Origin of the sequence: Pseudomonas sp. W2-17 (assembly GCF_041060445.1) — a bacterium.
Lineage (GTDB): Bacteria > Pseudomonadota > Gammaproteobacteria > Pseudomonadales > Pseudomonadaceae > Aquipseudomonas.
On the sequence record NZ_JAUFNS010000005.1, the window covers coordinates 1 to 337794 of the forward strand.

General features: G+C 59.8%; 313 protein-coding genes, 1 other RNA gene and 2 pseudogenes. 140 read left to right on the top strand and 176 right to left on the bottom strand.

The genetic code is table 11. The features are described 5' to 3' along the window. The 3 genes from QWI20_RS07415 to nudE all read right to left on the bottom strand — a co-directional run. A partial coding sequence (locus tag QWI20_RS07415; RefSeq protein ID WP_369304898.1) for a hypothetical protein occupies positions 1 to 269 on the bottom strand: 269 nt, incomplete at its 3' end. Positions 270 to 636: 367 nt separating this feature from the next. After that, positions 637 to 1479: a 3'(2'),5'-bisphosphate nucleotidase CysQ gene (gene cysQ / locus QWI20_RS07420; protein ID WP_369304900.1), complete on the bottom strand. Its 843-nt coding sequence runs from the start codon at positions 1477 to 1479 to the stop codon at positions 637 to 639. Then, positions 1476 to 2042 carry an ADP compounds hydrolase NudE gene (gene nudE, locus QWI20_RS07425; protein WP_122534054.1) on the bottom strand — a complete coding sequence of 189 codons (567 nt, stop codon included), beginning with the start codon at positions 2040 to 2042 and terminating at the stop codon, positions 1476 to 1478. The genes cysQ and nudE overlap by 4 nt, the downstream gene beginning before the upstream one ends. A gap of 96 nt (positions 2043 to 2138) precedes the next feature. Here nudE and yrfG point away from each other — a divergent pair, with 96 nt between their 5' ends. Next, the gene (gene yrfG, locus QWI20_RS07430; protein WP_369304902.1) at positions 2139 to 2801 is read left to right on the top strand and encodes a GMP/IMP nucleotidase; all 663 of its coding nucleotides are present in this window, start codon (positions 2139 to 2141) and stop codon (positions 2799 to 2801) included. A 72-nt stretch (positions 2802 to 2873) separates the two neighbouring features. Here the strand turns inward: yrfG and lysM are convergent, their stop codons facing one another. Next, positions 2874 to 3320, bottom strand: a complete 447-nt coding sequence (gene lysM, locus QWI20_RS07435) for a peptidoglycan-binding protein LysM (RefSeq protein ID WP_369304903.1) — start codon at positions 3318 to 3320, stop codon at positions 2874 to 2876. 171 nt (positions 3321 to 3491) lie between these two features. Here lysM and QWI20_RS07440 point away from each other — a divergent pair, with 171 nt between their 5' ends. From QWI20_RS07440 to QWI20_RS07455, 4 genes are all read left to right on the top strand, one after another. Continuing rightward, positions 3492 to 4379, top strand: coding sequence for a LysR family transcriptional regulator (locus QWI20_RS07440; protein WP_369304904.1), 888 nt, complete (start codon positions 3492 to 3494; stop codon positions 4377 to 4379). Between the two features lie 94 nt (positions 4380 to 4473). After that, the gene (fdhD, locus tag QWI20_RS07445) at positions 4474 to 5313 is read left to right on the top strand and encodes a formate dehydrogenase accessory sulfurtransferase FdhD (protein ID WP_369304905.1); all 840 of its coding nucleotides are present in this window, start codon (positions 4474 to 4476) and stop codon (positions 5311 to 5313) included. A gap of 2 nt (positions 5314 to 5315) precedes the next feature. Next, a complete protein-coding gene (locus tag QWI20_RS07450; RefSeq protein WP_369305152.1) occupies positions 5316 to 7646 on the top strand; it encodes an FdhF/YdeP family oxidoreductase in 2331 nt (776 codons plus the stop codon). A 716-nt stretch (positions 7647 to 8362) separates the two neighbouring features. Next, the gene (locus QWI20_RS07455; protein ID WP_037016408.1) at positions 8363 to 8824 is read left to right on the top strand and encodes a glycine zipper domain-containing protein; all 462 of its coding nucleotides are present in this window, start codon (positions 8363 to 8365) and stop codon (positions 8822 to 8824) included. Between the two features lie 69 nt (positions 8825 to 8893). Here the strand turns inward: QWI20_RS07455 and QWI20_RS07460 are convergent, their stop codons facing one another. Beyond that, positions 8894 to 9322, bottom strand: a complete 429-nt coding sequence (locus QWI20_RS07460; protein WP_192171334.1) for a thioesterase family protein — start codon at positions 9320 to 9322, stop codon at positions 8894 to 8896. A 53-nt stretch (positions 9323 to 9375) separates the two neighbouring features. Next, positions 9376 to 11307 carry an ATP-dependent DNA helicase RecQ gene (locus QWI20_RS07465; protein WP_369304908.1) on the bottom strand — a complete coding sequence of 644 codons (1932 nt, stop codon included), beginning with the start codon at positions 11305 to 11307 and terminating at the stop codon, positions 9376 to 9378. Positions 11308 to 11591: 284 nt separating this feature from the next. Between QWI20_RS07465 and QWI20_RS07470 the strand changes: the two genes are divergently transcribed. From QWI20_RS07470 to QWI20_RS07485, 4 genes are all read left to right on the top strand, one after another. Next, entirely contained in the window at positions 11592 to 12359 is a 768-nt protein-coding gene (locus QWI20_RS07470) for a hypothetical protein (protein WP_369304909.1), read from the top strand. Positions 12360 to 12489: 130 nt separating this feature from the next. Next, complete coding sequence (locus QWI20_RS07475; protein WP_369304911.1) at positions 12490 to 13617, top strand: hypothetical protein; 1128 nt, start codon at positions 12490 to 12492, stop codon at positions 13615 to 13617. A 41-nt stretch (positions 13618 to 13658) separates the two neighbouring features. Beyond that, a complete protein-coding gene (locus QWI20_RS07480) occupies positions 13659 to 13808 on the top strand; it encodes a hypothetical protein (protein WP_192171338.1) in 150 nt (49 codons plus the stop codon). Positions 13809 to 13853: 45 nt separating this feature from the next. Continuing rightward, the gene (locus QWI20_RS07485; RefSeq protein ID WP_369304913.1) at positions 13854 to 14588 is read left to right on the top strand and encodes a hypothetical protein; all 735 of its coding nucleotides are present in this window, start codon (positions 13854 to 13856) and stop codon (positions 14586 to 14588) included. 61 nt (positions 14589 to 14649) lie between these two features. Here the strand turns inward: QWI20_RS07485 and QWI20_RS07490 are convergent, their stop codons facing one another. Both QWI20_RS07490 and hslO read right to left on the bottom strand, forming a co-directional pair. Next, positions 14650 to 16191, bottom strand: a complete 1542-nt coding sequence (locus QWI20_RS07490) for a phosphoenolpyruvate carboxykinase (RefSeq protein ID WP_369304915.1) — start codon at positions 16189 to 16191, stop codon at positions 14650 to 14652. A 191-nt stretch (positions 16192 to 16382) separates the two neighbouring features. Then, positions 16383 to 17285 (bottom strand): Hsp33 family molecular chaperone HslO, encoded by a 903-nt coding sequence (hslO, locus tag QWI20_RS07495; RefSeq protein WP_192171341.1) that lies wholly within the window; start codon positions 17283 to 17285, stop codon positions 16383 to 16385. 98 nt (positions 17286 to 17383) lie between these two features. Here hslO and QWI20_RS07500 point away from each other — a divergent pair, with 98 nt between their 5' ends. Further along, on the top strand, positions 17384 to 18193 hold the full coding sequence (locus QWI20_RS07500) for a phosphatase PAP2 family protein (RefSeq protein WP_369304916.1): 810 nt from the start codon (positions 17384 to 17386) through the stop codon (positions 18191 to 18193). Between the two features lie 64 nt (positions 18194 to 18257). Here QWI20_RS07500 and QWI20_RS07505 read toward each other — a convergent pair whose 3' ends face one another. Beyond that, a complete protein-coding gene (locus QWI20_RS07505) occupies positions 18258 to 18659 on the bottom strand; it encodes an RNA-binding S4 domain-containing protein (RefSeq protein WP_122534069.1) in 402 nt (133 codons plus the stop codon). 118 nt (positions 18660 to 18777) lie between these two features. Here QWI20_RS07505 and QWI20_RS07510 point away from each other — a divergent pair, with 118 nt between their 5' ends. The 3 genes from QWI20_RS07510 to rimK are packed head-to-tail and all read left to right on the top strand — an operon-like array spanning position 18778 to position 20951. Further along, entirely contained in the window at positions 18778 to 19551 is a 774-nt protein-coding gene (locus QWI20_RS07510; protein ID WP_369304918.1) for an EAL domain-containing protein, read from the top strand. 33 nt (positions 19552 to 19584) lie between these two features. Then, on the top strand, positions 19585 to 20049 hold the full coding sequence (locus QWI20_RS07515) for an ATP-dependent zinc protease (RefSeq protein WP_172613008.1): 465 nt from the start codon (positions 19585 to 19587) through the stop codon (positions 20047 to 20049). After that, the gene (gene rimK, locus QWI20_RS07520; RefSeq protein ID WP_065987438.1) at positions 20046 to 20951 is read left to right on the top strand and encodes a 30S ribosomal protein S6--L-glutamate ligase; all 906 of its coding nucleotides are present in this window, start codon (positions 20046 to 20048) and stop codon (positions 20949 to 20951) included. Before QWI20_RS07515 ends, rimK begins: the two co-directional genes overlap by 4 nt. A gap of 77 nt (positions 20952 to 21028) precedes the next feature. Here rimK and QWI20_RS07525 read toward each other — a convergent pair whose 3' ends face one another. Both QWI20_RS07525 and ompR read right to left on the bottom strand, forming a co-directional pair. Beyond that, positions 21029 to 22342: an ATP-binding protein gene (locus tag QWI20_RS07525; RefSeq protein ID WP_369304920.1), complete on the bottom strand. Its 1314-nt coding sequence runs from the start codon at positions 22340 to 22342 to the stop codon at positions 21029 to 21031. A 166-nt stretch (positions 22343 to 22508) separates the two neighbouring features. Then, positions 22509 to 23249, bottom strand: coding sequence for a two-component system response regulator OmpR (gene ompR, locus QWI20_RS07530; RefSeq protein ID WP_065987440.1), 741 nt, complete (start codon positions 23247 to 23249; stop codon positions 22509 to 22511). 280 nt (positions 23250 to 23529) lie between these two features. Between ompR and QWI20_RS07535 the strand changes: the two genes are divergently transcribed. The 3 genes from QWI20_RS07535 to gshA all read left to right on the top strand — a co-directional run bounded on the left by QWI20_RS07535 (position 23530) and on the right by gshA (position 28021). After that, positions 23530 to 25854, top strand: a complete 2325-nt coding sequence (locus QWI20_RS07535) for a Tex family protein (protein ID WP_369304923.1) — start codon at positions 23530 to 23532, stop codon at positions 25852 to 25854. After that, on the top strand, positions 25854 to 26237 hold the full coding sequence (locus tag QWI20_RS07540; RefSeq protein WP_192171346.1) for a PaaI family thioesterase: 384 nt from the start codon (positions 25854 to 25856) through the stop codon (positions 26235 to 26237). Before QWI20_RS07535 ends, QWI20_RS07540 begins: the two co-directional genes overlap by 1 nt. A gap of 197 nt (positions 26238 to 26434) precedes the next feature. Further along, positions 26435 to 28021, top strand: coding sequence for a glutamate--cysteine ligase (gene gshA, locus QWI20_RS07545; RefSeq protein WP_369304925.1), 1587 nt, complete (start codon positions 26435 to 26437; stop codon positions 28019 to 28021). 279 nt (positions 28022 to 28300) lie between these two features. Here gshA and argA read toward each other — a convergent pair whose 3' ends face one another. Both argA and argE read right to left on the bottom strand, forming a co-directional pair. Next, entirely contained in the window at positions 28301 to 29599 is a 1299-nt protein-coding gene (argA, locus tag QWI20_RS07550) for an amino-acid N-acetyltransferase (protein ID WP_192171348.1), read from the bottom strand. Positions 29600 to 29748: 149 nt separating this feature from the next. Beyond that, positions 29749 to 30897: an acetylornithine deacetylase gene (gene argE / locus QWI20_RS07555; protein WP_369304927.1), complete on the bottom strand. Its 1149-nt coding sequence runs from the start codon at positions 30895 to 30897 to the stop codon at positions 29749 to 29751. A gap of 166 nt (positions 30898 to 31063) precedes the next feature. Here argE and QWI20_RS07560 point away from each other — a divergent pair, with 166 nt between their 5' ends. Continuing rightward, complete coding sequence (locus QWI20_RS07560) at positions 31064 to 32431, top strand: inorganic triphosphatase (RefSeq protein WP_282365777.1); 1368 nt, start codon at positions 31064 to 31066, stop codon at positions 32429 to 32431. Between the two features lie 420 nt (positions 32432 to 32851). Here the strand turns inward: QWI20_RS07560 and QWI20_RS07565 are convergent, their stop codons facing one another. Next, on the bottom strand, positions 32852 to 33322 hold the full coding sequence (locus tag QWI20_RS07565) for an Lrp/AsnC family transcriptional regulator (protein WP_369304929.1): 471 nt from the start codon (positions 33320 to 33322) through the stop codon (positions 32852 to 32854). A gap of 148 nt (positions 33323 to 33470) precedes the next feature. Between QWI20_RS07565 and QWI20_RS07570 the strand changes: the two genes are divergently transcribed. Both QWI20_RS07570 and QWI20_RS07575 read left to right on the top strand, forming a co-directional pair. After that, on the top strand, positions 33471 to 33818 hold the full coding sequence (locus QWI20_RS07570) for a hypothetical protein (protein WP_369304930.1): 348 nt from the start codon (positions 33471 to 33473) through the stop codon (positions 33816 to 33818). 112 nt (positions 33819 to 33930) lie between these two features. Beyond that, complete coding sequence (locus QWI20_RS07575; protein WP_369304931.1) at positions 33931 to 35715, top strand: GspE/PulE family protein; 1785 nt, start codon at positions 33931 to 33933, stop codon at positions 35713 to 35715. On the opposite strand, the gene QWI20_RS07580 is transcribed toward QWI20_RS07575, so the two are convergent. Together QWI20_RS07580 and QWI20_RS07585 are read right to left on the bottom strand one after the other, a co-directional pair. After that, a complete protein-coding gene (locus QWI20_RS07580; RefSeq protein ID WP_369304932.1) occupies positions 35716 to 36765 on the bottom strand; it encodes an L-idonate 5-dehydrogenase in 1050 nt (349 codons plus the stop codon). It lies immediately after the preceding gene. A gap of 14 nt (positions 36766 to 36779) precedes the next feature. Next, positions 36780 to 37550 carry a glucose 1-dehydrogenase gene (locus tag QWI20_RS07585; protein ID WP_369304933.1) on the bottom strand — a complete coding sequence of 257 codons (771 nt, stop codon included), beginning with the start codon at positions 37548 to 37550 and terminating at the stop codon, positions 36780 to 36782. Positions 37551 to 37820: 270 nt separating this feature from the next. Between QWI20_RS07585 and QWI20_RS07590 the strand changes: the two genes are divergently transcribed. Further along, positions 37821 to 38138, top strand: coding sequence for a DUF2388 domain-containing protein (locus QWI20_RS07590; protein ID WP_065987516.1), 318 nt, complete (start codon positions 37821 to 37823; stop codon positions 38136 to 38138). Between the two features lie 97 nt (positions 38139 to 38235). On the opposite strand, the gene gcvH is transcribed toward QWI20_RS07590, so the two are convergent. From gcvH to QWI20_RS07630, 8 genes are all read right to left on the bottom strand, one after another. After that, the gene (gene gcvH, locus QWI20_RS07595; RefSeq protein ID WP_369304934.1) at positions 38236 to 38619 is read right to left on the bottom strand and encodes a glycine cleavage system protein GcvH; all 384 of its coding nucleotides are present in this window, start codon (positions 38617 to 38619) and stop codon (positions 38236 to 38238) included. Between the two features lie 67 nt (positions 38620 to 38686). Further along, entirely contained in the window at positions 38687 to 39769 is a 1083-nt protein-coding gene (gcvT, locus tag QWI20_RS07600) for a glycine cleavage system aminomethyltransferase GcvT (RefSeq protein WP_369304935.1), read from the bottom strand. 154 nt (positions 39770 to 39923) lie between these two features. Continuing rightward, a complete protein-coding gene (locus tag QWI20_RS07605; protein WP_369304936.1) occupies positions 39924 to 41540 on the bottom strand; it encodes an ABC transporter permease in 1617 nt (538 codons plus the stop codon). A gap of 201 nt (positions 41541 to 41741) precedes the next feature. Then, positions 41742 to 42743 (bottom strand): extracellular solute-binding protein, encoded by a 1002-nt coding sequence (locus QWI20_RS07610; RefSeq protein WP_369304937.1) that lies wholly within the window; start codon positions 42741 to 42743, stop codon positions 41742 to 41744. A 268-nt stretch (positions 42744 to 43011) separates the two neighbouring features. Further along, on the bottom strand, positions 43012 to 44232 hold the full coding sequence (locus tag QWI20_RS07615) for a 2-octaprenyl-3-methyl-6-methoxy-1,4-benzoquinol hydroxylase (protein ID WP_369304938.1): 1221 nt from the start codon (positions 44230 to 44232) through the stop codon (positions 43012 to 43014). A gap of 49 nt (positions 44233 to 44281) precedes the next feature. Then, on the bottom strand, positions 44282 to 45469 hold the full coding sequence (gene ubiH, locus QWI20_RS07620) for a 2-octaprenyl-6-methoxyphenyl hydroxylase (protein WP_369304939.1): 1188 nt from the start codon (positions 45467 to 45469) through the stop codon (positions 44282 to 44284). Next, entirely contained in the window at positions 45466 to 46800 is a 1335-nt protein-coding gene (gene pepP, locus QWI20_RS07625) for a Xaa-Pro aminopeptidase (RefSeq protein ID WP_369305153.1), read from the bottom strand. Before pepP ends, ubiH begins: the two co-directional genes overlap by 4 nt. Positions 46801 to 46880: 80 nt before the next feature. Continuing rightward, on the bottom strand, positions 46881 to 47438 hold the full coding sequence (locus QWI20_RS07630) for a YecA family protein (protein WP_369304940.1): 558 nt from the start codon (positions 47436 to 47438) through the stop codon (positions 46881 to 46883). A gap of 149 nt (positions 47439 to 47587) precedes the next feature. Here QWI20_RS07630 and QWI20_RS07635 point away from each other — a divergent pair, with 149 nt between their 5' ends. The 4 genes from QWI20_RS07635 (at position 47588) to QWI20_RS07650 (ending at position 49058) form a co-directional block, all read left to right on the top strand. Next, on the top strand, positions 47588 to 47797 hold the full coding sequence (locus QWI20_RS07635) for a TIGR02449 family protein (protein ID WP_037016503.1): 210 nt from the start codon (positions 47588 to 47590) through the stop codon (positions 47795 to 47797). Continuing rightward, positions 47794 to 48117 carry a cell division protein ZapA gene (locus tag QWI20_RS07640; protein WP_065987460.1) on the top strand — a complete coding sequence of 108 codons (324 nt, stop codon included), beginning with the start codon at positions 47794 to 47796 and terminating at the stop codon, positions 48115 to 48117. Before QWI20_RS07635 ends, QWI20_RS07640 begins: the two co-directional genes overlap by 4 nt. Before the next feature lie 31 nt (positions 48118 to 48148). Further along, a non-coding RNA gene (gene ssrS, locus QWI20_RS07645) (6S RNA) lies at positions 48149 to 48327 on the top strand. A 101-nt stretch (positions 48328 to 48428) separates the two neighbouring features. After that, positions 48429 to 49058, top strand: coding sequence for a 5-formyltetrahydrofolate cyclo-ligase (locus QWI20_RS07650; protein ID WP_369304941.1), 630 nt, complete (start codon positions 48429 to 48431; stop codon positions 49056 to 49058). Positions 49059 to 49107: 49 nt separating this feature from the next. Here QWI20_RS07650 and QWI20_RS07655 read toward each other — a convergent pair whose 3' ends face one another. After that, positions 49108 to 49257, bottom strand: a complete 150-nt coding sequence (locus QWI20_RS07655; protein ID WP_346628097.1) for a hypothetical protein — start codon at positions 49255 to 49257, stop codon at positions 49108 to 49110. A gap of 193 nt (positions 49258 to 49450) precedes the next feature. On the opposite strand from QWI20_RS07655, the gene QWI20_RS07660 reads away from it, so the two are divergent. Further along, on the top strand, positions 49451 to 49900 hold the full coding sequence (locus QWI20_RS07660; RefSeq protein WP_369304942.1) for an EVE domain-containing protein: 450 nt from the start codon (positions 49451 to 49453) through the stop codon (positions 49898 to 49900). Between the two features lie 15 nt (positions 49901 to 49915). On the opposite strand, the gene QWI20_RS07665 is transcribed toward QWI20_RS07660, so the two are convergent. After that, positions 49916 to 50326 carry a flagellar basal body-associated protein FliL gene (locus tag QWI20_RS07665; RefSeq protein WP_192171367.1) on the bottom strand — a complete coding sequence of 137 codons (411 nt, stop codon included), beginning with the start codon at positions 50324 to 50326 and terminating at the stop codon, positions 49916 to 49918. Positions 50327 to 50461: 135 nt separating this feature from the next. Between QWI20_RS07665 and QWI20_RS07670 the strand changes: the two genes are divergently transcribed. Then, a complete protein-coding gene (locus QWI20_RS07670; RefSeq protein WP_369304943.1) occupies positions 50462 to 51439 on the top strand; it encodes an NADPH:quinone oxidoreductase family protein in 978 nt (325 codons plus the stop codon). Positions 51440 to 51502: 63 nt separating this feature from the next. Here the strand turns inward: QWI20_RS07670 and QWI20_RS07675 are convergent, their stop codons facing one another. Next, positions 51503 to 52138 (bottom strand): energy transducer TonB, encoded by a 636-nt coding sequence (locus tag QWI20_RS07675; protein WP_369304945.1) that lies wholly within the window; start codon positions 52136 to 52138, stop codon positions 51503 to 51505. A 252-nt stretch (positions 52139 to 52390) separates the two neighbouring features. Here QWI20_RS07675 and QWI20_RS07680 point away from each other — a divergent pair, with 252 nt between their 5' ends. Beyond that, entirely contained in the window at positions 52391 to 53533 is a 1143-nt protein-coding gene (locus tag QWI20_RS07680; RefSeq protein WP_369304946.1) for an acyltransferase family protein, read from the top strand. On the opposite strand, the gene QWI20_RS07685 is transcribed toward QWI20_RS07680, so the two are convergent. Further along, entirely contained in the window at positions 53530 to 54519 is a 990-nt protein-coding gene (locus QWI20_RS07685) for a hypothetical protein (protein ID WP_369304947.1), read from the bottom strand. The two genes, QWI20_RS07680 and QWI20_RS07685, sit on opposite strands and share 4 nt — an antisense overlap. Positions 54520 to 54736: 217 nt before the next feature. Here QWI20_RS07685 and glpT point away from each other — a divergent pair, with 217 nt between their 5' ends. Next, positions 54737 to 56086 carry a glycerol-3-phosphate transporter gene (glpT, locus tag QWI20_RS07690; RefSeq protein ID WP_369304948.1) on the top strand — a complete coding sequence of 450 codons (1350 nt, stop codon included), beginning with the start codon at positions 54737 to 54739 and terminating at the stop codon, positions 56084 to 56086. 50 nt (positions 56087 to 56136) lie between these two features. Here glpT and QWI20_RS07695 read toward each other — a convergent pair whose 3' ends face one another. The 9 genes from QWI20_RS07695 to QWI20_RS07735 all read right to left on the bottom strand — a co-directional run bounded on the left by QWI20_RS07695 (position 56137) and on the right by QWI20_RS07735 (position 64754). Further along, positions 56137 to 56403 carry a type II toxin-antitoxin system RelE/ParE family toxin gene (locus QWI20_RS07695; protein WP_369304950.1) on the bottom strand — a complete coding sequence of 89 codons (267 nt, stop codon included), beginning with the start codon at positions 56401 to 56403 and terminating at the stop codon, positions 56137 to 56139. Further along, positions 56393 to 56587 carry an antitoxin gene (locus tag QWI20_RS07700; protein ID WP_369304951.1) on the bottom strand — a complete coding sequence of 65 codons (195 nt, stop codon included), beginning with the start codon at positions 56585 to 56587 and terminating at the stop codon, positions 56393 to 56395. The genes QWI20_RS07695 and QWI20_RS07700 overlap by 11 nt, the downstream gene beginning before the upstream one ends. 75 nt (positions 56588 to 56662) lie before the next feature. Then, entirely contained in the window at positions 56663 to 57337 is a 675-nt protein-coding gene (locus tag QWI20_RS07705; RefSeq protein ID WP_192171483.1) for a gamma-glutamylcyclotransferase, read from the bottom strand. A gap of 211 nt (positions 57338 to 57548) precedes the next feature. Continuing rightward, positions 57549 to 58517 carry a CDP-6-deoxy-delta-3,4-glucoseen reductase gene (locus tag QWI20_RS07710; protein ID WP_369304952.1) on the bottom strand — a complete coding sequence of 323 codons (969 nt, stop codon included), beginning with the start codon at positions 58515 to 58517 and terminating at the stop codon, positions 57549 to 57551. Continuing rightward, a complete protein-coding gene (ubiD, locus tag QWI20_RS07715; protein WP_122534102.1) occupies positions 58517 to 59983 on the bottom strand; it encodes a 4-hydroxy-3-polyprenylbenzoate decarboxylase in 1467 nt (488 codons plus the stop codon). The genes QWI20_RS07710 and ubiD overlap by 1 nt, the downstream gene beginning before the upstream one ends. 70 nt (positions 59984 to 60053) lie before the next feature. Then, positions 60054 to 62012 (bottom strand): acyltransferase family protein, encoded by a 1959-nt coding sequence (locus QWI20_RS07720; protein WP_369304953.1) that lies wholly within the window; start codon positions 62010 to 62012, stop codon positions 60054 to 60056. Between the two features lie 96 nt (positions 62013 to 62108). Then, positions 62109 to 63368, bottom strand: a complete 1260-nt coding sequence (gene rho / locus QWI20_RS07725; RefSeq protein WP_037016529.1) for a transcription termination factor Rho — start codon at positions 63366 to 63368, stop codon at positions 62109 to 62111. Positions 63369 to 63596: 228 nt separating this feature from the next. Continuing rightward, positions 63597 to 63926 carry a thioredoxin TrxA gene (gene trxA / locus QWI20_RS07730; protein WP_369304954.1) on the bottom strand — a complete coding sequence of 110 codons (330 nt, stop codon included), beginning with the start codon at positions 63924 to 63926 and terminating at the stop codon, positions 63597 to 63599. Between the two features lie 123 nt (positions 63927 to 64049). After that, positions 64050 to 64754: a FadR/GntR family transcriptional regulator gene (locus tag QWI20_RS07735; RefSeq protein WP_369304955.1), complete on the bottom strand. Its 705-nt coding sequence runs from the start codon at positions 64752 to 64754 to the stop codon at positions 64050 to 64052. Positions 64755 to 65020: 266 nt separating this feature from the next. On the opposite strand from QWI20_RS07735, the gene QWI20_RS07740 reads away from it, so the two are divergent. The 5 genes from QWI20_RS07740 (at position 65021) to ppx (ending at position 69870) form a co-directional block, all read left to right on the top strand. Then, complete coding sequence (locus QWI20_RS07740) at positions 65021 to 65806, top strand: transporter substrate-binding domain-containing protein (RefSeq protein WP_192171378.1); 786 nt, start codon at positions 65021 to 65023, stop codon at positions 65804 to 65806. 23 nt (positions 65807 to 65829) lie between these two features. Next, a complete protein-coding gene (locus QWI20_RS07745) occupies positions 65830 to 66495 on the top strand; it encodes an amino acid ABC transporter permease (RefSeq protein ID WP_369304956.1) in 666 nt (221 codons plus the stop codon). Then, positions 66492 to 67142: an amino acid ABC transporter permease gene (locus QWI20_RS07750; RefSeq protein WP_369305154.1), complete on the top strand. Its 651-nt coding sequence runs from the start codon at positions 66492 to 66494 to the stop codon at positions 67140 to 67142. Before QWI20_RS07745 ends, QWI20_RS07750 begins: the two co-directional genes overlap by 4 nt. Continuing rightward, entirely contained in the window at positions 67129 to 67863 is a 735-nt protein-coding gene (locus tag QWI20_RS07755; protein WP_122534109.1) for an amino acid ABC transporter ATP-binding protein, read from the top strand. The genes QWI20_RS07750 and QWI20_RS07755 overlap by 14 nt, the downstream gene beginning before the upstream one ends. 504 nt (positions 67864 to 68367) lie before the next feature. Then, positions 68368 to 69870, top strand: coding sequence for an exopolyphosphatase (gene ppx / locus QWI20_RS07760; RefSeq protein ID WP_265387608.1), 1503 nt, complete (start codon positions 68368 to 68370; stop codon positions 69868 to 69870). On the opposite strand, the gene ppk1 is transcribed toward ppx, so the two are convergent. Next, positions 69857 to 72094 carry a polyphosphate kinase 1 gene (ppk1, locus tag QWI20_RS07765; protein ID WP_369304957.1) on the bottom strand — a complete coding sequence of 746 codons (2238 nt, stop codon included), beginning with the start codon at positions 72092 to 72094 and terminating at the stop codon, positions 69857 to 69859. The genes ppx and ppk1 overlap by 14 nt on opposite strands. Before the next feature lie 529 nt (positions 72095 to 72623). Here ppk1 and QWI20_RS07770 point away from each other — a divergent pair. Next, positions 72624 to 73253: a DedA family protein gene (locus QWI20_RS07770; RefSeq protein ID WP_346627456.1), complete on the top strand. Its 630-nt coding sequence runs from the start codon at positions 72624 to 72626 to the stop codon at positions 73251 to 73253. A 135-nt stretch (positions 73254 to 73388) separates the two neighbouring features. Continuing rightward, positions 73389 to 74069 carry an isoprenoid biosynthesis glyoxalase ElbB gene (elbB, locus tag QWI20_RS07775; protein WP_265387610.1) on the top strand — a complete coding sequence of 227 codons (681 nt, stop codon included), beginning with the start codon at positions 73389 to 73391 and terminating at the stop codon, positions 74067 to 74069. A gap of 41 nt (positions 74070 to 74110) precedes the next feature. On the opposite strand, the gene QWI20_RS07780 is transcribed toward elbB, so the two are convergent. From QWI20_RS07780 to QWI20_RS07795, 4 genes are all read right to left on the bottom strand, one after another. Next, positions 74111 to 74593: a YaiI/YqxD family protein gene (locus QWI20_RS07780; protein ID WP_369304958.1), complete on the bottom strand. Its 483-nt coding sequence runs from the start codon at positions 74591 to 74593 to the stop codon at positions 74111 to 74113. Positions 74594 to 74620: 27 nt separating this feature from the next. After that, entirely contained in the window at positions 74621 to 76513 is a 1893-nt protein-coding gene (locus QWI20_RS07785) for an FTR1 family protein (protein ID WP_369304959.1), read from the bottom strand. 667 nt (positions 76514 to 77180) lie between these two features. Then, positions 77181 to 77807 (bottom strand): LysE family transporter, encoded by a 627-nt coding sequence (locus QWI20_RS07790; RefSeq protein WP_369304960.1) that lies wholly within the window; start codon positions 77805 to 77807, stop codon positions 77181 to 77183. A gap of 140 nt (positions 77808 to 77947) precedes the next feature. After that, positions 77948 to 79858, bottom strand: a complete 1911-nt coding sequence (locus tag QWI20_RS07795; protein ID WP_369304961.1) for an ATP-binding cassette domain-containing protein — start codon at positions 79856 to 79858, stop codon at positions 77948 to 77950. Between the two features lie 46 nt (positions 79859 to 79904). Between QWI20_RS07795 and QWI20_RS07800 the strand changes: the two genes are divergently transcribed. Next, positions 79905 to 80372 carry a TIGR02444 family protein gene (locus tag QWI20_RS07800; RefSeq protein ID WP_369304963.1) on the top strand — a complete coding sequence of 156 codons (468 nt, stop codon included), beginning with the start codon at positions 79905 to 79907 and terminating at the stop codon, positions 80370 to 80372. Here QWI20_RS07800 and QWI20_RS07805 read toward each other — a convergent pair. Beyond that, positions 80369 to 81373 carry an AlgP family protein gene (locus tag QWI20_RS07805; protein WP_369304964.1) on the bottom strand — a complete coding sequence of 335 codons (1005 nt, stop codon included), beginning with the start codon at positions 81371 to 81373 and terminating at the stop codon, positions 80369 to 80371. The genes QWI20_RS07800 and QWI20_RS07805 overlap by 4 nt on opposite strands. A 179-nt stretch (positions 81374 to 81552) precedes the next feature. Between QWI20_RS07805 and QWI20_RS07810 the strand changes: the two genes are divergently transcribed. After that, positions 81553 to 82230, top strand: a complete 678-nt coding sequence (locus tag QWI20_RS07810) for an FKBP-type peptidyl-prolyl cis-trans isomerase (protein ID WP_192171390.1) — start codon at positions 81553 to 81555, stop codon at positions 82228 to 82230. 94 nt (positions 82231 to 82324) lie between these two features. Here the strand turns inward: QWI20_RS07810 and rsd are convergent, their stop codons facing one another. The 8 genes from rsd to QWI20_RS07850 all read right to left on the bottom strand — a co-directional run bounded on the left by rsd (position 82325) and on the right by QWI20_RS07850 (position 89885). After that, positions 82325 to 82783, bottom strand: a complete 459-nt coding sequence (gene rsd, locus QWI20_RS07815; RefSeq protein WP_369304966.1) for a sigma D regulator — start codon at positions 82781 to 82783, stop codon at positions 82325 to 82327. A 182-nt stretch (positions 82784 to 82965) separates the two neighbouring features. Next, positions 82966 to 83493, bottom strand: a complete 528-nt coding sequence (locus QWI20_RS07820) for a disulfide bond formation protein B (protein ID WP_369304967.1) — start codon at positions 83491 to 83493, stop codon at positions 82966 to 82968. A gap of 251 nt (positions 83494 to 83744) precedes the next feature. Next, positions 83745 to 84992: a heme biosynthesis protein HemY gene (locus QWI20_RS07825; protein WP_369304968.1), complete on the bottom strand. Its 1248-nt coding sequence runs from the start codon at positions 84990 to 84992 to the stop codon at positions 83745 to 83747. Continuing rightward, positions 84989 to 86131: a uroporphyrinogen-III C-methyltransferase gene (locus QWI20_RS07830; protein WP_369304969.1), complete on the bottom strand. Its 1143-nt coding sequence runs from the start codon at positions 86129 to 86131 to the stop codon at positions 84989 to 84991. The genes QWI20_RS07825 and QWI20_RS07830 overlap by 4 nt, the downstream gene beginning before the upstream one ends. 49 nt (positions 86132 to 86180) lie before the next feature. After that, positions 86181 to 86954: a uroporphyrinogen-III synthase gene (locus QWI20_RS07835; RefSeq protein ID WP_369304970.1), complete on the bottom strand. Its 774-nt coding sequence runs from the start codon at positions 86952 to 86954 to the stop codon at positions 86181 to 86183. Continuing rightward, a complete protein-coding gene (gene hemC, locus QWI20_RS07840; RefSeq protein ID WP_369304971.1) occupies positions 86951 to 87892 on the bottom strand; it encodes a hydroxymethylbilane synthase in 942 nt (313 codons plus the stop codon). The genes QWI20_RS07835 and hemC overlap by 4 nt, the downstream gene beginning before the upstream one ends. A 167-nt stretch (positions 87893 to 88059) precedes the next feature. Then, positions 88060 to 88806 carry a LytTR family DNA-binding domain-containing protein gene (locus QWI20_RS07845; protein WP_074892681.1) on the bottom strand — a complete coding sequence of 249 codons (747 nt, stop codon included), beginning with the start codon at positions 88804 to 88806 and terminating at the stop codon, positions 88060 to 88062. Further along, on the bottom strand, positions 88803 to 89885 hold the full coding sequence (locus QWI20_RS07850) for a sensor histidine kinase (RefSeq protein ID WP_369304972.1): 1083 nt from the start codon (positions 89883 to 89885) through the stop codon (positions 88803 to 88805). Before QWI20_RS07850 ends, QWI20_RS07845 begins: the two co-directional genes overlap by 4 nt. A 146-nt stretch (positions 89886 to 90031) precedes the next feature. Here QWI20_RS07850 and argH point away from each other — a divergent pair, with 146 nt between their 5' ends. From argH to QWI20_RS07870, 4 genes are all read left to right on the top strand, one after another. Next, positions 90032 to 91426, top strand: a complete 1395-nt coding sequence (gene argH, locus QWI20_RS07855) for an argininosuccinate lyase (RefSeq protein ID WP_369304973.1) — start codon at positions 90032 to 90034, stop codon at positions 91424 to 91426. Between the two features lie 63 nt (positions 91427 to 91489). Further along, the gene (locus QWI20_RS07860; protein WP_369304974.1) at positions 91490 to 91783 is read left to right on the top strand and encodes a hypothetical protein; all 294 of its coding nucleotides are present in this window, start codon (positions 91490 to 91492) and stop codon (positions 91781 to 91783) included. A gap of 170 nt (positions 91784 to 91953) precedes the next feature. Continuing rightward, the gene (locus tag QWI20_RS07865) at positions 91954 to 92205 is read left to right on the top strand and encodes a TIGR02647 family protein (RefSeq protein ID WP_074892677.1); all 252 of its coding nucleotides are present in this window, start codon (positions 91954 to 91956) and stop codon (positions 92203 to 92205) included. A gap of 199 nt (positions 92206 to 92404) precedes the next feature. After that, the gene (locus QWI20_RS07870) at positions 92405 to 95254 is read left to right on the top strand and encodes a class I adenylate cyclase (RefSeq protein WP_369304975.1); all 2850 of its coding nucleotides are present in this window, start codon (positions 92405 to 92407) and stop codon (positions 95252 to 95254) included. Between the two features lies 1 nt (position 95255). On the opposite strand, the gene QWI20_RS07875 is transcribed toward QWI20_RS07870, so the two are convergent. Continuing rightward, a complete protein-coding gene (locus QWI20_RS07875; RefSeq protein WP_282365883.1) occupies positions 95256 to 95489 on the bottom strand; it encodes a DUF1289 domain-containing protein in 234 nt (77 codons plus the stop codon). Then, complete coding sequence (gene cyaY / locus QWI20_RS07880) at positions 95486 to 95842, bottom strand: iron donor protein CyaY (RefSeq protein ID WP_133773794.1); 357 nt, start codon at positions 95840 to 95842, stop codon at positions 95486 to 95488. Before cyaY ends, QWI20_RS07875 begins: the two co-directional genes overlap by 4 nt. Positions 95843 to 96130: 288 nt before the next feature. Here cyaY and QWI20_RS07885 point away from each other — a divergent pair, with 288 nt between their 5' ends. From QWI20_RS07885 to QWI20_RS07910, 6 genes are read left to right on the top strand one after another with little or no spacing between them, the layout of a single operon-like run. After that, entirely contained in the window at positions 96131 to 96295 is a 165-nt protein-coding gene (locus tag QWI20_RS07885; RefSeq protein ID WP_192171403.1) for a lipoprotein, read from the top strand. Between the two features lie 9 nt (positions 96296 to 96304). Next, positions 96305 to 97552 (top strand): diaminopimelate decarboxylase, encoded by a 1248-nt coding sequence (gene lysA / locus QWI20_RS07890; RefSeq protein ID WP_369304976.1) that lies wholly within the window; start codon positions 96305 to 96307, stop codon positions 97550 to 97552. 4 nt (positions 97553 to 97556) lie between these two features. Further along, on the top strand, positions 97557 to 98387 hold the full coding sequence (gene dapF / locus QWI20_RS07895) for a diaminopimelate epimerase (protein WP_369304977.1): 831 nt from the start codon (positions 97557 to 97559) through the stop codon (positions 98385 to 98387). Between the two features lie 13 nt (positions 98388 to 98400). Next, complete coding sequence (locus QWI20_RS07900) at positions 98401 to 99138, top strand: DUF484 family protein (protein ID WP_192171406.1); 738 nt, start codon at positions 98401 to 98403, stop codon at positions 99136 to 99138. 2 nt (positions 99139 to 99140) lie between these two features. Continuing rightward, complete coding sequence (xerC, locus tag QWI20_RS07905; protein ID WP_369304979.1) at positions 99141 to 100046, top strand: tyrosine recombinase XerC; 906 nt, start codon at positions 99141 to 99143, stop codon at positions 100044 to 100046. After that, a complete protein-coding gene (locus QWI20_RS07910) occupies positions 100036 to 100731 on the top strand; it encodes an HAD family hydrolase (protein WP_369304980.1) in 696 nt (231 codons plus the stop codon). The genes xerC and QWI20_RS07910 overlap by 11 nt, the downstream gene beginning before the upstream one ends. A gap of 110 nt (positions 100732 to 100841) precedes the next feature. Here QWI20_RS07910 and QWI20_RS07915 read toward each other — a convergent pair whose 3' ends face one another. The 4 genes from QWI20_RS07915 to glnK form a co-directional block, all read right to left on the bottom strand. After that, complete coding sequence (locus tag QWI20_RS07915) at positions 100842 to 101171, bottom strand: hypothetical protein (RefSeq protein ID WP_192171409.1); 330 nt, start codon at positions 101169 to 101171, stop codon at positions 100842 to 100844. Positions 101172 to 101264: 93 nt separating this feature from the next. Continuing rightward, complete coding sequence (locus tag QWI20_RS07920) at positions 101265 to 101696, bottom strand: secondary thiamine-phosphate synthase enzyme YjbQ (protein WP_369304981.1); 432 nt, start codon at positions 101694 to 101696, stop codon at positions 101265 to 101267. A gap of 249 nt (positions 101697 to 101945) precedes the next feature. Next, positions 101946 to 103283, bottom strand: coding sequence for an ammonium transporter (locus QWI20_RS07925; RefSeq protein ID WP_369304983.1), 1338 nt, complete (start codon positions 103281 to 103283; stop codon positions 101946 to 101948). Between the two features lie 34 nt (positions 103284 to 103317). Next, the gene (glnK, locus tag QWI20_RS07930) at positions 103318 to 103656 is read right to left on the bottom strand and encodes a P-II family nitrogen regulator (RefSeq protein ID WP_002555808.1); all 339 of its coding nucleotides are present in this window, start codon (positions 103654 to 103656) and stop codon (positions 103318 to 103320) included. Positions 103657 to 104071: 415 nt separating this feature from the next. Here glnK and QWI20_RS07935 point away from each other — a divergent pair, with 415 nt between their 5' ends. Next, positions 104072 to 104356 (top strand): accessory factor UbiK family protein, encoded by a 285-nt coding sequence (locus QWI20_RS07935; protein ID WP_369304984.1) that lies wholly within the window; start codon positions 104072 to 104074, stop codon positions 104354 to 104356. A gap of 203 nt (positions 104357 to 104559) precedes the next feature. Continuing rightward, a complete protein-coding gene (locus QWI20_RS07940) occupies positions 104560 to 106053 on the top strand; it encodes a YifB family Mg chelatase-like AAA ATPase (RefSeq protein WP_369304986.1) in 1494 nt (497 codons plus the stop codon). A gap of 266 nt (positions 106054 to 106319) precedes the next feature. Here QWI20_RS07940 and QWI20_RS07945 read toward each other — a convergent pair whose 3' ends face one another. Further along, the gene (locus tag QWI20_RS07945) at positions 106320 to 108296 is read right to left on the bottom strand and encodes a methyl-accepting chemotaxis protein (RefSeq protein WP_369304987.1); all 1977 of its coding nucleotides are present in this window, start codon (positions 108294 to 108296) and stop codon (positions 106320 to 106322) included. A 232-nt stretch (positions 108297 to 108528) separates the two neighbouring features. Continuing rightward, positions 108529 to 109449 carry a LysR substrate-binding domain-containing protein gene (locus QWI20_RS07950; protein WP_369304988.1) on the bottom strand — a complete coding sequence of 307 codons (921 nt, stop codon included), beginning with the start codon at positions 109447 to 109449 and terminating at the stop codon, positions 108529 to 108531. 162 nt (positions 109450 to 109611) lie between these two features. Between QWI20_RS07950 and QWI20_RS07955 the strand changes: the two genes are divergently transcribed. Next, positions 109612 to 110994 carry a NorM family multidrug efflux MATE transporter gene (locus QWI20_RS07955; protein WP_369305155.1) on the top strand — a complete coding sequence of 461 codons (1383 nt, stop codon included), beginning with the start codon at positions 109612 to 109614 and terminating at the stop codon, positions 110992 to 110994. 180 nt (positions 110995 to 111174) lie between these two features. On the opposite strand, the gene QWI20_RS07960 is transcribed toward QWI20_RS07955, so the two are convergent. Further along, positions 111175 to 112845 carry a putative bifunctional diguanylate cyclase/phosphodiesterase gene (locus QWI20_RS07960; RefSeq protein WP_369304990.1) on the bottom strand — a complete coding sequence of 557 codons (1671 nt, stop codon included), beginning with the start codon at positions 112843 to 112845 and terminating at the stop codon, positions 111175 to 111177. Between the two features lie 201 nt (positions 112846 to 113046). Here QWI20_RS07960 and rep point away from each other — a divergent pair, with 201 nt between their 5' ends. From rep to QWI20_RS07980, 4 genes are all read left to right on the top strand, one after another. Further along, entirely contained in the window at positions 113047 to 115056 is a 2010-nt protein-coding gene (gene rep, locus QWI20_RS07965; protein WP_122534146.1) for a DNA helicase Rep, read from the top strand. 39 nt (positions 115057 to 115095) lie between these two features. Continuing rightward, complete coding sequence (locus tag QWI20_RS07970; RefSeq protein ID WP_237250077.1) at positions 115096 to 115665, top strand: xanthine phosphoribosyltransferase; 570 nt, start codon at positions 115096 to 115098, stop codon at positions 115663 to 115665. A gap of 182 nt (positions 115666 to 115847) precedes the next feature. After that, positions 115848 to 116732: an MBL fold metallo-hydrolase gene (locus tag QWI20_RS07975; protein WP_369304991.1), complete on the top strand. Its 885-nt coding sequence runs from the start codon at positions 115848 to 115850 to the stop codon at positions 116730 to 116732. Positions 116733 to 116814: 82 nt separating this feature from the next. After that, entirely contained in the window at positions 116815 to 117630 is an 816-nt protein-coding gene (locus QWI20_RS07980) for a sulfite exporter TauE/SafE family protein (protein ID WP_369304992.1), read from the top strand. Between the two features lie 34 nt (positions 117631 to 117664). Here the strand turns inward: QWI20_RS07980 and QWI20_RS07985 are convergent, their stop codons facing one another. The 6 genes from QWI20_RS07985 to dadA all read right to left on the bottom strand — a co-directional run bounded on the left by QWI20_RS07985 (position 117665) and on the right by dadA (position 123459). Next, positions 117665 to 119587 (bottom strand): acetyl-CoA hydrolase/transferase C-terminal domain-containing protein, encoded by a 1923-nt coding sequence (locus QWI20_RS07985; RefSeq protein WP_369304994.1) that lies wholly within the window; start codon positions 119585 to 119587, stop codon positions 117665 to 117667. 107 nt (positions 119588 to 119694) lie between these two features. Then, the gene (locus QWI20_RS07990) at positions 119695 to 119997 is read right to left on the bottom strand and encodes a DUF2845 domain-containing protein (RefSeq protein WP_369304995.1); all 303 of its coding nucleotides are present in this window, start codon (positions 119995 to 119997) and stop codon (positions 119695 to 119697) included. A gap of 8 nt (positions 119998 to 120005) precedes the next feature. After that, positions 120006 to 120554 (bottom strand): cupin domain-containing protein, encoded by a 549-nt coding sequence (locus QWI20_RS07995; RefSeq protein ID WP_037016647.1) that lies wholly within the window; start codon positions 120552 to 120554, stop codon positions 120006 to 120008. A gap of 160 nt (positions 120555 to 120714) precedes the next feature. After that, positions 120715 to 121788, bottom strand: a complete 1074-nt coding sequence (gene alr / locus QWI20_RS08000) for an alanine racemase (protein ID WP_369304996.1) — start codon at positions 121786 to 121788, stop codon at positions 120715 to 120717. 44 nt (positions 121789 to 121832) lie between these two features. Next, positions 121833 to 122186: a RidA family protein gene (locus tag QWI20_RS08005; protein WP_192171444.1), complete on the bottom strand. Its 354-nt coding sequence runs from the start codon at positions 122184 to 122186 to the stop codon at positions 121833 to 121835. Then, positions 122158 to 123459: a D-amino acid dehydrogenase gene (dadA, locus tag QWI20_RS08010; RefSeq protein ID WP_369304998.1), complete on the bottom strand. Its 1302-nt coding sequence runs from the start codon at positions 123457 to 123459 to the stop codon at positions 122158 to 122160. The genes QWI20_RS08005 and dadA overlap by 29 nt, the downstream gene beginning before the upstream one ends. A 154-nt stretch (positions 123460 to 123613) precedes the next feature. Here dadA and dadR point away from each other — a divergent pair, with 154 nt between their 5' ends. After that, positions 123614 to 124102, top strand: a complete 489-nt coding sequence (gene dadR / locus QWI20_RS08015; protein WP_065988245.1) for a transcriptional regulator DadR — start codon at positions 123614 to 123616, stop codon at positions 124100 to 124102. A 34-nt stretch (positions 124103 to 124136) separates the two neighbouring features. On the opposite strand, the gene QWI20_RS08020 is transcribed toward dadR, so the two are convergent. Continuing rightward, complete coding sequence (locus QWI20_RS08020) at positions 124137 to 124490, bottom strand: YkgJ family cysteine cluster protein (protein ID WP_369305000.1); 354 nt, start codon at positions 124488 to 124490, stop codon at positions 124137 to 124139. Between the two features lie 153 nt (positions 124491 to 124643). Here QWI20_RS08020 and QWI20_RS08025 point away from each other — a divergent pair, with 153 nt between their 5' ends. Continuing rightward, complete coding sequence (locus QWI20_RS08025; RefSeq protein WP_369305001.1) at positions 124644 to 125954, top strand: NAD(P)/FAD-dependent oxidoreductase; 1311 nt, start codon at positions 124644 to 124646, stop codon at positions 125952 to 125954. A 38-nt stretch (positions 125955 to 125992) separates the two neighbouring features. On the opposite strand, the gene QWI20_RS08030 is transcribed toward QWI20_RS08025, so the two are convergent. Further along, positions 125993 to 126226, bottom strand: a complete 234-nt coding sequence (locus QWI20_RS08030) for a DUF1127 domain-containing protein (RefSeq protein WP_369305002.1) — start codon at positions 126224 to 126226, stop codon at positions 125993 to 125995. 178 nt (positions 126227 to 126404) lie between these two features. On the opposite strand from QWI20_RS08030, the gene QWI20_RS08035 reads away from it, so the two are divergent. Both QWI20_RS08035 and QWI20_RS08040 read left to right on the top strand, forming a co-directional pair. After that, positions 126405 to 127832 (top strand): PLP-dependent aminotransferase family protein, encoded by a 1428-nt coding sequence (locus QWI20_RS08035; protein WP_369305004.1) that lies wholly within the window; start codon positions 126405 to 126407, stop codon positions 127830 to 127832. Positions 127833 to 127933: 101 nt separating this feature from the next. Continuing rightward, positions 127934 to 129514, top strand: coding sequence for a phospholipase D family protein (locus tag QWI20_RS08040; protein ID WP_369305156.1), 1581 nt, complete (start codon positions 127934 to 127936; stop codon positions 129512 to 129514). On the opposite strand, the gene QWI20_RS08045 is transcribed toward QWI20_RS08040, so the two are convergent. Together QWI20_RS08045 and QWI20_RS08050 are read right to left on the bottom strand one after the other, a co-directional pair. Beyond that, positions 129511 to 130656, bottom strand: coding sequence for an MFS transporter (locus QWI20_RS08045; protein WP_369305006.1), 1146 nt, complete (start codon positions 130654 to 130656; stop codon positions 129511 to 129513). The genes QWI20_RS08040 and QWI20_RS08045 overlap by 4 nt on opposite strands. 108 nt (positions 130657 to 130764) lie before the next feature. Continuing rightward, complete coding sequence (locus QWI20_RS08050) at positions 130765 to 132258, bottom strand: aldehyde dehydrogenase (RefSeq protein WP_369305008.1); 1494 nt, start codon at positions 132256 to 132258, stop codon at positions 130765 to 130767. Positions 132259 to 132518: 260 nt separating this feature from the next. On the opposite strand from QWI20_RS08050, the gene QWI20_RS08055 reads away from it, so the two are divergent. Beyond that, positions 132519 to 132881 (top strand): cupin domain-containing protein, encoded by a 363-nt coding sequence (locus QWI20_RS08055; RefSeq protein WP_346627402.1) that lies wholly within the window; start codon positions 132519 to 132521, stop codon positions 132879 to 132881. 77 nt (positions 132882 to 132958) lie between these two features. Here QWI20_RS08055 and rpmG read toward each other — a convergent pair whose 3' ends face one another. Continuing rightward, on the bottom strand, positions 132959 to 133114 hold the full coding sequence (rpmG, locus tag QWI20_RS08060; RefSeq protein WP_010225867.1) for a 50S ribosomal protein L33: 156 nt from the start codon (positions 133112 to 133114) through the stop codon (positions 132959 to 132961). 11 nt (positions 133115 to 133125) lie between these two features. Beyond that, positions 133126 to 133362, bottom strand: coding sequence for a 50S ribosomal protein L28 (gene rpmB, locus QWI20_RS08065; protein WP_037016669.1), 237 nt, complete (start codon positions 133360 to 133362; stop codon positions 133126 to 133128). 362 nt (positions 133363 to 133724) lie between these two features. On the opposite strand from rpmB, the gene QWI20_RS08070 reads away from it, so the two are divergent. Further along, positions 133725 to 135314, top strand: a complete 1590-nt coding sequence (locus QWI20_RS08070) for an ABC transporter substrate-binding protein (protein WP_369305009.1) — start codon at positions 133725 to 133727, stop codon at positions 135312 to 135314. Positions 135315 to 135519: 205 nt separating this feature from the next. Here QWI20_RS08070 and radC read toward each other — a convergent pair whose 3' ends face one another. Further along, complete coding sequence (gene radC / locus QWI20_RS08075) at positions 135520 to 136194, bottom strand: DNA repair protein RadC (RefSeq protein ID WP_369305010.1); 675 nt, start codon at positions 136192 to 136194, stop codon at positions 135520 to 135522. A gap of 132 nt (positions 136195 to 136326) precedes the next feature. Between radC and coaBC the strand changes: the two genes are divergently transcribed. The 5 genes from coaBC (at position 136327) to QWI20_RS08100 (ending at position 145245) form a co-directional block, all read left to right on the top strand. Next, positions 136327 to 137535 (top strand): bifunctional phosphopantothenoylcysteine decarboxylase/phosphopantothenate--cysteine ligase CoaBC, encoded by a 1209-nt coding sequence (gene coaBC, locus QWI20_RS08080; protein WP_369305011.1) that lies wholly within the window; start codon positions 136327 to 136329, stop codon positions 137533 to 137535. Positions 137536 to 137541: 6 nt separating this feature from the next. Next, positions 137542 to 137997: a dUTP diphosphatase gene (dut, locus tag QWI20_RS08085; RefSeq protein WP_369305013.1), complete on the top strand. Its 456-nt coding sequence runs from the start codon at positions 137542 to 137544 to the stop codon at positions 137995 to 137997. Between the two features lie 1304 nt (positions 137998 to 139301). Next, entirely contained in the window at positions 139302 to 140699 is a 1398-nt protein-coding gene (locus QWI20_RS08090; protein WP_369305157.1) for a phosphomannomutase/phosphoglucomutase, read from the top strand. Between the two features lie 22 nt (positions 140700 to 140721). Further along, positions 140722 to 141627 (top strand): acetylglutamate kinase, encoded by a 906-nt coding sequence (gene argB, locus QWI20_RS08095; RefSeq protein ID WP_192171456.1) that lies wholly within the window; start codon positions 140722 to 140724, stop codon positions 141625 to 141627. A 177-nt stretch (positions 141628 to 141804) separates the two neighbouring features. Next, a complete protein-coding gene (locus QWI20_RS08100; protein ID WP_369305014.1) occupies positions 141805 to 145245 on the top strand; it encodes a ParB N-terminal domain-containing protein in 3441 nt (1146 codons plus the stop codon). Positions 145246 to 145266: 21 nt separating this feature from the next. Here QWI20_RS08100 and QWI20_RS08105 read toward each other — a convergent pair whose 3' ends face one another. Continuing rightward, the gene (locus QWI20_RS08105; RefSeq protein ID WP_369305016.1) at positions 145267 to 145869 is read right to left on the bottom strand and encodes a DUF4124 domain-containing protein; all 603 of its coding nucleotides are present in this window, start codon (positions 145867 to 145869) and stop codon (positions 145267 to 145269) included. A 21-nt stretch (positions 145870 to 145890) separates the two neighbouring features. After that, positions 145891 to 146532 (bottom strand): orotate phosphoribosyltransferase, encoded by a 642-nt coding sequence (gene pyrE / locus QWI20_RS08110; protein ID WP_093466265.1) that lies wholly within the window; start codon positions 146530 to 146532, stop codon positions 145891 to 145893. 82 nt (positions 146533 to 146614) lie between these two features. On the opposite strand from pyrE, the gene QWI20_RS08115 reads away from it, so the two are divergent. Then, positions 146615 to 147394 carry an exodeoxyribonuclease III gene (locus QWI20_RS08115; RefSeq protein WP_065988229.1) on the top strand — a complete coding sequence of 260 codons (780 nt, stop codon included), beginning with the start codon at positions 146615 to 146617 and terminating at the stop codon, positions 147392 to 147394. Positions 147395 to 147477: 83 nt separating this feature from the next. On the opposite strand, the gene QWI20_RS08120 is transcribed toward QWI20_RS08115, so the two are convergent. Together QWI20_RS08120 and rph are read right to left on the bottom strand one after the other, a co-directional pair. After that, a complete protein-coding gene (locus QWI20_RS08120) occupies positions 147478 to 147846 on the bottom strand; it encodes a DUF4870 domain-containing protein (protein WP_369305017.1) in 369 nt (122 codons plus the stop codon). A 57-nt stretch (positions 147847 to 147903) separates the two neighbouring features. Beyond that, on the bottom strand, positions 147904 to 148626 hold the full coding sequence (gene rph / locus QWI20_RS08125; protein ID WP_369305018.1) for a ribonuclease PH: 723 nt from the start codon (positions 148624 to 148626) through the stop codon (positions 147904 to 147906). Positions 148627 to 148916: 290 nt separating this feature from the next. Between rph and QWI20_RS08130 the strand changes: the two genes are divergently transcribed. The 6 genes from QWI20_RS08130 (at position 148917) to QWI20_RS08155 (ending at position 154176) form a co-directional block, all read left to right on the top strand. Beyond that, the gene (locus QWI20_RS08130; protein ID WP_369305019.1) at positions 148917 to 149780 is read left to right on the top strand and encodes a YicC/YloC family endoribonuclease; all 864 of its coding nucleotides are present in this window, start codon (positions 148917 to 148919) and stop codon (positions 149778 to 149780) included. A gap of 13 nt (positions 149781 to 149793) precedes the next feature. Further along, positions 149794 to 150414, top strand: coding sequence for a guanylate kinase (gmk, locus tag QWI20_RS08135; RefSeq protein ID WP_192171487.1), 621 nt, complete (start codon positions 149794 to 149796; stop codon positions 150412 to 150414). Between the two features lie 129 nt (positions 150415 to 150543). Beyond that, positions 150544 to 150807: a DNA-directed RNA polymerase subunit omega gene (gene rpoZ / locus QWI20_RS08140; RefSeq protein WP_025257879.1), complete on the top strand. Its 264-nt coding sequence runs from the start codon at positions 150544 to 150546 to the stop codon at positions 150805 to 150807. 60 nt (positions 150808 to 150867) lie between these two features. Continuing rightward, on the top strand, positions 150868 to 152976 hold the full coding sequence (gene spoT, locus QWI20_RS08145; protein WP_192171463.1) for a bifunctional GTP diphosphokinase/guanosine-3',5'-bis pyrophosphate 3'-pyrophosphohydrolase: 2109 nt from the start codon (positions 150868 to 150870) through the stop codon (positions 152974 to 152976). Positions 152977 to 153000: 24 nt separating this feature from the next. Further along, a complete protein-coding gene (locus tag QWI20_RS08150; protein WP_065988223.1) occupies positions 153001 to 153381 on the top strand; it encodes a RidA family protein in 381 nt (126 codons plus the stop codon). A gap of 57 nt (positions 153382 to 153438) precedes the next feature. Beyond that, positions 153439 to 154176, top strand: coding sequence for a hypothetical protein (locus QWI20_RS08155; RefSeq protein WP_369305020.1), 738 nt, complete (start codon positions 153439 to 153441; stop codon positions 154174 to 154176). A gap of 127 nt (positions 154177 to 154303) precedes the next feature. Here QWI20_RS08155 and QWI20_RS08160 read toward each other — a convergent pair whose 3' ends face one another. After that, entirely contained in the window at positions 154304 to 155164 is an 861-nt protein-coding gene (locus QWI20_RS08160; protein WP_369305021.1) for an SDR family oxidoreductase, read from the bottom strand. A gap of 211 nt (positions 155165 to 155375) precedes the next feature. Between QWI20_RS08160 and exbB the strand changes: the two genes are divergently transcribed. The 6 genes from exbB to QWI20_RS08190 all read left to right on the top strand — a co-directional run bounded on the left by exbB (position 155376) and on the right by QWI20_RS08190 (position 162103). Further along, positions 155376 to 156353 (top strand): tonB-system energizer ExbB, encoded by a 978-nt coding sequence (gene exbB / locus QWI20_RS08165; RefSeq protein ID WP_369305022.1) that lies wholly within the window; start codon positions 155376 to 155378, stop codon positions 156351 to 156353. A gap of 3 nt (positions 156354 to 156356) precedes the next feature. Beyond that, positions 156357 to 156782: a TonB system transport protein ExbD gene (exbD, locus tag QWI20_RS08170; RefSeq protein WP_133773871.1), complete on the top strand. Its 426-nt coding sequence runs from the start codon at positions 156357 to 156359 to the stop codon at positions 156780 to 156782. Beyond that, positions 156779 to 157522: an energy transducer TonB gene (locus tag QWI20_RS08175; RefSeq protein WP_369305023.1), complete on the top strand. Its 744-nt coding sequence runs from the start codon at positions 156779 to 156781 to the stop codon at positions 157520 to 157522. Before exbD ends, QWI20_RS08175 begins: the two co-directional genes overlap by 4 nt. Positions 157523 to 157613: 91 nt before the next feature. Further along, entirely contained in the window at positions 157614 to 158543 is a 930-nt protein-coding gene (locus QWI20_RS08180) for a hydrogen peroxide-inducible genes activator (RefSeq protein WP_065988216.1), read from the top strand. Between the two features lie 8 nt (positions 158544 to 158551). After that, complete coding sequence (gene recG / locus QWI20_RS08185; RefSeq protein WP_369305025.1) at positions 158552 to 160627, top strand: ATP-dependent DNA helicase RecG; 2076 nt, start codon at positions 158552 to 158554, stop codon at positions 160625 to 160627. 87 nt (positions 160628 to 160714) lie between these two features. Further along, positions 160715 to 162103 (top strand): HDOD domain-containing protein, encoded by a 1389-nt coding sequence (locus QWI20_RS08190; RefSeq protein ID WP_369305026.1) that lies wholly within the window; start codon positions 160715 to 160717, stop codon positions 162101 to 162103. Between the two features lie 21 nt (positions 162104 to 162124). Here the strand turns inward: QWI20_RS08190 and QWI20_RS08195 are convergent, their stop codons facing one another. The 4 genes and pseudogenes from QWI20_RS08195 to QWI20_RS08210 all read right to left on the bottom strand — a co-directional run bounded on the left by QWI20_RS08195 (position 162125) and on the right by QWI20_RS08210 (position 164637). Beyond that, entirely contained in the window at positions 162125 to 162499 is a 375-nt protein-coding gene (locus tag QWI20_RS08195; RefSeq protein WP_369305027.1) for a helicase, read from the bottom strand. A 329-nt stretch (positions 162500 to 162828) separates the two neighbouring features. Beyond that, positions 162829 to 163098 (bottom strand): annotated as a pseudogene (locus tag QWI20_RS08200) (HU family DNA-binding protein); the annotation flags it as partial. A 188-nt stretch (positions 163099 to 163286) separates the two neighbouring features. Then, positions 163287 to 164435 carry an NAD(P)/FAD-dependent oxidoreductase gene (locus QWI20_RS08205; RefSeq protein ID WP_369305029.1) on the bottom strand — a complete coding sequence of 383 codons (1149 nt, stop codon included), beginning with the start codon at positions 164433 to 164435 and terminating at the stop codon, positions 163287 to 163289. A 34-nt stretch (positions 164436 to 164469) separates the two neighbouring features. Beyond that, entirely contained in the window at positions 164470 to 164637 is a 168-nt protein-coding gene (locus QWI20_RS08210; RefSeq protein WP_002555879.1) for a rubredoxin, read from the bottom strand. Between the two features lie 317 nt (positions 164638 to 164954). Here QWI20_RS08210 and QWI20_RS08215 point away from each other — a divergent pair, with 317 nt between their 5' ends. Together QWI20_RS08215 and ubiA are read left to right on the top strand one after the other, a co-directional pair. After that, the gene (locus tag QWI20_RS08215; RefSeq protein ID WP_369305033.1) at positions 164955 to 165533 is read left to right on the top strand and encodes a chorismate lyase; all 579 of its coding nucleotides are present in this window, start codon (positions 164955 to 164957) and stop codon (positions 165531 to 165533) included. After that, complete coding sequence (ubiA, locus tag QWI20_RS08220; protein ID WP_369305035.1) at positions 165533 to 166423, top strand: 4-hydroxybenzoate octaprenyltransferase; 891 nt, start codon at positions 165533 to 165535, stop codon at positions 166421 to 166423. The genes QWI20_RS08215 and ubiA overlap by 1 nt, the downstream gene beginning before the upstream one ends. Before the next feature lie 35 nt (positions 166424 to 166458). Here ubiA and QWI20_RS08225 read toward each other — a convergent pair whose 3' ends face one another. Continuing rightward, positions 166459 to 166839, bottom strand: coding sequence for a hypothetical protein (locus QWI20_RS08225; RefSeq protein WP_369305037.1), 381 nt, complete (start codon positions 166837 to 166839; stop codon positions 166459 to 166461). A 170-nt stretch (positions 166840 to 167009) separates the two neighbouring features. Between QWI20_RS08225 and phoB the strand changes: the two genes are divergently transcribed. The 3 genes from phoB to QWI20_RS08240 all read left to right on the top strand — a co-directional run bounded on the left by phoB (position 167010) and on the right by QWI20_RS08240 (position 170490). Continuing rightward, positions 167010 to 167699 (top strand): phosphate regulon transcriptional regulator PhoB, encoded by a 690-nt coding sequence (phoB, locus tag QWI20_RS08230; RefSeq protein ID WP_037016751.1) that lies wholly within the window; start codon positions 167010 to 167012, stop codon positions 167697 to 167699. Positions 167700 to 167789: 90 nt separating this feature from the next. Next, complete coding sequence (phoR, locus tag QWI20_RS08235) at positions 167790 to 169049, top strand: phosphate regulon sensor histidine kinase PhoR (protein ID WP_369305158.1); 1260 nt, start codon at positions 167790 to 167792, stop codon at positions 169047 to 169049. A 100-nt stretch (positions 169050 to 169149) separates the two neighbouring features. Continuing rightward, positions 169150 to 170490 carry a hemolysin family protein gene (locus QWI20_RS08240; RefSeq protein WP_192174552.1) on the top strand — a complete coding sequence of 447 codons (1341 nt, stop codon included), beginning with the start codon at positions 169150 to 169152 and terminating at the stop codon, positions 170488 to 170490. Positions 170491 to 170511: 21 nt separating this feature from the next. On the opposite strand, the gene QWI20_RS08245 is transcribed toward QWI20_RS08240, so the two are convergent. The 7 genes from QWI20_RS08245 to QWI20_RS08275 form a co-directional block, all read right to left on the bottom strand. Continuing rightward, entirely contained in the window at positions 170512 to 171420 is a 909-nt protein-coding gene (locus QWI20_RS08245) for a peptidoglycan DD-metalloendopeptidase family protein (protein WP_369305039.1), read from the bottom strand. Between the two features lie 306 nt (positions 171421 to 171726). After that, a complete protein-coding gene (locus QWI20_RS08250; protein ID WP_369305041.1) occupies positions 171727 to 172632 on the bottom strand; it encodes a response regulator in 906 nt (301 codons plus the stop codon). Between the two features lie 174 nt (positions 172633 to 172806). After that, positions 172807 to 173565, bottom strand: coding sequence for a phosphate signaling complex protein PhoU (gene phoU, locus QWI20_RS08255; protein WP_133773894.1), 759 nt, complete (start codon positions 173563 to 173565; stop codon positions 172807 to 172809). Between the two features lie 51 nt (positions 173566 to 173616). Continuing rightward, positions 173617 to 174450: a phosphate ABC transporter ATP-binding protein PstB gene (gene pstB / locus QWI20_RS08260; protein ID WP_369305043.1), complete on the bottom strand. Its 834-nt coding sequence runs from the start codon at positions 174448 to 174450 to the stop codon at positions 173617 to 173619. Between the two features lie 104 nt (positions 174451 to 174554). After that, positions 174555 to 176225, bottom strand: coding sequence for a phosphate ABC transporter permease PstA (gene pstA / locus QWI20_RS08265; protein ID WP_369305044.1), 1671 nt, complete (start codon positions 176223 to 176225; stop codon positions 174555 to 174557). 15 nt (positions 176226 to 176240) lie between these two features. Next, the gene (locus tag QWI20_RS08270; protein ID WP_369305045.1) at positions 176241 to 178526 is read right to left on the bottom strand and encodes an ABC transporter permease subunit; all 2286 of its coding nucleotides are present in this window, start codon (positions 178524 to 178526) and stop codon (positions 176241 to 176243) included. 185 nt (positions 178527 to 178711) lie between these two features. After that, the gene (locus QWI20_RS08275) at positions 178712 to 179692 is read right to left on the bottom strand and encodes a phosphate ABC transporter substrate-binding protein PstS (protein WP_369305046.1); all 981 of its coding nucleotides are present in this window, start codon (positions 179690 to 179692) and stop codon (positions 178712 to 178714) included. A gap of 271 nt (positions 179693 to 179963) precedes the next feature. On the opposite strand from QWI20_RS08275, the gene QWI20_RS08280 reads away from it, so the two are divergent. After that, positions 179964 to 180305: a hypothetical protein gene (locus QWI20_RS08280; protein ID WP_369305047.1), complete on the top strand. Its 342-nt coding sequence runs from the start codon at positions 179964 to 179966 to the stop codon at positions 180303 to 180305. 1358 nt (positions 180306 to 181663) lie between these two features. Continuing rightward, positions 181664 to 183061: a hypothetical protein gene (locus QWI20_RS08285; protein ID WP_369305048.1), complete on the top strand. Its 1398-nt coding sequence runs from the start codon at positions 181664 to 181666 to the stop codon at positions 183059 to 183061. Positions 183062 to 183146: 85 nt separating this feature from the next. Here the strand turns inward: QWI20_RS08285 and QWI20_RS08290 are convergent, their stop codons facing one another. Beyond that, a complete protein-coding gene (locus tag QWI20_RS08290; RefSeq protein WP_369305049.1) occupies positions 183147 to 184457 on the bottom strand; it encodes an MFS transporter in 1311 nt (436 codons plus the stop codon). A 379-nt stretch (positions 184458 to 184836) separates the two neighbouring features. Here QWI20_RS08290 and QWI20_RS08295 point away from each other — a divergent pair, with 379 nt between their 5' ends. Further along, positions 184837 to 185238, top strand: coding sequence for an acyl-CoA thioesterase (locus QWI20_RS08295; RefSeq protein ID WP_093466337.1), 402 nt, complete (start codon positions 184837 to 184839; stop codon positions 185236 to 185238). Positions 185239 to 185346: 108 nt separating this feature from the next. After that, positions 185347 to 186258, top strand: a complete 912-nt coding sequence (locus tag QWI20_RS08300) for a D-hexose-6-phosphate mutarotase (RefSeq protein ID WP_369305050.1) — start codon at positions 185347 to 185349, stop codon at positions 186256 to 186258. Positions 186259 to 186381: 123 nt separating this feature from the next. On the opposite strand, the gene QWI20_RS08305 is transcribed toward QWI20_RS08300, so the two are convergent. The 4 genes from QWI20_RS08305 to purE form a co-directional block, all read right to left on the bottom strand. Further along, positions 186382 to 186918, bottom strand: coding sequence for a DUF3299 domain-containing protein (locus QWI20_RS08305; protein ID WP_369305051.1), 537 nt, complete (start codon positions 186916 to 186918; stop codon positions 186382 to 186384). 79 nt (positions 186919 to 186997) lie between these two features. Continuing rightward, positions 186998 to 187243 carry a GlsB/YeaQ/YmgE family stress response membrane protein gene (locus QWI20_RS08310; RefSeq protein ID WP_037016790.1) on the bottom strand — a complete coding sequence of 82 codons (246 nt, stop codon included), beginning with the start codon at positions 187241 to 187243 and terminating at the stop codon, positions 186998 to 187000. Between the two features lie 116 nt (positions 187244 to 187359). Further along, a complete protein-coding gene (locus tag QWI20_RS08315) occupies positions 187360 to 188442 on the bottom strand; it encodes a 5-(carboxyamino)imidazole ribonucleotide synthase (protein ID WP_369305052.1) in 1083 nt (360 codons plus the stop codon). 7 nt (positions 188443 to 188449) lie between these two features. Beyond that, positions 188450 to 188941: a 5-(carboxyamino)imidazole ribonucleotide mutase gene (gene purE, locus QWI20_RS08320; RefSeq protein WP_065988179.1), complete on the bottom strand. Its 492-nt coding sequence runs from the start codon at positions 188939 to 188941 to the stop codon at positions 188450 to 188452. A 354-nt stretch (positions 188942 to 189295) separates the two neighbouring features. On the opposite strand from purE, the gene QWI20_RS08325 reads away from it, so the two are divergent. Beyond that, on the top strand, positions 189296 to 189931 hold the full coding sequence (locus QWI20_RS08325) for a hypothetical protein (protein WP_369305053.1): 636 nt from the start codon (positions 189296 to 189298) through the stop codon (positions 189929 to 189931). Positions 189932 to 189974: 43 nt separating this feature from the next. Here QWI20_RS08325 and QWI20_RS08330 read toward each other — a convergent pair whose 3' ends face one another. Continuing rightward, complete coding sequence (locus QWI20_RS08330; protein ID WP_369305054.1) at positions 189975 to 190886, bottom strand: LysR substrate-binding domain-containing protein; 912 nt, start codon at positions 190884 to 190886, stop codon at positions 189975 to 189977. A gap of 211 nt (positions 190887 to 191097) precedes the next feature. On the opposite strand from QWI20_RS08330, the gene QWI20_RS08335 reads away from it, so the two are divergent. The 3 genes from QWI20_RS08335 (at position 191098) to QWI20_RS08345 (ending at position 195215) form a co-directional block, all read left to right on the top strand. Further along, entirely contained in the window at positions 191098 to 192522 is a 1425-nt protein-coding gene (locus QWI20_RS08335) for an aspartate ammonia-lyase (protein ID WP_133773915.1), read from the top strand. Between the two features lie 203 nt (positions 192523 to 192725). Further along, entirely contained in the window at positions 192726 to 194180 is a 1455-nt protein-coding gene (locus QWI20_RS08340) for an alanine/glycine:cation symporter family protein (protein ID WP_369305055.1), read from the top strand. Between the two features lie 30 nt (positions 194181 to 194210). Next, the gene (locus QWI20_RS08345; protein WP_369305056.1) at positions 194211 to 195215 is read left to right on the top strand and encodes an asparaginase; all 1005 of its coding nucleotides are present in this window, start codon (positions 194211 to 194213) and stop codon (positions 195213 to 195215) included. A 389-nt stretch (positions 195216 to 195604) separates the two neighbouring features. Here the strand turns inward: QWI20_RS08345 and QWI20_RS08350 are convergent, their stop codons facing one another. Then, positions 195605 to 196507: a bestrophin family protein gene (locus QWI20_RS08350; protein ID WP_369305057.1), complete on the bottom strand. Its 903-nt coding sequence runs from the start codon at positions 196505 to 196507 to the stop codon at positions 195605 to 195607. A gap of 234 nt (positions 196508 to 196741) precedes the next feature. Here QWI20_RS08350 and tkt point away from each other — a divergent pair, with 234 nt between their 5' ends. Further along, positions 196742 to 198853, top strand: a complete 2112-nt coding sequence (gene tkt, locus QWI20_RS08355; protein ID WP_369305058.1) for a transketolase — start codon at positions 196742 to 196744, stop codon at positions 198851 to 198853. A 64-nt stretch (positions 198854 to 198917) separates the two neighbouring features. On the opposite strand, the gene QWI20_RS08360 is transcribed toward tkt, so the two are convergent. Both QWI20_RS08360 and QWI20_RS08365 read right to left on the bottom strand, forming a co-directional pair. Then, positions 198918 to 200129 carry a YeeE/YedE family protein gene (locus tag QWI20_RS08360; protein WP_369305059.1) on the bottom strand — a complete coding sequence of 404 codons (1212 nt, stop codon included), beginning with the start codon at positions 200127 to 200129 and terminating at the stop codon, positions 198918 to 198920. 91 nt (positions 200130 to 200220) lie between these two features. Next, positions 200221 to 201768: a PLP-dependent aminotransferase family protein gene (locus QWI20_RS08365; protein WP_369305060.1), complete on the bottom strand. Its 1548-nt coding sequence runs from the start codon at positions 201766 to 201768 to the stop codon at positions 200221 to 200223. Between the two features lie 89 nt (positions 201769 to 201857). Here QWI20_RS08365 and QWI20_RS08370 point away from each other — a divergent pair, with 89 nt between their 5' ends. From QWI20_RS08370 to QWI20_RS08380, 3 genes are read left to right on the top strand one after another with little or no spacing between them, the layout of a single operon-like run. Next, on the top strand, positions 201858 to 202499 hold the full coding sequence (locus QWI20_RS08370) for an FMN-binding negative transcriptional regulator (RefSeq protein ID WP_369305061.1): 642 nt from the start codon (positions 201858 to 201860) through the stop codon (positions 202497 to 202499). Next, on the top strand, positions 202492 to 202938 hold the full coding sequence (locus QWI20_RS08375) for an N-acetyltransferase family protein (protein WP_369305062.1): 447 nt from the start codon (positions 202492 to 202494) through the stop codon (positions 202936 to 202938). The genes QWI20_RS08370 and QWI20_RS08375 overlap by 8 nt, the downstream gene beginning before the upstream one ends. 16 nt (positions 202939 to 202954) lie before the next feature. Further along, the gene (locus QWI20_RS08380) at positions 202955 to 203626 is read left to right on the top strand and encodes a GNAT family N-acetyltransferase (protein ID WP_369305063.1); all 672 of its coding nucleotides are present in this window, start codon (positions 202955 to 202957) and stop codon (positions 203624 to 203626) included. A gap of 132 nt (positions 203627 to 203758) precedes the next feature. Here the strand turns inward: QWI20_RS08380 and oadA are convergent, their stop codons facing one another. Both oadA and QWI20_RS08390 read right to left on the bottom strand, forming a co-directional pair. Next, positions 203759 to 205567 (bottom strand): sodium-extruding oxaloacetate decarboxylase subunit alpha, encoded by a 1809-nt coding sequence (gene oadA / locus QWI20_RS08385; RefSeq protein ID WP_369305064.1) that lies wholly within the window; start codon positions 205565 to 205567, stop codon positions 203759 to 203761. Positions 205568 to 205669: 102 nt separating this feature from the next. After that, a complete protein-coding gene (locus QWI20_RS08390) occupies positions 205670 to 207085 on the bottom strand; it encodes an acetyl-CoA carboxylase biotin carboxylase subunit (protein ID WP_369305065.1) in 1416 nt (471 codons plus the stop codon). Between the two features lie 195 nt (positions 207086 to 207280). Here QWI20_RS08390 and QWI20_RS08395 point away from each other — a divergent pair, with 195 nt between their 5' ends. Then, positions 207281 to 208231, top strand: coding sequence for a LysR family transcriptional regulator (locus QWI20_RS08395; protein WP_369305066.1), 951 nt, complete (start codon positions 207281 to 207283; stop codon positions 208229 to 208231). Here QWI20_RS08395 and QWI20_RS08400 read toward each other — a convergent pair. Continuing rightward, complete coding sequence (locus tag QWI20_RS08400) at positions 208185 to 208412, bottom strand: PA3496 family putative envelope integrity protein (protein ID WP_369305067.1); 228 nt, start codon at positions 208410 to 208412, stop codon at positions 208185 to 208187. The genes QWI20_RS08395 and QWI20_RS08400 overlap by 47 nt on opposite strands. A 205-nt stretch (positions 208413 to 208617) precedes the next feature. Here QWI20_RS08400 and QWI20_RS08405 point away from each other — a divergent pair, with 205 nt between their 5' ends. Then, a complete protein-coding gene (locus tag QWI20_RS08405; protein WP_369305068.1) occupies positions 208618 to 208938 on the top strand; it encodes a hypothetical protein in 321 nt (106 codons plus the stop codon). A gap of 102 nt (positions 208939 to 209040) precedes the next feature. Here the strand turns inward: QWI20_RS08405 and hexR are convergent, their stop codons facing one another. Then, positions 209041 to 209907: a transcriptional regulator HexR gene (gene hexR, locus QWI20_RS08410; RefSeq protein ID WP_065988147.1), complete on the bottom strand. Its 867-nt coding sequence runs from the start codon at positions 209905 to 209907 to the stop codon at positions 209041 to 209043. A gap of 117 nt (positions 209908 to 210024) precedes the next feature. After that, positions 210025 to 212091, bottom strand: coding sequence for a putative bifunctional diguanylate cyclase/phosphodiesterase (locus QWI20_RS08415; protein WP_369305069.1), 2067 nt, complete (start codon positions 212089 to 212091; stop codon positions 210025 to 210027). 172 nt (positions 212092 to 212263) lie between these two features. Between QWI20_RS08415 and uvrD the strand changes: the two genes are divergently transcribed. The 3 genes from uvrD to QWI20_RS08430 all read left to right on the top strand — a co-directional run bounded on the left by uvrD (position 212264) and on the right by QWI20_RS08430 (position 216043). Then, positions 212264 to 214447, top strand: a complete 2184-nt coding sequence (gene uvrD / locus QWI20_RS08420) for a DNA helicase II (RefSeq protein ID WP_133773942.1) — start codon at positions 212264 to 212266, stop codon at positions 214445 to 214447. A gap of 205 nt (positions 214448 to 214652) precedes the next feature. Next, on the top strand, positions 214653 to 215507 hold the full coding sequence (locus QWI20_RS08425) for a Tim44 domain-containing protein (protein WP_192174525.1): 855 nt from the start codon (positions 214653 to 214655) through the stop codon (positions 215505 to 215507). A 128-nt stretch (positions 215508 to 215635) separates the two neighbouring features. Then, entirely contained in the window at positions 215636 to 216043 is a 408-nt protein-coding gene (locus QWI20_RS08430; RefSeq protein ID WP_065988140.1) for an SMI1/KNR4 family protein, read from the top strand. 60 nt (positions 216044 to 216103) lie between these two features. On the opposite strand, the gene QWI20_RS08435 is transcribed toward QWI20_RS08430, so the two are convergent. Beyond that, positions 216104 to 217858, bottom strand: coding sequence for a cation:proton antiporter (locus tag QWI20_RS08435; protein WP_369305070.1), 1755 nt, complete (start codon positions 217856 to 217858; stop codon positions 216104 to 216106). A gap of 310 nt (positions 217859 to 218168) precedes the next feature. Here QWI20_RS08435 and QWI20_RS08440 point away from each other — a divergent pair, with 310 nt between their 5' ends. Further along, a complete protein-coding gene (locus tag QWI20_RS08440; protein WP_122534219.1) occupies positions 218169 to 218654 on the top strand; it encodes an acyl-CoA thioesterase in 486 nt (161 codons plus the stop codon). A 17-nt stretch (positions 218655 to 218671) separates the two neighbouring features. Here the strand turns inward: QWI20_RS08440 and pdxY are convergent, their stop codons facing one another. Next, the gene (pdxY, locus tag QWI20_RS08445; RefSeq protein ID WP_369305071.1) at positions 218672 to 219538 is read right to left on the bottom strand and encodes a pyridoxal kinase PdxY; all 867 of its coding nucleotides are present in this window, start codon (positions 219536 to 219538) and stop codon (positions 218672 to 218674) included. Positions 219539 to 219672: 134 nt separating this feature from the next. Here pdxY and QWI20_RS08450 point away from each other — a divergent pair, with 134 nt between their 5' ends. Then, on the top strand, positions 219673 to 220065 hold the full coding sequence (locus QWI20_RS08450) for a DUF3301 domain-containing protein (RefSeq protein WP_369305072.1): 393 nt from the start codon (positions 219673 to 219675) through the stop codon (positions 220063 to 220065). Between the two features lie 20 nt (positions 220066 to 220085). Here the strand turns inward: QWI20_RS08450 and QWI20_RS08455 are convergent, their stop codons facing one another. Continuing rightward, positions 220086 to 221048: a GTP-binding protein gene (locus QWI20_RS08455; protein ID WP_369305159.1), complete on the bottom strand. Its 963-nt coding sequence runs from the start codon at positions 221046 to 221048 to the stop codon at positions 220086 to 220088. A gap of 51 nt (positions 221049 to 221099) precedes the next feature. On the opposite strand from QWI20_RS08455, the gene QWI20_RS08460 reads away from it, so the two are divergent. Next, positions 221100 to 221471 (top strand): NADH:ubiquinone oxidoreductase, encoded by a 372-nt coding sequence (locus QWI20_RS08460; protein WP_369305073.1) that lies wholly within the window; start codon positions 221100 to 221102, stop codon positions 221469 to 221471. A gap of 12 nt (positions 221472 to 221483) precedes the next feature. Here the strand turns inward: QWI20_RS08460 and zigA are convergent, their stop codons facing one another. Further along, complete coding sequence (gene zigA, locus QWI20_RS08465) at positions 221484 to 222686, bottom strand: zinc metallochaperone GTPase ZigA (RefSeq protein WP_369305074.1); 1203 nt, start codon at positions 222684 to 222686, stop codon at positions 221484 to 221486. Positions 222687 to 222832: 146 nt separating this feature from the next. Between zigA and QWI20_RS08470 the strand changes: the two genes are divergently transcribed. Then, positions 222833 to 223159, top strand: a complete 327-nt coding sequence (locus QWI20_RS08470; RefSeq protein WP_369305160.1) for a glutamine synthetase — start codon at positions 222833 to 222835, stop codon at positions 223157 to 223159. A 246-nt stretch (positions 223160 to 223405) separates the two neighbouring features. Here the strand turns inward: QWI20_RS08470 and QWI20_RS08475 are convergent, their stop codons facing one another. Next, on the bottom strand, positions 223406 to 224644 hold the full coding sequence (locus QWI20_RS08475) for an N-acetylmuramoyl-L-alanine amidase (protein WP_369305075.1): 1239 nt from the start codon (positions 224642 to 224644) through the stop codon (positions 223406 to 223408). Here QWI20_RS08475 and QWI20_RS08480 point away from each other — a divergent pair. Continuing rightward, a complete protein-coding gene (locus tag QWI20_RS08480) occupies positions 224643 to 224780 on the top strand; it encodes a hypothetical protein (protein WP_369305076.1) in 138 nt (45 codons plus the stop codon). The genes QWI20_RS08475 and QWI20_RS08480 overlap by 2 nt on opposite strands. Before the next feature lie 109 nt (positions 224781 to 224889). Here the strand turns inward: QWI20_RS08480 and QWI20_RS08485 are convergent, their stop codons facing one another. Then, positions 224890 to 225411 carry a DUF3617 domain-containing protein gene (locus QWI20_RS08485; protein WP_369305077.1) on the bottom strand — a complete coding sequence of 174 codons (522 nt, stop codon included), beginning with the start codon at positions 225409 to 225411 and terminating at the stop codon, positions 224890 to 224892. Between the two features lie 175 nt (positions 225412 to 225586). Here QWI20_RS08485 and cls point away from each other — a divergent pair, with 175 nt between their 5' ends. Then, positions 225587 to 227026 carry a cardiolipin synthase gene (cls, locus tag QWI20_RS08490; RefSeq protein ID WP_369305078.1) on the top strand — a complete coding sequence of 480 codons (1440 nt, stop codon included), beginning with the start codon at positions 225587 to 225589 and terminating at the stop codon, positions 227024 to 227026. A 51-nt stretch (positions 227027 to 227077) separates the two neighbouring features. On the opposite strand, the gene cfaB is transcribed toward cls, so the two are convergent. From cfaB to hflK, 5 genes are all read right to left on the bottom strand, one after another. Beyond that, entirely contained in the window at positions 227078 to 228262 is a 1185-nt protein-coding gene (gene cfaB, locus QWI20_RS08495; RefSeq protein ID WP_369305079.1) for a C17 cyclopropane fatty acid synthase CfaB, read from the bottom strand. Between the two features lie 278 nt (positions 228263 to 228540). Further along, complete coding sequence (locus tag QWI20_RS08500; protein ID WP_369305161.1) at positions 228541 to 230421, bottom strand: cation-translocating P-type ATPase; 1881 nt, start codon at positions 230419 to 230421, stop codon at positions 228541 to 228543. A 71-nt stretch (positions 230422 to 230492) separates the two neighbouring features. Next, positions 230493 to 231560, bottom strand: coding sequence for an SPFH domain-containing protein (locus QWI20_RS08505; RefSeq protein WP_369305080.1), 1068 nt, complete (start codon positions 231558 to 231560; stop codon positions 230493 to 230495). After that, the gene (hflC, locus tag QWI20_RS08510; protein ID WP_192174514.1) at positions 231557 to 232597 is read right to left on the bottom strand and encodes a protease modulator HflC; all 1041 of its coding nucleotides are present in this window, start codon (positions 232595 to 232597) and stop codon (positions 231557 to 231559) included. Before hflC ends, QWI20_RS08505 begins: the two co-directional genes overlap by 4 nt. Before the next feature lie 11 nt (positions 232598 to 232608). Then, positions 232609 to 234576: a protease modulator HflK gene (gene hflK / locus QWI20_RS08515; protein ID WP_369305081.1), complete on the bottom strand. Its 1968-nt coding sequence runs from the start codon at positions 234574 to 234576 to the stop codon at positions 232609 to 232611. A gap of 421 nt (positions 234577 to 234997) precedes the next feature. Between hflK and lpdA the strand changes: the two genes are divergently transcribed. The 5 genes from lpdA (at position 234998) to QWI20_RS08540 (ending at position 242192) form a co-directional block, all read left to right on the top strand. Then, positions 234998 to 236398, top strand: a complete 1401-nt coding sequence (gene lpdA / locus QWI20_RS08520; protein ID WP_369305082.1) for a dihydrolipoyl dehydrogenase — start codon at positions 234998 to 235000, stop codon at positions 236396 to 236398. A gap of 194 nt (positions 236399 to 236592) precedes the next feature. Further along, positions 236593 to 238212, top strand: coding sequence for a glucan biosynthesis protein D (locus QWI20_RS08525; RefSeq protein ID WP_369305083.1), 1620 nt, complete (start codon positions 236593 to 236595; stop codon positions 238210 to 238212). Positions 238213 to 238669: 457 nt separating this feature from the next. Further along, complete coding sequence (locus QWI20_RS08530; protein ID WP_369305084.1) at positions 238670 to 239974, top strand: O-antigen ligase family protein; 1305 nt, start codon at positions 238670 to 238672, stop codon at positions 239972 to 239974. A gap of 13 nt (positions 239975 to 239987) precedes the next feature. Next, on the top strand, positions 239988 to 241271 hold the full coding sequence (locus QWI20_RS08535) for a hypothetical protein (protein WP_369305085.1): 1284 nt from the start codon (positions 239988 to 239990) through the stop codon (positions 241269 to 241271). 207 nt (positions 241272 to 241478) lie between these two features. Next, positions 241479 to 242192 (top strand): substrate-binding periplasmic protein, encoded by a 714-nt coding sequence (locus QWI20_RS08540; protein ID WP_369305086.1) that lies wholly within the window; start codon positions 241479 to 241481, stop codon positions 242190 to 242192. 34 nt (positions 242193 to 242226) lie between these two features. On the opposite strand, the gene QWI20_RS08545 is transcribed toward QWI20_RS08540, so the two are convergent. The 8 genes and pseudogenes from QWI20_RS08545 to gcvA form a co-directional block, all read right to left on the bottom strand. Next, entirely contained in the window at positions 242227 to 244038 is a 1812-nt protein-coding gene (locus QWI20_RS08545; protein ID WP_369305087.1) for an FAD/NAD(P)-binding protein, read from the bottom strand. Beyond that, positions 244029 to 246048 (bottom strand): annotated as a pseudogene (gene sbnA / locus QWI20_RS08550) (2,3-diaminopropionate biosynthesis protein SbnA). Before sbnA ends, QWI20_RS08545 begins: the two are co-directional and overlap by 10 nt. Next, positions 246045 to 247403, bottom strand: coding sequence for a SidA/IucD/PvdA family monooxygenase (locus tag QWI20_RS08555; protein ID WP_369305088.1), 1359 nt, complete (start codon positions 247401 to 247403; stop codon positions 246045 to 246047). The pseudogene sbnA and the gene QWI20_RS08555 overlap by 4 nt, the downstream one beginning before the upstream one ends. A 54-nt stretch (positions 247404 to 247457) precedes the next feature. Further along, entirely contained in the window at positions 247458 to 248405 is a 948-nt protein-coding gene (locus tag QWI20_RS08560; RefSeq protein WP_369305089.1) for an ABC transporter substrate-binding protein, read from the bottom strand. Next, positions 248402 to 249526, bottom strand: a complete 1125-nt coding sequence (locus QWI20_RS08565; protein ID WP_369305090.1) for an NAD(P)/FAD-dependent oxidoreductase — start codon at positions 249524 to 249526, stop codon at positions 248402 to 248404. Before QWI20_RS08565 ends, QWI20_RS08560 begins: the two co-directional genes overlap by 4 nt. A gap of 20 nt (positions 249527 to 249546) precedes the next feature. Continuing rightward, the gene (locus tag QWI20_RS08570) at positions 249547 to 251055 is read right to left on the bottom strand and encodes a methionine--tRNA ligase (protein ID WP_369305091.1); all 1509 of its coding nucleotides are present in this window, start codon (positions 251053 to 251055) and stop codon (positions 249547 to 249549) included. After that, positions 251055 to 251498 carry a cupin domain-containing protein gene (locus tag QWI20_RS08575; RefSeq protein WP_369305092.1) on the bottom strand — a complete coding sequence of 148 codons (444 nt, stop codon included), beginning with the start codon at positions 251496 to 251498 and terminating at the stop codon, positions 251055 to 251057. Before QWI20_RS08575 ends, QWI20_RS08570 begins: the two co-directional genes overlap by 1 nt. A 288-nt stretch (positions 251499 to 251786) precedes the next feature. Next, the gene (gene gcvA / locus QWI20_RS08580; protein WP_237250160.1) at positions 251787 to 252695 is read right to left on the bottom strand and encodes a transcriptional regulator GcvA; all 909 of its coding nucleotides are present in this window, start codon (positions 252693 to 252695) and stop codon (positions 251787 to 251789) included. Positions 252696 to 252851: 156 nt separating this feature from the next. Here gcvA and QWI20_RS08585 point away from each other — a divergent pair, with 156 nt between their 5' ends. Together QWI20_RS08585 and QWI20_RS08590 are read left to right on the top strand one after the other, a co-directional pair. Then, positions 252852 to 253775, top strand: a complete 924-nt coding sequence (locus QWI20_RS08585) for a DMT family transporter (RefSeq protein ID WP_369305093.1) — start codon at positions 252852 to 252854, stop codon at positions 253773 to 253775. A 179-nt stretch (positions 253776 to 253954) separates the two neighbouring features. Then, positions 253955 to 254887, top strand: coding sequence for a LysR substrate-binding domain-containing protein (locus QWI20_RS08590; protein ID WP_282365435.1), 933 nt, complete (start codon positions 253955 to 253957; stop codon positions 254885 to 254887). Between the two features lie 24 nt (positions 254888 to 254911). Here the strand turns inward: QWI20_RS08590 and QWI20_RS08595 are convergent, their stop codons facing one another. The 24 genes from QWI20_RS08595 to rpmH form a co-directional block, all read right to left on the bottom strand. After that, positions 254912 to 255997, bottom strand: a complete 1086-nt coding sequence (locus QWI20_RS08595) for a type II toxin-antitoxin system HipA family toxin (protein WP_369305094.1) — start codon at positions 255995 to 255997, stop codon at positions 254912 to 254914. 125 nt (positions 255998 to 256122) lie between these two features. After that, complete coding sequence (locus tag QWI20_RS08600) at positions 256123 to 256365, bottom strand: hypothetical protein (protein ID WP_369305095.1); 243 nt, start codon at positions 256363 to 256365, stop codon at positions 256123 to 256125. A gap of 70 nt (positions 256366 to 256435) precedes the next feature. After that, positions 256436 to 257752: a methyl-accepting chemotaxis protein gene (locus QWI20_RS08605; RefSeq protein WP_369305096.1), complete on the bottom strand. Its 1317-nt coding sequence runs from the start codon at positions 257750 to 257752 to the stop codon at positions 256436 to 256438. A gap of 190 nt (positions 257753 to 257942) precedes the next feature. Next, a complete protein-coding gene (gene glmS / locus QWI20_RS08610; RefSeq protein WP_369305097.1) occupies positions 257943 to 259778 on the bottom strand; it encodes a glutamine--fructose-6-phosphate transaminase (isomerizing) in 1836 nt (611 codons plus the stop codon). 9 nt (positions 259779 to 259787) lie between these two features. After that, positions 259788 to 260558 (bottom strand): DeoR family transcriptional regulator, encoded by a 771-nt coding sequence (locus QWI20_RS08615; protein ID WP_206079319.1) that lies wholly within the window; start codon positions 260556 to 260558, stop codon positions 259788 to 259790. 175 nt (positions 260559 to 260733) lie between these two features. Then, positions 260734 to 262101 (bottom strand): bifunctional UDP-N-acetylglucosamine diphosphorylase/glucosamine-1-phosphate N-acetyltransferase GlmU, encoded by a 1368-nt coding sequence (glmU, locus tag QWI20_RS08620; RefSeq protein WP_369305098.1) that lies wholly within the window; start codon positions 262099 to 262101, stop codon positions 260734 to 260736. Positions 262102 to 262222: 121 nt separating this feature from the next. Beyond that, the gene (locus tag QWI20_RS08625; RefSeq protein WP_133774003.1) at positions 262223 to 262648 is read right to left on the bottom strand and encodes a F0F1 ATP synthase subunit epsilon; all 426 of its coding nucleotides are present in this window, start codon (positions 262646 to 262648) and stop codon (positions 262223 to 262225) included. A gap of 44 nt (positions 262649 to 262692) precedes the next feature. After that, positions 262693 to 264069, bottom strand: coding sequence for a F0F1 ATP synthase subunit beta (gene atpD, locus QWI20_RS08630; protein WP_037016914.1), 1377 nt, complete (start codon positions 264067 to 264069; stop codon positions 262693 to 262695). A 28-nt stretch (positions 264070 to 264097) separates the two neighbouring features. Continuing rightward, complete coding sequence (gene atpG / locus QWI20_RS08635) at positions 264098 to 264958, bottom strand: F0F1 ATP synthase subunit gamma (RefSeq protein ID WP_037016916.1); 861 nt, start codon at positions 264956 to 264958, stop codon at positions 264098 to 264100. Between the two features lie 50 nt (positions 264959 to 265008). After that, a complete protein-coding gene (gene atpA / locus QWI20_RS08640) occupies positions 265009 to 266553 on the bottom strand; it encodes a F0F1 ATP synthase subunit alpha (RefSeq protein WP_065988057.1) in 1545 nt (514 codons plus the stop codon). Between the two features lie 21 nt (positions 266554 to 266574). Continuing rightward, positions 266575 to 267111, bottom strand: coding sequence for a F0F1 ATP synthase subunit delta (locus QWI20_RS08645; RefSeq protein ID WP_037016920.1), 537 nt, complete (start codon positions 267109 to 267111; stop codon positions 266575 to 266577). A gap of 12 nt (positions 267112 to 267123) precedes the next feature. Further along, entirely contained in the window at positions 267124 to 267594 is a 471-nt protein-coding gene (locus QWI20_RS08650) for a F0F1 ATP synthase subunit B (RefSeq protein WP_065988056.1), read from the bottom strand. A 57-nt stretch (positions 267595 to 267651) separates the two neighbouring features. Next, positions 267652 to 267909 (bottom strand): F0F1 ATP synthase subunit C, encoded by a 258-nt coding sequence (gene atpE, locus QWI20_RS08655; protein ID WP_002555987.1) that lies wholly within the window; start codon positions 267907 to 267909, stop codon positions 267652 to 267654. A 137-nt stretch (positions 267910 to 268046) separates the two neighbouring features. Then, a complete protein-coding gene (gene atpB, locus QWI20_RS08660) occupies positions 268047 to 268916 on the bottom strand; it encodes a F0F1 ATP synthase subunit A (protein WP_074886103.1) in 870 nt (289 codons plus the stop codon). 16 nt (positions 268917 to 268932) lie between these two features. Then, positions 268933 to 269340, bottom strand: coding sequence for a F0F1 ATP synthase subunit I (locus QWI20_RS08665; protein ID WP_265387745.1), 408 nt, complete (start codon positions 269338 to 269340; stop codon positions 268933 to 268935). A 146-nt stretch (positions 269341 to 269486) separates the two neighbouring features. After that, positions 269487 to 270359 carry a ParB/RepB/Spo0J family partition protein gene (locus QWI20_RS08670; protein WP_369305099.1) on the bottom strand — a complete coding sequence of 291 codons (873 nt, stop codon included), beginning with the start codon at positions 270357 to 270359 and terminating at the stop codon, positions 269487 to 269489. A gap of 9 nt (positions 270360 to 270368) precedes the next feature. Beyond that, positions 270369 to 271163, bottom strand: a complete 795-nt coding sequence (locus tag QWI20_RS08675; protein ID WP_369305100.1) for a ParA family protein — start codon at positions 271161 to 271163, stop codon at positions 270369 to 270371. An 18-nt stretch (positions 271164 to 271181) separates the two neighbouring features. Then, positions 271182 to 271817, bottom strand: a complete 636-nt coding sequence (rsmG, locus tag QWI20_RS08680) for a 16S rRNA (guanine(527)-N(7))-methyltransferase RsmG (protein WP_369305162.1) — start codon at positions 271815 to 271817, stop codon at positions 271182 to 271184. 5 nt (positions 271818 to 271822) lie between these two features. Beyond that, a complete protein-coding gene (mnmG, locus tag QWI20_RS08685; RefSeq protein WP_369305101.1) occupies positions 271823 to 273721 on the bottom strand; it encodes a tRNA uridine-5-carboxymethylaminomethyl(34) synthesis enzyme MnmG in 1899 nt (632 codons plus the stop codon). A 524-nt stretch (positions 273722 to 274245) separates the two neighbouring features. Further along, on the bottom strand, positions 274246 to 275616 hold the full coding sequence (mnmE, locus tag QWI20_RS08690) for a tRNA uridine-5-carboxymethylaminomethyl(34) synthesis GTPase MnmE (RefSeq protein WP_369305102.1): 1371 nt from the start codon (positions 275614 to 275616) through the stop codon (positions 274246 to 274248). A gap of 78 nt (positions 275617 to 275694) precedes the next feature. Continuing rightward, entirely contained in the window at positions 275695 to 277374 is a 1680-nt protein-coding gene (yidC, locus tag QWI20_RS08695) for a membrane protein insertase YidC (RefSeq protein ID WP_369305103.1), read from the bottom strand. 2 nt (positions 277375 to 277376) lie between these two features. After that, positions 277377 to 277622 carry a membrane protein insertion efficiency factor YidD gene (yidD, locus tag QWI20_RS08700; protein WP_074886126.1) on the bottom strand — a complete coding sequence of 82 codons (246 nt, stop codon included), beginning with the start codon at positions 277620 to 277622 and terminating at the stop codon, positions 277377 to 277379. Continuing rightward, complete coding sequence (rnpA, locus tag QWI20_RS08705) at positions 277615 to 278016, bottom strand: ribonuclease P protein component (RefSeq protein ID WP_122534378.1); 402 nt, start codon at positions 278014 to 278016, stop codon at positions 277615 to 277617. Before rnpA ends, yidD begins: the two co-directional genes overlap by 8 nt. A 16-nt stretch (positions 278017 to 278032) precedes the next feature. Beyond that, positions 278033 to 278167: a 50S ribosomal protein L34 gene (rpmH, locus tag QWI20_RS08710; protein ID WP_002551315.1), complete on the bottom strand. Its 135-nt coding sequence runs from the start codon at positions 278165 to 278167 to the stop codon at positions 278033 to 278035. Between the two features lie 584 nt (positions 278168 to 278751). On the opposite strand from rpmH, the gene dnaA reads away from it, so the two are divergent. Genes dnaA through gyrB form a run of 4 tightly spaced genes read left to right on the top strand, consistent with a single transcriptional unit; the run spans position 278752 to position 284965 of the window. Beyond that, complete coding sequence (gene dnaA, locus QWI20_RS08715) at positions 278752 to 280287, top strand: chromosomal replication initiator protein DnaA (RefSeq protein ID WP_369305104.1); 1536 nt, start codon at positions 278752 to 278754, stop codon at positions 280285 to 280287. Positions 280288 to 280322: 35 nt separating this feature from the next. After that, the gene (gene dnaN / locus QWI20_RS08720) at positions 280323 to 281426 is read left to right on the top strand and encodes a DNA polymerase III subunit beta (protein ID WP_369305105.1); all 1104 of its coding nucleotides are present in this window, start codon (positions 280323 to 280325) and stop codon (positions 281424 to 281426) included. Positions 281427 to 281439: 13 nt separating this feature from the next. Next, positions 281440 to 282543 carry a DNA replication/repair protein RecF gene (gene recF, locus QWI20_RS08725; RefSeq protein ID WP_369305106.1) on the top strand — a complete coding sequence of 368 codons (1104 nt, stop codon included), beginning with the start codon at positions 281440 to 281442 and terminating at the stop codon, positions 282541 to 282543. Between the two features lie 4 nt (positions 282544 to 282547). Then, positions 282548 to 284965 carry a DNA topoisomerase (ATP-hydrolyzing) subunit B gene (gyrB, locus tag QWI20_RS08730; RefSeq protein ID WP_369305107.1) on the top strand — a complete coding sequence of 806 codons (2418 nt, stop codon included), beginning with the start codon at positions 282548 to 282550 and terminating at the stop codon, positions 284963 to 284965. A gap of 65 nt (positions 284966 to 285030) precedes the next feature. On the opposite strand, the gene QWI20_RS08735 is transcribed toward gyrB, so the two are convergent. Continuing rightward, entirely contained in the window at positions 285031 to 286164 is a 1134-nt protein-coding gene (locus tag QWI20_RS08735; protein ID WP_369305108.1) for an acyltransferase family protein, read from the bottom strand. A 76-nt stretch (positions 286165 to 286240) separates the two neighbouring features. Then, a complete protein-coding gene (locus tag QWI20_RS08740; protein WP_369305109.1) occupies positions 286241 to 287383 on the bottom strand; it encodes an acyltransferase family protein in 1143 nt (380 codons plus the stop codon). Positions 287384 to 287697: 314 nt separating this feature from the next. Between QWI20_RS08740 and QWI20_RS08745 the strand changes: the two genes are divergently transcribed. After that, complete coding sequence (locus QWI20_RS08745; protein WP_369305110.1) at positions 287698 to 288885, top strand: MFS transporter; 1188 nt, start codon at positions 287698 to 287700, stop codon at positions 288883 to 288885. Between the two features lie 182 nt (positions 288886 to 289067). Here QWI20_RS08745 and QWI20_RS08750 read toward each other — a convergent pair whose 3' ends face one another. From QWI20_RS08750 to glyQ, 4 genes are read right to left on the bottom strand one after another with little or no spacing between them, the layout of a single operon-like run. Next, positions 289068 to 289838 (bottom strand): lysophospholipid acyltransferase family protein, encoded by a 771-nt coding sequence (locus tag QWI20_RS08750; protein ID WP_369305111.1) that lies wholly within the window; start codon positions 289836 to 289838, stop codon positions 289068 to 289070. 58 nt (positions 289839 to 289896) lie between these two features. Next, positions 289897 to 290454, bottom strand: a complete 558-nt coding sequence (gene gmhB / locus QWI20_RS08755; protein ID WP_369305112.1) for a D-glycero-beta-D-manno-heptose 1,7-bisphosphate 7-phosphatase — start codon at positions 290452 to 290454, stop codon at positions 289897 to 289899. 11 nt (positions 290455 to 290465) lie between these two features. Next, positions 290466 to 292520 carry a glycine--tRNA ligase subunit beta gene (glyS, locus tag QWI20_RS08760; RefSeq protein WP_369305113.1) on the bottom strand — a complete coding sequence of 685 codons (2055 nt, stop codon included), beginning with the start codon at positions 292518 to 292520 and terminating at the stop codon, positions 290466 to 290468. After that, positions 292517 to 293464, bottom strand: coding sequence for a glycine--tRNA ligase subunit alpha (gene glyQ, locus QWI20_RS08765; RefSeq protein ID WP_065988033.1), 948 nt, complete (start codon positions 293462 to 293464; stop codon positions 292517 to 292519). The genes glyS and glyQ overlap by 4 nt, the downstream gene beginning before the upstream one ends. A gap of 83 nt (positions 293465 to 293547) precedes the next feature. On the opposite strand from glyQ, the gene QWI20_RS08770 reads away from it, so the two are divergent. Together QWI20_RS08770 and QWI20_RS08775 are read left to right on the top strand one after the other, a co-directional pair. After that, positions 293548 to 294120: a DNA-3-methyladenine glycosylase I gene (locus QWI20_RS08770; protein WP_369305114.1), complete on the top strand. Its 573-nt coding sequence runs from the start codon at positions 293548 to 293550 to the stop codon at positions 294118 to 294120. A 39-nt stretch (positions 294121 to 294159) separates the two neighbouring features. Beyond that, entirely contained in the window at positions 294160 to 295047 is an 888-nt protein-coding gene (locus tag QWI20_RS08775) for a lysophospholipid acyltransferase (protein WP_369305115.1), read from the top strand. 4 nt (positions 295048 to 295051) lie between these two features. Here QWI20_RS08775 and trkA read toward each other — a convergent pair whose 3' ends face one another. The 4 genes from trkA to def form a co-directional block, all read right to left on the bottom strand. Beyond that, the gene (trkA, locus tag QWI20_RS08780) at positions 295052 to 296425 is read right to left on the bottom strand and encodes a Trk system potassium transporter TrkA (protein ID WP_172610176.1); all 1374 of its coding nucleotides are present in this window, start codon (positions 296423 to 296425) and stop codon (positions 295052 to 295054) included. A gap of 47 nt (positions 296426 to 296472) precedes the next feature. Next, positions 296473 to 297792 (bottom strand): 16S rRNA (cytosine(967)-C(5))-methyltransferase RsmB, encoded by a 1320-nt coding sequence (gene rsmB, locus QWI20_RS08785; protein ID WP_369305117.1) that lies wholly within the window; start codon positions 297790 to 297792, stop codon positions 296473 to 296475. Next, complete coding sequence (fmt, locus tag QWI20_RS08790; RefSeq protein ID WP_369305118.1) at positions 297789 to 298748, bottom strand: methionyl-tRNA formyltransferase; 960 nt, start codon at positions 298746 to 298748, stop codon at positions 297789 to 297791. Before fmt ends, rsmB begins: the two co-directional genes overlap by 4 nt. Positions 298749 to 298879: 131 nt before the next feature. Beyond that, entirely contained in the window at positions 298880 to 299386 is a 507-nt protein-coding gene (gene def, locus QWI20_RS08795) for a peptide deformylase (RefSeq protein WP_369305119.1), read from the bottom strand. Positions 299387 to 299527: 141 nt separating this feature from the next. On the opposite strand from def, the gene QWI20_RS08800 reads away from it, so the two are divergent. The 3 genes from QWI20_RS08800 (at position 299528) to QWI20_RS08810 (ending at position 302387) form a co-directional block, all read left to right on the top strand. Further along, positions 299528 to 300553, top strand: a complete 1026-nt coding sequence (locus tag QWI20_RS08800) for a LysM peptidoglycan-binding domain-containing protein (RefSeq protein WP_369305120.1) — start codon at positions 299528 to 299530, stop codon at positions 300551 to 300553. 124 nt (positions 300554 to 300677) lie between these two features. After that, complete coding sequence (gene dprA, locus QWI20_RS08805) at positions 300678 to 301790, top strand: DNA-processing protein DprA (RefSeq protein WP_369305121.1); 1113 nt, start codon at positions 300678 to 300680, stop codon at positions 301788 to 301790. A 39-nt stretch (positions 301791 to 301829) separates the two neighbouring features. Beyond that, positions 301830 to 302387, top strand: a complete 558-nt coding sequence (locus QWI20_RS08810) for an L-threonylcarbamoyladenylate synthase (RefSeq protein WP_369305122.1) — start codon at positions 301830 to 301832, stop codon at positions 302385 to 302387. Positions 302388 to 302415: 28 nt separating this feature from the next. Here QWI20_RS08810 and QWI20_RS08815 read toward each other — a convergent pair whose 3' ends face one another. Next, on the bottom strand, positions 302416 to 303393 hold the full coding sequence (locus QWI20_RS08815; RefSeq protein WP_369305123.1) for an NADPH:quinone reductase: 978 nt from the start codon (positions 303391 to 303393) through the stop codon (positions 302416 to 302418). 226 nt (positions 303394 to 303619) lie between these two features. Between QWI20_RS08815 and hemF the strand changes: the two genes are divergently transcribed. Together hemF and aroE are read left to right on the top strand one after the other, a co-directional pair. After that, a complete protein-coding gene (hemF, locus tag QWI20_RS08820; RefSeq protein ID WP_369305124.1) occupies positions 303620 to 304540 on the top strand; it encodes an oxygen-dependent coproporphyrinogen oxidase in 921 nt (306 codons plus the stop codon). Then, a complete protein-coding gene (aroE, locus tag QWI20_RS08825; RefSeq protein WP_369305125.1) occupies positions 304540 to 305361 on the top strand; it encodes a shikimate dehydrogenase in 822 nt (273 codons plus the stop codon). Before hemF ends, aroE begins: the two co-directional genes overlap by 1 nt. Before the next feature lie 232 nt (positions 305362 to 305593). Here the strand turns inward: aroE and choX are convergent, their stop codons facing one another. After that, positions 305594 to 306520, bottom strand: a complete 927-nt coding sequence (gene choX, locus QWI20_RS08830; RefSeq protein WP_369305126.1) for a choline ABC transporter substrate-binding protein — start codon at positions 306518 to 306520, stop codon at positions 305594 to 305596. 39 nt (positions 306521 to 306559) lie between these two features. Continuing rightward, entirely contained in the window at positions 306560 to 308065 is a 1506-nt protein-coding gene (betC, locus tag QWI20_RS08835; RefSeq protein WP_369305127.1) for a choline-sulfatase, read from the bottom strand. Positions 308066 to 308179: 114 nt separating this feature from the next. Between betC and QWI20_RS08840 the strand changes: the two genes are divergently transcribed. Both QWI20_RS08840 and QWI20_RS08845 read left to right on the top strand, forming a co-directional pair. Next, positions 308180 to 309130 (top strand): LysR family transcriptional regulator, encoded by a 951-nt coding sequence (locus tag QWI20_RS08840; RefSeq protein WP_369305128.1) that lies wholly within the window; start codon positions 308180 to 308182, stop codon positions 309128 to 309130. A gap of 443 nt (positions 309131 to 309573) precedes the next feature. After that, complete coding sequence (locus QWI20_RS08845) at positions 309574 to 310497, top strand: hypothetical protein (protein WP_369305129.1); 924 nt, start codon at positions 309574 to 309576, stop codon at positions 310495 to 310497. Positions 310498 to 310713: 216 nt separating this feature from the next. On the opposite strand, the gene QWI20_RS08850 is transcribed toward QWI20_RS08845, so the two are convergent. The 3 genes from QWI20_RS08850 to trpB form a co-directional block, all read right to left on the bottom strand. Further along, positions 310714 to 311229 carry an anti-virulence regulator CigR family protein gene (locus tag QWI20_RS08850; protein WP_369305130.1) on the bottom strand — a complete coding sequence of 172 codons (516 nt, stop codon included), beginning with the start codon at positions 311227 to 311229 and terminating at the stop codon, positions 310714 to 310716. Between the two features lie 75 nt (positions 311230 to 311304). Then, positions 311305 to 312165 (bottom strand): tryptophan synthase subunit alpha, encoded by an 861-nt coding sequence (trpA, locus tag QWI20_RS08855; protein WP_369305131.1) that lies wholly within the window; start codon positions 312163 to 312165, stop codon positions 311305 to 311307. Beyond that, positions 312165 to 313391, bottom strand: coding sequence for a tryptophan synthase subunit beta (gene trpB / locus QWI20_RS08860; protein WP_369305132.1), 1227 nt, complete (start codon positions 313389 to 313391; stop codon positions 312165 to 312167). Before trpB ends, trpA begins: the two co-directional genes overlap by 1 nt. Positions 313392 to 313511: 120 nt before the next feature. On the opposite strand from trpB, the gene QWI20_RS08865 reads away from it, so the two are divergent. Next, positions 313512 to 314411 carry a LysR family transcriptional regulator gene (locus QWI20_RS08865; protein ID WP_369305133.1) on the top strand — a complete coding sequence of 300 codons (900 nt, stop codon included), beginning with the start codon at positions 313512 to 313514 and terminating at the stop codon, positions 314409 to 314411. Here QWI20_RS08865 and QWI20_RS08870 read toward each other — a convergent pair whose 3' ends face one another. Further along, positions 314412 to 314735: a YqjD family protein gene (locus tag QWI20_RS08870; RefSeq protein WP_037017008.1), complete on the bottom strand. Its 324-nt coding sequence runs from the start codon at positions 314733 to 314735 to the stop codon at positions 314412 to 314414. A gap of 182 nt (positions 314736 to 314917) precedes the next feature. Between QWI20_RS08870 and QWI20_RS08875 the strand changes: the two genes are divergently transcribed. Beyond that, positions 314918 to 315133, top strand: a complete 216-nt coding sequence (locus tag QWI20_RS08875; protein WP_065987998.1) for a dodecin — start codon at positions 314918 to 314920, stop codon at positions 315131 to 315133. Between the two features lie 160 nt (positions 315134 to 315293). Beyond that, positions 315294 to 315518 carry a DUF1161 domain-containing protein gene (locus QWI20_RS08880; RefSeq protein ID WP_133774073.1) on the top strand — a complete coding sequence of 75 codons (225 nt, stop codon included), beginning with the start codon at positions 315294 to 315296 and terminating at the stop codon, positions 315516 to 315518. Between the two features lie 86 nt (positions 315519 to 315604). Here the strand turns inward: QWI20_RS08880 and QWI20_RS08885 are convergent, their stop codons facing one another. Beyond that, on the bottom strand, positions 315605 to 316606 hold the full coding sequence (locus QWI20_RS08885; RefSeq protein WP_369305134.1) for an LLM class flavin-dependent oxidoreductase: 1002 nt from the start codon (positions 316604 to 316606) through the stop codon (positions 315605 to 315607). Positions 316607 to 316892: 286 nt separating this feature from the next. Between QWI20_RS08885 and QWI20_RS08890 the strand changes: the two genes are divergently transcribed. After that, positions 316893 to 317324: an OsmC family protein gene (locus tag QWI20_RS08890; RefSeq protein ID WP_237250246.1), complete on the top strand. Its 432-nt coding sequence runs from the start codon at positions 316893 to 316895 to the stop codon at positions 317322 to 317324. A gap of 132 nt (positions 317325 to 317456) precedes the next feature. Next, a complete protein-coding gene (locus QWI20_RS08895) occupies positions 317457 to 317690 on the top strand; it encodes a DUF1161 domain-containing protein (protein WP_369305135.1) in 234 nt (77 codons plus the stop codon). A 74-nt stretch (positions 317691 to 317764) separates the two neighbouring features. Here QWI20_RS08895 and QWI20_RS08900 read toward each other — a convergent pair whose 3' ends face one another. Beyond that, positions 317765 to 318181 (bottom strand): hypothetical protein, encoded by a 417-nt coding sequence (locus QWI20_RS08900; protein ID WP_369305136.1) that lies wholly within the window; start codon positions 318179 to 318181, stop codon positions 317765 to 317767. A 108-nt stretch (positions 318182 to 318289) separates the two neighbouring features. On the opposite strand from QWI20_RS08900, the gene QWI20_RS08905 reads away from it, so the two are divergent. Then, positions 318290 to 319354, top strand: a complete 1065-nt coding sequence (locus QWI20_RS08905) for an aminopeptidase (RefSeq protein ID WP_369305137.1) — start codon at positions 318290 to 318292, stop codon at positions 319352 to 319354. Between the two features lie 140 nt (positions 319355 to 319494). Here QWI20_RS08905 and QWI20_RS08910 read toward each other — a convergent pair whose 3' ends face one another. Together QWI20_RS08910 and QWI20_RS08915 are read right to left on the bottom strand one after the other, a co-directional pair. Continuing rightward, entirely contained in the window at positions 319495 to 320145 is a 651-nt protein-coding gene (locus QWI20_RS08910) for an HAD family hydrolase (RefSeq protein WP_369305138.1), read from the bottom strand. An 8-nt stretch (positions 320146 to 320153) separates the two neighbouring features. Further along, positions 320154 to 320702 (bottom strand): gamma carbonic anhydrase family protein, encoded by a 549-nt coding sequence (locus QWI20_RS08915; protein ID WP_369305139.1) that lies wholly within the window; start codon positions 320700 to 320702, stop codon positions 320154 to 320156. A 90-nt stretch (positions 320703 to 320792) separates the two neighbouring features. On the opposite strand from QWI20_RS08915, the gene prlC reads away from it, so the two are divergent. Together prlC and QWI20_RS08925 are read left to right on the top strand one after the other, a co-directional pair. Next, on the top strand, positions 320793 to 322844 hold the full coding sequence (gene prlC, locus QWI20_RS08920; RefSeq protein WP_369305140.1) for an oligopeptidase A: 2052 nt from the start codon (positions 320793 to 320795) through the stop codon (positions 322842 to 322844). Further along, a complete protein-coding gene (locus QWI20_RS08925; RefSeq protein ID WP_192174426.1) occupies positions 322841 to 323128 on the top strand; it encodes a YheV family putative zinc ribbon protein in 288 nt (95 codons plus the stop codon). The genes prlC and QWI20_RS08925 overlap by 4 nt, the downstream gene beginning before the upstream one ends. A 127-nt stretch (positions 323129 to 323255) precedes the next feature. On the opposite strand, the gene QWI20_RS08930 is transcribed toward QWI20_RS08925, so the two are convergent. Further along, a complete protein-coding gene (locus QWI20_RS08930) occupies positions 323256 to 323933 on the bottom strand; it encodes a dual specificity protein phosphatase family protein (protein WP_369305141.1) in 678 nt (225 codons plus the stop codon). A gap of 194 nt (positions 323934 to 324127) precedes the next feature. Between QWI20_RS08930 and QWI20_RS08935 the strand changes: the two genes are divergently transcribed. From QWI20_RS08935 to QWI20_RS08945, 3 genes are all read left to right on the top strand, one after another. Next, positions 324128 to 325186 (top strand): PA0069 family radical SAM protein, encoded by a 1059-nt coding sequence (locus QWI20_RS08935; protein WP_369305142.1) that lies wholly within the window; start codon positions 324128 to 324130, stop codon positions 325184 to 325186. Between the two features lie 237 nt (positions 325187 to 325423). Further along, complete coding sequence (locus QWI20_RS08940) at positions 325424 to 326158, top strand: carbonic anhydrase (protein WP_369305143.1); 735 nt, start codon at positions 325424 to 325426, stop codon at positions 326156 to 326158. A 131-nt stretch (positions 326159 to 326289) separates the two neighbouring features. Then, positions 326290 to 327819: a SulP family inorganic anion transporter gene (locus QWI20_RS08945; protein WP_369305144.1), complete on the top strand. Its 1530-nt coding sequence runs from the start codon at positions 326290 to 326292 to the stop codon at positions 327817 to 327819. Between the two features lie 22 nt (positions 327820 to 327841). Here the strand turns inward: QWI20_RS08945 and QWI20_RS08950 are convergent, their stop codons facing one another. Then, the gene (locus tag QWI20_RS08950; protein ID WP_192174431.1) at positions 327842 to 328492 is read right to left on the bottom strand and encodes a hypothetical protein; all 651 of its coding nucleotides are present in this window, start codon (positions 328490 to 328492) and stop codon (positions 327842 to 327844) included. A 151-nt stretch (positions 328493 to 328643) separates the two neighbouring features. Here QWI20_RS08950 and QWI20_RS08955 point away from each other — a divergent pair, with 151 nt between their 5' ends. Further along, the gene (locus QWI20_RS08955; RefSeq protein ID WP_369305145.1) at positions 328644 to 329276 is read left to right on the top strand and encodes an SCO family protein; all 633 of its coding nucleotides are present in this window, start codon (positions 328644 to 328646) and stop codon (positions 329274 to 329276) included. A 46-nt stretch (positions 329277 to 329322) separates the two neighbouring features. Here QWI20_RS08955 and QWI20_RS08960 read toward each other — a convergent pair whose 3' ends face one another. The 3 genes from QWI20_RS08960 to QWI20_RS08970 form a co-directional block, all read right to left on the bottom strand. Next, on the bottom strand, positions 329323 to 330096 hold the full coding sequence (locus QWI20_RS08960) for a MetQ/NlpA family ABC transporter substrate-binding protein (protein ID WP_369305146.1): 774 nt from the start codon (positions 330094 to 330096) through the stop codon (positions 329323 to 329325). 65 nt (positions 330097 to 330161) lie between these two features. Then, on the bottom strand, positions 330162 to 330836 hold the full coding sequence (locus QWI20_RS08965) for a methionine ABC transporter permease (RefSeq protein ID WP_065987960.1): 675 nt from the start codon (positions 330834 to 330836) through the stop codon (positions 330162 to 330164). Next, positions 330836 to 331843, bottom strand: coding sequence for a methionine ABC transporter ATP-binding protein (locus QWI20_RS08970; protein WP_369305147.1), 1008 nt, complete (start codon positions 331841 to 331843; stop codon positions 330836 to 330838). Before QWI20_RS08970 ends, QWI20_RS08965 begins: the two co-directional genes overlap by 1 nt. Positions 331844 to 332226: 383 nt before the next feature. On the opposite strand from QWI20_RS08970, the gene katE reads away from it, so the two are divergent. Next, positions 332227 to 334386, top strand: a complete 2160-nt coding sequence (katE, locus tag QWI20_RS08975) for a catalase HPII (RefSeq protein ID WP_369305148.1) — start codon at positions 332227 to 332229, stop codon at positions 334384 to 334386. Between the two features lie 242 nt (positions 334387 to 334628). Here katE and QWI20_RS08980 read toward each other — a convergent pair whose 3' ends face one another. The 3 genes from QWI20_RS08980 to QWI20_RS08990 all read right to left on the bottom strand — a co-directional run. After that, positions 334629 to 335048, bottom strand: coding sequence for a hypothetical protein (locus QWI20_RS08980; protein WP_369305149.1), 420 nt, complete (start codon positions 335046 to 335048; stop codon positions 334629 to 334631). 364 nt (positions 335049 to 335412) lie between these two features. After that, positions 335413 to 335880 carry a hypothetical protein gene (locus QWI20_RS08985; protein WP_369305150.1) on the bottom strand — a complete coding sequence of 156 codons (468 nt, stop codon included), beginning with the start codon at positions 335878 to 335880 and terminating at the stop codon, positions 335413 to 335415. Beyond that, positions 335877 to 337794: RHS repeat-associated core domain-containing protein (locus QWI20_RS08990; RefSeq protein WP_369305151.1), on the bottom strand; the 1918-nt coding region annotated here is incomplete at its 5' end. The genes QWI20_RS08990 and QWI20_RS08985, both read right to left, overlap by 4 nt.

Consider the following 337794-nt stretch of genomic DNA (forward strand, 5'->3'; position numbering starts at 1 on the left):
CGCGAGCAAGCTCGCTCCCACAATCCGTATTCAGCAGAGACATCTGCAGCGTCTTCTGACACCACGCGTTGTTGCAGCAGACACCCCCCTGTGGGAGTGAGCTTGCTCACGAAGACGGCATTCCAGACGCTGAAAATGGCGTGGATGTACCGGCCTATTCGCGAGCAAGCTCGCTCCCACAAATCACCGTTGGCAAATATATTGCGGCGTTCTCTGACACCGCGCTTTCTCGCAGCCGAAACAGCCTCTGTGGGAGTGAGCTTGCTCACGAAGACGGCATTCCAGCCTCTGAAAATTGCGTGGATATACCGACCTATTCGCGAGCAAGCTCGCTCCCACAATCCGTATTCAGCAGAGACATCTGCAGCGTCTTCTCACACCGCGCTTTCTCGCAGCAGACACAGCCCCTGTGGGAGTGAGCTTGCTCACGAAAGCGGCATTACAGCCGCTGAAAATGGCGTGGATATACCGACCTATTCGCGAGCAAGCTCGCTCCCACAATCCGTATTCAGCAGAGACATCTGCAGCGTCTTCTGACACCGCGCTTTCTCGCAGCCGAAACAGCCTCTGTAGGAGTGAGCTTGCTCACGAAGACGGCATTCCAGCCGCTGGGGATTTACAGGACCTGATGCAAGCTCAAGTCCTCGCCAACGCCAGCAACGCGCCGCGCCATGTCGCTTCCGCCGGCAACGCCAGAAAGTACGAATTCAGCAGCGTCGCGTGCGCCGGGTACTCGAAGGTCGTGCCGTCCAGGTTCAGCACTGCGCCGCCCGCGCCTTCCACCACACCCTGGGCAGCAGCGGTGTCCCACTGAGAAGTCGGCGCCAGACGCGGGTAGCAATCGGCAGCACCTTCAGCCAGCAGGCAAAACTTCAGCGAGCTGCCGATATTGGTCAGCTGCAGCTCACCCACCACTTCCGACAAACCGGCCAGCAACCTCTGTTGCTCGGGGCTGGAGTGACGACGGCTGGCGACCACGGTGAACGCTTCTCCCGCGCCCGGCTCATTGCGCACGCTGATCGGCGCCAGATGCTGCGCGTCGTCACTGCGCCACGCACCCAGCCCGGCGCCACCTAAATAGCAGCGGTTATTGGTCGGCATCGACACCACGCCAAATACCACGCGACCGTTCTCGATCAGCGCCACGTTGACGGTGAACTCTTCGCTGCCGGCAATGAATTCCTTGGTGCCGTCCAGCGGGTCCACCAGCCACCAGCGATGCCACTGGCTGCGTTCGCTCAACGGGATGTTGGCGTCCTCTTCGGACAGGATATGAATGCTCGGGTCCAGCGCCTTGAGGCCCGCCACCAACAGCTCATGGGCAGCCAGGTCAGCGGCCGTGACAGGCGAGTCATCCGACTTGACGTTCACTTCCACCCCCGCGCGCCAGAACGGCAGAATGACTTCGCCCGCCTGCCGGCAAAGTTCTATGACGGGCGCAAGCAGCGGATGCGGCAATTGGGCGAATGTCGGGTTCATGGCAGAAAATCCCCACGCTCGGCCAGCAGATCCCGGGCGAGGTACAGCGCCGCCAACGCGCGCCCTTCAGTGAACTGCGGATTCTGCACCAGACTGGAGAGCTCACGCAGATTGACCTTGTCCACGCGCATCGGCTCAGGCTCGTCGCCGGGCAGCGTTTCCTCATACAAATCGGTGGCCAGGACGACCTGGATTTTCTGGCTCATGTAGCCGGGCGAAAGCGACAGCTCGGTCAGGTGCACCAAGGTGCGCGCGCCATAACCGGCTTCTTCCTTGAGTTCGCGATTGGCGGCGGCCAGCACGTCCTCGCCCGGTTCGATCAAGCCCTTGGGCAGCGACAGCTCGTACTGATCAGTGCCGCCGCAGTATTCCTCGATCAGCACGGCGTGGTCGGCATCGAGCATGGCCACTATCATCACCGCGCCGTAGCCACTGCCGCTGCCGACCAGCCGCTCGTAGGTACGCTCGACGCCGTTGGAAAAGCGCAGCTGCACTTCTTCAACGCGGAACAGACGGCTGCTCGCGACGATTTCGCGAGAGAGGACGGTAGGTTTCTGCTGCATGACGAGCTCCTTGGCGTAGACGGGTTACTATACCGTGGCTTTTGCGGATGTCTTCGCCGCAAACCCACGCGACCCCTCCAACGCCGAGAGACCTGTATGCCTTCTTTGCCCTGGCGCGATATCGACACCGTTCTGCTGGATATGGACGGCACGCTGCTCGACCTGCATTTCGACAATCACTTCTGGCTGGAGCATCTGCCAAAGCGCTATGCCGAAGTGCACGGGGTCAGTCTGGCGATGGCGCAACTGGAACTGATGCCGCTCTTCGAAAAAAACGCCGGCACCCTCAACTGGTACTGCACCGATTTCTGGAGCACGGAGCTGAACTTGCCGGTGAAGGACCTGAAAGTCGAGATCGCCCACCTCATCGCCTTGCGCCCCGACGCCGAGACGTTTCTGACCTCCCTCAAGCAGGCTGGCAAACGGGTGATCATGATCACCAACGCTCACCGCGACTCGCTGTCACTGAAGATGGAAAGACTGGAGTTGGCGCCCTACTTCGAGCGTTTGATCAGCTCACATGACTACGGTTATCCCAAGGAAGACCCGCAATTCTGGGACGCGCTGCAGGACGATATCAAGTTCGATCCGGCGCGCAGTCTGTTCATCGACGACACCTTGCCGATCTTGCGCAGCGCCGGGCGATACGGCATTGGCCATTTGCTGGCAGTGCGTGAGCCGGACAGCCGCAAAGGCCCGAAAGACACCGAAGAGTTCGAGGCTGTTGAGGATTATCGGGCGTTGATACAGGGCTTGTAAGAATCATGCAGCAGGGGTTGCCGTACGGTCAGCGCTAACGCTGGTTTCCGTACGGCCAGTACAACTTACCGCTTACTCAGGAATACGCAGAACCTGACCTGGATAGATCTTGTTTACGTCCTTCAGCATCGGCTTGTTGGCGTCGAAGATTTTCTGGTACTTGTTGGCATCGTGATACACGCGCAGCGAGATGGCGCTGAGGGTATCGCCCTTCTGAACAGTGACGAACGTCGCAGCAACCACAGCAGGTGCGCCGGCGGCGATGGTCAGCTGATCATCAACGCTGCCAACACCGGCGATGTTACCGGCCGCCAGTACGATCTTCTCTTTCTCTTCCTGACTGGCGACTTCGCCCGTCAAGGTAATCTTGTCGCCTTCGACCGTCGCATGAACGTTGGGATTGCCCAATCCGACAGATTCGATGTGCTTTTTCAGCTCATCGCTGGCGTGGGCGTTTCCTGGGGTGAGCAGGTCGATAAGCTTCTCGCCCGCTTCCTTCACAAAACTGAACAGACTCATGGGTTTCTCCTTGGTGTCGTCGTAGTGTCGTTGTGGTTTCCCGCGCAACATCTTTTCCGCTGACATTGCCCGACAAAACTCCGACTCGCGGCCGGGCCTCAAGGTTTCAAGCCATTTGACGTTCGGGCGCGATAGACTTCGCCGGGCCAGCCTGTGCCTCAAGGAATGAAGATGGACATTAAACAGCTGAAATTTCTGATCGCCCTCGACGAAACCCGTCACTTCGGGCAAGCCGCTGCGCGCTGCCATATCACGCAACCGACACTGTCGATGCGTCTGCGCAGCCTTGAAGAAGAGCTGGACCTGCCGCTGGTCAATCGCGGCCAACGCTTCGAAGGGTTTACCGCGCCGGGCGAACGCGTGCTGGCATGGGCGCGCACGGTGCTGGCAGCCTACGACGGTTTGCAGGCTGAAGCGGCCGCCTGTCGCGGGAATCTGGTCGGCACATTACGGTTGGGCGTGGTGCCGCTTTCTAACTTCGATCCGCTGCCCTTACTGCAACGCCTGCATTCCCTGCACCCGAACATGCGCTTCGAGCTTTCATCCCTGAGCTCCGAGCAGATTCTCGATCAACTCGCCAGCAACCGCCTGGACCTCGGGGTTTCGTATCTGGACCGACTGGACTCCGAGCGTTTCGACTCATTGCAACTGGCCGAGACGCGGATGGGTGTGATGTACGACCAGCGCTATTTCAACTTTGCCGAAGCGACGTCGAGCTGGGAAAGCCTGACCAAACTGCCCTTGGGCCTGCTCACCAGCGGCATGCACTTTCGGCAGTCCATCGATCACAACTTTCACAGTCGTGGCCTTCATCCCCAGCCGATCATTCAGACCGATGCGGTCCATCAGCTGCTGCAAGCGGTGCATGGCGGCTTCTGCTGCGCGATCATGCCGTTGGACGGCGGGCTGGAATCCCTCACCGAGCATCTGCGTTTGCAACCCATCGAAGACGCGCAGACCCTGGCCCGGCTGGGCTTGATCATGCGTCGCTCAGCGCCGCGCTCGGCACTCGCTGAAGCCTGTCTGGCGCTCTATCACACGATGATGGAAGAAGCTTGATCGACGTCATCTATCGGTGCATCAGTACTAGCGATTAGACGTTATCCGACCGGAGGCCTAGGCTTAAGCCTAATTAATCTGCCGGTTACTCCCGATGCACGCCAAGCACATGGATATCACGGCGCCCGCACAACAATTGCCCGCGCCCGCCGCAAGCCAGTCCTACAGCTACTCGAACCTCGAACACGACGTCAGCGAGCCCAATGTGCTTGCCGAGGAAGTCGCGCTGGCGATCGCCTATAACGGCATCAGCCAGGCGGTCATGCTGGTCACACCCAGCGATCTGGAAGACTTTATCGTCGGCTTCAGCATCGGCAGCGGCCTCATCGAATCACCGGATGAGATCTACGACATCAAGCTCGGTGGTTGTGGCTCTGCGCAGACCGCAGAAGTCGAAATCGCCAGCCGTGCCTTCTGGAACCTGAAGACCCAGCGTCGGCAAATGGCCGGCACCAGCGGCTGCGGCCTGTGTGGCGTCGAAGCCGTCGAGCAGGCATTGCCCGAGCTCAACGTGCTGCCCGGCGCGCCCCTTCCCCCCGCTGAATGGCTGAAAGGTCTGCGCGATCGCATGGGCGCATTTCAGCCGTTGGGCGAACACTGCGGCGCGGTTCATGCGGCGATGTTCATGGACGCTCGCGGCGAAATTCTTTTAGGTCGTGAAGACATCGGCCGACATAACGCTCTGGACAAGCTGATCGGCGCACTGATTCGCCAGGACATCCCGACCACGGGCGGCCTGGCCATCGTCACCAGCCGCTGCAGCCTCGAACTTATTCAGAAAGTATTACGTGCCGGCATTCAGACCCTTGTCAGCTTGTCATCGCCGACCGGCCTGGCGCTGCAATGGGCTCGCCGCCACAACCTCAACCTCATTCATCTGCCTAAACACAGTGCGCCGCGGGTTTACAGTCCTGCGTTGGAGAATCAAGCGTGAGCATGCATAAAGAAGCCGACAAGGTATCGACCCCCCGCTACAAGCCTTACAACGGCCCGGCCGGCGGATGGGGCGCATTGATCAGCGTCGCCCACTTCTGGCTGACCAGCGACAACGCGCTGAAGAACATTCGCACGATGCTCAAGACCAACCAGAACGGCGGCTTCGACTGCCCGGGTTGCGCGTGGGGCGATTCGCCGGAAAGCGGCATGGTCAAGTTCTGCGAGAACGGCGCCAAGGCCGTGAACTGGGAAGCGACCAAGCGCCGCGTCGACTCGTCTTTCTTCGCCCGCTACAGCGTCAGCGCGCTGCTCGAACAAAGTGATTACTGGCTGGAATATCAGGGCCGTCTGACCGAACCAATGGTCTACGACGCTCAGACCGATCGCTACAAGCCGATCGCCTGGGACGACGCCTTCGCACTCATCGCCAAGCACCTGAACAACCTGCCAAGCCCGAACATGGCCGAGTTCTACACCTCGGGCCGTGCCAGCAACGAAGCGGCGTATCTGTATCAGCTGTTCGTGCGTGCCTATGGCACCAACAACTTCCCTGACTGTTCGAACATGTGCCACGAAGCCAGCGGCGTTGCGTTGTCGCAAAGCGTGGGCGTCGGCAAAGGCACAGTTACCTTCGAGGACTTCGAGCACGCGGACGCGATTTTCGTCCTTGGACAGAACCCGGGCACCAACCACCCGCGCATGCTGGAACCGCTGCGTGAAGCGGTCAAACGGGGCGCGCAAGTGGTGTGCGTCAACCCGCTGAAAGAGCGTGGCCTGGAGCGTTTCCAGCACCCTCAGCATCCGCTGGAAATGCTCAGCAATGGCTCCGAGCCGACCAACACGGCGTATTTCCGTCCGGCACTGGGCGGCGACATGGCCCTGCTGCGCGGCATGGCCAAGTTCCTGCTGCAGTGGGAACGTGAAGCTCAGGCGAACAACGAAGCATCGGTGTTCGATCACACGTTCCTCAACGAACACACCAATGGCGTGCTGGAATACCTGGCCGCCATCGACGACACCTCGTGGGAATTCATCGTCGAGCAATCGGGTCTGCCATTGACCGACATCGAACTCGCCGCGCGCATGTACGCCAAAGGCAAGAACGTGATCATGTGCTGGGCGATGGGCATCACTCAGCATCGCCATTCGGTGCCGACCATTCAGGAAGTCTCCAACCTGATGCTGCTGCGCGGCAACATCGGCCGGCCGGGCGCAGGCCTGTGCCCGGTGCGCGGCCACAGTAACGTGCAGGGCGACCGCACGATGGGCATCAACGAGCGTCCGCCGGCGTTCTTCCTCGATGCGTTGGAGAAACGTTTCCAGTTCAAAGTGCCGCGTGAAAACGGCCATAACGTCGTCGAAGCGATTCACGCGATGCTGGAAGGCCGCGCGAAGGTCTTTATCGGTCTGGGCGGCAACTTTGCCCAGGCCACCCCGGACAGCCCGCGCACCTTCGAAGCCTTGAGCAACTGCGACCTGACCGTGCAGATCAGCACTAAGCTCAACCGCAGCCACTTGGCCCACGGCAAGGAAGCGCTGATTCTGCCGTGCTTCGGCCGTACCGACATCGACATCCAGGCCGAAGGCCCGCAAGCGGTGACGGTTGAAGACTCGTTCAGCATGGTTCACGCGTCCAACGGTCAGCTCAAGCCGCTGTCGCCGCAGATGCGTTCCGAGCCTGCGATTCTGGCAGGCATCGCCAATGCGACCCTGGGCAAGCAGCCGGTGGACTGGCTGTGGCTGGTGGCGGACTACCGTCGCATTCGCGACCTCATCGCCGACACCATTCCTTCCTTTCAGGACTTCAACGAGAAGATCAAGAACCCGGGCGGCTTCTATCTGGGCAACGCTGCAGGTTCCCGTCGCTGGAACACGCCAAGTGCGCGGGCCAACTTCAAGGCGAACGTACTGCCGAGCGATCTGGTGCACGAAAGCGTGCGCGGGACAGGCATCGTGCCGGATCTGATCATGCAGTCGATGCGTTCTCACGATCAGTACAACACCACTATTTATGGCCTGGACGACCGTTATCGCGGCGTGAAAGGTCAGCGTGACGTGATGTTCGTGAACGAGGCCGACATCGTTCGTCTGGGCTTCGTACCGGGCCAGAAAGTCGACATCGTGTCGATCTGGGGCGATGACATCACGCGTCGCGTGAAGGGCTTCACCCTCCTGCCGTTCGACATCCCGGCCGGCCAGGCCGCTGCGTACTACCCGGAAGTGAACCCGCTGGTGCCGCTGGAAAGCGTCGGCGACGGCAGCAGCACGCCAACGTCCAAGTTCGTCGCGATCAAGCTGGAACGGCATGTGGAGACCGCGCGGATTATTTAATCTGCGTAGCAAAGCGTGTCTATGTGGGCGAGATGGCCCGCATAGACACGCTTTCAGTCTCCTGAGAATTGGCTGAACGTTCCGGCCCCTTCGTGAGCAAGCTCACTCCCACAGGTTCATTGCACTGATCGAGATAGCTCGCTGACTCACGTCCTTGTGGGAGCGAGCTTGCTCGCGAAGACCTGCTTTCATTCTCCAGAGAATTGGCTGAATGTTCCGACCCCTTCGTGAGCAAGCTCACTCCCACAGGTTCAGCGGACTGATCGAGATAGCTCGCTGACTCACGTCCTTGTGGGAGCGAGCTTGCTCGCGAAGGCTTGCTTTCATTCTCCAGAGAATTGGCTGAACGTTCCGGCCCTTTCGTGAGCAAGCTCACTCCCACAGGTTCAGCGGACTGATCGAGATAGCTCGCTGACTCACATCCTTGTGGGAGCGAGCTTGCTCGCGAAGGGGGGCCTGTCAGCCGCTGGATATTTACCAGATGTACTGGTCACGTCGCGATCAAGCTCACCTGCATAGCAGCCACAAAAAAAGGCCCGAATCGCGAGATTCGGGCCTTTATCAAGTAGCGTATGACTCACTAACCTGACTTAGGTTCCCCAGCCAAAACAATAAGTTAGCGTTTTGTATACAGGTCGTGTTACTCGTCGGAATTCGATTGTGACATTTTCTTCATACTTGCAGGATCGCGGCGTCATCCCTACGAGCATTCCTACATGAAGTATTCCTCGATTCTGTTGTTGTCGTTCTCACTGGTCAGCGGTTTTGCCTCAGCAGGCGATAACGTGACGGCCGGCGTGGGCGGCGCATTGGGTGGGGTACTCGGCTCCGTCGTTGGCCAACAGGTCGGCGGCAGCACAGGTTCGGCAATCGGTGCCGGCCTTGGCGGCGCGGCCGGTGGCGCAGTGGGCGCCAACCGCCGGAACCGTACCGAAGCCGCAATCGGCGGCGGCCTGGGTGCCGCGGGCGGCAACGTGATTGGCCGCAGTGTCGGCGGTAGCACGGGCAGTCTGATCGGCGCAGCAGCGGGCGGCGGCGCGGGCGGCGCACTCGGCAACTACATGGGCGACGAAAGCCGCCGTGATGACGACCGAGGCCGTGGCTACCGTGGCGATCGCCGCGACTACAAACACGGTCGCGGTCACGCGTACGGTCATCGCAAGCACCATCGTGACTAACGCCGTTGAGGCCGACGCGCGCACCTGACCCAATGAACACCGGCCGCCCTAACGCGGCCGGTTTCATTTTCAGACCACCAATCGCTCAAGCGCCTGCCGCAACCCCGTCGGGATCGGCACAGGCTGGTTGGACGCCCGATCCACGAACACATGCACGAAGCGGCCTGCTGCCCGCGCCTCGTCTTCCCCCGCCTTGAACACCGCCAACTCATATTGCACCGAGCTGTTGCCCAGCTTGCCAACCCGCAGCCCGACCTCGATCAACTCCGGATAGGCAATCGACGCAAAGTAATCGCACGACGAACTCACCACAAACCCCACCGCTTCGCCGTCATGGATATCCAGCCCGCCCTGTTCGATCAGGTAGGTATTCACCGCGCTGTCGAAAAAGCTGTAGTACGTGACGTTGTTGATATGGCCGTACACATCGTTGTCGTGCCAGCGCGTCACGATCGGCTGGAAGTGGCGATAGTCGGCGCGCTGCGGGGTGTCGTTCATGTGGCTCCCTCCGGTTTGTCTGTCGTTTTTTTCGCTCATGAAATCCGTGACCGCTATTGAATCTGGCTCTGAATCCATTCACGCACATCGGCATACGGATACGCCTCCAGCGCCCCAAACCCGCTGATGTTCCGAGCCTTGAGCCTGGTAAACATCGGCACGCTGATCCCGCAGAGAAACCGCGTCAGGCACTCCGCACCCGGCTCGTGCCCTCGGGCCTCAAGGTGCTTGCCGACGAACTCACTGCAGAGGTCCGCGAAGTCCTGCTCGCTCAAAGGCGTCAGGGCTGGCGGCTCGGGGAGTACGGCCACATGCCCCTCGCACACCGAGCAATGACCGCAATGCTCGGGCGCACGGTCATCGCCAAAGTATTGAGCCAGACGATGACTGAGGCACTGCTCACTGGCGAACAGTTCGAGCATCGCGTGGATGCGCGCGACTTCGGTCTTTTCGTGATGGACGAAGTAGTCATGCAACTCCTCGCTCAGCGCCTGCGCGTCGAAGTCGGCGGCGATCAGGCTGTAGACCTCGGTCATCTGCTTGCTTTCAAGCTCGATCCAGCCCTTCTCCTGAAAGAAATCCAGCGCCGTCACAACACGCCCGCGCTCGGCCTGATACTGCTGATACATCGCGTCGAAGTTGACGGTTGCCCAGGTGCGCGCCCGGCTTGACGTCTCGGTCAGCGCCTGCACGAATTCGCGTCGTTCGCCCTGAAAGCGTTGCACCAGCACCTGCGGCTCGATCAGGTATTTGAAACGATATTCCGCGAAATACGAATAACGGGGCGCAATGATCCCACGCAGTTCCAGCTGCACCAGCAGCGTTTTGAGCGGCAGTTGGCGGATGTTGCTGAGGTCCGACAAGGGCGCCAGCAAAAACTCCCACTGACCGTCGTTACGCGCGCTCTGCAGATCTTCCAGCACCAGCCGGATGCCTTCCTGCTCCGGCGTGTCGCCGTAGACGAAGTTCTCGAGGACGTTCAGGCTGTCGCGATTGGCCAGCACCAGACACTCCGACGTCGCCCCGTCGCGACCCGCACGACCAATCTCCTGGCTGTAGTTCTCGATGGATTTGGGCAAATCGAAATGCACGACGTTGCGGATGTCACTCTTGTCGATGCCCATGCCGAAAGCGATCGTGGCGACGATGCAGTTCAGACGCCCATCCATGAACTGGCGCTGGATCGACTCGCGCTTATCGTGGGGCAGACCGGCATGGTAGGCGTTCGCCGGGATGCCGTTCTGCGACAGATGAGCGGCCACGAACTCGGCAGTCTTCTGCAGCGTGACGTAAACAATGCTCGGCTGCCCGGCTCGTTCGCCGAGCCACTCCACCAGACGCCGGCGCTTGTCCCGGCCTGCAACGGGCTCAACCCGCAGCGTGAGGTTGGGTCGGTAGAAACCCGTTGTCACGACATCGTCCAGCGCAATGCCGAACTTGCTCTGCATGTCATTGATGACTTGGGGCGTCGCGGTCGCCGTCAGGAGCAGTGCCTGAGGGATGTTGAACTCGCGCTGGTAGTCAGGGAGTTTCAGGTAATCGGGCCGGAAGTTGTGGCCCCACTCGGAGATGCAGTGCGCTTCGTCCACGACCAAAAGGGAGATCGGCACCTGAGTGATGAAATGCCGGAAGCGCTCGTTCTTCAGGCGCTCGACGGAAATCATCAGGATTTTCAACTCACCGGAGCGGGCCCTGGCCATGACATCGGCGACGTCATCGCGGCTTTGCGCGGAGTCGATGCTCGCCGCTGCGATGCCGTGCCGTTGAAGGAAAGCCAACTGGTCCTGGATCAGCGCCAGCAGCGGTGACACCACCAACGTCAGATGCGGCAGCAGCAATGCCGGCAGCTGATAGCAGAGGGATTTACCGGAACCCGTGGGAAATATCGCCGCAGCGGAGCGCCCTGCCAACACCGCACTGATGGCGGCCTCTTGTCCGGCGCGAAACTGCCGATAACCGAAAACCTGCTCAAGGGTTTGATGCATGTGCTGCCACTCCTTTGACCGTCGCAAGGGCGTGAACCATAGCGCGGTGGGTCTGGGCGCAATACACCTAAACCATTACAGAAATATCGGACAGGATACATCCCGGATACGAACACCGCGCGCAGTGCTGGCAAAACGTCATTCCGACGATTAATCTCGCGCGACGCAACCCATCGCTGCACATCAGACAGCCCGTTCGGCGGTAATCCCGTCTACGTCAGAAGATTCGCCAAGGAGAGGCAATGCAACCCACCACACCGCAGCCCGAGGATGACGGGCTCACCATGCAACGTCTGGCGCCCGGTCAGTTCGACGTCGTGCTCGGTTCTCATCCCACCCGAAGCAGTGTTGCATCGGGCAAAAGCAATTGGCCGTTGAGCAGCCTTCTGATCTGCCTGGCACTGCTGATCGCCATCATCTTTCTCATCGCGCAGATGTTTCGCACGCCCAAGCCGGCAGCAACGATCATCCCTGCCCCGCCTGTCGCAGAAGTCGTCAGTGAGCCCGATCCGGTACAACCCGTTGCTCAAGTGCGTAACGTCGAACAAGTCGTCTACATCGCCCCCAAGGCTGATGTCTCGCAGCCCGCTACCGCGCGGCCGCTCGACACCTGCCTGAAAGACGGCAATGTCATTGATCAAGACGTCATCAACTGCCGTTTTGGTGAGGCCCAGACTGCTGACTACAAAGCCCCACGCCCCCAAGGCATGGTTTCTGACCGCTATATGGCGAACTACAAAGCGGTTGCCGCGAAACCTAAAACCGAGCCCGCGCGACGCTATGAAGTAGCGGGTGTGTTTATCCGTGAAATTGACGGCCGCAATCGCTACGAAGCCCGCTATCGCATTTCCAATAACCATATTGAAACCAGCAGTGTCTGCATGAACTTCCTGGCCGACAGTGTCGAGCACCGTGAATGCCGCCGGGCCGCCGTACCCTACTTCAAAGACATGTGCAGCGACTGGACCAAGCGCGCCGCCAAAGACAAAAGCGACAAAAACAAAATGGCACAAGAACAGTACTGCACAGCAGCGCGGGAATACTCTGCCTGATAGTTGATCAACTGATGAGCCGAGAAACCAATCGGCGCTCAGCAAGGAACATGCAGTAACACCAGCAGCCGACTTGTTCACAAACCGTCTTCTAACCTCGTCAGACCTATCAACCAACGAGGCTAGAAACATGACAACATTTACCATTTTCTTTTGCGGTACCGGCTCGACCAAATACGACAACTTGCACAAGAACTACTGGAACGGCGAGCTGGTCGCCACATTGGCGAACAACATCGACGGTCATGAGTTCGCAGAGTGGATTGTTATCGACGGGCCGGGTAGCGGCAATATGCAGGCCGATGAACTGTTTACCGAGCCCAAGGGGTTTGGCTGGTCTGGCACCGTATTCGGCAAAGGCTGGCATGAGAATGTGCAGCATGCCGTCAATATCATTCAGGGCAAATTCGATTGGCAAAGAACCAAGCTGTCTGAAACCGATTACCTGCGTCTTAAGCACGCCGACGTGCCTATTCCCGATGCACAAGCGCACGGCTCCTGGTTCTGGCGGCAGTACGATTACGGCAATCGCATCAGCCCGCAGGAACTCCAGCAACAGCTGATCAAGAACCTGAGGAAAGGCGGCTTGATTCCAAAAAAAATCAATCTGGTGGGCTGGAGTCGTGGCGGCGTCAGTTGTCACATGCTCGCCAACGCGCTGATGGCCAATCCAGTCACACGTCAGATACCGGTCAACATATTTGCGGTGGACCCTGTGCCCGGCCCAATGAATTATCAGCCTGAAAAAGTTTCTCTCGGTAGCAACGTCAAAGAATATGTGGGGTTCTATGCCCGCGACGAACGCTCCAAAGGGTTCTCTTGCATCATCCCGAAAACAGCCCCCCAGACAAAGATCAGCATCTTTCCCATGGCAGGTCGCCACGCTACTTTGGTGGGTAACGCGTCGCTCACAGGCGCAAGTGGGCCAGGAGACCTCACAGAGCCGGGCAAACTCGTACGCCACTATGCGGAAGTGTGCCTGTCCCGATGGGGCACAAAGCTGCAACGCAAACTGAATTTGTCACCGGCTGATATTAGCCAGCTTCATCAATGTGTTGTTATGCACGAAGCCGAGTTCATCAAAATGCGCAAATACTCATACACCGTTCTACTTGAGGAGCATAAAACCGAACGCTATGTCAGTTATGCGAATAAAGAAACTGGTTTCAGCATGGTCGAAGGCAAGCCGTTTACACCTGCAGAAGGCTTGGCGGCAAGCCTCGCAAAAGGGCATAGCGCCTACAAGGACATCTGCTGACAAAACCTGCAATTCATAACAAGGGCGACTAGCGCATTTACATGGCTTTCCCGTCCATCGCCAATGGCCTCCTGCTGAGCGCTACGCTGGTGAAAAACAGAATTCCTGCGGAAGCCGCCCATAAGGGCGGCTTCTTCGTCCCGCTTTTTGTCATCGCTGCATTGACCCGCAAGCGTTTTATGCGGTCATAGGGAGCTAAGGTCAAAGAAACCCGCAGCGATTACGGACGGAACACCATGCCTCAAGCAGCCCCGCGAACACATACCAGCCTGTTTCCGCTGTTTCTCGCTGCTGCAGCCGCTCTTCTTTCGGGCTGCGGCGATGATGCCAAGACGACCAACGCGGCAACCGCGAGTGCATCGCCCCTGCAAAAGGTCATGAGCGTCGATGTAAGCGGGGCGCTGAACCTGCACTACGAGGCAAGAGGCGATCAAGTAGCTGTGGGCTTCTTGCCCGGCAAACTGCCTGGGTCCAACTGGCTGACGCTGAGCGCGGATCAGGAAGCCGAAGGCGACCGCAATGAGGTGAGCATCGGGCCGATTCTCGGGTTCTCCTTCGATAACCCCGATCAGGAAAAGAAGGCGATCATGTTTCAGGGGGGCCGAGTCGAAGTGGCCCACGATGAAAACAGCGCGTCCTACGACACCGGTTCGTACTATCAGTATTTCGATACGGACAAGGGTGGCAATAACAGCAACGTCCAGCTCGTCTTCAGCAAAATCGAGAAACTCACCTCCCCCAACAAACTGCTCGACCGCTATAGGTTGATCGGTACGTTTCAATTCAATGCCGCGCTTTCCCCTGAGCAGCCCACCGACGAATGCACCCGGGAAGCCGCTGCGTACGCCGCCGAGCATGGCGAGCGCCACCCGGGGTTCGACGCCACGCTGTGTAACGCGAAGAGCGTGGTGGCGAAGGGCAGCTTCGACATCACTCAAGACTTTCCTGCGACAACGAAGGCAGACGGCTAGCTATCGCGCAGGCATAAAAAAACCGCCCCGAAGGGCGGTTTCTTTTTAGCAGGCGCCGATCTTACAACTTCGGACCCGCTGCCTTGATCGCGTCGCTCACTTCGAACTTCTTGAAGTTCTCGATGAACAGGCCGGCCAGTGCTTTGGCTGCTTCGTCGTACGCCGCTTTGTCAGCCCAGGTGTTGCGTGGGTTGAGCAGGCCGGTTTCGACGCCCGGCACGGAAGTCGGGACATCCAGGTTAACAGTGTCGAGGTGCTCGGTTTCTGCACCGATCAACGCGCCGCTCTGGATGGCCGCGATGACGCCGCGGGTGGTCGGAATGTTGAAGCGCTTGCCGACACCGTAGCCGCCGCCGGTCCAGCCGGTGTTGACCAGATAGACCTTGGAGCCGAAACCACGGATACGCTTGATCAGCAGCTCTGCGTATTCGCCAGCAGGACGCGGGAAGAACGGTGCGCCAAAGCAGGTGGAGAACGTCGACTTGATACCAGCGCCCGAACCCATTTCAGTGGAGCCTACCAGTGCGGTGTAACCCGACAGGAAGTGGTACGCCGCTTGTTCTTCGCTGAGGATCGACACGGGTGGCAGCACGCCGGTCAGGTCGCAGGTCAGGAAAATGACCGCATTTGGCTCGCCGCCCAGGTTCTTCTCGGAGCGCTTTTCAACGTGCTCGAGCGGGTAAGCGGCGCGGCTGTTCTGAGTCAGGCTGCTGTCGGCGTAGTCGGCATGGCCGGCTGCGTCCAGCACCACGTTTTCCAGCACAGCGCCGTGCTTGATGGCCTTCCAGATAACCGGCTCGTTCTTCTCGGACAGGTCGATGCACTTGGCATAGCAACCGCCTTCGATGTTGAAGACAACGCCTTCGCCCCAGCCGTGTTCGTCGTCACCGATCAGGTAACGGGTCTCGTCGGCGGAAAGCGTGGTTTTACCGGTGCCGGACAGACCGAAGAACAGCGTCACGTCGCCGTCTTCACCGATGTTGGCCGCGCAGTGCATGGGCAGCACATCGGACGCCGGCAGCAGGAAGTTCTGCACCGAGAACATGGCTTTCTTCATTTCACCGGCGTAACGCATACCGGCAATGAGCACCTTCTTCTGGGCGAAGTTGATGATGACGCAACCGTCGGAGTTGGTGCCGTCACGCTCGGGCACGCACTCGAAGTTGGCCACGTTGAGCACTTGCCATTCTTCGCGACCGGCCGGGTTGTACTGGGCCGGATTGATGAACAGGCAGCGACCGAACAGGTTCTGCCAGGCCGTCTGGGTGGTCATCTTGACCGCGAGGTAGTGGTCTTCGGCTGCGCCTACGTGCACGTGGGAAACGAAGTGTTCCTGGGCGTTGTTGAACGCCTCGACACGCGCCCACAGGGCATCGAACTTGTCGGCCGGGAACTTGCGGTTGATCGGACCCCAGGCGATCGCGGCCTGAGTGGAGGGTTCGTCTACGATGAAGCGGTCGACAGGCGAGCGGCCTGTGCGGTGGCCTGTTTCCACGACGAGTGCGCCAGTATCGGACAGCACGCCTTCTTCGCGTTTGAGGGCTTCTTTAACCAGATCGTCGACACTGAGATCGGTGTGAACGGCGTTATTGGCTTGCGTCATGAGATTCCCCGTCGGCTCGATGGCCGAGTGCTCCAAACGTTTTGTAGTAGAAAAACCAACACTACTACAGCTAAAAAGTGGCCGGATTATGCCAGAAAAGCCCAAAAAAGGTAGGGCCCTCCTGTCAGAACTACATGAAGAAGAGTCAAGCGGGCCGGGCGGAAAGCTTTCAGCGCAGGACCCGCACTACATTAATGGCGGGTATCGGAAGGGGTATCCACCCCACCCCCTGCAAACAGCTGCGCTACATCGGTTGCATCGAATAGATAGCGCTGATTGCAGAACTGGCAGTCGATCTCCACCGCACCGTGATGCTCGATCACCAACTGCTGTGCATCTTCCAGACCAAGACTGACCAACGCATTGCCAGAACGTTCGCGCGAGCAGCTGCAACGGAACACTAGTGGCTGGACATCGAACATGCGCACGACGTCTTCGTGGAACAGCCGTTTCAATACGGTTTCGTTGGTCAGGCTGAGCAATTCTTCAGCGGTCAGGGTGTCGACCAGCACATTGACGTGCTGCCAGCTGGCTTCGCGCTCATCCTGATCTTTCAGCTTCTCGGCCGGTAACTGTTGCAGCAGCAGCCCACGTGCGCGCTTGCCGTCGGCCTTGATCCAGAAGCGCGTAGGCAATTGCTCCGACATCACAAAATACTCGGACAGGCACGCCGACAGGTCGACGCCGTCCAGGCCCACGATGCCTTGGTAGCGTTTGCCCTGACGCGGGTCTATGGTCATGGTCAGGTCGCCGTTGGGCATCAGGTCGAGCAGCGTGGCGTCCGGCTTGACCAGGCTTTCGTCGTAGCGCGCAATGCCGCGCAACTCACGCTCGCTGGAGCACTCGACCATCAGCAGGGACACCGGCCCAAGCGACCGCGCCTGCAGAACCAGCAGACCGTCGAACTTCAGCGTGCCCACCAGCAGCGCGGCGGCGGCAAGCATCTCGCCAAGCAACTGAGCGACTGGCTCGGGATATGGGTGTTTGGCAAGTACTTCGGCGTAGCTGCGCTCAAGGGCCACGAGCTCGCCGCGAACGTCGCTCTCGTCGAAGATGAAACGCTGGGTGTAATCGGTATCCGGAAAGTCTGGCATAGGAGAAGGTATCTGAATGGATGACAAAATGATGACAAGCGCCTATAAAGCGCGGTTTAGCACCGCTTGGTGCACTGTCATGCCGATGGGGGCATTTTATGGACTATCCCGCGTTGTTCCAACCCAAGTGGAACGTCAAAAAATTCTTGCTGTGCAATTTGGTGGCGCTGGCACTGCTGCTGCTGTGGATCTGGCCTACGGGCCATGCGGCTTTCACGCATTTCGATGAAGGCCTGTTTCACGTACTGAACCGCCCGCTTGAGCAAAACAAGGCGTGGTTGTGGACCTGGACGATTGCCAGCATGCGACCCTTCGATATCGTCGTCGGCCTGATTCTTCTGACGCTGCTTATAAAGGGCGACTGGGTGTTCAAATCCCTGCAAACCCGTGCCGCGCTGATCGGCTTCGTGCTAACGCTGATCCTGCTGCTGATCATCCGCACGGTGTTTTCCAAGATCATCGACCACAGCGCGCTGCAACACGACAGCGCATCGGTGATGATCCCTGATGCCATCAAGCTCAGCGACATATTCCCGGAGCTTGAAGACAAGTGGCAGCTCAAGGACCGTTCCAGCCAGAGCTTCCCGGGTGACCATGCTTCGGTGCTGCTGATCTGGGCGATGTTCATGAGCGTCTACAGCCGCACCGTCGGCCAACGTGTCGTTATCTGGGCGCTGGCATTCCTGTTCATGATGCCGCGCCTGGTCGCCGGCGCGCATTGGGGTCAGGACGACTACATTGGCGGCGTGATGATCGCGTTGCTCGCGCTGGGCTGGAGTTGCTACACCCCGTTCGTGGCCACTGCTACGGCCTTCCTGTTTCGACTGACCGCGCCGGTCTTCAATGTGCTGGGCCGCCTGCCGCTGTTCAGATGCCTGAGCATCATGAAGCAGGGCTCTCATTTGTAAGCTGCCTGTTGCTACCGAGCAGTCCGGGGTCGCCTAACTCACGATCCCGGAAGTGGCGAGATCTTCAGTCGTCACCCGAACGAAAATGAAACAATTGCCGACGCTGCTTTTTGGTCGGCCTGCCGTCAGTCGTCACGCCCAGGCTTCCGGCCTTGCGCATCTCGGCGGCTTGTTCGCGTTTGGCGAGGCTCTCCGGCGTTTCGCTGTACAGCAGCTGCGCCTCCGGGGCGCCACGGCGGACAATCGACAACGCCTGAACCACCACGGTTCGCTCATCGAAGCCCGCTCTAATCTGGAGCTCATCCCCTACCCGCGGCTCTTTCCCCGGCTTGCAACGCTCGCCCCGGCAATGAACCTTGCCGCTTTCAATGGCGGCTTTTGCCAGCGCACGCGTCTTGAAGAAGCGCGCCGCCCAAAGCCATTTGTCCAGACGGACTTTGTCGTCCTCGTCTGACTTCTGTGTCATCTGAATTCCTCAATCGTGTAATGGTCAGAACCGTACTACGTCACGCCGGGGACGCAGTAACCGCCACCCTCGTTTACACTGCCCCCCAAGACTAAAGCACCGGCTTCAGGAGAACGACGTGACAGACTTCCCTACGTCATTGACCGGTGGGTGCCAGGGCTGCAGAGAAAGCGCCGCGCTGGATTTCGAATTTGAATTCGCCTATCAGCCAATCGTGGACGTCCGCGACCGCTCGGTGTTCGCTCACGAGGCGTTGGTACGTGGCGTCAACGGCGAAGGTGCCCTGTCTGTACTGAATCGGGTGGACGACACCAACCGTTACCGTTTCGATCAATTGTGCCGAACCCGCGCGATTTCAACTGCCGCCCGGCTGGGAGTGGACGAATACCTGTCGATCAACTTCCTGCCCAACGCGGTGTATCGCCCTGAACTGTGCATTCGCAGCACCCTTGAAGCGGCTCGCGCCCACAACTTTCCGCTGGACCGGCTGATCTTCGAGACCGTCGAAACCGAGCATGTCTGTGACAACAGCCACCTCACTAACATCCTTCGCGAGTACCGCCAGTTTGGCTTCAAAACCGCTATCGACGACTTTGGTGCCGGGCATTCGGGACTGACCCTGCTTGCCGACTTTCAGCCTGACCTGATCAAGCTCGACATGGCGCTGGTGCGCAATATCCATCTCGACCCCGCACGGCAGGCCATCGTGCGCGGCATTGTCACAATGTGTACGGACCTGAACGTTACAGTGATTGCAGAAGGCATCGAACATGCAGGCGAACGAGACTTCCTCGCCGACTGCGGCATTTACCTCATGCAGGGCTACTGGTTCGCCAAGCCTGCATTCCAGGCGCTGGCGCACATTGATGCCGGTTCCTGGCAGAACGTGTAAACGAACGGAAACGCTTTGAAAACATTTGATCATCTGACGGTCATCGGCCTCCGCGAATGGGTGGCGCTGCCCCATCTGGGCGTCGCCGGGCTGCGCGCGAAAATCGACACCGGGGCCAGCACCTCCAGCCTGCACGCGACTGAAATCGAGCCGTTCGAACGGGACGGCGAAAAATGGGTGCGTTTCAACGCGCACTTGGGGACGGTGGTGCAGCTGCGTCATCGTCGCTGCGAGGCTCAACTGGTGGCGATGAAAACCATCAAAAGCTCCAACGGCCACGCTCAGGTTCGCTACGTCATTCGGACGACTCTGGCGCTGGGGGATAGGGTCTGGCCGGTGGAATTCACGCTGGCCTGTCGCAAGGCCATGCGCTACCGGTTGCTGCTGGGTTCCAAAGCCCTGATTGACGGCCAGTTGGTGGTCAATCCGGGTGTTACTTATATTCAGGACAAGCCGGTCTTCCCGGCTTCAAATCTCTCTGCCACAGGTGCTGCATGAAGATCGCTGTGCTTTCGCGAAACCCGCGTCTGTATTCAACTCGTCGTCTGGTCGAAGCGGGCATTCAGCGCGGCCACGAGGTCGTGGTGGTCGATACCCTGCGTGCCTATATGAACATCGCCAGTCATAAGCCGCAGATCCACTACCGAGGAAAACCCCTGGAAGGCTTTGATGCGGTGATACCGCGCATCGGCGCTTCCGTGACCTTCTACGGCTGCGCCGTGCTGCGTCAGTTTGAAATGATGGGCGTGTTCCCGCTCAACGAATCCGTCGCCATCGCGCGGTCCCGTGACAAGTTGCGCTCGCTGCAGTTGTTGTCGCGACGCGGCATTGGCTTGCCCGTCACCGGCTTTGCTCACTCACCGGACGACATCCCTGACCTGATCCAGATGGTCAACGGCGCGCCCCTGGTGATCAAGGTGCTCGAAGGCACGCAAGGCATCGGCGTGGTGCTGTGCGAAACCGCGACAGCGGCTGAGTCTGTGATCGAGGCCTTCATGGGTCTGAAGCAGGACATCATGGTGCAGGAGTACATCAAGGAAGCCGGTGGTGCGGACATCCGCTGCTTCGTGGTGGGTGACAAGGTCATTGCTTCGATGAAGCGTCAGGCGAAGCCCGGGGAATTTCGCTCCAACCTGCATCGAGGCGGCACCGCCAGCCTGATCAAGATCACCCCCGAAGAACGCATGACGGCCATTCGGGCCGCCAAGGTCATGGGCCTGAGTGTCGCGGGTGTCGACATCCTGCGCTCCAATCACGGGCCATTGGTGATGGAAGTGAACTCGTCGCCAGGTCTTGAAGGCATTGAAACCACCACCGGCAAGGATGTCGCGGGAATAATCATCGAGTACATCGAGAAAAACGGCGGGCCGCACATGACCCGCACCAAGGGCAAGGGCTAACGCCTAAGCCCGTTTCTGCACGGAGGCTTTGGTCGCGAGCACGCCGCCCAAGGCCTCCAGTCAGAATCAGTAACAAGTCAATCGGCATCCCGCGGCAGCAATAGCCCCAACGGCAACCGAACCCTGGCCTCCAGCCCGCCTCCCGAACGATTGCGCAACTCGACATTGCCGCCGTGCATCGCTGCAATGCGCTTGACGATCGCTAGGCCAAGCCCCGTCCCCTTGCCACTTCGGGCGCGGTCACCACGGATGAAGGGATTGAAAATGCCCTCCAGCTCCGACGGATCAATCCCCATACCCCGATCCAGCACGCTCAGCACCACGTAAGGCGCACCGCTGTCGCCGGAAACATAGGCCGCCACTTCAACGCCGTCACCTGCGTGGTGCATGGCATTGCCAATGAGGTTGTTGAGCAGCCGCTTCATGGAAACCCGCCGCAGCGGGAACGGCGGAATGGACTCCAGACAGAGTCGGACCTGCTCGACCGGGTTGTTGTACGGCGCCACCACTTCGTGGACCAACTCGACCAGATCGACGTCTTCGACCTCTTCATCGCGCCCGTCCCGGATGAATGCCAGGAATTGATCGAGAATGGCATCCATGTCTTCGATGTCGCGGACCATGCCTTCCATGAACTCGTTGTTGGTCGGCATCAATTCCAGTGACAGGCGCAAGCGCGTCAGCGGCGTCCGCAAATCATGGGACACCCCGGCCAGCATGAGCTCGCGCTCCTGCCCTGCCTGCTCCACATCTTCGGCCATCTGGTTGAACGCGCGGTACACCTCGGTCATCTCGCTGGGCGTGTCGCCCACCGGCAACCGCACACTGCGGCCCTGCCCCAGCTGGCGGGCGGCAAAAACCAGACGCTTGAGCGGCTGATTGAGCTGGCTGACGAAGATCCACGCCGAGGCGGTCGAGAGCAAGCCGATCGCCAGGAACCAGCCCAACACGCTCCAGATTTTCTGCCCGCGCAGCGGATGCGGGTACAGCGGCACTTTCAGCCAGCCATCGCCGAGACTCGGCGCCCTCACCCACAGCGCAGGGGGCGCGTGGACACGCAGGCGCACTTCGGTGTCCGCGCCCAATTCATCCTGCATCTGCCGTTGGTAGATTTCGGAATACGGCCAGTGCTGCTCGCCTTCCGGTACGCCGCCACCCACCACGCGGATCAGCCCGGCGGCGTCGGCGATGGTCTGCCGGTCGCTCTCATCGGCCGCCCAGTAAGCCCGCAAAGTGAGTGCAACGCCGTGGCTGTATTGGCGATCGACCAGAACATCCTCGTTCATCAGCAGATAGACGAGGGTCAGCGCCTTCGAAAACAGCACGACAATGAGCACCAGCCACAGGGTGCGGGAGAAAAAACTTTGCGGGAACCAGAGCGGTGTCTTCATAACAGCAGCTACACACTTTGCGGAAGCGAGCCGGGCTCGCGAATTTGCGGAACACATGACACAGCAAAAACCAGTCACGCCAATGGCCGCTTTCGCGAACATCGAGGTGACTGGCTAACGTAGGCGGGCGTGAGACAGGCCCGACAGGTTACCGTCGAACTTGCCGTTACTGCTTGTTGGCACCGTCTGGCACGAAAACATAACCCACTCCCCAGACCGTCTGAATGTAACGCGGCTTGGCAGCGTCTACTTCAATCAGACGACGCAGGCGGGAGATCTGGACGTCGATGGAGCGCTCCAGCGCGTCCCACTCGCGGCCACGGGCCAGATTCATCAGTTTGTCCCGCGTTAGAGGCTCACGGGCGTGCATGACCAATGCCTTCAGCACGGCGAATTCACCGGTGGTGAGCATGTGCACTTCGTCGCCCCGCTTGAGCTCGCGGGTGGCGAGCGACAGAGCGTAGTCGCCGAAGGTGACGGTTTCGTCTTCCGTGGCGGGTGCGCCGGGTACGGGTGCGGATTGACGACGCAGCACGGCGCGAACGCGGGCCATCAGCTCGTCAGGGTTGAAAGGTTTTGCGAGGTAATCATCGGCGCCGAGCTCGAGGCCCTTGATGCGGCTGAGCTCGTCGCCTTTGGCGGTCAGCATGATGATGGGGACTTGATTGTTCGCGGCGCGCAGACGGCGGCAGGCGGACAGGCCGTCTTCGCCCGGCAGCATCAGGTCCAGCACCACGAGGTGGAACACTTCGCGCGCCAGCAGCCGATCCATTTGCTCCACGTTGGGCACAGCCCGGGCGCGGTAGCCCTTGCTGTTGAAAAAGCGTTCTAGCAGGCTGCTCAAGCCAGGGTCATCGTCAACGATGAGGATTTTCTCGCCTTCAGCCGTTTGTGCAGTGCTGCTCATTGGAAGCTCCTTTGATCTCGGCGCGCATTATGGCGTAGCTGCAGTTATGCGCACCGTGTGCATTGTTAGCAGATTTTTCCTGAATCCACATGGGTGCTCGCGCTCAGTCACTTGAGGGCGATTCGCCGCGGCTGCGCGGGCTAAAACCGGCGTATCGACGGGCCGATCCCCTATTCAGGGCTCACTGGGTATAATGCGCCGCCTTCAAGGTCAGGCAACGCTCGTTCAAGGCGGTTCGCCAGCCGCTGATTTAATGCACACACATTTGCCAGGTGGTTTTATGGACAGTATCAACAGCCGCATCGCCGAGGAACTCGGCGTCCGCCCGCAACAGGTCGAAGCGGCCGTCGCGCTACTGGATGAAGGCTCAACGGTGCCTTTCATCGCTCGTTACCGCAAGGAAGTCACTGGCAGCCTCGATGACACGCAACTGCGTCATCTGGAAGAGCGCCTGCGCTACATGCGCGAACTCGACGAGCGCCGCATCAGCATCCTTGCCAGCATCGAAGAGCAAGGCAAGCTGACCCCTGAACTGGCGCGCGAGATCAAGCTCGCCGACACCAAGACCCGCCTTGAAGACTTGTACCTGCCGTACAAGCAGAAGCGCCGCACCAAAGGCCAGATCGCACTGGAAGCCGGTCTGGGTGAGCTGGCCGACAGCATCTTCAACGATCCAACCCTGACCCCGGAAACCGAAGCTGCGCGCTTCATTGATGCCGAAAAAGGTTTCGCCGACGTCAAGGCCGTGCTCGAAGGCGCCAAATACATTCTGATGGAGCGTTTCGCCGAAGACGCGACGCTGCTGGAGAAGCTGCGCAGCTTCCTCAAGCACGAAGCCGTGATCAGTGCCCGTGTAGTGCCGGGTAAAGAGGAAGAAGGCGCCAAGTTCCGCGATTACTTCGAACACGACGAGCCGCTCAAGAGCATGCCGTCGCACCGTGCGCTGGCGATCTTCCGGGGTCGCAACGAGGGCGTGCTGAGCTCGGCGCTGAAAGTCGGCGAAGAGCTGCCCGGCACCCTGCACCCCTGCGAAATGATGATCAGCGAGCGCTTCGGCCTGCAGAATCAGAACCGCCCTGCGGACAAGTGGCTGGCCGAAGTCGTGCGCTGGACCTGGAAGGTCAAGCTGTACTCCAGCCTCGAAACCGACCTGCTCGGCGAGCTGCGCGAAGGTGCCGAAACCGAAGCGATCAACGTATTCGCTCACAACCTGCACGACCTGTTGCTGGCCGCACCGGCGGGGCCACGCGCCACGCTGGGCCTCGATCCAGGCCTGCGCACGGGTTGCAAGGTGGCCGTGGTCGACAGCACGGGCAAACTACTGGACTACGCCACGGTTTACCCCCACGTACCGAAAAACCAGTGGGATCAGACCATCGCCGTGCTGGCAGCCCTGTGCGCCAAGCACTCGGTTGACCTGATCGCGATCGGCAACGGCACCGCCAGCCGCGAAACTGACAAGCTGGCGGGTGATCTGATCAAAAAGTATCCAGGCCTGAAGATGACCAAAGTCATGGTCTCTGAAGCGGGCGCTTCGGTGTACTCGGCGTCGGAACTCGCTGCCAAGGAATTCCCGGACCTCGATGTTTCGATCCGTGGCGCCGTCTCCATCGCACGCCGCTTGCAGGATCCCCTCGCTGAACTGGTGAAAATCGACCCGAAATCCATCGGCGTTGGCCAGTACCAGCATGACGTGTCGCAGCTCAAACTGGCCCGTGGCCTCGACGCGGTGGTGGAAGACTGCGTGAACGCCGTGGGTGTGGACGTGAACACCGCATCCGTGGCCCTGCTGGCGCGGATTTCCGGCTTGAACACCACCTTGGCGCAGAACATCGTTGCCCACCGCGACCAGAACGGCGCGTTCAAGACCCGTGCAGCGCTGAAGAAAGTCCCGCGTCTGGGCGAGAAGACCTTCGAACAGGCCGCAGGCTTTCTGCGTGTCATGAACGGTGACAACCCGCTGGACTCGTCAGCCGTTCACCCTGAGGCGTATCCGCTGGTGCAGCGCATTGCCGCCCAGACCGATCGCGACATCCGTTCGCTGATCGGCGACGCTGCCTTTCTGAAGCGTCTCGACCCGAAGAAATTCACGGATGAAACCTTCGGCCTGCCGACCGTCACCGACATCCTGCAAGAGCTGGAAAAACCGGGCCGCGACCCGCGTCCGGGGTTCAAGACCGCTGAGTTCCAGGACGGCGTCGAAGACTTGAAGGATCTTCAGCCGGGCATGATCCTGGAAGGCGTGGTCACCAACGTCACCAACTTTGGCGCGTTCGTTGACATCGGCGTGCATCAAGACGGTTTGGTGCACATCTCTGCGCTTTCGGAGAAGTTCATCAAGGACCCTCGCGAGGCAGTGAAAGCCGGCGATGTAGTGAAGGTCAAGGTGATGGAAGTGGATATCCCGCGTAAGCGCGTCGGTCTGTCGATGCGCATGAGCGACACGCCGGGGGAGAAAGTCGACGGCGCTCGCGGTGCCCGTCCGGGAGCCGCGCCGCGTCAGCAGCAAAGCAATGCCCCTCGCAAGGAAGCCTCGACCCCGGCGCCGAGCAACAATCCGATGGCGTCGCTGTTCGCCAACGCTAAGCAATTGAAGAAGCGCTGATGGATATCCCTGATGAGCTGACCCAGAGCGCCTATTTCAAGACGCTCGGCTGCCGGGTAGTGAAACTGGACGAAGGCGTTGCCGTCGTCGCTCTGCCGCTTGAACCGCACCTGCGCAACCGCGGTAACGTCATGCATGGCGGCGCGCTGTTCAGTCTGGTCGACATCACTATGGGGCTGGCCTGCTCCAGCGCCCATGGCTTCGACAAGCAAAGCGTTACCGTGGAATGCAAAATCAATTACATGCGCGCCGTGGCCGAGGGCGAAGTCATCTGCACCAGCACAGTGCTGCATGCCGGACGTCGAACGCTGGTGGTCGAAGCCGACGTTCGCCAGAACGACAAGCTGGTTGCCAAAGCGCAGGGCACGTTCGCGATCGTCTAGCTGTCCGATAGCGTTATGAGTTAATTTCGGCACTGTTCAGCAGTGTCGAAATTATCTGATTTCCTTGTAGGAACGATCAGCGACGGGCATCGGCGTTAGGGCCATCGACGAGGCGAAAACGCCAGTTCCTTTCTTCACCCTTGTAGACCGCCATATCGCCCCCATATAGGGCCGACTGACGCGTGAAGGATTCCAACTTGAGCGAACTTCTCAACCGCCGCCTGACTCTGCTTGGCGAGCACTCCAACCTCTCCCTTCTGGAGAAGTGCTTGCACGGCATCGAGCGTGAATGCCTGCGCGTCACGGGCGAAGGCCGCCTGGCGCAAACACCGCACCCGGAAGCCTTGGGGGCGGCGCTGACCAACGAGCAAATCACCACCGATTACTCCGAGTCGCTGCTGGAGTTCATCACTCCGGCTCTGGCCAACCCGGCTGACACGCTGGAAAGCCTGGATAAGATCCATCGCTTCGCCTACAGCAAACTGGGCAGCGAATACATCTGGAGCCCTTCGATGCCGTGCCCGCTGCCGGCCGAAGCGGATATTCCGATTGCCTATTACGGCACCTCCAACATCGGCAAGCTCAAGTATGTTTACCGTCAGGGCCTTGCCCTGCGTTACGGCAAAACCATGCAGTGCATCGCGGGCATTCATTACAACTTCTCGCTGCCCGAGGCCATCTGGCCCGTGCTCAAGCAGGACGCGAAATTCGAAGGCGATAACCGCGATTTCCAGTCCGAGAGCTACATCGGCCTGATTCGCAACTTCCGCCGTTACAGCTGGCTGCTGATGTACCTGTTCGGCGCTTCGCCGGCGCTGGACGCCAGCTTCCTGCGCGGCCGCTCGCATCAGCTTGAGCAGTTCGACGCCGATACGCTGTACCTGCCTTACGCCACCAGCCTGCGGATGAGCGATCTGGGTTACCAGAGCAATGCCCAGGCGGACCTGACGCCTTGCTACAACGATCTGCTGACCTACACCGACAGCCTGCGTCGTGCGGTGGCAACGCCCTACGCGCCTTACGTCGAAATCGGTACGCACAAGGATGGCGAGTGGATTCAGCTCAACACCAACGTGCTGCAGATCGAGAACGAGTACTACTCGACGATCCGCCCGAAACGCGTCACCTATTCCGGCGAACGCCCAATTCAGGCGCTCGTCGCGCGCGGCGTGCAGTACGTGGAAGTCCGCTGCCTGGACATCAACCCGTTCTTGCCGGTCGGCATCGACCTTCAGCAGTCGCGCTTCATTGATGCGTTCATTCTGTATTGCGCGCTGCACGACAGCCCGCAGCTGGCGAACAACGAATGCGGCAACGCCAGCACGAACTTCCTGACCGTGGTCAAGGAAGGTCGTCGTCCCGGCCTGCAACTGAACCGCAACGATACGACGATCGACCTGAAAGTCTGGGCCAACGAGATGCTGGACACGATCAGGCCGATCTGTCAGCTGCTCGATGCCAGCCAGGGCACGGATCAGCACGTCAAGTCGCTGGACGTTCAGCGGGCGAAAGTGGCGGATACCTCTCTCACGCCTTCGGCACAAGTGCTGGCGGCGATGACCGAGCACAAGGAAGGCTTCACGGCTTTCTCGCTGCGCCAGTCGCAGGTTCACGCTGATCATTTCCGCAGCAATCCGCTGAGTGCCGAGGACCAGACGCATTTCGAGACCAAGGCGCGTGAGTCCCTGGCTCAGCAAGCGGAGCTGGAACAGACCGAGGAGAAAGTGGACTTCGATACGTTTGTGGGTGCGTATCAGGCGAGCATTCTGGCGATCAGTAACTGACGCCATTCCCGCTGGAAACGGTGGGAGCCCGCTCTCATCAAACAACACCGCAGATGTGTATGCCGGCGCACGAAATTGTGGGAGCGAGCTTGCTCGCGAAGAGAGAGGAACGCCCGCTAAGTATTCAGCGGCTGAAATGCCGTCTTCGTGAGCAAGCTCACTCCCACAGGTACCGTGTTTACTGCGCGAAAACGTGGCGCCTGGCCGACAGAGAATCTCTCACAAGTATCGCCCCATCCGACATGCGCGTCTGGCTCTAGACCCAGACGCGCACTTTGCTTAGATCGCCTTTTCGAAAATCTTCGAATTACGCTGATAGTTGTACAGCGACGCACGGGCGCTCGGCAGGCGGTCAACGCTGCTGGCCTCGAAACCGCGCTCCTGGAACCAGTGCGCAGTACGCGTCGTGAGGACGAACAGGGTTTTCAGACCCAGCGCACGGGCGCGTTCTTCAATGCGCTCAAGCAGCTCATCGCCGCGCCCACCGTGGCGATACTCGGGGTTCACTGCCAGACACGCCAGCTCACCCGCTTCGGAATCGGCAATCGGATACAGCGCTGCGCAGGCGATGATCAGGCCTTCGCGCTCGACCACGCTGAACTGCTCGATTTCCCGCTCCAGCACTTCCCGCGAACGACGCACGAGAATCCCCTGCTCTTCCAGCGGCGTGATGAGGTCCATGAGCCCGCCAACGTCGCCGATCGACGCTTCGCGCACCAGTTCGAATTGCTCCTGCGCCACCAGTGTGCCGCCGCCCGTGCGTGTAAACAGCTCGGAGAGCAGCGCGCCGTCTTCGGCATAGCTGACGATATGGCTGCGCGCCACGCCACCGCGACAGGCCTGGGCCGCCGCATCCAGCAGCTCCGCCTGGTAGTTGCTGCCCAGGCGCTGAAGGTGCGCGGGAACCTGTTGCGGACGCAACTCACGGACCAATCGGCCCTGTTCGTCCAGCAAGCCTGACTCGGCACCAAACAGCAGCAGCTTTTCCGCCCCCAGATCAATGGCCGCGCGCGTCGCAACATCTTCACAGGCCAGGTTGAAGATCTCGCCGGTAGGCGAATACCCCAACGGCGAGAGCAGCACGATAGAGCGCTCGTCGAGCAGCCGACTGATGCCCTTGCGGTCGATGCGGCGCACTTCGCCGGTGTGCTGGAAATCAACGCCTTCAAGGACGCCTATCGGACGCGCCGTGACAAAGTTGCCACCCGTCACGCGCAACCGCGAGCCCTGCATCGGCGAAGCAGCCATGTCCATCGACAGACGCGCTTCGATGGCGATTCGCAGGGCGCCGACGGCGTCGATCACGCATTCGAGCGTGGCGAAATCGGTCACGCGCATGTCGTGATGGAAATGCGGCGTCAGGCCGCGCGCTTGCAGGCGGCTTTCGATCTGCGGGCGGGAGCCGTAAACCAGTACCAGGCGCACGCCCAAGCTGTGCAACAACACGAGGTCGTGGACGATGTTGCCGAAGTTTGGATGCTCGACGCCATCGCCCGGAAGCATGACGACGAAGGTGCAATCCCGGTGGGCATTGATGTAGGGAGACGCGTGGCGGAGCCAATTGACGTAATCGGGCATATCCGAAAGGAGCCTGTAGTGGATGGACGAAGGGTGGAAACACTCAAGACGGCATGAGCTTTATCGTCGGAACAGGCATCGCAACACGCGTACTCTCCTTTTCGGGTCGTTCTAAGACAGGGCCTGACTCCAGCAGCACGTGGGCGCACTCAAGAGGTCGCCAGGCAGTAATGTTCGATCAATTGACGTAACAGACGCACTGTAGGCTGCAAACGTGACATTTCAAGATATTCACCGGGCTGGTGCGCACAGGCAATGTCCCCGGGCCCCATCACGATGGTTTCGCAACCAAGGCGCTGAAGATAAGGCGCTTCGGTGCCAAATGCCACCGCTTCGGCCGTATGACCGGTCAGACGCTCTGCGATTCGCACCAGTTCCGCATCGGCGCTTTCTTCAAAGGGGGACACTTCCGAAAACAGCGGCGCATAGTCGATCTGCACCTGATGCAGCTCGGCGACGGGCTGCAGTTTCTGCCGAATCGCAGCACGCAGCACTTCAGGGTCCATGCCCGGCAGCGGGCGCAGGTCGAACTCCAGCGAGCATTGCCCGCAGATCCGGTTTGGGTTGTCACCACCATGGATGCAGCCGAAGTTCAGGGTCGGTTGCGGCACGCTGAACTGCGGATTGCGGTATTGCTCCTGCCACTGTCGGCGCAGGCCTTTAAGCTCGCCGATGGCGTCGTACATGGCTTCCAGGGCGCTGCGCCCCAGGCTCGGGTCCGAGGAGTGACCGCTGCGACCGAGAATCTCTATGCGCTCCATCATCACGCCTTTGTGCAGGCGGACCGGCTTGAGACGGGTCGGCTCGCCAATAACTGCCGCGCGTCCCAGCACACCGCCCGCCGCAGCCAATGCCTTGGCACCGGCCATCGAGCTTTCTTCGTCGCAGGTCGCGAGGATGATCAGCGGCTGCTTGAACGGCTGATCGAGCAGTGGCTGCAGCGCTTCGATGGCCAAGGCGAAGAAGCCCTTCATGTCGCAGCTGCCCAGTCCTACCCAATTGCCGTCGACTTCGGTCAGCTTCAGCGGATCGGTTTTCCACAATGCATCGTCGTAAGGAACCGTATCGCTGTGGCCCGCCAGCACCAACCCGCCGGGGCCGGTGCCATACGTCGCCAGCAGATTGAACTTGCCGGGGCTCACCTGCTGGATGTCGCAGGCGAAACCCAGGTCGCCCAGCCAGCTTGCCAGCAGATCAATGACGGCGCGATTGGACTGGTCGAGCGCAGGCTGCGTACAGCTCACAGATGGCGCGGCGATCAGGGCGGCGAACTGGTCTTTCATGGACGGCAACGGCATAGGCGACTCCGGTGATGGGGTGCGACACGCGGACCATCATAGGTCGATTGCCCCGCTTGAATAAACTGTCACGGTTGATGTCCTGTACACTGCACGGCCCACGCAGCTGTGTCGATTCCGGCTGCGACCCCTGTTATCAGCGATAGAGCGTTTGGATTCTCCGGCCATGCAGAAAGAAACCGAAATCAAACTCCGCGTCAGCCGCGAAACCCTCATAGCCCTGCGCGAGCACCCGTTGCTGAAGAAACGCAACAAGGGTGGCTGGGAGCGGTTGGAGCTGTTCAATCAGTACTTCGACACCCCCGAGCGTGAGCTGGCCCATGCCAAAGTTGCGCTGCGCCTGCGCCGCGACGGCGACGCAATCATTCAGACCCTCAAGACCCGCGGCCAGAGCGTCGCAGGCCTGTCCGAGCGTAACGAATACAACTGGGACGTGCCCAAGGCCAAGCTGGACCTGAAGAAGCTCGACGGCGAATGCTGGCCCGAGCAACTGGCGGATCTGGACAAAAAAACCATCAAACCGGTGTTCACCACTGATTTCGTCCGCGAAAAAGCGGAAATCGCTTGGGGCCGTGGCAAGTCCAAGGTGGTGATCGAGGCAGCGCTGGACCTGGGCAAGGTGGTCGCCGGCAAGCAGCAGGAAGAAATCTGCGAGCTGGAACTGGAATTGCGCGAAGGCGACCCGGCCGCGCTGCTGGAACTGGCCGCAGAGCTGGCCGAGAAACTGCCGCTGATGCCCTGCGATATCAGCAAGGCCGAACGTGGCTATCGTCTGTTCGACGCCAGCAGCTACTCGATCAAGCTGCCGACGCCGGAGCTGCATGGCGAACTCTCGGTAGACGACGCGTTCAGCGCCATCGCCTGGTTCCTGCTCGGCAGCAGCCAGCGTCTGGCCGAACAATACCGCTTTAACGGTCACTGGAGCCTGTTGCAGGAGTGGGTCGAAGTGCTCGCTGAACTGCGCGCCCTGGCCGGCAGCCTCGGCCAAGCCGCTCCGCGTGCCACGACCCATGACCTGCGTGCCGCGCTGGACGCCTTGCTGGAAGACTGGCGCACGCTGGTGCTCGCCGGTCAGGAAGATGGCGATGTGCGCGCCGCTGCCCATGAGCAGTTCATCGAAGAGCTGCAGGACACCCGTTGGGGCCTGTTCTCGCTGACCACGTCGCGCTGGTTGATGGCGCGCAGCTGGACGGTCGAGCGCAACAACCGTGGCAATCGTCAGGGCCACGCAATGCTCAGCAGCTGGGTGCCGCGCTTCCTCGGTGATGAGGCGACCGCGCTGAACCTGCCGCGCTACCAGCAGCAGCCGGAAGATCTGGCCGAGCAGTTGCCACGCATCGAGCGCATTCAGGTGTGGCTGCATTACGCCCGCCAGGCGCTTGACCTGCCGGAGCTGGATCGCTTGTACGGCGAGTTGAACAAGCTCGAGCAACTGGCGCATTTGGATATCACCGACGAAATACTCGATGCACGCGTCCAGCAAACCATCACCGTGCTGCAAAGCCGCGCGTGGAAGACATTGTTGAAGTTGTAAGACGCCGTATAGATGGGACGGCTGGCGCGGTTGGTAGGGCTGACGCTGTTTCGTAGGACCGGCTTTAGCCGGGAAGAGGCCAGCCTGAGCACCTCAATTTCGCAGTGTGCCTACCGACGCCTTCCCGGCTGAAGCCAGTCCTACGAAAGGCACGCGGTGTGTCAGTGGGACCGGCTTTAGCCGGGAAGAGGTCAGTGGCAGCACCTCAGTTTTATGGTGTGTCTACCGACGCTTTCCCGGCTGAAGCCGGTCCCACTAAATGCACGCGGTGTGTCAGTGGGACCGGCTTTAGCCGGGAAGAGGCCGGTTTTCACACCGTCAGCTTTATGGTGTACCCACCGACGCTTTCCCGGCTGAAGCCGGTCCCACTAAATGCACGCAGCGTTTCAGTGAGACCGGCTCCAGCCGGGGATTGGCTCCCTATCTGCCAATCGGCAAGCTCGTCGTCGATTTGATTTCCGACAGCGCCACTGTCGAATTCACTTCCTGAATCCCCGGCACCAGCGAGAGTTTTTCGAAGAAGAATCGCTCGTACGCTTCGATGTCCGGCGTGACGATGCGCAGCAAAAAGTCCACCGACCCCATCAGCACATAACACTCCAGCACTTCGGGAAAGCCACGGATCGCTTCGGTGAATTCGGTGAAATTGGACCGACCGTGGGCGTTGAGTTTTACCTCCGCAAATATCTGCGTGTTCAGGCCGATTTTCTTGCGATCCAGCAGTGTCACCTGCCGCCGGATCACGCCTTCATCTTTGAGCCGCTGGATCCGCCGCCAGCAAGGCGACTGCGACAGGCCGACCTGCTCGGCGATCTGCGCGCTGGACAGCGACGCATCCTCCTGCAGCAGCGCGAGAATCTTCCGATCATAAGCATCCAGCGCAATTTGCATAGTCAATTCCTGAAAGTAGGCTGCCGCACATAAACAAGTCGCATCCAGCCTAATACAGCGCATCTTCGATCAGTAATTTCTTTTTCGGCGTGTAAAACTTTCTGCCATTCAACGCCATTGCAACGACGAGATTGCCAGGAGGTATCCCATGCCACATCTCGAAACCGTCAGCCCTGTTCCGTTTCGCCACGACGTCTGGTCGTTCAGCAACGCTCACTGCCTGTCGCGATACCAAATCCTTACCGAAGCAGAAGCTGACGTACTCTGCCGCTTGCTCAACCTGTTCGCGATGCAGTACCTGATTCCCCAACAGGTCAGTGTGCTGCAGCAGGAAGGCATGCTGATGGTGAGCATTGAGGTGGGTGGCATGACGTGGCACCGCGCTCAAGTGATTGGTGAAAAAATGCGCAACCTCGTCAGCGTTTGCTCGGTCGAACTTGAACCCATGGGCGATTTGCACGTCGTAACCGAGGCCGTCTCACTCGCCGCCAGTTGAGTGCTCCGAAAATATTGGCAACGCTTCGCTACCGGCAGGGCGCAACAACTGGCACGCTTGGGACTACTCTTGCTCAACACCGAAGTAAGCCGTCTCGTCTCAAGGAGCCCGCATGTCCGTCCTCGCCTCATCATCTCAGGACCGCTGGCTGGATCTGAACGAAGTACTGCGTGACCTCGTCGCCCAGGGATACCTCGATCAGGACAACGCCGAATATGCGCTCACGCTGCGCCGAGCCGCGCAGAACCTCCACGCCCACCCGCTCGAACTCATCGCCACCCAGCAGTTCGACAACCACAAGCGGCCCGGCAAGAAACTCGACCTCGAAACCCTGACCGCCTGGCTGGCTGAGCAAGCCGGCCAGCCGTACCTGCGCATCGACCCTCTGAAGATCAACGTCGCCGCCGTGACCCCGTTGATGTCCTACGCCTTTGCCCAGCGCCACAAGATTCTCGCGGTGGACGTCGATCGCGACGCGGTGACTATCGCCAGCGCGCAACCGTACGTGAATGCGTGGGAAGCCGACCTGACCCACGTGCTGAAGATGCCGATCAAGCGCGTCGTCGCCAATCCTGTCGACGTGCAGAAACTGGCCGTCGAGTTTTATCGGCTGGCGAAATCGGTCAGCGGCGCAAGCGCCAGCGATCAGAAAATCAGCAACATGGGCAACTTCGAACAGTTGCTCAAGCTCGGCGCCAGCGATCAGGAGCCGGACGCCAACGACGCGCACATCGTCAATATCGTCGACTGGCTGTTCCAGTACGCGTACCAGCAGCGGGCGAGCGATATTCACATCGAGCCCCGCCGTGAAGCCGGTACCGTCCGTTTCCGCATCGATGGCGTGCTGCACAACGTTTATCAATTCCCTCCCCAGGTGGCGATGGCTGTCACCAGCCGCCTGAAAAGCCTTGGCCGGATGAACGTGGCCGAGAAGCGCAAGCCCCAGGACGGCCGAGTGAAGACCAAAACGCCAGACGGTGGCGAGGTGGAGCTGCGGCTGTCGACGCTGCCCACTGCCTTCGGCGAAAAAATGGTCATGCGGATTTTTGACCCGGAAGTGCTGCTCAAGGACTTCGACCAACTCGGGTTCTCCGGCGATGACCTGCGTCGCTGGGAGGGCATGACGCGCCAGCCCAACGGCATCATTCTGGTGACCGGCCCTACCGGTTCCGGCAAGACCACCACGCTGTACACCACGCTGAAGATGCTGGCGACCTCGGAAGTAAACCTCTGCACCATCGAGGACCCGATCGAGATGGTTGAGCCTGCGTTCAATCAGATGCAGGTGCAGCACAATATTGACCTGACCTTTGCCAGCGGCGTGCGCGCGCTGATGCGACAAGACCCGGACATCATCATGATCGGCGAGATTCGCGACCTGGAAACCGCAGAAATGGCGATTCAGGCGGCGTTGACCGGTCACTTGGTGCTGTCGACGCTGCACACCAACGACGCGCCCAGCGCCATCAGCCGTCTGCTGGAGCTGGGCGTGCCGCATTACCTCCTTAAAGCGACGATTTTGGGCGTGATGGCCCAGCGTCTGGTGCGTACGCTGTGCCCGCACTGCAAGGCGCCGATCGAAATGGATGAGGTGGACTGGCAAACCCTGACGCGGCCTTGGCAGGCGCCCGTGCCAAGCGGCGCGCACCGGGCAGTGGGTTGCGCGGAGTGCCGCGACACGGGTTATCGCGGGCGTGCGGGGGTGTACGAGATCATGCTGATGTCCGACGCCGTGAAGTCGCTGATCACGGCGGACCTGGACCTGACGGCGTTGCGTCGCCAGGGATTCAAGGACGGCATGCGCAGCCTGCGGTTGTCCGGCGCGCAAAAGGTCGCAGCGGGGCTGACGACGGTTGAAGAGGTGCTACGCGTGACACCGCAGAGCGAGCAGCGTTAGTTACTGGTCCGGAACCCCGAAATCCAGCACGACTTTCATCGCCTGCTGCTTGTCCCCGGCCAGCTCGAATGCCTGGACCGCGTCCTGAAACGCGAGGGTGTGGGAGATCACCGGGGTCACGTCGATCACCTTGCGATTGAGCAAGTCCACCGCCTGGGCGAACTCGGGATGGAAGCGAAAGGTGCCGCGCAGGTCGATTTCCTTGCCCACCACCAGGTTCAGCGGAATTGCCACATCGCCCCCGAGCCCGACTGTCACCACAACCCCACGCGGTCGCATGCAGGTCAGGCCATCGCGCAGGGCTTGTGCACTGCCGGAGGCCTCGAACATCACGTCGAAATACCCCTTGTCGGCGGTATAGCGCGCCAGTGCTTCGGGCTCGTCGCGCAGATTGTGGGTTTCGCTGGCACCCATGCGGCGCGCGCAGGCCAGCGCGCTGTCGCTCAGATCTGCGGCAATAATCTGCAACGCACCCGCTGCGCGCAGGCTGCCGATCAGCAAGTTGCCTATCGGGCCGCAGCCGGTCACAAGCACGCGCTTGCCGAACACGCCGCCGGCGCGCTGGATCGCATGAAGCCCGACCGACAGGGGCTCGGCCAGGGCGCCTTCAGCCAGCGTCGTGGTCGACGCCAGCACATGGGCCTGGCTCGATTCGATCACCAAGTGCTCGCGGAAGGCGCCCTGAATGTGTGGAAACGGCATCGCGCTGCCGTAAAAACGCATGTTCAGGCAATGGTTGAGCAGGCCTTCGTGACAGTATTTGCAGTCTCCGCACGGCCGCGACGCCGACACGGAAATCCGTTGCCCGACGCTGAAAGCGCTCTGCGCGTCGCCGACTTCCTCGATGACTGCCGAAATTTCATGGCCGAGGACCATCGGCTCTTTCAGCCGAACGGCACCGAATCCGCCGTGCTGGTAGTAGTGAAGATCCGAGCCGCAGATACCGCCGCGAGCAACGCGAACGCGCAACTGGCCGGCAGACAACGGCAACGCTTCGGTACCGGGCTCGACACGCAGGTCTTTCGCGGCATGGCAGACAATCGCTTGCATGATCGTTCTCCGGATTACAGCGATGCCGTGATGGCACCGTCGACGTAAAGGATATGGCCGTTGACGAAGCTGGCCGCGTCAGAGGCCAGGAACACCGCCGCGCCCGCCAGCTCCGACACTTCGCCCCAGCGACGGCTCGGCGTGCGTTGCACCAGCCAGTCACTGAATTCAGTGTTGGCCACCAGCGCAGCGTTGAGCTCGGTCTTGAAGTAGCCCGGCCCGATCCCGTTAACGTTGAGACCGAACGGGCCCCAGTCGATCGCCATGCCTTTGGTCAGCATCTTCAGCGCGCCCTTGCTCGCGGTATACGGCGCGATACCCGGTCGGCCCAGCTCGCTCTGCACCGAACAGATGTTGATGATGCGCCCGCGCCCACGAGGAATCATGCAGCGCGCGACGGCCTGACCCACGAAGAAGGCGCTGTCCAGGTTGGTACGCATCAGCTCATGCCAGTCCGCCTCGGGAAAATCCGCCAGCGGCCCGCGCCGTTGGATGCCGGCGTTGTTGACCAGGATTTCCAGCGGCCCGACGCGTTCTTCGATTTCCTGAACCGCAACGGCGACCGCCTTGCTGTCCGTCACGTCAAAACTCTGCGTGTGAACTGCATGCCCCTCCGCTACCAGGGCTTGGGCGGCCGATTGCAGCGTCTCGGCGTTGCGGCCGTTGAGCACGACCGTGGCGCCTGCTTCGGCCAGGCCCCGGGCGATCGCCAGACCGATGCCTGCGCTGGAGCCGGTGATCAGCGCCACCCTGCCGTCGAGACGAAAACTTTCCAGAACAGCCATGACGCCCTCCAATTGTTTTTGCGGCTTGAATCTCGATGGGCTGCGCCAGCTTTTGTTCCGATCAAACACAGAAGCCGCGCAGATTGCAGTCATCGTACTCTGCCCGATCAACTTCCCACCGTCATCAACCATGACCCTCCGAACGTTGATCAACTCCCGGACGAGACGACGTGGCAGGTCGTTGCGCTATGAAGCCCTGCGCATGGGGAACTAGAACGGGAGATGGCGTATCAAATCGTTTCAGAACAAACCAACATCGGAGTACCCGTCATGCGTCTTAAACTTGCTGTAGCCACGTTAGCCTTGCTTTCCCTGCCGGTCGGTTCAGCAATGGCCGACGGTTTTCTGCGGGACGTGCTTTCGTCTGGTGCGACAACCGGTTCCACCTACCTCACCTTCCGTCACCATAAGCTAATCGTCGCTGCACAAGACGATGCTGGCAGCTTCGTCGCCAGCAACGGCGAAATCCGTGGCCCATACCTGGAAGCCGCCATGGACCAGGTGCGCAAGGACAACCCGGCCCTCAAGGCATCGGACATGGACCTGGCGAACGCCATCCTGGCGAAGAACCTGGTTGCCGAGCAATAAGTCAGACCTGTCGGGATGGGTTGGCGGCATAACGCCAATCTCGCTCCCAATAAAAAGCCGCTCAATTGAGCGGCTTTTTTGTGCCTGACCGATGGGCTTATTCGCCGATCAGTGCCTTGTAGCCGGCTGCATCAAGCAGCTTGCCCAGGTCTGCGGCATTGGCGGGCTTGACCTTGAAGATCCACGAATCGTAAGGCGAGTTGTTCAATGCCTCTGGCTCACCGGCCAGCGCCTCGTTGACTTCAACAACTTCGCCGGCCACGGGCGAGTAGATGTCAGACGCAGCCTTTACCGACTCGACGACACCGGCCTGATCGCCAGGGGCCGCGAAAACCTTACCCACCTCAGGCAGCTCGACGAACACCACGTCACCCAGCGCTTCCTGCGCATGATCGGAAATACCGACAACGATCAGATCACCCTCTTGCTTCGCCCACTCGTGGCTCTCGGCAAAACGCAGTTCGGCGGGAATAGTGCTCATGTTCTTATCCTCTCTACTTCATCAGGTCAGCGGAAAAACCCGCCAGGGATGGCTTTTCAAATCAGGGTTAAATCAGGGCCTTGCCGTGACGCACGAATGCGGGTCGAACCACTCGGACCGGGTACCACTTGCCCCGGATTTCCACCTCGGCACGGTCTGCGGTGGCCATCGGCACTCGCGCCAGCGCGATCGACTTGCTTAGCGTAGGAGAGAAACTACCACTGGTTATCTCTCCTTCGCCAACTTCCGCTATTCGGACGACCTGATGAGCACGCAAAACGCCCCGCTCTTCGAGGACCAGCCCTACAAGTCTTGAGGAGATGCCTCGCGCGCGCTCTGCCTCGAGTGCAGCACGCCCGATGAACGTTCGGTCTTCAGGCGTCCACGCGACCGTCCAGGCCATGTTGGAGACCAGCGGCGAAACCTGCTCGTCGATTTCCTGACCGTACAGATTCATGCCCGCTTCCAGCCGCAGCGTATCGCGGGCGCCCAGACCGATAGGCGAGATGCCAGCACCGACCATGTCGTTGAAAAAACTGCAGGCTTCGGTGGCGGGCAGGATGATCTCCAGGCCGTCTTCACCTGTATAACCCGTGCGGGCAATGAACCAGCCGCCTTCCTGCTGGCCTTCGAAGGGCCTGAGGGTGTGGATAAGCGCGGTGCGTTCCTGGTTAACCAGTTCGCCGATCTTCTGCCGGGCGTTTGGCCCCTGAATGGCGAGCATAGCCAGCTCCGAGCGGTGCCTGACGCGCACGTCGTAGCCGGAAAGGTTGGCATTCATCCATTCCAGGTCCTTGTCGCCGGTGGCGGCGTTGACCACCAGTCGATAACCCTCGTCGGTCAGGTAGACGATCATGTCGTCGACGATACCGCCGTGGGTGTCGAGCATCGCGCTGTAAAGCGCCTGCCCGGTCTGTTGCAACCTGCCGACGTCGTTGGCCAGCAGATGTTGCAGCCAAGGCTTGGCCTGGCTGCCGGATACATCGAGCACATGCATGTGCGACACGTCGAAAATCCCGCAATCCCGGCGCACCTGATGGTGCTCCTCGACCTGCGATCCGTAGTGCAAGGGCATGTCCCAACCACCAAAATCGACCAGCTTCGCGCCGAGCGCGAGGTGCAGGTCAAAGAGGGGCGTACGCTGTCCCATGGGTTTCTCCTTCCGGGCGTGGCGAAGACGCAGTCACTGGCAATCCCGCAAATCCCCCGTGAATTGGGGTCTGAAACCTTTGCTAATTTGAGGAATTGTCTGACAGACCGAGTCGATTGCGGCGCATTGTAGCCGCAAGGTTGGGACCCCGCACCTAACCAATCGGCTTAGCCGAACGTCTGATCAAACCGATGACCGGGAGCAGCCCGACCAGTACCAACGTCAGTGCAGGCAAAGCCGCACGCGCCCACTCGCCTTCGCTGGTCATTTCGAAGATGCGCACGGCCAGCGTGTCCCAGCCAAACGGGCGCATGAGCAGCGTCGCGGGCATTTCCTTGAGGACGTCGACGAAGACCAGCAGCGCAGCGCTCAACGTGCCGGGTATGAGCAGCGGCAGATAAATCCTGAAAAACAATCGTGGCCCACTGACCCCCAGACTGCGCGCGGCTTCGGGCAATGACGGACGAATGCGCGACAAGCTGTTCTCGAGCGGCCCGTAGGCGACCGCAATGAAGCGCACCAGATACGCCAGCACGAGCGCCCCCAGGCTACCCAGCAAAAGCGGCCGGCCAGCACCGCCCATCCAGGTGGATAAGGGCACGACCAGTTCCCGGTCGAGATAACTGAACGCCAACATGATCGACACTGCCAGCACAGAGCCGGGCAGCGCGTAGCCGATGTTGGCGAGGCTGACGCCAGAGCGGATGGCGCGAGTGGGGGCGAGGCGCCGGGCAAACACGAGAATCATCGCGACGCACACCGTGACCAGCGCAGCGATGCCGCCCAGATAAAGCGTGTGCAGGATCAACCCGGCGTAGCGCTCGTCGAGGTCGAAACGCCCGCGCTGCCAGACCCAGACAATCAACTGCAGCAGCGGCACCACAAACGCGCAGGCGAACACCAGCCCACACCATGTGCTGGCGGCGGCTGCTTTCAGGCCTCGCAGGTGATACAGCGCCTTGACCCTCGGACGCTCGTTGCTCGGTCGGCTCGCCCCCCGTGCGCGATGCTCGCCGTACAGCAGGACCATGACGGCCAACAGCAGCAGGCTCGCCAGTTGCGCCGCGCTCGACAGGCTGAAGAAGCCGTACCAGGTTTTGTAGATCGCGGTGGTGAAGGTGTCGAAATTGAACACCGACACAGCGCCGAAATCCGCCAGGGTTTCCATCAACGCCAATGCGACCCCGGCACCGATCGCCGGCCGCGCCATGGGCAATGCCACGCGCCAGAACGCTTGCCACGGCGACTGCCCCAAAATGCGGGCGGCCTCCATCAGGCCTTTGCCCTGCGCCAGAAATGCGGTGCGCGCCAACAGATAGACGTAGGGGTAAAACACCAGCACCAGCACGATGATCACGCCACCGGTCGAGCGCACTCGCGGCAGACGCAGGCCTGAGCCGAACCACTCGCGCAACAGCGTCTGCACCGGGCCTGCGAAATCCAGCAATCCCACAAACACGAACGCCAGCACATACGCCGGGATGGCAAACGGCAGCATCAGCGCCCAGTCCAGCCAGCGTCGCCCCGGAAACTCACACAGCGCCGTCAGCCACGCGAGACTCACGCCCAGGAGCGTAACGCCCAGCCCGACGCCGAGCACCAGCGTCAGGGTGTTGCCCAGCAACCGTGGCATCTGGGTTTCCCAGAGGTGGGACCAGATCTGCTGATCGATGGTTTGCCAGGAAAACAGCAGCACGCTTAACGGCAGCAGCACCAGCGCGGCGATGGTGAAAACCAGAGGGTACCAGCGACGCTGGGGGGAGTGGGCCAAAGGGGATACTCATGGAGAGTTGCGGATTGACGAAGCCCTCGGTGGGAGCGACCGGGGTGGCGCTCCACCTTGCTCGCGAAGAGGCCGGCACATCCGCTAGATCTCCAGCGATTGAAATGCCGTCTTCGTGAGCAAGCTCACTCCCACAGGATCTTCACCAGGATGCAAAACCGGCGTGACCCGGGCGTCTTTCGCGAAAGATCAATTCCAGCCAGCGCGGTCCATCATGCGAATCGCCTCGGCCTGCCGCCGACCGGCCACTTCAACCGGGATCGTGTCCGCCTTGAATGCGCCCCAACTTGCCACTTCTTCAGACGGTGCGACTTTCGGGTTGGCCGGGAATTCCTGATTGGTGCCGGCGAATATCGTCTGGGCTTCGGGGCCCGTCATCCATTCCGCCAACGCTTTGGCGGCATCGGCATGGGGCGCGTACCGGGTCAGGCCGATGCCGGAAAGGTTGACGTGCACGCCGCGATCCGACTGATTGGGCCAGAACAGGCGCACGGCGAGATCGGGATTGTCCTTGTGCAAGCGACCGTAGTAGTAAGTATTGACGATGCCGACGTCGCATTGGCCGGCATTGATGGCTTCCAGCACCGCGATGTCATCGGAAAACACGTCGGTCGAGAGGTTGTTCACCCAGCCCTTGAGAATCTTTTCAGACGCCTCGGCGCCGTGGGTTTCGATCAGCGTGGCGGTCAGCGACTGGTTGTAGACCTTCTTGGCGGTACGCAGGCAAAGACGTCCTTCCCACTGTTTGTCGGCCAGCGCTTCGTAGGTGGTGAGTTCTTCCGGTTTGACGCGATCGGTGGAGTAGGCGATGGTCCGCGCGCGCAGGCTCAGGCCGGTCCAGCTGTGGGTGGAAGAGCGGTATTGCGGGGGAATGTTCGCGTCGATGACCGGCGAAGTGAACGGTTGCAGGATGCCCATCTGTTCCGCTTGCCAGAGGTTGCCGGCGTCGACGGTGAGCAGCAGGTCAGCCGTTGCGTTCTGGCCCTCGGCCTTGATGCGCTGCATCAGCGGGGCTTCCTTGTCGGTGATGAACTTGACCTTCACGCCGGTCTTGGCGGTGTAGGCGTCGAACACCGGTTTGATCAGCTCATCGATTCGGGAGGAATACACCACCACTTCATCTGCGGCCTGGGCGGTGCTGCCGAGCACGATTAATGCCAGGGCAGCCAAAAGACGCTTGCTCGCCTGCATGCAGGTTCTCCTGATTCGAGAGAGGGGAAAAACGAGGCGAAATGGTAGTGAATCGCATCTGCCATCTCAACCGAAGTCAGGATTGAGCCGTTACTGGATGTTGCGGAGTGCCGGCGGTGAATCCCTGAATGCGCGCGGTTTCAGTGGGAGCGGCTTCAGCCGGGAAAGCGCCATTCGTTACGCCGCGAATCTGATGGCGTTCAAGCTGGCCTCTTGCCGGCTAACGAAGGTCCCACAGTGAAGCGCGCGGACAGAAAGTGCTGTGCCGTCAGAGCTTCGCCAACTCGGGGAGGTCCCCGGTCAGCCCCAAGGCCTGGCGCACAAACAATGCTTTGGCTTCTGCAGAATGATCGACCATCTTCAGCCCGGCATTGCGCAACAAACGAACCGGCAGCGCATCGGCCTGGAACAGCCGCTCGAAGCCTTCCATCGCCGCCATCAACGCCAGGTTATGCGGCATGCGCCGACGCTCGTAACGGCTCAACACACGCTCATCGGCCAGACGTTCCCCACGCTCGACCGCACCGCGCAGCACTTCGGCGAGCACCGCTGCGTCGAGAAAGCCCAGGTTCACGCCCTGCCCCGCCAATGGATGGATGGTGTGCGCGGCATCACCGATCAGCGCAAGGCCCGGCGCCACATAGCGCTTGGCATGGCGTTGACGCAGCGGGACGCAAACCCGCGAATCAGCCGAGATCACCTGCCCGAGACAGCCTTCGAACGCATTCTCCAGCTCACGGCAGAAGCGTTCGTCATCGAGCTTCATCAACCGCTCGGATTGCTCCGGTGTCACCGACCAGACGATGGAGCACCAATGCTCACCCTCTCGATCCAGCGGCAGAAAGGCCAGCGGGCCGTCGTCTGTAAAGCGCTGCCAAGCGGTTTTGCGGTGCGAGTCCGCCGTGCGCACGCTCGTCACAATGGCGTGATGCAGGTAGTCCCATTCCCGCGTCGCGGTGCCGGTCATGCGCCGCACGGTTGAGTGGGCGCCATCGGCCGCGACCACCAGCGGCGCGCGCAATGTGCGGCCATCGGACAGCGTCAGGAGCCAATCATCGCCGGAGTGACGCATCTGCTCCAGACGCGCATCGGCCAACAAACCGATGTTGCTGTCATGCAGACGTTCGACCAGTGCATCCTGCATCACGCGATTTTCGACGATGTGCCCGAGCACGTTAGCGTGAACACTGGAGGCAGAAAAATGCACCTTGCCCGTGCCGCTGCCATCCCACACGTGCATGTCGCTGTAAGGGCTGACGCGCCGCGCAACGATGCCTTCCCAGACGCCCAGCCGCTCGAGAATGCGCTGACTGGCGATGGACAGCGCGCTGACCCGCGCCTCGAATGGCGCGTCGGCCACGAACGGCTTGACCGTCAGAGGACCACCATCCACCACGAGGATGTTCAGCCCACTGTCGCGCAGCGCCAGTGCAAGCGCGCTCCCCACCATCCCGGCCCCGACAATCAGCAGATCTGCGCGCGTTTCCATGCTTTAAATCGTTCTCGGTTGTGGCGAAGGCCACGAATGAATGGAGTGTTCAGACATCGCTTCGCGTTCCCAGGCCCATGGCCTGACGGGCGAACCAGCTCTTGGCGGACGGCAACAGATCCAGGCCCAGGAGACCCAGGTTACGGCCTGCCGTGACGAAGGATTGCTGACTGCTGAAAAGCCGGGTGACTTGATCCGAAAAGCCGACGGTCAGTTTTTGATCAACGCGCTGGCGCTCGCGGTAGGCCTGCAACGTCGACAGATCGCCCAGCGGTGCTTCGCTGGCGAGCAGTGATTCGGCCAGGGAGGCCGCATCGCGCAGCGACAAGTTGAAGCCCTGCCCCGCAATCGGGTGAAGACTGTGGGCCGCGTTGCCGAGCACCACCAGATGCGAGCGGATCTGCTCTTCGGCTTCGATCAACGCCAGCGGATAGCTATGCCGCGCACCCACTTGTTTCAGCGCACCCAACCGGTAGCCAAAGACGCCCTGCAACTCCGCCAGGAAGCTTCGGTCGTCCAGCGCCATCAGCCGTTGAACGTCATTACCGGTGCGCGTCCAGACCAGTGCGCAGCGGTTGTCCGGGAGCGGCAGCAACGCCATGGGGCCATTTTCGGTAAACCGCTCGAAGGCCTCACCGCCGTGTGCGTCTCCCGGCGTGATGTTGGCAATCAGCGCGGTTTGATCGTACGGCGTGTGTCGCACGGCAATGCCCAACTGCTCGCGCAGGCTGGAACGGCCACCGTCGGCCAGCACCGCCAGGTCGCAGGTGAGCTGGGTTTCGTCGTTCAGGGTCAGTTGGTAGCCATCGGGCAGCGCCTGCATGTGCGTGACCTCGGCCGGCACGCGCCAACTGATCACGTCCTTGTCCAGCGCCTGCCACAGGCATTGGCCCAGCCAGGCGTTTTCAACCACATAGCCCAGGGCGGGAACGCCTTCCTCCATCGAAGACAGGTGCGCTGCGCCGAACCGGCCTTTGTCGGAAACGTGAATTTTGAGAATCGGCTCGGCGCGGCGGCTGATCTGCTGCCACAGGCCCAGGCGCTCGTAGATCTGCCGCGCGCCGAAAGACAGCGCCGAAGAGCGCGCGTCGTAGCTGGGCTGGTACGTGTCGCCAGGCGCAAACGGCTCGATCAGGACAATTTTCCAACCGCGCGCCTTCGCCCCGGCTTGCAGGGCGAGAGCGAGGCTTGCGCCGACCAGCCCGCCGCCGACGATGGCCAGATTAAAGCGGCTCATGCGGCTTGGGTTCGCGCAGCGGCCATCAGGGCCTCGATGTCGGCAACGGTTTTTGGCACGTCGCCCGTCAGGATTTCACAGCCTTTTTTGGTCACTACGACGTCATCCTCGATTCGCACGCCAATCCCGCGCCACTTCTTGGCAACGGTCTGATTGTCCGGGGACACATAAATGCCGGGCTCGACCGTCAGTGCCATCCCGGCCTCCAGCACACGCCATTCGCCGCCGACCTTGTATTCGCCGACGTCGTGCACGTCCATGCCCAGCCAGTGTCCAGCGCGGTGCATGTAAAAAGCTTTGTACGCTTCGGCAGCAATCAGTTCATCCACCGCGCCTCGCAGCAGCCCCAGCTCAACAAGCCCTTCGGTAATGACGCGAACCGTCGCCTCGTGGGCCTGATTCCAGTGATTGCCGGGTTTGATCGCCGCAAACGCCGCTTCCTGGGATTTGAGCACCACCTCGTAGATCGCTTTCTGTTCAGCGGAGAATTTGCCGCTGACCGGGAAGGTACGGGTGATGTCACTGGCGTAGCAGTCGATCTCGCAACCGGCATCGATCAGCACCAGATCGCCGTCTCTGAGCAGCGCATCGTTCTCCTGATAATGCAGGATGCAGGCGTTGCGTCCCGACGCGACGATGGAGCCATAGGCCGGCATCTTTGCGCCGCCCTTGCGAAATTCATAATCAAGCTCCGCTTCCAGGCTGAACTCGTAGAGCCCGGCGCGACTGGCTTGCATCGCCCGCACGTGGGCTCGGGCCGAGATCTGCGCGGCCTCACGCATGACCTTCACTTCAGCCGCCGATTTGTAAAGGCGCATGTCGTGAAGCAGGTGATCCAGCGCGACGAATTCTTTGGGCGGCTGCGCGCCCAGATGCGCCTTGGAGCGGATGACATTGATCCACTCCATCACGTGCCGGTCGAATTCAGGATTACTGCCCATGGACGAATACACCCGATCGCGACCCTCGATGAGGCCGGGCAGGATGTCGTCGATGTCGGTGATCGGGAAGGCATCGTCGGCGCCGTACTCGCGCATCGCACCATCCTGACCCGCGCGCAGGCCGTCCCACAGCTCGCGCTCGGGATTGCGTTCACGGCAGAAGAGGACGTACTCACCGTACTCGCGCCCGGGGATCAACACGATCACCGCTTCAGGCTCGGGGAAGCCGCTCAGGTACTGAAAGTCGCTGTCCTGGCGGTACACATGTTCAACGTCCCGGTTCCGAATGGCCACAGCCGCCGCTGGCAGAATGGCGATGCTGTTGGGCTCCATCTGCTCCATCAACGCCTTGCGGCGGCGGGCATATTCGGCTTTCGGGATATGAATCATGGGCAAGTGCGGTACTCCGGGAAGTGCGCTTCGGCCACGCCGCGCAAGGGCGGCATGGCCGAAGCGGCGATGACGCGCTGTCAGTGCAAAGACGGCTTGGCTTCGTCTTCGGCGGCGGTTTTCTGGTTGAACTCGGTGAACAGCAGCAACGGCGCAACGCGCAGGTATTCCATCACTTCCATGTAGTCGCTCTCGCCGTCTTCGGACTCGTCCAGCGCATCGTGGACCTGAGCGATGGCGGCCAGGTCTTGCAGCACGTCCCTGGCATCATCGCTCAGCGACTGACCACCGACCCGGGCGAAGCCGCTGAGGAAACCCTGGCACCACTGGGCCATGGCGGCGGTGCGCGTAGCCAGAGGCTCATCATCGCCGGGCAACAGCAACACGACGGTCATGTCGTCGCCGGTCAGTTCGCTTTTGACCATTGCCTGCAGGCCGATCAGGGCCTGGCGCACTTTGTCGTCAGGCTCTGTTTCCAGCAGCAGGTGAGCGTCGGCCAGCCACTCCTCAGCATCAAAGCCTGCGCCGGCGCAACTGCGACCGAGCAAAAGGCCGTGCAATTCGGCAGGCGATACGTGATGACCACTGCTGGCGAGCAGGGTGGCGAAGCCGTTGTACGGGGAATTCTGAATAGGCATGGGCAACTAGGCGCCAGGCGGCGCAATGTCTAGAATGAAGGCCTTGTATCGTAGCACCGGCAGACGCGCCCAAGCTATCAGGCGATGTCCGGGGCGAATCCAGACGCCAGCGCCTGCACCACTCATCTGAAAGTATTCAGTGGAAAACAATGGAAGACAACGACCTGCAAGCGCTGATGGCTCGACTGGAGTTATTGATCAATCGTGTCGAGCAACTAAAAAGTCAAAACGGACTCCTATTAGCTCAGGAAAAATCCTGGCGCGAGGAACGCGCTCAACTCATTGAAAAAAACGAAATCGCCCGGCAAAAGGTCGAGTCCATGATTTCGCGCCTCAAGGCCCTGGAGCAAGACTCATGAGTAATGGCAACAGCATCACCGTGCAAATCCTCGACAAAGAATATTCGATCATCTGCCCGCAAGAGGAGCGCACCAATCTGGTCAGCGCCGCGCGTTATCTGGACGGCAAAATGCGCGAGATCCGCAGCAGCGGCAAAGTCATCGGCGCCGACCGTATTGCGGTAATGGCCGCACTGAACATTACCCATGACCTTCTGCACAAACAGGAACTGCCACCCGCAAAGGCGCAGGCAAATGGTGCCAACAGCGAGCAGGTTCGCGATTTGCTGGACCGTGTAGACCTGGTCCTTGCCACGGATTCGGATAAAGCACAAGGCTGATTGTTCGGACATGATTCGGTATACTTGCGACCGCTCCCTGGAGTGCTTGCCAGTCGGTCATGTCCCTGAGCCGATACGCACAACCACGGGGGTTGCACGTTGGGGTTGGTGTGCATGTCCGCTCGACGGAAAGCCTTAAAACCTCCTGCAATCTCCACCTTGAACTTTCGGGTTCAAGGGCTACACCGACAGCGGTTCGTCGGGGAGTCTCGAACCTTCTACCCATCGCCAGGCGCCCCGTCTGGCGGTGGGCATCGTGAATCTGCCTGATTACACGACATCACCCTCCAAAGCCTTACGGACCCGCCAGCATGGCCTCATCCGGCGCCGCTCCCCTCCCAGATCCTTCAAGCCTCACTCGCCCACAGTTGCGTCGGCTGCTTCGCCATAATCGTCGCGCGCTCAGCCCGGCAGAACAGCGACAGGCGGCGCAGGGTGTGTACCGTCAACTTGCGCAAAACCCTCTGTTTCGCCGCGCCCGGCACGTTTCTCTCTATCTTCCGATGGACGGTGAGATCGACCCGTGCCTGCTGCTTCGTGCCGCTCAAAAACGCGGCAAGGCCACCTACCTGCCAGTGCTGAGCGCCTGGCCGCGAACGAAAATGGTGTTCCAGCGCGTGCATCCGAGGGAGAAGCTCAAGCCGAACCGGTTCCATATCCCGGAGCCCCGCATCAATGCCAAGCGACAGCGCAAAATCTGGACACTGGATCTGGTGTTGATGCCGCTCGTGGGATTCGATCCGCAAGGCGGACGTCTTGGCATGGGTGGCGGCTTTTATGACCGCAGCCTGGCTTATCTCGCGCGTCGTAAAACCTGGCGCAAGCCGGTGCTATTGGGACTGGCCCATGAGTGTCAGAAAGTCGCGAAGCTGGCGGTCGCCAGTTGGGATGTTCCGTTGGCAGGAACGGTGACGGATAAGCGTTGGTATGTGGCGGGATGAATCGTCGGCAAGGCGCGCTCCTGAGAGGAAAGCGCCCTGCGAAAGCGGTTTAGCGGCGGGACAATGGCTGCTGTTGCTGAGTGATTTCAACCGGAGCGTCTGCCTTGGCGGCCCACAGACTTTGCGCGTAACCGGTGGTGACGATTCCCAAGCCGAACAAAATTGCCAAAACCCACAGTACATCCGGCTTGCGTCGCATTCATCGTCCCCTTTGTAACGAATCAGAATCTAAAATCGATAACGTTTAAACAGGCTGCCAGATCGTGCAGCCCTTAAAATGCCGGCATTCTGCGGCAACGTGACGCAACACGCAAATACTGACGCCAGCCGACTGTCGGGTTGTCATCAAAACGTAGGACAACTTTCCCAACACCTGTGCAGGAGCCTTGTAAATGGCCTATTGGCTGATGAAATCCGAGCCTGACGAACTCTCGATCAGCGGGCTTAAAAAGCTCGGGCAGACGCGCTGGGACGGTGTCCGCAACTATCAGGCCCGCAACTTTCTGCGCGCGATGGCCGTGGGTGATCAGTTCTTTTTCTACCATTCCAGTTGCCCCGAGCCCGGGATCGCCGGCATCGGAGAAATCGTCAAGGCCGCGTACCCCGACCCCACCGCACTGGACGACAAAAGCCCCTGCTTCGACGCCAAAGCCACCGAGGAGAAAAACCCCTGGAGCGCTCTTGATGTGGCATTCGTCGAGGTGTTTCCAAACGTGCTGGGGCTGAGTTTTCTGAAGCAACAAGCCGCACTGGAGCAGATGCCTCTGGTGCAGAAAGGCAGCCGCTTGTCCGTCATGCCGGTGACGGACGAACAATGGGCGGCCGTGCTGGGCCTGCGCTGAGTTCAGAACGCCGCGTTATTGGGCAATGAAGTTGTTGAACAGCAGATCGTCGACCACGGGCTTGCCGGTTTCCTGGGTCAGCACTTGCTGGGTCTGCTTCAAGGCTTCCTGACGCAGTTTTTCCTTGGCATCGACGTTGCCCATGCTGTCGACCGTTTGCTGAGTGAACAACGCCACCAACTGGTTGCGAATCAGCGGCTCGTTCTGCTTAACCAGTTTCTGAGCTTCGGCGCCGGTCACCCGCAAGGCGACGTCGGCCTTATAGACGTGTAGTTTCGGGCTACCGTCCAGCGCGTAGTTGCCTACGAAGGGTGGCGTCAACGCCACGTAGGAAACCTTGTTAGGATCTTCTTTCTCGCCGCCTTCTTCGGCCAGCGCCACAACCGGCATCGACAATGCCATCAACATAACAATCCACGCTTTCACAGTCCGCTCCTCAATCCGTTTTGCCGCATAGCTTACTTCAGCTTATGCACGCCTATCAGGCCGGGCCATGCTCATTGACCCCACAACCTCGCTACCTGTACTTATCGGCCATCCCCGAAAAAGGAATAGCCCTCGATGAAAGCCGTGCTGTGTAAAGCCTTCGGTCCCGCTGCAGATCTGGTGCTGGAGGACATTTCCAGCCCGGAGCCGAAGAAAAACGAGATCCTTCTGGACGTGCACGCTGCCGGGGTCAACTTCCCGGACACGCTGATCATCGAAGGCAAATACCAGTTCAAGCCGCCTTTTCCGTTTTCTCCCGGAGGTGAAGCGTCGGGCGTTGTGACGGCCGTTGGCGAAAAGGTGACCCATGTTCATGTCGGTGACCGAGTAATGGCGCTGACCGGCTGGGGCAGCTTCGCTGAACAGATCGCCGTGGCCGGTTACAACGTCCTGCCCATCCCCGAAACGATGGACTTCACCACCGCCGCCGCCTTCAGCATGACCTACGGCACCTCCATGCACGCCCTTAAACAGCGCGCCAATCTGCAGGCAGGCGAAACACTGCTCGTCCTCGGCGCCTCCGGAGGCGTTGGCCTCGCCGCGGTTGAGATCGGCAAAGCCATGGGCGCTCGCGTGATCGCCGCCGCCAGCAGCGCAGACAAGCTTGAGGTCGCCAAAAATGCAGGCGCCGACGAGTTGATCAACTACAGCGAAAGCAATCTGAAAGATGAAATCAAACGCCTCACCAACGGCAACGGCGTCGATGTTATCTATGACCCCGTGGGCGGTGACCTTTTTGATCAAGCCGTTCGCGGCATCGCCTGGAATGGTCGATTGCTGGTGGTCGGCTTCGCCAGTGGTCGCATTCCCGAACTGCCGGTCAATCTCGCGCTGTTGAAAGGTGCCTCGGTTGTAGGTGTGTTCTGGGGCTCATTTGCCCAACGCCAGCCCCAAGACAATGCCGCGAATTTCCAGCAACTGTTCACTTGGTTCAGTGAGGGCAGGCTGAAGCCGCTGGTGTCGAAGGTTTACCCGCTGGAGCAGGCCGGGGAAGCCATTGAATCACTGGCGCAGAGAAAAGCAGTTGGCAAAGTCGTGGTTAGCGTCAGGTAGCGTGCATCGGGATCGACCTGTTCTGAAGAAACGGAGCTGACTTTGCGTAGTTCTCTGCACGGCTCACAGCATCCTCCTCACTTGATCAGGCAACACGTCCTTGTAACGCAGTTCCGGATTCGCCCGGCAGCGCTGAATGACCTCCGGAACTGCATCTGCCAGCGCATCCCCCAGCGCGAACCTTTCCTCGTCGACCAGCTTTCTGTAAGTCGCCACCCTCGCGAGCACGCTGTAGGTGTGCCGGAACACGCTCATCTCCACCTGTTCAAGATCAGACGAGTTCTGCTGGAAGTCTTCGAAGCGTTTGTTGAATTTCGCGCAGGACAGGTGGCGCAGACTCCGATGCAGCCAAGGCACGTGAGCATTTCCTTCACGCGGGTGGACGAAGTAATGCTCCTGACGCAGCGAAATGACTGCCGGACGCTGCTCACTGACGACCCAGGGTTTTACGCGCCACGTTGGCACCACCTTTACGACGGCGAGGGAAAACAGAGGATGCGAGCTGTCCAGCACCTCAGGCTCGGAAACCCGTCCATCATGGTGCGCCTTCAGGTCGTAGACGACCCACCCGGATATTCCCGATTTTGAGAGCGAATACGGCCAGGCAGGCGCCCTGCGGTAATCAAACTCCACACTGTGCTCATCTGCATGGGCGCCTATACATACCGCGAACATCAGCCGTAAGACCCACCTGCTCATCACTGCCATCGCCTGCGCGCTTCTCCCGTCTGCCTCCTGCGCGGGTGCAAAAGGCTGGCGCGCATTTTGTGTGCTGTTCTCCGGCGGCAATAGCTCATGACTTCCCAGGGCTGCGTAGGATCGGTCCCAAAATCAACACGCCGCTAAACAACCCGCGACGGCGCCTGATGTGTTCCGTATATTTCACGGCCGATACATACCGAACACGAGTCATTCGGTATCGACTCCCATACGAACTGCGGACCCGTGTTGATGACCGTCACTCTGCTTTTGATCACGTTGTACGCGCTGTCGATCGCGATATTTTGCTTCGCCACCCGGCGCCTGCCGATCCTCTCCAGAGACGCGCTTCATCGCGTTTCGTCGCTGGACGGGCTGCGAGGCGTGCTCGCAACCGCAGTCATTGTTCACCACTTCATGGTCAGTTATTACTGGCACGTCAACGGCGCTTGGGAAACCACGGACAGCCGTGTGCTGAACAACATGGGAACGGTACCGGTGTCGTTGTTCTTCATGATCACCGGTTACCTGTTTACCGCGAAGATCTACCGAAGCGAGCCAAAATGGCGTCAGATTCTGTCGTCACGGGTACGGCGAATCTTCCCGATGTACCTCTTCAGCGTCGCGCTGATTACGGCCATCGCGCTGTACCAGTCCGCAGGCATCAGCGCGCCGGTCATGGACACGGTCAAGGCGCTCGGGCGATGGGTGATGTTCATCGGCAGCCCCCTCAATGGTTTTCCGGACACCGTGCGTATCAACGCCTCGGTGCAGTGGACGCTGCTCTATGAAGCGGTCTTCTACCTGTCGCTGCCGGTGCTGTATTGCCTGCTTCGGCGCAAGCTCCCCGGTATGGCCGTCGTGGTCGCGCTGATTGCGCTGGCGTGCCTGTGGGGCGAGTACCACCATCACTTTCACAACCGGTTCATCAAACTGTTTGCTGTCGGCATCGCGGTGGCGGTCTTTGAAGACCGGATGCGCCAGTGGAAAATCGACTTCACGGGCGTACGCTGCACGTTGGTAGCGGTCGCGATACTGCTGATCTGCATGAAACTCAAATCGTACTCAACGCTACAAATGCTGATCCTCGGCATCCCGTTTGCGCTGTTCGTACTCGGCAACAGCTTGCACGGGGTGCTGGAGATTCGAGGGTTGAAGATTCTGGGCGAAGCGAGCTTCAGCATTTACCTGCTGCACGGCATCGTCATCTACAGCGTGTTCAGCCTGCTGGGCGCGTACGACTTCGCCATGCCGGACCCGCTCAGCTACGCGCTGTACTTACCGATGATCATCCTGCTGACCAGCAGCATCAGCGTCGCAACGTACTGGTGCATCGAGCACCCGTTCCTGCGCAAGGCATCGCCGAGCAACAAAGCAATCCAGCCGAATGCTTAAGGCTCGGTAACGGGTAACCGATGCGGGATAGCCGGGGCTGAACTGAACACCTCGTTCGCCCAACTGGCCATGCTGTACCGCTGCACGACTTCTTCGGGCGGGTCCACGTATTCCCCGTTAATGAACACATCAGGGATGACGGGGTGCTCGCTGTCGATGATCAGTATGTTGCGCGGATCGTAAAAGTCGTAATCCGCCACCGATGGATTGTTGGTGATCATTTTCTTGCGGTAGAGCAGCGCTTCAAAAAAACGGAAGCTCAAACCCGCGTGGCCCGGCCGGACGATATCGATCAGTATTTCCGAACGCCTGACGTATTCGGCCGTTTCATCGATGTCCATGCGCTGGCGAAAGAAGGTCAGTAAAGGACTGGCACCGGGCACCGGTTTGCTTTGCACCAGGAATTTGCAGGTGCTGGTGTAGCCCAGCTGTTCAAACGCTTGAGCCACCCGGCCGAGCACATCAACGCGGTGCTTGCCGCCCATCACGACGAACGCCTTGAAGTCGGACGTCGTTTTGAAATCGGCGTGTTCTTCGTAGATGTAGTTGTAGAGCTTGCGCAGTTGATACTCGTGAGCATCAGCGCCATCGAAGGTGTAGACCTTGTCGAAGGTCGCCAGTTGATCGATCGGCATCGACAATCGCGCAATCCCGTCAGACAGATACGCGACGGTAAGCGTTGCCGCAGCCTGGGCCTGCAGGACCAGGCCCTGATCCAGCTGACTCGGGTTCACCACCAGCAACGCGTCGACATCCCCTGCTGCCCGGATCGCAGCCGTGGCACGCCGCACGATCAGGTACTTTTTCAGCCATCGCCGCATTTTCCCCGGAAGCCAGGGCAGCTCCTTCGCGCCTTGGGTCAGGTCAATGAACACAACGTCGTTCGACTTGCCGAGAAAGCGGCTGAGCCGGCCAAGGTATCCGCCGACATCGCGGCACAGAATGATGATCTTTTGATTCCGAATCCCAAGCGGGGGTGACTGCATGTCGATTTGCCAATCGTGAGCCCATGAGCGCGCACTTTACCTGTCCCACGCACCGAAACCCACCTGTGGGCAGCACGGCACAAACGCGATGTTCGCAAAGGAATTCCCTCTCGTCCCGTATTTACGCCCTTATTATCCGATGAGAAGCCTTCCTATTTTCTGTAACGAAAATGTAATATTCGGATTCGCATAACAAGAAAATAAATGGAGTGTCCCGATGTTTGCCTTTTTCCGCCCTGCCGCACATCAGGCTCCGCTGCCTGAGGAGCGTGTCGACTCCACCTACCGCCGCCTTCGCTGGCAGATTTTCGCCGGCATCTTCTTCGGCTACGCCGGCTACTATTTGCTACGCAAAAATTTCTCGCTGGCCATGCCCTACCTGATCGATGAGGGATATACCCGCGGTCAACTGGGGCTTGCGATCTCGGCGATTGCGATTGCGTACGGGCTATCGAAATTCCTGATGGGGCTGGTGTCTGATCGCTCCAACCCGCGTTACTTCCTGCCCTTCGGGCTGGTGATTTCCGCGCTCGTAATGTTCGTGTTCGGATTCGCGCCCTGGGCGACGTCCAGCGTGACAATCATGTTCATTCTGCTGTTCATCAACGGCTGGGCCCAGGGCATGGGCTGGCCGCCGAGCGGACGCACGATGGTGCACTGGTGGTCGCAGAAGGAACGTGGCGGCGTCGTGTCGGTGTGGAACGTGGCGCACAATGTCGGCGGTGGCTTGATCGGCCCGCTGTTCCTGCTCGGACTCGGCTGGACCAACGACTGGCACGCCGCATTTTATGTGCCTGCGGCGGTTGCCCTGTTTGTCGCTCTGTTCGCCTTCGTCACCATGCGTGATACCCCGCAGTCCGTGGGCTTGCCGCCGGTCGAGGACTACAAGAACGACTACCCGGAAGGCTACGACGCGAGCCACGAAGAGGAATTCACCGCCAAAGAGATCTTCGTCAAATACGTCCTGCGCAACAAAATGCTCTGGTACATCGCGCTGGCCAACGTGTTCGTTTACCTGCTGCGTTACGGCGTGCTGGACTGGGCGCCAACGTATTTGAAAGAAGCCAAGCACTTCGACGTCGATAAGACGTCCTGGGCGTACTTCTTCTATGAGTGGGCAGGTATTCCGGGCACGCTGCTGTGCGGCTGGATGTCCGACAAGATCTTCCGTGGCAACCGTGGCCTGACCGGGATTGTGTTCATGGCGATGGTGACCGTTGCGACGCTGGTCTACTGGCTCAATCCGCCAGGCAACCCCACCGTCGACATGATTGCTCTGGTCTCTATCGGCTTCCTGATCTACGGCCCGGTCATGCTGGTCGGCTTGCAGGCCCTTGAGCTGGCACCGAAGAAAGCAGCCGGCACGGCAGCGGGATTCACTGGCCTGTTCGGGTATCTCGGTGGTTCGGTCGCCGCCAGCGCGCTGATGGGCTACACAGTCGACCACTTCGGCTGGGACGGCGGCTTCGTGCTGCTGGTGTCCGCTTGCATCCTCGCAATAGCGTTCCTGGTGCCGACGCTGCGCCATACGCGGGTGGCGAGCCAGTCGCGAGAGGAAATGGCTTAAGTCTCAAACGGAAAAGGCTTGGTCAGTGCGCTGATCAAGCCCTATCCATTTCAAGGGTATTGCTGGCGAGCGTGAAGGACGCTCAGGATCTCGATCCGATCTGTTAGTCGGTAAATAACCAGGTAATTGGGGTGGACAATGATTTCGCGGGTATTGAGCACGCGACCTAAGCGGTAAAGGTAAGGATGCTCAGGCAGTGCTGAAGTAGCTCTCTCAATTTCAGCATAAAGCTCCTCCGCTTGTGGATTTCGCTCATCAATATACTCAAGTATCTCCCACAGATCGGCGACTGCCTCCGGGCGCCACTCAACGATCATCGCTACGCTTGTCGCGCTTGGCGGCCAGTCTCGCTTTCAGTTTTGCCATGACTTCATCATGCGCGACGTTAGGTCTTGGATCGTCTACCGAAGCCTGCACCTTTGCACGGAGCCACGCGTCATAACGCGCAGCCTGCTCTTTTGATTCGAACTCCGACACAAGCGGAGAAAGCCGAGCACTCATGATTAACTCCTCAGGGGGTTTCGATGCAGTCTAGCGTCTCGCGCGCAAGCCTGACCGGAAGATCGTGACCAAATGCTATATCGCCAACAACACCGGCTTACACCGCTTGAACCGCGCCTCCAGGCTCAGGTCCGGCATGGCGTGGGTGCGCAGTGCGTGGATGGTTTGTTCGACGTATTCCCACGTGGTCCCGTACCGCCCGCTGGCATTGGCCAGCACTTGGGTGAGCACGCTGTCGGGCAGGTTGCCGGCGTAACTGGGCAAATGCCGCTCCAGCACAAATCCCAGAGCCTGCACCTTGGTGCCGTCTTCAAGTCGGCAGTTGAGCCAGTGTGGGCGGTAGGACGGGAACGGCATTTCTCTCTGCCACAACGCCAGCAGCGATTCGTCGATATTGTCTTCGGGCAATCGGTAGGCAAATCCGCTGCAGGAGCCGCCTCGGTCCAGACCGAATACCAGCCCTGGCTGCTCGGGCGTGCCGCGGTGTTCATGGGACCAAAGATAGAGGCCGCGATGATAGCCGTGGACCCGACCGCGCTGACGTTCGACGGCGCTGCACTCGGGCCGCCAGATCAATGATCCGTACGCGAACAACCAGATCGGGCCGCCCTGGTGACGGCTCATCGTGGCGTGGATGGAGGCAAGCAGCTGTTCTCGGGTGAGCTTCGGCCCAAGATCGATGACCGGCGGGTAGGACAACCCCAGGCCGTCATGAACAGCTCCCGCCAGGATATTGATTTGATTCCCCATCTGGTTCCCCCCACCGGCAAGGCTGACGCCGGTGCAACGCTGAACACTCATGAAACGGGTCTGGCAACAACGAATGAACAATCAGACGGCATCGCAGGCAGTGTGACGTTGTGACTCGGCCACCGGCGCATGGGTCACGTCGGAAAAACCGATATCTGACAAACAGTCATGCAATACGCTGTCCACATCCAGCTCGGCGAGTGGCTGCGCTTCAGGGCCTCGGCGCGTAAGCGAAAACATCGGCACGCATCTGATGCGCATCCATGCCAGCCAGCACCAGCGCATCAAGGGTCGAATAGACCATCGCCGGTGAACCGCTGGCGTACACATAAAGCGACTTCAGATCGCTGAAGTCCTCGCAGACCGCCTCGTGCAGCATGCCGCAGCGCCCTTCCCAACCGCACAGATCACTGACGACCTTGTGCAGGAAAAGGTTGGGCAGCGTCTGCCATTCATCCCAGTGCCTGAGCTGATAGAAATCTTCCGGACGGCGCATTCCCCAATACACATGCACCGGATACGGAAAACCTTTAGAGCGGCAATGCTCGATCAGGCTGTGCATTTGCCCCATACCGGTGCCTGCCGCGATCAATACCAGCGGGCCATCGGGCAATTCGCCCAGATGAGTATCACCGAAGGGCAGGTCAACCCGCGCCATGCCATCGCGCTGCAACTGCTTGATCAGATTTTGCGCACTTGCCTCGCGGGCGAGCACGTGAAATTCCAGATCTCGCCCGCTCTCCGGCGCCGAGGCCATGGAAAATGCCGATTTCTCGCCGTCGTCCCGATGGATCATCAGGTACTGACCGGCGTGATAACGCGGCGGTTTGCCCGCAGGCGCACGAAGCATCACCCGCCAGACATCGCCGCCGACTTCCACACATTCGCTGACCTGGCAGGCGAACGTGCGCACCGGCAACGCGCCGAGCGCCAACACGCTGTCCCACAGCACGACGCAGTCTTCCTGCGGCACCGCCAGGCACGTATAGATTTCGCCGTGGTTGCGGATTTCTCCCGCCTGCTCGACGCTGCCTTCAACCAGCAGCGCGGAACAGATGTGGCAATTGCCGTTGCGACAGCTCTGAGGGCATTCGTAGCCCAGACGCTGAGCGGCGTCGAGGATCCGTTCGCCCGGCAATGTCTCGATGACTGCGCCCGATGGCTGCAAGGTTACACGCATCAATCAATTCCCAGCTGAGTCCAGATTTCATCGATCCGGCGGGTCACCGCTTCGTCCTTGACGATAGCGCGACCCCATTCACGGGTGGTTTCGCCCGGCCATTTATGCGTGGCATCGAGCCCCATTTTCGAGCCCAGACCGGAGACCGGCGAGGCGAAATCGAGGTAATCGATCGGCGTGTTGTCGATCATCACCGTGTCGCGCTTGGGGTCCATGCGCGTGGTGATCGCCCAGATGACGTCATTCCAGTCACGGGCATTGATGTCGTCGTCGGTGACGATAACGAACTTGGTGTACATGAACTGTCGCAGAAACGACCAGACACCCAACATCACGCGCTTGGCATGGCCGGGATACTGTTTCTTGATCGTCACAACCGCCATGCGGTACGAGCAACCCTCGGGTGGCAGGTAGAAGTCGACGATCTCGGGGAACTGCTTCTGCAGAATCGGCACGAACACTTCATTCAGCGCGACGCCCAGAATGGCGGGCTCGTCAGGCGGTCGGCCCGTGTAGGTGCTGTGGTAAATCGGCTTGATACGATGGGTGATGCGCTCGACCGTGAAGACCGGGAAGCTGTCGACCTCGTTGTAGTAGCCGGTGTGGTCGCCGTACGGTCCCTCATCGGCCATTTCGCCGGGATGAATCACGCCTTCGAGGACAATCTCCGCACTGGCCGGGACCTGGAGGTCGTTGCCACGGCACTTGATCAATTCGGTACGGTTGCCACGCAGCAGGCCGGCGAATGCGTATTCGGACAGGCTGTCAGGCACCGGCGTCACGGCGCCGAGGATGGTAGCGGGATCTGCGCCCAAGGCCACCGAGACCGGGAATGGTTGACCCGGGTGTTTGTCGCACCAGTCCTTGAAATCCAGCGCGCCGCCGCGGTGGCTAAGCCAGCGCATGATCACCTTGTTGCGGCCGATCACCTGCTGGCGGTAAATGCCCAGATTCTGCCGTTCCTTGTTAGGCCCGCGAGTGACGGTCAAACCCCATGTGATCAGCGGGCCCACATCGCCGGGCCAGCAGGTCTGTACCGGCAGCATGCCGAGGTCGACGTCGTCGCCTTCGATCACGATCTCCTGACACGGGGCGTCCTTGACGACTTTCGGCGCCATGGCGATGACTTTTCTGAAGATGGGCAGCTTGGACCAGGCGTCTTTCAGGCCCTTTGGCGGCTCGGGTTCCTTGAGAAAGGCCAGCAGCTTGCCGATCTCGCGCAGCTCGGACACCGACTCGGCGCCCATACCCATGGCGACGCGCTCAGGCGTGCCAAACAGATTGCCGAGCACCGGAATGTCGAAACCCGTCGGCTTTTCGAACAGCAGCGCTGGCCCCTTGGCGCGCAGGGTCCGGTCGCAGATTTCGGTCATTTCCAGTACAGGGGAAATAGGCACCTGAATGCGTTTCAACTCTCCGCGCTGCTCAAGCTGCTGCACGAAATCCCGTAGATCCTTGAATTTCATTAACCCGGCCACTCACCAAATAGATGCACATCCTACCTGCTCTGACCGCAGACGGCAGCTTGTGTCCAACTCAAATGCGCGGTGTTGCGCGGAATACCGGCGTGAACAGCGGCTGCATCTTCTCGCCGCCCAGATCCGACAGGTGATCCTCGTCCTTGTACAGCGAACGCCCGTCAACTTCGGCACGGCACAGGCCGCCCTCACACAGCAGCGGTTTTGGATCAATCAGGTGAACGCCCGCATCCGCTTGGCTGAGCGTGGCGAACAGCTGATTGATGAACGCCTGTCGCGCATCGAGCTCCGCCGCCGGCCGCCCAACCTCTGCCGCTGAACGCCCGACCCTGGCCAGGCTACTCAATCTCTCGATCGCGCCCTTGCGTTGCTGTGGCACTTCCTTGAACAGCCAGACCTGGGCGCCGGCTGCACGCAATTCGGCGACCTGCGCTTTCAAAGCGTCCGCGAAATACGCTTGGTTTTGAGCAATGGATTCCCGTTTCAGCAGCACGTAGCCCTTGTCACCGCCCTCCAGCCCATAGATGTACAAGCTCCAGCGCGCGGCCAAGGTGACATCGGGAATTTTATGCGTTCGAACGCGCTCGACGTTCAGGGCGTTGAAGTCCTGACAGCGCGTACTGGTTGCAGTGCTGACAAGAGGCGGGCATCCACTCATGCTCGCCAGCCAGACAGGCAGGTGCGCTTGCTCGGCCGCGATTCTGACGCCAGGCCACAAAGCCGCCGCATGGCTATCGCCCCAGATGAGATGGGACGGTGTCGCATCCACACTGCTACCCGCTCGACAGAGCTTGTCCAGACCCTTGCTGTGCTTTGATCCGAGCAGGAAACAGTCCATCTGCCCGGCATCCCATTCCTGCGACTGTGCATAGGCAAGCGCCTGACCCGACATCCGTTGCGGCACGCCATCACTGGAGTGCACCGCCTGTCCTACCAGCGCCAGCACGGCCAGGGTCAGCAGGCCGCCAATCAGCACCGGCTTGCGGCCGGCCAGTAAGCGGCGTTCACGGAATGGGAGCTCGACGAAGCGCCAGCTCAGCCAGGCAAGGGCGCCGGCCAGAAGGATCCAGCCGACCGCTTCCAGGTCGGAAATGCCGTCGGCGGAAATCGCATTGGCGTAGACATGGATAGGCCAATGCCACAGGTACAGCGAGTAGGAGATGAGCCCGATGGCCACCAGCGGTTTGATGCTCAGTAAGCGCCCGACCCATGACGCGGGATGACCGTTGGCCCAGATCATCGCAGTCGTGCCCAGCACCGGCAGCAGCGCCGCCCAGCCGGGGAATTGAGTGGTTTTGTCAAAGCTCAGCATCGCCAGCACGACCGCCGCAAAGCCGCTCAGGCTGATCGTCTGGTACACCCCGCTCGGCAGCGGACGTTTGGGCGCAGGCGCGACGGCCAGCATCGCACCACAGAGCAGCTCCCATGCACGCATCGGCAGCAGAAAGAACGCGGCCTCGGGCTTGTGCTTGATCGCCCAGATGTTCAGCCCGAACGACAGCACCAACAAGCCGAGCAGCAACCAGCGCCAGTGCCGCACGTACCGCGTCGCCAGCACCATCAGCAGCGGGAAGAAAATGTAGTACTGCTCCTCCACCGCCAGCGACCAGGTGTGAAGCAGCGGTTTGAAGTCTGACGCGGAATCGAAGTAGCCGTCCTGCCGCATGAACAGCAGGTTGGACATGAACATCGACTGATAGCGCACTTCCCGGCCCAGCTCGGCGTAGTCCTTGGGCGTCAGCAATATCCAGCCAAACGCCAGCGTGGCCAGCACGACGACGGTCACCGCGGGGACGATACGCCGCGCGCGACGGGCCCAGAAATCGACGAAGCTGAACCGCCCTGCGCTGATCTCACGGAAAATGATGGACGTGATCAGGTAGCCAGAGATGACGAAGAACACATCGACGCCGACGAAGCCGCCGCTCAGCCCAAGACCGAAGTGAAACAACAGCACCGGGACCACGGCCAGGGCCCGCAGCCCATCGATATCACGGCGATTGCCAAACGTGTGCATAACACTCCTTGCCTGCGGGAGAGGTCTACGGAAAAGGGCAAAAAAAATGGTGTCCGGAAGGACACCATTTTTCTACGGTCGGTTCAGCGCAGGGTGTTACTTGCGCTTCATCGACAGGAAGAACTCATCGTTGGTCTTGGTCTGTTTCAGCTTGTCGATCAAGAACTCGATGGCTGCGACTTCATCCATAGGATGCAGCAGCTTGCGCAGGATCCACATGCGCTGCAGCTCGTCGTCGGCCGTCAGCAACTCTTCGCGGCGTGTGCCGGAGCGGTTGATATTGATGGCCGGGAAGACGCGCTTCTCTGCGATCTTGCGATCCAGAGGCAGCTCCATGTTGCCGGTACCCTTGAATTCTTCGTAGATCACTTCGTCCATCTTCGAGCCGGTTTCAACCAGCGCGGTGGCGATGATGGTCAGCGAGCCGCCTTCTTCGATGTTACGTGCCGCACCGAAGAAACGCTTTGGCTTCTCGAGGGCGTGCGCATCGACACCACCGGTCAGGACCTTGCCGGAGCTCGGAATGACAGTGTTGTAGGCGCGAGCCAGACGGGTGATGGAGTCAAGCAGGATGACCACGTCTTTCTTGTGCTCGACCAGGCGCTTGGCCTTTTCGATCACCATTTCGGCGACCTGCACGTGACGGGTGGGTGGCTCATCGAACGTGGAAGCAACCACTTCGCCGCGCACGGTGCGCTGCATTTCGGTCACTTCTTCCGGACGCTCATCGATCAGCAGAACGATCAGATGGACTTCAGGGTTGTTACGCGTGATGTTCGACGCGATGTTCTGCAGCATGATGGTCTTGCCCGCCTTTGGCGGAGCAACGATCAGGCCGCGCTGACCTTTACCAATGGGGGCGCACAGATCGATGACGCGACCGGTGAGGTCTTCGGTGGAACCGTTACCGGCTTCCATCTTCATGCGAATGGTCGGGAACAGCGGCGTCAGGTTTTCGAACAGAATCTTGTTCTTCGCGTTTTCTGGACGGTCGAAGTTGATGGTGTCGACCTTGAGCAGTGCGAAGTAACGCTCGCCTTCCTTCGGCGGACGGATCTTGCCGACAATGGTGTCGCCCGTGCGCAGGTTGAAGCGGCGGATCTGGCTGGGCGAGACGTAAATGTCGTCCGGGCCGGCAAGGTAGGAGGCGTCTGCAGAACGAAGGAAGCCGAAGCCATCCTGGAGGATCTCCAGCACGCCGTCACCCGAGATTTCCTCGCCGCTCTTCGCGTGCTTCTTCAGCAGGGAGAAAATCACGTCCTGCTTGCGCGAACGGGCCATATTTTCTATGCCCATCTGTTCGGCCATTTCGAGCAGATCGGTAATAGGCTTTTGCTTGAGTTCAGTCAGGTTCATATAGGAATGACGTAATCATGTATGGAGGGGGAAATTAAGCTTTTGGCTTAATGAGGCCGCGCCGCAGAGAAGGCGACAGGATCGCGTGCAAATCGAAAGGAGACGGTCGGCGACGGCTAGCAGGGGGCAACGGAGAAGCCGTTGCGGGGCCGAATGTACCACTTGATTTTCTGAGCGTCTAGTACGACGCCCGAAAAAAACCCCGCGATTTGCGGGGCTATATCGTCATCAGATGTTGGCGTCGAGGAACGCCTGCAGCTGCGACTTGGACAGTGCGCCGACCTTGGTCGCCGCGACTTCACCGTCCTTGAACAGCATCAGGGTCGGGATACCACGAACGCCATGCTTGGCCGGGGTTTCCTGGTTGTCATCGATGTTCAGCTTGGCGATGGTCAGCTTGCCATCGTAATGAGTAGCGAGGTCGTCAAGAACCGGAGCAATCATCTTGCACGGGCCACACCATTCAGCCCAGTAATCCACCAGTACAGGACCAGTAGCCTTCAGGACATCGGCGTCGAAGCTCGCGTCGCTGACGTGTTTGATCAGGTCGTTACTCATGAGATTTCTCCGAGGTCATAGGCAAAAAAACGTGGGCCATCATAACTGTGTCACGCGATGACAGGAAGCCGAGGTTGATTGTCTCTTGCTATGACTCGGCAGGGTTACCTCAATCGACGGAGCTCAGCCGGAGGGTGCGACGAACACGATGCCGGTGCGTAACGCCGCGCCGCGGATGTGCTCCTGCATGGCTTTCTGCGCCGGACCAGACGCGTTTCGCGCCAACGCCCGGAGGATCTTGCGGTGCTCCTGCCAGGTCTCCATCGCCCTGCCCGCCCGGATAAATGGCAGCTTCTGGCTTTCCAGAAAAATGTCGGCGCTGCTGGTGATTATCCCGAGAATCGCCTGATTGCCACTGGCGACGAGAATGCGCCGGTGGAAATCAAAGTCCAGCCGGGCTGCGCACTCAAAGTCCCCGGCCTTGAGCTCAAACCGCATCGCCTCGACGTTGTCTTCCAGTACATCGCGCTCGTCGGCCGTCAACGTCACTGCCGCAAGCCCGGCTGCAAAACCCTCAAGGGCGTAGCGCAACTGAAACGTCTCTGCGGGCGACGCGTGCGCTGCATACGGCCAGGAAAATCCACTCGTGCTCCGTTGTGGTTCAGAAATCGCCTGCACGAAGACGCCCTTGCCGGGCTGCACACTGACCAGCCCCAGAGCGCTCAACGATGACAATGCTTCACGCAACGAAGCGCGACTGACGCCCAGACGAATCGCCAGATCCCGCTGGGACGGCAGGCTGTCGCCGGGCACATAGCCCTGCTCGGCGATCAATTTGCGGATCGCCTGGAAGGCGGCTTCAGGCACTGCGACAGGGCTCGTATGCATGGCGATCAAGGTGTGGAAACCGTAGGAAAAATCCCTTGTATCGCCATCGGAGGTATCCGGCAAGTGACGCCCAAGCGAGGGGCGCCGGGCCTTTCAGGCGCGCCAAAGCAGGGCGCCTGGTCAACTCACTGTTCAGACCAGTTAGACCGGATCAAGCCTGCGGCCCGCATTCCACGGTCGCAAACAAACGGCTGGCATGGGCTGTGCACTGATGCTTGGCCATCACCCGGGCTTCGCCTACACATTGATCGATTCGGAGACACCCCATGACCCAGCGTTACAGCGCCCTGCTCGCCGCCCTGTTTGCCAGCCTCATGCTCGGCCAGGCCCCCGCCCACGCTAATGGTCTGGATGATGTAACCGCCCGCGGCACGTTGAAAGTCGCTGTGCCGCAAGACTTCCCGCCGTTCGGCTCGGTCGGCCCCGACATGAAGCCGCGCGGCCTGGACATCGACACCGCGCAGCTGATCGCCAACCAGTTGAAGGTCAAGCTTGAGCTGACGCCGGTCAACAGCACCAATCGCATCCCTTATCTGACCACTGGCAAGGTTGACCTCGTCATCTCCAGCCTCGGCAAAAATCCGGACCGCGAAAAGGTCATCGATTTCTCCCGCGCTTACGCACCGTTCTACCTCGCGGTGTTCGGCCCGCCTGAAGACGCGATCAAAACTGTGGACGACCTGAAAGGTAAAACCATCAGTGTGACCCGTGGCGCCATCGAGGACATCGAGCTGACCGCCGTCGCGCCGAAGGAAGCCACGATCAAACGCTTCGAAGACAACAACTCGACCATTGCGGCCTATCTGGCCAAGCAGACCGACCTGATCGCCAGCGGCAACGTCGTGATGGTCGCCATCAGCGAGAAGAACCCCAAGCGCATCCCCGAGCTGAAAGTGAAGCTCAAGGACTCGCCGGTCTACGTGGGTGTAAACAAAGGTCAGCCCGAGTTGCTCGCCAAAGTGAACGAGATCCTCGAAGCGGCGAAGAAAGACGGCGCGCTGGAGAAGAACGCGCAGACCTGGCTCAAGCAGCCACTGCCTGCCGACCTCTGATCATCGACTGCCGAGGCGCTTAAATGGCTTATCAGTTCGACTTTATCCCGGTCCTGCAAAACACTGACCTGCTCCTGCGCGGCGCGCTGTTCACGCTGGAACTGACGGCCATCGGCACCCTGCTCGGCGTTAGTCTCGGCATCGTCGGGGCGATTGTCAGGGCGTGGAAAATCCAGCCGTTCTCGGCCATTTTCGGTGTCTATGTCGAGCTGATCCGCAACACGCCGTTTCTGGTGCAGCTGTTTTTCATCTTCTTCGGGCTGCCGTCGCTGGGCCTGCAGATATCGGAGTGGCAGGCCGCCGTGCTGGCGATGGTCATTAACCTGGGCGCCTATTCGACGGAGATCATCCGCGCGGGCGTGCAGGCGATTCCGCGCGGCCAGATCGAGGCGTCGGCCGCGCTGGCGATGACCCGCTTCGAGACCTTCCGCCACGTCGTGCTGGTCCCGGCACTGGGTAAGGTCTGGCCGGCGTTGAGCAGCCAGATCATCATCGTGATGCTCGGCTCGGCGGTCTGTTCGCAGATCGCCACCGAGGAGCTGAGCTTTGCCGCGAACTTCATTCAGTCGCGCAACTTCCGCGCGTTTGAGACGTACATCATTACCACGCTGATCTACCTGTGCATGGCGCTGCTGGTGCGCCAGTTGCTGGCGTGGATCGGCCGACGCTACATCGCGAGGAGCCGCTGATGGATTTCACTCTTTGGGACGTCGTGCGCAACTTGCTGACCGGCCTGCAATGGACACTGGCGTTGTCGCTGGTGGCGTTCATCGGCGGCGGCGTGATCGGGTTGCTGGTGATGACCCTGCGCATCTCCGAGAAGGCAATGCCGCGCAGGCTCGCGCGCTGCTACATCGAGCTGTTTCAAGGCACACCGTTGTTGATGCAGCTGTTTCTGGTGTTCTTCGGCGTGGCGCTGATGGGCATCGACATTTCGCCCTGGTTCGCGGCGGCGCTGGCGTTGACGCTGTTCACCAGTGCGTACCTGGCTGAAATCTGGCGCGGCTGTGTGGAGTCGATTTCCAACGGCCAGTGGGAAGCTTCCGCCAGCTTGGCGCTGACGCCCTTCGAGCAACTTCGCTATGTGATCCTGCCCCAGGCGTTGCGTATTGCGGTGGCGCCGACGGTGGGGTTCTCTGTGCAAGTGGTCAAAGGCACGGCCGTTACGTCGATCATCGGCTTCACCGAGCTGACCAAAACCGGCGGCATGCTTGCCAACGCTACGTTCCAGCCTTTCATGGTCTACGGCTTCGTTGCCTTGGGCTACTTCCTGCTTTGCTATCCGTTGTCGCTCAGCGCGCGCTACCTGGAAAGGAGACTTCATGCCTCTGCTTAGAATTTCCGCCCTGCACAAGTATTACGGCGACCACCATGTGCTCAAGGGCATCGACCTCAGCGTTGAGGAAGGCCAGGTCGTGGCAATCATCGGGCGCAGCGGTTCGGGCAAGAGCACGCTGCTGCGCACGCTCAATGGACTGGAGTCGATCAATGACGGCGTGATCGAAGTCGACGGCGAATACCTCGATGCAGCGCGGGCCGATCTGCGCAGCCTGAGACAGAAAGTCGGGATGGTCTTCCAGCAATTCAACCTGTTTCCTCACCTGACTGTGGGCGAGAACGTGATGCTCGCGCCGCAGGTGGTGAAGAAGGTTTCCAAAGCCGAAGCGACCAGGCTGGCGAAGGAGATGCTCAATCGCGTGGGCCTGGGTGAGAAATTCGACGCCTTCCCTGACCGGCTGTCCGGTGGTCAGCAACAGCGCGTGGCGATTGCGCGTGCGCTGGCGATGTCGCCCAAAGTGCTGCTGTGCGATGAAATCACCTCGGCGCTGGACCCGGAACTGGTCAACGAAGTACTCGCGGTCGTTCGGGAGCTGGCCAAAGACGGCATGACGCTGATCATGGTGACCCACGAAATGCGCTTCGCCCGCGAAGTGGGCGACAAGCTGGTGTTCATGCACCAAGGCAAGGTGCATGAGGTGGGCGACCCGAAAGAGTTGATGGCCAACCCAAAAACGCCCGAACTGGCGAATTTCATTGGTTCGGTTGAGCAGGCGTGACTGTACAGGCTGTGTGAAAACCCCGAACGCCGATGCACTGCTCAAAAAATGTACTAAAAAATGCGTTTCTACGCGAAATCTGAGTCTGCAAACCACGCGAGCATTTGCAAAATTCACGTGAGAGCGCGCAGTTCATTTTTGGTGGAGGGTTTTCACACAGCCTGTGTAGGACCGGCTTTAGCCGGGAAGGCGTCAGGTGTCACACCGCAACATTGATGGCGCACAAACAGGCCTCTTCCCGGCTGAAGCCGGTCCCACTAAAACACCGCGTGCATCCTGTGGGGGCTGGCTTCGGGTCAAATTGTGGGACCGGCTTTAGCCGGGAAGGCGTCAGGTGTCGCACCGCAACATTGATGGCTTAGAAACGCGCCCTTTCCCGGCTGAAGCCGGTCCTACTGAAACAACGACGCCATTGACGCAAATGCATCCGCGAGGCGTTGCCGGTTTGGCGACGGTGATGGATCGTGGCACGATGTCGGAGTTATCGACCGAGACCTTTTGACCATGCCGCTATCCACAGCCAAAAACCTCTCGCTGATCGCCGCGATCGACCTGGGCTCCAACAGCTTCCATATGGTTGTCGCCAAAGCCAATCAGGGCGAAATTCGCATCCTTGAGCGGCTCGGTGAGAAAGTGCAGCTGGCCGCGGGGATCGATGACGACCGCCGCCTCAGCGAAGAATCCATGCAGCGCGGGCTCGACTGCCTCAAGCGTTTCGCCCAGCTGATCAACGGTATGCCGCCCGGCGCCGTGCGCATCGTCGGCACCAACGCCCTGCGCGAAGCCCGCAACCGCAACGAATTCATTCACCGCGCCGAAGAAATCCTTGGCCATCCGGTCGAGGTCATCTCCGGCCGTGAAGAAGCGCGCCTGATCTACCTGGGCGTCTCCCACACCCTGGCCGACACGCCCGGCAAACGCCTGGTCGCCGACATTGGCGGCGGCAGCACCGAGTTCATCATCGGCCAGCGCTTCGAGCCGCTGCTGCGCGAAAGCCTGCAGATGGGCTGCGTCAGCTTCACTCAGCGTTATTTCAAGGACGGCAAGATCACCCCCGCGCGCTATGCCCAGGCTTATACGGCAGCGCGGCTGGAAATCATGAGCATCGAGCACGCACTGCATCGTCTGACGTGGGATGAGGCCATCGGCTCGTCCGGCACCATTCGCGCCATCGGCCTGGCGCTGAAGGCGGGCGGCCACGGCAATGGCGAGGTCAACGCCGAAGGGCTGGCCTGGCTCAAGCGCAAGCTGATGAAGCTGGGCGAAGTGGACAAGATCGATTTCGAAGGCCTCAAGCCTGATCGTCGGGCGATCTTCCCGGCAGGCTTGGCGATCCTCGAAGCCATCTTCGACGCTCTCGACCTCAAGCGCATGGACCACTGCGAAGGCGCGCTGCGTGAAGGCGTGCTCTACGACCTGCTCGGCCGTCATCATCACGAAGATGTGCGCGAACGCACCCTCAGCTCGCTGATGGAGCGCTACCACGTTGATCTCGAGCAAGCCGCCCGAGTCGAGCGCAAGGCGCTGTCGGCGCTGGAGCAAGTGGCGAAGGCGTGGGAGCTTGAGGACAACTCGTACCGCGAGTTACTGAGCTGGGCCGCCAAAGTGCATGAAGTGGGCCTGGACATCGCCCACTACCACTACCACAAGCATGGCGCTTACCTGATCGAGCACTCGGATCTCGCCGGTTTCTCACGGGAGGACCAGCAAATGCTCGGCCTGCTCGTGCGGGGTCACCGCCGTAATATTCCGAAGGACAAGTTTGCCGAGTTTGGCAACGAAGGCGTGAAGCTGATTCGTCTGTGCGTGCTGTTGCGTTTCGCGATCCTGTTCCACCACATTCGCGGCACCCAAGAGATGCCGCAGCCTGTGCTGACCGCCAACGATAACCACCTGGACATCGTGTTCCCGGATGGCTGGCTGGAAAACAACCAGCTGACTCAGGCCGACTTCGCGCTCGAAGCGGAGTGGCTGACCCGAGTCGGCATCATCCTCAACGTACGCTGAGGACCGGGTTGCTGAGTTTTTCCAACAGACTCGCCTGCACATTGCGGGCGTTCTGGTTGCCGGTCGGGGTGCTGCGAATGTAGCGCCCGTCCGGCTGCAGCAGCCAGCTATGGGTGTTGTCGCTCAGGTACCCTTCCAGCTCTTTCTTCACACGCAAGATCAGCTTCTTGCCTTCCACCGGGAAGCAAGTCTCGACGCGCTTGTCGAGGTTGCGCTCCATCCAGTCGGCACTGGACAGGAACATCTGCTCGTCGCCGCCGTTGAGGAAGTAGAACACTCGCGTGTGCTCAAGGAAGCGACCGATGATCGAGCGCACCTGAATGTTGTGGGACACGCCCGGCACGCCAGGACGCAGGCAGCACATGCCGCGCACGACGAGGTCGATCTTGACCCCGGTCTGGCTGGCCTTGTACAGCGCACGAATAATCTTCGGATCGGTCAACGAGTTGAACTTGGCGATGATGTGCGCAGGCTTGCCCTCTGACGCGAACTGCGTCTCCCGGCCAATCATGTCCAGCATGCCTTTCTTCAGGGTGAACGGCGCGTGCAGCAGCTTCTTCATGCGCAGCGTCTTACCCATGCCGATCAACTGGCTGAACAGCTTGCCGACGTCTTCGCACAACGCATCGTCCGAGGTCAGCAGGCTGTAGTCGGTATAGAGACGCGCGTTGCCGGCGTGATAATTGCCGGTACCCAAATGCGCGTAGCGCACAATCTCACCGGCTTCACGGCGCAGGATCAGCATCATCTTGGCGTGGGTCTTGTAGCCGACCACGCCATAGATCACCACGGCGCCGGCCGCTTGCAGGCGGCTCGCCAGTTGCAGGTTCGACTCTTCGTCAAAACGCGCACGAAGCTCGATAACCGCAGTGACTTCCTTGCCGTTGCGCGCGGCATCCACCAGCGCATCGACGATTTCGGAGTTGGCGCCGCTGCGGTACAGCGTCTGCCGCACGGCCAGCACGTGAGGGTCTTTCGCGGCCTGGCGCAGCAGGTCGACGACCGGGGTGAAGGACTCGAACGGGTGCAGCAGCAGGATGTCCTGCTTGCTGATCACGTTGAAAATGTTTTCGCTGTTCTGCAGCAGCTTCGGAATCGCCGGGGTGAACGGCATGTACTGCAGCTCGGGGTGACTGTCCAGGCCCGTGATGCTGAACAACCGTGTCAGGTTCACCGGGCCATTGACCTGATAAAGCTCGGTCTCGCTCAGGTTGAACTGCTTGAGCAGGTAGTCCGACAGCAGTTTCGGGCAGGTGTCTGCCACTTCCAGACGCACCGCATCGCCGTAACGCCGGGAGAACAGCTCGCCACGCAGCGCGCGGGCAAGGTCTTCCACGTCCTCTGAATCGAGGGCCAGGTCAGCGTTTCGGGTCAGACGGAACTGGTAGCAGCCCTTGACCTTCATGCCCTGGAACAGGTCATCGGCGTGGGCGTGGATCATCGACGACAGGAACACATAGTTGTCGCCCGGGCCGCCCACGTCTTCCGGCACCTTGATGATGCGCGGCAACAGGCGCGGTGCCGGGATGATCGCCAGACCCGAGTCACGGCCGAAGGCGTCAATGCCTTCCAGCTCAACGATGAAGTTCAGCGACTTGTTCACCAGCAACGGGAACGGGTGCGTCGGGTCCAGACCGATCGGCGTAATGATCGGCGCGATCTCGTCACGGAAATAACGGCGCACCCAGGCCTTGATCTTGGCATTCCAGTTGCGACGGCGAATGAAGCGCACCTGATGCTTCTCCAGCTCCGGCAACAGAATGTCGTTGAGAATGGCGTACTGGCGATCCACGTGGCCGTGGACCAGCTCGCTGATGCGCGCCAGCGCCTGATGAGGCTGGAGACCATCAGCGCCGGCCTGTTCGCGAGCAAAGGTGATTTGCTTCTTGAGCCCGGCGACGCGGATTTCGAAGAATTCGTCGAGATTGCTGGAGAAAATCAGCAGGAACTTGAGCCGCTCAAGCAACGGGTAGGACTCGTCGAGCGCCTGTTCCAACACGCGGATGTTGAACTGCAGCTGCGACAGCTCCCGATGGATGTAGAGACTGCTGTCATCCAGATTGGGCACCGCGATGACATGCGGGGCTGGATGATGCGGTTCCAGCGCGGGGACCACTTCAATGGTCGGCTCGACCACGGCAGTGACCTCTTGGTTGACGGGCGGCTGATTGACAGGCTGAGGGTCAAGCTCGACTGCGGCTTCGGTAGATCCTTCGGTGCTCATGAATAATCCTGTAAGGCAATTGGCCTTGTAACAGTTGGGCCGCGCGTACGGCCGATGTCGGAATGCCGCTTGCGCCACAACAGTGGTGACGTACAGCGTGAGACAACGGTCACGCCCAAGGGCGTGGCGGTTCTGAAAATGCTTGTGGCCTGACTCTGAATTGTGCAGCGGGGCGACGAGCGTCAGGCAAGATGCTGTGAGCGGTTTGACTCTCCACGCTACGGATTTCTCCGTGGGGTGCAACACCTTATCCGCCAAAGGGCCGTTGGCACCTTGTCGCGCCGGCAGGATTCCATGCCGTGGAACACACGGAGATAAAGGGAACCGCGGCCACAGCGGGCATTTATAAGCGGCGATTATGACACTCGCGTGACAGGTGTAATTGCGACGTAACGTGTACGACACAAACTCTCTCTTCGCGCGAATAATCGCTACCGAACGTAGGAAACTTTAACGCGGTGACACATTTGCATACTTTCCTGAATGCCTTGGGCGCGTTAGGCTGCGCGTTCATTTCGCCAGCACCTAAATAATGCTCCAGCATTTTTTACAAGAATTTGGCTACTTCGCCCTTTTCCTCGGGACCTTTTTTGAAGGCGAGACCATTCTGGTGCTTGCCGGCTTTCTTGCGTTCCGCGGATACATGGATATCAATCTGGTCGTGGTGGTTGCCTTCTTCGGCAGCTACGCAGGCGACCAGCTCTGGTATTTCATGGGGCGCAAGCATGGCCGCAAGCTCCTGGCGCGCAAACCTCGCTGGCAGTTGATGGGCGACCGTGCGCTGGAGCATATCCGCCGCCACCCTGACATCTGGGTGCTGAGCTTCCGATTTGTTTATGGCTTGCGTACGGTCATGCCGGTTGCCATCGGCCTGTCCGGCTATCCACCGGGGCGCTACCTGCTGCTCAACGGCATCGGCGCAGCGGTATGGGCAGCGGCGCTGGGTGCAGCGGCGTACAAGTTCGGCTCCGTGCTCGAAGGCCTGCTGGGCAACGTCAAGAAATACGAGCTGTGGGTCCTGGGCGCACTGCTGGTGATCGGTGTGCTGCTGTGGATTCGCCGCCGCATCAAAAACGCACGTATCGCCCGAGAAGAGAAGCTGGCCGTCGCGGCCAATGCCGAAGCCAATGTAGAAGCCAGGAACACCCCTGACGAGTAAATCCTCGGCGCATGCCCATGAAGCTGGAGACATTCGCTAACGGCGTTGTCCTAGGTTCATGGCTTGCGACAATCAGCGCAATGCTGACCTGCGCAACCGGTTACTGGCCGGAGCGCCTGAGAGAGGAACACGCGAATGACCAAAAAAGTGGCCGTTATTCTTTCTGGCTGTGGCGTTTACGACGGTGCGGAAATCCACGAAAGCGTGCTGACGTTGCTGCGCCTTGATCAGCGCGGCGCAGCTGTGAAGTGTTTTGCACCCAATATCCCTCAGCACCACGTCATCAATCATCTGACCGGCGAAGAGATGCCCGAATCGCGCAACGTGCTGGTCGAATCAGCCCGCATCGCCCGTGGCGCCATCGAAGACATCCGCGAAGCCGACGTCACTGAATTCGATGCATTGATCATCCCCGGCGGCTTCGGTGCCGCGAAAAACCTGTCGAACTTCTCTACCCAAGGCGCTGGCTGCAAGGTCCAGGCTGAAGTGCTGGCGATGGCCGAAGCGTTCGCCGCTGCCGGCAAACCCATCGGGCTCATCTGCGTATCGCCTGCGCTGGCTGCCAAAATCTATGGACCGGGGGTCACCTGCACGATCGGCAACGACGCCGACACTGCTGCAGCGATCACCCGCATGGGCGGCACCCACCAGGAGTGTGAGGTGACTGAGATCGTTGAAGACAAGGACCGCAAACTGGTGAGCACTCCCGCTTACATGGTCGCCACGTCCATCGGTGAAGCAGCATCCGGGATCAACAAGCTGGTGGATCGGGTGCTGGAGTTGGTGCAGGAAAACGAGGATCGCCTCCCGGACTGATGCTGGAAAAGGGCCAGAAGCGGATCGACCGCGCGCCAGCCCTACGGGTTCTCGCCTGCAGGCGGCGAGGGATACTCGCGAGCCAGCCGCGTCAGGATCCGGTCGAGGCAGTTGGCGAAGGCCTGTTTCTCCCGCTCGCCATAGGTGCCCTGTCCGCCACTGGCCTGCCCTTGCTCACGAAGATCCGTGAAGAGGTTACGCATCGCCAGGCGCTGACCCATGTTCTGTGCATCGAACTCCTTGCCCCGGGGATCGAGCGCTGCAACGCCCTTCTTTACCAGCCGATCAGCCAACGGCACATCGCTGCAGATCACCAGCTCGCCCGGCACGGCGTGCTCCACCAGATAATCGTCAGCCGCATCCGGCCCGCTGGGTACCACGATCAACTTCACCAGGATGAAGCTCGGCTTGATCTGGCTCTGCCCCGCCACCAGCACCACCTCATACTTGCGCTTGAGGGCGAACTTGATGACGAGGTCCTTGGCAGCCTTGGGACAGGCGTCGGCATCGATCCAAACGCGCATACGCGACTCCAATTCCAGAAATTAAGGTTATGCCGCTGCCGCCCGGCGCTTCTCGGCTATCCGGCTGCGGCCGTACAGCACCACAATCGCCAACAACGCGATGGCTTGGGCGCCGAGGGAATAGGCGTCGGCGTGAATGCCCAGCCAGTCGAACTCGAAGAACGGCACCGGACGCGTTCCGAAAATCCCGGCTTCCTGCAACGCCTTGACGCCATGACCGGCGAATACCACCGACAGCGCGCACAGCAGCGCAGCATTGATACCGAAGAATAGCGTCAGCGGCAGCTTCGCAGAACCCCGCAGGATCACCCACGCCAAGCCGACAAGCAGCACCAGCGCCGTGGCGCCTCCGGCCAATACGGCGTTGTGGCCGGCGGGGCCTGCCTGCAGCCACAAGGTCTCGTAGAACAGAATGACTTCGAACAGCTCGCGGTAGACTGAGAAGAACGCCAGCACCGCAAAACCGAAACGGCCACCGCCGCCGACCAGGCTGCTCTTGATGTAGTCCTGCCAGGCGGCGGCATGACGTCGATCGTGCATCCAAACGCCCAGCCACAGCACCATGACGCTGGCGAACAGCGCCGTCGCGCCTTCCAGCAGTTCGCGCTGCGAACCACTGACATCAATGACGTACGCTGCCAGCGCCCAGGTGCCCAGGCCCGCCAGCAACGCCAGCCCCCAACCGACGTTGACGCTGCGCACCGCCGATTGCTGACCGGTGTTGCGCAGGAACGCGAGAATGGCGGCGAGCACAAGAATCGCTTCCAAGCCTTCGCGCAGCAGGATCAGCAGACCGGAGATGAAGCTCAATGAGGTGCTCAGGCCATCGCTGCCAAGCAGATCGGCCGATTCCTTGAGCTTGACCTTGGCATCAGCGAGCTTCTGCGCCGCTTGGGCTGCGGGCAGGCCATCCTGAAGCGACTGCCGGTAGGCCATGAGCGCTTTTTCGGTGTCCTTGCGCACGGTGGCATCGACGTTGTCGAGTGAGCTTTCGACCAGCTCGAAACCCTCCAGGTATGCCGCGACGGACAGGTCATACGCCTGCTCGCGATCACCGGATTGATAGGCGGCGAGGCTCTTGTCCAGAGTTGCGCTGGTGTAATCGAGCAACTGAGCCGGGCCGCGCTGAACCTGAGGCGGCTGCGCGCGCTGGGCACGGAAGCTGGCAGCGGCTTGCGACCCTTCACTGGCACCGACTTCAGTCGGTGTCTGCCGCGCCAGATCAGCGAGGTTGTAAAGTTTTTCCTGCTTCGCAGCGGAGTCCGCGCTAAAGCCTGCGATGTAAGTCGCGACGTCCCACCGCTGGCGGTCATCCAGTTGGTCCGCGAAGGCGGGCATTTCAGTGCCTTCAATGCCCAGCCCGAGTGTGTTGTAGAGGTCGTAGAGACTCAGGCGGTCCAGCCGCGCTACGTCACGCAGGTTGGACGGCGGTGGTGAAAGACCAATCCCGGCGGGGCCGTCTCCTGCGCCCGCGTCGCCGTGGCACACCGAACAATACTGCGCATAAAGCGGCGCGCCCCGCGCCGGATCCGGGGTAATCACCGGCGCCTGACTGACCTCGTACGCCACCGCCAGCTTCGCGCCGAGCTGACGCGCCTGACGAGCCACCTGCGCGCCGTCCTGCTTCTGGTTGACCGCATTCACCAGCGCTGTGACACCCTGTTCGAGCTCTGCGCGCTCTGGCTTGGCTGGCAACGCGGCGATCGCGCCCTGCAGCGCCGCGAGAAACTCCACCTGCTCGCGGTATTCGGCGTCATCCACAACCTTGCCGTCCGCGACGGTCGCCGGATAGTCCGCCCCGATGTAATCGAGCAAATGCAAAGCCTGAGCAGCGTCCTCGGCAGGCGCTGCGCAGGCCCCGACGCTGAACAGGCTCAACAGCACGAGGCTCAGGCAGGCCAATAAGCGGGAGCGAAACATGAGGGTGGATCTCAAATAGGAATGCGAAGGGTTGCCATTGTTCATGTTAGGCGCTGAGGACTCAAGCGCTGCGTTGATGGGCTTTGACTCAATTGCAGGACCGGCTTTAGCCGGGAAGACGTCAGTCCCGTTTTAACCATGTTGTCTGACACACCGCCTTCGCGAGCAAGCTCACTCCTACAATTTCGTGTGCGCACCCAACCTCCGCGCTGGACGCAAATCCCCTGTAGGAGCAATCGGAGGTGACGACGGTCGCGAACGCGGTGGACCTGTAACATCGAGGGTGGCTGACACACCGCCTTCGCGAGCAAGCTCAGTCCTACAATTTAGTGTGCGCACCCGACCTCCGCGCTGGACGCAAATCCCCTTAGGAGCAATCGGAGGTTACGACGGTCGCGAACGCGGTGGGCCTGTGACATCGAGGGTGGCTGACACACCGCGTTCGCGAGCAAGCCTTGTCATTTCCACTGGACGAACGCGATGCTTTTAGTGGGACCGGCTTTAGCCGGGAAGGCGTCATGTGCCACACCGCGAGAATGAGGGTGCTGCCTCTGGGCCGCTTCCCGGCTGAAGCCAGTCCTACGATTGAGGGTTTAGGCCGGTTTCCCAGCCGAGCACAGCCAGTGGGACCGGCTGTGACTCAACTGTGAGAAGGGCTTTTGTTGGATCAGGCCCGATGCAAGGTGGCAAGGAACGCCGCTGCACTGACGAACAATCCGGCAAAGGTACGGTTCATCCGGCGTTGCTGTTTGGGGGTTTTGAGGGCGCGGAGCACTTTCGAGGCCAGGCCGGTGTAGCCCGCCATGACAATCAGATCCACGCAGACCATGGTCGCGGCGATGATCAGGTATTGCGGCAGCAGCGGCAGGTGCGTGTCGATGAACTGCGGCAGGATCGCCAGGATGAACACCAGGGCCTTGGGGTTGCTGATGTTCACCAGAAAGCCACGGGCCATGAGCAGCAGCGGCTTGCCCACCGGGCGTACAGCTGACTCATCCGCCAGATCGCTTGGCAGCGCACGCCATTGCTTGATGCCGAGATAAACCAGGTAAGCGACGCCAAACCATTTGATCAGAGTAAACGCCAGCGCCGAAGTGGCCAGAACCGCTCCAACCCCTACGGCGACCACCGCGATCTGCACGACAAGGGCGACCTGCAGGCCCAGCGCGTTCCAGTAGCCACGCCAGAAGCCGTATTGCAGACCGCTGGACATCGAGGCAATAGCGCCCGCGCCAGGGGACAGGCTGATAACCCAGCAAGCGGCGAAGAACCCCAACCATGTTTCGAGCGACATCACACACCTCAGCCAACCAATACCTGCGTCTAAGCTAGTGTTTCCAGGCCTTTAAACGCCAGTCATTTCTGACTGTTGCGGCGACTTGCCAAACAGCTGTTCCGGTCGCATGCGTCATATGGCCAACGCAGGTGACGCCATCAGGACAACGCTTCCAGCTCAGCCTGCATCGACTCCAGCAATTCCAGTGCTTCCATCCACGCTTCTTCAAGCTCGGACTCACGGGATTTCAGCTTGGCCTGATCGGCCAGCAGGTCGCGCAGCTTGTCTTTGTTAGCGGGCTCGTAGATGCCGCTGTCGCCCAGGGCCACTTCGATCTTCGCCAGTTTCTCATGCAACGTACCGAGCTCTTTTTCGAGCTTGTCGGCTTCGCGCTTGTGCGGCGCGAGTTGCTGGCGCAATGCGGCGGCCTGCTGTCGCTGGGCTTTCTTGTCGGTCTTGTCGGCATTGACCGGCGTATTGCTGGCCGGTGCATTGCGCAGGCGGTAGTCCACCAGCCAACGGGCGTAGTCGTCCAGATCGCCATCGAACTCCTGAACCAGGCCATCGGCGACGAGAAGGAAGTTGTCCGTTGTGCTCTTGAGCAAATGCCGGTCGTGAGACACCACCAGCACCGCGCCACTGAACTCCTGAAGCGCCATGGTCAGGGCCAGGCGCATTTCCAGATCCAGGTGGTTGGTCGGTTCGTCGAGCAACAGCAGGTTGGGTTTGTCCCACGCAATCAGGGCCAACGCCAGCCGCGCTTTCTCGCCGCCGGAGAAATTCAGCACCGGCTCGTCGAGGCGCGCACCGCGGAAGTCGAAACCGCCGAGGAAATCCCGCAGCGCCTGCTCGCGTTCGGTGGGCGCAATGCGTTGCAGGTGCAGCAGCGGACTGGCTTTGGCATCCAGCGAATCAAGCTGATGCTGGGCGAAATAGCCGACCACTGTGTTTTCGCCACGCACCATGCGCCCGCTCAACGGCTCGAGTTCGCCCGCGAGGTTTTTGATCAGCGTGGATTTACCGGCCCCGTTCGGGCCCAGCAAGCCGATGCGTGCGCCCGGCGTCAGTTGCAGCTTGACCTTTTGCAGGATGGCTTTGTCGCCATAGCCCAGCCGCGCGTCAGACAGATCCATCAGCGGGCTGGAGATCTTGGTCGATTCGCGGAAGGTGAAGTCGAACGGAGAATCGACGTGGGCCGCCGACAGCTCTTCCATTCGCTCAAGCGCCTTTATCCGACTCTGGGCCTGCTTGGCCTTGGTGGCCTGGGCCTTGAAGCGCGTGATGAATTTCTCCATGTGGGCGCGCTGGGCCTGTTGCTTGTCGTAGGCCTGTTGTTGCTGGGCCAGACGTTCGGCACGGGCGCGCTCGAAAGCGCTGTAACCGCCGCGATAAAGCGTGATCTTCTTCTGCTCGACGTGGGCAACGTGATCAACCACCGCATCCAGAAAATCGCGGTCGTGGGAGATCAGCAGCAGCGTGCCCTGGTAACTCTTGAGCCAGTCTTCGAGCCAGAGAATGGCATCGAGATCCAGGTGGTTGGTCGGCTCATCGAGCAGCAACAGGTCCGAAGGACACATCAAAGCCTGCGCCAGGTTGAGACGCATCCGCCAGCCACCGGAAAAATCGCTGACCTGGCGCTCCATCTGCTCGTTGGTAAAGCCCAAACCTGCCAGCAACTTGCGCGCCCGCGCGTCGGCCGTGTAGCCATCGGCACTGTCGAGCTCCGAATGCAGACGTGCTTGCGCGGCGCCGTCCTGGGAAACTTCGGCAGCAGCAAGGTCATGCTGCACCTGACGCAGACGCAGGTCGCCGTCGAGCACATAATCCACCGCCACACGATCGAGGGTGTCGACCTCCTGACGCATGTGGGCGATGCGCCAATCGGCGGGGAGCAGGCAGTCGCCGTTGTCGGGGGTCAGCTCACCCCGCAGCAGTGCGAACAGGCTGGATTTACCGGCGCCGTTGGCGCCGATCAGGCCGGCTTTCTGGCCGGCGTGCAGGGTCAGCTCGGCGTCTTCTAGCAGACGTTGCGGACCACGCTGTAAGGTAAGGCTTTGAAGTCTGATCATAATGGCGGCGGAGTCTACCAGCTTCGCCCAAAACAGGTAGATGACGATGCTTTCGGACCTATGGAGTTTCACCCTCGATTTCTATGCTCGCCCAGGCGTTGAGCAGGCATGTCTCACCCTGCAGGCCAGTGGCGCCAATGTCTGCGCGCTGCTGTGCGGCGTCTGGATGGACCGGCGTGGTGTGCAGTTCGACTCAGAGCGGGCGCGACAAATCGGACAATTGGCCGACCCGTGGCACGAGAAGGTGGTGGGGCCATTGAGGGATGTTCGGACACGCTGGAAGGCCGACGCGGCAGAAGACGAAGAACTGAAGGCGTTACGTGACAGACTGAAAACCCTGGAGCTCGATGCCGAGCGTGAGCTGCTGGTGCGTCTGCAACGGCTGACCAAAGACTGGCCTGAGCGAGATGCCCAACCTACGAGTGTCTGGCTGGGAGCGCTGGCGGGAGGTGCTGCTCAAGCCAGCCCCGACGCGCTGCAGATTCTGCTTCGCGCCGGGACCGATATCGCTTAGGAAGCGCTGTTCGAGGTCGAATCAGCAGCTGGCGCGGCCGGAGCGGCTGGCGCAGGGGAGGCTGCCGGAGCAGCAGGCGCTGGCTTGGCTGCTGCAGAGACAGCAGGCTTGGCGGACGATTTTGCAGCAGGCTTGGCTGCGACTGGCTTGGCAGCGGCAGGTTTCGACGCTGCTGGCTTGGCAACCGGGCTCGCTTTCGCGACAGGTTTGGCGGCTACTTTGCTCGCGGCAGGCTTGGCAGCGGCACTGGCGGCCGGCTTTGCAGCAGGCGCTTTAGCCGGAGCGGGTTTGGCAGCGGCCTTTACGGCAGTCGGTTTGGCAGCGGTAGTCTTGGCGGCCGACTTCGCGGCAGCCGAAGTTTTAGCGACTGGCTTGCTTGCGGCGCTGACAGCAGGCTTGGCAGCAGGCGCCTTGCTCGCAGTTGGCTTGGCAGCGACGGTTTTCGCAGTCACTTTGGCAACGGTTTTTTCAGCGACGGCTTTAACTGCAGTTTTAGCGGCAGGCTTGGCCGGGGCCGCTTTGGTAGCAGGTTTTGCAGGTGTTTTTGCAGGAACAGGCTTGGCGGCAGGCTTGGCAGCCGCTTGCACCGGGGCTTTTGCAGCGCGATCGTTCAGCGCTTTGCCAACGGCTTCCTTCACGCGGCCAATGCCTTGGGCCAGCTTCAGGCTTTCCTGAGCATCACGCTTGAGGTTGAGGATATAACTGCGGGTTTCAGTCTGACGATCTTTCAACGCATCGAGCAACGACTCGAGCTCGGACACGCTGTCTTTGGCCTTGCCTTGCGCCTTGGCTTTACCGGCGGCAGCAGCGTCCTGCAATTTGGTGCGCGACTTGTGCAGTTTTTCCTGCGCCTTGCCACGTTGTTTCTCGAGTTTGGCGAGCAGTTTTTCAGCGTCAGCCAATGCTTGAGAGCAAGCGTCTTCGAGATGTTCGAGCAGGCTGCTCGAGAGCTGTTGGAGCAAATGCAACGGAGTGTTTACTGGCTTCTTGGTGGCCGACATGACTTACCTCCTGGCTGATTTGAGTGCGGCCATACTAGACCTCCGCCCGCACCGCCGCTAGGGCATCTTGACACTACAATCCCCGCTCTGTTGCAGGACGCCGAAAAACGCGGCAATACCCGTCACGCTCGGGCCTCAGCGCTGGCATAATCGCTCACTTCCCAGGCCGGAGAGCATTCATGTCGCGCTACCTGTTTATGTCGTTGTTCCTCTTGGTACCCCTTGCTCACGCGACCGATGCTCCGGCGTCCGACAACACCCACGATCTTTCCTATAGCCTCGGTGCGAGCCTGGGTGAGCGCCTGCGTCAGGAAGCACCCGACCTGCAGTTGCCCGCGCTGCTTGAAGGTCTGCAGTCGGCGTATCAAGGCAAGCCGCTGGCGATCAAGCAGGAACGCATGGAGCAGATCCTCAGCGACCACGACGCCGCCCTGGCCCAGGCTGAAAACTCCGGCCAGACCGAACCGCAGACTGAAGCGGCGTTGAAGGATGAGCGCAAGTTCATGGACGCCGAGAAGGCCAAACCGGGCGTTCGCCAGCTCGCGGACGGCATCCTGATGACCGAGCTGACGCCGGGCAACGGTGCCAAACCCGACATCAATGGCCGTGTGCAGGTGAAGTATGTAGGCCGTCTTCCTGATGGCACGATCTTCGATCAGAGCCAGCAGCCACAATGGTTCCGCCTGGACAGCGTCATCGCTGGCTGGACCACAGCCCTCGCCGACATGCCGGTGGGTGCCAAATGGCGGCTGGTCATCCCCTCGGCCCAAGCGTACGGCGCAGAAGGCGCAGGCGATCTGATCGATCCCTACACGCCGCTGGTGTTCGAAATCGAGCTGCTCGGGGTGTCGCAGTAACACTGGCAGTGGCTCAGGCTCGTCGGCGGCAGCCCTAAAAACAGACCATAAAAAAGGGTGCCCAAGGCACCCTTTTTTTACATCAGCGGTCTGCTCAGACCTCTGCCTCAACCTGTTCCTTGTGCGCGTTGTGCAGCACTTCGATCAGGCAGTCTTCCAGTTCAAAGCGCTCGTGCAGCAAGCCGCCCAATTCCTTGAATGTCTCAGTGACGCATTTGCCTTCGTCGCAGAGATCGTTGAAGGCCAGCAGCTTCTCGGTGATGACGTCGATTCGAGGATAGATCGTGTCAGCCAGCTCGAGGCCACGCTGATCGTTGAATGCCTTGGCCTCGCTGGTGAGTTGCTCGTAAATTTCGAAATGACCGGCCGACACGTAATCGACCAACGTGCCGCAGAAGTCCTGCAGGGGCACGCGCTTTTCAGAGAACGCTCCCGGCTCTGCACCGATGGCATCGTAAGCCTTGATCAGCTCGTTGCGCTCCAGCAACCAGCGGTCAATCAGCTTGTGAACCCCACCCCAGCGTTCCTGAGCGTTCTGACAACTTTCCAGCATGATGTTCTCTCTTCCCTTCAGGGGCATGCTGCTTCAAGCGCATTCCGGTTCGGTCCGAGATTGGTCGGTACCGGCCTGGACAAGCGTCGACAGCAGCATTGTTCCGATGATGCGTGCGGCCCAGATTATGCTCGCATGACTAGCCCATCAAGGTACGCAGGACACAAAGTTCATACAAGTGTTTAATCCGAACGCCCTGCATCTATTGATCTGAATCGCCGAAACTCGATAAAGAGGTAGTACAGCGCGAACAGGCAAAGCCCCGAAAATGCCAGCAGGCTCCACTCCGGCAAGCTGATGCCGAACAGCGACCAGTTGATCTCGGAGCACCCCGCACTTCCCGCCAACACCATCAGCATGACCTTCACGTAGGTTTGCGTTTCCAACAGGTAGTGAAGGTTTTCAATGCACGCCGCCATGTTGTCGGGCGGCGAAGCCTGCAACCAGACCTGACGTGCCGCGACGCTCGCCCCCAAAGCGGAAAACAGTAAAAGAAAGCCTGCGTAGACACGCCAGCCGAATTTGCCAGGCGCGTGCAGCGCGGCGAGCAGGCAAACACCCGCCGATAACGCCATAAGCACACGCTGGAGCAGACACATCGGGCATGGCGCCGCATCAACCACTGGGCCGAGATAAACCGTCGCTCCCACAATCGATGCGCAGGCCAGAAACGCCAGAGAGAACAAGGAGCGCGTACGAGCCAGCTGCATGGAAGATCCGTAACAAAAGACGAAGGCGGCTACGGTAGAGGAAAGCGCGAGTCGCTTTCAAGGCACCCAACGGAGGATATTTCTTTGTTGCTGTAGGTAAATCCCGACGCCGTGTTTAAGACGTTGTACCGGTAGCTTGAAGATCTTCTCAACAAGCCACACCAAGCACGGAAAGGTCCTACACAAATCAGCGAAGCAGACACTGAAAAGGCCCGCAACCGGGCCTCTTCGAGTTGATGCCTTGCCCCGGTCTAAGCGCGTGTCAGCGCTGGCAACGGACGTGCAAGCAAACGCTCATCCAGCAGACCCAGGCCTTCCTGAAACAGCTGATTGCTGCGATCAGTCTCGCCCAGCTGCGCGAGCAAGCGAGCCAGTTCGGCACACGCTTCCGGATTGCGCTGCAACCTCAAGCTCGACTCGAGATAATCACGCGCTTTACCCCACAGACTGCTTTGCAGGCACAGACGGCCCAGGGTCAACAGCAAGCCTGGGTCATCAGTATGATTTTTCAACCAACCTTCGGCGGTCTGAAGTTGTTTGGCAGGATCAGCGCCGCGCACCAGTCCATACAACCGTGCAAGGTGGGTGTTGTAGTCGCGTTTCATGGCCGTGCGCAAAACTTCTTCGGCCTGTACATCGACGCCCAGACGTCGCAGCTGTTCAGCGTAAGCCAATACCAGCGCAGGCTCTTGGCGCTGGGCCGAGGTCAATTGCTGCCAGGCGTTCTCCAGCGACGGGAGGCCCGTGGCTACGGTATCGCTGTCAGATTCACGATGGGCGGCCAACGAGAGATTCTCGCCCCACGCGCGGCTCTCAAGCTCAGCCAGCTCTTGCGCCGGGAGCACTTTGTCCTTGCGCAGCTCAGGCATCAGGCGAATCAACTCCGCCCACTCGCCGCGCTCGCGGTACAGGCGCTGCAACTGGCGCAACACCTGCGGGTTATGCGGATGGCGTTCCTGCATGGCCTGCAAGGTAACCAGCGCTCCGTCGAGATCGCTGCGGTCCACCTGCAATTGGGCGTGGCTCAGCGCAATGGCCAGTTCGGCGTGAGGCTGACGCTCCAGCGCGCGCTCAAGGAGATTGTCGCTTTCCTCATAACGGCCCTGCTCGTTCGCGGCCCGTGCCGCGCCGAGGTAGTAAAGCAGGGGCTGACGTTCCGCCTCGGCAGCGCGATGCAAGTTGCGTTGCGCGCTGGCCCAGCGCCCTTCGGCGAGGTCCAACTGGCCTTGCTCGATCGCGTTTTGCACACGACGGCTTCGGTTGCGACGCGACCAGGGATTGACCACCCCGCCGGAGGTCGTCAGCAGCGTAATCAGCACGCGCACCAGCCACAGAATAAACAGGACGGCGACCAGCAGCGCCAGTGCTGCCCAGATGCTCGATTCGTAGCGGAAAGTGTCGTAGGAAATCAGCACGTAACCCGCATGACGAGAGATCGCGACACCGATCAGCGCCGCGGCCACCACCAGCACGAAGAGGACGACGTAAGCGCGCTTCATGGCTGTTTCCCAGGCTGGGCCTCGTCAGTGCGTTTCTCCAGCGCACCGCCAACAGGCGTATGACGCTGCTCGAGATACGCCTGAACCGCAGCCAGACTTTGTGTCAAATCAGGGGTCGCCACGGAAACAGACTGTTTGCCCAACTCATCCAGACGCTGGCCGAGGGCTTTGCTCTGCTGGTTATCGCGATTGAAATTGTCGTCCAGGACGTTGCGCGCCTCAGCCATGGCTTTTTCGTAGACCGGGGCCTGGCCGTTGAGCGCTGCCCATTGCGCCTGCTCGATCGCCAGGCTCAGCGCCAGACGAACCTGCGTCAGGCTCTGGCCTGCCAGCAATGGACGAATATTCTTATCCGCATGGAAGTCGATTCGTACGAACTGGGAGATCTTGTCCCACCACTTGGCCCAATAGCTGTCCTCGCTGCCATCGGTCAAACCGAACAGCGAGTCGCCCTTGTCCTTGTATTCCGGCGCCAGCTCGTTCAATTGCGCGACTTGATCACGCACTGCCGCCAGTTGCAGAAACAGACCCGTACGATCCGGTTGATCGACGCTGCGCAGCGCAGTCAGGCTCTTGGCCAATTGCTCGCGGGCTGCAAATGCGCCGGGATCGTCCTGCTCGCGCAGGATCTCGTCGGCGCCCTGCACCAGCGCTGCAGCGCTGTTGATGTCTTGCAGCGCAGACAGCCTCAGGCTCGCCAGGCGCAGCAAATGCTCCGCCTCGGCGAGACGCCAATCCTTGCGGCTGGCGCCGAGTACGGTTTCTACGCGCTGGCTCAGGCGCTGCTGATCACCCTGCAACTGCGTGACGAGGCGGCGGCGATCTTCAAGCTCCTGGGCCGGAGGCAATTGCGCCAGACGCGCAGCGATCTGCTGCTCGCTCTGCTTGAGGGCCTGGGTCTGGGAACCGATGTCCTGCAACTGGCCCGACTGCTCCTGATGACCAGCCTGCATGGCGCGCAGTTGCCAAACGCTCCAGCCGCCAACGGCAACGCCCGCAGCGCCCAGCAACAGGGCCAGTATGGCGAGCCCGTTGCTGCTCCGGCGAGTCGACGGTTCTTTGTACGCCGGCTCCGGCAGCGGCTCGGATTTGGCCAGTACCGGTTCAACGTCATCTTTTGGCAAGACTGTTTCGCTCACGTGTCCATCCTTTGCATTTTGGGCGTCGCGTAATCCGACTGATCGAGCATTACGCCTGTGAGGCAGGCGCGGTGTATCCGCGCAATGCTGCCAGCAAGGCCGGGGCGCTGGCGCCACGGCAGTCCACTACAGTAAGAGCTCCGGCAGCACGCGCCATTTCGGCGACCCGCGGGCTCGGTACAAACAAAGGCATCTGCGCAAGCGTAGGCCAGGCGTCGCCCGCCAACTCATGCAGATGCTCGAAACCCTGTCCACTGCTGACCACCAGCCCATTCAAGCGTTCCGCTTTTACCGTATCCGGCAACGCGAAAGCCGGGTATTGCGGCAGGTGGCGACGATACAGCGGCAGGTAATCGACCACCACACCGCGCTCGTGCAACCGCTCGGCGAGCAGCTCGCGGCCGTCTTCGCCGCGCATGATCAGCACTTTGGGGTCATAGCCCGAGAGGGCTTGTTGAAACTGCGGCAGGTCGAGCAATGCTTCGCTGTCATCGCCGTGCTCGGGGAAGAACACAGGCAGGCCATAGTCATCGAGAATTTGCGCGGTGGCAGCACCTACGGTGAACCACTTCTGCATCGGCGGCTGCGGCCAGACTTCATCGAGCATCGCCAGGCCCAGCCGCGCGGCCGGCTTGCTGACGACGATGACGGCGCAGTACGCCGCAAGGTCATAGATGATCGAACGGTTCGCTTCTGAAACCGGCAATGGCTCGATCTCCAGCAACGGCAGGCTGGCGCTGTACACGCCAACCTCAGCCAGGGTCTGCGCAAGGGCCTGGGATTCTTCAGCAGGACGCGTGAGCAGCAAACGCCAGGCCTTCACTCGTCGCCTGCCTCGCCGTACACCGCTTTGAGAATCTTCGCCGCACCTTGAGCCAGCAGCGCTTCGGCCACTTGTACGCCCAACGTTTGAGCGTCCACTTGGGGCGCACGCGCTTCGGCGTGGAGCAGCACTGTGCCGGAAGGATCGCCTACCAGACCGCGCAACCACAGTTGTTCGCCTTCCAGCACGGCGTAGCAGGCAATCGGCACCTGGCACCCACCGTTGAGGTGCTTGTTGAGCGCGCGCTCAGCGGTGACCCGCACGGCCGTGTCGTCATGGTGCAGCGGGGCCAGCAAGGCATGAAGTTCGATGTCGACGCTGCGGCATTCAATGCCCACTGCGCCCTGCCCGCCAGCCGGCAAGCTGTGGTCGATGCTGATGGGGGCGGTGATGCGGTCTTCGAAACCCAAACGGATCAGGCCGGCCGCGGCAAGGATGATCGCGTCGTACTCACCCGCGTCCAGCTTGGCGAGGCGCGTGTTGACGTTGCCACGCAGAAACCGGATTTGCAGGTCAGGCCGGCGCGCCAGCAACTGAGCCTGACGACGCAGACTCGATGTCCCCACCACGGCGCCGGCGGGCAATTCATCGAGACTGGCGTAGGTGTTGGAGACGAAGGCATCACGGGGGTCTTCGCGCTCGCAGATGCAGAACAAGCCAAGCCCCTGAGGGAAGTCCATCGGCACGTCTTTCATCGAGTGGACGGCGATGTCGGCTGTGTGCTCCAGCAGGGCTGTTTCCAGCTCCTTGACGAACAGCCCCTTGCCACCGATTTTCGACAGCGGCGAATCCAACAGCTTGTCGCCGCGACTGACCATCGGCACCAGCGTCACGATCAGACCGGGATGCGCCTGCTCCAGACGCGCCTTGACGTACTCGGCTTGCCAGAGGGCCAGGGCGCTTTTGCGGGTGGCGATGCGGATTTCGCGAGAAGACATGAACCGGTCCGTACTGAGTGAATGCGGCGAATAATAACAGCTCGGCCGGATCGGGCCGAATGACTGTATTCAATCGTGGCGCATCATGATCTCAATCAACCTGCGCACGCCATGCGACGGCGTGTCGCCCGCATCGCATCGCACCGCATCGCACTCGCGGCACTCGCTTACAACTGCTGCATCATCTTGCGCACACCGGCCACGTGCCGGCGGCTGACGATCAGCGCATCACCGTTGAGCCCCTTGAGGAACAACTGGAAATGGCCCAGCGGCGTGCGCTGCAGGCGTTCAATGCGTTCCCGGGCGACCAGCGCGTTGCGGTGAATACGCACGAAACGGTCGCCGAATTCGTCTTCCAGGGCTTTGAGCGGTTCATCCAGCAGCACTTCGCCGCCTTCATGGCGCAGGGTCACGTACTTGTGATCGGCGATGAAATAGATCACCTCGGCCAGCGGAATCAGCTCAATGCCCTTTCGGGTACGCGCGCTGATGTGACTGCGCGGGCCAGTGCCGCTTTCGGCAGCAGGTCGGGTCATCGCCGCCAGTTGCACACGATTCGGCCGCTCGGCCTTGCGCAACGCCTCAAGCAGATGCTCGGGACGAACCGGTTTGACCAGGTAACCCACGGCGCTGACCTGAAAGGCCTCCAGCGCAAATTCATCGTGGGCGGTGCAAAACACGACGGCAGGCGGGGTGTCGCGCTCGCACAGTTTAGCCGCGACCTGAAGTCCATCCAGGCCCGGCATGCGGATATCCAGCAACACCACGTCGGGTTTCAAATTTTCAATCAGTTGCAATGCTTCTTCGCCATTGGTGGCGCTGGGTTCAAGAACCTTGTAACCCTCGAGCTCACTTACCATACGGCTCAGGCGGTCTCGGGCTAGGGGTTCGTCATCAACGATCAGGACATTCATATTGCTCTGGCTTCCTGCGTGAGTCTCGCACAAGGATAGCGTAGACAGGTGAAGTGACGACCGTCTCGGCGCTCCACGCTCAGACTGGCGAGAGGGCCGAAAAGTGCCGTGAGTCGAGCGCCTATGTTTGCCAAGGCCTGCTGAGTGCCGCCTGGATTTTGCTGTAAGACGACCTCATCGTAAGGATTACTGACGCGCAATATAAATACTCCCCGTTCGTAGTCCGCCTCAACTCTGACCACGCCGCCTTCAACACGGGGCGCGATGCCGTAAATCAACGCGTTTTCCAATAATGGCTGCAAGGTTAGCTGGGGAATTGGCAAGTCGTGGGGAATTGCACTAACGGCCCAGTCCAACTGTAGACGCTCGCCAAGTCGATATTGCTCAATCGATAAATAGCGTTTCGCCAAATCAAGTTCTTCACGCCATGTCGTCAGGCTGCCGGGCTTGCCCAGACTGGCCCGAAACAGGTCGGACAGATCAAGCACTGCCTGCTCCGCCTTGACCGGATCGCTGGTGACCAGACTGGCGATGCTGTTGAGCGTGTTGAACAGAAAGTGCGGGCGGATACGTGCCTGCAGGGACTCGATTCTGGCCTGGAGTTCGGCCTGCTGCTGCTTGCGCCACTGACTCTGCAGGTAAAAGTAGCGCAGCATCAGTGCGGACATGATCAACGCGATCAAGGCATAGCGCAGGTACCGCTCGACGACGCCATCGAACGAGGTCGGGGAATTCACCTGGTAGTAGTCAGTCACGGCTGTGCACATCAGCGTCACCGCCACCACCAGCAGACAACCGATGCAGCCAGCCACCCCGGCACGCAGGCGCGCCAGCCAGGGGCGCAAGCCACACAGCAGCGCAGCAGACAGGAGCACGATCCACTGCACGAAAAGAGAAATCAGCGCCAACCGCACCCAGTCGAAATCCGGCTGCATGGGTTCGATGAGCACGAGCACAAAGACCAGCAACTCCGCCAGCACGACCAGCATCAGCAACGCCTGAGGCAGGCACAGTTCCGGGAGGAAAAACTCTTTGCCGGGCGCACTGCTCTGCCCCGGTTGTTTGCGCTCGTTCTGCATGGCCGCCAGTCTCTTCGCTCATAGCGTTGCGGGCAAGCCGCCGGGGATAAATAAACGGCAATGCTGTTATCATCGCCCGCGTCTTTAGAATCGGCCGGCGCCGGTTTTTCATCAGTTTCAGCCACCAGCAAAGCAGCGAGCGAATCATGAGCACCGACAAGACCAACCAGTCCTGGGGCGGCCGCTTCAGTGAACCCGTCGACGCCTTCGTCGCACGTTTCACCGCCTCCGTTACCTTCGATCAGCGTCTTTATCGCCACGACATCATGGGCTCCGTCGCCCACGCCACGATGCTGGCCAAGGTCGGTGTGCTGACCGACGCCGAGCGCGACACCATCATCGACGGGCTGAAGAGCATTCAGGGCGAGATCGAGGCCGGCACGTTCGACTGGCGCGTGGACCTCGAAGACGTGCACATGAACATCGAAGCGCGCCTGACCGATCGCATCGGCGTCACCGGTAAAAAGCTGCACACCGGTCGTAGCCGCAACGATCAGGTCGCCACCGACATCCGCCTGTGGCTGCGTGACGAGATCGACCTGATTCTGGCTGAGATCACTCGCCTGCAAGAAGGCCTGCTGGGGCTGGCCGAGCGCGAAGCCGACACCATCATGCCCGGCTTCACTCACCTGCAGACCGCGCAACCCGTGACCTTCGGCCACCACATGCTGGCATGGTTCGAAATGCTCAGCCGCGATTACGAGCGCCTGGTCGATTGCCGCAAGCGCACCAACCGCATGCCCCTGGGCAGCGCCGCGCTGGCCGGCACCACCTACCCGATCGACCGCGAGCTGACCCGCCAGCTGCTGGGCTTCGAAGCCGTCGGCGGCAACTCGCTGGACAGCGTCTCCGATCGCGACTTCGCCATTGAATTCTGCTCCGCCGCGAGCATCGCGATGATGCACCTGTCGCGTTTCTCCGAAGAGCTGGTGCTGTGGACCAGCGCGCAATTCCAGTTCATCGACCTGCCTGATCGCTTCTGCACCGGCAGTTCGATCATGCCGCAAAAGAAAAACCCTGATGTCCCTGAGCTGGTCCGCGGCAAAAGCGGCCGCGTGTTCGGCGCCTTGATGGGCCTGTTGACCTTGATGAAGGGCCAGCCGCTGGCCTACAACAAGGACAATCAGGAAGACAAGGAACCGCTGTTCGACGCCGCCGACACCCTGCGTGATTCGCTGCGGGCCTTCGCTGACATGATCCCTGCGATCAAGCCCAAGCACGCCATCATGCGCGAAGCCGCGCTGCGCGGTTTCTCTACCGCCACCGACCTTGCCGATTACCTGGTGCGTCGTGGCCTGCCATTCCGTGATTGCCACGAGATCGTCGGTCACGCGGTGAAGCACGGCGTTGAGACTGGCAAAGACCTGGCCGAGATGACGCTGGACGAACTGCGTCAGTTCAGTGACCAGATCGAACAGGATGTCTTCGAGGTGCTGACGCTCGAAGGGTCGGTCAACGCGCGTAATCATATCGGCGGCACGGCACCGGAGCAGGTCAAGGCCGCGGTTGTGCGCGGCCAGCATCTGCTCGCCACCCGCTAAACGCATCAGAGGGGTCGCCCGTTGCGGGCGATTCCATTCAATTGGCAGGACATCGAGAACGACATGAGCGACAACATCGAAAACGACGAAGAAGAGTTCGCTGAAGCGACGCTGATTGAAGCCATCGAAAATCAGATCGAGAGCGACAACCCGCCAGCGGCCAAAGCCACCTACAACAAGCTGACACTGGTGGGCATCGAGCGTGAAGAGATTCTGCAGATGATGGCCCACATTCTGGCGCTGGAGATCGACGGGATCCTGGCCGAAGATCGCCCGTTCAATACCGTCTGGTACGAAGCGGCCCTGCGTGCACTGCCCGACATGCCACCCGGCGTGCGACTGGCGGAAGGCGAGTAAAACCCGCCACACATGCCGGTCGCTCAACTGACCTGACGACCGGCCAGATACTTCCTGCAAAATCCCCAGACCTGACTACACTCCAACAGCCTCGCTGCCGTATAGCGACGGGGCCGTCACGCCTGCGATTCTGATCGCGGTGTATCCACTGGAAAAAGTCTGGAGCACCTATGTCGTTTACCCCTGAATTGGTTGCCGAGCTGGAAATCTTGTCGCTGTTCAATCTGAGCAACACCAAAGAGGGTCTGAAGGTCCACCACCACTCTGCGGCCCCCACGGCCATCGCTGCTGCCCAACGACTTTTCGACAAAGGCCTTACCACGCAACACGACGGAGGCTATTTGACCAGCCTGGGGCTGGATGCCGCTGACCACGCCCAATCGCTGCTGATTATTCTTGCTACCAGCCAGGAAGCTGCCTGATTTCGTCCCTCGCGAAACCTTTGCCTGGACGCATCAAATAAAGGTTTCGCGAATCCTCCATTTCGACGATGCTGCGCCGATAAAATAATGGCGCCATAAAAAAGACCCGTGATCGAGCCGTACAGGCCTGACGTCCAGCTGTCTTTATTATCGCTATACCCCCACCTCAAGCAGTGCCGCCCGCCGGCTTCGAGTCGCGATGACGCGTAGTTCCGAAATTCGCCCGGATCTGGATGAGGGCATTGATCGCAAGGTCCTCGGTCAGTTACGCAGCCGTTTTCTGGCCCTGAGCCAGAGTCGCCTGGCGCGTGCGTACGAAGGCCTGTCGACCCGTCAGCAAAGCGTGCTCGCGCTGCTCCCACTGTTTTTCCACGTTAATCATCCGTTGCTGCCAGGTTACGTGTCGGGCTCAACCCCCGCTGGCGTGTCCCATTACGAGCCAGACGCCCAGGCCCTCGCTGAAGCGCAACGCCTGACGCGGTCGTTCTCCTACAAACCACGCCGGGTGAATCCGCCACAGCCAATTCACGGCATCTTCCTGATGGGCAGCCTTGGCACCCTCGCCCAGGCCGACCAGAGCGACATGGACGTGTGGATCTGCCACGACCCGCTGCTGTCGGCCGACGAAATCCAGGAGTTGCGCAGGAAGTGCCAGTCCCTCGAAAGTTGGGCAGCCAGCATGGGCGCCGAGGCGCACTTCTTTCTCGTTGATCCGGAGCGTTTTGTCGTCGGCGAACGCGACGCGCAACTGAGTGGCGAAGACTGCGGCACGACGCAGCACTATTTGCTGCTCGACGAGTTTTATCGCACTGCCATCTGGCTCGCCGGGCGCACCCCGATGTGGTGGCTGGTGCCGGTTTATGAAGAAGCGCGTTATGCCGAATGCACCCACACCCTGCTGTCGAAGCGCTTTATTCGCGCCGACGAGGTGCTGGACCTCGGCAACATGTCGCATATCCCGCCGGGGGAATTCATCGGCGCCGGGCTCTGGCAGCTGTTCAAAGGCATCGAGTCCCCCTATAAATCGGTGCTCAAGCTACTGTTGACCGAGGTTTATGCCAGCGAGCACCCCCATGTGCAGTGCTTGAGCATGCGCTTCAAGAAAGCCGTATTCGCCAACCGCGCAGACCTCGACGAACTGGACCCGTACGTGATGGTGTACCGGCGCATCGAGGAATACCTGTTGGCGCGGGGTGAGCCCGAGCGACTGGAACTGGTACGCCGCAGTTTGTACCTAAAAGTGAACAAGAAACTCACGGGCTCCACCCGTCACCGCAGTAACGGCTGGCAACGGCTGCTGCTGGAGCGGCTGGTCAATGAGTGGAACTGGGACGAGCGCCAGCTGGCGTTGCTCGACAGCCGCAGCCAATGGAAAGTGCGTCAAGTCGCCAGCGAGCGCCGCGCACTGGTCGGCGAGCTCAACTACAGTTACCGCTTCCTGACCCAGTTCGCTCGCGCGCAAAAAGCGGTCAATTCGATCACCAAGCGCGACATGAATGTGCTCGGGCGTCGTCTGTATGCAGCCTTCGAACGCAAAGCCGGCAAAGTGGAATTTCTCAACCCGGGCATTGCGCCGGATCTGGCCGAGGACACGCTGACGCTGGCGCAGCTGCCAAACAAGCGCGAGCCCGGCAGGTATCAGTGGTGCCTCTACAACGGCAGCCTGAGTGCCCACGAGCTGGAGACGTTTGCGCCCATCAAGCGTAGCCGCGAGCTGCTGGAACTGCTCACGTGGTGCCATCGCAACAACGTCATCGACAGCAGCACGCGCCTGGCGCTCCACCCTGGCATCAGCGATCTGACCGAATTTGAACTGTTCAATCTACAAGGCGCGTTGCAGCAGAGCATTGCGCTGCCGCTCGCCATGGTCGATGAAGACGTACTGCTGAGCCCGAGCGTGCCCCGCGAGATTCTGCTGTTGGTCAACGTCGGTGTCGACCCGCTCCGGCACCACAAAGACCTGAACATCCTGATGACGACCGAGCGAACCGACTCGCTGAGCTACGCCGGCGTCCGCGAAAATCTGGTGCTGACCTTCGACCAGATCACCCTCAACAGCTGGAATGAGGTGTTGGTCAATCGCTTCGACGGCCCCCATGCGCTGCTGGACTGCCTGACAGAATTGCTAAACGGCCTGCCGGAAAAGTCCGCCAGGCCTGTCATCCGCGTGCACTGTTTCTGCCACAACCGTGCGCAGGCTATCGCTCAGCGCGTGGAAGAGCTCATCGGTACTGCGCAACTGCTGCTGGACCGGCGCCTGAATCATCGCTATCTCATTCAGGTCGAGCAGCGTTACCACGTTCTGGAAATGATCCCCGGCCAGGTTAGCCACGTCACGCTCGAAGACGTGCCGGCGCTCTTCAGCTATCTGGGAGAAGAGCTTTCCGCGTACAGCCCGCTTCATCTGGACCCGCAGGCACTGGACGACTCGGACCTGTCGCTGTTCATCCCGTACGGTCAGCCCGAGTGCATTCAGGTGTTTTACCGGATCAATGAACCCAATGCCGATCTGTACGTGCTCGATGAGCGCAATGCGTTATGGCATCAGCAGGTGCCTTATCACAGTGAGCCCAGCCTGCTGGTTCCGCTGCAGCGCTTTTTTCAATCGTTGACGTACCGGCGCGTGACGTTGCTGCCGCTGGATAACCCGTTGGAATCAACGTCGCTGGAGGCTTTGTATTACCGCATAACCCCCGATGGATCAGGGCGGGCCCGCCGCGTTGAGCATCGGCCGAGCCCGGCCATGCTCATCGACAAATCGTTTTTTGACGTGCAGGCGATTATCGAGGAAGCATCCCCCGGCCAGGTCAGCGTGACGCTGTATTGCGACGGGATGGAGTTTTCCGAGCTGGAGTTTGGCGATCAGCTGTTCAGTGTCGTGGCGCGGCGGATCCTCGACCAGCGCCGCGAGACGCAACGTTATCGCTGCTACATCACCGACCTGGACCTGTCCGGGATACTGGGGGACACGCGCGGGCAGACTATTCTGTTCCTTCGCTACAAAGCCCAGCTGGAACAGTCATTGAATGCCGCGATGGATGAGGCGTGATCTACACGTGATCGGAAGTCGCACTGCGACGCAAATCTGCCTGCCGCACGATCTCCCGTCGGCGCTCATCGGTCGCCGCCCGCCACTCGCGGATGTCTTCGACGTGGCGCTGGCAGCCCGTGCAGACTTTGTCCTCGTCGAGCCGGCAGATGCTGATGCAGGGCGACGGCACAGCCGGGCTGACGTTGCTGAACAGGGGCTTTGGCGGTTTGACCGGGGTTGCGCTAACGGTCACTGGCGGTTGCCATCGCTGCCGTCGAGGGCGTCGAAGTCGATTTCTTCGCCGGCCTGCTCCTTCGCCAGACGATAGAGCATCTCGCTCAACAGCTCTTCGCTCTTGTCGCAGATCCAGTGCTTCGCCTCTTCGTCGTAATCAAAGTGAAAACCACCCGAAGCGGCCGCCAGCCACAGCTGACGCAAAGGCTCCTGACGGCTGAAAATGAACTGCGAGCCGTTTTCGAACTTCACGGTCAGCACACCGGCCGAACTCTCAAGGTCCAGATCCAGACCGCTCTCGTCGAAGATGTCCTGGAGCTTTTCCTGGGTGGCATCGACCAGATCGTGAAAACGGGCTTCGGTCAAACTCATTGCATGAACCTCAAAAGTGTCAGCGGACGGCGCAGCGACGCACGATACGGTCGCTCAACGGCAAATGCAAAGCCTACCCGCCCAAGTGCAAATGTGGGACCGGCTTTGGCCGGGACGGCATCGAACGTCACACTGCACCACAGACTGCGTCAGAAATCCGCGCGTGCTGCGCCGTCTAATTGCGCGTCGGCGTCAAACCCCCGCCGGACGGGAACTCCAGCGCATAGGCAATCTGTCGGGTGGTCGGTATACTCGGGCGCAATTAATGCTTATACAAAGGATTTCGCCATGAAGCGCCTGATTTCCTCCCTGGCCGCGCTGCTTGCAGTTGCGTGTCTGGTCTCTGCCTGCGGTCAGAAAGGTCCACTGTATCTGCCCGACGACGACTCGTCCGCCGACGGCACCAGCCAGACCAAATCGCACTCGCACAAGCATCAGACTTCGACCTACTAGGAATCAGTCATGGACGCCTTCAACTACCGCGACGGCGAGCTGTTCGCGGAAGGAGTGGCGTTGTCTGCCATCGCCGAACGCTTCGGCACGCCGACATACGTCTATTCCCGCGCGCACATCGAGGCGCAGTACCGCGCCTACGCCGATGCCCTGAGCGGCATGCCGCATCTGGTCTGCTTTGCGGTCAAAGCCAACTCGAACCTGGGCGTTCTCAATGTCCTGGCACGCTTGGGCGCCGGTTTCGACATCGTCTCCCGGGGCGAACTGGAGCGCGTGCTGGCGGCGGGCGGTCAGGCTGAAAAAATCGTTTTCTCCGGCGTCGGCAAGACCCGCGATGACATGCGCCGAGCGCTGGAAGTCGGCGTGCATTGCTTTAACGTCGAGTCCACTGACGAACTCGAACGCCTGCAAGTCGTCGCCGCCGAAATGGGCGTGCGTGCTCCGGTTTCGTTGCGCGTCAACCCGGACGTCGACGCTGGCACTCACCCTTATATCTCCACCGGCCTCAAGGAAAACAAATTCGGCATCGCCATCGCGGACGCCGAAGACGTTTACATCCGCGCCGCGCAGCTGCCGAATCTCGACGTCATCGGCGTCGACTGCCACATCGGCTCTCAACTGACCACCCTTTCGCCTTTCGTTGATGCGCTGGATCGCCTGCTCGATCTGGTCGACCGCCTGGGCGATTGCGGCATTCTGCTGAAGCATATCGATCTGGGCGGCGGTCTGGGCGTGCGTTATCGCGACGAAGAGCCGCCCCTCGCAGGCGACTACATCAAGGCCGTGCGTGAACGCCTCGATGGCCGCGATCTGGCGCTGATGTTCGAGCCCGGCCGCTTCATCGTCGCCAATGCCGGCGTGCTACTGACCCGCGTCGAGTACCTCAAGCACACCGAGCACAAAGACTTCGCCATCGTCGACGCCGCCATGAACGATCTGATTCGTCCAGCCCTGTATCAGGCGTGGATGGACGTGACGGCCGTCAAACCGCGCGACGGCGCCAAGCGCACCTATGACATCGTCGGCCCGATCTGCGAAACCGGGGATTTCCTGGCCAAGGAGCGTGAACTCGCGCTGGCTGAAGGCGATCTGCTGGCGGTGCATTCGGCGGGCGCCTATGGCTTCGTGATGAGCTCCAACTACAACACCCGCGGACGTACGGCCGAGGTGCTTGTGGATGGCGAGCAAGCCTTCGAAGTGCGTCGCCGTGAAACCGTGACTGAGCTGTTTGCCGGCGAAAGCCTGCTGCCGGAGTAATCCCATGCTGCTGCGTTTTACCAAGATGCATGGCCTGGGCAATGATTTCATGGTGCTGGACCTTGTGAGCCAACACGCGCACATTTTGCCCAAGCACGCCAAGCAATGGGGCGACCGCCACACGGGCATCGGTTTCGATCAGCTGCTGCTGGTGGAGGCGCCGAACAATCCGGACGTGGATTTTCGCTACCGGATTTTCAATTCCGACGGTTCCGAGGTCGAGCAGTGCGGCAATGGCGCGCGCTGCTTCGCCCGTTTCGTGCTGGACAAGCGGCTGACGGCCAAGAAGCAGATTCGCGTCGAGACCAAGGGCGGCATCATCGAGCTGGCCATCCGCAACGACGGCCAGATCAGCGTTGATATGGGCGCGCCGCGTCTGGTGCCGGCGGACATCCCGTTTGATGCGCCGGAACAGGCCGCCAGTTATTCGCTCGATGTCGATGGCGAGACTGTCGAGCTTGCCGCCGTTTCCATGGGCAACCCCCATGCCGTGCTGCGCGTCTACGACATCAACAATGCGCCCGTGCATGTGCTTGGGCCGAAGATTGAAAACCATCCGCGCTTTCCGGCTCGGGTGAACGTGGGCTTTCTCCATGTCGTCGACCGTCAGCGCGCGCAACTGCGGGTGTGGGAGCGTGGCGCCGGGGAAACCCAGGCCTGTGGCACCGGTGCCTGCGCGGCAGCGGTTGCGGCCATTACTCAGGGCTGGATGGATTCCCCGATGCTGATCGACCTGCCGGGCGGACGCCTGTCCATCGAGTGGGCAGGCCCCGGCCATTCAGTGGTAATGACTGGCCCGGCTGTCCGGGTTTACGAAGGCCAAGTACGTCTATGAGTGAGAGTATCCAATGACCGACCAGCCTCAGACCTCAAACGACACGCCCGGCCAGCCCCCTGCCGAGACCGCAGTGCCTGCCCTTGAAGCCGAGGCAGTCGCGGCCTGGCTGCAACAACACCCTGATTTCTTCGCCGAGCACGACGAGTTGCTGGCGATGATGCGCGTCCCCCATCAGCGGGGCGATACCGTCTCGCTGGTCGAGCGCCAGCTCAAATTGCTGCGCGAACGCAACATCGAGATGCGTCACCGACTTTCTCAACTGATGGACGTGGCCCGGGACAACGACCGGCTGTTCGAAAAAACCCGCCGGCTGATTCTTGATCTGATGGACGCGACCAGCCTGGAAGAGATCGTCATTTGCGTGGAAGACAGCCTGCGCCAGGAATTTCAGGTGCCCTTCGTCAGCCTTATCCTGTTCAGCGACAACCCGATGACCGTCGGCCGCTGGGTCAGCGCCGCCGATGCGCAGAAAGCCATCGGCGGGCTGATGTCCGGCGGCAAGACCCTGTGTGGCGCGCTGCGTGAGCATGAACTCGAGTTTCTGTTCGGCAGCGAGCAAAGCAAGGAAGTGGGCTCAACCGCCCTGGCCGCCCTCAGCCACCAAGGCCTGCACGGCGTTCTGGCCATCGGCAGCCGTGATCCGCAGCATTACAAAAGCTCGGTCGGGACGCTGTTTCTCAGTTACATCGCCGACGTGCTCAGCCGCCTGCTGCCACGCTTCACCAACTCGCTGCGTTCGGTTCGCTAGTCATGGAGCGGCAACTGGACGCTTACTGCACGCACCTGCGCAGTGAGCGCCAAGTGTCGAGCCATACGCTTGAAGCCTATCGTCGCGACCTGAACAAGGTCCTGGCGTTCTGCGAAAAGCAGCACATCGACAGCTGGAAAGCGCTGGATATTCAGGCCATGCGCGGCCTTGTCGCTCGCCTTCACCAGCAGGGTCAATCCTCGCGCAGCCTGGCCAGACTGCTGTCAGCCGTTCGCGGCTTTTATCACTACCTCAACCGCGAAGGCCTTTGCGATCACGATCCGGCCAATGGCCTGTCACCGCCCAAGGGCGAGCGTCGCTTGCCGAAAACCCTGGATGCCGACCGCGCCCTGCAACTGCTTGAAGGCGCCGTCGAGGACGATTTTCTGGCCCGGCGTGATCAGGCGATTCTCGAACTGTTCTACTCGTCAGGCCTGCGCCTGTCCGAGCTGACCGGGTTGAACTGCGACGACCTGGATCTGGCGGACGGTCTTGTGCAGGTCCTCGGCAAAGGCAGCAAATCCCGCGTTCTACCCGTCGGCAGAAAGGCCCGGGAAGCGCTGGAGGAATGGCTCAAGCAACGAGCACTGGCCAATCCCCAAGACGATGCCGTGTTTGTCAGCCAGCAAGGCCGCCGTCTGGGGCCGCGCTCGATCCAGCTACGGGTCAAGGCTGCCGGCGAACGTGAGTTGGGCCAGAACCTGCACCCGCACATGCTTCGCCATTCATTCGCCAGTCACTTGCTGGAGTCGTCCCAGGACCTGCGGGCCGTGCAGGAACTGCTGGGTCACGCCGACATTGCCACCACTCAGATCTACACCCATCTGGATTTCCAGCATCTGGCCACGGTGTACGACAGTGCCCATCCACGGGCCAAGCGCAAAGGTAACGCCGACAATGAGCATTAAGCTGATCACCCTCGACCTGGACGACACACTGTGGGAAACCGCACCAGCGATTGTCAGCGCTGAAGCCAAGCTGCGCGAGTGGCTGGCTGCCAACGCGCCAAAACTCGGGCCGGTCCCGGTCGAGCATCTGTGGGAAATCCGCTCGCGACTCATCGAAGCGGATCCGACGTTCAAGCACCGGATCAGTGCGCTGCGCCGCAAGGTGCTGTTTCATGCGCTGGAGGATGCGGGGTATGGTCACGCCGAAGCCCATGAGCTGGCGGACCAGAGCTTCGAAGTGTTCCTTCAGGGGCGGCACCAGCTGGACATCTTCCCTGAAGTGGTGCCGACGCTGGAAATCCTGACCAAGTCTTACACGCTGGGTGTCGTGACCAACGGCAATGCCGACGTCCGCCGTCTGGGCCTGGCCGATTATTTCGCCTTCGCGCTATGCGCCGAGGACCTGGGCATTGGCAAACCGGACCCTGCGCCCTTCGTCGAGGCGCTGAAACGCGGCAATGCCGATGCCAGTCAGGCCGTGCATGTCGGCGATCACCCGGGTGACGACATCGCCGGCGCCCAACAAGCCGGCCTGCGGGCGATCTGGTACAACCCCGGCGGCAAGGTCTGGGAGGCTGAAAGAGCGCCGGATGCCGTAATCAACAGCCTGACGCAATTGCCCGAGGTGCTGACGCGCTGGGCTTGATCTGCGCTTCGCGCTGCGTGAATGCCGGCCTGTGCGTCGGCGACTCGAATCGCAGGCAATAAAAAACCCGCAGCGACAGCGGGTTTTTCATCAAGCGCGCAGCAGGTCCCTTAGATGGGACGGCTGCCGTACTTGTTATCAGGCTTCTTGGGCGGATCGGCGACCACGTTGGCCTCCACTTCCACGACCTTGCCACCACGAGCGAGGAATTCTTCCATCGCGCGAGCCAGAGCATCACGCTCTTTGTTCTTGGCTTCCACGCTCGGCAATTCGTCAACCGAGACGGCGGCCTTGGCCTTGCCTTTGGCCGGAGTCGCAGAGACTTCAGCGCTGTCGTCGACTTCCACTACATCTTCATCGGACGCCGCTGCAAGCCCCTCACCGTCCTCCCCTTCTTCCAGATCGTCTTCCAGACCTTCTTCGATGTCGTCGTCGCTCATGTTCTACCTCATGACTTGCGAAAGCAGATTAGTTATAGCCCAGCCGGGCTTGATTTCTTGGACAGCCGGAAACAATTCAACTACCGCGTACTTTCAGCGGTCGTGCCCCTCACCCTGAAGCGTGACGAGGACTTTACGGGCACCGCCTGCATCGCGGTGCTCGCCCAGATAAATACCTTGCCATGTACCCAACGCCAGCCGTCCATCTGAAACCGGCAATGTCAGCTGGCAGCCAAGCAGACTGGCTTTGAAGTGCGCAGGCAGATCATCGGGCCCTTCGTCGTCATGCTCGTAGCCGTCGCGCCCCTGAGGCACCAGACGGTTGAAGAAACGCTCGAAATCGCGACGTACCGCCGGGTCGGCGTTCTCGTTGACGGTCAACGAGGCCGAGGTGTGTTGCAACCAGATATGCAGCAGGCCGATGCGGCATTCGCGTAATTCGCGAAGGCCTGCGACGATCTCGTCAGTCACCAGATGGAAACCACGAGGCCTTGCCCGCAGCGTGATCAAGGTCTGTTGCCACATACCGTTCTCCGCCCTTCGGCGCGCATTCTAACGCGCTGGAAAAAAAAACAAAGTGCGTAATGAGCGACGATTTTCCCGAGCGCTGAACAAGGGCATTTATGCCCTCTCAAGCGTTCAGAATCGTCAGGTTTGGCCGAACATTGCGGCGGAGGTTCCTGGCTGGAACGCCTGTCCCCTGTCCGGACATCCCTATCGACAAACGCCAGACAAAAAAATGCCCGGAGATCCGGGCATTTTTTCGTAAGTAGATTACAAGTTGTAGCCACGTTCGTTGTGTTGCGCCAGATCCAGGCCGACCGCTTCTTCTTCTTCGGTGACACGCAGGCCCATGACCATGTCGAGCACCTTGAGAATGATGAAGGTCACGATCGCGGTGTAGATGACCGTGAAGCCTACGCCTTTGCACTGAATCCAGACTTGTGCCGCGATGTCGGTCACAGTGCCGAAGCCGCCCAGCGAAGGTGCCGCGAACACGCCGGTCAGGATCGCGCCGAGGATACCGCCGATACCGTGAACGCCGAAGGCATCCAGGGAGTCGTCGTAGCCCAGCTTGCGTTTCAGGCTGGTGGCGCAGAAGAAGCAGACCACGCCTGCCGCCAGACCGATGATCAGGCCGCCCATTGGGCCGACAGTACCGGCGGCTGGAGTCACCGCAACCAGACCGGCAACCACACCCGAGGCGATGCCCAGAGCGCTTGGCTTACCGTGAGTCAGCCATTCGGCGAACATCCAGCCCAGCGCTGCAGCAGCGGTAGCGATCTGGGTGACCAGCATTGCCATACCCGCGGTGCCGTTGGCCGCAGCCGCGGAACCTGCGTTGAAACCGAACCAGCCCACCCAGAGCATGGCCGCGCCTACCAGGGTGTAACCCAGATTGTGCGGCGCCATCGGAGTGGTCGGGAAACCTTTACGCTTGCCGAGTACCAGACACGCTACCAGGCCAGCCACACCGGCGTTGATGTGAACAACGGTGCCGCCCGCGAAGTCGAGAACGCCCCAGTCCCACAACAGACCACCGACGCCGCTCCAGACCATGTGCGCAATCGGCGCATAAACCAGGGTGAACCAGATCCCCATGAAGATCAGCATCGCGGAGAACTTCATGCGTTCTGCGAAGGCGCCGACGATCAGGGCCGGGGTGATGATGGCGAAGGTCATCTGGAAGGTCACGAAGACGGCTTCCGGGAACAGTGCCGCAGGACCTGTGATGCTCGCTGGGGTGATGCCTGCCAGGAACGCCTTCGAAAGACCGCCGACGAAGGAGTTGAAGTTGACGACGTTGGCTTCCATCCCGGTGGTGTCGAACGCCATGCTGTAGCCGTAGACGACCCACAGGATGCTGATCAGGCCGGTAATGGCGAAGCACTGCATCATCACGGAAAGAATGTTTTTCGAGCGGACCATGCCGCCGTAGAACAGCGCCAGACCGGGGATGGTCATGAACAGCACCAGCGCGGTGGAGGTCAGCATCCAGGCGGTGTCGCCGGAATTGAGTACGGGGGCTGCCACTTCGTCTGCCGCCATGGCCAAGCAAGGGGTTACGAGGGACAACAGGGCTCCTAGCCCTGCGAATTGACGCAGAGTCATATTGTTTTCTCCTGGGGCGTTGGGGTTTGGCGGCTTAGATTGCGTCGGTATCGGTTTCGCCGGTACGGATGCGGATGGCCTGTTCCAGATTGACCACGAAGATCTTGCCGTCACCGATCTTGCCGGTGTTGGCCGCTTTGGTTATCGCTTCGATAACGCGGTCCAGATCCTTGTCGTCGATCGCAACATCGATCTTCACCTTGGGGAGGAAGTCGACTACATACTCCGCACCGCGATACAGCTCGGTGTGGCCTTTCTGACGTCCGAAGCCTTTGACTTCAGTGACCGTGATGCCCTGCACGCCGATTTCGGACAGCGACTCGCGTACGTCGTCCAGCTTGAACGGCTTGATGATGGCAGTGACTAGCTTCATGAAACTTTCTCCCGAATTGGTGGACTTGCCCCAGGAAAACAAACCCGACTCAAGTCTAAGCGCAGTGTCTGGCTTTGTAACGCGTCGTGTCCTTAACAGACCTGACCAACTCCAGAAAACCGCTTCTGACGAAACATTCCCCGCTCCGCCTGCCGCACTGCATTCGTCACAGCGACTGCATCAGTGCATGGGTTACAAGCCACTAAGCAGAAAGCTTGCCATCTCATGGATCAGCATGAATTTCGGCCCTTTGACTGTTAATTCACGTCTTAGCGTAGTCGTCGGTTGCCATCGCCGCACAACAACGGTGCGCACGTGCCCGAGGCCATGCGCGAAAAGCGTGCAGCGCATCGCGTTCGGTAGGAGGTCAAAAGCTGCGTGCTACACTCGCGCCCTCTGATTCTGGAGTTTCATCATGCTCGCCCCCAAAGCCTTTCTCGACGCCCTGAGCGGCCACGCTTCCCGCCTGTTCAACGGCGAAACGCCGGTTCCCCGCAGCGAATTCGAAACCCAGTTCAAAGCGCTGCTGCAGAGCGGCTTCAGCAAGCTGGACCTGGTCAGCCGGGAAGAATTCGACAGCCAGATGATCGTCCTCGCCCGCACCCGCGCCCGACTTGAGGCACTGGAAGCGAAGATGGCGGAGATGGAAGCGCAATTGGCCACGCAGCCGAAAGCGTCAGGGGATGAGCCACAGGATTGAGCGTTGGATGCTGATGTTGCTCAGGCGCAGTGCGCAATGCGCTGAACCTGGGCCTTGATGGCCTCCACCGTGGCCATCGACTTATCCTCCCGTGCCCCTGCCCTTCGATACACACCCCGAAAAACATGCCCCTGCCCACGCGCCGTGGCCAATGACTATCCTTCAGCTCGCCGCAGGAAGCGGTGCTGCCTTCAAGGAAAGCCATGTCCCTCGCGATCGTTCTGAGCCGTGCCCAAGTTGGCGTTGAAGCCCCTGCCGTGACCGTCGAAACCCATCTCGCTAACGGGCTGCCCAGCCTGACGCTGGTGGGTCTGCCGGAGGGCGCGGTCAAGGAGAGCAAGGATCGGGTGCGCAGTGCGATCCTCAACTGTCGGCTGGAATTTCCCGCGCGCCGGATCACGCTGAATCTCGCCCCTGCCGATTTGCCCAAGGACGGCGGACGCTTCGATCTTGCTATCGCGCTCGGCTTGCTGGCCGCCAGCGCGCAGGTACCGACCCTTGCACTGGAGGGCATTGAGTGTCTGGGGGAGCTGGCGTTATCGGGTGCGATTCGGCCCGTGCAGGGCGTGCTCCCGGCGGCACTTGCTGCGCGGGAGGCGGGCCACACGCTGATCGTGCCGGCGGTGAATGCCGAGGAAGCGTGTCTGGCGTCAGGCCTGAAGGTGATCGCGGTCAGTCATCTGCTGGAGCTGGTGTCCCACCTGAATGGGCACACGGTCATCGCGCCCTATAAATCGAACGGCCTGATTCTGCAGACACAGCCTTATCCTGATTTGAGTGAGGTGCAGGGCCAGACCGCGGCCAAACGCGCACTGCTGGTGGCCGCCGCCGGCGCGCATAACCTGCTTTTCAGCGGCCCACCCGGAACCGGCAAAACGCTGCTCGCGAGCCGTTTGCCAGGGCTGTTGCCACCACTGGATGAACTCGAAGCGCTGGAGGTGGCGGCGATTCAATCGGTTGCCAGTCACGCCCCGCTGACCAGTTGGCCCCAGCGTCCTTTCCGCCAGCCTCATCACTCGGCGTCGGGTCCTGCGCTGGTCGGGGGTGGCAATCGCCCGCAACCCGGAGAAATCACCCTCGCCCACCACGGTGTGCTGTTTCTGGACGAACTTCCGGAATTTGATCGGCGTGTGCTGGAGGTGCTGCGCGAACCCCTCGAATCGGGCCACATCGTCATTTCCCGCGCGCGGGATCGGGTGCGCTTTCCGGCGCGCTTTCAACTGGTCGCGGCGATGAACCCCTGCCCGTGCGGTTATCACGGCGAGCCAACCGGGCGCTGCCGCTGCTCGACTGGTCAGATTCAGCGTTACCGCAACAAGCTGTCCGGCCCGCTGCTCGACCGGATTGACCTGCACCTGACCGTTGCTCGAGAAACGACTTCCTTGGCCGCCACTCCAGACAGCAAGGGTGAAAGCGCCAGCGCAGCGGAGGTGGTATCCGATGCACGCCAGCGTCAACAACGACGCCAAGGTTGCGCTAACGCGTTTCTAGATCTGCCCGCGCTGCGCCAACACTGCGCGCTGCTGCCGGAAGACGAAGCCTGGCTTGAGAACGCGTGTGAACGCCTCAATCTTTCGCTACGCGCCGCCCACCGCCTGCTGAAAGTCGCGCGCACGCTCGCTGATCTGGAGAAGGTGGACGCCATCGCGCGATGCCACATCGCCGAGGCTTTGCAGTATCGGCCTTCGACGAATTGAAAGCGCATACACCATGCCACGGCGGGAGATAACCCTTCGTTCAGCACCGCAATGTCGCGCAGAATATACAACACCTGTGGGAGTGAGCTTGCTCACGAAGGCGGCATCTTAACCGCTGAATATTTGGCGGATGTTCTTGCCTCTTCGCGAGCAAGCTCGCTCCCACAACGCGTGTATTGCCAGATACATCTGCGGTGGTGCTTGATGAGATTGGGCTTGCTCACACCTACACTGGTTGGCTCTGGCGACTCAGCAGCGCTCCCGCCTCACCGAAACCGATCCACTTCCTTCTGCAAGTCAGCCGCCACCGCATTCAGCTCTTGAGCCGTGATCGCGAGGTTGGACACGACTTCGCGTTGCTCGCTGTTCGCCAGGGCGATGCTTTGCAGGTTGGCGCTGAGCAGCGTTGCGGTGTTGCTCTGCTCTTGGGTCGCGGTGGTGATGGACGTGAATTGCTCACCGGCCGAGCGGCTTTGTTCGTCGATCTGGGCCAGGGCTGCCGCGACTTTGGCGTTGCGCGACAGACCTTCCTGCATCAGCGCGTTGCCTTGCTGCATGGTGCTGATGGCGTTGCTGGTCTCTTGCTGAATGCTGCTGATCATGCCGGAGATTTCATCGGTAGCCTGACGCGTACGTGATGCCAGGCTGCGGACTTCATCCGCCACCACCGCAAAACCTCGGCCTTGCTCGCCGGCGCGTGCGGCTTCAATCGCGGCGTTAAGGGCCAGGAGGTTGGTCTGCTCGGCGATCGAGGTGATGACGCTGACAATCCCGCCAATCTCTTGCGAGCGTTGGCCCAAGGTATCGATCACCGTCGCGGTGCTGCTCAGCGAGCCTGCAATTTGCTCCAGCGAGGCCGACGCCTCTTCCATGGACGTGCGACCGATGCGCGTCTGCTGGGCATTGCCCTGCGCCATGCGTTCGGTGGTGCCCATGTTGTCGGCGATGGTCAGGGCCGTGGCGCTGAACTCCTCCACTGCACCGGCCATGCTGGTGATTTCGCCGGATTGCTGCTCCATCCCTTCATAGGCGCCGCCCGACAAGCCGGACAGCGCATTGGCACGACTGCTGACTTCCAGCGCTGCTGTGCGGATGTGGGACACCATGGTTTCCAGCGCCTGGCCCATCTTGTTGAAACTGCCCGCCAGCTGACCAATTTCGTCATGGCTGGACACGTTCAGACGTGCGCTCAGATCACCAGCGCCCAAAGCTTCCGCCTGACTGACCAACGCCGACAGCGGCCGCAGCTTGCTGCGCAACAGCCAGATCGCGGCACCGACAGCGATCAACATCGCCAGCAGGCTGCCGATGGCCAGTTGCGTGCCGACGCTCCAGGTGACTGCGCTGATTTCATCCTTGGGCATCGTTGCCAGAACCGTCCACGGGCCGCCGGAAAACTTCTCGCCGACGGTGTAGAAATCTTCACCGGCGTCCTGCCAGAAACGTCCAACGCCTGGCGTCTTGGCGAACTCGGCCAGTGTGGTGCTTGCCTGATCCAGATCCTTGACCCCCGCAGGCGCCACCAGCCATTTTTTCTGCTCATCAAGCAGGGCCAGCGAACCAGTGGAACCGATGCGGAAGTTTTTCAGGTTGTCGAACTGCGCCTTTTGCGCGTCGGTGTAATCGAAGCCGACGAACAGCACGGCAATGACCTTGCCGCTGGCGTCACGCACCGGGCTGTACTGGGTCATGTACAGACGGTCGAACAACAGCGCGCGACCGACGTATCCCTGGCCGGCGAGTAGCTTGTCGTACGCCGGGTGTTTGTGATCCAGCGAAGTGCCGAGGGCGCGTGAGCCGTCCTGCTTGCTCAGGGATGTGCTGACGCGCACGAAGTCGTCGCCGCTGCGCACGAAGACCGTCGCCACGCCGGCCGTCATTTTCTTGAAATCGTCGACTTCCGTGAAGTCATTGTTGAGCGCCGCGCCGTTCAGCAGCAGCGTGGGGGTCTGCACGCCCGCAACCGCGATCTGCTGATCAGCCTGCAGGCTCAGACCGCCCGAAAAACGCTTCTCGAACAGGCCGCTCAGACGCTGGGTGCTGTCGCGCAGGGTGCTGTGGAAGGTGTTCAATTGGTCGGCCAGCAACCGGGCTTCGCTGCTCATGTGCTCTTCGCGGATGACCAGGTTCGCCGAGTCAAGAGAGCGCAAGGCGAACAGCGTGCTGCCGCTGATGACGACGGCCAGAATAACGGCCAGGGCGATGCCGAGTTGCGAAGCAATTCGGGCGCGAGGCTGAGGCATTGGAGCTCCTTGCCGAACGACTGGACCATCCTGATTCAGGAGCACCATTCGGACGAATCTAATAGAGAGGATCGATAAACCGATTGAGTCGAACCGGCTTTGCAATTACAGCTTCGGCTGACAAACGAAATACTTGAGTCCTACACGGTTTAAGACGGAATCTATTCAGAGTCTTGAGGTCTCCAGCGCTGAACCCACCCTGCCCGCTTTTGGTGAGCCAGCGCTCTACGACTCATTCCAGAATCGTCACGTCAGGCAATTCCATCGCCTGCACTTCGCCCTGCAAGAAGTCGCTCAGCCGCCGCAGACGCTCGCCGCCAGGGCGGGTCTTGGGCCAGACGAGGTAGTAGTTTTCGCCGCTGACCACCGCCGTGCGCCACGGCAGACTGAGCCGGCCCTGAGCGACGTCCTCCGCCACCATCAGCAGATCGCCCATGGAAACGCCGTAACCCCGAGCCGCCGCAATCATGCCCAGCTCCAGCGTGTCGAAAACCTGCCCTCCCTTGAGCGAGACCCGCTCAGACAAGTCCATGCGCTCCAGCCATCGGCGCCAGTCGCGGCGGTCGGGCGTAGGGTGCAACAGCTCGGCGCCGGCCAGTCGTTCTGCGTCCCACGGCGCGTCATCCAGCAGCGTCGGCGCGCCCACGGGAATCAGCCATTCGGGGAACAGGTACGTTGCCTCCCAGTCCGGTGGGAAATGCCCATGGCTGAGTAACACCGCGCAATCGAACGGCTCCTGGGTGAAGTCGACGCTGTCGATGTCCATCCAGGCGCTGGTCAGCTGGACTTCGTTGCCCACCTGCAGATGGCGGAAACGACTCAGCCGCGCCAGCAACCAGCGCATGGTCAGGGTCGATGGGGCCTTCATGCGCAAGATGCCCTCCTCCGCCATCAACGCGCTGCACGCTCGCTCCAGCGCTGAAAAGCCTTCCCGCACGCCCGGCAGCAATTCCCGCGCGGCTTCGGTGAGCTGCAGATTGCGACCGTTGCGACGAAACAGACGGCAGGCAAAGTGCTCTTCCAGCGTGCCGATATGCCGACTGACCGCACTCTGGGTGATCGACAGCTCTTCAGCGGCGCGCGTGAACGAGCTGTGTCGCGCAGCGGCTTCGAACGCGCGCAGGGCATACAAAGGCGGAAGAGAGCGAGACATAGGCGGGGTTCCTCAGGCTGGACGGCGACCGAGGCCACTCTACCGCGGAAACCCAGGATGAGTTTTACTCATGCGAGTGATCGGATTTATCCCTTTGTGCATCCTCGCCCGAATCCCCACAATGACCGGCCTGCCAACACCCGCAACCCGAGCGCAAAAACCATGCACCAGCACGCCTTCAAAGAACTGTGGATCATCCTGCGTCTGGCCGGGCCGCTGATTGCTTCGCAGATGGCGCACATGCTGATGGTGTTCACCGACACCGTGATGATGGGCAAGCTGGGCCCGGAATCCCTCGCCGGTGGCGGGCTTGGCGCGGCGAGCTACAACTTCGTGTCGTTCTTCTGCGTGGGGGTCATGGCCGCCGTCGGTACGTTGGTCGCGATCCGCAAGGGCGCGAATGATCATGTCGGTGTTACCCGGCTGACTCAGGCCGGATTGTGGCTGGCATGGGGCATGGCGCTGATTGCCGCGCTGATCCTTTGGAACCTCGAGCCGATCCTGCTGCAGTTTGGTCAAGACGAAGCCAACGTTCACATGGCCAGTGAATTTCTGATCACGCTGCCATTGGCGCTGCCCGGCCTGTTGAGCTTCATGGCGCTGCGCGGTTTCACCAGTGCATTGGGGCGTGCGACCCCGGTAATGGTGATCAGCCTGGTAGGCGTGGCGCTGAACTTCGGGCTCAACTACGCGTTTATCCACGGGCTGTTTGGCCTGCCGCACTGGGGCCTGATGGGCATTGGTTTGGTCACGGCCATTGTCACCAACGCCATGGCCCTGGCCCTCGCGCTGCACATTCGTTATCACAGCGCCTACGCGGCGTATCCCCTTCACAAAGAACTGATGAAACTCTCGCGCAGCTGCCTGAAAGAGCTGTGGCGTCTGGGCCTGCCCATCGGTGGCACGTATGCGGTGGAAGTCGGGCTGTTCACATTCGCGGCGTTCTGCATGGGCGCCATGGGCAGCACCCAGATGGCCGCGCACCAGATCGCTCTGCAATCGGTGTCGATGGCGTTCATGGTCCCGGTCGGGATTTCCTACGCGGTGACCATGCGTATCGGCTTGCACTACGGCGCCGGTAACCTGCTGCTGGCGCGCACCGCCGGACGCATGGGGATTGGGTTCGGCGGGCTGCTGATGCTGTCGTTCGGCATTCTGTTCTGGGTTGCGCCCCACGCCGTCATCGGTTTGTTCGTGGACGTCAACGATCCGAAATACCAAGGTGTGGTCGAGCTGGCGGTGAGGCTGCTGGCCATCGCCGCCTGGTTCGAGATTCTCGACGGCACGCAGACCATCGCCATGGGCGCGATTCGGGGATTCAAGGACGCAAAAACCACGTTCCTGATCGGACTGGCGAGCTACTGGGTGGTCGGCGCGCCGTTGGCCTGGGGCCTCGGGTTTCTGGCGAACCAGGGCGCGGTGGGCGTGTGGTGGGGATTGGCGATCGGCCTGCTCTGCTCCGCGGTCGCACTGACCTGGGCATTCGAGCGCAAGACCGCGCGGCTGCTGCGCAAAGAGGCGACGGGGGTTGTGGTGATGGGATAGGCCTCTGCGGGTATTCACAATCCGGGGCGGTCACAAACCCAACTGTAGGAGCAATCGGAGGTTACGACGGTCGCGAAGGCGGTGGGTCTGTGACATCCATGTCGGCTGACCCCATGCATTCGCGAGCAAGCTCACTCCTACAGAATCACTCCGAGGTGTGTTCAAAGAACGAGCCGCCGCTCACTGGCTCTGCAGCGCAATCCTCTTGCTCTGGTCCATCGCCAGATATTCCATCAGCTCCGGCAGGGCCAGCGGGTGACTGATCAAAAAACCCTGGGCCTGATCGCAGTTGAAGCTGCGCAGCAAGGCCAGTTGTTCGGGGGTTTCGACGCCTTCGGCCACGACTTCCAGGCTGAGGTTGTGGGCCAGGTTGATCATCGCGTGGACCAGCTTGCGATTTTCCTCGCGCTGCTCCATTTCACCGACGAAGCTCTTGTCGATCTTCAGCAGTGTGATCGGCAAGCTGTTGAGGTGCACGAAGGATGAGAACCCGGTGCCGAAATCGTCCAGGGAGAAGCGAACACCCAGCCGGCCCAACGCATCCATGGTCTGTTTGACCAGATCGCTGCGGCGCATGACGGCGGTTTCGGTCAGTTCGAATTCCAGCCATTGCGCGTCAATGCCGCGGTCGGCAATCAATCGGCTAAGCGTGGCGAGCAACTGGTTGTCCTGAAACTGGCGGAACGACAAGTTGATCGCCATGTGCAGCGGCGGCACGCCCTTCTCGCGCAACGTCTGCATATCCTTCAGCGCACGGGCGATTACCCAGTATCCCAGCGGGACAATCAGCCCGCTCTGCTCGGCCAGCGGCACAAACTCACTCGGCGGCAACAACCCGCGTTCGGCGTGGCGCCAACGCACCAATGCCTCCAGCCCCAGAATGTGTCCGGTGTTCAGGCACAGGCGCGGCTGGTAATGCAGCTCCAGCTCGTCGCGACGCAAGGCGCGGCGCAGCTCGCTTTCCAGGTCGGCAAGGCTGCGGGCGTTGCGGTTGATGCGTTCGTTGAAGACGTGAAAGGTACAGCCCTGAGTGCCCTTGGCCTGCTGCATGGCGATGTGTGCGTGCCACATCAACGGATCGGCGCCGCCGTTGAGGCGCGCATAGGCGATGCCAAGGCTGCAACCGATCAACAGGCTTTCCCCATCGACCCAATACGGTTCGGACAAGGCTTCGGTGATGCGCTCAGCGATGGATTCGGCGCGCTCGGGGGCGCGTCGTGTGTCGATCAGCAGGGCAAATTCATCGCTGCCCAGTCGCGCCAGTTGATCGCACGCCTCCAGCTGGCCTTTCAGCCGCGCCACCACTTGCAGGATCAGCCGATCCCCCGCCTGATGACCCAGCGCGTCATTGGCGCGCCGGAAGTTGTCCAGGTCCAGATGCCCCAGCGCCAGGCCGCGGCCATCGAACTCGGCCAGCCGGGCAGCCAGCAGCGTCTGAAAGCCCTGGCGGTTGGCGATGCCGGTAAGAGGGTCTTGCTCGGCGAGGCGATTGAGCGTGGTCTCCAGCACGCCCCGTTCGCGCACATGACGCAGACAGCGGCGCAGGGCCTGCGATGTGAGGGCGTCGCGCACCAGCCAGTCGCTGACACCGACGGGCTCTTCGTCCGGCTCGGTATCGAAAAGCAATACGGTGGGCCAGTGGCATTGGCCGGCGGCGGGCTGAAGGGCTTCGGTGGTAAAGAGTATTCCGGAGGTGGAGAAGTCGGTTTGATTGCTGACAGCGTCCCAGCTCGGCGCGCAGTCAAGGACAGCGGCGTCTCCGAGCGGCGCCAGGCACTCGCGCAACGATGCCGGCCATTCGGGCGTGTCCGCCAGAAGCAGCAAGCGCAAGGGTTCGACAGGCGTAGACAAGCTAACTCCCCACACAAACGTAAAGACCTTGGCGCACCCCCGAATGAGGGTCGTCAAACGCGAGAATCATCCGCAATACGCAAATGTAACAAAACGGCGAAATATAGATAGCGCGGCGCATCACAGTGTCGGACGGTGGCTGCACAATCCGCTGACCCTGTTAAAATGCCCGCCCTTTTCCAGGCGACCCCATTTTTCCCCATGTCCCGACTCAATCCCCGGCAACAGGAAGCCGTGAACTACGTCGGCGGCCCTCTTTTGGTGCTCGCCGGCGCTGGCTCCGGCAAGACCAGCGTGATCACACGCAAGATTGCCCACCTCATCCAGAACTGCGGCATCCGAGCCCAGTACATCGTCGCCATGACCTTTACCAACAAGGCGGCGCGCGAGATGAAAGAGCGCGTCGGTACCCTTTTGCGCGCTGGCGAGGGGCGCGGCCTGACCGTCTCGACGTTTCACAACCTGGGCCTGAACATCATCCGCAAGGAGCACGCACGGTTGGGTTACAAGCCCGGGTTCTCGATCTTCGACGAGACCGACGTCAAGGCACTGATGACCGACATCATGCAAAAGGAATACTCGGGCGACGACGGCGTCGACGAGATCAAAAACATGATCGGCGCCTGGAAAAACGAATTGATCCTGCCGCCTGAGGCCCTCGCCAATTCGCGCAACCCCAAGGAGCAGACCGCCGCCATCGTCTACAGCCACTACCAGCGCACGCTGAAGGCGTACAACGCAGTGGATTTCGACGACCTGATTCTGCTGCCGGTGAAGCTGTTCGAGGAGCACGCCGACATTCTGGAAAAGTGGCAGCACAAGGTGCGCTATCTGCTTGTCGACGAATACCAGGACACCAACGCCAGCCAGTACTTGCTGGTGAAGATGCTCATCGGCACGCGCTGCCAGTTCACCGTTGTGGGCGACGACGACCAGTCGATCTACGCCTGGCGCGGCGCGCGGCCGGAAAACCTGATGCTGCTCAAGGACGATTACCCGTCGTTGAAAGTGGTGATGCTGGAGCAAAACTACCGCTCCACCAGCCGCATTTTGCGCTGCGCCAACGTGCTGATCGCCAACAACCCCCACGCGTTCGAGAAACAACTCTGGAGCGAGATGGGTCACGGCGATGAAATCCGCGTGATTCGCTGCAAGAACGAAGACGCCGAAGCCGAGCGCGTGGCCATCGAAATCCTCAGCCTGCACCTGCGCACCGACCGGCCGTACAGCGACTTCGCGATCCTCTATCGCGGTAACTATCAGGCCAAGCTGATCGAGCTGAAGCTGCAGCACCATCAGATTCCGTATCGGCTGTCCGGGGGCAACAGCTTCTTTGGACGTCAGGAAGTGAAAGACCTGATGGCCTACTTCCGCTTGCTGGTGAACCCGGATGACGACAACGCCTTCCTGCGCGTGATCAACGTGCCGCGCCGGGAAATCGGTTCGACCACCCTTGAAAAGCTGGGCAACTACTCGACCGAGCGCAAGGTGTCGATGTACGCCGCCACCGACGAGATCGGCCTGGGCGAGCATCTGGACGCCCGCTTCACCGATCGCCTCAGACGCTTCAAACACTGGATGGACGGCGTGCGCCAGCAATGCGCGACGCAGGACCCGATCGCCGCCTTGCGCAGCATGGTCATGGACATCGATTACGAAAACTGGATTCGTCAGAACAGCTCCAGCGACAAGGCCGCCGACTACCGCATGGGCAACGTGTGGTTTCTGATCGAGGCGCTGAAGAACACACTGGAGAAAGACGAAGAAGGCGGCATGACCATCGAGGAGGCTATCGGCAAACTGGTTCTGCGCGACATGCTCGAACGTCAGCAGGAAGAAGAAGACGGCGCCGAAGGCGTGCAGATGATGACCCTGCACGCCTCCAAGGGGCTGGAGTTTCCGTACGTGTTCATCATGGGCATGGAAGAGGAAATCCTCCCGCACCGCTCCAGCATCGAGGCCGACACCATCGAAGAAGAACGCCGCCTGGCCTACGTGGGCATCACCCGCGCGCGGCAGACGCTGGCGTTCACCTTCGCCGCCAAACGCAAGCAGTACGGCGAAATCATCGATTGCCTGCCGAGCCGGTTCCTCGACGAACTGCCGCCGGACGATCTCGCCTGGGAAGGCAACGATGACACGCCCGTCGAAGTCAAAGCCGTACGCGGCAATACAGCCCTGGCGGACATACGCGCCATGCTGAAAAGATAACGTTCATTTCGCGCACATCGCGCTCTGAGGACCACCCACGTGGAAGCACTGCACAAGAAAATTCGCGACGAAGGCATCGTGCTTTCCGACCAGGTATTGAAGGTCGACGCGTTTCTCAACCATCAGATCGACCCGGTGCTGATGCAGCAGATCGGTGACGAATTCGCCGCGCTGTTCGCCGATTCGGGCATCACCAAGATCGTCACCATCGAGGCGTCAGGTATCGCCCCTGCAGTGATGACCGGTCTGAAGATGGGCATCCCGGTGATCTTCGCGCGCAAGCATCAGTCGCTGACCCTCACTGAGAACATGTTTTCTGCGTCGGTGTATTCGTTCACCAAGCAGACCGAAAGCACCATCGCCATTTCTACCCGTCACCTGAACAGCAGCGATCGGGTGTTGATCATCGACGACTTCCTGGCCAACGGTAAGGCGTCCCAGGCGCTGATTTCGATCATCAAGCAAGCGGGCGCAACCGTCGCCGGCCTGGGAATCGTGATCGAGAAGTCGTTCCAGGGCGGCCGCGCCGAGCTGGACGGTCAGGGCTATCGTGTAGAGTCGCTGGCACGCGTGCAGTCGTTGAAAGATGGCGTTGTGACGTTCGTCTGATCCAGATTCACCTTTGGGGTTGCGCAGCTGACGCCGCGTTTTGGGCCAGCGAACGCGTCACCCCGCGGGAGTGAGCTTGCTCACGAAGACAGACGTAGAGGTCAGTTTGAATGTACCGGCCCCTTCGCGAGCAAGCTCGACTCCCACAGATTTCGTGCGGTCAGTAGAACAGGAGAAACGTTATGGAAATTGGCGAAAAACTGAGCGTAGAGGCGTTCTTTGATCCGCAGACCTCGACCATCAGTTACCTGGTCATTGATCGCGCTACGCTTCAGGCTGCGCTGATCGACAGCGTGCTGGATTACGACCCGAAATCCGGGCGCACCAGCACGCTGTCCGCGGACAAGCTGATCGACAGGGTTCGCGAGCTGGGCGTGTCGGTGCAGTGGATTCTGGAAACCCATGTCCACGCCGATCACGTTTCGGCAGCGGCCTACCTGAAAGAACAGCTCGGCGGCACCGTCGCGATTGGCAGCCACATCACTCGCGTGCAAAAAGTCTTCGGCACGTTGTTCAACGCCAAAGGCGATTTTGCCCGCGATGGCAGCCAGTTCGACCGATTGCTGGAAGATGACGCGCACTTTCAGATCGGCACGCTGCAGGCCAGAGCCATGCACACCCCTGGCCACACGCCGGCGTGCATGACGTACGTGATTGAAGCAGGCGATGAAGCCGTGGCGTTTGTCGGCGATACGCTGTTCATGCCCGACTACGGCACCGCCCGTTGCGACTTCCCCGGCGCCGATGCGCGCACGCTGTATCGCTCGGTCGGCCGGATTCTCGGCCTGCCGCCGCAGACGCGTCTGTTCATGTGCCACGACTACCTGCCCAACGGCCGTGAGCTGATGTTCATGACCACCGTCGCCGAGCAACGCGCCAGCAACATCCATGTGCGCGAAGGCATCGATGAGGACGCTTTCGTAGAGATGCGCGAGAAACGCGATGCCACCCTCGACATGCCGATGCTGATCCTGCCTTCGGTGCAGATCAACATGCGCGGCGGCAACCTGCCGGAAGCGGAGGACAACGGCGTGCGCTACCTGAAGGTCCCGATCAATGCGCTGTAAATCCCGCCGAACGCGCCGATCAAGCGCGCTCACACACTGAACAGCCACCTCCTGACAGACCCACGGGACTTGCTCACTTAACATGAATGAACACGAACTGATCGGAGCCGGCCTCGGTACGATCATTGGCGCGGTGTTGGGACTGACCGGCGCGGGTGGCGGTATTCTTGCTGTGCCGCTGCTGGTCTTCGGGCTGGGTCTGACGATGATCGAAGCTGCGCCGGTGGGCCTTCTGGCCGTCGGGCTGGCTTCGGCGGTCGGTGCAGCACTAGGACTGCGGCAAGGCATCGTCCGCTACCGCGCGGCCATTTTCATCGCGCTCATTGGTATCACGCTGTCGCCGGTAGGGCTTTGGCTGGCGCATCAGCTGCCCAATGCGCCGCTGGCGTTGGGGTTTGCGCTGATTCTGTTTTACGTGTGCGGACGGATCTACCGCAAAGCCGCTCACGAACTGCGCCACGGCATACCGCCTGATCGGGGCGCGTTCAGACCGTGCGTGGTCAATCCGCTGGTGGGTCGGCTGCGCTGGACCCTGCCTTGCGCTCGTTCACTGGCGGCGACCGGCGCATTGGCCGGGCTGTTGTCAGGATTGCTCGGTGTGGGTGGCGGCTTTGTCATCGTGCCGGCATTGACCCGATACACCGACCTTGAGATGAAGAGCATCGTCGCCACGTCGCTGGCGGTGATCGCCCTGGTCTCGACCGGCAGCGTGATCACGGCCAGCGTCAGCGGCGCGATGCACTGGTCAGTAGGGCTGCCATTCGCCGCCGGGGCCATTGCAGGACTGATGGCCGGCAGGCAGGTCAGCCGTTACCTCGCAGGTCCGAGGTTGCAGCAGTTGTTTGCCGTTAGCGGATTCTTTGCCGCCGTGCTGCTGGTGATCAAAACCCTCGGCTGAACGGATGCCACAGTAAACGTGGGAAACATCGGGCCTAAGCCGTCGCCTGCAGCCCCGCCAACACCAGCCGCTGATACAGCTCTTCTCGCAACCCCTGCGGATGATCGAGGCCCATGCGCTGCAAATGCTCCGGATAGGCGCTCGCGTCAGGGGCTTCCAGCGTGGCCTTGCCCAGGTCGATGATTTCCGTGAGCTTGAACTTGCTCTTCAACCAGTTCAGCGCACGGAGCAGATCGCGCTCTTCAGCCGTGAAATCGCTGCCCAACGGGTACTCGATGAACAGCGACGGGAACTGGTTGCGGATGTCCTTCAGCCGCTCGGGCGTGTTCTGGCTGAACAGCGGATCAAGGCGGAAATCCTTCGGCAGCTTGCCGGCTTTTTGCGCCTGATCCATCAGGCCCGGCTGGAAGCGTGAATCGCTGATGTTGAGCAGCGCCTCGATCACTGCAGAGTCGGTCTTGCCGCGCAAATCGGCGATGCCGTATTCGGTGACGACGATGTCGCGCAGATGCCTCGGGATCGTCGCGTGTGCATAGTCCCAGACAATGTTGGAACTGACCTCCCCGCCCGATTCACGCCAGCTGCGCAGGATCAACACAGACCGCGCGCCTTCCAGCGCATGCCCTTGAGCGACGAAGTTGTACTGCCCGCCCACACCGCTGACCACCCGGCCATCGGCCAGTTGGTCAGAGACCGCTGCGCCCAGCAACGTCACGGTGAAACAACTGTTGATGAATCGCGCATCCCGCCGTTGCATGCGCTTGAGGGTCTCGTTGCCGTAAAGCTCGTTGATGTAGCTGATCGCGGTCATGTTGATCTGCGCGATCTGCGCCGGCGTGAATTCCCGCAGCCGCTCGTAGAAGCTGCGCGGCCCGAGAAAGAAGCCGCCGTGAATCAACACGCCGTCGCTATAAATCGATTCGTCCAGAACCCCGTCGTTGGCCATTTGCTGCAGCTCGACGTCAGCGTACACCTTGCGCCGGATGATTCCCGCGTCCAGCAGCACCAGCAGACCGTTGACCAGCATTTCGCTGCAGCCATAAAGCCCGGTGGCGAAAGGCATGACACCGCCTTGGGCTTCGATCAACGGTTTCCAGGTGGAGATGCCGTCCAGCTTGGCCAGGCACGCGCGGTAGGTTTCGTTATCGGCCTGGCGCGCGAGCAAGGCGGCGGTCAGGGCGTCGCCCATCGAACCGATGCCGATCTGCAGCGTGCCGCCGTCGCGGACCAATGTGCTCGCGTACAGGCCAATGAAATGATCCTGAACACCGACCGGCATGTTCGGCGTCGAGAACAGCGTGCTGCGCTCTTCGTGCTCGATCAGCAGGTCGAAGGTGTCGGCGCCGACTTCGGCACCGCCCTGCATGTACGGCAGGTCCGCGTGAACGTGGCCGAGTATCAGAATGCGCTCGCCCAACCCACGGCGTTTTTCCACCATGGGCAGCAGGTCAAGGGTGATGTCTGGGTTGCAGCTCAGGCTGAGGTGATCGGGCCGTTGCGGGTCTCGGGCGATCAGTTGCGCGATCAGATTCAGACCATTGGCATTGATGTCCCGCGCGGCGTGACTGTAGTTGCTGCTGACGTAATCCTGCTGCGCTTCAACACTGCCCAACAGGCTGCCGGGCTGCATGAAGAACTGCTGGACGTGAATGTTGGGCGGGAGGTCGTCCCGGCGCAGATCGGTGAGGAAATCCAGCTCCGGGTAGTCGTCGAAGACGCGCTCCAGAAAGGGCTCCAGAAACCGCCCCTGCAAACCATCGCCGCCATCCGGTCGCCCGAGGCACAGCGCGGTGTAGATAGTCAGATGTCGATCGGGCAGCGATTTGATTCGGGCGTACAACGCGTTGGCGAAGCGATTGGGCTTGCCCAACCCCAGCGGCATACCCATATGGATGTGTGCCGGCAATTCAGCCAACACATGATCGACAGCTTGCTCGATCGAGCAGGAATGCGGCATCCGGCCTCTCCTGATTTTGTTATTTGATGGGGGTTGGACCGGGCCTTCAGGGATTTTGCTGCAATGCGCCGCTTTGCGCCCTTAAAAAACGATTGCCGCTCTGCTAATCAATCCCGCTTCGTCTCGATCTCTACCAGCTTGTCCTCGATAAACCGCAGGTGTTGTTTTGCACCGTTGCGGGGGCCGTACACCCACAAACTAACCTTCGCAGTGCCGAGCTTCGGAACTCCGTTGCTCCTGAGCGCAGGCATTTGATCAACACTGCTGTCAGGCGCCCCGCACTTCTGGCGGACCACATCGGCAGTGTCCCCCAGACTGATCAGCGCCGTGCCGCAGCGCATGGTCGCGTCAGCAGTACCGGCGAAGAGCAAGACGGCCAGGCCGAGTAAGATCAGTTTTCGATTAATCATGTCGCTGATCAGAAATTCGCCGGCGTTGCCGCGCTGATGAGTCGCGCAGGAACGTCGAACGGGTTGCGAAAGCGATGCGGGCGGGAGCTCTCGAAGTAGTAACTGTCGCCCTCTTCGAGCACGTAGGTGTCCAGTCCGACCACCAGCTCAAGACGGCCCTCGACCAGAATCCCGGTCTCCTCGCCCTCGTGAACGAGCATCTCAACGCCGGTGTCCGCGCCCGGCGGATAGACCTCGGAAAGGAACGCAATGGCGCGGCTCGGATGGGATTTGCCGACCAGTTTCATGGTCACGGCACCGTCCGAGATATCGATCAGTTCGCTGGCTTTATAGACCACTTGGGTCGGGTTTTCGGGTTCGAGCTCTTCGGAAAAGAACTCCACCATGGACATCGGTATGCCGCCCAGCACCTTGCGCAACGAGCTGATCGAGGGGCTGACGCTGTTCTTCTCGATCATGGAGATGGTGCTGTTGGTCACGCCCGCTCGTTTGGCGAGTTCACGCTGGGACAGACCTTTGAGTTTACGAATGGATTGCAGTCGTTCACCGACGTCCAATGCGGGAGTCCTCCTGATAATCAAGTTGGGTCAAGTGGCCGCCATCATGGCAACAGCGTTCAGTATTTACAACACTTGAGCCCATGGCCGGATCAGCAAAGGGACTGGCGGCCGTGACTGGCCGCGAAGGGGTGGTTTGCAGGGGACTGGCGAGCGACGATCAGGCTCCGGTATAGAGCCTTGGCACGCGTTTTAGATTGCACAGAATCTGGTACGGAATCATGCCCGCGCTGGACGCAAGGTCGCTGATGAGGATGTTCTTGCCCCACAGCTCGACGCGGCTGCCCAGCCCTGCGCCCGGCACGTCGGTGAGGTCGACACATAGCATGTCCATCGACACACGCCCGAGCAACTGACTGCGATGACCGTCGACCATCACGGGGGTACCGGTAGGCGCCTGCCGCGGATAGCCGTCGGCATAGCCCATCGCGACCACACCGATGCGCATGTTGCGCTCGGCGACGAATGTACCGCCGTAGCCCACTGGCTCACCGACGGGCAGGTCGCGCACGCAGATGACCCGGGATTCCAGGGTCATGACCGGCTGCAAACGATCGGCGACCGATTGCGGCTGCTCGAACGGCGTCGCGCCGTAGAGCATGATGCCCGGACGCACCCAGTCACTCGGCACGCGGGGCCAGCCCATGACGGCTGGAGAATTGCGCAGGCTGAGTTCGGCGGTCAGACCGGCACGGGCCGATTGAAAAATGGCCACTTGCTCATCAGTGCGCGCGCTGTCGAGCTCATCGGCGCGGGCGAAGTGGGTCATCAAGACAATTTTCGCAGCCTTGCCGCTGTTCAGCAGCCGCTGATGGGCCGCCTGAAAATCCGCCGGGTGAATGCCAACGCGGTGCATGCCCGAATCCATCTTCAGCCACACGTTCAGCGGCTTGCCGAGTGCGGTTTGCTCGATGGCATCGAGCTGCCAGAGGGAATGCACCACGCACCAGAAATCATGCTCGACGATCAGCGCCAGTTCGTCGGCCTCGAAAAAACCCTCCAGCAGCAGAATCGGTGCTTTGATCCCGGCCTGACGCAGCTCTAGCGCTTCTTCAATGCACGCCACGGCAAAACCATCGGCCTCGGATTCCAGCGCCTGCGCAACCTGCACCGCGCCGTGGCCGTAGGCATCCGCCTTGATCACGGCAAGCGCCTTGGCGCCAGCGGTGTCGCGCGCCAGTTGGTAGTTGTGGCGCAGGGCCTGAAGGTCGATAAGGGCGCGGGCTGGACGCATGCTGGGGCTTCTTGTCGGTCAATAGATGGATATAGGTGGGTGAGCTACGGCAGCGCCGCAACCACCGACAGTTCAACCAGAATCTCAGGCTCGCACAGCTTGGCTTCAACCGTTGCACGCGCAGGGGCAAGGCCCCTCGGCAGCCAGGTGTCCCAGACGCTGTTCATGCCGGCAAAGTGTGCATCGATGTCTTTCAGGTAGATCGTCACCGACAGAATGCGGGTCTTGTCGGTACCGGCCAGGTCCAGCAATCGCTCGATGTTGTGGAGCGTCTCGCGGGTCTGCTGCTCAATCCCCGCTGCCATGTCGTCGGCCACTTGCCCGGCAAGGTAAACGGTGCCGTTATGGACGACCAGCTGGCTCATGCGCTCATTGGTGAGCTGGCGCTGAATGGACATGTTTTGCGATCTCCTTGGAACTGCCGTAACGGGAAATATCGAGGCCTTCAGCACTGATCTGTGGCGTTTTGCGCGCGATCAGGTCAGCCAGCAATCTGCCTGAACCGCAGGCCATCGTCCAACCCAACGTGCCGTGGCCGGTGTTGAGGAAAAGATTGCGATACGGCGTTGCGCCCACGATAGGTGTTCCGTCCGGCGTGGTCGGGCGCAGGCCGGTCCAGAAGCTGGCCTGCTGCAGGTCGCCGCCGTGAGGATAAAGGTCGTTGACGATCATCTCCAGGGTCTCGCGGCGACGGGGATTGAGCGACAGGTCGAAGCCGGCGATCTCGGCCATGCCGCCTACGCGGATGCGATTGTCGAAGCGGGTAATCGCGACCTTGTAGGTCTCGTCGAGAATGGTCGAAGTCGGCGCCATCGCCGGGTTGGTGATCGGCACCGTCAGCGAGTAGCCCTTGAGCGGATAAACCGGCGCCTTGATGCCAAGGGGCTTGAGCAGTTGTGGCGAGTAGCTGCCAAGCGCCAGCACGTAGCGGTCGGCGGTTTCGAGCGTGCCGTTGATGCGCACACCCTTGATGGTGTCGCCGGCGAAATCAATGGACTCGATGGACTGCCCGAAGCGGAACTCAACGCCCAGCTTCACGCACATCTCGGCCAGACGCGTTGTGAACAGCTGGCAGTCGCCGGTCTGATCGTTCGGAAGACGCAGCGCCCCACTGAGAATGTTGCTGACGCTGGCCAGGGCTGGCTCGACCCGGGCAATGCCTTCACGGTCCAGCACTTCATAGGGCACGCCGGCCTGTTCGAGCACGGCGATGTCCTTGGCGGCGTTATCCAGCTGTTCCTGAGTGCGGAACAGCTGGGTGGTGCCCAAGCTGCGGCCTTCGTAGGCGATGCCTGTCTCGGCACGCAGCTCATCGAGGCAGTCGCGGCTGTATTCGGAGAGGCGAACCATGCGCTCTTTGTTCACGGCGTAGCGGTTATGGGTGCAATTGCGCAGCATCTGCGCCATCCACAGGTACTGATCGATATCGCTTGTCGCCTTGATGGCCAGCGGCGCATGGCGCTGCAGCAACCACTTAAGCGCCTTGAGCGGCACACCCGGCGCCGCCCATGGCGAAGCGTAGCCCGGCGACACCTGCCCGGCGTTGGCGAAACTGGTTTCCATGGCCGCGGCCGGTTGACGGTCAACGACCGTCACCTCGAAGCCCGCACGCGCCAGGTAATACGCACTGGTGGTACCGATTACGCCACTTCCAAGGACCAGAACGCGCATGTTGATTCCCTCATCGCGGATATCCGCTGACGTTTTCAAGTTTTAAGCAAGGATGTGCGCAGTATAAAAAGGCGTGAGCAGTGCTTTTGACTATATAAACGCCTATATTCGGCATTTCTTCTCGGCAACCGACGCTTTGGCAGAGGGCTCCTCGATGCGTACCCAGCACCAGTCCAAACGCGAGCTGGACAAGATCGACCGCAACATCCTGCGCATCCTGCAAAACGACGGCCGGATCTCCTTCACCGAACTGGGCGAACGCGTCGGGCTGTCTACCACGCCGTGTACAGAACGGGTCCGGCGCCTGGAGCGTGAAGGCATCATCATGGGCTACAACGCCCGCCTCAATCCGCAGAACCTCAAGGCCAGCTTGTTGGTGTTCGTCGAGATCAGCCTGGACTACAAGTCCGGTGACACCTTTGAAGAATTCCGCCGCGCGGTGCTCAAACTGCCCCACGTGCTGGAATGCCATCTGGTGTCAGGGGATTTCGACTATCTGGTGAAAGCGCGGATTTCCGAGATGGCGTCGTACCGCAAGTTGCTGGGCGATATTCTGCTCAAGCTGCCCCACGTGCGGGAATCCAAGAGCTACATCGTGATGGAAGAGGTGAAGGAGAGTTTGTGTTTGCCGATTCCGGAATAAGTATCCGTAACCGATTCCCTGCCAATGGCTTCCGCTAAACCAATACCTGCCGCGTCGAGGCGATGAACTCGTGCACCTGCTTCTCGGCGCGAGGGTGAATCAAGACGTCAGGGCGGCGGCCATTGGGGCATGGCAGGGTTTTCGTGGTGCCAAACAGACGGCAGATCAGCGGTCGCTCGTCATACACAGTGCAGCCATTGGGCCCCAGGTGTACGCAGTTCAGCTCGTTGAGCGCCGCTTCCTGCTCGGCCGGAGTCTTGCGCGGCAAGCGCGACATTTCTTCGGACGACGTGGTCACCGGCCCACAGCAATCGTGGCACCCCGGCACGCATTCGAACAACGGAATCTGCCGCCGCAAATCGCGGATTTTCTCGCTGTTACAGCTCATAGCGGCAGTTTCCCCTGTGAAAGGTGCTGATTGTGCCCCAGCGCCTCCGGGACTGACACCCGGATAATCATGCGCTGGCATTTTCTTGCCCGGATTCATTCACCCCGCTACCCTCCGTAAAATTTTCCAAACAGTGTTCTCGGGATATTCAACATGAATGCTCGGCCTCCCCAGCCCGGATCTTCTGATCACGCGGCCTCTTATTACGCGGCCACCCGCCATCCCCGGCCTGATTACCCTGCCCTGCACGGCGAGATCAAAACCGACGTCTGCATCATCGGCGGCGGGTTTTCCGGGCTGAACACGGCGATCGAGCTGGCTGAACGCGGCTTGAAGGTGGTGCTGCTGGAAGCGCACAAGGTCGGCTGGGGCGCGAGCGGGCGCAACGGCGGGCAACTGATCCGCGGCGTCGGCCACGATGTGGATCAGTTCAGCAATGTCATCGGCGAGGACGGCGTGCGTCAGCTCAAGCTGATGGGCCTCGAAGCGGTGGAAATCGTCCGCGAGCGCGTCAGCAAATACCAGATCGACTGCGACCTGACCTGGGGTTACTGCGATCTGGCGAACAAGCCCAAGGAGTTCGAGGGTTTTGCCAAAGACGCCGAAGAGCTGCGAAGCCTGGGTTACCGCCACCCGCTGGAATTGATTGAAGCGGGCAACCTCAGCAGCGTCATCGGCTCACCCAACTATGCCGGTGCGATGCTGGACATGGGCTCGGGCCATCTGCATCCGCTGAACCTGGCGCTGGCAGAAGCCGCCATCGCTCAGTCATTGGGCGTTCAGGTGTTCGAACATTCGGCAGCGACGCGGCTGGAATATGGGACAGAGGTCAAGATTCATACAGCTCGAGGGCTGGTGCGCGCCAGCACGCTGGTGCTGGGCTGCAACGCGTATCTCAATGAGCTTGACGGGGAATTGAGCGGCAAGGTCTTGCCCGCCGGCAGTTACGTCATTGCCACCGAGCCACTGAGCGAAGAACTCGCCAGCCAGCTGATTCCGCGCAACACCGCGATGTGCGATCAGCGCGTGGCGGTGGATTATTTTCGGCTGTCGGCTGATCGACGCTTGCTGTTCGGCGGCGCCTGTCACTATTCAGGCCGCGACCCGAGCGACGTTGCTGCGTACATGCAGCCGAAGATGCTCAAGGTGTTCCCTCAGCTCAAGGATGTGAAGATCGATTTTCAGTGGGGCGGAATGATCGGCATCGGCGCCAACCGCTTGCCGCAGATCGGGCGACTGCACACGCATCCGAATGTGTTCTACGCCCAGGCGTACGCGGGGCACGGGCTGAACGCAACGCATCTGGCCGGCAAGTTGCTGGCTGAGGCCATCAGCGGCCAACACAGCGGCGGGTTCGAGCTCTTTGCCAAAGTCCCTCACATCACCTTCCCCGGCGGTAAACATTTGCGCTCGCCGCTATTGGCGCTGGGGATGTTGTGGCACCGCTTCAAAGAACTGGTGTAACGAAACTCGCCGCTGTGAGGCTGACTGCGTCATAGCCCTCATTCGCGCCAGAACGGCTTGAGCCCTTCACGGCGTGCCTGCTCGCTGCTCAAGCCAATATCCTTCAACTGCTCGTCAGTCAGTTTCAACAACGCGCGCCGACTCGCCAGACGATGCTGAAACAGCCCCCACATCCCTAATCCTTCCGGCGCACTAATGCGCGAGCCCGCGTCATGCTCACGGACCAGCTCACCGGCATACAGGGTTAACCGAACATCACTCATTCCGCTCATTTCCAGACACCTCAGGGTGGGTTTCGAGTGGATTCATGATGTGTCTGTATGGAAAACCATTACAGATCCAAAGAATTATTATTCTTTGCATACAGATCGGTTTCCTCTCGCGCTGAATGCTGTATTTTCCCAACATCTGTATCGGTCTGCCGATCGCATCACCTTGTGGGAGTACGCCATGACCCTCTACGTCAACCTCGCCGAATTACTCGGCACGCGCATCGAAAACGGCTTTTATCGCCCCGGCGACCGGCTGCCCTCGGTGCGTGCGTTGAGCCTTGAGCATGGCGTCAGCCTGAGCACGGTGCAGCAGGCGTATCGATTGCTGGAGGACAACGGCCTCGCACTGCCACGCCCCAAGTCCGGGTATTTCGTACCGGCTGGCCGCAAGACGCCCGCCCTGCCTGCGATTGGCCGCCCCGCCCAGCGCCCGGTGGAAATCTCTCAGTGGGATCAGGTGCTGGAACTGGCACGAGCCGCACCCAGCCCTGACGTGGTTCAGCTGGGGCGCGGCATGCCCGACGTCACCAGCCCGACCTTGCGCCCACTGACCCAGGCGCTGGGCAGGATCAGCCGTCGCTCGGACATGCCTGGCCTGTATTACGACAACATCCACGGCCGGCGCTGCCTGAGGGAACAAGTCGCGCGGCTGCTGCTGGATTCCGGCACCAATATCGATCCGGACGATCTGGTGATCACCACCGGCGCCCAAGAGGCGCTGGCCATCTGCATCCGTTCGGTCTGCGAGCCGGGCGACATCGTCGCAGTCGACTCGCCCAGCTTTCACGGCGCCATGCAGGCGCTCAAGGGGCTGGGCATGAAAGCCCTGGAAATCCCCACCGACCCGCTCACCGGCATCAGCCTTGATGCCTTGGAACTGGCACTGGAACAGTGGCCGATCAAAGCCATACAGCTGACACCGAGCTGCAACAACCCGCTGGGCTACATCATGCCGGAGGACCGCAAACGCGCACTGCTGACCCTGGCACAACGCTTCGACGTGGCAATCATCGAAGACGATGTGTACGGAGATCTGGCCTACACCTACCCTCGCCCGCGCACGATCAAATCCTTCGACGAAGACGGCCGCGTCCTGCTCTGCAGCTCGTTTTCCAAGACGTTGGCGCCCGGCTTGCGTGTCGGTTGGGTCGCGCCCGGTCGATACCTTGATCGCGCCCTGCACATGAAATACATCAGCACCGGTTCGACCGCGACCCAGCCGCAGCTGGCGATTTCCGATTTCCTCAAGGCCGGACACTACGAGCCGCATATGCGCCGGATGCGCGGTCAGTACCAGCGCAGTCGTGACCTGATGACCGGCTGGGTCACGCGTTACTTCCCGGAAGGCACCCGGGTGAGTCGTCCCCAGGGCGGGTTCATGCTGTGGATCGAGCTGCCGGAAGACTTCGACTCGTTGCGCCTGAACCGCGCATTGCAGGGGCAAGGCGTACAGATTGCCGTCGGCAGTATCTTTTCGGCGTCTGGCAAATACAGAAATTGCCTGCGCATGAACTTCGCCGCCAAGCCGACCGCGCAAATCGAGGACGCGGTGCGCAAGGTCGGCGCTGCCACGGCGCTGCTCATGCAGCGGACCGACCCTGCATGACCTTTGCAGCTAAACCTTTTGAAGCTTTTAACCTTTTGCGGCTTTTAACCTTTAGGAGAAAGCGCGGTCATATCGCCATGACTGATTTTCGGATGACCGCGTTGACAAACTTACGGGCGGTGCCCCTCCTGCTGGCTCTCGCCCTCGGCCTCAGCGGTTGTGCGCACACGCCCGCCCCTGACGGACCCAGTCAGGCGCTGCCAGCGGCGCAGTCTTCGTTCGGGCGCTCGATCATGGCCCAGGCGGCGCCTCACGAAGGCCGCTCGGGGTTCCGCCTGCTGCCCAACAGCACCGAAGCCTTCATGGCCCGCGCCGAGCTGATTCGCAACGCCAAAACCAGCCTGGACCTGCAGTACTACATCGTTCACGACGGCCTGAGCACCCGGGCGCTGGTCGACGAGTTGCTCAAAGCCGCCGATCGCGGCGTTCGCGTGCGCATCCTGCTGGACGACACCACCAGCGATGGGCTGGATGAAGTCATCGCCACACTCGCTGCGCACCCGAACATTCAGATTCGCCTGTTCAATCCGCTCAATCTGGGCCGCAGCATGGGCGCCACCCGTAATCTGGGCCGGCTGTTCAATCTGTCCCAGCAGCATCGACGCATGCACAACAAGCTGTGGCTGGCCGACGGCGCCGTGGCCATCGTCGGCGGGCGCAATCTGGGCGACGAGTATTTCGATGCCGAACCCAATCTGAATTTCACCGACATCGACATGCTAAGCGTGGGGCCGGTGGCCGAACAGCTGGGTCACAGTTTCGATCAGTACTGGAACAGCGCGCTCAGCAAGCCGATCAACGACTTCCTCTACTGGCCGCCCGACCGCAAGGATCTGACCAAAGTGCGCGCTCTGCTGGCCGAGTCGCTGGATCAGGCGCACGTGGACAAAAAGGCCCTGTATGAACGGCTGATGGACTATCGGACCCACCCGCGCATGAAGACCTGGCTCAACGAGCTAATCTGGGCACACAACCAAGCCTTGTGGGACGCGCCGACCAAGGTGCTGTCACGGGGCGAGCCGGATCCGCACCTGCTGCTGGCGACTCAACTGAGTCCTGATCTGGGCAGTGTTCATAAGGAGTTGATGCTGATCTCGGCCTACTTCGTGCCCGGGCAGGAAGGCCTGGTGTACCTGACCGGGCTCTCGGACAAAGGCGTGTCGGTGAACCTGCTGACGAATTCGCTGGAGGCCACCGACGTGCCGGCGGTGCATGGCGGCTATGCGCCGTACCGCCGAGCGCTGCTGGAGCACGGCGTGAAGCTGTTCGAACTGCGCCGCCAGCCCGGCGATCCGAGCAACGCCAAGGGCAGCGGACCTGCATTTCTGCACACAAACCTGATCAAGGGCGGCTCGGAATCGAGCCTGCACAGCAAGGCGATGATCTTTGATCGACAGAAGATGTTCGTGGGTTCGTTCAATTTCGATCCACGGTCAGTGCTGTGGAACACCGAAGTCGGCGTGCTGGTCGACAGCCCCGAGCTGACCGAATACCTGCGCGAGCTGGCGCTTCAGGGTATGGCGCCGGCCATCAGTTATCAGGTCAAGCTGGAGAACGACCGACTGGTATGGGTGACCGAGGACAACGGCAAAATCCACACGCTGTCCAAAGAGCCGGGCGACTGGTGGCGCCGGATGAACGCCTGGTTCAGCACGGCCGTCGGCCTGGAAAAGATGCTCTAAGCCGCCACCCCCTGCGCGCCAAATGCCTTGGGACGCTGAGACAGGATCACCAACCCCAGCGCTCCCGCCGCCATCAGCAACGGCAGCGCCTGACCGCTGACCCATTGGCTGCCAGCGCCTGCCGCCAAGGGGCCGAGCAGGCAACCGATCCCCCACAGCTGAGCGACATGGGCATTGGCGCGCACCAAAGCGTCATCGCGGTAGCGCTCGCCAATCAGAATCAGCGACAGCGTGAACAGCCCGCCCGCACTGGCGCCGAACAGTACCCACAGCGGCCAGATGGCGATTGTGTCGACCAGCAGCGGGATCGCCAGGCTCGACACCATCAGCACCAGCGCACACCCGGAAAACAGCCGTCGACGCGACACCCTGTCGGCCAGCGCACCAATCGGCAGCTGCAGAAGCGCATCACCCACCACCACAGTGCTGACTATCGCCAAGGCCACTTCTGGGGTAAACCCCTGCTGCAGGCAGTAAACCGGCAGCAAGGTCAGGATCATCGCTTCAAACCCGGCGAACAGCGCGATGGCCCATGCAATCGCCGGCAGACCTCGACAGAATCCGCCGAGATCGTGCAGCGTCACATGACTGGATTCCGCGCTCGGCGCGCCAGTTCTGCCCAGCAACAGAAACGGCGATACCGCCAGCAACAGGGTCCCGACCCAGAACCCGTAATCTGCTTCCGTGCCAATGAAACCCAGCAGCACCGGCCCACCCAACTGACTCAGCGCGTAGGAACTGCCATACAGCGCCACCAGCTTGCCGCGCAGCCGTTCGATCACTAACTGGTTGATCCAGCTCTCGCCGAGCACGAAGACAATGGTCAGGATCGTACCGAGCATCAGGCGCAGGACCAGCCAGATCCAGTAATTGGGCAGTAACGCCAGCAAACCCACTGAAAATGACCCGGCCCACAGGCACAGCCGCATCAGGTTGGCGGTACCGAGTCTTGAAGCGAGCCGGCTGGCAAGACTGGCGCCCAGCAGCACGCCAATGGCCGGCATCGCAGCCATGACGCCAATGGCAAACGCGCCGTAACCCCAGGCCTCCAGCCGCAGGGACACCAGCGGCATGCTCACGCCCAGCGCCAGACCGACGCTCAATACCGACGCCAGCACAGCGAAATAAGTACCCCAACGCATCACCACGCTCCTGTGGCTCAAAAGGACGAAACAAAACAGCCGGGCTTTGATGAAAGCCCGGCTGTTTTGGTTTTTACAGCGACTGAGTGTTGAAGCGCACGCGGCCTTTTACAGCTTGATCCAGGTCGCTTTCAGCTCGGTGTATTTATCGAACGCATGCAGCGACTTGTCGCGCCCGTTGCCGGACTGCTTGAAGCCACCAAACGGCGCAGTCATGTCGCCGCCATCGTACTGATTGACCCACACGCTGCCCGCGCGCAACGCCTTCGCGGTCAGATGCGCCTTGGACAAGTCAGCCGTCCACACCGCCGCAGCCAGACCATAAGGCGTGTCGTTGGCAATCTGAATGGCTTCTTCAGCGGTATCGAAGGTCAGCACAGAGAGCACTGGCCCGAAGATCTCTTCCTGAGCGATCTTCATCGCGTTGGTCACGCCGTCGAAGATCGTCGGCTCAACGTAGGTCCCGCCTGTCTCTTGAAGAATGCGCTTGCCGCCGACGACCAGCTTGGCGCCGTCGGTGTGGCCGGCTTCGATGTACGACAGTACGGTGTTCATCTGCTGGGTATCGACCAGCGCGCCAACGGTGGTTGCCGGATCAAGCGGGTTACCCGGCTTCCAGGCTTTTAGCGCATCAATCACCATCGGCAGGAATTTGTCCTTGATCGAGCGCTCGACCAACAGACGGGAGCCGGCTGTGCAGACCTCGCCCTGATTGAAGGCGATGGCGCTGGCCGCAGATTCCGCTGCAGCCTGCAGATCCGGCGCGTCGGCGAAGACGATGTTCGGGCTCTTGCCGCCGGCTTCCAGCCAGACGCGCTTCATGTTCGATTCGCCCGAGTAGATCAGCAACTGCTTGGCGATCTTCGTCGAACCGGTGAACACCGCCGTGTCGACATCCATGTGCAGCGCCAGTGCTTTACCGACGGTGTGGCCGTAACCCGGAAGCACGTTCAGCACGCCAGCCGGAATACCGGCTTCGATGGCGAGCTGGGCGACGCGGATCGCGGTCAGCGGGGATTTTTCCGACGGTTTGAGGATTACCGAGTTGCCGCTCGACAGCGCAGGACCCAGCTTCCAGGACGCCATCAACAGCGGGAAATTCCACGGTACGATGGCCGCTACAACACCGATCGGCTCGCGAGTCACCAAGCCCAATTGATCGTGCGGGGTCGGCGCCACTTCGTCGTACAGCTTGTCGATGGCCTCGCCGCTCCAGCTCAACGCCTGGGCGGAGCCGGGAATGTCGATGCCATAGGAGTCGCTGATCGGCTTGCCCATGTCGAGGGTTTCGAGCAGTGCGAGTTCTTCGACGTTCTCGTTGATCAGCTCGGCCAGACGAAGCATGGCTGCCTTGCGCTTGGCCGGCGCCAATCGCGACCAGGCGCCGGAATTGAACGTAGCCCGGGCGTTTTCAACGGCGCGTTGCGCGTCGGCAGCGTCACAGCTGGCGACGTGGGCGAGGAAGCGGCCATCGACCGGACTGATGCAGTCGAACGTCGAGCCGGATGCGGCGTCTGTGTATTCACCGTTGATGAAAGCACGGCCTTCGATTTTCAGATCCTGGGCGCGTTGTTCCCAGTCAGCATGAGTCAGGGTGGTCATGAAACGTCCTCCTCTAATGAAATAGGCACGTCTTCGCACTCGAATCGGGCTTCAGGGCAGGGCCTGACGCGTCATCGGATCGGCCGAAGGCATTCGCCACCCTAAACCAGCATTGGGCGGATTTCCAATATATTGGACAGAAGCGGGCTAAATCTGGCCGGATCGTGCATTTTATTCAACAGCTGTTCGGGCTCGCTCGTGCTTTCCATCCGGCCCTCGGCAAGCAACAATCACGCAGCGCCTACTTTCAGGAATCAGATATGAGCATCGAAAGCATCGTCGACTTCAGCGAAGCCACTACCGCAGCGGAGCGTTTCACCCCTGCTGCTGAAAAGATCCTCAAGGGCGAGCCGAACCAGACGGTTTACAACCATTACAACAGTCCGTGCGGGCAGCTGAATGCAGGCGTATGGGAAGGGGAAGTCGGTCAGTGGAAAGTGAATTACACCGAGCATGAGTACTGTGAAATCGTGCAGGGCGTCTCGGTCATCCGTGACGAAGCAGGCAAGTCGAAAACCCTGCGCGCGGGTGACCGCTTCGTGATTCCTGCAGGGTTCACGGGCACGTGGGAGGTGCTGGAGGCCTGCCGCAAGATCTATGTGGTGTTCGAACAGAAGGCCTGACTGTTAGTTGACTCACTTATTTCACCCACAAAAAAACCCGCATCGCTGCGGGCTTTTTTGTAAGAGGCAGAAATCAATTACTTGATTTTGGCTTCTTTGTAGATCACGTGCTTACGAACAACCGGATCGAATTTTTTAATTTCGATTTTGTCCGGAGTCGTGCGCTTGTTCTTGTCGGTGGTGTAGAAGTGGCCGGTGTTAGCGGTCGACACCAAACGGATCAATTCACGCATGATTTTCTCCCTTAGACCTTCGCGCCAGCACGGCGGATTTCGGCCAGAACAACCGTGATACCACGCTTGTCGATGATACGCATGCCTTTAGCAGATACGCGCAGACGTACGAAGCGTTTCTCTTCTTCAACCCAGAAGCGGTGATGCTGCAGGTTTGGCAGGAAACGACGACGGGTTTTGTTGTTTGCGTGGGAAATGTTATTCCCGGTTACCGGACCCTTACCGGTAACTTGACATACTCTCGACATGCCTCAGCCCTCTAAAACCACATGCCCAACCCGGCATGGGTTGGCCGCTTAATCTCTCAGTCATTTGGCGCCAGGCGCCGCGTTTCTTCAGGGGTCTTACCGGCCACACCTAAGGTGAAGGCAGCGGGCCCCTAGAAAAGAGCGCTGCTTTATACCAGAAAGCCCCCGGTGCAACAACACAAACCACGAATTGCCTGTCACAAAGCCAGGGCTTTCACCCGGCAACGCCAGCGGCGTTAGGCGCGGCGGGAAATATACCACTCGTCGCGCCGCAGCGATTGTTCTGCGCCAATCGATGGTCTAGGGTTACTGACTCTCCAGACTGCGCCGGCAGATGGGCTCTCTCTGAAAGGAAAATCGCCATGCGCCTAGCCGTTCTACCCCTGTTGCTCGCGTCCCTGTCCATGCCATTGCTGGCCCAGGCGGCAACGACGCTGAGCGTCTGCACGGAAGCCAGCCCCGAAGGCTTTGACGTGGTGCAGTACAACTCGCTGACCACCACCAACGCTTCGGCCGACGTGCTGATGAACCGCCTGGTGGACTATGACGCCAAGGACGCAAAGCTGGTTCCGAGCCTGGCGCAGAGCTGGAGTGTGTCGCCGGACGGGCTGACCTACGACTTCAAACTGCGCGCCGGCGTGAAATTCCATCACACCGACTATTTCACCCCCACGCGCGAGCTCAACGCTGACGACGTGGTGTTCAGCTTCCAGCGCATGCTCGATCCGGCCAATCCGTGGAATAAGGTCACTGTGCAAGGCTTTCCCCACGCGCAATCCATGCAATGGCCGTCGCTGATCAAGAAAGTCGAAGCGACCGATGCCACCACTGTTCGCATCACCCTGGACCACCCGGATGCGACCTTTCTGGCGACGCTCAGCATGGGCTTCGCTTCTATTTATTCCGCGGAGTACACCGCGCAGCTGTTGAAGGCCGGTACGCCGGAGAAGCTCAACAGCCAGCCGATTGGCACCGGGCCTTTTATCTTCAAGCGCTTCCAGAAAGACTCGGTGGTGCGTTACGAGGCCAACCCGGATTACTTCGCCGGCAAGCCGGCTGTTGATGCGCTGATCTACGCGATTACGCCGGATGCCAACGTTCGCCTGCAACGTATTCGCCGCAACGAGTGCCAGGTTGCCCTGTCGCCAAAGCCGATGGATGTCGCTGAAGCCAGCAAGGATTCGAACCTGAAGGTCGAAAAGACTGACGCCTTCATGACCGCTTTCCTGGCGATCAACAGCCAGCACCCGCCTCTGGACAAGCCGGAAGTGCGTCAGGCGATCAACTTGGCATTCGACAAAGATACTTACCTGAAAGCGGTGTTCGAAGGTTCAGCGCGCCCGGCCAACGGTCCGTATCCGCCTAATACCTGGGGCTACGCCAGCGACCTGCCTGGCTACAAGCATGATGTGGCGAAGGCAAAGGAACTGCTGGCCAAGGCCGGTCTGAAAGACGGCTTCAAGACGACGATCTGGACTCGGCCGTCGGGTAGCTTGCTCAATCCCAACCCGAACGCCGGCGCGCAGTTGCTGCAGAACGATCTGGCCGCGGTAGGGATCAAGGCGGAAATCAAAGTTATCGAATGGGGCGAGCTGATTCGTCGCGCCAAGACCGGCGAGCACGACCTGCTGTTCATGGGCTGGTCGGGGGATAACGGCGACCCTGATAACTTCCTGACGCCGCAGTTCTCCTGCGCCGCAGTCAAATCCGGCACCAACTTCGCGCGCTACTGCGATGAACGGCTGGACAAGCTGATCAGCCAGGGCAAGGCGGTGACCGATCAGGCGCAGCGCAGCAAGCTGTATCACCAGGCTCAAGAGCAGATCCAGAAGCAGGCATTGTGGCTGCCGCTTGCGCATCCAACGGCCTATGCGCTGCTGCGCAAGAATGTCGAGGGTTATAGCGTGAGCCCGTTTGGTCGTCAGGATTTCTCAAAGGTGACCGTGAAGTAATTCGCGGGAGATCGGGAACTGGGCTCATACGCTCTCCCGCTGGATGCACGCGATGCTTAGTAGGACCGGCTTCAGCCGGGAAGAGGCCGGTTTGCACACCGACAGTTATGCGGTGTAACTGCCGATGCCTTCCCGGCTAAAGCCGGTCCTACATTCGTTCGGTGTCCAGCCCCAGAATCTCCTTGATTAGCCAGTCCTAAAGCCGCTACATCAACCCATACTCAACCATCGACAGCGGATCTCCATCGCCGATGATCAAGTGATCCAGCACCACCACGTCCACCAGCGCCAGCGCCTGTTTCAGATGCCGCGTCAGCTCGATATCGGCTTCGCTGGCGTCTTTGACGCCGGAAGGATGGTTATGACAAAGGATCAAGCCCGCCGAGTTGTGGGCCAGTGCCCGCTTGACCACCTGCCGCGCGTGAACATGCGCCGTGTTGATCGAGCCGTGGAACAGCACTTCGAAGGTTTGAACCCGGTTCTTGCTGTCCAGAAACAGACAACCAAAGACTTCATGCTGCTCGTGCCGTAACAGCGCCTTAAGGTAGCGACGCACCTGCGTCGGGTTTTCCAGCACAGAATCGCGCTTCAAATCCTCGCCCATGTTGCGCCGGGCCATTTCCATCACGGCCTGCAACTGCGCGAACTTGGCGGGTCCCAGACCCAGCTCGCTGCTGAATGCCGTCAGGTTGGCTTCGAGCAACGCACGCAGGCTGCCGAACTGATGCAAAAGGTGCCGGGCCAGGTCCACGGCGCTTCTCCCCGACACCCCCGTGCGCAAGAAAATCGCCAGCAATTCGGCGTCCGACAGACTCGACGCCCCCCGCTCCAGCAGCTTCTCCCGCGGACGCTCTGCCGCCGGCCAATCGCGAATACTCATAGCAGCTCCCTGTATGTGGCGCCGCTGTTCCCGTGCGGTCGCTGTGCTATCTTAGCCGCTCTTTTTTGCGCGACAGTCAGGCCTGGGGAGGCGTAATGATTGCCGCGTGTTAACCGACCTAAAGGCAGGCCTATGCAGCGGCTGTATCGAAAACGCATCGTTCTCGGCGTCGGCGGTGGCATCGCGGCCTACAAGAGCGCCGAACTGGTCCGCCGTTTGCGCGACCACGGTGCGGAAGTCCGCGTCGTCATGACCAAAGGCGGCGCTGAATTCATCACCCCGCTGACCATGCAGGCCTTGTCCGGCCACCCCGTTCACCTGGATTTGCTCGACCCCGCAGCGGAAGCCGCCATGGGCCATATCGAGCTGGCCAAGTGGGCCGACATGATCCTCATTGCACCGGGCACCGCCGACCTCATGGCCCGTCTGGCCCAAGGCATTGCCAACGATTTGCTGACCACCGTAGTGTTGGCGACCGACGCTATCGTCGCCGTCGCGCCTGCGATGAATCAGGCCATGTGGCGCGACCCCTCCGTGCAGGCCAATCTGCAACTGCTCGAACAGCGCGGCTTTCGCATGTTTGGCCCGGCCAGCGGCAGCCAGGCCTGTGGCGACGTAGGCTACGGGCGCATGCTCGAACCCGATGATCTGGCGCAATCTGCCGCCGATTGTTTCCAGCGCCTGACGCTGACCGGCAAGCATGTGCTGATCACTGCCGGCCCTACCCAGGAAAACATCGATCCGGTTCGCTACATCACTAACCACAGCTCCGGAAAAATGGGTTTCGCCCTGGCCGAAGCCGCTGCCGAAGCAGGCGCGCGCGTCACCCTGATCACCGGCCCGGTGAACCTGCAGACGCCTGACCGGGTGTCGCGCATCGACGTTGTCAGTGCCCGGGACATGCTCGCCGCCTGCGAAGATGCCATGCCTTGCGATCTCTTCATCGCCTCGGCAGCCGTTGCGGACTACCGGCCCGAAGTCGTTGCCACACAGAAATTGAAGAAAGATCCCACCACCGGTGATGGTCTTCTGCTGCGGATGGTCCGCAACCCGGACATTCTCGCCAGCATTGCCCAGCGCCCGGATCGCCCGTTCAGCGTCGGCTTCGCGGCCGAGACCGAACACCTGCTCGATTACGCCGCACGCAAGCTCAAGGACAAGAACCTTGATCTGATCGTCGCCAATGACGTCGCCAATCCCAGCATTGGCTTCAACAGCGAAGAAAACGCCTGCAGCGTAATCGACCGAGCGTTGCAAGCGACGCTCTTCGCCCAGACCAGCAAAGCCAAGATCGCGCGGCAGCTGGTGACTTTTATCGCCGATCGCATGAACCAGGTTTAATCACGAATGCACGCTCTACAAGCCAAGATCCTCGACCCTCGCATTGGCAGCGAATTCCCGCTTCCCGCTTACGCCACTTCTGGCTCGGCCGGCCTGGACCTGCGCGCCATGCTGAAAGAAGACACCCTGCTCGAACCGGGTCAGACCCTCCTGATTCCTACCGGGCTGTCGATATACATCGCAGACCCTGGTCTGGCTGCGCTGATTCTGCCGCGCTCGGGCCTGGGGCATAAACACGGCATCGTGCTGGGCAACCTGGTGGGCCTGATCGACTCCGATTATCAAGGCGAGCTAATGGTCTCCTGCTGGAACCGTGGCCAGACCGCTTTCAAGATCTCCATCGGCGAGCGTCTGGCTCAGCTTGTACTGGTGCCGGTGGTGCAGGCGCACTTTGAAATCGTCGAAGAGTTCGACGAGAGTCAGCGCGGCGCTGGCGGATTCGGTCACTCCGGCAGTCAGTGATCCGGTCACAAACACTCACTTTGGCTAGCGCATCGCTTGTGGCCTGACGGGCTTTGAGGGGTGCGAAAACAACAAGAACGCGTCAGGACGACCCAGCAGGGAGAGTTAGTTTGAAAGGCATCAAACGCACAGCCAAAGCGACCCCCGTTCCGGAAACAAATGCCCCGGCCGGCAAAGACGCCAATCTGAGCCTGGCAAGTCCCGGCCTCATTCCTTCGCTCATCGGCCTGGTCGCGGCAATGGTGCTGGTGTGGCTTGCCATCCAAAGCCAGCCGCAGCAACAGGAGCAGCTTGTTCAGGCGTGGGGCACCGCGCAGGCCGGGGCCGTCAACAAGGCACTCCGCCAGATCAACGCCGACACCCAGGCCGCTGCAATGGACGCCGCGCTGAACCAGGCCCTGTTGAGCAACAATCCGTCGCTGATCGAAAGCGCGCAGAATCAGCTGCGTTACCGCGACGGCGTGGTAGGCGCACGGCTCAACCCTGTGGGATTCAACAGCGTAGACACCCAAAGCGCGCTGCCGATCAGCTTCGCCACGCTGGACATGCTGGCCAAGGCCGGCAAGGGTGAAACGCCTGCGCCCGAAGCGCGCAAGGTCGGCGACACATGGCTGATCTACAGCGCCGCGCCCCTGCGCACGGCGACAGATGCGCCGATCACCGGCACCCTGCTGCTGGCGTTCAACCCGCAGCGCCTGATCAACGCACTGCCCGAGACTCCTGTCGATGCGGGGCAGGTGGTGCTCGTTCAGCAGTTTGGTAACGCCACCGCGCAGAATTTTCTCACGCGCGGGGAAGACGACGGCAGCCGTCCACAAGAATTTTCCACCGGCTACCCCAACTGGAAACTGACCTTTGCGGCCGGCCCCGCGCTGCAAGGCTCGACGCCCTGGCTGATGCTGCTGCTCGCTTTGCTGGTTGCCGCCGGCGCAATGCTGTTGGGGTTGTATCTGAACGAGAGTGCGCTCAAGCGCCGGGTCGCTGCCGACGCGCGACAGCTTGAGCAATTGCTGCAAGAACTCTCCGGAGGCAAGGCCGTCAAGGCGTTCAGCTTGAGCCTGCCCGCGTTGAATGGGCTCGCTCAGAGCATGGCGCGGTTCTCGCTGCGCAATAATCCAACGGCAGCCGGGCCGACAGCACAGGGTCAGCCAGCCGGGACACCGTCGCACGGCGCCGCACCGCTCCTTCCGGTTGTGTCGGAGGATGACCACCTGACCGACCCGCTGTTCCAGGACACCGATATCCTCGACCTCGACCTGATCGATGACCACCCCGACTCCCCGCAGTCCGAACCATCCCGCGTCATGAGCAGCACCGCCTCCATCGCCCCGCCATTTCCCGAGACGATTTTCCGCGCCTACGACATTCGCGGCATCGTCGGCGATACGCTGAACGCCGAGACCGCCTACTGGATCGGCCGCGCCGTCGGTGCGGAAAGTCTCGCGCAGGGCGAGCCGCACGTTTCGGTAGGCCGCGACGGTCGACTTTCGGGGCCTGAGCTGGTCGCGGACTTGATCAAGGGGCTGCATGACAGTGGCTGCCACGTCAGCGACATCGGTCTGGTGCCCACGCCGGCGCTGTACTACGCCACCCACGTACTGGCGGGGAAAACCGGCGTCATGTTGACGGGCAGCCACAACCCGAAGGATTACAACGGCTTCAAGATCGTCATTGCCGGCGATACGCTGGCAGACGAGCAGATTCAGGCACTGCACGAACGCATCAAGGCCAACGACCTGCCGTCCGCCAAGGGCAGCATCATCAAGGTCAATATCCTCGACCGTTACGCCAGCGAGATCATTGGCGATGTGGTGCTCGCGCGGCGGATGAAAGTAGTGGTGGATTGCGGCAACGGTGCAGGTGGCGTTATCGCCCCGCAATTGATCGAAGCGCTGAATTGCGAAGTCATCCCGCTGTATTGCGATGTCGACGGCAATTTCCCCAACCATCACCCTGATCCGGGCAAGCCGGAGAACCTTCAGGACCTGATCGCCAAGGTCCGTGAAACCGGCGCTGATCTGGGACTGGCCTTCGACGGTGATGCCGATCGTGTCGGTGTCGTCACCAATACCGGCACCATCATCTACCCTGACCGCCTGCTGATGCTGTTTGCCCGAGATGTGGTCAAGCGCAATCCCGGCGCCGATGTGATTTTCGACGTCAAATGCACGCGTCGCCTGATACCGTTGATCCACGAATACGGCGGTCGCCCGGTTATGTGGAAGACGGGGCATTCGCTGATCAAGAAGAAGATGAAGGAAAGCGGCGCATTGTTGGCAGGCGAGATGAGCGGACACATCTTCTTCAAGGAGCGCTGGTTCGGTTTCGACGACGGCATCTACAGCGCAGCGCGTCTGCTGGAAATCCTCAGTCAGGAAAAACTCAGCGCCGAGGAGCTTTTCCAGACCTTTCCAAACGATCTGTCCACGCCCGAGATCAACATCAAAGTCACCGAGACCCGCAAGTTCAGCATCATGGAAGCGCTGGAGCGCGACGCCCAATGGGGCAACGCCAACCTCACCAGCATCGATGGTGTGCGGGTCGATTATCCGAAAGGCTGGGGCCTGGTTCGCGCTTCCAATACCACGCCCATGCTGGTATTACGCTTCGAGGCCGAAACCGAGCTCGAGCTGCAGCGGATCAAGGACGTCTTCCATACCCAGTTGAAACACGTAGCACCGGATCTAGAACTTCCTTTTTGACCCAATTTTGAGTGGAGCCCAAATGACCCTCGAACATGATGCCGCAGCCAATGCCGCCAAGGTCCTCTCCGAAGCGTTGCCCTACATCCGACGTTTTGTTGGCAAGACGCTTGTCATCAAATACGGCGGCAACGCCATGGAGAGCGACGAGCTGAAAACCGGCTTCGCCCGCGACATCGTGCTGATGAAGGCGGTGGGTATCAACCCGGTCGTGGTTCACGGCGGTGGTCCTCAGATTGGCGACCTGCTCAAGCGCCTGTCCATCGAAAGCCATTTCATCGACGGCATGCGCGTGACCGACGCCGAAACCATGGACGTGGTGGAAATGGTGCTGGGCGGCCAGGTCAACAAGGACATCGTCAACCTGATCAACCGCCACGGTGGCAGCGCCATCGGCCTGACCGGTAAGGACGCGCAGCTGATTCGTGCGAAGAAGATGAACGTCACGCGCCAGACCCCGGACATGCTCAAGCCGGAAATCATCGATATCGGCCATGTGGGTGAAGTCGTCGGCATCAACACCGACCTGCTGAACATGCTGGTGAAGGGCGATTTCATTCCGGTGATCGCGCCGATTGGCGTAGGCGCGGATGGCGAGTCCTACAACATCAACGCCGATCTGGTCGCAGGCAAAGTCGCTGAAGCCCTGAAGGCCGAAAAGCTGATGCTGCTGACCAACATCGCCGGCCTGATGGACAAGGAAGGCAAGGTGCTGACCGGCCTGACCACCGAGCAGGTCAATGGCCTGATCGCCGACGGGACTATCTACGGCGGGATGCTCCCAAAGATCCGGTGCGCACTGGAAGCGGTTCAGGGCGGCGTGAACACCTCGCACATCATCGACGGCCGTGTGCCGAATGCCGTGCTGCTGGAGATCTTCACCGATACCGGCGTTGGCACCTTGATCAGCAATCGCAAGCGTCACTGATTGCCGCTGTAAAAAGCCCCGCCCGGCTCACTGCCGGTCGGGGCTTTTTTACGGCCAGGTTTTAGTGGCACCCACACAGGCTTCAGACTTATCCCACCGGCAAAAGCGCCATCTGATGACAGTCACACCCTCAGGAACTGAACACCGTAGGTCTCGCTCATTATTTCGAGACCTTTTATGTCCACGCTGCAGCGCAATACCCCGCTACCCGTTCAACCAGAACCCTCATTGGAACTCCTTTTGCCCGGCGAGCAGCCGCATGTAGAGCTGGCGCCCCCGACAGATCTGTTGGAGCCCTACGTCAGCGCACAGTCGCTGACCGGGCACGTCGTGCTTGAGGACGTCGCGCCCTTCAGCGGCGTTTACAACATCGACGGCCTGCTGTTCATCGAACTCGACGGCCGCACGTACGAAGTGGAATTCGATACCGACAACTTCCGCTTCAACCTTGTGGCACCTCGGGCGCCTGATCACGGGATAGGTGAAAGCGCCGAGGCGCCAGCGAACCGGGAGCAGGTTCTACGCGGCTGGCATCCGACCTACCTCGCCGGCAGCCAGAGATGGTTGCTTTTACCCGCCACCTCACGCGTGAGTAGCACCGTAGAGCCTGCCCGACTCATGACGTTGCCTCACCAGGTCGACGCTTTGTTGACGACCGGGGATCTGGTCAGAATCAACGACACGGTCGGACGTTTCCTGCTGCAAAGCGAGCCACAGCCGGATGTCACCCAAGGTACGCAAACGCTACTGTCGCTCCTCGCGGCCCCTCACTTGGCGGCCTTGAACCCGAGCGCCAACGCTGCCAGGCCAACGCAGCAATCCCTGAGCATCGTCCTCGACTCGATGCTCAGCTCTGCGCCGGCCGAGACGCTCGCCGGTCAACTGCTCAAAGCGCTGGAATGGTACGGCGGCGAGGATGGTGAGGTCACCGCCCCGGTCATTCGCCAGCAACTGGTGTGGGCGGCGCTCATGCTGGAGCTCAATCCCCCCGAGGACCGAAGGCCAGAACACGTTGCGGGTTGTGATCTGGAGGGGCCGCAGAATTGGGGCCTGACCTACCGGCAGCGTCAGACACGGCTGCTCAACGCGCTCGCAGCAAAGACCGCCACGCCTGAGCTGGCGCTGTACATCCTTTCGCCTGCCATTCCTGACTTCGTGGTGGAGGGCATCGATGAAGACCTGCGATACGGCACGGCGGCGTGGGTGAATTTCGTTCATGGCGTATCACTTGGCAACACGCTTGCTCCAGCGTTGACATCGACGCTCACGTTCGAGGAACTGATTCAGTTGCCCATGAACTTGAGCAAGGAGGCGACCTACGAAGAGCTGACCCTGATTGCCACCACCCGCGCATTTCCCAGCCTGACGTGGGCGACCGCCAATGGACTATCGCGCAGTGAGGGCACTAACGACTTTTCGCTGTCGGAGATGGACGCGGCAGCGGCCGCCCTGGACGGTTACATCGCCAATGCGTTGGAGGCGGCCGAGGGAATGACCCGTGAGGTGCCTGATCGCGTTCGACTAGCGATGGGAAAGCTTCGCGACATTTTTGGCGCCGAGGCCGACGACATCAAAAAAATGCTCATGTATCCCGCCGCCTTCAGCAGGAGACTTGAACATTTATTGCGCAGTGACCCCTCAAGCGACGCTTCTCGTTTTTACTTGCTGGACGTTTTTTCAGCGGGAGAAATGGTGAACGGGACCGATACGTTCAAACCTGTCACGGCCCACCAAGCGCCAGTCAGAGGAGGGTTTGACAGGATCTCGACCCCGCTTATTGGCATCGATATTCCGAGGATGTTTGAAGCGCAATACCGGTTCTATGAAGCGCGAGCAAAAGCCGCCTACGCATTTATCATCGAGGAGCTGCTGGCGCAGTTGCCCGCCGAGGATCGAAGAGCGCTTCACTGCGGGAGGGTGAAGATTCATACGGTGCGCACATCCACGGGTAAGCTCGCAGGCTTCGAAGTGCCACAAGACAGAGAACGTAAGCGGGGTCGGTACGGTTTTATCCTCGAATGTGCGGACCGGGAAAACACTTTTTACTACGAGCTTTTCCCTCTCGCGGGCGTTGCCGTACGTCATACCCATTTGGCAATTCCTACCCGGCGCGCGCATCCCTTTCCCTCAGCACTGCCCTCAGCGCTGGAAATCGTGTCCGGAAGTGCCGTGGGTATCGACTGGGACGCCTACGCCAACCTCGCCAAGCCACAACCTGGCAAAACCTCAGTGGTCATCAGCGAAATGGTCGCCGAGCTCGCCCCGCTCGCCTCCCTGCCCGACGATGCAGGTATTGCCCTGACATCGGCACGCCTGAAGGACATTTCGTTCGAGGTAGCGACAACCCACCTGTTTTTTTACTCCCATGACGCCTACCTCTATCACCGCCATCAGACAGCATCGGAAGAGGTGGCCAGCAACTACCCTCCAGTCTTGCGCAGTCTGGAGCTGTTCGTTCCAGGACTCGCCTGCATCAATGCGATTGCGACGGATGAGTCACCCGCCGTCACCTGTACGCTGGACGCGCTCACTTTCGGCATCCCGGCATTGAGGCTTTTACGAGGTGCAATCAGACTGGCATTCAATGCGGGCAAGCTGAGTGTTATGCGGGCCCTGCCGACATTCGCGCAGCTGATGCCCGCCGTATTCCTGAGCTCTGCTCATGTGTATCGAGCGACACGCGCTTCCAGCACTTTCATGCCGGGGGCCATCGGCAAGCTGCTCGCTTCAAAGGCGTTCAATATGAACGCCTTTCATGCCCTGGCTCGTCGAATGCACGGCATCGCCAGGTCAACAGCAGGCATAAGCCAGGGCCTGCGCCACGTCTCTGGCATCCCCACCATCACAACGCCCACGCAATGGCACGGCACGAGCACCGTGGATGTCCTCGCCAAAGTCGGGGACATTGAAAATGTGCCTGTGCGCAGAATCTCCAACGCTGTGTCTCGCACGCAGGGCGCCTATTACCTGATTACCTCGGGGTGCGCATATGGCCCACGGCTGATCGCGCGGCGAGCCATGGGGAATTCACTGCGACGCATCAACGGCAGGACGGGCTATCCCCTGTCTGGCAGAGGCGCGATGAAAAGCCCCATCGCGGGACCCGATAGCGGCACGCTGGGCCCTGCGATCGATGCCGCTGCTGATCTGGCAGACGTGATGAAGGTCAATGGCATCAGTGCAACGCCAGAGCAGCTCACTGCCATCAGAGAAGCTATCGAGGACGGAACGCCGCTGTTTATCTACGAAACCGCCAACGGCAGCAAAGGCATCGCGCTCCATGATGTGTACGACGGGGTATATCTGGACGCCCTCACCAACTCGCGGGTGAGCGTTTTCAGGTTTTATAACCATGCCACCCTGAAAACATGGCGTGTAGATCCTGCACTTCAGGCTAATGTCATGCAGGTCGCCCCACAGCGCCTGAATCCCGGTCGAGGAGAGTTGATTCAGAAGCGGCTGGACGACATCAAGTCAGGCATTACCGAGGGGCAATACCTGCCGCCTATCCACGTCGGGGAGCTGGCAAACGGCGCTTATCCGGTGGTCAACGGCAATCATCGGCTTGCCGCTGCGCTCGACATGCAGCTTGAGACTGTCCCGGTGCTGATCGTCTGATCCGAAGCGAGGGCGCGCGGGCTAGCGGCCCAAAAGCTTCTGCAACCGCGCACGATCTTGCGCGAACTCGGTTTCGGCCTGGGTTCGCGCAGCCTGATAGCGCAGGATGTCGACTTTCAGGTTCTGCTGCTGATCGCGCAGGTCGTCCATCTGATCGAGCAGCGTCTTGGGCACAGGATGCCCTGCCCGCTCCTGATCAGCCGCCTGCGTCTGGAGTGCGCCCTGCTGCGTGACGAGGTTCTGAATGTTGCCTTGAGCCACGACGATCAGGCCGTCGAGTTCAGCGAGCCGACGATTATTCGCCCGGTCGACGTCTTCGACGCTGGTGTACAGCCGCAGCAGATGCGCATCGGCGTCGGATTGCAGCTTGGCGGCCTGGGCATCGCGCAGTTCATCGGCCGAAGGTGCAGGCGGTATCGTCTGCACCACGCGACCGCGCTGATTCAGCACTTCATAACCCTTGCCGACGTACTCCGGGGGCACGCCTTGGCGATCAAGCACGGTCACGCCGCGACTGTCGACGTAGCGATACAGCACGATGCCCGGGGCGTCGTCCGCTTGAACACTCGCGATGCAACCCAAACCCAGCGACAGACAAAAACCCAACGTGCCCAGCTTGAGCATAAACCGCATCCTTTTGGAGGCTCAGATTCCGTATTGAGCCCGGTAAGCCTCGACGGCAGGCAAGTGCTGCTTGAGCTGCGGATCGTCGGCCAGGAATTCCAGCACCTGATTCAACGAAACGATGCTCACCACCGGAATGCCGAAATCACGCTCGACTTCCTGGATGGCAGACAGCTCGCCATTGCCGCGCTCCTGGCGGTTCAACGCGATCAGCACGCCGGCAGCGTTCGCGCCCTGGGCCTGAATGATCTGCATGACTTCGCGAATCGCGGTGCCTGCAGTTATTACGTCATCGATGATCAGCACATTGCCGGTCAACGGCGCGCCCACCAGGCTGCCGCCTTCGCCATGGGCCTTGGCCTCTTTGCGGTTGAAGCACCAGGGAAGATCGAGGTTGTGATGGTCGGCCAGCGCCACGGCAGTCGCCGCTGCAAGGGGAATACCCTTGTAGGCCGGGCCGAACAGAACATCGAAGGAGATACCGCTTTCAACAACGGCAGCAGCGTAGAACTTACCCAGTTGGGCGAGGGCCGAACCACTGTTGAAAAGACCGGCATTGAAGAAGTAAGGACTGGTGCGCCCAGACTTCAATGTGAACTCACCGAAGCGCAAAACTCCGCGATCGATGGCAAAACGAATGAAATCGCGTTGATACGCCTGCATGAAAAAAGCCCCGAATACCACGGATTTAGCTAATTAGGTAGAGCTCGGGTATCATACACGCACGTGATTTTTGGGGCCATTTATGCGGATCATCAGTGTGAACGTTAATGGTATTCAGGCTGCAGTCGAGCGTGGTTTGCTCAGTTGGCTGCAAGCCCAGAATGCCGACGTCATCTGCCTTCAGGACACCCGCGCCTCCGCCTTTGAACTGGACGACCCAGCCTTCCAACTGGACGGCTACTTCCTATATGCCTGCGAAGCCGAAGTGCCTGCCCAGGGCGGCGTGGCGCTTTACTCGCGGCTGCAGCCGAAGGCAGTTATCAACGGTCTTGGTTTCGAGACGGCTGACCGTTACGGGCGTTACCTGCAGGCAGATTTCGACAAAGTCAGTATCGCTACCTTGCTGCTTCCTTCCGGGATGAACGGCGATGAAGACTTGAATCAGAAATTCAAGCTCATGGACGATTTCGGCAAGTACCTCGACAAGCAGCGGCGCAAACGTCGCGAGTACATTTACTGTGGCTCGCTGTACGTGGCGCAACAGAAGCTGGACATCAAGAACTGGCGCGACAGCCAGCAATCTCCGGGCTTCCTGGCACCAGAGCGTGCATGGATGGACGAGATCGTTGGCAACATGGGTTATGTCGATGCCCTGCGTGAAGTCAGCCGCGAAGGTGATCAATACAGCTGGTGGCCGGATAACGAACAGGCCGAGATGCTCAACCTGGGCTGGCGCTTCGATTACCAGCTGCTGACCCCGGGCCTGCGTCGTTTCGTACGCAGTGCACGTCTTCCACGCCAGCCACGCTTCTCGCAACACGCGCCGCTGATTGTGGATTACGACTGGACGCTCACCATCTGACGTTCAGTTGCTCAAAAAAAAGCCGACGTGAAGTCGGCTTTTGTTTGTCCGCAGATCAGGCATTTGCCGATCTCCGTGAAGTCTTACTTGATCAACCGCCAAGTAAACGGATAGCGGTAGGCGACGCCGTCATTGACCTTGACGCCCGCGATGATCGTCAGCACCAGCGCGCCGACGCCCACCAGCATCAACAGCGGAAAGCCGATAATCACCACCATCAGCAAAAAACAGATCATCGCGGCGATGGCGACAGTGATCTGAAAATTGAGGGCTTCCTTGCCCTGAGCATCAATGTACGGGTCGACTTCTTTCTTGAGCTGCCAGACGATCAGCGGCCCGAGCAAATTGCCGAACGGGAAGATCAGGCCGAAGAACGCCGCGAAGTGGCACAGCATTGCCCACTGACGGACTTCTTTACTCGGCGCTGGCAACGGCGACTGACTCTCGATCATCATGCTTTCCCTATTTTGATGTGGTGCTCTGACGTGGTGTTCTAACGTAGAAACCGATCAGTCGGCCAGTGCCGCCTGCTGCAGTTCGAAGATTTCGTTCATGCCTTTTTGAGCCAGTGCCAGCATCGCGTTCAAATCTTCAGGCTGGAACGGCGCACCCTCGGCAGTGCCCTGCACTTCGATGAAACCGCCCGCGCTGGTCATGACCACGTTGAGGTCGGTCTCGGCGGCGGAGTCTTCAAGATAATCCAGGTCCAGGACCGGCTCGCCCTGATACATGCCCACCGATACGGCCGCGATCATCTGCTTCAGCGGATCGCCACCCTTGAGGCCGCCACGCTTTTTGATCGATTTGAGTGCATCGATCAGCGCGACCATGGAGCCGGTGATCGACGCAGTGCGTGTCCCGCCGTCTGCCTGGATCACGTCGCAGTCGACATACAAGGTGATTTCACCCAGCTTGGACATGTCCAGTGCCGCACGCAGCGAGCGGCCAATCAGGCGCTGGATTTCGAGGGTACGGCCGCCCTGCTTGCCACGGCTGGCTTCGCGCTGGTTACGCTCGCCCGTTGCGCGAGGCAGCATGCCGTACTCAGCCGTCAACCAGCCCTGGCCCTGCCCCTTGAGAAAACGCGGAACGCCGTTTTCAACGCTGACGGTGCAGATCACCTTGGTATCACCGAACTCGACCAGCACAGAACCCTCGGCGTGCTTGGTGTAGTTGCGGGTGATGCGGATCGGGCGAAGCTGATCGGCAGCGCGACCACTTGGACGTTTCATCTGGGATACCTGTACTGGGAGACGGAAAACTGGTCTGCATTATAGAGGTGCAGGCACGGCTTGGGACATCTAATGACACATCGCTCACAACGAACGCTGCTGAAGGGCACTGCCGGACAGCAGGGTCACGACGCCGCGCATCGCTTGCGACAATGCCACATTTGGGCGCACACCCTGCACTGAGCTACAATCCTGCGCCTTTATAGCCAGTCGTTTCCCCACGACACTTTGCCGGGGATTTATGTCGGACCGGCTATCCGCAAACGCCTGAATTTATAGAGGTACTTCCCATGGTGCACAGCATGACGGCTTTTGCCCGCGCTGAACGAGCCGGCCCCCAAGGCACGCTGAGCTGGGAAATGCGCTCGGTCAATCACCGTTACCTCGAACCCCATTTGCGCCTGCCGGAATCCTTCCGTGACCTCGAAGGCGCTGTACGTGAAGCGCTGCGCCAGGGCCTTTCCCGGGGCAAAATCGAATGCACCTTGCGTTTTACTGAAGAAACCGCAGGCAAACCGCTGCAGGTTGATCGCGAGCGCGCAGGGCAACTAGTCGCGGCTGCGGAGATCGTTGCCAGCCTGATCAAACAACCTGCTGCGCTGAACCCGCTTGAAGTGCTGGCCTGGCCTGGCGTGCTGGTGGCCGACGCTGCCGATCCGCAAGCGCTCAACAATGATGCCCTGGCCTTGTTCAACGAAGCCCTTGAAGAACTCAAGGCCGGGCGCGCCCGCGAAGGCGCCGATCTGGCCAGGCTTCTCGACGAACGGCTTACCGCGATCAAGACTGAAGTCGCGACCTTGCGTACGCTCGTGCCGCAGATGCTCGCCGCCCAGCGCCAGAAGGTGCTCGATCGCTTTACCGACATGAAGGCCGAGCTCGATCCGCAGCGTCTGGAACAGGAAATGGTCCTGCTGGCGCAAAAAAGCGACGTCGCCGAAGAACTCGACCGCCTGAGCACGCACGTCACCGAGGTTCGCCGCGTGCTCAAAGCCGGCGGACAAGCCGGGCGCCGGCTGGATTTTCTGATGCAAGAGCTCAACCGCGAAGCCAACACACTGGGCTCCAAAGCCTTTGATCCTCGAAGTACGCAAGCTGCCGTCAACCTCAAAGTGTTGATCGAACAGATGCGCGAACAAGTGCAGAACATTGAGTAAGGCCACCTCCAACATGACCCACAGCACCGGCACCCTGTACATCATTTCCGCCCCATCGGGCGCGGGCAAGACCAGTCTGGTCAACGCCCTGATCAACGCTCAGCCGCAGATTCGCGTGTCGGTGTCCCACACCACCCGGGCCATGCGTCCGGGCGAAGTGGACGGCGTGAACTACCACTTCGTCGACCGCGCCGAATTCGTACGCATGATCGAGCACGGCGACTTTCTCGAGCAGGCTGAAGTCTTCGGCAACATGTACGGGACCTCACAAAGCCGTTTACAGCAGACGCTGGACGAAGGTCATGACCTGATTCTGGAGATCGACTGGCAAGGTGCGGAGCAGGTTCGCAAACTGATGCCCCACGCCCGCTCGATCTTCATTCTGCCGCCGACCCAGCAGGCGCTGCGCCAGCGTTTGACCAACCGGGGCCAGGACAGCGACGAGATCATCGAGGGCCGCATGCGCGAGGCGGTCAGCGAGATGAGTCACTACGCCGAATACGATTACATTGTGATCAACGACGATTTCGCCACGGCGCTCGAAGACCTGAAAGCCATCTTCCGCGCCAATTTGCTGAGCCAGGAGCACCAACAGCAGCGTCATAGTCAGCTGTTGTCGCAACTGTTGGCCTGATCGGTTTTTGCCCGGCAAAACCGGGCTATTGAAATCAGCGCTTCCCTAAACGCTGGTGATTTTTTAGACTGTCGAGTCCGCTCGCCCATTCGGGCACCGCGCATATCGCATTTGCTACGAGGAATACCCATGGCCCGCGTGACCGTTGAAGACTGCCTGGAACATGTAGATAACCGTTTTGAGCTGGTCATGCTCGCCACCAAGCGCTCGCGTCAACTGGCGACCGGTGGCAAAGAGCCAAAGCTGGCATGGGAAAACGACAAGCCTACCGTGGTGGCCCTGCGTGAAATCGCTGCAGGCCTGATGGATTACGCTGTTATCGCAGAAGCCGAAATCGTTGAAGATGAACCACTGTTCGCCGCATTCGAGGACGAGTCCAGCGAGGCCGTTTAAGCCTATGCCTGGTCGACGTAGCAAGGCGCAGGGTCACAGCCTTCGGCAAGGAGATTTATCTTGCCGAGCATAGACGCCCTCGCCGATCGCCTCGCGACCTACCTCGGCGCAGACCAGGTCAATCTGGTCCGCCGGGCGTACTTCTACGCCGAACAAGCCCACGACGGCCAACGCCGTCGCAGCGGCGAAGCCTACGTCACGCATCCGCTGGCGGTGGCCAATATTCTTGCCGACATGCACATGGACCATCAGAGCCTGATGGCAGCCATGCTGCATGACGTGATCGAAGACACCGGCATCGCCAAAGAAGCGCTCTGCGCACAGTTTGGCGAAACGGTGGCCGAATTGGTCGACGGGGTCAGCAAACTGACCCAGATGAACTTCGAGACCAAAGCCGAAGCTCAGGCTGAAAACTTCCAGAAGATGGCGATGGCCATGGCGCGGGACATCCGTGTGATTCTGGTCAAGCTCGCCGACCGCCTGCATAACATGCGCACGCTGGAAGTCCTTTCCGGAGAGAAGCGCCGTCGCATCGCCAAAGAAACCCTCGAAATCTACGCCCCTATCGCCAATCGCCTTGGCATGCACAGCGTGCGCATCGAATTCGAAGACCTGGGTTTCAAGGCGATGTACCCGATGCGCTCTTCGCGCATTGGCCAGGCGGTCAAGCGCGCGCGCGGCAACCGCAAGGAACTGGTCAACAAGATCGAAGAGTCGCTGAGCCACTGCCTCGCCGTTGACGGCATCGAAGGCGAAGTCAGCGGTCGTCAGAAGCATTTGTATGGCATCTACAAAAAGATGCGCGGCAAGCGCCGGGCCTTCAACGAGATCATGGACGTCTACGCGTTCAGGATCATCGTCGACAAGGTCGACACCTGCTATCGCGTGCTCGGCGCTGTGCATAATTTGTACAAGCCGCTGCCCGGCCGCTTCAAGGATTACATCGCGATCCCGAAAGCCAACGGCTATCAATCGCTGCACACCACCTTGTTCGGGATGCACGGCGTGCCCATCGAAATCCAGATTCGTACTCGCGAAATGGAAGAGATGGCCAACAACGGTATCGCCGCGCACTGGCTGTACAAATCCTCTGGCGATGAACAGCCGAAAAGCACCCACGCGCGGGCTCGCCAGTGGGTCAAGGGCGTGCTGGAAATGCAACAGCGTGCGGGTAACTCGCTGGAATTCATCGAGAGCGTGAAGATTGACCTGTTCCCGGACGAGGTCTACGTGTTCACGCCCAAGGGCCGAATCATGGAGCTGCCGAAAGGCTCCACGGCAGTGGACTTCGCATATGCCGTCCACACCGACGTCGGCAACAGCTGCATCGCCTGCCGGATAAATCGCCGGCTGGCGCCGCTTTCCGAACCGCTGCAAAGCGGCTCGACCGTCGAGATTGTGAGTGCGCCGGGAGCACGTCCGAATCCGGCCTGGCTCAACTTTGTCGTGACCGGCAAGGCCCGCACGCACATCCGTCATGCGCTCAAACTGCAGCGCCGATCGGAGTCGATCAATCTCGGCGAACGCCTGCTGAACAAAGTACTCAACGGCTTCGACAGCACACTGGAAAAGATTCCGGCCGAACGCGTGCGCCTGATCCTTGCCGAGTATCGCGTCGAGGTCATCGAAGACCTGCTCGAAGACATTGGCCTGGGTAACCGCATGGCTTACGTGGTCGCTCGCCGATTGCTCGCCAGTGAAGGCGATCAACTGCCAAACGCAGAGGGTCCACTGGCTATTCGTGGCACCGAAGGCCTCGTCCTCAGTTACGCCAAGTGCTGTACGCCGATACCAGGCGACCCGATCGTCGGGCATTTGTCCGCGGGCAAAGGCATGGTCGTGCACCTGGACAACTGTCGGAACATCGCGGAAATCCGCCACAACCCCGAGAAGTGCATTCAGCTGTCGTGGGCCAAAGACGTCACCGGCGAATTCAACGTTGAGCTGCGCGTCGAACTGGAACACCAGCGTGGCCTGATCGCCTTGCTCGCCAGCAGCGTCAACGCCGCGGACGGCAACATCGAAAAAATCAGTATGGATGAACGCGATGGTCGCATCAGCGTGGTCCAACTGGTGGTCAGCGTGCACGACCGCGTGCATCTGGCCCGTGTGATCAAGAAACTGCGCGCCCTGGCCGGCGTGATTCGCATCACCCGTATGCGCGCGTAGTCAAACCGCAAACAGGAGTTTTTCATGAGCAAGACCGTCATCTCCAGCGACAAAGCCCCCGCCGCCATCGGCACCTACTCCCAGGCAATCAAGGCGGGCAATACCGTCTACATGTCGGGCCAGATTCCGCTGGACCCCAAGACCATGGAGCTGGTCGAAGGGTTTGAAGCACAGACCGTTCAGGTCTTCGAAAACCTGAAGGCGGTGGCCGAAGCCGCAGGCGGCTCGTTCAAGGATATCGTCAAGCTGAATATCTTCCTCACTGACCTGAGCCACTTCGCCAAGGTCAACGAGATCATGGGCAAATATTTCGAACAGCCGTATCCGGCGCGCGCCGCCATTGGCGTGGCTGCACTGCCGCGTGGCGCTCAGGTTGAAATGGACGCCATTCTGGTCATCGAGTAAATCCCGGTGCGGAGCTCAAGCACGCTCCGCCTCCTCAGAAAAGGAAGGACTCCGCCCATGCGCGTTGCGTTTGCCCTCTCACTGCTGGTCGCACTGCTCAGCGGCTGCGCCAGCCACTCCGACAAAAGCCCGGACGGCACCTGGATCAACCAGGCGGCCATCGACGCGGCAGCCCAAGGCGGCAACCTGCGTCAGGCGCTGCTGGCCTACGGCCCGAATCTGGAATGGAACATCAACACCAAGGCCGGACAAGCCACTGCTTCAAACGGCTTCGAGCTGAGTGAAGGCAAGATCGCCAGCAATGCCGACGGCAAGCTGCGCGTCGACTTCTACGGCAATGCGTCTGATGAGCTGACCATCAAGGGCGATGAGCTGGTGCAACGCGCCAGCGACACCGGGCCGGAACAGCATTTCCGCTCGCCGAAAGAAGCCCCACCGGCCGGCGCACAACCCGGCACCAGCTTTGAGCGCGCGCTCTACACCGCCTACCTTGGCGGCAAGTGGACCATCGTCAATGGCGACGGTCAGGGCAGCACGGTTGAATTCCTGCCAGACGGCAGCGTCAGTGGCCTGCCAGGTAATGATCGCTACGCACTGTGCCTGGCCGGCGACTGCGCAGCCATGAGCGGTGAATACGACAGCATGTGGCTGGAGAAGAACGAGCGCGGTAACCCGTGGATCTTCATCCGTAACGGCAAACAGCTGGAGTTGTTCCAGGCGGTGAACAACGCCCAGGCAACCGAAATGCCGGACCTGCGCCCGGGCGAGAAGCGCTGGGTGCTTGAGAAGAACTGATACAGCGAACGTCGTTGTTGTGGGAGTGAGCTTGCTCACGAAAGGGCCTTTCAGCCGCTGGATACTTAGCGGCTGTGCCACCCTCTTCGCGAGCAAGCTCGCTCCCACAGGATTTCAGTGATCCGAGCTAGTTCGGCTGGTCTGCCAGCATCGCCTCATACCCTTCCCTATAAGTCGCATAACGCGGCGTCCAGCCCAGCGCCCTGGCGCGGGCATTGCTGCAGCGCTTGCTCCCGGCGCGGCGCACGTTGTGTTCATCCGACCACTCTGTGACGCCCAGACGCTGACGCATCCAGTCGACCACTTCGGCCAGCGGCGCGGGCGCATCGTCGACGCCGATATAACAGTCCTCCAGCGCTACATCGTTCGAAGCAGCGCGCAGCAAAAACGCCAGCAGCCCGGCCGCGTCATCAGCATGAATGCGATTGCCATACAGAGGCGGATCAGTTGCAACACTGTAGCCCTGACGTACACGGTTCATCAGATCACTGCGTCCCGGGCCGTAAATCCCGGTCAGCCTGACGATGGTAGCTGGCACGCCGCTGTCCAACGCCACTTGTTCAGCCTCGCGCATGACCTGACCTGAGTACCCGGTCGCTTCGACAGCCGACGTTTCATCAACCCACTCGCCGTGCTGCTGGCCATAGACGCTGCTGCTGGACACGAACAATATCCGCTTCGGCCGCTGTCCGCTGCGCTCGCTCCAGCCTAGTACGTGCCGCAGCCCCTCTACATAAGCCGCACGGTAACCCGCCTCATCCCGGTCAGTGGGTGTGGCGCAATAGACCAAGTAATCAAGCCGACCTTCCGGCCAGTGCGCGGGAATGCGGGCGTCGAACAAGTCGCCGCTGACGGCGAGCACGCCTGCGGGCAGCTTCTCAACGGAGCGGCGCAGGCCGTATACCGTCCAGCCATCAGGCAACAGTTGGGAGGCCAGTCGGCTCCCGATATCGCCACATCCAGCAATCAAAACGGATGGCGCTGACATGTCCAATCTCCACATTACTCGTTGAATTTCAGCCCGTGAAAAGGGCTATAAAACCGACCATTGGGAAGCATTCTCAAGAAAAAGAGACGCTCTTACTTTTGTTAACAAGAATTACTTGCAATAATGACAGCCCTTTGTTCTCCTCCGCTCGCCTCGCGCCAGCGTGACGCTCTCAGAACGAACACCTATTTTCATATCAGGTCGGGCCAGCATGACATCTATTCAAACCCCCGCTTCGTCCATTGCCAACCGAGGTCTGCCACGTGCAGGACGCGCCATTGCCGCGCTGCTGTTCAGCCTGATGTTGACGCCCATAGCGCTCGCCGACTCCAACGCTCCCGTACAAAAGCCCGCCGTACAGGCCGAGGCGCCAACCGCCACCCCGGTTGACCCTTCGACAACGCCAGGCGTTCAAGAACTGACCCCGGCATCTGCTCCGGCTGAGTCGCTTGATGCCGCTGCGGAAGATAACAGCCTGGGCATGTCCCACGACCTCTCGCCCTGGGGTATGTACAAGAACGCGGACATCATCGTCAAAGCCGTGATGATCGGTCTGGCCATTGCATCGGTCATTACCTGGACCATCTGGATTGCCAAGGGCTTCGAACTTCTGGGCGCCAAGCGTCGTCTGCGGAGCGAAATCGCTGCGCTGAAACGCGCACGCAACCTGGACGAAGCCAGTGCAGGGGCGAAGAAAGAAGGCACCCTTTCCCATTTGCTGGTGCACGACGCACTGGAAGAGATGCGCCTGTCGGTTAACACCCGCGAACGGGAAGGCATCAAGGAGCGCGTCGCTTTCCGCCTTGAACGGCTGGTCGCCGCGTGCGGCCGCAACATGAGCATGGGCACCGGCGTGTTGGCCACCATCGGCTCGACTGCGCCGTTCGTGGGCCTGTTCGGCACCGTATGGGGGATCATGAACAGCTTCATCGGCATCGCCAAAACCCAGACCACCAACCTGGCTGTTGTGGCGCCGGGCATCGCCGAGGCCTTGCTGGCCACCGCACTGGGTCTGGTTGCCGCGATTCCTGCCGTGGTCATCTACAACGTCTTCGCCCGCTCCATTGCCGGTTACAAGGCGCAAGTGTCCGACGCTTCGGCGCAGGTTCTGTTGCTGGTCAGTCGCGATCTGGATCACCAGCCTGCGGTCGAGCGCAGCCAATCGCCGCACATGGTAAAGATGGGGTAAACCATGGGCCTGCATTTGAAGGAAGGCGACGACGAGCTCGCCGAGAACCACGAAATCAACGTGACGCCGTTCATCGACGTCATGCTGGTCCTGCTGATCATCTTTATGGTTGCCGCCCCGCTGGCAACCGTGGACATCAAGGTTGACCTGCCTGCCTCTACCGCCAAGCCGGTGCCTCGACCCGAAAAGCCGATTTTCCTGAGCGTGAAAGCCGACCAGAGCCTGTACCTGGGCGATGAAAAAGTGGCCCGCGAGCAGATCGGTCAGGTGCTGGATGCCAAGACCAAAGGCAAGAAAGACACCACGATCTTCTTCCAGGCCGACAAGGGCGTCGACTACGGCGACCTGATGGACGTCATGAACGCCCTGCGCGGCGCAGGCTACCTGAAGGTGGGCCTGGTGGGTCTCGAGACGGTCGGCAAGAAATGATCAATATGCGCCAAAAGCTGACGCGCTATAGCGGTAGTCTGTTGTTGGTGCTGGCGGTCCATGCTGTGGCGATTATCGTCGCGTTGCGCTGGCCCTCTTCGCAGGCCATCGAGTTGCCGCCGGCCGCGATGATGGTCGAACTGGCGCCGGTCCCCGAGCCCGCCCCGCCGCCACCGCCAAAAGTCGTGCAACCCCCGCAGCCGCCTGCGCCTGAAGAACAACTGCCGATTCCGCCAGTCGCCGAAGCGCCCAAGGCCGAAATCGCTGTGCCCAAGCCGGTCAAGCCAAAGCCCAAACCACAGCCGCCAAAACCTGTGAAGAAGGTCGAGCCGCCGAAGGAAGAAAAGCCAGCCGACGACAAGCCGCTGGACGCCCCGCCATCCAACGCCAAGCCGGAGAAGTCAGCGTCGCCGCAACCTGCTCCGCCCACGCCGCCGAGCAATGCATTACCTACTTGGCAGGGTGAATTGCTGAGTCACCTGAGCAAGTTCAAGCGGTACCCGGAAGATGCTCGACGTCGGGGCATGCAGGGCACCAGTCGTCTGCGCTTCGTGGTCGATGGCGAAGGCCGCGTGTTGTCCTATGAACTGGCCGGAGGCTCGGGCAGCGCATCACTGGATCGAGCGACGCTGGAAATGATCCGCCGCGCGCAGCCATTGCCCAAGCCGCCGCCGGAATTGCTGAAGAACGGGTCGCTGGAAGTGGTCGCTCCCTTCGTTTATTCCCTGGATAAACGCTGAAACCAGAATTTTGTCAGCCGCGACGGGTTGATAACGTGCGTCTATCGATTGCACCCGCTATGCTGGGGCCGCAACTTCATGGACGCACGTTATGACCCTCACAGAATTGCGCTACATCGTTACCCTCGCTCAAGAACAGCACTTCGGCCACGCCGCTGAACGCTGTCACGTCAGCCAGCCGACCTTGTCGGTGGGCGTCAAGAAGCTGGAAGATGAACTCGGTGTGCTGATTTTCGAGCGCAGCAAGAGTGCCGTACGTCTGACCCCGGTTGGCGAGGGCATCGTGGCTCAGGCGCAAAAGGTTCTCGAACAGGCCCAGGGCATTCGTGAACTGGCCCAGACCGGCAAGAACCAGCTGACCGCGCCGCTTAAAGTCGGCGCGATCTACACCGTCGGCCCGTATCTTTTTCCTCACCTGATTCCCCAACTGCACCGGGTCGCCCCGCAGATGCCGTTGTACATCGAGGAAAACTTCACCCACGTGCTGCGCGACAAGCTGCGCAATGGCGAGCTCGACGCGATCATCATCGCCCTGCCATTCAACGAGGCTGATGTCCTGACGCTGTCGCTTTACGACGAGCCGTTCTACGTACTGATGCCTGCCGATCATCCATGGACCCAGAAAAAGACCATCGATGCTTCGGCGCTGAACGACAAAAGCCTGCTGTTGCTGGGCGAAGGTCACTGCTTCCGCGATCAGGTGCTCGAAGCCTGTCCGACGCTGGTCAAGGGCGGCGACGCTGCCAAGCACACCACGGTGGAGTCCAGCTCGCTGGAAACCATTCGGCACATGGTTGCTTCAGGGTTGGGTATTTCCATCCTGCCGATGTCCGCCGTTGACAGCCATCACTACGCACCAGGCGTGATCGAAGTCCGCCCGCTGTCGCCGCCAGTGCCATTCCGCACTGTGGCAATCGCCTGGCGTGCCAGCTTCCCGCGTCCGAAAGCCATCGAAATCCTCGCCGACTCGATTCGTCTGTGTTCCGTCGCTCGTCCTAAAGCTCAGGCTGAAGCGAGTTAAGGGACGGTATGACGGAGCTGTCTCATGTCTCGGTCACGGCGCTAAAAGGCGTCGGTGAGGCAATGGCTGAAAAGCTGGCGAAAGTCGGTCTTGAGAACATTCAAGACGTGCTGTTTCACCTGCCGTTGCGTTATCAGGACCGGACTCGCGTCGTGCCCATCGGCGAATTGCGCCCGGGCCAGGACGCGGTGGTCGAGGGCGTGGTCAGCGGCGCCGACGTGGTCATGGGCAAGCGCCGCAGTTTGCTGGTCAGGATCGGCGATGGCACCGGCGTGTTGAGCCTGCGCTTCTACCACTTCAGCAACGCGCAGAAGGACGGCCTCAAGCGCGGTACCCATGTGCGCTGTTACGGCGAAGCCCGGCCCGGTGCGTCGGGGCTTGAGATCTACCACCCGGAATATCGCGCGATCACCGGGGATGAACCCGTTGCTGTCGAGCAGACGCTGACACCGATCTACCCCACGACCGAAGGCCTCACCCAGCAGCGCCTGCGGCAATTGTGTCAGCAGAGCCTGTCGATGCTCGGCCCGAAAAGCCTGCCTGACTGGCTGCCGGATGAGCTGGCACGCGACTATCAACTCGCGCCCCTGGCTGAGGCCATTCATTACCTGCACAACCCGCCTGCCGATGCTGACGTCGAAGAGCTCGCGCTGGGCCACCACTGGGCGCAGCACCGACTGGCCTTTGAAGAGTTGCTGACGCACCAGCTTTCCCAGCAACGCCTGCGTGAAAGCCTGCGCTCGCAACGCGCGCCTGCATTGCCCCCGGCCAAACGCCTGCCGAAGCAATTCCTCGCCAACCTCGGATTCCCGCCCACAGGTGCGCAGCAGCGCGTCGGCAATGAGATCGCCTACGACCTCAGTCAGCAGGAACCGATGCTGCGGCTGATTCAGGGCGACGTGGGTGCTGGCAAGACGGTCGTCGCAGCCCTCGCGGCGTTGCAGGCGCTGGAGGCTGGCTATCAGGTCGCACTGATGGCGCCCACGGAGATTCTTGCCGAACAGCATTTCATCAATTTCACCCGCTGGCTGGAGCCTCTCGGCATCGAGACAGCCTGGCTCGCGGGCAAACTCAAGGGCAAGGCGCGGGCGGCATCGCTGGCGCAGATCGCCGGCGGTACGCCTATGGTGGTCGGCACCCACGCGCTGTTCCAGGACGAAGTGCAGTTCAAGAATCTCGCGCTGGTCATCATCGATGAACAGCACCGTTTCGGTGTTCAGCAACGTCTGGCCCTGCGCAAGAAAGGCGTCGGCGGCTCGATGTGCCCACACCAATTGATCATGACCGCCACCCCCATTCCACGCACGCTGGCGATGAGCGCCTACGCCGACCTCGACACGTCGATCCTCGACGAACTGCCGCCCGGGCGTACGCCGGTGAATACCGTGCTGGTGGTCGACAGTCGACGGATCGAAGTCGTCGAGCGCGTACGCAATGCGTGCGCCGAAGGCCGGCAGGCGTACTGGGTGTGCACGCTGATCGAGGAGTCCGAGGAGCTGACGTGTCAGGCCGCTGAAACCACGTTCGAGGAATTGACCAGCGCGCTGGGCGAGCTCAAGGTCGGCTTGATTCACGGGCGCATGAAGCCCGCCGAAAAAGCCGCCGTCATGGCCGAGTTCAAGCAGGGCAATCTGAATCTGCTGATTGCGACGACGGTGATCGAGGTCGGCGTGGACGTTCCCAATGCCAGCCTGATGATCATCGAAAACCCGGAACGCCTGGGCCTGGCGCAGCTGCATCAATTGCGCGGTCGGGTCGGCCGGGGCAGCGCCGCCAGCCATTGCGTGCTGTTGTACCACCCGCCGCTTTCGCAGATCGGTCGTCAGCGGCTGGGCATCATGCGTGAAACCAACGACGGCTTCGTCATCGCTGAAAAAGATCTGGAGCTGCGTGGGCCCGGCGAGATGCTCGGCACGCGTCAGACAGGGCTGTTGCAATTCAAAGTCGCTGACCTGATGCGCGATGCAGATTTGCTGCCCGCGGTGAGGGACGCTGCACAGGCACTGCTTGAACGCTGGCCGCACCATGTCAGTCCTCTGCTGGAACGCTGGCTGCGCCATGGCCAGCAATACGGGCAAGTGTGAAGCAGTCAACGCAATAACAGGGTGTCTCACCTCTATAACAACTAAGCTGGTTATACTTCAGCGATTGTAGGAATCTGGATACAGGCCATGACAGAAGTTGCCCACATCGACACAAGCCCACACTGCCCTTCTGTCATTCGGCAGTTGCTGGGCAAACTCAACTTCCGTGAAGTAACTGACGATGAGTCTCTGCCGCCGGCCCAGAAGGTTCAGGCCATTCTGGTCGATGACTCCGTTGGCGCGCTGTTCATCCTGTTTCCACAAAACCATTTGCTCGACCTCAACCGCATCGCCGAGTTGACCGGCCGCAAATTGAAAGCGGTTCCGAAAGAGTCGCTTGAGCTCATGCTGCAAAAACACAAGCTCGGCACGTTGCCCGGCCTGCCTTCACTGACCAGCTCGCCTTGTCTGTATGAAGAGCGAATTCTGTCTGGCCCTGCCGTGCTGATCGACTCCGGCGAGCCAGGCCTCTTGCTGGAAATCAGCAGCGAGGATTTCAAGACGCTGTTGACCAAGGCCAGCGCTGCCCGTTTTGGCGAACCGGTGACGTCGGTCACCCCTAACCTCACGCGTCCCGATGACGACCGCGAGGAGATCACCAAGGCCGTTCAGAACTTCACTGCCCGACGCATTCAGCAGCGCCTGGAATCCACGGTGGAAATCCCGCCGTTGGCCGACACGGCGCAGAAAATCATCAAGCTGCGTGTCGACCCGGACGCGACCATCGACGACATCACCGGCGTAGTCGAAACCGATCCGGCATTGGCGGCACAGGTCGTGAGCTGGGCAGCCTCCCCGTATTACGGTTCGGCCGGCAAAATCCGTTCGGTGGAAGACGCCATTGTTCGCGTGCTGGGTTTTGATCTGGTGATCAATCTGGCGCTCGGTCTGGCGTTGGGCAAAACCCTGGCGTTGCCCAAGGATCATCCGCAGCAGGCGACGCCTTACTGGCAGCAGTCAATCTACACGGCTGCGATCATCGAAGGCCTGACCCGCGCCATGCCCCGTGCCGAGCGCCCGGAAAGTGGCCTGACGTACCTCGCCGGCTTGCTGCACAACTTCGGCTATCTGCTGCTGGCGCATGTGTTTCCGCCGCACTTTTCGCTGATCTGCCGCCAGATCGAAGTCAATCCGCACCTGCATCACAGCTACGTCGAACAGCATCTGCTGGGCATCAGCCGCGAGCAGATCGGCTCCTGGCTGATGCGCAACTGGGACATGCCGGAGGAGTTGGTCATCGCCCTGCGCTTTCAGCACGACCCGCACTACGCAGGTGAGCATCACAAGTATGCAAACCTGGTATGCCTGGCGGTGAGACTGCTGCGCAAGGAAGGCATCGGCTCCGGCCCTCTGGAAAGCATTCCGGACGAGCTGCTTGATCGTCTGAAGCTCTCTCGCGAGAAAGCTCAGGACGTCGTGAAGAAAGTGCTCGAGGCCGAAGTGCTGTTGCGCGAACTGGCCTCGCAGTTCAGCTGATTTCGAAGTTTCCGAGGAAGGTTATTTCTTCTTCCTCGGCTTCAAATACTTCGTCAGCCCCTGGAACCACATCACCAGTCCCGCGTTGCCGGTGACCAGGATGTCCTTGTCCTGAATGCCCTGCATGAATGCGAGCTGCTTGTTCCGGGCCTGCATTGTGGCGAAGCCGTAATCGGCGTCTTTGAAAGAGATCACGAACGCAGGCGCCGCAAAGGTGCCGGCGCAGCTCTTGACGCGCTGATCGCGCACGATGAAGTGCCGGGCGATCTTGCCGTCAGCGGTCTGCAATTGGAAAGCCAGATCCTTCCCCGCGAGTTGCTGCTGAAAAGCGGGATTATTGCGACTGGCGCGGGCCATCAACAGGCCCAACATCCAGAGTAGAAAACGAAACTTCATGCGTGGGCCTCATGGGATCAGCGGCGGTCAGGGTGACCAGCCGCAGTGTAGCGAGCTTGATTGACCGGCGAGCAGGCAGAACCGGTCAGTCGCAAAGTGGCGGGCTAGACGGGACGCGCAGGTCGGCGCAGGTCGACTCACCGGCCATAAAAAAATGGGCACGCCGACTGATCGGTATGCCCATTTCCATGCTGCTCGCCCTCCGCAGAGCGCTCAGCGAATTACTTTTTCTTTGCTGCGGGTGCCTTGGCCGCTGCGGCCTTGGCTGGCTTGGCATCTTTGGCGGCTGCAGCCGGCTTGGCTGGTTTGGCTGGCTTTGCCGAGTCCGGATTGACGCTGTCTTTGAGAAACTTGCCCGGCTTGAATGCCACCGTGTTGCTGGCCTTGATCTTGACGGGCTCACCGGTCTGAGGGTTCTTGCCGGTGCGGGCGCCACGATGACGTTGCAGGAAAGTGCCGAAGCCAACCAGCGTGACGCTGTCCTTTTTGTGCAGCGCGTTGGTGATTTCGTCGAGCACCGCGTTGAGGACGCGATTGGCTTGTTCTTTGGTGAGATCTGCTTTCTCGGCAATAGCCGCTGCGAGTTCTGGTTTACGCATATGAAGCCTCTTTTACGGTTTTTTGTTTTTATGTCCCGTGCAGCCCTTGCGGACAGCGAGCAGGTGCCGCAACAGCTCTACGTTGCGGCAGACCGGAATGAGAATGGCACGCCACCGGGACCCGCGCCAGTACGTGGGCCACGTTTGTTTCAACTAAAAGATGGCTTATCCGACAGAACGACTGTTAATCATGCCAGCAGCGGGGGCAAAGCCTTGTTCAGGGCAAGCTTGTCCATCACCGCCGCGCCTGTCAGCGCGTAACCCAGCAGGTTGCCGTCGCTGTCCAGGCACAGTGCCTTGATGTCGGCGCCCTCACCTTCCACGGTCCAGACACCTTCCGAGCCCTTGGGCGGCGGCGACACTACCAGCGGGCAAACCGGCGTTTTCACCGTGACCGGCATCGGGCCATATTTGACGGGTGTGGGTGTGCCGGCGAGGGTTTGCGCCAATGCCCGGGCGCAGTTCATCAGCGGCATGACGTAGAGCAGATTCAGGCCATCGACTTCAGCGCAGTCGCCCAGTGCATGGATATTGGCGTGGGAGGTCTGCAAATGCCGATCGACCACAACGCCACGCCCGATTTCCAGGCCGGCCGCTGCGGCGAGATCAGTGCGGGGGCGCAGGCCGATGGCCGACACCACCAGATCGCAGTGAAGCACCTCACCATCGGACAGGTGCGCCTCGAGCCCGTCGTCGGCACGATCAAGCCGGGTCAGCAAGGGGCCGAGATGAAAACGCGCGCCCAGGCTTTCCAGTCCGGCCTGTACCGCTGCGGCAGCCGCAGGGTGCAGCAACGTCGGCATCACCTGCTCGCACGGTGCAACCAGGTCGATCTCGTAGCCGCCCAGGATCAGATCGTTGGCGAACTCGCAGCCGATCAGGCCTGCGCCCAGAATCAGCACTCGCTTCTTGCCGGCAGCTGCAGCACGGAAACGCGCGTAGTCCTCCAGATCATTGATCGGGAATATGGCATTGGCGGCATCACCGGCCACCGGCACGCGCACCGTTTCCGCGCCCCACGCCAGAATCAGATCGCGGTAGGGCACCGCTTCCTCGCCGATCCACAGACGCTTGTGACCCGGATCGATGCCGCTGACGCGGGTGTGCGTGCGCACCTCGGCCTTGAGCTGCTCGGCCATGGCACCCGGCTCGGCCATGCTCAGGCCGTCAGCTTCCTTGTTTTTGCCAAAGCCGGTGGAAAGCATGGGTTTGGAGTACGAACGGCCGTCATCGGCGGTGATCAGCAACAGCGGCGTCTCGCCATCCAGCTTGCGAAATTCGCGGGCGAGGTTATAACCCGCCAGCCCGGTACCGATGATCACGACAGGTGCGTTCATTCATTTCTCCAGAGGGGTCGTGGAAGTCGGCGGATCAGCCGATTTCGATCATCTCAAAATCCATTTTGCCGACGCCGCAGTCAGGGCACAGCCAGTCTTCCGGCACATCCTGCCAGAGCGTGCCGGGCGCGATGCCGTCATCCGGCCAACCGTCGGCTTCGTTGTAGATCAGGCCACAGACTATGCATTGCCACTTTTTCATTGGTCGGTTCTCTTGGTTTCAGGCTAGACGTCCCAGACGCTCCGCTGTCGTCGCGAAGTTTATCGAATGGGTCAGGCCTTTTACTGATCACAGCGCAATGACGCAAGTTTCATTGATGCGCGACTCGCGCACTTTTCGGAGGACCGGCCTCTTCCCGGCTGAAGCCGGTCCCACTAACACCGCATATTCTGTAGGACTGGCTTTAGCCGGGAAGGCATCAAGTGCCTCAGCGCAGAAATGGGGGAGCTCCGGTCGTCGGTCAAAAATCGCAATCATGCTAAGCTCGCCGCCTCGATTGCCGCCTGTGTTTGTCTCCCGTGATCCAGCAAACCCCTGCATTTCCAGCGCCCGAGTGGCTTTTGCGCGATCAGTTGATCGATGCCCCCTCACCCGTCGTTCTTGAGTGGCTGTTCCACGAAGATTCCCTCACCCGACGCCTGACCCGGCTCTCTGACAATCATTTCTGCGTGCAGCCGCAATTCGAAGGCTGGCAGCGCCTGCGTGAAGATGAATGCGCCGCGCTGCACTTGCCTGAGGGCAGCGAAGGTTGGGTGCGTGAAGTCTTTCTGCTGGGCCGTGACGAACGATGGGTGTTTGCCCGCAGTGTCGCCGCCCGCAGCGCTCTGGAGCATGACGGCCTGCACATGGACGAGCTCGGCACCCGATCGCTGGGCGAACTGCTGTTCAGCGATAAAGCCTTCGCCCGCGGTCCGCTGCAGGTCTGTCGCTATCCTGCGCAATGGCTGCCCGAGACTGACGCACAGCAGGGCTTGTGGGGACGCCGCTCCTGTTTCAGCCGTGGGTCCTTGAGCATCTTGGTAGCGGAAGTGTTTCTGCCCACCGCGTGGCGCGCCATCGAAGCCCACCTTCCACTGCATGCCCAAGAGGGCCGCTGATGTACCTGTCGTTGCTCAAATCACTGAACCGTCTGCACCCGCGCGCCTGGGACTTCATCCAGCTCACGCGCATCGACAAGCCCATCGGCATTTATCTGTTGCTGTGGCCAACCTTGTGGGCCGTCTGGATTGCAGGCAAGGGTTCGCCGTCCCTGAGCACACTGCTGATTTTCGTCATCGGCGTGTTCCTGATGCGCGCGGCGGGCTGCGTGTTCAACGACTTCGCCGACCGCAAGGTGGACGGCCACGTCAAACGCACCGAGCAACGGCCGTTGGTGAGTGGCAGGGTGACGTCAAAGGAAGCGCTGATTCTGTTCGCCGTATTGGTGGGGCTGAGCTTTGTCCTGGTGTTGTTCACCAATGCGACGACAATCTGGCTGTCGTTCGGCGGTCTTGCCCTCGCGGCGTGCTACCCGTTCATGAAGCGCTATACCTACTACCCGCAAGTGGTATTGGGCGCTGCATTTTCGTGGGGCATGCCGATGGCATTTACCGCAGAGACCGGCGAGCTGCCCGCTGCCGCGTGGCTGCTGTACATCGCCAATCTGCTGTGGACGGTGGGATATGACACGTATTACGCGATGACGGATCGCGAGGACGACTTGAAGATCGGCGTGAAATCCACGGCTGTGCTGTTCGGCGACGCGGATCGGGTGATCATCCTGACGCTGCAAGGCCTGGCATTGTTCTGCCTGATGCTGGCGGGTACACGCTTCGAGCTGGGCCTGTACTTCTTCATCGGCCTACTGGTCGCGGCGGGATGCTTTGGCTGGGAGTTCTGGTCGACGCGGGACAAAGACCCGCAAGCCTGCTTCAAGGCTTTTCTGCATAACCATTGGGCAGGGCTGGCGATCTTTGTCGGTATCTTGGTCGACTACGCGCTGCGCTGACCGATTAAGGCCAACGCAGCAGTTGAAGGCTCGAATTACGGTTTGGCGATGTGCCAGACGTCACCTTTGCCGTCGCCGGATTTGTCGCCGGCGGCTTTATCGCCTTTGAAAAAGTACAGCGGCTTGCCCTTGTAAACCCACTGCGAGGCACCGTCATCGCGCTTGATAATGGTCCAGTCTCCTTCAGGCTTGTCGCTCGCTGAGGCAGTCAGCGGCGGCCAGTTGGTTGCGCATTGATCGTTGCAGACGGATTTGCCTGCCGACGTGTCTTTGTCGTAGGTGTAGAGGGTCATGCTTTTATGATCAGTGAGCATGCCGTCGGTGGTCATCGCAGGCGCCGCCGCGAAGGCCATGCCGGAAGATGCCAACGCTGCCGCCGCCAAAAGGCGCATCAGAGCGGAAGAAATTTTAGCCATGGATGAATCCTCTTTTTGTTTGTCGCTGGATGGACATTTCTTGTAGGACAAGTCGCCAGCTTAGCGCTAGACCGGCGAATACGCCTAGCTCGAACTAACCTGTCACACGACTGCAATAATTCCGTTATCTAATGCGCCCCAAGACAGTTAAATGACATGAGGTTCGAGGCATGGTTGGCAGGAGCATTCTGATCGTCGACGACGAGGCGCCCATTCGCGAAATGATTGCCGTCGCACTGGAAATGGCCGGCTATGACTGCATTGAGGCTGAGAATTCGCAACAGGCCCACGCCGTTATCGTCGACCGCAAGCCGGACCTCATCCTGCTGGACTGGATGCTGCCGGGCACATCTGGCATCGAGCTGGCCCGCCGCCTGAAACGTGACGAGCTGACCGGTGACATCCCGATCATCATGCTCACGGCCAAAGGCGAAGAGGACAACAAGATTCAGGGTCTCGAAGTCGGCGCCGACGACTACATCACCAAACCCTTCTCCCCCCGCGAACTGGTCGCCCGCCTCAAGGCCGTGCTGCGCCGGGCTGCCCCGAACGATGGCGAATCACCGATCGAAGTGGGCGGTCTGCTGCTGGACCCGATCAGCCACCGCGTGACCATCGACGGCACACCTGCCGAGATGGGCCCGACCGAATACCGCCTGCTGCAATTCTTCATGACCCATCAGGAACGCGCCTACACCCGCGGGCAGCTGCTCGATCAGGTCTGGGGCGGAAATGTCTACGTGGAAGAGCGCACCGTGGATGTCCACATCCGGCGTCTGCGCAAAGCCCTCGGCGAGGCTTACGAAAATCTGGTACAAACCGTCCGCGGTACTGGCTACCGTTTCTCCACCAAAAGCTGAAAAAGCATTTGGCAGCGATTCAGACCGCTGAAGACAAGGACGCGTTAATTGAATCACAACTGGCATGGCACCCTGATCCGCCACTTGCTGATGTTGGTCACAGCCTCGCTGCTGGCCGGTTTGATCAGCGGGCATTACGGCGGGTGTCTGGCAATCGGTCTGGGGCTTTATCTGGCCTGGACCCTCAAACAGCTGCTGCGCCTGCATGACTGGCTTCGCCATCACAAACCCGACGAGCCGCCGCCCGATGGCTATGGCTTGTGGGGTGAAGTCTTCGACAGCATTTACCATTTACAGCGTCGCGATCAGCGCGTGCGTGGCCGCCTGCAAGCGGTTATCGACCGTGTCCAGGAATCCACTGCCGCACTGAAAGATGCCGTGATCATGCTCGACAGCGACGGCAACCTGGAATGGTGGAACCGCGCGGCCGAAACCTTGCTGGGCCTGAAGACGCCCCAGGACAGCGGTCAGCCGGTGACCAATCTGGTGCGCCATCCGCGCTTCAAGGAGTACTTCGCGCACGCCAACTATGCCGAGCCGCTGGAGATCCCATCGCCGGTCAATGACCGCCTGCGCATTCAGATGTTGATCACCCGCTATGGCAACAACGAACATCTGATGCTGGTGCGCGACGTGACGCGCATGCATCAACTGGAGCAGATGCGCAAAGACTTCGTCGCCAACGTGTCCCACGAACTGCGCACACCACTGACGGTCATCTGCGGGTACCTGGAGACGCTGCTGGATAACGTCGAAGAAGTGAATCCGCGCTGGGTCCGTGCGTTGCAGCAAATGCATCAGCAAGGCGGACGCATGCAGACGCTGCTCAACGATCTCCTGCTGCTGGCCAAGCTGGAAGCCACCGATTACCCGTCCGACAATCAGCCCGTCGCCGTGTCGTCGCTGCTGCAGAGCATCACCAATGATGCCCAGGCACTGTCGGGGAGCAAGAATCAGCAGATCACCCTGGAGCTGGAAAGCGACGTCAGCCTCAAGGGCAGCGAGGCGGAGCTGCGCAGCGCGTTCTCCAACCTGATCTTCAACGCGGTCAAATACACGCCCGCAGAGGGCAAGATCCGCATCCGCTGGTGGAGTGACGGGCGTGGCGCGCACCTGAGCGTGCAGGACTCCGGCATCGGCATCGACAGCAAACATATCCCGCGCCTGACCGAGCGCTTCTACCGCGTCGATTCCAGCCGCGCCTCAAACACCGGCGGAACAGGCCTGGGCCTGGCGATCGTCAAGCACGTGCTGCTGCGCCACCGCGCGGCACTGGAAATCAACAGCGTCCCTGGCAAGGGCAGTGTGTTTATCTGCAACTTTGCCCCGGCGCAGATGACCAAAGCCTAGGCAAGCCTGTAGATAGCCGTTAAATTGCGTCCCTTGTGCCCTCCAATTGTGAGGGCTTGTTTCATTCCACACTTCAAAACGGAACCTGCAAAACCCCATCATGGACCCTTCCCCTGGTATCAGCCTGGCTTCACTCTTCGCCGATTTCGGCATGATTCTTTTCGCAATGGTGTTGGTTCTGCTCAACGGATTTTTCGTTGCGGCCGAGTTCGCCATGGTCAAACTGCGCTCCACACGTGTCGAGTCGATCGCCGAGAAAAACGGCTGGCGTGGACGCATTCTGCGCACCGTTCACAGTCAGCTCGATGCTTATCTGTCGGCCTGCCAGCTGGGTATTACGCTGGCGTCGCTGGGTCTGGGCTGGGTCGGTGAGCCGGCGTTCGCGCACCTGCTGGCGCCGTTGCTCGAGACGGTCGGCGTGGAATCGCCGGAAGTCGTCAAAGGCGTGTCGTTCTTCAGCGCCTTTTTCATGATTTCGTACCTGCACATCGTAGTGGGTGAACTGGCCCCGAAATCCTGGGCCATTCGCAAACCCGAGCTGTTGTCGCTGTGGACGGCGGTGCCGCTGTACCTTTTCTACTGGGCAATGTACCCGGCCATTTATCTGCTCAACGCCAGCGCCAACGGCATTCTACGCATCGCCGGCCAGGGCGAGCCCGGCCCCCACCACGAGCATCATTACAGCCGTGAAGAGCTCAAGCTGATCCTGCACTCAAGCCGCGGTCAGGACCCAAGCGACCAGGGCATGCGCGTGCTGGCCTCGGCCGTGGAAATGGGCGAGCTGGAAGTGGTGGACTGGGCCAATTCCCGCGAAGACATGGTCTCGCTGGAATTCAACGCCCCGCTCAAAGAAATCCTCGCGATGTTCCGTCGGCACAAGTTCAGCCGTTACCCGGTGTACGACTCGGACCGCAATGAATTCGTGGGCCTGTTGCACATCAAGGACCTGCTGCTGGAACTGGCCGCGCTGGACCACATTCCCGAGTCTTTCAACCTCGCCGAGCTCACGCGGCCGCTGGAGCGCGTGTCCAAGCACATGCCGTTGTCGCGCCTGCTCGAGCAGTTCCGCCAGGGCGGCGCGCACTTTGCGCTGGTCGAGGAAGCCGACGGCAAGATCATCGGTTACCTGACGATGGAAGACGTGCTGGAAGTGCTGGTGGGCGACATTCAGGACGAACACCGCAAGGCCGAGCGCGGGATTCTGGCCTATCAGCCGGGCAAGCTGCTGGTACGCGGGGACACGCCGCTGTTCAAGGTCGAGCGCCTGCTGGGCATCGATCTGGACCACGTTGAAGCCGAGACCCTCGCAGGCCTGATCTACGACAGCCTCAAGCGCGTGCCTGAGGAAGAGGAAGTCATGGAAGTTGAAGGCCTGCGCATCATCATCAAGAAGATGAAAGGCCCGAAGATCGTGCTGGCGAAGGTGTTGAAGTTGGATTGATCTGCACGTCCGAGCAGATCATCAATTCCCGCCAATCGCGAAGTTAGGCAGGCTCTGGACCGGCTGCGAGAATTCGTACGGGATCGACTCCAGCGCCAGCCCGACATTGCGCTGCACCACGAAGTGCAAATGCGGGCCGGTGCTGTTGCCGGTGTTGCCGGACCGCCCGAGCGGCGTGCCCACTGCCACATGCTGGCCTTCCTTGACGCTCACCGATCCCTGCTGCAGATGCAGATAAACGCCCATCGTGCCGTCGTCGTGCAGAATGCGCACGAAGTTGCCCGAGGGATTGGCGCCTCGACCTGACTGGGCATTCTCGGTCTTGATCACGGTCCCGCCCCGCGCAGCGATGATCTGCGTGCCTTCGGGCATGGCGATGTCTATCGCGTAGCGGCTCTTGGCGCCTACGTGGCTGTAGGACCCATTGGCGCCCTGACTGATGCGAAACGGCCCGCCCACCCACGGCAATGGATAGCGATAGGCAAATCCGTTCGCCGACACGCCGCGCTGCGGGTCGCCCACGATGGATCGCAGACTGGGCTTGTAGGCCATGGCCCTGCTGGCCACTTGCGGGCTGAGGGCGATGAGGCGTTCGTTGCTGCGCGCTGGAATTGTGCGGCGAATGACTTGGTCCGACACGCCCACCACGTTCTTCACCCCGGCCAGACGCAGCTCGACTTCAACGGGCGCGTAGAGATCATTGCGAACATAAAGGCTGTCGCTGCCATTGGCTTTCTTGACGCTCAGGCGCACCTGGGTGTCGATGCGCTCGACCATGCGCTCGCGAAGCTTCATCACCTGCGCGCCACGCACAGGCTGGTCGGTAAACGACACAACGCCATTGGCATCGGTGAACCGATAGATCGTGACTGCCCCGGCGGTCTGCGTGGCCAGCAGTAAGGCACAGACAACCAGCACGCGCTCTAACATCGGGATAGACCTGGTGAGTGGACGATTGGCGCCCAGCCTAACAGCGATGCCGACGCAATTGGACTCATCCGAATCAATCGGTAATAGACGAAGCGTCAAGGAAATCGCGTCAGCACAGGGCGCAATCGGAATTGCAATTTCTATGCTGGATGGAGTGGGAGTGAGCTTGCTCGCGAAGATGGACTCCCAACCGCTGCAAATTTAGCGGATGTACCGGTCTCATCGCGAGCAAGGTGGAGCGCCATCCCGGTCGCTCCCACATATTGAGCATTCACCGGGAATGAGCTCGCCTGACATGGCAGCGAATCAGGCACCCGGCACGAAGTGCTTCTGCGCGGTGCCACGGGCAATCAGGCGCGAGAGGTAATCAAGCTTCTGAGTGTCCTTGTCGACGAAGCGGAAGGTGACCTGCAGCCACTCGCTGTCCGGCTTCTGCTCGAACGCGGCAATCGCGTGCAGATAACCATTGAGACGCGCGACCTCGGCGTTTTCACCCTGCTCCAGATCGAGCACGGCGCTTTCGAGGATCTGCGGCAGGACCTCGCCACGGCGGACCAGCAGTGACGCTTCCTTGAGCGTCAGCGCCTTGATCACGCAGGGCTGGGTCCCGCTCGGAAGACGCAACTGACCCTGGCCACGACCCGTGGGTGCGGCGGCGGGAGCAGCATTGGCCACCGGTTGGGCCAGAGGCTGAGCGGCCTGGGGTGCCGCAGAAGCTGCGGGCGCCGTGTTGACAACCTCAGGGCGATTACCCGTCAGGGCGCTGAGTGAGTCATTGGCAAACGCCGCATTGACGCGAGCCGGACCACTGGACATCAACGCGTCGAGCTTGCCGACCTTGTGCAGCGCTTTCTTGACCTTGGTCAGCAGTTGCTCGTTGGTGAACGGCTTGCCGATGAAGTCAGAGACGCCGGCCTGGATCGCCTGAATCACGTTTTCCTTGTCGCCACGGCTGGTGACCATGATGAAAGGCATGGTCTTCAGGTTGTCCTGCTGGCGGCACCAGGTCAGCAATTCCAGCCCGGACATTTCGGGCATTTCCCAATCGCAGAGCACCAGATCAAACACTTCACGGCTGAGCAGCACTTGCGCCTTGCGGCCGTTTACTGCGTCTTCCAGAGCGATTCCCGGGAAGGCATTGCGCAGGCCTTTCTTGACCAGATCGCGGATGAACGGTGCGTCATCCACCACCAATACACTGACTTTACTCATCGACGCTCCTGATGGCGTGTTCACCGCAAATGGCGAGCATTCGCTGGCGGGTGGCCAGCTGCCAAACTGTTTGACGACACCGGGACTTTTATTCGCGGGTGACTTGAAAAAATACGGGCAGACCGGAGAAACAAAAACGCCCGGCGGTCGCCAGGCGTTTTTTCTCAGGCAATCTTATTTATCGTCAGGCGTGTCCAGAACATTAATCCTTTCGGCGGTCAGGCCTTTCACTTCTTCCTGCATGCGCTTGAGGCCCAAGTGGCGAACGTCGGTACCGCGGACCAGGTAGATGACCAATTCGGAGATGTTGCGCGCGTGATCGCCGATGCGCTCCAGGGAACGCAGGACCCAGATCACATTCAACACGCGGGAGATCGAGCGCGGATCTTCCATCATGTAGGTGACCAGCTCACGCAATGCGGTCTTGTATTCGCGGTCGATGTTCTTGTCGTACTGCGCAACCGACAACGCCAGATCGGCGTCGAAGCGTGCGAACGAGTCCAGTGCATCGCGCACCATCTTGCTGACCTGATCGCTGATGTGGCGCACTTCGACGTAACCACGCGGCGACTCACCCTCTTCGCACAGCTGAATCGCACGGCGAGCGATCTTGGTGGACTCATCGCCAATGCGCTCAAGGTCAATGACCGACTTGGAGATGCTGATGATCAGACGCAGGTCTGACGCGGCAGGCTGACGACGGGCCAGAATGCGCAGGCACTCTTCATCGATGTTGCGCTCCATCTGGTTGATGCGGTCGTCCACCTCGCGCACCCGCTGGGCCAGGCCCGAGTCGGCTTCGATCAACGCGGTGACCGCATCGTTGACCTGCTTCTCGACCAGACCACCCATTTCCAGCAGGTGGCTGCGAACTTCTTCCAGTTCAGCGTTGAACTGCTGGGAGATGTGATGTGTATGGCTGTCTTTGATCATGAGTGTCCGTCCGATTGATTGCGCGGTGGTTCAAGGCTGACGAAACACGTGCTAGCCGTAACGACCGGTTATGTAGTCTTCAGTCTGCTTTTTGGTCGGATTGGTGAACAACGTATCGGTGTCCCCGTATTCGACCACCTTGCCCATGTGCAGAAACGCGGTGTAATCCGAGACGCGCGCCGCCTGCTGCATGTTGTGGGTAACGATCACAATGGTGTATTTGGATTTCAGTTCGTAGATCAACTCTTCGACTTTCAGGGTCGAAATCGGGTCGAGCGCGGAGCACGGCTCATCGAGCAGCAACACTTCGGGTTCGACGGCGATGGTGCGGGCGATCACCAGACGTTGCTGCTGACCGCCGGAAAGTCCCAGCGCCGATTCATGCAGGCGGTCCTTGACCTCGTCCCACAGGGCGGCGCCACGTAACGCCCATTCGACGGCTTCATCGAGCACGCGCTTCTTGTTCACGCCTTGAATACGCAGCCCGTAGACCACGTTCTCATAAACGGTCTTCGGAAACGGGTTGGGCTTCTGGAAGACCATGCCGACCCGGCGACGCAACTCGGCGACGTCCTCGCCTTTGGTGTAGATGTCGTGGCCATAGAGCTTGATCTCCCCCTGTACGCGACAGCCGTCCACCAGATCGTTCATGCGGTTGAAGGTGCGCAGCAAGGTGGACTTGCCGCACCCGGATGGCCCGATGAACGAGGTGACGCGCTGTTTCGGGATGTTCATGCGGATGTCGAACAGCGCCTGCTTCTCGCCATAGAAGAGATCCAGCCCCGGCACTTCCAGTGCAACGGCTTCGTTCGCCAGATCCAGCACCTGGCGTTTGCGACCCAGGGCCGACATGTTGATGCCCTGGGCGTGGGGTTCGTGTTGCATGGTCTCTCTCCGTTCGTAGCTGCAAGCCTCTAGCCGCAAGCTGCAAATGTGGTGCTGATACGGTATGCGGCTTTTCAGCGTGCCGCTTGAAGCGTGTCGCTGACTCAGTCTTCGAACGCCTTGTACTTGTCGCGCAGGCGGTTGCGAATCGTCACCGCCGACAGGTTCAGCAGCGCGATCACTAGCACCAGCAGCAGCGCCGTGGCGTACACCAGCGGGCGCGCAGCCTCGACATTGGGGCTTTGAAAGCCGACGTCGTAAATATGGAAACCCAGGTGCATGATCTTCTGGTCGAGGTGCAGGTACGGGTAATTGCCGTCCAGCGGCAGCGACGGCGCCATCTTGACCACACCCACCAGCATCAGCGGCGCCACTTCACCGGCCGCTCGCGCGACGGCCAGGATCAGGCCGGTCATCATGGCCGGGCTGGCCATCGGCAAAACGATCTTCCACAGCGTTTCGGCCTTGGTTGCGCCCAAAGCCAGCGAGCCCTCGCGCAGCGTCAACGGGATACGCGCCAGGCCTTCTTCGGTGGCAACGATCACCACCGGCACGGCGAGGAGCGCCAGAGTCAACGATGCCCACAGCAAGCCCGGTGTGCCGAACGTCGGCGCCGGCAAGGCTTCGGGGAAGAACAGCTGATCCAGAGAACCGCCCAGCACGTAAACGAAAAAGCCCAGCCCGAACACGCCGTAGACAATGGCAGGGACGCCCGCGAGGTTGTTCACCGCGATGCGGATCAAGCGCGTCATCACGCCCTGGCGCGCGTACTCACGCAGATACACAGCGGCGAGCACGCCAAAGGGCGTCACGATGACGGCCATGATCAGCGTCATCATCACGGTGCCGAAGATCGCCGGGAAAATCCCGCCCTCCGTATTGGCCTCACGCGGGTCGTCGCTGAGGAACTCCCAAAGCTTCTGAAAGTAGAACCCCAGCTTGGTCATCGTGCCCATGGCGTTGGGTTGATACGCATGGACCACCTTGCCGATGCTGATCTCGATTTCTTTGCCGTTGGCGTCACGGGCCGTCAGGCTGTCGCGATTGTATTCGGCGTGCAACGCGCCCAGCCGCGATTCGACGTCCTTATAGCGCGCGTCGTATTCAGCGCGCTCACTGGCCATATCGGCCTGTGCGGCGGCATCGAGTTCGCCGTTGAGCTCAAGCTTGCGCGCCTGCAGACGCAGCCGCTCGATGCCGTGGTTGATCGCGCCGATCTCGCCCTTCTCCAGGTCGTCCAGTTGATCGGAAATGCCCTGCACCCGCTCGATACGCGCCTGCAGTTGCGGCCATGCGGCTTCACCCTCGGCGACAAATTTGCCGTCTTCCTTGACGTTGACCAGATAGCCGTAGAAGTTGCCCCACTCGCGGCGCTCGAGGGTCATCAATTCCGCAGGCTTGCGCGGGTCCTTGAGCCACTCGCCAATGACCCAGTTGAAATCGCTGGGGCTGATATCCCGGTTGCCGACCTTGAACAGATCGCGGGTCATGAACTCGGGCCCCTGATCAGGAACCGGCAACCCGGCGGCCTTGAGCCTGGCGCGCGGCACTTGTTCAGACTGAACCAGCTCGCCCACCAGCACGTGGCTTTCCTGCCCGGGAACGTCGTACTGGGCGGAAATGACATCGGCGGGCCAGAAATGCCCCAGCCCGCGCACGGCGATCACCGCCAGCAGGCCTATGGTCATGATGACCGCGATGGACACCGCGCCCGCGCTGAGCCAGACACCAGGGCCGCCACTGTTGAACCATCGCTTGAGGGAGGTCTGCTTCATCGGTTTCAACCGGCCCTAGAGAGACGAATACTGCTTGCGCAGACGCTGACGAATCAGCTCTGCCAAGGTATTCATGACAAATGTGAACATCAGCAGCACCAGGGCGGCGAGGAACAGCACGCGATAATGACTGCCGCCCACTTCCGACTCGGGCATCTCCACTGCCACGTTGGCGGCCAGGGTGCGCATGCCTTCAAACAGGTTCATGTTCATGATCGGCGTGTTGCCGGTGGCCATGAGCACGATCATGGTTTCGCCCACAGCACGTCCCATGCCGATCATCAGCGCCGAAAAAATCCCCGGGCTGGCCGTGAGAATTACCACGCGAACCAATGTCTGCCACGGCGTGGCGCCGAGGGCCAGTGAGCCGAGGGTCAGGCCACGCGGCACGCTGAACACGGCATCCTCGGCAATCGAATAAATGTTGGGGATGACCGCAAAACCCATCGCGACTCCGACCACCATTGCGTTGCGCTGGTCGTAGGTGATGCCCATATCGTTGGTGATCCACGCACGCATGTCGCCGCCGAAGAACCAGTTCTCCAAGTGCGGGCTCATGCTCAGTGAGACCCAGCCAATCAGCAGAATGACCGGAATCAGAATCGCGCTTTCCCAACCGTCGGGCACCCGCAGACGAATCGAGTCAGGCAGGCGCGTCCAGCCAAAGCCCGCCAGCAAGATGCCGATGGGGGTGAAGATCAGCAGGCTGAAGATGCCTGGCAAGTGCCCTTCCAGATACGGCGCCAGGAACAGCCCGGCGAAGAAACCGAGAATCACTGTCGGCATCGCTTCCATCAGCTCGATGATCGGCTTGACCTTGCGGCGCATGCGCGGCGCCATGAAGTAAGCGGTGTAGATCGCCGCAGCGACGGCGATCGGTGCGGCCAGCAGCATGGCGTAGAACGCGGCTTTGAGCGTCCCGTAGGTGAGCGGGGCAAGGCTTAGCTTGGGCTCGAAATCACTGTTGGACGCGGTGGATTGCCAAACGTATTTGGGTTCGTCGTAGTTCTCGTACCAGACCTTGTCCCACAGCGCGCTCCAGGAAATCTCCGGGTGGGGATTGTCGAGGCTCAAGGGCAGCAGCTTGCCGCTGTCCTCAACAATGATGCGATCCGCCCGCGGCGAAAGACCCATTACAGCGGGGCCGCTGGCTATCGGGTCTATCAGCAGCGTGCGGTGTGCGGTGCTGTGAAACACGCCGAGCTTGCCGGAGGTGTCCATGGCAATGAAGCCTTTGCGGCGTTGCTCGGCGGTGATCTGGGAAATCGGCGCGCCACTCATTTTGAAATCACGAATGTGCTGCAGACGCATCTCGCCATCGACGTCCCGCGCCATGAACCACTGCGCGATATTGCCCCTTGAGCTGCCGATCACCAGCGAGATGCCACCGACCAGTTGCGTGCTGGCGGTGGTTTCGGCGTTGGCGTCTTCAAGCAGTTTGTAGCGGCCGTTCAACGTGCGATCGCGCAGGTCGAACACATCCAGCAGCGCGCGACCATTGATCACGTACAGCCACTGCTGGCGCGGATCGACATAGATGGCTTTGACCGCCGCCGACAGCTGCGGCAAGTCGATGCGACTTTGCTCGCGGTTGGTCTCGCCCGTCATCAGGTTTTCTGATTGGGTCAGCGACAACACGTGCAGTTGGGTACCGGTTGCACCGGCCAGAATCAGGGTCGTGTCGCTGGCATTCAGATTGACGTGCTCGAGCGCGCGCCCTCCTTCGTCCAGTACCAGCGGCGTCTCGCCGTAGGGATAGGTAATCGTGGGGGTGATGGTTTTTTTGCTGTCGGGATAGCCGATCGGGTAAGCGTGCTTGAACACCAGCACCTGGCCGTTGGACAGGCCAACCGCGATCAACGGCTTGCCGGGCTGATCCTGGGCCACCGACGTCACCTTCGCGCCAGCGGGGATCGGCAAGGACACGCGGGAAATTTCGCCGCCGTCCTTGAGGTGGAAAAACAGCGCCTCGCCCTTGTCGGACACGCGCATGGCGACCTGATTCTGCTCTTCGATGACCAGGACCATGGGCTTGCCGGAACCCTGCATCCAGGCAGGTGTTTGAGCATCGCTGCGCGTCAGTTTCGCACCCTGGAACAACGGCGCGACGACGTAGGCGAGGTAGAAGAAGATCAACGTGATGGCGGCCAACACGGCAAGACCGCCCACCAACACGTACCAACGCGTCAGGCGATCTTTGAGCGCACGGATCCTGCGCTTGCGTTGCAGCTCGGGCGCATTGAAATCGATGCGCTCGGGACGGGGTTTTTCGGTCATTGATGAATTGGCCAAATCATTCATGCGCACACCGTAGCCACTCTGTATGACAAATACATGACAGCGAGGTGACGCAAAAAAGCCCGCCGCCCCTGAATCGTGGCAACGGACTGTTCAGTGTTCTGCGAGCCTCGTTCCATAAGGCCTTTGTCGTTTAGAGCGGGACGAACCTGTCACCCCGCATCAGGGTTGTCTGGGCAGCGTGCTCGCTACCGTTCTTGTAGCCCCAGATCAGCCAAGGCTTTGCTGACGACCTTGGCTGGTAACGGAATGTACCCGTCTTTCATGACAACTTCCTGACCTTGTTTTGACAGGATCAACCTGACGAACTCGGCTTCGAGCGGATTCAACGGTTTGTTCGGCGCCTTGTTGACGTACACATAAAGGAAACGCGCCAGCGGGTAGGTGCCATTCAACGCGTTGGCTTCGTTGTCTTCGACAAACTCGCCGCCCTCTTTCTTCGCGAGAGGTACGGTGCGTACGCTGGATGTTTTATAACCAATGCCCGAATAGCCAATGCCGTTCAGCGAATTGCTGATGGAGCTGACCACCGAAGCAGAGCCGGGCTGTTCGTTGACGTTGGGTTTGAAGTCGCCCTTGCACAGCGCCTCTTCCTTGAAATAACCGTAGGTGCCGGACACCGAATTGCGCCCGAACAGCTGGATGGCCTTGCCGGCCAGATCCCCTGTCACGCCCACATCGCCCCAGGTTTTTGCATCGGTCCTGGCGCCGCACAGCCGGGTCGCGGAGAAGATCGCGTCGACCTGCTGCAACGTCAGCCCCTTGATCGGGTTGTCCTTGTGGACGAACACTGCCAAGGCATCCACCGCCACGGGTATCGCCGTCGGCTTGTAGCCGTGCTTCTGTTCGAAGGCCGACAATTCGCCGTCTTTCATCTTGCGGCTCATGGGGCCCAGCGTCGCAGTGCCCTCGGTCAGTGCGGGCGGCGCTGTCGAGGAGCCGGCGGCCTGAATCTGGATGTTCACGCTTGGGTATTCTTTCCTATAGGCCTCGGCCCACATCGTCATCAGATTGGCGAGGGTGTCGGAGCCCACGCTGGATAGATTTCCGGAGACACCACTGGTTTTGACGTAGGGCTTGATCGCCGGATCAACAGCCGCTGGCGCATTGGCCGCCGTCACACCGGCTGCGACGAGAGTCAGTGCCGTCATCAAACGCTTCAGTGTCATGCCTTGCTCCTGGTGTCCAAATCGGCCGTACCAATCGTGCCTGATGGCGCAAAGATATGACTGTATTGTGACAACAAAATGAACGTAGAGGTCTTCTCCGTTGAGAAGATGATCGGCCAGTCCAAAACAGCTGAAACAATCGTCGAACATCTTTATTAATCGAAATAAGTAGAGTGAGCTTATTTCGAATTAATATATTCGATTTACCCCACTCTTCTGCTGTTAGGGGTGCTGACGTCATATCCAAAAACTAGACCCTTGGAAATCTATCATGGACAAAAACACCACTAGCAGCATTCAAATAAAAGCAAAAGTCTTGCGAGATAATTTTATAAACCGACATTCTCGAATAAAGTATGCGCCGGCGCCATCAATTCCCTTGCTTAAGTATGACGAGGCGTTTGGCGAAAAAGGCAAGACGACACTTAGCGCAGCCGGGCGTCCACTCACAGTGGCTTCAAGCGTCGTGCCCACAGCTGATCACAACGTTTGGGTAACCGCTTATGAAGAAGTATTATCTGCAACGGATACGCCTAATTATGCTGCTGTTGTACGCCTTACGGCGGGAGGGGAAATTGATAGGGCGTATGGGAGCAGTGGGTACGCGAATTAAATTCGATGATACGCACTACACTCGCCTGCATTCCTGCCATGAATCGTCAGATGGAAACTTGATTGTATTTGGTGATTTTGTGGGATTAGGAGGGGCCCGTTTTGAAAGATTCATGATTACCCGACTCCTGCCCAGCGGGCTAACAGACTCCAGCTTTGGGGATCAAGGAGTTGTGGATCTTCGCAAGATAGTCGACGAGATAAAGACCGACGTCACCCGATTAACCCTAGTTAAATACGCGGTACAGCCGGATGGGGGGATCCTAATCTTGACCAACGTCCATAGAAAACGAGGAAGAATAATCAAAGAGTCAACCTACCTATTCGTATTACGAAGGAAGGCAAGGCTGATCTAGCATTCCACGAACATAGACATGTACTATTATTCAAGGATGGACATAAAGTTCTACCTGTAGATATTGGAATAGACACGGGTTCTGGACGAATAGTCATCACCTGCCAGTATGACGACGTGGTGAATATAAGTACCGCTTCCTACCTTACATGCCTTACACATGAGGGAAAGTTAGAAGACCAGTTTGGAGAATCAGGATACGTTTACCTTTCAGACGACTTCGAAACGGTCTATAGCTGCACGCTTTCGCAAGACAATAGCCACCTTGTGGTCTGCGGGAATAAATTTTCTTCTGACTTTACGGCCTTATATGCGGCGCTTGCAAATTACAAGGACAACGGATCAGCGGAAATCGGCTTCAATGGGCGACCCGGTTTATGCAACCTTTTCCGACGAGTGGGATATAAGTCGTTTTGATCGCGGACAACAGCTGGGTTCCCCCTTTGTATAAAACCACTGTTTTAGGTGAGTACGCTAATCTTAGCGGAACTGCCTATCAAGTGGTGGCCCGATTCTTAGCGAACGAATCGCCAGATCCGAGCTTTGGGGGAGAACATGGGGTAGCAGCTCCACCTGGCGACGAATCGTTTAGTTCCGAAAAAGACAGTCTCACTATAACTGACTCCGGAAGATTATTGATCGCCGGAAGCTCGGCAAGTCAGGCAGCCATCTTTGCCTACAGCGACAAATTCTAAAGCTGATGCCCGTGTCATGACCGTTCCTATAAGCAGCAACTTTTGCTCCCGCAATTAAATTAAGGTAATGGTCGCGGACCCGATTTTCTGGCCCGCGACCAGTTACCTTGCAAAGGGTATATCGAGTATCGAGGCGCAGCATGTCAGTGCGGCCGGAGCAGTGAAGCAACCCCTGGAATGAATCTTATGAACCTGAGCACAAACGCTATATAGATTATTTCAAATGAATCTAACACCTCTTGAAACTGTGGACTAACGTCAAAAGAAGGCTGACCTATGCGGACAGCCTCATTAATTAGGAGATTTATGATGAACAACGAACATGAGAGCAACATTCGGCGGCTAGAAGAACGTCGCCAGCATGACGTTACCGGCCCTGCCGCTTCAGTCACTCATGCGCCAGACCCTTCAATTCCTTTCCTACGGCCCGACGAGTCATTCGGTGATAAAGGCAGAATGATACTTAGCTCGCCGGGGCATGTGCTTTCGGTCGTTTCCAGCATTTGTCCTACCGCCAATGATAATGGCTCGAAATTCTGGGTAACCGCCTATGACTATGCCATACCTCCAGCAACCCCGTCCAACTATGCCGCTGTCGCCCGCATCACCAAACAGGGACAAGTAGATACGAGCTTTGGACAAAATGGATTCGCGCAAATTAAATTCGACGAAAACAATACCAGTTTTCCCCTGTCAATCCACGAAACAGATAAGGGAGAGCTGATTGTTACAGGTCGCTTGAGAGTAAGGAAGGGCGCAGCATCTATTTTCACAGGCGTAATTGTAAAATTATTGCCCACCGGGCTTCCAGACATTACTTTCGGGACACAGGGCGTTGTTTATATTCCCGACGCTTTGAATATTAAAGGCACCATGAATATTTCCCATAATTTTTTAGCTGTAGACCCGGATGGAAAAATCCTGATTTTGGCCTATATTATGAATACGCAACCTAATGGTGAAAACTTTACTACTCTGGCACGCTTGACGAAGGATGGTCAACTGGATACAAGTTTCCAAGGAAATGGACAGTTCAGGGTAGAGAAGGATCACCAGAGGGCTTACCCGTATGCGCTGGCGCGAGACATTGGCAGTGAACGGATAATCGCGATATGCGCGAGTATTGAGGCTAACGGTGAGCTTGAGCCTTACATGGTCGGTTTTAAAAGCAATGGCAAGCGTGATAGCACGTTTGGTGAGTCCGCATATGTCGACTTATCTAAATATTTCATAAGCATCAGTGACTGTGCTGTTTCACACACTAATGGGAAACTTTTAGTTACTGGAATTCAGGGAAATTCTGCGGCACTAATGGTCTTTACAGCCGAAGGCAGGGGGGAGCTAAACTTTAATGAAGGGCATCCGGTCTACATGGATTTTGGCACGTACGATACTAATATATGGTGGCATGCACACGGATCACCCACACCGGCTGGATCGATCATGGCTTTCGGCGATGGTTCTCCGGCGGGTGACTCAGCATTTTATGCTGTGGTAGGTCGCTATACCAGTGATGGAAAGCCAGATACCAGTTTTGCAGGAGAATCTTCAATAGCGCAGCCCCCGTTGGGCGAAACTTTCAGTCTCACCAAGGATAGTTTCACTCGACTGTCTCATGAGAGTTTTTTGATCACAGGAAGGTTTTCAGATTCCGCAGCCATATTTGCATTCAAGGATCAATCCGGAGACAACGAAACACCCATCTAGCGCGAGTCGCCCATACCTGTCACGCGTGGAGAAAATAAGAATTGCGGGCCAGGCCATCTGGCCCGCAATCAATTCATGGGCTACATCACTCGACCAACGATTGCAGATGATCGCGTGTTTTCAGCAAATACACCCCGATCCCCATCCCCATCACGCACAAAATCGCCACGTACCACGCCGGGCCCATCGGGTTGGCAGCGAACATCAGGCTGACGACCATTGGCGTTAAACCGCCAAAGATGGCGTACGCCAGGTTGTAGGAAAACGACAGCCCGGTGAAGCGAATCACTGGGGGGAAGGCCTTGACCATCACGAAGGGGACCGCGCCGATGGTGCCGACGAACAAACCGGTGATTGCGTAGAGCGGATATAGCAGATCCGGGTGCGTGCCGATCATGTGGTAGAAGGTCCACGAACTCACCAGCAGACCGAGCGAGCCGAACAGGAACACCAGGCCCGCGCCGACTCGGTCCGCCAGAGCGCCAGCCGCGATACAACCCAGACTCAGCAAGACGATGGCGAGGCTGTTGGCTTTGAGGGTGTCGGCAGGTGCGAAACCGTAGGCCTTCTGCAGCAGGGTCGGGGTCATCAGAATGACTACCACCACACCGGCGGAGAGCAGCCAGGTCAGCAGCATCGACAGCACGACAGCGCCGCGATGATCGCGCAATACCGCTTTGAGCGGCACTTCTTCAGCCAGTTGCTTGCGCAATTGAAGCTCAGCGAACACCGGGGTTTCGTGCAGCCAGCGGCGCAGGTAAACCGACATCAGACCGAAGACGCCACCGAGCAGAAAAGGAATACGCCAAGCGTAGTCCGATACTTCAACGGGCGAGTACACACTGTTGATCCAGGTGGCGACCAGCGAGCCGAGCAAAATCCCGGCAGTCAGGCCGGACGTGAGGGTACCGCAGGCGTAACCGACGTTACGGGCGGGAACGTGTTCGGAAACGAATACCCACGCGCCAGGCACTTCGCCACCGATTGCGGCGCCCTGAATGACGCGCATCAGCAGCAGCAACATGGGAGCCCAGATGCCGATCTGCGCATAGGTGGGCAGCAGCCCCATGATCAGCGTCGGCACGGCCATCAGGAAAATGCTGAGGGTGAACATTTTCTTGCGGCCCAGCAGATCACCAAAATGCGCCATGACGATGCCGCCCAGGGGCCGAGCCAGATAACCGGCGGCAAAAATGCCAAACGTTTGCATCAAACGCAGCCATTCGGGCATGTCTACGGGGAAAAACAGCTTGCCTACCACGGCTGCGAAGAACACGAAAATGATGAAGTCGTAAAACTCCAACGCTCCGCCCAAAGCAGACAATGAAAGGGTTTTGTAATCGTTACGGTTCAGCGGGCGCGAAGGCTGTGTGGCGCTTAAAGGCACAGAGGACATGACAATGGCTTCTCTTTTGAGGCTCTCTTTGGGCGAAAAATCAACGGTGACTCAACCGTGGGTAACGGCTTCACACGCGATTTCTCGACTCGAAAGTTAATCGGGCATCAAAATTGCGTGCCAAAAATGGCGTAGTGCGCCAGGTCGGTCCGGCACGATAGCAAATTGCGTACAAATGCACATGAATTGCAATGGCGCGAAGGCATTATGAAAAAGCCGCGGTCGTTTCATGACGGCGCGCCCGATATACTCGGCGGCCACGACTCAGCCGGTCTCTTCAGGGAAGTTGTGCGAAGCCATTTGCCCAAGTCGTTTTCGCAGAGTTTCCCTTTAAACGAAATGAAGACTACCTAGAGTCATGGGTCAGAGGGACCCAATAATGATTGAGCTCGAACAAGAAGATCCAATACCGCAAGGCGATCTTGCCCTGCAGATTACCGCCCTGCCCCGCGAAACCAACGGCTTCGGCGACATTTTCGGCGGCTGGCTGGTTGCCCAGATGGACCTCGCCGGTACTGCCATGGCGAGCAAGGTGGCCGGTGGCCGTGTGGCGACTGTGGCCATCGACCGCATGGCGTTTCTGGTGCCCGTCGCGGTGGGCGCGCAGTTGTCGTTCTACACCCAGACCCTGGAAATCGGCCGCAGCTCGATTCAGATGATGGTCGAGGTGTGGAGCGATGATCCCCTGTCCAGCGAATGGCGCAAGGTGACCGAGGCGGTATTCGTTTTTGTCGCCATCGACGGCAGCGGCCGTACCCGTTCGGTGCCGGCTCGACGCTGATTCTCAAGCCCGGGTGGGCGCCGATGTGCCCGCCCTTGGCTTTGCGCAACAAACTCATCAAGCTTGGCGCAGTCTGATTCAGTCACTGTCCTTCGAGTGAGAACCCCCATGCCTACGTCAAACGTCGAATCCTTCCAGCTCGGTGAGCTTAATTGCTGGCGCATCCGCCACGGTCAGGCCGAACTGGTGATCGCCCGGCAAGGCGCGCACATCATCAGTTATCAGGTAGACGGCGATGAGCCACTGATCTGGTCCAACCCGGGCGCGTTGTTCAAATCGGGCAAGCCTATCCGCGGCGGCATGCCTATCTGCTGGCCGTGGTTTGGCAATTTCCAGAAAAATCCGTCCAGCGTGCAGGTCATGCGCGAGAGCGACGAGCCGGCAAAGGCCCACGGCGAAGTTCGGGCGATCGACTGGGAGTTGATGGGCGTCGGTGAGGACGGCGACGCCTTGATCGTCGAATTCATCCAGCCCCAGGCCGAAGGACATTTGCCGGGCTGGCCGCACACCGTTGGCCTGAAGCTGCACATCCGCCTGGATGTCGCGCTGAATGTCAGCCTGGTGAGCTTCAACGCTGGCGCCGAAGACGTCACGCTGAGTCAGGCGCTGCACAGTTATTTCGCGGTGAGCGATGTGAGCCGGATCAGCATCGAAGGGCTGGATGGCGTCGAGTACCTGAACACACTGGAAAGCTGGGATACCCAGAACGTACAGGTGGGTGACATCACGTTCACTGGCGAGACGGACCGTATTTATCAGGACACGCCTGACCTGATTTCAGTGGTCGACCCGGAGTGGAAACGCCGGATTCAGATTCAAACGACGGGTTCGCAATCGGCCATTATCTGGAACCCGTGGATCGACAAGACCAAAACCTTCGACGACATGCAGCCTGATGGCTGGAAGGGCATGGTGTGCGTTGAGACGGCCAACGTCATGACCGACGTCGTGACGCTCAAACCGGGTGATATGCATGCGCTGAGCGTGAGCATCTGGGCCGAGCCGTTGGCAGAGGCCTGACAACACTGCGCTATTTTGTTGGACCGGCTTTAGCCGGGGAAGGGGCCGGTTTGAGCACCATCAATTTTGTGGTGTGACACACGACGCCTTCCCGGCTGAAGCCGGTCCTACCATGTCAGCGAACTACAAATCCGCCTCAACCACCACACGCACTTTCGATGCGTCCAGCGCATAGGCGGCGTCGGCGAGATCATTGCTGACCTTCTCGACCTTCAACGTGCCGATGACCCACAAAGGTGTGTAGATGTCGGCGATCTTCAGGCCTTTCGGATAACGCACCAGCACCAGCTGATTCGGCGGCGGTGGCGGCACGTGGATGCAGGCGCCCGGGTACGGGACGAGGAAGAACAGCGTGCTGTGACCCTTCGCATCAGTCTCCAGCGGAACCGGATAGCCACCCAGGCGGATGGTTCTGTCGTTCATCGACGCGACGGTTTTGGTGGAGTACATCACGGCAGGCAAGCCCTTGCTCTGCTTCAAACCGCCCTTGCTGTCGAACGTTCCCTGGCCTTCCGGCGAGTTGTGGTCGATTTCGGGCATGGCTTCGAGGGCTTTCTGATCCGACTTCGGCATCAGTTCGAGCCAGTCGGTTTCGGGTAACTCAGCGGCGCTTACCAGTCCGCAGACCAGCAGCAGTGAAACGAAGAGGAGATGACGCATTGGAGATGCTCGGCGGGAGGAGTTGAGTGCCGGGCATTCTAGCCCTCTGCGCCGCAATAGCGCAGAGGGCCAGGCGTGCTTAACGCTTTTTAATCATGCCGTAGATCACCAGCAGGATGATCGCGCCGACGAGCGCACCGAGGAAACCTGCACCCTCGCCTGCGCGGTAGATACCCAGCGCCTGACCACCATAAGTGGCGGCCAGCGAGCCGCAGATACCGAGCAGGATGGTCATGATCCAGCCCATGCTGTCGTCGCCTGGCTTCAGAAAGCGCGCCAGCAGACCTACGATCAAGCCGATGAAGATGGTTCCGATGATTCCCATGCCATGTCCCTCTGTTTGAATGAATATGCCAATAGCCTAGCTGGCTATTGGCAACACGCTATGAGAGGGCTGGCGGTAGCGAATGGTTCAACAGGATATGCAGGACACCGCAGTGATCAGTTTTTGATCAGCGCCTCGACCTGCTTCACCTGACGATCCAGCGTCGCGCGGTCTTTGCTGCGCACGGTGGCGTGGCCGACCTTGCGCCCGGCTTTAAAGGCTTTGCCATAGTGATGCAGGTGGCAATCTTCGACGGCAATGACCTGCTCCACTGCAGGCACTTCACCGATGAAGTTGAGCATCGCGCTTTCGCCGACCTTGGCCGTCGAACCCAGCGGCAGTCCGGCGACAGCACGCAGGTGGTTCTCGAACTGGCTGCACTCGGCACCTTCGGTGGTCCAGTGACCCGAGTTGTGGACGCGCGGGGCAATTTCGTTGGCTTTCAGGCCGCCATCGACTTCGAAGAACTCAAAGGCCAGCACGCCTACGTAATCCAGTTGCTTGAGCGCGCGCCCGGCGTAATCTTCAGCCAGCGCCTGCAGCGGGTGATCGGTACTGGCGATGGAGATGCGCAGAATGCCGCTGTCGTGGGTGTTGTGAACCAACGGATAGAAGCGGGTCTCGCCATCACGGGCGCGGACGGCGATCAGCGAAACTTCGCCGGTGAATGGTACGAAGCCCTCCAGCAGGCACGGCACGCTGCCCAGTTCGGCGAAAGTGCCGCTCACCTCTTCAAGGGTGCGCAGGACTTTCTGGCCCTTGCCGTCGTAACCCAGCGTGCGGGTTTTCAACACGGCCGGCAGACCAATGCTGGCCACCGCAGCGTCCAGATCCGCCTGGGACTGGATGTCAGCGAACGCCGGCGTCGGGATGTCGAGGTCCTTGAACATGCTCTTTTCGAACCAGCGATCGCGGGCGATACGCAGCGCTTCGGCACTCGGGTAAACCGGCACGAATTGCGACAGGAAGGCGACGGTTTCTGCCGGCACGCTTTCGAATTCGAAGGTGACCAGATCAACATCATTCGCCAACTGGCGCAGGTGTTCCTGATCGCCGTAATCGGCGAGCAGATGCTCGCCAAGCGCAGCGGCGCAGGCGTCCGGCGCGGGGTCAAGGAAGGCGAAGTTCATCCCCAGCGGGGTCCCCGCCAGTGCCAACATGCGACCCAACTGGCCGCCACCGATTACGCCGATCTTCATGAAAACCTCAGGCCTCGCGTGGGTCTGGATTGTCCAGAACGCTGTCTGTCTGCTCAGCGCGGAATGTCTTCAGCACTGCATGGAAGTGTGGGTGCTTGGCGCCCAGGATACTGGCCGACAACAGCGCGGCGTTGATCGCGCCCGCTTTGCCAATGGCCAGGGTCGCGACCGGAATGCCGGCAGGCATCTGAACGATGGAGAGCAATGAATCAACGCCCGACAGCATGGAAGACTGAACCGGGACACCCAGAACGGGCAGATGAGTCTTGGCAGCGCACATGCCAGGCAGGTGAGCGGCGCCACCAGCACCGGCGATGATCACCTCGATGCCACGGCCTTCGGCTTCTTCGGCGTACTTGAACAGCAGATCAGGCGTGCGGTGCGCCGAAACCACTTTGACTTCGTACGGAATGCCGAGCTTTTCAAGCATGTCGGCGGTGTGGCTAAGGGTGGACCAATCGGACTTGGAGCCCATGATCACGCCAACCAGTGCGCTCATCGTCGTGCCTCTCATCGGGCGCCCGCAGGCGCGGCTAAAAACAACAAGCCACGCGGGAAAACCGGCGTGGCTTGTCGTACAAATTATGACCAGTCAAACCGGCCGAAGGCCGCGGAGTATACCGCAAAGCGTCAGGATGACAGCCCCCATACGTTCAACGGTCCAGCTTTTTATAGCGGCAGGCAGCACGGAAAAATCCGGCAGAGGATCGACACTTGTACCGCACAGCAATCAAGCAAGGACTACTGCAATCGACGTCGATTCTGATTCCCTGTCTACGCCAGTTGCTATTAGATATCCGGCGTCGGGCTACTTACGGCCCGACCCTAATTCACCTACTCAAGGAAGAGTACGATGTTCAAGAAATATACAAGCTGTCTCCTGCTGCTCTGCGCGTTAGCGATGAGTCACACGGCGTGGGCCAACGATAACGCCTCCAGAAAACCGTTGACCCTCTACCTGGTTCTCCACGACGACATTTCACATTACAACACCCACGAATTGCGCCAGGATTACTTCGCCTGGCTTATCAAGGACCTGGAAAGTTTCACGGATCGTTATGTGCGACTGGCGTTCATTAGCGACGTCCCGGGCCTCACGGATTTCGCTTATCAAAATGATGATGTGGACGAAACCTATTACGCCTGGAAGAACAAGATGGATCGGTATGTCTTCGACAACGGCATGCAACGCAACGCGACCACCAAATACCTCTTGTTGACTCAGAACAGGATCAACTCGGACACTCTGGGCGCGAGTACGGACAAGAGCTACACGGGCATAGCCTCACTGGAAACGTTCGCAATCCCCGCGCACGAACTGGGGCATATGCTCGGTGGCACTCATGAGGCCGCCGAGGTTCTCTACAAAGGCGGATGGTGGTGCCAAACGAATATCGTCGAAAAACACGGAGACCTATACTCCAACTGCTATGTCTACAGCGACGCGAACAAGCAAATCATTGCTGAGCATCTGAACAGGCACCCTTGAAGCAACACTCGCCGCTCTTTGGCATTGCCAGGAGCGGCCCTTGTCATGGGGAATCTGGTGCCACCGCACTTTCCAGCTTGCGCCACAACAGCCGGACATTGGCCTTGCGAACCAGCGCGCAGCGGTACAACCGAATCTCCAGCGGGACGTGCCACTGAGTGCCGCCGCAGATGACCAGTTCGCCTCGTTCGAGCTCCGCCGTCACGCTCAGGCGCGGCACCCACGCGATACCCAGCCCCTGCAGCGCCATGCCCTTGAGGCTGTCGGCCATCGCCGTTTCGTAAATCGTCGTGAAGCGCACGCTGCGCTGGCGCAACAGCAGGTTTACCGAGCGACCCAGAAACGCACCCGCGCTGTACGCCAGCAGCGGCACGCTCTGTTCCCCTTCCAAGTCGAACAGCGGGCGCCCCTCCTCATCGGTTGAGCAGACTGGCAGCATTTCGGTCACGCCCAGGTGCAGCGACGGGAAGATCTCGGCGTCCATTTGCAGCGCAGCGTCGGGGTCGTAGAACGCCAGCATCAGGTCGCAACCGCCTTCACGCAGCGCATGCACCGCGTCGCCGACGTTGGTAGCGACCAGGCGCGTGGCGATGTTCAGCCCTTCGTTGCGCAGCTGCGCTATCCAGCGCGGGAAGAAGCTCAGCGCCAGCGAGTGCGCAGCGGCGATCTGCATGACCTCGCCCTGCCCGCTTTCCAGATGGTGCAAATGACGCAGCACCTCGCCGAGCTGGTCGACCACTGTCCTCGCGGTGACAAGGAATAACTGCCCCGCCGCCGTCAGCTCGATTGGCGTGCGCGAGCGATTGACCAGCGTCAGGCCAAGGGCCGCTTCAAGGCTGCGAATGCGCCGGCTGAAGGCCGGTTGCGTGACAAACCGACGCTCCGCCGCCTGGGAAAAACTGCGGGTCGCGGCCAGCGCACTGAAGTCTTCCAGCCATTTGCTTTCCAGGTTCATCGTTTCTCCAGCCTTAAAAGTTGCGCATTCGCGGGTGCGAACAGGAGCCTCATACACTGATTCACACGCTCGTCACAATCCCCGCGTCACAGGGCCATTATGCCGATTGTGCATAGGGCAGCGTTTTACAGCATTGGTCCAGAATAGCCCACAGGCCTAGTATCAAGGGCGTTCCGGCTTAGTCCGTGCCCATCTTGAGACTTTCTCTATCATGTCCTCCGCTGCATCATTTCGCATCGAAAAAGACTTGCTTGGCGTTCTCGAAGTACCCGCTGAAGCGTATTACGGCATCCAGACCCTACGCGCAGTGCACAACTTCCGCCTCTCTGGCGTTCCGCTTTCGCACTACCCCAAGCTGGTCGTAGCGCTGGCGATGGTCAAGCAGGCAGCGGCGGATGCAAACCATCAACTGGGCCATTTGAGCAACGAGAAGCATGCGGGCATCAGCGAAGCCTGCGCACGACTGATCCGCGGTGATTTCCACGATCAGTTCGTCGTCGACATGATTCAAGGCGGCGCCGGCACCTCCACCAACATGAACGCCAATGAAGTCATCGCCAACATCGCGCTCGAAGCGATGGGCCATGCCAAGGGCGAATACAAACACCTGCACCCGAACAACGACGTGAACATGGCGCAGTCCACCAACGACGCCTACCCGACGGCCATTCGCCTGGGTTTGCTGTTGGGCCACGACGCACTGCTCGCCAGCCTCGACAGCCTGATTCAGGCGTTCGCGGCCAAAGGTCACGAGTTCAACCACGTGTTGAAAATGGGCCGTACCCAATTGCAAGACGCGGTGCCCATGACCTTGGGTCAGGAATTCCGCGCCTTCGCCACCACCTTGACTGAAGACCTCAACCGCCTGCGCAGTCTGGCGCCTGAGCTGCTGACCGAAGTCAATCTGGGCGGCACTGCCATCGGTACCGGCATCAACGCCGACCCCGGTTATCAGCACCTGGCCGTTCAGCGTCTGGCGACCATCAGCGGCCAGCCGCTGGTGCCGGCTGCCGACCTGATCGAAGCCACCTCCGACATGGGCGCTTTCGTGCTGTTTTCCGGCATGCTCAAGCGCACTGCGGTCAAGCTGTCGAAGATCTGCAACGACCTGCGCCTGCTCTCCAGCGGTCCGCGCACCGGCATCAACGAAATCAATCTTCCGGCGCGTCAGCCAGGCAGCTCGATCATGCCGGGCAAGGTCAATCCGGTGATTCCGGAGGCGGTGAACATGTGCGCCTTCGAAATCATGGGCAACGACCTGGCGCTGACCATCGCTGCCGAAGGCGGTCAATTGCAGCTGAACGTGATGGAGCCGTTGATCGCCTACAAGATCTTCGACTCGATTCGCCTGCTACAGCGCGCCATGGACATGCTGCGCGAGCACTGCATCGTCGGCATCACCGCCAACGAAGTGCGCTGCCGTGAACTGGTCGAGCACTCGATCGGCCTCGTCACTGCGCTGAACCCGTACATCGGTTACGAAAACGCCACCCGTATCGCCCGCGTCGCCTTGGAAACAGGCCGTGGCGTGCTGGAGCTGGTGCGCGAAGAGGGCCTGCTCGATGACGTCATGCTGGCGGACATCCTGCGCCCCGAGAACATGATTGCGCCGCGACTCGTGCCCTTGAAGGCTTGATCCGTCCGGCCCCCTTGCGACACTTGCAACACGATCACCAGGCTGAGGGTCTAGACACCCCTCACCCTTTTGAGGGCCGGGAGCACACGCTTCCAGGCCCTTTTTTTTGCCCGGCTTCATTTGGGCATGAAACAAACCGGATAAAGACTCCAATAACGCGCGCCGGTATAGTGCGCACCCTCTAAGAAAGCGAGGAAACACCAATGCTTGAAGTCATCAACGACTTCCTCTCGGGAAAAGTACTGATCGTGCTCATTGTTGGGCTCGGTGGATATTTCACGATTCGCTCGCGTTTCGTTCAGTTCCGTCACTTCTTTCACATGTTTGCGGTGTTCCGCGACAGTCTGCGCAGCAGCGCGGGCCAATTGAGTTCGTTCCAGGCCCTGATGCTGAGCCTTGCCGGCCGCGTCGGCGCCGGTAACATCGCAGGCGTCGGCATCGCGGTCACCCTCGGCGGACCCGGCGCGGTGTTCTGGATGTGGGTCACTGCGCTGGTCGGCATGGCGAGCAGCTTTTTCGAATGCTCACTCGGCCAGCTGTACAAACGCTGCGACGCCGAAGGCCAATACCGCGGCGGCCCGTCGTATTACATTCAGCACGGCCTGGGCAAACGCTGGCTGGGCATGATCATGGCGGTGTTGTTGCTGGTGACCTTCGGTTTCGCCTTCAACGGCCTGCAATCCCACGCCGTGACCCACTCGCTCAACGACGCCTTCAAGATCTCGCCAGGCTACGCCGGCGTCGGTCTGGCGATTCTGCTGGGCCTGGTGTTCGTCGGCGGGATCAAGCGCATCGCCAAGGTCGCCGACCTGCTGGTGCCGATCAAGACGCTGGTCTACATCGCCGTCACGCTGTATGTCATCGGCGTGCAGTTCGAACACGTTCCGCACATGCTGATGACCATCGTCAAAAGCGCGTTCGGCATGGATGAAGTGTTCGGTGGCCTGATCGGCAGCGCCATTGTCATGGGCGTCAAACGTGGCGTATTCGCCAACGAAGCCGGCCTGGGCAGCGCACCCAACGTGGCAGCGGTGGCTCAGGTCGAGCACCCGGTGGCGCAAGGTGTGGTTCAAGCGTTCAGCGTGTTCCTCGACACCTTCGTCATCTGCACCTGCACCGCATTGCTGATCCTGCTGTCGGGTTTCTACACCCCCGGCTTCGAAGGCGATGGTATTGCCCTGACGCAGAACTCCCTCGCCGCCGTCGTCGGTGACTGGGGCAAGCTGTTCATCAGTGTGGCGCTGGCGCTGTTCGTGTTCACCTCGATTCTCTACAACTACTACCTTGGCGAAAACAGCCTGCGCTTCCTGCTGGGCGAGAACCGCAAGGCGATCTTCGGCTACCGCGTGTTGGTTCTGGCGTTGATCCTGTGGGGTGCGGTCGAGGATCTGGGCACGGTGTTCGCCTTCGCCGACATCACCATGACGCTGCTGGCCTTCGTCAACCTGATCGCGCTGGCGATGCTGTTCAAAATCGCGCTGCGGGTGCTGAAAGACTACGATGCCCAGCGTAAAGCCGGCATCAAGACGCCGGTTTTCGACTCCAGCCAGTTCCCCGATCTGGACCTGGACCTCAAAGCCTGGCCAAAGCCCGACGCTGCGCAGCCTGCAGCACACGCGGCAGCGATCGGCGGCAAACCGGTCACGGACGCGCGTTGATCATCTGAACGTCAATCAAGGGAGACAGGCATGAATCGCGAACACCACGCATCAGCCCGCCAGGTAATGGTCCTGTATACCGGTGGGACCATCGGCATGCAGGCCAGCGAAAACGGGCTGGCACCTGCCTCCGGCTTTGAGGCACGCATGGCTGAGCAACTGGCTGCATTGCCCGAAAGGGTGGTGCCGCAGTGGTCGTTCCGCGAAATGTCCCCCCTGATCGACAGCGCTAACATGACGCCTGCCTACTGGCAGCGCTTGCGTGAGGCGGTAGTCGACGCGGTTGAGGTTCAGCATTGCGATGCCGTGCTGATCCTGCATGGCACCGATACCCTGGCCTACAGCGCAGCGGCCATGAGTTTTCAACTGTTGGGCCTGAATGCCCCTGTGGTGTTCACCGGGTCCATGTTGCCAGCGGGCGTTCCCGACAGCGATGCCTGGGAAAACGTCAACGGCGCCTTGCAGGCCTTGGGTCAAGGGCTTGCCGCGGGAGTGCATCTGTACTTCCACGGCGAGCTGCTCGAACCGACGCGCTGCGCGAAGATTCGCAGCTTCGGCCGTAATCCGTTCGCGGCGCTCAACCGCGCCCGGGGTGGTGAGGCGGCATCGGGTTTACCTGCGGCGCTGGATTATCGCCAGCCCAAGCAACTGGCAAACGTTGCGGTGCTGCCGCTGTTTCCCGGCATCGGCGCTGCTCAGCTCGACGGCATGATCGACAGCGGTACTCAAGGTCTTGTGTTGGAATGCTTCGGCAGCGGCACTGGGCCCAGCGATAACGCCGACTTCCTCGCCAGCCTGCAGCGTGCGCATCAGCAAGGCGTCGTGGTTGTGGCGATTACCCAATGCCACGAAGGCGGCGTCGAACTGGATGTGTATGAGGCTGGCAGTCGGCTGCGGGACGTCGGCGTGCTGTCCGGCGGCGGCATGACCCGCGAAGCCGCGTTCGGCAAGCTGCATGCGCTGCTGGGGGCTGGACTGGAGGGGAATGAAGTGCGGCGGCTTGTTGAGCTGGACGTGTGTGGCGAGTTGCGCTGAGCGAGTAGCGCCGCTTAGATAATCGTCTGCAGGCCTTTGTCGGCGATGAACAACGACATTTCGCAAGAGCGTAAACCACAACCGGGCGGACAATGCCCGCTGTCCAGACGCTATGCTCGCGCAGAAAACACAATCCTGTGGGAGTGAGCTTGCTCACGAAGACGGCATTTCAGCCGCTGAAGATTCAGCGCGCCTTACCACCTCTTCGCGAGCAAGCTCGCTCCCACAATTAGTGTATCGGCAGGTGCATTTGCGGTGGTTTCATGTTTGCTGAGAGTGAGCTTGCTCGCGAAAGCGGCCTTTCAACCGCTGGATATCTCGTGGGTAGACCGTGCTCTTCGTACAGATGCGTCTCGTCAATCATGCCCTCTTACAGCGAGGGCATGACCTCATCGCGAATAAGCCACCTCAGCCGGCCGCTTGTCCATCGCATCCTGCAGCATTGAATTCAGATTGCCGGAGATGTTTTCGCACAGCGCTTTCATCTGGATCTCGTGCTCGGAGGCTTTGAAGGGGCTTTGCAGGTCGGTGCCGATTTTCTCGATTGCCAGCAGCATGAAGCCGACAACGGTGGACGCCAGCGGCGTGAACCAGCCCAGCGTTTCCACCAGACCGATCGGCACGATGATGCAGAACAGCGTGATGAACAGGCGCGGGAACGTCACGTACGGGTAAGGCAACGGGGTATTGGCGATGCGCTCCATGCCGCCCTGGTTGTTGGAGATTTCCACCAGCGTCGCTTCGAGCCGTTCCAGACGAATGCTGTCCAGGCGGCCGGCCTTGTATTCCTGAGCGATGATCGCCGCGGACTCATTGAGAATCGCGTTGGGGAAGTTGTTGGTGCGCGTGCGGCGCTCATACTCTTCCCGGGAAATCATCGCGGTGACCTGCTCGCCACAATCACTGCCCTTCAAATGGGCCGACAGGCATTCGACAAAAGCGACGTGCCGGCGCAACAGCGTGGCCTTGACCGGGTTCAGGCCGTCTTCGTCATCAATGAACGTCAGCACCTGCCGGGCGAAGCTGCGGGAGTTATTGACCAGCGCACCCCATAACGTGCGCGCCTCCCACCAGCGGTTATACGCGCTGGTGTTGCGGAAGCTGGTCAGCACGACCAGCGCAGAACCCAACAGGGTCAGGGGCATCGATGGGAGGGTGATCTTGCGATCCAGAAACAGCATGAAGTCGACGGTGACGACGACGTCCCATATCAGCAGCCAGAACAAGGACCAGCCGATGTAGGTAAACGTCCGGATCATGGCCCGGTACTTCTTGACGATCAATTCCTGCAAAAGCCACCTCCGCAATGCGCTTAAACGGGTCGGCAAAGGCTCGACCCAAGGCTTCGAATACGTGAGAACAACTTCGTTCGTTACGCCCACAGGCTATATGTAACCAAATACGAGCGGAAAGCTGAATCGCTTCTCCACCGGGTCGACTGACAGATTGTTCATGGAACGATCACAGCCTCCGAGGGCTCAACACCTATCTGGATGCTTCCGCTACCCGTCACGAGGAGAACGTTAATGAGCTCGTCTGCCAACTCTCACTCCACCGAACGATCAGGCGCAGTGCGCACGTTTACGCCGCACACCGACCGCGACCAACTGACCATCAACACCATTCGCACCCTGGCCATGGATGCGGTGCAAAAAGCCAATTCCGGGCACCCCGGCACGCCGATGGCGCTTGCCCCTGTGGGCTACACGCTGTGGAAAGATTTCCTGCGCTACCACCCGGAACACCCTGACTGGCCAAACCGCGACCGCTTCGTGCTATCGGTCGGTCACGCTTCAATGCTGCTTTATTCGCTGCTGCACCTGGCCGGTGTGATCGAGATCGACGAACACGGCAAGCCGTCGGGTAAACCTGCGGTGAGCCTTGAGGACATCAAGCAGTTTCGCCAGATGGACTCCAAAACCCCGGGTCACCCCGAATACCGCATGACCACCGGCGTGGAGACCACCACTGGCCCGCTGGGTCAGGGTTGCGCCAACAGCGTCGGCATGGCGATGGGCGAGCGCTGGCTGGGGGAGCACTTCAACACGCCGGGCGCGACGCTGTTCGACTACAGCGTTTACGTGCTGTGCGGCGACGGCGACATGATGGAGGGCGTAACCGCAGAAGCGGCCTCACTTGCCGGTCATTTGAAGCTGTCTAACCTGTGCTGGATCTACGACAACAACACCATCAGCATCGAAGGTCATACCGAGCTGGCTTACAGCGACGATGTGCAGAAGCGTTTCGAGGGCTACGGCTGGAAAACCCTGCACGTCAAGGACGCCAACGACGCCAACGCCCTGGCGAAAGCGTTGCAGACCTTTCAGCAAACCAGCGATGCACCGACCCTGATCGTGGTCGACAGCATCATTGGCTTCGGTTCGCCCAACAAACACAACACTTCTGCCGCCCACGGCGAACCGCTGGGCGACGACGAAATCAAGCTGACCAAAAAAGCCTACGGCTGGGATGAGAACAGCAGCTTCCTGGTGCCGGAAGATGCACGCCATTGCCTGCGTGATGCACTGCTCGACCGCAGCGGGGGCGATTACGACGCTTGGCTTGAGACCTTCAACCAGTTTGAAAAGGACCAGCCAGAGCTCGCCGATCAGCTCAAGCGCATGCGTGCCGGTGAGATGCCCGAAGGCTGGCAAGACAAGCAGATGAACTTTGAAGCCGACGCCAAAGGCATTGCGTCCCGCGCGTCCGGTGGCAAGGTGCTGAACGCCTTCGCCGAGCAGATTCCGTGGCTGATTGGTGGCTCCGCAGACCTTTCGCCGTCGACCAAAACCAATCTGACGTTCGACGGTGCGGGTAGCTTCGAAGCGAGCAATTACAGCGGTCGAAACCTGCACTTCGGTATCCGCGAACATGCCATGGGCTCAATCGCAAACGGCCTGGCCCTGTCCTATATCCGCCCGTACACCTCGACGTTTCTGGTGTTCAGCGATTACATGAAGCCGCCGATCCGTCTGGCGTCGATCATGGAATTGCCCGTTATTTTCGTCTTTACCCATGATTCCATCGGCGTCGGCGAAGACGGCCCGACACACCAGCCCATCGAGCAACTGACTCAGCTGCGGGCAACCCCCGGTGTGCTGACGATTCGTCCGGGCGATGCCAACGAAACGGCCGAAGCCTGGAAAATAGCGCTGGCGCAAACCAGCAGACCGTCCTGCCTGGTGCTGTCCCGCCAGCCGTTGCCGACCCTCGATCGCTCGAAATACGCCGCCGCCGAGGGCCTGACTAAAGGCGCGTACGTGCTGGCCGATGCGGTAGAAGGCAAAGTGGACGTGATCTTGATCGCCACTGGCAGCGAGGTCGGCATGACCGTCGAAGCGTTCGAGAAGCTCAAAGCCGAAGGGGTTGCGGCGCGAGTGGTGTCGATGCCGAGTTGGGAATTGTTCGAGGATCAGGACAAGGCCTATCGCGACGGCGTGCTGCCGCCGGATGTCAAAGCCCGAGTGGTGGTGGAACAGGCGGGGCCGGTGGGCTGGGATCGGTATGTCGGGCAGACCGGCGCGAAGATTGTGATGAACACCTTCGGTGCGTCGGCCCCCATCGAGAAGCTGCAGGCCAAGTATGGATTTACGGCGGAAAACATCGCCAAGCTGGCGAAGGAGCAGATCGCCGGTTAATCCTGTGTGAGAGCGTTTGCCCGCACCTCGCGGGCAAGCGCCGTCCTTCCTTCAGATCACTCGATCAGCACCCGGTCAGAACAGCAGGCCGACGTTCGCCCTCAAAGAATATCGGCCGAATCCGCACGCCCACTGCGTTGCCCGCAAAGGCAGCAACCAGCCAAAGCCAGCCGTGCAGGCTGCCTGAGGCGATCCCGCTGAAGTACGCGCCGATGTTGCAGCCGTAGGCCAGGCGCGAGCCATAGCCCAGCAATAAGCCGCCAATCACTGCGGCAATCAACGAACGTGTCGGGATTTTCAGACTCGGGGCGAATCGTCCTGCAAGGCCTGCCGCCACTGCCGCACCCAGCATGATGCCGATGTCCATGACGGTGGTGATGTCCTCCCACACCGGCGCAGCCAAGGCCTTGGCATTCGCTGGCATCTGCCAGAACGGCCAACTGCCCACATCCACGCCCAGCCCACCGGCGACTTTTGCACCCCACAGCGCGAAGGCCGAAGTGATTCCCCAGGGGCGACCTGCCAATGCCAGCGTGGCGTAGTTGAGCAGCGCCAACCCTACCGCGCCCCACACCAGCGGCCAGGGACCACGGAGAAAACGACGCAGGCCAACGTGCTCACTGGTGACAGCCGCTTCCAGTTCGCCGTACCGACGCTTTTCCAGTCTGACGGTCACAAGGGCAATGACCGCGAACAGCGCCAGACTCATCAGCAACGCCGGAACCACGCCGAACGTTTTAACGATGGAGGTCGCGGGGAACGACGGCAGCGAGAACCACCAATCGACGTGATGCGTGGCGATCAGCGAGCCAATGATGAAGAACAGCAAGGTCACGAGCATCCGGGCATTGCCGCCGCCAACGGTGAACAGCGTGCCGGACGCACAACCGCCGCCCATTTGCATACCGATGCCGAAGATGAAAGCGCCAAAGACAACGGACACACCGGCCGGCGCCACAAGACCAGTGACCGGCATGCCGAACAGTGTGCCTGCACCCAGCGCCGGGAAGAACAACACCACCGCGACGGTCAGCATCACCATCTGCGCGCGCAAACCGGCGCCCCGTCGTTCGTTGATGAACACTCGCCAGGCCGAGGTGAAGCCGAAGGCGGCGTGATACAGCGTGAGGCCCAGCGCAGCGCCAACGATCAGCAACAGCACTTGCCTGCCGCCAACGGCGGATTGCAGAAACAGAGCGCCGACCACCAGCAAAAGGAAAGCGATCAGCGGCGCGCCGAGCTTGCGCTGCGGCGCCGCGGAGAGAGGAAGACTCATAGGCGTATCTCGGAGAAGGATTGCGATGGGCGCGAGTATACGCCGGTGCCTGCTGGATGATGCGCCAACGCCGCCATCGGCTTCAGCACCATCAAACCCGCCACGCACTTCGCAATCGCGCCAGTGCCGAGGCGATGTCGGCCTCGGGCACCGCCGCAAACCCCAGTACCAGACCGGCCCGATCATCCACCGGCGCCTCTGAATCCGGCAGCCAATACTCACTCAACGGTGCGACCTCGACGCCGACACTTTCCGCCTGGGCGACCAGTTCCATTTCACGCTTTAACGTGTCCACCGCGACGGTGACATGCAGCCCTGCAAGCGGCTTGATCATTGGGCTGCAACCCGCAAGCGCCTGCGGCCAGCCGGCCAGCAGTGCGTCGCGTCGGCTCAAGGCAGCCCGGCGCATGCGGCGGATATGCCGCTGAAAGTGACCCGCAGCGATGAACTCGGCCATGACCATCTGCGTGCCCACTTCGGAATGACGCATGTCCACGGCCCGGCGCCGACTGAACGGCTCCACCAAGTTGCGCGGCAACACCAGATAACCCAAGCGCAGCGCCGGAAACGCGACCTTGCCGAACGTCCCGACGTACAGCACGCGACCGCTACGATCCAGCGCTGCCAACGGCGCCAGCGGGGCGCCGCTGTAGCGGTATTCGCCATCGTAGTCGTCTTCAACGATCCAGCCCTGATTGCGCTCGGCCCACGCGAGCAGTTCCAGGCGCCGCGCCAGACTCATCGTCACGCCCAACGGGTATTGATGAGAGGGCGTCACGTACGCCAACTTGCAGCCTGAGTCATCCAGAGCTGGACTGCGCATGCCCTCGGCGTCAACTGCCATGCCCTTCAACGTAGCGCCGGCCACCCCGAAGGCATGACCGGCCGCGCGGTACCCCGGATTTTCGATCGCCACCACGTCGCCCTGCTCAAGCAGCAGCTGTGCACAAAGGGTGATCGCCTGTTGCGCACCATTGGTGATCACAATTTGCTCAGGTGCGCAGCGTAAGTCGCGGGAAGTCCTCAGATAAGCAGCAATGAGCTCTCGCAGGCGCCATTCGCCAGCCGGGTCGCCGTAGCCGAGATGTTGAAGGCCCGGCTTGCGCCAGAAAGCCGCGTGGAGCTTGCCCCACGTGTCGAAAGGGAACAGATCGAATGCCGGAACACCCGTGCGAAACGCCTTGGGCAGGCCACTTTTCGGAGGCCGTAAATGATGCTGATCAAGCGTGTGCATCGCTGTGCTGTGGATAAGATTGTTGGACAGTTCAGCGTTCGAAACAGGCAATTTTGTGGATAACCCTGTTGATAAGCCTGGTGATAACCCTGTGGACAGTTGTGTGGATAGTTTTTTCGCAGCCAGTGGTTTTTCTCTCAGGAGTGCCACGTAAGTACCATCGCCCACGCGGCTTTCGGTAAAGCCCTCAGCGTAGAGCTGGTCATAAGCGCGCATCACGCTGTTGCGGGAGATGCCGAGGGACAACGCCAGATCCCGGCTCGCCGGCAAGCGCGTGCCTCCCGACACGCGCCCGTCGAGGATGCGCTCGCGCAGTGTCTGATAGAGCTGGCGGCTAAGACCCTGGCGGCGATTCAGCTCGATGCCGGCGAAATCGAACGTCAGCGCGGGTATGGGTGCGTGCATGGCATTGGCCCTATGAGATAGACCATTAATGGCTCTTACAACGAACCAATAGGCTGCCTAGGATTGGCCCAGCCGCCAAGGAAAATCTCATGTACACGCCCAGCTATTTCAACGATGAAAACCTCGCCAGCCTGCACGGGCAGATCGACGCCACACGCCTGGCGACACTGGTCACTTTTGACGAGACCGGATTGCAGGCGAGTCATATCCCTTTGTTGCTCGAGCCGACTCAGGGTCCGCAAGGCACGCTGTACGGGCATCTGGCCAAGGCCAATCCGCAATGGAAAGCCCTTGAGACGGGCGCCGAAGCGCTGCTGATTTTCCAGGGGGCGGACGCCTACATCAGCCCGTCCTTCTACGCAGCCAAGGCCGAGCACGGCAAAGTCGTCCCTACGTGGAATTATCTGGCGGTGCACGCCTACGGCCGTGCCGATGTGTTCACTGATCCCGAGCGGCTGTTGCGCGTTGTTACCGGCCTGACCGACAAACACGAAGCGGGCCGCGCTGAGCCCTGGGCTGTCAGCGACGCACCCGCCGATTACATCGAGAAAATGCTCAACGGCATCGTCGGCTTTGCAATCCCCGTCGAGCGGCTGGAAGGCAAGCGCAAGCTCAACCAGAACCGCAGCGCCGCAGACATCGCCGGCGTGAGCAAAGGCCTTGCACTCAGCCAGGACCCATCCGATCAGAAAATCGCTCAGTTAATGAGCCAGGGAGCACCGCGTGTCTGACCTCCACATCCGTCCCGTCACCACCGAAGATCACGACGCCTGGCTGCCGTTGTGGCAGGCCTATCTGACTTTCTATAAGACCACGCTGGCCGATGCGGTTTCACAGAGCACCTGGCAGCGGTTTCTGGACAGCAGCGAGCCCACCAATGCCGCCCTCGCCTGGCAGGACGGCAAAGCGGTGGGCATGGTGCATTTTATTTATCACCGCTCGAACTGGAGCATCAGCAATGCCTGCTATTTGCAGGACTTGCTGGTGGTGCCGGAACAGCGCGGCACGGGCGTTGGCCGACAACTGATCGAATACGTCTACGCGACCGCCAAACGGGACGGTGCCGACAAAGTCCACTGGCTCACCCACGAGACCAACGCAACCGCCATTCAGCTCTACGAGCGCATCGCTGAGCGCCCGGGCTATATTCAATTTCGCAAACCGTTGTAAGACAGGGACTCTCGATATGTCGGATCTTGAAAACTGGCAACCGGCCAAGCTGCCGGATGCCCGCACGCTGCAAGGACGCTTTATTCGTCTGGAAAAACTCAACGCCGCCCGCCATGGCGATGGGCTGTGGGATGCACTGGAAGGCCCGGCTGCTGACCGCAAATTGTGGGATTACCTGTTCGTGGGCCCGTTTCCAGAGCGCGGCCCATTCGATGACTATCTCGCCGGGCTGGAAGGCTCGACCGATCCATGGTTCTACACCGTCATTGATCAACAGACCGGCGCCATCGACGGCTTTCTGGGCTTGATGTCGATTTTCCCGAGTGCAGGCCGCATCGAAATTGGCCATGTGACCTTCGGCGCCTCAATGCAACGCACCCCCAAGGCAACGGAAGCGGTTTACCTGCTGGCGAGGGAATCCTTTGCTCTGGGCAATCGTCGTCTGGAATGGAAATGCAACGCCAACAACGCCCGTTCCAAGCGTGCGGCGGAGCGCTTCGGATTCAGCTTCGAGGGCACTTTCCGCCAGCATTCCGTGTTCAAGGGTCAGAATCGGGATACGGCCTGGTACTCGATCATCGACAGCGAATGGCCTGCAATACAACAGGCGTTCGAAGCATGGCTGGCTGTGGATAACTTCCAGGACGGTGAGCAAATCAGGACGCTGGAGCAACTGCGCCACCGCTGAGAGCGTTGAGTCCCACAGCCGGAGACGCTTGGCTGAAGCAAAAAAAAGAGGAGCCACTAGAGCTCCCCCAGAGGTAACTGTTCGGCCTGCCGCTTTTGTGCGCGGCAGGCCGTTAACGATGTAGCAACTGTGTCAGCCCTCGATCTCAACCAGAATCTCGCCCGGGTTAACCCGATCGCCTTTAGCGACATGGATGGCCACGACCTTGCCAGCGACTGCCGCCTGAACTTCGGTCTCCATCTTCATCGCTTCGGTGATGAGCACTGCCTGACCGGCGCGGACGGCATCGCCTTCCTTCACCAGCACGTCGACGATATTGCCCGGCATCGAAGTGCTGACATGGCCTGGCTTACTGGCCTGGGCACGCTTGCCGATGCCACTGCCGACGAACTCATTGAGCGGCTCGAACACCACTTCTTCCGGCATGCCGTCGATGGACAGATAGAAGTGACGCTTGCCCTCGGCCTTGACGCCCACACCGGTGATATCAACGCGGTAGCTTTCGCCGTGAACGTCGATGACGAATTCGGTCGGAACGCCCTCGCCGCCGGCTCTCGCCACCGCGCCCGGCTCGGGAATCGGCAGCAACGGCTCTGGCGCCAGCGTGCCAGCCGCACGTTCTTCGAGAAACTTACGCCCGATGTCCGGGAACATCGCATACGTGAGCACGTCTTCTTCGCTGGTGGCCAGCCCGCCGATCTCGCCGCGCAGCTTGGTCATCTCCGGCTTGAGCAGGTCGGCCGGGCGTACGTCGATCAGCTCTTCGTTGCCGATGGCCTGACGGCGCAGCGTCTCGTCCACCTGCCCCGGCGCCTTGCCGTAGCCGCCAGTCAGGTAAAGCTTCACTTCGTTGGTGATGGTTTTGTAACGCTCGCCGGCCAGCACGTTGAAAAACGCCTGAGTGCCGACAATCTGTGAAGTCGGGGTCACCAACGGCGGATAGCCCAGGTCTTTGCGCACCCGCGGAATCTCGGCCAGCACTTCGCCCATGCGGTTCAACGCGCCCTGCTCTTTGAGCTGGTTGGCGAGGTTGGAGATCATGCCGCCCGGCACTTGGTTGACCTGCACGCGGGTATCGACCGCCGTGAATTCGCTTTCGAACTGGTGATACTTCTTACGCACCGCGTAGAAGTACAGGCCGATTTCCTGCAGCAGCTCCAGGTCCAGGCCGGTGTCGAATTCGCTGCCTTTCAGGGCCGCGACCATCGACTCAGTACCCGGATGGCTGGTACCCCAGGCGAAGCTGGAGATCGCGGTGTCGATGTGGTCAGCACCGTTTTCGATGGCCTTGAGCTGGCACATCGCGGCCAGGCCGGCCGTGTCGTGGGAGTGGATGAATACCGGCAGCGATTGCTCGGCCTTCAGCGCCTTGACCAGCTCGCCCGTGGCATAGGGGGTCAGCAGACCGGCCATGTCCTTGATCGCGACGGAATCACAGCCCATCGCTTCCATCTCTTTGGCTTGGGCCACAAACGCGCCAATGGTGTGCACCGGGCTGGTGGTGTACGCGATCGTGCCCTGGGCATGTTTACCGGAAGCCTTCACCGCTTCAACCGCCACACGCAGATTGCGCACGTCGTTCATGGCATCGAAGATGCGGAACACGTCGATACCGTTGTCCGCCGCCTTGGCGACGAATGCCCTGACCACGTCATCGCTGTAGTGGCGATACCCCAGCAGGTTCTGACCGCGAAGCAGCATTTGCAGACGCGTATTGGGCAGCGCCGCGCGCAATTGGCGCAGGCGTTCCCACGGATCTTCCTTCAGAAAGCGCACACAGGCGTCGAAGGTCGCACCGCCCCACACTTCCAGCGACCAGTAGCCGACTTTGTCGAGCCTGTCGCAGATCGGCAGCATGTCCTCGGTGCGCATGCGGGTCGCCAGCAGAGACTGGTGGGCGTCGCGCAAAATGGTGTCGGTGACGAAGATCTTTTTAGACATTTGAATCTCCTTTTGGCCACAAGCCTCAAGCGACAAGCTGCAAGTAAAAGCCGAACGCACTCTTGCTTGAAGCTTGCCGCTTACAGCTTGTAGCTGCTTTGTTCAAAGCCCCGCATGGGCAGCGATGGCGGCGGCGATGGCTAGGGCCAGCTCCTCGGGTTTGCGCTTGATCGAGTAATTGGTGAGCTCGGGATGGCTCTCCACGAAGCTGGTATTGAACTGGCCGCTGCGGAATTCCGGGTTACGCAGGATTTCCTGGTAATACGCGGCCGTGGTCTTCACCCCTTGCAGACGCATGTCATCCAGCGCACGCAGGCCGCGGTCCATTGCCTCCTCCCAGGTCAACGCCCAGACGATCAGCTTCAGGCACATGGAGTCGTAATACGGCGGAATGGTATAGCCGGTATAGATCGCCGTATCGGTGCGCACGCCGGGCCCGCCGGGCGCGTAATAACGGGTGATCTTGCCGAAGCTCGGCAGGAAGTTGTTTTTCGGGTCTTCTGCGTTGATGCGGAACTGCAACGCGAAACCACGATGGATGATGTCTTCCTGCTTCACCGACAGCGGCAGCCCCGAGGCGATGCGGATCTGCTCGCGGACGATGTCGATCCCGGTGATTTCCTCGGTGATCGTGTGCTCGACCTGTACGCGGGTGTTCATCTCCATAAAGTACACCTCGCCCTCGGCGAGCAGGAACTCCACGGTGCCGGCGTTCTCGTAGCCCACGGCCTTGGCGGCGCGCACGGAAAGGTCACCGATGTAGGCGCGCTGCTCCGGCGTCAGCTGAGGGCTTGGGGCGATTTCGATGAGCTTCTGGTTGCGGCGCTGGATCGAGCAATCCCGCTCGAACAGGTGCACGACGTTGCCGAAGCTGTCGCCAAGGATCTGCGCTTCGATGTGCTTGGGATTGACGATGCACTTTTCGAGAAAGACCTCAGCCTTGCCGAACGCCTTGGTGGCCTCGGAGATGACTCGAGGGAACGCCTGTTCCAGCTCTTCCCGGCTGTTGCAGCGACGAATGCCGCGACCGCCGCCGCCCGAAGTGGCCTTGAGCATGACGGGGTAACCGATGCGATCGCCTTCAACCAGTGCTTCGGCGATGTCGGCCACGTTGCCTTCCGTGCCGGGCGTCACCGGTACGCCGGCCTTGATCATGCTGCGGCGGGCTTCGGTTTTGTCGCCCATGCGGCGGATCACTTCAGCGGACGGACCGATGAACTTGATACCCCGTTCGGCGCAGATATCCGCCAACTCTGCGTTTTCCGATAGAAATCCGTAGCCAGGGTGCAACGCGTCGCAGCCGGTTTCCACGGCGAGGTTCACCAATTTGCGCGGATTCAAATAGCCTTCGAGGGGGTCCGAGCCGATGCCATAGGCCTCGTCGGCACGCTTCACGTGGAGCGCGTGACGGTCCGCGTCGGAATAGATCGCCACCGAGCGGATGCCCATTTCGGCGCACGCGCGCACGATCCGAACAGCGATTTCCCCACGGTTGGCGATCAGGATTTTTTTTATCACTGGTATTTCCTCGACCGATTAGCAGACGGACCAGATGGCTGGCCAATACCGCGCGACATTCCGTTACTGCATGTTGCTCGCAGATGAAGCCACCCTATGACGAATCAGCAATTAACAAAAATGAGTAAATATTGGGTGAACCATAAGCAAAACCTTATAGTTACCAGTATCAGTTAGCCGGTCGGGGGTAGAAAGATGCGTAAGTCATTGATGCGCATGACGTTGCGGCAATTGCGGATCTTCAATGAGGTCTGCGACTTGCGTTCTTACAGTCGAGCGGCCGAAGAAATGTCGCTGACGCAGCCCGCAGTGAGCTTGCAAATGCGCCAGTTGGAAGAGCTGGTCGGCCAGCCGCTGTTCGAATACGTGGGTAAAAAACTCTATCTCACGGAAGCAGCCGAAGCGCTGCAGCTCGCCAGTCGCGACATCTTCGGTCGGCTGGAGAACCTCGACATGCAGCTGTCCGACATGCAGGGCTCCCTGCAGGGGCAACTCAAACTGGCGATTGAATCCAGCGCAAAGTATTTCGTTCCCCACCTGTTTGCAGCTTTCAAGCGCAAATACCCGGAAGTCATGCTTAACCTTACGGTCGTCAATCGGGCGCAGGTGATTCGGCGGCTGTCGGATAACCGTGATGATCTGGTCGTCATGTCGATGGTCCCCCAGGACATGGGCCTGGAGTTTTTGCCCTTCCTGAATAATCCGATCGTTGCCGTGGCGCAGCCGGACCATCCGTTGACGCTATTGCCCAATCCGACGCTGAAGGATCTGGAAACGGCAACGCTGGTGGTACGAGAACAGGGTTCGGGGACGCGCAAGGCGTGCGAGGAGTATTTCAAGGAGAAGCGCATTCATTTCGAGCACACGCTGGAGGTGTCCTCGGCCGAGGCGCAGCGTGAATGCGTGGTGGCGGGGCTTGGCGTTGCGCTGCTGACACGCCATGCGTTAAGCCTGGAACTTGCCACTGGCACGCTGATTGAGCTGCCAGTGGCCGAATTACCGCTGTACCGAAGCTGGTGCGTCGTGCAGGCGCGGGACAAACGTCTGTCGCCGGTGGCTCACGCGTTCCTGTCATTCATTCGCACGGAGCGTACGCAGATCAGCGAGCTGGTGGCGCGCTTTGATGGCCACCTTCCGAAGCGTTAGCGCTCTGCCAGAAGTGGGCGCTGGCGCTGTCCAGGTAGCTTGAGAGCTCCTGATTCAGGCGGCGTTCTTCGGAATGGCTTTCGATCGCACGCCGGAACGCCATGCGGCGCTGGTCTTCCTGCTGACGGCGAGTCTTTGTGGAGGTGCTGTGCTGCTGCGAGTCATCGTAGTGCCGAGGCATATCCTGTCTCCCATTCGTGTGCGGGAGTACAGAGTGGCGGGACGCGGTGACGATCAGACGTCGGAAGCGTTACAGGTTGATGAATGATGCACGCCCAACTCCGTCTCAATCATTTGAAACACACTGCAAGTTCACGTCCTCGATTTCTGGATTAATGTCAGCGGGCAGGAAGCAAAACACATTCTCTTATTCAAGGAGCTACACCATGAACGTTATCGATACTAAAAACTGGTCCGCACGTATCAACAAAATGCCGTCGCTTGGAGGTGCAAGCCTGATAGTTACAGGAACCGTCACCGTAGAGAACAGCGCCACTGAGGCTGTTCTCGTGCTGCCACCCGTCCAGGACAAGTCCATGGGTCTGAGGCTGGAGCTTAAACTGGAACAAACGGGCGCAGGCGCAGCGGCTCTCACCGAAAAAACCGTTACATACTCGGTAGCCGGCTATGACAACACCACTCATGTGACTATTTTCAGTGAGGGAAAAGAGTTGATCCGTATTGATGATATTGAAGTCGTGTATTAATCAATCGGTCCAGTCTTGATATAAAAAACGCCATCCAGATTTGTTCTGGCTGGCGTTTTTATTTGTGGGTCCGCTGCACATTAAGTAAATAGCGCTGGACGATCAGTCCTCGGACGATTTGATCGACTTCGGCGACAACCGCAGGCTGCGCAAGCTGCGCTTCACGCTCTTCAGGTGATTGACCAGGCTCGGACCGCGCGCCATTGCAACGCCCATCGCCAGGACATCAATGACCACCAAGTGCGCAATACGCGAGGTCAGCGGCGTATAGATTTCGGTGTCTTCGTGCACGTCGATGGCGAGATTGACCGTGGACAGCTCGGCCAGTGGCGTCTGACTCGGGCACAGGGTGATCAGGTTGGCGCCGCTTTCGCGCACCAGATTGGCGGTGATCAGCAGGTCCTTTGAGCGACCGGACTGGGAAATACACACCGCAACGTCGGTGGGCTTGAGCGTTACAGCCGACATCGCCTGCATGTGCGGATCGGAGTAGGACGCCGCCGTCAGCAGTAGTCGGAAGAACTTGTGCTGGGCGTCAGCCGCCACCGCACCCGATGCGCCGAAACCGTAGAACTCGACACGATGCGCCGCCGCCATGACCGTCACCGCTGCCTGCAAGGCATGGGGGTCCAGCTTTTCGCGCACTTCTATCAGCGTGTGCAGCGTGGTGTCGAAAATCTTCAGGCTGTAATCGGCGACGGAATCGTCTTCGTGGATGGCGAACTGGCCGAAACTCGCGCCAGCGGCAAGGCTTTGCGCCAGCTTGAGTTTCAGGTCCTGAAAGCCGGTGCAGCCAATGGCGCGACAGAAACGCACGATGGTCGGCTCGCTGATACCGACCGCATGGGCGAGATCGGCCATGGAGCTGTGCATCACGGCCGCCGGATCGAGCAGCACGTGATCGGCTACTTTCAGCTCCGACTTGCGCAAGAGATGGCGTGACTGGGCGATGTGCTGCAACAGATTCAAAGGACAGGACTCAAGTGAAGGATGGGCCGGGCTGTAGCTTTCTTGTAGTTATACTACATGACCTGCAAACCGCACAGTTAAACGATCTCGCTGCGGTCAGCCGATCGCTGCTGAGGCTCAGGTCGCTTTGTAGTGTAGGGCTTTTCGCACAGGACTCCAGGGGCCGGTCAGCCGACTGCGCAGGATGCCGCCCATGACGCTGGCCTCCACCGGCCGACTGATCAAGTAGCCTTGCACCTCGTCGCAACCGTGAGACCTGAGAAACTCCAACTGTTCGCAATCTTCCACGCCTTCGGCCACCACCCGGAGGTCAAGACTGTGGGCCATCGCAATGATCGCCCGGGTAATCGCAGCGTCTTCTGCGCCTTCATTCAGACCACGAATAAAAACCTGATCGATCTTCACGCAGTGCACCGGAAAACGTTTCAGGTAGCTCAGCGATGAGTAGCCGGTGCCGAAGTCATCGATGGCCAGTTTTACGCCGAGTGCGCGCAGTTGCTGAAACGTCGTGATGATGTGCTCGACGCTCTCCAGTAGCTGACTCTCGGTGAGCTCAAGCTCCAGGTATTCGGGCTTGAGCCCGGTCTCTTCGAGCACTTGCCGAACGAGGCTGACCAGCTTGCCCTGACGCATCTGATGCACAGAGAGATTGACTGACACCCTTATAGGAGCGAGCCCCTCCCGCTGCCATTCGCAGGCCTGATGACACGCTTTACGCAGCACGAACTCCCCGATGTTGGCGATCAGGCCGGTCTCCTCCGCCAACCCGATAAACTCGCCGGGCGAAATCAGACCGCGCTCGGGATGACGCCAGCGCACCAGCGCTTCCGCCGAATTCAGGCGACCACTTTCCAGCTCCAGCTTCGGCTGATAGAAAACCTCCAGCTGCTCTTCTGCAATCGCGCGACGCAGCTGGATTTCCAGCTGCAAACGACCCGGCGTGCCCGCCTCAAGGCTTTCGGTGAAGAACTGAAAATTGTCGCCGCCCAGGTGTTTGGCGTGTTGCATGGCCATATTTGCCTGGCTGACCAACGCGGCGATGTCCCGTGCAGAACCCGGCAGCAACGCGATGCCGATGGAGGCGCTGACCACCAACTCATGGCCGCAAACCGATATCGGCGAGCGCAGTTTTGCCAACAGGCGCGTCGTGATCCGCGCCAGTGTGGTCAGGTTGCCGTGGCTGTCGAACAGCACGGCAAACTCGTCCGCTGACAAACGCGCGACGGTATCGGCATCGGTGACATGGGCGTTGAGCCTGCGCGCGACAAGGCGAAGCAACTGGTCAGCGGTATCGTGACCCAGGCTGTCATTGAGCAATTTGAAGCGATCAAGGTTGATGTGCAGCAAAGCCAGCGTGCGCCCGCCATGACGCGCACGCTGATTGGCCTCACGCAGCCGCTCATTGAACAGCGCGCGATTGGCGAGGCCGGTCAGCTCATCGTAATGGGTCAGATAACGCGTACGTTCTTCGTACTGGCGCGTCAGTTCGCGGTTGAGCTCGTCGCTTTCGGCCTGGGCCTGTTGAAGGTGCTCGATGAGCGCCACGTTCTGAAATCGCCGGATCAGGCCCCGCTCGATCAAACGGTTGACCTGCGCAGCCACCACGATAAGCGCCAGCAGCAGAATCAGTCCGAGCCAGCCCCAGCCATGGCATTGGGGGTCGCCGGTCCAGAACAGATAGAGAATGGGCGGCAGCAGACATGGCAGCGTGAACGTGAGAAACGCCGGAATGCTCACGGCGTAGGCCACACTGGCAGACAGCGTCGCAGCGCCGATCAGGCCGAATACCCACGCCTGCTGGGCCAGGCTTTGCGCCGGCATCAGCACCAGCGCAGCGCTGGAAAGGGTGAACCCACTGACGCAGGCGCCGGCCAGAAACATGCGATTCCAGATCGGCTGCGATCGACGATCGAGTGATGCTGACCTGAACGCTGCGACTTGCAGCACGCGCAGACACACCAGCGCTGACAGCCAGCCCAGCCAGACGCCAACCAGCACGTAACGCTCGGGGCTCCAGAGCAGCCAGGCGCAGAGCAGACCATTGATGAACATGAACAGGGTCGGCAGCAGCGATCCCTGATAAAGAAGGCGGGTGCGCTCGACGGCAAGCTGGGTCGCGAACTGCTTGCAGATGACACGACGTGTCGCCACGGAGTCTGCCGGGGCTTCGGAACTGAAGGTCATGGCGTTTCTTATAATTGGGGGGCCTTGAACGTTCGCGGAGGATACACAAGGGATCGTCGAGACCAAACAGTCATCAATTAAAATCTACAGACGGCAAAAATGGGACCGGCCACATCATGACCGGCCAGCGTTAGGGTTTGCCCATGCCCTCACGGCACCCTAGAATGCCCCGATGCGCGATGACCTCTCCCTTCTGCTTAACTCCCTCAACGATGCCCAACGCCAGGCCGTAGCTGCCTCCGTGGGTCGTCAGTTGGTCCTGGCCGGCGCTGGTTCCGGCAAAACCCGTGTGCTGGTGCACCGTATCGCCTGGTTGATCCAGGTCGAGAACGCCTCGCCGCACTCGATCCTGTCGGTAACGTTCACCAACAAGGCGGCCGCGGAGATGCGCCATCGCATCGAGCAGCTGATGGGTATCAACCCGGCCGGCATGTGGGTGGGCACTTTCCACGGCCTGGCGCACCGCCTGCTGCGGGCGCACTGGCAGGAGGCGGGTCTGAACCAGAGCTTCCAGATCCTCGACAGCGATGACCAACAGCGACTGGTCAAGCGCGTCATGCGCGAGCTGAATCTGGATGAGCAGCGCTGGCCGGCACGGCAGGCGCAGTGGTTCATCAATGGCCAAAAAGACGAAGGGCTGCGCCCGAAACACATTCAGGCCTCGGGCGACCTGTTTCTGACGACCATGAAGTCGGTCTATGAGGCCTATGAAGCGGCTTGTCAGCGCGCCGGCGTCATCGACTTCTCTGAGTTGCTGCTTCGCGCGCTGGACCTATGGCGCGATAACCCGAGCCTGCTTGCGCACTATCAGCGTCGCTTCCGTCACGTGCTGGTAGACGAATTCCAGGACACCAACGCCGTTCAATACGCCTGGTTGCGCTTGCTCGCCCAGGGTGGCGACAGCCTGATGGTGGTCGGCGACGACGATCAGTCCATTTACGGCTGGCGCGGCGCGAAGATCGAGAATATTCATCAGTATTCCGAAGATTTCCCTGACACCGAGACCATTCGCCTGGAGCAGAACTATCGCTCTACCGCGAGCATCCTCAAGGCCGCCAACGGCTTGATCGTCAACAACACCGGGCGTCTGGGCAAAGAACTGTGGACGGACGTCGGCGATGGCGAGCTGATCAATCTGTACGCAGCGTTCAACGAACACGACGAAGCGCGCTACGTGGTCGAGACCATTGAGAGCGCGATCAAGACCGGTCTTGCGCGCAGCGACATCGCCATTCTGTATCGCTCAAACGCCCAGTCGCGGGTCCTCGAAGAGGCCTTGCTGCGCGAGCGCATCCCGTACCGTATCTACGGCGGCCAGCGATTCTTCGAGCGCGCCGAAATCAAGAACGCCATGGCGTATATGCGCCTGCTGGACGGGCGCGGTAACGATTCGGCGCTGGAGCGGGTCATCAACGTCCCGCCGCGCGGCATTGGCGAGAAAACCGTCGAAGCGATTCGCGAGCATGCGCGCCATGCCGACGTGTCGATGTGGGAGGCCATGCGCCTGCTGGTCGCCAACAAAGGCCTGACCGGTCGTGCGGCTGGGGCGCTGGGCGCCTTTATCGAACTGATCGAGAACCTCGCCGCCAAGGCCGCAGACATGCCGCTGCACCTGATGACCCAAACGGTCATCGAGCAGTCCGGCCTGATCACGTACCACAAGGAAGAAAAAGGCGAGAAAGGCCAGGCCCGGGTGGAAAACCTTGAGGAACTGGTCAGCGCCGCGCGCGCCTTCGAGAACAGCGACGAAGAGGAAGACCTGACGCCACTGGCTGCATTCCTCGGCCATGCCTCCCTGGAGGCGGGCGACACCCAAGCGGATGAGCACGAAGACAGCATTCAGCTGATGACGCTGCACAGCGCCAAGGGTCTGGAGTTCCCGTACGTGTTCCTGGTGGGCATGGAAGAAGGCCTGTTTCCGCACAAGATGAGCCTGGAAGAGCCGGGGCGCCTGGAAGAGGAGCGTCGTCTGGCTTACGTGGGCATCACCCGCGCCATGCAGCATCTGGTGATGACGTATGCAGAAACCCGACGCCTGTACGGAAGCGAAACCTACAACAAGGTCTCGCGCTTCGTACGGGAGGTCCCGCCCAATCTGATTCAGGAAGTGCGGCTGTCCAACAGCGTGACGCGGCCATTCGGCGGCTCCAAAACCATGGCCCCGAGTCGTCTGTTCGACGGCGAAGCCATTCCGCAGAGCCAGTTCTCTCTGGGTCAGCACGTGCAGCACGCGGTGTTCGGTGAGGGTGTGATCCTCAACTTCGAGGGCTCGGGCGCTCAGGCACGGGTCCAGGTGAATTTCTCGGAAGGCAGCAAGTGGCTGATGCTGGGGTACGCGAAGCTCGAGCCGGTGTGATCGGCAACTGACGATGCGTTGATGCCCCCTTGCATTCCCACATCCACCCCCCATCTTTCCTACAGAACTTTCTTCACCTGCCTACAACCCAAGTAGGGCAGGCAGGTGAAGACTCACGCAAAAGCCGGAAACATATGGCCGCTGGTCATCCCCATTTGTCCTGTGCAACATGGCGCGCGTGCAATCCACAAACGGGAATTCCCTTATGCAACGTTTTCTTAGCATCGCTCTGGCACTGATGATCGGGCTCACCATGAGCCTCGACGTCAATGCTGCGCGTTTCGGTGGTGGCAAGAGCATGGGTTCGGCGCCAAGTCACCAGGCGCGTCAAACAGCTCCTTCCGCTCCTGCCGCTGCACCTAACGCCGCCGGCCGTCCTGCGCCTGCTGCGGGCGGTGCTTCCAAATGGCTGGGTCCATTGGCCGGTCTCGCCGCCGGTGGTCTTCTGGCCTCCATGTTCATGGGCGGTGGCTTCGAGGGCATGCAGTTCTTCGACATCCTGATCATGGCGATCATCGCCTTCGTGATCTTCCGCTTCATCGCAGCGCGTCGACGCAAACAGCAGCCACAAATGGCCCCTGCTGGTGCTCCTTATCAGCGCGAAACCTTCGAACAGCCACAACCGGCACAGAATTCGATCTTCGGCGGTTCCGCTCCAGCAGCGGCAGCCCGTCCAGTGATCAACGCGCCAGCCTGGTTCAACGAAGAACGCTTTATTGAAGCGGCCCGCAGCCACTTCCAGTCGCTGCAACAGCACTGGGACGCGAACGAGATGGACAAGATCTCCGAGTTCGTGACCCCGCAAATGCTGCAGTTCCTGAAAAAAGAACGTGCCGATCTGGGCGACGGTTTCCAGTCCACCTTCATCGACAACCTCACCGTGCAACTTGACGGTCTGGATGATCGCGCCGACAAGACCATCGCCACGCTGACGTTTAGCGGTGTGTCGAAAACGTCGCGCTTCGATCAGGGCGAAGTGTTCAGCGAGAGCTGGAACATGGAACGCGCCCAAGGAGACAACCAGCCCTGGCTGGTGGCAGGTATCCGCCAGAACGGCTAATACCGCTGAGCTGCTGCAATTGAACCCCGGACTTGTTCCGGGGTTCTGCTTTTTATAGAAGCCAAGTTAATTTGGCGATGCCTTTGAGCTACTGTATAACCCGCGCAAATCGTTAGAGGATCCACGTCGTGGAAGAAGTCATCGAACAACTCCGTGAAGCCAATGAACCGGTCCCTGTCCCGCTCGAGCTGCCTGATGAAGATCAGTTGGTCGAGGTTGAAGAGCAGCTGTTCATCAATATCCCCTTCGTCTTCAAGGAGTTCTTGCTGACCGTCAGCGACGTGGTCTACGGTAGCCTCGAGCCTGTCACCGTCACCGATCCGGGCTCCCATACGTATTTGCCGGAAGTGGCAGCGACCGCTTGGGATATCGGTGTACCCCGCGAGCTGATCCCGATCTGCCAGGACGGCGAGGATTACTACTGCGTTGAAGAAGACGGCACTGTGGTGCTGTGGTCTGGCGAAGAAGAACTCGTCACCGAAGAAAGCTGGGAATCCGTCTGGCACTGGGCGCGGGACGTCTGGCTGGAAAGCTGAGAAGCACAACCGCTCCCCTGAATCAGCGTTGAGGCACGCACCTCAACGCTGATTTACAATTCAGGGCTCTGGATGATTGCCCAGGGTTTCAAACAATGCGATCTGCATGCGCGTATGCACCCGGATGAACCAGCGCCCCAGGACGGCAGCCACCACAGCCGCCACAACAACAATCAGCATTAGCCATTCGCGCGTCGGCAGCATGCTGGATGACAGCAATGCGATGAGCAGAAAAATCACCAGCAAAGACAGCAGCGGGATCACTTCGGCGATTACCCGACGGACGCGCGCTGTGTGCCTGCCCGCCATCTCCGGCTTCACGCTCATCTCCGCCAGCAGCATCGACAGCGCCTTTAGCTTGCGGTAAGCCGCAATTAGAAACGGCAGTGAAAGCAGCAACGACGCACCCCAGATCCAGGCTTTTTGCTGCCCCACATCGCTGACCCAATCGCTGAAATACACGCCAATCCGCTCCGCAAAGAATGCTCCGGTGAAGAAGATGGCGATGACCAGCGCCAGATTGATGCCGACCTGCAGCAGGATTTTTCGGATCATCGCCGCCAGCACGGCGCCCTGCCCCTGTGGCTGAATGCTGCGCAGCCACTCTCCGTACAGACCAAACACACGCGCCATCCGCGCAGGAACAATGGCGCCCAGCGTGTGGGACAGAGGGTCTGCTGCGCGGATGAGATAAGGGGTCAAGAGCGTCGTGATCGCGGAGACCGCCACGGCGACCGGGTAGAGGAAATCGCTGGTGACCTGCAGTGTCATCCCCAGCGCTGCGATGATGAAGGAGAATTCGCCAATCTGTGACAGCCCCATTCCCACCCGCAGCGAGGTCTTGCCGTCGTTGCCGGCGATGAAAGCGCCAAGCCCGCAGGAAATCATCTTGCCCAGTACCACAGCGACGGTGATCACCGCGATGGGCCAGGCGTAATCGAGCAGAATCTTCGGATCGATCATCAGGCCGATCGCGACGAAGAAGATCGCGCTGAACATGTCACGGATGGGCTCGACCAGGTGCTCGATCTTCGCCAGCTGCCTGGATTCGGCCATGATCGCACCGATGAGAAACGCCCCCAGCACCATGCTGTACTCGAGTTTGACCACCAGCAGGCAAAACCCGAAGCACAGGCCTAGCACCGTGATCAGCAGCATCTCGTTGCTTTCGAATGTCGCGACGTAAGCCAGCAAGCGCGGCACGACCAGAATACCGATGACCAACGCCACGATCATGAACAGCGACAGCTTGCCGACCGTTGAAAACACCTCCCCGGAACTGACCGTGCCGCTCACGGCGATGCCCGATAACAGCGCGATGATGCCAATGCCGAGAATGTCTTCAACGATGAGCACGCCGAAGATCAGCTGGGCGAAGCGCTGGTTTTTCATCTTCAGGTCATTGAGCGCCTTGACGATGATGGTGGTGGACGAGATCGCCAGAATGGCACCGAGGAACAGCGAGTCCATGGTGTTCCAGGCGAAGAACTGGCCGATTTCGTAACCGATCCAGGTCATCAGCATGATTTCGAGAAACGCGGCGATGAACGCCGTCGCACCGACCTTGAACAGCTTGCGCAGGCTGAATTCCAGGCCGAGGCAAAACATCAGAAAGATCACGCCGAGTTCGGCGAGGGTCTTGATGGTGTCCTCGTCGTGAATGAGGCCAAACGGCGGGGTGTGCGGACCGATGATGAAGCCGGCCACGATGTAGCCCAGCACCACCGGTTGCTTGAGCCGATGAAACACCACCGTTACGACGCCAGCCACAAGCATGATCACAGCCAGGTCTTGAATGAAACTGATGGCATGCATGGGCGCTGCTCCTGCTGGCAATCGATGAAATACGCGTATCCGTCTGAAAGAGAGACGACTGCTGTACGAAAACTCGCCAACGAAGCCTGAATATTCTGACTGAGACGCAGGATTTACCCCATCCAAGGGCTTCCGCAGGTTAACACCGCACAAAAGCGGGAGAAGCCAGTGCAATATATGGAAACAGATGGGTACAGGGCGTGACGGCGGAGCGGTCGTTGGCGTCCCGGTATCGATGGCTTTGTCGCCAATCTGCATTCGAGCACCCGAGCAAGGTGCCTTCTGACCCTTTTAGACCGTGAGCAACGCTATGGAACCCGGAAACGCCCAGCTGTCGATGACTGTATTGATGACCCCGGACATGGCCAACTTCTCCGGCAACGTGCACGGCGGGACGCTGCTGAAGTACCTCGACGAAGTGGCCTACGCGTGCGCCAGCCGTTACGCAGGACGCTATGTCGTGACGCTGTCGGTGGATCAGGTGATTTTCCGTGAGCCGATTCACGTCGGCGAGCTGGTCACGTTCCTGGCGTCGGTCAACTACACCGGCAATACGTCCATGGAAGTGGGCATCAAGGTAGTGACCGAAAACATCCGCGAGCGCTCGGTTCGTCACACCAACAGCTGCTTCTTCACCATGGTGGCGGTGGATGACCAGCGCAAACCTGCCAGCGTACCGCCGCTGACACCGGCCAACAGCGAAGACAAGCGCCGTTACGTGCAGGCACAACAACGCCGCCAGATCCGTCAGGAACTGGAGAAGCGTTATCGTGAAATCAAGGATGAGCCGGTTTAAGCCAGCACCGGTTCGGCTTACAGCCGGACCGCTTCGAACTTGACGCGCGGGTGAGCGATTCGGTCCTGCGCGCGCACCAGCTCCAGCTCGTAGCTGCCGCAGGCCTGGGTTTCCAGGAGCACTTCATGCACCGCTGACGCCGCGAATTCGAAGGCGCTGCGCAGGTCGTCACCGAGCAGAATCCGGGACAGGAACAGCCCGGACGTCAGGTCGCCCACGCCCACCGGCTGCCGGGGAAAGGCCAGAAGCGGCCGACGCAGGTGCCAGGTTTCGTGCTCGGTCACCAGCAGCATCTCAAAGCCGTCCGCGGGTTTACCCGGGTAGGCCAAGTGCTTGACGACAACCGCCTTGGGGCCTCGGGCCAGCAACGCCCGCGCCATGGCCGCGCAGTCGAGCAGCGATTCGGGTTTGCGGCCGGAGAAGCTGTCCAGCTCCAGCTGATTCGGACACAGGAAGTCGGCGACCGCAGCGGCTTCGTCCAGCAGGAAATCGCTCACTTCCTGCGGCACGATGCAGCCCTTCTCCGGGTGCCCCATCACCGGATCACACAAATACAGCGCGCGTGGATTGGCGCGTTTGATCTGCGCAACGGCGCTCAGAATAGCGCGTCCTTGCGCTGCGCTCCCCAGATACCCCGACAGCACCGCATCGCAATTGCCCAGCTCGCCTATCGCCGCAATCCCCTCGACCAACGCCGGAATCTGCTGCGGCGCCAGGACTTCCCCCGCCCAGTGGCCATACTGAGTGTGGTTGGAGAACTGAACGGTATTAAGCGGCCAGACATTGATGCCGATACGCTGCATAGGGAACACGGCTGCGCTGTTGCCGGCGTGACCAAACACGACATGCGACTGGATGGCGAGTAGATGGGGCGTACGTTTCATGACAGGTTCCTGAGACCGGGAAGGCACAGTAGTGGCGATGCCGGACGAAGTGAAGCGAAATTAAACTTTAGGGCTATGGCTGTCTGTCACCCGACGCAGTTAAGCTGCAAGCCTTCTGTTGGAGTTCCTTTTCCATGCTGACCCTGGGCAACATTTTCGTCCTCATGCTGCTGGCGACTGCCGGCGCCTGGCTGTGGCACGCCCATGGCCTGCGTGAACGGGCGCTCGAACGCGTCAAACAGCACTGCGCCAAACTTGATCTTGAGTTGCTCGACGGCAACGTGGCGCTGAAGCGACTCGCTTTCAAGCGCGACAATGAGGGCCGCAAGCGCCTGGCGCGGGTGTATAACTTCGAGTTCACGGTTACTGGTGAGCATCGGCATCCCGGCACGATCACGATGTTCGGCGCCCACGCGGCGCAGATCGATCTGGCGCCCTACCCGTTCGAAATCAAAGACCCGAAACCGACCGCCGAGATCATTCAGCTGAGCCAATGGCGTCAGGAACACAACAAGTGGAAGCAGTGATCCTCTGTGGATAACTCGTCTCAGAGCAGACAGGCCGCCAGCGCTGTCTGCAAAGTGGCCTCGTCCTGAGGCCCATGGAAGATCAGCTCGAGGCGAGAGTCCTTGCGCCACTCACTCGACGTCCATTCCAGCGCACTCCCGTTCACCGCATTGCCTGAGATCCACCCCTTTTCGCTGTGGATAACCAGCTTGGCACGCCGCCAGCCTAAGGTTTGCAGCCAGGACTGCACTTTCGCCGCATCAAACACACGCTCAGGATGCCAGCGCCAGCCGATGCTACAGCCTTCTGACTGTTGCTGGCTCAGGCACACCGGCGCCATTGGATCTATCCAAACTGCGGGGAGTTGCGGCAATGACCGGGGGATGGCCGGATTCTCGGAGCCAGCGTGGGGGCTGGATTCGATGCCGGGCAACGAATCCAGCGCCAATACGCCGTGGTCGGTCCAGTAAAGTCCGTTCGGCGGCAGTGCGGCGATGATTGCCTTTCGCGCGACGGCGTCCAGCCCTTCAGATTTGTTCAGCACCAATAGGCCAGCTTGAGCCAAGGCGTCTCGCTGGCTATCAGGCAGCTCTTTGCCCTCGGCGAGTGCCTGAGCGTCGAGGACCATAACAGTGGGCTGGATCGCCAGGACTCCGATCCAGGGCGCCTCGTGTAATTGCTTGATCAGCTGGACCGGATGCCCCAGCCCGGAGGGCTCGATGAGCAAGCGGTCCGGCTTGGCCCTGCGCAACAGCCGGCCGAGCCCAATTTGAAAAGGCGCGCCATTGACGCAGCACAGGCAACCGCCAGCCACTTCGCCAAGTGCGATACCATCGTCGCCGGTCGTCAGCAGCGCCGCATCCAGGCCTATCTGGCCGAACTCATTGATCAGCACAGCCCAGCGCTCGTGCGCAGGCTTCTGCTTGAGAAGATGCCTGATCAGGCTCGTCTTGCCGGCACCTAACGGGCCAGCGATGACATGAGTGGGGATGTTCTGCAGCATGTCGGCCATTCTTGAGATCGCTCCTGAAATGAGCGCTGACGGAGGTAATTGATGCGAGCAATCGGGCTGCCCATGGGGCTGGCGTGGGCGCTGTTGGCGATGACGTCGACGCAGGCCTGGGCCGAGTCGTGCGTCGTGCACAGCCAAGGCGAGCGAGTGGACGTCAAAGTCTGTCAGGAGAATGTGAACATCCCGCCAGACCTGTTCCATGACGGTTTCTGCAAACCCCAGCTCAAGGATCAGAAAACCGACGTCACCTACGCGGAACAGTGCCCTTCAGGTTCATTTGGCCAGTGCAGCAACGCGCAGGTGGCCAATATGCCTTATCGGCAGAACATTCACTATTACGGCGTGGCCAGCGACGCTGCATTTCTCAAACCGTTCTGCGAGCATCAGAGCAAGGGCATCTGGAAAACGCAGTAAGACCGAGAAGTTTCACGCCGCATCCCCGTACCAGTCGCCAAACGGATCAGGCATCGAGCGCCAGTCTGCAACGCCGCCCGCCATCTCGACGTCGGTCAGCAGGCATTGATCAAGCTCTGCCGCCAGCCGGGCAAAGTCGATGTTCTGCCCGATGAACACCAGTTCCTGACGGCAATCGCCGGTCTCCGCCTCCCAGCTGCGCATGATCACTTGAGTACTTTCGTCATCCTGCGGCCACTGCGCCTTGGGTACGAAGCGCCACCAACGACCGGCGAAACCGTGACGCATCAAGCCGCCGGCCTGGGACCAACTGCCGGCGTCCTCGTGCTTGCTGGCGAGCCAGAAAAAGCCCTTTGAGCGCAGCAGTCGGCCGTTTTCCCACGGCGCGTTCAGGAAGTCGAAAAAGCGTTGGGGGTGAAAAGGCCGACGCGCCCGATAAGCCGTGGACGCGATGCCATATTCTTCGCTCTCCGGCGCATGTTCGCCACGCAACTCCCTGAGCCAGCCCGGTGCCTGCGCCGCTCGCTCGAAGTCGAAACGGCCGGTGTCGAGGATCTTGCCGAGGGGTACGGCGCCCATGACCATCGACAGAATCTCCGCCTGGCTGTTGAGCCGCCGCAAAATTGCCATCAGTTCCCTGCGATCAGCTGAGCTGATCAGATCGATCTTGCTGATCAGAATCACGTCGGCGAACTCGACCTGCTCAATCAGCAGATCGGTGATCGCCCGCTCGTCATCTTCGCCCAGCGACTCGCCGCGGGTGCCCAGGCTTTCAGCAGCGTTGAAGTCCTGCAGAAAATTAAGGCCATCGACCACTGTCACCATGGTGTCGAGACGGGCGACATCGGCCAAGCTCCGGCCCTGCTCGTCGCGAAAGGTGAATGTCTCCGCCACGGGAAGCGGCTCGGAAATGCCCGTGGATTCGATCAGCAGATAGTCGAACCGGCCTTCATGGGCCAGCCGGCTGACCTCTTCCAGCAAGTCTTCGCGCAGGGTGCAGCAAATACAGCCGTTGCTCATCTCCACCAGTTTTTCTTCCGCCCGATTGAGGCTGACGTCCCGCTGAACTTCGCTGCCGTCGATATTGATCTCACTCATGTCGTTGACGATCACGGCGACGCGCAGATTGTCTCGATTGCGCAGGATGTGGTTCAGCAGCGTGCTTTTGCCAGCGCCAAGGAAGCCGGATAGGACGGTAACGGGAAGGCGGTTCATGAAGGTTTCACCAGAGTGCGGATGCGTTCGCTTTTTACGTTATAGTATAACGATACACAGACGCTAACCTTTTTTGAGGCCGCTTCATGATTCGGTTGTTTTGGTTATTGGTGGGCTTGTTGGCGTTGAGCACGCAGGCGTTCGCCATGCCGCCCTCGCCCAGGCTGGACAAGGCGCTGTGCACACGCACCGCGACGCTATTGGCCTGCATCGATGCCGACAACAACACATACACCGTGGCGGTGGCAGGGAAAACCATGTTCCTGCGCGGCTTTGAGAGCATGGGCAATCGCCGCTGGGCTCAAACCAACAGCCGTTATGGCTCGCTGACGTTTTTCACCGGGCTGGCATCGGACGGCGAGACGTGGGTGGGTTACATCCAGAAAGTGGGGTGGACGACGATCAGTCGAGTATCAAGTTCGAGCGGGAGCCGAACCAAGATCACCTGCGACCGGGTAATGGGTTGTCGGTGAGCTGACCCCTGCAGCATCAGGGAAGATTCCGTCGTCCATACGCCGTGCTGGCTCCCTGGCAAACACTGTCCATGTGAGAGTGAGCTTGCTCACGAAGACGGTGTTCCAGGCGCTATACATGCAGCGGTGTTCCGACCTCTTCGCGAGCAAGCTCGCTCCCACAATGGGTGTTTAGGCAGGTGAATCTGCAGTGGGGTCAAGTTTGATGAAAGCGAACTTGCACAACCTGCCTCACGACTTAGTCCGTCAGACCAACGCCTCATTCGCCTTTTGCTCCTGCCGCCACGCCACGTACGAGCCTGCCGGCGGATTGCGCTCGAAGTAGCGCTTCATGCCATCAAATAACCCATCGGCGACGGCCTGTTGATGGCGCGCGGTGACGAGGCGCTGGCTGTCGCGACTGTTGGAGATGAAGCCGGTTTCGACCAGAATCGACGGCACATCGGGTGACTTCAGCACCGCAAAACCGGCCTGCTCCACGCGCTTCTGGTGCAGCGTCGTGATCCCTTCCAGGCTGCCCAGTACGGTGTGACCCAGATCCAGACTCGCGGCGATCGTGGCGTTCATCGACATGTCGAGAATCACGCCGGCCAGCATCGGGTCCTTGTCTTTCAGGTTAAGGAGGCTGGTCGCGCCGATCAGGTCGGCGCCGTTTTCACGCTGGGCCATGAAGCGCGCCGTGGCAGATGTCGCGCCGTTCTCCGACAAAGCAAACACCGACGCGCCTGAAGCTGTCAACCGAGGCGCTGCGTCGGCGTGGACCGAGATGAACATGTCAGCGTTGTATTTGCGTGCGACGTCGACGCGCTTGCGCAGCGGAACGAAGAAGTCGTCATTGCGGACCAGGCGCACATCAAAGCCCTTTTCGCGCTTCAAGCGTTTGGCGAGCAACTGCGCGATGGACAGCACGACGTCCTTTTCCCGCTCACCCTTCGAGCCAACGGCGCCCGGGTCCTTTCCACCGTGGCCTGCGTCGACGACCACCATGATGTCGCGCTTGGATCGATCTCTCCCTGCGGTCTGCGCGGGTGGCTCTTCCGCCAATGGCGCAGCTGCGGCCAACTGCACCGGAGGACGGGAAAGCACGTCATGGCCCAGATCCAGCACCAGCCGGTTGCCCTGCGCGCCTTCGGGGCCCAGCAGGAAACTGTTGAGCTGCACGGGCGATGCGAGATCAAGGACGATGCGCGTATCACTCTGACCGAAGTGGCCGGAGCGAATGGATTTGATCGGCGTGTTTTCGAGCGCCAGCTGACTGAAGTTTCCCTCAAGCCGCGCGCCGCTGACATCGATGATGATCCGTTCAGGCGCGCTGAGCGTAAAGGTCTTGTATTGAACCGGGCCACTGAGATCAAACACGAGCCGCAGCTTGCTATCAGTACGCCACAGCCGGGCGTTTCGGATCTGCGTCGCATTGACTGAGAATGGCAGCGCGAAGGCGGCGCTGGCCAAAAGCATGTTAAGCAGCATTTGACGTCGGTGCATGGCACGTTCCGAAGGCGAAGAGCATCCCGGCTCAGAGATGGAGGGTAATGGTTACAATATAACAGCGGGAGTATCGGACGAAGATGAAGCTTTTTATAAGATCGGCGGGATTTTAGTGAGCCTCTTCAACGCCTAAGGCGGAAAAGCTCATGTGAAACAATAAGATGTTCCACGTGGAACACGACTGGCTTTCAAGACAGACAAAAACGCCCTGACAAGTCAGGGCGCTTAATGAGCAGAGAGAATCAGGTCCTTGGTTTTACAGTGCCGCACTGCTGACCGAGCCAAACAGCGCGCGTGTCCATGCTGCCGTTCTGTTGCTGGCCTGTCGCGTTGAAAGAACCGATGACATGGGTATTGAACTCACGGTCACTGAGAAACTGTGCAGTACCCGTGCCTTGAGCGCGAGGGCAACTGAACTTAAATTTCCAGGTCGCGCCGGTGCGTTCGGTAATCTGCTGGGTGCAGCCCGATTTCGGGTCCGTCAGTGGGATCTGTTCATTTTTGACCTGATCCTGCGTGAGGCAAATACGAACGCCCTTCCCACCCAGAGTAACGCCTTGTTTTTCCAGCATTTGTTCCATGGCTGCACGCTGCTGCGGCGCCATCATTTGCAATTGCGACAGCATCACTTGCAGGTCCGGCATCTGCTGGCCGTCCACCTGCATGTTGCTGGAGCTCAGTTCCCACAGTCCAGGCTGCAGAACCTGCGCCTGGGCGAAGGGCGCAGTCATACAAACCATCAACGCCAGTACGCGTTTTTTCATGAATCGGGTTCCTTTAATGACTCTTAGGCATCTTGAAGCGACCTGTATGCAGGTCACTGAACGATGACGATTAGACGGTAGATCGGGCAGCCAGTTGCAGCCTCAATAAAATAGCGACAATCCCGGCGCCTTGTGGTCTGTTAGACACCAATAAGCTTATGGCACAAGGTTGCGCATGGATTACCACAGCCCGTATTTCTTTGGCTATCTGCTCGGTTTCACTCACCTGCTGGGCATTGTCGCAGCTATCCACGCCTTACTCACGGTGCGTACGGCTCAGGGCTCAATCGCTTGGGCGATGCCTCTTATCTTCATCCCTTATGTCGCACTGATTCCGTATCTGGTTTTCGGGAGGAGTACGTTCGACGCGTACATCAAGGCGCGGCGTCAGGCGAACACCGAAATGCGCGTGGCGATTGCCGACTTCAACTGGAAGCCATGGATTGAAGAGGCGGTGGCGGCGCGGCGCTCGGACGCTTATCGCTCCCTGCGCGCGATGCCGAAGCTGGGACGCATGCCGTGCCTGGCGAACAACGAAGTTAAGCTGTTGATCAACGGTGATGAAACGTTTGGCGCGATCTTCGAGGCCATAAAAAGCGCCCGGCAAGTGGTGTTCGTGCAGTTTTTCATCATCCACGACGATGATCTGGGTCGCCGCCTGCAAGGGTTGCTGCTGGAGAAGGCCGCTGAAGGCGTGGCGATTCATGTGCTTTACGACCGCATTGGCAGCCATGCGCTGCCGGCGCATTACATCGAGAAACTCCGCGATGGCGGCGTGCAGATCAAGGCCTTTGCCACACGAGGCGGCTGGCTGACACGCTTTCAGATCAACTTCCGTAACCACCGCAAGATCGTCGTGGTGGATGGCATCAAAGGCTTTGTTGGCGGGCACAACGTGGGCGATGAGTACCTCGGCCTCAAGCCGCCGCTGGCGCCATGGCGCGATACCCATGTGAGCGTTGTCGGACCTGTCGTGGCGTGCCTGCAGGAATCGTTCGCCGAGGACTGGTTCTGGGCGACCCGCGAGATACCGCCGCTGATCCTGCCCGACAGTTACCCGGAAGACGGCGTGCTGTGTCAGTTACTCGCCAGCGGACCGGCCGATGCCCAGGAAACCTGCTCGTTGTTCTTCGTCGAAGCCATTCACGCGGCCACCGAACGGGTGTGGATCACAACCCCATATTTCATTCCCGATGAGCCAGTCTCAGCAGCACTGCGATTGGCGGTACTGCGCGGCGTGGATGTTCGCTTGCTGCTGCCGTCGCGTCCTGACCACTACACGGTGTACGCCGCCTCCAGCCTGTTTGCCTTTGAGGCCGTGCGCGCAGGCGTTCGCATCTTTCGCTACAAGCCCGGCTTTCTGCACCAGAAGGTGGTGCTGGTGGATAACGCGATCTCGGCAATCGGCAGCGCCAACCTGGACAACCGTTCGTTCCGGCTCAACTTCGAACTCATGCTGTTGACCGTGGACGAAGATTTCGCACGCGAGGTCGAAACCATGTTGATCGACGACTTCGCCCTCTCTCACGAGATTTCCAGCGAAGAAAGCAAAGAGACCCATCATTTGCAGCAGTTGGGAATGCGGGTGGCCCGGCTGATTTCGCCGATTCTGTGAGTGGTATTGAAGGCCTGTGGAAGTCAGCTGACTCCCACAGGCTTGGGGCACTCACCGGTACAAATCATCCCGCGTCAGCGGCAAATGATGGCTGCCGTCTGCATGCGGCTTGACCGCCAGGATCTGGTGCAGGTTGATCCAGCCCTTGGAAAACGCATAGGCACAGCCAGCCAGATACAACCGGAAGATTCTCAGCGCCTGCTCAGGCACCATCGCAGCGGCGACGTCGAGCTTCTCTTCCAGGCGGGCGCTCCAGTGCTCAAGGGTCTTGGCGTAATGCAGGCGCAGACTTTCCACATCGACGACTTCCAGACCCGCCTCGCTGATAAACCCGGTAATCATCGACAGGTGCGGCAGCTCACCGTTGGGAAACACATAGCGATCAATGAAGTCACCCGCGCCGCGCCCCACAGGACGCCCGTCGGTGTGCTTGGCGGTAATGCCGTGGTTCATCACCAGACCGCCCTCCTTTACTGCGTCGAACAGGCATTTTGCGTAAAGCTCGAGATTGGCGTGGCCGACATGCTCGAACATGCCGACGCTGACGACCTTGTCGAAGCGGCCGTCTTTGGGCAGATCCCGGTAATCGAGCAGCTGCAGTTCGACACGGTCCTGCAGACCGTCCGCGCGCACCCGCGCCTGGGCCAGCGCCAGTTGCTCGCGGCTCAACGTGATGCCGAACACCTTGACGCCGTACTCACTCGCGGCGAAGCGGGAAAGCCCTCCCCAGCCACAGCCGACATCGAGCAGGTATTCCCCCGGTTTGAGGCGCAGCTTGCGGCACAAGTGGTGAAACTTGTCCTGTTGGGCCTGATCGAGCGTCTCGTTGCCGGTCTTGAAATACGCGCAGGAGTAGACCATTTCGCGGTCAAGCCACAGGCGGTAGAAGTCATTGGAAAGATCGTAGTGGTAGGAAATTGATGCGGCGTCGGTGGCCTTGTCATGCTCGGTGCGCACAGGGAGATTGTCGTCGTCCTCATCCACCAGTGCCTTGGTCAGCTCGTCGCACACCCGGACGACTTCGCTGATCGAGCCTTCCAGCTCAAGCCGGCCTTCAACGAAGGCGCTGCCAAGCAGGCCCAGACTTGGGTGCGTGAAATCGGAGACAAGGGTCGGGTCCTTGACCACGATCGTGACGCGGGGATCACTGCCCAAATCAAGCTCGTTGCCGTCCCAGAGCTTGAGACGCAGCGGCAGATGAAGGTTCTGTAACGCCGGTGGAAGTTGCGCGAGCATATGAAATCCCCCTGATCCAGCTACATGGAAAAGGGTAGTCCATAACCGGCTCCAGATCAGGAGCCTTCAGGCGATTGGCTGGTTTGAACGACGACGAACCTACAACGGGTACGACGCTGTGCCCCAGAATTCGAGCCAGTGTGACGCCTGTAAATGGAGCACCCCGAAACGAGACTGGAGTTAATTTGTAACAGAGTTCTTCAAAGCTCAAGCCAATTTTAATACTTAGCGGAGGCCTCTAACCCGGCGTTTTCGGTACAAGCGCCGGGGAATCTGGCTCAGGAGGGATTGTGAAACTTCGCAATGGGCTCGTGAAAACGCAGCAATCGACCAGCATTACCCAGCACGAGCAGCGTGCTGAGGTTATGCAAGACCGCAGCGATCATGGCGCCTGCCGCACCCAGCACACCGAAAGCCGCCATGGCGACAATGGCCAGCGTCCAGCCGAGTCCGATGATCACGTTCACCTGCAAGGTGTGACGGCACTGCCGGCTCAGTCGCACACAGGTGCCCAAGCGGCGCAGGTCACTGCCGATCAAGACGATGTCGGCGGAGGCCAACGCGATGTCCGCCCCGCCCGCCCCCATCGCAACGCCGACCACCCCCGCTTTCAGCGCCAGCGAGTCGTTGATGCCATCGCCGACGACCATCGGACGAAAGCCCTTCTTGATTTCGCTCATGACCCGATTGAGCTTGTCCTCGGGCAACGCCTGGGCGTGGATATCGCTGATGCCGACCTCGTGACCCAGGCTGTCGGCGACACTCTGGCGATCACCGGTCAGCAACAACTGCCGACCCAAGCCCAGCTCGCGCAGCTCACTTAGGGCCTGACGAGCCTCGGGCTTGAGGCTGTCGGCCAGCAGCAGCCACGCCAGGAAACGGCCATTCACCGCGAGCCCGGCAATCGGGCCGTCATGATCGGGAGCCGGTGAGGTCGCGATGCCCAACTGCGCGAAGAGCTCAGGCCGCCCTAACGCCGCTTCACCCCGGGCGGTCTGTGCGACGACGCCCAGCCCCTGGCGCTCACGAATATGGTCCAGAGGGAGCAGATGATCCTTGTCGACCAACGTCGCCAGCGCGCGACTGACCGGATGACTGCTCGCTGAACCCAGACTTGCCGCCAGTGCGATCACGTCGTCGCCCGCGTCCTCCTCCGCCTGGACCGACTGCAGACGCAAACTGCCGTAGGTCAGTGTGCCGGTCTTGTCGACGACCAGCGACGTAAGGTCGGCCAGTTCTTCTAGAAATGCCGAACTGCGAATCAGAATGCCGTGGCGCGCGGCGACTGCAATGCCGGCGATGGCTGTCGCTGGCGCTGACAGCACCAACGCGCAGGGACACGCAGCGACCAACACGGCCAGCATGGCCTGGGCGTTATTGGTGATGAACCAGGTCACGGCCGCGATCAACAGCACCAGCACCATGTAGCTGCCGGCATACTTTTCCAGCAGGCGAGTAATGGGCGGTTTGGAGCGTTCGGCGCTTTGCATCAGCGCGATGACCTTGCCCAGGGTCGACTCGTTGCCGATACGCGTCACTTCGATACGCAGCAGCCCGTCGAGATTGATCGCGCCGCCGAAGACTTCCATGCCTGCACGCGCTTCAAGCGGGACCGACTCGCCGGTAATGGGCGCCGTGTCGAGGCTGGCCTGCCCCGAGATCACCAAGCCGTCAGCAGGGACACGGTCGCCAGCGCGTACTTCGACGCGATCACCTGCCACCAGCGTGCCGTTGTCAACTTCGCGGATCACGCCATCCTTGTCGATCAGCCGGGCATGGCTGCGGGTCAAACGGCCCAGTGCCTGAATGGCCTCCTGGGAGCCAATCACGCTGCGCTCCTCCAGCACGTGGCCGAAGATCATGATGATGGGCAGCAGCGCTGCGGTCATCAGATCGCCCGTCGCCCAGGCGCCGAGCATGGCCAGCGCAATCAGTTGATCGGTAATGCCGTGCAGGCTGGGATGACGCAGGCTGTGCCAGCCAGCGCTGACCACCGGGATGGCCACCAACAGCGAGGCGGCGCCCAGCAGCAATTGGCTGACGCCGACTTGCTCGGGCGAGAAGAATCGCCAGACCAGCCCCAATGCAAGCAAGCCCAGGGCAAGCATCGCCAGCGTCAGCTGACGGGCTGCGCTGCGCTGTTCGCGACTGGTGAGCATGCTGCCGGGCGCGACTGGCGCGGCATGCTCGTGAGAAGAGTCGTGGGAATGGTTATGCACGGCTTCGCCACTCATTTGTCAGCTCCCTGAATGATCAGGCGGGAATCGTCGCGGGGGTCGACCGTGGTCACTGAGCCCGCCTGTTTCAGGATCGCGGGCACCCGCTCGCGGTAGATGCGCAGCAGCAATCCAGGATCGCTCTTGTTCTGGATCGACTGGGTCAACCCCGTCACCGCAGCGGTGTCGGTCTGCGCCTTGGCCAGCCGTTCGGACGCCTGGGCATGGGCGACCTGCAGGGTACGGTCAGCCTGCTGATTGGCGATCTGATTGAGTTTCTCTGCATCCGTGCGCGCGTTTGCCACCGCCTGATCGGCCTGCTGACTCGCAGTCAGTACCGCGTTGAAAGCATTCACGGCAGCCGCCGGCAGACTCGACTGCACATCGACACGCACGACTTCGACGCCCAGACCGACGCCGGTGGTCGTCAGCTCGCCGAGCCGCGTATTGATGCCCTGCACCAGGTCGCCACGCAGACGTTCGCGCCGCTCGGCGGACTGGCTGTCGGAGCCCACCAGCTCGGGACGCGCCACCAGAATGGTGTCCAGGTCCCGCGCCGCCGTGAGGCTGACGGCGCTGCGATTGACCAGACGATCCAGCGCCGGCAGCACGTGCTCGCCTTGCAGCACGAACGCTCGTGGGTCAGTCACTTTGTAGTACGCCGTCACGTCGAGTTGTACGACACCGGCGTCGCCTGTGAGCAGATAACCCGAGCCTGCCAGCGCGTCGCTCATCGGCGTCGCGAAGCTGGTGATCTTGTCGGCTGCCAACGCAGTGGGTGAGCGCAACAGCGTTTCGACGTGCCGCTCGATCACGCGATCAGCGGAAGGCAGCAGCACCACCTGCTCGAACGGTTGCGGCCAGGCCAGCAGCAACCCGGCGTTCTGCACGCGGTCCAGCTCGCCAAAGCGAAACACCACCGCCCGGTTCTGTGGATCGATTTCTCGCACGTTGGAAACCGCCCAGCCGAGCGCCGCCAGCAGGGTCACGACGTACAGCCCCAAAAACGCCAGCCGACTGGCCTGCAGCCAAGGGCTGTTCACCACCGGCCGCTCGATGTGCGCAGCGTCTTGCTCGGTCATGGCTGCGTTCCAGCCTTGCCATCCAGGGTCGGCGGGCCGTCCACGAGCACCCGGAACGGCGCGGCATCGGTGCGCAGAATCAGTTTGGTGCTCGGCCCCACCACGGTGCCGAGGGTGTCCAGCGAGCGCAGCAAGTTGTACAGCTGGGGCGAACCGGCGTAGGCGCGCCCGTAAATCTGCGCCGCTTCGACGCGGGATTGCGCCTCGATGTCGGCAGCTTTCACGGTGGCGTCGGCCTCGACAATCCGCGCGTCGCGTTCCGCAGCGGAGCGGATCTGCGCCGCCTCGCGCTTGCCGATGGCGGTGCGCTCGGTGGCGATCGTCTCGCGCTCGGCGCGCATCCGGTCGACCGTCGCGTTGAGTGTCACCGACGGCAGCGTCAGACGCTCGACCCCCACTTGCAGGACGCGAACCCCGTAGGTGGTCAGCAGTTGCTTGTCGATCTGCTGACGCAGCTGGTTTTCGAAATCGGCGATGCGCACCTGATTGGCGTCGGTGTTGATCAGACTCGACAGATCGAAGCTGGCGGCAGTGGTCTCCAGTGCCGAGCCGACGAAGGTGCGGATCTGCCGGGCTGCTTCGTCCGGCTGGTTTTGCACGGCGCGCATGAAGCGCTTCACGTTGTCCGGATCGCCCTGCACCTGCCAGGCCACGTACGCCTGAACGATGATGCGCAGGCCGTCACGGGTACCGACGTCCTGCAAGCCACTCGAGGTGGTGCGCAAACGCAGGTCGACGGGGATCGCTGCTTCGAATGGCGCCGGCCAGCGCCAGCTCAGGCCGGGATCGAGCAGCACTCGCGCCGGATTGCCGAAGCGCGTAATGACCGTCGCCTCGCCGGAGCGCACCTGCACCAGACTCGCCGCCGCGACCGCGAAAGCAATCAGCACCGCCGCCAGCGCAGCGCGACGCCACGGAAATACGGCCGGGCCGGAGGCTTCGCCATGGTGATGACCGTGATGATGGCCGCCATGACCGTGACCGCTGTGGTCGTGGCCAGAATGGTCGTGATGATCGTGGGAATGAAACAGGCTCAAGGGAAGACTCCTTATTCAGCCGAGGGCTGGTCAGCTGATTGGGTCGACGCTGCGGGGTCGACCGGGAGGGTAAAAGATCGCAAATCAATGGTCGGCGCGCTGGTGCCGCCGAGCCGATGATCCAGCACCAGCAACTTGGCGTGGGTCAGCCCCTGGGTCAGCTGACTGAAGTACTGCTCGAGCAGGAATGCCTGGCCCGCCTTGGCGTAGCCCTGCTGTTCAGCGCTGAAACGCAAATCCGCCCCTTGCGCGGTGGCCATCACTTCCCGCGAGGTGGCCGCCGCTTGATCGTGGGCCATGCTGGCGTGCAGCTGCGCCACATTGGCCTGATCGGCCGCCGCGCCACGTTCCCGGGCAATCAGTGCCTGAGCGCTGATCTGCGCGGCCTGGACAGCGTGATAGGCGTTGGCCGCCCCTGCTGGCGGATGAATCGACTCGACCACGGTGGCAAGAATTTCCACGCCGCTGTCGAGCTTTTTCAGGTCGCGCTGCACGGCGTCGCCGATGTCGGCCGCCAGGTCGTTGCGCTGCTCACCCAGCAATTCGTCGAGGGTGCGGGAAGCAAAGTCGTGCACCAGCACGCGGCTGGCGGTGCTGCGAATCAGGCTGGGAATGTCGGCGCTGTTGTACGTCGCGGCCAGTGCGGCTTCGTCGGTCAAACCGATGCGGTAGACAAAGCGCACATCCATGTTGACGATCTGGAAGCTTTGTTTGTCTCCCGAGCCACTGGCGATCACTTGCGACTTGTCGTTGATGTGCGTGGCGTCCCACAGACGGTTGGCAATGGCAGGCGGCGGGCCTTCGGCAGGGTCAAGGGTCTGCTCGGCGCCCGCTCCCTCCGAGACGCTGGTCGCCAGCTCGTGGACCACGCCATTTTCCACCGCCAGCACCGTTCCGAAGGGCCAGGGCAGACCGGCGTGCAGCCCCGGCTCCAGAACTTCAACCGGTTTGCCGAAGCGCTCGTAAATGCCGCGGCCCTGCATGGGGATTTCGTGAACACCGCTCAGCAACCAGCCGAGGCCGACGATGACCACCAGCACCGGCAGAAAGGCGCGGCGCATGTAGGTAAACGCCCAGATCTGCCGCAGGTCGATGCCGAAGCGGTTGTGCAACTCGTTTTGCAACGCCAGCAGCGGGCGCGGCGGCCAGCGCAGCAGACCGGCGACAAAGCTGGTGGCGATCAAGCGCGGCTCAAGGCGTTCATTGCGCGGACTAAAAACGGACAGCAACGCGCGGGTGAGCAACTCTACAGCAACCAGCCCTGGCAAGAGTCCGATCAACACTGCGAGCCGGGCGGGCCATACGCGATCAACGGAGGAGAAAAACAGGCAGAACGCCGTGACCAGTAGCGTACCGATGGCGACCTTGGTGATCTGCGCCAACTGCTCGGCTTCAGGCCAACTGGCCTCGGACTCGTTGCTGAATTGCCGCTCCAGCACCAGCAGCGCAAAACCGATCAACAGGAGCAAACCGCCGACCACGTTACCGACGAGGCCGACGTTGCTGCCCGACAGCGCGAGGTTCCAGATCAGGCCAATGCTGATCAGCGACAGCAACGCCCAGCCCGCCAACCAAAACACTGGCAATCCGACCTGGCCGACCATTGAGGTCCCGGCACCGCTGATGCGTCCGAGCACGCGGTCGTACCAGCCCTGCTCTTCACTGTGAAGCAGCGCTTCTTCGTCTGTTCGAATCGACTCAGGCGGTGCGATAACGCCGGCGCGCCACTGGCTGACCACGTGGGCCGACTGCAATGCCGCCGCCAGCACAAGCAGGCTGGCAGCGCTGTTCGTCAGCACCGCCGTCCACAGCGAGTTGGGGGAAAAGAGGTCGACGAATAGCGACACCACCAGGCCGATGACGCCCATCGCCCCTGTCAGGTACGTCAGCCGTGAAAGACGTCTCGATTGAACAGCCGCCTGCTGAAATCGCGGCAGGCTCGCCGGTGCAACGCCCTCATCATCCAGATCAACCCGCATTGCAACTCCAAAGCCCGTTTAACGCTGCCATTCATCACTCCTCCCGCCCACTCACTGGCGTTGCAACTACGCGGCGCAAGTCACGCTGACACAGGGCGTTACGATATAACAGAAGTCGTGAAATTTTCGTCTCATTATTCGTTTGCGTAACGCGAGACGCGGGATCAGACAGGCAGCAGACAGGTAGATATCGCCTGACGTCGTATCGAGTTTAGTCACTGCCCAGACGGGAAGGCGCCTACCCGGCTAGCGCCGGTCCTGCACACTTCCCGCGGTGCAATGAGCGAACTCGCTCGCTTGACTTTGAAGCGCTTCCGGGAGAAATATTACGTCCATCATTTAAGCCGCCCAAGTGACGCGCGACATTTGTCCAGACGCGGCTACGCTTCCCTCCATTGCTGGATCCTCGAGGAGTACGTTCATGAGTCACTACGACGTTGTCATCATTGGTGGCGGCCCCGGCGGCTACAACGCGGCGATCCATGCGGGCCAGAAAGGCTTGAAAGTGGCGTGCATCGAAGGCCGTGAAACATTAGGCGGCACGTGCCTCAACGTCGGCTGCATTCCTTCCAAATCGTTGCTTCACGCCTCGGAACTGTATGAGGCAGCGACGGGCGAGGAATTCAAGAAGCTCGGCATCGAGGTCACGCCGACGCTGAACCTGCCCCAGATGATGGCGCAAAAGGCTGAAAGCGTGACAGGCCTGACTAAAGGCATCGAGTTTCTGTTTCGCAAATACAAGGCCGACTGGATCAAGGGCTGGGGCCGCCTCGCGGGGCCTGGCAAGGTCATCGTCACCGACGCTGCAGGTGCTGAAACCGAGCTGACCGCCAAGGACATCATCATCGCCACCGGCTCCGAGCCAACCCCCTTGCCAGGCGTGACCATCGACAACAAACGGATTCTCGACTCCACCGGCGCACTGTCGTTGAGCGAAGTGCCCAAGCATCTGGTGGTGATAGGCGCGGGGGTCATCGGTCTTGAGCTGGGCTCGGTCTGGCGCCGGTTGGGGGCGAAGGTGACGGTGGTCGAATTTCTCGACCATGTAGCCCATGGCACTGACCTGGAGGCGGGCAAGACGCTGCACCGCTCGCTGTCGCGTCAGGGGATGGCGTTCAAACTCGGCTCGAAGGTCACCTCTGCCGTCGCTGCGGAAACCGGCGTCACCCTGACAGTCGAACCCGCCGCCGGTGGGGAAGCCGAGCAGATCGAAGCGGACTACGTGCTGGTGTCCATCGGCCGTCGCCCGGTAACGAAAGGGCTGGGCCTGGAAACCGTCGGCCTGGACGTGGACAAGCGCGGCATCCTGTCCAACACGGGGCATCGCACGGCGGTGGAGGGTATCTGGGTAATTGGCGACGTGACGTCAGGCCCGATGCTTGCGCACAAGGCGGAGGACGAAGCCGGCGTGTGTGTCGAGCGCATCGTCGGCAAGAAAGGCGAGCTGAATTACAACCTGATCCCCAACGTCATCTACACCCAGCCCGAGCTGGCCAGCGTCGGTAAAACGGAAGAGCAACTGAAGGAGGAAGGTCGCGCTTACAAGGTGGGCAAATTCCCGTTCAGTGCCAACAGCCGCGCCAAGGTCAATCACGAAACGGACGGCTTCGCGAAAGTGCTGGCGGATGAGCGAACCGATGAGATTCTCGGTGTACACCTTGTCGGCCCAAGTGTGAGCGAGATGATCGCGGAGTACTGCGTGGCGATGGAGTTCGCCGCGTCTGCCGAGGACATCGCCCTGACCTGCCATCCCCACCCGACACGGTCCGAGGCGCTGCGTCAGGCGGCGATGGGTGTCGGCGGACATACCACGCAGGCCTGAAATGCGCCGCCAAAATCGACCGATCAAGCAACACGTTGAAGCGAAATCGGTGGTGCCCTGAAACGATTTTTTTCCCTTTGCGCGAACAAGATGCCGAGATTGTTATCTGTTTGTTGGTAATTTGCGTTCGGCAAGGATTGGGAAAGCGCACTTTTTTGTGCAGGAAGGCACAGCATCTTCAGAGGCTTCACCATATGAATCGCAGGAATCTCTTGAAAGCGTCCATGGCGCTGGCAGCCTATAGCGCGCTACCCGCCTCAGGTCTTTATGCAGCACGCGCGCTGGCTGCGGCGGCCGATGGCGACATCGAACACTTTGACTTCAAGACCTTGCAGGACAACGCCAGGCAGATGGCCGGCAAGCCTTACGTCAGCACCAAGCAGAACCTGCCGCCAACCCTGGCGAACATGACGCCCCAGCAATTCAACGCGATCAAGTACGACGCCGGCCATTCACTGTGGAACGACGTGAAAGGCCAACTGGACGTGCATTTCTTCCACGTCGGCGCGGGCTTCAAGACCCCGGTGCGCATGTACAGCGTCGACCCGGCCACCCAGCAGGCGCGTGAAGTGCATTTCCGTCCCGAGCTGTTCAACTACGAAGCCAGTCGCATCGACCAGAGTCAGCTCAAGGGCGACCTGGGCTTCGCTGGTTTCAAACTGTTCAAAGCCCCCGAGATTGCCATCAACGACATCCTGTCGTTCCTGGGCGCCAGCTACTTCCGCGCCATCGACAGCAACAAACAATACGGCCTCTCCGCACGGGGTCTGGCGATCGACACCTACGCCCACAGCCCTGAAGAATTCCCTGACTTCACACAGTTCTGGTTCGAGAAGCCGACCAAGGACGCCACACGCTTCGTGGTCTACGCCCTGCTGGACTCCCCCAGTGCGACCGGCGCGTATCGCTTCGACATCGATTGCCAGGCTGACCGCGTGGTGATGGACATCGACGCGCACATCAATGCACGGGCCGACATCGAGCAGTTGGGCATTGCAACCATGACCAGCATGTTCAGCTGCGGCACTCACGAACGCCGCATGTGCGACACCCTTCACCCGGAAATCCACGACTCCGACCGGCTGGCCATGTGGCGCGGCAACGGCGAATGGATCTGCCGCCCGCTTAACAACCCGGCCAAGATCCAGTTCAACGCCTTCGCCGACAAAGACCCGAAAGGCTTTGGTCTGGTGCAGACCGATCACGACTTCAAGACCTATCAGGACACCGTGGACTGGTACCACCGCAGGCCGAGCCTGTGGGTCGAGCCAACAACGGCATGGGGCGAGGGCTCCATCGATCTGCTGGAACTGCCGACCACGGGCGAAACCCTGGACAACATCGTCGCGTTCTGGAACCCGAAAGTGCCAGTCAAGGCCGGCATGTCGATGAACTACGGCTACAAGCTCTACTGGAGCCCACTGCCCCCGGTCAGCACCCCGCTGGCTCAAGTGCATGCGACGCGATCAGGCATGGGCGGTTTTATCGAAGGCTGGGCACCTGGCGAGCACTACCCGGAAGTCTGGGCGCGGCGTTTTGCCGTGGACTTCAACGGCGGCGGGCTGGACCGCTTGCCGGAAGGTTCGGGCATCGAGCCGGTGGTCACCGTGTCCCACGGCAAGATCCAGGATTTCAATGTGCTGGTGCTGCCGGACATCAAGGGGTTCCGCGTGACCTTCGATTGGTACCCGACCAGCGGCTCCGTAGAGCCCGTGGAGATGCGCATGTTCATCAAGACCGGTGATCGCACGTTGAGCGAGACCTGGCTGTACCAGTACTTCCCGCCGGCACCGGACAAGCGCCGCTACACCTGATTTTGATCACCTGAGGGGGTAACGGGATTCGAGTGCGTTTGCTAAACGGCGTATCAGCCGCTGGATATTCAGCGGTGGATACGCCGTACTTGTAACGAAAATGAGTCATAGATAGTGGCCAACAGACTTGTATTTCTCCTCCTTTTAACAGCGTCAATTTTCTATCTGCTATACAAATCAATAAGTTACGAATACAGATATTCAGCCATCATTAAATATGTCCGTAAATTTGACTAATTGATTGACAGCCCTCCAATCTGCGGCTGATATATCCCTGTCGCACTGCTCGCGAGGGGACCGAAACGCCCTTCTCCTCCCCCGCTGCGACCACCCAAATCATCGCGACTGCACGCCATCCACGGCCATTGCTGCTCGGCCGGGCGGTAGCTTTTTCGCCTGGCGGCCTGCTCGCACGCTGACGCTTATCACACGTACAAATGCTCCCGAGGGGCTGCACATGATGTCGACTTCCCCCGTCTACGTTGAAAAACCTTCTTTACTTTCATTCGATAAATCCACGGCGATCGCGCTGGTCGCGATCAGCCTGATGCTGGTTGAGACCTTCAACGGGGCTTTGCGTTTCTATCTGGATCAGGCAGGGATCTCCGTATTGCTCTACGCCCCGAAGGTCGCCTGCCTGCTGTTCTTCGCATTGGAACTGCGCAGCTTCAAAGCCGGGCCGGGCGTTTGGTTGAGCCTGCTGGTGCTGTTGCTGTCGGCGGGATGGGCAGCGCTGAATGGCGCCCAGGCCGGGAATTTCGCATTTGCGCTGTACGGGATCAGCCCGCTGCTCTTCGGGATTGCCTGCGGTGACCAGATCATTCGCCACAAGCGCCTATTCATGTGGGCGATTGCCTTCTGCCTGCTGGCGTCGCTGGGCGGCATTGCCCTCGACCGCTACGTCAGTCTGCCGTGGAAGGGCTACAGCTACACCGTCGGCGGCACCGAGCTAAGCGCCAACACCGCATGGACTTCCGAAGACATGGACCGCCCGGCCGGATTTGCGCGAATCTCCAGCTCACTGGCCATCATCATCTCGATTCTCAGTCTGTACCTGATGGCGACCCTGCGCTCGAAGTTACTGGGGCTGGTGGTCTGCGTGATCGGTCTGGCCGGGGTGATTTTGACCACCAGTAAGGCGCCAGCATTGGCGTTTATCGGCGGAACGGGTCTGCTATTGATGTTGCGGTTTCGCTGGACAGTACGGGCGACCATCGTTGTCGCGGTCGTACTCGGCATGTCACTGCCCTTCGTGGCGATGATGACCGACTTTGATGCCAACAAGATCTCAGCCACCAGTTCGCTGGCGTCCATCTACGACCGGCTGATCAACACCTGGCCCAACGTCATTCGGACGCTGATGGATGAGGATCGAACGCTCACGGGTGTGGGCTTCGGGCTGGTTGGCAGTGCCGTCGCCGCTTTCCCCGTTGTCGGCGCCGACATCTTCATGGTGTCCGACAGCACCGTGGTGTACCTGTGGGCGACGTTTGGCTTGGCCGGGCTGTTTCTCTACGCCCTGCACATCCCGTTGTTTTTCATCCTGGCCGACAGTGTCAGCCGTTATGGCCAGGCGTTGCTGGTGACGAGTTTTTGCATCTGCATTGTCAGCTGGACGACCGACACACTGGAAGTTACCCTCGCCAACATGTTCCTGGGCATGGCCATCGGCCATGCACTGGCCATGAAATCGCGGGGCAGACTGCGGGCCCCAAAGCCCCATGAGTTGCCCACGTGGAACGGCCTCCCGGGCCTGAGTTGACCGAGGCAATCCCATGAGCTTTCGCAGCATCGGCCTGAGCGGCCTGGCACTGATGGCCGCCCTGTGCGCGGCCAATGTCGCCGTGGCCGAGCCGTTTATCGTCGGCGTCGCTACCCATTCAATGAATAACACCGGGCAACCGCTGCGCAGCCTTCAGATGGCAAGCGTGGCGGGCGTCACGTCCATTCGCGATGACGCCTTCTGGTCTACGGCCGAACCTGTGCGCGGCCAGATGCAGATCATTGCGCCGTGGCGCGCATGGCTGAGCACTGCCAAGGGACTGAATCTCACACCGATGGTCATTCTCGGCTACGGCAGCTCATATCAGGGGGGCGCAAAGCCGCGCATACCTGCGGTCAAGATTCCGTACCTGAAATACGTGGACTACCTCACCCGCCAGTTGGGCAGTCCGGTCAGGTTCTATGAGGTCTGGAACGAGTGGGACCTGGACGGCCCGACCGATCCGCGCCTGAGCAATGACTACGTCACGCTGGTCCGTGACGCGGCACCGATCGTTCGCAAGAACAATCCCCAGGCGCTGGTACTCGCTGGCGCCGTAACGACCATGGGCATCAAGAGTGGCTTCGTCGACCGTATCCTGGCTGCAGGGGTGATGAAGTACGCCGATGGCATCTCCCTGCACCCATACGTGCACTGCGAAGGCAGCTACCGCAACACGCCGGAAAGCTGGATCGGCTGGATGCGTGATCTGGACCGTCGAATCAGCACCAAGGTTGGGAGGCCGGTGCCGCTGTATCTGACCGAGATGAGCTGGCCAAGCCACAATGGCAACTGCGGCGTCAGCGCCGAGCGCCAGTCTGCGTACCTGGCGCGCGCGTACTTCCTCATCCGCACCGTGCCGAATGTAAAAGGCATGTGGTGGTATGACCTGATCAACGATGGCACCAACCGCAACGAGCAGGAGCACAACTTTGGCCTGCTTGATGCCGATCTCCGTGCGAAACCGGCTTATTCCGTACTGAAGGCCATCAGCCCTTATCTGCCTCAGTTCACCTACGAGCCGGCAAACAGCCTGCAGTCCGACGGCGTCTTCCAACTGGCATTCAGCAATGGCCGCGAGCGCATTCTGGTGGCGTGGGTCAGCGGTCGCGAGCACGAAGTCACCATCAGCGCCCCCGCCATGAAGAACAAGCCGGTGCGCATCCTCGACACGCAGACGCCGGACAAAGGCATGACCGACTCCCCGCAGCAGTGGGTGTGCGACGCCCAGCGCTGCTCGGCCCGGCTGACGCTGACGGAGTTTCCGAAAATCATTCGCCTAAGCCCTGACATCTGAGCCGCGACGCCTGACGATGGCATCTGTTCCAACCCGCCTGACCTGTCAGCGCGGGTTTTTTTATGTGCGGCAGATTCAGATAGTGGCGTTACGACATTTACTGGACATGTCTTACTGCTACCTTACGGCTTGGGGGCAGACACGCTGCCGGGGGAACGTATGGGGCTTCGGGGAAGATTCATCGTCGGCTGTTTACTCGGGCTGCTCATGCTGCCAGCAGTAGCTGAACCGTACGTCGCTGGCGGAGCTCAGTGGAAGCCGTATGCCTTTGAGGACGAGGATGGCCATCTGGCGGGGATCTCCATCGACATCGCGCGACGCGTGATGAAGCTGGCCGACCTGGACGTTACCTTCGTCAGCTACCCGGTCAATCGCCTGCAGTCGATGCTGCGCAAGGGCGAGATCGATATCAACTACGCTGACGCGCTGATCTGGAACAGCCCCGAGGAGCAACGTCGATACGTGTTCTCCAAGCCCTACTCCACGGTCAGAGAGCACCTGTACTTTCTGGCCGACCACCCTGCCCGCAGCCAGACCATCGCACAACTGGAACACCTGACCATCGGCATGGTTCGGGGCTACAACTACTGGGCCTTGGACCCGGCCATCGAGAAGCGCCGCCTGACCCGGCTGGAAACCTCCAGAGATGAAGCGCTGATCAAGCTACTCCAGAGCAAACGCGTTGACGCCATCGCCATGGTCGACGACATCTTTGATGAGCTGATTTCAAGCAACGACCTCGATCCCGGCCAGTTCGTCCAGGGCGCACGACTCAGCGAAGCGCCCCTGGTGTTCAAGCTTCAGCCGCAATACGCCTCATGGTTGCCGCGGATCAACGGCGCGATCGACAGCCTGAACAAGACGGGCGAGCTGGAGCGCATTCGACGCACGTATTTGCCGGGGAGGCAGGTGGCGAAGTGACCTTCCCGGCTGAAGCCAGTCCAACTGTGAACGCTCAAACGATTGCCCTGACTTCCACATTCAACCCCAACATCTCGCGGGCGATTCGGTCGGCATCGACGAAGGCTCGCGAATAGCTGCCCGACGACGGGACGTAGTGGTTGTAATAAGTCGAGCCTTCGACAAGAGGGCCGGTTATCCACAAATTGGGTTGGGCTTTGCCTTCGCTGTCGACGAGCACGCCCTCCCCATCTTTGGTCAGGCTGTGGATAATTCCGCTGGCTTTAAGCGAGCGGATGATTGTTGGCAGCGACGAAATGTCACAGGCATTGCTGACATGTGCCTTGATGACTCTTTGCAGAGGTTGTAAAGGCTCCGCCAGATTCTCCGAGAGACTCACCGCGGCCGGTTCACCTCTCGTATTGTGGATAACTTGAGAATGGTGCACCCAGTGGACGATTCCCGCGTCGGCCAAAGCCAGCAGCTCCTGATGACGCTCCTTCTGCGGCCCAGCGACCATCCGATTGACATGTGGCGCGTACTCGCTGAAGAAGACACGGCGTGAATGACTGGTCAGCCCGCGGTTATCCACAACCCGGCGGAGCTGCTCGCGGCAGCTTCTCCAGACTTCGATTGCGGCCTTGGTCGGACTCGAATCAAGGCCCAATACACTTTGCGCGACGTCGCGTGCGATGGATTCGCGTATCTGCTGAGAATAATCCGCAGCGTCCATGGTCGACCCGCGCGGGTTATACACAGCTTCATCCAGCGGCAGCGCTTCAAAACGGACGGCCATTTCCGACGACACGGTTTCAAGCCGGTCCGCGTAATACGCGTGCGCAATCTCCGCTTTGATCCTTACTGCCGATTCGCCTCTCTGGGACGCGATCATCCCGAAGTATTCTGCGAGCATTTCAGCTTTGATCATAGGAAGGACCTGCTGCTCGAAATCCAGGCCATCAGGGTTTTCCTCTCGAAGACTTGCTACGGCCGACAATGTGAAAATCAACGCAGTATTTGAGGTCCGATGGGGCACGATGTCCGGCCGGGTCCGGTATGGCAGACCGCTACGCGAGAACAGATAGATGGTCGGCTCCCTTCCACCAGGCTCATAGCGCAAGCCGTCCGCCAGTTTGCGAAAGTGGCCTCCGCGCCCGACCGTTAGGCCCGCGACAATATCCATCGCTGTAAGGCCCAGCCCCTCAATACCGACCGCCTCTGTGGATAACACCGAATCGAGTAAACCGAGGTGTGAATAAGCAATGGATTGGGCGTACAGCCCACCGTTCGAACTTCGCAGCGGCTGCGCGTGGCCAACGGTGATTGCCAGCCAATCCACCGCACAATTCAACTCACCTGTGGACAGAACAAACTGCCCCATGTCGGTGTGTTCGATGTTATCCACAGCGTGAGAATGATGAATGACATACACATTTGCGGGCAGACCGAGAATTACCTGTTCATAGGTCCACGCCAGGTACTCCCCCAACCAGCTGCGCGGCAGGAACTCATTGGGCTGTACATTGCGTTCCGCCGATTTGAAACGCAGGCACCATTCATAGAAGTCGGGTCCCTGGCGTCCCACGTGTCCGTCAAGGGCGGCCGCGTCCGGAAACATCGAAATCTGCGAGGCAACGGTGTTGAGCATCAGGTATTCAGGCTGGTCGACGGCATGCAAACCTGGCCCCGGAGGCTGGGGATCAAATACGTTTATCTCGATGCGTCGGGCCGTGTTGACCGCCAGCGCACAGATACGCTCCAGCACTGTCAGCCCGCGTGAGCCACAACCGACAATGCCGATCCTGACGACGGGTTTATCAGACCCTGGGGATAACTTTTCGCCGGCCAGCGCTGTGCTCAGTTCCATCTCAGGGTTTCTCCGAAGAATGAGTCAATGGCGATGCCACGGGATTCTGCCAGTGCGGTGTCGACGATGAATTTGCTGAGGGCCAGGTCCAACACGCCCAGGCCGAAAGGCGAGAAAATCGAGGGCTTTGCAGGATCAAGCTCGACCTCGCCACGGATGAGGCCGGCCAGCGTGCCGCTCATGAAAGCGCGGCTGCCGGTCAATTGCTCTGCCAGATGGGGCGATGTGTTGGCCTTCATGCAGTGCTCGATGTCGTCGCAGAGGTTGTTGGCCTCCAGCAGCAACTGCGGCGCGATGTCCCGCAACGAGATGTTCAGCACGACCTGCCCGGCGCGAAACGCCATGGGTGATTTGACGTATGGCTCGCCCGCTGTGGTGGCGAAGATCACCAGATCTGCCGCCAGCGCTTGCCCCAATGACCCAGTCCGGGCTGTGCATAAGTCGGCATTTTCAATGAAGCCAGTCAGAGCGTCCGCCGATGCCGCGTTGAAATCATGCACAACGGCGTGGCCAATGCCCCACCCTTCGACGCTGAGCATTCGCGCGATGTTGCGGGCAATGACCCCTGCGCCGATAAATCCTACTGACGCCGCTTTACGTGACTGACCGTTGAGCCAGTAAGCGCCTGACACCGCCGAGGCGGCCGTTCGCACCGCGCTGATCTGCGCGCCTTCCAGGCAGGCATAGGGATAGCCGGTCTCGCGGTCGTTGAGGATGACCACGGCCGACGCCCTCGGCTTCTGCTGCGCGACATTGCCGGGAAAGCTGGAGATCCACTTGATTCCCGCCACGGCGTCCTCTCCGTCCAGCGCCGCAGGCAGGGCGATGATCCGGTTGCCAGGCTGTTGAGGGAAACGCAGAAAGTAGCTGTCCGGGTTGAGCGTCTGGCCGTCGTGGTGCTGCAGATACACCTGCTCGATGCGCCGCACCATGTCGTGGGCGTGGCTGTCGAGGATGTCTTTGATGACTGCGCCGGGGATCACGTGAAAGTCAGACATTCAGCGCTTCTCCCTCGAACGTGTGGACGTACTGCTTCAGATACCGGGTGATCGGTTGCGAGTTGAGCGCAGTCAGCTCGGCGCGGCCGAACTTCTGCATGACCCACTCATCGTTGTAGATGGTTTCCAGGTAACGCTCGCCGGCGTCCGGGGAGATCGCCACGACAACGGCGTCTTTGGGAATCCCTAGCGAGGGCGAGGCCAACCCGGCCACCACGGTCCCGGTGGAGCCGCCGGCCAGCACACCATTGGATTTCGCCAGCCATCTGCACATGGCCACGGTGGCGCGCTCATCGACCACTTGCTGCTTGTGCAAGTGATGGGCGCGGAATATCGGCGGCATTTGGCTGGAGCCGAGTCCTGGAATGAAACGCGGGCCGGGCGCCTGGCCGAAAGTCACCGAACCCGCGCTGTCTACCGCGATGATCTTGGTGCGCGGCGAATGCTTGCGAAAATACTGCACACAGCCCATCAAGGTGCCCGTGGTGCCGGCGCCGACGACCAGGTAGTCCAGCGCCGGAAACGCGATATGAATCGAACGCGCCGTGGTGTATTCATGGGTGCGGGCGTTGGCCGGGTTGCTGTACTGGTTGAGCCACAGATGACGGGGATCGCGGGCCACGGCATCGCGGATGTAACGAATGCGCGTGCCCAGATAGCCGTCGTTGTCATCGCGCTCGGTGACGATGACGATCTGTGCGCCAAAGGCTTCCATCATCTTGATGTTGTGCAGGTTGGTGTTGGGGTCGACGACGCAGCAGAACTTGTAACCGCGCTCGGCGCAGATCATCGCCAGCGCCACACCGAGGTTCCCGGACGAGGACTCGATCAGCACGGTGTCCTTGTGGATAAGTCGGCGCTCGGCATAGGAGTCGATCAAGCCGATGGCCGTCTTCATCTTGATCGAGCCCGCAGGGTTGCATGACTCAAGCTTCAGATGCAGGTTTTCAAAACCCAGGCCTTTTACCCTGACGAAGTTCGAATCGCCGACGATGTGGGAGATGAAATTCATGGCCGTGCCTCGACGCGTGCGGGCCGGGTGTAGCTCGGCATGGCCACCACCGGCGCACGCTGCCGGGGCTGGTTCGCCAGCAGCGCATCGGTCAGGTGCTGCGCCCGTAAGGCAACCATGGAAAACGACTGGGCGTCGCTGATGCCATGGGTCTTTTCCGACGTGCCGTTCGCCAAAATCTGCATGCCCTCGCTGTGCTGCAGGGCGACGCGGTAATGCCGGTCGACCGCAAGGGTGCCGTCCTCGTCGCGGACCAGCCAGGGTTGCAGCAGGGTCAGCAGTGGTGGCACTGCAAGCTGCTCGTAGCCTGTGCCCAAGACAATGCCGTCAACGTACAGCACGGTTTCAATGCCGGTATTGCTGTCACGCAGCACCACCGAATAGGCATCGCCCACTTTTTCCACCGAGGCCACTTCGGACCACGCATGCAGGTTCAGACGTCGGTGCCCGGTGACCTCGCCTTCGTACAGGAAGGAGTACAGCGCCTGACTCTCGTCGACGTCGATGCCTGCGTAATTGGTCGACCGGATCTCTTCGAATACCCGATTGCGTCTGCCGGGCTCAAGGTCGTGGAAATAGTCGATGTGCTCCGGCAGGAAGGCCATGTTGGGAAACTGCCCGAGCTGTCCCACCTTGAAACCCACGCCGCGGTGCACCGAATGGACCTGCGTGGTGGGCGCGGCGCCGAGCAGGTGTGTGACCGCCTCCCCCGCGCTTTGACCCGAGCCCAGCACCAGCCAGCGCTGCGCGATAGGACCGCCGCCGAGGTGGATGTTTTTCAGATACTGGGATGTGTGGAAGACACGGCCGCCGAGATGCGGGCTGAACGCGTCCGGTATCCGGGGCAGGCTGCCGTGGGAAAGCACCAGCCGTTTGGTGCGATAAGTGCCCTTGGCCGTGACGACATCAACGCCCTTCAGGATGCCCTTTTCCGCCACCGGCAACACGTCGAGGACGCCTTCGTCGTAGGCAACGTAGTCCTTGAGTTGTGCAGCGACCCAGGCGATGTAGTCGGACCATTCCACCCGGCTGGCCGGACGCCCGAGCAGGCCGAACGTGTGCAGACGACCCTTCTCCTTCAGGTACATGGCGAAGGAGAACCGACTGCGCGGATTGCGCGGCGTCACAAGGTCTCGAAACACATGGTGGTTGATGTCGGTGCCCGCCAGCAGAAACGCGCCATGCCAGGTTGAATCACGCCCTTTTTCGAAAAAACGCACGCGCTGGAAAGGCTTCCGGCCGCTGTCTTCCGCCTCGTCTTCCAGCGCACAGGCCAGTGCGATACCGGCCGGGCCGAACCCGATCGAAACGACATCAAGCGTTTCACGCACACCTTCGATTTCATACTGAGTCATGGTCATTCTTCCTGAAAGTTGCAAAAGATGTGGCGAGCTTCTACGCAGGCCGCTTCAACACAGCAGACGCCGCTCATGGCCGTGCTCGTCGGTATAGACCCACAGCGAAACCCGGGCGTGATCGTTCTCCCCATCGCTGAAACTGACAGGGCCGGCAGGGGTGGCAAATTGATCGAAGCGCAGCGCATCAAGCAGTCCGCGCTGATCAGCGGCGGCTCGGTCCACCAAGGCAAACGCTGCAAGCGTCTCGACGGCGTAAACCGGCGCCTGTTCGGCGTAGATCTGTTGATAAGTCGCATCGAACGACTGTGCCTCAGCCAGATCTCCCGCGATGGGGAAGCTGATGACATACACCGTGCCGGTTTGCGCCATCCCTTCCACCAGCGCAGGAGATGCGGCGTCGTCGGTGAAGAAGATTGGCAATTCACAGCCAGTAGCACGCTTATCCACAAGGAACTGGCGGCTGGCTCGCAAACGTCCGCAAAACACTACGGCGTCCACGTTATTTGCATCGTCCACTAACTCAACTGTGGATAACTGCGCGGCTTCCTGCAGCTCCTGCATCTGCTGGCGCCCGTGCAGGCTCGGGTCAGTGAACAAATCGAGCCGGCGTAGGCCTTCAGATTCGGCAAACTCGATCAACCGCGTGGCAAGTAGTCGGTCAGACGCACAAATGCGGAACGTGGTTTCTCCAGCGCGGGTCAAGGCTGCGCAGGTAGACGCGGGCAAGATCAGCGGAATTCCCGCCTGTGCATAACTCTCAACCGCTGCGGCGGCAGAGTCGGAAGCGAAGTGACCGATCACGGCATCCACATTCGCGTCGATGAAATGCCTCGCCGCCGCATGGCCGCCCGCTGCGCTCGCGCCGTCATCAAAGTAGAAATGGCGCGCGCGGCGAACGTGGGGAAACAGGTGACTGGACAGGTACACGCTGCGCAAGAAACCGCGCGCATGCAGTGTCGTGCCGACGTCGAGTGCCGCGCAGATACCCAGGCGCATCATGACAAGGCCACCTCGGCAAACCGCGAAGGGCGGAACGCTTCCATGACCGATCTGTAAGCCGCATCCATCGACACGCCGGTCATCAATCCGCTCAGCTCGAATGCCAGCAGCTCGGCAACATTGGGTGCCATTTTGAAACCGATGCCGCAAAAGCCGGTGGCGACAAACACATGGCTGTTGGCGCTGGAACGGCCGATCAGCGGGCGGCCGTCTTCGGTGTACGCGTCCCAGCCCACCTGTGTGACCACCGGCAAACTGTGGTGCCGGTCGTAGCCCAGAAGAGAGACGCGGTCCATGACGTCCAGCTCGTTATCCAGCGGCGACATGTTCAGCTGATCCGCATGTCCTGCGCGGTGGCGCCGCTGGCCGCCCACTTGCACGAGATTGCGTCCCAGCGGCAGCAGGTAGGTATTCAGATGGTGAGCAATGATCGGCATGCTCGGAGCCTGATCGCAGCCGAAGCGCGTGAATGGAATCGTCCGCGCGTGCACGGCGTTGTGCGGCCGGGGCAACGGGCCACTGGCACCACAGGCATCGACGACCCACGTCGCTTCCAGGCACAGCTTGCCGGCATGAACCTGAACATAGCCGTCCAGTTCGACGCAGCGGTCGACAGCCAGGTGATCAAGGTACGTCGCCTTTTCACTGACGTAGCGGCACAGATTCGACACCGTGACGCGGGCATCCACCGTGCCGCCACTGCGTTCGATAAGCAGGCATTCGCCGACACAAAATGGCGAAAAACGCCCGTTATCCAGGGCGTCGACGGAAGCGTGCAGCTCAATGCTCTCGGACCCTTCGCTGTCCACCGCTTCCAGGTATTGCCCACACACCTCGGCGCTGGCGATGTAAGCGACGCCACTGCGATTCAGTGCGCTCTCGTAGAGGGCGTGGACGATGCCGGAATTGCCGTGAAGTGATACGCGCCGGGTCAAAGGGCGCAGCGCGGCGTCCAGCTCCAGACCGCGAACGATGCCGCCGGTGTCCCGCGTTGCACCCTGGGCGCCAGCGATGCCTTTCTCCATCAGCGCCACATCGAGTCCGCTTTCAACCAGCGCCGCTGCGATCGAAGCGCCCATGATGCCGGCTCCGATCACGATCACATCAAATGAAGTTTTCATCGTCGTCGCGCGCCTCTCGGTCAGATTTCGTACTCGACCGCACTGACATACACCAGCTGCTGCAGGACTTCGTTTTCAGTGAAGCGGCAATAGCGCAGGATCTGTTTCGCCAGGTCCGGGAACACCGGCGCGCCGATGGCACCGATCAGCGCCATGTAAGGCAGAATCCGCTTGCCGAGGGTCTGACGATCACGGGCGGCGTTAATGATGTCCGACAGCAGCACCGCAAGCCCCTTCATGCTGAAGTGATCCACCGACGTCGCTTCGAACCAGCGCGCTATCAGAATCTTGAGAGCCGCCGCGTCCGCCGCACTGACTTTCAGGCTGTCGCCGTCCACCCGCTCGCGCTCGGCCTCGGCGGCCAGCTTGACCAGCACCTCGTTGAAGGTTTGCTCACGCCAGGCGGAGAACTTCTCGACATCGAAGTCATCGGTGTCCTGCTCGGGCGCGATCAGCGCCAGATAGAAGCGCGCGCTGTCGGTACAGGCGTCTGCCACCAGGTCCCGCGCCCAGATCGCATAGTTGCGGCTGGTGGAAAGGTTCTTGCCGTTCAAGGTCAGGAACTGGTTGGTGTAGAAGGTCTGGCGCATGCGATAGCCGTGCATGGTCTGCAGCAGCGAGGGGTAAACCATCATGTGGCTGAAGGCGCAGTCATAACCCAGAAAGTGCACTAGGCGGCCTTTGCCGGAGCGGCAGTATTCGTCGTACTCCCACGGCGCAAGCTTGTGTTCGTTCAGGTATTCGCGAAAAGCCGCCAAGTAACCGGACAGGCCCATGACCCAGGTATGTATGCGCCGGCTGCCATCCGGCTTGAGATCCAGCCCGCCGTCGTGGGGCCGGGTAATGCCCCAGTCCACCGGACCGATTTCGAATTCCTCCTCCAGGAACCGGCGGATGAAAGGCCGCAGCGGCGCATGTTCGAACGTGCTTTTGAGGTGGTTGCGAAAATTCGACAGCGCCAGAAATTCACGCTCAATGGGACGCCAGATCATGGGCGTCGCACATAACTTGCAGCGGAAGTTACTCATCTTCGAGGCATTGGGCGTGTGCGCGCACTCTTCGCACTGGCTGGCATCCGAGTCCGAGCCACAGTGATCGCAGTTACCCCGGCCGAATGCTTCGTAACCCCACTTGTCACAGTGTTCGCAATAGGGTTCCTGGCTCACTTTTTTGTAAATGGCCCCCGCCTTTACCGCGTACTCGTACATCTCCTCGACGGCGTTCTTGAAGTAGCTGTTGCGGTACGGGCGCATCCAGAAATCCACCTGAATGCCCATCTTCTTCAGCGTGTCGTTGATTTTGTCGGTGTTCTCCAGCGCCAGCGTTTGAGGCGCACGGTCCAGTTCGATACCTCGACGCAACATGTAGGACTGATAGTCATCGGAGTATGAAACGAGGGTGCAATCGTGGCCGCGTTGACGTTGGGCACGGGTGTAGATATCTGCCGCGAGAAAAGGCCCCGCCATATGACCAATATGCAAATCACCATTTGGCGTCGGCGGCGTGATCGTGACGAGTAACTTGCCCATCACGACGCCCTCTGATCGGACACGTCATGAATGGTCGCTTTGTGCAGAGCGAACTCATTGGCCGCCATTGCCTGCTGGGCATCTTCATCGAGGAAGCGGTTGGCAGAGTCACGGTCCCACCACACGACGTAGAAGTGGAAGTCTTCGTCGGTGTCGTTGAACACATAGTGATCGGTGTGTTTGGGGATGGCAGCGATGTCACCCATAGTGAACGGGTACATCTGATCTCCCACAATCAACTGAGCGGTGCCTTTGATGCCTATGAAGAATTCCTGGTCTATCTGCGTATGCGACAAGGATTTGGTGTGCGGGCGCACCACGCACCAGCCACCACCAATGGGCGTCGGATAGCCGTTCCAGGGCAGTAATCTCGCGCCATCCAGGTCATATTCATGAACCAGTTTGTCCCACGCCATCGGGCGAAAAATATCGAAATCAGTCATGAGGGTTTCCTTCAGCCAGAGCATCCTGCTCGCTGTTTTATCGGCGCCAGGCTGAGCTGACGGGCGCGTGCCAGTTAAGGAATAAACTGAAGAAAAGTGCGCGACGGGGCAAACTAGAAATCCGCAATCAACGGTTAAGTTTGACTTAACCGGTGTCGACTCAATTGTTTGACTAATCAACAGGTTGATCAGGTTTACGCGTATGGGTGTATCACCCGCGGACACTGAAGCAGGACTTAACTGCCCTGATAACTAATCAACACGTTGTCGGGGGGACGTGAATGCAAACTATCGCGTGGTGAATTCACGTTGACTGGCGATGGCCTGGGACACCAGCCAGTCGCGAAACTGTTTGCTGGATTTGGGGAGAATGGCCGTCTCGTCATACACCAGGTAATAAGCGATCGGCGTGTCGATCGTCGCGCGAAACGGCACGACCAAACGACCAGACGCCAGCTCTTCCCGAATCAGCGAACGGCGCACCAGCGCAATTCCCATTCCCGCCAGCGCAGCCTCGATGACGCCGTTGGAATCCACGAACACCGAACCTTTGTGTACGGCCGCCTCGCCGTCTTCGATACCCACTGCACGGAGCCACAACGCCCAGTCTTCGCGGTGTTCGTCGTGCAAGAGGTTGTAGCTTTTCAGGTCAATGGGCGAGGACAGGTACCGGGAATCCGGCAGCAGAGAGGGGCTGCAGACAGGCTGCAGTCGGTCGTTGATCAGCATCTCCACTTCCAGACCGGGATAACGACCGAGGCCATGGCGCACGGCGAAATCGACGCCGTCGCCGAGCAAATCGACCAGCCGATTGGTGGTGCTGATCAGCACCTCGATGCCGGGGCAGATGGCCTGAAAATCAGGCAGTCGGGGCAGCAGCCATTGCATCGCAAAGCCGCTGGTGCAGCTGACAGTGATTGTATTGGGGCCGTTGTCGCTCATCAGTCGCTGAGTCGCGTCAGAGATCTGCCCGAGCGCGGGACGAATGGCCCGCAGGTAAATCTTGCCCTCGGCGGTCAGCTCCAGGCGCTTGGTGTTACGGATGAACAACGTGACGCCAACGGCTTTTTCGAGCTTGGCGATCTGTTGGCTAATGGCCGCAGGGGTTACGAACAGCTCACCTGCCGCGCCTTTCATGCTGGCGTGGCGCCCCGTCGCTTCAAAACATAACAGCGCGTGCAGGGGCGGAAATTTCATGCCTGACCTCGGTTAAGAAAATCTAATGTGCTTAAGAAAAGCTCGCTTGAGCACCACCCCAGACACTGCTCAAATCATCACACCCTGACTCGACGAGCGTCAATCAACAACTTTTCGGTCAGCGGATCGGCGATACGGATCAAGAAAGGAAGCGCAATGAAAGTCTCCGACTATGTTCGACTGATTGTTCTGGCTGCCATCTGGGGAGCCAGTTTTCTCTTCATGCGCGTTGCTGCCCCTGTATTAGGCGCGTTGCCTACCGCCTTCTTCCGGGTGTTGCTCGGCGCCATTGGCTTAATGGTGATTCTGGCCATTTTAAGAACCCGGCATGAGTTCAACGGCAAGTTCAAATCCACCTTGATCCTGGGCATCATCAATTCCGGCATTCCGTTTTTGATGTACAGCATGGCGGCCCTGTTATTGCCCGCAGGTTATTCCGCCATCTTGAATGCAACCACACCATTGATGGGCGTGTTGATAGGCTCAGTGTTTTTCAATGATTCGCTGACACCCAAAAAAGCGGTTGGCGTATTTCTCGGTTTGCTGGGGATAACGTTGCTGACCACGACAGGCCCGGTGACTTTCACCACGTCGGTGGTCATGGGCGCAATTGCTTGCCTGGTCGCGACCAGTTGCTACGGCGCCGCAGGATTCCTGACCCGTCAGTGGATCGGCGACCGGGGAGGCCTGGACGCGAAACTCGTGGCGTTCGGCAGCCAGATTGGCGCGACGCTGTTTCTGCTGCCCTTCTTCGCTGTCTCCGCCACCGTCAACCCGCCGGCCACCTGGGGCGACTCAACCGTGTGGCTGTCCCTGGCGGCCGTCGGTTTCGTGTGCACGGCCTGTGCTTACATTTTGTACTTCCGCCTGATCGCCGATATCGGCCCGGTCCGCTCGCTGACCGTCACTTTCCTGATTCCGCCATTCGGCGTCCTTTGGGGGGTGATGTTCCTCGGTGAAAAGGTCTCCGCCGGACACTTTTACGGCGGCGGTCTCATCTGCCTCGCGGTCTGGTTCGTGTTGAGCCAAAGCAAACCCAAGCCGGCACCTGCTCCTCAAGACCGCGCCGCCACAACCTGACAGCAACGTTATCCACAACTGTTTTCGGCGCCGGGTAAAACACCCGGCAGGGCCCGGCTGTGCCTGAAATATCCAAGGTCGGGTGATAAGAACGCTTGGGGGATTCATCCGATGGCAACTCCAACACGCTTTTCCGTCACCTGGCGCACTGGCAGCACTCTCACGGCGAGGGATGCAGGATGAGCAGAGCGATCCCGTTGATAGCCCTCCGCACGTTCGTTGAGGTGTGCAAGGCCGGGAGCATGAAACGTGCAGCGGACCAGCTGTGTGTCTCACCGGCCGCCATCAGTCAGCAGATCAAAGGGCTGGAAGACCAGATCGGCAGGCGGCTGTTCGAGCGAGACGCCAAGGGCATCCAGCTCACCCCTTCCGGACGCAGCCTGTTCGACGAGCTCGCCGGCACCTTTGACGTCATCGAAAAAGCCTGGTCGCGCGCTGCACTCAAGGCGCCACGTCAGACGCGCCTGGTGATCAGCACGACGTCCACCATCGCAAGTTCGTGGCTGATCCCGGCACTGGGTGGTTTCAAGGAGCGTTGCCCCAACGTCGAAATCTCGATTCAGATCTGTAACGGTCTTTCGGAGCTCAAGCACGGCCATGTGGATATCTGCATCCAGCGCGAGATGGCCGCCAGTTGTGAAAACCACGCCACGCACTTGTGGTCCTCCTACTTGATCCCTGTGTGCAGCCCGCATCTGCTCAGCACCCAGCGCAATATCGAGAGCCCGCAGGATTGCCTGACCTTCCCGCTGCTGCAGGACACCGAGCGAAACTACTGGAAGGTCTGGATGAACGCGTTCGGCATGAGCAACCGCAAGATGATTCAGGGCTCCAGTTATGGCGACGAGTCCCTGTTGATCAGTGCGGCCTGTGCCGGGCAGGGCATCGCGCTAGTCAACAGCGTCTTCGCGTCCGAGGCCTTGCAGAGCAAACGGCTGGTGCAGGTCACCAATGCCACGGCGGAGCTCAAGTTCGACTATTTCGTCTATTGCGCGAAAGAGCGGCGGGAAGAATGGGCGATTGCTGAGTTCATGAAATGGGCTGTGCAGCAGGCGGGCAAGACAGCGAAGGGGCATGCCCGGGAGATTGAAAGCGCAAGCCAGGTGGCTTGATTCACGAGGCTCGGCGGGTGGGTTTCACTGGGTGATACGTATTGAGCTGACGGCGTCGCATGCCATGTGCAGATCTGTGCCCCTTAGCCATTTGCCGTAATGAGCTTTGAGCTCGTCTTCCCAACTCGCCACCTCATTCAGCACTTGCTCCGCTTGCGTACGGGATAAAGCGAAATGGGCGTGATGGCTGAGCATATTGGTTCGGTTGATTGCGCTTCCATCGCGCCCGACAGCCATGGCCAACGTCTTCGCCGGCCCCTCGTCGAGCATCGGCAGGACATCGTACATAGGCGAGAGTCGCCACCTCCCTTCGAGGCAGATAATGGCGTGATTACGTGGGTGGTCGTCGCTGTTACCGGCCAATGCGTTGTAGCACATGCGTTTGAACAGCTCTTGCAGGTCCTCGTCCGGGACGCCTCTGCGTCGCATCTCGTCTGCCACCGATGCATACCGCCAGTCGCGGTGGTGCGGTTCGTTCCACTCTGAATCGAGCAAAGTGAGTGCGCTCAGCATTGGAATGCGATGGGCGCCGTCCGCAATAGAAGTACGGTCAAAGCGTTCGACCAACAAGGTAGAGGGGTGCCCGGCGTACAACCCGGTGTTCGCGACGCGCATGCCCTTGGAAGCAGCGAAGGTCATGCAGGCAAATTCGATGGAGGGGAAATCATACTCATCAAACCGGTCACGGGGCTTGGCCAGGATCAGCATGCCTTTGTCTTGCAGCGTTCGCTTGGGCCTGGCTCCACCGAGGGACGAACGCTGCTGCCGTATGTTTAGCGTTACGAGCGATTCGGCATCCAGCTGCCTGTCGTAAACCGCTTCACAGGCTTCAATGAATTTCGCCAGACCTTTGAGCGTGGGTATCGGGCTTTCTCCGAGCCCCTGTGGGGGCGCGGAGGTTGTACCGGCCATGAGGTTGCCAATACGGTCATTGTTCGGCGACTTGAGCAGATAGTCGATCGGCGCCAGTGTTTGGCCGAAAGCACGATGAAGCAATCGCTCGCCCCAGCCATCCGGCATCGCATCATTGATGAAACCAGGGACGCCACGATTTTTCGTGATGCCCGTGTAGGCCTCGGACCGTAGAGGGTAGTTGATGGGATCTGGCACCCATCCACCCCGTTTCAAAGGTAAACCAAGCGGAGTATTAGCGCGATCTGAAAGTCAATTAATACGCACTTAAATGCGTTTTATGCTGCCTAAAGCTTACTGTGGTGAGTTTTATTTGTGGGTGCCTACGACTCGCACGACTTTCCGTCGGCTTGGGAATCTGCGATGCGCCGCTGGCTTCCGCTGCGGAAGCACCTTGAACGTTCGTTACGGACATCATAGAACAGCTGTGTGGCCTGCTCGCCAGTCACAGTGCCTTCTGTTCGTGCCTGCTCGATCCGGCTGAACAACGCGTCACACTCATCTTCAAGCCTGGGCCGGTCGACCTTATGCAGATCGTTTATAGATTGCTTGAGAGCATCGAGCATAAGGATCACCTGGATCGCGCTTTACCTTGGGGTCACTGAGAGGTGCAGACGTGAAGCATTGCAGCAATCATTACTGCCCGGCTTGACCCGAGAACTGCTCAACGGCAACCACAACACTGTTGGCACCTTGCTGAATGTCCTTGATCACCTCGTCCGCCTCACTGGCCAAATCCAGCGCCGCCCCGGCCTGCTGCCTGCTTTTTCCGATCATGGTCACAGCGCTGGACGCCAGAACCTGATTGTTTTTCACGACCTCGAAGATTTCCGCCGTCGCTTTAGTGGTTCGAAGGGCGAGGTTTCTGACCTCGTCGGCGACCACAGCAAAACCCCGGCCCTGTTCCCCGGCACGTGCGGCTTCGATTGCTGCGTTCAAGGCCAACAGATTGGTCTGGTCCGCGATGCTGCCGATGGTTTTGACGATGGTGCCGATTTCCTGGCTCTGGGCATCCAGTGCTTCTATGCCATGGGCAGCATCTTCCATCAACGCCGACAGTGTATTGAGGGTCGTCACGGTGTTCTGAATGACTTCGCGGCCTTGCTGTGCGCTGGCATTGGTTCGAACCGACGTGCCGTGGGCCATGCCAGCTGCCTCGGATACAGCGCGCTCGCGGGTAACCTGGTCGGTAATAACGGTGGCTATTTTGGCAATCTTGTACAGCTTGCCATTGGCATCCACGATTGGATTGTAGGAAGCCTCCAGCCATACCTCGTTGCCATGTTTATCCACTCGGCAAAACCTTCCCGCGACATAGGATGCCTGTCTAAGGGTCTGCCAAAACCGATCATATTCTTCCGACTGAGCGTCGGATGGCATGCAAAAGATTCGGTGATGCTTGCCCAGGATTTGGGGAAGCGTATAGCCCATAGCGTCCAGAAAATTCTGATTGGCTGCCAGCACTAATCCATCCAGAGAAAACTCGATGACGGCAGTGGAGCGCATCAGAGCCCCTACCAGCGCTTCATTCTCCCTGGAGGCCTCAATGGTCCTCGTCAGCACGCTTGAATACAAAACGATGCGTTCGACCCGCCCGCTGTCACCTGCGAAGGGTATGACCATTGCCCGTAGCCAGACGTGTCGACCTTCACGGCTGCACAGACGCAACGTGCCGCTGTAATGCTTGCCCTGGGCAACGGCATCAAGAGCCCGGCGCTGATGTACGTCTCCGCTCAGCTCTGAAGGACTGAATTCACGGAGGGCACGACCGGACAATTCAGCCTGGGTGAATCCCAGCTCTGTTTCGAACAGGGCGTTCACCTCCAGGATGATGCCTGCCGCGTCCAGGGTGACCGACACGGTTTCGAGATCCAGCGTTGCCTTGACCTGCTCAAGAGCCCCCAGCCGTTTTTCCAATTGCTGGATTTTATCTTTTAACCGGGTATTAAACATGGGGGCCGCTCGCATTGACTTGAGAAGCTATCGACGCGACGAGCGAAACCTTGAGAAGCATGGTCAGCATGCCTGATGGCTGGGTGCAGATCAGGCATTCAATCCAGCGTGTAGGCCCTCCTTTGCCTACACATTAACAACTTGCGACTGCTCTGATTCCTAAGAACCAGCGCAGTACGCTGTGGATAACTTATTCCACCGTCACGGACTTCGCCAAATTGCGCGGCTGATCCACGTCCGTACCCTTGAGCACTGCCACGTAATACGAAAGCAGTTGCAGCGGAATCGTGTAAAGGATCGGCGTCAATGCGTCGAGGATATGGGGCATGGAAACCACGTGGGTCCCCTCTCCGTTGACCAGCCCGGCCTGTTCGTCCGCGAAGACGATCAGCTCGCCGCCCCGTGCACGCACTTCCTGCAGGTTGGATTTCAGCTTCTCCAGCAGCTCGTTGTTAGGTGCCACGGTGACAACCGGCATGTCGCTGTCCACCAGTGCCAGCGGGCCGTGTTTCAGTTCGCCGGCCGGGTAGGCTTCGGCGTGGATGTAGGAGATCTCCTTGAGCTTCAACGCCCCTTCCATCGCCACCGGGAATTGCGCGCCACGACCCAGGAACAGGGTGTGATTCTTCTCGGCGAACAGTTCGGCAATTTTCTCCACCGTTGTGTCCATCGCCAGCGCTTCACCCAGGCGGGTCGGCAGGCGGCGCAGCTCTTCAACCAGTTCTGCTTCCACGCCAGCGCCCAGCGTGCCCTTGACCTGACCCAGTGACAGCGTCAGCAGCATCAGCGCGACCAGCTGCGTGGTGAACGCCTTGGTCGACGCGACACCGATTTCCGGGCCGGCCTGAGTGAGCAGGGTCAGATCCGATTCACGCACCAGCGAACTGATGCCCACGTTGCAGATTGCCAGGCTGGCGAGGAAGCCCAGCTCCTTGGCGTTACGCAGCGCGGCCAGGGTATCGGCGGTCTCGCCGGACTGGGAGATCGAAACGAACAGCGTGTCCGGCTGGACCACGACCTTGCGGTAGCGGAATTCGCTGGCGACTTCGACCTGGCAGGGAATGCCGGCCAGGCCTTCGAGCCAGTAACGCGCGACCATGCCGGCGTGATAGCTGGTGCCGCAGGCGACGATTTGCACGTTACGTACTTTGGCGAACAGCTCCGCCGCTTGCGGTCCGAATGCCTGCACCAGAACCTGCTGCTGACCGAGGCGGCCTTCCAGAGTGCGCTGCACGACTTTTGGCTGCTCGTGGATTTCCTTGAGCATGAAGTGGCGGTACTCGCCTTTGTCCGCTGCTTCTGCGCCCTCGTGGTACTGAACGATCTCACGCTCGACGGGCAAGCCGGATGCGTCCCAGATCTGCACGCTGTCGCGACGGATCTCAGCAATGTCGCCCTCTTCCAGGTACATGAAGCGGTCAGTGACCTGACGCAAGGCCAGTTGATCGGAGGCGAGGAAGTTTTCCCCAAGGCCCAGACCTACAACCAGCGGGCTGCCACTGCGAGCGGCAATCAGGCGATCCGGTTGTTGTGCGCTGATGACCGCAAGGCCATAGGCGCCGTGCAGTTCCTTGACCGTAGCCTTCAGAGCCGCAGCCAGATCGGGTGTGTCCTGCAGTTTATGGTGCAGCAGGTGGACAATGACCTCGGTGTCCGTGTCAGACGAGAACACGTAACCCAGACCCTTCAAGCGCTCTCGAAGCGGCTCATGGTTTTCGATGATGCCGTTGTGCACCACCGCCAGTTGCTCGTTGGAGAAATGTGGATGAGCGTTACGCTCCAATGGCGCACCGTGTGTTGCCCAGCGAGTGTGGGCAATGCCGAGTCGGCCTGTGACCGGTTCACCGGCAAGTGCCCGCTCCAGTTCGTTGACCTTGCCGACCCGACGACGACGCTCAAGCACGCCGGCGTTATTGAATAACGCCACGCCAGCGCTGTCGTAGCCCCGGTATTCCAGGCGCTTGAGGCCTTCCAGCAGGATGGCAGTAACATTCCGTTCAGCAACAGCGCCGACAATTCCACACATGGTCTTCTCCTAGGAAACAGCAGCGCAAATCAAGGTTACGCCGCGAGCCTGAATTTGTTCGCGTGCCTCTTGAGGCAGGCGGTCATCGGTAATGAGGGTATGGACGCTGCTCCAGGGCAGCTCCAGATTGGGAATCTTGCGACCGACCTTGTCGGCCTCGACCATCACGATCACTTCCCGGGCGACTTCGGCCATCACCCGGCTGAGGCCAAGCAGTTCGTTGAATGTGGTTGTACCGCGGGTCAGATCAATACCGTCGGCGCCGATGAACAGCTGATCAAAGTCGTAGGAACGCAGCACCTGCTCCGCCACCTGGCCCTGAAACGACTCTGAATGCGGGTCCCACGTCCCGCCCGTCATGAGCAGGACCGGTTCGTGCTCCAGCTCACCCAGCGCATTGGCGACGTGCAGGGAATTGGTCATCACCACCAAGCCCGGCTGCAAACCCAGCTCCGGAATCATCGCAGCGGTGGTGCTGCCGCTGTCGATGATGATCCGTGCGTGTTCCCGGATGCGGGCAACAGCAGCTCGGGCAATGGCCTGTTTGAACCTGGAAACGGGCTGGCCAGGTTCGCCAATCAATTCCTGGGGCATGGGGATGGCGCCGCCGTAACGACGAAGCAGCAACCCGTTGCTTTCGAGCGCAGCCAGATCCTTACGGACCGTTACCTCGGAGGTCTCGAAGCGTTTAGCCAACTCGTCCACGCTTACCTCGCCCTGCTCATTGAGCAAAGCAAGAATGTTATGGCGGCGTTGAGGCGTATTACGTTTCGACATGATGATCTTAAGTTTCGATTCGAAAGTTAACGAACGCAATGAAAGCTCATCGAAAGATATACGTCAAGGGGGAGATGGGTATCAGGGAGGATGGGTAAACGATTTCCGAGGAGTAGCTGCTTGGAGAGTCGGCATCAGCTACCTGTCTGGCAAGCAGCCGATGTGACCTGTGGATAACTTAGTCTTTCTTGAGTTTCGCCGGCCGCTTCCAGCCTTCGATGTTCCGTTGACGCGCACGGGCGACCGCAAGCTGTTCGGCCGGCACATCCTGATTGATGGTTGAGCCGGCGGCAGTGCTAGCGCCTGACGCGATATGCACAGGTGCGACCAGCGAGTTGTTCGAGCCGATGAATACGTCATCGCCCATCACCGTCTTGTGCTTGTTCGCGCCATCGTAGTTGCACGTAATGGTGCCTGCGCCAATGTTGGTGCGCGCGCCGATGACTGCGTCACCCAAATAGGTCAGATGACCTGCCTTGGCACCCTCGCCCAAATGAGCATTCTTCAATTCGACGAAGTTCCCCACATGAGCACGAGCGTCGAGAACACTGCCAGGGCGCAGACGAGCGAAAGGCCCTGCATCCGCACCTTCGCCAACGATCGCCCCTTCAAGGTGACTGTTCGCCTTGATGATTGCGCCCTTGCGCAAGGTGCTGTCCTTGATCACGCAGTTCGGCCCGATGGAGACGTCGTCTTCGATGACGACTCGCCCCTCAAGGATGACGTTCACGTCGATCATCACGTCGCGGCCAACAGTAACGTCGCCACGAACGTCAAAACGCGCCGGGTCGCGCAACGTGACACCCAGCGCCATGAGTCGGCGGGCCTCCCGCTGCTGGTAGTGGCGCTCGAGCTCGGCAAGCTGTTTACGATCATTGGCGCCCTGCACTTCCATCACATCGTCAGGCTGAGCAGTTGCGACCACCAGGCCATCGTTGACGGCCATGGCAATAACGTCCGTCAGGTAATACTCACCCTGAACATTGTCGTTGGAGAGGCGGCCCAGCCAGTCGGCCAGTCGCTTGCCCGGTACGGCCAGAATCCCGGTGTTCCCTTCCTTGATAGCCTTCTGCGCTTCAGTTGCATCCTTGTGCTCGACAATGGCGCTGACGCGGTGCTGCGTGTCACGAACGATGCGGCCATAACCGGTCGGGTCTTCCAGCGTGACCGTCAGCAGACCCAGTTGCTGATCATTTACCAGCGCAAGGAGGCGGTGCAGGGTCTCTACTTGTATGAGCGGGACGTCGCCATAAAGAATGAGTACCGTCTCGGCCGTCAGCGCTGGCAACGCCTGAGCAACGGCGTGGCCAGTGCCCAATTGTTTGTCTTGGAGCACGAAATTCAGATCATCGCCCGCCAGTTGCTCTTGGACCCGCTCTGCTCCATGGCCAATGACCACGTGAATGCCTTGGGGCGAAAGCTGGCGTGCGCTGTGGATAACATGGCCGAGCATCGATTTACCGGCTACAGGATGCAACACCTTGGGCAGAGCGGAACGCATGCGAGTGCCCTGACCCGCGGCAAGAATGACGATATCGAGAGACATGAAGGAATTCCAGACGAGCAGGCCACATTAGCCAGGCTGATGATTCAGGCGAGAAAGCCGAAAAAAGAAAAAGGGTAGCCGAGGCTACCCTTTTACTCAATCGCGCAACGAGCCGTCGGGTTTAGCCGCCGAACTTCTTGCGAATTTGCTGAACGGTGCGCAGCTGAGCTGCGGCCTCCGCCAGACGTGCAGCAGCAGCTCCGTAATCGAAATCTGCGCCTTTTTCATTCAGAGCACGCTCGGCAGCCTTGACGGCTTCCTGAGCAGAGGCTTCGTCCAGATCTGCAGCGCGTTGCACAGTATCGGCAAGCACTTTGACCATGTTCGGTTGAACCTCAAGGAAACCACCGGAGATGTAAAACACCTCGGCTTCGCCACCCTGCTTGATCAGGCGGATCGGACCTGGCTTCAGATCGGTGATCAACGGTGCGTGACCTGGAGCAATACCGATATCACCCAGGTTACCGTGTGCAATCACCATCTCGACCAGACCGGAGAAAATCTCTCCTTCCGCGCTGACGATATCGCAATGGACTGTCATAGCCATTTGCATGCCTCAACCTGATTAGCGCCCGTTGCCGGGCGCCTGGATTACAGTTTCTTGGCTTTCTCGATCGCTTCTTCGATGCCGCCGACCATGTAGAACGCCTGTTCAGGCAGATGGTCGTAGTCACCGGCGAGGATGCCTTTGAAGCCAGCAATGGTGTCTTTCAGGGAAACGTATTTACCCGAGGCACCGGTGAAGACTTCAGCCACGAAGAACGGCTGCGACAGGAAGCGCTGAATCTTACGAGCGCGGGATACCAACTGCTTGTCGGTTTCCGACAACTCGTCCATACCCAGGATCGCGATGATGTCTTTCAGCTCTTTGTAACGCTGCAGAACATACTGAACGCCGCGAGCGGTGTCGTAGTGGTCCTGACCGATGACGTTCGGGTCCAGCTGGCGCGAAGTCGAGTCCAGTGGATCGACCGCCGGGTAGATACCCAGGGAAGCGATGTCACGGGACAGAACGACGGTGGCGTCCAAGTGAGCAAACGTTGTGGCTGGCGATGGGTCGGTCAAGTCGTCCGCCGGTACGTATACCGCCTGGATCGAAGTGATCGAGCCTTCCTTGGTCGAAGTGATGCGCTCTTGCAGCACGCCCATCTCTTCAGCCAGCGTCGGCTGGTAACCTACTGCAGAAGGCATACGGCCCAGCAGTGCGGATACTTCAGTACCGGCCAGTGTGTAACGGTAGATGTTGTCAACGAACAACAGAACGTCGTTACCTTCGTCACGGAACTTTTCAGCCATGGTCAGGCCAGTCAGGGCGACGCGCAGACGGTTACCCGGCGGCTCGTTCATCTGACCGTAGACCAGCGCTACTTTGTCCAGAACGTTGGAGTCCTTCATCTCGTGGTAGAAGTCGTTACCCTCACGGGTACGCTCGCCCACACCGGCGAACACGGAATAACCGCTGTGCTCGATGGCGATGTTACGGATCAGTTCCATCATGTTTACGGTCTTGCCGACACCGGCACCACCGAACAGACCGACTTTACCGCCCTTGGCAAACGGGCAAACCAGGTCGATGACCTTGATGCCGGTTTCCAGGAGGTCGTTGCCGCCAGCCTGATCAGCGAACGAAGGCGCAGGACGGTGAATGCCCCAGCGCTCTTCGGTTTCGATCGGGCCCGCTTCGTCGATCGGGTTGCCCAGTACGTCCATGATCCGGCCCAGCGTCGCTTTACCGACCGGTACGGAGATGGCTGCGCCGCTGTCGATAACGTCCAGACCGCGCTTCAAGCCTTCGGTGGAACCCATCGCAATGGTACGAACTACGCCGTCGCCCAGCTGCTGCTGAACTTCCAGAGTAGTTTCCGCGCCTTGTACTTTCAGCGCGTTGTAGATGCTCGGTACGCTGTCGCGTGGAAATTCCACGTCGATCACGGCGCCGATGATTTGAACGATACGTCCGCTACTCATTAGCTGGATCCTCTGAATATTTGAACCGTTAAACCGCGGCAGCGCCGCCGACGATTTCCGAGATCTCTTGGGTGATCGCTGCCTGACGCGCCTTGTTGTAGATCAGCTGCAAATCGCTGATCAGGTCACCGGCGTTGTCAGTGGCGTTCTTCATCGCGATCATCCGCGCAGCCTGTTCAGCCGCGTTGTTCTCGACCACCGCCTGATAGACCTGCGACTCCACATAACGGACCATCAAGCCGTCCAGCAGCTCCTTGGCGTCGGGTTCGTACAGGTAATCCCAGTGGTGCTTGAGTTCTTGATCCTGGGTCGCGACCAACGGAATCAACTGCTCGACCGTTGGTTGCTGAGTCATGGTGTTGATGAACTTGTTGGACACCACGGACAGGCGATCAATACGGCCCTCCAGGTAGGCATCCAGCATCACCTTGACGCTGCCGATCAAATCGTTGATCGACGGCTCTTCGCCCAAGTGGCTGATCGCAGCGACGACGTTACCGCCGAAGTTGCGGAAAAACGCCGCACCTTTGCTGCCGACCACGCACAGATCGATCTCTACGCCGTTTTCACGGTTCTTCGCCATGTCCTTGACCAAAGCCTTGAACAGGTTGGTATTCAAGCCACCACACAGACCACGGTCACTGCTCACCACGACGTAACCGACGCGCTTTACTTCGCGTTCGATCATGAAGGGATGACGGTATTCCGGGTTAGCGTTGGCGAGATGACCAATCACCTGGCGGATGCGCTCCGCGTAAGGGCGGCTAGCAGCCATGCGCATTTGAGCCTTGCGCATTTTACTGACCGCCACTTTTTCCATGGCGCTGGTGATCTTTTGCGTGCTTTTGATGCTCGCAATCTTGCTGCGAATCTCTTTTGCGCCTGCCATGTAACACCTATCAGGTTAGCAAGCGGGAGCCTCGCGACTCCCGCTGCGGCTTACCAGGTTTGGGTGGCCTTGAACTTCTCGATGCCGGCTTTCAGGCCAGAGTCGATTTCGTCATTGAAGTCACCCTTCACGTTGATCTTCGCCATCAAATCGGCGTGATCTCGGTTGAAGTAAGCAATCAGCGCTTGTTCAAAGCTGCCAACCTTGGCGATTTCGACGTCAGTCAGGAACCCACGCTCAGCGGCATACAGCGACAGCGACATGTCAGCGATCGACATTGGCGCATATTGCTTCTGCTTCATCAGTTCGGTAACGCGCTGACCATGCTCAAGTTGCTTACGGGTCGCTTCGTCCAGGTCAGAGGCGAACTGGGCAAATGCTGCCAGTTCACGGTACTGAGCCAGAGCGGTACGGATACCACCGGAAAGCTTCTTGATGATCTTGGTCTGAGCGGCACCACCCACACGGGATACCGAAACGCCGGCGTTCACTGCCGGGCGGATGCCGGAGTTGAACATGGCCGATTCCAGGAAGATCTGACCGTCTGTGATGGAAATCACGTTGGTCGGAACGAACGCGGAAACGTCGCCAGCCTGGGTTTCGATGATCGGCAATGCGGTCAGGGAGCCGGTTTTGCCGGTCACTGCGCCATTGGTGAACTTCTCTACATACTCTTCCGAAACGCGGGATGCACGCTCCAGCAGACGGGAGTGGAGATAGAACACGTCGCCTGGGTAGGCTTCACGGCCTGGTGGACGACGCAGCAGCAGGGAGATCTGGCGGTAAGCCACAGCCTGCTTGGACAGATCGTCATAGACGATCAGTGCGTCTTCACCGCGGTCGCGGAAGTATTCGCCCATGGTGCAACCGGCATACGGAGCCAGGAATTGCAGCGCAGGCGATTCCGAAGCACTGGCCGCCACGATGATCGTGTTGGCCAGAGCGCCGTTTTCTTCCAGCTTGCGAACAACGTTGGCGATGGTCGATTGCTTCTGACCGATTGCAACGTAGACGCAGAAAATACCGCTGTTTTTCTGGTTGATGATCGCGTCGATCGCCAGAGCGGTTTTACCGATCTGACGGTCACCGATGATCAGCTCGCGCTGGCCACGGCCGACAGGGATCATCGCGTCGACAGCCTTGTAGCCAGTCTGTACAGGCTGGTCTACCGACTTACGCCAGATCACGCCTGGAGCAACTTTCTCGACCGCGTCGGTCTCGGTGTTGTTCAGCGGACCTTTGCCGTCAACAGGGTTGCCCAGTGCGTCGACTACGCGACCCAGGAGTTCCTTACCAACCGGAACTTCGAGGATGCGGCCGGTGCACTTGGCACTCATGCCTTCAGCCAGAGAGGTGTAAGCGCCCAGTACGACAGCACCCACGGAGTCTTGCTCCAGGTTCAGTGCCATACCGTAAACGCCGCCCGGGAACTCGATCATTTCGCCGTACATAGCGTCGGCGAGACCGTGAATCCGCACGATACCGTCAGACACGCTGACGACTGTGCCTTCGTTTCGGGCTTGGGAGGCTACATCGAGGTTCTCGATGCGGCCCTTGATGATTTCACTTATTTCGGAAGGATTGAGTTGCTGCATTGCTCTGCTGCCCCTTCAAACTCAAGATTTCAATGCTTCGGCTAGTTGCGCGAGTTTGCCGCGAACTGAGCCATCGATAACCAGGTCGCCGGCGCGGATGATGACACCACCTATCAGGGCGGCATCCTCCGCAGCGTGCAGGCGCACTTCCCGGCCGAGCCGTGCACTGAGAACCTTGGCGAGTTTGTCTTGCTGTTCTTGGTTCAATGCAAAAGCACTGGTCACATCCACATCTACCGATTTTTCCTGCTCGGCCTTGTAAAGCTCGAACAGTTCGGAGATCTCCGGCAGAAGCTGGAGACGGTCGTTTTCAGCAACGACGTGAATGAAATTCTGTGCCTTGGCATCGAACTTGTCGCCGCACACTTCAATAAAAGTGGCGGCCTTGTCTGCGCTCGTCAGTCGCGGGGCCTTGAGCATGCGCTGCATCGTGTCGTCTTGCGACACCGCAGCAGCCAGGCCGAGCATGGCTGACCAATTGGCCAGTTGCTGGTGCGCCTGTGCATGCTCGAAGGCTGCCTTAGCGTAAGGTCGGGCCAACGTGGTCAGTTCTGCCATGATCGCCCTCGCTTAAATTTCAGCAGCCAGTTTGTTTACCAGCTCCGCGTGCGCGTTTTGATCGATTGTGGCACCCAGGATCTTCTCTGCGCCGTTGACTGCCAGGCTACCCAGTTGGGCGCGCAGCGCGTCTTTGACGCCGTTCAGTTCCTGTTCGATCTCGGCCTGAGCCTGAGCCTTGATACGGTCAGCTTCAACGCGAGCCTGTTCACGGGCTTCGTCGACAATCTGGGTACCGCGTTTCTTGGCTTGCTCAATGATCTCAGCTGCTTGAGCCTTAGCTTCGCGCAGTTGCTGACCCACTTTGTCTTGGGCCAGCTCCAGGTCGCGAGCTGCTCGTGTAGCAGCGTCCAGTCCATCCGCAATCTTCTTCTGACGTTCGTGCAAAGCCGCGATGACCGGAGGCCACACGAACTTCATGCAGAACAGCACAAAAATGAAGAACGCAACGGACTGGCCAATCAGGGTTGCATTAATGTTCACGCCAACACCTCGCTCGTTCGTTGTCCATCACACCAATCAACTCGAAAATTCGAGTGATCAGCCAGCGAGTTGACCAACGAAGGGGTTCGCAAAAGTGAAGAACAGAGCGATACCAACACCGATCATGGTCACGGCGTCGAGCAGACCAGCCACGATGAACATTTTAACTTGCAGCATTGGAACCATTTCCGGTTGACGCGCAGCGCCTTCCAGGAACTTACCGCCCAGCAGGCCGAAACCGATTGCAGTACCCAGTGCGCCCAGGCCGATCAGCAGTGCAACAGCGATAGCAGTTAGACCAACTACAGTTTCCATCTTTCCTCCCGACTTTTACGTCGTATTGGTTAGGTTTTCTTAGATTAAAGCGGTAAAGCAAAATCGTTTCTTACATCAAGCCCTCGCGGGCACCCCCTCACCTAAGCGAGGGGATCATCAGACTCGCCAGGCGGGTCTCAATGGTTATCTTCGTGAGCCATCGACAGGTAGACGATGGTCAGCATCATGAAGATGAACGCTTGCAGGGTGATGATCAGGATGTGGAACACAGCCCACGCCCATTGCAGGACCACGCCCAGACCGCTGAGCCACAGCAGGCCGCTACCGAACATGACCGCGATCAGAATGAACACCAGTTCACCCGCGTACATGTTGCCGAACAGCCGCAGTGCCAAGGAGATCGGCTTGGCCACCAGAGTCACGAATTCAAGCAGGAAGTTCACCGGAATCAACAGCGCTTGAACGAAAATGTTCTTGCTGCCGAACGGGTGCAGGGTCAATTCGCCGATAAAGCCGCCGATACCCTTGATTTTTATGCTGTAGAAAATGATCAGGGCAAAGACGGACAGTGCCATGCCCAGCGTCGCGTTCGGATCGGTGGTCGATACGGCGCGGAAAGGAATGTGGTGATCACCGGTGATCATGATCGCCAACTGCGGGATCCAGTCGACAGGAATCAGGTCGACGGCGTTCATGAGGAACACCCAGGCGAAGATGGTCAATGCCAGAGGAGCAATCACGGCGCTACGGCCATGGAAGCTGTCCCGGACGCTGCCGTCGACGAACTCGACGAGCACTTCAACAAAGTTCTGCAGCGCGCCCGGCTGACCGGAAGTCGCCTTCTTTGCGGCCATGCGGAAGATGAGGACGAAAATCAGACCCAGTGCGACCGACCAGCCGAGTGTATCGACGTGGAAAGCCCAAAAGCCCATTTCTTTTGCTTCCGCTGCGGAATGCGCGAAGCCCCAACTGCCGTCAGGCAAATGACCGAAGGTCAAGTTCTGCAAGTGGTGCTGGATATAGCCCGAAGCTGTTTGCTCTGCCATGGTTGCCTCAAACGCCCTAAGGTCTCGAAAGTCTTGTTCTCAGTAGCAGGGGCGCAAACCAACTGACCAGTTGGGTCAGTATGAACACGCCGAAAACCGCCAGCGGAGCCAGCGGCTTTACTCCTGCAAACGTCAGTGCAAAGAGCACTGCCGTAAAAATCAGCTTGCCTGCCTCGCCGGCGTAAAACGACCGAACGATGGCCTGCGCTGCCCTGGCCCCGGAGTACCGGAATGCCTTATGAGCAAAATACACATTCGGCAGCCAGGCTATCAGGCCACCGCAAAGCCCCGAATACCCGGCTACGACGCCGTGCCACTGCCAAAGCGCCAGCGCTGTCCCCAGGAGGACAATCAACTGAGCCAGCAAGATCGGGAAAACAGCCAGGCGATGGAATGGCAAGCGGTTTGGCGTGCGTGTCTCCATCACATGGGCTCCTCGTGAGCCGGCCGCCAAAATCAACAACTTGGCATAAATTGTGCCGACAAAATGCGCGCAGAGTATAGGGGCGGTTCAGCCCCTATTCAACTGCCAGGTAGTGATTTCCGACTACGCGCTACGCATGATTTGTTTCAGCGAATGTGAGCGAGCACACCCTGTAGCTCATCCAGCGAGTTATAACGGATGACCAACTGACCTTTGCCCTTCTGGCCATGGCGGATTTGCACCGCGGAGCCCAGCCGCTCGGCCAGGCGCTGCTCCAGGCGTGTGATATCAGGATCGGCCTTCACAGGCTCCGCAGCCTCCTGTTTGCCGCTCAGCCACTGGCGAACCAGTGCTTCAGTCTGGCGCACGGTCAAACCGCGTGCGACAACATGTCGCGCCCCTTCAACCTGCTGATCTTCAGGCAGCCCCAACAGCGCACGGGCGTGGCCCATCTCCAGATCACCATGGGAGAGCATGGTCTTGATCACTTCCGGCAATGCGATCAGTCGCAGCAAATTGGCGACGCTGACTCGCGACTTGCCCACCGCCTCGGCAACTTGCTGCTGGGTCAGCTGAAATTCCTGCTGCAGACGCTGCAGGGCAATCGCCTCCTCGATCGGATTCAGGTCTTCGCGCTGAATGTTCTCAATCAGCGCCATCGCGATGGCTGCTTCATCGGGCACATCACGCACCATGGCAGGAATCGTCTCGATCCCTGCCTGCTGGCTGGCGCGCCAGCGGCGTTCACCGGCAATGATCTCGAAGCGGTTGTCGGCAATCGGGCGGACCACGATCGGCTGCATAACCCCTTGCGCCTTGATCGAGTTCGCCAGTTCTTCCAGCGCCTGGGGATCCATATCACGACGCGGCTGATATTTGCCTCGTTGAATCAGGTCCAGGGGAATGTGTTGAAGCTCGCGCTCACTCGCCTTCACCGCCTGTTCTTCCAATGCGGTGACGGTGGGGCTGCTCAGCAGTGCGTCCAGCCCACGTCCGAGTCCACGTTTCTTGACGGCCATGGAATTTCCTTAAGTGGGCTGAGCCGCGGTGCGACTGCCGCGACGTTGGCGACGGACCATTTCGCCCGCAAGCGCCAGGTAAGCCAGCGCGCCGCGAGAAGTCTTGTCGTACGCCAATGCCGGCATGCCGAAGCTAGGCGCCTCGGCCAGACGAATATTGCGCGGAATAACGGTGTCGTACAGCTGCTCGCCGAAGTGCTCTTTGAGCTGCGCCGAAACATCGTTGATCAGACTAAGCCGCGGGTCGTACATGGTCCGCAGCAAACCTTCGATCTTGAGTTGGGGATTGAGCAATTCACCAATGCGCTTGATGTTATCCACAAGGTCACTGAGACCTTCGAGTGCAAAGTACTCGCACTGCATGGGGATAATGACGCCGTCGGCAGCGACCAGAGCGTTGAGCGTCAGCATCGACAAAGATGGAGGGCAGTCGATGAGAATGTAATCGTAGTTATCGCGAATGGGCGCCAGTGCTGCCCGCAGACGCGATTCCTTCATCTGCATTTCCAGCAGGACGACCTCGGCAGCCGTAAGATCGCGGTTTGCAGGCAGCAGCTGATAACCCCCGTGCTCGGAAAAGTGCATGGCCTGATTCAGGTCGCACTCGCCGATCAGCAAGTCGTAAACCGAATGCTCAAGCCCGTGCTTATCCACACCACTGCCCATGGTGGCATTGCCTTGCGGATCGAGATCGATCAACAGCACCCGACGCTTGGTTGCCACCAGCGAAGCCGCGAGGTTGATGCAGGTTGTGGTTTTACCCACCCCCCCTTTTTGGTTCGCTATCGCGAATACCTTAGCCATTCTTGCGTGTGTTCCCTGTCATGCCGTGCGGCGCAGTATCAGCAGATGCCGTTGACCTTGGCAACCGGGTACGGCCAAGGCTTGCGCGCTTTCCAGATGAAAATCTGCGGGCAATGCTACCAGTTCATCCACTGGATGCAGACCCTTCATTGCCAACCAGCGCGTTTCACCATCGCCCATGTGCCGAGTCCACTGGGTAAAGTCTCCCAAGCTGCTGAAGGCGCGAGAGATGATGCCGTTGAACGGCAGCGCAGGCTGGAATGCTTCGGCGCGGCTGTGGATAACTTCCAGGTTAGCGAGCGCGAGCTCGAGTTTGACCTGAGTCAGAAACCGGGTCTTCTTGCCATTGCTGTCCAGCACCGTCACTTTCATGTCCGGAAACAGGATGGCCAGCGGGATACCCGGCATCCCGCCGCCGCTGCCGACATCCAGCTGACGCTCACCTTCGATGAAACGCACCACGCTCAAGCTGTCCAGCAGATGGCGGGAGACCATTTCATCCGGATCACGAACCGCGGTCAGGTTGTAGGCCTTGTTCCACTTGATCAGCAAAGCCAGATACGCCAGCAACTGGCTGTGTTGGCTTTCGCTTAACTCGACGCTTAGCTCTCGAGCGCCAAGGGTCAGTTCTTCTGCATGCTGCGGGGTAACCATCGAACTCAAGCGCTTTGCTCCAACTGACGGCCCGCGCCGCGTTTTTTCAAATGAATCATCAACAGAGAAATCGCCGCGGGTGTGACGCCTGGAATCCGCGAGGCCTGGCCCAGCGTTTCCGGACGAGTTATCCCCAGCTTGCTCTGGATTTCCTTGGACAGACCGGAAATCCCGGTGTAATCGATATCCGCAGGGAGCCGGGTGTTTTCGCTGGCCCGCAGACGAGTGATCTCGTCTTGCTGACGGTCGATGTAACCGGCGTACTTGGTCTTGATTTCGACTTGTTCAGCGACCTGCGGGTCAGGCGAGCCGTTACCGGTCAGCGCAACCAGACTGGCGTAGTCCACTTCGGGACGGCTCAGCAGATTCAGCAGATTGTATTCGTGGGTCAACGGGGTGCCGAAGTGAGCCGAGACTGCGTCGCCCTGCTCGGTACCTGGACGAATCCAGGTGGATTTCAGACGCTGTTCTTCCAACTCGATGCCTTCTCGCTTGGCACAGAACGCCGCCCAGCGGGCATCGTCGACCAAGCCAAGCGCCCGACCTTGTTCGGTCAAACGCAAGTCCGCATTGTCTTCCCGCAAAATCAAGCGGTACTCGGCACGCGAGGTGAACATCCGGTACGGCTCTTGGGTGCCCAGCGTAATCAGGTCATCCACCAACACGCCGATGTAAGCCTCATCGCGACGCGGACACCAACTGTCCTTGCCTTGAGCGAGAAGCGCTGCGTTGGCGCCAGCGAGTAAACCTTGGGCACCGGCTTCTTCGTAACCGGTTGTGCCGTTGATCTGTCCTGCGAAAAACAACCCACCGATAACCTTGGTTTCCAGGCTGTACTTCAGGTCGCGCGGATCGAAATAGTCGTACTCGATGGCATAGCCAGGCCGCACGATGTGGGCGTTTTCCATTCCGCGGATAGACCGAACGATCTGCAGTTGCACGTCAAACGGCAGCGAGGTCGAAATACCGTTTGGATAAAGCTCATGGGTCGTCAAACCTTCCGGTTCGATGAACACCTGATGGCTTTCCTTGTCGGCAAAACGATGGATCTTGTCTTCAATCGACGGGCAATAACGCGGCCCGACCCCTTCGATTTCTCCGGCAGCAGAGTACATCGGCGACCGATCGAGATTGGCCGCGATGATTTCGTGGGTCCGAGCGTTGGTGTGGGTTATCCAGCAGCTGACCTGGCTCGGATGCTGAGCCTTGGAGCCCATGAACGACATCACGGGAATCGGCGTATCCCCCGGTTGTTCAGTCATCCGCGAGAAATCCACAGATCGGCCATCGATGCGCGGAGGTGTGCCCGTTTTCAGGCGGCCCACTCTCAGCGGCAGCTCACGAAGCCTGCGTGCAAGTGCAATGGACGGCGGATCACCTGCGCGACCACCCGAATAGTTCTGCAGACCAATGTGGATAAGTCCGCCAAGAAAGGTACCTGTGGTGAGGACCACAGAGTCAGCCAGAAAACGCAGGCCCATCTGGGTAACGACGCCGCGCACCTGATCCTGCTCGACAATCAGGTCGTCGCATGCCTGCTGGAATACCCACAAGTTGCGCTGGTTTTCGATTATTTCTCTGACCGCGGCCTTGTACAGCACGCGGTCGGCCTGGGCACGGGTCGCCCGGACTGCTGGGCCTTTGCGGCTGTTAAGCACGCGGAACTGGATGCCGCTTTTGTCAGTGGCCGTTGCCATCGCACCGCCCAGTGCATCGATCTCTTTGACCAGATGACTTTTACCGATGCCACCAATGGCCGGGTTGCAACTCATTTGGCCGAGGGTTTCCACGTTGTGCGTAAGCAGCAGGGTGGTAGCACCCATACGTGCGGACGCCAGTGCTGCCTCGGTACCGGCATGACCGCCGCCGATGACGATCACTTGAAAACGGGAAGGGAAATCCACCACGCACCTCGTGCCTGTTATTTGGGGGGAATAGGAATGGCGGCAAGTATAGGGACTTACCCCCCCTTAAGAAACCCGTTGCGCAAAATCTAACCAGCTGTGGATGAATGGCGGTTATAGAAATTAAAAAGAAAGAAATTTATAAGATCTTTGTTTTTATGTTTATTTCTACTGAGCCACATTTCTGTGGATAAAGTTCTGTAAGCCTACTATTGCCTGATGTACAGGGAATCAAAAGCCTGTGTCCATGTGCCCAAGAGCCCCTTGGATAACCTGCCAGAGCCTGTGGATTAAACTGATGGTTGTCCACAGGGGGGATTATCCTCAGCTCAGGAGCCTGCTTATCAACCGAGCTTAGCCGCGGTTATGCACAGGGCTTATCCTTGGACACAGGAGCTGAACGGTGGAATTAGAGGCGCATTTGCCCCCTCCCGCTATTGGTTGGGAGTCTGGAAAAGTCAGAGGAATGAATCGAGATGGGGCAGATCCGGAGAGATTGACCTGCCTGGGGCGAGAGCGGGCCGTTATTTGCCGATGCAGAAGCTGGAGAAAATTCGTCCCAGCAAATCGTCCGAGCTGAATGCGCCGGTAATTTCGCCCAAGGACTGCTGCGCTTGGCGCAAATCTTCGGCAAGCAACTCACCGGCGCCCGCTAGTGTCAGCTGCGAGCGACCATGCTCAAGAGAGGCGCTTGCCTTGTGCAGCGCCTCAAGATGGCGACGTCTTGCACTGAAGCTTCCTTCAGCGGTTTGCTGATACCCCATGCAAGCTTTCAGATGCTCACGCAGAAGCTCCACGCCTTCACCACCGGCCTTGGCGCTGAGGCTGATGGTCACGTGGCCATCGATGCTGGTCGCCAGTTCCACCGGCTCACCACTCAGGTCGACCTTGTTACGAATCAAGGTGACATGGGCAGGGTCAGGTCGTTGATCCAGAAACTCTGGCCACAACGCGAAGGGATCACCCGCTTCTGGCGCTGTCGCATCCACCACCAGCAAGATGCGGTCTGCCTGACCTATCGCCTGAAGCGCGCGTTGTACGCCTATCTTTTCCACCTGATCGTCGGTGTCGCGCAAACCGGCCGTGTCCACGACGTGGAGAGGCATTCCATCAATGTGAATATGTTCGCGCAGGACATCACGGGTTGTGCCGGCGATCTCAGTCACAATCGCCGCCTCTTTGCCTGCAAGGGCGTTCAGCAGACTGGATTTGCCAGCATTGGGTCTGCCAGCAATGACTACATTCATGCCATCTCTGAGCAAAGCGCCCTGGTTGGCTTCGTGCAGCACTGTGGATAACTGACTGCGAACGTTGTCCAGCATGGCTAGAACATGACCGTCCGCGAGAAAGTCGATCTCTTCCTCAGGGAAGTCGATTGCTGCTTCGACATAAATGCGCAGGCTGATCAGTTTCTCCGTGAGCTCATGCACTCGCTGGGAAAATGCCCCCTGCAGCGACTTCAACGCGTTACGTGCGGCCTGTGCGGAGCTCGCTTCAATAAGGTCAGCGATGGCCTCGGCTTGGGCAAGGTCGAGCTTGTCGTTGAGAAATGCGCGCTCACTGAATTCCCCGGGCCGTGCAAGACGGCACCCCAACTGCACGCAACGTTGCAGCAACATGTCCAGAACCACAGGCCCCCCATGCCCCTGAAGTTCAAGCACGTCTTCCCCCGTGAATGAGTGAGGGCCGGAAAAATAGAGACCGATGCCTTCGTCAATGACTGCGCCGTTTTCTCCCTTGAAAGTGCCGTAATGCGCGTACCGAGGTTGTGGCAGTTTGCCGAGAATCGCCTCTGCACACTTGCCGGCCTTGGGACCGGAAATGCGGACGATACCGACGCCTCCTCGCCCGGGAGCCGTTGCAATAGCCGCAATGGTTTCAAAAAGAACGTTCATGGGCCGACTCCTGGGCAACCGACGGATAGCAAAACGCCCCACGAGGGGGCGTTTTGAATAACTTGTTAACAGGGTAGATCAGGCTTCAGCTTTCTTGGCTTTCGCTTCGATACTGCGGGTGATGTACCACTGTTGAGTGATGGACAAGGTGTTGTTCACAACCCAGTACAGCACCAGACCGGCCGGGAACCACAGGAAGAAGAACGTGAAGATAATTGGCATCAGCTTCATGACCTTGGCCTGCATCGGATCCGGAGGTGTCGGGTTCAAACGCTGCTGGATAAACATGGTAGCGCCCATGATGATCGGCAGGATAAAGAACGGGTCCTTGATCGACAGGTCGGTTATCCACAGCAGCCAAGGTGCCTGGCGCATTTCGACGCTTTCAAGCAGTACCCAGTACAGCGACAGGAATACCGGCATCTGTACCAGGATCGGCAAGCATCCACCCAACGGGTTGATCTTCTCTTTCTTGTACAGCTCCATCATCGACTGAGAAAGCTTCTGACGATCGTCGCCATGCTGTTCTTTCAGCGCGGCCAAGCGCGGAGCGACAGCACGCATGCGTGCCATGGATTTGTAACTGGCCGCCGACAGAGGGAAGAACAGCCCCTTGATCAGCATGGTCAGGAAGATGATCGACCAGCCCCAGTTACCCACGATGCTGTGGATATGTTGCAGCAGCCAGAAAATAGGCTGGGCAATGAACCACAGAATCCCGTAGTCCACCGTCAATTCCAGACCTGGAGACAACTCCTTCAGGACTGCCTGACTCTTCGGACCCGCGTAAAGCGTTGCAGTCGTCTCGGCTTTCGCGCCAGGTGCGACCGTCAATGCCGGGCCTGTGAAACCGATGATGTAATTGCCGGCACTGTCCTTACGGGTGGTGACGGTGTTGCTATCAGTCTTGTTCGGAATCCAGGCGGTCACGAAGTAATGCTGCAACCAGGCAACCCAGCCACCCTGAACAGTGTCCTTCACCGACCCTTTGTCGATGTCCTTCATGGAAACCTTTTTGTAAGGTTCCGAAGGTGTCCACAGGGCAGCACCCAGATAGGTTGCGGTACCAGTGGCAGTCGTCGAGGATGGATCAGCGCTCGCATCGCGTTTCAACTGTGCGAACAGGTTACCGTTCCACGGCTGAGCGCTCTGGTTGTCAATCACGTAAGAAACGGTCAGGTCATACAGGCCGCGCTTGAACGTAAAACGCTTGATGTAGTTAACGCCGCCATCGCTGAATTTCAGGTCGACGACCAGATCGTTCTGACCGTCAGCCAGCTGGTAACTCTTTTGCGTAGCCGAGTAGACCGGACGACCAGTGGCTCGGGCATCAGGACCGTTCGCGCCAGTCAGACCGCTCTGAGCGAGGAAAATCCGCTCGCCGCCGTTATCGAACAACTGGAAGGGAATCTCGGGATGATCCTGACGGCGTGGATAAAGTGGCAAACGAAGCTGCACCACGTCGCCACCTACCGGATCAATTTCCAGGTTGAGGACGTCTGTCTTCACCTGGATCAGGTCTTTGATGGTGGCCACCGGCATTTCTGCCGGCGCAGCCACTTCGCCGGTAGCGCTAGGAACGTCTGCATTGGCAGTCGCCGAACCTTGCGGAGCATCAGGAATAGCGGATGTATTGGTGTTGGCAGCAACATTCTGAGTCGGCAAGGCAGCCTGACCGTAGTCCTGGTTCCATTTCAGGACACCGACATAGGTCACGATTGCTAGGGCGACGATCAGGATCGTGCGTTTAATATCCATGATTACTCGGCCATCGAAGAGGAACGGGAGGTGGGAGCAGGTGGAACCGGGTCATAACCACCGGGATTCCACGGATGACACCGACCTAAGCGACGTAAGGTCAGCCAGCCACCGCGTACCAGACCATAATTTTCAATGGCCTCGTACGCGTAGCAGGAGCAACTGGGGTAGAAACGACAGTGACTGGCCATCAGAGGACTGATGGCATAGCGGTAAAACTGGATCGGAACGAGCGCCAGTTTACGCATCAGGACTGTCTACCCCCGCAGTTTCGGTTTTAAGTTCGGGATCGGGCCGGCTGCGCGCCAGACGTTTCCAGAGCTTGCCGAAATGCTGAATCAATTCGGGGTTTTCAATATCACCCAAGCCTTTGCGTGCGACGACGACGATATCCCATCCGACCAGGTTGTCCTGGTGAAGGCGAAACGACTCACGCATCAGGCGTTTCAAACGGTTGCGCTCGACGGAGAGCTTCACGCTCTTCTTCCCGATCACCAGCCCGAGACGGGGATGATCAAGGTCGTTGTTGCGCACAAGGAGCAGGAGATTTTTCCCCGGAACCTTGCCGGTGGGGGAGTCAAAGACTGCCTTGAAATGCCGGGGTGTCAGCAAACGCTTTTCCCGACTGAAGTCCTGACTCACCACCTGTGCCGATTAATCAAACTGCCAGACGCTTACGGCCTTTGGCGCGACGACGCGACAGAACTGCGCGACCGTTTTTGGTGGCCATACGAGCACGGAAACCGTGGGTGCGAGCGCGCTTGATAGTGCTGGGTTGGAAAGTACGTTTCATGGCGTGTTACCTGGTTCGTCCACAACGGGCCGGAATGGCCCCCGTTTTAAGAGACCGGGGATTCTAGAGAAAGCGGGCACGCAGGTCAATTTCCAACCAACGTTTCTTGCATTTACTTCCTGAGTGCACTCCATCGACAGCGAGCGATCGGACGGTGCATTCTTGAAACGTAGATATAGAAATAAAGAAGGAAGGTATTTAAAGCTTCTTTGTAAAGCTTATAAAAGCTTAGGGCGGGGATTTCTGTGGATAAGGTGCTACAGGCCACGTAGCGCATGATGTACAGAGCGAAGAAACTCTGTCCACAAGCGGTGTTGCGGTTGTGCGGCGGCTGGCTATAAGCTGTGTATAGAATGCGTAGTTATGCACAGGTGCTTTATCCACAGGCTTCAGGCGGGGGTTATGCAACGAGCTGAGGTGGGGTTATCCACAGATCTTAACTGTCCACCGGCGACTGTTCTTTTTACGGATTTCTGTTGGGTTTGATGCTTTGGCGCCCTACCTTCATGTGGATAAGTCCGCTACGGGTGGTTACAATGGCCGCTTGTTTTTGCCGCGCCGGCTTCAGAATCTAGGGGATATTTGTGTCAGTGGAACTTTGGCAGCAATGCGTTGAGCTTTTGCGCGATGAGCTGCCTGCCCAGCAATTCAACACCTGGATCCGTCCGTTACAGGTTGAAGCCGAAGGCGACGAATTGCGCGTGTATGCGCCCAACCGATTTGTGCTGGACTGGGTCAATGAAAAGTACCTGGGTCGATTGCTCGAGCTGCTGGCCGAGCACGGCCAGGGGGTCGCACCGGCGCTTTCCTTATTAATAGGCAGCAAGCGTAGCTCGGCGCCACGTGCAGCCCCGAACGCACCGCTCGCTGCAGCCGCCGCCGCATCTCAGGCCGCTCAGCTGGCCACCACCAGCGAAGCGCCGGTGGCTTCACGGGTACCGCAGTCCGTCGTCACGCCTGCTCCGATGATTCAGACCTCTTTGAATGTCGAGGACGAGCCCTCCCGGGCGAGCTTCGATCCAATGGCTGGCGCCAGTTCCCAGCAAGCCCCTGCTCGCGCCGAGCAGCGTAATGTTCAGGTTGAAGGCGCGCTGAAGCACACCAGCTATCTGAACAGGACATTCACGTTCGAAAACTTTGTCGAAGGTAAATCCAACCAACTGGCCCGGGCGGCCGCGTGGCAGGTAGCGGACAATCCCAAGCACGGCTATAACCCTCTCTTCCTTTATGGCGGCGTGGGCTTGGGTAAAACTCACTTGATGCACGCTGTGGGTAACCACCTGCTCAAGAAAAACCCGAATGCCAAGGTTGTGTATCTGCACTCCGAGCGTTTTGTCGCAGATATGGTCAAGGCGTTGCAGCTCAATGCGATCAATGAGTTCAAACGCTTCTATCGCTCAGTCGATGCACTGCTGATCGATGACATTCAATTCTTTGCCCGTAAAGAGCGTTCCCAGGAAGAATTTTTCCACACCTTTAACGCGCTTCTCGAAGGGGGTCAGCAGGTTATTCTTACGAGTGACCGCTACCCTAAAGAGATCGAAGGCCTGGAAGAGCGCTTGAAGTCTCGTTTCGGTTGGGGCCTGACGGTCGCGGTCGAGCCACCGGAGCTGGAAACACGGGTGGCGATTTTGATGAAGAAGGCGGATCAGGCGAAGGTCGACCTCCCTCATGACGCCGCGTTCTTCATCGCGCAGCGCATCCGATCCAATGTGCGTGAGCTCGAGGGTGCGCTGAAGCGCGTCATCGCTCACTCGCACTTCATGGGGCGGGACATCACGATCGAGCTTATCCGGGAATCGTTGAAGGACTTGCTCGCGTTGCAGGACAAGCTAGTGAGTGTGGATAACATTCAGCGGACTGTTGCTGAGTACTACAAGATCAAGATCTCCGACCTACTGTCCAAACGCCGTTCCAGATCTGTCGCGCGACCGCGGCAAGTGGCGATGGCCTTGTCCAAGGAGCTGACCAACCACAGCCTCCCCGAAATCGGCGATGTGTTTGGCGGCCGCGATCACACAACCGTGTTGCATGCGTGCCGGAAGATCAACGAATTGAAAGAATCCGATGCGGACATCCGCGAGGACTACAAGAACCTGCTGCGGACTTTGACAACGTGATGCCAACGCAGCTTATCAAGGCAAGGGACTAGACCATGCATTTCACCATTCAACGCGAAGCCCTGTTGAAACCTCTGCAACTGGTCGCGGGCGTTGTCGAACGCCGTCAGACCTTGCCGGTTCTGTCAAACGTGCTCCTGGTCGTAGAAGGCCAGCAGTTGTCTTTGACCGGCACTGACCTGGAAGTAGAGCTGGTCGGCCGCGTGCAGCTGGAAGAGCCTGCAGAGCCGGGCGAAATCACGGTTCCTGCGCGCAAGCTGATGGACATCTGCAAAAGCATTCCCAATGACGCGCTCATCGACATCAAGCTCGACGAGCAGAAGCTGATCGTTAAAGCAGGCCGTAGTCGCTTCACGCTGTCTACCCTGCCTGCCAACGACTTCCCAACCGTCGAAGAAGGCCCGGGTTCGCTTACGTTCAGCCTTGTTCAAAGCAAGCTGCGCCGGTTGATCGAGCGCACCAGCTTCGCCATGGCCCAGCAGGACGTCCGGTATTACCTCAACGGCATGCTGCTTGAGGTTCAGTCGGGCATTCTCCGCGCGGTTGCAACCGATGGACATCGTCTTGCGATGTGTTCCATGGCTGCAGAGATCGAGCAGCCTGACCGTCACCAGGTAATTGTGCCCCGTAAGGGCATCCTTGAACTGGCACGACTGCTGACAGAGCATGACGGGCTGGTCAGCATCGTGCTGGGTCAGCATCACATTCGTGCGACCACGGGTGAGTTCACGTTCACATCCAAGCTGGTCGACGGCAAATTCCCTGACTATGAGCGAGTGCTGCCCAAGGGCGGCGACAAGCTGGTTGTAGGCGATCGTCAGGCACTGCGCGAGGCGTTCAGCCGTACCGCCATTCTCTCCAACGAGAAGTATCGGGGTATCCGCCTTCAGTTGGCGAACGGGCAGCTGAAGATTCAAGCGAACAACCCGGAGCAGGAAGAAGCCGAGGAAGAAATCAGCGTCGACTACAACGGCAGCTCTCTCGAGATCGGATTTAACGTTAGCTATCTGCTCGACGTATTGGGTGTCATGACTACGGAGCAAGTCCGTTTGATTCTTTCGGATTCGAACAGCAGTGCGTTGGTGCAGGAATCCGGCAATGACGACTCTGCCTATGTCGTTATGCCGATGCGCCTGTAACAGCCTTTGATCAATGTCTCTTAGCCGCGTCTCGGTCACCGGGGTGCGCAATCTGCACCCGGTGACCTTCTCCCCTTCTCCCCGCATTAACATCTTGTATGGCGCCAACGGCAGTGGGAAAACCAGTGTGCTGGAAGCCATCTATCTACTCGGTTTGGCGCGCTCCTTTCGCAGCGTTCGACTACAGCCGGTCATTCAATACGAACAACCTGCATGCACGGTCTTTGGCCAGGTTGAACTCGCTGAAGGTGGCCACAGTAGTCTTGGCGTCTCACGAGACCGTCAGGGGGATTTTCAGATTCGCATCGATGGTCAGAATGCGAAAAGTGCCGCACAACTTGCCGAGACGTTGCCACTTCAGCTGATCAATCCCGACAGCTTCCGGCTCCTTGAAGGTGCTCCCAAGATCCGGCGTCAGTTTCTGGATTGGGGAGTGTTCCACGTGGAACCTCGTTTTATGTCGACTTGGCAGCGTCTTCAGAAGGCCCTCAGGCAGCGGAACTCGTGGCTTCGCCATGGTACACTTGACGCCGCTTCACAGGCCGCATGGGACCGCGAGCTGTGCCTTGCGAGCGATGAAATTGACGAGTTTCGGCGCGCCTATATCAAGGCGCTGAAGCCGGTGTTCGAGCAAACCCTGAGTGAGCTTGTTCAGATCGATGGGCTGACGCTTAGTTACTATCGAGGATGGGACAAGGACAAAAACCTGAGTGACGTACTGGCATCGTCCCTCTACCGTGATCAGCAGATGGGTCACACCCAGGCAGGGCCTCAGCGCGCAGATTTACGGCTGCGACTCGGCGGTCACAACGCGGCGGACATTCTTTCTCGCGGGCAACAGAAACTCGTGGTATGCGCCCTCCGCATTGCTCAGGGACATTTAGTCAGTACGGCCCGTCGTGGCCAATGTATTTATCTCGTCGACGATCTGCCATCAGAGCTCGATGAGAATCACCGCAGTGCGCTATGTCGCCTGCTGGAAGAATTACGCTGCCAGGTATTCATCACCTGCGTAGATCATGAATTGTTGAGGGAAGGCTGGCAGACGGAAACGCCAGTTGCTTTGTTCCACGTGGAACACGGCAATATCACCCAGACCCACGACCACCGGGAGTGAAGGCATGAGCGAAAACCAAACGTACGACTCGACCAGTATCAAAGTGCTGAAAGGGCTCGATGCCGTACGCAAACGTCCTGGTATGTATATCGGCGACACAGATGACGGCAGCGGCCTCCACCATATGGTGTTCGAGGTTGTGGACAACTCGATCGACGAGGCGTTGGCCGGTCACTGTGACGACATCAGCATCATCATTCACCCGGATGAGTCGATAACTGTTCGCGACAACGGTCGTGGCATTCCGGTTGATGTGCACAAAGAAGAAGGCGTGTCCGCTGCCGAAGTCATCATGACTGTGCTGCACGCAGGCGGTAAGTTTGACGATAACTCCTACAAGGTATCCGGCGGTCTGCACGGTGTGGGCGTTTCAGTCGTCAACGCGCTGTCCGAGGTTTTGAATCTCACCGTTCGCCGTAGTGGAAAAGTCTGGGAGCAGACGTACGTCCATGGTGTTCCACAAGAGCCGATGCAAATCGTTGGTGAAAGTGATACCACGGGAACAGAAATTCACTTTAAGCCTTCATCTGAAACCTTCAAGAATATTCACTTCAGCTGGGACATCCTGGCCAAGCGGATTCGTGAGCTGTCTTTCCTGAACTCCGGCGTGGGTATCGTTCTTAAAGACGAGCGTAGCGGCAAGGAAGAACTGTTCAAATATGAAGGTGGTCTGCGGGCATTCGTTGAATACCTGAACACCAACAAGACGCCTGTGAACCAGGTCTTTCACTTCAACATCCAGCGTGAAGACGGCATCGGCGTTGAGATTGCTCTGCAGTGGAATGACAGCTTCAACGAAAACCTGCTGTGCTTCACCAACAACATTCCGCAGCGCGACGGCGGCACCCACCTCGTGGGTTTCCGTTCTGCCCTGACGCGTAACCTGAACAACTACATCGAGCAGGAAGGTCTGGCGAAGAAGCACAAAGTCGCCACCACCGGCGACGATGCGCGTGAAGGCCTGACAGCGATCATTTCTGTCAAAGTCCCGGATCCGAAGTTCAGCTCGCAGACGAAAGACAAGCTGGTCTCTTCGGAAGTGAAGACCGCGGTTGAGCAGGAAATGGGCAAGTACTTCTCTGACTTCCTGCTCGAGAACCCGAACGAGGCGAAAGCCGTTGTCGGCAAGATGATCGATGCAGCGCGTGCTCGTGAAGCCGCCCGTAAAGCACGTGAAATGACTCGCCGCAAAGGTGCGCTGGATATTGCAGGCCTGCCCGGCAAACTGGCTGACTGCCAGGAGAAGGACCCTGCCCTTTCCGAACTGTATCTCGTGGAAGGTGACTCTGCTGGCGGCTCCGCCAAGCAGGGACGTAACCGTAAGACTCAGGCCATCCTGCCACTCAAGGGCAAGATCCTGAACGTGGAAAAGGCGCGCTTCGACAAGATGATCTCGTCCCAGGAAGTGGGCACCTTGATCACGGCACTGGGCTGCGGTATCGGCCGTGACGAATACAACATCGAAAAACTGCGCTACCACAACATCATCATCATGACCGATGCTGACGTCGACGGTTCGCACATCCGTACCCTGCTGCTGACCTTCTTCTTCCGTCAATTGCCGGAACTGGTTGAGCGTGGCTACATCTACATTGCACAGCCGCCGCTGTATAAGGTGAAGAAAGGCAAGCAAGAGCAGTACATTAAAGACGACGATGCCATGGAAGAGTACATGACCCAGTCGGCCCTTGAAGATGCGAGCCTGCACCTGAACGAGTCGGCTCCTGGCATTTCCGGTGCAGCACTGGAGAAACTGGTTCACGATTTCCGTATGGTCATGAAGACCTTGAAACGTCTGTCCCGCCTGTACCCCCAAGAACTGACCGAGCACTTCGTCTATCTGCCGGCTGTGCCAATGGAGCAGTTGTCGGATCACGCAGCCATGCAAGACTGGCTGGCGAAGTTTGATGAACGTCTGCGTGTGGGTGAGAAGTCCGGCCTGGTCTACAAGGCCAGTTTGCGTGAAGACCGCGAGCGTAACGTGTGGCTGCCAGAAGTCGAACTGATCTCCCATGGCCTGTCCAACTACGTGACGTTCAACCGCGATTTCTTCGGCAGTAATGACTACAAAACAGTCACTGCGCTGGGTGCTCAGATCAGCACGCTGCTGGAAGAAGGCGCTTACGTGCAACGTGGCGAGCGCAAGAAAGCGGTCACCGAGTTCAAGGAAGCGCTGGCCTGGCTAATGGCAGAGAGCACCAAGCGTCACACCATCCAGCGCTACAAAGGTCTCGGTGAAATGAACCCGGATCAGTTGTGGGAAACCACGATGGACCCAAGCGTGCGGCGCATGCTCAAAGTGACGATCGAAGACGCCATCGGCGCTGATCAGATCTTCAACACCCTGATGGGTGATGCAGTAGAACCGCGCCGCGACTTCATTGAAGCCAACGCACTGGCGGTGTCGAACCTGGATTTCTAAGGTCTAGCCGCTGAGAAATAAGCCCCAACGATGCGGATCGATTGGGGTTTTTTTTGTTTAGAGATTCAGCTCACGGTCTTGACTGGACTAATCGGCGATTGGGTCCGCCCTCTACCGCTCAAGCGTTTGCCCCATTCGATACCGCGCTGTTCAATGAGGCGGTGGCTGACCGCAGATATGCCCACGATGATGATCAACAGGCCAAGCAGCAGGAAGTTATCAGCCACTGCGTTGTTGAAAGAAAGCATCGGACCTGGCGAGGCACCGGCGTAAGTGACGATGGTGTGGCCCGTGATCTTCCCCACCAGCAGCATGGTCAGGGTGAAGGCGAACAGGACCATCGCATGGGTCATGTAGATCGAGTAGGACAGCACGCCCAGCTTCTCGAACGGGCGAGCTTTCAGCAAGGTCGAGATCACCCCTCCCTCGAAGGAGAAAATCAACATGAGCGTGCAGAACACCAGCATCAGAATGATCTGTTTGTCATCGATGTTACTCACCAGCACGCTCACTGTGAGGCAAATCCCGACTACTTCCAGGGCAGTGTGCAGCCAGCGCGAAATGCTCTTGGTGTGAATAACCTGATAGAGGTGATAGGTCTTCACCCCTGCAAAGAAACAGGACAGTCCCTGCAATGCGGGCTCCATCAGAGAGGCAAGTCCCAAGGACAAACAGACCGCAGCTACCAACGAGATCATCAGAAATATCAGCGTGGCAAGGCGTGGGGTACACAAGAGTATCCCCGCGAAGATCATGTAGATGTAGTACTCGACACTGATGCTCCACGCCGGAAAGTTGAATGACTGCGGATTGAATCCCGGCCACCACGATTGCAACAGAAGCAGGTTGGGGATGATTTCCTGGGGCGAGCGCTGTCCGGTGAAGCTCGGCTGATTGAACGCTATGCCAGCATGCTCTGCGGCCAGCTTCATCACCTCCAATGCGATGGCGATCACGAGCACAAAGACATGCAGGGGGTACAGTCGGAAGGTGCGGGTGATAAAGAACTGCCTGAACTGGTCCGTCGTTGCGAGCCGCTGTCCGTAGGTGTGGACCATGACGAAGCCGCTCAGGACAAAGAAGAAGCTCACCAGATAATGAGCATTCCTGAAGAGCGCCCATTCGCCGAAGCTCTGTGGAATGTGAATGTGATAGACCGCAACGCTGAGTGCGCAGATGCCCCTGAAGCCGTCCAGCACTTGAAACCTCTTCATCCCCAACTCCCTGTTGAATCGATACTGGATGCGTTAATCGGCTCTTTCGGTACGCAGGTCGTTATGCAGTGCGCTGCCCGGTCCTCGCCCAGCGGGTTTTCAAGGTGTCCATTCCGCTACCCAGAACCGTAGTCAGCCCACGGCGCCAGGCCATAACTGGCTTCTCGATGAAATGCCAGGAGAAGACCGCTGCCACTAACGCAAGTGGGAACGCGAGCAACATCATGCTGGCGGGACCTATACCTTTGAGCAGGTAGGCGAGGATTTCCTGAATCGGGAAGGCATAGATATAAACGCCGTATGAGTAATCACCCAGCTGGTTGTAGCGGTCGATCACGGGGTGGGTTGCAAACCCGAGGTAGAAAATCAGATACGTCCACGCCACGGTAAAGCACTCGAAGAAATACGGCGTGCGCCATGTGCAGGCGGCTAATACGGCAAAAGGCAGGAAGCCTACAAATCGATGCGCGATGTGATGACGATACCGATAGAAAGACATCCCCAGCACAAACGGTAAACTCCACCTGAAGAAAAACTCGGCGCGGTGGAAGTCATTGAGCAGAGCGCTGCTCAACATCAAGCATTTGAAGGCGACGTACAGCGCCGCGTAAAACAGTAGAAATCCGGCGAACTTACGCCCTTCGCTGTAAAAGGCGAATGCGCCAAGCGTGCCGACCAGAATGTAGAGAGCGACCTCATAGAAGAGCGTCCACAGTGACCCATTGATGCCAGGCCAAGGGGTGTTCTCGAACACGCCCGGGAGCTGGAATTTCATGCTGAAGAGCGTCAAATTGTGGGTCACATAACCGTGTGTTTCACCTGAGCGGAAATATTCCGACGCAGTCAGTGTCGTAAACAATGGCCCGATCAGAAACGCGCTGAGCAGCAGGACCAGTGTCAGCCCAGGGTAGATGCGCAAAAATCGAGCAGTGAAGAAATCCACCGTACTGCCGGCGCGATCACGGCTAAGCGAGATAAAAAAGCCGGAGACGCAGAAAAATGTGATTACTGCGAGTTCCCCGAGGGAAATGCCAATACAGTCCGAGAGCGGCTCGACCGCGTCATGGCCGAGTGCAAGAGGATAACTGTGGGAGATCAGTACCGCCGTGGCGGCAAGCATTCTGACCAGGTTGAAGTTGTTGCTTCGTCTGGACGCCAGGTCACCCAACGTATTCATACTGCCTCCGCGCGCGATCAGGGTCATGTCGGTTCGATCCATTCACCGCTGTGACGCTCACGCTGTCGGGGACGCGCGATATCGAGAGGGTTGGAAATGATGTTGAGCCTGAACGATACACCGGGCGTGGCGCGCGTCTAATTGGCATCCCTAATCGGGATGCGGATTACCTGCATGCCCTGTCAGCCAATAATTTGGCCCTGAAACTCGAACGATAGTTTTTATTAGGCAGGAGTGTGTCACTGCGCCTCGATTGGGCGATGACAGCAGCAAAAACTTAAATAACCCGTCGAATGAACCGTTGCATCAGGACAGATGTAAGACCAAGGAGCCTCAGTTATATGTCGATTCGCAAATACCAGAGAGTGCTGGCCATCCCACGAGTGCTACCCGCGACATTGTTCATGTTCGTTGCGGGTTTGCCGCTGACCATCATGGGGCTCACGCTGAGCCTGCATGTACTCAACGAAATGGGCGGTAGTTATTTTGATGCGGGCGTGGTGGGGACAGCGACCGCCCTCGGGTTTGCGGTGGGCTCTCCCCTCCTCGGCCGGATGATTGACCGTCATGGCCTGCGCCCGGTGGTGGCCGTGTGCGGGACGCTGTCGACCCTCGCCTGGGTGTTGCTGCCGATGGTGAGCTACTGGCTCTATGTCTTTCTGGCTTTTGTTGCCGGTCTCTTTACCGTGCCAACGGGATCGCTTGCCAGGCAGTTCATCGCCAGTCTGGTGCCGGAGGATCAGCGCCGGCCTGCGTATTCTCTGAACATGATGCTGATGGAACTCTCATTCGTCATCGGGCCCGCCAGCGGCATTCTGCTTATTACCACGTATTCGGCGACGGCCACGCTGGCGGGCATCGGCCTGTGGCGCGCGCTCTCCTATGTCGTGCTCTATGTGTTGAACTGGCCGACGCGCAACGTCGACGAAGTCGCTGCAAATCCTGATCGCGTACGCCCCAGAATCCGTACCTGGATGAGCGGCCGTTTGCTGGCGGTGATGTTCGTCAGTGCGGGTGCGTTGTTCGTGCTCTACGGCACCGAATTGGCACTGATCGCTGTGCTGCGCGCCAGTGACCAGCTTGCCTTCACTGGGTATGTCATCGCCGCCATGTCCATTGCGTCCATTGTGGGCGGATACGTTCACGGGATCGTCCACAGGTCGTGGTCGCAGATGAGACTCGCCTTGGCAATGAGTCTCCTGCTGCTGCCCGTGGTTTTCTTTGATGACGTCTGGTGGTGGCTGATGCTCGCGCTGCTGCCCACCAATCTGCTGTGCACGCCGACGCTGGCTGCGGGTTCGGAAGCGGTTGCCAAGCTGGCGCCTTCCAGCGTAAGAGGTGAAGTGATGGGGCTGCACGATTCGGCGTACCGGATAGGTCAGACGCTTTCGGCGCCGATTGTGGGATTCGCCATCGACAGTGTTTCCCCCGCCATGGGATTTGTCGCAGCGGCATGTGGAGGGATTGTGCTGGTGGGTCTAGGGGCGCTCTGCAATCTGCGGATATCAGCACCGGCCAGAACGGTTTGATTCACAGATCGGTCTTGGCCGCACAGGCTCAAGACCGGTGTTTTCAGGTCATCGGCAGACGATGAGAAAAAACTTATGCACGTTTCGGCGTTTTAAGCGCCCAAAGAAATAAGCATTCAAATTAATGAGTTAGCGGTGAATTTCTCGAATTTCTACTTATTCGTGCACAGGTTATCCACAATTCACGCCGGTGATTTTTCGGGTGCAGGCGCAGGCATTGCGGGCGATCCCAAGTCGCGCTGAGTTTGCTCGTTCCAAGCGGAAACGCGGTCGTTGAGTGCAGCGATTGCGCGTGGGCCGGTGCCCTCTGCGTACATCGGTTTGCCAATGACAACTTCGATGGTCCCCGGCTTTTTACCCCATCCCTCTTTAGGCCAATACCGGCCGGCGTTGTGGGAAATGGGCAGGACGGGTAGGTCCGCGTTAACTGCCAGCGCCGAACCGCTGCGCGAGAATTTTCCGATCTGGCCGTACGGTACGCGTGTGCCTTCAGGAAAGATCAGCACCCAGACGCGATCTTTGAGCAACTCATCGCCTTTCTTCGCCACGACCTTCAGCGCCGCTTTGGGGTTGTTGCGATCGATGGCGATAGGACGCAACATCGCCATGGCCCAGCCGAAGAAAGGCACGTACAGCAACTCCCGCTTGAGCACTTGGCTCAACGGCTGGAAATGCGCAGAGAGAAAGAATGTTTCCCACGTGCTCTGGTGATTGGAAACGATCACGCACGGCGTCTCGGGAATGTTTTCCTCGCCGGTAACGTTGACCTTGATGTTGAGGAACACGCGGGTCAGCCACAAGGCGCAGCGGCACCAGTACACATTGATGAAGCGATAACGAAGACGGAACGGCAGGAAGGGTGCAATAAAGAAACTCAGCGAACACCACAGCAGGGCGGTAGTGCCCAGCAGCAGGTAAAAGAAGAAAATCCTGATGGCCTGCACAATCGACATAGCTGCTTTTACCGTTACGGGGCAATTGCCCGAAATTGAGCGGGCCGTTGAATAGCCGTTAGCCGTTCAACGGGGCGCTGTTGTGAATAAGTTCTGCGGCAACCGCCGCCAGATCATCGAAAACCAACGTGCCTGCGGGCAATGCACCGCTTCGCGTCTTCTGACCTTTGCCGGTCATGACCAGAACAGGTTGTGAATCGACGGCCACCGCCGCCTCCAAGTCACCCTTGCTGTCGCCCACAAACCAGACGCCGCCTAGATCGACGGCGTAATGGCGGGCAATCGTCTTCAGCATTCCCGGTTTGGGTTTGCGGCAATCGCACCCCGTGTCCGGGCCATGGGGACAATAAACAACCAGCCCGACTTCGCCACCCTCCTCCGCCACACGCTCACGCAAGCGCGCGTGCATGGCATCGAGGGTCGCGAGATCGTAGTAACCGCGAGCGATGCCGGACTGATTGGTGGCCACTGCCACGGTCCAACCGGCTTTGCTCAGTTGCGCAATGGCCTCGATGGAGCCAGGAATCGGAACCCACTCGTCCACCGACTTGATGTAGGCGTCGGAGTCCTGGTTGATCACCCCGTCCCGATCGAGAATCAGCAACTTCACTGTCATGGGCTCCGCCGTCAGCTCAACAAGGAGATGTCGGCAACGCCGAGGAACAGATTGCGCAAGCGGGCGAGCAAGGCGTATCGGTTAGCCCGCACGCTAGCGTCCTCCGCGTTGACCATCACAGCCTCGAAAAACGCATCTACTGGTTCGCGAAGTGCCGCAAGACGCGTGAGCGCTTCGTTGTACTGACGGCTGGCGGACATCGGCGCTACGGCCTGATCTGCCTGCTGAATCGCCGAATACAGCGAGAACTCGTTGGCGTTATCGAAGTACTTCGGCTCGACGGTCTGGGCGACGTTGCCATCCGCCTTGCTCAACAGATTGGAAACCCGCTTGTTCACGGCGGCCAGTGCTGCAGCCTCAGGCAATTTGCGGAAGGCCTGAACAGCCTGAACACGTTGATCGAAGTCCAGCGCCGAAGCGGGCTGCAACGCGCGCACCGACAGGTAGACAGAAACGTCGACGCCTTCGTCTTCATAGCGCGCGCGCAGACGATCGAAGATGAATTCGAGAACCTGCTCTGGCAAACCAGCAGGCTTGATCTTCACACCGAACTGCGCCACGGCGAACTGCACGGTTTTGACCAGATCCAGGTCCAGCTTCTTCTCGATCAGGATGCGCAGGATGCCGAGCGCAGCCCGGCGCAAAGCGTACGGGTCTTTGCTGCCAGTCGGCAGCATGCCGATGCCGAAGATGCCCACGAGTGTGTCGAGCTTGTCGGCAATGGCAACAGCGGCGCCAGTCAGTGTGCCCGGCAATTCAGCACCAGCGCCACGTGGCATGTACTGTTCGTTCAACGCCAGTGCGACGTCTTCGGGTTCGCCGTCGGCCAGGGCGTAGTAGTAACCTGCAACACCTTGCATCTCGGGGAACTCGCCAACCATCTCGGTCGCCAGGTCGCACTTGGAGAGCAAGCCCGCACGCGCGGCGCGCTGAGCATCGCCGCCAATGCGGGGCGCGATGAACGCGGCCAGCTTGGAAACACGTTCGGCCTTGTCGAATACCGTGCCCAGTTGCGCTTGGAACACCACGTTTTGCAGACGCTGGTTGAATGTCTCCAGCTTTTGCTTCTTGTCCTGCTTAAAGAAAAACTCGGCGTCGGTCAGACGCGGGCGAACGACTTTCTCGTTACCGTGGACGATCTGGGAAGGGTCCTTGCTGTCGATGTTCGCGACAGTAATGAAGCGCGGCAGCAGCTTGCCTTCGGCATCCAGCAGGCAGAAGTACTTCTGGTTGTCCTGCATCGTGGTGATGAGGGCTTCCTGCGGTACTTCAAGGAAACGCTCCTCGAACGAGCACACCAGCGGCACTGGCCACTCGACCAGCGCAGTTACTTCATCGAGCAGTGCTGGCGGCACGATAGCAGTGCCTTCGTGTTGCGTGGCGAGCTCTTCAACGCGCTTGCTGATCAGCTGACGACGCTCGTTGAAGTCCGCGAGCACGTGTGCCGCGCGCAAGTCGCTGGCGTAGTTGGCCGGCGACGAAATCCGCACGCTCTCCGGGTGATGGAAGCGATGGCCACGGGATTCACGGCCGGACGTCTGGGCAAGAAGGGTGCAGTCGACGACTTGATCGCCAAACAGCATCACCAGCCACTGAGTCGGACGGACGAACTCTTCCTTGCGCGCGCCCCAGCGCATGCGCTTCGGAATCGGCAGGTCGTTCAGCGAATCTTCGATGATGGTCGGCAGCAGGCTCAACGTTGGCTTGCCAGGGATGCTCTGGCTGTAGCGCAGCTTCGGGCCGCTCTGGTCAATTTCGCTCAGGTCTACGCCGCACTTCTTGGCGAAGCCCAAGGCAGCCTGGGTCGGGTTGCCCTCGGCATCGAACGCCGCCTGGCGTGGCGGGCCATCCAGATTGACGCTGCGATCCGGCTGCTCGGTGGCGAGCTGAGTAATCAGCACGGCCAGACGGCGTGGCGCGGCATAGACCTGCTTGGCGCTGTAGGTCAGGCCGGCGGCCTGCAGGCCTTTATCGATACCGGCCATAAACGCATCGGCCAGGGTATTCAATGCTTTGGGTGGCAGTTCTTCGGTGCCCAGTTCAACCAGAAAATCTTGAGCACTCATTGCGCAGCCTCCAGCTTGGCCAACACTTCATCGCGAATATCGGGCGCGGCCATCGGGAAGCCGAGCTTGGCCCGGGCCATCAGGTACGCCTGGGCCACGGAGCGAGCCAGGGTGCGGACGCGCAGAATGTACTGCTGACGCGCCGTCACGGAAATCGCGCGACGGGCATCCAGCAAGTTAAAGGTGTGAGAGGCCTTGAGGACCATTTCGTAGCTCGGCAATGGCAGCTCGACTTCGATCAGGCGCACGGCTTCGCTTTCATAGAAATCGAACAGCTCGAACAGCTTGTCGACGTTGGCGTGCTCGAAGTTATAGGTCGATTGCTCCACTTCGTTCTGATGGAACACATCGCCGTAGGTGACTTTGCCGAACGGGCCGTCAGTCCAGACCAGGTCGTAGACCGACTCGACGCCTTGCAGGTACATCGCCAGACGCTCAAGGCCGTAGGTGATTTCGCCGGTGACCGGGTAACACTCGATGCCGCCGACTTGTTGGAAATAGGTGAATTGCGACACTTCCATGCCGTTCAGCCAGATCTCCCAGCCCAGGCCCCAGGCGCCGAGGGTCGGGGATTCCCAGTTGTCTTCGACAAAGCGGACGTCGTGCACGAGCGGGTCGAGGCCCACGTGCTTCAGCGAGCCGAGGTACAGCTCCTGGAAATTGTCCGGGTTGGGCTTCAGAACGACCTGGAATTGGTAGTAATGCTGCAGGCGATTCGGGTTCTCGCCATAACGGCCATCGGTAGGACGACGGCTTGGTTGTACGTAGGCGGCGTTCCAGGTTTCCGGGCCGATGGCGCGCAGAAACGTAGCGGTGTGGAAAGTGCCGGCGCCCACTTCCATATCGTAGGGCTGAAGTACCACACAACCTTGCTCAGCCCAGTATTGCTGGAGGGCGAGGATCAAGTCTTGGAAGGTACGCACGGCTGGCGTAGGCTGGCTCACGAAATTCACCTGTACTGGGGGGGCTGCGATTTAAAGAGCGGGAGTATACCCGATTCGGCCGCGCCTCCACCCTTGGGAGCCCTATGCCACGCTGCTTTTGGTGCAACGAAGATCCGCTTTACATGGACTACCACGATCAAGAGTGGGGTGTGCCGTTGCGCGATGCGCAGATGCTGTTCGAGTTCCTGTTGCTCGAAGGGTTCCAGGCCGGGCTGTCGTGGATCACCATCCTGAAAAAGCGTGAGCGCTACCGCGAAGTGATGTTCGGCTTCGACGTCCAGCGCATCGCCGCGATGACCGATGCGGAAATCGAAGCCCTGATGCTGGAGCCCGGCATTGTGCGCAACCGTCTCAAGCTCAATGCGGCGCGGAAGAACGCCCTGGCTTGGTTGCGGCTCGAGGATCCGGTCGCGTTTGTCTGGTCCTTTGTCGGTGGCGAGCCGAAGGTCAATCACTTCAAGGACCGCAGCGAGGTTCCGGCCATTACGCTTGAGGCCGAAGCGATGAGCAAAGCGCTGAAGAAAGCCGGCTTCACCTTCGTCGGTCCGACCATTTGTTATGCGTACATGCAGGCCACCGGCATGGTGATGGACCATACGGTTGACTGCGATCGATACGCCGAGCTGGTGGGTGATGTGGATAATCGGCTCCCATGAATGGTTACAATAACCGCCTCATGTATTCGGGAGTGATCTGTGGATAAGTTCAAAGGCGCCTTGATGGTTGGGGCACTGCGTCTGTTTGCGCTATTGCCGTGGCGCGCAGTGCAAGGGGTCGGCACCTGCATTGGCTGGCTGATGTGGAAGTTGCCCAACCGGTCTCGCGACGTCGCGCGCATCAACCTGTCCAAGTGTTTCCCCGAACTGAGCCCTGAAGAACTCGAAGCACTGGTCGGCCGCAGCCTCATGGACATCGGCAAGACCCTGACCGAAAGCGCCTGCGCGTGGATCTGGCCGGCGCAGAAGTCGATCAATCTGGTTCGCGAAGTCGAAGGGCTTCAGGTGCTGAAAGACGCTTTAGCATCGGGCAAGGGCGTCGTCGGTATCACCAGCCATCTGGGCAACTGGGAAGTGCTCAACCACTTCTATTGCAGCCAGTGCAAACCGATCATTTTCTACCGGCCACCCAAGCTCAAGGCCGTGGACGATCTGCTGCGTAAGCAGCGCGTACAGCTGGGCAACCGCGTCGCAGCGTCCACCAAGGAAGGCATTCTCAGCGTGATCAAGGAAGTGCGAAAAGGTGGCTCGGTCGGCATTCCGGCGGACCCGGAACCCGCCGAGTCAGCAGGCATCTTCGTGCCCTTCTGCGGGACGATGGCGCTGACCAGCAAGTTCGTGCCGAACATGCTGGCGGGCGGCAAAGCGGTAGGCGTGTTCCTCCACGCGATGCGTCTGGAAGATGGCTCTGGCTACAAAGTCGTACTCGAAGCCGCGCCGGACGACATGTACAGCACCGATACCGCTACGTCGGCAGCTGCCATGAGCAAGGTGGTTGAGAAGTACGTGCGGGCCTATCCAAGCCAATACATGTGGACCATGAAGCGCTTCAAGAAACGCCCCGAGGGTGAGAAGCGCTGGTATTGAGCTTTTAGAAAAAGCTCAAACCCACCTGAAACAGTCGCTCCACATCGCGGATGTACTTTTTATCCACAAGGAACATGACCACGTGATCGCCCGATTCGATCACCGTGCTGTCATGGGCAATGATCACCTGATCGGCACGGGTGATGGCGCCGATGGTCGTGCCGGGCGGCAGGTTGATGTGCATGATGGCTTTGCCAATCACCTTGCTGGATTTGGCATCGCCATGGGCGACGATTTCGATGGCTTCCGCCGCGCCCCGACGCAACGAATGCACGCTGACGATATCGCCGCGCCGCACGTGCGCCAGCAACGTACCGATGGTGGCGAGCTGAGGGCTGACCGCGACATCAATCTCTCCCCCTTGCACCAGGTCGACATAGGCCGGGTTGTTGATGATGGTCATCACCTTCTTCGCGCCGAGACGTTTGGCCAGTAACGACGACATGATGTTCGCTTCGTCGTCGTTGGTCAGCGCCAGAAAGAGGTCGGCGTTGTCGATGTTCTCTTCCACGAGCAGGTCGCGATCGGAAGAGCTGCCTTGCAGGATCACTGTGTTGTTCAGCGTGTCAGAGAGGTGACGGCATCGGGCGGGGTTCATCTCGATGATTTTGACCTGATAGCGGTTCTCGATGGCCTCCGCCAGCCGCTCGCCAATCTGACCGCCGCCGGCAATCACGATGCGCTTGTAGCTCACATCCAGACGGCGCATCTCGCCCATGACGGCGCGAATATCCGCTTTGGCAGCGATGAAAAAGACCTCGTCGTCAGCCTCGATAACCGTATCGCCCTGAGGAATGATCGGACGGTCACGACGGAAAATAGCCGCCACGCGAGTCTCCACATTCGGCATGTGCGTGCGCAGTTGACGCAGTTGCTGCCCCACCAGGGGGCCGCCGTAGTACGCCTTGACCGCCACCATCTGCACCTTGCCGCCGGCGAAATCGATGACTTGCAGCGCGCTGGGGTATTCGATGAGCCGCTTGATGTAATGGGTGACCACTTGCTCAGGGCTGATCAGCACGTCCACGGGAATGGCGCCGTTGGCGAACAGGCCTGAGCGGGTCAGGTACGCCGACTCGCGAACACGGGCAATCTTGGTCGGGGTCTGGAACAGTGTGTACGCGACCTGGCAGGCGACCATGTTGGTCTCATCGCTGCTGGTCACGGCCACCAGCATGTCGGCGTCGTCGGCGCCGGCCTGACGCAGCACGGTCGGAAATGAGCCGCGACCGTGAACGGTGCGGATATCGAGGCGATCACCTAACGCCCGCAGACGATCCTGATCGGTGTCCACGACGGTGATGTCGTTGGCTTCGCTGGCCAGGTGCTCGGCCAGCGTACCGCCGACCTGCCCTGCGCCGAGAATGATGATCTTCAATCAGTCTCTCCTTGAAATGATGATTCCGTCACACCGGGTATTCGTCTTCACGCCGCCGCGATCTTGATCAGTTTGGCGTAGTAAAACCCGTCATGCCCGCCTTCCTGGGCCAGCAACTGACGGCCGTGGGGCTGCTTCAGACCGGGAGGCGGATTGCCTCGCTGACCGGCAATGTCCAGCTCCCGAGCACCCGACGTACGCGTCAGGAATGCATCAATGACTTCGGTATTTTCAGTCGGCAGGGTCGAGCAGGTGGCGTACAGCAAGATTCCGCCGACCTGCAGCGTCGGCCACAGCGCGTCGAGCAATTCGCCCTGCAGCGCGGCGAGAGCAGGAATGTCATCGGCCTGGCGTGTCAGCTTGATGTCGGGGTGGCGGCGAATCACGCCAGTCGCCGAGCAAGGCGCGTCCAGTAGAATGCGCTGGAACGGTTTGCCGTCCCACCATAGATCGGTGGCGCGGGCGTCGGCGGCGATGAGTTCGGCACTCAGCCCCAGGCGATCCAGGTTCTCTTTGACCCGCACCATGCGCTTGGCTTCAAGATCCACTGCGACCACGCCCGCCAGGTCCGGTTGGACTTCCAGCAGATGGCAGGTTTTGCCACCCGGAGCGCAACAGGCGTCCAACACACGCTGACCCGGCGCCAGCTCCAGCAAGTCGGCGGCCAGTTGGGCTGCCTCGTCCTGAACGCTGATCCAGCCCTCGGCGAAACCCGGCAGCGAGCGAACATCGCCCGGTTCGGTAAGCACGATGCCGTCCTGGCTGAACGTGCTCGGCGCCGCTGCGATGCCTGCGTCCAGCAACAGCTGAAGGTACTGCTCGCGGGTTTTGTGCCGGCGGTTGACCCGCAAAATCATCGGCGGGTGGGCATTGTTCGCCACACAAATCGCTTCCCAATGCTCAGGCCAGGCGGCCTTCAACGCTTTTTGCAGCCAGCGTGGATGAGCGGTGCGTACCACCGGATCGTGTTCAAGCTCCGTCAGCAGTGCCTCACCTTCCCGTTGGGCTCGACGCAGCACGGCATTGAGCAACGCTTTTGCCCACGGCTTTTTCAGCTTGTCGGCGCAACCCACGGTTTCGCCGATAGCGGCGTGGGCAGGAATCCGCGAATAGAACAACTGATACAGACCCACCAGCAATAAAGCCTGCACGTCGTTATCAGCGGTTTTGAAGGGTTTCTGCAGCAGCTTGGCCGCCAGCGCGGACAGCCTCGGCTCCCAGCGCGCGGTGCCAAATGCCAGGTCCTGAGTCAGGCCGCGGTCGCGGTCTTCAACCTTGTCCAGTTGCGTGGGCAAGGAGCTGTTCAGCGATGCCTTGCCACTCAGTACGGCGGCCAGGGCCTTGGCAGCGGCCAGACGCGGGTTCATTGCGCATCCACCGCTTGGCCGAGGACGGTGTCGACGGCGAACTTCTCGCGGCGGCTGTTGAACAGGTCAGCGAAGCCCAGCGGTTTGCCGCCGGGGAGTTGCAGACGCGTCAGACTCAGCGCGCCGTCACCGCACGCGACCAGCAGACCGTCTTTGCTTGCGTCGATGATGCTGCCGGGTGTGCCCTCCCCGTCGGCGATCTGCGCGGCCAGAACCTTCAGCGCTTCGCCGTTGAGCGTGGTGTGGCAGATCGGCCATGGGTTGAAGGCGCGTACCAGTCGCTCCAGCTCAACGGCCGGGCGGGTCCAGTCGATGCGTGCTTCATCTTTGTTCAGTTTGTGGGCATAGGTGGCGAGGCTGTCGTCCTGCACTTCGCCAACCAGCGTGCCGTCCGCCAGCCCGGCAATGGCTTGGATGACTGCAGGTGGGCCGAGCTCGGCAAGACGATCGTGCAGCGTGCCACCAGTGTAGTCGGCCGTGATCGGGGTCGTCACTTTTAGCAGCATGGGGCCGGTGTCCAGGCCCGCTTCCATGCGCATGACCGTCACGCCGCTTTCGGCATCGCCCGCCTGCACCGCGCGCTGAATCGGCGCGGCACCGCGCCAGCGTGGCAGCAACGAGGCGTGACTGTTGATGCAGCCCAGACGCGGAATATCCAGCACGGTCTGCGGCAGGATCAGCCCATAGGCGACTACGACCAGCAGGTCCGGCTGTAACGCGGCCAGGTCGGCCTGGGCTTCAGGTGCGCGCAAGGTAGGCGGCTGCATGACGGGAATGTTGTGCTGGAGGGCAAGCTGCTTGACCGGGCTCGGCATCAGCTTTTGACCACGACCGGCCGGGCGATCTGGCTGGGTGTACACCGCAATGACGTCGTGGGGACTGTCGAGCAGGGCTTTCAAATGCTCGGCGGCAAATTCCGGGGTGCCGGCGAACACGATGCGCAGTGGCTCAGTCATGGGCTTCTCTTGAGTAAGACTGTAGAAACGCGCTTGCCCGCGATGGCGTGGTGTCAGCCGAAAAATGCGGCAGAGGACAGGTCGCTATCGCGGGCAAGCGGGCTCCTACGGTAGAAAGGAGGATGGCGGGATCAGGCGTTTTGCTTGTGGAGTTTTTCCAGCTTCTTCTTGATCCGGTCGCGCTTGAGATTGGACAGGTAATCGACGAATAGCTTGCCGTTCAGGTGATCGCATTCGTGCTGGATGCACACGGCGAGCAGGCCCTCGGCGATGAATTCGTAGGGCTGGCCGTCGCGGTCCAGTGCCTTGACCTTGACCCGTTGCGGGCGATCCACGTTTTCGTAGAAACCCGGAACAGACAGACAGCCTTCCTGGTACTGGTCCATCTCGTCGGTCAGCGGCTCGATCTCGGGGTTGATGAACACCCGCGGATCGCTGCGATCTTCGGAGAGATCCATCACCACCACGCGCTTGTGTACGTTAACCTGCGTCGCGGCCAGACCGATGCCAGGTGCTTCGTACATGGTTTCAAACATGTCGTCGACCAACTGGCGAATGCCGTCGTCCACTTCAGCCACCGGCTTGGCGATGGTGCGCAGGCGCGAATCGGGAAATTCGAGGATGTTTAGAATGGCCATATACGTAAGGGATGCACTGTAGGGTAAAGTCAAAATCGGCTGCTAGGCTTGGGACGTCACAAGCTGCAGCCCTAGTAAAACCGGAAGTCTCGCAAGACTCAGCGTTTCACGCGAAGCCAACATGATAAAGGGATTCACCGCATGAGGAAATCACTACTCGCCCTGCTGCTGTTGGCCGCGACCGGCCTTGTCCAGGCGCAAGTACAGCTCAGGGATGGCCATCCACAGAGTTATACCGTCGTCGCCGGTGACACACTTTGGGACATTTCTGGAAAATTTCTTAACCAGCCGTGGAAGTGGCCGCAGCTCTGGCGCGCCAATCCACAGGTTCACGACCCAGATCTGATCTACCCTGGCGATACGCTCAACCTGATTTACGTCGATGGTCAGCCTCGCATCGTGCTCAACCGAGGCGAGTCCCGGGGCACCATCAAACTGTCCCCGCGTGTGCGCAGTACGCCGATTGCCGACGCAATTCCGACAATCCCGCTGGGCGCAATCAACGCGTTTCTGCTGAACAACCGAATCATCGATAACGCCAGCCAGTTTGAAGCCGCGCCTCATGTCGTGGCCGGCCCCGGCGAGCGTGTGCTCAGTGGCGCGGGTGATCGCATCTATGCCCGCGGGCAGTTCGAACCGAGCCATGTGTCGTACGGTATCTATCGCAAGGGCAAGACCTACGTCGATCCCGTGAGCGGCGTGATGCTGGGCATCAATGCCGATGACATCGGCAGCGGCCAAATCGTTGCCACTGAAGGTGATGTGGCGACGTTGCAACTGCAGCGCTCGACCCAGGAAGTACGCCTCGGCGATCGGCTCTTCGTCAGTGAAGAACGCGGAATCAATTCCACCTTTGTCCCTAGTGAGCCCCAACAATCGATCAGCGGCACTATCATTGATGTGCCCCGGGGCGTGACCCAGATCGGCGAGTTCGACGTGGTAACCATCGACCGTGGCCGACTGGATGGCTTGGCCGAAGGCAACGTGTTGGCGATCTACAAGACCGGCGAGACGGTGCGTGACCGGGTCAACGGTGATCAGGTCAAAATTCCCGACGAGCGCTCAGGGCTGCTGATGGTCTTCCGCACGTACGAGCGACTGAGCTACGGCATGGTGCTTCACGCAACCCGATCTCTGGCGGTGCAGGACAAAGTCCGCAATCCGTAATGCTATGTATCAGCTGCAAATCACTTTTCTCCACCGGCGTGCTTCACTTATCAAATTGTTGTTAACAGACTTATCCACAGCTTGATCCACTGATTAAGGTGGGTCTCGGATCAAGGAAGATGACATGCCGTTGTTCGAAAAGGCCGGTCAGTCGCCGGCTGAGCTGGAAGCCCGTTTGCGTCTGCATCGGCTACCGGAAGTCGGTCCAAAACGTTTTCATACCCTCATCGATGCATTCGGCAGCGCCTCTGCCGCGTTGAGTGCGCCGGCTTCGGCGTGGCGATCTCTGCGGCTGCCGGCGGCCAGTGCCGAGGCCCGTCGCAGTGCCGAAGTGCGCGACGGTGCCAGTGCTGCACTGGCTTGGTTAGAGCGTCCGGGCCAGCATTTGCTGACCTGGGACGACCCTGACTACCCCGCACTGTTGGCAGAAATCCCGGATCCACCGCCCCTGCTCTTCATCGCCGGAAACCGTGCATTGCTTGATCGACCGCAGTTGGGAATGGTGGGCAGTCGACGCGCTTCCAAGCCTGGACTCGACACCGCTGCAGCGTTCGCGCGGAGCCTGGCCGGTGCCGGTTTTGTCATCACCAGCGGGCTGGCGCTGGGTATCGACGGCGCCGCTCACCAAGGTGCTCTGGACGTAAAAGGCGGGACAATCGGCGTGCTGGGCACCGGTATCGAAAAACTTTATCCACAGCGGCATCGTCAGCTTGCAGCGCGCATGGTGGCCGACGGCGGCGCAGTGATTTCCGAGCTGCCGCTGGACGCCGGGCCCCACGCCAGCAACTTCCCCCGGCGCAATCGAATCATCAGCGGTTTGTCCCTGGGCGTGTTGGTGGTCGAGGCCAGCGTTGCCAGCGGATCGCTGATCACGGCACGGCTTGCCGCCGAGCAGGGCCGTGAGGTCTATGCCATCCCCGGCTCGATCCATCATCAGGGCGCCAGGGGTTGTCACCAGCTGATCCGTGAGGGGGCCGTGCTGGTGGAAACCATCGACCATATTCTTGAGGCGCTGCAGGGCTGGAAAAACATCGCGCCGAGTTCGGACGTCGTTCATAAACCGTCGACCCCGCTTCATCCGCTGCTCGCCCTCTTGCACGCAGCGCCGCAAACCGGCGAGGCACTGGCCCATAACAGCGGTTGGCCGTTGCCAAAGGTCCTGGCGGCGCTGACCGAGCTTGAACTCGACAGCAGCGTGGCCTGTGAAGCCGGGCGATGGTTTGCCCGGGCACGCTGAGGTTAAACTGCCCGCCTGCGTAATTTGGGAGAACGGACGATGGTCAGCAGTTGGCGAGTGCAGCAAGCCGCACGGGAAATTCGGGCCGGGGCGGTGATCGCCTATCCAACCGAAGCGGTGTGGGGGTTGGGCTGTGACCCATGGGATGCGGAGGCGGTGTATCGCCTGCTGGCAATCAAGGCGCGGCCTGTTGAGAAGGGCTTGATCCTGATCGCAGACAACATCCGCCAGTTTGATTTCCTTTTCGAGGACTTCCCTGAGCTGTGGATCGATCGCATGGCCAGCACATGGCCGGGGCCGAATACCTGGCTGGTGCCCCATCAAGGCCTGTTGCCGGACTGGATTACCGGAAAGCACGACACCGTCGCCCTCCGGGTCAGCGATCACCCGACCGTACGCGAGCTGTGCGCCTTGACCGGTCCACTGGTGTCGACCTCCGCCAACCCGACCGGCCGCCCCGCTGCCCGCTCACGACTGCGCGTTGAGCAGTATTTCCACGAGCAGCTGGACATGGTGCTGAGCGGCAGTCTTGGCGGGCGTCGCAACCCGAGTGTGATACGGGATCTGGTCACCGCTGAGGTGGTAAGGGCAGGTTAATGCCCTTCCACCGTTTTGCAGGGTGAGATCAAGGCACCAGAATGATCGACCCAACCGTTCTGCGCCCTGCCAGTTCGGTGTGCGCCTTCGCGGCATCCTTGAGCGCGAACTTCTGGATGTCGTCGACCTTCACTTTGCCGGTGGCAACCATTTCAAACACCTCATCCGCCATTGCCTGCAAGGCTTCCGGAGTGTTCGCGTAGGAGCCCAATGTCGGCCGGGTGACGTAGAGCGAGCCTTTCTGAGCGAGGACTCCGAGGTTCACCCCGGTCACTGCGCCTGATGCATTGCCGAAGCTGACCAGCAGGCCTCGCAATTCCAGGCAATTCAGGGACGTTTCCCAGGTGTCTTTGCCCACGCCGTCGTAGACTACCGGTACCTTCTTGCCATCGGTCAGTTCCAGTACACGCTGAACGACGTCTTCCTTGCTGTAATCGATCACTTCCCACGCGCCGAGCGCCTTGGCGTGCGCGGCCTTCTCTGCCGAGCTGACCGTGCCGATGAGCTTGACGCCTAAGGCATTGGCCCACTGGCAGGCGATCGATCCCACGCCGCCGGCAGCGGCATGGAACAGGATGGTTTCTTCAGGACGAATCTCGTAGGTCTGGCGAAACAGGTACTGCACGGTCAGGCCCTTGAGCATGACGGCGGCGCCCTGCTCGAAGCTGATGCCATCAGGCAGTTTGGCAATGTTCGCGGCCGGCGTTAGATGAACGTCCCCGTATGCACCCAGCGGGCCTGTGCCGTACACCACGCGGTCGCCGACTTTGACGTGGGTGACCTCGCTGCCGACTGCTTCAACCAGTCCCGCGCCTTCATTGCCCAACCCCGACGGGAACGAAGGCGCCGGGTACAAGCCGCTGCGAAAGTAGGTCTCGATGAAGTTGACGCCAATCGCCTTGTTGCGCACGAGCACGTCTTTAGGGCCTGGCGCCGGGGGTTCGAAGTCTACGTACTCGAGCACTTCGGGACCGCCATACGCCTTGAACTGGATACGTTTTGCCATTTGCTTTCTCCGTCATGGATCGGACTTGCAGAGGATGACTGTCGATGCGAAAGGGCTCTATCGGACTCCTTCGTTGGCGCTTCGTCAACTGCGGCAGCCGCCAAGCCGGTGATATGCTACGGGCCGAATTTCGCCGACGGGGTTTTGCTGAGCGAGGCGTGCTACCAACGCCAAGCCCGGTCGAATCCCGCTCCCGACGCACGTTTCAGTTTATGCAGGTACCGCCATGTCCTTTCGCACCGATGCCGTCAAAGCCTACTTGCTCGATCTTCAAGACCGCATTTGCGCCGCGCTGGAAACTGAAGATGGCAGCGCCCGTTTCGTCGAGGACGCTTGGGAACGGCCTGCCGGGGGGGGCGGACGAACCCGCGTGATCGAGAATGGCCACATCCTCGAAAAGGGCGGGGTCAATTTTTCCCACGTCTTCGGCGCCGGCCTCCCCCCATCGGCCAGCGCCCATCGACCGGAGCTGGGAGGACGTGGTTTCGAGGCGCTCGGCGTGTCGCTGGTGATGCACCCGCATAATCCCCATGTGCCCACTGCCCACGCCAATGTGCGTTTCTTCATCGCAGAGAAAGAAGGCGAAGAGCCGGTGTGGTGGTTCGGAGGCGGCTTTGACCTGACGCCCTATTACGGCGTCGAGGAAGACTGCGTTCATTGGCACCGTGTCGCCGAGCAGGCCTGCGCGCCGTTTGGTGCCGACGTCTATCCCCGCTACAAGGCGTGGTGCGATCGCTACTTCCATATCAAGCACCGCAATGAGCCGCGCGGTGTTGGCGGACTGTTTTTCGATGACCTCAACGAGTGGGATTTCGACACCAGCTTCGCCTTCATTCGCGCCATCGGTGATGCGTTCGTCGAGGCGTATCTGCCCATCGTTCAGCGCCGCAGAGACACTCCGTACACGCCACAGCAGCGGGAATTTCAGGAGTTCCGCCGTGGGCGTTATGTGGAATTCAATCTGGTGTACGACCGTGGCACCTTGTTCGGGCTGCAATCGGGTGGCCGGACTGAATCGATCCTCATGTCGCTGCCGCCACAAGTGCGCTGGGGCTATGACTGGAAAGCCGAGCCGGGCAGCGAGGAAGCACGCCTGACGGAGTATTTCCTGCAGGATCGCGACTGGCTGGCCGAGGCGACGCAGTGATGACGGACCAGTACGTTGTCTTCGGCAATCCCATTGGCCACAGCAAATCCCCGCTGATCCATCGCCTGTTCGCCGAGCAAACCGGTCAGGCGCTCGACTATCAGACCTCGCTCGCGCCGCTGGACGGCTTCACCGCCTTCGCCAAGGCGTTTTTCGAGACAGGTCGTGGCGCCAACGTCACCGTGCCCTTCAAGGAAGAAGCGTACCGGATGGCCGATCAGCTGACCGAGCGCGGTCGTCGTGCCGGGGCGGTCAATACCCTGGCGCTTCAAGCGGATGGCAGCCTGCTGGGCGACAACACGGACGGAGCCGGTCTGGTTCGGGACCTGAAGGTCAATCATGGCGTCACCCTCAAGGACAAACGCATCCTTGTGCTCGGAGCTGGCGGCGCGGTGCGTGGCGCGCTGGAACCCTTGCTGGCGGAAGATCCCTATGTGTTGGTGGTTGCCAATCGCACGGTGGAAAAGGCCGAGGGACTGGCCCAGGAGTTTGCCGACATCGGCCCGGTGCTGCCCGCAGGCTATGACTGGCTGGAGGAGCCGGTGGACATCATCATCAATGCCACGTCGGCCAGTCTGTCGGGCGAAGTACCGCCGATTGCGGCCAGCCTGATTCAGCCGGGCGTGACCTTTTGCTACGACATGATGTACGCCAAGGAGCCGACCGCATTTTGCCGTTGGGCCACGGGGCACAACGCCGGACAGGCAGTAGACGGGTTGGGGATGTTGGTCGAGCAGGCCGCCGAGGCGTTTTACCTGTGGCGCGGCGTGCGACCGGAATCAGCGCCAGTACTCGCGGAACTGCGGCGGTTGATGGCGTAGGACGGATAACGCTCGCGCTCATCAAAGCTCACAACACTGAAGTTCTACCTGTCGACGCACAAATTGTGGGAGCGAGCTTGCTCGCGAAGACGCCATTCCAGCCGCTGAAGATCCAGCGAATGTACCGACTTCTTCGCGAGCAAGCTCGCTCCCACAGTTCATCTATCGGCAGATACATCAGCGGTGTCGTTGCAGTGATGAAAGTGAGCTTGCTCGATGCTTGCCGTAAACGTTACAACTTGGCTTTCACCGCTGGCAGCGCATCTTTGTCACCAATGGTTTTAACGCCACTCAGCCATTTATCCAGCACCGCCGGATTGGCTTTCAGCCACGCTTTCGCCGCCTCGGTGTTGCTGACCTTCTTGTCCACCACGGTTTGCATGACCGAGTTTTCCATGTCCTGGGTGAATACCAGGTTGGAAAGCAGCTTGGCCACATTCGGGCAGGCGTCGGCGTAACCTTTGCGCGTCACGGTGTAAACGCTGCCGGTATCACCGAAGTATTTCTCGCCGCCTTTCAGGTAGTGCATCCCTTTGATCTGCACGTTCATCGGGTGTGGCGTCCAGCCGAGGAACACCACGAATTCCTTCTTCTTCACGTTGCGCTGCACTTCGGCCAGCATCGCCTGCTCGCTGGACTCCACCAACTTCCAGTCACCCAGGTCGAACTCGTTCTTCTTGATGATTTCCTGAATCGATGCGTTGGCCGGAGCGCCCGAGCCGATGCCGTAGATCTTCTTGTGGAACTTGTCGGCAAATTTGTTCAGGTCGGCGAAGTCGTGAACGCCCGCGTCATAGACGTAATCGGGAACCGCGAGGGTGAATTCGGTGCCTTCCAGATTCTTCGCGTATTGCGTCACGTCACCCGTGGCGATGAATTTATCGTAGAAGCCCTGCTGCGCCGGCATCCAGTTTCCCAGAAAGACGTCGAGTTGCCCGTCCTTCAGGCCGCCATAGGCGATCGGCACCGCCAGGGTGTCGATCTTGGTTTTGTAACCCATGCCGTCGAGCAAAAAGCTTGCAGTGGCGTTGGTCGCGGCGATATCGCTCCAGCCTGGATCGGCCATCCGCACGGTGCTGCAGCTAGCGTCGGCGGCATAGGCCACGACGCTGCTCAAGCCCAAGACCCCAACCGCCAGCGTGGTGAACAGCTTATTCATGGTGTGCCCCTTTTTTGATTTTCTAGGTGTTGGCAGGGTTCAAGGTTGCGGATAACGGGCCTTGCGCTCCAGATCGTCCAGATCAATGTGGTTGCGCATGTACTGCTGACTGGCGTCGACCAGCGGCTGGTGATCCCAACTCTTCAGCTTGCCGATGGCCAGCGACTCGGCGACGAGGCGCCGGCGCCGCTGACTGGCGAGCACCTGGTGGTGTATCGCCGGAATGTCCCACTTGGCCTTTGCTTCGGCCAGGAACGCAGCGAACAGGTCGCGATGAGCCTCGGATCGACTCAGCTCTTCCTGCTCCTTCGGATCGTTGCGCACGTCATACAACAGACATGGGTCCCGCTCCGAATAAATGAATTTGTACGCGCCGCGACGAATCATCATCAGCGGACTGTTGGTGCCCTCAGCCATGTACTCGCCGAACACCTCGTCGTGGCCGCCCTCGCCTTGCAAGTGCGGCAACAGTGAACGGCCATCAAGCGGCAAACCGGCGTCCAGTTGACCGTCAGCCAGCGCCACAAAAGTCGGCAACAAGTCAGCTGTGGACACTGCGGCCTGCACACGGCCGGCCTTGAACTGCCCCGGAGCGTACACCAGCAGCGGGACCCGCGCCGACATCTCGAACCAGTGCATTTTGTACCAGAGCCCGCGCTCGCCCAGCATGTCGCCATGGTCGCCGGAGAACACAATGATCGTGTCGTCGGCCAGCCCGGTTTCCTCCAGGGTTTTCAGCAGTTTGCCGACGTTGTCATCAATGTAGCTGCATGCGCCGAAATAGGCGCGGCGCGCATCGCGAATCTTTTGCTCGGGCAGCGGCTTTTCCCACAGGTCATAGACTTTCAGTAGGCGCTGAGAATGCGGGTCCAGTTCGGACTGGGCCAACGGCGCGTGGGGCATCGGGATTTCGTCGTCGCTGTACAGATTCCAGTAAGACTTGGGGATGGTGTACGGGTCATGGGGATGGGTCATCGACACCGTCAGGCAAAACGGCTGATCGCCGTCTTCGCGCACATGGTCGAACAGATACTGCTGCGCCTTGAACACCACTTCTTCGTCGAAATCGAGCTGATTGGTGCGTACGCAAGGACCGGCCTGCAGCACCGAAGACATGTTGTGGTACCAAGTCGGGCGCACGTCCGGTTCATCCCAGTTCACGGCCCAACCATAGTCGGCCGGATAGATGTCGCTGGTCAGGCGCTCTTCGTAGCCGTGCAATTGATCAGGGCCGCAGAAGTGCATCTTGCCGGACAGCGCCGTGCGATAGCCAAGACGGCGCAGGTAGTGGGCGTAGGTCGGGATATCAGCGGGGAAATCAGCAGCGTTATCGTAGGCGCCAATCTTGCTCGGCAACTGACCGCTGACCAGGGTGAAACGCGACGGCGCGCACAGCGGACTGTTGCAGTAGGCGGCATCGAACACCACGCCTTCAGCGGCGAGGCGATTCAAATGGGGCATCTTAATGGGAGAAGAGGCGTACATCGGCAACATGGGCGCGGCCATCTGATCGGCCATGATGAAAAGAATGTTCTTGCGCTTCATGTTTTCGCGGCATCCCATAGTCATTATTTATGCGAAAGTGCTCCAACCGAGGATGGTGCCCATGCCTTCTGCGGTAAAGCCCATGTGAGGCAATGCCTAGGATAAGTGCAGCTTATGTTTGAAGCCCTTGGTGCCATGTCGCTGGATTTGCTTCGCGGTTTCGAGGCCGCCGCACGGTTGCGAAGTTTTACCGCTGCGGCCATCGAGCTAGGCACTACCCAGCCGGCCATCAGCCAGCAAATCAAGCGACTGGAAGAGCAACTGGCGACGCGGCTTTTTGATCGCATCTATCGCGGCATCGAGCTGACGGACGCCGGGCTGATTCTCTTCAATCATGTACAAACAGGGCTGGAGTCGATGGACGCCGGCCTCAGCGCAATCACCGAGCATCATCAACATGAAGTGCTGCAAGTAGCGACCGACTTCGCCTTCGCCGCCTACTGGCTGATGCCGCGCCTGCACCGTTTCCACAAGGACAACCCCGACGTCGACGTCAGCCTGGTCACCAGCGAGCGCAGTCACAGCATGCTGCGCGCGGATATCGATGTGGCCGTGCTGTTCGGCGACGGGCGATTCAAGCAGGGAGAAAGCCACTGGCTGTTCAGTGAAGAAGTGTTCCCGGTCTGCAGTCCGCAATTGATAAAGGGGCGCGACCTGCCCTTGCCCACCGATGCGTTGAAAGACTTCGCGCTGCTGCACCTTCGCGGTGAAGGCGGCAACAACTGGTTTGACTGGAGTGGCGTGTTCCGCGCCCTGAATATCGCCCAGGCACCCGCGCCGGGGCAGCTGCGATTCGATAACTACACGCTGATGATTCAGGCGGCCATTGGCGGCCAGGGCGTGGCCATCGGCTGGCGACACTTGGTGGATGACTTGCTAGAGCAGGGTTTGCTATGCCGCCCGATCGAAGCCAGCGCCGTCTCCGGATACGGGTATTACATCGTCCTGCCGCAACGCAAGCGCCGGGTGCAGATCGTGCAGAGGTTCGTGGACTGGTTACGAAGTGAACAGGCGTTGAGCGGGGATCTTTTGAAGGGCAAATCGCTGCCGTCGATTGCGGTTTAAGTAAGCTATCAAAAATGCGCCAACGATTGATGTATGCCCAATCAATCAAATGTTGTGCTGTCTCGTTAGGACCTTAGCAGTCCAGAAGATTCCTACAACTTTATCAGATGTATTGCAGTTTACTTGGCCACCGGCTTACGGTTAATTCACTTATGCAGGTTGTGTAGAAGAATCGAAGCGAATCCATGTTCTTTTGTCTAAGTCGGTATTTTTGTCGGAACTCCACTATGCGTAATTTACTAACAGTGGCACTGTTAAATATAAGAGTGTATTTGGTGACGACTTGGCGATGGCTGGCAGAACGGGTAAGCAGGAGAATCATTATTCTCTTTCTTAATGTCTGCAGGTTGGTTTTGATTGCTTACATATTACTCATCTTCTTTGGGTACTACAGTGCCTTTTGGTTTATATAACCATCACCTTTTTGAAAATCTGGAATAATGATGCCTGAACATCTAAGTAAAAGCGATCTTGATATGTTGAACACCTTGCGGGTATATGACTCGCCGGGTGCTATGTATGACGTCCTGCAATCATACGGGTATAAGTACGCAGTACTCGCTGGAGGGATCATGGATGCCAATTCGCTGTCAGGCTCCGCGGCAGTGAACTTCCTGAAGCTTACAGCGCAGCGCGACGGCCGCCCATTTTCAGATCATACAATCCGCTGGGTTTATGATCGCATGGCTCAGGGTTACCTGGATAAGCTTTACGCCCAGTACAACAGTCAAGGCGTAGTCAACAGAGATATAAATCATCGTGAGGCATGGGATGTGCACAACAATGTTTTCCCAAGTCTCGGGTTTGTCCCGGACGCTTGGACGCTGAATTCAGTTTTCAACGTCATGGGAAATGATGAAATGAGGGAGCGATATTGGACTGAAATTCTTGAATCCGCAGGTGATCCTGTCGCAGAAGTTCTGATCTTCATAAAGACAGAGACTTTTATGGCAACTGCTTCAGTGATTGGTAACGCGGATGTGAAAGCTGTTACTAATAGCTGGCGTTCACGAGTAGACACACCATCAACATTTGCGGCAGTTGGGAGCAGTGCCACTGGAATGATCGTTGATCGAGTCGATAATCTTTTTAAAGATATAACCAACACCGTCCTGGGGCCCGTGCCAGCGGGTACGATTATACCTACTTGGACACCCGCACCCGCAGCAACTCCATTACCAGTGCCAAATGCCGCTACAACGCCACCGCCTCCAATACCTGCGCCTCCGAGAGTACCCGTCCACCCGGTACGTAAACCTCGTAAGAAGCCCCGGCTTCCCCCGCCGACAACTTACAAGGGACACCCGGGTAGTGGGTATGGACAGACCAGTGGAGGGGGACGTGGGCCAAGTTTCTGGCTAGAGTGACTACGCCTAACTTCTGGCAATAACTTGAAGCGCGCTTGCCATGACGCGCCCGCAGTTATAGCTGCCGGGCCATGATTGTAGGAGCGCGCTTGCCCGCGAATGCGGTGTGTCAGCAGAATTTATCTGTCAGGACGACTGGATTTCGCAGGCAAGCGCGCTCCTACAAGTCTGGCGTCCGTCTCACACAGCGTGAATGGACGCCATTTCTAAAGTCCCTTAGTTCAGCACGCCATCCAGAATTTCATAAACAATCCCGCTGCCAATGGCGATCAACACAACGTCCGGGCCCAGGCGGCGCCATTCGTAGCCATCGTATTGAGGCAGGTATTGCAGCGAACGTTGGTCCAGTCGACGGCCGTAACCGCGTGGCAGCGGGTGGCCTTTGACGATGTGGACGCCAGGGGGCAGCGGCTGACCGCGACCGATGACTTCCCGGTGTTCGCTGATAGTCCGGCGCACGTCACCGAAGTCGGCAGGAGGACGGCCGCCACGTTGATTATTGCCACGGTTGTCCGCACGCGGTTCGTTGCGATGGTCGTTGCCGTTGCCGCGATCGCCCTGCGGACCGCCTTGCGGACCGCCTTGCGGACCATTGGGTTGGCCATGGTCCTGGTGCTGGCCCGGGCCATTGTCATCGCCGCCGCGTTGATCCGGTGGTGCAGCCTGAACCAGCGCGCTGGCGCTGAGCATCAACACGCCCAACCCGGCGATCAAACGATTCGAGACTTTCATGTAGCGCGCTCCTGAGCAAATTCGGGCAGCAAAAAGGGGTTCAGGACGTGGCCCTGAACCCCTTCGCTGTACGGCTTAGTGTGCTGCCAGAGACTGAGATTCCTCTGTATCAGAAACTTTACCTTCGGCTAGGCGGGCTTTACGCACGCCTTGGGACAACTGCGCGCACAACCCCAGCACGCCGCTGATCGCGTGTTCCGGCGAAGACGCGTTGGCGATCTGGTCAATCAATGCCGAACCGACGACGACACCGTCGGCCACGCGCGCAATGGCTGCCGCTTGTTCAGCCGTGCGAATCCCGAAGCCGACACTGATTGGCAGATTGGTATGGCGGCGCAGGCGTTGCACGGCGTCTTTCACATGATCGATCGTCGCTGAGCCCGCGCCGGTCACGCCCGCTACCGACACGTAGTAAACGAAACCGGAGCTGCCGTTGAGCACCGTAGGCAAACGAACGTCGTCGGTGGTGGGCGTGGTCAGACGGATGAAGTCCAGGCCGGCGTCCTGCGCTGGGTCGCACAGCTCGGCGTTATGCTCCGGCGGCAGATCCACAACGATCAGCCCGTCGACGCCCGACGAGTGAGCTTCAGAGATAAAGCGCTCAATCCCGTAGTTGTGGATCGGGTTGTAGTAACCCATCAGCACCAGCGGCGTGACGCTGTCTTCTTCACGGAATTCGCGAACCATCTGCAGCGTCTTCGCCAGGTTTTGCTTGGCGTTAAGCGCGCGAATGTTCGCCAGCTGAATCGCCGGGCCGTCTGCCATCGGGTCGGTGAACGGCATACCCAGTTCGATCACATCGGCGCCTGCCTTCGGCAATCCCTTGAGGATCGCCAACGAGGTGTCGTAGCCCGGGTCGCCTGCCGTGATGAACGTCACCAGGGCTGCTCTATTTTGTTGTTTCAGTTCAGCAAAACGCGTTTGCAGGCGGCTCATCAGTGTTTCTCCTGCTGGGACAGATCCAGGTGGTGCATCACGGTTTGCATGTCCTTATCGCCACGACCAGACAGGTTGACCACCATCAGGTGATCCTTCGGCAGGTTTGGAGCGCGTTTGAAAACTTCCGCCAGAGCGTGAGCGGTTTCCAGCGCCGGGATGATGCCCTCGAGGCGGCAGCATTGGTGGAACGCAGCCAGTGCTTCATCGTCGGTGACCGAGGTGTATTCGACGCGACCGATGTCATGCAACCAGGCGTGCTCAGGGCCAATGCCTGGATAATCGAGGCCGGCTGAAATCGAATGGGCATCGATGATCTGACCGTCGTTGTCCTGCAACAGGAAGGTGCGGTTGCCGTGCAGTACGCCCGGAACACCGCCGTTCAGACTGGCGGCGTGCTTGCCGGTCTCGATGCCGTGACCGGCCGCCTCGACACCGATGATGCGCACACTGGTGTCATCGAGGAACGGATGAAACAGGCCCATGGCGTTCGAGCCACCGCCGATGCACGCCACCAGACTGTCCGGCAGACGGCCTTCGTGCTCTTGCATCTGCACGCGGGTTTCCTTGCCGATCACGGACTGGAAGTCACGAACCATTGCAGGGTAAGGGTGCGGACCTGCAACGGTGCCGATCAGGTAGAAGGTGCTGTCGACGTTGGTAACCCAGTCACGCAGTGCCTCGTTCATGGCGTCTTTCAGCGTGCCGGTGCCAGCGACCACTGGAATGATCGTGGCGCCCAGCAGCTTCATGCGGAACACGTTGGCTTGCTGACGCTCGATGTCAGTGGTGCCCATGTAGATGACGCATTCCAGGCCAAAGCGTGCCGCCACGGTAGCGGTGGCAACGCCGTGCATGCCGGCGCCGGTCTCGGCGATGATGCGTTTTTTACCCATGCGCCGCGCCAGCAGAATCTGGCCGATGCAGTTATTGATCTTGTGCGCGCCGGTGTGGTTAAGCTCTTCGCGCTTCAGGTAAATCTTCGCGCCGCCACAGTGTTCGGTCAGCCGCTCGGCGAAGTACAGCGGGTTTGGACGACCCACATAATCGCGCTGGAAGTAGGCGATGTCCTTGAGGAACGAAGGATCATTTTTCGCGATTTCGTACTCGCGGTTCAGATCAAGGATCAGCGGCATCAAGGTTTCAGCGACGTAACGGCCGCCGAAGGCACCGAACATGCCACGGTCGTCCGGGCCTTCGCGGTATGCAGTTTGGGTCTGGGTCATGTGGACCTCCGGAGATACGAATAGGGTTAGCCGTCAGGCAGTAATCACACTCTAACCAGCGCCAGCGACGATGAAAACCGATAAGATCGGCGCAACCTGTCAGGAAAACTCACACATCCCATGAGCCGAGACCTTCCGCCCCTCAACGCATTGCGTGCTTTCGAAGCCACCGCCCGGCTGAACAGTGTCAGCCAGGCGGCTGAGCAATTGCACGTGACCCACGGTGCAGTGAGCCGCCAGCTGAAAGTACTGGAGGAACACTTGGGTGTGAGCCTGTTCAGCAAAGATGGACGTGGCCTGAAACTCACAGATGCAGGCATTCGGTTGCGGGATGCGAGTGCCGAAGCATTTGATCGTCTGCGCGGTGTCTGTGCCGAGCTTAGCCAGGGCAGCGCAGATGCGCCGTTCGTATTGGGGTGCTCTGGAAGCCTTTTGGCACGCTGGTTCATTCCAAGGCTGGGGCGCCTTAATGCGGATCTCCCCGACCTGCGCCTGCACCTCTCCGCAGGAGAAGGCGACCTTGACCCGCGACGCCCCGGCCTGGACGCGCTGCTGATCTTCGCCGAGCCGCCATGGCCATCGGACATGCAGGTCTTCGAGCTTGCCAGCGAGCGCATCGGGCCGGTGATGAGTCCACGATTCGCGCGGTTCGACGAGCTGCGACACGCCCCGGTCCATGCGCTGTTGGGCGAGCCCTTGCTGCAGACCACCTCGCGGCTGCAAGCCTGGCCGGCATGGGCGACGCAAAACGGCATCGAGCCCGGCGAGCTGAGCTACGGACAGGATTTCGAGCATTTGTATTATTTACTGGAGGCGGCCGTTGCAGGCCTGGGTGTGGCGATCGCGCCGGAACCGTTGGTGGCTGACGACTTGAAAGCCGGACGCCTGGCTGCGCCATGGGGCTTCAGTGAAACCCCGGCGCAGCTGGCGTTATGGGTACCAAAGCGCGCCGCAGATGGACGCGCTCAGCACCTGGCTCGATGGCTCAAGCAGGAACTCGAGCGATCGGGGCAGGCTTGATCAGCCGCGCTTGCACAGCAGGTAAGCTGCCAGCAGGCCGATTGCGCCAACGGCGACGCCTGCGGTAGTCCAAGGGTGCTCTTGGGCGTAGTCACGGGTCGCAACGCTGGTTTCGCGAGTTTTGACTTTGACGTCTTCGTAGACATCGCTCAACAGGCTGCGCGAATGGCTAAGCGCGCTTTCAGCATTGGCTTTCAGGTTTTTCAGGGTCTTGCGCGACTCGTCGGAAGCGTCGGACTTCAAGCCTTCCAGCGACTTGAGCAGACTTTCGATCTCGGCTTCCATGCTTTGCAACGACGCTTTACGGGATGACGTGAATGCCATGATTTGACTCTCCTGCTGTGATGAGTGGCGTGTGTTGTTTCCGACTACAGGGTTTCGAGAAAGTGCAGTGCATGATGCGAAGTACCGTTTCTTCTGAACTTTTGGGCCGCATTTCGGCACAGAGGTAGTGAACACAATCACTGCGGCGCTGCCACCGCGCAACACCTTTCAGGAGAACTGCCATGTCTGATCATCACACCTACAAAATGCTGGAGCTGGTTGGGTCATCGACCGTGAGCACCGACGATGCGATCCAGAACGCTATTGCCCAGGCTGCCAAGTCCGTGAAACTCATGGAATGGTTCGAAGTGCTGGAGACCCGAGGTCACATCGAAGATGGCAAAGTCGGCCACTTTCAGGTGACCATCAAGGTTGGCTTCCGCATCGACAACAGCTGAGTCGCTGAACTTTTGAAGTGGCCGAGTGCCACAACCTTCGCTATACATACCGCGCAGTCGTGACTTTTGCGAAGGTTCATGACGCTGGTTCATGTAGTCAGGCCGCCCTATTGGAGCGGCCTTGTTGATCCGAAAATGCGCCTGACGAGGGGATGTACCGATGAAAAAAGTTCTGTTGGCCATAGGCTTGTTGAGCATTGCGGGCACTACGATGGCCGCTGGTAAATCGTGTGATGACGTGAAAGCCGATATCGACGCGAAGATCAAAGCCAAGGGCGTTTCTTCCTACACGCTGGAAGCTGTTGAAAAAGGCAGCTCGGCAGACGGCAAAGTCGTCGGCACCTGCGAAGGCGGCAGTAAGGAAATCGTTTACAAGCGCGGCTGATACCAACCGCTATAAACAAAAAAACCGACGCATCTGGCGTCGGTTTTTTTGTTTATAGCGGAACGGCTTCAGCGAAAGGCCGAGACTCAGCCCCTCGCCGCTTGCGCCAGGATCTCGTAAGAGCGCAGGCGATCGGCGTGTTCGTACATGTCACAGGTGAAGATCAGCTCATCTGCGTCGGTCTGCTCAAGCAGCACGTCCAGCTTCGCGCGAATCTTCTCCGGACCGCCGACGACCGCCAGCCCCAGGAAATCCATCACCGCATCACGTTCATGGGGCAGCCACAATCCATTCATGCTCTCCACGGGCGGTTTCTGCATCAGACTCTGCCCGCGCATCAGACTCAGGATGCGTTGGTACACCGACGTCACCAAGTATTCAGCTCGCTCGTCGGTCTCTGCAGCGGCCAACGGAACGCCGAGCATCACATAGGGCTTGTCGAGAACGGCAGACGGTTTGAAGTGGCTGCGGTAGACGCGAATCGCTTCGTGCATGAAACGCGGCGCGAAGTGCGACGCGAATGCATACGGCAGCCCTCGCTCACCGGCCAGTTGAGCACTGAACAGGCTCGAACCCAGCAACCAGATGGGCACATTGGTATTGGTGCCGGGCACAGCGAGAACGCGCTGATGGGGCTGACGTGGTCCGAGGTAGTTGACCAGTTCAGTCACGTCATCCGGGAAGTCATCGGCACTGCCTGAGCGCTCGCGACGCAGGGCGCGGGCGGTCATCTGATCGGAACCCGGCGCGCGGCCAAGGCCCAGATCGATACGCCCCGGGAACAAGCTTTCCAGCGTGCCGAACTGTTCGGCGATCACCAGCGGCGCATGGTTGGGCAGCATGATCCCGCCCGACCCGACTCGAATGGTCGACGTGCCGCCGGCCAGATAGGCCAGCAGAACAGAGGTTGCCGAACTGGCAATGCCATCCATGTTGTGGTGCTCGGCCACCCAGAAACGGTTGTAGCCCCATTTCTCGACGTGTTGCGCCAGGTCCAGCGCATTACGCAGCGATTCCGCCGGGCCTTTGTCTTCGCGGACGGGCACCAGATCGAGCGTCGAAATCTTCACATCAGCTAATCGTTTCATAGGCCGTTGTTGATCCTCTTGAGGCTTGAATCGGCGCATCCGTCGGGGACATCACGCGAGCAAACCGGCATTAAGACTAAATATTTGCGTTAAGCCATAGGATAAGGGCGGATTTCAGAGTTGCAATGGGTAAGGCGAAATTTCCTACTAATTTGGTCGGATTTAACGTTGCGCTCGTCCGCAAAAATGCACATGGGACATAAGCGTTGAACTAAGTCCCGCCTACACTCCTCAGAACTTTGGTCCGCGTGCGAGCGAAATCGCATTTTTTTCATGAGGAGACACCATGAGCATCGTCAAGAAAGCATCCGCCCACTGGGAAGGTGACCTGAAGTCGGGTATCGGCAGCATCTCTACTGAAACCGGCGTCCTGCGCGAAGCGCCGTACGGCTTCAAGGCCCGCTTCGAAGGCGGCAAGGGCACCAACCCGGAAGAACTGATTGGCGCGGCGCATGCCGGCTGCTTCTCAATGGCACTGTCGATGATCCTCGGTGGGGAAAATCTGACCGCTGAGAGCATCGATACCCACGCCGAAGTGACCCTTGATCAGGTGGAAGGTGGCTTTGAAATCAGCGCTGTGCACCTCATCCTCAAGGCTAAAGTGCCGGGCGCGACTCAAGAGCAATTCGAGAAACTGACCGGTATGGCAAAAGAAGGCTGCCCGGTGTCGAAACTGCTGAACGCCAAGATCACGCTCGATGCCACGCTGCTGAGCTGATTTCGCGTTACTGTTGCACTCGATGGCCCGCAATTGCGGGCCATCTTCGTTATGGACGCGCCAGAACCGGCGTGCGCCCCCACGGTCACATGCTAGACCGATGCGTATCGCACGGTGTCGAAGGAGTCGATCATGAAACGTATCGCCGCAATCCTGATTCTTGGTGCTCTGACCACCAGTGCCTTCGCTGCGCCCAAGCCGTGTGAAGAGCTCAAAGCTGAAATCGAAACGAAGATCCAGGCTCAGAGCGTCAGCTCATACACGTTGGAGATCGTGGCCAATAAAGATGTCACCGACCAGAGCATGGTCGTCGGTACTTGCGAAAACGAAACGAAAAAAATCATCTACCAGAATAACGGTCGCTAGTCCGGGCGTGAGCTGAGTATTTCGTAGGCTGTGTGTAAGCCATCTCGTGTGCGTGGCGAGGCCGAGGTAACGCGTCACGGAATACAGAAAATGTCCCCCTCCTCCGCGAGCACGTTGCGTTGCTCGTCCCGCAACTGTGCGTCGATGCTGTTGGTGATATTGCGCACGTCGAGACGATAGCGGTGGCCGGCTTCGAAGCGGTCGTAGTTGATCGTTACGTAGCAGGTTCGCTCGTTGTAGATGTCCATCGACAGGCCCATGGCGCCGGGCGCGTAGTCATAGTCGTAACGCACTTCGAGCGTGTGCTTGCCGGGCGTCACCTGAAAGAAGCGTCCGTCGTAGGTACGCACGCCGTCCAGCTTGTCGGCCATCAGGGTTTTGCCGGTGAAGGTGTGCAGGTCGACCCACGCCTGCTGGGGATCAACCGCAGGCAGCGGCCCCGCGCATCCGGCCAGAAGACTCAGGGCAACGAGGGACAGAGGCAAGCGCATGATGAACTCCGCAGCAGGACAAATGGCGATGATGGTTGCGTCAGAGGCAGGCTGTCCGGCATAACGCTGATGTTTGCACTTCATGAATATCGACGTTAAGGCTGCTGCATGATTCGATCGAAAAAGGCCTGGCTGCATCGCGGCCTGCCGGTGCTGGCGACTTTACTCCTCGGCGGCTGCTCCAGTCTTTCCTATTACTCGCAACTGGCCAGCGGCCAACTGTCCCTATTGCAGGCGCGCGAGCCGGTTGCCGACGTCATCGCTGACCCGAATCGCGACCCCACGCTGCGCGATCATCTGCGCACATCTCAGCAGGCTCGTGCGTTTGCGACCGAGCATCTGCATCTGCCTGATAACCGCAGCTATCGCCTTTACGCCGATATCCATAGCCCGTATGTCGTCTGGAACGTATTCGCGACCGGCGAATTTTCCCTTGATCCTGTCACCCATTGCTTCCCCATCGCCGGGTGCGTGGCCTATCGCGGCTACTACACCCAAGGCGCCGCGCGAGGGGATGCGGCTGTTCAGAAGCTTGAGGGCAAAGACGTGTATGTCAGCGGCGTCGAGGCGTATTCAACCCTCGGCTGGTTCGATGACCCGATCATCAGCTCGATGATGAATTGGGGCGATGAACGACTGGCCACGCTGATCTTTCATGAGTTGGCGCACCAGCGGTTTTACGTGAAGGACGACAGCGAATTCAACGAGTCCTACGCCAGTTTCGTGGAGCAGGAAGGCACACGTCAGTGGCGCGCGGCGCGGGGATTGCCTGCGGACGGCGGGTCTTCGGAGGCGCGGCGACGCGATCAACTCACCCAGTTGGCGCTCGACACCCGGGATCGGCTGAAGGCGCTGTACGCCGAGCCGCTGAGTCCGCAGGTGATGCGCGAACGCAAGGCCGCCGAGTTCGAGCGTCTGCGCAGGGAGTATCGGCAGCTGCGCGACAGTCAGTGGGGCGGCGACAAGCGCTTTGACGGCTGGGTGTATGCACCGATGAACAACGCACGGCTGCTGCCCATTGGTTTGTATGATCAATGGGTGCCGGCGTTTGAAGCATTGTTCAAGCAGGTAAAGGGCGATTGGCCCGCATTTTATTCGGCGGTGGAAAAGCTGGGCGGACTGCCCAAGGATGAACGAAAAGCGGCGCTGGAGCGGCTGGCCCAAAAAGCCTAAGCGGCATGATCGTTCCCCCGCTCCGCGTAGGAATGCCGCCCCGGACGCTCTGCGTCCAGCCGTGAGGTGACGCGGAGCGTCCCGGGATTCATTACCGCGCAGAGCGTCGGAAGGATCATCGCTTGCCTGATTGAGTGCTCTCAGCTTTTGAGAAACGCCTGATGCAGTGCGCTCACCGAATCAAAATGATAGGTCGGCGCCTCGGTCTCCAGCTCTTCGCGACTGCCAAACCCGTAACCCACCGCTGCCACGTCCAACCCGTTGCGCCTGCCGCCGATCAAATCGTGTTTGCGGTCGCCGATCATCAGCGTCTGTTTCGGATCGAGCTGCTCTTCATCCAGCAAATGCCGAATCAGCTCAACCTTGTCAGTGCGGGTACCGTCCAGCTCGCTGCCGTAGATCAGCTTGAAATGGCGCGCGAAATCGAAATGCCGGGCGATTTCATGGGCGAACACCCAGGGTTTTGATGTCGCGATGAACAGCGTGCGGCCCTGATCCGAGAGCATGTTCAGCAGTTCGAAAATGCCGTCGAACACCAGATTTTCGTATAGGCCCGTCACCTTGAAACGCTCGCGGTAAAAGCCCACAGCCTCCCAGGCCTTCGCTTCGTCGAAGTCGTAGGCGCGCATGAATTGCTGCAACAGCGGCGGGCCGATGAAGTGATCGAGCCGGGTGATGTCGGGTTCGTCGATGCCCAGCTTGCTCAAGGCAAACTGGATGGACCGGGTGATGCCTTCGCGCGGATCGGTCAGGGTGCCGTCCAGGTCGAACAGAATATTCTGGTAGTGCATGGGTGCTCTCAGCAGGGTTTGTCGAAGCCTTCGGCCAGGTGCTGGTCTTTCAGCTTCACGTAATTGGTCGCGCTGTAGGGGAAGAAGGCGATCTCTTTTTCGGTCAGCGGGCGCATCTGCTTCACCGGACGTCCGACATAGAGAAACCCGCTCTCGAGGCGTTTGCCGGGCGGCACCAGACTGCCCGCGCCGATGATGACCTCGTCCTCCACCACCGCGCCATCCATGATCGTGGTGCCCATGCCGATCAGGATGCGATTGCCGACGGTGCAGCCGTGCAGCATGACTTTATGGCCGATGGTCACTTCGTCGCCGATCAACAGCGGAAAACCGGCCGGGTTGAACGGCCCGGCGTGGGTGATGTGCAACACACTGCCGTCCTGCACGCTGGTGCGCGCGCCGATGCGGATGCGGTGCATGTCCCCACGGATGACGGTCAACGGCCAGACCGAGCTGTCGGCGCCGATTTCGACATCGCCGATCACAACCGCCGAATGGTCGACAAACGCCCGCTCGCCAAGGGCCGGGGTGTGGTTCTGGAACGTGCGAATGGCCACGATAGGCTCCTTCTCTGGCGCCGATAGCTGCGGTCGGCGCCGATTGTAATTAAGATGCGTGGGTGTTTCTTTTAGCCAAGGTGCCAAACCGTGAGCGCGAACAACCCTCTGTTGCAATCCTACGACCTGCCACCTTTCTCGGCGATTCGCGCCGAGCATGTAAAACCTGCCATCGAACAGATTCTCGCCGACAACCGCGCTGCGATTGCCGACATCCTCACCAAGCAAGGTTCGCAGCCTACATGGGCTGGCCTGGTGCTGGCGATGGACGAAATCAACGATCGCCTGGGCGCCGCCTGGAGTCCGGTCAGCCACCTGAACGCCGTGTGCAACAGCCCGGAACTGCGCGAGGCCTACGAGTCTTGCCTGCCGGCACTGAGCGCCTATTCGACCGAAATGGGCCAGAACCGCGCGCTGTTCCAGGCCTTCGAAGCCCTGGCCAACAGCCCGGAAGCGGCGAATTTCGACGTCGCCCAGAAGACCATTCTTGAACAATCGCTGCGCGATTTCCGCCTGTCGGGCATCGACCTGCCGCCAGAACAGCAAAAACGCTACGCCGAGGTGCAGAGCAAGCTGTCCGAGCTGGGCAGCCAGTTCTCTAACCAACTACTCGACGCGACCCAAGCCTGGAGCAAGCACGTCACTGACGAATCCGCCCTCGCCGGCCTGACCGATTCGGCCAAGGCGCAAATGGCCGCTGCTGCCCAGGCGAAAGAGCTGGACGGCTACCTGATCACGCTCGAGTTCCCGAGCTACTACGCCGTCATGACCTACGCCGAAGACCGCGCGCTGCGCGAAGAAGTCTACGCCGCGTACTGCACCCGCGCGTCTGACCAGGGCCCGAACGCCGCCAAAAACGACAATGGCCCGATCATGGAGCAGATTCTCGATCTGCGTCAGGAACTGGCCAAGCTACTGGGTTTTGCCAGCTTCTCCGAGCTGAGCCTGGCCACCAAAATGGCCGAGTCCAGCGACCAGGTCCTCAGCTTCCTGCGTGATCTGGCCAAGCGCAGCAAGCCGTTTGCTGTTCAGGATCTGCAGCAGCTGAAAGCCTATGCCGCCGAACAAGGCTGCCCGGACCTGCAAAGCTGGGACAGCGGTTTCTACGGCGAGAAGCTGCGCGAACAGCGCTACAGCGTTTCCCAGGAAGCCCTGCGCGCCTACTTCCCGGTCGACAAAGTGCTGACCGGCCTGTTCGCGATCGTACAAAAACTGTACGGCATCGAAATCGCCGAGCAGAAGGGCTTCGACACCTGGCACCCGGACGTCCGCCTGTTCGAAATCAAGGAAAACGGCCAGCACGTCGGGCGCTTCTTCTTTGATCTCTACGCCCGCGCCAACAAGCGTGGTGGTGCGTGGATGGACGGCGCCCGCGACCGTCGTCGCACCGCTGAAGGCACACTGCAAAGCCCGGTGGCCAATCTGGTCTGTAACTTCACCCCGGCGGTCAGCGGCAAGCCGGCGCTGCTCACCCACGATGAGGTCACCACCCTGTTCCACGAATTCGGCCACGGCCTGCACCACCTGCTGACCCGGGTCGAACACGCAGGCGCGTCGGGCATCAACGGCGTGGCATGGGATGCGGTCGAGCTGCCGAGCCAGTTCATGGAAAACTGGTGCTGGGAGCCGGAAGGCCTGGCGCTGATCTCCGGCCATTACGAAACCGGCGAGCCGCTGCCTCAGGACCTGCTGGAGAAAATGCTCGCCGCGAAGAATTTCCAGTCCGGCCTGATGATGGTCCGCCAACTGGAATTCTCGCTGTTCGACTTCGAACTGCACGCCACCCATGGCGACGGCCGCACCACGTTGCAAGTGCTCGAAGGCGTGCGTGACGAGGTGTCGGTGATGCGTCCGCCTGCGTACAACCGCTTCCCGAACAGCTTTGCCCACATCTTTGCCGGCGGTTACGCGGCGGGCTACTACAGCTACAAATGGGCCGAAGTGCTGTCTGCCGATGCGTTCTCGAAGTTCGAGGAAGAAGGCGTGTTCAACGAGCAGACCGGCCGGGCGTTCCGTGAGGCCATCCTGGCGCGGGGCGGGTCACAGGCGCCGATGGTACTGTTCGTCGACTTCCGCGGACGCGAGCCTTCGATTGACGCACTCTTGCGCCATTCGGGCTTGAGTGAGGAAGCGGCAGCATGACCGAGACACCGCGGGTGATTACCAAGAAGCGCTTCATCGCCGGGGCGGTCTGCCCGGCGTGCAGCGAGCCTGACAAGTTGATGATGTGGAACGAAGACGACGTGCCGCACCGTGAGTGCGTGCACTGTGGTTATTCCGACACCCTCAATGCGCAGGGGCAATCGATCCCGACAGAACTCGGCACACGGGTGAACAAGCCTGTGGTGAAGCCGGCCGATCCGAAGGTGCAGGGCGTGCAGTTCTTCCCGAATCCGAAGTTGAAGAAGCCGGTTGATCCAAGCTGACATCGCTGCATTTCAGTGGGACCGGCTTTAGCCGGGAAGGGGCCAGCGCAAACACTTCAATTTTGCGGAGTGCCGTCTGACGTCTTCCCGGCTAAAGCTGGTCCCACAATGTGGGCAGCATCCGCTTTCACAGCCGCCACAAAATCGTCTCGACCCCCACCACATCGGTTTTCTCAAACCAGCCTTTGACCGAGCAGAGCGCAAACACGCTGGTGCTGCATGCACCCGTGTCCATCGCCGACTTCAGCGCCGCCACATCGACATTGTTGATGTAGGCGATCCCGCGCTTGAGGCTGTCTTCGTCGCCGTAACCGCCGTGCTCCATCTCATCCAGGGCTGCCTGCTTGCTCCAGCCCTGGGCGACGATGCGGTACATCGCTGCCACCAGACCGGTGCGGTCCAGGCCGTGCTTACAGTGAATCAACACCGGACCGTTCTGCTGCGCGGTCTGAATGGCGCGCAGGCTTTCGATCACGTCCGCGTCGTCGATGTGGACCACCTGCAACGGAATCTGCACTTGCACAACGGAGGGGTCGGACAGCCATTTGCTGTCACTTTCCTTGAGGAAGTTGATCACCGTGTGAACGCCAAGCCGCTGCAGAAGCGGTTGTGCTGCAGCGTCCGGCTGGCGACTGCGGTAAAGCGTCGGCGTGATCTGGTAAAGGTTGTAGTGCGGGTCGACGAGTTGCGCCCACTGCGCCGGGCGTGACGATTGCGCCGGTGAAACATCCTCGGCTTGAGCGAGAGAGGCAGATGACACGACCAGCAGCAGGAGGAGTTGAGCAGCGAGCGGGCGAAGGCGCATGGAAGACGTACCGTGGAAACCAGCCATTTATCGATGGCGCAAGTTTTCGCTCCCCAGGGTCAAGGCGCTGTGAGGCGCGTGTCAAAAGTTGGTGAAAGCCATTGATCGGCGCCGAGGTGTTTTTCTGGATCCGCGCGTGAAGGGCATGAGCGTTTCGCGATACTGTATGCATAACCAGTTATCAAGGAGCCGTCATGTCCATTCAGTTGCCCCCACGCGGGCGCGGCACCGCGACCAACCCGCATAACCGCTTTGCGCCCAACCGATCAGTCGCCGAAGACGACGGCTGGTATCAGGAAGTGCCGCTGACCCAGGGCACCACCGTCACGCTGGAAACCGCCAAGAGCATCATCGCGCGCAACTCGTCGCCCGACATCCCCTTCGACCGCTCCATCAATCCGTACCGGGGGTGCGAGCACGGTTGTATTTATTGCTACGCCCGGCCGAGCCACGCGTATTGGGACATGTCGCCGGGGCTGGATTTCGAGACCAAGCTAATCGCCAAAACCAATGCTGCTGCCCTGCTGGAGCAGCAGCTGTCCAAGCCTGGCTACACCGTTGCGCCGATCACCCTGGGCGCGAACACCGATCCGTATCAGCCCATCGAGCGCGGATACACATTGAGCCGGGCGACGCTGGAAGTACTGCTGCGCTACCGCCATCCGGTGACGATCATCACCAAAGGCTCGCTGATCCTTCGGGATCTGGACCTGCTGGCCGAGCTGGCGAAGCTGCGGCTGGTGTCGGTGTTCATCAGCCTCACGACGCTGGACGACGAGCTCAAGCGCATCCTTGAGCCCCGTGCTGCCGCGCCCAAAGGCAGGCTGCGGGCGATCAAGGTTCTGCGTGATGCCGGTGTGCCGGTGGGCGTTTTGCTGGCGCCGATGATTCCAATGATCAATGACATGGAGCTGGAGAAGCTGATGGCCGAGGCCAAGGCCGCCGGCGCCTTGAGTGCGAGCTACGTGATGCTGCGCCTGCCGCTGGAGGTCGCCCCGTTGTTCGAAGAGTGGCTCCAGGCGCATTATCCGCAAAGGGCCGAGCACGTGATGAGCCTGGTTCGTCAGAGCCGTGGCGGCGAAGTGTACGACAGCCGCTTTGGCTCGCGAATGCGTGGCGAGGGAGTCTTCGCCGAACTGCTGGCACAGCGTTACAGCCTCGCCGTCAAGAAGCATGGCTTGAACCGGCGGGAAAGTTTTCAGCTGGACTGCACCGCGTTTTGCCCACCCGGCGGTCAGATGTCGCTGCTGTGACTCGGCTGACGTCTTAACAGCGTGATTCCATGGCCCGCGCTTGCGGTTTAGATTTTCTAACGCAAGACCCGTGATCTAGAGCCACGCATTCAGTTTCAATTAAGTTTGCGTCGTTAAGGTGAGTCGGAAGTGACCGATTGGTCTTGTAGGAAAATTAACGCAAGAAGACCAGAAAAAAGTGGGTCATCCACAGGATTCGCCGGAAAATCCACTTAAATCCGTCAGAGAGGATGAAACATGAGTGACCAGGATAAGCAGCCTCAGGCTGCAACGACAGGCGTAACGCCTCAGGTGGAAACCGCCGAAATGGCGCTGAAGCAGATCGTTGATGGCTTCAAGCATTTCCGCCATGACGTCTTCCCTCAGCAGGAAGAACTGTTCAAGAAACTCGCCACCGCTCAACATCCCCGGGCCATGTTCATCACCTGCGCCGACTCGCGCATCGTCCCGGAACTCATCACGCAAAGTTCGCCGGGCGACCTGTTCGTCACCCGTAACGTGGGTAACGTCGTCCCGCCTTATGGCCCCATGAATGGCGGCGTTTCGACGGCCATTGAATATGCCGTCCTGGCCCTTGGCGTGCAGCACATCATCGTCTGCGGCCACTCCGATTGCGGGGCCATGCGCGCCGTTCTCAACCCCGACACCCTGGAAAAGATGCCGACGGTCAAAGCCTGGCTGCGTCACGCCGAGGTCGCCAAGACCGTTGTGCAGGACAACTGCAACTGCACCAGCGAACACGAAACCATGCACGTGCTCACCGAAGAAAACGTTATCGCGCAGCTGCAACATCTGCGCACGCACCCCTCCGTGGCTTCCAAGCTGGCCAGCGGTCAGCTGTTCATCCACGGCTGGGTTTACGACATCGAGACCAGCGAAATCCGCGCCTACGATGCCGAGCAGGACTGCTTTCTGCCGTTGGATGGCGACCACCCGGTGCCGATGGCGTCGATCCCCCGCGGTCGATATTGATCGCCGGCTGACCCGCTGCGCCTGAGTGCAGCGGCGTCGGCCCTGACGCATCCATCCTCATACAAGCTCGTAGCGGCCGCGTTCAGCGCGTGTCGCCCGGCGTTGTCACGTCTGAATTCCGGAGAGTCGTCATGGCTACTACTGATCTGAAAGCGTTGTTACCACGGGAGCTGCTGGCTTCCGTGGTGGTTTTTCTGGTGGCCCTGCCGCTGTGCATGGGCATCGCCATTGCGTCCGGCATGCCGCCGTCCAAAGGTTTGATCACCGGCATCATCGGCGGTCTGGTGGTGGGCTGGCTGGCAGGTTCGCCGCTTCAGGTCAGCGGCCCGGCGGCAGGTCTGGCGGTGCTGGTGTTCGAGCTGGTCCGTGAACACGGCATGGCCATGCTCGGGCCGATTTTGCTGCTCGCCGGTGCGCTGCAGTTGCTGGCCGGTCGCTTGAAGCTCGGCTGCTGGTTTCGCGTCACGGCACCGGCGGTGGTGTACGGCATGCTGGCGGGCATCGGCGTACTGATCGTGCTTTCCCAGGTCCACGTCATGTTCGACAGCGGGCCCAAGCCTTCCGGGCTGGACAATCTGGTGGCGTTTCCGCAGACCGTTATCGGTGCGATGGGGATGGGCAGTGCCATGCAGGCCGGTCTTCTCGGCCTGGGCACCATCGCCATCATGTGGCTGTGGGAAAAGCGTCGGCCCCATGCACTGCGGTTCGTGCCAGGCGCCCTGTTAGGCGTCGGTATTGCGACGGTGGTGAGTCTGGTGATGAGCTTGCAGGTCAAGCGCGTCGAGGTCCCGGCCAACCTTGCTGAAGCCATCGACTGGCTGCGCCCTGCAGACCTGCTGAACCTGGCCGATCCTGCCATTCTGATTGCCGCCATTGCCGTGGCCTTCATTGCCAGCGCTGAAACCCTGTTGTCGGCAGCGGCAGTGGATCGCATGCACGACGGCCAGCGTTCGGACTTCGACAAAGAGCTCAGCGCCCAAGGCGTGGGCAACATGCTCTGCGGTCTGGTCGGCGCGTTGCCGATGACCGGCGTGATCGTGCGCAGTTCGGCCAACGTGCAGGCGGGTGCGAAGACGCGTCTGTCGGCGATGTTCCACGGTCTGTGGCTGCTGGCGTTCGTGCTGCTGCTGTCCAGCGTGTTGCAGAGCATTCCTGTGGCGAGCCTGGCCGGCGTGCTGGTCTACACCGGCGTGAAGCTGGTGAATGTTCAGGCGCTCAAGGGGCTGGGGCGTTATGGCCGCATGCCAATGTTCATCTATGGCGCGACTGCCAGTGCGATTGTCCTGACTGACCTGCTGACGGGCGTGTTGATCGGCTTTGGCTTGACCCTGGTGAAGCTGGCGCTGAATGCATCGCGCTTGAAGATCAATCTAGTCGACCTGCCGGCCGAGGGCGAAATGGAGCTGCGCCTCAATGGTTCTGCCACGTTCCTCAAGGTGCCGGCGCTGACGCAGACGCTGGAAACCGTGCCGCCTGGCACCACGCTGCATGTGCCGCTGGGCAACCTGAGGTATATCGACCATTCCTGCCTGGAGCTGCTGGAGGAGTGGGGTCGGGCCAATGCCGCCCAGGGCTCGCGTTTGCTGTTGGAGCAACGGCTGCTCAAGCGTCGCGTCGAAGGGCGGATCCGCACGTCGATCGGAGGGGCAGCGCTGCACTGAAGCGGGTAAAGGGAGTGCGGGATCAGTCTTTCCCGCGCTCCAGTTCCAGCCCTACGCCCAACTGACGTGACAGGCTGGGCCAGCGTTTCCACGCCGCATCGGTGTCCGGGCTGGCGAGGCGCTCGCGGTAGGCTTCCACCGATTCCAGCGAAAAGCTGTCGTCATTGAGCATTTCGTCGATGGCGTGATGCACCACTTCGTCCAGCTGATTGGCAAACGATTCGCCGATCAGTTGGTGGGCGATGACGCTCGCCACCGTGGTGTTCATCGGGATCAGCGGCTGACCGAAATGCTTGATGTACAGATCATTCACTTCTTCCACCAGCCGGTGGGCCAGATAGGCTTCGTCCAGCAGACCGTCCAGCCCTTCGTGGCCCGCCATGATGGCGGGAGGCGCGCTGAAGAATTGCTCGGCGATTTTCAGGACCGGCTTGATCTGGCTTTCAATGCCCGCCTGCAACGCCACGTCATGGGCGGCGTCCAGCAAGTCCGGCACCTGACCGATGTAGGCAATGACGAAACGCGTCAGCACGCCTCGCGCGTCTACGTCAGGCAGGTGAATGGAGGGGTGCAGATGAGGAAGTTGCGACTCCAACTGGCGCGCTAGCTGACCGGATTGGTTTTCGTGTTCCTGAGCTCGGGTGATCTGCTCGCGCAATGCGGCGGTGTTCATGGATGCTCCATAGGCAGTGAAACCAGACGGTCATTATAGGGAAGTCCATACCTTAGCTTGCCCACAAATGGCGCTAAGACGTAATTGTCATAACAGTTTCATGGTTATGTGCATAATCGCGCGACCGTGGATCACTCATTGTGCTGAACTCATGACCCGAACCCAGAAAACCGTTTTCATCCTGGCGGCCATCGTGGCGCTGGTGCTTGGCCTGACCGTCTACCGTGTGCTGTCCGGGCCAGATCAGGGCGACCAGACCGCGCTCGTCAACGCGGGCATTATCCTTCTCCCGCAGAGCCGCACTGTGCCGGATCTCTCGTTCACCGATCAGGACGCCCAGCCCCTTTCACTGAGCCAATTGAAGGGCAAATGGACGGTGCTGTTCTTCGGTTACACCTTCTGCCCGGACATCTGCCCGACCACCCTCGCCCAGCTGCGTCAGATCAAAAGCGAGCTGCCCAGTGAGGCCGTCGACAAACTGCGCATCGTGCTGGTCAGCGTCGATCCTGATCGCGACACCCCGCAACAGCTCAAGCAATACCTGGGTTATTTCGACAAGCAGTTCGTCGGTCTGCGGGCGCCGGTCGATACGCTGCAGAAGCTGGCGAATGCCGTGAGCATCCCGTACATTCCGGCGGACACCAGCAAGCCGGGCTATACAGTCGACCACAGCGGCAACCTCGCCCTCCTGGGCCCCGACGGTACCCAACGCGGTTTCATCCGCGCGCCGCTGAACAGCCAGAAGCTGGTGGCGCAGTTGCCGGGGCTGGTTGAGAAAAAGTAAGGACTGATGATCTCGGCGTTGCGCCGAGATCATTGGTGTGTGGCGATCAGAACGCCGGAACCACGGCGCCTTTGTACTTATCAACGATGAATGCCTTGGTTTCCGGGCTGTGCAGCGCGGCGACCAGTTTCTGGATGGCCGGGGCATCCTTGTTGTCTTCGCGGGTCACGAGGATGTTCGCGTATGGCGACTCCGCCCCTTCGATGATCAGCGCATCCTTGGTCGGATCAAGCTTGGCGGTCAGGGCGTAGTTGGTGTTGATCAGCGCCAGATCCACCTGCGTCAGTACCCGGGGCAGGGTCGCTGCTTCCAGCTCGCGGAATTTCAGGTTTTTGGGGTTCTGCTGCACGTCGCTCGGCTTGGCGGTGATGCTGGTCGGATCCTTCAGGGTAATCAGACCGGCCTTGACCAGCAGCAACAGCGCGCGGCCCTCGTTGGTGGCGTCATTAGGAATGGCCACGTTGGCGCCATCCGGCAGCTCCGCCAGGCTCTTGAGCGTGGACGAGTACGCGCCAAAAGGTTCGATGTGAACCTTGGCCACGCTCACCAGATGGGTGCCCTTGCCCTTGTTGAACTCATCCAGATACGGCTGGTGCTGGAAGAAGTTGGCGTCCATGCGGTTCTGGTCGACCTGCACATTCGGCTGAACGTAATCGCCGAACACCTTCACGTTCAGCGTCACACCTTCCTTCGCCAGCATCGGCTTCACGAACTCGAGAATCTCGGCGTGTGGCACGGCGGAGGCCGCGACGGTCAGGGTCTCATCAGCATGGGCGGACAGGGCCGCCACGGCCGCGAATACAGCCAACAACTTCTTCATTTCTACTACTCCTGAAACGCACGCGCAGTGGCGTGCATCAGCCGGTCAGTGACCGGCGAATTCGGTTAACGGTGTGAAAAATGCGCGACCAGTCTGTCGCCAACGGTTTGCAGGATCTGCACCAGCACCAGCAGCAATACGACCGTCACAAACATCACATCGTTCTGGAAGCGTTGGTAACCGTAGCGAATCGCCAGATCGCCTAATCCACCGGCGCCGACCGCACCGGCCATGGCCGTGAACGACACCAGCGCAATCGCGGTCACGGTGATCGCCGCCAGGATGCCCGGGCGTGCTTCAGGCAACAGCGCCTTGATCACGATTTGCCGGGTCGTCGCGCCCATCGCCTGAGTGGCTTCGATGATCCCGCGATCCACTTCCCGCAGGGCGGTTTCCACCAGGCGCGCGAAGAACGGCGTGGCGCCTGCGATCAATGGCGGCAGCGTGCCGAGAATGCCCAGCGAGGTGCCGGTGATGATTTCCGTCAGGGGCATCATCACGATCAGCAGAATGATGAACGGCAGCGCTCGCAGCATGTTCACGATCAAGCCGACGGTGGTGTAGACCGGCTTGTTCTCAAGCAACTGACGCGGCGAGGTCAGGAACATCAGCACGCCCAGGGGCAGGCCCAGCAGGACGGTAAAGGCCAGTGAGACACCAAGCATGATCAGGGTGTCGCCGGTCGCCAGCCAGATTTCGTACCAGTCGACGTTGGAAAACAGGTTGAGAAAAGTGTCCATCAGCGCAGGACCTCCATATGAACGTCGGCTGCGGTGAAGCGGGCGAACGCGGCGTCCATGTCACCACCGGTGATGGCCAGCGTCAGTTGCCCGTAAGGCGTGTCTTTGATGCGGTCGATACGGCCGGCCAGAATGCTGTAGTCCACACCGGTTTCCCGCGCGACCGTTCCCAGCAATGGCGCGTAGGTCGCTTCGCCCTGAAACGTCAGGCGCACGATACGGCCCTGAACATGGGCGAAATCGCTGTTCAGCTGGTTTTCGTCGACCTCTTCGTCTTCCTGCACAAAGCGGCGAGTCGTCGGGTGCTTGGGGTGCAGAAACACATCGGCCACAGCGCCCTGTTCGACGATCACGCCCGCATCCATGACCGCCACCTGATCGCAGACGCGACGGATCACGTCCATTTCGTGGGTGATCAACACGATGGTCAGGTTAAGTTCGCGATTGATCTCGGCCAGCAGCTGCAACACCGACGCGGTGGTTTGCGGGTCGAGGGCGCTGGTGGCCTCGTCGCACAGCAGAATCTTCGGCTTGGTCGCCAGCGCGCGGGCGATGCCGACCCGCTGCTTCTGACCGCCGGACAATTGCGCCGGGTATTTTCTGGCGTGATCGGAAAGCCCCACGCGGGCGAGCAATTCGGCCACACGCTGATCGATCTGCGCGCGGGACATGTCTCCGGCCAGCGTCAGCGGCATGGCGACGTTGTCGGCCACTGTCTTGGACGACAGCAGATTGAAGTGCTGGAAGATCATGCCGACCTGGCGGCGGAAGCCGCGCAGACCGTCGGCGTCCAGTGCGGTGACATCGACGTCATCGACGAGAATCTTGCCGCCGCTCGGTGCTTCAAGGCGGTTGATCAGGCGCAGCATCGTGCTCTTGCCGGCGCCGGAGTGGCCAATCAGACCAAACACCTGGCCGTTTTCGATGCGCAGGCTGGTGGGGTGCAGCGCGGGAATTTCCCGGTCGGCAACCCGATAGGTTTTGTGGACGTTTTGGAACTCGATCACGGAGCGAACCTTGTGGGGCGCGTTGAAAAATCAGCGTGGAGACTCAGGCCTTCATCACGCTGCTGAGCGATGCCATTTCGGCTTCGGCTGGGTAAACCGGGCGCGCATTTTAGCCTGTCGAATCCAGGTTGGGCCCAGCCTTCTTAGCATTTATTTTCGCACTGGACCTGCCGAACGGTCATATGGATGGCCGACTGTCAGTCCGGCGATGGAAATCGAAGAATCGGAAAAACAAACGGAACGGCTGTTTTCATCGTCAGTCACTTACTTAGCGCCTGAATATTGCCTGACTTCGTGTCAGGCATTTCCGCCTACGAGCTCCTGCTGCCTCCACACCATGGAATGCCGAACGAGGAGCCGTCTGAACCGAGGAGTTTTGTCTGATGAGTAAGAACACCAATCCACCTGTTAGCCCCAAAGCCAACAGCGAACTGGCTGGCACTGACACGCTGGACCGTGGCAATACCAACGCCAAGGTTGAAAGCCTTGAAACGTTCCGCTCCGACGCTACCGGCGAGGCTTTGCGCACCAATCAGGGCGTTAAGATCTCCGACAACCAGAACACGCTGAAAGTCGGATCGCGCGGCCCATCGCTGCTCGAAGACTTCATCATGCGCGAGAAGATCACCCACTTTGACCATGAACGCATCCCGGAGCGCATCGTCCACGCGCGCGGCACCGCGGCCCACGGTTACTTCCAGACCTACGAGAACCATTCGGCGCTGTCAAAAGCTGAATTCCTGCGCGACCCGGGCAAGAAAACCCCGGTCTTCACGCGCTTTTCCACGGTCCAGGGCCCACGTGGCTCCGGCGATACCGTCCGTGACGTACGCGGTTTTGCGGTCAAGTTCTATACCGGCGAAGGCAACTACGACTTGGTCGGCAACAACATGCCGGTGTTCTTCATTCAGGATGCGATCAAGTTTCCCGATTTCGTGCACGCGGTGAAGCCAGAGCCTCACAACGAAATCCCTACCGGCGGCTCGGCCCACGACACCTTCTGGGACTTCGTTTCCCTGGTGCCGGAATCCGCGCACATGGTGCTGTGGACCATGTCCGACCGTGCGATCCCGAAAAGCCTGCGTTCGATGCAAGGCTTCGGCATTCACACGTTCCGCATGATCAACACCGAAGGCAAATCCACATTCGTCAAATTCCACTGGAAGCCCAAGTACGGTACTTGCTCTCTGGTGTGGGACGAAGCGCAGAAGCTGGCGGGCAAGGACACTGACTTCCATCGCCGCGACCTGTGGGAGTCCATCGAGATGGGCGACTACCCGGAATGGGAACTGGGCGTTCAGATCATCGCAGAAGAAGACGAGCACAAGTTCGACTTCGACATTCTGGACCCGACCAAAATCATCCCGGAAGAGCTGGTGCCGGTGACGCCGCTGGGCAAGATGGTGCTCAACCGCAACCCGGACAACTACTTCGCTGAGACCGAGCAGGTTGCTTTCTGCCCAGGTCATGTCGTGCCGGGTATCGACTTCTCCAACGATCCACTGCTGCAGGGTCGTCTTTTTTCCTACACCGACACGCAGATCAGCCGACTCGGTGGGCCGAACTTCCACGAGATTCCGATCAACCGTCCAGTCTCGCCGAACCACAACAACCAGCGTGATGCTCAACACCGCACCACTATCGACAAGGGTCGTGCTTCCTACGAACCCAACTCGATCGACGGCGGCTGGCCGAAAGAAACCCCTGCAGGTCCGCAGGATGGCGGCTTCGAGACGTATCCAGAACGCATCGAAGCGCACAAAGTGCGTGAACGCAGCCCGTCGTTTGGCGATCACTTCTCCCAAGCCACGCTGTTCTTCAACAGCATGAGCGAGCACGAGAAAGAGCACATCATCGCGGCATACAGCTTCGAGCTGGGCAAGGTTGAACGTGAGCACATCCGCGCACGTCAGGTGAACGAGATTCTCGCGAACATCGACCTCACCTTGGCTAAACGTGTGGCTGAAAACCTTGGTTTACCGGCCCCGAAAGCAGCGACTGTCAAAGCGCAAAGCAACGGCAAGTTGACCGTCGACAAGTCTCCACTGCTGAGCCAAGCGAACCTGCTGCCTGCTGACATTGCTTCGCGCAAAGTAGCTATCCTGGTTGCAAACGGTGTCGACGACAAAGCGGTAGCGGCGATGAAAGCGGCGGTGGAAGCCGAAGGCGCACACGCCAAGGTGCTGGGCCCTACCTCCGCGCCTGTTAAAACTGCGAGTGGTGCGTCCCTGGCCGTTGATGCTTCGATGGAAGGTTTGCCATCGGTCGCGTTCGACGCCGTGTTCATCCCGGGCGGCGACGCTTCGATCAAAGCCCTGAGCGGCGACGGCGTAGCACTGCATTACGTGCTTGAGGCGTACAAGCACCTCAAAGCCATTGCTTACGCGGGTGATGCACAGAAACTGATCGACCTGCTGCGTCTGGAAGTCGATGCGGGCTTGCTGGCAGTCTCGGACAGCGCCTCGTTCAAGGCGTTCTTCGATGCGATTCAGCAGCACCGCGTCTGGGCTCGTGAGCCGAAAGCGAAGGCTATTCCTGCGTAATTTGCGGGGCTAGCAGTAACAAAAAAGGCGTTGCCCGCGAGGGCAACGCCTTTTCTTTTGATCAAAAATCGATCAGAGCTGAGCGGGTTTCAAGACGATCTTCGCAGACTCGGTGCGCTCGATTTCGCGCTGCATCTGCAACTCGAAATCCGGGTTGATCTTCGTTGTGCGTTTTAGCGCGTGCTCCTGGGGTATTGCTCGCTTAACTCGAAGAGGGTTTTCCCTTTGATTCCTCAGGCAAGCTATCGCTGCTGAAACTCGAAGTGTTCCGCCATTATAGTTATGGCAGTTCTAGTGTTTTTACCCATAAAACCTAGCACTTCGATGAACCATGATAATGACTCCCCTAAACTACCAACTTTGCCTTCATCAATTGATAGTAAGCAGATTGCCAGTCTGGCCATTAATACTTGGGGATCCCTTAGCTCCCTACTTTCTCCTCGAGAGTCGATCAAGCTCCACCACGCGGCGGCTTCAGCTCTACACTGCTCGCTTGTACACGTTCCAGCGATATAACCTTCAACAAAGTGCACTGGGTCTCTTTCCCATCCTGCATACTCGATTTCTAACGCATTCAGGACTTTAATCATGTAAGAAACGTAGTGCCTTTGTGCCGCCAAATTATCTTTGGGCCAAATAATAGAATTAATTGATAGGCTCATTCACCAACTCCGAAATAACCCAAAAAGGCGCGGCAGGAACCACACGCTTTTTTGGGCGTTTTGTGTCCATTTCCAGACCCTCTAATGTTCACTGGTCGACTATTTGCCAGATTAAAGGCGGCCGTCCCCTTTACACTCATGTGTTACTGATACTGGGCTTGAATCAGTCCCAGGCCGGGATCAGCTTGGGTTTGACCTTGGGGCGGACCAAGGTGGGTGACGTAGGAGTTAATGGGTCCGTCCCCTTGACTATTAAATATGCACCACACTGAACATTTCTCTGTTTCGCAAGATTGCTAAGGTCATCTGCTTCCCCGCACTTAATATATGGATAAAGGGGCTCCATCCCCTTTAGCCTTTTTATTTACGTCAGCGCGTATTTGCCGACACGAAACTCATAAAGATCTTCACTGTAACTTTCGGTGTAGTCGATAGTGATTTCTGTACTAAGGTCAGTGCTTATCAGTCTGACTTCATCGCTTTGATGCTTGTTGAATTCGAAATCCATATTTAAATTAAAATTACGGACAATATATGCACCACAATATCGCCAGTCCTCGTCCATCAAAAGATAATAGTCGCCACCATTTGCTTTTGATAAGCAATGCCTCAGGCATTCATATAGAACGGAAAATTCAGTATTTTCCGAGAATGTATTTTCATTTTTTACTAGCTTATTAATTATATTATCTGTCTCAGTCAGGCTCAGAAAGAGTCGGTCTTCTGGGTCGATGCCGATAAGGAATTTAAGCTTTTCTTTATATCTTTCACGCAGGCTGTTGCCGTGAGCTTTTCTGTACAGCAATTCTTTTTTATAAGGATCAATAGTCATTGGCAGCATCCTTCGGCGTAGAAAGCTTTCCCTTTTCCATTTCGAAGCTGTGGGCGACCATATTTACTCATTCTCGGATTTCCGATGCTATCAACTTTCACCCGTCCAGCTTCCCAGTGCGGTTTGTCTGGGTGGCTGACATCCATTGTTTGCTGTTGAACAGATGAAAAACCTGTGCCACCGCCAGTTCGGGGCGTTTCATACGTGAATTCCAATCCCGACGAGTTCCTAGATTGGCTAACTGGCTGTTGGCTAGTGGGAATGCCGGCTTGTCTCATCGCTTCCCGTCGCGCAGCCCTTGAGGTAAGAAACGGGTTGTATTCCCCGCCAAGAGGGTCATTGCTTAAACCGCTTGGATCTACCCATAGCACCGGGTTAGGTGCGTAGTGGTAAAAGTTTAGCCCACCACTGTATCCAATGGGATCCTTGCTGATAAACCTTCCGAGACTTGGATCATAGTACCGATGCCGGTTGTAGTGCAGGCCGGTTTCGTGGTCGTGGTATTGGCCCTGGAATCGAATCGGGTTGGTCAGGCCGATTTGTTGGGCGAATTCAGAGCGATGTTCGCTTGCTTCGCCCCACGCTTTGTATTGCGCGCTCCAGGCGGTGTTGCCGTTTTGGTCGGTGATTTCCTGCGGGGTGCCGAGGTGGTCGCATTGGTACCAGGCCAGGACGTCAATCGGCAGCGCGACGGGTTTGTAGTTCCAGAGCGGGTCTTCTTTGAAGTTGTAGCGCCCGGTGTAAGTTGGCTGGCTTACGAGGCGGATGGTTTCGTGGCGGATGGCCTGGGCCACCGGCACGAAGGTGCCGGGTTCATGGATGTAGTGGACGGTGCGGCCGAGTGCGCCCGCGTATGGCGGCGGGCTGCTTTCCCACGCCAGGTTGTCGCCATCCCAGCCGTACAGGGTGAAGCCGCAGCCGAGCTCGCGCTCTTTGCGGGCGTGTTCGTTTTCGTTCCAGCCGGTGCCGGCTTCGGGACGTGGCCTGTAGTGCGCTTTCGAGAATTTGTAGAGGCGGCGTCCGAGGGGGTCGTAGCCGAAGTCCACAGTCAGACGCGGATCGCGGAAGTGCACCAGCCGATCAAAAAGGTCCCAGTGCAGTTCGCTGCGCAGGCCGTTGGTCCAGCGCTCGGTCTGGTTGCCGCGTTCGTCGTATTCGTAGTGGTTGCCGGCGTAGTCGCGTACCAGGTTGTCCACGAGTTTATGGCGGACCGGTTCGGGGTCGAGTGGGCGGCGTACGGGTGCGGCGCTGTCATCGAGCAGGTTGCTCGCAGGGTCGAAGGCGAAGGTTTCCACGCCCAAGCGGCTGGTAGCGCTGAGCAGGCGACTGACCGGGTCGTAGCGATACGAAAGTGGGCCGCGGCGGCTGTCGTTGATGTCGGTGAGTTGGCCAGCTGCGTCGTATCGGTAAGCACGTTTGATCAGGACGGATTTATCGTCGCTGCGCCCTAACAATTGTTCCTGCAAGCGTCCCGCCGGGTCCCATGCCTGGGTTTGCAGCAGGTTATTGCCCTGATGACGAGCGACTTCGCGATGCAGATCATCGCGTTCGTAACTGAGGAGTTCATGCTCGTCGAGCTTTAGCCCCAGCAGATGACCGCTGCCGTAGGTCAGCCAGCTGACGCGGTGGCCGTCCGGGCGGATGGTCGCGACGCGGTTATTGAGCGCGTCGTACTCATGCTGCCAGACGGCAACCAGTGGCTTATCCAGGTTCGAGTAATGCTGGTGCTCGCGCAGCAGGTTGCCCGCTGGATCGTGGAACCATTGCAGACGGCTGTTGGCGTTAATCGCCATGACCAGATTTCCGTTGCCGTCGTAGGCAAAGGTTTCGCTCTGGGACTTTTCGCCGAGCGTGGCCCGGCGTTCGGTCAGGCGGCCCATTGGGTCGAAGGTCAGTGCGATGGTGCGCTGGCCG

Coding starts and splice junctions, on each gene's coding strand:
- cysQ (WP_369304900.1), bottom strand. CDS start 1,479: ATGAACCCGACATTCGCCCAATTGCCGCATCCGCTGCTTGCGCCCGTC.
- nudE (WP_122534054.1), bottom strand. CDS start 2,042: ATGCAGCAGAAACCTACCGTCCTCTCTCGCGAAATCGTCGCGAGCAGC.
- yrfG (WP_369304902.1), top strand. CDS start 2,139: ATGCCTTCTTTGCCCTGGCGCGATATCGACACCGTTCTGCTGGATATG.
- lysM (WP_369304903.1), bottom strand. CDS start 3,320: ATGAGTCTGTTCAGTTTTGTGAAGGAAGCGGGCGAGAAGCTTATCGAC.
- QWI20_RS07440 (WP_369304904.1), top strand. CDS start 3,492: ATGGACATTAAACAGCTGAAATTTCTGATCGCCCTCGACGAAACCCGT.
- fdhD (WP_369304905.1), top strand. CDS start 4,474: ATGCACGCCAAGCACATGGATATCACGGCGCCCGCACAACAATTGCCC.
- QWI20_RS07450 (WP_369305152.1), top strand. CDS start 5,316: ATGCATAAAGAAGCCGACAAGGTATCGACCCCCCGCTACAAGCCTTAC.
- QWI20_RS07455 (WP_037016408.1), top strand. CDS start 8,363: ATGAAGTATTCCTCGATTCTGTTGTTGTCGTTCTCACTGGTCAGCGGT.
- QWI20_RS07460 (WP_192171334.1), bottom strand. CDS start 9,322: ATGAACGACACCCCGCAGCGCGCCGACTATCGCCACTTCCAGCCGATC.
- QWI20_RS07465 (WP_369304908.1), bottom strand. CDS start 11,307: ATGCATCAAACCCTTGAGCAGGTTTTCGGTTATCGGCAGTTTCGCGCC.
- QWI20_RS07470 (WP_369304909.1), top strand. CDS start 11,592: ATGCAACGTCTGGCGCCCGGTCAGTTCGACGTCGTGCTCGGTTCTCAT.
- QWI20_RS07475 (WP_369304911.1), top strand. CDS start 12,490: ATGACAACATTTACCATTTTCTTTTGCGGTACCGGCTCGACCAAATAC.
- QWI20_RS07480 (WP_192171338.1), top strand. CDS start 13,659: ATGGCTTTCCCGTCCATCGCCAATGGCCTCCTGCTGAGCGCTACGCTG.
- QWI20_RS07485 (WP_369304913.1), top strand. CDS start 13,854: ATGCCTCAAGCAGCCCCGCGAACACATACCAGCCTGTTTCCGCTGTTT.
- QWI20_RS07490 (WP_369304915.1), bottom strand. CDS start 16,191: ATGACGCAAGCCAATAACGCCGTTCACACCGATCTCAGTGTCGACGAT.
- hslO (WP_192171341.1), bottom strand. CDS start 17,285: ATGCCAGACTTTCCGGATACCGATTACACCCAGCGTTTCATCTTCGAC.
- QWI20_RS07500 (WP_369304916.1), top strand. CDS start 17,384: ATGGACTATCCCGCGTTGTTCCAACCCAAGTGGAACGTCAAAAAATTC.
- QWI20_RS07505 (WP_122534069.1), bottom strand. CDS start 18,659: ATGACACAGAAGTCAGACGAGGACGACAAAGTCCGTCTGGACAAATGG.
- rimK (WP_065987438.1), top strand. CDS start 20,046: ATGAAGATCGCTGTGCTTTCGCGAAACCCGCGTCTGTATTCAACTCGT.
- QWI20_RS07525 (WP_369304920.1), bottom strand. CDS start 22,342: ATGAAGACACCGCTCTGGTTCCCGCAAAGTTTTTTCTCCCGCACCCTG.
- ompR (WP_065987440.1), bottom strand. CDS start 23,249: ATGAGCAGCACTGCACAAACGGCTGAAGGCGAGAAAATCCTCATCGTT.
- QWI20_RS07535 (WP_369304923.1), top strand. CDS start 23,530: ATGGACAGTATCAACAGCCGCATCGCCGAGGAACTCGGCGTCCGCCCG.
- QWI20_RS07540 (WP_192171346.1), top strand. CDS start 25,854: ATGGATATCCCTGATGAGCTGACCCAGAGCGCCTATTTCAAGACGCTC.
- argA (WP_192171348.1), bottom strand. CDS start 29,599: ATGCCCGATTACGTCAATTGGCTCCGCCACGCGTCTCCCTACATCAAT.
- argE (WP_369304927.1), bottom strand. CDS start 30,897: ATGCCGTTGCCGTCCATGAAAGACCAGTTCGCCGCCCTGATCGCCGCG.
- QWI20_RS07560 (WP_282365777.1), top strand. CDS start 31,064: ATGCAGAAAGAAACCGAAATCAAACTCCGCGTCAGCCGCGAAACCCTC.
- QWI20_RS07565 (WP_369304929.1), bottom strand. CDS start 33,322: ATGCAAATTGCGCTGGATGCTTATGATCGGAAGATTCTCGCGCTGCTG.
- QWI20_RS07570 (WP_369304930.1), top strand. CDS start 33,471: ATGCCACATCTCGAAACCGTCAGCCCTGTTCCGTTTCGCCACGACGTC.
- QWI20_RS07575 (WP_369304931.1), top strand. CDS start 33,931: ATGTCCGTCCTCGCCTCATCATCTCAGGACCGCTGGCTGGATCTGAAC.
- QWI20_RS07580 (WP_369304932.1), bottom strand. CDS start 36,765: ATGCAAGCGATTGTCTGCCATGCCGCGAAAGACCTGCGTGTCGAGCCC.
- QWI20_RS07585 (WP_369304933.1), bottom strand. CDS start 37,550: ATGGCTGTTCTGGAAAGTTTTCGTCTCGACGGCAGGGTGGCGCTGATC.
- QWI20_RS07590 (WP_065987516.1), top strand. CDS start 37,821: ATGCGTCTTAAACTTGCTGTAGCCACGTTAGCCTTGCTTTCCCTGCCG.
- gcvH (WP_369304934.1), bottom strand. CDS start 38,619: ATGAGCACTATTCCCGCCGAACTGCGTTTTGCCGAGAGCCACGAGTGG.
- gcvT (WP_369304935.1), bottom strand. CDS start 39,769: ATGGGACAGCGTACGCCCCTCTTTGACCTGCACCTCGCGCTCGGCGCG.
- QWI20_RS07610 (WP_369304937.1), bottom strand. CDS start 42,743: ATGCAGGCGAGCAAGCGTCTTTTGGCTGCCCTGGCATTAATCGTGCTC.
- QWI20_RS07615 (WP_369304938.1), bottom strand. CDS start 44,232: ATGGAAACGCGCGCAGATCTGCTGATTGTCGGGGCCGGGATGGTGGGG.
- ubiH (WP_369304939.1), bottom strand. CDS start 45,469: ATGAGCCGCTTTAATCTGGCCATCGTCGGCGGCGGGCTGGTCGGCGCA.
- pepP (WP_369305153.1), bottom strand. CDS start 46,800: ATGATTCATATCCCGAAAGCCGAATATGCCCGCCGCCGCAAGGCGTTG.
- QWI20_RS07630 (WP_369304940.1), bottom strand. CDS start 47,438: ATGCCTATTCAGAATTCCCCGTACAACGGCTTCGCCACCCTGCTCGCC.
- QWI20_RS07635 (WP_037016503.1), top strand. CDS start 47,588: ATGGAAGACAACGACCTGCAAGCGCTGATGGCTCGACTGGAGTTATTG.
- QWI20_RS07640 (WP_065987460.1), top strand. CDS start 47,794: ATGAGTAATGGCAACAGCATCACCGTGCAAATCCTCGACAAAGAATAT.
- QWI20_RS07650 (WP_369304941.1), top strand. CDS start 48,429: ATGGCCTCATCCGGCGCCGCTCCCCTCCCAGATCCTTCAAGCCTCACT.
- QWI20_RS07655 (WP_346628097.1), bottom strand. CDS start 49,257: ATGCGACGCAAGCCGGATGTACTGTGGGTTTTGGCAATTTTGTTCGGC.
- QWI20_RS07660 (WP_369304942.1), top strand. CDS start 49,451: ATGGCCTATTGGCTGATGAAATCCGAGCCTGACGAACTCTCGATCAGC.
- QWI20_RS07670 (WP_369304943.1), top strand. CDS start 50,462: ATGAAAGCCGTGCTGTGTAAAGCCTTCGGTCCCGCTGCAGATCTGGTG.
- QWI20_RS07675 (WP_369304945.1), bottom strand. CDS start 52,138: ATGAGCAGGTGGGTCTTACGGCTGATGTTCGCGGTATGTATAGGCGCC.
- QWI20_RS07680 (WP_369304946.1), top strand. CDS start 52,391: ATGACCGTCACTCTGCTTTTGATCACGTTGTACGCGCTGTCGATCGCG.
- QWI20_RS07685 (WP_369304947.1), bottom strand. CDS start 54,519: ATGCAGTCACCCCCGCTTGGGATTCGGAATCAAAAGATCATCATTCTG.
- glpT (WP_369304948.1), top strand. CDS start 54,737: ATGTTTGCCTTTTTCCGCCCTGCCGCACATCAGGCTCCGCTGCCTGAG.
- QWI20_RS07695 (WP_369304950.1), bottom strand. CDS start 56,403: ATGATCGTTGAGTGGCGCCCGGAGGCAGTCGCCGATCTGTGGGAGATA.
- QWI20_RS07700 (WP_369304951.1), bottom strand. CDS start 56,587: ATGAGTGCTCGGCTTTCTCCGCTTGTGTCGGAGTTCGAATCAAAAGAG.
- QWI20_RS07705 (WP_192171483.1), bottom strand. CDS start 57,337: ATGGGGAATCAAATCAATATCCTGGCGGGAGCTGTTCATGACGGCCTG.
- QWI20_RS07710 (WP_369304952.1), bottom strand. CDS start 58,517: ATGCGTGTAACCTTGCAGCCATCGGGCGCAGTCATCGAGACATTGCCG.
- ubiD (WP_122534102.1), bottom strand. CDS start 59,983: ATGAAATTCAAGGATCTACGGGATTTCGTGCAGCAGCTTGAGCAGCGC.
- QWI20_RS07720 (WP_369304953.1), bottom strand. CDS start 62,012: ATGCACACGTTTGGCAATCGCCGTGATATCGATGGGCTGCGGGCCCTG.
- rho (WP_037016529.1), bottom strand. CDS start 63,368: ATGAACCTGACTGAACTCAAGCAAAAGCCTATTACCGATCTGCTCGAA.
- trxA (WP_369304954.1), bottom strand. CDS start 63,926: ATGAGTAACGACCTGATCAAACACGTCAGCGACGCGAGCTTCGACGCC.
- QWI20_RS07735 (WP_369304955.1), bottom strand. CDS start 64,754: ATGCATACGAGCCCTGTCGCAGTGCCTGAAGCCGCCTTCCAGGCGATC.
- QWI20_RS07740 (WP_192171378.1), top strand. CDS start 65,021: ATGACCCAGCGTTACAGCGCCCTGCTCGCCGCCCTGTTTGCCAGCCTC.
- QWI20_RS07745 (WP_369304956.1), top strand. CDS start 65,830: ATGGCTTATCAGTTCGACTTTATCCCGGTCCTGCAAAACACTGACCTG.
- QWI20_RS07755 (WP_122534109.1), top strand. CDS start 67,129: ATGCCTCTGCTTAGAATTTCCGCCCTGCACAAGTATTACGGCGACCAC.
- ppx (WP_265387608.1), top strand. CDS start 68,368: ATGCCGCTATCCACAGCCAAAAACCTCTCGCTGATCGCCGCGATCGAC.
- ppk1 (WP_369304957.1), bottom strand. CDS start 72,094: ATGAGCACCGAAGGATCTACCGAAGCCGCAGTCGAGCTTGACCCTCAG.
- elbB (WP_265387610.1), top strand. CDS start 73,389: ATGACCAAAAAAGTGGCCGTTATTCTTTCTGGCTGTGGCGTTTACGAC.
- QWI20_RS07780 (WP_369304958.1), bottom strand. CDS start 74,593: ATGCGCGTTTGGATCGATGCCGACGCCTGTCCCAAGGCTGCCAAGGAC.
- QWI20_RS07785 (WP_369304959.1), bottom strand. CDS start 76,513: ATGTTTCGCTCCCGCTTATTGGCCTGCCTGAGCCTCGTGCTGTTGAGC.
- QWI20_RS07790 (WP_369304960.1), bottom strand. CDS start 77,807: ATGTCGCTCGAAACATGGTTGGGGTTCTTCGCCGCTTGCTGGGTTATC.
- QWI20_RS07795 (WP_369304961.1), bottom strand. CDS start 79,858: ATGATCAGACTTCAAAGCCTTACCTTACAGCGTGGTCCGCAACGTCTG.
- QWI20_RS07800 (WP_369304963.1), top strand. CDS start 79,905: ATGCTTTCGGACCTATGGAGTTTCACCCTCGATTTCTATGCTCGCCCA.
- QWI20_RS07805 (WP_369304964.1), bottom strand. CDS start 81,373: ATGTCGGCCACCAAGAAGCCAGTAAACACTCCGTTGCATTTGCTCCAA.
- QWI20_RS07810 (WP_192171390.1), top strand. CDS start 81,553: ATGTCGCGCTACCTGTTTATGTCGTTGTTCCTCTTGGTACCCCTTGCT.
- rsd (WP_369304966.1), bottom strand. CDS start 82,783: ATGCTGGAAAGTTGTCAGAACGCTCAGGAACGCTGGGGTGGGGTTCAC.
- QWI20_RS07820 (WP_369304967.1), bottom strand. CDS start 83,493: ATGCAGCTGGCTCGTACGCGCTCCTTGTTCTCTCTGGCGTTTCTGGCC.
- QWI20_RS07825 (WP_369304968.1), bottom strand. CDS start 84,992: ATGAAGCGCGCTTACGTCGTCCTCTTCGTGCTGGTGGTGGCCGCGGCG.
- hemC (WP_369304971.1), bottom strand. CDS start 87,892: ATGTCTTCTCGCGAAATCCGCATCGCCACCCGCAAAAGCGCCCTGGCC.
- QWI20_RS07845 (WP_074892681.1), bottom strand. CDS start 88,806: ATGAATGTCCTGATCGTTGATGACGAACCCCTAGCCCGAGACCGCCTG.
- QWI20_RS07850 (WP_369304972.1), bottom strand. CDS start 89,885: ATGCAGAACGAGCGCAAACAACCGGGGCAGAGCAGTGCGCCCGGCAAA.
- argH (WP_369304973.1), top strand. CDS start 90,032: ATGAGCACCGACAAGACCAACCAGTCCTGGGGCGGCCGCTTCAGTGAA.
- QWI20_RS07860 (WP_369304974.1), top strand. CDS start 91,490: ATGAGCGACAACATCGAAAACGACGAAGAAGAGTTCGCTGAAGCGACG.
- QWI20_RS07865 (WP_074892677.1), top strand. CDS start 91,954: ATGTCGTTTACCCCTGAATTGGTTGCCGAGCTGGAAATCTTGTCGCTG.
- QWI20_RS07870 (WP_369304975.1), top strand. CDS start 92,405: ATGACGCGTAGTTCCGAAATTCGCCCGGATCTGGATGAGGGCATTGAT.
- cyaY (WP_133773794.1), bottom strand. CDS start 95,842: ATGAGTTTGACCGAAGCCCGTTTTCACGATCTGGTCGATGCCACCCAG.
- QWI20_RS07885 (WP_192171403.1), top strand. CDS start 96,131: ATGAAGCGCCTGATTTCCTCCCTGGCCGCGCTGCTTGCAGTTGCGTGT.
- lysA (WP_369304976.1), top strand. CDS start 96,305: ATGGACGCCTTCAACTACCGCGACGGCGAGCTGTTCGCGGAAGGAGTG.
- dapF (WP_369304977.1), top strand. CDS start 97,557: ATGCTGCTGCGTTTTACCAAGATGCATGGCCTGGGCAATGATTTCATG.
- QWI20_RS07900 (WP_192171406.1), top strand. CDS start 98,401: ATGACCGACCAGCCTCAGACCTCAAACGACACGCCCGGCCAGCCCCCT.
- xerC (WP_369304979.1), top strand. CDS start 99,141: ATGGAGCGGCAACTGGACGCTTACTGCACGCACCTGCGCAGTGAGCGC.
- QWI20_RS07910 (WP_369304980.1), top strand. CDS start 100,036: ATGAGCATTAAGCTGATCACCCTCGACCTGGACGACACACTGTGGGAA.
- QWI20_RS07915 (WP_192171409.1), bottom strand. CDS start 101,171: ATGAGCGACGACGACATCGAAGAAGGTCTGGAAGACGATCTGGAAGAA.
- QWI20_RS07920 (WP_369304981.1), bottom strand. CDS start 101,696: ATGTGGCAACAGACCTTGATCACGCTGCGGGCAAGGCCTCGTGGTTTC.
- QWI20_RS07925 (WP_369304983.1), bottom strand. CDS start 103,283: ATGACTCTGCGTCAATTCGCAGGGCTAGGAGCCCTGTTGTCCCTCGTA.
- glnK (WP_002555808.1), bottom strand. CDS start 103,656: ATGAAGCTAGTCACTGCCATCATCAAGCCGTTCAAGCTGGACGACGTA.
- QWI20_RS07935 (WP_369304984.1), top strand. CDS start 104,072: ATGCTCGCCCCCAAAGCCTTTCTCGACGCCCTGAGCGGCCACGCTTCC.
- QWI20_RS07940 (WP_369304986.1), top strand. CDS start 104,560: ATGTCCCTCGCGATCGTTCTGAGCCGTGCCCAAGTTGGCGTTGAAGCC.
- QWI20_RS07945 (WP_369304987.1), bottom strand. CDS start 108,296: ATGCCTCAGCCTCGCGCCCGAATTGCTTCGCAACTCGGCATCGCCCTG.
- QWI20_RS07950 (WP_369304988.1), bottom strand. CDS start 109,449: ATGTCTCGCTCTCTTCCGCCTTTGTATGCCCTGCGCGCGTTCGAAGCC.
- QWI20_RS07955 (WP_369305155.1), top strand. CDS start 109,612: ATGCACCAGCACGCCTTCAAAGAACTGTGGATCATCCTGCGTCTGGCC.
- rep (WP_122534146.1), top strand. CDS start 113,047: ATGTCCCGACTCAATCCCCGGCAACAGGAAGCCGTGAACTACGTCGGC.
- QWI20_RS07975 (WP_369304991.1), top strand. CDS start 115,848: ATGGAAATTGGCGAAAAACTGAGCGTAGAGGCGTTCTTTGATCCGCAG.
- QWI20_RS07980 (WP_369304992.1), top strand. CDS start 116,815: ATGAATGAACACGAACTGATCGGAGCCGGCCTCGGTACGATCATTGGC.
- QWI20_RS07985 (WP_369304994.1), bottom strand. CDS start 119,587: ATGCCGCATTCCTGCTCGATCGAGCAAGCTGTCGATCATGTGTTGGCT.
- QWI20_RS07990 (WP_369304995.1), bottom strand. CDS start 119,997: ATGATTAATCGAAAACTGATCTTACTCGGCCTGGCCGTCTTGCTCTTC.
- alr (WP_369304996.1), bottom strand. CDS start 121,788: ATGCGTCCAGCCCGCGCCCTTATCGACCTTCAGGCCCTGCGCCACAAC.
- QWI20_RS08005 (WP_192171444.1), bottom strand. CDS start 122,186: ATGTCCATTCAGCGCCAGCTCACCAATGAGCGCATGAGCCAGCTGGTC.
- dadA (WP_369304998.1), bottom strand. CDS start 123,459: ATGCGCGTTCTGGTCCTTGGAAGTGGCGTAATCGGTACCACCAGTGCG.
- dadR (WP_065988245.1), top strand. CDS start 123,614: ATGCGTACCCAGCACCAGTCCAAACGCGAGCTGGACAAGATCGACCGC.
- QWI20_RS08020 (WP_369305000.1), bottom strand. CDS start 124,490: ATGAGCTGTAACAGCGAGAAAATCCGCGATTTGCGGCGGCAGATTCCG.
- QWI20_RS08025 (WP_369305001.1), top strand. CDS start 124,644: ATGAATGCTCGGCCTCCCCAGCCCGGATCTTCTGATCACGCGGCCTCT.
- QWI20_RS08030 (WP_369305002.1), bottom strand. CDS start 126,226: ATGAGCGGAATGAGTGATGTTCGGTTAACCCTGTATGCCGGTGAGCTG.
- QWI20_RS08035 (WP_369305004.1), top strand. CDS start 126,405: ATGACCCTCTACGTCAACCTCGCCGAATTACTCGGCACGCGCATCGAA.
- QWI20_RS08045 (WP_369305006.1), bottom strand. CDS start 130,656: ATGCGTTGGGGTACTTATTTCGCTGTGCTGGCGTCGGTATTGAGCGTC.
- QWI20_RS08050 (WP_369305008.1), bottom strand. CDS start 132,258: ATGACCACCCTGACTCATGCTGACTGGGAACAACGCGCCCAGGATCTG.
- QWI20_RS08055 (WP_346627402.1), top strand. CDS start 132,519: ATGAGCATCGAAAGCATCGTCGACTTCAGCGAAGCCACTACCGCAGCG.
- rpmG (WP_010225867.1), bottom strand. CDS start 133,114: ATGCGTGAATTGATCCGTTTGGTGTCGACCGCTAACACCGGCCACTTC.
- rpmB (WP_037016669.1), bottom strand. CDS start 133,362: ATGTCGAGAGTATGTCAAGTTACCGGTAAGGGTCCGGTAACCGGGAAT.
- QWI20_RS08070 (WP_369305009.1), top strand. CDS start 133,725: ATGCGCCTAGCCGTTCTACCCCTGTTGCTCGCGTCCCTGTCCATGCCA.
- radC (WP_369305010.1), bottom strand. CDS start 136,194: ATGAGTATTCGCGATTGGCCGGCGGCAGAGCGTCCGCGGGAGAAGCTG.
- coaBC (WP_369305011.1), top strand. CDS start 136,327: ATGCAGCGGCTGTATCGAAAACGCATCGTTCTCGGCGTCGGCGGTGGC.
- dut (WP_369305013.1), top strand. CDS start 137,542: ATGCACGCTCTACAAGCCAAGATCCTCGACCCTCGCATTGGCAGCGAA.
- QWI20_RS08090 (WP_369305157.1), top strand. CDS start 139,302: ATGAGCAGCACCGCCTCCATCGCCCCGCCATTTCCCGAGACGATTTTC.
- argB (WP_192171456.1), top strand. CDS start 140,722: ATGACCCTCGAACATGATGCCGCAGCCAATGCCGCCAAGGTCCTCTCC.
- QWI20_RS08100 (WP_369305014.1), top strand. CDS start 141,805: ATGTCCACGCTGCAGCGCAATACCCCGCTACCCGTTCAACCAGAACCC.
- QWI20_RS08105 (WP_369305016.1), bottom strand. CDS start 145,869: ATGCTCAAGCTGGGCACGTTGGGTTTTTGTCTGTCGCTGGGTTTGGGT.
- pyrE (WP_093466265.1), bottom strand. CDS start 146,532: ATGCAGGCGTATCAACGCGATTTCATTCGTTTTGCCATCGATCGCGGA.
- QWI20_RS08115 (WP_065988229.1), top strand. CDS start 146,615: ATGCGGATCATCAGTGTGAACGTTAATGGTATTCAGGCTGCAGTCGAG.
- QWI20_RS08120 (WP_369305017.1), bottom strand. CDS start 147,846: ATGATCGAGAGTCAGTCGCCGTTGCCAGCGCCGAGTAAAGAAGTCCGT.
- rph (WP_369305018.1), bottom strand. CDS start 148,626: ATGAAACGTCCAAGTGGTCGCGCTGCCGATCAGCTTCGCCCGATCCGC.
- QWI20_RS08130 (WP_369305019.1), top strand. CDS start 148,917: ATGGTGCACAGCATGACGGCTTTTGCCCGCGCTGAACGAGCCGGCCCC.
- gmk (WP_192171487.1), top strand. CDS start 149,794: ATGACCCACAGCACCGGCACCCTGTACATCATTTCCGCCCCATCGGGC.
- rpoZ (WP_025257879.1), top strand. CDS start 150,544: ATGGCCCGCGTGACCGTTGAAGACTGCCTGGAACATGTAGATAACCGT.
- QWI20_RS08150 (WP_065988223.1), top strand. CDS start 153,001: ATGAGCAAGACCGTCATCTCCAGCGACAAAGCCCCCGCCGCCATCGGC.
- QWI20_RS08155 (WP_369305020.1), top strand. CDS start 153,439: ATGCGCGTTGCGTTTGCCCTCTCACTGCTGGTCGCACTGCTCAGCGGC.
- QWI20_RS08160 (WP_369305021.1), bottom strand. CDS start 155,164: ATGTCAGCGCCATCCGTTTTGATTGCTGGATGTGGCGATATCGGGAGC.
- exbB (WP_369305022.1), top strand. CDS start 155,376: ATGACATCTATTCAAACCCCCGCTTCGTCCATTGCCAACCGAGGTCTG.
- exbD (WP_133773871.1), top strand. CDS start 156,357: ATGGGCCTGCATTTGAAGGAAGGCGACGACGAGCTCGCCGAGAACCAC.
- QWI20_RS08175 (WP_369305023.1), top strand. CDS start 156,779: ATGATCAATATGCGCCAAAAGCTGACGCGCTATAGCGGTAGTCTGTTG.
- QWI20_RS08180 (WP_065988216.1), top strand. CDS start 157,614: ATGACCCTCACAGAATTGCGCTACATCGTTACCCTCGCTCAAGAACAG.
- recG (WP_369305025.1), top strand. CDS start 158,552: ATGACGGAGCTGTCTCATGTCTCGGTCACGGCGCTAAAAGGCGTCGGT.
- QWI20_RS08190 (WP_369305026.1), top strand. CDS start 160,715: ATGACAGAAGTTGCCCACATCGACACAAGCCCACACTGCCCTTCTGTC.
- QWI20_RS08195 (WP_369305027.1), bottom strand. CDS start 162,499: ATGAAGTTTCGTTTTCTACTCTGGATGTTGGGCCTGTTGATGGCCCGC.
- QWI20_RS08205 (WP_369305029.1), bottom strand. CDS start 164,435: ATGAACGCACCTGTCGTGATCATCGGTACCGGGCTGGCGGGTTATAAC.
- QWI20_RS08210 (WP_002555879.1), bottom strand. CDS start 164,637: ATGAAAAAGTGGCAATGCATAGTCTGTGGCCTGATCTACAACGAAGCC.
- ubiA (WP_369305035.1), top strand. CDS start 165,533: ATGTACCTGTCGTTGCTCAAATCACTGAACCGTCTGCACCCGCGCGCC.
- QWI20_RS08225 (WP_369305037.1), bottom strand. CDS start 166,839: ATGGCTAAAATTTCTTCCGCTCTGATGCGCCTTTTGGCGGCGGCAGCG.
- phoB (WP_037016751.1), top strand. CDS start 167,010: ATGGTTGGCAGGAGCATTCTGATCGTCGACGACGAGGCGCCCATTCGC.
- phoR (WP_369305158.1), top strand. CDS start 167,790: ATGTTGGTCACAGCCTCGCTGCTGGCCGGTTTGATCAGCGGGCATTAC.
- QWI20_RS08240 (WP_192174552.1), top strand. CDS start 169,150: ATGGACCCTTCCCCTGGTATCAGCCTGGCTTCACTCTTCGCCGATTTC.
- QWI20_RS08245 (WP_369305039.1), bottom strand. CDS start 171,420: ATGTTAGAGCGCGTGCTGGTTGTCTGTGCCTTACTGCTGGCCACGCAG.
- QWI20_RS08250 (WP_369305041.1), bottom strand. CDS start 172,632: ATGAGTAAAGTCAGTGTATTGGTGGTGGATGACGCACCGTTCATCCGC.
- phoU (WP_133773894.1), bottom strand. CDS start 173,565: ATGATCAAAGACAGCCATACACATCACATCTCCCAGCAGTTCAACGCT.
- pstB (WP_369305043.1), bottom strand. CDS start 174,450: ATGCAACACGAACCCCACGCCCAGGGCATCAACATGTCGGCCCTGGGT.
- pstA (WP_369305044.1), bottom strand. CDS start 176,225: ATGAAGCAGACCTCCCTCAAGCGATGGTTCAACAGTGGCGGCCCTGGT.
- QWI20_RS08270 (WP_369305045.1), bottom strand. CDS start 178,526: ATGAATGATTTGGCCAATTCATCAATGACCGAAAAACCCCGTCCCGAG.
- QWI20_RS08275 (WP_369305046.1), bottom strand. CDS start 179,692: ATGACACTGAAGCGTTTGATGACGGCACTGACTCTCGTCGCAGCCGGT.
- QWI20_RS08280 (WP_369305047.1), top strand. CDS start 179,964: ATGGACAAAAACACCACTAGCAGCATTCAAATAAAAGCAAAAGTCTTG.
- QWI20_RS08285 (WP_369305048.1), top strand. CDS start 181,664: ATGAACAACGAACATGAGAGCAACATTCGGCGGCTAGAAGAACGTCGC.
- QWI20_RS08290 (WP_369305049.1), bottom strand. CDS start 184,457: ATGTCCTCTGTGCCTTTAAGCGCCACACAGCCTTCGCGCCCGCTGAAC.
- QWI20_RS08295 (WP_093466337.1), top strand. CDS start 184,837: ATGATTGAGCTCGAACAAGAAGATCCAATACCGCAAGGCGATCTTGCC.
- QWI20_RS08300 (WP_369305050.1), top strand. CDS start 185,347: ATGCCTACGTCAAACGTCGAATCCTTCCAGCTCGGTGAGCTTAATTGC.
- QWI20_RS08305 (WP_369305051.1), bottom strand. CDS start 186,918: ATGCGTCATCTCCTCTTCGTTTCACTGCTGCTGGTCTGCGGACTGGTA.
- QWI20_RS08310 (WP_037016790.1), bottom strand. CDS start 187,243: ATGGGAATCATCGGAACCATCTTCATCGGCTTGATCGTAGGTCTGCTG.
- QWI20_RS08315 (WP_369305052.1), bottom strand. CDS start 188,442: ATGAAGATCGGCGTAATCGGTGGCGGCCAGTTGGGTCGCATGTTGGCA.
- purE (WP_065988179.1), bottom strand. CDS start 188,941: ATGAGCGCACTGGTTGGCGTGATCATGGGCTCCAAGTCCGATTGGTCC.
- QWI20_RS08325 (WP_369305053.1), top strand. CDS start 189,296: ATGTTCAAGAAATATACAAGCTGTCTCCTGCTGCTCTGCGCGTTAGCG.
- QWI20_RS08330 (WP_369305054.1), bottom strand. CDS start 190,886: ATGAACCTGGAAAGCAAATGGCTGGAAGACTTCAGTGCGCTGGCCGCG.
- QWI20_RS08335 (WP_133773915.1), top strand. CDS start 191,098: ATGTCCTCCGCTGCATCATTTCGCATCGAAAAAGACTTGCTTGGCGTT.
- QWI20_RS08340 (WP_369305055.1), top strand. CDS start 192,726: ATGCTTGAAGTCATCAACGACTTCCTCTCGGGAAAAGTACTGATCGTG.
- QWI20_RS08345 (WP_369305056.1), top strand. CDS start 194,211: ATGAATCGCGAACACCACGCATCAGCCCGCCAGGTAATGGTCCTGTAT.
- tkt (WP_369305058.1), top strand. CDS start 196,742: ATGAGCTCGTCTGCCAACTCTCACTCCACCGAACGATCAGGCGCAGTG.
- QWI20_RS08360 (WP_369305059.1), bottom strand. CDS start 200,129: ATGAGTCTTCCTCTCTCCGCGGCGCCGCAGCGCAAGCTCGGCGCGCCG.
- QWI20_RS08365 (WP_369305060.1), bottom strand. CDS start 201,768: ATGCACGCACCCATACCCGCGCTGACGTTCGATTTCGCCGGCATCGAG.
- QWI20_RS08370 (WP_369305061.1), top strand. CDS start 201,858: ATGTACACGCCCAGCTATTTCAACGATGAAAACCTCGCCAGCCTGCAC.
- QWI20_RS08380 (WP_369305063.1), top strand. CDS start 202,955: ATGTCGGATCTTGAAAACTGGCAACCGGCCAAGCTGCCGGATGCCCGC.
- oadA (WP_369305064.1), bottom strand. CDS start 205,567: ATGTCTAAAAAGATCTTCGTCACCGACACCATTTTGCGCGACGCCCAC.
- QWI20_RS08395 (WP_369305066.1), top strand. CDS start 207,281: ATGCGTAAGTCATTGATGCGCATGACGTTGCGGCAATTGCGGATCTTC.
- QWI20_RS08400 (WP_369305067.1), bottom strand. CDS start 208,412: ATGCCTCGGCACTACGATGACTCGCAGCAGCACAGCACCTCCACAAAG.
- QWI20_RS08405 (WP_369305068.1), top strand. CDS start 208,618: ATGAACGTTATCGATACTAAAAACTGGTCCGCACGTATCAACAAAATG.
- QWI20_RS08415 (WP_369305069.1), bottom strand. CDS start 212,091: ATGACCTTCAGTTCCGAAGCCCCGGCAGACTCCGTGGCGACACGTCGT.
- uvrD (WP_133773942.1), top strand. CDS start 212,264: ATGCGCGATGACCTCTCCCTTCTGCTTAACTCCCTCAACGATGCCCAA.
- QWI20_RS08425 (WP_192174525.1), top strand. CDS start 214,653: ATGCAACGTTTTCTTAGCATCGCTCTGGCACTGATGATCGGGCTCACC.
- QWI20_RS08435 (WP_369305070.1), bottom strand. CDS start 217,858: ATGCATGCCATCAGTTTCATTCAAGACCTGGCTGTGATCATGCTTGTG.
- QWI20_RS08440 (WP_122534219.1), top strand. CDS start 218,169: ATGGAACCCGGAAACGCCCAGCTGTCGATGACTGTATTGATGACCCCG.
- pdxY (WP_369305071.1), bottom strand. CDS start 219,538: ATGAAACGTACGCCCCATCTACTCGCCATCCAGTCGCATGTCGTGTTT.
- QWI20_RS08450 (WP_369305072.1), top strand. CDS start 219,673: ATGCTGACCCTGGGCAACATTTTCGTCCTCATGCTGCTGGCGACTGCC.
- QWI20_RS08455 (WP_369305159.1), bottom strand. CDS start 221,048: ATGCTGCAGAACATCCCCACTCATGTCATCGCTGGCCCGTTAGGTGCC.
- QWI20_RS08460 (WP_369305073.1), top strand. CDS start 221,100: ATGCGAGCAATCGGGCTGCCCATGGGGCTGGCGTGGGCGCTGTTGGCG.
- zigA (WP_369305074.1), bottom strand. CDS start 222,686: ATGAACCGCCTTCCCGTTACCGTCCTATCCGGCTTCCTTGGCGCTGGC.
- QWI20_RS08470 (WP_369305160.1), top strand. CDS start 222,833: ATGCCGCCCTCGCCCAGGCTGGACAAGGCGCTGTGCACACGCACCGCG.
- QWI20_RS08480 (WP_369305076.1), top strand. CDS start 224,643: ATGGCACGTTCCGAAGGCGAAGAGCATCCCGGCTCAGAGATGGAGGGT.
- QWI20_RS08475 (WP_369305075.1), bottom strand. CDS start 224,644: ATGCACCGACGTCAAATGCTGCTTAACATGCTTTTGGCCAGCGCCGCC.
- QWI20_RS08485 (WP_369305077.1), bottom strand. CDS start 225,411: ATGAAAAAACGCGTACTGGCGTTGATGGTTTGTATGACTGCGCCCTTC.
- cls (WP_369305078.1), top strand. CDS start 225,587: ATGGATTACCACAGCCCGTATTTCTTTGGCTATCTGCTCGGTTTCACT.
- cfaB (WP_369305079.1), bottom strand. CDS start 228,262: ATGCTCGCGCAACTTCCACCGGCGTTACAGAACCTTCATCTGCCGCTG.
- QWI20_RS08500 (WP_369305161.1), bottom strand. CDS start 230,421: ATGCTCACCAGTCGCGAACAGCGCAGCGCAGCCCGTCAGCTGACGCTG.
- QWI20_RS08505 (WP_369305080.1), bottom strand. CDS start 231,560: ATGACCGAGCAAGACGCTGCGCACATCGAGCGGCCGGTGGTGAACAGC.
- hflK (WP_369305081.1), bottom strand. CDS start 234,576: ATGCGGGTTGATCTGGATGATGAGGGCGTTGCACCGGCGAGCCTGCCG.
- lpdA (WP_369305082.1), top strand. CDS start 234,998: ATGAGTCACTACGACGTTGTCATCATTGGTGGCGGCCCCGGCGGCTAC.
- QWI20_RS08525 (WP_369305083.1), top strand. CDS start 236,593: ATGAATCGCAGGAATCTCTTGAAAGCGTCCATGGCGCTGGCAGCCTAT.
- QWI20_RS08530 (WP_369305084.1), top strand. CDS start 238,670: ATGATGTCGACTTCCCCCGTCTACGTTGAAAAACCTTCTTTACTTTCA.
- QWI20_RS08535 (WP_369305085.1), top strand. CDS start 239,988: ATGAGCTTTCGCAGCATCGGCCTGAGCGGCCTGGCACTGATGGCCGCC.
- QWI20_RS08540 (WP_369305086.1), top strand. CDS start 241,479: ATGCTGCCAGCAGTAGCTGAACCGTACGTCGCTGGCGGAGCTCAGTGG.
- QWI20_RS08545 (WP_369305087.1), bottom strand. CDS start 244,038: ATGGAACTGAGCACAGCGCTGGCCGGCGAAAAGTTATCCCCAGGGTCT.
- QWI20_RS08555 (WP_369305088.1), bottom strand. CDS start 247,403: ATGACTCAGTATGAAATCGAAGGTGTGCGTGAAACGCTTGATGTCGTT.
- QWI20_RS08560 (WP_369305089.1), bottom strand. CDS start 248,405: ATGATGCGCCTGGGTATCTGCGCGGCACTCGACGTCGGCACGACACTG.
- QWI20_RS08565 (WP_369305090.1), bottom strand. CDS start 249,526: ATGAAAACTTCATTTGATGTGATCGTGATCGGAGCCGGCATCATGGGC.
- QWI20_RS08570 (WP_369305091.1), bottom strand. CDS start 251,055: ATGGGCAAGTTACTCGTCACGATCACGCCGCCGACGCCAAATGGTGAT.
- QWI20_RS08575 (WP_369305092.1), bottom strand. CDS start 251,498: ATGACTGATTTCGATATTTTTCGCCCGATGGCGTGGGACAAACTGGTT.
- gcvA (WP_237250160.1), bottom strand. CDS start 252,695: ATGAAATTTCCGCCCCTGCACGCGCTGTTATGTTTTGAAGCGACGGGG.
- QWI20_RS08585 (WP_369305093.1), top strand. CDS start 252,852: ATGAAAGTCTCCGACTATGTTCGACTGATTGTTCTGGCTGCCATCTGG.
- QWI20_RS08590 (WP_282365435.1), top strand. CDS start 253,955: ATGAGCAGAGCGATCCCGTTGATAGCCCTCCGCACGTTCGTTGAGGTG.
- QWI20_RS08600 (WP_369305095.1), bottom strand. CDS start 256,365: ATGCTCGATGCTCTCAAGCAATCTATAAACGATCTGCATAAGGTCGAC.
- QWI20_RS08605 (WP_369305096.1), bottom strand. CDS start 257,752: ATGTTTAATACCCGGTTAAAAGATAAAATCCAGCAATTGGAAAAACGG.
- glmS (WP_369305097.1), bottom strand. CDS start 259,778: ATGTGTGGAATTGTCGGCGCTGTTGCTGAACGGAATGTTACTGCCATC.
- glmU (WP_369305098.1), bottom strand. CDS start 262,101: ATGTCTCTCGATATCGTCATTCTTGCCGCGGGTCAGGGCACTCGCATG.
- QWI20_RS08625 (WP_133774003.1), bottom strand. CDS start 262,648: ATGGCTATGACAGTCCATTGCGATATCGTCAGCGCGGAAGGAGAGATT.
- atpD (WP_037016914.1), bottom strand. CDS start 264,069: ATGAGTAGCGGACGTATCGTTCAAATCATCGGCGCCGTGATCGACGTG.
- atpG (WP_037016916.1), bottom strand. CDS start 264,958: ATGGCAGGCGCAAAAGAGATTCGCAGCAAGATTGCGAGCATCAAAAGC.
- atpA (WP_065988057.1), bottom strand. CDS start 266,553: ATGCAGCAACTCAATCCTTCCGAAATAAGTGAAATCATCAAGGGCCGC.
- QWI20_RS08645 (WP_037016920.1), bottom strand. CDS start 267,111: ATGGCAGAACTGACCACGTTGGCCCGACCTTACGCTAAGGCAGCCTTC.
- atpE (WP_002555987.1), bottom strand. CDS start 267,909: ATGGAAACTGTAGTTGGTCTAACTGCTATCGCTGTTGCACTGCTGATC.
- atpB (WP_074886103.1), bottom strand. CDS start 268,916: ATGGCAGAGCAAACAGCTTCGGGCTATATCCAGCACCACTTGCAGAAC.
- QWI20_RS08665 (WP_265387745.1), bottom strand. CDS start 269,340: ATGGAGACACGCACGCCAAACCGCTTGCCATTCCATCGCCTGGCTGTT.
- QWI20_RS08670 (WP_369305099.1), bottom strand. CDS start 270,359: ATGGCCGTCAAGAAACGTGGACTCGGACGTGGGCTGGACGCACTGCTG.
- QWI20_RS08675 (WP_369305100.1), bottom strand. CDS start 271,163: ATGGCTAAGGTATTCGCGATAGCGAACCAAAAAGGGGGGGTGGGTAAA.
- rsmG (WP_369305162.1), bottom strand. CDS start 271,817: ATGGTTACCCCGCAGCATGCAGAAGAACTGACCCTTGGCGCTCGAGAG.
- mnmE (WP_369305102.1), bottom strand. CDS start 275,616: ATGAACGTTCTTTTTGAAACCATTGCGGCTATTGCAACGGCTCCCGGG.
- yidC (WP_369305103.1), bottom strand. CDS start 277,374: ATGGATATTAAACGCACGATCCTGATCGTCGCCCTAGCAATCGTGACC.
- yidD (WP_074886126.1), bottom strand. CDS start 277,622: ATGCGTAAACTGGCGCTCGTTCCGATCCAGTTTTACCGCTATGCCATC.
- rpmH (WP_002551315.1), bottom strand. CDS start 278,167: ATGAAACGTACTTTCCAACCCAGCACTATCAAGCGCGCTCGCACCCAC.
- dnaN (WP_369305105.1), top strand. CDS start 280,323: ATGCATTTCACCATTCAACGCGAAGCCCTGTTGAAACCTCTGCAACTG.
- recF (WP_369305106.1), top strand. CDS start 281,440: ATGTCTCTTAGCCGCGTCTCGGTCACCGGGGTGCGCAATCTGCACCCG.
- gyrB (WP_369305107.1), top strand. CDS start 282,548: ATGAGCGAAAACCAAACGTACGACTCGACCAGTATCAAAGTGCTGAAA.
- QWI20_RS08740 (WP_369305109.1), bottom strand. CDS start 287,383: ATGACCCTGATCGCGCGCGGAGGCAGTATGAATACGTTGGGTGACCTG.
- QWI20_RS08745 (WP_369305110.1), top strand. CDS start 287,698: ATGTCGATTCGCAAATACCAGAGAGTGCTGGCCATCCCACGAGTGCTA.
- QWI20_RS08750 (WP_369305111.1), bottom strand. CDS start 289,838: ATGTCGATTGTGCAGGCCATCAGGATTTTCTTCTTTTACCTGCTGCTG.
- gmhB (WP_369305112.1), bottom strand. CDS start 290,454: ATGACAGTGAAGTTGCTGATTCTCGATCGGGACGGGGTGATCAACCAG.
- glyS (WP_369305113.1), bottom strand. CDS start 292,520: ATGAGTGCTCAAGATTTTCTGGTTGAACTGGGCACCGAAGAACTGCCA.
- QWI20_RS08770 (WP_369305114.1), top strand. CDS start 293,548: ATGCCACGCTGCTTTTGGTGCAACGAAGATCCGCTTTACATGGACTAC.
- rsmB (WP_369305117.1), bottom strand. CDS start 297,792: ATGAACCCGCGTCTGGCCGCTGCCAAGGCCCTGGCCGCCGTACTGAGT.
- fmt (WP_369305118.1), bottom strand. CDS start 298,748: ATGACTGAGCCACTGCGCATCGTGTTCGCCGGCACCCCGGAATTTGCC.
- def (WP_369305119.1), bottom strand. CDS start 299,386: ATGGCCATTCTAAACATCCTCGAATTTCCCGATTCGCGCCTGCGCACC.
- QWI20_RS08800 (WP_369305120.1), top strand. CDS start 299,528: ATGAGGAAATCACTACTCGCCCTGCTGCTGTTGGCCGCGACCGGCCTT.
- dprA (WP_369305121.1), top strand. CDS start 300,678: ATGCCGTTGTTCGAAAAGGCCGGTCAGTCGCCGGCTGAGCTGGAAGCC.
- QWI20_RS08810 (WP_369305122.1), top strand. CDS start 301,830: ATGGTCAGCAGTTGGCGAGTGCAGCAAGCCGCACGGGAAATTCGGGCC.
- QWI20_RS08815 (WP_369305123.1), bottom strand. CDS start 303,393: ATGGCAAAACGTATCCAGTTCAAGGCGTATGGCGGTCCCGAAGTGCTC.
- hemF (WP_369305124.1), top strand. CDS start 303,620: ATGTCCTTTCGCACCGATGCCGTCAAAGCCTACTTGCTCGATCTTCAA.
- aroE (WP_369305125.1), top strand. CDS start 304,540: ATGACGGACCAGTACGTTGTCTTCGGCAATCCCATTGGCCACAGCAAA.
- choX (WP_369305126.1), bottom strand. CDS start 306,520: ATGAATAAGCTGTTCACCACGCTGGCGGTTGGGGTCTTGGGCTTGAGC.
- betC (WP_369305127.1), bottom strand. CDS start 308,065: ATGAAGCGCAAGAACATTCTTTTCATCATGGCCGATCAGATGGCCGCG.
- QWI20_RS08840 (WP_369305128.1), top strand. CDS start 308,180: ATGTTTGAAGCCCTTGGTGCCATGTCGCTGGATTTGCTTCGCGGTTTC.
- QWI20_RS08845 (WP_369305129.1), top strand. CDS start 309,574: ATGCCTGAACATCTAAGTAAAAGCGATCTTGATATGTTGAACACCTTG.
- QWI20_RS08850 (WP_369305130.1), bottom strand. CDS start 311,229: ATGAAAGTCTCGAATCGTTTGATCGCCGGGTTGGGCGTGTTGATGCTC.
- trpA (WP_369305131.1), bottom strand. CDS start 312,165: ATGAGCCGCCTGCAAACGCGTTTTGCTGAACTGAAACAACAAAATAGA.
- trpB (WP_369305132.1), bottom strand. CDS start 313,391: ATGACCCAGACCCAAACTGCATACCGCGAAGGCCCGGACGACCGTGGC.
- QWI20_RS08865 (WP_369305133.1), top strand. CDS start 313,512: ATGAGCCGAGACCTTCCGCCCCTCAACGCATTGCGTGCTTTCGAAGCC.
- QWI20_RS08870 (WP_037017008.1), bottom strand. CDS start 314,735: ATGGCATTCACGTCATCCCGTAAAGCGTCGTTGCAAAGCATGGAAGCC.
- QWI20_RS08875 (WP_065987998.1), top strand. CDS start 314,918: ATGTCTGATCATCACACCTACAAAATGCTGGAGCTGGTTGGGTCATCG.
- QWI20_RS08880 (WP_133774073.1), top strand. CDS start 315,294: ATGAAAAAAGTTCTGTTGGCCATAGGCTTGTTGAGCATTGCGGGCACT.
- QWI20_RS08885 (WP_369305134.1), bottom strand. CDS start 316,606: ATGAAACGATTAGCTGATGTGAAGATTTCGACGCTCGATCTGGTGCCC.
- QWI20_RS08890 (WP_237250246.1), top strand. CDS start 316,893: ATGAGCATCGTCAAGAAAGCATCCGCCCACTGGGAAGGTGACCTGAAG.
- QWI20_RS08895 (WP_369305135.1), top strand. CDS start 317,457: ATGAAACGTATCGCCGCAATCCTGATTCTTGGTGCTCTGACCACCAGT.
- QWI20_RS08900 (WP_369305136.1), bottom strand. CDS start 318,181: ATGCGCTTGCCTCTGTCCCTCGTTGCCCTGAGTCTTCTGGCCGGATGC.
- QWI20_RS08905 (WP_369305137.1), top strand. CDS start 318,290: ATGATTCGATCGAAAAAGGCCTGGCTGCATCGCGGCCTGCCGGTGCTG.
- QWI20_RS08910 (WP_369305138.1), bottom strand. CDS start 320,145: ATGCACTACCAGAATATTCTGTTCGACCTGGACGGCACCCTGACCGAT.
- QWI20_RS08925 (WP_192174426.1), top strand. CDS start 322,841: ATGACCGAGACACCGCGGGTGATTACCAAGAAGCGCTTCATCGCCGGG.
- QWI20_RS08930 (WP_369305141.1), bottom strand. CDS start 323,933: ATGCGCCTTCGCCCGCTCGCTGCTCAACTCCTCCTGCTGCTGGTCGTG.
- QWI20_RS08935 (WP_369305142.1), top strand. CDS start 324,128: ATGTCCATTCAGTTGCCCCCACGCGGGCGCGGCACCGCGACCAACCCG.
- QWI20_RS08940 (WP_369305143.1), top strand. CDS start 325,424: ATGAGTGACCAGGATAAGCAGCCTCAGGCTGCAACGACAGGCGTAACG.
- QWI20_RS08945 (WP_369305144.1), top strand. CDS start 326,290: ATGGCTACTACTGATCTGAAAGCGTTGTTACCACGGGAGCTGCTGGCT.
- QWI20_RS08950 (WP_192174431.1), bottom strand. CDS start 328,492: ATGAACACCGCCGCATTGCGCGAGCAGATCACCCGAGCTCAGGAACAC.
- QWI20_RS08955 (WP_369305145.1), top strand. CDS start 328,644: ATGACCCGAACCCAGAAAACCGTTTTCATCCTGGCGGCCATCGTGGCG.
- QWI20_RS08960 (WP_369305146.1), bottom strand. CDS start 330,096: ATGAAGAAGTTGTTGGCTGTATTCGCGGCCGTGGCGGCCCTGTCCGCC.
- QWI20_RS08965 (WP_065987960.1), bottom strand. CDS start 330,836: ATGGACACTTTTCTCAACCTGTTTTCCAACGTCGACTGGTACGAAATC.
- katE (WP_369305148.1), top strand. CDS start 332,227: ATGAGTAAGAACACCAATCCACCTGTTAGCCCCAAAGCCAACAGCGAA.
- QWI20_RS08980 (WP_369305149.1), bottom strand. CDS start 335,048: ATGAGCCTATCAATTAATTCTATTATTTGGCCCAAAGATAATTTGGCG.
- QWI20_RS08985 (WP_369305150.1), bottom strand. CDS start 335,880: ATGACTATTGATCCTTATAAAAAAGAATTGCTGTACAGAAAAGCTCAC.